Annotated in this window: 414 protein-coding genes, 6 tRNA genes and 1 pseudogene (1 of these 421 only partly in view); 224 read left to right on the top strand and 197 right to left on the bottom strand. The window is 36.9% G+C overall.

The features are described from left to right. Positions 1 to 913 carry the 3' portion of a GTPase HflX gene (hflX, locus tag PWU04_RS02105; protein WP_274474149.1) on the top strand. The gene continues 320 nt to the left of window position 1, outside the view, so only the last 913 of its 1233 coding nucleotides appear in the window; its start codon lies beyond the left edge, outside the window; it ends in the stop codon at positions 911 to 913. Positions 914 to 967: 54 nt separating this feature from the next. On the opposite strand, the gene PWU04_RS02100 is transcribed toward hflX, so the two are convergent. Beyond that, the gene (locus tag PWU04_RS02100; RefSeq protein WP_274474148.1) at positions 968 to 4372 is read right to left on the bottom strand and encodes a hypothetical protein; all 3405 of its coding nucleotides are present in this window, start codon (positions 4370 to 4372) and stop codon (positions 968 to 970) included. 167 nt (positions 4373 to 4539) lie between these two features. On the opposite strand from PWU04_RS02100, the gene PWU04_RS02095 reads away from it, so the two are divergent. The 5 genes from PWU04_RS02095 to PWU04_RS02075 all read left to right on the top strand — a co-directional run bounded on the left by PWU04_RS02095 (position 4540) and on the right by PWU04_RS02075 (position 15204). Then, on the top strand, positions 4540 to 5304 hold the full coding sequence (locus PWU04_RS02095) for an exodeoxyribonuclease III (RefSeq protein WP_274474147.1): 765 nt from the start codon (positions 4540 to 4542) through the stop codon (positions 5302 to 5304). A gap of 32 nt (positions 5305 to 5336) precedes the next feature. Beyond that, complete coding sequence (locus PWU04_RS02090) at positions 5337 to 6296, top strand: OmpA family protein (RefSeq protein WP_274474146.1); 960 nt, start codon at positions 5337 to 5339, stop codon at positions 6294 to 6296. A gap of 525 nt (positions 6297 to 6821) precedes the next feature. Beyond that, positions 6822 to 12311 carry a fibronectin type III domain-containing protein gene (locus PWU04_RS02085; RefSeq protein ID WP_274474145.1) on the top strand — a complete coding sequence of 1830 codons (5490 nt, stop codon included), beginning with the start codon at positions 6822 to 6824 and terminating at the stop codon, positions 12309 to 12311. A 28-nt stretch (positions 12312 to 12339) separates the two neighbouring features. Then, on the top strand, positions 12340 to 13248 hold the full coding sequence (locus PWU04_RS02080; protein WP_274474144.1) for a PorP/SprF family type IX secretion system membrane protein: 909 nt from the start codon (positions 12340 to 12342) through the stop codon (positions 13246 to 13248). A 21-nt stretch (positions 13249 to 13269) separates the two neighbouring features. Continuing rightward, positions 13270 to 15204, top strand: coding sequence for an OmpA family protein (locus PWU04_RS02075; RefSeq protein WP_274474143.1), 1935 nt, complete (start codon positions 13270 to 13272; stop codon positions 15202 to 15204). A 221-nt stretch (positions 15205 to 15425) separates the two neighbouring features. Here PWU04_RS02075 and PWU04_RS02070 read toward each other — a convergent pair whose 3' ends face one another. Both PWU04_RS02070 and PWU04_RS02065 read right to left on the bottom strand, forming a co-directional pair. Further along, positions 15426 to 16970: a ribonuclease E/G gene (locus tag PWU04_RS02070; protein ID WP_274474142.1), complete on the bottom strand. Its 1545-nt coding sequence runs from the start codon at positions 16968 to 16970 to the stop codon at positions 15426 to 15428. A gap of 298 nt (positions 16971 to 17268) precedes the next feature. Then, positions 17269 to 17583 (bottom strand): HU family DNA-binding protein, encoded by a 315-nt coding sequence (locus tag PWU04_RS02065; RefSeq protein ID WP_274474263.1) that lies wholly within the window; start codon positions 17581 to 17583, stop codon positions 17269 to 17271. 110 nt (positions 17584 to 17693) lie between these two features. Here PWU04_RS02065 and mutY point away from each other — a divergent pair, with 110 nt between their 5' ends. From mutY to gldD, 4 genes are all read left to right on the top strand, one after another. After that, a complete protein-coding gene (gene mutY, locus PWU04_RS02060) occupies positions 17694 to 18734 on the top strand; it encodes an A/G-specific adenine glycosylase (protein ID WP_274474141.1) in 1041 nt (346 codons plus the stop codon). 90 nt (positions 18735 to 18824) lie between these two features. After that, entirely contained in the window at positions 18825 to 19271 is a 447-nt protein-coding gene (locus PWU04_RS02055) for a single-stranded DNA-binding protein (RefSeq protein ID WP_274474140.1), read from the top strand. A gap of 22 nt (positions 19272 to 19293) precedes the next feature. Then, on the top strand, positions 19294 to 20598 hold the full coding sequence (locus PWU04_RS02050; RefSeq protein WP_274474139.1) for a gliding motility-associated protein GldE: 1305 nt from the start codon (positions 19294 to 19296) through the stop codon (positions 20596 to 20598). Positions 20599 to 20600: 2 nt separating this feature from the next. After that, entirely contained in the window at positions 20601 to 21188 is a 588-nt protein-coding gene (gene gldD, locus PWU04_RS02045) for a gliding motility lipoprotein GldD (RefSeq protein ID WP_274474138.1), read from the top strand. A gap of 115 nt (positions 21189 to 21303) precedes the next feature. Here the strand turns inward: gldD and tsf are convergent, their stop codons facing one another. From tsf to PWU04_RS02020, 5 genes are all read right to left on the bottom strand, one after another. Continuing rightward, a complete protein-coding gene (gene tsf / locus PWU04_RS02040; RefSeq protein WP_274474137.1) occupies positions 21304 to 22128 on the bottom strand; it encodes a translation elongation factor Ts in 825 nt (274 codons plus the stop codon). 114 nt (positions 22129 to 22242) lie between these two features. After that, a complete protein-coding gene (rpsB, locus tag PWU04_RS02035; RefSeq protein WP_274474136.1) occupies positions 22243 to 23004 on the bottom strand; it encodes a 30S ribosomal protein S2 in 762 nt (253 codons plus the stop codon). A 181-nt stretch (positions 23005 to 23185) separates the two neighbouring features. After that, positions 23186 to 23572 carry a 30S ribosomal protein S9 gene (gene rpsI / locus PWU04_RS02030; RefSeq protein ID WP_274474135.1) on the bottom strand — a complete coding sequence of 129 codons (387 nt, stop codon included), beginning with the start codon at positions 23570 to 23572 and terminating at the stop codon, positions 23186 to 23188. After that, positions 23572 to 24027 (bottom strand): 50S ribosomal protein L13, encoded by a 456-nt coding sequence (gene rplM / locus PWU04_RS02025; protein ID WP_274474134.1) that lies wholly within the window; start codon positions 24025 to 24027, stop codon positions 23572 to 23574. The genes rpsI and rplM overlap by 1 nt, the downstream gene beginning before the upstream one ends. Positions 24028 to 24219: 192 nt before the next feature. Next, on the bottom strand, positions 24220 to 24975 hold the full coding sequence (locus PWU04_RS02020) for a slipin family protein (protein ID WP_274474133.1): 756 nt from the start codon (positions 24973 to 24975) through the stop codon (positions 24220 to 24222). 303 nt (positions 24976 to 25278) lie between these two features. Between PWU04_RS02020 and PWU04_RS02015 the strand changes: the two genes are divergently transcribed. Then, positions 25279 to 27033, top strand: coding sequence for an APC family permease (locus PWU04_RS02015; RefSeq protein WP_274474132.1), 1755 nt, complete (start codon positions 25279 to 25281; stop codon positions 27031 to 27033). Between the two features lie 194 nt (positions 27034 to 27227). Here PWU04_RS02015 and PWU04_RS02010 read toward each other — a convergent pair whose 3' ends face one another. Further along, positions 27228 to 29381 carry a S46 family peptidase gene (locus PWU04_RS02010; protein WP_274474131.1) on the bottom strand — a complete coding sequence of 718 codons (2154 nt, stop codon included), beginning with the start codon at positions 29379 to 29381 and terminating at the stop codon, positions 27228 to 27230. Positions 29382 to 29461: 80 nt separating this feature from the next. Between PWU04_RS02010 and PWU04_RS02005 the strand changes: the two genes are divergently transcribed. Continuing rightward, positions 29462 to 30250, top strand: coding sequence for an amidohydrolase (locus PWU04_RS02005; protein WP_274474130.1), 789 nt, complete (start codon positions 29462 to 29464; stop codon positions 30248 to 30250). On the opposite strand, the gene PWU04_RS02000 is transcribed toward PWU04_RS02005, so the two are convergent. Then, entirely contained in the window at positions 30228 to 31832 is a 1605-nt protein-coding gene (locus PWU04_RS02000; protein ID WP_274474129.1) for an Ig-like domain-containing protein, read from the bottom strand. The genes PWU04_RS02005 and PWU04_RS02000 overlap by 23 nt on opposite strands. Positions 31833 to 31914: 82 nt before the next feature. Then, on the bottom strand, positions 31915 to 32541 hold the full coding sequence (locus PWU04_RS01995; RefSeq protein ID WP_274474128.1) for a ComF family protein: 627 nt from the start codon (positions 32539 to 32541) through the stop codon (positions 31915 to 31917). Positions 32542 to 32799: 258 nt separating this feature from the next. On the opposite strand from PWU04_RS01995, the gene PWU04_RS01990 reads away from it, so the two are divergent. Then, the gene (locus PWU04_RS01990; protein WP_274474127.1) at positions 32800 to 33648 is read left to right on the top strand and encodes a hypothetical protein; all 849 of its coding nucleotides are present in this window, start codon (positions 32800 to 32802) and stop codon (positions 33646 to 33648) included. 147 nt (positions 33649 to 33795) lie between these two features. Beyond that, positions 33796 to 35337 carry a glycine--tRNA ligase gene (locus PWU04_RS01985; protein ID WP_274474126.1) on the top strand — a complete coding sequence of 514 codons (1542 nt, stop codon included), beginning with the start codon at positions 33796 to 33798 and terminating at the stop codon, positions 35335 to 35337. Between the two features lie 202 nt (positions 35338 to 35539). Here the strand turns inward: PWU04_RS01985 and PWU04_RS01980 are convergent, their stop codons facing one another. The 3 genes from PWU04_RS01980 to PWU04_RS01970 all read right to left on the bottom strand — a co-directional run bounded on the left by PWU04_RS01980 (position 35540) and on the right by PWU04_RS01970 (position 41505). After that, entirely contained in the window at positions 35540 to 37528 is a 1989-nt protein-coding gene (locus PWU04_RS01980) for a lectin-like domain-containing protein (protein ID WP_274474125.1), read from the bottom strand. A 343-nt stretch (positions 37529 to 37871) separates the two neighbouring features. After that, positions 37872 to 40184 (bottom strand): inorganic phosphate transporter, encoded by a 2313-nt coding sequence (locus PWU04_RS01975; protein ID WP_274474124.1) that lies wholly within the window; start codon positions 40182 to 40184, stop codon positions 37872 to 37874. A gap of 76 nt (positions 40185 to 40260) precedes the next feature. After that, the gene (locus PWU04_RS01970) at positions 40261 to 41505 is read right to left on the bottom strand and encodes a porin (RefSeq protein ID WP_274474123.1); all 1245 of its coding nucleotides are present in this window, start codon (positions 41503 to 41505) and stop codon (positions 40261 to 40263) included. 404 nt (positions 41506 to 41909) lie between these two features. On the opposite strand from PWU04_RS01970, the gene PWU04_RS01965 reads away from it, so the two are divergent. Continuing rightward, positions 41910 to 42269: a toxin-antitoxin system YwqK family antitoxin gene (locus PWU04_RS01965; protein WP_274474122.1), complete on the top strand. Its 360-nt coding sequence runs from the start codon at positions 41910 to 41912 to the stop codon at positions 42267 to 42269. Between the two features lie 88 nt (positions 42270 to 42357). On the opposite strand, the gene PWU04_RS01960 is transcribed toward PWU04_RS01965, so the two are convergent. Together PWU04_RS01960 and PWU04_RS01955 are read right to left on the bottom strand one after the other, a co-directional pair. Continuing rightward, on the bottom strand, positions 42358 to 43566 hold the full coding sequence (locus tag PWU04_RS01960; RefSeq protein WP_274474121.1) for a hypothetical protein: 1209 nt from the start codon (positions 43564 to 43566) through the stop codon (positions 42358 to 42360). A gap of 119 nt (positions 43567 to 43685) precedes the next feature. Next, the gene (locus tag PWU04_RS01955) at positions 43686 to 46457 is read right to left on the bottom strand and encodes a TonB-dependent receptor (protein WP_274474120.1); all 2772 of its coding nucleotides are present in this window, start codon (positions 46455 to 46457) and stop codon (positions 43686 to 43688) included. Positions 46458 to 46685: 228 nt separating this feature from the next. On the opposite strand from PWU04_RS01955, the gene PWU04_RS01950 reads away from it, so the two are divergent. Then, on the top strand, positions 46686 to 48026 hold the full coding sequence (locus PWU04_RS01950) for a deoxyguanosinetriphosphate triphosphohydrolase (protein WP_274474119.1): 1341 nt from the start codon (positions 46686 to 46688) through the stop codon (positions 48024 to 48026). 140 nt (positions 48027 to 48166) lie between these two features. On the opposite strand, the gene dxs is transcribed toward PWU04_RS01950, so the two are convergent. After that, on the bottom strand, positions 48167 to 49957 hold the full coding sequence (gene dxs, locus PWU04_RS01945) for a 1-deoxy-D-xylulose-5-phosphate synthase (RefSeq protein WP_274474118.1): 1791 nt from the start codon (positions 49955 to 49957) through the stop codon (positions 48167 to 48169). An 83-nt stretch (positions 49958 to 50040) separates the two neighbouring features. Here dxs and PWU04_RS01940 point away from each other — a divergent pair, with 83 nt between their 5' ends. After that, a complete protein-coding gene (locus PWU04_RS01940) occupies positions 50041 to 50490 on the top strand; it encodes a nucleoside deaminase (protein WP_274474117.1) in 450 nt (149 codons plus the stop codon). 3 nt (positions 50491 to 50493) lie between these two features. Here PWU04_RS01940 and PWU04_RS01935 read toward each other — a convergent pair whose 3' ends face one another. From PWU04_RS01935 to PWU04_RS01905, 7 genes are all read right to left on the bottom strand, one after another. Continuing rightward, the gene (locus tag PWU04_RS01935; RefSeq protein ID WP_274474116.1) at positions 50494 to 50733 is read right to left on the bottom strand and encodes a hypothetical protein; all 240 of its coding nucleotides are present in this window, start codon (positions 50731 to 50733) and stop codon (positions 50494 to 50496) included. Between the two features lie 43 nt (positions 50734 to 50776). Further along, positions 50777 to 52564: a chloride channel protein gene (locus tag PWU04_RS01930; RefSeq protein WP_274474115.1), complete on the bottom strand. Its 1788-nt coding sequence runs from the start codon at positions 52562 to 52564 to the stop codon at positions 50777 to 50779. 45 nt (positions 52565 to 52609) lie between these two features. After that, positions 52610 to 54364, bottom strand: a complete 1755-nt coding sequence (aspS, locus tag PWU04_RS01925; protein WP_274474114.1) for an aspartate--tRNA ligase — start codon at positions 54362 to 54364, stop codon at positions 52610 to 52612. 98 nt (positions 54365 to 54462) lie between these two features. After that, positions 54463 to 57945: an efflux RND transporter permease subunit gene (locus PWU04_RS01920; protein ID WP_274474113.1), complete on the bottom strand. Its 3483-nt coding sequence runs from the start codon at positions 57943 to 57945 to the stop codon at positions 54463 to 54465. 9 nt (positions 57946 to 57954) lie between these two features. Continuing rightward, a complete protein-coding gene (locus tag PWU04_RS01915; protein ID WP_274474112.1) occupies positions 57955 to 59124 on the bottom strand; it encodes an efflux RND transporter periplasmic adaptor subunit in 1170 nt (389 codons plus the stop codon). A gap of 25 nt (positions 59125 to 59149) precedes the next feature. After that, the gene (locus PWU04_RS01910) at positions 59150 to 60496 is read right to left on the bottom strand and encodes a TolC family protein (protein ID WP_274474111.1); all 1347 of its coding nucleotides are present in this window, start codon (positions 60494 to 60496) and stop codon (positions 59150 to 59152) included. Next, a complete protein-coding gene (locus tag PWU04_RS01905; protein ID WP_274474110.1) occupies positions 60496 to 61119 on the bottom strand; it encodes a TetR/AcrR family transcriptional regulator in 624 nt (207 codons plus the stop codon). The genes PWU04_RS01910 and PWU04_RS01905 overlap by 1 nt, the downstream gene beginning before the upstream one ends. 137 nt (positions 61120 to 61256) lie before the next feature. On the opposite strand from PWU04_RS01905, the gene PWU04_RS01900 reads away from it, so the two are divergent. Together PWU04_RS01900 and PWU04_RS01895 are read left to right on the top strand one after the other, a co-directional pair. Then, positions 61257 to 62231 carry a polyprenyl synthetase family protein gene (locus tag PWU04_RS01900; RefSeq protein WP_274474109.1) on the top strand — a complete coding sequence of 325 codons (975 nt, stop codon included), beginning with the start codon at positions 61257 to 61259 and terminating at the stop codon, positions 62229 to 62231. Then, positions 62231 to 62578 (top strand): hypothetical protein, encoded by a 348-nt coding sequence (locus PWU04_RS01895; protein WP_274474108.1) that lies wholly within the window; start codon positions 62231 to 62233, stop codon positions 62576 to 62578. Before PWU04_RS01900 ends, PWU04_RS01895 begins: the two co-directional genes overlap by 1 nt. Here PWU04_RS01895 and PWU04_RS01890 read toward each other — a convergent pair. Continuing rightward, complete coding sequence (locus PWU04_RS01890) at positions 62575 to 63117, bottom strand: alpha-ketoglutarate decarboxylase (RefSeq protein WP_274474107.1); 543 nt, start codon at positions 63115 to 63117, stop codon at positions 62575 to 62577. The genes PWU04_RS01895 and PWU04_RS01890 overlap by 4 nt on opposite strands. 116 nt (positions 63118 to 63233) lie before the next feature. Here PWU04_RS01890 and PWU04_RS01885 point away from each other — a divergent pair, with 116 nt between their 5' ends. Then, positions 63234 to 65993 (top strand): 2-oxoglutarate dehydrogenase E1 component, encoded by a 2760-nt coding sequence (locus PWU04_RS01885; RefSeq protein WP_274474106.1) that lies wholly within the window; start codon positions 63234 to 63236, stop codon positions 65991 to 65993. Between the two features lie 27 nt (positions 65994 to 66020). Further along, on the top strand, positions 66021 to 67244 hold the full coding sequence (gene odhB / locus PWU04_RS01880; protein ID WP_274474105.1) for a 2-oxoglutarate dehydrogenase complex dihydrolipoyllysine-residue succinyltransferase: 1224 nt from the start codon (positions 66021 to 66023) through the stop codon (positions 67242 to 67244). A 671-nt stretch (positions 67245 to 67915) separates the two neighbouring features. On the opposite strand, the gene PWU04_RS01875 is transcribed toward odhB, so the two are convergent. Continuing rightward, a complete protein-coding gene (locus PWU04_RS01875; protein WP_274474104.1) occupies positions 67916 to 68542 on the bottom strand; it encodes a response regulator in 627 nt (208 codons plus the stop codon). Positions 68543 to 68560: 18 nt separating this feature from the next. Further along, the gene (locus PWU04_RS01870) at positions 68561 to 69013 is read right to left on the bottom strand and encodes a retropepsin-like aspartic protease family protein (RefSeq protein WP_274474103.1); all 453 of its coding nucleotides are present in this window, start codon (positions 69011 to 69013) and stop codon (positions 68561 to 68563) included. 55 nt (positions 69014 to 69068) lie between these two features. Here PWU04_RS01870 and PWU04_RS01865 point away from each other — a divergent pair, with 55 nt between their 5' ends. The 8 genes from PWU04_RS01865 (at position 69069) to PWU04_RS01830 (ending at position 74304) form a co-directional block, all read left to right on the top strand. Continuing rightward, the gene (locus PWU04_RS01865; protein WP_274474102.1) at positions 69069 to 69836 is read left to right on the top strand and encodes a TatD family hydrolase; all 768 of its coding nucleotides are present in this window, start codon (positions 69069 to 69071) and stop codon (positions 69834 to 69836) included. Beyond that, positions 69833 to 70876 (top strand): asparaginase, encoded by a 1044-nt coding sequence (locus tag PWU04_RS01860; RefSeq protein ID WP_274474101.1) that lies wholly within the window; start codon positions 69833 to 69835, stop codon positions 70874 to 70876. The genes PWU04_RS01865 and PWU04_RS01860 overlap by 4 nt, the downstream gene beginning before the upstream one ends. Before the next feature lie 79 nt (positions 70877 to 70955). Continuing rightward, a tRNA-Ser gene (locus PWU04_RS01855) sits at positions 70956 to 71043 on the top strand. Positions 71044 to 71114: 71 nt separating this feature from the next. Next, the gene (locus PWU04_RS01850) at positions 71115 to 71891 is read left to right on the top strand and encodes a MotA/TolQ/ExbB proton channel family protein (RefSeq protein WP_274474100.1); all 777 of its coding nucleotides are present in this window, start codon (positions 71115 to 71117) and stop codon (positions 71889 to 71891) included. Between the two features lie 25 nt (positions 71892 to 71916). Then, the gene (locus PWU04_RS01845; protein WP_274474099.1) at positions 71917 to 72354 is read left to right on the top strand and encodes a hypothetical protein; all 438 of its coding nucleotides are present in this window, start codon (positions 71917 to 71919) and stop codon (positions 72352 to 72354) included. A gap of 1 nt (position 72355) precedes the next feature. After that, complete coding sequence (locus PWU04_RS01840) at positions 72356 to 72994, top strand: ExbD/TolR family protein (RefSeq protein ID WP_274474098.1); 639 nt, start codon at positions 72356 to 72358, stop codon at positions 72992 to 72994. 14 nt (positions 72995 to 73008) lie between these two features. Then, complete coding sequence (locus PWU04_RS01835; RefSeq protein WP_274474097.1) at positions 73009 to 73494, top strand: ExbD/TolR family protein; 486 nt, start codon at positions 73009 to 73011, stop codon at positions 73492 to 73494. Positions 73495 to 73596: 102 nt separating this feature from the next. Next, entirely contained in the window at positions 73597 to 74304 is a 708-nt protein-coding gene (locus PWU04_RS01830; RefSeq protein WP_274474096.1) for a porin family protein, read from the top strand. Here the strand turns inward: PWU04_RS01830 and PWU04_RS01825 are convergent. The 7 genes from PWU04_RS01825 to PWU04_RS01795 all read right to left on the bottom strand — a co-directional run bounded on the left by PWU04_RS01825 (position 74299) and on the right by PWU04_RS01795 (position 82453). Further along, entirely contained in the window at positions 74299 to 74904 is a 606-nt protein-coding gene (locus tag PWU04_RS01825; protein WP_274474095.1) for a hypothetical protein, read from the bottom strand. The two genes, PWU04_RS01830 and PWU04_RS01825, sit on opposite strands and share 6 nt — an antisense overlap. Beyond that, positions 74904 to 76361 carry an RNA polymerase factor sigma-54 gene (gene rpoN / locus PWU04_RS01820; RefSeq protein ID WP_274474094.1) on the bottom strand — a complete coding sequence of 486 codons (1458 nt, stop codon included), beginning with the start codon at positions 76359 to 76361 and terminating at the stop codon, positions 74904 to 74906. Before rpoN ends, PWU04_RS01825 begins: the two co-directional genes overlap by 1 nt. A gap of 89 nt (positions 76362 to 76450) precedes the next feature. Further along, complete coding sequence (gene asnS, locus PWU04_RS01815) at positions 76451 to 77884, bottom strand: asparagine--tRNA ligase (protein WP_274474093.1); 1434 nt, start codon at positions 77882 to 77884, stop codon at positions 76451 to 76453. 56 nt (positions 77885 to 77940) lie between these two features. Continuing rightward, positions 77941 to 80343: an efflux RND transporter permease subunit gene (locus PWU04_RS01810; RefSeq protein WP_274474092.1), complete on the bottom strand. Its 2403-nt coding sequence runs from the start codon at positions 80341 to 80343 to the stop codon at positions 77941 to 77943. Positions 80344 to 80503: 160 nt separating this feature from the next. Beyond that, complete coding sequence (gene frr / locus PWU04_RS01805; RefSeq protein WP_274474091.1) at positions 80504 to 81061, bottom strand: ribosome recycling factor; 558 nt, start codon at positions 81059 to 81061, stop codon at positions 80504 to 80506. Between the two features lie 33 nt (positions 81062 to 81094). Further along, positions 81095 to 81802: a UMP kinase gene (gene pyrH, locus PWU04_RS01800; protein WP_274474090.1), complete on the bottom strand. Its 708-nt coding sequence runs from the start codon at positions 81800 to 81802 to the stop codon at positions 81095 to 81097. A 114-nt stretch (positions 81803 to 81916) separates the two neighbouring features. Beyond that, positions 81917 to 82453, bottom strand: coding sequence for a heavy-metal-associated domain-containing protein (locus PWU04_RS01795; protein WP_274474089.1), 537 nt, complete (start codon positions 82451 to 82453; stop codon positions 81917 to 81919). Between the two features lie 137 nt (positions 82454 to 82590). On the opposite strand from PWU04_RS01795, the gene PWU04_RS01790 reads away from it, so the two are divergent. Then, a complete protein-coding gene (locus PWU04_RS01790; RefSeq protein ID WP_274474088.1) occupies positions 82591 to 83469 on the top strand; it encodes a DMT family transporter in 879 nt (292 codons plus the stop codon). A 51-nt stretch (positions 83470 to 83520) separates the two neighbouring features. Here the strand turns inward: PWU04_RS01790 and PWU04_RS01785 are convergent, their stop codons facing one another. Together PWU04_RS01785 and PWU04_RS01780 are read right to left on the bottom strand one after the other, a co-directional pair. Beyond that, positions 83521 to 85596, bottom strand: a complete 2076-nt coding sequence (locus tag PWU04_RS01785) for a M16 family metallopeptidase (protein ID WP_274474087.1) — start codon at positions 85594 to 85596, stop codon at positions 83521 to 83523. Positions 85597 to 85612: 16 nt separating this feature from the next. After that, positions 85613 to 86932 (bottom strand): M16 family metallopeptidase, encoded by a 1320-nt coding sequence (locus PWU04_RS01780; protein ID WP_274474086.1) that lies wholly within the window; start codon positions 86930 to 86932, stop codon positions 85613 to 85615. A 187-nt stretch (positions 86933 to 87119) separates the two neighbouring features. Between PWU04_RS01780 and PWU04_RS01775 the strand changes: the two genes are divergently transcribed. From PWU04_RS01775 to rpmA, 3 genes are all read left to right on the top strand, one after another. Further along, complete coding sequence (locus PWU04_RS01775) at positions 87120 to 87572, top strand: DUF4199 domain-containing protein (protein ID WP_274474085.1); 453 nt, start codon at positions 87120 to 87122, stop codon at positions 87570 to 87572. A 79-nt stretch (positions 87573 to 87651) separates the two neighbouring features. Next, positions 87652 to 88134, top strand: coding sequence for a 50S ribosomal protein L21 (gene rplU, locus PWU04_RS01770; RefSeq protein ID WP_274474084.1), 483 nt, complete (start codon positions 87652 to 87654; stop codon positions 88132 to 88134). Between the two features lie 26 nt (positions 88135 to 88160). Then, on the top strand, positions 88161 to 88421 hold the full coding sequence (gene rpmA / locus PWU04_RS01765) for a 50S ribosomal protein L27 (RefSeq protein WP_274474083.1): 261 nt from the start codon (positions 88161 to 88163) through the stop codon (positions 88419 to 88421). Between the two features lie 59 nt (positions 88422 to 88480). Here the strand turns inward: rpmA and PWU04_RS01760 are convergent, their stop codons facing one another. Both PWU04_RS01760 and ahcY read right to left on the bottom strand, forming a co-directional pair. Further along, positions 88481 to 88951 carry a very short patch repair endonuclease gene (locus PWU04_RS01760; RefSeq protein WP_274474082.1) on the bottom strand — a complete coding sequence of 157 codons (471 nt, stop codon included), beginning with the start codon at positions 88949 to 88951 and terminating at the stop codon, positions 88481 to 88483. Positions 88952 to 89079: 128 nt separating this feature from the next. Then, entirely contained in the window at positions 89080 to 90396 is a 1317-nt protein-coding gene (gene ahcY, locus PWU04_RS01755) for an adenosylhomocysteinase (protein ID WP_274474081.1), read from the bottom strand. Between the two features lie 151 nt (positions 90397 to 90547). Here ahcY and PWU04_RS01750 point away from each other — a divergent pair, with 151 nt between their 5' ends. The 8 genes from PWU04_RS01750 to PWU04_RS01715 all read left to right on the top strand — a co-directional run bounded on the left by PWU04_RS01750 (position 90548) and on the right by PWU04_RS01715 (position 97791). Continuing rightward, positions 90548 to 91174 (top strand): 4'-phosphopantetheinyl transferase family protein, encoded by a 627-nt coding sequence (locus tag PWU04_RS01750; RefSeq protein ID WP_274474080.1) that lies wholly within the window; start codon positions 90548 to 90550, stop codon positions 91172 to 91174. Position 91175: 1 nt separating this feature from the next. Next, positions 91176 to 91907 (top strand): geranylgeranylglyceryl/heptaprenylglyceryl phosphate synthase, encoded by a 732-nt coding sequence (locus PWU04_RS01745; RefSeq protein WP_274474079.1) that lies wholly within the window; start codon positions 91176 to 91178, stop codon positions 91905 to 91907. Further along, positions 91904 to 92164: a hypothetical protein gene (locus tag PWU04_RS01740; RefSeq protein WP_274474078.1), complete on the top strand. Its 261-nt coding sequence runs from the start codon at positions 91904 to 91906 to the stop codon at positions 92162 to 92164. The genes PWU04_RS01745 and PWU04_RS01740 overlap by 4 nt, the downstream gene beginning before the upstream one ends. Continuing rightward, a complete protein-coding gene (gene pnuC, locus PWU04_RS01735) occupies positions 92148 to 92780 on the top strand; it encodes a nicotinamide riboside transporter PnuC (RefSeq protein WP_274474077.1) in 633 nt (210 codons plus the stop codon). The genes PWU04_RS01740 and pnuC overlap by 17 nt, the downstream gene beginning before the upstream one ends. Next, positions 92741 to 93307 (top strand): ATP-binding protein, encoded by a 567-nt coding sequence (locus PWU04_RS01730; protein ID WP_274474076.1) that lies wholly within the window; start codon positions 92741 to 92743, stop codon positions 93305 to 93307. The genes pnuC and PWU04_RS01730 overlap by 40 nt, the downstream gene beginning before the upstream one ends. Continuing rightward, positions 93304 to 94860, top strand: coding sequence for a DUF4301 family protein (locus PWU04_RS01725; protein ID WP_274474075.1), 1557 nt, complete (start codon positions 93304 to 93306; stop codon positions 94858 to 94860). The genes PWU04_RS01730 and PWU04_RS01725 overlap by 4 nt, the downstream gene beginning before the upstream one ends. Beyond that, positions 94861 to 95268 (top strand): alternative ribosome rescue aminoacyl-tRNA hydrolase ArfB, encoded by a 408-nt coding sequence (gene arfB / locus PWU04_RS01720; RefSeq protein ID WP_274474074.1) that lies wholly within the window; start codon positions 94861 to 94863, stop codon positions 95266 to 95268. Between the two features lie 279 nt (positions 95269 to 95547). Continuing rightward, a complete protein-coding gene (locus tag PWU04_RS01715; RefSeq protein WP_274474073.1) occupies positions 95548 to 97791 on the top strand; it encodes a TonB-dependent receptor in 2244 nt (747 codons plus the stop codon). A gap of 32 nt (positions 97792 to 97823) precedes the next feature. On the opposite strand, the gene PWU04_RS01710 is transcribed toward PWU04_RS01715, so the two are convergent. Then, complete coding sequence (locus PWU04_RS01710) at positions 97824 to 98273, bottom strand: hypothetical protein (protein WP_274474072.1); 450 nt, start codon at positions 98271 to 98273, stop codon at positions 97824 to 97826. 147 nt (positions 98274 to 98420) lie between these two features. Here PWU04_RS01710 and greA point away from each other — a divergent pair, with 147 nt between their 5' ends. Both greA and PWU04_RS01700 read left to right on the top strand, forming a co-directional pair. Beyond that, entirely contained in the window at positions 98421 to 98894 is a 474-nt protein-coding gene (gene greA, locus PWU04_RS01705) for a transcription elongation factor GreA (RefSeq protein WP_274474071.1), read from the top strand. A gap of 113 nt (positions 98895 to 99007) precedes the next feature. Continuing rightward, positions 99008 to 99397, top strand: a complete 390-nt coding sequence (locus PWU04_RS01700; protein WP_274474070.1) for an HIT family protein — start codon at positions 99008 to 99010, stop codon at positions 99395 to 99397. A 10-nt stretch (positions 99398 to 99407) separates the two neighbouring features. On the opposite strand, the gene PWU04_RS01695 is transcribed toward PWU04_RS01700, so the two are convergent. Together PWU04_RS01695 and PWU04_RS01690 are read right to left on the bottom strand one after the other, a co-directional pair. Next, positions 99408 to 99755, bottom strand: coding sequence for a hypothetical protein (locus PWU04_RS01695; RefSeq protein ID WP_274474069.1), 348 nt, complete (start codon positions 99753 to 99755; stop codon positions 99408 to 99410). A gap of 11 nt (positions 99756 to 99766) precedes the next feature. After that, the gene (locus tag PWU04_RS01690) at positions 99767 to 100921 is read right to left on the bottom strand and encodes a sensor histidine kinase (protein ID WP_274474068.1); all 1155 of its coding nucleotides are present in this window, start codon (positions 100919 to 100921) and stop codon (positions 99767 to 99769) included. A 119-nt stretch (positions 100922 to 101040) separates the two neighbouring features. Here PWU04_RS01690 and PWU04_RS01685 point away from each other — a divergent pair, with 119 nt between their 5' ends. From PWU04_RS01685 to aat, 4 genes are all read left to right on the top strand, one after another. Further along, a complete protein-coding gene (locus tag PWU04_RS01685) occupies positions 101041 to 101910 on the top strand; it encodes a flavin reductase family protein (RefSeq protein WP_274474067.1) in 870 nt (289 codons plus the stop codon). Positions 101911 to 101929: 19 nt separating this feature from the next. Beyond that, positions 101930 to 102307 (top strand): DUF3127 domain-containing protein, encoded by a 378-nt coding sequence (locus PWU04_RS01680; RefSeq protein WP_274474066.1) that lies wholly within the window; start codon positions 101930 to 101932, stop codon positions 102305 to 102307. 98 nt (positions 102308 to 102405) lie between these two features. Further along, positions 102406 to 103782 carry a short-chain fatty acid transporter gene (locus PWU04_RS01675; protein ID WP_274474065.1) on the top strand — a complete coding sequence of 459 codons (1377 nt, stop codon included), beginning with the start codon at positions 102406 to 102408 and terminating at the stop codon, positions 103780 to 103782. Between the two features lie 184 nt (positions 103783 to 103966). After that, the gene (gene aat / locus PWU04_RS01670; RefSeq protein WP_274474064.1) at positions 103967 to 104590 is read left to right on the top strand and encodes a leucyl/phenylalanyl-tRNA--protein transferase; all 624 of its coding nucleotides are present in this window, start codon (positions 103967 to 103969) and stop codon (positions 104588 to 104590) included. A gap of 107 nt (positions 104591 to 104697) precedes the next feature. Here aat and PWU04_RS01665 read toward each other — a convergent pair whose 3' ends face one another. Next, positions 104698 to 105273, bottom strand: coding sequence for a DNA-3-methyladenine glycosylase I (locus PWU04_RS01665; protein ID WP_274474063.1), 576 nt, complete (start codon positions 105271 to 105273; stop codon positions 104698 to 104700). A 109-nt stretch (positions 105274 to 105382) separates the two neighbouring features. Here PWU04_RS01665 and PWU04_RS01660 point away from each other — a divergent pair, with 109 nt between their 5' ends. The 3 genes from PWU04_RS01660 to PWU04_RS01650 all read left to right on the top strand — a co-directional run bounded on the left by PWU04_RS01660 (position 105383) and on the right by PWU04_RS01650 (position 107041). Then, the gene (locus PWU04_RS01660; RefSeq protein ID WP_274474062.1) at positions 105383 to 106000 is read left to right on the top strand and encodes a thioredoxin family protein; all 618 of its coding nucleotides are present in this window, start codon (positions 105383 to 105385) and stop codon (positions 105998 to 106000) included. A 53-nt stretch (positions 106001 to 106053) separates the two neighbouring features. Then, positions 106054 to 106224: a hypothetical protein gene (locus tag PWU04_RS01655; RefSeq protein WP_274474061.1), complete on the top strand. Its 171-nt coding sequence runs from the start codon at positions 106054 to 106056 to the stop codon at positions 106222 to 106224. Positions 106225 to 106399: 175 nt separating this feature from the next. Continuing rightward, complete coding sequence (locus PWU04_RS01650) at positions 106400 to 107041, top strand: hypothetical protein (RefSeq protein WP_274474060.1); 642 nt, start codon at positions 106400 to 106402, stop codon at positions 107039 to 107041. A 116-nt stretch (positions 107042 to 107157) separates the two neighbouring features. Here the strand turns inward: PWU04_RS01650 and PWU04_RS01645 are convergent, their stop codons facing one another. The 6 genes from PWU04_RS01645 to PWU04_RS01620 form a co-directional block, all read right to left on the bottom strand. Beyond that, positions 107158 to 107931: an energy transducer TonB gene (locus tag PWU04_RS01645; protein ID WP_274474059.1), complete on the bottom strand. Its 774-nt coding sequence runs from the start codon at positions 107929 to 107931 to the stop codon at positions 107158 to 107160. Between the two features lie 58 nt (positions 107932 to 107989). Beyond that, positions 107990 to 108682, bottom strand: a complete 693-nt coding sequence (truB, locus tag PWU04_RS01640; RefSeq protein ID WP_274474058.1) for a tRNA pseudouridine(55) synthase TruB — start codon at positions 108680 to 108682, stop codon at positions 107990 to 107992. Between the two features lie 154 nt (positions 108683 to 108836). Continuing rightward, positions 108837 to 109634 carry an undecaprenyl-diphosphate phosphatase gene (locus PWU04_RS01635; RefSeq protein WP_274474057.1) on the bottom strand — a complete coding sequence of 266 codons (798 nt, stop codon included), beginning with the start codon at positions 109632 to 109634 and terminating at the stop codon, positions 108837 to 108839. 45 nt (positions 109635 to 109679) lie between these two features. Next, entirely contained in the window at positions 109680 to 109946 is a 267-nt protein-coding gene (locus PWU04_RS01630; protein WP_274474056.1) for a DUF3098 domain-containing protein, read from the bottom strand. Between the two features lie 292 nt (positions 109947 to 110238). Further along, positions 110239 to 110757, bottom strand: coding sequence for a class I SAM-dependent methyltransferase (locus tag PWU04_RS01625; protein WP_274474055.1), 519 nt, complete (start codon positions 110755 to 110757; stop codon positions 110239 to 110241). Between the two features lie 502 nt (positions 110758 to 111259). Then, positions 111260 to 112138, bottom strand: a complete 879-nt coding sequence (locus PWU04_RS01620) for a cell division protein FtsX (protein WP_274474054.1) — start codon at positions 112136 to 112138, stop codon at positions 111260 to 111262. Between the two features lie 193 nt (positions 112139 to 112331). Between PWU04_RS01620 and PWU04_RS01615 the strand changes: the two genes are divergently transcribed. The 3 genes from PWU04_RS01615 (at position 112332) to PWU04_RS01605 (ending at position 117288) form a co-directional block, all read left to right on the top strand. Further along, entirely contained in the window at positions 112332 to 115406 is a 3075-nt protein-coding gene (locus tag PWU04_RS01615) for a leucine--tRNA ligase (protein ID WP_274474053.1), read from the top strand. A gap of 217 nt (positions 115407 to 115623) precedes the next feature. After that, on the top strand, positions 115624 to 116319 hold the full coding sequence (locus tag PWU04_RS01610; protein ID WP_274474052.1) for a zinc metallopeptidase: 696 nt from the start codon (positions 115624 to 115626) through the stop codon (positions 116317 to 116319). Positions 116320 to 116586: 267 nt separating this feature from the next. Further along, positions 116587 to 117288 carry a Bax inhibitor-1/YccA family protein gene (locus tag PWU04_RS01605; protein WP_274474051.1) on the top strand — a complete coding sequence of 234 codons (702 nt, stop codon included), beginning with the start codon at positions 116587 to 116589 and terminating at the stop codon, positions 117286 to 117288. A gap of 58 nt (positions 117289 to 117346) precedes the next feature. Here the strand turns inward: PWU04_RS01605 and PWU04_RS01600 are convergent, their stop codons facing one another. Both PWU04_RS01600 and PWU04_RS01595 read right to left on the bottom strand, forming a co-directional pair. Further along, the gene (locus tag PWU04_RS01600) at positions 117347 to 117817 is read right to left on the bottom strand and encodes an Lrp/AsnC family transcriptional regulator (protein ID WP_274474050.1); all 471 of its coding nucleotides are present in this window, start codon (positions 117815 to 117817) and stop codon (positions 117347 to 117349) included. A gap of 154 nt (positions 117818 to 117971) precedes the next feature. Continuing rightward, positions 117972 to 119336 (bottom strand): saccharopine dehydrogenase family protein, encoded by a 1365-nt coding sequence (locus PWU04_RS01595; RefSeq protein ID WP_274474049.1) that lies wholly within the window; start codon positions 119334 to 119336, stop codon positions 117972 to 117974. Positions 119337 to 119416: 80 nt separating this feature from the next. Between PWU04_RS01595 and PWU04_RS01590 the strand changes: the two genes are divergently transcribed. The 3 genes from PWU04_RS01590 (at position 119417) to PWU04_RS01580 (ending at position 122532) form a co-directional block, all read left to right on the top strand. Then, on the top strand, positions 119417 to 119818 hold the full coding sequence (locus tag PWU04_RS01590) for a DUF423 domain-containing protein (RefSeq protein WP_274474048.1): 402 nt from the start codon (positions 119417 to 119419) through the stop codon (positions 119816 to 119818). Positions 119819 to 119872: 54 nt separating this feature from the next. Beyond that, a complete protein-coding gene (gene pckA, locus PWU04_RS01585; RefSeq protein WP_274474047.1) occupies positions 119873 to 121471 on the top strand; it encodes a phosphoenolpyruvate carboxykinase (ATP) in 1599 nt (532 codons plus the stop codon). A 110-nt stretch (positions 121472 to 121581) separates the two neighbouring features. Beyond that, on the top strand, positions 121582 to 122532 hold the full coding sequence (locus PWU04_RS01580) for a T9SS type A sorting domain-containing protein (protein ID WP_274474046.1): 951 nt from the start codon (positions 121582 to 121584) through the stop codon (positions 122530 to 122532). 73 nt (positions 122533 to 122605) lie between these two features. Here the strand turns inward: PWU04_RS01580 and PWU04_RS01575 are convergent, their stop codons facing one another. Both PWU04_RS01575 and PWU04_RS01570 read right to left on the bottom strand, forming a co-directional pair. Further along, positions 122606 to 123358, bottom strand: a complete 753-nt coding sequence (locus PWU04_RS01575; RefSeq protein WP_274474045.1) for a uroporphyrinogen-III synthase — start codon at positions 123356 to 123358, stop codon at positions 122606 to 122608. A 23-nt stretch (positions 123359 to 123381) separates the two neighbouring features. Further along, complete coding sequence (locus tag PWU04_RS01570) at positions 123382 to 124029, bottom strand: DUF4271 domain-containing protein (RefSeq protein WP_274474044.1); 648 nt, start codon at positions 124027 to 124029, stop codon at positions 123382 to 123384. A 109-nt stretch (positions 124030 to 124138) separates the two neighbouring features. Here PWU04_RS01570 and PWU04_RS01565 point away from each other — a divergent pair, with 109 nt between their 5' ends. Genes PWU04_RS01565 through PWU04_RS01555 form a run of 3 tightly spaced genes read left to right on the top strand, consistent with a single transcriptional unit; the run spans position 124139 to position 126707 of the window. Then, positions 124139 to 124861: a polyprenol monophosphomannose synthase gene (locus PWU04_RS01565; RefSeq protein ID WP_274474043.1), complete on the top strand. Its 723-nt coding sequence runs from the start codon at positions 124139 to 124141 to the stop codon at positions 124859 to 124861. Between the two features lie 8 nt (positions 124862 to 124869). Next, entirely contained in the window at positions 124870 to 126216 is a 1347-nt protein-coding gene (locus tag PWU04_RS01560) for a dihydroorotase (RefSeq protein WP_274474042.1), read from the top strand. After that, on the top strand, positions 126213 to 126707 hold the full coding sequence (locus tag PWU04_RS01555) for a DUF4296 domain-containing protein (RefSeq protein WP_274474041.1): 495 nt from the start codon (positions 126213 to 126215) through the stop codon (positions 126705 to 126707). The genes PWU04_RS01560 and PWU04_RS01555 overlap by 4 nt, the downstream gene beginning before the upstream one ends. Here the strand turns inward: PWU04_RS01555 and PWU04_RS01550 are convergent. Then, complete coding sequence (locus PWU04_RS01550) at positions 126682 to 127686, bottom strand: NAD-dependent epimerase/dehydratase family protein (protein WP_274474040.1); 1005 nt, start codon at positions 127684 to 127686, stop codon at positions 126682 to 126684. The genes PWU04_RS01555 and PWU04_RS01550 overlap by 26 nt on opposite strands. An 86-nt stretch (positions 127687 to 127772) precedes the next feature. Between PWU04_RS01550 and tyrS the strand changes: the two genes are divergently transcribed. Continuing rightward, on the top strand, positions 127773 to 129068 hold the full coding sequence (gene tyrS, locus PWU04_RS01545; protein WP_274474039.1) for a tyrosine--tRNA ligase: 1296 nt from the start codon (positions 127773 to 127775) through the stop codon (positions 129066 to 129068). 131 nt (positions 129069 to 129199) lie between these two features. On the opposite strand, the gene PWU04_RS01540 is transcribed toward tyrS, so the two are convergent. Next, positions 129200 to 130180: a LuxE/PaaK family acyltransferase gene (locus PWU04_RS01540; protein WP_274474038.1), complete on the bottom strand. Its 981-nt coding sequence runs from the start codon at positions 130178 to 130180 to the stop codon at positions 129200 to 129202. A gap of 342 nt (positions 130181 to 130522) precedes the next feature. Between PWU04_RS01540 and PWU04_RS01535 the strand changes: the two genes are divergently transcribed. Together PWU04_RS01535 and PWU04_RS01530 are read left to right on the top strand one after the other, a co-directional pair. After that, a complete protein-coding gene (locus PWU04_RS01535) occupies positions 130523 to 131206 on the top strand; it encodes a response regulator transcription factor (protein WP_274474037.1) in 684 nt (227 codons plus the stop codon). Further along, positions 131206 to 132249, top strand: a complete 1044-nt coding sequence (locus PWU04_RS01530) for a sensor histidine kinase (protein ID WP_274474036.1) — start codon at positions 131206 to 131208, stop codon at positions 132247 to 132249. The genes PWU04_RS01535 and PWU04_RS01530 overlap by 1 nt, the downstream gene beginning before the upstream one ends. On the opposite strand, the gene PWU04_RS01525 is transcribed toward PWU04_RS01530, so the two are convergent. Beyond that, entirely contained in the window at positions 132223 to 133278 is a 1056-nt protein-coding gene (locus PWU04_RS01525; RefSeq protein WP_274474035.1) for a glycosyltransferase, read from the bottom strand. The two genes, PWU04_RS01530 and PWU04_RS01525, sit on opposite strands and share 27 nt — an antisense overlap. A 105-nt stretch (positions 133279 to 133383) precedes the next feature. On the opposite strand from PWU04_RS01525, the gene trmB reads away from it, so the two are divergent. The 7 genes from trmB to PWU04_RS01490 all read left to right on the top strand — a co-directional run bounded on the left by trmB (position 133384) and on the right by PWU04_RS01490 (position 138086). Next, positions 133384 to 134064: a tRNA (guanosine(46)-N7)-methyltransferase TrmB gene (gene trmB, locus PWU04_RS01520; protein WP_274474034.1), complete on the top strand. Its 681-nt coding sequence runs from the start codon at positions 133384 to 133386 to the stop codon at positions 134062 to 134064. Then, entirely contained in the window at positions 134061 to 134690 is a 630-nt protein-coding gene (locus tag PWU04_RS01515; protein WP_274474033.1) for a LysE family transporter, read from the top strand. Before trmB ends, PWU04_RS01515 begins: the two co-directional genes overlap by 4 nt. A gap of 3 nt (positions 134691 to 134693) precedes the next feature. Next, on the top strand, positions 134694 to 135020 hold the full coding sequence (locus PWU04_RS01510; protein WP_274474032.1) for an MGMT family protein: 327 nt from the start codon (positions 134694 to 134696) through the stop codon (positions 135018 to 135020). A gap of 185 nt (positions 135021 to 135205) precedes the next feature. Then, entirely contained in the window at positions 135206 to 136339 is a 1134-nt protein-coding gene (locus PWU04_RS01505) for an Mrp/NBP35 family ATP-binding protein (protein ID WP_274474031.1), read from the top strand. Between the two features lie 47 nt (positions 136340 to 136386). Next, positions 136387 to 136626: a NifU family protein gene (locus PWU04_RS01500; protein ID WP_274474030.1), complete on the top strand. Its 240-nt coding sequence runs from the start codon at positions 136387 to 136389 to the stop codon at positions 136624 to 136626. A gap of 66 nt (positions 136627 to 136692) precedes the next feature. After that, positions 136693 to 137754, top strand: coding sequence for an NAD(P)/FAD-dependent oxidoreductase (locus tag PWU04_RS01495; RefSeq protein WP_274474029.1), 1062 nt, complete (start codon positions 136693 to 136695; stop codon positions 137752 to 137754). Next, complete coding sequence (locus PWU04_RS01490) at positions 137754 to 138086, top strand: 2Fe-2S iron-sulfur cluster-binding protein (RefSeq protein ID WP_274474028.1); 333 nt, start codon at positions 137754 to 137756, stop codon at positions 138084 to 138086. The genes PWU04_RS01495 and PWU04_RS01490 overlap by 1 nt, the downstream gene beginning before the upstream one ends. On the opposite strand, the gene PWU04_RS01485 is transcribed toward PWU04_RS01490, so the two are convergent. The 6 genes from PWU04_RS01485 to PWU04_RS01460 form a co-directional block, all read right to left on the bottom strand. Next, positions 138083 to 138985, bottom strand: coding sequence for a metallophosphoesterase (locus tag PWU04_RS01485; protein WP_274474027.1), 903 nt, complete (start codon positions 138983 to 138985; stop codon positions 138083 to 138085). The two genes, PWU04_RS01490 and PWU04_RS01485, sit on opposite strands and share 4 nt — an antisense overlap. Positions 138986 to 139090: 105 nt before the next feature. Then, complete coding sequence (locus PWU04_RS01480) at positions 139091 to 139876, bottom strand: DUF3050 domain-containing protein (protein WP_274474026.1); 786 nt, start codon at positions 139874 to 139876, stop codon at positions 139091 to 139093. A gap of 91 nt (positions 139877 to 139967) precedes the next feature. Then, positions 139968 to 141146, bottom strand: coding sequence for an acyl-CoA dehydrogenase family protein (locus tag PWU04_RS01475; protein WP_274474025.1), 1179 nt, complete (start codon positions 141144 to 141146; stop codon positions 139968 to 139970). A gap of 42 nt (positions 141147 to 141188) precedes the next feature. After that, positions 141189 to 141902 (bottom strand): tRNA1(Val) (adenine(37)-N6)-methyltransferase, encoded by a 714-nt coding sequence (locus PWU04_RS01470; RefSeq protein ID WP_274474024.1) that lies wholly within the window; start codon positions 141900 to 141902, stop codon positions 141189 to 141191. Between the two features lie 4 nt (positions 141903 to 141906). Next, positions 141907 to 142431, bottom strand: coding sequence for a ribosome maturation factor RimM (rimM, locus tag PWU04_RS01465; RefSeq protein WP_274474023.1), 525 nt, complete (start codon positions 142429 to 142431; stop codon positions 141907 to 141909). A 65-nt stretch (positions 142432 to 142496) separates the two neighbouring features. Further along, positions 142497 to 143009, bottom strand: coding sequence for a 30S ribosomal protein S16 (locus tag PWU04_RS01460; protein WP_274474022.1), 513 nt, complete (start codon positions 143007 to 143009; stop codon positions 142497 to 142499). A 158-nt stretch (positions 143010 to 143167) separates the two neighbouring features. Between PWU04_RS01460 and PWU04_RS01455 the strand changes: the two genes are divergently transcribed. The 5 genes from PWU04_RS01455 (at position 143168) to PWU04_RS01435 (ending at position 150566) form a co-directional block, all read left to right on the top strand. Then, the gene (locus tag PWU04_RS01455) at positions 143168 to 144418 is read left to right on the top strand and encodes a DUF6252 family protein (protein ID WP_274474021.1); all 1251 of its coding nucleotides are present in this window, start codon (positions 143168 to 143170) and stop codon (positions 144416 to 144418) included. A gap of 183 nt (positions 144419 to 144601) precedes the next feature. Beyond that, positions 144602 to 148981: a DNA polymerase III subunit alpha gene (gene dnaE, locus PWU04_RS01450; RefSeq protein WP_274474020.1), complete on the top strand. Its 4380-nt coding sequence runs from the start codon at positions 144602 to 144604 to the stop codon at positions 148979 to 148981. Positions 148982 to 149054: 73 nt separating this feature from the next. Beyond that, positions 149055 to 149414: a thioredoxin gene (gene trxA, locus PWU04_RS01445; RefSeq protein ID WP_406600931.1), complete on the top strand. Its 360-nt coding sequence runs from the start codon at positions 149055 to 149057 to the stop codon at positions 149412 to 149414. A gap of 68 nt (positions 149415 to 149482) precedes the next feature. After that, positions 149483 to 150412 (top strand): DUF58 domain-containing protein, encoded by a 930-nt coding sequence (locus tag PWU04_RS01440; protein ID WP_274474018.1) that lies wholly within the window; start codon positions 149483 to 149485, stop codon positions 150410 to 150412. Between the two features lie 80 nt (positions 150413 to 150492). After that, positions 150493 to 150566, top strand: a tRNA-Asp gene (locus PWU04_RS01435). A 282-nt stretch (positions 150567 to 150848) separates the two neighbouring features. On the opposite strand, the gene PWU04_RS01430 is transcribed toward PWU04_RS01435, so the two are convergent. Next, positions 150849 to 151493: a hypothetical protein gene (locus PWU04_RS01430; protein WP_274474017.1), complete on the bottom strand. Its 645-nt coding sequence runs from the start codon at positions 151491 to 151493 to the stop codon at positions 150849 to 150851. A gap of 312 nt (positions 151494 to 151805) precedes the next feature. Here PWU04_RS01430 and PWU04_RS01425 point away from each other — a divergent pair. The 11 genes from PWU04_RS01425 to PWU04_RS01375 all read left to right on the top strand — a co-directional run bounded on the left by PWU04_RS01425 (position 151806) and on the right by PWU04_RS01375 (position 164998). Continuing rightward, a tRNA-Asp gene (locus PWU04_RS01425) sits at positions 151806 to 151879 on the top strand. 250 nt (positions 151880 to 152129) lie between these two features. Next, a complete protein-coding gene (locus PWU04_RS01420) occupies positions 152130 to 153617 on the top strand; it encodes a sodium:solute symporter family transporter (RefSeq protein ID WP_274474016.1) in 1488 nt (495 codons plus the stop codon). Next, the gene (locus tag PWU04_RS01415) at positions 153614 to 155119 is read left to right on the top strand and encodes a class I adenylate-forming enzyme family protein (RefSeq protein WP_274474015.1); all 1506 of its coding nucleotides are present in this window, start codon (positions 153614 to 153616) and stop codon (positions 155117 to 155119) included. The genes PWU04_RS01420 and PWU04_RS01415 overlap by 4 nt, the downstream gene beginning before the upstream one ends. Continuing rightward, positions 155116 to 156060: an alpha/beta fold hydrolase gene (locus tag PWU04_RS01410; protein WP_274474014.1), complete on the top strand. Its 945-nt coding sequence runs from the start codon at positions 155116 to 155118 to the stop codon at positions 156058 to 156060. The genes PWU04_RS01415 and PWU04_RS01410 overlap by 4 nt, the downstream gene beginning before the upstream one ends. Positions 156061 to 156062: 2 nt before the next feature. Further along, on the top strand, positions 156063 to 157505 hold the full coding sequence (locus tag PWU04_RS01405) for a hypothetical protein (RefSeq protein WP_274474013.1): 1443 nt from the start codon (positions 156063 to 156065) through the stop codon (positions 157503 to 157505). 136 nt (positions 157506 to 157641) lie between these two features. After that, the gene (locus PWU04_RS01400) at positions 157642 to 160128 is read left to right on the top strand and encodes a TonB-dependent receptor (protein ID WP_274474012.1); all 2487 of its coding nucleotides are present in this window, start codon (positions 157642 to 157644) and stop codon (positions 160126 to 160128) included. 13 nt (positions 160129 to 160141) lie between these two features. After that, positions 160142 to 160924, top strand: a complete 783-nt coding sequence (locus tag PWU04_RS01395) for an alpha/beta fold hydrolase (RefSeq protein WP_274474011.1) — start codon at positions 160142 to 160144, stop codon at positions 160922 to 160924. Beyond that, positions 160917 to 161687, top strand: coding sequence for a 3-hydroxybutyrate dehydrogenase (locus tag PWU04_RS01390; RefSeq protein ID WP_274474010.1), 771 nt, complete (start codon positions 160917 to 160919; stop codon positions 161685 to 161687). Before PWU04_RS01395 ends, PWU04_RS01390 begins: the two co-directional genes overlap by 8 nt. 355 nt (positions 161688 to 162042) lie before the next feature. Continuing rightward, positions 162043 to 162195 carry a hypothetical protein gene (locus PWU04_RS01385; RefSeq protein ID WP_274474009.1) on the top strand — a complete coding sequence of 51 codons (153 nt, stop codon included), beginning with the start codon at positions 162043 to 162045 and terminating at the stop codon, positions 162193 to 162195. Positions 162196 to 162294: 99 nt separating this feature from the next. Further along, positions 162295 to 164313 carry a tetratricopeptide repeat-containing sensor histidine kinase gene (locus PWU04_RS01380; protein ID WP_274474008.1) on the top strand — a complete coding sequence of 673 codons (2019 nt, stop codon included), beginning with the start codon at positions 162295 to 162297 and terminating at the stop codon, positions 164311 to 164313. A 10-nt stretch (positions 164314 to 164323) separates the two neighbouring features. Further along, positions 164324 to 164998 (top strand): helix-turn-helix domain-containing protein, encoded by a 675-nt coding sequence (locus PWU04_RS01375; RefSeq protein ID WP_274474007.1) that lies wholly within the window; start codon positions 164324 to 164326, stop codon positions 164996 to 164998. A 171-nt stretch (positions 164999 to 165169) separates the two neighbouring features. Here the strand turns inward: PWU04_RS01375 and PWU04_RS01370 are convergent, their stop codons facing one another. Next, positions 165170 to 165679, bottom strand: coding sequence for a DUF456 domain-containing protein (locus PWU04_RS01370; RefSeq protein WP_274474006.1), 510 nt, complete (start codon positions 165677 to 165679; stop codon positions 165170 to 165172). A 139-nt stretch (positions 165680 to 165818) separates the two neighbouring features. On the opposite strand from PWU04_RS01370, the gene PWU04_RS01365 reads away from it, so the two are divergent. After that, a complete protein-coding gene (locus tag PWU04_RS01365) occupies positions 165819 to 166295 on the top strand; it encodes a hypothetical protein (RefSeq protein ID WP_274474005.1) in 477 nt (158 codons plus the stop codon). A gap of 3 nt (positions 166296 to 166298) precedes the next feature. On the opposite strand, the gene PWU04_RS01360 is transcribed toward PWU04_RS01365, so the two are convergent. The 3 genes from PWU04_RS01360 to PWU04_RS01350 are packed head-to-tail and all read right to left on the bottom strand — an operon-like array spanning position 166299 to position 169267. After that, positions 166299 to 167183 (bottom strand): porin family protein, encoded by an 885-nt coding sequence (locus tag PWU04_RS01360; RefSeq protein WP_274474004.1) that lies wholly within the window; start codon positions 167181 to 167183, stop codon positions 166299 to 166301. Positions 167184 to 167237: 54 nt separating this feature from the next. Next, positions 167238 to 168365 carry a glycosyltransferase family 2 protein gene (locus PWU04_RS01355; RefSeq protein ID WP_274474003.1) on the bottom strand — a complete coding sequence of 376 codons (1128 nt, stop codon included), beginning with the start codon at positions 168363 to 168365 and terminating at the stop codon, positions 167238 to 167240. Next, entirely contained in the window at positions 168353 to 169267 is a 915-nt protein-coding gene (locus PWU04_RS01350) for a hypothetical protein (RefSeq protein ID WP_274474002.1), read from the bottom strand. The genes PWU04_RS01355 and PWU04_RS01350 overlap by 13 nt, the downstream gene beginning before the upstream one ends. 76 nt (positions 169268 to 169343) lie before the next feature. Between PWU04_RS01350 and PWU04_RS01345 the strand changes: the two genes are divergently transcribed. The 10 genes from PWU04_RS01345 to PWU04_RS01300 all read left to right on the top strand — a co-directional run bounded on the left by PWU04_RS01345 (position 169344) and on the right by PWU04_RS01300 (position 177411). Further along, complete coding sequence (locus tag PWU04_RS01345) at positions 169344 to 169994, top strand: outer membrane beta-barrel protein (RefSeq protein WP_274474001.1); 651 nt, start codon at positions 169344 to 169346, stop codon at positions 169992 to 169994. Then, positions 169994 to 170545 (top strand): crossover junction endodeoxyribonuclease RuvC, encoded by a 552-nt coding sequence (gene ruvC / locus PWU04_RS01340; protein WP_274474000.1) that lies wholly within the window; start codon positions 169994 to 169996, stop codon positions 170543 to 170545. The genes PWU04_RS01345 and ruvC overlap by 1 nt, the downstream gene beginning before the upstream one ends. Positions 170546 to 170575: 30 nt before the next feature. Continuing rightward, complete coding sequence (gene hemW, locus PWU04_RS01335; protein WP_274473999.1) at positions 170576 to 171700, top strand: radical SAM family heme chaperone HemW; 1125 nt, start codon at positions 170576 to 170578, stop codon at positions 171698 to 171700. A 12-nt stretch (positions 171701 to 171712) separates the two neighbouring features. Continuing rightward, positions 171713 to 172462: a cyclase family protein gene (locus PWU04_RS01330; protein WP_274473998.1), complete on the top strand. Its 750-nt coding sequence runs from the start codon at positions 171713 to 171715 to the stop codon at positions 172460 to 172462. Between the two features lie 21 nt (positions 172463 to 172483). Further along, positions 172484 to 173116, top strand: coding sequence for a DUF4230 domain-containing protein (locus PWU04_RS01325; protein ID WP_274473997.1), 633 nt, complete (start codon positions 172484 to 172486; stop codon positions 173114 to 173116). Between the two features lie 41 nt (positions 173117 to 173157). Then, positions 173158 to 173520, top strand: a complete 363-nt coding sequence (locus PWU04_RS01320; protein ID WP_274473996.1) for an MmcQ/YjbR family DNA-binding protein — start codon at positions 173158 to 173160, stop codon at positions 173518 to 173520. 189 nt (positions 173521 to 173709) lie between these two features. Next, positions 173710 to 174525: a hypothetical protein gene (locus PWU04_RS01315; protein WP_274473995.1), complete on the top strand. Its 816-nt coding sequence runs from the start codon at positions 173710 to 173712 to the stop codon at positions 174523 to 174525. A 141-nt stretch (positions 174526 to 174666) separates the two neighbouring features. Next, positions 174667 to 176268 carry an aldehyde dehydrogenase (NADP(+)) gene (locus PWU04_RS01310; RefSeq protein WP_274473994.1) on the top strand — a complete coding sequence of 534 codons (1602 nt, stop codon included), beginning with the start codon at positions 174667 to 174669 and terminating at the stop codon, positions 176266 to 176268. Positions 176269 to 176342: 74 nt separating this feature from the next. After that, positions 176343 to 176921, top strand: coding sequence for a PhnA domain-containing protein (locus PWU04_RS01305; RefSeq protein WP_274473993.1), 579 nt, complete (start codon positions 176343 to 176345; stop codon positions 176919 to 176921). 211 nt (positions 176922 to 177132) lie between these two features. Further along, positions 177133 to 177411: an STAS domain-containing protein gene (locus PWU04_RS01300; protein WP_274473992.1), complete on the top strand. Its 279-nt coding sequence runs from the start codon at positions 177133 to 177135 to the stop codon at positions 177409 to 177411. Between the two features lie 8 nt (positions 177412 to 177419). Here PWU04_RS01300 and PWU04_RS01295 read toward each other — a convergent pair whose 3' ends face one another. The 3 genes from PWU04_RS01295 to PWU04_RS01285 form a co-directional block, all read right to left on the bottom strand. Further along, positions 177420 to 178520, bottom strand: a complete 1101-nt coding sequence (locus PWU04_RS01295) for a DUF4407 domain-containing protein (protein WP_274473991.1) — start codon at positions 178518 to 178520, stop codon at positions 177420 to 177422. 171 nt (positions 178521 to 178691) lie between these two features. Continuing rightward, positions 178692 to 179978 carry an OmpA family protein gene (locus tag PWU04_RS01290; protein WP_274473990.1) on the bottom strand — a complete coding sequence of 429 codons (1287 nt, stop codon included), beginning with the start codon at positions 179976 to 179978 and terminating at the stop codon, positions 178692 to 178694. 306 nt (positions 179979 to 180284) lie between these two features. Beyond that, positions 180285 to 181673, bottom strand: a complete 1389-nt coding sequence (locus PWU04_RS01285) for a dipeptidase (RefSeq protein WP_274473989.1) — start codon at positions 181671 to 181673, stop codon at positions 180285 to 180287. A gap of 108 nt (positions 181674 to 181781) precedes the next feature. On the opposite strand from PWU04_RS01285, the gene PWU04_RS01280 reads away from it, so the two are divergent. From PWU04_RS01280 to PWU04_RS01240, 9 genes are all read left to right on the top strand, one after another. Next, positions 181782 to 181866: transfer RNA gene (locus PWU04_RS01280), tRNA-Leu, on the top strand. Between the two features lie 115 nt (positions 181867 to 181981). Next, positions 181982 to 182827 (top strand): pseudouridine synthase, encoded by an 846-nt coding sequence (locus PWU04_RS01275; RefSeq protein ID WP_274473988.1) that lies wholly within the window; start codon positions 181982 to 181984, stop codon positions 182825 to 182827. A 72-nt stretch (positions 182828 to 182899) separates the two neighbouring features. Further along, complete coding sequence (locus PWU04_RS01270) at positions 182900 to 183070, top strand: hypothetical protein (RefSeq protein ID WP_274473987.1); 171 nt, start codon at positions 182900 to 182902, stop codon at positions 183068 to 183070. 81 nt (positions 183071 to 183151) lie between these two features. Beyond that, positions 183152 to 184552 (top strand): arginine decarboxylase, encoded by a 1401-nt coding sequence (locus PWU04_RS01265; protein WP_274473986.1) that lies wholly within the window; start codon positions 183152 to 183154, stop codon positions 184550 to 184552. Next, positions 184542 to 185480 carry an agmatinase gene (gene speB, locus PWU04_RS01260; RefSeq protein WP_274473985.1) on the top strand — a complete coding sequence of 313 codons (939 nt, stop codon included), beginning with the start codon at positions 184542 to 184544 and terminating at the stop codon, positions 185478 to 185480. Before PWU04_RS01265 ends, speB begins: the two co-directional genes overlap by 11 nt. After that, positions 185470 to 186444 carry a deoxyhypusine synthase family protein gene (locus tag PWU04_RS01255; RefSeq protein ID WP_274474262.1) on the top strand — a complete coding sequence of 325 codons (975 nt, stop codon included), beginning with the start codon at positions 185470 to 185472 and terminating at the stop codon, positions 186442 to 186444. The genes speB and PWU04_RS01255 overlap by 11 nt, the downstream gene beginning before the upstream one ends. A 12-nt stretch (positions 186445 to 186456) precedes the next feature. Then, on the top strand, positions 186457 to 186753 hold the full coding sequence (locus PWU04_RS01250) for a hypothetical protein (protein ID WP_274473984.1): 297 nt from the start codon (positions 186457 to 186459) through the stop codon (positions 186751 to 186753). Between the two features lie 94 nt (positions 186754 to 186847). Next, positions 186848 to 187261 carry a VOC family protein gene (locus PWU04_RS01245; RefSeq protein ID WP_274473983.1) on the top strand — a complete coding sequence of 138 codons (414 nt, stop codon included), beginning with the start codon at positions 186848 to 186850 and terminating at the stop codon, positions 187259 to 187261. A 5-nt stretch (positions 187262 to 187266) separates the two neighbouring features. After that, a complete protein-coding gene (locus PWU04_RS01240; RefSeq protein WP_274473982.1) occupies positions 187267 to 188046 on the top strand; it encodes an RMD1 family protein in 780 nt (259 codons plus the stop codon). Here PWU04_RS01240 and PWU04_RS01235 read toward each other — a convergent pair. The 9 genes from PWU04_RS01235 to PWU04_RS01195 form a co-directional block, all read right to left on the bottom strand. Continuing rightward, entirely contained in the window at positions 187996 to 189360 is a 1365-nt protein-coding gene (locus tag PWU04_RS01235) for a glycosyltransferase 87 family protein (RefSeq protein WP_274473981.1), read from the bottom strand. The two genes, PWU04_RS01240 and PWU04_RS01235, sit on opposite strands and share 51 nt — an antisense overlap. Further along, positions 189357 to 190847, bottom strand: a complete 1491-nt coding sequence (locus PWU04_RS01230; protein WP_274473980.1) for a cellulose synthase family protein — start codon at positions 190845 to 190847, stop codon at positions 189357 to 189359. The genes PWU04_RS01235 and PWU04_RS01230 overlap by 4 nt, the downstream gene beginning before the upstream one ends. Next, on the bottom strand, positions 190844 to 191536 hold the full coding sequence (locus tag PWU04_RS01225) for a glycosyltransferase family 2 protein (RefSeq protein ID WP_274473979.1): 693 nt from the start codon (positions 191534 to 191536) through the stop codon (positions 190844 to 190846). Before PWU04_RS01225 ends, PWU04_RS01230 begins: the two co-directional genes overlap by 4 nt. 26 nt (positions 191537 to 191562) lie before the next feature. After that, positions 191563 to 191997 carry a hypothetical protein gene (locus tag PWU04_RS01220; protein WP_274473978.1) on the bottom strand — a complete coding sequence of 145 codons (435 nt, stop codon included), beginning with the start codon at positions 191995 to 191997 and terminating at the stop codon, positions 191563 to 191565. 12 nt (positions 191998 to 192009) lie between these two features. Further along, a complete protein-coding gene (locus PWU04_RS01215) occupies positions 192010 to 192897 on the bottom strand; it encodes a sterol desaturase family protein (RefSeq protein ID WP_274473977.1) in 888 nt (295 codons plus the stop codon). A gap of 108 nt (positions 192898 to 193005) precedes the next feature. Beyond that, on the bottom strand, positions 193006 to 193818 hold the full coding sequence (locus PWU04_RS01210) for a purine-nucleoside phosphorylase (protein ID WP_274473976.1): 813 nt from the start codon (positions 193816 to 193818) through the stop codon (positions 193006 to 193008). Further along, on the bottom strand, positions 193811 to 194434 hold the full coding sequence (locus PWU04_RS01205; protein WP_274473975.1) for a TIGR04282 family arsenosugar biosynthesis glycosyltransferase: 624 nt from the start codon (positions 194432 to 194434) through the stop codon (positions 193811 to 193813). The genes PWU04_RS01210 and PWU04_RS01205 overlap by 8 nt, the downstream gene beginning before the upstream one ends. 20 nt (positions 194435 to 194454) lie before the next feature. Then, positions 194455 to 195510, bottom strand: coding sequence for an arsenosugar biosynthesis radical SAM (seleno)protein ArsS (gene arsS / locus PWU04_RS01200; protein ID WP_274473974.1), 1056 nt, complete (start codon positions 195508 to 195510; stop codon positions 194455 to 194457). A gap of 56 nt (positions 195511 to 195566) precedes the next feature. Next, positions 195567 to 195902 carry an arsenosugar biosynthesis-associated peroxidase-like protein gene (locus tag PWU04_RS01195; RefSeq protein WP_274473973.1) on the bottom strand — a complete coding sequence of 112 codons (336 nt, stop codon included), beginning with the start codon at positions 195900 to 195902 and terminating at the stop codon, positions 195567 to 195569. Positions 195903 to 196052: 150 nt separating this feature from the next. Here PWU04_RS01195 and PWU04_RS01190 point away from each other — a divergent pair, with 150 nt between their 5' ends. After that, entirely contained in the window at positions 196053 to 196799 is a 747-nt protein-coding gene (locus PWU04_RS01190) for a class I SAM-dependent methyltransferase (RefSeq protein WP_274473972.1), read from the top strand. A 5-nt stretch (positions 196800 to 196804) separates the two neighbouring features. Here PWU04_RS01190 and PWU04_RS01185 read toward each other — a convergent pair whose 3' ends face one another. The 8 genes from PWU04_RS01185 to purH form a co-directional block, all read right to left on the bottom strand. Continuing rightward, entirely contained in the window at positions 196805 to 197458 is a 654-nt protein-coding gene (locus PWU04_RS01185) for a hypothetical protein (protein WP_274473971.1), read from the bottom strand. A 182-nt stretch (positions 197459 to 197640) separates the two neighbouring features. Continuing rightward, positions 197641 to 198459, bottom strand: coding sequence for a hypothetical protein (locus PWU04_RS01180; protein ID WP_274473970.1), 819 nt, complete (start codon positions 198457 to 198459; stop codon positions 197641 to 197643). Between the two features lie 207 nt (positions 198460 to 198666). Further along, positions 198667 to 199944 carry a rod shape-determining protein RodA gene (gene rodA, locus PWU04_RS01175; protein ID WP_274473969.1) on the bottom strand — a complete coding sequence of 426 codons (1278 nt, stop codon included), beginning with the start codon at positions 199942 to 199944 and terminating at the stop codon, positions 198667 to 198669. Then, complete coding sequence (gene mrdA / locus PWU04_RS01170; protein WP_274473968.1) at positions 199944 to 201803, bottom strand: penicillin-binding protein 2; 1860 nt, start codon at positions 201801 to 201803, stop codon at positions 199944 to 199946. Before mrdA ends, rodA begins: the two co-directional genes overlap by 1 nt. Continuing rightward, complete coding sequence (locus PWU04_RS01165) at positions 201800 to 202306, bottom strand: rod shape-determining protein MreD (RefSeq protein WP_274473967.1); 507 nt, start codon at positions 202304 to 202306, stop codon at positions 201800 to 201802. Before PWU04_RS01165 ends, mrdA begins: the two co-directional genes overlap by 4 nt. Beyond that, on the bottom strand, positions 202299 to 203120 hold the full coding sequence (mreC, locus tag PWU04_RS01160) for a rod shape-determining protein MreC (RefSeq protein WP_274473966.1): 822 nt from the start codon (positions 203118 to 203120) through the stop codon (positions 202299 to 202301). The genes PWU04_RS01165 and mreC overlap by 8 nt, the downstream gene beginning before the upstream one ends. Positions 203121 to 203140: 20 nt before the next feature. Then, complete coding sequence (locus PWU04_RS01155; RefSeq protein WP_274473965.1) at positions 203141 to 204169, bottom strand: rod shape-determining protein; 1029 nt, start codon at positions 204167 to 204169, stop codon at positions 203141 to 203143. A 115-nt stretch (positions 204170 to 204284) separates the two neighbouring features. Continuing rightward, the gene (gene purH / locus PWU04_RS01150) at positions 204285 to 205817 is read right to left on the bottom strand and encodes a bifunctional phosphoribosylaminoimidazolecarboxamide formyltransferase/IMP cyclohydrolase (RefSeq protein WP_274473964.1); all 1533 of its coding nucleotides are present in this window, start codon (positions 205815 to 205817) and stop codon (positions 204285 to 204287) included. Between the two features lie 151 nt (positions 205818 to 205968). Here purH and PWU04_RS01145 point away from each other — a divergent pair, with 151 nt between their 5' ends. Next, entirely contained in the window at positions 205969 to 207219 is a 1251-nt protein-coding gene (locus PWU04_RS01145; RefSeq protein ID WP_274473963.1) for an ABC transporter permease, read from the top strand. A 23-nt stretch (positions 207220 to 207242) separates the two neighbouring features. On the opposite strand, the gene PWU04_RS01140 is transcribed toward PWU04_RS01145, so the two are convergent. Then, the gene (locus PWU04_RS01140; protein ID WP_274473962.1) at positions 207243 to 207698 is read right to left on the bottom strand and encodes a GAF domain-containing protein; all 456 of its coding nucleotides are present in this window, start codon (positions 207696 to 207698) and stop codon (positions 207243 to 207245) included. A gap of 87 nt (positions 207699 to 207785) precedes the next feature. Between PWU04_RS01140 and xrtF the strand changes: the two genes are divergently transcribed. From xrtF to PWU04_RS01115, 5 genes are all read left to right on the top strand, one after another. Beyond that, positions 207786 to 208346 (top strand): exosortase family protein XrtF, encoded by a 561-nt coding sequence (xrtF, locus tag PWU04_RS01135; protein WP_455027668.1) that lies wholly within the window; start codon positions 207786 to 207788, stop codon positions 208344 to 208346. Further along, the gene (locus tag PWU04_RS01130; protein ID WP_319946470.1) at positions 208330 to 208758 is read left to right on the top strand and encodes an exosortase F system-associated membrane protein; all 429 of its coding nucleotides are present in this window, start codon (positions 208330 to 208332) and stop codon (positions 208756 to 208758) included. Before xrtF ends, PWU04_RS01130 begins: the two co-directional genes overlap by 17 nt. Positions 208759 to 208818: 60 nt before the next feature. Continuing rightward, complete coding sequence (locus PWU04_RS01125; RefSeq protein ID WP_406600930.1) at positions 208819 to 209226, top strand: HYC_CC_PP family protein; 408 nt, start codon at positions 208819 to 208821, stop codon at positions 209224 to 209226. 217 nt (positions 209227 to 209443) lie between these two features. Beyond that, positions 209444 to 211654 carry a TonB-dependent receptor gene (locus PWU04_RS01120; RefSeq protein ID WP_274474260.1) on the top strand — a complete coding sequence of 737 codons (2211 nt, stop codon included), beginning with the start codon at positions 209444 to 209446 and terminating at the stop codon, positions 211652 to 211654. A gap of 20 nt (positions 211655 to 211674) precedes the next feature. Continuing rightward, complete coding sequence (locus tag PWU04_RS01115) at positions 211675 to 212055, top strand: heavy-metal-associated domain-containing protein (protein WP_274473959.1); 381 nt, start codon at positions 211675 to 211677, stop codon at positions 212053 to 212055. Positions 212056 to 212120: 65 nt separating this feature from the next. Here the strand turns inward: PWU04_RS01115 and polA are convergent, their stop codons facing one another. Continuing rightward, a complete protein-coding gene (gene polA / locus PWU04_RS01110; RefSeq protein WP_274473958.1) occupies positions 212121 to 214952 on the bottom strand; it encodes a DNA polymerase I in 2832 nt (943 codons plus the stop codon). Positions 214953 to 215117: 165 nt separating this feature from the next. Here polA and PWU04_RS01105 point away from each other — a divergent pair, with 165 nt between their 5' ends. Continuing rightward, positions 215118 to 216512: an aldehyde dehydrogenase family protein gene (locus PWU04_RS01105; protein ID WP_274473957.1), complete on the top strand. Its 1395-nt coding sequence runs from the start codon at positions 215118 to 215120 to the stop codon at positions 216510 to 216512. Between the two features lie 74 nt (positions 216513 to 216586). Here PWU04_RS01105 and PWU04_RS01100 read toward each other — a convergent pair whose 3' ends face one another. Beyond that, a complete protein-coding gene (locus PWU04_RS01100) occupies positions 216587 to 217420 on the bottom strand; it encodes a hypothetical protein (RefSeq protein ID WP_274473956.1) in 834 nt (277 codons plus the stop codon). Positions 217421 to 217747: 327 nt separating this feature from the next. Between PWU04_RS01100 and PWU04_RS01095 the strand changes: the two genes are divergently transcribed. Both PWU04_RS01095 and PWU04_RS01090 read left to right on the top strand, forming a co-directional pair. Next, positions 217748 to 218983 carry a metallophosphoesterase gene (locus PWU04_RS01095; protein ID WP_274473955.1) on the top strand — a complete coding sequence of 412 codons (1236 nt, stop codon included), beginning with the start codon at positions 217748 to 217750 and terminating at the stop codon, positions 218981 to 218983. A gap of 54 nt (positions 218984 to 219037) precedes the next feature. Further along, entirely contained in the window at positions 219038 to 219334 is a 297-nt protein-coding gene (locus PWU04_RS01090) for a thioredoxin family protein (protein ID WP_274473954.1), read from the top strand. Here the strand turns inward: PWU04_RS01090 and PWU04_RS01085 are convergent. Then, on the bottom strand, positions 219327 to 219974 hold the full coding sequence (locus PWU04_RS01085) for a polysaccharide deacetylase family protein (RefSeq protein ID WP_274473953.1): 648 nt from the start codon (positions 219972 to 219974) through the stop codon (positions 219327 to 219329). The genes PWU04_RS01090 and PWU04_RS01085 overlap by 8 nt on opposite strands. A gap of 3 nt (positions 219975 to 219977) precedes the next feature. Beyond that, positions 219978 to 223289 (bottom strand): glycosyltransferase family 117 protein, encoded by a 3312-nt coding sequence (locus PWU04_RS01080; RefSeq protein ID WP_274473952.1) that lies wholly within the window; start codon positions 223287 to 223289, stop codon positions 219978 to 219980. A gap of 151 nt (positions 223290 to 223440) precedes the next feature. Between PWU04_RS01080 and PWU04_RS01075 the strand changes: the two genes are divergently transcribed. After that, positions 223441 to 223513: transfer RNA gene (locus PWU04_RS01075), tRNA-Gln, on the top strand. A gap of 150 nt (positions 223514 to 223663) precedes the next feature. On the opposite strand, the gene PWU04_RS01070 is transcribed toward PWU04_RS01075, so the two are convergent. Further along, complete coding sequence (locus tag PWU04_RS01070) at positions 223664 to 224488, bottom strand: universal stress protein (protein ID WP_274473951.1); 825 nt, start codon at positions 224486 to 224488, stop codon at positions 223664 to 223666. A gap of 176 nt (positions 224489 to 224664) precedes the next feature. On the opposite strand from PWU04_RS01070, the gene rimP reads away from it, so the two are divergent. From rimP to infB, 3 genes are read left to right on the top strand one after another with little or no spacing between them, the layout of a single operon-like run. After that, complete coding sequence (gene rimP / locus PWU04_RS01065) at positions 224665 to 225126, top strand: ribosome assembly cofactor RimP (protein ID WP_274473950.1); 462 nt, start codon at positions 224665 to 224667, stop codon at positions 225124 to 225126. A gap of 12 nt (positions 225127 to 225138) precedes the next feature. Then, on the top strand, positions 225139 to 226371 hold the full coding sequence (gene nusA / locus PWU04_RS01060; RefSeq protein ID WP_274473949.1) for a transcription termination factor NusA: 1233 nt from the start codon (positions 225139 to 225141) through the stop codon (positions 226369 to 226371). 31 nt (positions 226372 to 226402) lie between these two features. Beyond that, on the top strand, positions 226403 to 229297 hold the full coding sequence (gene infB / locus PWU04_RS01055; protein ID WP_274473948.1) for a translation initiation factor IF-2: 2895 nt from the start codon (positions 226403 to 226405) through the stop codon (positions 229295 to 229297). A 69-nt stretch (positions 229298 to 229366) separates the two neighbouring features. On the opposite strand, the gene PWU04_RS01050 is transcribed toward infB, so the two are convergent. Next, on the bottom strand, positions 229367 to 229756 hold the full coding sequence (locus tag PWU04_RS01050) for an SPOR domain-containing protein (protein WP_274473947.1): 390 nt from the start codon (positions 229754 to 229756) through the stop codon (positions 229367 to 229369). Positions 229757 to 229969: 213 nt separating this feature from the next. Here PWU04_RS01050 and PWU04_RS01045 point away from each other — a divergent pair, with 213 nt between their 5' ends. The 9 genes and pseudogenes from PWU04_RS01045 to ruvB all read left to right on the top strand — a co-directional run bounded on the left by PWU04_RS01045 (position 229970) and on the right by ruvB (position 242388). Then, a complete protein-coding gene (locus tag PWU04_RS01045) occupies positions 229970 to 231256 on the top strand; it encodes a c-type cytochrome (protein WP_274474259.1) in 1287 nt (428 codons plus the stop codon). Positions 231257 to 231288: 32 nt separating this feature from the next. Then, a complete protein-coding gene (locus PWU04_RS01040; RefSeq protein WP_274473946.1) occupies positions 231289 to 234390 on the top strand; it encodes a TAT-variant-translocated molybdopterin oxidoreductase in 3102 nt (1033 codons plus the stop codon). 34 nt (positions 234391 to 234424) lie between these two features. Then, positions 234425 to 235846: pseudogene (gene nrfD, locus PWU04_RS01035) on the top strand (NrfD/PsrC family molybdoenzyme membrane anchor subunit); the annotation flags it as partial. 39 nt (positions 235847 to 235885) lie between these two features. Further along, the gene (locus PWU04_RS01030; protein ID WP_274473944.1) at positions 235886 to 236416 is read left to right on the top strand and encodes a DUF3341 domain-containing protein; all 531 of its coding nucleotides are present in this window, start codon (positions 235886 to 235888) and stop codon (positions 236414 to 236416) included. 7 nt (positions 236417 to 236423) lie between these two features. Continuing rightward, a complete protein-coding gene (locus tag PWU04_RS01025) occupies positions 236424 to 236981 on the top strand; it encodes a c-type cytochrome (protein WP_274473943.1) in 558 nt (185 codons plus the stop codon). A gap of 23 nt (positions 236982 to 237004) precedes the next feature. Then, positions 237005 to 238366, top strand: coding sequence for a quinol:cytochrome C oxidoreductase (locus tag PWU04_RS01020; RefSeq protein ID WP_274473942.1), 1362 nt, complete (start codon positions 237005 to 237007; stop codon positions 238364 to 238366). A 26-nt stretch (positions 238367 to 238392) separates the two neighbouring features. Further along, positions 238393 to 239460 (top strand): cytochrome c oxidase subunit II, encoded by a 1068-nt coding sequence (locus PWU04_RS01015; RefSeq protein WP_274473941.1) that lies wholly within the window; start codon positions 238393 to 238395, stop codon positions 239458 to 239460. A gap of 39 nt (positions 239461 to 239499) precedes the next feature. Further along, complete coding sequence (locus PWU04_RS01010) at positions 239500 to 241290, top strand: cytochrome c oxidase subunit I (RefSeq protein ID WP_274473940.1); 1791 nt, start codon at positions 239500 to 239502, stop codon at positions 241288 to 241290. 75 nt (positions 241291 to 241365) lie between these two features. Next, positions 241366 to 242388 carry a Holliday junction branch migration DNA helicase RuvB gene (gene ruvB / locus PWU04_RS01005; RefSeq protein WP_274473939.1) on the top strand — a complete coding sequence of 341 codons (1023 nt, stop codon included), beginning with the start codon at positions 241366 to 241368 and terminating at the stop codon, positions 242386 to 242388. Positions 242389 to 242472: 84 nt separating this feature from the next. Here the strand turns inward: ruvB and groL are convergent, their stop codons facing one another. From groL to miaB, 7 genes are all read right to left on the bottom strand, one after another. Continuing rightward, a complete protein-coding gene (gene groL / locus PWU04_RS01000; RefSeq protein WP_274473938.1) occupies positions 242473 to 244107 on the bottom strand; it encodes a chaperonin GroEL in 1635 nt (544 codons plus the stop codon). A gap of 59 nt (positions 244108 to 244166) precedes the next feature. Further along, a complete protein-coding gene (locus PWU04_RS00995) occupies positions 244167 to 244445 on the bottom strand; it encodes a co-chaperone GroES (RefSeq protein WP_274473937.1) in 279 nt (92 codons plus the stop codon). A 149-nt stretch (positions 244446 to 244594) separates the two neighbouring features. Beyond that, positions 244595 to 244939 (bottom strand): preprotein translocase subunit SecG, encoded by a 345-nt coding sequence (gene secG, locus PWU04_RS00990; protein ID WP_274473936.1) that lies wholly within the window; start codon positions 244937 to 244939, stop codon positions 244595 to 244597. Positions 244940 to 244944: 5 nt separating this feature from the next. Continuing rightward, positions 244945 to 245949, bottom strand: coding sequence for a hypothetical protein (locus PWU04_RS00985; RefSeq protein ID WP_274473935.1), 1005 nt, complete (start codon positions 245947 to 245949; stop codon positions 244945 to 244947). Positions 245950 to 246009: 60 nt separating this feature from the next. Continuing rightward, a complete protein-coding gene (locus PWU04_RS00980) occupies positions 246010 to 246483 on the bottom strand; it encodes an LptE family protein (protein ID WP_406600935.1) in 474 nt (157 codons plus the stop codon). A gap of 103 nt (positions 246484 to 246586) precedes the next feature. Further along, the gene (locus tag PWU04_RS00975) at positions 246587 to 247852 is read right to left on the bottom strand and encodes a sigma-54 interaction domain-containing protein (protein ID WP_274473933.1); all 1266 of its coding nucleotides are present in this window, start codon (positions 247850 to 247852) and stop codon (positions 246587 to 246589) included. 23 nt (positions 247853 to 247875) lie between these two features. Further along, a complete protein-coding gene (gene miaB, locus PWU04_RS00970) occupies positions 247876 to 249321 on the bottom strand; it encodes a tRNA (N6-isopentenyl adenosine(37)-C2)-methylthiotransferase MiaB (RefSeq protein ID WP_274473932.1) in 1446 nt (481 codons plus the stop codon). Between the two features lie 149 nt (positions 249322 to 249470). Here miaB and PWU04_RS00965 point away from each other — a divergent pair, with 149 nt between their 5' ends. The 8 genes from PWU04_RS00965 (at position 249471) to PWU04_RS00930 (ending at position 260003) form a co-directional block, all read left to right on the top strand. After that, positions 249471 to 250229, top strand: coding sequence for a hypothetical protein (locus PWU04_RS00965; RefSeq protein WP_274473931.1), 759 nt, complete (start codon positions 249471 to 249473; stop codon positions 250227 to 250229). Positions 250230 to 250380: 151 nt separating this feature from the next. Beyond that, positions 250381 to 252870 carry a type I DNA topoisomerase gene (gene topA, locus PWU04_RS00960; RefSeq protein ID WP_274473930.1) on the top strand — a complete coding sequence of 830 codons (2490 nt, stop codon included), beginning with the start codon at positions 250381 to 250383 and terminating at the stop codon, positions 252868 to 252870. 6 nt (positions 252871 to 252876) lie between these two features. Next, a complete protein-coding gene (locus PWU04_RS00955) occupies positions 252877 to 254043 on the top strand; it encodes a formimidoylglutamase (RefSeq protein WP_274473929.1) in 1167 nt (388 codons plus the stop codon). Between the two features lie 168 nt (positions 254044 to 254211). Beyond that, on the top strand, positions 254212 to 255573 hold the full coding sequence (porK, locus tag PWU04_RS00950) for a type IX secretion system lipoprotein PorK/GldK (RefSeq protein ID WP_455027665.1): 1362 nt from the start codon (positions 254212 to 254214) through the stop codon (positions 255571 to 255573). 82 nt (positions 255574 to 255655) lie between these two features. Further along, positions 255656 to 256309: a type IX secretion system motor protein PorL/GldL gene (gene porL / locus PWU04_RS00945; RefSeq protein ID WP_274473928.1), complete on the top strand. Its 654-nt coding sequence runs from the start codon at positions 255656 to 255658 to the stop codon at positions 256307 to 256309. A gap of 56 nt (positions 256310 to 256365) precedes the next feature. Further along, entirely contained in the window at positions 256366 to 257916 is a 1551-nt protein-coding gene (porM, locus tag PWU04_RS00940) for a type IX secretion system motor protein PorM/GldM (RefSeq protein WP_274473927.1), read from the top strand. 55 nt (positions 257917 to 257971) lie between these two features. Continuing rightward, positions 257972 to 258862, top strand: coding sequence for a type IX secretion system ring subunit PorN/GldN (porN, locus tag PWU04_RS00935; RefSeq protein ID WP_274473926.1), 891 nt, complete (start codon positions 257972 to 257974; stop codon positions 258860 to 258862). A gap of 88 nt (positions 258863 to 258950) precedes the next feature. Further along, on the top strand, positions 258951 to 260003 hold the full coding sequence (locus tag PWU04_RS00930) for an NAD(P)/FAD-dependent oxidoreductase (protein WP_274473925.1): 1053 nt from the start codon (positions 258951 to 258953) through the stop codon (positions 260001 to 260003). Between the two features lie 3 nt (positions 260004 to 260006). Here the strand turns inward: PWU04_RS00930 and PWU04_RS00925 are convergent, their stop codons facing one another. Then, the gene (locus tag PWU04_RS00925) at positions 260007 to 260396 is read right to left on the bottom strand and encodes a DUF983 domain-containing protein (RefSeq protein WP_274473924.1); all 390 of its coding nucleotides are present in this window, start codon (positions 260394 to 260396) and stop codon (positions 260007 to 260009) included. 84 nt (positions 260397 to 260480) lie between these two features. Between PWU04_RS00925 and PWU04_RS00920 the strand changes: the two genes are divergently transcribed. From PWU04_RS00920 to PWU04_RS00890, 7 genes are all read left to right on the top strand, one after another. After that, complete coding sequence (locus tag PWU04_RS00920) at positions 260481 to 262391, top strand: ABC-F family ATP-binding cassette domain-containing protein (protein WP_274473923.1); 1911 nt, start codon at positions 260481 to 260483, stop codon at positions 262389 to 262391. 85 nt (positions 262392 to 262476) lie between these two features. Further along, positions 262477 to 263292, top strand: a complete 816-nt coding sequence (locus PWU04_RS00915; protein WP_274473922.1) for a Two component regulator three Y domain protein — start codon at positions 262477 to 262479, stop codon at positions 263290 to 263292. A gap of 68 nt (positions 263293 to 263360) precedes the next feature. Next, positions 263361 to 263549 (top strand): CPXCG motif-containing cysteine-rich protein, encoded by a 189-nt coding sequence (locus tag PWU04_RS00910; protein ID WP_274473921.1) that lies wholly within the window; start codon positions 263361 to 263363, stop codon positions 263547 to 263549. Positions 263550 to 263608: 59 nt separating this feature from the next. After that, positions 263609 to 263681: transfer RNA gene (locus tag PWU04_RS00905), tRNA-Met, on the top strand. Positions 263682 to 263736: 55 nt separating this feature from the next. Beyond that, the gene (locus PWU04_RS00900) at positions 263737 to 265080 is read left to right on the top strand and encodes a tyrosine-type recombinase/integrase (RefSeq protein WP_274473920.1); all 1344 of its coding nucleotides are present in this window, start codon (positions 263737 to 263739) and stop codon (positions 265078 to 265080) included. A gap of 2 nt (positions 265081 to 265082) precedes the next feature. Continuing rightward, positions 265083 to 265793, top strand: coding sequence for a hypothetical protein (locus PWU04_RS00895; protein WP_274473919.1), 711 nt, complete (start codon positions 265083 to 265085; stop codon positions 265791 to 265793). Positions 265794 to 265891: 98 nt separating this feature from the next. Then, positions 265892 to 266425, top strand: coding sequence for a hypothetical protein (locus tag PWU04_RS00890; protein ID WP_274473918.1), 534 nt, complete (start codon positions 265892 to 265894; stop codon positions 266423 to 266425). A 646-nt stretch (positions 266426 to 267071) separates the two neighbouring features. Here PWU04_RS00890 and PWU04_RS00885 read toward each other — a convergent pair. The 14 genes from PWU04_RS00885 to PWU04_RS00820 form a co-directional block, all read right to left on the bottom strand. Further along, complete coding sequence (locus PWU04_RS00885) at positions 267072 to 267371, bottom strand: potassium channel family protein (protein WP_274473917.1); 300 nt, start codon at positions 267369 to 267371, stop codon at positions 267072 to 267074. 294 nt (positions 267372 to 267665) lie between these two features. After that, a complete protein-coding gene (locus PWU04_RS00880; protein WP_274473916.1) occupies positions 267666 to 268568 on the bottom strand; it encodes a hypothetical protein in 903 nt (300 codons plus the stop codon). A gap of 13 nt (positions 268569 to 268581) precedes the next feature. After that, entirely contained in the window at positions 268582 to 269802 is a 1221-nt protein-coding gene (locus tag PWU04_RS00875; RefSeq protein ID WP_274473915.1) for a DcaP family trimeric outer membrane transporter, read from the bottom strand. A gap of 105 nt (positions 269803 to 269907) precedes the next feature. Then, on the bottom strand, positions 269908 to 270669 hold the full coding sequence (locus PWU04_RS00870) for a hypothetical protein (protein WP_274473914.1): 762 nt from the start codon (positions 270667 to 270669) through the stop codon (positions 269908 to 269910). 50 nt (positions 270670 to 270719) lie between these two features. Further along, positions 270720 to 271256 (bottom strand): HdeD family acid-resistance protein, encoded by a 537-nt coding sequence (locus PWU04_RS00865; RefSeq protein ID WP_274473913.1) that lies wholly within the window; start codon positions 271254 to 271256, stop codon positions 270720 to 270722. A 116-nt stretch (positions 271257 to 271372) separates the two neighbouring features. Then, the gene (locus tag PWU04_RS00860) at positions 271373 to 272992 is read right to left on the bottom strand and encodes an amidohydrolase family protein (RefSeq protein ID WP_274473912.1); all 1620 of its coding nucleotides are present in this window, start codon (positions 272990 to 272992) and stop codon (positions 271373 to 271375) included. A gap of 23 nt (positions 272993 to 273015) precedes the next feature. Beyond that, positions 273016 to 274644 (bottom strand): amidohydrolase family protein, encoded by a 1629-nt coding sequence (locus PWU04_RS00855; RefSeq protein WP_274473911.1) that lies wholly within the window; start codon positions 274642 to 274644, stop codon positions 273016 to 273018. A 7-nt stretch (positions 274645 to 274651) separates the two neighbouring features. Then, the gene (locus PWU04_RS00850) at positions 274652 to 275983 is read right to left on the bottom strand and encodes a metal-dependent hydrolase family protein (protein ID WP_274473910.1); all 1332 of its coding nucleotides are present in this window, start codon (positions 275981 to 275983) and stop codon (positions 274652 to 274654) included. Between the two features lie 7 nt (positions 275984 to 275990). Next, positions 275991 to 277325 (bottom strand): metal-dependent hydrolase family protein, encoded by a 1335-nt coding sequence (locus tag PWU04_RS00845; protein WP_274473909.1) that lies wholly within the window; start codon positions 277323 to 277325, stop codon positions 275991 to 275993. A gap of 61 nt (positions 277326 to 277386) precedes the next feature. Next, on the bottom strand, positions 277387 to 278730 hold the full coding sequence (locus tag PWU04_RS00840) for a metal-dependent hydrolase family protein (protein ID WP_274473908.1): 1344 nt from the start codon (positions 278728 to 278730) through the stop codon (positions 277387 to 277389). Positions 278731 to 278758: 28 nt separating this feature from the next. Further along, positions 278759 to 280324, bottom strand: coding sequence for a M20 family peptidase (locus tag PWU04_RS00835; protein WP_274473907.1), 1566 nt, complete (start codon positions 280322 to 280324; stop codon positions 278759 to 278761). A 397-nt stretch (positions 280325 to 280721) separates the two neighbouring features. Then, on the bottom strand, positions 280722 to 281444 hold the full coding sequence (locus PWU04_RS00830; protein ID WP_274473906.1) for a hypothetical protein: 723 nt from the start codon (positions 281442 to 281444) through the stop codon (positions 280722 to 280724). A gap of 433 nt (positions 281445 to 281877) precedes the next feature. Continuing rightward, on the bottom strand, positions 281878 to 284196 hold the full coding sequence (locus PWU04_RS00825; RefSeq protein ID WP_274473905.1) for a T9SS type A sorting domain-containing protein: 2319 nt from the start codon (positions 284194 to 284196) through the stop codon (positions 281878 to 281880). Positions 284197 to 284317: 121 nt separating this feature from the next. Beyond that, positions 284318 to 285961: a tetratricopeptide repeat protein gene (locus PWU04_RS00820; protein WP_274473904.1), complete on the bottom strand. Its 1644-nt coding sequence runs from the start codon at positions 285959 to 285961 to the stop codon at positions 284318 to 284320. A 283-nt stretch (positions 285962 to 286244) separates the two neighbouring features. Here PWU04_RS00820 and PWU04_RS00815 point away from each other — a divergent pair, with 283 nt between their 5' ends. Next, positions 286245 to 287024 (top strand): hypothetical protein, encoded by a 780-nt coding sequence (locus tag PWU04_RS00815; RefSeq protein ID WP_274473903.1) that lies wholly within the window; start codon positions 286245 to 286247, stop codon positions 287022 to 287024. A gap of 30 nt (positions 287025 to 287054) precedes the next feature. Next, the gene (locus PWU04_RS00810; protein WP_274473902.1) at positions 287055 to 288113 is read left to right on the top strand and encodes a PCMD domain-containing protein; all 1059 of its coding nucleotides are present in this window, start codon (positions 287055 to 287057) and stop codon (positions 288111 to 288113) included. Between the two features lie 112 nt (positions 288114 to 288225). On the opposite strand, the gene PWU04_RS00805 is transcribed toward PWU04_RS00810, so the two are convergent. From PWU04_RS00805 to PWU04_RS00775, 7 genes are all read right to left on the bottom strand, one after another. Continuing rightward, positions 288226 to 289194: a zinc-binding alcohol dehydrogenase family protein gene (locus PWU04_RS00805; protein WP_274473901.1), complete on the bottom strand. Its 969-nt coding sequence runs from the start codon at positions 289192 to 289194 to the stop codon at positions 288226 to 288228. A gap of 83 nt (positions 289195 to 289277) precedes the next feature. Next, positions 289278 to 290213 (bottom strand): amidohydrolase family protein, encoded by a 936-nt coding sequence (locus PWU04_RS00800; RefSeq protein ID WP_274473900.1) that lies wholly within the window; start codon positions 290211 to 290213, stop codon positions 289278 to 289280. Positions 290214 to 290850: 637 nt separating this feature from the next. Beyond that, positions 290851 to 292107, bottom strand: coding sequence for a DUF2254 domain-containing protein (locus PWU04_RS00795; RefSeq protein ID WP_274473899.1), 1257 nt, complete (start codon positions 292105 to 292107; stop codon positions 290851 to 290853). A 202-nt stretch (positions 292108 to 292309) separates the two neighbouring features. After that, on the bottom strand, positions 292310 to 292867 hold the full coding sequence (locus PWU04_RS00790) for an OsmC family protein (RefSeq protein ID WP_274473898.1): 558 nt from the start codon (positions 292865 to 292867) through the stop codon (positions 292310 to 292312). Positions 292868 to 293010: 143 nt separating this feature from the next. Beyond that, positions 293011 to 293883 carry a helix-turn-helix domain-containing protein gene (locus tag PWU04_RS00785; protein ID WP_274473897.1) on the bottom strand — a complete coding sequence of 291 codons (873 nt, stop codon included), beginning with the start codon at positions 293881 to 293883 and terminating at the stop codon, positions 293011 to 293013. A gap of 246 nt (positions 293884 to 294129) precedes the next feature. Then, positions 294130 to 294357, bottom strand: a complete 228-nt coding sequence (locus PWU04_RS00780) for an HTH domain-containing protein (RefSeq protein ID WP_274474257.1) — start codon at positions 294355 to 294357, stop codon at positions 294130 to 294132. Positions 294358 to 294380: 23 nt separating this feature from the next. Beyond that, the gene (locus tag PWU04_RS00775; RefSeq protein ID WP_274473896.1) at positions 294381 to 294680 is read right to left on the bottom strand and encodes a DUF1905 domain-containing protein; all 300 of its coding nucleotides are present in this window, start codon (positions 294678 to 294680) and stop codon (positions 294381 to 294383) included. A 951-nt stretch (positions 294681 to 295631) separates the two neighbouring features. Between PWU04_RS00775 and PWU04_RS00770 the strand changes: the two genes are divergently transcribed. Genes PWU04_RS00770 through PWU04_RS00760 form a run of 3 tightly spaced genes read left to right on the top strand, consistent with a single transcriptional unit; the run spans position 295632 to position 299342 of the window. Continuing rightward, positions 295632 to 297218, top strand: coding sequence for a 7TM domain-containing protein (locus PWU04_RS00770; protein WP_274473895.1), 1587 nt, complete (start codon positions 295632 to 295634; stop codon positions 297216 to 297218). Then, complete coding sequence (locus PWU04_RS00765; protein ID WP_274473894.1) at positions 297218 to 298174, top strand: sugar-transfer associated ATP-grasp domain-containing protein; 957 nt, start codon at positions 297218 to 297220, stop codon at positions 298172 to 298174. The genes PWU04_RS00770 and PWU04_RS00765 overlap by 1 nt, the downstream gene beginning before the upstream one ends. A 28-nt stretch (positions 298175 to 298202) precedes the next feature. Further along, positions 298203 to 299342 (top strand): porin family protein, encoded by a 1140-nt coding sequence (locus tag PWU04_RS00760; protein WP_274473893.1) that lies wholly within the window; start codon positions 298203 to 298205, stop codon positions 299340 to 299342. 84 nt (positions 299343 to 299426) lie between these two features. On the opposite strand, the gene PWU04_RS00755 is transcribed toward PWU04_RS00760, so the two are convergent. Continuing rightward, a complete protein-coding gene (locus tag PWU04_RS00755) occupies positions 299427 to 300071 on the bottom strand; it encodes a fasciclin domain-containing protein (protein ID WP_274473892.1) in 645 nt (214 codons plus the stop codon). Between the two features lie 489 nt (positions 300072 to 300560). Between PWU04_RS00755 and PWU04_RS00750 the strand changes: the two genes are divergently transcribed. The 3 genes from PWU04_RS00750 to PWU04_RS00740 are packed head-to-tail and all read left to right on the top strand — an operon-like array spanning position 300561 to position 307753. After that, entirely contained in the window at positions 300561 to 301718 is a 1158-nt protein-coding gene (locus PWU04_RS00750) for a Pycsar system effector family protein (protein WP_274473891.1), read from the top strand. Positions 301719 to 301729: 11 nt separating this feature from the next. After that, positions 301730 to 304069: a hypothetical protein gene (locus PWU04_RS00745; RefSeq protein ID WP_274473890.1), complete on the top strand. Its 2340-nt coding sequence runs from the start codon at positions 301730 to 301732 to the stop codon at positions 304067 to 304069. Positions 304070 to 304093: 24 nt separating this feature from the next. After that, positions 304094 to 307753 carry a metallophosphoesterase gene (locus PWU04_RS00740; RefSeq protein ID WP_274473889.1) on the top strand — a complete coding sequence of 1220 codons (3660 nt, stop codon included), beginning with the start codon at positions 304094 to 304096 and terminating at the stop codon, positions 307751 to 307753. 188 nt (positions 307754 to 307941) lie between these two features. On the opposite strand, the gene PWU04_RS00735 is transcribed toward PWU04_RS00740, so the two are convergent. From PWU04_RS00735 to PWU04_RS00720, 4 genes are all read right to left on the bottom strand, one after another. Next, positions 307942 to 308700 (bottom strand): DUF6090 family protein, encoded by a 759-nt coding sequence (locus PWU04_RS00735; RefSeq protein WP_274473888.1) that lies wholly within the window; start codon positions 308698 to 308700, stop codon positions 307942 to 307944. Between the two features lie 104 nt (positions 308701 to 308804). Further along, positions 308805 to 309767, bottom strand: coding sequence for a quinone oxidoreductase family protein (locus PWU04_RS00730; RefSeq protein WP_274473887.1), 963 nt, complete (start codon positions 309765 to 309767; stop codon positions 308805 to 308807). 253 nt (positions 309768 to 310020) lie between these two features. Continuing rightward, complete coding sequence (locus tag PWU04_RS00725) at positions 310021 to 310749, bottom strand: nitroreductase family protein (protein WP_274473886.1); 729 nt, start codon at positions 310747 to 310749, stop codon at positions 310021 to 310023. Between the two features lie 163 nt (positions 310750 to 310912). Then, positions 310913 to 312454, bottom strand: coding sequence for a glycerol-3-phosphate dehydrogenase/oxidase (locus PWU04_RS00720; protein ID WP_274473885.1), 1542 nt, complete (start codon positions 312452 to 312454; stop codon positions 310913 to 310915). A gap of 445 nt (positions 312455 to 312899) precedes the next feature. Between PWU04_RS00720 and PWU04_RS00715 the strand changes: the two genes are divergently transcribed. After that, positions 312900 to 313649 (top strand): hypothetical protein, encoded by a 750-nt coding sequence (locus PWU04_RS00715; RefSeq protein ID WP_274473884.1) that lies wholly within the window; start codon positions 312900 to 312902, stop codon positions 313647 to 313649. A 139-nt stretch (positions 313650 to 313788) separates the two neighbouring features. Here the strand turns inward: PWU04_RS00715 and PWU04_RS00710 are convergent, their stop codons facing one another. Beyond that, the gene (locus PWU04_RS00710) at positions 313789 to 314772 is read right to left on the bottom strand and encodes an oxidoreductase family protein (protein ID WP_274473883.1); all 984 of its coding nucleotides are present in this window, start codon (positions 314770 to 314772) and stop codon (positions 313789 to 313791) included. Positions 314773 to 314966: 194 nt separating this feature from the next. On the opposite strand from PWU04_RS00710, the gene PWU04_RS00705 reads away from it, so the two are divergent. Beyond that, entirely contained in the window at positions 314967 to 315740 is a 774-nt protein-coding gene (locus PWU04_RS00705; protein WP_274473882.1) for a hypothetical protein, read from the top strand. Between the two features lie 138 nt (positions 315741 to 315878). On the opposite strand, the gene PWU04_RS00700 is transcribed toward PWU04_RS00705, so the two are convergent. From PWU04_RS00700 to PWU04_RS00655, 10 genes are all read right to left on the bottom strand, one after another. Further along, positions 315879 to 317384 (bottom strand): tetratricopeptide repeat protein, encoded by a 1506-nt coding sequence (locus PWU04_RS00700; protein ID WP_274473881.1) that lies wholly within the window; start codon positions 317382 to 317384, stop codon positions 315879 to 315881. Between the two features lie 300 nt (positions 317385 to 317684). Next, positions 317685 to 319112 carry a TolC family protein gene (locus PWU04_RS00695; protein WP_274473880.1) on the bottom strand — a complete coding sequence of 476 codons (1428 nt, stop codon included), beginning with the start codon at positions 319110 to 319112 and terminating at the stop codon, positions 317685 to 317687. A gap of 16 nt (positions 319113 to 319128) precedes the next feature. Next, a complete protein-coding gene (locus tag PWU04_RS00690) occupies positions 319129 to 322371 on the bottom strand; it encodes an efflux RND transporter permease subunit (protein WP_274473879.1) in 3243 nt (1080 codons plus the stop codon). A gap of 21 nt (positions 322372 to 322392) precedes the next feature. Beyond that, the gene (locus PWU04_RS00685; protein WP_274473878.1) at positions 322393 to 323475 is read right to left on the bottom strand and encodes an efflux RND transporter periplasmic adaptor subunit; all 1083 of its coding nucleotides are present in this window, start codon (positions 323473 to 323475) and stop codon (positions 322393 to 322395) included. Positions 323476 to 323653: 178 nt separating this feature from the next. Further along, the gene (locus tag PWU04_RS00680; protein ID WP_274473877.1) at positions 323654 to 324076 is read right to left on the bottom strand and encodes a hypothetical protein; all 423 of its coding nucleotides are present in this window, start codon (positions 324074 to 324076) and stop codon (positions 323654 to 323656) included. 161 nt (positions 324077 to 324237) lie between these two features. After that, the gene (locus PWU04_RS00675; RefSeq protein ID WP_274473876.1) at positions 324238 to 324609 is read right to left on the bottom strand and encodes a VOC family protein; all 372 of its coding nucleotides are present in this window, start codon (positions 324607 to 324609) and stop codon (positions 324238 to 324240) included. A 33-nt stretch (positions 324610 to 324642) separates the two neighbouring features. After that, positions 324643 to 325563 (bottom strand): mechanosensitive ion channel family protein, encoded by a 921-nt coding sequence (locus PWU04_RS00670; protein WP_274473875.1) that lies wholly within the window; start codon positions 325561 to 325563, stop codon positions 324643 to 324645. A 59-nt stretch (positions 325564 to 325622) separates the two neighbouring features. Then, positions 325623 to 326141: a hypothetical protein gene (locus PWU04_RS00665; RefSeq protein ID WP_274473874.1), complete on the bottom strand. Its 519-nt coding sequence runs from the start codon at positions 326139 to 326141 to the stop codon at positions 325623 to 325625. A gap of 59 nt (positions 326142 to 326200) precedes the next feature. Beyond that, a complete protein-coding gene (locus PWU04_RS00660; RefSeq protein ID WP_274473873.1) occupies positions 326201 to 327103 on the bottom strand; it encodes a mechanosensitive ion channel family protein in 903 nt (300 codons plus the stop codon). Between the two features lie 9 nt (positions 327104 to 327112). Beyond that, entirely contained in the window at positions 327113 to 327541 is a 429-nt protein-coding gene (locus PWU04_RS00655; protein ID WP_274473872.1) for a nuclear transport factor 2 family protein, read from the bottom strand. Between the two features lie 229 nt (positions 327542 to 327770). Between PWU04_RS00655 and PWU04_RS00650 the strand changes: the two genes are divergently transcribed. After that, the gene (locus PWU04_RS00650; protein WP_274473871.1) at positions 327771 to 328019 is read left to right on the top strand and encodes a response regulator; all 249 of its coding nucleotides are present in this window, start codon (positions 327771 to 327773) and stop codon (positions 328017 to 328019) included. A 318-nt stretch (positions 328020 to 328337) separates the two neighbouring features. Here PWU04_RS00650 and PWU04_RS00645 read toward each other — a convergent pair whose 3' ends face one another. Continuing rightward, on the bottom strand, positions 328338 to 329324 hold the full coding sequence (locus PWU04_RS00645) for a hypothetical protein (RefSeq protein WP_274473870.1): 987 nt from the start codon (positions 329322 to 329324) through the stop codon (positions 328338 to 328340). A 191-nt stretch (positions 329325 to 329515) separates the two neighbouring features. On the opposite strand from PWU04_RS00645, the gene PWU04_RS00640 reads away from it, so the two are divergent. After that, entirely contained in the window at positions 329516 to 331312 is a 1797-nt protein-coding gene (locus PWU04_RS00640; protein WP_274473869.1) for an SLC13 family permease, read from the top strand. On the opposite strand, the gene PWU04_RS00635 is transcribed toward PWU04_RS00640, so the two are convergent. The 14 genes from PWU04_RS00635 to PWU04_RS00570 all read right to left on the bottom strand — a co-directional run bounded on the left by PWU04_RS00635 (position 331309) and on the right by PWU04_RS00570 (position 342871). Next, positions 331309 to 332178: a 5-oxoprolinase subunit C family protein gene (locus PWU04_RS00635; protein WP_274473868.1), complete on the bottom strand. Its 870-nt coding sequence runs from the start codon at positions 332176 to 332178 to the stop codon at positions 331309 to 331311. The genes PWU04_RS00640 and PWU04_RS00635 overlap by 4 nt on opposite strands. Then, positions 332165 to 332872: a 5-oxoprolinase subunit PxpB gene (gene pxpB, locus PWU04_RS00630; RefSeq protein WP_274473867.1), complete on the bottom strand. Its 708-nt coding sequence runs from the start codon at positions 332870 to 332872 to the stop codon at positions 332165 to 332167. The genes PWU04_RS00635 and pxpB overlap by 14 nt, the downstream gene beginning before the upstream one ends. After that, positions 332869 to 333612 (bottom strand): 5-oxoprolinase subunit PxpA, encoded by a 744-nt coding sequence (pxpA, locus tag PWU04_RS00625; RefSeq protein WP_274473866.1) that lies wholly within the window; start codon positions 333610 to 333612, stop codon positions 332869 to 332871. The genes pxpB and pxpA overlap by 4 nt, the downstream gene beginning before the upstream one ends. Next, positions 333600 to 334817 (bottom strand): Nramp family divalent metal transporter, encoded by a 1218-nt coding sequence (locus tag PWU04_RS00620; protein WP_274473865.1) that lies wholly within the window; start codon positions 334815 to 334817, stop codon positions 333600 to 333602. The genes pxpA and PWU04_RS00620 overlap by 13 nt, the downstream gene beginning before the upstream one ends. Before the next feature lie 90 nt (positions 334818 to 334907). Next, a complete protein-coding gene (locus PWU04_RS00615; RefSeq protein WP_274473864.1) occupies positions 334908 to 335345 on the bottom strand; it encodes a nucleoside deaminase in 438 nt (145 codons plus the stop codon). A gap of 16 nt (positions 335346 to 335361) precedes the next feature. Further along, positions 335362 to 335862, bottom strand: a complete 501-nt coding sequence (locus PWU04_RS00610; RefSeq protein ID WP_274473863.1) for a cupin domain-containing protein — start codon at positions 335860 to 335862, stop codon at positions 335362 to 335364. A gap of 18 nt (positions 335863 to 335880) precedes the next feature. Next, entirely contained in the window at positions 335881 to 336519 is a 639-nt protein-coding gene (locus PWU04_RS00605) for a class I SAM-dependent DNA methyltransferase (protein ID WP_274473862.1), read from the bottom strand. Between the two features lie 17 nt (positions 336520 to 336536). Then, positions 336537 to 337556, bottom strand: a complete 1020-nt coding sequence (locus PWU04_RS00600) for a hypothetical protein (protein ID WP_274473861.1) — start codon at positions 337554 to 337556, stop codon at positions 336537 to 336539. Positions 337557 to 337571: 15 nt separating this feature from the next. Then, complete coding sequence (locus PWU04_RS00595; protein ID WP_274473860.1) at positions 337572 to 338735, bottom strand: M20 family metallopeptidase; 1164 nt, start codon at positions 338733 to 338735, stop codon at positions 337572 to 337574. Next, positions 338732 to 339337, bottom strand: coding sequence for a flavin reductase (locus tag PWU04_RS00590; RefSeq protein WP_274473859.1), 606 nt, complete (start codon positions 339335 to 339337; stop codon positions 338732 to 338734). Before PWU04_RS00590 ends, PWU04_RS00595 begins: the two co-directional genes overlap by 4 nt. A 74-nt stretch (positions 339338 to 339411) precedes the next feature. Next, positions 339412 to 340254 carry a universal stress protein gene (locus PWU04_RS00585; RefSeq protein WP_274473858.1) on the bottom strand — a complete coding sequence of 281 codons (843 nt, stop codon included), beginning with the start codon at positions 340252 to 340254 and terminating at the stop codon, positions 339412 to 339414. Between the two features lie 55 nt (positions 340255 to 340309). Next, positions 340310 to 341305, bottom strand: coding sequence for an MlaD family protein (locus PWU04_RS00580; RefSeq protein WP_274473857.1), 996 nt, complete (start codon positions 341303 to 341305; stop codon positions 340310 to 340312). Between the two features lie 7 nt (positions 341306 to 341312). Beyond that, positions 341313 to 342092 (bottom strand): ABC transporter ATP-binding protein, encoded by a 780-nt coding sequence (locus PWU04_RS00575; protein ID WP_274473856.1) that lies wholly within the window; start codon positions 342090 to 342092, stop codon positions 341313 to 341315. After that, a complete protein-coding gene (locus PWU04_RS00570; RefSeq protein WP_274473855.1) occupies positions 342089 to 342871 on the bottom strand; it encodes an MlaE family ABC transporter permease in 783 nt (260 codons plus the stop codon). Before PWU04_RS00570 ends, PWU04_RS00575 begins: the two co-directional genes overlap by 4 nt. A 191-nt stretch (positions 342872 to 343062) precedes the next feature. On the opposite strand from PWU04_RS00570, the gene PWU04_RS00565 reads away from it, so the two are divergent. Both PWU04_RS00565 and PWU04_RS00560 read left to right on the top strand, forming a co-directional pair. Next, the gene (locus PWU04_RS00565) at positions 343063 to 343812 is read left to right on the top strand and encodes an LOG family protein (RefSeq protein ID WP_274473854.1); all 750 of its coding nucleotides are present in this window, start codon (positions 343063 to 343065) and stop codon (positions 343810 to 343812) included. 64 nt (positions 343813 to 343876) lie between these two features. Then, complete coding sequence (locus tag PWU04_RS00560) at positions 343877 to 344878, top strand: zinc-dependent alcohol dehydrogenase family protein (RefSeq protein WP_274473853.1); 1002 nt, start codon at positions 343877 to 343879, stop codon at positions 344876 to 344878. Here the strand turns inward: PWU04_RS00560 and PWU04_RS00555 are convergent. Next, a complete protein-coding gene (locus PWU04_RS00555) occupies positions 344875 to 345171 on the bottom strand; it encodes a chaperone modulator CbpM (RefSeq protein WP_274473852.1) in 297 nt (98 codons plus the stop codon). The genes PWU04_RS00560 and PWU04_RS00555 overlap by 4 nt on opposite strands. A gap of 10 nt (positions 345172 to 345181) precedes the next feature. Further along, the gene (locus tag PWU04_RS00550; RefSeq protein WP_274473851.1) at positions 345182 to 346075 is read right to left on the bottom strand and encodes a J domain-containing protein; all 894 of its coding nucleotides are present in this window, start codon (positions 346073 to 346075) and stop codon (positions 345182 to 345184) included. A gap of 218 nt (positions 346076 to 346293) precedes the next feature. Between PWU04_RS00550 and era the strand changes: the two genes are divergently transcribed. The 3 genes from era to PWU04_RS00535 all read left to right on the top strand — a co-directional run bounded on the left by era (position 346294) and on the right by PWU04_RS00535 (position 351449). Next, positions 346294 to 347178 carry a GTPase Era gene (gene era / locus PWU04_RS00545; RefSeq protein WP_274473850.1) on the top strand — a complete coding sequence of 295 codons (885 nt, stop codon included), beginning with the start codon at positions 346294 to 346296 and terminating at the stop codon, positions 347176 to 347178. 67 nt (positions 347179 to 347245) lie between these two features. Further along, positions 347246 to 348550: a ribosome biogenesis GTPase Der gene (der, locus tag PWU04_RS00540; RefSeq protein ID WP_274473849.1), complete on the top strand. Its 1305-nt coding sequence runs from the start codon at positions 347246 to 347248 to the stop codon at positions 348548 to 348550. 94 nt (positions 348551 to 348644) lie between these two features. After that, positions 348645 to 351449: an outer membrane beta-barrel protein gene (locus tag PWU04_RS00535; protein WP_274473848.1), complete on the top strand. Its 2805-nt coding sequence runs from the start codon at positions 348645 to 348647 to the stop codon at positions 351447 to 351449. Positions 351450 to 351539: 90 nt separating this feature from the next. Here the strand turns inward: PWU04_RS00535 and PWU04_RS00530 are convergent, their stop codons facing one another. From PWU04_RS00530 to PWU04_RS00510, 5 genes are read right to left on the bottom strand one after another with little or no spacing between them, the layout of a single operon-like run. Then, positions 351540 to 352343 carry a TPM domain-containing protein gene (locus PWU04_RS00530; RefSeq protein WP_406600933.1) on the bottom strand — a complete coding sequence of 268 codons (804 nt, stop codon included), beginning with the start codon at positions 352341 to 352343 and terminating at the stop codon, positions 351540 to 351542. 5 nt (positions 352344 to 352348) lie between these two features. Then, complete coding sequence (locus PWU04_RS00525; protein ID WP_274473846.1) at positions 352349 to 352786, bottom strand: TPM domain-containing protein; 438 nt, start codon at positions 352784 to 352786, stop codon at positions 352349 to 352351. 6 nt (positions 352787 to 352792) lie between these two features. Beyond that, positions 352793 to 353392: a LemA family protein gene (locus PWU04_RS00520; protein ID WP_274473845.1), complete on the bottom strand. Its 600-nt coding sequence runs from the start codon at positions 353390 to 353392 to the stop codon at positions 352793 to 352795. An 11-nt stretch (positions 353393 to 353403) separates the two neighbouring features. Further along, a complete protein-coding gene (locus tag PWU04_RS00515; RefSeq protein ID WP_274473844.1) occupies positions 353404 to 353733 on the bottom strand; it encodes a MerR family transcriptional regulator in 330 nt (109 codons plus the stop codon). Further along, positions 353733 to 354704 carry a M23 family metallopeptidase gene (locus PWU04_RS00510; protein WP_274473843.1) on the bottom strand — a complete coding sequence of 324 codons (972 nt, stop codon included), beginning with the start codon at positions 354702 to 354704 and terminating at the stop codon, positions 353733 to 353735. The genes PWU04_RS00515 and PWU04_RS00510 overlap by 1 nt, the downstream gene beginning before the upstream one ends. 119 nt (positions 354705 to 354823) lie before the next feature. On the opposite strand from PWU04_RS00510, the gene alaS reads away from it, so the two are divergent. Together alaS and PWU04_RS00500 are read left to right on the top strand one after the other, a co-directional pair. After that, positions 354824 to 357436, top strand: a complete 2613-nt coding sequence (alaS, locus tag PWU04_RS00505) for an alanine--tRNA ligase (RefSeq protein WP_274473842.1) — start codon at positions 354824 to 354826, stop codon at positions 357434 to 357436. A 44-nt stretch (positions 357437 to 357480) separates the two neighbouring features. Next, positions 357481 to 358428, top strand: a complete 948-nt coding sequence (locus PWU04_RS00500) for a GSCFA domain-containing protein (protein ID WP_274473841.1) — start codon at positions 357481 to 357483, stop codon at positions 358426 to 358428. 302 nt (positions 358429 to 358730) lie between these two features. On the opposite strand, the gene PWU04_RS00495 is transcribed toward PWU04_RS00500, so the two are convergent. The 7 genes from PWU04_RS00495 to gcvP all read right to left on the bottom strand — a co-directional run bounded on the left by PWU04_RS00495 (position 358731) and on the right by gcvP (position 366387). Continuing rightward, positions 358731 to 359045 carry a rhodanese-like domain-containing protein gene (locus PWU04_RS00495; protein ID WP_274473840.1) on the bottom strand — a complete coding sequence of 105 codons (315 nt, stop codon included), beginning with the start codon at positions 359043 to 359045 and terminating at the stop codon, positions 358731 to 358733. 118 nt (positions 359046 to 359163) lie between these two features. Next, complete coding sequence (locus PWU04_RS00490; RefSeq protein ID WP_274473839.1) at positions 359164 to 360033, bottom strand: SDR family oxidoreductase; 870 nt, start codon at positions 360031 to 360033, stop codon at positions 359164 to 359166. 202 nt (positions 360034 to 360235) lie between these two features. Continuing rightward, positions 360236 to 360685 carry a hypothetical protein gene (locus PWU04_RS00485; RefSeq protein WP_274473838.1) on the bottom strand — a complete coding sequence of 150 codons (450 nt, stop codon included), beginning with the start codon at positions 360683 to 360685 and terminating at the stop codon, positions 360236 to 360238. 207 nt (positions 360686 to 360892) lie between these two features. Further along, a complete protein-coding gene (locus PWU04_RS00480) occupies positions 360893 to 361735 on the bottom strand; it encodes a glycosyltransferase (protein WP_274473837.1) in 843 nt (280 codons plus the stop codon). Positions 361736 to 361748: 13 nt separating this feature from the next. Continuing rightward, entirely contained in the window at positions 361749 to 362276 is a 528-nt protein-coding gene (locus tag PWU04_RS00475; RefSeq protein ID WP_274473836.1) for a methyltransferase, read from the bottom strand. A 16-nt stretch (positions 362277 to 362292) separates the two neighbouring features. Then, positions 362293 to 363351: a 3-oxoacyl-ACP synthase III family protein gene (locus PWU04_RS00470; RefSeq protein WP_274473835.1), complete on the bottom strand. Its 1059-nt coding sequence runs from the start codon at positions 363349 to 363351 to the stop codon at positions 362293 to 362295. A 186-nt stretch (positions 363352 to 363537) separates the two neighbouring features. After that, entirely contained in the window at positions 363538 to 366387 is a 2850-nt protein-coding gene (gcvP, locus tag PWU04_RS00465) for an aminomethyl-transferring glycine dehydrogenase (RefSeq protein ID WP_274473834.1), read from the bottom strand. Between the two features lie 123 nt (positions 366388 to 366510). On the opposite strand from gcvP, the gene PWU04_RS00460 reads away from it, so the two are divergent. Next, on the top strand, positions 366511 to 367344 hold the full coding sequence (locus PWU04_RS00460; RefSeq protein WP_274473833.1) for a UbiA prenyltransferase family protein: 834 nt from the start codon (positions 366511 to 366513) through the stop codon (positions 367342 to 367344). Here PWU04_RS00460 and PWU04_RS00455 read toward each other — a convergent pair. The 5 genes from PWU04_RS00455 to PWU04_RS00435 form a co-directional block, all read right to left on the bottom strand. After that, positions 367341 to 367592, bottom strand: coding sequence for a hypothetical protein (locus PWU04_RS00455; protein WP_274473832.1), 252 nt, complete (start codon positions 367590 to 367592; stop codon positions 367341 to 367343). The two genes, PWU04_RS00460 and PWU04_RS00455, sit on opposite strands and share 4 nt — an antisense overlap. Positions 367593 to 367601: 9 nt before the next feature. Beyond that, complete coding sequence (locus PWU04_RS00450) at positions 367602 to 368159, bottom strand: sigma-70 family RNA polymerase sigma factor (protein WP_274473831.1); 558 nt, start codon at positions 368157 to 368159, stop codon at positions 367602 to 367604. A gap of 50 nt (positions 368160 to 368209) precedes the next feature. Beyond that, positions 368210 to 370237 carry a M3 family metallopeptidase gene (locus tag PWU04_RS00445; RefSeq protein WP_274473830.1) on the bottom strand — a complete coding sequence of 676 codons (2028 nt, stop codon included), beginning with the start codon at positions 370235 to 370237 and terminating at the stop codon, positions 368210 to 368212. A 166-nt stretch (positions 370238 to 370403) separates the two neighbouring features. Then, complete coding sequence (gene purE / locus PWU04_RS00440) at positions 370404 to 370886, bottom strand: 5-(carboxyamino)imidazole ribonucleotide mutase (protein ID WP_274473829.1); 483 nt, start codon at positions 370884 to 370886, stop codon at positions 370404 to 370406. A gap of 4 nt (positions 370887 to 370890) precedes the next feature. Beyond that, positions 370891 to 372057 carry a 5-(carboxyamino)imidazole ribonucleotide synthase gene (locus tag PWU04_RS00435; protein ID WP_274473828.1) on the bottom strand — a complete coding sequence of 389 codons (1167 nt, stop codon included), beginning with the start codon at positions 372055 to 372057 and terminating at the stop codon, positions 370891 to 370893. 171 nt (positions 372058 to 372228) lie between these two features. On the opposite strand from PWU04_RS00435, the gene PWU04_RS00430 reads away from it, so the two are divergent. From PWU04_RS00430 to PWU04_RS00415, 4 genes are all read left to right on the top strand, one after another. Next, positions 372229 to 373338: an adenylate kinase gene (locus PWU04_RS00430; RefSeq protein ID WP_274473827.1), complete on the top strand. Its 1110-nt coding sequence runs from the start codon at positions 372229 to 372231 to the stop codon at positions 373336 to 373338. Between the two features lie 79 nt (positions 373339 to 373417). Continuing rightward, positions 373418 to 374416, top strand: coding sequence for a GTPase ObgE (gene obgE / locus PWU04_RS00425; protein WP_274473826.1), 999 nt, complete (start codon positions 373418 to 373420; stop codon positions 374414 to 374416). A 118-nt stretch (positions 374417 to 374534) separates the two neighbouring features. After that, positions 374535 to 375053 carry a DUF4136 domain-containing protein gene (locus tag PWU04_RS00420; protein ID WP_274473825.1) on the top strand — a complete coding sequence of 173 codons (519 nt, stop codon included), beginning with the start codon at positions 374535 to 374537 and terminating at the stop codon, positions 375051 to 375053. A gap of 83 nt (positions 375054 to 375136) precedes the next feature. Further along, positions 375137 to 375862, top strand: a complete 726-nt coding sequence (locus PWU04_RS00415; RefSeq protein ID WP_274473824.1) for an SDR family oxidoreductase — start codon at positions 375137 to 375139, stop codon at positions 375860 to 375862. Positions 375863 to 376188: 326 nt separating this feature from the next. On the opposite strand, the gene PWU04_RS00410 is transcribed toward PWU04_RS00415, so the two are convergent. After that, positions 376189 to 382236: an alpha-2-macroglobulin family protein gene (locus tag PWU04_RS00410; RefSeq protein WP_274473823.1), complete on the bottom strand. Its 6048-nt coding sequence runs from the start codon at positions 382234 to 382236 to the stop codon at positions 376189 to 376191. Positions 382237 to 382387: 151 nt separating this feature from the next. Between PWU04_RS00410 and PWU04_RS00405 the strand changes: the two genes are divergently transcribed. Further along, positions 382388 to 383341 carry a tetratricopeptide repeat protein gene (locus PWU04_RS00405; RefSeq protein WP_274473822.1) on the top strand — a complete coding sequence of 318 codons (954 nt, stop codon included), beginning with the start codon at positions 382388 to 382390 and terminating at the stop codon, positions 383339 to 383341. A 43-nt stretch (positions 383342 to 383384) separates the two neighbouring features. Beyond that, positions 383385 to 384740: a UDP-N-acetylmuramate--L-alanine ligase gene (locus PWU04_RS00400; protein WP_274473821.1), complete on the top strand. Its 1356-nt coding sequence runs from the start codon at positions 383385 to 383387 to the stop codon at positions 384738 to 384740. A 12-nt stretch (positions 384741 to 384752) separates the two neighbouring features. On the opposite strand, the gene PWU04_RS00395 is transcribed toward PWU04_RS00400, so the two are convergent. Both PWU04_RS00395 and PWU04_RS00390 read right to left on the bottom strand, forming a co-directional pair. Next, positions 384753 to 385340: an FMN-binding negative transcriptional regulator gene (locus PWU04_RS00395; protein WP_274473820.1), complete on the bottom strand. Its 588-nt coding sequence runs from the start codon at positions 385338 to 385340 to the stop codon at positions 384753 to 384755. After that, complete coding sequence (locus tag PWU04_RS00390; RefSeq protein ID WP_274473819.1) at positions 385337 to 385789, bottom strand: DUF1569 domain-containing protein; 453 nt, start codon at positions 385787 to 385789, stop codon at positions 385337 to 385339. Before PWU04_RS00390 ends, PWU04_RS00395 begins: the two co-directional genes overlap by 4 nt. Before the next feature lie 67 nt (positions 385790 to 385856). On the opposite strand from PWU04_RS00390, the gene radC reads away from it, so the two are divergent. From radC to PWU04_RS00370, 4 genes are read left to right on the top strand one after another with little or no spacing between them, the layout of a single operon-like run. Next, the gene (radC, locus tag PWU04_RS00385) at positions 385857 to 386555 is read left to right on the top strand and encodes a RadC family protein (protein WP_274473818.1); all 699 of its coding nucleotides are present in this window, start codon (positions 385857 to 385859) and stop codon (positions 386553 to 386555) included. Positions 386556 to 386573: 18 nt separating this feature from the next. Next, positions 386574 to 387875 carry a polysaccharide deacetylase family protein gene (locus PWU04_RS00380; protein ID WP_274473817.1) on the top strand — a complete coding sequence of 434 codons (1302 nt, stop codon included), beginning with the start codon at positions 386574 to 386576 and terminating at the stop codon, positions 387873 to 387875. Then, positions 387865 to 388554 carry a YjjG family noncanonical pyrimidine nucleotidase gene (locus tag PWU04_RS00375; RefSeq protein ID WP_274473816.1) on the top strand — a complete coding sequence of 230 codons (690 nt, stop codon included), beginning with the start codon at positions 387865 to 387867 and terminating at the stop codon, positions 388552 to 388554. Before PWU04_RS00380 ends, PWU04_RS00375 begins: the two co-directional genes overlap by 11 nt. A gap of 4 nt (positions 388555 to 388558) precedes the next feature. Further along, positions 388559 to 389290: a hypothetical protein gene (locus tag PWU04_RS00370; protein ID WP_274473815.1), complete on the top strand. Its 732-nt coding sequence runs from the start codon at positions 388559 to 388561 to the stop codon at positions 389288 to 389290. Here PWU04_RS00370 and PWU04_RS00365 read toward each other — a convergent pair. Next, positions 389287 to 390564: a replication-associated recombination protein A gene (locus PWU04_RS00365; protein WP_274473814.1), complete on the bottom strand. Its 1278-nt coding sequence runs from the start codon at positions 390562 to 390564 to the stop codon at positions 389287 to 389289. The genes PWU04_RS00370 and PWU04_RS00365 overlap by 4 nt on opposite strands. Positions 390565 to 390692: 128 nt before the next feature. Here PWU04_RS00365 and PWU04_RS00360 point away from each other — a divergent pair, with 128 nt between their 5' ends. After that, positions 390693 to 391436: a rhomboid family intramembrane serine protease gene (locus PWU04_RS00360; protein ID WP_274473813.1), complete on the top strand. Its 744-nt coding sequence runs from the start codon at positions 390693 to 390695 to the stop codon at positions 391434 to 391436. Here PWU04_RS00360 and PWU04_RS00355 read toward each other — a convergent pair. From PWU04_RS00355 to PWU04_RS00325, 7 genes are all read right to left on the bottom strand, one after another. Then, positions 391433 to 393061 carry an aryl-sulfate sulfotransferase gene (locus tag PWU04_RS00355; RefSeq protein WP_274473812.1) on the bottom strand — a complete coding sequence of 543 codons (1629 nt, stop codon included), beginning with the start codon at positions 393059 to 393061 and terminating at the stop codon, positions 391433 to 391435. The two genes, PWU04_RS00360 and PWU04_RS00355, sit on opposite strands and share 4 nt — an antisense overlap. 81 nt (positions 393062 to 393142) lie before the next feature. Continuing rightward, on the bottom strand, positions 393143 to 393877 hold the full coding sequence (gene rlmB / locus PWU04_RS00350) for a 23S rRNA (guanosine(2251)-2'-O)-methyltransferase RlmB (RefSeq protein WP_274473811.1): 735 nt from the start codon (positions 393875 to 393877) through the stop codon (positions 393143 to 393145). A gap of 60 nt (positions 393878 to 393937) precedes the next feature. After that, on the bottom strand, positions 393938 to 394438 hold the full coding sequence (locus PWU04_RS00345; protein ID WP_274473810.1) for a lipid-binding protein: 501 nt from the start codon (positions 394436 to 394438) through the stop codon (positions 393938 to 393940). A gap of 13 nt (positions 394439 to 394451) precedes the next feature. Next, the gene (locus tag PWU04_RS00340) at positions 394452 to 395057 is read right to left on the bottom strand and encodes an immunoglobulin-like domain-containing protein (protein ID WP_274473809.1); all 606 of its coding nucleotides are present in this window, start codon (positions 395055 to 395057) and stop codon (positions 394452 to 394454) included. Between the two features lie 17 nt (positions 395058 to 395074). Continuing rightward, entirely contained in the window at positions 395075 to 396556 is a 1482-nt protein-coding gene (locus PWU04_RS00335; RefSeq protein ID WP_274473808.1) for a SusD/RagB family nutrient-binding outer membrane lipoprotein, read from the bottom strand. Positions 396557 to 396567: 11 nt separating this feature from the next. Further along, positions 396568 to 399762 carry a SusC/RagA family TonB-linked outer membrane protein gene (locus PWU04_RS00330; protein WP_274473807.1) on the bottom strand — a complete coding sequence of 1065 codons (3195 nt, stop codon included), beginning with the start codon at positions 399760 to 399762 and terminating at the stop codon, positions 396568 to 396570. 121 nt (positions 399763 to 399883) lie between these two features. Continuing rightward, positions 399884 to 401623, bottom strand: coding sequence for a POTRA domain-containing protein (locus PWU04_RS00325; protein WP_274473806.1), 1740 nt, complete (start codon positions 401621 to 401623; stop codon positions 399884 to 399886). Between the two features lie 142 nt (positions 401624 to 401765). Between PWU04_RS00325 and rpsL the strand changes: the two genes are divergently transcribed. The 37 genes from rpsL to ctlX all read left to right on the top strand — a co-directional run bounded on the left by rpsL (position 401766) and on the right by ctlX (position 425110). Continuing rightward, positions 401766 to 402140 (top strand): 30S ribosomal protein S12, encoded by a 375-nt coding sequence (gene rpsL / locus PWU04_RS00320; protein WP_274473805.1) that lies wholly within the window; start codon positions 401766 to 401768, stop codon positions 402138 to 402140. Between the two features lie 23 nt (positions 402141 to 402163). After that, positions 402164 to 402640, top strand: coding sequence for a 30S ribosomal protein S7 (gene rpsG / locus PWU04_RS00315; RefSeq protein ID WP_274473804.1), 477 nt, complete (start codon positions 402164 to 402166; stop codon positions 402638 to 402640). 5 nt (positions 402641 to 402645) lie between these two features. Beyond that, positions 402646 to 404775: an elongation factor G gene (fusA, locus tag PWU04_RS00310; RefSeq protein WP_274473803.1), complete on the top strand. Its 2130-nt coding sequence runs from the start codon at positions 402646 to 402648 to the stop codon at positions 404773 to 404775. Positions 404776 to 404786: 11 nt separating this feature from the next. Continuing rightward, a complete protein-coding gene (rpsJ, locus tag PWU04_RS00305; protein WP_007650482.1) occupies positions 404787 to 405092 on the top strand; it encodes a 30S ribosomal protein S10 in 306 nt (101 codons plus the stop codon). Positions 405093 to 405236: 144 nt separating this feature from the next. Beyond that, entirely contained in the window at positions 405237 to 405854 is a 618-nt protein-coding gene (gene rplC, locus PWU04_RS00300) for a 50S ribosomal protein L3 (RefSeq protein ID WP_274473802.1), read from the top strand. Continuing rightward, the gene (gene rplD, locus PWU04_RS00295; RefSeq protein ID WP_274473801.1) at positions 405854 to 406483 is read left to right on the top strand and encodes a 50S ribosomal protein L4; all 630 of its coding nucleotides are present in this window, start codon (positions 405854 to 405856) and stop codon (positions 406481 to 406483) included. The genes rplC and rplD overlap by 1 nt, the downstream gene beginning before the upstream one ends. A 7-nt stretch (positions 406484 to 406490) precedes the next feature. Continuing rightward, a complete protein-coding gene (rplW, locus tag PWU04_RS00290) occupies positions 406491 to 406781 on the top strand; it encodes a 50S ribosomal protein L23 (RefSeq protein ID WP_274473800.1) in 291 nt (96 codons plus the stop codon). 10 nt (positions 406782 to 406791) lie between these two features. Beyond that, positions 406792 to 407616: a 50S ribosomal protein L2 gene (gene rplB / locus PWU04_RS00285; protein ID WP_274473799.1), complete on the top strand. Its 825-nt coding sequence runs from the start codon at positions 406792 to 406794 to the stop codon at positions 407614 to 407616. A 6-nt stretch (positions 407617 to 407622) separates the two neighbouring features. Then, on the top strand, positions 407623 to 407901 hold the full coding sequence (gene rpsS / locus PWU04_RS00280; protein WP_274473798.1) for a 30S ribosomal protein S19: 279 nt from the start codon (positions 407623 to 407625) through the stop codon (positions 407899 to 407901). A 6-nt stretch (positions 407902 to 407907) separates the two neighbouring features. Then, entirely contained in the window at positions 407908 to 408315 is a 408-nt protein-coding gene (gene rplV, locus PWU04_RS00275; RefSeq protein WP_274473797.1) for a 50S ribosomal protein L22, read from the top strand. A 9-nt stretch (positions 408316 to 408324) separates the two neighbouring features. Further along, a complete protein-coding gene (gene rpsC, locus PWU04_RS00270; RefSeq protein ID WP_274473796.1) occupies positions 408325 to 409038 on the top strand; it encodes a 30S ribosomal protein S3 in 714 nt (237 codons plus the stop codon). A 20-nt stretch (positions 409039 to 409058) separates the two neighbouring features. After that, a complete protein-coding gene (rplP, locus tag PWU04_RS00265) occupies positions 409059 to 409478 on the top strand; it encodes a 50S ribosomal protein L16 (RefSeq protein WP_274473795.1) in 420 nt (139 codons plus the stop codon). Between the two features lie 13 nt (positions 409479 to 409491). Next, positions 409492 to 409683: a 50S ribosomal protein L29 gene (gene rpmC / locus PWU04_RS00260; RefSeq protein WP_274474256.1), complete on the top strand. Its 192-nt coding sequence runs from the start codon at positions 409492 to 409494 to the stop codon at positions 409681 to 409683. A gap of 12 nt (positions 409684 to 409695) precedes the next feature. Further along, positions 409696 to 409953 (top strand): 30S ribosomal protein S17, encoded by a 258-nt coding sequence (gene rpsQ / locus PWU04_RS00255; RefSeq protein WP_274473794.1) that lies wholly within the window; start codon positions 409696 to 409698, stop codon positions 409951 to 409953. 2 nt (positions 409954 to 409955) lie between these two features. Further along, entirely contained in the window at positions 409956 to 410324 is a 369-nt protein-coding gene (rplN, locus tag PWU04_RS00250; RefSeq protein ID WP_274473793.1) for a 50S ribosomal protein L14, read from the top strand. A gap of 12 nt (positions 410325 to 410336) precedes the next feature. Further along, positions 410337 to 410648: a 50S ribosomal protein L24 gene (rplX, locus tag PWU04_RS00245; RefSeq protein WP_274473792.1), complete on the top strand. Its 312-nt coding sequence runs from the start codon at positions 410337 to 410339 to the stop codon at positions 410646 to 410648. A 2-nt stretch (positions 410649 to 410650) separates the two neighbouring features. Continuing rightward, positions 410651 to 411202: a 50S ribosomal protein L5 gene (rplE, locus tag PWU04_RS00240; protein ID WP_274473791.1), complete on the top strand. Its 552-nt coding sequence runs from the start codon at positions 410651 to 410653 to the stop codon at positions 411200 to 411202. 3 nt (positions 411203 to 411205) lie between these two features. Further along, positions 411206 to 411475 carry a 30S ribosomal protein S14 gene (rpsN, locus tag PWU04_RS00235; protein WP_274473790.1) on the top strand — a complete coding sequence of 90 codons (270 nt, stop codon included), beginning with the start codon at positions 411206 to 411208 and terminating at the stop codon, positions 411473 to 411475. Between the two features lie 69 nt (positions 411476 to 411544). Continuing rightward, positions 411545 to 411943, top strand: a complete 399-nt coding sequence (gene rpsH, locus PWU04_RS00230; RefSeq protein ID WP_274473789.1) for a 30S ribosomal protein S8 — start codon at positions 411545 to 411547, stop codon at positions 411941 to 411943. A gap of 16 nt (positions 411944 to 411959) precedes the next feature. Beyond that, positions 411960 to 412502, top strand: coding sequence for a 50S ribosomal protein L6 (rplF, locus tag PWU04_RS00225; protein WP_274473788.1), 543 nt, complete (start codon positions 411960 to 411962; stop codon positions 412500 to 412502). A 10-nt stretch (positions 412503 to 412512) separates the two neighbouring features. Beyond that, a complete protein-coding gene (gene rplR / locus PWU04_RS00220; RefSeq protein ID WP_274473787.1) occupies positions 412513 to 412869 on the top strand; it encodes a 50S ribosomal protein L18 in 357 nt (118 codons plus the stop codon). 6 nt (positions 412870 to 412875) lie between these two features. Then, the gene (gene rpsE / locus PWU04_RS00215; protein ID WP_274473786.1) at positions 412876 to 413400 is read left to right on the top strand and encodes a 30S ribosomal protein S5; all 525 of its coding nucleotides are present in this window, start codon (positions 412876 to 412878) and stop codon (positions 413398 to 413400) included. Between the two features lie 11 nt (positions 413401 to 413411). Beyond that, entirely contained in the window at positions 413412 to 413594 is a 183-nt protein-coding gene (gene rpmD, locus PWU04_RS00210) for a 50S ribosomal protein L30 (RefSeq protein WP_274473785.1), read from the top strand. 12 nt (positions 413595 to 413606) lie between these two features. Then, positions 413607 to 414059 carry a 50S ribosomal protein L15 gene (gene rplO / locus PWU04_RS00205; protein WP_274473784.1) on the top strand — a complete coding sequence of 151 codons (453 nt, stop codon included), beginning with the start codon at positions 413607 to 413609 and terminating at the stop codon, positions 414057 to 414059. Between the two features lie 15 nt (positions 414060 to 414074). Next, positions 414075 to 415418 (top strand): preprotein translocase subunit SecY, encoded by a 1344-nt coding sequence (gene secY, locus PWU04_RS00200; RefSeq protein ID WP_274473783.1) that lies wholly within the window; start codon positions 414075 to 414077, stop codon positions 415416 to 415418. A 10-nt stretch (positions 415419 to 415428) separates the two neighbouring features. Continuing rightward, the gene (gene infA, locus PWU04_RS00195) at positions 415429 to 415644 is read left to right on the top strand and encodes a translation initiation factor IF-1 (protein ID WP_007094967.1); all 216 of its coding nucleotides are present in this window, start codon (positions 415429 to 415431) and stop codon (positions 415642 to 415644) included. Between the two features lie 4 nt (positions 415645 to 415648). Further along, entirely contained in the window at positions 415649 to 415765 is a 117-nt protein-coding gene (gene ykgO / locus PWU04_RS00190; protein ID WP_013305171.1) for a type B 50S ribosomal protein L36, read from the top strand. Positions 415766 to 415767: 2 nt separating this feature from the next. Further along, on the top strand, positions 415768 to 416142 hold the full coding sequence (gene rpsM / locus PWU04_RS00185) for a 30S ribosomal protein S13 (RefSeq protein ID WP_274473757.1): 375 nt from the start codon (positions 415768 to 415770) through the stop codon (positions 416140 to 416142). A gap of 105 nt (positions 416143 to 416247) precedes the next feature. Then, positions 416248 to 416637 carry a 30S ribosomal protein S11 gene (gene rpsK / locus PWU04_RS00180; protein ID WP_274473756.1) on the top strand — a complete coding sequence of 130 codons (390 nt, stop codon included), beginning with the start codon at positions 416248 to 416250 and terminating at the stop codon, positions 416635 to 416637. A 166-nt stretch (positions 416638 to 416803) separates the two neighbouring features. Continuing rightward, positions 416804 to 417409 (top strand): 30S ribosomal protein S4, encoded by a 606-nt coding sequence (gene rpsD, locus PWU04_RS00175; protein ID WP_274473755.1) that lies wholly within the window; start codon positions 416804 to 416806, stop codon positions 417407 to 417409. Positions 417410 to 417507: 98 nt separating this feature from the next. Further along, positions 417508 to 418500: a DNA-directed RNA polymerase subunit alpha gene (locus tag PWU04_RS00170; protein ID WP_274473754.1), complete on the top strand. Its 993-nt coding sequence runs from the start codon at positions 417508 to 417510 to the stop codon at positions 418498 to 418500. Between the two features lie 61 nt (positions 418501 to 418561). Further along, positions 418562 to 419038 (top strand): 50S ribosomal protein L17, encoded by a 477-nt coding sequence (gene rplQ, locus PWU04_RS00165; RefSeq protein WP_274473753.1) that lies wholly within the window; start codon positions 418562 to 418564, stop codon positions 419036 to 419038. 84 nt (positions 419039 to 419122) lie between these two features. Then, positions 419123 to 420235 carry a glutamine-hydrolyzing carbamoyl-phosphate synthase small subunit gene (gene carA / locus PWU04_RS00160; protein WP_274473752.1) on the top strand — a complete coding sequence of 371 codons (1113 nt, stop codon included), beginning with the start codon at positions 419123 to 419125 and terminating at the stop codon, positions 420233 to 420235. Positions 420236 to 420366: 131 nt separating this feature from the next. Continuing rightward, on the top strand, positions 420367 to 421659 hold the full coding sequence (gene eno, locus PWU04_RS00155) for a phosphopyruvate hydratase (RefSeq protein ID WP_274473751.1): 1293 nt from the start codon (positions 420367 to 420369) through the stop codon (positions 421657 to 421659). Positions 421660 to 421839: 180 nt separating this feature from the next. Further along, positions 421840 to 423126 (top strand): citrate synthase, encoded by a 1287-nt coding sequence (locus PWU04_RS00150; protein ID WP_274473750.1) that lies wholly within the window; start codon positions 421840 to 421842, stop codon positions 423124 to 423126. Positions 423127 to 423201: 75 nt separating this feature from the next. Next, positions 423202 to 424161 carry an arginase gene (rocF, locus tag PWU04_RS00145; protein ID WP_274473749.1) on the top strand — a complete coding sequence of 320 codons (960 nt, stop codon included), beginning with the start codon at positions 423202 to 423204 and terminating at the stop codon, positions 424159 to 424161. 13 nt (positions 424162 to 424174) lie between these two features. Then, positions 424175 to 425110, top strand: a complete 936-nt coding sequence (ctlX, locus tag PWU04_RS00140) for a citrulline utilization hydrolase CtlX (RefSeq protein WP_274473748.1) — start codon at positions 424175 to 424177, stop codon at positions 425108 to 425110. Here ctlX and PWU04_RS00135 read toward each other — a convergent pair. After that, the gene (locus PWU04_RS00135) at positions 425107 to 427167 is read right to left on the bottom strand and encodes a tetratricopeptide repeat-containing sensor histidine kinase (protein ID WP_274473747.1); all 2061 of its coding nucleotides are present in this window, start codon (positions 427165 to 427167) and stop codon (positions 425107 to 425109) included. The genes ctlX and PWU04_RS00135 overlap by 4 nt on opposite strands. A gap of 490 nt (positions 427168 to 427657) precedes the next feature. Between PWU04_RS00135 and argS the strand changes: the two genes are divergently transcribed. Next, positions 427658 to 429442, top strand: coding sequence for an arginine--tRNA ligase (gene argS, locus PWU04_RS00130; RefSeq protein ID WP_274473745.1), 1785 nt, complete (start codon positions 427658 to 427660; stop codon positions 429440 to 429442). 3 nt (positions 429443 to 429445) lie between these two features. On the opposite strand, the gene PWU04_RS00125 is transcribed toward argS, so the two are convergent. The 3 genes from PWU04_RS00125 to PWU04_RS00115 are packed head-to-tail and all read right to left on the bottom strand — an operon-like array spanning position 429446 to position 433205. Then, on the bottom strand, positions 429446 to 431707 hold the full coding sequence (locus tag PWU04_RS00125; RefSeq protein ID WP_274473744.1) for a TonB-dependent receptor plug domain-containing protein: 2262 nt from the start codon (positions 431705 to 431707) through the stop codon (positions 429446 to 429448). 34 nt (positions 431708 to 431741) lie between these two features. Beyond that, positions 431742 to 432635 (bottom strand): FecR family protein, encoded by an 894-nt coding sequence (locus tag PWU04_RS00120; RefSeq protein ID WP_274473743.1) that lies wholly within the window; start codon positions 432633 to 432635, stop codon positions 431742 to 431744. Between the two features lie 54 nt (positions 432636 to 432689). Beyond that, positions 432690 to 433205 (bottom strand): RNA polymerase sigma factor, encoded by a 516-nt coding sequence (locus tag PWU04_RS00115; RefSeq protein ID WP_274473742.1) that lies wholly within the window; start codon positions 433203 to 433205, stop codon positions 432690 to 432692. Positions 433206 to 433367: 162 nt separating this feature from the next. On the opposite strand from PWU04_RS00115, the gene PWU04_RS00110 reads away from it, so the two are divergent. The 3 genes from PWU04_RS00110 (at position 433368) to PWU04_RS00100 (ending at position 437772) form a co-directional block, all read left to right on the top strand. Next, complete coding sequence (locus PWU04_RS00110; RefSeq protein WP_274473741.1) at positions 433368 to 435383, top strand: hypothetical protein; 2016 nt, start codon at positions 433368 to 433370, stop codon at positions 435381 to 435383. A 142-nt stretch (positions 435384 to 435525) separates the two neighbouring features. Next, positions 435526 to 436854 (top strand): signal recognition particle protein, encoded by a 1329-nt coding sequence (gene ffh / locus PWU04_RS00105; RefSeq protein ID WP_274473740.1) that lies wholly within the window; start codon positions 435526 to 435528, stop codon positions 436852 to 436854. 33 nt (positions 436855 to 436887) lie between these two features. Next, positions 436888 to 437772, top strand: a complete 885-nt coding sequence (locus PWU04_RS00100; protein WP_274473739.1) for a bifunctional 5,10-methylenetetrahydrofolate dehydrogenase/5,10-methenyltetrahydrofolate cyclohydrolase — start codon at positions 436888 to 436890, stop codon at positions 437770 to 437772. A 91-nt stretch (positions 437773 to 437863) separates the two neighbouring features. Here the strand turns inward: PWU04_RS00100 and rluF are convergent, their stop codons facing one another. The 5 genes from rluF to PWU04_RS00075 all read right to left on the bottom strand — a co-directional run bounded on the left by rluF (position 437864) and on the right by PWU04_RS00075 (position 442063). Continuing rightward, positions 437864 to 438634: a 23S rRNA pseudouridine(2604) synthase RluF gene (gene rluF, locus PWU04_RS00095; RefSeq protein WP_274473738.1), complete on the bottom strand. Its 771-nt coding sequence runs from the start codon at positions 438632 to 438634 to the stop codon at positions 437864 to 437866. A 44-nt stretch (positions 438635 to 438678) separates the two neighbouring features. Further along, positions 438679 to 439506, bottom strand: a complete 828-nt coding sequence (locus PWU04_RS00090) for an alpha/beta fold hydrolase (protein WP_274473737.1) — start codon at positions 439504 to 439506, stop codon at positions 438679 to 438681. Beyond that, complete coding sequence (locus PWU04_RS00085) at positions 439506 to 439868, bottom strand: cupin domain-containing protein (RefSeq protein ID WP_274473736.1); 363 nt, start codon at positions 439866 to 439868, stop codon at positions 439506 to 439508. The genes PWU04_RS00090 and PWU04_RS00085 overlap by 1 nt, the downstream gene beginning before the upstream one ends. A 22-nt stretch (positions 439869 to 439890) precedes the next feature. Continuing rightward, positions 439891 to 440445, bottom strand: coding sequence for a hypothetical protein (locus tag PWU04_RS00080; protein WP_274473735.1), 555 nt, complete (start codon positions 440443 to 440445; stop codon positions 439891 to 439893). Between the two features lie 115 nt (positions 440446 to 440560). Then, on the bottom strand, positions 440561 to 442063 hold the full coding sequence (locus PWU04_RS00075; protein WP_274473734.1) for a helicase HerA-like domain-containing protein: 1503 nt from the start codon (positions 442061 to 442063) through the stop codon (positions 440561 to 440563). Positions 442064 to 442174: 111 nt separating this feature from the next. Here PWU04_RS00075 and PWU04_RS00070 point away from each other — a divergent pair, with 111 nt between their 5' ends. The 7 genes from PWU04_RS00070 (at position 442175) to secDF (ending at position 454197) form a co-directional block, all read left to right on the top strand. Beyond that, the gene (locus tag PWU04_RS00070; RefSeq protein ID WP_274473733.1) at positions 442175 to 442807 is read left to right on the top strand and encodes a 7-carboxy-7-deazaguanine synthase QueE; all 633 of its coding nucleotides are present in this window, start codon (positions 442175 to 442177) and stop codon (positions 442805 to 442807) included. 321 nt (positions 442808 to 443128) lie between these two features. Then, a complete protein-coding gene (locus PWU04_RS00065) occupies positions 443129 to 445711 on the top strand; it encodes a T9SS type A sorting domain-containing protein (RefSeq protein ID WP_274473732.1) in 2583 nt (860 codons plus the stop codon). A 314-nt stretch (positions 445712 to 446025) separates the two neighbouring features. Further along, a complete protein-coding gene (gyrB, locus tag PWU04_RS00060; RefSeq protein WP_274473731.1) occupies positions 446026 to 447966 on the top strand; it encodes a DNA topoisomerase (ATP-hydrolyzing) subunit B in 1941 nt (646 codons plus the stop codon). Next, positions 447959 to 448921 carry a DUF6588 family protein gene (locus PWU04_RS00055; protein ID WP_274473729.1) on the top strand — a complete coding sequence of 321 codons (963 nt, stop codon included), beginning with the start codon at positions 447959 to 447961 and terminating at the stop codon, positions 448919 to 448921. The genes gyrB and PWU04_RS00055 overlap by 8 nt, the downstream gene beginning before the upstream one ends. Before the next feature lie 79 nt (positions 448922 to 449000). Next, positions 449001 to 450035 carry a DUF6588 family protein gene (locus PWU04_RS00050; protein ID WP_274473728.1) on the top strand — a complete coding sequence of 345 codons (1035 nt, stop codon included), beginning with the start codon at positions 449001 to 449003 and terminating at the stop codon, positions 450033 to 450035. An 84-nt stretch (positions 450036 to 450119) separates the two neighbouring features. Then, entirely contained in the window at positions 450120 to 451046 is a 927-nt protein-coding gene (mdh, locus tag PWU04_RS00045; RefSeq protein ID WP_274473727.1) for a malate dehydrogenase, read from the top strand. 154 nt (positions 451047 to 451200) lie between these two features. Further along, a complete protein-coding gene (gene secDF / locus PWU04_RS00040) occupies positions 451201 to 454197 on the top strand; it encodes a protein translocase subunit SecDF (protein ID WP_274473726.1) in 2997 nt (998 codons plus the stop codon). Between the two features lie 289 nt (positions 454198 to 454486). Here secDF and PWU04_RS00035 read toward each other — a convergent pair whose 3' ends face one another. From PWU04_RS00035 to folE, 5 genes are all read right to left on the bottom strand, one after another. Further along, a complete protein-coding gene (locus PWU04_RS00035) occupies positions 454487 to 454978 on the bottom strand; it encodes a DUF192 domain-containing protein (RefSeq protein ID WP_274473725.1) in 492 nt (163 codons plus the stop codon). A gap of 14 nt (positions 454979 to 454992) precedes the next feature. Continuing rightward, positions 454993 to 455919 carry a prolipoprotein diacylglyceryl transferase gene (lgt, locus tag PWU04_RS00030; RefSeq protein WP_274473724.1) on the bottom strand — a complete coding sequence of 309 codons (927 nt, stop codon included), beginning with the start codon at positions 455917 to 455919 and terminating at the stop codon, positions 454993 to 454995. 146 nt (positions 455920 to 456065) lie between these two features. Next, the gene (gene yidD, locus PWU04_RS00025; protein ID WP_274473723.1) at positions 456066 to 456287 is read right to left on the bottom strand and encodes a membrane protein insertion efficiency factor YidD; all 222 of its coding nucleotides are present in this window, start codon (positions 456285 to 456287) and stop codon (positions 456066 to 456068) included. A gap of 26 nt (positions 456288 to 456313) precedes the next feature. Next, positions 456314 to 457795, bottom strand: coding sequence for a cysteine--tRNA ligase (gene cysS, locus PWU04_RS00020; protein WP_274473722.1), 1482 nt, complete (start codon positions 457793 to 457795; stop codon positions 456314 to 456316). A 22-nt stretch (positions 457796 to 457817) separates the two neighbouring features. Next, entirely contained in the window at positions 457818 to 458495 is a 678-nt protein-coding gene (folE, locus tag PWU04_RS00015) for a GTP cyclohydrolase I FolE (protein ID WP_274473721.1), read from the bottom strand. 161 nt (positions 458496 to 458656) lie between these two features. On the opposite strand from folE, the gene PWU04_RS00010 reads away from it, so the two are divergent. Together PWU04_RS00010 and PWU04_RS00005 are read left to right on the top strand one after the other, a co-directional pair. Further along, on the top strand, positions 458657 to 459127 hold the full coding sequence (locus PWU04_RS00010; RefSeq protein ID WP_274473720.1) for a hypothetical protein: 471 nt from the start codon (positions 458657 to 458659) through the stop codon (positions 459125 to 459127). A gap of 15 nt (positions 459128 to 459142) precedes the next feature. Next, a partial coding sequence (locus PWU04_RS00005; RefSeq protein WP_274473719.1) for a PKD domain-containing protein occupies positions 459143 to 461373 on the top strand: 2231 nt, incomplete at its 3' end.

Below are 461373 nucleotides of genomic sequence, written 5' to 3'. Positions count from 1 at the left end.
AACCAACCTTATCCTCGATATTTTCGCTCAACGTGCACAAACTAGTTACGCCCGTACACAGGTAGAGTTGGCACAGTGTGAATATTTGTTGCCACGACTAAAAGGAATGTGGACACACTTAGAGCGTCAAAAAGGGGGTATTGGAATGCGTGGTCCTGGGGAAACAGAAATAGAGACCGATAGACGTATAGTGCGCGATAAAATTGCTTTGCTTAAAAAGAAAATACAAACCATCGATAAGCAAATGGCCGTACAACGTGGTAATCGTGGACAAATGGTACGTGTGGCCTTGGTTGGGTATACTAATGTTGGTAAGTCTACTTTGATGAACGTCATCAGTAAGAGTGAAGTGTTTGCTGAAAACAAACTCTTTGCTACTTTAGATACAACCGTAAGAAAGGTAGTTGTAAAGAATTTGCCGTTTCTATTAACAGATACGGTAGGGTTTATTAGAAAACTGCCCACTCAATTGGTAGAATCGTTTAAAAGTACGCTTGATGAAGTTCGCGAGGCTGATTTATTATTACATGTAGTAGATATATCGCATCCTAATTTTGAAGAACACATTGCTTCAGTAAACAAAATTCTTGGGGAAATAGACAGTGTAGATAAGCCAACCATTATGGTGTTTAATAAAATTGATGCATATCAGGCAGAGCCTTTCGATGACGATGACTTAACCGCCGAGCGTACTAAAGCGAACTATAGCCTTGACGAATGGCGTAAAACCTGGATGAACAAGATTGGTGAAAACGCCTTGTTTATATCGGCACTGAATAAAGAAAACTTAGAAGACTTCAGAAAACGGGTGTACAATGAAGTGCGCAAAATACATATTACCCGATTCCCGTATAACCATTTTCTCTATCCAGATTATGATGAGTTGATGGATGAGCAAGATGGAAATGAATAAAGGATGGAGGCTTAATAGCCTCCTTTTTTATTGGTAGGCATATAGCGGTTTACCTTAAAAATATGCCTTCAATTGTATCGTGCCAGTATGTATAGTTTTACTGGTTTCTGTTTTACGGCCATTGTAGTTAAGGTTGAGGTCTAAAAATGTTGTGATTTTTTTCTGTACCAAAATGTTCCAAGTATAGTTTTTTCCAGGTTGTAGCCCTTCAAGCATCTGGTAGGCCACAGGACTATTAGCATTACCTTCAAAATCATTTGTAAAGAAATTGAAGGCACCGTTAATCGATGCTTTTTCAAGTTTATTATAGGTAAATGAGGCACCGTATTGCTTCTGGTTGAGTGTTTCACCATTACCTATGGTATTGTCTTTATTGGTGAGTTGATAGTATATGTTGAATTGGGCGTTGTCGTTCAAGATATAGGAGAGTTTGGGATTGAAACGGTTTTCCTCAATGTTGTAATTTTTACTGCTAAAATTCTCACTTGTGTTTTCGTTAGTACTGATGCTTGACTGTAAATCGATAAGCCAGCTTGTTGCAAATTTATGGGTGAACTGTACTTGATGAGTTTTTAGTTTGCTTTCCAGTAATCCAACAGATAAAAGATTCTTGTTGAGATTGGATAGGTAGGTATACGAACTGGTGTAGTGTTGCTTTCCTCTGTTAAAGAAAATAGTGTTCCTAAAATTCTGTTGAATCCCTAAATTGTTTTCTCCAGAGGCCTCAAAAGGGTTAATGTTAAACTCATTGCCTTGTCGTCTTACTTTGTTGTCTATTAAAAAAGAGGCCTGATAGTAAAAGTGTGATACGGTTTTTTTAAATCCTTTGTCTAAAGTAGCCCATTGAATAGGGTTTAATGTAAACGAGGTGCTAAAACGGTTTTGGTTAGTTCTGATAAATACTTGGTTGGGCAGTAGTACTCTAATATAGTTTCCCTGATCTTGAAACTGAGCTGTTTCAAACTCCTCCAGTTCCTGAATACCATTCTCATTATAATCTATCCAAGTATAAGCCCCCTGTCCGGGTTCTACCTCTACATAAGTGAAATCCTGTTGGGGAAGTGTTCCAGAGTTGGTTTCGTAAGCCGCGTTCAATAGTACTAGCTGCTTAAACAAGCGCTGACTGTATTGCAGACGTGTGTTGAGCGAGTTCTCGTTGGCAATAGAATCTGTTTTACTTTTTAGTGTTCTGTAATTGGCATATAAACTCAAATCTGTGTTTTGGCTTTTTATCAAACGGGAGTTTATGTAGTAGGTGTTAGATGTGTTTACACGCTCAACACTATTGTTTCGTAAACTGTCGTTAACGCGGTATTTATAGCCAACTTCGGCAAAAACATCTGTGCTGTCCCCAATTCCTGTAAACAATTCGTAGGCAGAGAATTTTTGGCTAATAGGAGTAAGGCTGTCGGTTTCTATGGTTTTTTGTTCGTTTTTTTCCGAATCAAATCTTATGCCGGCCCATGCTTTGTTGAATCGTCTGGTTACTTCGTTGTAGGTTCTTATAAATTTAGAATTCGAAATATCTGACTTGGAATTCATAATACTGGAATTGGACCTAATACTGTAGTTGTCAAGTTTAAGGTTAGCAGTGATAACATGTCGGTTACCGTTGTAGTTCTCAGAGTAGTTGAGGTGTTCTAATTGGTAGGTTGCTGCTCCTTTTTTGTTGTGGAACAAATTAACTCCAGTGATTACGTAACGCTGGTCGCCCATAGGGGTCTCTAGGCTCCAATCACGACCAAATTCAACATTGTAAAGTTGTTCAATAGTTTTAAAGTCTTGGTTAATGTAATCAATATTGAAAAAACCTCTTAAATTCCATAAACTGTCATTCCTTATGAGATATTGTTTTAGATTGAGTTTGCCAGCAAAACCGTTATTATCATTATCATCTAAACTAGAAAAAAGGTTGAGGTCGTTTTTACTTCCTGTAAGTTCAAAAATAATATCGGTAGAGGAACTAGGTCTATAGGTTCCGTTTATTACCGCCATTTGTAATTTGGAGGGTGCAATTAGCTGTATGATTGGTTCGTAGTTTCCTTGAGGAATGCCGTTTACAGGAGCTACATATTCATATATATTGGAAATAGCACTTGTATTACTTATAATGTAGTTTCCTTGGTTGTTGCCTACGAGAGTGAATTTAACGCTAAATAGTTCGTCTTCTGGGTTGTTTGAGAAAACAAATACTTCTGCACCATCAATAATTTCCTTTTTGTAAAGGATTTTATTTTCACTATAACTTTCCGATACAGCTGAAGGGGCAATCATTAAACTACGATCATCACCTGCTTCCGATAGAATTTCTACCTGTTCGGAAGACAAATTTTGTTGAAGTGGCTGATTCTTGGAATCGGTCTCACTGTATACTGAAGCATTTATTCTTAATTTGTTAGAATTGTAATCACCACCACCGTAAACCACAAATCGGGAATAATTGCGTTCGCTGTATTGGTAATCTACAGTAATACGCATTTCTGAAGTTATGGGGAAAGTCGGATTGAAGATTATTTCGCCGGCATTGTAATCAATAATATAATCCTTGTTCTCACCACGCTCTAAAGGTATTCCGTTTACGTATACGGTTTCACTTCCGGAAACAATTAGTACATAAAGTTCGCCGTTGGGGCCTTGTAGTTTGTAGGGGCCTTGGTTTCCTTCTTGGGCAGTAAATTGGCTACGGGTAAATTGCCCTCTGACTAAAGCACCGGAAAGAAATAAATTGGTAGAGTGTTCGGTTGAGCCTAGTTTTGCTCCGACAGAAAGCCCTTGTACGCGTTTTGAAAATCGTGCAAAATACGATGTTGTGTTTTGGAGGTCGATATCCCCCGCCCGAATTTTCCACCGGTCACTAAAAAGCTCAATAAAAACTTGATCGAATTCGTCTAAGCGTTGTGAATAACCACTTTGTTGAAGTGGTATGTTTGCATCTTGGATTGATGCTCTTAAAGATACCTTTTCACTAAGTTTTCCTGTTATCTGAAGATCTAAGGCGCTGTTAAGTACCGAGTTTTGGTTGTTTCCTATAGTAACACCTCTGGAAATGCTTCCTGAAGTGGCCAAGCCTTCAAATGGTGTAAAGCCTTTTCGTTTCCCAGCTTGTTCAAAACTGTATAGTTTTTGTTGGTTTGCAGAATTGTCCAAAATAATATCCTCATCCAATAGTTTGTAGGTTTTGGTTAGAAAATCTGGATACCTAAGATAGCTAACAACAACTGAATCTGTATCCAGAGGTTTTTTTAAGGAAACAATTCCTTTTGTATAATCTACACGATAGTAGGTTGAGTCAATTATGGAAAGGTCTTTGGTTTTAAGGAAAAAGAATCCAGGGTTTATACTTACTGTATCTACAGCAATGGAGTCTCTTACGGCAACAGTCTTTGTTCTGTAATTGGAAACCTGCGCCTGTGTAAAACAGGCAAACAGCAATAATATAAATGTTACCGTTTGTTTCATTTTGTATTAAAACTGTATGGCCATTGTTTTTATTTTGTTGACTGATTATTAAAAAGCCCCACAATATATATGGTGTAAAAGTAACGTAATATTTATTTTAGCTGAAATTTTGTTAAGATCCTTAAATCTTAGGATCTTGAATTGTAAAGGACACAAGAGTACATTTTATGAAAATAATATCCTATAATGTAAACGGAATACGAGCAGCAATTAACAAGGGATTTATAGATTGGTTAAAAAGTGCCAACCCGGATGTAATTTGTCTTCAAGAAATCAAGGCCATGAAAGAGCAGTTGGACTTGAAGCTTTTTGAACAGGCGGGCTATAAGTATCATTATTGGTTTAGTGCCCAGAAAAAAGGCTATAGTGGTGTTGCTATTTTAAGCAAGACAGAACCTGACCATGTAGAATATGGAACAGGAATTGGATCGATGGATTTCGAGGGGAGAAATCTTAGAGCTGACTTCAATGGTGTGTCAGTTATGAGCTTATATTTGCCTTCTGGTACCAATATTAATAGGTTGGAACATAAATTGGAGTACATGGATATGTTTCAGGACTATGTAAATGATTTAAAAAAACATCGACCTAATTTGGTTATATGTGGCGATTATAACATTTGTCATCAAGCAATAGATATTCATGATCCTGTAAGAAATAAAAACGTATCTGGGTTTTTACCAGTAGAGCGGGAATGGATAGGTGGATTTATTGAAAGCGGATTTATAGATTCCTTCCGTTATTTCAATAATCAACCACATCAATATAGTTGGTGGAGCTATCGGGCCAATTCAAGAGCAAACAATAAGGGTTGGCGATTAGATTATGCTATGGTTTCAAAACCGTTAGAAGATAAATTAAAAAGGGCGGTAATTTTACAGGAAGCTTATCATAGTGACCATTGTCCAATTTTGGTGGAATTAGAACATTAACAAACTCAAGTCTAAATATAAACTATAAACTTATGATTAAAAAGATTTCTATTATAACGCTTATGCTTGCTGCTACAAGTTCTTGTGTTTCTCCTAAAGTCTACAAAGACCTTGAAGGACGCTATAACGATTTAAAAGAAGAAAATAGAACACTTGCTGTTGAAAGGGAAGAAATGCAACATACTATCAAGCAGAATGAAGATGCTTTAGCGGAATTGCAAAACAAGTACAATAAAGCCACTGAAGACAGAGATAGGCTCCAAGCTGATTATAATGCTACAAAGAATAATTACGACAACCTAAAAGCATCTTATGATGCCTTAGAGAAAAACAGTTCTGCTGCGATTGCTAAAAACTCACAACGAAACAGGGAGCTTTTGGCTCAATTGGAAGCTAAAGAACAAGCACTTGCTGCCGAACAAACACGTTTGGATAAGTTGAGGTCAGAGTTAGAGGAGCGTTCTAACCGTGTGCAAGAATTGGAAACTATAATAGCATCGAAAGATGCTGCAATGACTGAACTGAAAAACGCTATATCTAATGCGCTAACCGATTTTGAAGGAAAAGGGTTAACGGTAGAGCAACGTGACGGAAAGGTATATGTATCTATGGAGAACAAATTACTATTCAGTTCAGGAAGTTGGGCTGTTGGGAGCGAAGGGAAAAAAGCAGTAAGTCAATTAGCAAGTGTTTTAGCTGTTAATCCAGATATTAATGTTCTGATAGAAGGACATACAGATAATGTGCCTTATAATGGTGCAGGTCAGTTAAAGGGTAATTGGGATTTATCTGCCAAACGTGCGACAGCCATTGTAGAGATACTTCGAGAGAACTCTAATATTATTCCTGAGAACTTAACAGCTGCAGGTCGTGGTGAATTTGCTCCAATGGCATCAAACGACACTCCCGAAGGTCGTGCCAAAAACCGTAGAATAGAAGTAATCCTTACTCCAAAACTTGACGAGTTATCAAAAATTCTAAATGACATTTAATTAAGAATTGCACATAAAATTTATAAAAAGCCACTTTGATGAAACAAGTGGCTTTTTTGTAGGTAAAAACATCTTATTTTATGTGGGTTAAAACTGTGTTTTTTGTGCTTAAATTCTTTTTCTAATAAAAGAGAATATCATTATATGCCAAACAGATAGCTTATAGTTTTTTGGTGATTTAGGTTATCTTTTTGATATTCAATATGGTATTTAATGGTATGTTATCGATGTGTTATTAATTTGTTTAGAATGGTATAAAAAATCGTAACATTGTGGTTAAAAACTTATTAAAAAAATAGTATTATTGCGTTTTGGCGATTAAAATTGTTTTTTGTCTATTAACGTTATGTTAATCTAAGTACAATGCAGTTTTTTTATATTTTTAGGAATTCAGAAAAAAAGAGTCTTTTCTTGATGCAGGTAAGACACTGTTAAAGGAAGGCTTTGAAAATCAGTTAACAATAATTAAAGCTATGAAAGAGCACTAATTAAATTAATATTTATAACTAACCTTACTTTAATATTATGATGAGAAAAATTACTTTTCTATTTTGTTTAGCATTCCTATCCATGGTGTGGCAGCTTAGTGCGCAGGTCACCATTGGGACAGGGACAAATGAGCAACAACATTTACCGATTGAACCTTGGTATGGATATACTTACTCCCAGAGTATCTATACCACTGGAGAGATTAATGCTTCTGGAACCATAACAGGTTTACAATGGTATTATAGTGGGACTTCTGACTTAGCAGATAATCAACAGTTGGTTATTTACATGGCAGAGTCTACTAAAACCGAATTTACAAGTAATACAGATTGGGAGCCAATAACGTCGTTTACAGAGGTGTATTCTGGAGGTATAACAGTTGTTGCTGGAACACCTGGCTGGGTAGCATTAACTTTTGATACTCCATTTGCCTATTCTGGGACTGATAACCTTATAATAGCAGTTGAGGAAAATATGCCTGCGTATGATAGCTCAACAGATGATTTTCACTGTTCAGCTGTTTCTTCAAATAGGTCTATTGTATATTATAGTGATGGAACCAATCCAGATCCTGCTGCTCCGCCAACTGCTAACGGGGGGTCTCCTGTAGCTTTTATTCCTAATGTTATTTTAGACGGGATTACCCAGGTTTGCCCTGGCCCAACAGATATTACATTCTCTAATGTATTGCCAAATTCTGCTGATGCGAGTTGGACTGCAGGAGGTGCAGAAACTACCTGGAATATTGAATATGGTCCAGCTGGTTTTGCTCTTGGAACAGGAACCCAGCAAAATGGGTTGACTGCAACATCTGCTAGTATGACCGGTTTGACAGCTGCAACAGATTATGAATTTTATGTACAAGCCGATTGTGGTACTGAAACGAGCTCTTACCAAGGGCCTTTTATGTTTACTACAGAGTGTGATATATTTACAGCGCCTTTTACAGAGCCATTTGCGGGGAGTGCAACTCCTAACTGTTGGACCGAAGGTGGTGATACTGCTTGGGATTATAACTTAAATGCAGGTTATGCTGCAATAGATGTTGATGATCACACCTTTGGTGGTGGAACTAATTATGCATGGATGGATGGTTCGGATAACGGTACAGGTGAAATCAGTACCTTAACCTCTCCATTAGTAGATGTGTCTGGACTAACTAGTCCTTCTCTACAATTTGCATTATTCAGTAATAATACAAATGATGCAACAATCAACTTGATTGATGTTGAGCTTTATGATGGTGCTGCTTGGAATACTGTAATGAACATTACTAATTTATTGGGTGCTCAGTGGCAAGATTACTTTATCGATCTTTCTACTTATACAATCACTGGACCAGTACAAGTTAGGTTCACAGTTACCGGTGGTACAGGTTCTACGTTCTATAATGATGTTTTACTTGATGACGTCTCTTTTGACGAAATGCCAACCTGTGCTCAGCCATTTAACCTAATTGCAAGTGCCGTTACTGATACTACAGTAGATTTAAGCTGGACAGAAGCAGGAACAGCAACTTCATGGAACATTGAATTAGTAACTGCGGGGACTGCCCCTACAGGTACACCAACTTATACAGGAGTTACAAATCCGTATACTGTTACCGGACTGACTGCTGTAACTGATTATGAATTTTACGTGCAGGCTGATTGTGGTGCCGGTGATACAAGTGCTTGGGTAGGGCCAATATCCTTTACTACAGAGTGTGCTGCTTATATTCCTGAATATTTACAAGACTTTGCAACCATCATTCCGCAGTGTTGGGATGAGGCAGATAATGGTGATCCAACAACTGGACCTACAGGTTTAGGTGCAGGGTCTTGGGGACCAGATGGTTTTGCTAATAACGGATTCAGTGGAGCATATAAAATCAATCTTTATCTTGCTAGTAAGAGCGATTGGGTATTGTCTCCAAGCTTCGACCTATCAACAGGTGGGCCTTATCAGGTTGAGTTCGATTTCGCTATAATGCAATTTGGTTCATCTACAACGGCAGGAACTTTAGGGTCAGACGACGAAGTTCAGTTTTTGATTTCTACCGATGCAGGTACTACATGGACTGCTCTAGATACTTGGGATAATACTTCTGTAGTTCCTGCTGGAGGAACACATTATGTTTACGATTTAACATCATATGCTGGAATGACCGTAAGTTTTGCTTACTGGGGTTCTGAAGGGACTGTAAACGATCCTGAGGATATAGATGTGTCTTTCGATAATTTTTGGATCAGAGATATTCCTTCATGTCCAGAACCATCTGCTTTAACTGCAACAAGCTTGAGTTTAACTTCAACTGAGTTGTCTTGGACAGAAAATGGTACATCTACATCATGGGATGTTGAGGTTGTACTTGCGGGGACGACTCCTACAGGTACTCCTACTGCAGCTGGTGTAACTAACCCTTATACTGCTACGGGTTTAACTTCTGATACAGCTTACGAATATTATGTAAGAGCCGATTGTGGTTCTGGAGATTTGAGTACTTGGGTTGGACCATTCCCGTTTTATACAGGATATTGTGAATCTGTACCAACAAGTAACGATGGGCAGGGTGTTACCAATGTAACTCTAATGCAAACACCATTCCCAAGTTTTGGTGATGTGACTTACGAAAACCATACAGATACGTCAGTATTGGTATTCCAAGGATTAGATACCAATTTACAGATTTCGTTTGCTACAGGTTATACCTATGGAACTAATGTGTGGATTGATTTTAATGATGATTTAGTATTTGATAGTGCTACAGAGTTAGTGTATTCTGGAACATCAACCAACCAGAACCCTACAACCTTAGACGCTACTTTCCTAATGCCAGCAACAGCAGCTGTTGGAGAGCACAGAATGCGTATTGGTACCGCAGATTCTGGACAAGCAACACCAAACCCTTGTTATAATGGGTCTTGGGGTGTAACTTTAGATTTTACTGTTAATATCCAAGTGCTAAACTGTGTATTGCCAGAAGCTACTTATACTGTAGTAGACGATTGTGATAATGGAGATCAATTCCTTATTGATGTAGATATAACCAGTTTAGGAGATGCAACTTCGTTAACTGTATCAGACAACCAAGCTAGTACTCCAATTGTGGTTAGTGCTACAGGTGTTGTGCAAATGGGACCTTATCCATTTTTAACAGAAATTCAAGTTTCTGTTTCTAACGAAGCTGAGGATTATTGTACTATTTACAGTCCTAATTTTGAACTATTGGCATGTCCTCCAGCTAATGATGGTTGTGATGGTGCTATAGTAGTAGATGTTAATACTTCTCCAACTTGTGATCTTATAACTTCAGCGACCATGGTAGCAGCTACACCATCACCAGTGATGCCTAGTTGTGGACCAGCTGGTTCTGCAGACGTTTGGTTTGAATTCGTTGCTTTAAGTGAGTCGGAAACGATTACACTAATGAATATGCAAGGAGGTACTTTTAACCTTGATCATGCAGTTTATTCTGGTGCTTGTGGAAACCTAACCGAATTGTACTGTTCTGATGATGATTTTAGTTACACTCCATTGTTAACTGTTGGAGAAACTTATTATTTACAGGTGTTTACTCCTGGAGTAAGTGATGAGACAACAACATTTGACGTATGTATCAAACCAGCTCCAGATAATATTACATGTGAAACTGCAGGGTATTTCTGTAATGGAGAAGGAGGTTTAATTTCTGCGAATATCACAGGCTTGCCAGATTCTACAGATGTAGCTTGTTTAGGATCTATACCTAACCCTTCTTATAACATTCTTGATATTGCTGAATCAGGTACTATTGAAATTCAAATTACTCAAAACACAGAATTTGATGAAAACGGTGATCCGGTAGGAAATGGTTTGGATGTAGACTTTGTATTATGGGGACCATTTACCCCAGATGAGGATTATTGTGATTACGATTTATTTGTAGACTGTCCTACATGTCCAAACAATACATTTAATCCTGGATTCTATCCATTTGGTAATATAGTAGACTGTAGTTATTCTGCAGCTCCTGTTGAAAACTTAACTATTCCTAATGCACAAGAAGGAGAAATCTATTTACTGTTGGTAACAAATTTCAACGGAGGAAATGGATTCATTCAAATTGAGCAAACAAATGCTCCTGATGCCGATTCTGGTACACTTACAGCAGATATGAATGCTTCTTTCGAGAACGTAGCTGTAGATCCTGTTACAGAAGAACCATTACCATTAGACCTTTGTGGTTATACAGAATATACTTTAACTGTTGATACAAATGGTCGTGGAGATTATTTTGACTGGTATCCAGGTGGGTTTATTGATGAATCAAACACTACTGATACATACATTGCCACTGAATCTGGATTGTATACAGTAATTGCTTATGATGAAGATTGTGCTGTTGAAGCCACTTTATCTGTTCAGGTTAACTTCTACCAACAAGCAAACCCTGTACAACCAGATCCACTTACAGCTTGTGATAACGATGGAGATGGCATAGTTGATTTTGATCTTACTTCAATTGAAGCACAAATGTTAGCCAACGAAGCAGATCCAACAATCTATGCAGTTACTTACCATCTAGTTTTAGCTGAAGCGCAGCAGGGAATTAATGCTATCGCAGATCCTACTGCTTACGCTTCTGCTGGAGAGACTATTTATGTCCGTGTTGAAGACATCAACGCTGTAGGTTCAAATTCTGGATGTTTCTCTACAACGTCATTAGAATTGATTGTTAATACTGCTGTAGTTTTAGGAACTCCATCCGATTTGGAAAATTGTAGTGATAGCTCAGGAACAACTTCATTCGATTTAACTTCAAATGAAGCAGATATCCTTAATGGGCAAACTGGATTAACGGTTGGGTATTATACATCTCAAACAGATGCTGATAATGGTACAAACCCAATAGCAGATCCAACAGACTACGATTCTTCAAACGGATCAGAAACTATCTATGTTAGAGTTGAAGATACTGTAACAGGATGTTATGCAATAACATCATTCAATGTTACTGCTGGTGTTCAACCTGAAATGACTTTCGATCCAGATGGAGACTATGAGCTTTGTGCTGGAGGATCTGACTCTACAGACCTAGTTATTATACCTGTAAACTTTACTGAAGCCGATGTAACCAGTGGAGCAGTAAATATTGATTGGTATTTTGAAGGAGTTGCAATTCCTAACGAAAATAGTTTATCTTTGTCAGTGTCCGAAACAGGAGACTACGAAGTGGTAGCTACCTTTACAAATACCGGTTGTACCGGTCAAGTAGGACCTCAAGAAGTTGTTGAAATTACCAATTGTGTTATTCCTCAGGTTATTACGCCTAATGGGGATGCTTATAACGAAAGGTTCGACCTAAGAGGATTCAATGTACAAAGTCTGAAAATTTATAACAGAAACGGTACACTTGTATACTCTAAAGAAGGTGGTTATACAGACGAATGGTATGGACAGTCTGATGGTGGAGATGAATTACCTGTAGGTACTTATTTCTACGTAATGGTTGACCAGGACAACGAGACAACTACCGCTTGGGTATATATCGAAAGAGAAAATTAAACTAACAAAAACCTGATATAGAAAAAGAATGAAACGAATTTATTTGATTTTCGCATTACTGTTGGCATCTCAGCTATATGCTCAGCAAGATCCTCAGTATACACAGTACATGTACAATATGAATGTGATAAACCCTGCTTATGCCGGGTCTTCAGAGGACTTATCCATTGGGCTACTTTACCGTAGCCAATGGGTTGGGATAGATGGAGCCCCAGAAACCTTCACTGCTGCTGTAAGCAGCCCCGTAGGAGAAAGAGTAGGTTTGGGACTATCTGTTATTTCAGACCAAATAGGTCCAGTTAGAGAAACTAATGCTTACGCTGATTTCTCATATACATTACCGTTAGGTAACGACTTAAGATTGGCATTAGGACTTAAAGCTGGAGCTACTTTCCATGATATTGGTTTGGAGGGATTAGCTGCTATTGATGACAACGATCCTTTTTTAGCCAATGATATTAACGAAGTGACACCTAATGTAGGAGCTGGAGCTTATTTTTATAAGCCTAATAAATTTTATGTATCTCTTTCAATGCCAAACATATTGAATGCTACACATTTAGATGCCGATGGATATAATATCGGATCTGAAACACAGCATTTCTTTGGCGCTGCCGGATACGTATTCACTTTATCAGACAACTTTAAGTTAAAACCACATGGTATGATTAAGTGGGCTTTTGATTCTCCTGTGAGTTTCGATGTAAATGCAAACTTATTTATGTACGACCTTGTTGAAATTGGAGCAGGGTATCGTTTAGACGACTCATTTGTAGGTATGGTAAACTTCTTAATTAATGATAGCTTACGTGTAGGTTATGCATATGATAATATCCAATCGGAATTAAACATTGCTGCACCGGCATCACACGAAGTATTCATAACATATGATTTAAACTTCTCAAAAAGAGTTTCACGTTCACCACGTTATTTCTAATCTGCTAAGCTAACCACATATATGAAACAGATAAAAGTATTACTAGGTATTGCGCTTATGGGAACTCTAAGCCTATCTGCGCAGAATAATGACACAAAGAAAGCTGACAAGCATTTTTCAAGATTTGAATTTGTTGAGGCCATTGAAGACTACGAACAATTAGTAGAGCAAGGTAAAGGCGATGAGTATGTTTATGCTCGCTTGGCCGAAGCTAATTATAATATCTTCAACACGGTTGATGCTGAAAAATGGTATGCCAAAGCTTTGGAAACGTCAACAGACCCTTCAATGATGTTTGAGTACTCTCAAATGTTGAAGGCTAACGGTAAGTATGAACAGTCCAATGAATGGATGCGTAAGTTTGCTGCAGCTCGTCCTAGCGATGAAAGAGCTATGGCGTTTATGGCTAATCCTGATTACTTACCAAAAATATTAGAAAAAGGAAAGAAGTTTAATGTACAGAATTTAGACATTAACACTCCAGCATCTGATTTTGGAGGTGCGTTTAAAGATGGTAAATTGTACATCGCTTCTGCTAGAAACAGTGCAAGAAGAACCTACGGATGGAACGAACAACCTTTCCTAGACATTTATTCTTTTGATAAGGCAGAAGATGGAACTTTTGGAGAGGAAGTAATGGTAAGCAAAAAAGTTAATACAAAGTTTCATGAGGGAACAGTAGCATTCTCTCCAGACGGAAACACTATGTATTATTCAAGCGAGAGTTTCTTCAGTAAAGAATACGAAAAAGACGAAGAAACTAACACTAAGTACAGTGTAGTTCAATTGTTCAAAGCTAATAAAATGGGAGACGATTGGGATACTATAGAGCAATTGCCATTTAATAGCCAAAATTACTCTATAAAAGATCCTGCTGTTAGCCCTGACGGGAAATGGCTTTACTACTCTTCCAATCAACCAGGTGGAATAGGTAAATTTGATATTTATAAAGTAGAGATTAACGCAGATGGTTCTTTTGGACGTCCGGAAAACTTAGGCCCTAAAGTTAACACTGAAGGAAATGAAGGTTTCCCATTTGTTAGTGATAATGGTACGTTATACTTCTCATCTGATAGTTGGTTAGGTCTTGGAGGTATGGACGTGTTTTATACTAAAGAGATTGATGGTACTATGGCTAACGCTAGAAATGTCGGTATTCCATTAAATTCTTCTGCAGACGACTTTGCTTATACCATTAATGAAGAAACAGGCGAAGGTTTTGTATCGTCAAACCGTTCTGGAGGAAAAGGAAGTGATGATGTTTACGCTGTAAAACAAATTCAACCTTTATGTGATGTTGTAACTGTAATTAGAGCAGTAGACCATAAAACTGGTCAGCCATTACCTGGTGCAACTATTACTTTATTCGATGATCAAGGAAGTAAATTAATGTCTAAGATAGCTGAAGCTGACGGTACTGCCGAGTTTATTGTTGAGTGTGATGACGAAACAAGTGTAGAAGTAACTATGGCTGAGTACGAAAGTGCAAGTAAGGTAATTGAAGGTACAAGTGATCCTGAAAACAATGTGGATGTTGAGTTAGATCCAATTGAAAAGATCATTACTCCTGTTGATATCAAACTTAATCCAATTTACTTCGAATTTGACAAGTCGAACATTACTTCTCAAGCAGCATTCGAATTGGATAAGTTAGTAGAGGCAATGAACAAATATCCAGAAATGGTTATTCAAGTTTACTCTCATACAGACAGACGCGGTCCAGATTCTTACAACATGGCATTGTCTGACAGAAGAGCAAAAACTTCTGTTCAGTATGTAGTGTCTAAGGGAATTGATGCTTCTAGAATTAGCGGAGAAGGTAAAGGTGAAACTGAACCTGCCGTTGATTGTACACAATGTACTGAAGAGCAACACCAACTTAACCGTCGTTCTGAGTTTCTTATTGTAACAGGAAGCCCAAAAGCGACAGAAGAAAACCAAGAAGATAACCAATAATAAAGGTATTCTTTAAAATAAAAAGCCTAGCACGAAAGTGTTGGGCTTTTTTTATTTGAATATTTTCAGGTTAAGGACATAAATAGACGGGTTGTCCATATCTTATTTAACTAATACATAAAATTAAAATAAGTGGGTTTGTTGTACTTTCTGTTTTTAGGGATGTAGTTCTAGATTTTAAACAAAAAAAGCCTTGTAAAACTAATTACAAGGCTTTTTTTCTATTTAATTTGATTACCCTCTTTATCAAAAAAGTGGTATTCAAGATACGTGTAAGCATCTCTCGGTAATATTTTCACCCATTTTTTATGTTCAAAAAACCATTTTGAACGTATAGATGGAAAGCCTTTGGTTAAAAAGGCCGCTATAAAAGGGTGGGTGTTTAGTGTCACCTTTTTATAGTCTTTTTGAAATAACTGCTCAAGATCGTGAGTGATTTTCTGTATCAGTACTATTGGTGCTTCAACCTCGCCACTGCCATTGGCGTTTGGGTTTTCTTCACGTGTTTTAATACTCATTTCAGGTCGTACCCGTTGTCTTGTTATTTGCACCAGTCCAAATTTACTTGGAGGTAAAATTTTGTGTTTTGCTCTGTCATCTTTCATTTCATCGCGAAGATGATTGTAAAGCGTTTTCCTGTTATCAGGATTGGTCATATCAATAAAGTCCACAACAATAATTCCCCCCATGTCGCGAAGTCTAAGTTGACGGGCTATTTCTGTGGCTGCGATTAAGTTAACTTCTAAAGCCGTTTCTTCTTGTGTTTTGGCTTTATTTGAGCGATTTCCACTGTTCACGTCAACAACATGAAGAGCTTCTGTATGCTCAATTACCAAGTAGGCCCCTTTGGCCATGGAAACGGTTTTTCCAAATGAAGTTTTTATCTGGCGTTCAACGCCAAACTTTTCAAAAATTGGAACGTTAGATTGATGTAACTTAACGATAGACTCTTTTTTAGGTGCTATTTCTTGCAGATAATCCTTAATTTGAATGTAAAGCGTTTCATCGTCCACATGTATACTGGTAAAAGTGTCATTAAAAATGTCTCTCAAAATAGAAGACGCTTTATTTAACTCTCCCAACACCTTACTAGGATGATGTGCTTTGTGTAGCTTTTTACACATTGCCGTCCAACGACTAAGCAAATTTTGTAAATCTTTATCTAGTTCGGCTACTTTTTTGCCTTGTGCTACAGTGCGTACAATAATTCCGAAACCTGGTGGAGTTATACTCTTTACCAAGCGTTTTAAACGGTCTTTTTCTTCTTTATCCTCTATCTTTTGAGATATGGAAATACGGTCTGAAAAAGGGACCAAAACTATATATCTACCTGCAATAGACAGCTCTGAGCTTATTCTAGGGCCTTTAGTAGATATAGGTTCCTTAACAATTTGTACCAAAATAGACTGATTTGATTTTAAAACGTCGACTATACGTCCGTTTTTATCAATATCTTTTTCAAATGGGAAATTCTTTAAAGAAAAATCTTTTAGTTTACCTGTGCTTACACGTTTAGTGAACTTTATAAGTGATGGAAGGTTTGGTCCTAAATCGTGATAATGTAAAAAGGCATCTTTTTCGTAGCCTACGTTTACAAATGCAGCGTTTAAACCTGGAACAGCTTTTCTTATTTTAGCGATAAATACATCGCCAACAGAAAAATTGTTACCACCCTCATCCTTGTGTAATTCAACTAGTTTTCCATCTTTTAATAAGGCAAAATCAACATGTTCTGAACCAGATCGAATGATCAATTCTTTCTCCATTGTGTTAATTTTTATCCATACGGTAAGGTACAGATGGATTGAACAATATTTTCACAGGATTTGTTTAAATCCAATGGGTTCACTATTACTTTTGGCAGTTAGATTGTAACGAGTGATACCCTTTTCAAAGAACGTTATAAAACCAAAAAAGTAGTATAAAACTACTTTTTCGATTTATTTTTTCTTTTTGTGACGGTTTGCGCGTCTTCTTTTCTTACGCTTATGCGTTGCTACCTTGTGTCTTTTGCGTTTTTTACCACTTGGCATAAGTTCCTTTGTTTAAAAATTAATACTTGTTTTATTTTACTTCAACGTTTGTCTTTACTCCTTCAACAAAAACTTTGGCAGGTTTAAACGCCGGAATGTTGTGAGCAGGAATCTTGATTGTAGTGTTTTTCGAAATATTTCTTCCAGTTTTTTCAGCTCTAGTTTTAATAATAAAGCTACCAAAACCTCTTAGGTATACATTGTCACCACTCTCTAGAGATATTTTTACCTCTTCCATGAAAGTCTCAACAGTCGCCTGAACGTCACCTTTTTCCATTCCTAATTTTTCAGAAATCTTCGCTACTAAATCAGCCTTAGTCATTTGTATATTTTTTAAGTTATATATTCGATTATAAAGGGATGCAAATATAGGAATTATTAATTCAATATTTCAAACCTAAATCATTAAAATTTAAGAGTATAAACGTTTATTTTTGCCCTAATAGTATTTAATGGATGAAATTATCAGAGGTTTTAATAGGTTGGTACAGAGGTGTTAAGCGTGATTTGCCATGGCGCAAAACAAACGATCCTTACAAGATATGGTTATCTGAAATTATTTTGCAACAAACCCAAATTAAGCAAGGATTACCTTATTATGAAGCTTTCGTTAAGCGGTTTCCTACTGTGAATCAGTTGGCTATAGCTACAGAAGAAGAAGTCCTAAAACTATGGCAAGGTTTGGGGTATTATTCAAGAGCTCGTAATCTTCATGCCACTGCTAAGTATGTGAACTACGAACTTGAAGGAATATTCCCAAAATCGTATAATGAACTATTAAAATTAAAAGGTGTAGGTGACTATACCGCTAGTGCAATAGCATCTATTTGTTATAATGAAGCAACTGCAGTAGTAGATGGTAATGTATATCGTGTTCTGTCAAGATATTTTGGAATTTATGAACCTATAAACACGTCGAAAGGATTTAAGGTTTTCAAAGCAACTGCTCAGGAACAATTAGATATATCTCATCCAGGTGATTTCAATCAAGCGATAATGGAGTTTGGTGCTGTGCAGTGTACTCCAAAAAATCCTGATTGTGATAAATGTCCTTTAATAAATGGTTGCATAGCCTATAAAAATAGTTCTATAGATATTCTTCCTGTCAAATTAAAATCAAACAAGATTGCAAAGAAGTATTTCAATTTTCTTGTGTTGATTTCCGATGATGGTAAAACCGTTCTTGAAAAAAGGGAGGGAAAGGGTATTTGGCAAAACCTGTATCAATTCCCTTTAATCGAAACCGATAGAAGCATTACTCCAAGTGGTTTTCATAAGGAATTGGGAAGACATAAATTCTTGAAAAATAATGTATACGATTATAGCCTTTTCAATTCAACAGATATTGTTCATAAATTGTCACATCAGCATTTACATACCAAGTTTTGGATAGTACAAACCAAATCGCTGCCAAAAACTGCGATTAAATTTGATGAAATAGGAGAGTATGCTGTTCCTGTTTTAATAGAGAACTTTATCGAGTCCTTTAATTTCTAGATTAAACATTACAGTTATAAAAAAATGTTATTTTTAAGGATATGAATGGCAAATCTTTAACTTTGTTAAACCATAAACATATACCATACTATGTCAGGAACCTTAAATAAAGTTATGCTAATTGGGCATTTGGGAGACGATGTAAAACTACACTATTTTGATGGTGGTGGTTGTGTTGGACGTTTTCCGTTGGCTACCAACGAAACTTATGTAAATAAACAAACCAATGAGCGTGTAACTAACACTGAATGGCATAATATAGTTGTACGCAATAAAGCCGCAGAGATATGTGAAAAGTATCTTAGTAAAGGCGACCGTATTTATATTGAAGGCAGGATAAAGACCCGAAAATGGCAAGATGATCAAGGTCATGATCGTTATTCTACAGAAATTCAATGTACGGATTTTACATTTTTAACTACTAAAAATGAAACTCAAGGAGGAATGTCGAATGCTCCAGTTCAAAATCCAGTGCCAAACCCTGAGCAGGCGGCAAAAGATGCTGGAGTTGAAGATCACGACGACCTTCCGTTTTAATGTTTAACTAACTTTCAAATAATTGGACCCTGAACCCCCCAGTTTTAACACCTTTCTTTTAACAATAGATTACTCAGCTCTTTTTGGCTTTGCCCTATTGTTTGTGCTTCTAGTCTGCTCTGCTCTTATTTCTGGAGCAGAAGTAGCTATGTTTTCTCTTAACCGTACTGATATAGATGGAGGGCTAGAAAAAAAGTCTCGCTTTATGCCTATTATTGAGCGATTATTGGATAAACCCAAAAAGCTCTTGGCAACTATATTGATATCCAACAATTTCATCAACATAGCGATTGTTATTCTATTCTCCTATTTGGGAGAGTTTATGTTTTCAGGAATCACCTCAAGCATTGTCCGTTTTGTTATTGAAGTGGTACTAATCACTTTTTTGATATTACTTTTTGGTGAAATCCTACCAAAGATCTATGCGAGCAGAAATAAGGTGAAGTTTGCTTCGTTTATGGCATATCCTTTACAAATATTGGATTTCATGCTTACACCCTTGAGCATGCCCATGCGCAATATAACTTTATCAATTCATAAAAAACTCGGCAAGCAGAAGTCTAATTTGAGTGTAGACCAGCTTTCCCATGCTCTAGAACTTACGAGTGAACACGATACAACCAAAGAAGAGCAAAAAATACTTAAAGGAATTGTTTCGTTTGGTAATACAGACACCAAACAGGTTATGCGCCCACGTATCGATATCTTTGCATTGAATGCTAACCAGAAATATAGTGATATAATTCCCGAGATTATAAATAATGGATATTCGCGAATTCCAGTTTATGAAGATAATATAGATCAGATTAAGGGAATTCTATATGTAAAAGATCTTTTGCCTTACATTGATAGGAGTCAATTTGATTGGATCCAGCTTTTAAGGGAACCATTCTTTGTGCCTGAAAATAAAAAACTGGATGATTTAATGACTGAATTTCAGGAAAAAAAAGTGCATTTAGCTGTTGTCGTTGATGAATACGGAGGTACTTCTGGTTTAATTTCTTTGGAAGATATTATAGAAGAAATTGTTGGAGACATTAGTGATGAGTTTGATGATGAGGATTTGGTGTATTCAAAATTGGATGAAAACAATTATGTGTTTGAGGGTAAAACAGCTCTAAAGGATCTTTACAAGATCATGAAGATTGAAAATGATTCGGTTTTTGAAGAGAATAAAGGTGAAGCCGAAACTTTGGCTGGGTTTGTTCTAGAAATTTCTGGGGGATTCCCAAAACGTAACAGTAAAATAAATTTTAAAAACTACGTTTTTACTATAGAAGCGTTAGATAAAAAGCGTATAAAGCGCATAAAAGTGACAGTAAATTAACAATGAAGAAACTATCAATAGCTGTTTTATCGATTATTGCAGTATTATTTTCGGGTTGTGGAGAAGATCCTCTGCCTAAACCAAAAGCCTATTTAAGACTGGAATATCCTAATGCAGAGTACGAACATACCAATACTGATTTACCATTTTCTTTTGAGAGGAATAAACAGGCTAAAGACGTCAAGTCTAAACTCGTGCCCGGAGCTACTCTAAGCTACGGTGTCGATGTTGTTTACCCAGAATTAAAGGGAACCATTTACCTTACCTATCGAAAAGTAAATCAGGATAAAGAACTATTGATAAATTATCTTAGAGACGCTCAAAACTTTACACAAAAGCATACCATCAAGGCAGATGAGATAGCAGAGCAGGTTTATATAAATAAGGAGCGTAAGGTATATGGAATGTTTTATGAAGTAGGAGGTGATGCCGCTTCGCAGTCACAATTCTATGTAACCGATAGCTTAAATCATTTCTTAACAGGATCTCTCTACTTCTATGCAAAGCCCAATTATGACTCAATACTGCCGGCTGCTAATTATTTAATGAAAGATATTAGGAAGATAATGGAAACGGTAGAGTGGAAATAAAACGAAACCAAAGATCCGTCAGAAATTAAAAACTTTGATCTTTTCAAAAAAAGCAATTGCATAAAAAAACTCCCCAACATTATTGGGGAGTTTTTTATATATGTAATTGGTATTATTAACCTAAAGCTACTCGTGAGAATGCAGTAATAGTTACGTCGTTACCCAAAGACTTTACATATTCAGCAACGCTTACTTTGCTGTCTTTAATAAATGCTTGGTTTACCAAAGTGTTGTCTTTAAAGAAGCGTTGGATTTTACCTTTAGCGATGTTGTCTAACATAGCTTCTGGCTTACCTTCTGCACGTAATTGATCTTTAGCGATTTCGATTTCTTTCTCGATGATAGAAGCGTCTACACCTTCTTCGTTAAGAGCGATTGGGTTCATTGCAGCAGCTTGCATAGCAACATCTTTAGCTACAACATCAGCACCTTCAGCAGATGCAGAAAGCCCTACCAAAGTAGCAATTTTGTTTCCTGCGTGGATATAAGACCCTACGAAAGGAGCTTCAACTTTAGAGAAAGCATTGATGTCTAGTTTTTCACCGATTACACCAGTTTGCTCAACTAATTTATCAGCAACAGTCATTCCTTGGAAATCTGCAGCTAATAACTCATCTTTAGAAGATACAGTTAAAGCCAAATCTGCAAGTTGGTTAGCAAGGTTTACGAAGCTTTCGTTTTTACCTACGAAGTCAGTTTCACAACCTAATACAATAGATACACCAACAGTGTTATCAGCATTTACTTTAGCGATAGCAGCACCTTCAGTAGATTCACGGTCTGCACGGTTAGCAGCTACTTTTTGTCCTTTTTTACGAAGGATTTCGATTGCTGAATCGAAGTTTCCTTCAGCCTCTACTAATGCCTTCTTACAGTCCATCATTCCAGCACCAGTAGCTTGTCTTAATTTATTAACCTCAGCGGCAGATATTTTTGTCATGGTGTTTTATTTTAAAAAAAGTCGTTCAATTTTATTCTTTTATGCTGCCGGTAGACAGGGGATAAAGAAATAAACTAAACGACTTTTTAGAGTTATATAAATGTTATATAAAGTTTATTCTTCTTCTTGAGATGCAACTTTTTTATCGGCAACAGCTTTTTTGTCTGCTTTAGCAGCATCTTTCTCTGCTTTACGCTCAGAAAGACCACCAGCGATAGCGCCAGTAATGTGTGACAAAACTTTGTCGATAGACTTAGATGCGTCGTCGTTTGCAGGGATTACATAGTCAACTTGACGTGGGTCAGAGTTGGTATCAACCATTGCAAAAATTGGGATGTTTAATTTTTGTGCTTCTTTAATCGCAATGTGCTCACGCTTAATATCTACAACAAAAAGAGCTCCAGGTAAACGAGTCATGTCGCTGATAGAACCTAAGTTTTTCTCTAACTTAGCTCTTAAACGATCTACTTGTAAACGTTCTTTTTTAGATAGTGTGTTGAATGTACCGTCTTTCTTCATTCTATCAATAGAAGCCATTTTCTTAACAGCTTTACGAATAGTTACGAAGTTGGTCAACATTCCACCTGGCCATCTTTCTGTGATATAAGGCATGTTGATAGCACCTGCTTTTTCAGCTACGATATCTTTAGCCTGCTTTTTGGTTGCAACAAATAATATTTTACGTCCAGAAGCAGCGATTTTGCTTAATGCTGCGCTAGCTTCTTCTATTTTCGCTGCAGTCTTGTAAAGATTTATGATATGGATACCGTTACGCTCCATATATACGTAAGGAGCCATGTTTGGGTCCCACTTACGAGTAAGGTGTCCGAAGTGTACACCTGCTTCAAGTAATTCTTTTACTTCTACTTTTGCCATTTTGTAAATAGTTTACGTTCTGTTGAGATAGCAATGATAAAGTGGCTTGTATTTAAGGCCTTCATCATTTAGATGCTAAACTAATCCTGACTCAAATGGTCATGGACAACAAAAACTGGTTAAATTTTGATAATGTGATTTGAATATTTCCTGAAAAGGAATCCAAACCACCAAATAGATATTAACGCTTAGAGAACTGGAATTTCTTACGAGCTTTCTTCTGACCGAATTTCTTACGCTCTACCATTCTTGGGTCTCTTGTTAACAATCCTTCAGGTTTAAGGATGCTTCTGTTTTCAGCATCTAATTCGCACATAGCGCGAGAGATTGCCAAACGTACTGCTTCTGCTTGACCTGTAATACCACCCCCGTAAACGTTTACAGTAATGTCGAAGTTCTCCTCATTGTTGGTCATGGCCAACGGTTGGTTCACTTTGTACTGTAACGTAGCAGTTGGGAAGTAAGTATTTAATTCTTTTTTGTTTACTGTGATGTTACCACTACCTTGAGCAACATAAACACGAGCAACAGCCGTTTTTCTACGACCAATCTTGTGAATTACTTCCATTAGTTAAATTCGTTTAGGTTAATTGCTTTAGGTTTTTGAGCTTCATGTTTGTGCTCAGTCCCAACAGCAACTGTTAGATTACGGAATAGATCTGCACCTAATTTGTTTTTAGGCAACATACCTTTTACTGATTTCTCTACCAATCTGGCTGGGTCTTTTGCAAACAGCTCAGTAGCAGTTAAACTTCTTTGACCACCAGGGTAACCAGTGTGACGAACGTAAGTTCTGTCGTTCCACTTGTTTCCTGTTAAGTTGATTTTCTCTGCGTTGATAACAATTACGTTATCTCCACAATCAACGTGTGGTGTGAAGTTAGGCTTATGTTTACCTCTTAAAAGTTTTGCAACCTTAGAAGCTAAACGACCTAAAGTCTGTCCTTCGGCGTCTACTAAAACCCACTCTTTGTTTACAGTGGCTTTGTTTGCCGAAATGGTTTTGTAGCTTAATGTATCCACACTTATTAATTTAAATTAAACATTCCTCTCCCAAAAAGAGAGCGCAAATTTACGATTATATATTTGATTACCAAATAGTAGGTTGGAATATTTAATAAGCGTGTTTTGCAGAACTTAATTTGGAGGTGTCCTGTTCTTATCTATTTGGTTTTTAAGGCTGTTAAAGATACTACTTAATAAAAGTAGCTCCAATTATTTTTTCGGCTTTTTCTTTTTGCTTTTTTTGAAGAGAACTTCTTCAGGGAAAGGAAATACAATGGTTGAGTTTTTTTCTGCTGCAATATCAGATAAGGTTTGATAAAGTCTTAGCTTTATGGAAGAAGGTGATTCGTCTATTAGCTTGCCGGCATCTACTAAAGCTTGGGCAGCTTGCTTCTCGGCATCGGCTAAAATAATACGGGCACGACGTGAGCGTTCGGCTTCGGCTTGATTGGCCATAGAACGTTTCATGTTCTCGGGTAATTCTATATCCTTAATCTTTACATCCAATATAGTAATGCCCCAATCCTTTGTTTCGTTGTCTACAATCTCTCGGATGTTCTGACCAATTTCCTCTCGTTTACTCAAAATGGTGTCGAGCTCAACTCGACCACATACATCGCGAAGGGATGCTTGAGATAATTGGGAGATGGCAAAGTGATAGTCTTCAACTTCTAAAATGGATTGTTCGGCATTGACAATACGAAAGAACAATACACCATTTATTTTACATGGAACATTATCCTGAGTCATAATTTCTTGTGTAGGAATGTTTATGGTTATCACTCGCATATCTACAAACTGAGCTGTCTCTATGACTGGTATAATCCAACGGAAACCGGGCTTAAGCACTTTTACATAACTTCCAAAACGGAATTTTAAGGCGCGCTTGTACTCAAATACAATTCTAATTCCAGAAAGGAAGAACAGAAACAATAGTAATACTATAAAAGGGTAATTGAAAAACATTTTGTCTTAGTAATACTTTACTTAAAGATAGTGAATAAGTAGTTAGTTTTCAATTTACAACCATTGATTTCGAATGTTCTGTTATTCTTGCCTGCTAGCAGTGGGTTAGGTAAAACTGTTGTTTTAATACTTTTCGTGAATTTACCTTTTAAAGCATATTAGTGCTGGGATGGTACTGCTTTTAGGGAGCAAGAATAAATAAACATTTTGAAGTAACGTAATATAATGATTTAGGAAAGCGATAATTATCTATTGATTGATATTTAAGTGTTTTTGTTATCTTAGATATACAAGCCGACCATCATGCCTAAACATGCTGTAAAACCGACACCCAAAAAGCTTTCTGAATTTCCTGCAACTGCTATTTGTGGTAATGATATTAGTTCTTCTTGTCTCTATGTTTCAGCGCTTACCATAGTTTATGCGGGTCAATATGCTTGGGTTTCATTATTGATTGTTGCCGGTGTTCTTTTTCTGTACAGAAAAATATATGGTGAGGTTGTGGGAGCTTTGCCTTTAAATGGAGGAGCATATAATGCTTTGCTAAATACAACGAACAAGTCGGTTGCTTCACTAGCAGCTACACTTACCATATTGTCGTATATGGCAACAGCGGTAATTTCCGCTTCTGAAGCTATGAACTATGTCCATGAGTTATGGGTAGATTGGCCTGTTATAATGGCAACTATATTATTGTTGTTGTTATTTATGGGGGTTACAATTATGGGTATTGGTGAGTCCTCAAAGGTTGCTACAGTTATTTTTATATTTCATTTATCATCCTTGATTTTGCTTTCGCTATTTTGCGGATGGTATTTAATTAGTAATGGCTTTGAAGTTTTGCAAGAAAACTATGCTTTGCCTCAAAAAGGAAGTGTGTCCACGGTATTGTTTTTTGGGTTTAGTGCAGCTATGCTTGGGATTTCTGGCTTTGAAAGTTCTGCTAATTTTGTTGAGGAGCAGCAGAAAGGAGTTTTTAGGAAAACCCTTCGCAATATGTGGATCGTGGTGAGTGTGTTCAATCCGCTGATGGCCTTTTTGGCACTATCTATTATTCCTATGGCCCATGTTGAAACACATCAAGAGGCTTTACTTTCCTATATGGGAGGTTTGACCGGTGGACATTGGTTGTCAATTCTAATTTCGATAGATGCAGCTTTAGTGTTGAGCGGTGCGGTACTTACCTCTTTTATAGGTGTTTCTGGGTTGTCAGAGCGTATGGCTTTGGATAGGATATTGCCTGCTTTTCTGTTGAAGCGAAACAAGAAAGGAAGTAATTATTTTATTGCTGTTGTATTCTTTTTGTTGTGTACTTCAATTCTGCTGATAACTAACGCAGAACTGGGTGCTTTGGCAGGAGTTTATACAATTGCATTTTTATCGGTTATGGTACTTTTTGGTGTTGGTAATGTTTTGCTAAAATTAAAACGGAAGCATTTGCCGAGACCTGAGCGTTCCAATTGGCTCACCCTTTTTGTTGCTATTACAATGGTAGTTGGGGCCATTATTGGAAATGCTGTGATGAATCCTGAATATATGGTAGTGTTTTTTGAGTACTTTATTCCTACGATGTTGATTGTGGGGGTTATGCTAAACCGTATTTTCTTGCTGAAACTTTTGCTCAATATTATCTGGTACCTATTCAGGCCTATAGAACGTTTTGTGTCTAAGGCGCATAGGTCAATCCTTAAAAGTATAGACAAGATTAACGATCAGGAATTTGTGTTTTTTACCAAAGATGACGATGTAGCTACCCTCAATAAAGTCATGCTTTATATAAAGAATAACGAACACACCAGGAAGCTTAAAATTGTTACTGTTTTAGGGAAAGGGAGGGAGCTTCCTAAGGATATGACTAGGGATATTGATGTCTTGGATAGGGAGTATCCTGAAATCAAGATAGAATTCATACAATTAGAAGGAGAGTTTGGACCAGATTTAATAGAAGAACTCTCACGTGAGTGGAACATCCCCATAAACTTTATGTTTATTGGTTCTCCTGGTGATCATTTTCCATACCATATTGAAGACCTTGGTGGGGTAAGATTAATCATTTGATTTTTTGAAAAAATAAAAAAGATAATGATGGTTTCTTATCTGAAGTTTGCGGTTTATTTGTTTCTAATAAGGTGTTATAAATATAAAAGGCTATCTGGAAAGGGTGAAAAAAATGTTATCGTCAACCTAAACTTGATTCAGATTGACGATAACTCCCCTTTGTAAATAGCCTTTTGTTTGGCTTTAGTAGTAGATTAATTCATTTTAATCTTTTCCTTTTTACGTTTTTTCTTTTTCTTCTTTTTTTCTTTTGAATTAGCTTCCTGTTTAGGGTGTACTAAGTTCATCTCTTTGATTAAATGTGTTGCTCCGGCATATTTATCCACAATAAAAAGAACATAACGAATGTCAACCATAATATTACGACAGATTTCAGGGTCGTAATTAATGTCGCTCATAGTACCTTCCCAAACACGGTCAAAATTCAACCCAATAAGGTTTCCATAAGCGTCTAATGTCGGGCTGCCTGAATTTCCTCCTGTAGTATGGTTTGTTCCAATAAAGCAAACTGGCAATTTTCCATTTGTATCGGCGTAAATACCATAATCTTTAGTGTTGTAAAGATCTTGAAGCTTTTGAGGGACATCAAATTCATAATCACCAGGCACATATTTTTCCATAACGCCTTCCAAGTAAGTTGAAGGTTCGTAAACTACAGCGTCCCTTGGTTCGTAACCTTTAACCTTACCATAGGTAACACGTAATGTGCTGTTAGCATCTGGATAGTAGCGCTTGTTAGGCAGTACTTCCATTTGGGCTTTCATATAGCGTTTTTGCAGGTCGTTAATGTCCGCATTCATTCGCATATATTCTGGGTTGATTTGCGTATAAAACTCTGTGATGAAAGGCTTAGCGTAAATATAAGCTGCATCAGCATTTAGTTTTTCTAAAACATCCTCCTTGCTACCGGTTAATACTTCCAATGCTGTATCAAGATCAGTAAAGGCAGTTTTATCGTAAATAGAGGCGTCAACATTATTGGTATATAATGGCATAACAGCTTCGAATACACCTTTGTCAACATTAGTGTTAAAGTCTTTTAAAGTTGATTTAATGCTGCTGACATTGGCTTGTCGAGCATTTTCGAAAGCCTCATCGCTTTTTGCAGCTGCCATTTCCATTTGAGACAACCTGAACATCATCTGCATCAGTTCATTGGTTCTTATAAATACTTCCACAAAGTTGTTACGTTTAACATTTGTGGCTTCAAAAGCAGCATACTGTTTTTCAAATTCAGGTAATAGTTGTCCGTATTTTGTACCAAGTCCCTTAGCGTTCATTTCCTTGATGAACTCTTGCTCAAAAGCACGCCTTTGTGCAATGGCGTTACTCTTTTCGATTCCTTGGTTTTCACCAATCCATTTTTTCCAGGCATTGGCAATTCTGGCTTGTTTAGAAGCGTATTGGATTCGGATTTGGTCATCGGCCTTCATGTTGACATCGATAACCTTTAAGGCGGCTTCCCTAATGGCAATATTGGTTGGGTTTACTTTTTCTACTATCTGCTCCATTGCTTCAGCAGGAAGGTACTCATTGGTACGTCCTGGAAATCCGAATACCAATGTGAAGTCGTCTTGCTCGACCCCATCAATCGATACTGGTAGGTAGTGTTTTGGAATATAAGGGATATTATCATTTGAGTATTTTGCAGGGCGGTTGTTTTTGTCTGCATATATACGGAACATAGAGAAATCTCCTGTATGGCGAGGCCAAACCCAGTTGTCGGTATCGCTACCAAATTTGCCAATGCTGCTAGGTGGTGCTCCTACCAAGCGGATGTCCTCGTAACGTTCTGTAACGAACATAAAGTATTGGTTCCCTTTGTAAAAAGCTTTTATTTTAGTGTCTTGCCATTCCTCTTTATCTGTGGTTTTTTGTACAGCGCTACTGTTACTGTCTATTTTCGATTGCTGTTCCTGAGGAGTCATAGCATCTGTAATCCCATCTAAAACTTTATCGGTAACATCCTCAATGCGAACAATAAATTCTACATAAAGATCTTCGTTGGGAAGTTCTTCCTCTAAGGACATTGCCCAAAATCCATTTTTAAGATAGTCATGTTCTAATGAAGAATGCGATTGAATTTGACCAAAACCACAGTGGTGATTGGTTAATAGTAATCCTTTAGGAGAGATAATTTCAGCAGTACAACCTCCGTTGAAGTGAACAATGGCGTCCTTAAGGCTAGAATTATTTACATCATATATGTCTTCTGCTGTAAGTTTTCCCCCTAGAGCAGAGATTTCCTGTTCGTTCATACCTTCAAGCAACGAGGGAATCCACATTCCTCCTTGCTGAGCATTAATCTGAAAGGCAATAAAAAAGATAAGTACTTTTATGAGTTTCATAGTGAGTTTTTTAGAGCTGTAAAGATAAAAAAGGCTTTTTAAATGCATTGTTTTTTGTTAATTTAAGCCAAACTCTAGTTATGAAGGAAGAACTACAAGTGGCTTTGTTGCAACAGGATTTGGTATGGCAGGATGCCGAATGGAATAGACGAAATTTTGAAGAGGTTATTGAATCCCTTCCAGAGATTGATGTTATTGTGTTGCCTGAGATGTTTACTACGGGGTTTAGTATGAATGCCGAAGTGTTGGCTGAGACAATGGAAGGAGACAGTATGGAGTGGATGAAATACATAGCCAAAAGACAACAGGCTGCTGTTGTGGGGAGTTTGATTGTTAAGGAAAGTGGAAATTATTATAACCGACTTTGTTTTGTTCATCCTGAGGAAAAGATTGAACATTACGATAAGCGTCACACTTTTACTTTAGCAGGGGAGGATAAAGTATTTACTGCGGGAAATTCCCGTTTGATTGTTGATTACAAAGGATGGAAAATATGTCCTTTGATTTGTTATGATCTTCGTTTTCCAGTTTGGTCTAGAAATAATGAAAATTACGATGTGTTGCTTTATCTGGCCAATTGGCCTCAACGACGTATTGAAGCTTGGGATGTGCTATTAAAAGCACGTGCCATAGAAAATATGAGTTATTGTCTGGGCGTAAACCGTGTAGGTTATGACGGAAATGGTGTAAATTATAATGGGCACTCCGCTGCTTATGATGTTTTAGGAAAGCGAATTGACCAAATGAATGAGCCTAATAAAGCCTATGCAGAAGTAGTGTCCTTAACAGCCAAACCAATTAAAAACTATCGCAGCAAACTAGGGTTTTTAAAAGATAGAGATGCTTTTACCCTCTCGAAAATTCAATAATTTGATCCCAGTTGGCATTAAGCTCTTGAGCTTCTTTATTATGTATTACCTCTTCTGGTTGTTGATGTTTTAGGAAGTTACCTGAATCGTATTTACCATTTTTGTTGCTGTCTAAAATAACCCTAAGGAAATAAGTGCCTGGATCGAGGTGTATAAAATCAACCCATTCAGGTTTTTCGCTATACTTCTCAGCTTTTACATCACCTTTATTGTTTGTTAGTTGAATAATAACAGGATATTCAAAACCGTTGAGTTTCACTCTGATATTACCGTAATCTGAAAACTGTTTTGTGCGTAGTTTATATTGGAGGGTGTCGTTAGTGTTTTCAAATAAGTCTGTAAAGGCCACGGGCAAGACCTGAAGTGTATATTGGTTGGATTCAGTTTTTTCAAACTGAAAGCTAAAACTATTCATTAGTGTATCCAGTTTGGTTGAAAACTCCACAAACGTAGAATCCTTGTCCATTATGGTGATTTTACTCTTGTCAATTTTAGTGAAGGGGGTGTTTGAAGTGAGTTTGAATTCTTCTTCAAATTTAATTGCACCGTTAGGACTGGCTTTAATAACCATGGTATCGCGAGGTTGCTCGCTAATTCTTACGTCGAAGATTTCTTCGAATGCAGGGCCTGTTACCTTAAATTGAAGCGAATCGGTTTGTAGGCGTGGTATATACCAATAGTTTAAGGAGTCCTTTTGAGGTTCTTTAGTAATCTTATATTTGAAATCTTCAGGTGTAGGAGATAAGAGTTCAATTGTCATGTTTTCATAATCACCTTCATAACCAAAAGCTATCTTCTCCCCAGAGATTAAACGGGGTTTTTTAGCAGAAAAGTCTATGTCTTCTTTAAATAGTTTTATGTTGTAAATAGAGTCAGATGGTATAGATATGTAGGAACTGTAAAACCCTATTTTGTCTGATTTCTGTTGAAATTTAAAATCTTGATTCTTGTCCTTAACGGCAATCAAAAGGTATTTTCCAACTTTAAGATTTTCGAGTGAAAAAGTAGTTGTACTATCAAGGGTATTGGTAATATAACGAGGTTTTTTTTTGTAAATCACAGAGTCGTTGTATGTTGAGTCTACTTCATATAGCATAACAGATACAAAGTCGTCTGGTTCATGCAATAGGGCGTCCGATATTTTTCCTTTCACTGAAAGTGAATCAATATAATCACCGGTAGAAAATACATACTTGTAATATGGAAATGGATTTTCTTCGTTATTATCCACAATGCTGTTGCCAAAATTAAAGGCATAGGTTGTATTGGGTTGTAAGGTGTCAAAAATTTTTATTCTTATGAATTTACTTGCGCCTCCCAAAGGAGTAATCTCTGGTTGGGTGTTCATGGGGGGCGAAATAATAAGTTGCTTTTGCAAATCTTTTATTTTGATGAATTCATCGAAGTAAATTCTAATCTCATCGTCTTTAAAGTTTGTGCTATAGTTTGCTGGTGTCGACCTTGTGATTGTAGGTGGGGTAGTGTCTTTTGGGCCACCGCCTGGATTGCCTCTATTGGCACAGCTAACAATGATTAACCCAATAATTCCAGTTAAAAGGATGTTGGAAAAAAACTTTTTCATGAATGCCCAATGTTTTGCACAAAGAAACAACTTATTTGGGATACGGTAAATTTAATTGCGCATTTAAGGACGGTGAAAAAGTCTAGGCGATTGCCATTGTGGCGATACTAATTTTCACAGAAGTATGTTGTTGTAGCGTGTTTATGCAGCTTTCAAGGGTAGCGCCAGTAGTTATGATGTCGTCTACCAACAGTATATGCTTACCGTTTAGGTTATTGCTGTTATTTGTGTGAAAGTTTTCTTGGCTTGAAAGCCATCTTGTTAGCCTTCCTTTAGTAGTTTGTGAGGAAGTGTTGGATACTTTTAATAAGACATCGTCTAAGTAATCTGTACTTAGAGCTTGGGCAATAGATTGTCCAAATTTTTCAACTTGGTTAAAACCTCGTGTTCTAAGCTTTCTTTTGTGTAAGGGTACCGGAATTACAGCATCAATGTCTTGGTAGGATGCTACTTTACTAAGCTCTTTGCCAAGCCAATCACCAAGAAATGTTCCTATTTCTTCATATCCCTTATATTTTAAACTATGAATTAGATGCTGAGTAATACCTTTCTTTTCAAACCTAAGAAGTGCTGTGGCTTGCTCAATTTTTACTCTTCCATAAAATACTTTTGTTACTGAATGATCATTGTTTAAATGGAAGTTGGTAATGGGAAGACCGTGACGACATGAAGTGCATAGCACACTTTCGTTATCGCTCAAAACACTCAAACAGGAAAAGCAACACTTAGGAAACAATATGTTAATAACCGACTTAAGCAAAATAACAATTTTAAGGTGGACAGAGTTCTTATTTGTAATAGGGAGGTAGCTATAAATATAAGAAAAACTTGTAACATGTTGACTATCATTAAAGTTTAACAATTATTTTACCCGTTTATCGAAAAAAGAATCGGGCAAGTGTCTAATTATCTATTTTCGCTTTAGTCGATTGAACGTTAGTACGATAGCATAAATTACCCAAAAGGTATGATAGTTAACCCTAAGCTTTTTAACTATAGAATATTTACCGGAACATTAATAGCAGTAGGCCTTGTGGTTGGCAGTGTTGTGTTTTCTAGTTATTCTGAGTTAAAAAATGAATATAGCTTTATAAAGCAAGAGAAAGAGTTGGTCGAGCATGAGTTGTCCGAAATGATTGCATATTATGAGGAGATGCAAATGGAGAATGAATTGTTGCTTAATAAACTCCAGTTTACACAATACGATATTAAACGAGTGATGGATTCTTTGGAAGCCATTACCCCTAGTGTTGTTAAAGCAGATGAGTATAAAGAAAAATGGAAAGCATTAAACCTTCAGCATTCAACGTTAAAGGGTACATTGAATAAGGTTCAAAAAGCTAATGATTCCTTGAGTGTTTATCTCTCTGTTCTCAACGATTTAAAGAAAAGTTCTATCAGTAATGATTTAGAGCCTATTAAACCCTTTAAGCAAGTTCGGTTAAAATCTTTGGAAGTTCAGGCGCTCAAGTACAAAGGGGAAGGAGAGTTTGAATTCACAAGACGAGTTAAGCATGTTCAGCAATTATCTGTTTGCTTTTCGTTAGAGGATTCGTCTGCTATAAATGGTAATGAAGAAAACTTTTATGTCCAGATATTAGGACCAAAAAATAATGTTATTGCTGATAAAGGAGAGGTGAGATTTGGTCACTCCAGTTTAATTTATAGTAGCAAGTTGGCTCCTTATAGAATTAAAGACTTAGGTTGTACTATAGCTAAGGTTTCAATAAATGAGTCGCTTTCTAAAGGAACTTACAGAGTAAGTTTGTTTTATGGGGAAAATAAATTAGGGGGTACTACTTTTGAACTACGCTAATTAATTTGCGCTTTTCAATTATAAGTAAAAAGATTTGTAGGTTCGTTTAATTGATTGAAGAGGTTTGTAGATTAAATTTAAATACATAAGGATTATTATTTTAGGGAAACCGTTCTGTTAGTTAGAGCGGTTTTATATTTTTGCAGCATGGCAAATCAAGACGATCAATTTAAAAAAGTTATATCACATGCCAAAGAGTATGGTTATGTGTTCCAGAGCAGTGAAATCTACGACGGCCTAAGTGCTGTATACGATTACGCCCAAAATGGGGTAGAATTAAAAAGAAATATTCGCGACTATTGGTGGAAAGCCATGGTGCAAATGCACGATAATATTGTTGGGCTAGACTCGGCTATTTTCATGCATCCTACAACTTGGAAGGCTTCTGGTCACGTTGATGCTTTCAACGATCCGTTGATTGATAATAAAGATTCTAAAAAGCGTTACCGTGCAGATGTTTTGGTGGAAGATTACGTAGGTAAACTTGATGCTAAAATAGAAAAGGAGGTAAAGAAAGCCGAAAAGCGTTTTGGAGAAACTTTTGATAAAGCCCAGTTTTTGGCCACTAATCCACGCGTTTTAAAATACAAAGAGGAAGGAGATGCTATTTTAAAACGCTTGGGACAGTCTTTGGAAAATGAGGATTTAGAAGATGTTAAGGCGCTTATAGAAGAGCTTAATATTGTATGTCCTATTTCCGGTAGCAAGAACTGGACCGATGTAAAGCAGTTTAACTTAATGTTTGGAACCAAGTTGGGGGCCTCTGCAGATACTGCTATGGATCTTTACTTAAGACCTGAAACAGCTCAGGGAATTTTTGTGAACTTTCTAAACGTTCAAAAAACTGGACGTATGAAGATTCCTTTTGGGATAGCGCAAATAGGTAAGGCCTTCAGAAATGAAATTGTTGCTAGACAATTTATTTTCCGTCAGCGTGAGTTCGAACAAATGGAAATGCAATTTTTTGTTAAGCCAGGGACTCAAAAAAAATGGTATCAAAAGTGGAAAGAAACCCGAATGAAATGGCATATGTCACTTGGATTGGGTGAAGATAACTACCGTTTCCATGATCATGAAAAGCTGGCGCATTACGCAGACATGGCTGCAGATATCGAGTTCCGTTTCCCATTTGGATTTAAGGAGTTGGAAGGAGTCCATTCCAGAACAGATTTCGATTTGGCTCAGCATGAAAAGTTCTCGGGAAAAAAACTTCAGTATTTTGACCACGAAGAGAACAAGAGTTATATACCTTACGTGATAGAAACTTCTATTGGGTTGGATCGTATGTTCTTAGCGGTATTCTCTAATTCATTGGTAGAAGAAGAACTAGATAATAATACAACACGTACTGTTCTAAAATTACCAGCTGTATTGGCACCAACCAAAGCAGCCATTTTACCTTTAGTAAAAAAGGATGGATTGCCAGAAATAGCACAAAAAATTGTCGATGACCTTAAATGGGATTTTAACGTGGTATATGATGAAAAAGATGCTGTTGGTAGACGCTATCGTCGTCAAGATGCAGTAGGAACACCATTTTGTATTACCGTTGATCATGACACAATTGAAGATAATGCTGTAACCATTCGTCATCGTGATAGTATGGAGCAAAAGAGAGTGAAGATTGATGAGTTACGTGATATTATAAAGAAAGAAGTTGATATGAGAGAATGGTTGATGCGTATGTAATTACCTCTTTTAGATAATATTCTTTAAAGCCCAGAGATAATCGGGGCTTTTTTTTTGTTAATAAATATGTAAATAATCAAGAGGGATTATAGGTGTGAATTAATCTATTATGCTATAAAATATATCCCATTCAATCCATAATAAAAAGCCCGAGCAGTTGCTCGGGCTCTTTTTACATGCTAATCTAGCATTGTTTTGATAATTATCTTGTTATGTACACCCAAGAGGTATATTTCTCATTGTTACCGTAGTTTATAGTAAAGAAATAGGTTCCAACAGGTAGTTCGTCACCTCCGTCAGACTGACCAAACCATTCATTGGTATAGTTGCTTTTAGAATATACCAATGTACCGTATCTGTTATAAATTTTTAGATCCTGAACATTGAAAGTGCTTAGGTCAAAATAATCATTTATATCATCACCATTAGGAGTAATTACTTGAGGGATAATATCGCAATTTTCTACTACCAAGACTTCTTCGGAGTAACTACAATTGGTGTCATTAAATTCAACTTGTACAGTATACGCACCAGATGTAGTAACTGTTAATGTTAATTCTTCTTGACCAGATATTAGATTGTTTTCTTGGTCATACCAGGTTACACTGACTTCACTTTCATTAAAATTAACAGGAGTAACTGTTAAGTCTACAGAGCCATTGTTCGCGTTACAAACCTCATATTCAGGAGCGATATTAAATACCGGTTCTTCACCAGAATTCAAAGAGAATTCAACAAAGCTTGTACAGCCGTTAGCATCTTCAATGCGTACATAAATTGATTCACTATTTGGTACGGCTAAATACTGTTGAGGTGTTGTAATGGAGTTGGTATTGTTCTGAGCGTCTTGTTGCGATTGATAGAATGTAATAGTAAGACCTGTTTGCCCATTAATAATTTCTGTTTCAGTTGAAGTTAGATTGTATCCAGCCAGACCATCATTGTTATCATCGCAAGCCTCTAAATCATTTGGTTGGTTTACAGTAGGTCCATTATTTAAGATGAGGTTGAAAGATGTTATTGCCGAACATCCAGAGGTGTTCGATTCAACTTTTACATAGATTATTTCTCCGCCAGCAGATTGGTAAGTTTCTGGGTTTGAAATTGGATTGGTTCCATTTTCGGCATTAGTTTCTGTAGGATAGTGGGCTATTATTAGATCAGGTTGTCCATTAATAATAAGTGCATCGTTTTGTGTTAAATCATACTCAGCAAGTCCATCACCGTCAATGTCACAGTTGTTTAAGTCGGTTGGTTCACCAACCTCCAATTCATCAACAGTTACAGTGAAACTAGTAGGGGTTAAAAGGATGCCACAGTTGTCCAAAATATAAACTGTATAAGTTGTGTCTTCGGAAGGAGTGAAGGTTGGATTCGCTATAAAAGGGTTGCTTACTCCTGTATCTGGAACCCATTCATAACTGGTGGCTTCAGGATAAGTTGCATCGATAGTGGTAACCGATTCGCCTGCGCAGATTTGTTGATCCTGTATATCCAAGGTATTTGCAAAGGATACATACTCAAAACATAGTTGCTGAAGGTTGTTAAACCCACCAGTGGATCCTGTAAATCCAAAATAAATATCCGATGTTCCTCCAAAAACATTGTTGACCAAATCACCAGTGTAAGTGATCCTTTCAGAGCAATCAAAAAGAACTTTAAAAGTTTGGGTGTCGGCTGTCCAGATTATCGTGATCAAATGATCATTACCATCCTCAATATTTCCAGACGTAGAAGAAGCCTGTACAGGGCCTGCCAGATTCGATGTTACTGTGTGGAAGGTACTTCCGTTAGATATCAGAGCAATGTGGTCGTAAGTGGGGTCGCCTCTTTCAGCATTTTGCCAAGTATCAAATTCTACAGCCATTGAAGAGCTAATTCCATCATAACCTAATCCCCCTCCTGTATCACCAAATTGTGCCGTTGAACTTGATGTCATTACCATAGTCATCCCATCGGCACCGTTAGCGTCGTTACTTCCAAAATTTCCATTAAAAACGATAGAGAAATCAGATGAGAAGTCAATAATATTACTGTAATAAATCCACCCGCCTTGAGAGTTAAGGGCTGGTGTTACTTGGTAGCAATCGTTTCCGAGAGATGCGGCATCTCCATAAACAGAAGGAAGTAATTGAGCCCAAGTATTTGTACAAAAGAGTACAAAAACTATAAGAATAGTGAAGCGTTTCATGTGGTTAGTTAGAAAATTAATGTTAATAGAGGTTAAAAGTAAGTCAAAAACAATACTTTTAAAAGGATTGGGTATTCGATTATTGATATTTAGTAACATTTGTTAGATATGACTTTAGCTTCTTTTCACTACTTGTGATACCCTTTTATGTTTGATCGGCTTTTTTGGAGACAATGAAATGCGATTTGCTATGGCGATAGAAGGAAACAGACCAACTCAATTTACAGATGAAAATAGTTTCGTTTTTTAAAAAAAATAATACTTGCCTAAGTATGTTATTAATTGCCACATATAAAAAAAGCACCGCTTAGCGGTGCTTTTTTATAGTATAGTAGTCAGTCTATTAAGCTTCTATTTTAGATGTTTCTTCTTTAATAGTTGCAGGTTTTACAGAACTGTCGTGGGCACTGTTATACTCGTCTAACAGATTCATAGTAGCTGTAAGGAAGTCTTTTGTTTCTAATAATAACCCAAAATACAGGGTAGTATTTTTAGGGCTCGACTCATCACTACGTGTACGTTCTACTTGCTTATGGATTTTATCAGAAAGCATATCGAACACCTTTTGTCTGTCTTTAAGAATATCCCCGATTTTCTCAAATGTGCTTGTGTCAAAAGCTTCTTTTGTTTCCAATAATAAGGTTTCTAGAGCATCATCTACTTCCTTAAGTTCTTTAATTTGAGAGAACTTAAGTTTTTTGTGATTGTTGTTGATGTGCTTATGGCTCACTTTAGAGATATATTCTAATGACTGTGCCATATCTTGAAGGTAACCAAGAATGTTAATATAGAAGTTAGATGCCCCTAAACTTGATTCATCCAAGTTTTTAATGAAATAGAAAATATTATCACGTAAGTCGTCTATCTCATCCAATAATTTTACAACCTGTCTTTTATTTTTCTTAAGGGCAGGTAAATCTTGTTTTGATAAGCCTTCAATAGCATTAGTGTAAATTCTGTTACTTCTATTTACTACGTTGGCAATGTTATGGGCACTTTCGTGAATTACACCTTGAATAGAGCTGCTTTCTGCTTTTGTAAGTTTATCTCCAGCCTCTTGTTCTTTCCCCTTCTTTTTGTGTGCAATATAGTTTCTTACTAATAATAAGGTAGCTAAAAGCAATAGTACACCAACCATAGAAGGTACGTGAAGATTAATTAAATAGGCTATCGTAGCGGCCGATACAAAAGCTATTAAAGCCGTGAAAAACCATCCTCCAATAACGTTAAGAACACCAGCTACACGATAAACAGCACTTTCTGCACCCCAAGCACGATCAGCTAAAGATGTACCCATTGCAACCATGAAAGTTACATAAGTTGTAGATAACGGTAATTTCATAGATGTAGCTATCGAAATTAAAACACTGGCAACCATCAGGTTTACAGAGGCACGAACCATATCGAATGCAGGAGCATCACCATTTTTTTCTTTCTTGATAGTCACTGCTGGTTTAGTAAATTGTACTTCAAGTTTATCCTGCCAGCTTTGTGGCATTACGTATGATGTCATTTGAGACATTGCCATAGCTAAACGCACAAATCCACGTGATAAAAAGTTTGGTTGAAAGCGTTCTTTAGTGTCTTCTTGGCTAGAAAGGTCCAAAGATGTTTTAACTACAGCTTTAGCCTTGCTTGAAAACCAAAGTGTAGCCACCATAACCATTCCAGCAATTAACAGGAATAATGTTGGAGTAGGTACTTTTTCTGCTAAAACGCCCATTCCAAATCCTGTTGCAGGTGAGCCAGATGCTACCCATTGCTCATAAGATTGCCAGGCAGCGATAGGGACACCAATAAAGTTTACTAAGTCGTTACCAGCAAAAGCTAATGCAAGACCAAAGGTTCCAACAATAATTGTTACTTTGTAAATATTCTGTTTAAATATGCTAATTAATGCTGCAGAGATCAATGACCAAAATACCAAACTAACAGCCACGATTGTCAAAACTTGTGTTTCAAGGAAGTCTTTAATGGTAATACCACCCAGCATATCCAAGTTGTTTTTTGCCATATTAGTACCTTTCAATCCTTTCATAAAGATGAAATACGTAATAGCTGTTAAAGCAATACCTCCAAATAAAGGTCCAACCCATTTAGCTTTATTCTCAAAGTCGTAAGAAAGCCACGCTCTAAAAATCCACTGTACAATAGCTCCCACTGTAAATGCGACGACTACCGAGAGTAATATCCCAAATATAATTTGTGTGGCTTTTGAAGTGTTGATATAGTTTACCACATCTGCAAAACTCCCTCCGTCGGCACCTATTTTTATTAAGGACATTGCAACAGCTGCACCTAATAGTTCAAAAACTATAGACACTGTTGTTGAGGTAGGCATCCCCACAGTATTAAAGAAATCCAACAAGAGTATATCTGTAATCATTACAGCCATGAAAATAATCATGATCTCATTGAACATAAACTCTCCGGGGTTGAAGATTCCCTTTCGTGCTACCTCCATCATTCCGCTAGAGAATACGGCACCTACTGCCACCCCTAAACTAGCAACAATCATAATGGTCTTAAAAGAGATAGCCTTAGACCCTATCGCCGAGTTTAAGAAGTTAACCGCATCGTTGCTAACTCCAACTACTAAATCTGCTACTGCCAGTATGGCAAGAGCAACAATCATTAATAAATAAATGTTTTCCATAATTACATTAGAAATATTGTGCAAATATCCATAGTGTTTTTGAGTGTTATGTTACCTCAATGTTATCATTTTTGAGTTAAAAATGGATATCGAATTGTAATCTGTAAGCTAACTCGTCATCAGCATTTTGAATTGAAAAAAAAGTTAGGTCAGATTGCACTTTTAGTTTGTGTCCAACAATGTATCTTGAGAACCCAATAGTATATTGATTATCAAAATCAAGGATTGGTTCATTAAACCCTGAATTAACAGTTGTAAAACGTCCAGCAATTTCCCAGTTACTAGGGAATAAATAACCAGCTTGAAGATTAACTCCGTCTCCTGTGTTTACTGTAAAAAGCGGACTTTCGTCTGTATCATTTAGGAAAAATGCATCTTCATTAGCACTTCGACTAGCAAACTCTCCCATGAATGAAAATCCTTTGTATTTAAACATGGCGTCCACAATAAACGTAGAGACGTTGCTCTTGAAAAATTCCTGTTCTCCATTTTCGTTTTCGTAAACCATAAATGAACCTTGATTTCCTCTAGAACGAACAGCATCGTTATTGAAATCGTAGGTTACACCTAGGGCTAGTTTAGGAGTCTGTTCTCTTTCAAGATCGCTTGAAGAATAATCACCTTTTCCTGTAAATTTTCCAAATGGTAAGAATTCCAATCGACCAGTATATTCGTAGCCGCCAATATTACCAGAAACAATGTTTCTACCTTCCCCTTGAGAAATAGCAATTATTTCACGAATTAAAAATTGATTTCCTAAAGTAAAATGGTGTCTCAGTTGAATACCTACATCACGATCTAAGTTGTAGTTAGAGTTAACCAAAGAGCGATCAACAAATTGAAGGTTTCCAGACGATATTACACGTTCACGATTCCCAGGCAGTTTGAACTGACCAAACCAAAGTTGAAAGTTTTTGTAGAATTTCCACTTCATGTAAGCATCTAAAATGTAACGAGGTGCATTTCCTGTAAATGCATTTGCTCCAGCTATATCTCTATTTGATAGGCCAAGTTCTAGTTTATACTCTAAATTTTTGGTTAAAGCATATCCGTTAAACTTTAAACGTGCACGTCTTATCAAGAAGTTAGAATTGAAATCATAAAAAAGATCCTCGTTTACTAGTCCAACTTCTTCATCGTTATTTAGAGAAGAAGTAGTTGAGGCCAATATTTGAACTCTGGCACCAATTTTCATAGTCCAAGTACTGTCTTTACCAGTAATGTTGAAGATACCTTTCCCGAAAGCAGAAGAATGAATGTCCTGTGCGTGCATAATACCCGCGTATAAAAATAGCGCGATGCATAATGGTAGAAATTTCATAAATGTATTAGTTTTTGTCGGGTGCAAAGAACTATATCTAATGTTAAGTTAATGTTACGTGACGGTTAACTTTATAGAAACAAATAGAATATGTAATAAAGAAGGCTACCCAGGACGGGTAGCCTTAGATTTCAATATAATTAAGTCGACAAAAACTAATGTATTATATGAAATACTTTTGCTTAGTGGTTTTGTAAACCTTAGCAAATATGCTTCTTCTAAGTAACTTTAACTTAAAGGGAATATTAACTGTATATTAAAAGATTTGTATTAAAAACGAATGTTTAAATAGTTGTTAAACAGTGTTTTGTGTTTTCAATGTTAATTTAATGTTACGTAAGTATTGCTTAATTGTTAACTAATGGTTATATTTGTTTGTATAACATATTAAAACCCCGAGTATTATGAAAAGGAATGTATTGTTTTTAGTGGCGTTTGTGTTTGGAGTATGTACTTATGCACAGCAGGAAAGAGATTTGAAATTAGATAATAAGAATAAGCAAATTGAAGTAGTTTACTATCACGATAATGGAGAGGTGAGTCAAACTGGACATTATACCTTAGATGGTAAGTTAGATGGAGAATGGATTAGTTATAATACTCAAGGGGAAAAAGTAGCTGTTGCTAATTACGATGATGGGAGAAAGGTTGGTAAGTGGTTCTTTTGGAATGATGATACTTTAAGAGAAGTTGATTATACAAGCAATACTATAGCCAGTGTAAATGAATGGACAAGAACATCACAAATCGCCACGAGGGAATAGATTGTTTGATGATAGTTTTATATAAAAAAAACACCCTGAAATTTCAGGGTGTTTTTTTGTTATGAAAAATATTCTATTTGCGTTTAGCTTAGAAAGATAAACCAGTCCAAGAGAATATATTTTTGTCTACAGAAGGAGTAGATCCATCAGTTAAAGTAACTAAAGCTCCAGATTCGTTTTTAATATCCTCGATATCTACTCCACTTGTAGCATTAACAGAACCTGTAATAGAAGTAGAAGCTAAAGCATCACCTTTACTATCTGTTAAGTCGATAGTATCGCTAGCGCTAGGGGCTGCATCTTCGTTGTTGTCTTGGTTGAAACCTAAGTAAAGGTTAGTGATAGTTGCACTTGCGCCTCTACGAACTTTTACTAGATCAGCGAATTCAATGATTCCGTTGTTAAGAATAGTAACGTTGTTGATAGTTGGGTTAGACTGTCCTTCATCAGAAGGAGAGTTTCCGTCTAAGTTACCGTCACCTTCAATACCTCTAGTATCTTCTGAGATAGAAGTGAAACCTAAAGTACGAACACCATACCAGTTAGAGTTTGCAGTTCCTTTCCACCCTTGAGTAAAGTCGAATAAATCATCACGAGAATCAATTACAAGTAAGTTTTCTACAGATACAGTTCCTCCAAAGAACTCGATTCCGTCATCATCACCTTCTTTGATAGCGATGTTGTTTAATTGAGTTTGGCTACCTACAGCATAAAGTGTAAGACCGTTAAACTCTTTTTCTCCGTTAATACGAGCACCAGTGTACTCGATAACTACGTGACTCATTACACCAGAGTTGTCCGAGTCGTCATTCCCTCCATAAGCCAATGGAAGTACTTCTGTTGTAGCAGTTCCTCCACCAGAGATTTTAGCGTAACCATTGATAAGAATTCCTCCCCAGTCACCAGATCTTGGGTTAGCAGCGTTTGAAGTAAAAGTAATTGGTGCAGAAGCTGTACCTGCAGCGTTTATCTTAGCACCTTGCTCTACTACTACGTATACGTTTGTACCTCCAGCTTGAGCTAGAATACTGGTTCCTGGCTCGATAGTTAGCGTGAAACCATCTTTAACAGATAAAGGTCCAGTTAGTATCCAAGTTTGGTCAGAAGTAAGTGTTACGTTTGCTACAACATCACCTTTCAAAGCAGCAGGATCTAAATCTTCATCAGTTTGAGAGCTGATCAATCCATCTTTTTGTCCTGTAGGCTCTCCATTATTAGAGCTGTCATCACTGCTTGAACAAGAGTTGAAAGTAGCAATCGCCGCTAAAGCCAACATTGAGATAAATAGTTTTTTCATTGTGTTTTTGTTTTTGTTACTTTTTTGAGTTTTAAATCTTTGCAAATAAACTAAGCGTGTGTATTCTAGTGATTAGCTTAGTGTTAAGTGTTTATTAATAAAACCTCTGCTATGTTAATTTAAAATTTATAGGTAAGTCCAAGACTTCCGGTTACACCTGCTTTGTATGTTGATACTGGCAATTCTTCACCCAACACTTTTTGTGTGATTTGGAAATCTGGATTCAATAAGTTTTTAAGTTTAAGGCTTAGTCCAAAGTGTTCGCTAAGTTTTAACTTGTTAATAAAATCCAATGTTATTCTAGACTGCTCTACAAAGTTTGAGTTGCCAGCTGTACCCAAAGAGTAAATTTTATCACTGAAATAATTCCCAACTAAAGATGAGGTAAGGTCTATACCGTTTTTCTTGATGTTATAAGTTAAGTCTGCGTTCCACAGAATTGGTGCAGCGCCTTCCAATTTGTCTTCATCATTTGTAAATCTAACGGTTAATTCATCACTGTCTACATCAATAAGTTTTTGGTTTGAATGTAGGTATGAGAAGTTTAGTCCGAACATCATCTTAGAAAGTTCATCATCGCTAATTTCCTTGTTAAAGATGTTTTTTCTGAACTCAAGTTCAAATCCAGCAACCATAGCGTCACCTACATTTACATAAGAAAGCTCGTTAGCAGCACTGTTTACTCTTACACGGTTAATAGGATCTTTAACAGATTTGTAGAATCCAGTAACAGAAACAAGTTCGCCGCTTGAAAAGAAGTAATCGTACTTAATATCTGCATTGTATACCTCAGACGATTTTAGAAATGGGTTACCGAAACTGGCAAAGTTAACATCCTGATATAGGAACGGAGCAACCTCTTTGTACTGTGGTAAGATGTAAGTTTTACTACCCGCTAATCTGATGATGCTATTTTCGTTAAAGTTGTACTTTACAGATGCACTTGGCAATAAGAAAGAGTCTTCTATCAGAGCATTAGGAGTCGTAGGGTCGTTTACCGAAGTTGAAAGGGATGTGTCCCAAGCTACTTCTTGGTTTACATTTTCAAAACGTATACCAGCGCTCAAAGTCAGGTTTGTTGACAAATCAAAGATACCTTGGGCATATCCTGCATATAGGCTACGGTCTCCAGTATAAGAAAACGGATCTAATGCATTTGGAAGGTCAGCACGTCCTCTATCAGTTACCATTTCAAAGGTTCCGTTGTTAATGTTCTCCTGATTGAATAATGCATCTAGATTGTTAATGTCTACAATCTCTTGTTGACCAAAGTTGAAATTATATTGACGGAAAATAAAATCTCTCTGAGTATTACGGTAATTTCCTCCAACAGTAATAGCACTGTTTGATTCTTCATCGTCATTAGTGTTTAATTTATAAGTTAAAGCACCTTTGGCAGAGATGTCATTTTCGTCAAGGTTTGAGTAGAAACGGTGGTTTAATCCAGCACTACCAACTGCTACTCTGAAAAAATCCTCACCAGCTTCTATTTTCTTGATAAAACTGTTTGTTCTTCTATCTGGTTCGTAACTTTTAATAAAGTTGTAGCTACCGTCAACGTCTAGTTTTAGTTTCTCACTTAACTTGAATGACGTTAATAATTGATTAACGTATAAGTTGTTTTTATTGGTTTGCTGACGACGGATATAATCCTGAATGCCTTCATCGTCACTCACGCTCGAGCTTTCACCAAAATATTCACCAACACTTTGAGTTACTTTTCTAATAACGCCACTGTTTAAAGCGATTGAGTTGTTCTCTCCAAATCGGTACTTAAGGTTTAATAGCCCTAATTGACTGGTTGAAAACTCACTAATGGAAGAATCCATATAGGTGCTGTTGTCACCTGCACTGTTGAATTGGTTTATTGAACCCTCTTTGTATAAATAATCGTTTGAACCACTAATGGTTACAAAAGCAGATAAAGTGTTCCCGTTTTCACCAATATCAAAACGTTTACCGCCAGTTAATGTACCTGAGTAGTTTGCTGTATTGTTTCTTCCTGTAGGATCTAAGCCATCTGAAAAAGTGTATTGAGTCAAATCAGAAATTGGGTTATCTACACTTATACCTGTTCCTAATCTGTTAGCACCGTCTGGCGAAAGGAAAGAAGCTCCTAATACATTACCATTGTAGCCTGTTCCCAGCCCTAATTCAAAAATACTTTTTCCAGTCATTTCTTTTGAAACGATATCGATATCTGCACCTCCAACGTTTCCGTATAATTGACCATCAAAAACTTTATTAATCCCCACAGACTCAATAATGTCTGAGCTAAAGAAGTCTAAAGCAATGTTTTTGTATTCTGGGTCTTCAGAAGGTAGCGGTAAGCCGTTTAAAGACGTGGCATTGTAACGGTCTCCCAAACCTCTAACAAATACATTCTTGCTTCCTTGAGATTTAGATACACCAGACACTTTCGTTACGGCACTTTCAGCATCACTAACCCCTTTTCTGGATAATTCCTGAGCTCCAATACTTTGTTTTATAGTAACTGCTTCTTTTTGCTCTAACAATAATGCTGTTTCACTCTCTCTTTTTGTTGTTGTAGTAATAATAACTTCATCCAAAGAAGCGGCACTAGCCCCCATAACTATATGAACTTCGGTTACTTTACCTGGTTCTACGGTTGCTTCTACTTCTTGGGTTTCGTATCCAACGAAGCTAAATACCAATGTGTAGGATCCTGGCTCCAAACCTTCGAAAGCATAAAGTCCGTCAAAATCTGAAGTTGTTCCTTTAGTTGTTCCTTTAATTAATACATTTGCGAAAGCCAATGGTTCATTATCGAACTCCTTGTCAGTAAGCTTCCCTACTATTGAACCTGTATTGCTTTGAGCATAAGATAACAGGGTTGCAAATAGTGCTAAAATTAAGGTTGTTTGTCTCATTACTTATATTGAAATTTTCTTGGCGCAAAGGAACTCCAGCTTTGTAAAGTTTGGGTTAACCGTAAATTAAACATTAGTAACAAAAACGTTACGCCAATGTTATCTACAGGCTATTTGTGAATTAATAGGAAACGTTAAGTTAACATTGGGAGAGGTTTTATCTGAATTAAAATTCATAATTACTAATGTTGTTGAATTGGCTATATTGCAGCCTTTAATTTTGATACTATGAACTGGGAACAACTTTTGTCTTTAAAACGCTATGGCGACACTAATAAGAGATTGAGAAAAGAACAGGATGAAACTCGTTTGGGTTTTGAGGTTGATTATGATCGGATCATTTTTTCATCGGAGTTTAGAAGCCTTCAGGATAAGACACAAGTTATCCCAATGTCTAAAACAGATTTTGTTCACACTCGACTCACACATAGTTTGGAAGTGAGTGTAGTAGGTCGCTCTTTGGGACGTCAAGTAGGGAGAAGAATTCTTAAAAAATATCCTGCATTGCAAAATGTTTATGGCTATCAGGCTAACGATTTTGGAGCAATTGTAGCCGCTGCCGCTTTGGCTCATGATATAGGGAACCCTCCTTTTGGTCATTCAGGAGAGAAAGCCATAGGGGAATATTTTATAACAGGAAAAGGTAATCGGTACAAAGAGGAACTTTCTGCAGAAGAATATCAGGACCTGTGCGATTTTGAGGGTAATGCAAACGGGTTTAAGATACTGACCCAAACCCGTTCCGGACGAGAAGGTGGTCTACGACTGAGTTATGCAACCTTGGGAGCATTTACAAAGTATCCTAAAGCATCACTGCCAAAAAAGCCAACAAAGCACATTTCAGATAAAAAGTATGGATACTTTCAATCGGAAACCATAGCTTTCCATGAAGTGGCGGAAGAGCTAGGATTGTTACATCAAGTCAAAGGAAACACAAAATGTCATCGTCATCCTTTGGCTTATTTGGTTGAAGCTGCCGATGATATTTGTTATACCATTATCGATTTTGAAGATGGAATCAACTTAGGGCTTATTCAAGAAGAATTTGCACTAGAATACCTTATTAACCTTGTGAGGGATACCATTGATACCAAAAAATATAATCAGCTCAATAATGCACAGGATCGAGTGAGCTATCTTCGAGCTTTGGCAATAGGAACCTTGATTAATGAAGCTGTAGAGGTTTTTGTTAAGAATGAAGAAGCAATTCTCAAAGGAGAATTTGATAAGGCACTTTTGGATAGAAGTCGCTTTGAGGCCCAAATAAGTGATATTATTAAAATAAGCGTCGATAACATATATCAGTCAAAAGAAGTTATTGAAAAGGAAATTACAGGCTATGAAGTCATTTCGAAATTGTTACAGACTTATATTAATGCTGTGAATAATGATTATGACAATACTTCTTCCAATTACGATAAATTGATATTGAAGACATTGCCAAAAACTATTGATTTTAATAAGTCATCACTTTATATGAGGTTGCTTAATGTTTGTCATTATGTTTCATTGTTATCTGATAGTAATGCCATTCTACAATACAAAAAGATTACCGGAATAGGAGTTTAGAGAGGTGGTTTTTTTATCCCTTATTTAATAGGAACGTACCTGTGTAAGGAAAGACTATATTAGCTGTTATTGTTATTTGCCTTATTAATCTTTTCAGTAGGGATTACACCTTATGAATCTTGTGTAGATGTCGCTGGCTTTTATTTGGAATAAAGTGCTAGCAATGTCTCGTTAATTGTTTTTAGTATATACTTTTCGTCAATATGGGCAATGGTTTGAAGTTCCTCTACTTTGCCGTGATCAATGAATTCATCGGGGATGCCAAGCACTTTAATTGGAACTTGGTATTCGTTTTCTGAAGCAAATTCTAGAATCGCACTTCCAAAACCACCTTTAACAGTGCCCTCTTCAATTGTGATAATTTGCCTGAAACTTGTAAATATGTCGTGAAGTAGGGATTCATCCAAAGGCTTAACAAAACGCATATCAAAGTGGGCAACATAATCCTGTTCTTTTTTATTGAGTTGTTCAATCGCTTTGGTGGCATTATAGACTGTCGTTCCCAAACTCAACACAGCTATATCCTTTCCGTGTTTTAGAAGTTGACTTTTACCGAGCTCTATTTTTTCGAACGGCGTTTTCCATTCAGTAATATGGCCGCGACCTCTTGGGTATCTAATGGCTATTGGTTTGTCAAGTCCTAATTGTGACGTGAAAAGTATATTTCTGAGTTCAATAGCATTTGAAGGCGCTGCAATTATCATATTAGGAATGCAGCGTAAATAAGCCAAGTCGTAAACACCGTGGTGGGTTGCGCCGTCTTCACCAACCAAACCAGCGCGATCCAAACAGAAAATAACTGGTAGTTTTTGAAGCGCCACATCATGAATCACTTGGTCGTAGGCGCGTTGTAAAAAGGTAGAGTAGATATTGCAATAAGAAACTAACCCTTGTGTAGCCATTCCAGCAGCCAATGTTACGGCATGCTGTTCAGCAATACCAACATCGAAGGCGCGTTCAGGAATGGCCTCCATCATATATTTTAAGGAACTTCCTGTGGGCATAGCAGGGGTAATTCCAACTATTCTGGGGTTTTGTTCTGCCAACTCCACGATGGTGTGCCCAAAAACATCTTGATATTTTGGTGGTTGGTCTAAATCAGGTTTAGGTAGTAATTCTCCTGTTTCTGCATTAAATTTTCCTGGAGCATGGTATTTCACCTGATCTTCCTCTGCTTGTTTTAACCCCTTGCCTTTGGTGGTAATAACATGTAATAATTTTGGTCCCTTAACCGATTTTAGTCTTTCCAATTCTTTAATGAGTGCATGAAGATCATGTCCATCTAAAGGTCCAGAGTAATCAAAGTTTAAGGCCTCAAATATATTATCTTGTTTTTGAGTCCCTTTCTTAACGTTGGTTAAGTACATTTTAAGAGCGCCAACACTTGGATCGATACCAATAGCATTATCGTTAAGAATAACAAGAATGTTAGCATTGGTTACACCAGCATGGTTTAAGCCTTCAAAAGCCATACCGCTGGCAATAGAGGCATCTCCAATTACAGCAATATGATGTTTGTTAAAGTCGCCTTTTATTTTAGAGGCAATAGCCATTCCCAGTGCTGCCGAAATAGAGGTAGAGGAGTGTCCAACGCCAAAAGTGTCGTATACACTTTCCGAACGTTTTGGAAAACCGCTAATGCCTCCTATTTGTCGATTGGTATGGAATCGATCTTTACGTTCGGTTAAAATCTTATGGCCGTAGGCCTGGTGACCTACGTCCCAAATTAGTTGGTCTTTGGGGGTGTTAAAAACATAATGTAGGGCAATGGTAAGTTCAATAACTCCCAAGCTAGCTCCTAAATGCCCTTCTTTTGCAGCGACAATATTGATAATGAATTGACGCAATTCCTTAGCGACCAAAGGTAATTCCTCAGCTTTAAGTTTTCTTAAATCCTCAGGAGTGTTGATATGTTCCAATAAATTGCCCATAAGTGTACAAATGTACGAGTTGAAATCGTATTTTTGATACCGTATCAATGATATTATAAATACCTAAAAGCTATAGTAGCTCTATGCAAAACCCTTTTGACGATACCTATTTTATGAGTCGTGCTATGCAGGAAGCCGAGAAGGCTTTTGAGAAAGGTGAAATTCCTGTTGGTGCTGTTATTGTTGTTAACGATAGGATTATTGCTAGAGCTCATAACTTAACGGAAACCCTAAACGATGTGACTGCTCATGCTGAAATGCAAGCTATCACTGCTGCTGCTAATTTTTTAGGCGGTAAGTATTTAAAAGACTGCACCCTATATGTAACTCTAGAGCCCTGCCAAATGTGTGCAGGAGCCTTGTATTGGAGCCAGATTTCTAGAATTGTTTATGCTGCAAAGGATGAACAACGTGGCTGTGGTGTTATGGGAACAAAGCTGCATCCCAAGACAAAAGTTGAGCATGGTATTTTAGAAGAAGAGGCTTCGACTTTGCTTAAACGTTTTTTTATTGAAAGACGGAATTTGAATTAAATCTTATAGCTTTCTATCATCCCCTTCACGCTTACGCATTTTTTCCAGATTTTCTTTGGTAAGCATATAGTCTTTGATGTCTTTGTCTTTCCAGCGGTACCAAGAGAACAACGGGAACACTATAAAAAATAAGCCTATGGCACCAAAACCAATTAGTTTTTGGGAATACTCTAAGTCAAAAATAAAACCGGTAAGGATGCTTGCTATTGAGGCAATGAATAATATTAAGATGATATACTTCATATTGCAAAAGTAAGTGTAAAACTCTTATTGTTTAACATATCTGTTATGTCGTAAAATTTATAAGTTGTCTGCGGTAAGCTGTTAGTAGTTTTGATTTTGATACAAAACCATAGTACTCACCGTTTTTTATAACAGGCAGATTCCAAGCGCCACTGTTTTGGAATTTCTGCATTACGTCTGTCATTTTATCCTTTTCAATGGAAATTAGAGTAGGAGGTTTTTGCATGACATCGGTGGCTTTTATGTTGTCGTAAAGTGTTTGGTCGAACATAATGGGTCTAATGTCATCCAAAAGAATAATCCCTTGCAAAATATTGCTCTTTTTATCAATAACCGGAAAGATATTTCGATTCGATTTTACCACAGCTTTATGAACAATATCACCTAGAGTCATATCTGTCGAGATCTTTGCGAAATTGGTTTCAATAATTTTATTGATGTCCATTAAGGTTAGTACGGCATGGTCTTTATCGTGAGTGATAAGTTCACCTTTTCTGCCCAATTCCATGGTATAAACAGAGTGGGGGTGGAAGTATTTCATGATGCTGAACGAAATGGTAGCGGTTAGCATAAGTGGAATGAACAATTCATAGCCTCCAGTAACTTCCGCAATGAGAAATATTGCCGTTAGTGGTGCATGTAGCACACCAGCCATAAGGCCGGCCATACCCACTAGTGTAAAATTACTTTCGGAAACGGGCGTATTTACAATTCCAATGTTGTTGATAATTTTAGCAAAGCAATTCCCCATAATACTTCCCATAAAGAGGGTAGGAGCAAAAATTCCACCTACGCCACCGGCGCCAAAAGTGAGGGAGCTGGCTATGATTTTAAAAAACACCAAACCAGCCAAAAGCCCTATTACCACCCAAATATTGGAAACATCCAATTGAAAAAAGTTGTTTTGTATCGCTTTTTCTGGATTACCTATGATTAAATTGTTGATTACATCGAAACCTTCCCCATATAGAGGGGGAATGAAGTAAATTAAAATCCCGATGGCAATCCCACCTATAACAACGCGTTTAAGCTTGGATTCTATTTTGTCGAAAAACTTTTGGATACGCTCATATACTTCAGTGAAATAGATGGATGTTATGGCTGCTATAACTCCCAGTATGGCATAAAAAGGAACATCCTTAAAGTTGAATTTATCTTCAATTCTAAAGGGTAGTAGGATATCGTCGCCAAAAAAGAAATAGGAGGTAAATATGGCTGATAGGGATGCTAACAATAAAGGCACCATAGAAGCGATTGTCAAGTCCAAGCTAAATACTTCAATAGCAAAAATTATAGCTGCAATAGGGGCTTTAAATATCGATGATAATGCACCTGCAGCCGCACAACCAATCAAGAGGTTTCTGCTCCTTTGGTTCATGTGAAACATTCTGGCAATATTGGAACTAATAGCAGCTCCGGTTGCAACCGTAGGGCCCTCCAATCCAACAGATCCACCAAAACCAATGGTTATCGGGGCTGTGAGAATAGATCCAACCATTTGGTACCGCTTCATAATACCTTTGCGTTTTGCTATAGCAAACAAGGTAGAGGGGATGCCGTGACTTAACCAGTTTCTAATAACGTATTTCATTATTAGATATACCAACAAAAAACCTATGATAGGGAATACAAAATAGAATGCGTGGTGATAGTATTGTACCAAACGCCCCTCTAATGCATGTTGAATATAGTGGGTGATGTTTTTTAGCATAACAGCACCTATTCCAGAGGTAAACCCAACTAGTGCACTAAGTATGTAAATAAACTGGCGGTGGGAGATATGTTTTGCTCTCCAAATTAAAAACCGTTTAAGCAGAGGTTGTGCAGGCATAACTTAAAGCTATTAAAAAATCCTGCAAAAAGCAGGATTTAATAACTATGATTGAATGTTAAGTGTTAAGTTTAATTCTTTGAGTTGTTCATCGTCGATAGGAGCAGGGGCGTCTATCATAACATCTCTACCTGAATTGTTTTTAGGGAATGCGATGAAATCACGAATAGTTTCCTGGCCACCTAAAATAGCAACCAATCTATCCAATCCAAAAGCAATTCCACCATGTGGAGGTGCTCCGTATTCAAAAGCATTCATAAGGAATCCGAACTGTGCTTTAGCTTCTTCAGGAGTAAATCCTAAATAATCAAACATTAAGGCTTGGGTCTTTTTATCGAAAATACGAATAGAACCACCTCCAATTTCGTTACCATTCAATACTAAATCGTAAGCATTGGCTTTAACTGCACCTGGGTTGGTTTCCAAAAGTTCCAGTTGTCCAGGTTTTGGAGAAGTGAATGGGTGGTGCATAGCGTGGTAACGTTCAGTTTCCTCATCCCACTCCAATAATGGAAAGTCTACAACCCAGAGTGGAGCGAATTCGTCAGCTTTACGCAAGCCTAAGCGTTCTGCCATTTCCATACGTAATGCACTAAGTTGTGCTCTTACTTTATTTTTGTCGCCAGAAAGTACACAGATTAGGTCTCCTGCCTTGGCACTTGTAGCTTCAGCCCATTTCGCTAAATCATCCTGGTCGTAGAATTTATCTACAGACGATTTATAAGTGCCATCTTCATTACAACGTACATAAACCATTCCTAAAGCACCTACTTGTGGACGCTTTACCCAATCGATAAGTTTGTCTATTTCTTTACGAGTATAGCTGTTTCCACCAGGAACGGCAATACCAACTACCAACTCGGCATTATTGAAAACACCAAAATTCTTGTGTTGAGCAACTTCATTAAGCTCGCCAAACTCCATTCCAAAACGAATGTCTGGTTTGTCGTTACCGTACTTGCGCATGGCATCATCATAAGTCATTCTTGGGAAAGTGTCAATCTCAACACCGTTAATCTCTTTTAATAGATGACGTGTTAAGCCTTCGAATGTGTTTAAGATGTCTTCTTGCTCAACAAAAGCCATTTCACAGTCTATTTGAGTAAACTCTGGCTGCCTGTCGGCACGAAGATCTTCATCTCTAAAACACTTTACAATCTGGAAGTATTTATCCATGCCTCCAACCATAAGCAATTGCTTAAAAGTTTGTGGACTCTGTGGAAGAGCATAAAATTCACCTTCGTTCATTCTTGATGGTACTACAAAGTCGCGGGCACCTTCTGGCGTAGATTTTATTAAATATGGAGTCTCTACCTCAATGAAGTCTTGTTTAGAAAGGTAGTTACGTACCTCTTGAGCAACTTTATGGCGGAAGATTAATTTGTTTTTAACTGGATTTCTTCTAATATCCAAGTAGCGATATTGCATACGCAATTCCTCGCCACCATCGGTTTTGTCCTCAATGGTGAATGGAGGTAGTTCTGCGCTGTTAAGCACTTTTAAGTCAGTTACCAATATTTCGATGTCACCGGTAGGAATGTTGTTGTTTTTTGATTCACGCTCAATAACAGTTCCTGTAATTTGAATTACGAATTCACGACCAAGGGTTTTTGCCGTTTCAAAAACGTTTTTAGGGGTTCTTTCCTCATCAAAAATTAGTTGGGTAATACCGTAACGATCACGTAGATCTACCCAAATCATAAATCCTTTATCTCTTGACTTTTGAACCCATCCAGATAGGGTGACTTCTGTATTGATATGTGATGCTCTTAATTCACCACAGGTATGACTTCTGTACATAATTGAAATTTAGAGTGCAAATTTAGTGAAGTTAAATGATTATAAAATAAAAAATCCGAAGCATTGCTGCTCCGGATTTTAGTATTTCAATATCTCGATTAGGTTGCTACATCAATAACCTTTTTACTTCTTAACCACATTTTAAATTGGGTTACCAAAAAGAATAGTACTGGTACTACTACTAAGGTAAGGAATGTTGCAATGAATAGTCCGTAAATAACGGTCCATGCTAATGGTCCCCAGAATATTACGTTGTCACCTCCAAAATAAACGTTAGCATTAAATTTATCAAATAAGGTGAAGAAGTTAAAGTTGAAACCTATAGCTAACGGTACTAATCCCAAAATAGTAGTAATTGCAGTTAACAATACAGGTCGTAAACGTGCTCTACCGGCTTTTACAATACAGTCGAATAGTTCAGATTTTGTAAGATATTCGTCTTCGCCAAGTCCCATTTCAATTTTTTTTCTGTCGATGAGAAGCTGAGCATAATCCAGAAGTACCACACCATTGTTTACGACAATACCTGCTAGAGATATAATACCCATCATAGTCATCATAATAACGAAAGGTCTTGCAGTAATAACCAATCCTCCAAATACACCTATGAAGCTCAAGAATATTGCTAGCATTATAATCGCTGGTTTGGAAATGGAGTTGAATTGGAAGATCAGGATAAAGAATATTAAACCTAGTCCAGTGAAAAACGCACCTACCAAAAATGCCATTTGTTTGTTTTGTTCTTCGATTTGACCGGTATAGTCTACTTTGACATTCTTTGGCATGTCATTGAACTCTTCCATCTCATTTTGAATTTGAGCAACAATAGCACCAGCATCTGTAAATCCAGGAGATAAAGCAGAGTAAACAGTTACTACACGTTTTACATCCTTGTGCTTAATAGCGCTAAACCCAGATGAGTTAGAGTGTTCGGTAAGGGTTGATACTGGGATTTCCTTGATTTTACCCGAAGCCATATCTCTAAATGTAATCTTTTGGTTGAAGATTGCACTTGGGCTATAACGATAGTCTTCATTGAAACGAACGTAGATATCATAATCATCACCAGACTCCTTGTAAATTCCTGCTTTGGCTCCAAAAATGGAGTTGCGTAGTTGATTTCCAACTTGCCCTGCACTAACGCCCAGTTCTCCAGCCTTTTCACGGTCTACAATAACCTGCATGCTAGGCTTGTCTTTGTTTACGTCTATTTTGAGCTCATCAATACCTGGAATGCTTTTCGAGTTTATATAATCTCGCATTTTCTCAGCTGTATTGATTAATTCCACATAGTCTTCACCTTCAATTTCTATGTTAATAGGAGGTCCTGCTGGTGGTCCATTTTGGTCTTTTTCAACAGATATTAAAACTCCAGGGTAAATACCTGCCAATGCTTTTTGAACTTTCTGTCTCAGTAATTCACTGTCTTTTCCACGTCGGTATTTGTACTCTCTCATGGAAGCAGTGATTTTTGCTTTATGTGGCATTTCTGCAGTAGAGCCTCCATCAGTTTGTGGATTACCAGCACCCTCTCCAACTTGAGAAACGGCACTTTCTACCATGAAGTTGTAATCGCCATCTTTATAAGTGTCTTCGTCAAGTACCTTGTAGACACGTTCCTCAATTTCCTTAGTAATAGCATTTGTTTTTTCAATGTCAGTACCTTGAGGATATTCTATATAGACAATAATCTGGTTTGGTTTGTTGTCTGGGAAAAATTCAACTTTCGTTCTTTGGGTTCCTAGTGACCAGCCAAAAGTCATGAAAGCGATAATTAGCAAAGCGAATGTTCCTATTACAATGGCATAAGGTCGTTTTCCAGTAAGAGCCTTTTTAAGGCTTCCTTCGTACCAGTTTTCAAGTCTTGTCAAGACTTTTGTTTGGAAATGGTTAGCCATTTTCCTTAAAACCAATCTGTATACCCACAGCATAATAGTTGTGAACAACATTAAGCTTCCAAGCGCTCTGTATTCGCCTCCAAAAATGAATACCAAAAGACCAAGGATTGCCATTATTACGGTGATGGTAATTATTCGTTTTAAAGGCATGTCCTTATCTTCCGTACTCATGAATTGAGACACTAACACCGAGTTAAAGAAAATTGCAACGAATAACGAAGAACCCAGTACTGTAGAAAGTGTAATAGGAAGTATAATCATAAATTGCCCCATTACTCCTGGCCATAACCCCAAAGGTATAAAAGCAGCTACAGTAGTAGCAGTTGAAATAATAATAGGAAAGGCGATCTCTCCAATACCTTTCTTGGCAGCTTCAACACGACTCATCCCTTCTTCATCCATTAAACGGTAAACGTTTTCAACAACAACAATACCGTTGTCTACCAACATACCAAGTCCCATAATCAGTCCAAAGAGAATCATGGTGTTTAATGTGTAACCAAATAAGTTAAGCAACATTAACGACATGAACATGGACATTGGGATGGCAAACCCTACGAAAACCGCATTTTTAAATCCTAAAAAGAACATTAATACGGTAACCACTAATATTACCCCAAAGATGATGTTGTTAACTAAATCGTCAACTTGGCCAATTGTAACCGAAGATTGGTCGTTGGCAATTGTAATAGTTAGATCTTTTGGAAATATATTTTCTTTGGCATGCTCTACGATTTCTTGAATTTGCTCTGCGGCAGCCACCATGTTTTTACCAGCACGTTTTTTAACGTCTAGCATCACAACGCGATGACCGAATTCGCGAGCATAAGTGGTGCGATCTTTTTCTTTGAAAGTAACCGTGGCAATATCCTTTAGGTAAATAGGATTGTTATGTTCAGACTTGATTACAAAGTTTTTTAGTTCCTCAGGCTTCTCAATTTCACCTAAAACCCTAATAGTTCTACGTTGACCACTGGTAATTAAATTACCTGCAGACATCGTAACGTTACCTCCGTTAATTGCTCCAATAACATCATCGAAACTTACCTGAGCCGCCATCATTTTGTAAATGTCTACGGCAACTTCAACCTCTTTGTCTTGAGCACCACGGATGTCTACTTGTTTTATTTCAGCAAGATCTTCTATTTCATCTTGAAGATATTCTCCAAAATCTTTTAGTTTATCCACTGGATAGTCACCAGATATGTTAATGTTAAGAATAGGCATTTCCTCAGAAAGGTTGAGGTCGAATACCGTTGGTTCCACTTTAGCGTTGTTAAAGATAGGCCAATCTTCACTTGAAGTTTCGGAGTCTATTTCGTCCTTTACTTTTTGTTTAGCTTGGTCAACAGTAATATTCTCATCAAATTCTACAATTACCATAGAGTAATCTTCCTGAGACGTTGATGTGATTTCCACAACATTGCTTACGTTCTTAAGTTTATCCTCAAGTGGGTCTGTTATTAACTTTTCAATATCTTCGGCTGTGTTACCTGGGAAAAGTGAACTAATGTATATTTTGGTTTCCTTTATCTCTGGGAAGTTCTCTCGAGGCATGGCAAAGTATGCTGAAACCCCTAGGAACAAAACCATAACCATCATCACATAAATGGTGGTTTTGTTGTTGATGGCCCATGTAGATAAGCCAAATTCCTTATCGACTTGTTTTTGTTTATCGCTCATGTTTAGGGATTAATAGTTGATGATTTTTACTGTTTGTCCATCCTTCACACTTCTAGCTCCTTCTTGAATAATTTCAATACCGTCATGTAGGCCATTTAATATTTCGATTACATCACCTTGAACCAGTCCCGTTTTTACGATCATTTTTCTGGCAACTCCTTCATTGTCCCCATTTAAGCTATCCACAACGTAGATGTATTGCTCGCCATTTGCATTTTCTGAAATAATACTTTGAGGAACTAAAAGCGCCTTATTGTTAGTGTAGTCGTTAATTTTTAGTTTGGCCGTTAAGTTAGGCTTGATAGCCTTGTTCTTGTTTGGCACTGCAACCTCTATTTTAAATGTACGGTTTGCTGGATTGATGTAGTTACCAGCTTGTCTTATTGTTGCATCTATAGATTCTCCTAAGACAGGAAATTCTACTTTTACTTTCTTGCCAGGAATAACATTTTTTATATGACGTTCTGGAACATCTGTTTCAATGTACATATTGCTCAAGTTTACAATACGTATGAGTTCTGACTGACCTGGAGACACAACACTACCTTGTTCTGTAATTACATCATCAATTACACCAGAAAAAGGAGCTCTTACTTCGGTTTTGTCCAATTGGCTTCTAAGTTGTTTAACAGCTTTTTGTTGTGCTTCATAGCTGGATTTAGCCTGAAGGTACTGAATTTCACTTCCTATTTTTTGTTCCCAAAGTCTGGCTTGTCTCTCGAAAGTAGTTTTAGCTAGCTCCTTTTGAATTTCCAATTGAGATAATTGTTGGCTTAGGCCACCGTCGTCTATTTTAGCTAATAACTGTCCTTTGTTTACAAAATCACCTTCTTTTACGTATACATTTTGAAGAATACCCGCCATTTCTGGGTGTATTACCAAGTTTTGTTTGGTAGTAACGTTTCCTTGTAATTCCAAAAAGTGATCGAAAGTTTCTTGTTTAGCCTTAAAGGTTGTTACTAAAGGAAGTCTTTTAATAGTGTCAAGCTCTGAAATAGCCTTATCAAGTTGCTGAAGTTTTGCTTCTACCTCTTGTTGTTGTGCAACTATTTCTGTTCTCTTTTCACGAATTTTTGCCAAATCGCCTCCATCTATAATTTCTTCAATAGATTTTTTCTTTCCCTCACCACATGAAGTGAGTAGAAGAGAGGCTAATATGATGGAATAAAAAGTTTTCATTTATATGGTTTTTTTTACGGTATGATTAATAATTAACTGTATTTAAAATTGTTTCAAGAGCTGCTTTTTTGTTGATGATATCCAACATGGCAACTAAATAGTCTTTTTGTGCGGTATAAAGCTGTAGTTGCGCTTGCCTTAAATCGAAACTAGTGCCAATGCCCTCAAAAAATTTGGTTTGGTTTTTTAGCTCAATGCGTTCTGCCAATTCAAGGTTTAGTTTTTTGTTTTGGTAATCTTCTACAGCGAATTGATATTCACTTCTGGCATTGGCGATTTGGAGTTTTAACTGCTGTTCAACTTCTGTTAGTTGTATTTCGGCTTTGTCCAAATCAATTTTTGCGCGTTGTGTAGCAGCGCTTCTGCCCAAAGAGCTAAAAATTGGAATATTTAAACTAACACCCAAAAGAGAAGACCCGAACCAACGTTGGTCTCCATCCAAAAAGGAGAAGTTATCACTGAAACCATTGTATGCTCCATTAATAAAGGCACTGAGACTCGGTAGGGCGTTGCTTTTTGCAAGTTTTACCAATAATTCTTTAGACCTTTTTTCATTGGATGCAATTCTATATTCAATAGTGTTTTCTACATTTTCGTCGGAGTCTTGCATCATTGTTAAATCCATATTTCTTTCTGAAAGTATTTCCAGATCATCGGTTAGGGTTATGGATTCATTATAATCTATACCTAATGCTATGTTTAGCATTTGGTAAGCAAGTTTCCTTAATCGTTCCGAATTATTGAGACTACTTTTTAGACCGGAAAGTGTAATCTCCAATTGCTCCACACTTTCTTCTTCCTCTAGTCCGTTTTCGTAAATTTTAATGGTTTCTTTAAGGTTCTTATCAACAACACTTATGTTGCGCTCAAGAATATTCACTGTTTCTTCGGCTAGAAGTACGTTACCGTAAGCATTGATAACGGTTTCACGGACGTCTAAATCGGTTTTTACTTTAGCATTTTTGGAGATTTCCAAGAACACTTTTGCTGATTGCAAACCAACAATATAAGAACCATCAAAAATTAACTGAGAAAGTGTTGCTGTAGCCGCCATATTGTGCTTAGTTCCGAATACAACTTCTTCAAAGTCACCTGGTTCACCTCCAAAAGCTTCAGCAGGAATTAACGATACTTGTTGTTTAAGCCAGTGTTGGTAATCAACATTGGCATTAAGTTGAGGTAGCCCTGTGGCGGTAACCTCCCATTTTTGCTTTTCAGCAGCATCAATATCAAGAGATGCATTTTTTGCGTGTCTGTTATTTTCAAGAGCAAAGTTTATTGCTTCCTGCAGGCTCATTTTTTCAGGAATATCCTGAGCCATAGTTGTTATTCCGAACAACAAAAACAATCCACGAATTAGCGATTTTTTCATTAGCTGATTTTTTCTTCTTCTGATTTATTATTGATTAATATTTGGTTTAAGGTTTCAAGTCCTTTTGGAGTGCAAATACCACGAAGGTGGTACTCCAAATAATTCTCCATTAGAAATTTTATTGAAAACTGAGTCTGTGGATAAAGATCATTGTCTTTTAAAGCCATCATATTGTTGAAGTACAACCTTGAAATAAACTCAACTTGAATAGAATCTCTATAGAGTTGTTTTTCTAGTCCACGATTTAAGTTATGTATGACGCACTCCTTCATTTTTTCAAACTGCTTTTCCTTAATCGTTTTAAAGATCTTAGGGTAATACTTTTGAAGTTGATGAGCAGGAGACGATTTTTCGTCTTTAAGGTTGTTAGCTACGAACTTTTTTATTTCAAAAATCTCTTCAATTGGATTTTTGTCCATTTCACATATCTGGTCAATACCACATGAAATGTTATCCATTATATAGTTCGTGGTTGCTTCTACCAATTTCGTTTTGTTATCGAAATGTTGGTAAATTGTTTTTTTAGAGATGCCTATTCCGTTGGCTATATCGTCCATAGTGACGCTTTTAAAACCGTAGGTTAAAAACATCTCAGATGCGTGTTGTAATATCTTTTCTTTCATAATCGCGGCAAAATTACAACGGAAACTTTAAAAACAAAAAAAGTTTCCGTCGTTTTTTGGAAATATTAACATTTAGTTTGTGTAGGTTGTGTTTGTAAATTGATTTGCACTATTTTTGCGGCATGCAAACAACAACCATGCAAACAACTTCATATTACCAAAAAGCATTTGCTAATTATCTGCAAGAATTCAATATTGACAGAACTCCAAAGTCGCTTTATGAACCAGTAGAATACATTCTTCATCTTGGAGGGAAACGATTGCGACCAGTGTTGACTTTAATGGCGGCAGAGGTTTTTAACTGTGACTTTAATAAAGCGATGAATGCGGCATTGAGTATTGAGATGTTTCATAATTTTTCGTTGATTCATGACGATATTATGGATGATGCTCCGTTGCGTCGAGGTAAAAAAACCGTGCATGAGAAGTGGGATATTAATACAGGTATTCTATCTGGTGATGCAATGTTGATCATGGCTTATCAACTGTTTGAAAATTATGAAGCTAATACCTTTAAGTTGTTGGCTCAGCTTTTCAGTAAAACAGCCTTGGAGGTTTGTGAAGGGCAGCAGTTCGATATGGACTTCGAGAGTAGAGATGATGTTTCTGTTGAAGAGTATCTAAAAATGATTGAGTATAAAACGGCTGTTTTGGTTGGTGCTGCCATGAAAATGGGAGCTATTGTAGCTCAAGCATCTGAAAACGACCAACAGGCTATTTACGATTTTGGCAAATTTTTAGGTGTAGCATTTCAGTTGCAGGATGATTATTTAGATGCCTTTGGTGATCCGGAAGCGTTTGGGAAACAAGTTGGTGGTGATATTATTGAAAACAAGAAAACTTATCTATATATAAAGTCTTTGGAGTTCTCCAGTGAAGATGAATCTAATGAGTTAAGACACTTGTACAGCTTGGTACCAGATGACCAGTCTGAAAAGATAGAGAGCGTAAAAGAGTTTTTTGTGAACAGTGGGGCGGCCGAGGCTACCAAGCAAGAGATTGTAAATTATACCAATAAAGCATTTTCTATACTTGAAACATTGGATATTTTGCCAGAGAACAAAGCGAAGCTTATTGCGTTTGGTGAACAATTAATGAATCGAGAGGTATAATGCAGTTGCCGGGTTCGTTTAATGAGCTTGTTGTTCAGGCAAATGAACTTGATCTTTATTCAAAGTTGGTTTTTCAGCTTAATAAAGATTTTTTGCTTGCCAATATCGACTTGGAGTTTAGTGAATCTATTTCTCCCGATGAGTTAAAGAAGCAACTTCACGAAGTAGTGTTCAATCTTATTCAATATAAGTTTGGTGAATACCTTAACCTTCTTTATATAATAGATGTATCAGAATCCCAAATTAAGCAATTGGATGGTAGTGATACGGTTGGGCTTTCTGCTCAAGTTTCATTTTTGATCTTGAGAAGGGAGTGGCAAAAAGTGTGGTATAAGCACAAATACTAAAAATATACTCTAACAAACGGCGCCCATGGCTCGGCGTAAATACTTTTGTCTTCATCGTAAAGCACATCGAACATTACTCCAAAAGTAACATTATTTGTTCGGTATCCTACTCCTAAAAAAAGCGCAGGGTACCAATAGGTTTCATCGGTAAATATAGTCCGGCTGTCGTAATCACGATTTACATGTAATTCCTGAAGTTCAGCAGATATTTGTAGCTGAGGTATTGGATTGTAAAGCCCTATTAAACTTCCTCCCAAAACATAAGATTCGTAATAATTCTTTTGCTTGTTGTAGGTTCCGCTAAGGCCGACTCCAGCAGCAAATTGGTCATTAATCTGGTAAATGGCACTAGGGGCTAATGTTCCGCTGAAAAAACCGTCTCCGAAACTCAAACCTAAACCTCCTCCAAACCTAACATTTTCCCAGAAATCAGACTTGTCATTTTGACCAAAACAGAATGTGGTTAAGAGTATGAAAAATGAATATAAAAGGATTAGAGTACAGTGCTTTTTTGATTGATAATGGTTGGGCTTTTTCATAATCTAAGAAATTGTGAAACAAGAATGTTATAAATATAATAAAAGCATACCTATTTTTCGTAAAAGTTGTATTTTTGAAAAAATTTTGTCAAAGCGAGAATGTCTCAAAGAAAATAATGGATAAATATTCCTTTTTAAACGCAGCCCATACAGCGTACTTTGCTGAGTTGTACGACCAATATTTGCAAAATCCCGATTCTATTGAACCAAGTTGGAGAGCCTTTTTTCAAGGTTATGATTTCGGTAGTGAAAGCTACGGAATAGATGGTGAAGCCATTGGTGATTTATCTTGCGAGCATGTGTCGGAAAGTCTAACCAAAGAATTTCAAGTTGTTAAGTTAATCGATGCGTACAGAACCCGCGGTCATCTGTTCACAAAAACAAACCCAGTTCGTGAACGTAGAAAGTATGCGCCAACCTTGGCTGTAGAAAACTTCGGTTTAACAGAAGCTGATCTTGATACTGTTTTTGAAGCAGGTAGTGTACTAGGCTTAAAGCCTATGACATTGAGAGAAATTATTAGGCACTTGGAAAGTATTTATTGTGACGCCATAGGTGTTGAATATATGTATATTAGGGATCCGCAAGAAATAGAGTGGATTCAGAAAAGGTTGAATGTTAATGATAACCAACCTCAGTTTTCTCCAGATCAGAAAAAGCATATCCTTAAAAAGCTTAGTGAAGCAGTTTCTTTTGAAAACTTCCTTCACACAAAGTATGTAGGGCAGAAGCGATTTTCATTAGAAGGTGGAGAATCTTTAATTCCTGCTTTGGATGCGGTTATTGAAAAAGCATCAGAGTACGGCGTTAAGGAATTTGTAATGGGTATGGCTCACCGTGGGCGTTTAAATACCTTGACAAATATCTTTGGAAAGTCGGCTAAAGCTATTTTTAGCGAGTTCGACGGTAAGGATTACGACGAAGAGGTGTTTGATGGTGATGTTAAGTACCACTTAGGGTGGACTAGTGATCGTCATACAAACTCAGGAAATAAAATTAACCTGAATATTGCTCCAAACCCATCGCATCTTGAAACTGTAGGGGCGGTAGTAGAAGGTATTGCAAGAGCAAAACAGGACAAAAAATATGTTGAAAACCCATCTCAAGTGCTTCCGATAGTCGTGCATGGTGATGCTGCTATTGCTGGGCAGGGATTGGTTTACGAGGTGGTGCAAATGGCTAAGTTGGATGGTTACAAAACCAACGGAACCATTCATATTGTTGTAAACAACCAAATTGGATTTACAACTAACTACTTAGATGCACGTTCAAGTACGTACTGTACAGATATTGGTAAAGTAACCTTGTCACCAGTACTTCACGTAAATGCTGATGATGCTGAAGCTGTTGTTCACGCTATGCTATTTGCATTGGATTTTAGAATGCAATTTAAGCGTGACGTATTCATCGATTTATTAGGGTATAGAAAGTATGGTCACAACGAAGGAGACGAGCCTCGTTTTACTCAGCCAAAACTTTATAAAGCAATTTCAAAACATAGGAATCCAAAAGATATTTATGCAGAAAAGTTAATGTCTCAAGGTGTTATTAATAACGGTTTTGTGTCAGACTTAGAAAATGCATATAAGGCTACTTTAGAAGAAGAGTTAGAGGATTCAAGAAAAGAAACTAAAACGGTAATTACTCCGTTTATGCAGGATGAGTGGTTAAACTTTAACAGCGTTGCAGAAGAAGGTATGATGCAGGCGATAGACACTACTTATCCTAAAGATAAACTTGAACGTATTGCCGATGTTGTTTCAACTTTACCTAAAGATAAAAAGTTCATCCGTAAAATAGAGCGTTTGGTTACTTCTAGAAAGACCATGTTCGAAGAAAATAAGTTAGACTGGGCTATGGCCGAGCACTTAGCTTACGGAACATTGCTTGAAGAAGGTTACGATGTTAGGATTTCAGGTCAGGATGTTGAGCGTGGTACATTCTCTCACCGTCATGCCGTTGTTAAGGTAGAAGATAGTGAGGAAGAAGTAATCTTATTGGACAATGTAAGCGATAACCAAGGTAATTTCTATATCTACAACTCACTTTTATCTGAGTATGGTGTTGTAGGTTTCGATTATGGTTATGCTATGGCAAGTCCTAAAGCTTTAACTATTTGGGAAGCGCAGTTTGGTGATTTCAGTAACGGTGCACAGATTATGTTGGATCAGTACATTTCTTCCGCAGAGGATAAATGGAAACTTCAAAATGGTTTGGTTATGTTGTTGCCTCACGGTTATGAAGGTCAAGGAGCAGAGCACTCTTCAGCAAGAATGGAGCGTTACTTACAGCTTTGTGCTAAAGACAATATGTTTGTTGCCGATTGTACTACGCCTGCAAACATATATCATTTGTTAAGAAGACAAATGAAAGCGGGTTACAGAAAGCCATTAATCGTATTTACCCCTAAGAGTTTGTTGCGTCACCCTAGAGTAATCTCAAGTGTTGATGAATTTGCAAACGGAAGTTTCCAAATGCTTATAGATGACGCTGAAGCTGTTGCGTCTAAAGTGAAAACTTTGGTATTCGTTACCGGTAAGTTCTACTACGACTTGTTAGAGACAAAAGAATCATTAGGTCGCGAGGATGTAGCTTTAGTGCGTGTGGAGCAATTGTTCCCATTGCCTGCGGATCAAATTAGAGAAGTAATGGCAAAATACAGCCAAGCCGATGATGTGGTTTGGGCACAGGAAGAGCCAAGAAACATGGGGGCTTACAGCCATATGTTAATGCATCTTGATGAAGCTAAAACGTTTAGAGTAGCATCGCGTCGTCCATATGGTGCACCAGCGGCAGGAAGCTCTGTACGTTCTAAGAACAGACATCAAGAAGTTATTGACTTCGTTTTCGATAAAACAAAAAATAATCAACGATAAAAGAATAAAACTAAAATATAGAATACGATGATTTTAGAAATGAAAGTTCCTTCACCAGGAGAATCCATCACTGAAGTTGAAATAGCCGAATGGTTGGTTCAAGATGGTGACTATGTAGAAAAAGATCAAGCCATTGCTGAGGTTGACAGTGATAAGGCTACTCTTGAGCTTCCGGCGGAAGCTAGTGGAACAATTACCTTGAAAGCGGAAGAGGGTGATGCTGTAGCGGTAGGCGAAATTGTATGTTTAATCGATACTAGCGCTGCTAAACCAGAAGGTGATGCTCCAGCAAAAGCAGAAGCGCCTAAAGTTGAGGAAGCACCTGCTAAAGTAGAGGCGTCTCCTGCAACAGAGAGTGCTAAAGCTGATACTTATGCTACAGGTTCTGCAAGTCCTGCTGCCAAAAAGATTTTGGCAGAAAAAGGAATTGCCGCTACAGAAGTGAAAGGAACAGGTAAAGATGGTCGTGTTACTAAAGATGATGCTGTAAAGGCAGTACCATCTATGGGAACTCCTACTGGTGGTAGTCGTGGGGAATCTCGTTCTAAATTGTCTATGTTACGTAGAAAAGTGGCAGAGCGATTGGTTTCTGCAAAGAACGAAACTGCTATGTTGACTACTTTCAACGAAGTTGATATGTCTCCAATTTTCGAATTGAGAAATGAATATAAAGACGCATTTAAAGCTAAGCATGGTGTTGGTCTTGGATTTATGAGTTTCTTTACATTGGCAGTGGTAAGAGCATTAAAGCTTTATCCGGCTGTTAACTCAATGATTGATGGTAAAGAAATGATTAGCTATGATTTCTGTGATATCAGCATTGCGGTTTCAGGGCCAAAAGGACTTATGGTTCCTGTTATCAGAAATGCTGAAAATTTAACCTTTAGAGGGGTTGAGGCTGAAGTTAAGCGTTTGGCTTTACGTGCTCGTGATGGACAGATTACTGTAGACGAAATGACTGGAGGTACCTTTACTATTTCTAATGGAGGTGTATTTGGCAGTATGTTGTCTACACCTATTATTAACCCTCCTCAAAGTGGTATTTTGGGAATGCACAATATTGTTGAGCGTCCTGTAGCCATTAATGGTAAAGTGGAGATTCGTCCTATTATGTATGTGGCGTTATCTTACGATCACCGAATCATTGACGGAAGAGAAAGCGTTGGATTCCTTGTAGCTGTTAAGGAAGCATTGGAAAACCCAGCAGAACTTTTAATGGATAATGATATCAAGAAAGCCTTAGAGTTATAAAAAACGCTCAATATAAGTAAAATAAAAAAGCGCATCTCATTGGGGATGCGCTTTTTTAGTACTAACTAACTAATAATAAAATAAGAAAAACTGGTAGGTAGGTTAAAATCAGGGTGTATTAAATGGATTAAGTTCCGAAATTGACGGCTATATTTATTGCAATTACAGCTATTATTACAACTAACAGCCCTATTAATAATGTCTTACTGTGAGGATTTGTTTGTTCTTTCATAGCTATAATTTTAATTTCTACTAAGTCTGCTTTTAGAAATGAAAACTCTGCGCCTCTCGACGCAGAGTAATCTAAATAATTCTCCCTAAGAACTAATTAATAGCTTTGTAAAGGTATGCTGTTTGTTGCTAAAAAAAAATACGTGTTTATACGTATTTTTACTCAATCTTGATGTTAGATGTTATTTATAGAGCAATATGTAGATAACTGAAAATTGATAGAATTAAAATTATTATGTTAATGAACTATAAAAGGTGAAATCCTGCAAGGGTGAATAAGAAGAATGATTTTTGAAGGAAATACAAAAAGGTCTTTTAAGTCATAAAGGCTCTGGATTAAAGTAACCCAGAGCCTTTAACAATTCTCCCTAAGAACCGATTAATAGCATTGTAAAGGTATGTAAAACAAACAATAAAAAAAATACGTGTTTATACGTATTTTATAAATGTTCTTTGTTCACTTTTGCCCAAACACTTAAAGCGCTTGTTGATTTTTCTAAATTAAGTTTGTTAACAATATTACTTCTATGCTTTTCAACTGTGCGTTTCGATATGAGTAATTGATCGGCTATTTGTTGACTATTCAGGTTTTCAGATATAAGGGATACAACCTTCTTTTCAGTTTTTGTCAAAACTTCGAGTTCCTTTAATGAACGGTTATTGTGATTTAAATATTCTGCAATCTCCTCACTAAAGTAAGGTTTGTTGTTTAGGGCGCTAGTAATACACGATTCAATTTCTTCAACCGCAAAATCTTTTAGGATATAGCCAAAAACACCAACCTCTAGAGCCTTATCATAAAGATTGTCTTCTTTATCAAATGTTATAAGTATTATTTTTGTACTTAATTTGTTTTTCTGACATTCTTCAGCAACCTCTAAACCAGTTCTAAAAGGCATCCTTATATCAAGAAGAGCAATATCTGGTTTTAATTTTACAATTAGGTTATAGGCTGTTTTGCCGTCTTCGGCACTGCCAATAATGTTATATCCCTTAGATGTTAGAAAATCCATCATCCCTCGAAGCATTAAAGGATGGTCGTCCGCGATAACTATAGATGCACCCATGACTTAAAAGTAAGAAAATTATTTATTCTCGGGTAGTTTCAAGTAAAGGTATCGTTTCTCGTAATCTATTACGGCTTTACCTTTTTTTAGGATATCGGCCCCAATTATTCCATCAACAGGCTTTGAATCATGATTGGTAAGGGCTGTATTCACATGGATAAGGTTAAAAAGAATGAGGGCAACATTGTCTTTTTTCCACTTTCCTATACGCACTTTGTTCTTCTTGGAAATTTGGGTGTCCATATCAATAGCGCCAGCACCAGCAGCTTTTATGTGGGAATCTTTTACTTTCAGTTTGAAAAGATCAACTGTGTCGAGTCCTACGCAGGAGCTCGATGCGCCCGTATCGAGAATAAACAACCCCTTAACACCATTTATAGATGCTTTTATCTCAAAGTGGTTGGTCTTACTTAATCGTAGTTTTATTTTGGTATATCCTTTTTCTAAAAGGAATTCTTGTAGTGCTTGCATTCAATTAATTATGGTTGTGCAAATATAATCATGTAAAATCAATTATTTTTGCGCTATGATTATTACCGATACCCACACTCATTTATATAGTGAAGCTTTTGAAGAAGACCGTGACGCTATGATTAAAAGAGCCAACGAGCTTGGTGTGAAACGTTTTTTTATCCCTGCTATCGACTCTACTTACACACAGTCAATGTTGGATTTAGAAAAGAGCTATCCAGATCAAATGTTTTTGATGATGGGGTTACACCCAACGCATGTAAAAGAAAACTATAAAGAGGAGTTGTCACATGTTGAAGAGATGCTGGCTTCAAGATCTTTTTACGCCGTAGGGGAAATTGGGATTGATCTGTATTGGGATAAATCTACTTTGGGAATCCAACAGGAAGCTTTTCGATATCAAATAAACTTGGCAAAGAAGCATAGTTTGCCAATAGTGATTCATTGCCGAGAATCGTTTGATGAAATTTTTGAGATTTTGGAAGAGGAAAAATCAGATAATCTTTATGGGATTTTTCATTGCTTCACAGGTACATTGGAGCAAGCTCATCAGGCTATCAATCTAAATATGAAATTGGGAATAGGTGGAGTGGCTACCTTTAAAAATGGTAAAATTGACAAATTTTTAGAACAAATAGAGCTATCTCATATTGTTTTGGAAACCGATTCCCCTTACCTTGCGCCAACTCCATATCGAGGAAAGCGAAATGAAAGTGCTTATATAATTAATGTACTAGAGAAGTTAGCCTTTATTTATGGTAAATCGGTACAAGAGATTGCCGCTATTACAACTCAAAATTCAAAAGACGTTTTTGGAATATGACACCACCAATGCCTGAAACAAAACCAAGAATACTCCTTATATATACAGGAGGTACCATTGGTATGATTAAGGACTTTGAAACCGGTTCGCTTAGAGCTTTCGATTTTAACAATCTCCTTAAGCGTATTCCAGAATTGAAGTTATTGGATTGTAACGTAGAGACCATGTCTTTTGATGAACCAATTGATTCCAGTAACATGAGCCCGGAATATTGGGTGCAAATTGCAGAGGTAATTGAAGACAATTACAATGAGTTTGATGGGTTTGTCGTGTTGCACGGTAGTGATACCATGAGCTATACGGCATCAGCTTTAAGTTTTATGCTGGAAAACTTGGCAAAACCGGTTATTCTGACTGGGTCACAATTGCCAATAGGGGATTTGCGAACCGATGCTAAGGAGAATCTTATTACTTCAATTCAAATAGCATCTTTAAAACGCTATAACAAACCCGTTATAAAAGAAGTTTGTTTGTACTTTGAGTATAAACTGTACCGAGGAAACCGCACAACTAAAATTAATGCAGAACATTTTGAGGCATTTGCTTCATTAAATTACCCTGCTTTGGCGGAATCTGGCGTACACTTAAAGGTCGAATTTCAGAAGTTGTTCAAGCCAAATGCTCGGAAAAAGCTTTTGGTTCATAAAAAGCTGGATAATAATGTTGCTATAGTTAAGTTGTTTCCAGGCATAAGAAAAGAATTGTTAGAAAGTATTTTTAACACTCTCGGACTAAAAGGTGTTGTTATGGAAACTTATGGAGCTGGAAATACAACTACAGCAGAGTGGTTTCTGGAACTTCTTAAAAAAACCACAGCCAGAGGTATTTATATCGTTAATGTAACTCAATGTTCAGGAGGAAGTGTCATCATGGGACAGTATGAAACAAGTGAACAACTACGCAAAATGGGCGTTATTTCAGGTAAGGACATCACTACAGAAGCTGCAGTTTGTAAATTAATGTATATCTTGGGCCAGAATATTTCCAACAGAACGTTCAAGACAATTTATCAAACTTCACTACGGGGAGAAATGACCTAAAATTAACCTGTAAAATTTTACAGTGTAAAGTTTTTTTCGTTATTTGACCCGCCGTAATTAAAGGATAAAATTAACATACAGAGAGGTGGCCGAGCGGTCGAAGGCGCACGCCTGGAAAGTGTGTATACGCTAACCGCGTATCGAGGGTTCGAATCCCTTCCTCTCTGCTTATTTTTTATTTTAGTTACTTTTTTTTATATCTTTAACACTTTAACTAATAAAATTAAGATCAAGAACAATGAAAAGATTATTTTCTATCCTAGCCATTCTATGCTTTATGGCAATCGGAACTGTAAATGCTACTACTACTGCAACCACTGTTGCAACTACAGTAGTTACTTCCATTCAAGATGATGCCGCCGATGATGCATCTCCTGCTGAATCAAAATCTTTCCACCAAGAGTTAAAAAAGCGTTTTATAGAAGGTGGGCCAGGATTCATGGGAATCGTTTTGTTATGTTTAATTCTTGGTTTAGCGATTGCTATTGAGAGAATTATCTTTTTGAACCTTTCTACCACTAACACTAAAAAACTTACTCAAAATGTAGAAGACGCTCTTCATTCTGGAGGTGTAGAAGCTGCTAAAGAGGTTTGTAGAAACACTAAGGGACCTGTTGCTTCTATCTTTTATCAAGGTTTAGATAGAACTGACGAAGGGCTTGACGCTGTAGAAAAAGCTGTTGTGGCTTACGGAGGTGTACAAATGGGTCAGTTAGAAAAGAACGTTTCTTGGATTTCATTATTTATCGCTCTAGCTCCGATGCTTGGATTCATGGGTACGGTAATTGGTATGATTCAAGCCTTCGATAAGATTGAGGCAGCTGGAGACATGCAACCATCACTTGTGGCAGGAGGTATTAAAGTAGCGTTATTAACAACCGTATTCGGTTTGATCGTTGCTATTATTCTTCAAATTTTCTACAACTACATTATTGCTAAAATCGATAGTATCGTTAACGATATGGAAGATGCATCGATTAACTTAATGGACTTGTTGATCAGAAGCAAGAAGTAATAATCCACTTTAAAAAAAGTATTTTATGAACTTACAAAAAATAATAACTTATGTAGCAGCTGCTGTAGGTGTGATCTCTATTATATTTCTTATTAGAATTATAGGAGCAGGAGATAGCGCCATTGAGCAAGGAGGCGATAGTATTGTAAATCCATTGATGTACATTGCATATGTGATATTCGCCATTGCTCTGTTTTTTGTTTTGATCTTCACCTTGAAGAACTTACTAACGAATACAGCATCACTTAAAAGTACATTAATGGGAGTTGGAGCATTTCTATTACTATTAATAATATGCTATTTTGGGTTTGCTAAAGGAGAAGTAACACCTTTAAGAGATGGGGATGCACTTTCTGCCAACGGCTCAAGATGGGTCGGTGCTGGACTTTATATGTTTTATTGTTTAGCTGCCATAGCAGGTGGAGCAATGCTGTTTACAGGAATTAAAAAAATGTTGAAGTAATATGGCAAAACGTGCGGCACCAGAAGTGAATGCGGGCTCAATGGCTGACATTGCCTTCTTATTATTAATATTCTTTCTAGTAACTACGACTATAGAAACCGATTCTGGATTAAACCGTAAGTTGCCACCAATGGAGGAAAATCAAGAGAACCCTCCAATCATTAAGGAAAGAAACATTTTTCAGTTAATGGTTAACAGAAATAATGAACTATTTCTAAAAACCGGTGGAGAAGAAAGAGTGATTGAGATTAAGGATTTACGTCAAGCTGCCGTTGACTTCTTAGATAATGGGGCAGGGACAGGAAATGATGCTTGTCAATACTGTCAGGGGAAGAAAAATCCAAAATCTTCTGTTAATTTTGAAAAAGCTATTATTTCATTACAAAATGATCGGGCTACTAAATATAAAATTTATATTGCAGTTCAAAATGAAATTATTGCAGCTTATAATCAGCTGAGAAATAGAGAATATCAGAGAGCTTTTCCAGGAGACAATATGAGTTTTGTAGAGGCTGAGGCTAAGTATAATGACCCCAGAACATCTTCTGCTCAAAAGGATAAATTGAAAGAAAAGCTTGAACGAATTAAAACTTTAATTCCACAGAAATTTTCTGAAGCAGAGCCTAAACAGTCAAATTAGATAAAATTTTAACTATGTCTAAATTTAAAAAGAAAAAAGGAGGCGACTTACCAGCTATATCTACAGCATCGTTACCAGATATTGTATTTATGCTGTTATTCTTTTTCATGGTGGCGACTGTTATGAGAGAAAACACGCTTATGATTGAGAATAGTTTACCAACTGCCGATCAAGTTGAAAAATTAGATAAAAAAGACTTGGTTATGTATATCTACGCTGGAAAACCAAGCTCTAGATATCTGGATAAATACGGTAAGGAAGCTAGAATCCAATTAAACGATAAGTTTGCAGACGTTAAGGATATTGCTGCCTTTATAGCAGCTGAACGAGCAGCTAAAAGAGAAGAATTAGTTCCGTATTTAACAACAGCACTAAAAGTGGATCGTGATTGTAATATGGGGTTAATTACTGATATCAAACAAGAGTTGCGTAAGGTTAATGCCCTAAAAATTAATTATACTACTAACAAGGGCAATGCTTTACAAGCTCTAAACAATTAATTTTACTCTTAATTTTATATTCAGTAAAGGCGTTTTGTGTTAATCAAAGCGCCTTTCTTTTTAACGTAATAATTTGCTATCATTGTTTAATGATATTTGTTTATGCGGTACATTTTTGCTTTAATTTTTTGTGTTCTGCTGATCCCTTGTGCTAATGCTCAAGAGAATAATCTTGATACCAAGATAGAATTAGATAGCCTTTACAGGGAAGATCAATTTTATTTTGGATTTACTTATGGATTGCTTACCGAAAAACCAGATGGAATTTCTCAAAGTGGTTTTTCTGTAGGGATTATGGCTGGTTTTATTCGTGATATGCCAATAAATAAGAGACGTAATGTTTCTATAGGTTTAGGGGTTGGCTATTCCTATAATTCATTTAACAATAATCTAGCGATTTATTCTGATGATAATGGCAAAACTATTTTTAACCCTATAACAGATCTTGATGTTAATTATTCGGTCAACCGCTTAATGATTCATCAAGTAGAAATTCCACTTGAATTTAGATGGCGCACTTCCACAGCAGAAAAGCATAAGTTTTGGAGAATTTATGGAGGCTTTAAACTAGGCTATACTTTTGCTAATCGTTCTAAATTCAAAGGCGATTTAGGTACCATAAAGTATAGTGATATTAATGAATTCAATAAACTGCGCTATGGAGCCACTTTAAGTGCTCTTTATGGAGCTGTTAATCTTCATATTTATTATGGGCTTAATCCACTTTTTGAAGACAGTACCAAGCTTAGGGATGGAAGTGTTTTAGAAATGAGTAATATCCAAATTGGACTTATTTTTTATATTTTATAGCCAATAGTTTATCATAATCAATTGAGGTAAAAAACCAACTAAAAATCCTACTACTAGTTCTTTTACTGTGTGAGCATTCAGGTGTAATCTAGAGCTAGCAACAGCTCCACAAATAATGAATATCAACGCCAAAGATCCGTTGATATTAATACTGAAGTGGATGCTTAGAGCCATAAAAAACATTAATATACCAGAGACGGCAATCATGTGAATACTTGCCTTAAAATTGAACATAGCAAGAACCAAACAAGCTAGACTGGAAAGTAAAATACCAACAAAAAAATAATAGAGTTCTATAATTTCGTTTGGGGGTAAAACACGACGCAAAATAAGTAGGATTATTGCACAATTAAGTAATAATGGTAAAACCCTTTCTTTGGTTCGTTTTAAATAAATTGATTCTGCTTTCCCTATGGTTTTAAGTAAAAAATAAAGAAGTACAGGTAAGAGAAAAGTTAATAAAAATACAGATATAACTTTAGACTGTATTATTGGAAAAGGTAAATACCTTGGAGACTTCGAAAAATAGAATACCACACCAACCAGCGGCATTATTATGGGATGGAATACAAACGATATTGCTTTCTGGATCTGATGCATCAAATTTTTTTACGTAATCGAGCAACTGGAATATCTAGTTGTTCTCTATATTTGGCCACTGTACGTCTTGCTATTGGATAACCTTTACCCTTTAAAATTTTTGATAATGCATCATCGGTTAAAGGTTTTTTCTTGTCTTCTTCATCTATAACCGTTTGTAAAATAGTCTTAATCTCCCTTGTGGAAACGTCTTCTCCTTGATCATTCTTCATGGCTTCAGAGAAAAGTTCCTTGATCAATTTAGTGCCATAAGGTGTGTCAACATACTTACTGTTTGCAACTCGTGATACTGTTGATACATCCATATCTATAGCGTCGGCTATATCCTTTAATATCATCGGTTTTAGGAGGCGTTCATCACCTGTAAGGAAATATTCCTTCTGATGTTCCATAATGGCGTTCATGGTCACGTAAAGTGTTTGCTGACGTTGTTTTATGGCTTCAATAAACCATTTGGCAGCATCCAGTTTTTGTTTTATGAATTGAACGGCATCTTTTTGGGATTTAGATTTCTCTTTAGCTTCTTTGTATCCTTTTAGCATATTGTTGTACTCTCGGGACACATGAAGTTCCGGTGCATTTCTGCCGTTAAGAGTTAATTCAAGTTCTCCATCAACTATTTTAATGGCAAAATCAGGGATAACATGTTCTACTATTCTATTGTTGCCAGAATAAGAACCACCAGGTTTAGGATTGAGGCGCTCAATCTCTTCAATAGCACTCTTAAGTTCTTCCTCATTCACATCGAACTTCTGCATTAACTTTTGGTAGTGCTTTTTGGTAAATTGTTCAAAAGCTTCATCTATAATTTGGCAGGCCAGATTAATGGGTTGTGTTTTATCCTTCCTGTGTAATTGAATACTCAAACATTCTTGGAGGTTTCTTGCAGCGACGCCTGCAGGATCCAGTTCTTGAACTGTTTTAAGAACCTCTTCTATTTTATCCTCTGAAGTGTATATGTTTTGAGTAAAGGCCAAATCGTCCATGATATCAATAATGTCACGACGTATATATCCACTATCGTCTACACTACCGACCAAAAATTCGGCTATATCACGTTCTTCATCGCTTAATATAAATGTATTAAGCTGATTTAAGAGGTGCTGAGTAAATGATGTGCCGGCAGCGTAAGGAATATTTTTCTCTTCATCATCCGGGCTATAATTACTAGTTTGAGTGCGGTAGTCAGGAATCTCATCATCGCTTAGATATTCATCAACATTGATGTCTTCTGCTTCAATGCTTTCAGCTCCTTCAAAATCATCAATCGAATTATCAAAATCGTCGAACTCGTCATTAGTTTCTTCTTTACCACCCTCTAAAGCTGGGTTTTCTTCAAGTTCCTGTTTTAAGCGTTGTTCAAAAGCAAGTGTTGGCAACTGAATCAATTTCATTAATTGAATCTGTTGCGGAGACAATTTTTGCGATAGTTTAAACTGTAACTGTTGCTTAAGCATATAGCGGTTTTGGATGAGTATAAAAATAAAAAAAACAATCTAGATAAAGGGTATCTAGATTGTTTTGTATCGTGGGTTTATTATACTTTTTAGAACTCTGCACTTTGAGGTGTTCTAGGGAATGGAATAACATCTCTAATGTTGCCCATACCTGTAACGAACATTACCAAACGCTCGAACCCTAATCCGAAACCAGAGTGTACAGCGCTACCATATTTACGAAGGTCTAGGTACCACCAAAGTTCTTCTTCTTCAATACCTAGGGCTGCCATTTTTTCTTTTAATACATCTAAACGCTCCTCACGTTGGGACCCTCCAACTATTTCACCAATTCCAGGGAAAAGGATGTCCATTGCACGAACGGTTTTGCCATCCTCATTAAGACGCATGTAAAAGGCTTTAATGTTAGCTGGGTAATCAAAAAGAATTACCGGACAGTTAAAATGTTTTTCAACCAAGTAACGCTCGTGTTCACTTTGAAGATCTGCACCCCATTCTTCAATAATGTAATTGAACTTTTTCTTTTTGTTCGGTTTGGAGTTTCTAAGAATATCAATAGCCTCTGTATAGCTTACACGTTTAAAGTTGTTGTCAACAACAAACCTAAGTTTTTCCGTCAAGGTCATTTCACTGCGCTCAGCCTGAGGTTTCTTTTTATCTTCATCAATCAATCGGCTTTCAAGGAACTCCAAATCCTCTTTGTTGTTTTCCAAAACATAGTTAAGGACATATTTCATGAAGTCTTCTGCCAAATCCATGTTTCCGGCAAGATCCATAAAGGCAACTTCTGGTTCAATCATCCAGAATTCAGCTAGATGTCTTGAAGTATTAGAATTTTCAGCTCTAAAAGTAGGGCCGAAAGTATATACTTTTCCAAGAGACATAGCATAAGTCTCTGCTTCCAACTGACCAGATACAGTAAGATTGGTTTCCTTTCCAAAGAAATCTTTACTGTAATCTATCTGTCCATCTTCTGTCAAAGGTGGAGTCTTAGGATCTAAAGCACTAACGCGGAACATTTCACCGGCACCTTCAGCATCACTTCCAGTAATGATAGGAGTGTGCATATAGTAGAAACCATTTTTGTTGAAATAACTGTGGATCGCAAATGACAAAGCCGAACGTAATCGCATGACAGCAGAAAACGTGTTGGTTCTGGTTCGTAAGTGTGCATTTTCACGTAAAAACTCTAATGAGTGTTTTTTAGGCTGAATAGGGTAGGTCTCAGGGTCTGAATCTCCTAGAATTTGAATTTCTTTTACTTGTACTTCTACATTTTGACCTTTTCCTTGGCTCTCGACCAATTCTCCTTTTAAATGAACAGCAGCACCAGTGGTAATTCGCTTAAGAGTGTTTTCGTCTGTATTTTCAAAATCGACAACACATTGAATGTTGTTGATAGTCGAACCATCATTCAAAGCGATAAAGCGATTAGCTCTAAACGTTCTTACCCAACCCTTTACTTCTACATCGTGAATGCTTATATCTTGAGATAATAATTCTCCAACTGTACTTAACTTCATTTTAAATCAAATTTTAAACTGCAAAGATAATTGTTTATATAATCTTAAAAATTGTGTTATTGTTGATTTTCATCTGTTTCCTCACCATCTTCAGGAATAATGTTGATAGATGGTTTTTTCAAAACTTCCTTATTGGCTATACTGCGTTCTAATGACAACAACAATGATGGTAATAAAAGAAGATTAGATAGCATAGCAAATAATAGCGTTGCAGATACCAGTGCACCTAAAGCTACTGTACCTCCAAAACTCGAGATTGTAAATACAGAGAAACCAAAGAATAATACGATAGATGTATAGAACATACTAACCCCCGTTTCTCTCAATGCTCCATAAACCGAAGGTTTAATTTTCCAGTGGTTAGCTTGTAATTCCTGTCTGTACTTAGCCAAAAAGTGAATGGTGTCATCTACAGATATACCAAAGGCAATACTAAACACCAAAATTGTTGATGGTTTAATTGGGACTCCCAAATATCCCATTAACCCTGCAGTAATCAACAGAGGAAGTAGGTTAGGAATAAGTGAAACAATAATCATTTTGAATGACCTAAACATGTAGGCCATGAATAATGAGATTAATAAAATGGCCAATGATAAAGAAATAGCTAGGTTTTTAACCAGATAGTTAGTCCCCTTTTGGAACACTAAGGCCTTTCCTGTAATAATAACATTGTATTTTTCCTTAGGGAAAATCTTATCTATCTTGGCCTGTAGTTGTTCTTCGATACGTTCCATTCTGTCTGTGCCAATATCTTTCATGAAAGTAGTGATACGGGCATACTGTGCTGTACTATCAACAAAACTCGTTAATAAATCATTGCCCGAGGTTGAGTTTTTAGCATAGGACAGGATAAAGTTTTTTTCCTGTGAAGTTGGTAACTGGTAGTATTTAGGATTACCGTTATAAAAAGCCTGTTTAGAATATTTAACAAGGCTTACAACAGAGATTGGACGAGATAATTCTGGGATTTCCGTTATTAACTCTTCGAGTTCATTCATCCGTTTTATGTTGGAAAGATTCATAACACCTTTTTTACGTTTTGTGTCAATCATTATTTCCAAAGGCATAATACCATTAAATTCTTTCTCGAAGAAACGTATGTCTTTAAAAAACTCCGTTTTTTTCGGCATGTCCTCAATAAGACTTCCCGATACTTTTATTTGATAGATACCTATTATGCTTAACGCTAACGTGGCAACCGAACAAATGTAAATAGTTATACGTTTGTGTTTTACCATGCGCTCCATCCAGTTTGAGAAGCCTCCAATCCAGCGTCTGTTCAAGTGTTCTAAATGTCGTTCTTTAGGGTAAGGTAAAAACGTGTAAATAATAGGAATGATAAGTAAGCAGAGGATAAAGATTGCAATAATACTCAATGATGCCACGATACCAAATTCCTTTAACAATTTGCTTTCAGTAAGTATGAAGGTTGCAAACCCAGAGGCAGTAGTTATGTTGGTCATCAATGTGGCATTTCCGATCTTGGTAATAACACGTTGTAGTGACTTTACTTTGTTGCCGTGAGATTTTACTTCGTGCTGGTATTTATTGATTAGGAAAATACAGTTAGGAATCCCTATTACAATAATGAGAGGAGGTATAAGAGCAGTAAGAACAGTAATCTCGTATTTTAACAACCCAAGAATTCCGAAAGTCCACATTACACCCACACAAACCACAATCAATGAGATAAATGTAGCCCTAAAAGAACGGAAAAAGAAAAAGAAAATCAGTGAGGTTACCAACAAAGCAGCGCCGATGAACATTCCAATTTCATCAACAATGTTCTGAGAGTTAAGCGTACGGATATATGGCATACCCGAAACTCTAACATCCAAGCCTGTATTAGTTTCAAAAGAATTTATTTTATCTTTTAAGGTGTTTAGAATAAAGTCTTTTCTTGCCGGTGTATTTACAATATCCTTTTTAAGGTATATAGCTGTTCTTATGGTTTTGGTTTGCTTGTTATAAAGGAAATTGTCATAAAAAGGGTATTGCTCAAATAACTGATTCTCCAAATTTTCAAGTTGCTCCATAGAATGGATGGAGTCTTGAATAAAAGGTTCTAGTTTGAATTTTTCTGCATCAGTGTCTTTGACTAATTTTTTTAGGTCTTTTATTGAGACTACAGCATCTACTTCATCATAAGCTTTGAACGAGTCGGAAAGGTCATTCCAGGCATTGAAGTTTTCAATTGTGAATACAGTTGAATCTTTAACTCCTAAAACAATTAAGTTACCTTCTTCTCCAAAGGTTTTTAGGAAATCGTTATAAACCAAGTTTACTTCATGGTCGTCTGGCAATAGATTGGCTTCCGTGTAGGTGAAACGCATATATTTCCATTGCGTACTGAGTAAAACGGTAATCGCTACTAATGAGATTAATATTGCTATTTTGTTGCGCAGTATTAGCCTTGCGACAACATCCCAAAATCGTGTTGTGAATAATTTAAGCATAGCCTTTTAAAAGATTGGCAAAGGTAGAAAAAACCTATCTATTCCCTAAATGAATTGCTTTATAATACAGAGAGTAAAAGTTTGTTGAAAGGAAAATTAAAGTAGATAAGGTATATGTTAAAAACAGGTATAATAAAAAAGCGGCCTGAAGCCGCTTTTTTTATACTGTCATTATCTCTTTTTCCTTATTGGTGAAAATTTCGTCAATTTTCTTTATATAGGAATCTGTTAAACTTTGAACATCTACTTCGGTATTCTTTTGAACATCCTCAGAAATGTCGTCAAGTTTTTTAATATCGTTATTAGCATCTTTACGTGCATTACGAACTCCAACCTTGGCATCTTCAGACTCTGCTTTGGCTTGTTTGGCAAGTTCTCTACGGCGTTCTTCTGTTAAAGGCGGCACGTTAATAATGATGGTTTCCCCATTATTCATAGGGTTAAAACCAATATTAGCGACCATAATACCCTTTTCTATTTCTTGAAGCATGTTTTTTTCCCATGGCTGAACAGAAATAGTTCTTCCGTCTGGAGTATTGATGTTGGCTACTTGGCTAAGAGGTGTTTGAGAACCATAGTAATCTACGGTTACGCTACCCAACATAGCTGGGCTTGCCTTTCCTGCTCTAATGTTTGCCAATTGCTTTTCTAAGTGCGAAATAGCGCTTTCCATAGCTTCTTTAGCGGTATCTAATATAAATTGTATATCGTCAGTCATAATTAATGATTTACAAACAGCTAAGTTATAAAATTATATATTTACTTCTGTTCCAATGTTTTCACCAGAAACAACTTTAAGTAAGTTTCCTTTTTTGTTCATATCGAAAACTATAATAGGCAAATTGTTTTCCTGGCTTAATGTAAAGGCAGTAGTATCCATTACCTTAAGCCCTTTTCTTAATACATCGTCGAAGGAAATTTGGTCAAATTTAACGGCGTTATCATCCTTTTCTGGGTCAGCAGTATAAATTCCATCTACACGGGTTCCTTTTAAAATCACATCGGCTTCAATTTCGATAGCTCTTAATACAGCTGCCGAATCTGTTGTAAAATAAGGATTCCCAGTTCCTCCTCCAAAAATGACAACACGACCTTTTTCCATATGTCGCATCGCTTTTCTTCTAATAAAAGGTTCTGCAACTTCATTGATTTTTATTGCTGTTTGAAGACGAGTAGGTACGCCAGCATCTTCAAGGGCGCTTTGTAAAGCTAAACCGTTAATTACAGTTGCTAACATTCCCATATGGTCACCTTGAACACGATCCATTCCATTGCTAGCTCCCGATACACCGCGGAAAATATTTCCACCACCAATCACGATAGCTACTTCCACACCTTTATCTGTAATTGATTTAATATCTTGAGCATACTCTGCTAATCGCTCAGGATCAATGCCGTATTGCCTACTCCCCATTAGGGCTTCTCCGGAGAGTTTTAGTAAAATTCTGTTGTATTTCATTGCTTGTAAAAAGTTTAGCAAATATACGTATTATCTTAAATTGAAAAAGTAGAAATTGAGCATAAAAAAAGTCCTTTGATAACAAAGGACTTTAACTTCCCGTAAAGGGATGTGTTAAGCTTTTGCTTTGTTAGTACAGCAAGCTTTTTTGCAGTCGGCTTCACAGGCCATGGTTTTTGCATTTTCGTTTTCTACTGAAGTATTTTCAGCTTTATCAGCACAACATGGCTTAGTGCACCCTGGCTTACATATTTTTTCAACTGAGAAGCTGTCAACTGTTTTTATATCTTTAACAACATATAGATCACCAACCTTTTTTACGGTTTCAGTTAATGAAGTTGGATTTACTTTTGCTTCATCAAATTCTACCATTGCAAGTTTTTTGTCAAAATCCACTTTAGCAGATTTCACGCCATCCATTTTAGATAGTTTCTTTTCGATGCTCATAGCACAACCTACAGCACATGTCATTCCATCGATGGTGAATTCGGCTTTTGCATAGGTAGCATTTGGATCTAAAGTGTTTTCTGAAACTGCTTTTGAAGTAGTTTCAACTTCTACTGTTTTTATTTCTGGCTGATTGTTGTTTTTACAAGAGATTGAAATAGCTATAATAGCAAGAAGAGCAAATAATGTTTTTATTTTTTTCATTGTTAATGGGTTATGTTCGATAATGTTAATAATTTTATTTTCTAATCTTTTAAAAGATAATGGGTTACAAAACTAAATAATTATTGCTGTTTATTGAGTTAAAAAGTAGATTTTTGCGGCCTAAAAAATGAAACCTGATGGATAAGATAAATGCTAAATGGGGCTATCTTTTTGTTCTTTCCCTAATTTGGGGGACTTCCTTTATTCTAATTAAAAAGTCGCTTTTGGGCTTATCCCCTGTTCAGTTAGGGGCTTTACGTACTATTATTACTGGTGTGTTTTTATTGTTAATTGGAGGGAAGACATTAAAAAATGTTGAGCTTAGGCAATGGAAGTGGATTGCCTTATCGGGTTTTTTTGGATCCTTTTTTCCTGCATTTTGTTTTGCATTTGCGCAAACACAGATTGACAGTACTGTTGCTTCTATCTTGAATTCACTAGTTCCTTTGTGTACTATTATTCTTGGGGCTTCTTTATTTAATATTCAATCCACGAGGCGACAAGTTTTAGGAGTTATAGTGGGCTTCTTAGGAACAGTAGCTCTTATTTTAGCAGGAGCAGATCTCAATCCTAGTCAGAATTATTTATTTGCAGGTTTTGTTATCGTTGCAGCTCTTATGTATGCTGCTAATGTGAATATAATTAAGAGGTATCTTCAAGATGTGAAACCATTAACCATAGCAGCAGGAAATTATGCGGTTATTGTTATCCCTGCAGTAGTAGCTTTACTGTCCACAGATTTTTTGGCTGAAGCAGATTTTAGTGACCCTGAGTTGAGAGTGTCTTTGGGGTATCTTACAATTTTGGCACTTTTTGGTACGGCTACAGCTAAGGTTTTATATAATAAACTAGTTCAGGTTTCTACACCAGTATTTGCATCTTCTGTTACCTATGTAATTCCAATAGTAGCTTTGATGTGGGGTGTTGTTGATGGAGAGTCGTTCAGTGCAATGCAAGGCTTGGCGAGTTTGGTAATTCTTGCCGGGGTATACTTATCGCATAAGCGTAACAAATAAAAAAAACCGAAGCAAGCGCTTCGGTTTTTTTTTATGAATATAAGGAAGTGATTATTGGAAATCTGATTCGCTTACGCCTTCGTTTACTTTTACTTCAGTAGAACTAATAGTAATAATTTGAGGTCCAGCAGTTACTTTTTGAGTATATGGTATTTTAATACCAGCAACTTCCTTGTAATCTGAAAAATCTTCAGTAGAGGTAATACTTTGACCTTGTACTTCTTTAGTTACTTCTGTTCTTATCAATAAACCAGTATTGATATCGTAGTATCTGTATGAAGTATTTTCTCCTTGGGTTAACTTTACTTTGTAAGCATCTGTCCCTTCAACAGCAGTAATACTTTCAAGAGTTAAGTTGGAATTTTCATAATAAAGCTCTGGGAATAGGCCTTTTTCAGCTTTTTTAGATGCTACTTCATCATCGCTCATAGGATGTTTCATCCCTTGTTGTTCTGTGTATCCAGAAGTACCATCAAACTTTTGTTTCATAATGGTTCCCATACCCTCAATGTTCATTTCCATTGCGCTCTTATTTGGAGCCATAGATTTGATAGTAGCTGTAGGTTTAAATGGAGCACCTTCGATGGTCACATTAGCATTGTTTAGGATAGTGTTTACCTTGTTAAGATTTGTTTCACCTCCAATAACTTCAACATACTTGCTGATTACAGTTGACGCTGTAACACCTTCAGGGATAGGCTTAGTGAATACTGGTTTTTCAGTTGGATTAGCATAAGTATCGAAATATTTTACAGGGATACCAGTCTTGATAAGGTTGTCCAATATTTCACTTCCTTTACCTACAACTATTACGCGAGCATTTTCAGGTTTGAAGTATTTGTTTGCAACACGTTGAACATCTTCAATAGTCACAGCGTTGATTTTATCAAGGTAAGTAGAATAAAAATCTTCTGGAAGATCTTCTAATTCAATGTTAAGAGCATAACGAGCAACAGTCTGTGGCTTCTCCAATGCTAGAACAAAGTCGCCAACGTATTTAGCTTTAGCGTTAGCTAAGGCCTCGGCAGTTACAGGTTCGTTTTTAATACGGTTGATTTCCTTTAAAGTTTGTACCACGGCACTATCAGTAACCATGTTTCTTACAGAAGCTCCGGCAGTAAAACGAGATGCGTATTTATCTGCACCAATACCTGAGCGTGCTCCGTAGGTGTAGCCGTGTTCCTCACGTAGATTCATATTTAAGTAGCTGTTAAACCCACCACCTAAAATTTTATTAGCAATCAATACTGCGTGGTAATCAGGGTCTGACATTTTCAAATCTACGTTGTTAGTAAGAGAAACATTAGATTGTACTGCATTTGGCATGTCAATAAAATCTATTTGTGTACTAGCAACATTTGGATTTGCTTTAGGAACGGTCATATCGATATCGATATCTGTTTTCCATTTTCCAAAATACTTTTTAGCAAGTTTTTTAACGCTTTTTGCTTTAACATCTCCTACTACAACCAAATAAGCGTTGTTAGGGTTAAAACGTTGTTGATAAAAAGCACGCACATCATCTAGAGTGATGTTGTTAACTGTTTCCTCAGTCATAAACTCTCCGTAAGGGTGTTGAGTGCCATAAGAAAGCGCAAGCCCTAGACGGCCTGCGATAGCGTCAACACTCTTTTCGTTCGACTTAAGACTTTCAATAAGCATTTCTTTTTCCTTATCGAATTCTTCTTGTGTGAATAGAGGATTGATTGTAGCGTCAGCCATAAGCTCGAGGATTCGTTCTCCATACTTAGAAAGAGAACCTGCATACCCTCCACTAGAACCAAATCCCATTCTTGCTCCTAGGAAATCGATTTCCTCATTAAAGTCGTCTTTGCTAATAGAAGTTGTTCCGTTGCCCAAAAGACTTCCCAAAAGGCTGGCAACTCCAGCTTTGTCGCCTTCAAGGGCTGGTTTGTTGTCTATTGTAAGGGAATAAGAAACTCGTGGTAATTTATGGTTTTCTACCACTAGTATTTTCATTCCATTTTTTAATTCGTATTGAGTAGGTTCGTCCAAGTTGATTTCTGGAGCTGGACCTGGTTGGGGCTGTTTTGATCTGTCGATTTGAGCATTAACGCCTACCGACATTAAAAACAAGGCTATTAAAACTGATATTCTGTTTTTCATAAATGGATGTCTTTTTTTATTGCTCATCTGTTTTTGGTAAATACTTAAGCTCTAAACGTTGGTTTGGATTTAAGTATTTTTTAGCTACTTTTTGAATCTCTTCTTTTGTAATGCTTCTGTAAATATCAATCTCATTGTTGATAAGGTTTGTGTCACCATAAAGCATGTAGTATCTTGCTAAAGAGTTTGCAATGCCTTCAATACTAGAGTTTGAGTTAACAAATTGATTCTCAAATTTATTTTGAAGTTTTTGGTAATCTCTTTCTGATATTAGTTCGTTTTGAAGTTTTGAGATTTCATCATCCATTTCTGCAAGGATACTTTCTAAAGAATTATCACCCATTTGAAGTCCGTACAATACATAAATACCATAATCTTCTTGGCTTACATTAAAGGCTCCTGCTTGTAAAGCCATTTTCTTGTCGTCAACAAGGCGCTTGTATAGCTTAGAAGTTTTTCCATCACTTAAGTAAGAAGAAATCATATCCAAAACATAGGCATCACGACTTGTAAAAGATGGCGTTCTGTAAGCAGCAACAATTGCTGGGATTTGAATGTTAGAATCGTATTCTGTAGCTGTTATTTTTTCAGTAATTGGATCTTCCTTAGTGAAGTTTCTTGTAATATCTTCTCCTCTTGGAATTGGGGCGAAATAATCATTAATCATGTTCTTAACCGAAGGAACATCAATATCTCCAGCAACAACCAATACTGCATTGTTTGGTACATAGAACTTTTTGTTGAATGCTTGGAACTCTTCCAAAGTAGCAGCGTCAAGGTGTTCCATTTCACCAATTGTAGTCCAACGGTAAGGGTGCTTGGTGAACATGTTTTCTTTTACATACTCTAAGAAGCGTCCGTAAGGTTGATTGTCTACACGTAAGCGTTTTTCCTCCTTAACAACTTCGTTTTGTGTATCGACACCAATTTGATTGATAATTGGGTGCATTAAACGTTCGGACTCCATCCATAGACCTAATTCAACACTGTTAGATGGGAATACCTCATAGTAATATGTTCTATCGTCTGTAGTGTTGGCGTTGTTGCTTCCTCCGTTAGAAGATACGATAGTGAACCATTCGCCACGTTCAATATTTTCAGTTCCTTCAAATAAAAGGTGTTCAAAAAAGTGTGCAAATCCTGTACGTTCAGGGTCTTCATCTTTAGCTCCTACATGGTACATAACCGATGTGGTCACTACTGGAGCCGAGTTGTCTTGGTGTAAGATAACGTGCATGCCGTTATCCAAATCGTACTCTTCAAATTTAACCTCCTGAGCATTGGCTATAAAGCCTACAAATAGCAAGGAAGCTAACGAGAATATACTCTTTTTCATTTTTTTAAGTAGTTTAATTTAAGTTTATTTTATGTGGTTAGTATGCCAAAAGCATAAAACGTTACAAAGGTGAAAAAATAAGAGAGATAATTCAATGTAATGCCAAGGATTTTGAAAAAATATCTCTAAAATCCATATAATAAATAATTTTTCCCGAACTTTAGAATAGAATAATAACTCAGTGATTATGAAAAAACTAGCATTGCCTATACGATTTGGACTTGTAATTTGTGCCTGTCTAATTGCTTTTTTTTTGTTACTATCTCTTTTTGGCGCGCATACCAATCCCATTTACAGCCTTTTTAATGCTATAATAACTGGTTTTGGTATTTATGAAGCAATCAAGTACACTAAAATTGAGTTAGGTCCTGATTTTGATTATGCCAAAGGGTTTGGAGTTGGGTTACTTACAGGATTCGTAGCAACTATACTATTTACAGTTTTCTTTACATTTTATGCTACTGAAATAGAGCCGGGTTTCTTACTAAGACTTTTGTCTGTGTTTAAAGGAGAATATAATGTGGGTATTGGGTTGGTTTCATTTGTTGTAGCTATTATGGGATTTGCGACTACAGTAGTTCTTACTCTTACTTTTATGCAAATCTTCAAAAACAGTAATAATATCGTTCAAAATCACTAAATCGTTTGTAAATTAATTAATAAGCAGTATATTTGCACTCATTTTTTGAGCAAATTATTAATTATTATAACGTAACGCTATGTACGCAATTGTAGAGATAGCAGGGCAACAATTTAAAGTTGAAAAAGACCAAAAAGTGTTTGTTCACCGTTTAGCTACTGAAGAAGGGCAGTCAATTTCTTTTGACAATGTTCTTTTGATTGGTGAAGGTAACAATATTACTGTAGGCGCCCCAGCTATAGACGGAGCTCAAGTTGGAGCTAAAGTCTTAAAGCACCTTAAAGGTGATAAAGTAATCGTTTTCAAAAAGAAAAGACGTAAAGGATACCGTGTGAAAAATGGTCACCGTCAAGCCTTAACTGAAATTCAAATTGAAAGCATCGTAGCATCTGGAGCTAAAAAAGCTGCTAAAGCAGAAGCTAAGCCAGCTGCTAAACAAGAAGACGCCACTCAAGATTTAAGTAAGTTAACTGTTGCTGAGTTAAGAGAAATGGCAAAAGCTAAGGATATTTCTGGATATTCATCTATGAAGAAAGCAGAATTAATCGAAGCTTTAAGTTAATTAGTAAAAAATAAAATCGAAATACAATGGCACATAAAAAAGGAGTCGGAAGTTCGAAAAACGGTAGAGAATCAGAATCGAAACGCCTAGGGGTTAAGATTTTTGGTGGACAAGCTGCAATTGCTGGTAACATTATCGTAAGACAACGTGGTACAGCTCACAATCCTGGTGAGAATGTATACGCTGGTAAAGACCACACTTTACATGCTAAGGTTGATGGTATTGTGAAGTTTGAAAAGAAAAGAAATAACAAATCTTACGTTTCTATTATTCCTTTCGAAGCTTAAGAAATAATTTCTTTTAAAATATAAAAAGCCTTCCTGTTTTTCAGGGAGGTTTTTTTGTTTTACCAATATGCTTGTCCTTTTTTGATATAGGTTAAAACATCGTTGAGGCACTTGTCTAATTGTTCGTTGATTTCCTTGCTCCAGAACCTGAAAATAGTATAGCCCATCTCTTCCAATTTTGAGTTGACTTCCCTGTCGCGTTGCATATTTCGTTCTATTTTTGGAATCCAGAATTTCCTGTTGCTCTTAATGGTTTCTTTTCTTTCGTTCCATTGGTAGCCATGCCAAAACTCTCCATCAATAAAAATGGCTAGTTTGTACTTTTTAATGGAGATGTCTGGTTTGCCCGGAAGTTTGTTGTTTAATCGATAGCGAATGCCAGTTTTCCAAAGCGCTTTTCTAAAACGTAGTTCGGGTTTGGTGTTTTTACTACGTATTTTACTCATAATCCTTGAGCGTTTTTTTGTAGTATAAAATCCGGATTCCTCATTAAAACGAGGAACTTTTATTTTCTTTTCATAATACTCCATAGCCTCTATGGAATTTAGTGAAATTTTAGCCCAAAAAGAAACCCTTCACATATTATGCAAAGGGTTTTTTCTTTTTATAAAGAGACAATTAGTCTAATGTCTATAGTGTATCTTCTCTTCTATAATTTTTAGTATCTGTAATACTCTGGCTTAAATGGACCTTGAACCGTTACGCCAATATATTCAGCTTGATCCTGACGAAGTTCAGTAAGTTCAACTCCAATTTTCTCTAGGTGAAGTTTAGCTACTTTTTCATCAAGGTGTTTTGGTAATGTGTATACTTTATTTTCGTATTCACCATGGTTGTTCCATAGTTCAATTTGAGCCAAAGTTTGGTTAGTAAAAGAGTTACTCATTACAAAACTTGGGTGTCCTGTAGCACAACCTAAGTTTACCAAACGGCCTTCAGCAAGAAGGATAATGTCGTTACCGTTTACGGTATACTTGTCGACTTGAGGTTTAATCTCAACCTTAGTATTTCCGTGAGTATTGTTTAACCAAGCCATATCGATTTCGTTGTCGAAGTGGCCAATGTTACAAACGATAGTTTTGTCTTTCATTGCTTCAAAGTGCTCAGGACGAACAATATCTTTGTTTCCTGTAGTAGTTATTACGATATCAGCTTTCCCAACTACAGTTTCCAAACGCTTAACTTCAAATCCATCCATGGCTGCTTGAAGTGCACAGATTGGATCAATTTCGGTAACAGTTACAATACTTCCGGCACCACGAAAAGAAGCAGCAGTTCCTTTACCTACATCCCCATAACCACAAACAACAACACGCTTACCAGCAAGCATTACATCGGTTGCACGACGAATAGCATCAACGGCGCTTTCCTTACATCCGTATTTGTTGTCAAACTTCGATTTAGTTACCGAATCGTTAACGTTAATGGCAGGCATTGGTAATGTTCCGTTTTTAAAACGCTCATACAAACGGTGAACACCAGTTGTAGTTTCTTCACTTAAACCTTTGATGCCATCAACTAATTCAGGGTATTTATCCAAAACCATATTGGTAAGATCTCCACCATCATCAAGAATCATGTTCAAAGGCTCACGGTCTTCACCAAAGAATAAAGTCTGCTCGATACACCAATCAAATTCCTCTTCGTTCATACCTTTCCAAGCATATACTGGAATGCCAGCGTCTGCAATAGCAGCAGCAGCTTGATCTTGGGTAGAGAATATGTTACAAGAACTCCAAGTTACTTCAGCGCCAAGAGCAATTAAGGTTTCAATAAGTACTGCTGTTTGAATAGTCATGTGTAAACATCCTGCAATACGAGCTCCTTTAAGCGGTTGCTCGTCTTTATATTCTTCACGAAGGCTCATTAATCCAGGCATTTCTGCCTCGGCCAATTCAATTTCTTTTCTTCCCCAGGCTGCCAACGATATGTCTTTTACCTTGTAAGGTACATAAGGAACGGTCTTTGTTGTCATAATTCTGTATTAAGGTTTTTAAACTCAACGGTTTTGGGAGAACTGTCAAAATAGTTTAATTTCGTTTCCCAGAACCAATGAGAAGCCAATGGCTTATTTTTTGTCAAATTAACTGTGACCGCAAAGTTACGTAATAAGAGTTAAAATATAAATGCCTCTGTACAAAACCATTACTCCTAATTCACAAACTACTGTTAAAATCTGGAAGATAACAGAGTCGTTTGATGAACTCTTAAGTGATATTCAGCTAAGACCCGAAAGTCAGGCAAGAGTAAATGGAATGAAAAGTGAAATCCATAAACGCGGTTTTTTAAGTGTACGTCATCTGTTGAACGCTTTCGGTTATGATGACCACGATTTGTATTATGATGAAAATGGCAAACCCCATTTAAAAGATGGTAAGCATATTTCAATAACCCATTCCTTTACGTTTTCTGCCGTAGTTGTTAGTGATGATGTTGTAGGGATTGATATTGAGAAACAGCGTGAAAAGATAGGTGTTATAGCCCATAAGTTTATTGAGTATGAATTTGACTACTTGGATAAATCATCTTCCGATTATATCAACAGACTTACAGTAATTTGGTGCATCAAGGAATCATTGTACAAGTTGTTTGCTACACCAGGATTGAGTTTTTTGCAGCACACTTTGGTAATTCCGTTTATGATGGAGGATAAAGAAACCATTTCGTGGATAGACTATAACAAAAGAAAATGTCGATACCGCGTTGGGTTTTTAGATTTTGAAGGTTTCACTTGTGCCTATACTATTCCGTAAAATGAGTGTTTACAAAGATTTGTTAAGGGCAGTATCAACAGAAGAGAAGCTGCTGACAGTTTTGATCGACCCTGATAAAATGAAATTGGATGAAGTTGAGGGTTTTATCGAAAAGGTAAATGCTTCAATTGCTACCCATATTTTTGTTGGTGGTAGCACTGTTGATGAAGGGCTTACAGAGCAATTGATTAATAAGGTTAAACTTTACACTTCTAAATCTGTGGTGATATTTCCCGGAGATGTTACTCAATTATCGCCTTCGGCAGACGCACTATTGTTTTTGTCACTACTATCTGGAAGAAACCCAGAATATTTAATTGGGAAGCATGTTAAAGCGGTTTCGCAATTAAGGGAAATGGAACTGGAAATCATACCAACTGGTTATATCCTGATTGAAAACGGAAGGGAAACAGCTGTTCAGCGCGTTACACAAACGCAACCAATCGATAGAGATCAAATTCAGTTGGCGATGGATACAGCCAAAGCAGGAGAGCTGTTGGGGATGAAGCTAATTTACCTAGAAGCTGGAAGCGGTGCGTTGAATCCTGTTCCTCTTGAAATGATTAGTTTTGTAAAGCAGAGTTTGAATATTCCTTTGATTGTCGGTGGAGGCATTCGGTCCGCAGAACAATTGAGTCAAGCCTATAAGGCTGGAGCCGATATGGCGGTGATAGGAACAGCCTTTGAGAACACTTCCGAATTTTTTAATGAAATAAAACATACATACGCGTGAAAATATCTGTTGAATTAACATTGATGCCATTACAAAACGATTACGAAGATCACATTAAGGCCTTCATTAAAAGGCTGCGAGCTTCAGAATTCACGGTCATGGAAAACCCATTGAGTACTCAGGTATATGGAGACTACGATAAGTTGATTCCCTTTTTAACTGAGGAAATCAAAACTTCTTTTGCTCAACAGCAAAGCACAATCGTAAATATGAAGATTGTAAAAAGCGATAGGAGCGGTTATGAGCCAACTTTTTGATTTTTTTATAGACGCCTATAGAGAAACACCGGTTTTATATATCGTACTCGAAGCGATAGCTTTTGTTTTTGGGATACTCAGTGTAATTTACGCTAAGCGTGAAAATATTTGGGTTTACCCAACAGGACTTATTGCTACATTAATCACAATGTTCCTGCTTTATAAAGCACATTATTTGGGAGACATGATGATGAACGCATATTATTCTATTATGAGTGTTTATGGATGGTGGAACTGGTCGCGTAAAAAGGATGGAGAGTTTGTTGTGCCGATTTCAAAAACGAACAACAAGGAAAAGGTAATTGGCTTTGGATTGTTTTTGGTAACCATGATAATTACCTATTTGGTTTACCAAGCTTATGGCTATGAAATAAAAACCGAAAACTACATCGATATTTTCACCTCTGGAATGTTCTTTACCGCGATGTGGTTTATGGCAACTAAAAAGCTCGAAAACTGGACACTTTGGATTATAGGTGATTTAATTACTGTTCCGTTGTATGCCTATCGCGGATTGGGCATGTTGTCCTTACAATACCTTATATTCACCGTTTTGGCCATTCAAGGTTATATCGCATGGAAGAAAAGCTTAAACAAAACCCTTCAAACTGCATAAAGATTGTATTGTTTGGCCCGGAGTCTACAGGAAAAAGTACTTTGGCTAAACAGTTGGCAGACCATTACAACACCATTTGGGTGCCTGAATATTCACGCCTATATGCTGAAGAAAGGCATAAGCAAGGGCAAAAACTTTCTGCTAAAGATGTTATGCCGATAGCATACGGACAGATGAAGCTGGAGAATGATTTGGTTCATAAAGTTGATAAGTTATTGGTTTGCGATACGGACCTGCTTGAAACCAAGGTTTATGCTAAATCGTACTATCCTGATAATCAGTATAAATGGCTCGATAAATATGCGAAAGAAAACACATACCATCTCTATTTTTTAACGTATATTGACCTCCCTTGGGAAGAAGATGGCATCCGTGACAAACCCCACCAACGGGAAAAAATGTTTCAAGCCTTCCAAAAAGCTTTAAAAGATTACCAAAAGCCCCATGTTTTACTAAAAGGAAATCAGGCGCAACGCCTTGATTTGGCTATAAAACATATTGATGAACTATTGACAGAACACCAATGAATCTAACCAATCACGATATTCAGCAAATAAAAAACAAAGGTTTAACCGAAACGCAGGTTGAAGCTCAAATTGAATTGTTCAAGAAGGGAACGCCATTTGTCAACCTGAAATCAGCTGCAACAATCGATGACGGAATTCGTAAAGTTTCCATTGAGAATAAGCAAAAGTATATTGGCGAATTTGAGAAGAAAAGAGAGTCTTTAGATATGTTGAAGTTTGTTCCAGCTTCTGGAGCTGCAACGCGTATGTTCAAGGCCTTTTATAATTTTTTGAATGAGTTTGATGTTGAGCAGGATACCATTAATGCTTACATTAACACCCAAAAGGATAATGAGCTTTCATTGTTTTTAATTGGCTTGGAGAAATTACCGTTTTACCATTTGGTAATGGATAGAATTCGAGAATTTTATCCTGAGTACGATTCTTTTTCAGTTGACAAGCAAAAGTGGTGTTTTATCAAGGTTATGCTTGATGAAGACAAGCTTAATTATGGACATTTTCCAAAAGGGTTGTTACCATTCCACAAATATAAGGGGCGCATAACATCAGCTTTTGAAGAGCACCTTTTTGAGGCGGCTTTATTTTCATCAGACAGTCAAAGAGCTAAACTTCATTTTACTATCTCAGAATCTCATAACGGAAGCTTTGACAGGGAATATGAGCGTATAGAATCATTTGTAGAGGAAAAAGCCAAGTCAAAATTTGATGTTTCCTTTTCTTATCAAAAAGGATCAACAGATACCATTGCTGTAACTATGGATAATGAACCTTTTAGGAAAGAGGATGGTTCTATGTTGTTTAGACCCGCTGGGCATGGAGCGCTTTTGCAAAATCTTAATGAGCAGGACGCGGATATTATTTTTATCAAGAATATAGATAATGTTGTTGTATATCAATATGAAGAAGAGGTAGCAAAGTACAAGAAAATGTTGGCCGGAATTTTATTGGAAGCTCAACAACATATTTTCTCTTACTTAAATGAATTGGAAACGGAAGAGCCATCTGAAGAACGTATTTTTGAAATGGCCAATTACCTTTCTAATAACCTGAATATTGTTATTCACGAGGAGTTTGAAAAGTATTCTCAAAAATATCAAATTGAATATTTGGTAGAAAAACTCAACAGGCCTATTCGTGTATGTGGTATGGTAAAGAATGAAGGTGAACCTGGTGGTGGACCGTTTTGGGTGAAAAGTGACAGTGGTAAAGTGTCGCTTCAAATAGTTGAGGGCTCACAAATTGATAAAGAAGACAAAATCCAAAAGAGAATTTTAAGCGAAGCCACACACTTTAACCCCGTAGATCTTGTTTGTGGGGTTAAGGATTATCAAGGTAATAAATTCGATCTATCAAAATATGTAGATCATAGTGCTGTATTTATCTCCAATAAAACCAAAGACGGTAAAGAACTAAAAGCTTTGGAGTTGCCAGGACTATGGAATGGTTCTATGGCGTATTGGAATACCATTTTTGTGGAAGTTCCTTTAGTAACCTTTAATCCTGTGAAAACGGTAGTCGATTTACTGAAACCAGCCCATCAAATGCAAGATTAGGTGGAATTAGATAGTCAAGGGATATTAGCAGAAGCAACATTTAAAGCGGTTAGGAGTTCAGGAAGTGGAGGGCAACATGTCAATAAGGTGTCTTCTAAAGTTGAGGCTACTTTCAATCTTGTTGAATCTACTGCACTTACAGATGAACAAAAGGAGTTGTTGAAGACGAACTTGACAAATCGATTGACAAAATCTGGGAGTTTGGTGTTGCAGTGTGGTGAGAGCAGAAGTCAGTATAAAAACAAAGCACTTGTTAGTGACAGATTACTTAAGTTGATTGCCAATGGTCTAAAAAGACAAAAACCAAGAGTAGCGACCAAAGTGCCTAAGTCGGTAATAAGAAAAAGGTTAAAAGACAAGCGGTATCAATCTGATAAAAAGGCAAACCGAAAACCTCCTCAAGTATAAAATAGCCTCCAATAGTTTTTCTATCATAAAAAACGATAGTACCTTTGCAGCGTTCTCAACAAAGGGGTGCCAAAATCGGCTGAGATCATACCCATTGAACCTCGAACAGATAATGCTGTTTAGGGAGGGACGAACGTTAAGAAAATGTCCAGCGGACATTTTTAGTGAAGTAGCCGGCTAGCGCTCAGGCAGTTGCTAAAAGTTTTATCGTCGTCTAAAAATCAATTATCAACAAAGAATAATTACCTCTTTTTATTCGGTTAAGTTTATTTAATCGCAATGAAAAATTTATTGCTTTATGCTATTGTTACAATGCTGTCTGTTTCAGTATTTGCACAGGAGAAAGTACAAGATTCAACCCAAGTAGAATCCTTAGATGAGGTTTTGGTGCAATCTGTTAGGGTAGATGCTACTTCTCCAATTACACATACTAATGTTTCAAAAGAAGAGCTTGAAAAACGGAATTTAGGACAGGATATTCCTTATTTATTAAATGTTTTACCTTCAGTGGTAACTACCAGTGATGCTGGAGCGGGGATAGGGTACACAGGTATTCGTATAAGAGGTATTAATGCCCAATCCACTAATGTAACCATTAACGGAATCCCGTATAACGATGCCGAATCGCTTGGGACATTTTGGGTAAACTTGGGAGATATAGCCTCTTCTATTGAGAGTTTGCAGTTACAGAGAGGTGTTGGAACATCAACCAATGGATCAGGAGCGTTTGGAGCAAGTATCAATGTGCTTACCGATGCGGTGTCTAACAATCCTTATGCTGAGATATCCAATTCTTTTGGAAGTTTCGATAGTCGTAAGCATACCGTTAAATTCAGTACAGGGAAATTGGGGGATCACTTCGAGGTAGCCGGAAGATTATCACAAATAAAATCTGATGGGTATATTGACAGAGGGTCATCGGATTTGAAATCCTATTTCCTTCAGGGGGCTTATGTAGATCACAATACTTTAATAAAAGCTGTGATGTTTGGTGGTAATGAAAGAACCTATCAATCGTGGTATGGTTTTGATCCAGATGTTGTAGTTGCTGTTGGTGAAAATCCTAATATGGATGAAAACAGAACCTATAATATTTCAGGGATTATGTTTGATGCTGAGAACAATATTGAAGGTTATTATGGAGATCAAGTAGATAACTACACTCAAGATCATTACCAATTGCACTGGAATCAACGATTCAATAATAATTGGTCTACTAATTTAGGATTGAACTATACCTATGGCCGTGGTTATTTTGAAGAGTATGTAGATGATTATTATTACTCTAACATATTGTTTTCAGATCAATCAACTTTTGTTTTTTTAGGACAGGACCCAATAATGGTAAATGGGCAGGAAGTTGCCTCAATGGATTATATCCGTCGTCGTTGGCTGGATAACGATTTCTATGTGGTAAACGCAAGTGCGATTTACAAAACCAATAGTTTAAACTTGAATTTTGGTGGATCGTACAGTAATTATCTTGGAGACCATTTTGGAGAAATTATTTGGGCAGAATACGCTAGTGAAATTCAAAAAGGAGATCACTACTACGAAGCAGAAAGTGATAAAAAGGATATGAACATCTTTACTAAGGCAACTTATAGGCTTAATGATAAGTGGAGTTTTTACGGGGACCTCCAGTTACGTTCTGTGGACTACAAAACTTCAGGTATGAACTCAAGCAGAGAACCATTTAATGTAGATGTCAATTATAATTTTTTCAACCCCAAGGCAGGCGTGACGTTTGAATTGAATACTGAAAATAACTTCTACTTTTCTTATGCTAGAGCTAACCGCGAGCCAAATAGGGACGATTTTAAAAATAACTCCAATGTGAAGCCAGAACAGCTTAATGATTTTGAATTAGGATGGCGCTACGGATCGGATAAATTGAAATTCAATGCCAATGCCTATTACATGCAATATAATGAACAATTGGTGTTAACTGGAAATATTGATAATTCCGGAAACCCAATCAGAACGAATAGTGGGGAGAGCTACCGTTTGGGGGTAGAGCTTGGTGCAGCTGTTGCTATCACAAACAAGTTAATGATTCAGCCTAATATGACATTGAGTTCCAATAAAAATACAGAAACTATAGTATCAAGGGATGGAGAATTGGTTGATCTTGGAAAAACCAATATTTCTTATTCACCAGATGTTATCGCAGCAAATACACTAACATACCAACCTGTTCAAGGGTTACAATTGTCTTTATTGAGCAAATATGTTGGGGAGCAGTATATGGGAAACACCGACTCTAAAACTTCTAAACTGGATAGTTATTTTGTTAACGATATCAACGTAACCTATCAGCTTAAAACCAAAACCATATTTAAGGAAATCTTAGTGTCAGCTTTGGTAAATAATGTGTTTAATGAGAAGTATGTGTCAAACGGATATTATTATACATGGGACGATGATTTCACAGATTCTAACCAGATTACAACTTACGAAGGGACTGGGTATTATCCCCAGGCAACAACAAATTATTTAATCGGTCTTACCTTGAAGTTCTAACTAAAAAAGAGCGGCTTTCAGGCCGCTCTTTTTTAGTTGTTATAAACTCTTATAATATTATCTGTTGCTTCTACAAAGTACGGTTTTAGAGTATAATTACCCGTTGTGCCTTCTTGTGGAGAGCCTGTAACGATATCGTAGTTATTTCCATCATCACAATTACAGTAGGCAAAAATACCGTTCTCAATATTTAAATCAGAGCAATTAGTGAGACTGTGGTTTGGGTCCGTTAAATCAAATGCAGTGAATTGGTTGCCTCCAACACTATAAAGTACAAAACCATTTATTCCATAACCGTTTACGATAACATAATTTCCAGGGAACTGCAATTGGCTATATTGAGGAAGATTTGTGTTAATCATATTACCAGTATCAAAGCCGTAATTTGGTAAATAAGGATTGCTTTTTTGAGAATCATCACTGTTGCTACAGCTGCTTAAAGTTAGTGTCAAACCTATTAAAAAGGCACATATCTTTTTCATAATCATGTTTTGTTTGTGCAAGTTACAACAAAAAGATATTTGCGATAAATATTTTGTATATTTGCTTAAACAATCTCGTGAGAACGGGATTTTTTGTGTTTATATAAGTAGGTTGTAAACACTAGTTTTAATTAAAATGATGACGTTATGAGTAACATTTCATATTATACAGCAGAAGGATTAAAAAAACTAAGAGACGAGTTAAATCATTTAAAAGATATAGAGCGTCCTAGAGCTTCTCAGGCTATTGCCGAAGCACGTGATAAGGGAGATTTGAGCGAGAACGCCGAATACGATGCCGCAAAAGAGGCGCAAGGGCTTTTAGAGATGAAAATCTCTAAACTAGAAGAAACTCTTGCTAATGCCAGATTAATTGACGAATCACAATTAGACACCTCAAAAGTTTTGGTTTTGTCTAAAGTCAAACTTAAAAACCAAACCAATGGAATGGAAATGACATATACCCTTGTGGCTGATGGAGAAGCTAATTTAGCGGCAGGCAAGATTTCTGTAAACTCCCCAATTGGCAAAGGCCTTTTGGGAAAGTCTGTTGGTGATGTAGCCGAAATTCAAGTGCCAAACGGTATTATGAAATTTGATATTCTAGAGATTAGTAGATAAATTACAATCCTATTATTTAACCTCCGGAAAAGATTCCTGTTTATACCAAAATTTACTGGGTGTGGACAGGAATCTTTTTATATTTACATGACACTAACAAAGACAACCTTAAAATGGCTACAATATTCACAAAAATTATCAATGGAGAAATACCTTGCTATAAAGTAGCTGAGACAGATGATTTTCTGGCATTTCTTGATATTAACCCGAATTCCATAGGGCATACTCTTTGTATCCCTAAAAAGGAAGTTAATAAGATTTTCGATTTGGATGAGGAGACCTATTTAGGGCTAATGAAATTCTCCAGAAATGTAGCTAAAGCTATAGAAAAAGTAATTCCTTGCGAGCGTGTTGGGATGACCGTTATAGGCTTAGAAGTACCTCATGTACATGTGCATTTAATTCCGTTGCATACTATGGAAGATGCTAGATTCACCCAAAAACAGCAACTAACTTCCGAAGAGTTTGCTAAAGTAGCAGAAACGATAAGTCAAGCCGTGTAATAATACTGTTTTAGAGTAAAATAGCTAAAGTTGTGGATATTGCTGCTCCAACAATTATAGTGATCCCAATAGTAAACCAAGCTATTCGCTTTAGTTTAAATGAAGTTTCTTTAGGGATAAAAGCCTTGCGTTGGTAATCAAACACACGATCTATATCATCGGTCCAGCGAACAGGGTAGATTGTTGTATTGCAGGTGTTGCAACTTATTTCCTGGACAATTTCGTCTGTGATGGATCTAAACATAGGAGTTTCCTTGAACTTTTGTTTAAAAGTAAGCTGAAGGCCAGTATTGCTATAACATTCTGGGCAGTTATTGTTCAGGGTAACTTCTTTAACTGTAATAAACTTCTCGGTCATACTAAAAAGTTTTATGGCAACAAATGTAATACAATTTGCATTGTCGTGCCCTTATCAATTTCAGAATGCAGTACTTTTATTTTTCCATTATGGAAGTCTTCAACAATACGTTTTGCAAGTGATAATCCTAATCCCCAGCCTCTTCGTTTGGTGGTGTAACCGGGTTCAAAAATAGCATTGTACTGGTTTTTATAGAGGCCTTTTCCGGTATCGCTAATATTGATTTTAACTTCTTTATTGCTCTGTTCGATTTCTACACTAACTTTTCCTTTGCCCTTCATTGCATCAATAGCATTCTTGACTAAATTTTCAATGGTCCAGCTGTAGAGTTGTTTGTTTAGGTTTACATAAATAGGTTCGTTTGGCGCTATCAAGTCGAAATCTATGAGCTTGGAAGAACGAGCTTTTAAATAGTCGTACGAAGCAATAGTTTCTTCAACAATATCGGCTCGTTCTAAAGTTGGCAATGATCCAATTTTACTGAAACGTTCAGTAATAGTTTGAAGTCGATTAATGTCTTTTTCAATTTCACTAATATAATCAGGATTTACATGTTCGGTTTTCAATATCTCCGTCCAGCCAACCAGTGAGGACAAAGGAGTGCCTATTTGATGAGCTGTTTCCTTCGCCATTCCAGACCAAAGCTTGTTTTGTGTTGCAATTTTGGAACTCCGATAGAAGAAATAAACAACGGCACCAAAGAGTATAATGATTAGTAATAAGGCTAAGGGGTAATATTTTAATTTATTAAGTAAAGAAGAGTTGCCGTAATACAATGTAGCAAGAACTTCATCGTCGTAAGTAATTGAAATTGGATTGTTTTCCTTTTTGAATTGTTCAATGAGCTGTTGAATGTATTCCGGGTTTTCGGCTTTTTTTTCGTTAATGTTGTTGTGTTTAGTACTACCATCCTGATTTACCAAAATCATGGGAGTGGTTGTATTACTTTTTAGTATTTGTAAAGGAAGATCACCTATTTCACTCTGTAGATTAGTGTTCTTAAGCAAGTCGGTTTGGGCTGCCGACCAGTTTTGCATTTTAATGCGTTCTTCAGCCTTAAAGTTTTGGAAAAACACATAAGTGTTCCATAAGATCAGGGAAATTATAGCAAAGGAAGCCGCAATCATGACCCATCGGATGGCGTTCCGGTGTTTGGAGAATTTCATGCAAATGGATTTGTTCACCAATATAATGCATTTCTTTCAAAAATATTGTGTCACTACTTTTGCAAATCATTTTTAGTTCACTTCCATAATGAGTACATTTGTCCAAATTTATTCAGACTATGACATCATTTGATCCTAAAGAATTGTCTACAGGTAGATTACATGCCTATTTGTTGAGTGCTGTAGCACCTAGGCCTATCGCCTTCGCCAGTACAATAGATGAGGATGGTAAACCTAATCTTTCTCCGTTTAGTTTCTTTAATGTGTTTAGTGCAAATCCTCCTATTATGGTATTTTCCCCAGCAAGAAGGGTGCGTGATAATACTACTAAACACACTTTGGAAAATGCAGAAAGGACAAAGGAAGTGGTTATAAATGTAGTGAATTATGATATTGTTCACCAAATGTCGTTGAGCAGTACCGAATACCCAGAAGGTGTAAACGAGTTTGATAAATCTGGACTTACCATGTTAGAGTCGGATATTGTTAAACCTTTTCGTGTGGCAGAATCTCCAGTACAGTTTGAGTGCAAGGTTAATGAGATTGTAAAACTTGGTAACGAAGGAGGAGCAGGGAACTTAATTATCTGCGAAGTTGTTAAGCTTCATATTGCTGATGAAGTACTTGGTGAAAACGATGTTATCGACCAGGAAAAATTAGATCTTGTTGCACGAGCTGGTGGTAGTTACTATAGCCGTGCCCGTAACGGATTCTTTGAAATTCCTAAGCCCTTAACTACTTTGGGAATAGGTGTAGATAGCCTGCCAGAGGATGTTAAAAACAGTATGGTGCTTACAGGAAACGATCTTGGCATGTTGGGGAATGTAGAAGCACTTCCAACAGCGGAGGAAGTGAGTCATTTTTTAAGTGACATAGCAGAACGCTATCCGAATATCAAGGAAGCCACTTCAAGAGACAAGCACAAATTGGCGCATAACTATTTAAGCTATGGCGATGTTAATAGTGCCTGGAAAATTTTATTATCTTAATCCGAAAAAATCGTAAATAATGGAAATACAAGGACGCGTAAAAATGATTGGAGAAACTCAAACCTTCGGGAGCAATGGGTTTAGAAAAAGAGAAATTGTAATCACAACAGAAGAGCAGTATCCACAACACATATTGGTGGAGTTTGTTCAGGATAAGACCGATTTGTTGAACAACTACCAACCTGGGCAACAGGTTAAAATAAGCATCAACTTGAGAGGACGTGAGTGGGTTAATCCTCAAGGAGAAACTAAATATTTCAACTCTATCCAAGGATGGAGAGTAGAAGGTGTACAACAAGATGCTTCTGCAGCTGGAATGCCTCCAGTACCGCCGACAGAAGCTTTTGAGCCTGCAAACAATCTTAACGAAGAAGATCACGACGATTTACCGTTCTAAGGTAATCTGTAGAAATAATTCCAGAAAAGGCCTCCACATTGGAGGCCTTTTTGTTTGTGCTACATTATTAGTACTTTTCAGTCACTAAATCCCTACCAATGAATCTTACTAAGTCTATCGAAACGCTTTTCAAAAAATATTTGCCCTCCCCATTTACTATAGCTGTTTTACTCACTTTAATTACTATAGTATTGGCCTATGTGTTTACCCCATCTCAAAGCGATTCCAATCACTTTTTGGAAATCCTTACGTATTGGGAAAAAGGAATATGGACAGACGGCTTATTGGTATTTGCGTATCAGATGATGCTCATTTTGGTTCTGGGGCATGTTTTGGTATTGAGTAAGCCTATGAGTCGATTAATATCGGCTTTAATCCAATATGCAACATCCACGACAAGTGCAGTTGTTTTGGTTAGTATAACTACTATGTTGGTGGCTTTTTTCAATTGGGGGCTGGGGTTGATATTTGGGGCTATAATGGCAAGGAAGATAGGTGAGTTGGCGCAGGAAAAGAATATTCCAATAAATTATCCATTGGTAGGAGCTGCGGGTTATGTAGGGCTCATGGTGTGGCATGGAGGTATAAGTGGGTCGGCTCCGATTAAAGTGGCAGAGTCAGGGCATGTTAAACAATTTATGGCAGGCATTAGTTCTCCCGAAGTTTTAAGCAAACTGCCCGAAAGCATTAATTTTGATGTGACCATTTTCAGTTGGTGGAACTTAATGTTGTTCGGGATTTTACTGATTATTATTCCAATTGTGTTATCTCGTGTGGCCAAAATATCTTCGCCTACACCTATCAATTTAGAATCTTATCGTTTTCAAGAAAATTCAAAAGGCAATACTATTGGAGTTGAGCGTTTGGAGTATTCCAAATTTATGGCTTTTGGATTTGGAGGGTTGCTTCTTTTGGCTTGGGGGTATCAATATTTTGAGAATCTAATTAGGTTACAGATAACACCCAATATGCTTAACTTTTTCATGTTGGGATTGGGTATTGTATTGCATGGCAGTTTCAGCAGCTTTTTAAAAGCAGTAGAGGAAGCTATTAAAGGAACCACAGGCATATTGATTCAGTTTCCGTTGTATTTTGGTATTATGGGAATCATGAAAAGTACAGGCATAGTTGTGATGATATCAGATTTCTTCGTGTCAGTGGCTAACCAAACAACCTTGCCTATTTTTACGTTTTTCAGTGCAGGATTGGTCAATATATTTGTGCCTAGTGGAGGAGGTCAATGGGCAGTACAAGGTCCAATTGTGGTTGAGTCTGCTTTAAAACTAGGAGTGCCATTGCCAAAAGCAATTATGGCGTTGGCTTATGGAGATCAAATTACCAATATGTTGCAACCATTTTGGGCATTACCGCTTTTGGGGATTACTAAGTTAAAGGCCAAGGAAATTTTGCCATATACCCTTATTTTAATGGTTGTGGGAATAGTGGTTTATGTATCAGGACTGTTGCTGTTATAAAAAAAGCCTTGCAGAACAAGGCTTTAATATTGTATTTAGATGGTAACCTTTACAAACAAACTCAAAAAAGCAATGATGAACAAAATTTATTACGTAAAGGTTACTCCAAAGATGACAAAAAATGTCGTATTTTCAAAGTAACACATTGTGTTTTAATCGAGTAATGCCGTAGTTAATGGAGAATATGTATTATCTAACCAAAGAATTAGCGTTTCCAGATGTTTCCCAAGCCGATAAGGAAGGACTTCTAGCGGTTGGAGGAGACCTTTCTATTGAACGCTTATTGTTGGCCTATAAATGTGGCATTTTTCCTTGGTTTGATGATGGTCAGCCCATTCTGTGGTGGTCACCAGATCCTCGTTTTATTCTGTTTCCAGAAAAGCTAAAAGTGTCCAAAAGCATGCGTCAATTCATGCGCAATTGTGATTTAAGGGTAACCGTTAACAAAGCATTTGGAGAGGTTATGCAAGCCTGTGCCGATATCTATCGCCCTGGTCAATACGGTACTTGGATTTCCGATGAAATGATTGTGGCTTATACACAACTTTATGAGCTGGGTTACGCCAAGTCTGTTGAGGTCTGGCGGGATGATAAATTGGTGGCCGGACTTTATGGTATCGATATGGGCAATGGTGTGTTTTGTGGTGAGAGCATGTTCTCAACCATTAGCAATGGTAGTAAGGCTGGATTTATCACGTTCATTCAGAATACAGATTACAAAATAATAGACTGTCAAGTCCCTACACATCATCTTGAAAGTTTGGGTGCAGAGGAAATTCCAAGGGATGAGTTTTTGAAGTATTTGTAATGCTAATGCAACGAATTTAGAACGCTTCGCTTTTAGAGTTAAGAATCCAGAATTTTAACAAATTGTAGGAAATGAATTGTTTTATATAAGGGAAAGACACTTTCAAGTTAAACTTCATCATATCTAAAACAACTCACCTCATGGTCGTTTACCATACCTGTCGCTTGCATATGGGCATAGATAACCGTTGAGCCCACAAACTTAAATCCCCGCTTTTTAAGGTCTTTGCTTATGGTGTCGCTCAACTCAGTAGTGGCTGGAGCATTTTTATGGTCTATTAACGAATTTTTGATGGGTTTACCCTGAGTAAATCCCCAGATATACTCACTAAAGCTGCCAAACTCTTCCCGTACTTTAATAAAGGCTTGGGCATTGGTTACAGTAGCCTTTACCTTAAGTTTGTTTCTAATGATTCCAACATCCTGTAATAGATCCTCAATTTTATCCTGATCGTATTTGGCGATGGTTTTATAGTCGAAATTGTCGAATGCCTTTCGGAAATTTTCTCGCTTTCTTAGTACGGTAATCCAACTCAACCCTGCTTGAAAGGTTTCGAGAATTAAAAATTCAAACAAAGTGTCGTCGTCATAAACAGGAACGCCCCATTCGTTATCGTGGTAGGCTTCGTAAAGAGGATCGCCTACACACCAGCCACATCGATGTTTATTGTCAGGATTAGCCATTGTTGTTAATTAGAAGTTGTAAGGAATTCGGCTTTAAAACACTAATGTAACAACTGTTACCCAAAAAACGAACATAAACCATTAATTTTGCGCCACATAATTACAATCTATGGATTCTATTTTAACGCGCCCCATTAAAGAGATTATTTCTGAAAGCATTCAAAAAGGTATGAGCTATTCCGAATACAGGGAATTGGTGAAAACCTTAGTCGAAAACAAATCGACTACTGGAAATGACCAGTCTGAAGCTATGGTGAATTATACGGTTTTAAGTAATCGCCGTATGAAGCGCTGGGATAAAACCATAAAGCTATCCGATGAGATAAAGGAAACTATATCAAATATAGATGTAAACCAAGCCTGGTTGTTGATTACAGAAAGTTGGTGCGGTGATGCTGCCCATGTAGTGCCCGTGATCAATGCGGTTGCTGAATTGAATTCGGGTATTGATTTGAAATTGGTTTTAAGGGATGAGAATGAAGCTTTGATGGATAACTTCCTTACCAATGGTGGACGTTCCATTCCCAAATTAATTGCAATTGATAATAAAACAGGAGAAGTAATAAACACCTATGGCCCAAGACCGTCTACTGCCACACAAATGGTAGATGACTTTAAAATCGAACATGGCAGTTTGACAGCCGATTTTAAAGAAGACTTACAGCGCTGGTACAATGCTGACAAAGGACAAACTACTGTAGACGATTTGGTACGGTTGTTGCTCTAAGGTAAATCGAAATATAACCTTAGCATAGGGGTTAATAAAAAATATAAATGAAGATGAAGAGATTTTTGATGTTTGCGGTATTGGCTTTGGTAATGGTACAAGCAGTTGGATTAACAATGATTACAGCTCTTTTGGTAATGGTGCCTATGGGAGCAATAGCTTTGTTTCAATACTATAAGCAATTAATGCCACAACGTGTTCGTGTAAAAAATAGAAGGTTTTAGTTTTAGTTTAGTTGATTAGAATTGGTTTTTCATATTAAGCTCCACGGTTTTGTGGGGCTTTTTTTATTTTAGCTCTCCTTAAATTATTACCCAAATTGATATGAAAAAAAATCTACTACTCCTTTTTGTAATTGCACTGTTTGCAACGTCTTGCCAACGTCTAATCTTCAGTATCATGACTAATAAAACAGAAGTTGAGCTAAGCTCATACTACAATGAAAAGGAGAATAAAACATTAGTCATGGTGCCAATGGTTCATTTAAATCGCCCAGAGTTTTATGATGATGTAAGGAATAAATTGGACTCCCTAAGAAACGAAGGATTTACTGTATTCTATGAGGGAGTAGTGCATGATACTGAGAACTACTCACCTGAACAAAACGATACCATCTTATGGAAGTTTAGAAAATTGATTGGATTTTCGTTGACAACACACTACAATGACACCAATAATAAATCTACTCCTGCATATTTTAAAAATGATAAGTATGTAATGCAAACCAAAAAGAATATTGGTATAAGCGACCAAGATTTGAGAGTGGACCTGTCAAAGGATACTATTATTAAGATGTATGAAAGAGAGAATGGCGTGATAGCTTTGACAGAGTGTGATTACAATACTCCCTTAATGGAAAAATATGAATGTGAGTCTTCTGGCAGGCATCAAGCAACACAAACGTTTAGGAATGGCTACATAGTAAAAAGTACAGTTGATTCTCCAATGAATAAAATAGCTCTAGTATACGGTCAAGCGCATTTTAAGTGGTTAAAACTTGATTTTATATATAACCATGGTTATAGAGAAGTGAAGAGTTAGTTGGCTAAAACGATAAAATAAAGCAGCTTCAGAGTTTTGTTGGGCTTTTTTGTTTCAACTTTAGGGAACTATTTTCTAACACAAAGCGGTCTAAAATCTAATACCTTAATACTTCTCTACCGCTTTCCCTCAAAATAAAAGGTAATAGATCCAATCTGTGACGGTTTCGATACATCGGCATTAAAGCGTGCTTCTTTGGCATATTCTAAGGCACTGTCTATTAAGCACTGGTTTTTGGATGTAGAAGACGAATTTACATAAGTGTCTGTAACCACTCCCTTGGCGTTAACCGTAATGTTTACGACAATTTTACCGGAAGCCTCACAAAGGTAGATAGGGGTTGGGATATATTCGTGTGTTCTCCCTGTTAAGGAATAGTGCATCGAACTGTTTGTATTGGCCGAGGCATTCATTCCCGCTTTATCTGAGCTATTATCACCGTTTGACATGGCTGCCTGCTGATTGGAATGACGCTTTTTAAGAATGTTATTTACCTTGGAATAATTGCTCTCATTCTGGCTTACCATATCCGAAACTTCTTGAACATCGTCATCAGTGGGTTCTTCCATAGCTTCATCACTTTGACTTTGCTTAGCGGGAACATAATCCTTAGGAGGTTCAATAGGTGTATAGGCCTGCGCAAAACGGTTGTATTGTTGGGTCTCGTTATAGGCTTTGTTGGTCTCTGATTTTGATTGTTCCTGTTCGTTTTCAGCTATTTGCTCTTCTGGCTTTTGCTCTTTTAAGAACTCTTCAGGGTTAATTTCGTAGTAAGATTCGGTTTGTATTTCTGGAAATTCCCTGAGCTGCAGTCCAAATAAGCCTACCAATACACTGCCTCCTATGAGAAGGGAGATTGCTAAGGCTTTATGTTGGGCTGTGAATTTCAATTTGCGTTAGGGTTTTTAATACTAATCTTCATTAATAATATACGCAAAAAAGTAGGATTTAGTTGTTAAGACTTTCTATAAAGGCTTCAGGACTAAGTGCATCGTCTACCTTAAAATCCCCAATACGGGTACGGCGCAACACAGAAAGATGTCCGCCAGAATCAAGGGCTTTTCCAAAATCGTTGGCTAAAGAACGAATGTAGGTTCCTTTGCTGCAAACCACTCTAAAGTCTACTTCGCTTTCACCAATACGTGTAATTTCGAATTCAGAAATATTTATGGTACGTGGTTTAACTTCTACCTCTTTACCTTCTCTAGCAAATTCATATAGGCGTTTACCATCTTTCTTTATAGCCGAGAAAACTGGAGGGTATTGTTCTATATCTCCAATGAATTGCTTGGTGGTTTCGTGAATGAGTTCTTCTGTGAAATGACCAGTAGGGAAAGTATGGTTGATTTCTGTTTCCAGATCATAAGAAGGCGTAGTGCTTCCCAAAACAATGGTTCCTGTATATTCCTTTTCCTGACCTTGAAAGGTTTCAATCTGTTTGGTCATTTTTCCGGTACAGATAACCAATAGCCCACTTGCCAGTGGATCAAGAGTACCAGCGTGACCTACTTTTATTTTCTTCAGTTTGAAAGCACGTCGTAAATGCCAACGTAATTTGTTTACCGCTTGAAAGGAAGTCCATTCCAAAGGCTTATCAATTAGCAATACTTGACCGTTCTTAAAGTCTTCTGCGGTTTTCATTTTATGAATTCATTTGTCTTTAACTGTCAATTCGAGTGATTCCGATGATAATCGGAATAGTATCGAGAATAGGTTAATATTAGAAGGGTCAAAAATGCTTGTTTTCGATACAAAATCCTAATGGATTTCACTCAAACTGATGCATTTTCATGTTTTAACTATCGAACAATGCTACGCTTATGGCTATTAAACCTACAATAACACAATATACCGAAAAATAAGTGAGCTTACTTTTCTTTACCAAAGCAATCATCCAGGTACATGCCAATAGTCCGGAAACAAAGGCGGCAATGAATCCAATAGATAAGGCTGTAAAGTGTTCTGCATTATAGCTGAGGTCTCCGCTTAAAACATCTTTGGCGATCTTTCCTAAAATTAAAGGCACAACCATTAAAAATGAAAAGCGTGCTGCTTTGGTTTTGTCGTTGCCCAGTAAAACTGAAGTAGAAATAGTTGCTCCAGATCTTGAAATTCCCGGTAGCATGGCAATCGCTTGTGAAACCCCAATAACAAAAGCATTCTTAAAAGAAACGGGCTTGCTGGTGTCTTTGGCACGATCGGCAAGGAAAAGAAGCACAGCTGTAATAATCAGCATACAACCAACCAAAAGAATTTTTCCGCCGAAAAGTTGTTCCAATTGTTCCTCAAAGAACAATCCGATAATAACAGCAGGAATCATCGAAAGTGCTATTTTGGAAACAAATTGTAAATCTTCGTTCCATTGTAATTTTAAAGCACCTTTAATAATATCTATGATATCCTTACGAAAAACAACCAAGGTACTTAATGCTGTTGCAAAGTGAAGGACCACTGTAAATAGCAGGCTTTCTTCTGGAATAGAAGTATCTCCTAGAATGGCTTTCCCCAACTCTAAGTGGCCACTGGACGACACAGGTAAAAACTCGGTTAATCCTTGAATAACACCAAGAATGGCAGAATCGACAATATTCATAGCAATTACAATAAAAAAGAGAACCCATTAAATGGGTGTAAAGGATTAATCGTTGGAGTTTTTCTTTTCGGGTTTGGTTAGGATGGCATAAATCTGAATACCAAAGCCTATTAAGATTAGGGTAGGTGCCAAGCGAATTCTACGGAAACTGAAAATATCTGGATTAAACACATTTGGGTCGTCACTACCTCCGCCAGACATCAAAATAAAGCCCAAGGCGATGCAGGCCAATCCTATAAACATAAACTTGTAATTGCGTTTTCCAAAAATAAACTCACCTTTAGAGTCGTGGTCGCGTTTTTGTTCTCCCATAATCAGTTGAATTCTGTAAATAACACCTGATGGTCAACTTCCAATTGGGCAATATGCTCAGAAGTATCAAACCATAATTTAGGCAGATGCAAAGTAACGGTTTTATTTAAAACTTTGTAGTTAATGCTGTGTAAATTTGGAGGCAGAGGTTTGATTCTGTTTCATTTTGATTTAGATACCATTTTGAATTTATCAATTGCAGTGGATTTGCATAAGCAACAATATATTGCGAATGAACATACAGTAGCTAAATGAAATTCTATATCCAAATTCTCTTAGTTTTCCTCGCTTGTCACGGCTTGCTAAACACCGTTATTCGCTCATCTAAAGTGTCAATTTCCAAATTGTAGGTTTCTGCAATAAAACGCATGGTTTGTTCTGTATAGATAAATACATGAGTGGTGTCTTTGCGGTAATACCAAGTTTTAAAATCTATACCTTCTTTGAATAAATGTGTCATGATATATAAACGACCACTTGGCCTTAAAAGGTCCAACAATTTTTCTATTTCATGTTTTGGATTGTAAAAGTGTTCAAAGACTTCACAGCTGAAAATATAGTTATAACGAAGGTTAAGATAACTTTCATTAGGATGAAAATAGGGGTCGTATGTTTGAACTTGATAGTCTTGATCTTTTAAAAGTTTTGTGATGACTGGACCTGTGCCACAGCCAAAATCCAATCCCAGTTGCTCTTTTGTTTGATTAGCTAAAATGGCATTAGTGATGGGAGATGTAAACTTCTGATATCCCACATCATTTACATCGTTATTATGCGCCTGATAATGCGCCCTTTCTTCAGCGCTAGTCATATAATGCCTAATATCTTTTACATAGGCACTACATATATTACAAACAAAATAGTAGTCGTCAGCTTTATTTTTTAATGGCGTTTCACAAAGGGTGCAGTGCATATGAGAATGTGAGTAGATTTGTTAATGTAAGTTTAAGCAAAAAAGAATGGTTTAAGTGTAAGATAGCGTAAAGGTTTCGTTGGTAAAAAAACAACCAATAGAATATTAAATACAAAAGAAGATAAAACCAAAAAGCAGTTTATATGATGACCTACCTAGGTTGGTAAGTGTTAAAAGGAGTAGGGTCAATACTGATCACATAAACTGCTTTGACTGGTAGTCTTTAAATTTTAGTATTTAAATATACGAAATGTTTATATAATAAAGGCTTTATTTAGAGGTTTTTACCGTTTTAAAGATTGAGGGATTGCGAGTTTTGTAGGGGAATAACCATGAGTCTACAAAAAAGGAGCTCGTTTGATATTCCTTTGATAATTTCATAAAATACGTATTACTGTATCTAATAATATAGTTCTTCTGTTCTTAAGTTCAAGAAGCGTTGGGTAGCAAAGAAGGTGCTTATCCAAGTGATAACGATACCCACAAGAAATACACCCACAAAGATGGCAGCAATCAGTTCTGGTTTTGCTAAAAGCTCCAATTCAGGGAATGTTTTGTTCACAAAATGAAGCACTACAGCCATACCGCCTAGGGCTATAATGGCCCCGATCATCCCCAATCGTATGCTTTTCCAAACAAATGGCTTTCTAATAAAATGCTTGGTAGCGCCTACCATTTGCATCGTTTTAATAGTAAATCGTTTGGAATATACCGATAAGCGAATAGAGCTGTTAATCAATAAAACAGCTATAAGGGTAAATAGCCCACTGATGACCAATATCCAGAAACTAATCTTCTTTACGTTATTGTTCATCAAGGTTACCAAATCGCGATCGTAACGCACTTCGTCCACAAAGTTTTTGGTCATGGTTTCCTGACTGATTTGCTCCAATTGTTCTTCAGTTACATAATCAGCTTTAAGATGTACATCAATAGAATTTTGAAGCGGATTGTATCCCAAGAAGTCCATAAAGTCCTCACCACTTTCAGCTTTCATAATTTCCGCTGCTTGTGCTTTGCTAACATATTCGGTAGATTTCACATAATCGGCCATAGCTAAGCTATTTTCCAATTGCTTAATCTCAACTTCCTTGGCAGATTCCTTTAAGTAAATAGTGACCACTACCTGCTCTTTAAAGTGATCGGATACTTTTTTGGCATTCAAGACCAAAAGGCCCAAAACACCCAATAGGAACAATACCAGGGCAATACTCAATACAACAGAAAAATACGACGAAATCAATCGGCGTTTTTGATACCGTTCAAACGATGCGCTCATAAAAACTTGTGGTTAAGGTTGTAAAAATATAAAAACAATCGGTTTCAGTCAGGTTTACAACGTTTAAACTTTCCACATTGTTATAATAAGCTTAAATTTGCGCTTTTGTTAATGTATTTGCTAGAAAACGAATTGAAAAGCAGAAGCTGTTTTAGTTAAGTTTCCTACAAACCGAGATAGAAGCATACCAAAGATGAACTACCATTTTAATGAAATAGAAGACAAGTGGCAAAAGTACTGGGCCGAGAACCAAACCTTCAAGGCCGACAACCAATCGGATAAACCAAAATACTATGTGCTGGACATGTTTCCTTATCCTTCTGGAGCGGGGCTGCACGTTGGGCACCCGCTAGGATATATCGCATCCGATATTTATGCGCGTTACAAACGTCATAAAGGGTTTAACGTACTTCACCCTCAGGGCTATGATAGCTTTGGTTTGCCGGCCGAGCAATATGCTATCCAAACAGGGCAGCATCCGGCTATAACTACAGAAACGAATATTAATCGTTACCGTGAGCAGTTGGATCGTATTGGGTTTTCATTCGATTGGAGCCGTGAAGTACGTACCAGCAATCCGCAATATTATAAATGGACACAATGGATTTTCATCCAATTGTTCGAGTCGTATTACTGTAAAGATGCCAATCAGGCTAGACCAGTAAGCGAATTGGTTGAGGTGTTTACTCAAGAAGGGAATGCCAATATCAATGCGGTTTGTGATGCTGATATGCCTAGTTTCTCTGCTGAGAAATGGAATGCTATGAGTAGTGAAGCGCAACAGGAATTGTTGTTGAAATACCGTTTGACTTATTTGGCAGAAACCGAAGTAAACTGGTGTCCAGCTTTAGGAACTGTTTTGGCGAACGACGAGATTGTTAATGGTGTTTCAGAGCGTGGTGGTCACCCAGTAGTGAGAAAGAAGATGACCCAGTGGAGTATGCGTATTTCGGCTTATGCTGAACGTTTACTTCAAGGGTTGGAAAATATAGATTGGACGGATGCATTGAAGGAGAGCCAGCGTAACTGGATTGGAAAATCGCAAGGGGCGTCGGTGACTTTTAACGTAAATGGTCACGATGAAACTATCGAAGTGTTTACAACCCGTCCTGATACCATCTTTGGAGTAAGCTTTATGACTTTGGCACCAGAGCACGATTTGGTATCACAAATAGTGACCAATGCTCAAAAAGCAGAGGTGGAAGCTTATATTGAAGCTACGGCAAAGCGTAGTGAGCGCGAGCGTATGGCAGATGTGAAGACCATTTCTGGGGTGTTTACAGGGGCTTATGCCGAGCATCCGTTTACCAAAGAGCCAATTCCAATTTGGATTGGCGATTACGTATTGGCGAGTTACGGAACAGGTGCTGTAATGGCCGTTCCGGCAGGAGACCAACGCGATCACGATTTTGCAAACCACTTTGGGTTGCCTATTCCAAGCATTTTTGAGGGGGTAGATACCGCAGAAGAAGCTTTTGATGATAAGGCTACCACTATTTTGGCTAATAGTGATTTCCTTAACGGAAAGAACTATAAGGAAGCGACCAAGTTGGTAATTGCCGAATTAGAAGCATTGGGGCAAGGGTATGGTAAGACCAACTACCGTTTACGTGATGCAGTGTTCTCTCGTCAGCGTTATTGGGGTGAGCCATTCCCAGTGTATTATGTGAATGGCATGCCACAGATGATCGATAAGGCGCATTTGCCAATTACATTGCCAGAGGTTGAAAAGTACTTGCCAACAGAAACTGGTGAGCCGCCATTAGGGCGTGCCGATGTTTGGGCGTGGTGTACAGAAACCAATGATGTTGTAAGTAACGATAAAATAAATAACACAACTGTTTTTCCATTAGAGTTGAACACTATGCCGGGCTGGGCAGGGAGTTCTTGGTATTTCTTCCGTTATATGGAAGAAGCCGCTAAGCGCGACGAAGCTTTTGCTACCGAAGATGCTCTAAAATATTGGGAAAACGTAGACCTATATATTGGAGGTAGTGAGCATGCTACCGGACACTTATTGTACTCTCGTTTCTGGGTGAAATTCCTTAAGGATAGAGGTTTTGTTGGAATTGAAGAGCCTTTCAAAAAGCTAATTAACCAAGGAATGATCTTGGGGACAAGTGCTTATGTGGGTAGAGTAGATCAAGTAAATATTCATGCAAAAAATTCTGTATTTGAAAATCCAGAAAAAGGATTTACCCCTTTAGCTGGTAAATTTGTTAAGTCAATTGAATTGAATGCACAAGTGTATATTTCTGATTCATTACTTAGCCTAAAAAGATTTGCTGCTTTAATAGGGGCTTCTAAAGATGAAATACTGAGTGGTTTTGATATTCAGGAAGAGTATTCAAAAATGCTAATTGGAGAAATCTCAAATTATGTAGATTCTCAAGATAAAGAGTATTTAAATTCTGAAAAATATGCTTTAGTATTAGGACCTACTTTTCCAATCCCTGCAGATGTGTCTTTTGTTAATTCTTCGGACGAATTAGATTTGGATGCCTTTAAAAACTGGAGAGCAGAATTTATGGACGCAGAGTTTATATGTGAAGATGATGGTACATTTAATGTTAGAAGAGAAGTCGAAAAAATGTCCAAATCTAAGTTCAATGTTGTAAATCCAGACGATATTTGCGAGCAGTACGGAGCAGACAGTTTGCGTCTTTATGAAATGTTCTTGGGGCCACTTGATCAGGCAAAACCATGGAATACAGCAGGTATTACAGGGGTTCATGGGTTTCTTAAAAAACTTTGGAAACTTTATATAGGTGATAATGGCAGCAAAGTAACCGATGCAGAGCCTTCTAAAGACAGTCTAAAAACGCTCCATAAAACCATCAAGAAAGTAGAAGAGGATATTGAGAACTTCTCGTTCAACACTTCAGTGTCTACCTTTATGATTGCGGTAAATGAGTTGACAGCTCAAAAGTGTAACAGTAATGCGATATTGGAGCCGTTATTGGTGTTAATATCGCCTTATGCACCTCATATTGCTGAAGAGTTGTGGTCACAATTGGGACATACTACATCTATATCGACTACTGCATTCCCTATGTTTGATGAAAAGCACTTGGTTGAGAGCAGTAAGGTGTATCCGGTATCGTTTAACGGTAAAAAACGTTTTGATCTGGAATTGCCATTGGATATGAGTAAAGAGGATATTGAAAAAGAAGTGATGGCTCACGAGAAAACTCAAGCCCAGCTTCAAGGACGTACTCCTAAAAAGGTGATTATCGTTCCAGGAAAGATCATAAACATTGTGGGGTAATAGAACCCAACAGATAAATTAAATGAAAGGCTGCCAATCGGTGGCCTTTTATTTTTTAGAAGGTAAATTCCTTCCTTGTTTAGTGGAGATGGCTAGAGGGAGGAAGGGGTTTACGTGATAATTCAGCCAAAACGTCATGGTCTTAATCCCATCTTAAATTGGTTCGCTTTTTGAAAGGTTAATCGTAACTTTACAATACTTAAAAACCAAAGAAAACATGTACGGATATTATATATTAATCGGAGCTATAGCATTAATAAGTTGGTTGGTGAGCAGTCAACTAAAAAGTAAGTTTAAACATTATTCCAAAGTGCATTTGCGCAATGGAATGAGTGGTAGGGAAATTGCCGAAAAAATGTTGGCTGACCATGGAATTCAGGATGTTCAGGTGGTATCTACACCAGGGAGGTTATCAGATCATTACAACCCTAAAAATAAAACAGTAAACTTAAGTGAGGCTGTTTATAACGAACGTAACGCTGCCGCTGCTGCCGTGGCTGCTCACGAATGTGGGCATGCGGTGCAACATGCCCAGGCTTACAGTTGGCTACAAATGCGTTCGCAGTTGGTGCCTGTAGTAAGTGTCACTTCAGGAATGTCGCAATGGTTAGTGATTGGTGGGCTGGTGCTCGGAGCTGCTTCTGGCGCAGGCATGGGCTATTGGGTGGCTATGGCCGGATTGATTTTTATGGGATTAGCTACGGTATTTAGTTTTATTACGCTTCCGGTAGAGTATGATGCAAGTAATCGTGCCTTAGCATGGTTGAAGAATAAAAACATGGTGACTCAAGAAGAGTACAAAGGTTCTGAAGATGCCTTAAAGTGGGCGGCAAGAACTTATTTGGTTGCTGCAATTGGTGCGCTAGCTAATTTGGTGTACTGGGCCTACAGAATCATGGGAAGTAGGGATTAATGTTATTATCTAGCTAAAATAAAAACAAAACCCCACAACTTGTTGTCGTGGGTTTTTTGCTTTATTAATCTAATAAAGCTTTACTAGTCCCTTGCCATTGAGTTGTAAACTTCAAATTCACGTAATCTAGAGGTTTTATTGATCATTATATTTTTCATTATGTGATTCAGGTATTAAGCTGAATGTTTTAAAAACCTTTCAGGTAAGTATTTCTTTTCAAAAAAACAGTATATTTAATGCATTTAAACCCAAAATAGTCAAAACCTTATGGAGAATATGTATCCCCAAAAAGTACTGGTAAATGAGTTAGACCAGACCGAAAAAGTAGCTTTCTATAAAAAGACCTATACTCATGTAGCAGCAGGTGTTCTTTTGTTTGTGGTCTTCGAAACGATGTTACTTCAAAGTGAAACCATTGTAAATTTTATGCTGTCCATGCTTAGTGGTTGGAAATGGCTTATTATGCTGGGTGGCTTTATGCTGGTAACGAACTATGCTGAAAGCACAACCTTGAGAACTGAGGATAAGAACAAACAATATCTTGCCTATGGTATTTACATTTTAGCGGAAGCCATCATTTTTGTTCCTCTATTATACATAGCAATAGCTTATTCTGGAGGGCTTGAACTTATAAATCAGGCAGCAATTGTGACCTTGTCTTTATTTACAGGTTTGTCGGCCATTGTATTTGTAACTAAAAAGGACTTCTCTTTTTTAAGGTCTATTTTGACTATTGGCTTCTTTTTGGCTATAGGTCTAATAGTTGCCGGAATGTTATTTGGTTTCGATTTAGGACTTTGGTTTTCGGTGGGAATGTGTGTGTTGGCTGCCGGAAGTATTTTGTATCAAACCTCAAATTTGGTTCATAAATATTCAAACGATGAATATATACCTGCAGCACTGGGGTTATTCGCATCTTTAATGTTATTATTCTGGTATGTTGTCCAGATCTTTTTATCAAGAGACTAACCTTCCTTCTTGGATACTTATATTGCAAAACGCTCGAAACTTGTTTCGGGCGTTTTTTTTATATTTTGATTTGTCGGTCTATTTGTTGTTGTAAAGACACAAAGGTTTCGGTTCGGTTAACACCTGTAATCGATTGTATGTCGTTTTGAAGAATTTCCATGAGATGGGCATTACTTTTTCCTAGCAGTTTTATTAAAATACTCCAATCCCCAGTAGTAAAATGACACTCCAACACTTCGGGAACTTTATTGAGTTCTTTTGCAACTTTAGGAGCCTCTAGGGCTTTATCCAAGTGAATAGCAACAAAAGCCATTGTTGAGTAACCCAACACTTCTGGGTTGATAACAAATTTTGATCCAGCCAATAAACCAGATTTTTCTAGTTTGCGCAAACGTTGGTGAATAGCAGCGCCTGAAATCCCTACATTACGTGCTATTTCTAAAACAGGAGTTCTTGCATCCTGCATAAGAGCACGTAATATTTTCTTGTCAATACCATCTATTCTTATGTTCGGCTTTTTTACTTTCATCTTGGTCATGATTTTAAAAGAGAGGCTAAAAATAGATAAACTGTTGTAAACTGTAAGTGTGAAGCCTGTTAACTTATGGTTATGAAAACAATAACACCAGACTTCAATGTTAAACAGTAGAGGAGTCTGGTGTTTTTATTGTGTGGTTATTTGTCTAAATATTCAGTGGGTTATACCCTAAATAAGGCACTTGTTTTTCTTTAAAGGCAATGCCGTAGGTTTCCAATTCCTCCAAAATAGGTCGATAGACTTCTTTTTTCAGAGGTATTTGTACACCTGGGGTTGTTATGGTTCCATTTAAAATGGCAAGCGTAGCAATTGCAACAGGAAGTCCAACCGTTTTGGCCATTGCTGTGTAGGTTTGGTCTTCACCCAGTGTTACCATAGTAGAGTCTATTTGGTATTTGTTCCCATTAAGCTCATAGCCAAACTTATGGTACATAACAATCATATCTTTGTCTTCTGGTGTTAAGGTCCAACTGTCCATTAATATCTTTTGAAGAATTTTGGCTGGAGTGGCTCGTTCTAGGCCCACCATTTTTTTTGGACTGAATATGTCTAGTTCTACAAACTTGTCCCATACAATGTCATCTTGCTCAATTTTTAATTGATGACGGAACTTTAGCTCAACTGAATCGGAAGGGCTATAAGGTAAAAAGGCATTCACAAAATCGCGATAGCTCATGTTTTCCGAATCTTCAATAACGTAGCTATCGTCCGTCATCCCTAATTGAACAAACATATTCCACGCTCTGCTAAATCCTACACGGCGCATGGTGCCTCGGTAGAGTGTTTTAATTTTGTCCAGTCCGTAAACACTTTGGTATTTTAAGGAGTCCCTATTGGCGTAAGCTTCAAAACGGCCATAACCTTCTACGTCTAAAAATTCGGTGCGTCTGAATAAGCGGTGATATGGAATGTATTTATAGGTGCCTTCCTGTAAAAATTTGGCGGCCCCTCCTTGGCCGGCTACAACTACATTTCTTGGATTCCAAGTGAATTTGTAGTTCCAAAGATTATTGTCGCTTTCTGGAGCTACAAGTCCTCCAGTAAACGATTCAAATAAAATCATTTTCCCTCCTTTGTCACGAATTTCATTGATAACCTTCATGGCGCTCATGTGATCAATACCGGGGTCCACTCCAATTTCGTTCATAAATACCAGACCTTTTGCAGTTACCTGGTCATTAAGAGCTTGCATTTCATCACTGACGTACGATGCTGTTACCAAGTTTTTTCCGTACTTAATACAGTCTTTTGCTACTTCAATGTGGAAACGGGCAGGAAGCATCGAAACAACGATGTCTGCCTCCTGAATCGCTTTTGTTCTAGAGTCTTGGTTAAATACATCTAGAACTATAGCTGTGGCATTGGAGTGGTTTCCAATCATTTTCTTGGCGCAACCAATATCAAGGTCGCCAACGGTTATGTGTAAATTTTCGGTTGTTGATTTTTCCAGCAGATATTTAATGAGGTAGGCAGTTGATTTGCCAGAACCAATTACTAAAATGTTTCGCATTATGAGAGTTGTTGATTAATTTTGCTTGCACGAATGTAATAAATACAACGCTTTCATAAGAAATCCATTCCTAAAAATATATGAACAGAAAGATCTTAGTAATAGCCGCGTTAATGGGAGGTCTGAGTGTGATACTTGGAGCCTTTGGCGCTCACGCTCTGAAAGAAATGATTAGTCCAGAGGCTCAAGCAACTTTCGAAACAGGTGTTCGCTATCAAATGTATCATGCCCTGCTACTACTATTTGTTGGGCAAATTGATAATCTCAATTCTAAAACCAAAAAGGTAGTATTATGGATGGTCGCTGTTGGTGTGCTGTGTTTTTCTGGTTCTATATACGGTTTGTCGACCAATGAGCTAACTGGATTCGACTTTAAAAAGATTGCTTTGATAACTCCTTTGGGAGGGGTATTGCTTATAACAGCATGGGCTATATTATTGATAACCTTTTTAAAGGAGGGAGCCGATAAATCTCAATTTTAGCTACCTACTTTCAAATATTGTTATAATTTTGCACTTTAAACAACACAAAAAATTATGGTAGATAATACCCAAGCAACGAAAACGATTTCGGTAGAACAGTACGGAATTAAAAATGCTAAAGTAAGATATCAACTGTCTTCAGACGAGTTGCATCAAGCCACAATTGACAATGAACAAGGTGTAGAGGTTGCCTCAGGGGCGTTGGCCGTGAATACGGGTGAGTTTACAGGGCGATCGCCAAAGGACCGTTTTATAGTAATGGACGATATTACCAAAGACCGTGTATGGTGGGGTGATATCAATATTCCTTTTGACTCTGAAAAGTTTGAAAAACTTTATGACAAAGTAGTAGACTATCTTTCAGGAAAAGAGATTTATGTAAGAGATAGCTATGCTTGTGCCGACGACAATTATAAATTGAATATTCGTGTTATTAACGAATATCCATGGAGCAATATGTTTGCCCACAATATGTTCTTAAGACCTACTGAGGAAGAGTTGAATGGTTTCACTCCAGAGTGGACCGTTGTTAACGCTCCTGGTTTTATGGCAGATCCTGATGTAGATGGAACACGTCAGCATAACTTTGCTATTTTAGATTTTTCAAGAAAAATTGCTCTTATTGGTGGAACTGGTTATACTGGAGAAATTAAGAAAGGTATTTTCTCTGCTTTAAACTTTATACTTCCTGTATTTAAGAATACCTTACCAATGCACTGTAGTGCTAATGTTGGTAAAGATGGTGAAACAGCAATTTTCTTTGGTCTTTCAGGGACAGGTAAAACAACTTTGTCTGCAGATCCTAATCGTAAATTGATTGGTGATGATGAGCACGGCTGGACTAACGAAAATACTGTGTTTAACTTTGAAGGAGGGTGTTACGCCAAGGTAATTAACCTATCAGAGGAGAACGAGCCAGATATCTATCACGCAATTAAAAGAGGAGCTATCCTTGAAAATGTAATTGTAGATGATAAAGGGGCGGTTAATTTTGAAGATACATCTATCACTCAAAATACAAGGGTAAGTTACCCAATTTATCACATTGATAACATTCAAGTGCCTTCTATTGGGAAGAATCCTAAAAATATATTTTTCCTAACAGCAGATGCTTTTGGAGTATTGCCTCCTATCTCTAAATTGACTCCTGGTCAGGCAGCTTACCACTTTATTTCTGGATATACAGCAAAAGTAGCAGGGACTGAGGCAGGTATTGATGAACCACTACCAAGTTTTTCTGCTTGTTTTGGAGCACCATTCATGCCGTTACACCCAACTCAATATGCTGAAATGCTAAGTGCTAAAATGCAGGAAGCAGGTGTTAACGTTTGGTTGGTAAACACAGGGTGGACTGGTGGTCCATATGGAGTGGGAAGCAGAATGAAACTTAAGTTTACAAGAGCAATGATTACTGCTGCCTTAGACGGTGAATTGGATAATGTTGAGTTTGTACAGCATCCAATATTTGGTTTGGCTATGCCTACTGAATGTCCTAATGTGCCATCTGAGGTATTAAATCCTAAAGGAACTTGGGCTGATAAAGATGCTTACGATGCAAAAGCTAAGGAATTGGCTGCCTCGTTTAAGAAAAACTTTAGCAAGTTTGAGGAGTATGCTAATGAAGAAATCATGGCAGGAGCGCCTTTGGCTTAGTGTAATTAGTTGAAATACAATTTAAAAGGGGTGTAAAACATCCCTTTTTTTTGTTTTATATGCGATAATGTAGTAAGTTTATTACGCTACTAATCAAATGTTTACACGATATGAGAACAATTACATCACTTCTTCCCCTGTTGTTGCTATTACCGTTTACATCCTTTGCTCAATATACTTCAATTCCGGATGTTAATTTTGAAACCCAACTTGTTTTTTTCAATTACGATTCGGAGGGTACTGTTGACGGTCAAATACTTACATCAGATGCTGCTGCTGTAACAACTCTTGGTTTTCAAAACCAGGGTATTGTGGATTTAACAGGTATTTCAGCTTTTATCAATCTCACTAATATTGATCTTTCTTATAATACAGGGTTGACTTCAGTTGATTTAACTGGGTTAAACTTATTGTCCACAATTAATTTTACAGGCTGTTCAAGTCTTACAACCATTACACTGCCCAATAGTGCTTCTGTTACAAGCATCATTGCTGAGCAGGCTGGTTTAACAAGTTTAGATGTCTCTAATAATACAGGTCTTACCACTGTTAATGTCTTTGATAATAATCTGCAATCTTTGGACTTTTCAGCGAATACGGCGCTTGTTAGCGTTAATTGCAAAACCAACGCCTTAATATTCTTGGATATGCGTAATGGGAATAATGCAAATGTTAATGTCTTTGATTCTGATTTTAACCCTAATTTAGACTGTTTGTTTGTTGATGATGCAAGTGCTGCTTATTTGTCTTCATGGATAATTGCGGGAAATACAACGGCAGTAAATAGTGAAGCTGAATGTGAAGCACTTTCTGTTGATGGCGTTGATGAAAAGTCGTTTACAATGTTTGCAAATGCAAATTTAAATGCGATAAAGGTATCTGTTCAAGTTGAAGAAGTAAGACTTCAATTGTTTGATGTGTCTGGCAAACAATTACTTGTTGAAAATTTAGTGTATGGAGAGAATCTTGTAGATAGTTCCTTTTTAGCTTCAGGATTGTATTTCGCTAAAGTTTCTGTTGATGATCGAGTCTTTACAAAAAAACTTCTGATTATCAACTAATATTATAGTAAGTACATTTAAACAAAAAAGCGCAACCATTGGTTGCGCTTTTTTGTTTGTTGTGGATAAAAACCTATTTTTTCCCTTTATTAGCCTTCTCTATGTATTTCTCCAATGCCATGGTCATAGAAGGTGTTTCTGGTGTAGGTGCAGCAATATCTACACGAAGTCCTCGTTCTTCTACAGCTTTAATTGTTGTATTTCCAAACACTGCTATACGTGTATCGTTTTGCTTGAAATCTGGAAAGTTGTGGAACAACGATTCAATTCCCGATGGACTAAAGAACACTAAAATATCGTAGTATACATCGGCAAGGTCAGAAAGATCACTGATAACAGTTCTGTAGAAAACTCCTTCCTTCCAGTCTACGTTCAAAGCGTTCATGGTTTCTGGAACCTCTGGCTTTAGTTTATCGGTAGTTGGAAGTAAAAACTTCTCGTCTTTATATTTTTTAATAAGTGGGGAAAGTTCAGCAAAAGTACGTTTCCCTACATAAATCTTACGTTTTCTATAAACCACATATTTTTGTAAGTAATAAGCAACGGCTTCCGATTGACAAAAATACTTTAAGTCGTCTGGAACGGCATAGCGCATTTCCTTGGCTACTCTAAAGAAATGATCTACGGCATTTCTACTAGTTAAGATAATTGCGCTATAATTGGCTAAGTCAATTTTTTGCTGCCTAATCTCTTTTGCTGAAACCCCTTCTACATGAATAAAAGGTCTGAAATCAATCTTAACTTTTTGCTTTTCCTGAAGGTCAAAGTAAGGAGAGTTTTCAATTTTAGGTTCTGGCTGAGAGACCAAAATAGTTTTCACTTTCATAAGCGGTAATTTTTTTGTTTTCCCTATAGTTTTGTAGCCTGTTGACATAAAATAATATAAGGTGCAATTTCAAGTGTGCAAAGATATAAAATAAAATAAAACAAGTTGTTTTTTATTATGCCTTGGTTGGCTTTTATGCTACTGAGCAATCCAGATATTACTATTAGTGCAAGACATCCTCCAATCACATAAATAACAACAGGACTAGGAATTAAGGAGTATGTTAAAAGTAAGTTAACAGGGAGAAGTATCAGTCCTAAAAAATGGTTGAAACTCGTTTTTTGAAAGAGATAATGATCTATGAGCTTATCCATTTCAAACAAGCTTCCTACGAGCCTTTGGATCAATATCTTAATGAGTATGAAAAAACCTACTCCAGCAATGAGTTTAAATAAAATATTGGCTGAAATGTTGAATTTGGGAGCAAAGGTTTGGGCAGAAAAACCTATGAAAATTCCGAGTGAAATAATAAAGTTCAGGAAAAGAAAGGAATCAAATAGATCGATGAACTTTTGCTCACGTAAGTAAATGTTCAAGTATTTGGGGTTACTCATTAATGTTGTAAAATCATGGAATCTTTTAGTGTCCAATAATTTAGCTATTGCTAGAAAGCATAAGCATAATAATAGAAGTACTGTAATAAGTTGATTTGAATCAATTGCCCTAAACATGCCCATAAAATTATTATATTTTCTTGTATGGAATCTCAAATTATTAAGGAATATTTAAAAAAAAGTATTTCATAAATAATGTACATTTGCTAAAATTTTACGCATATAGATGCAGGACGCCATAGTCATCATCCCTACATATAACGAAATTGAGAATATCGAAGCTGTTATTAGAGCTGTTTTCTCACGTAATAACTCCTTTGATATTCTGGTAGTTGATGATAATTCACCCGATGGAACAGCTCAAAAGGTGAAGACCTTGCAGCAAGAATTTTCAAAACGATTGTATTTGGAAAGTCGTGCTGGAAAATCTGGGTTGGGCACTGCTTACATTCATGGTTTTAAGTGGTGTTTGAAGAGACATTACAAGTTCATTTTTGAAATGGATGCCGATTTTTCTCATGACCCTCAGGATTTGGAACGTTTGTATAGTGTCTGTAAGGAAGGTGATGCAGATATGGCTATTGGATCTCGTTATGTGAAAGGAGTTAATGTGGTCAACTGGCCAATGAGCAGAGTGTTGTTGTCGTATATGGCGTCAAAGTACGTGAAGTTTATCACAGGTATGCAGATACATGATACGACTGCGGGATTTATCTGTTATAGGCGAGAGGTTTTGGAAGCTTTGGATTTAGAAGGTATTAAATTTGTTGGATATGCATTTCAGATAGAAATGAAGTTCAAGGCTTACCTTAAAAAATTTAAGATTGTTGAGATTCCGGTAATCTTTACCGATAGGGAAAAGGGAGAGTCAAAGCTTAGTACGGGGATTATTTCCGAAGCTATATTTGGAGTGATAACAATGAAGTTGAAAAGTATATTTAGAAAATAAAAGGAAGCATGCAGCAAAGAACAACGTTAATTAAGAACGCTAGAATTGTAAACGAAGGAACTATCTTCAACGGAGATGTGTTAATTGAAGGTGAGTTCATTAAGGAAATAGCAGAGTCCATCAGCGTGAAGTCGTCTGATGTTCATGTGTTCGATGCTGAGGGACAATTGTTGCTTCCTGGGGTAATCGACGACCAAGTTCATTTTCGTGAGCCAGGACTAACGCATAAGGCTACGATAGAAACTGAATCCAGAGCAGCGATAGCAGGAGGTATAACTTCTTTTATAGAGATGCCTAATACAAATCCACAGACAACTACTGTTGAAAAGCTGGAGGAGAAATTTGATATTGCCGCTAATACATCTTATGCCAACTATTCATTTATGTTTGGTGGGACAAATGACAACTTAGATGAGATTCTAAAGGTAGATGCTACACAAGTGGCTGCTCTTAAATTATTTTTAGGATCATCTACCGGGAATATGTTGGTTGATGACCCGAAGGTTTTGGAAACAATCTTTTCTAAAACCAATTTGTTGATTGCTGTTCACTGTGAAGACGAAGCTACAATTCAAGCCAATCAGGCAAAATATGTTGAGGAGTTTGGTGAAGATATTCCAATGTCATACCACCCAAAAATAAGAAGTGAAGAAGCTTGTTATTTGTCATCTTCAAGAGCTGTGGAATTAGCTAAGAAAACTGGAGCTCGTTTGCATGTTTTTCATTTGTCAACCGGAAAGGAAACAGAATTGTTTTCGAATAAACTTCCGTTAAAAGATAAAAAAATCACTGCAGAGGTTTGTATTCACCATTTGTGGTTTACAGATGCAGATTATGATAAAAAAGGAACCTTTATTAAATGGAATCCTGCTGTAAAAACCCAGAAGGATAAAGATAAACTTTTGGAAGCGCTTTTAGATGATCGTATCGACGTGATTGCAACAGATCATGCTCCCCATACATTAGAAGAAAAACAAAACGTTTATACTAAAGCTCCTTCAGGTGGCCCATTGGTTCAGCATGCCTTACCAGCCATGTTGCAAATGTACCACGATGGAAAGATTTCGGTGGAAAAGATAGTAGAGAAAATGTGCCATAACCCGGCTATTTTGTTTCAAATAGAAAAAAGAGGGTATATTAAGAAAGGATATTATGCCGATTTGGTATTAGTAGACCCCAACAACCCTTGGACTGTTAAAAAAGATAACATACTTTACAAGTGTGGATGGTCGCCTTTTGAAGGGACTACATTCAAGTCTCGAATAACGCATACCTTTGTAAACGGTAATTTAGTTTACAAAAACTTCAAGTTTTACGATACAAAGGCAGCAAAACGATTAACCTTTAATCGATGAAAAAACTAGTTGTCATCTTTGGTTTGGCTCTATTGTTTTTATCATGTAATTATGTATATAAACCCGAGAAGCCAAAAAAATTACTCTCCAAAAAAGAGATGTCATATATCTTGATGGATCTGGCATTTATTAATTCAGCAAAAGGGGTTAACAATAAAGCTTTGGAAGAGCATGGACTCAATCCAAAAGATTATGTTTATGAAAAGTATGCTATAGATAGTGTCATTTTTGCTGAGAACAATAATTATTACGCATATGACTTTGATGCCTATGCAGAAATATATACCATGGTTGAAGATAGTTTAGAGAAACTATCTGAGGTCTATGTAAAAAAAGAGGAGGAGGAAAAAGAGGCAACTAGGATACAGGATTCGCTCGGTGAAAAAGCACAAGATTCCATACGAGTGCTTAAGCGTAAAAAGCCATTCTTAAAAGAAAAATTTAATAAAGAGGAAATAAAAAGCATTACCTATCCAAAAAAGCCTGAGTAGTAAATTTCAGGCTTTTTTCAATTGGGATGAACTTTTTGTTGAAAACCTCTAAATAACGGTCACTACTATATTTGGTTTCGGTTACTAAGGTTCTGCTTAATTGTTTTGTCAACCTCCTACGTTTTCCTGTGAGTTTGGACATCAACCAATCCATTCGCCAAGCAATTTGTAATTGCCACTTTAATGCTTCTTTTTGAGGGGGCTTTACGTTTATAAGTGAAGCAATGCTCTGTAATAGATTTTTATAAGCCCAATTTTCGGCAACCAAAACAAATCGTTGTGTTTTGACATCGCTCTTCATAAGCGAGATCATTGCTTCAACAACATCGTTAACGTCAACAAAACCTGTAGATCCGCAAGTGTAAAAAGGTTCTCCTTTATTGACTCTTTTAATAATACTCCCGCTACCATGGGTCCAAATTCCTGGGCCTAGAATAACACCTGGATTTACAATTACAACGTTGAGCCCTTCTTGCGATCCTCGCCAAACCTCCATTTCTGCTCCATATTTAGTAATGGCATAAACATTATTATCAGCATCATTGTTCCAATGGGTGTCTTCAGTAATAGGTCCTCCATTTTCGTTTTTTCCTAAAGTGGCTACAGAGCTGACATAGCATAATTTATTAATCTTGTTAGATAGGCAAAGATTAACAATATTCGCTGTTCCTTCTATATTGGTTTTTCTGAGTGAGAAGTATTTGTCGGGTTCAAAAGAAACAAAGGCAGCGCAGTGATAAACATAGGTAGTATCCTTAAAAGCTTCAGTTAAAGAAGGGATATCGGTAACATCTGCTTTAATCCATTCAATACGATTAAAAAGTTCAGAGACGTTTTCGTCATAAAAGGAAAACACCCTTTTTACAATATCCAGTTTGTGTTTCTGTCTGTATATCGCTCTAACTTTTTCATTCTCTTTCACAAGTTTAAAAAGTAGATGTGAACCAACCAATCCTGTACCACCAGTAACTAAAATCATGAAACTAAATTAAAGAATTATTCGTTAAACCCTCTAAATTATACATTGATTTTTATCTTTGCTGATACTATTAAAAAATACCGAAAATGCTTAAGAATTTTGTAGAAGAATTGACTTGGAGAGGCATGATTCACAACGTGATGCCCGGAACCGAAGACCATTTGATGGAAGCTATGCGAGCAGCCTATGTGGGGATTGATCCTACTGCTGACTCATTGCACATAGGTCACTTGGTAGGCGTAATGGGATTAAGACATTTTCAATTGGCTGGTCATAAGCCAGTGGCTCTAATTGGTGGAGCAACTGGAATGATTGGAGATCCATCTGGGAAATCGGCCGAGCGTAATTTACTTGATGAAGAAACCTTAAGGAACAACCAAAATGCTATTAAAGAGCAGTTGTCAAGATTCTTGGATTTTGATAGTGATTCTGATAATGCTGCTGTTCTAGTGAACAACTACGATTGGATGAAGGAATTTTCATTTTTGGAATTCATTCGTGATGTAGGGAAGCATATTACGGTTAACTATATGATGGCTAAGGATTCTGTTAAAAAACGTTTATCCTCAGATTCGTCTGAAGGAATGAGTTTTACTGAATTTACATACCAATTGGTTCAGGGTTATGATTTCTTACATCTGTACAAAACCCAAGATTGTACGCTTCAAATGGGAGGTAGTGATCAATGGGGGAATATCACCACAGGTACTGAACTTATAAGGCGTAAGGATTCTGGAAAAGGTTTTGCGTTAACCTGGCCGTTAATAACAAAGGCTGACGGAACTAAATTTGGTAAGACTGAAGGCGGGAATGTTTGGTTGGATGCGAATAGAACGTCACCATATAAATTCTATCAGTATTGGTTGAACACAAGTGATGAGGATGCTGAGAAATATATTAAGATTTTTACGTTCTTAAGCAGAAAGGAGATTGAATCCTTGATAGAAGAACATAAACAAGCACCTCATTTAAGAGTGCTTCAAAAGGCGTTAGCTAATGAGATTACTACTTTGGTACATTCAAAAGAGGAATTGGAGAATGCTATTAAAGCAAGTGACATTTTGTTTGGTAAGTCAACTAGTGAAGACTTGAAGCAGCTTGATGAAAAAACGTTCTTAGATGTGTTTGAAGGTGTGCCTCAAGCGGAAGTTGAACGGGCCGAAATAGAGGATGGTTTGGATATGATTGGCGCGTTAGCGGCTAAAACCAACTTCTTAAAATCTAATGGTGATGCAAGACGCGCTTTGAAAGAGAATGCAATCTCTGTTAATAAGGAGAAAGTAAAAGAAGATTATAGCATTACAGCTTCCGATTTGATAAACGATAAGTTTGTGCTTCTTCAAAGAGGAAAGAAAAACTATTATGTTCTTAAAGTGAACTAAGATTAAAAGTAATAAAAAAGAAAAGCCTGATTGAGTAACAATCAGGCTTTTTTAAACTAACCAACCAACTAAAAAACAAATCTATCTTTTTTAGCTGTGACATTAGTCGGTGGTTAATTTATTGCCTTACACTATAATACCATAAGATTGCATCCGCGAATATCGGAGTGGTCAAATCGTCCTATTACTTCAAAGGAGTTGTCAGCATAAACTCGTCCTAAGTCCTGAGTTGCAATAAAAGAGCATGAGTTTACATTGGCTAAATCAATAATGTTAAGACCTCCAGTTTTTGGTGCTTTATGAATAGTAAGTGCATCTTCGGGATCCCTTGTTAAAACTCGCATCCATGGAGGGCAATTAAACAGTCCGTTTCCTTTAGAGTAGGCTTGGCTTAATAGTTCGGTCATACCGTATTCACTGTGTATTGAATTTACTCCAAAGCCAGATTTTAGTAAACCATGTAATGCTTCGCGAATAAGTTCCTTTCGTTTTCCTTTCATGCCGCCAGTTTCCATAATTACGGTGTTCTTTAAATTGAATTGGTGCAATTCAATTAAATCCAACAATGCGAACGACACCCCAATAAGTAGTATCTTTTTTCCCTGCTCATCTAATTCTGTTAATGTTGTTTTTAGCTCTGATAGATTGTGAAGATAAAAACCACTTTCATTATGTTTAGACGCTTTGATTAAATTGTCTACCATATATACTAATGACGACCCTTCACGTTCCAAATAAGAGGGAAGCAAAGCCAATATTATATAATCTTCGATTTTGCCATAAAACTTTTCAAACCCTTTTGAAAAGCTCTTGCTGTATAATTGGATGTCGGAAACATAGTGTTTACTTGTTGTGCTTCCTGTTGTTCCTGAACTTGTGAAAATTGCTTCTGCGCTTTTGTCGGCTGAAATGATCTTATGTGACTTAAAGAATTGAATTGGTAAAAAAGGAATGTTTTCAATTGAGGAGACATCACTTGGGTGTGTGTATAACAAATCACAAAATGAACGATATACTCTGTTGTTTTTGAATTGGTGTTTAAACACTTCAAAAGTTACATCCTCAAATTGTTGCTCCGTTGAAATATTAAAAATAGATGCTTGGTCTATCATTAGCTCTTTAGTTGGTCTGACAAATGTATGTAAAATACAAGAGTGCTAAAAAATGAGACTATTATTAAATCTTAGATTTCTTAAGATTTAAGAAAAGTGAAAAGAGGTGTTTTTTTAGAGAGAAATAAATTACATCGATTTGGGGGTTGCTACAATTGATTAAAAATGTTAAATTGAAGCAGATTAACCAAATTATATACCAAAAAAGGAAGTTGATTGATTAAAACGTGTTGCAAATTTAACCCATTGTAATTGTAAGGTTACCTTAATGTTATATGTGATATGACATTAATAAGGCTTTGTTATTAATCATATCTTTACGCAACTTTTTAAAAAAACATAATGAATAAGAAAGACATTAAAATCCTCTTAGTTGATGACGAACCGGATATTCTTGAGATTGTCGGTTATAATTTAACCAATGAAGGTTATCAGGTGAGTACTGCAGAAAATGGTATTGAAGCCGTTAGAAAAGCAAAAAAGGAAAAGCCTCATCTTATCATTTTAGATGTTATGATGCCAGAAATGGATGGTATTGAAGCGTGTGAACAAATTAGAAGAGTGCCAGATCTAAAAGGAACAATAATAACTTTCTTGACAGCTAGAGGAGAAGATTATTCGCAAGTAGCTGGATTCGATGCAGGTGCTGACGATTATATTACTAAGCCTATCAAGCCAAAGGTGTTGGTTAGTAAAGTGAAAGCTTTATTAAGACGCTTAAAAGAAGATGAGAAAGGTGATACTGTTGTGAAAATTGGAGGCTTGATTATTAATAGAGATGAGTACAAAATTGAACTGAAAGGAGAGGAAATCATCTTGCCAAGAAAAGAATTTGAATTATTATCTTTGTTAGCATCCAAACCTGGTAAGGTGTTTAAAAGGGAAGAGATTCTTGATAAAGTATGGGGTAACGAAGTAGTCGTTGGAGGGCGTACTATTGATGTCCACATCCGTAAACTAAGGGAAAAAATTGGTGACGATTCTTTTAAAACCGTAAAAGGAGTTGGTTATAAGTTTGTAGATTAATGCAGAAACAATTAAAAAAAACCTACAAGTTTGCCTTTAAGTCATCCTTGTATATAACCATATTTTTAACGCTCTTAACGAGTGTTTTTTTATATTTTTTCTATACTGTTAATCCATGGTTTTTGCTATGTTTTGCTCTAACATGTTATGGGGTGTCTTTTTTGGTGATACAGGTAAGGGTTGAGAGGTTTATTTACAAACGAGTAAAGAAGATTTACGACGATTTAACACTTTTGGAATCTACTAGTCTTCGTAAGCAGCGTATTACTACAGATATGGCAACTTTAACCCAGGAGATTGACAAATATGCTAAGGATAAAAAGCTGGAAATAGAAACGTTAAAAATCAGGGAAGAGTACCGAAAGGATTTTCTGGGTAATGTGTCTCATGAGTTGAAAACACCGTTGTTCACTGTTCAAGGGTATATTCTAACTCTTCTAGATGGTGCTATTAACGATAAGAGCATTCGAGAAAAGTATTTGACCAGAGCCAGCAAAGGTGTAGAACGTCTTATTTATATCGTGAAAGATTTAGATATGATCACTAAACTTGAAGTTGGTGATTTGAGGCTTAATTTGGAAACATTCGATATTATTGAATTGGTTAAGAGTGTATTTGAGCTTTTTGAAATGAAGGCCGCAAAAAAAAGAATTACTTTGACTTTTGACAGGGACTATAAGCATCCAATAATGGTTCATGCAGACAAAGAACGTGTTCAACAGGTGCTCACTAATCTTGTAGTAAATTCCATTAAATATGGTCGTGATAAAGGAACCACTGAAGTAAGTATTGAAAACTTAATTAAAAACAAGGTCATTATTCGTGTTACTGATAATGGTGAAGGTATTGCTAAAAATCATATTCCAAGATTGTTTGAACGTTTCTATCGTGTTGATAAAAGTGGTTCTAGAAAAGAAGGAGGCTCTGGTTTAGGGTTGGCAATTGTTAAACACATCATTGAAGCTCACGATGAGAAAATTTATGTGGAAAGTGAGTTTGGTGTTGGAAGTGAGTTTTCATTCACTTTGGAAAAAGCTAAATAATTTATTGAAGTCTAACTTTCCGTTTACAGAAGGTAGTCCAGAATAGTTTTTTACTTCTTTAAGTTTTTCAATTTTAAATTCATCTTGACTACAGCTAGGGACAATGCCTCTTTCGTGAAGCGTCTTTGCTAGATACTCCTGCTCAAACTGACCTGGAGTTGGTATAAAGAAAGCAGGTTTTCCTAGTTTAGCCAAATCCATAATTGTAGTGTATCCAGAACGAGATACTACCAAAGCACTCTCATTAATGGCTTGTTCCAAATCTTGGCTTGTCATAAAATTGTACATGGTAATCGAACCATTAACCTTGTACTCCTGTTTGGACTGGATAATGCCTCTTACAAAAAGAACATTTCCTTTGTAGTTTAGGAACTCCTTTAAAAGCTTTTCTTCTAATATACTACGTTGAGGTTCAGGTCCAGATAATAGAACAAGAACATCATTTATTGGTTTTACGTTCGAGGGTTTAAATCGGCTGATAGGGCCGATATGAGTAGTTGGAATGCCGTACTTTTCTTTATGTCCCAACTTTCCGCTTAAATTTATTTCTCCTTTATGATCAGGAACCCAACAAACATTGAATTGATTTATGAACAACTCATGGATTTTTGTGCTGATCTTGGTTGTATTGCCACTTAGAACATTAAGTTGATGGGTGATAAATACCGAAGGCACTCGCTTGTTGAAAACCCCTAACCTGTTATCTGAAATTATTCCGTCAATTTTATGCTCTTTAAGGATGGACTTTGTTTTAAGGTTTTCTAATGTTACAGCCCTGATAAGTTTTGGGGTATCCTGGATAATTTTCCATTTAAAAAATTTCCCTTTTTTTGCATAGCGAATGTGGTATGAGGGTAATTCAACGGCATGTATTGATGGAAATTCCTTTTTAAGCAACTTCAATGCTTCACCATCACTGGCAATAACAGGTTCAAAACCATTTTCCGCTAAGGCGTTAATAATTGGGATACATCTCGTAGCATGTCCCAAACCCCAATTCAATGGGGCGACTAATATTCGTTTCTTCATAAAATCATCGAGTCTTTAGCCTATTGACTTTCAACTTAAAATCAAAAGTAATAATAATTACTACTCCCATATATTTCCTTATTTTTACCGAAATATTAAATAACTGTGGGAAGTAAGAATAAACTTAAAAGATTTAAGGAGAACGAAACCTTTGATAATGTGTATCAGCCTAAACGAGATGATCTTGTTGGTCAGGAGTTTAAGTTAAAAGGAAAATGGAGAGAAACAGTGTTTAAAAACGATAATCCTTTGGTTCTTGAGTTGGGTTGTGGTAAGGGAGAATATTCCGTTGGATTGGCCCAAAAGTTTCCTGAAAAGAACTTTGTAGGAATTGACATCAAGGGAGCCCGCTTTTGGAGAGGAGCCAAAACAGCTGTTGAGGATAATATTGATAATGTGGCGTTTTTGCGTACTCAAATTGAGCTGATTGAATATGCCTTTGGTGAAAATGAAGTTGATGAAATCTGGATTACCTTCCCAGACCCTCAAATAAAATACAAACGAACCAAGCACCGTATGACTAATACTGAATTTCTAAAGCGATACAAAAAGGTGCTTAAACCTGGTGGAACGGTAAACCTTAAAACCGATAGTGAATTTATGCACGGTTATACATTGGGGTTATTGCATGGCGAAGGTCATGAAGTAATTTATGCTAACCATAATGTTTATAATAACGAAGGAAGTCCTGAGGAAGTTACTGAAATTCAAACTTTTTACGAGCAACAGTATTTGGAGCTGGGTAAACCAATTACTTATATTAGGTTCAAAATAAAAGGCAATTGAACATTACTATAATCTTCTTTCTTGGTTTAGTTGTAGCAGCTGTAGGGGTAATTCCTCCGGGGTTGCTCAATATGACAGCAGCAAAAATCAGTATTAACGAAAGTCATAACAAAGGGGTTGTGTTCTCCATCGGGGTTTGTGTTGTCTTTGCGGTCCAAGCCTATTTAGCAGCAATTTTTGCTAAGTACTTGAGTAATCACCCCGATGTTATAGATATTCTTCAGCGTGTGGCTTTTGTGGTGTTTGTCTTGGTTACAATTTATTATTTAGTAATAGCCAAGGCTAATGGTAAACCAGAGTTGCATGCAAATGGAAGAAGTAAAAGCAGTAGGTTTTTTCAGGGTATGTTTATGTCTGCAATTAATATGTTGCCTATTCCATACCATGCCTATATGGTTATTACTTTAGCGACTTTTGGATGGCTTAGTTTAGATGCTACAGGTATGATATCGTATGTGGCGGGTGCGGTAATGGGGACTTTTATCATGCTTTATGTATATATGTTCTTTTTTGAGAAAATCAGTAATAAAGCATTTACTTCACAAAAGAACATGAATTATATTATTGGAGGTATTACGGGGGTTATTTCAATAATCACTTTAATTAATATCATCAAAGAGCTTTAGATTATGGAGCCGTCTTTTTTTGACAAAGTGTATGAGGTGGCGAAACAAATACCATACGGAAGGGTAACTAGTTACGGGGCTATAGCAAGATACCTAGGCGCTGCCAAGAGCGCAAGAATGGTTGGTTATGCTATGAATGGATCAACGGGAAAAGATGTCCCAGCACACAGGGTGGTCAACAGAAAAGGGCTGCTTACAGGGAAACAGCATTTTGAAGGAACCAATCTTATGCAGCAATTGTTGGAGTGTGAGGGAATAAAAGTTAAGGACAACCAGATACTGGATTTCGATAAGGTGTTTTGGGACCCTAATTTAGAGCTTAAACAATGAACTTTTAGTTAACCATAACCCGATATAACGAAACAAAATTAGCCTATAAATCATTTCAATTTATAGGCTTCTCTATCTAAAGAATTCGCTGTATATTTGCACTTTAGAACAAATCTAAATTATTTATAGAACTACAATCCCTTTAAATTATTTAATGTTTTAGAGGAATAGGTGTAAACTAAATTATGAAGCTTAACAAACAAGATATTCTTAAAGCACTTGAGACCATTACAGTTCCTGGAGAAGGACAGAATATGGTGGAAAGTGGAGCAGTAACAAACATAGTAACTTTTGGCGATGAGGTGGTAGTTGACATCACAATTGCTAATCCGAGTTTACAGGCCAAAAAGAAAACTGAAGTAGACATTCTGAAAACCATTCACGAAAAAGTTTACGAAAAGGCTAAAATTAAAGTAAACATCACTGTTGATGCTCCTGCAAAACCAAAAAATGAAATAAAAGGAAAAGCAATCCCTGGAATAAAAAATATTGTAGCAGTAGCCTCTGGAAAAGGAGGTGTAGGGAAGTCTACAGTAACTTCTAATTTAGCTGCAACTCTAGCTAAAATGGGCTTCAATGTAGGTGTGTTGGATGCCGATATCTACGGCCCTTCTATTCCTATTATGTTCGATGTAGAGCACGAACGTCCTTTGGCAGTTAATGTTGATGGGAAGTCTAAAATGCAACCTATCGAGAACTATGGTGTTAAGGTTCTTTCTATTGGGTTCTTCACCAAGCCAAATCAAGCTGTTATTTGGAGAGGTCCTATGGCGGCCAAAGCACTTAATCAGATGATTTTTGATGCTGCTTGGGGAGAACTGGATTTTCTGTTAATCGATCTGCCTCCTGGAACGGGAGATATTCACTTAAGTATTATGCAAGCCTTACCGATAACTGGAGCAGTTGTAGTGAGTACGCCACAAAATATTGCACTTGCCGATGCTAAAAAAGGGGTGGCTATGTTCCAGCAGGAAAGTATTAACGTGCCTGTTTTGGGAATCATAGAAAACATGGCTTATTTTACGCCTGATGAATTGCCAGATAACAAGTATTACATCTTTGGTGAGCACGGTGCTAAGAATTTAGCAGCAGACTTAGATGTTCCATTTTTAGGTGAATTGCCATTGGTGCAAAGTATTCGTGAAGCTGGTGATGTAGGAAGGCCTGCAGCGTTACAAACAGCTACACCACAAGAAAAAGCATTTGAGGAATTAACTCGAAACATGGTAGAACAAGTGGTAAAGCGAAACACCGATTTACCTCCTACCGAAGCAATAAAGATTACAACTATGGCCGGCTGTTCGGCAGTTAAAAAATAAGGATTTTAAAATCTTTGTTCAATAAGATTTTTTTGAATTATATACTTATGACTACAGAAGAATTAAAACTTAACGTTGAAAAAGCCTTAGATGAGATCAGGCCTTTTTTAGAAAGTGATGGTGGTGATATTTCATTGGTATCCATAGAGGACGATAAGCTTGTTAAGGTACAACTTCAAGGAGCCTGCGTAGGTTGCAGTGTAAACCAGATGACACTAAAATCGGGTGTAGAAATGACCATTAAAAAATATGCTCCCCAAATTGAACAAGTAATTAATGTTGATTAAATAAAACAATACGTAACGGTACTTTGTTTTTAGCAACACAATTTTTTGTTTAGTAATTAAAATTTCATGATTAAAACCGATATACTTATCATTGGCGCTGGACCAACAGGATTATTTGCTGTCTTTGAAGCAGGTTTGTTAAAACTAAAATGTCATTTAATTGATGCCTTACCGCAACCGGGTGGGCAATGCTCAGAGATTTATCCTAAAAAGCCCATCTACGACATTCCTGGTTTTCCAGAAATTCTTGCCGGTGATTTGACCAATAACCTTTTAGAGCAATGTAAGCAGTTCGAACCAGGCTTTACACTTGGTGAACGAGCAGAAACTATAGAAAAGCAAGAAGATGGAACCTTTATAGTTACTACTAATAAAGGTACTGAACATCATGCTCCAGTTGTAGCTATTGCTGGTGGGCTGGGAAGCTTTGAGCCTAGAAAACCACTTATTCACAATATTTCCGATTTTGAAGATAGAGGAGTAGAGTACTTTATCAAAGATCCAGAAATCTATAGAAATAAGCGTGTAGTGATTGCTGGAGGAGGAGATTCTGCTTTAGATTGGAGTATATTTTTAAGTGATGTAGCTTGCGAAGTGACTCTAATCCACCGTAGAAATGAGTTTAGAGGGGCATTGGATTCTGTGGAGAAAGTACAGGAATTAAAACAACAAGGTAAAATTAACTTGATTACCCCTGCAGAGGTAGTTGGTATTGTTGGTGATAGAAAGGTAAATGCAGTAGTTATATCTCAATCAAAGCATATTGAGCGTGAGTTTACCTTAGAAACAGATCATTTTATTCCGTTGTTTGGCTTATCTCCAAAGTTAGGGCCAATCGCTAACTGGGGATTGGAAATTGAGAAGAACGCTATTAAAGTGAATAATTCACTGGATTACCAAACTAATATTCCTGGGATTTTTGCTATTGGTGATGTTAATACATACCCAGGGAAATTAAAGTTAATTCTTTGTGGTTTCCATGAAGCAACATTGATGTGTCAGGCGGCGTATCAAATTATTAATCCTGGTAAACGCTATGTTTTAAAGTATACTACTGTTAGTGGTATTGATGGGTTTGACGGTACTAGGAAAGAAGCGCCAAAGGCAGTTGTAAAGGCTATCGAATAATGGAGCAGGATATTACTATAAAAATAACAGATCGTGATGGTGTTTTGCACGAAATTCAAGCACCTACCGATATGGCTATGAACCTAATGGAGGTAGTTCGTTCTTACGAGCTAGCTCCAGAAGGAACTATTGGAGTATGTGGCGGAATGGCTATGTGTGCTTCTTGCCAGTGTTATATTCTTTCTGATCATGAACTTCCCGAAATGGAGCCTGATGAAGATGCTATGCTTGCTGAGGCTTTTTATGTGAAAGAGAATAGTAGACTTGGTTGTCAAATTCCAATAACTCCTGAATTGGATGGGTTGGAAGTTGAATTGGCACCAGAAAGTTAAGTGCTGGTTTTATAGTCTATTAAAGGTCTTGGGCCTTCTAGTAACACCCTAACGACATGAAGTGTGCCGTCATCTCTGGTGGCTATTTCCCATTTTATCAAAGAGATTTTTCCATCTTCTATCTCCAAACCTGTGATGCATCTCGGGTGAACACAGCTACCATCGTTGAAGAATGCAATGTTACCAGGGGAAGGAAAATGAGGTCTATGTGTGTGTCCTACTATAGTTAGTCTATTGTTGTTCGCAACGATCCAATTTTTTATTCGCCTTTCTACTTTTAATAAGTTTACATGGTTTCTAGCAGGACTTGTTGGGTCAGCAATACCCATAAGGTTTAAAGGTTTCCAAAGGGCACGAACTAAAAAACGGCTCCATTTCCAACAAACATAATTCCACCAATCGCTTTGATGACCATGCGTTAAAAATAGTTCTTGATTGGTTGTCTCGTGTTTTAACATTATGGCTTCATAGAAAGTTAGGTTGGGCATAAGGGTTTCCTGTTTTCCGGTAGCAGGGTCATAATAGCTTCCAAGATTTTTTGAAACTTTATCAGGGTCTTTGTACGACATGTCGTGGTTACCCCAAATCATATGCAGCCGATTCTCCTCGTAAAAACATTTTAAAAGAAGGTAAACACCTTTGTGAGCTTCAAAGACATGTTTAAAATTTAAGTTTTCCCAAAGTTCATCACCATCTCCTAGCTCAAAATATGTAAATCCATTTTTGTAGTAATGTTTTAAAGCATGTATAAAGATGTTTTTGTTTTTGGCAAAATCATCGGCAAAACTATTGTCTCCTCTATGACAATCACTAAAAAAGATAAATTTACTAGAGTCATTAAACTCAAGGATTTTTGCTTCTTTGTATGCTTTTTCCAGCCGTTTAAACGAAGGTTTCATATTTAAAATTACAGAAAAAGCTAATGAGTTGCTTATTTAGGAGAGATAAAAAGAAAAGGCCTGGAAATTTTCCAAGCCTTAAATTATAATTCAGGTTTCGTTTTTTTAGGAAACACAACCTTCTTCATGCATTACACTGCTTTCTATGGCATCCCAGAGAGCGATTCGTTTTTCTAGCGCATAAACCGAAACTTCTTCTACTTCTTTCCATTTGTTTTCGTCTTCTCCACAAAGCTCCTCGATCATTTGCATGGCCATTGGTCCATGTTCGTCAGCATCTAGTTCAATGTGGCGCTCAAAATAATAAATGAGTTTAGAAACGTCCTTATCTGGGAAGTTCTGCTGGAAACTCTTTAATATTTCAGTAAACATGTTAGGTATTAAATCCTCACGGCCAAATGTGAAGGCAGCAGCTATTTTATGAGGCTTATCTTCTTCAATTATTCTAAAAGTATAATCCAAAAAGTTTTTAATGCCCGGGTGTAGGTCACTTTGGTTGAGAGCTACAAAAATGTTTTTTGTTTCAATGACTTGTTCCAAAAAGTTCTTGACATTTATTGTATTGGCTCCACAGGCTTCCATAGCATCCACGTACATTTCGTAATGACTATTATGTTTTCCATTGGCATCAATGTCCGTTTCTTCAGCTAATACAATCTCGTTAATGAGATAGCGTATTTCAGGGTTCCCCACAGGCATCCATGGTGTTGTTGTACTCGTAAGGTTATTTTGTAATGCTTTTAAAAGTGACATGAAGTCCCAAACGGCATATACATGGTATTCTAAAAAGACGTGAAGGTCGTCTATAGTTTTTATCTTTTTATATAGACTGTGGTTAAGCAATTGCTTTTTATAGGGCTGTAGAATAGCATTAGTTTTATCAATACTCATAATGGGATTTTATTTTCCCAAAAATAAAAAAATGCTTCCTCAAAAAAGGAAGCACTTTTATTAAAATTATTTATAGGTCTTTAAAAACTATTTATTTGAAAGCATTGAACCCTGTTACATCCAATCCTGTAATCAACAAGTGAATATCGTGGGTGCCTTCGTAAGTAATTACGCTTTCTAAGTTCATCATGTGGCGCATAATGCTATATTCACCAGTAATTCCCATTCCACCCAACATTTGGCGGGCTTCGCGTGCAATGTTAATGGCCATATCCACATTGTTACGCTTAGCCATCGAAATTTGGGCTGAGGTAGCGCGTCCTTCATTTCTCAATACACCTAATCGCCAAGTTAATAACTGGGCTTTTGTGATTTCCGTAATCATTTCGGCCAATTTCTTTTGCTGTAGCTGGAAACTACCAATAGGTTTTCCAAATTGCTCACGTTCTTTGCTGTAACGTAAAGCTGTGTCATAACAATCCATTGCAGCACCAATAGCACCCCAAGCAATTCCATAACGTGCAGAATCCAAGCATCCCAGTGGAGCACCCAATCCAGATTTGTTAGGTAGTAGATTTTCCTTAGGAACTTTTACATTGTCGAAAATAAGTTCTCCAGTGGCAGAGGCTCTTAAGGACCATTTGTTATGGGTTTCTGGAGTTGAGAAACCTTCCATACCACGTTCAACAATCAATCCGTAAATGCGACCTTCTTCATTTTTGGCCCAAACTACAGCAACCTGTGCAAAGGGGGCATTCGAGATCCACATTTTAGCTCCGTTAAGCAAGTAGTGGTCTCCCATGTCCTTGAAATTGGTAACCATGCCTCCAGGGTTGGATCCGTGGTCTGGCTCGGTTAAACCAAAACACCCCATCCATTCACCACTGGCTAATTTAGGAAGGTATTTTTTACGCTGCTCTTCGTTCCCGTACTTCCAGATAGGGTACATAACCAAAGAAGATTGTACAGATGCAGTAGAACGGACACCTGAATCTCCGCGTTCAATTTCTTGCATAATCAAACCATAAGAAATTTGATCTAATCCTGCGCCACCGTATTCTTCAGGGATATATGGCCCAAAGGCTCCAATCTCAGCCAAACCATTAATGATTTGTTCTGGAAATTCTGCTCTTTGTGCGTAGTCTTCTATAATAGGAGATACCTCGCGCTTAACCCATTGACGGGCGGCATCGCGTACTAATTTATGTTCGTCGGTTAAAAGCTCGTCCAGATTGTAGTAATCTGGTGCTTCGAATAAATCTGGTTTCATAGTATTATTTGAAAGTTGATTGGCAACAAATGTAGCAAAATGTTACATTTTTAAATAGAATTCTTTGGTAAGATTGATATAATCCTCAGTATATTGATGTCTTGTTGTTTCGATTGTTAATTCGGTAGTTTCTACAGTGCTTTCATTCCTGCTGAAAGTGATTAGCGCTCGCTTAATTTCACTTTCGGGACTTCCTTTTACAAGAAGAGCTTTATTGGCATATAATCCATTTTCTTTTGCAATTGAAGTAAATGAACCGTATTCCTTGTAAGGTATAATTATTGTAAACAAGCCTTCGGGAGCTAGTAATGCAGCTGCACATTCTATAAGGTGCTCAAATGGCATCGCGTCTGCAAATCTAGCAAGGTCGCGTTGTGAATCGTCACTTTTATAATCTTCAGAGTAAAAAGGAGGATTGGATACAATCAAGTCATACTGATCTTCGATTTCCTCTGTGAATTCCAAAAGCGATGCGTGGTAACAGAATAATCTATCTCCCCAAGGTGAAGCTTCAAAATTGTCCACACATTGTTCGTAAGCGGCATCGTCAATTTCTAAAGCATCAACCAATTCTGCATTACTGCGCTGTGCCAACATTAGGGCAATCAAACCTGTGCCGGCTCCAATATCCAAGATCGAAAAAGGGTTGTGCTCCAAGGGAGCCCAAGCACCTAATAATGTGCCGTCGGTACCTACTTTCATTGCACATCGATCTTGATGGATCGTAAACTGTTTGAATTGAAAAGGTTTGTTCATATTTCTAAATATAAAGGTCGATTAATCCTTCGGGGCAATCAACTTCTATTATTTTATTTGGCTTGTCTACATTGATAATAAAGTCGTCATTCATCGGGATAAGTATTTCTATCCCGTTACGGTCTATTTCGAACAAGGCTTGGGCCGTATTATCATTAACGGCTTTGATTACTCCTACTTCGCCAAAATGTTTGTCGATAATTTTAAACCCGATAATCTCGTGAAAATAAAATTTGTCTTCATCTAATTCTGGGAGAAATTCAAGAGGTAAATAAAGGTCGCACTTTATTAAAGCGTCGGCATCGGCCTCGGTGTCGACTTCTTCGAATTTAATTCTCAGTAATTCCGATTTGTGAAGTTGACTGGTTTCAATGAAAAAAGGAATTAAATTCCCTCTGACTTCAATAAATATAGAATCCAACTCTTCGTAAAGTTCGGGTTGATCGGTATCCAGCTTTGCCAATACCTCACCTTTAAAACTGTATTTTTTTACAATCTTTCCTAAATAAAAACAATCGTCCTTATGCATATGTATCAAATAAAAAAACTCCGATAGAGTTATCGGAGTTTAAAAGTATAAAAAAATTGATTTTTTTATTCTTCTTCGTTAGAGGCATCTGCATTATCTGCAGGAGCTTCTTCAGTTGTAGCTTCTTCAGCCGGAGCAGTTGCAGCAATTCTTGCTTCGTTAACTGCTTTTTCAGCTTCAAGAGCTTTAGCTTTTGCGTCAGCTTCAGCTTGGCTCAATCCTTCTTTCTTAGCGTCTATTTTACCTTCTTTTTCATCTAACCAAGCTTGGAATTTCTTCTCAGCTTCTTCTTCAGAAAAAGCACCTTTTCTAACACCACCAACTAAGTGGTTTTTAAGTAAAGCGCCTTTGTAAGATAAAATAGCTCTAGCAGTATCAGTTGGCTGAGCACCGTTTTGTAACCACTTTACAGCACCGTCAACATCTAAGTCGATAGTTGCAGGGTTAGTGTTTGGATTGTAAGTACCAATTTTTTCTAGGTATTTACCATCACGTTTTGCGCGAGAATCCGCAGCAACAACCCAATAAAAAGGTTTTCCTTTTTTACCGTGTCTTTGTAATCTAATTTTTACTGGCATAATAATTAATTAATGAGGTTCACGACCTCTGTTATTAATAAGTGTGCAAAGATACTATAATTTTTTTATCCTCAGCGCGTTAAATTAGGGCAATGTTATTTTAAATTTTTTATTATACATTTGGGCGAAATAAAATTATCTGTAAATTTAATTGATATATGAAAAAACTATCCGTACTGATCTTGGCTCTTATTGCTTTAGTAGGTTGTGGAGAGGATCTTGAAACCAGTGATCCGGCAATCCAAGGTAAAAAGAATTATGAATTTTGGCGTGCAGAATATTATACAGCTGTAGTCGATGAAACCGGAAGACTTACTATTTCTGGGGGAAACAATTTGGAAACCATTAGCTTTTCTGTACCCTCAGCAAGTTCAGGGAATTATGTTTTTGGAAATGTGAGTAGTGTATTTGCATCTTTTAAAGATGCAAATGGTATAGTTTACTCTACTACTAATGAGGCTGATTCTGAAGTGTCTGTTTATCCTGAATATGGGGAAATGAATTTGGAAGTAAATGCAGCTTCTAAAACAGTTTCAGGGGACTTTCGATTTGTAGCATTTAATGAATCTGGAATGGCTTCTGTAGGTTTTAATGAGGGTATAATTTATAATGTGCCAATTTCTGGTACAGTTACATCAAATCCTTATAACTGTGAAGATGCTGAAGCAGATGTTTTATTGACTCAGCAAGCCTATGTAAATGCAGATACAAGCGATAGTGAAGCTTTTGCGGCTGCATGTATGGCTTATCGTGCTGCATTGGAAAACCAGCAAGCTTTTTGTGGTGATATGGATAATGCTATTCAGGATGTTATAGATGCTTTAGGCGAATGTCAGTTATCTTGTGAGCAGGCAACACAAAACAGAGAGGATGCACAAGAGGCATATTGGGCAGCAACAGTAACTAACTATGTGGAGCTTTGCCAGAATTATGCTTATTACTTGAATGAACAATTGGAAATTTGCGGTAGTGATCCTAATGGAGAGATTCAAGCAGCACTTGATGCTCTTGATTGTGGGGATGAAGATGGAGATGGTATCCCAAATTATTTTGAGGAAGATGTTGATACTGATGGAGATGGTATTATGAATTATATGGATAGTGACGATGATGGTGATGGCGTACCTACGTCAGATGAGATTAACCAAGATGGAAGCCTTATGGATACTGATGGAGATAGTATCATGAATTACCTAGATGTTGATGATGATGGTGATGGTGTTTGGACAATCTATGAAACTGTTGAAGGGGACACCAATGGAGATGGAGAACCTGATTATTTGGATACTGATGATGATGGAGATGGTGTATTAACTGCCGATGAGAACCCTGATCTAAATGGAGACGGAAATCCCGATGATGCTGCAGACTCTGATTTAGATGGAACTCCGGATTATTTACAAGCTTAATTTTATAGACTTAAGTGTTAGTTTAAAGCGCAACCATTAGGGTTGCGCTTTTTTGTTTAGTAGATTTCCTGTTCATAAATTCTATTGAATACTATCTTTTTATAGCCTATATTTATTTGTTACTTTTACGCCTTGTTTAGGCGTAATCTAAAGCGCTTGAATTTAACACGATAAACCTTTTAGATGTACTTAATTTTCGATACGGAAACCACCGGATTACCAAAACGATGGGATGCACCAATTAGCGATGTAGACAACTGGCCAAGATGTATACAAATTGCTTGGCAGCTTCATGACGAGATGGGCAACTGCATAGATCACCAGGATTATTTGGTGCAGCCAGAAGGGTTTAATATTCCTTATGATGCAGAGAAAATTCATGGGATTTCCACTGAGTTGGCTCAGGAACAAGGAATACCATTATCGGAGGTGTTAGAAAAATTCAATGAAGCACTTAGTAAGAGTAAATTTATCGTTGGGCAGAACGTAGGTTTCGATGTTAATATCATGGGGGCTGAATTCTACAGAGAGGGTGTTTCTAATAAACTACAAGAGCTACCAGTACTCGACACTTGTACCGAAGACACCGCAGAACTTTGTAAAATTCCAGGAGGGCGTGGAGGAAAGTTCAAGTTGCCAACACTTACGGAGTTACATCAACATTTGTTTAATCAACCCTTTGCTGAAGCACATAACGCAACTGCCGATGTTGAGGCAACAACACGCTGTTTCTTTGAGTTAATCCGCACGGGGCTTTTCACTAAAGAACAGCTTGATGTAGATGTTGATTATTTCAAGAATTTCAATGAGGCTAATCCAATGCCCGTTGAAACTATCGGTTTAAAACATATAAATCTTAAGGCGGAGTCCGATAAAATTCGTAAACGACTTCAAGCAGAACAGGAGCCAGCTATTTCCAAAACGGAAATGGCTCAAAACATAAAGGAGCTTGAAGAAGTAGATTTTGTGCATTTGCATAATCACTCTCAATTCTCGGTTTTACAGTCAACAATGAGTGTTGCCGACCTTGTAGGAGCTGCTGTCAAACATAATATGCCAGCAGTAGCACTTACCGATCATGGTAACATGATGGCGGCATTTCACTTTGTAAAAGCGTTATCTGGTCATAATAAATCTGTTCAAGCAAAGATTGATGAAGCTCTTGAAAAAGGGGAGACTCCAACAGATAAGCTTGTAAAACCTATAGTGGGTTGTGAGTTTTTTGTTTGCGAAAATCGTTTAGATAAAACAAGAAAGGATAATGGGTATCAAGTTGTTTTACTTGCTAAAAATAAACGGGGCTATCACAATCTTGCAAAACTATCTTCCATAGCCTTTACCGAAGGGTTTTATTATGTGCCTCGTATAGATAAAGAAGCAATTTTAAGATATAAAGAGGATATTATCGTCTTAACGGGTAATCTATACGGAGAGGTGCCAAGTAAGGTGCTAAACATAGGTGAAAGTCAGGCAGAAGAAGCCTTGTTGTGGTGGAAAAAACAGTTTGGCGATGATCTTTACATTGAATTGATGCGTCACAATCAGGAAGATGAAAATAGAGTAAATCCTGTTTTAATTGAGTTTTCAAAAAAACATGACGTTAAACTTATTGCTACCAATAATACCTATTATGCCGAACAGGAAGATGCTAATGCACACGATATTTTGCTGTGTGTTAAAGATGGAGAAAAACAGGCAACTCCAATAGGTCGTGGTCGTGGTTATCGTTATGGGTTGCCAAATCAAGAATATTATTTTAAGTCTGGGGATGAAATGAAGGTGCTCTTCAAGGATATTCCAGAGGCCATTTTTAATATTCAAGAGATAGTAGATAAAATTGAACCTTTTGAACTGGCAAGAGATGTGCTGTTGCCAAAGTTTGATATACCTGAGCGTTTTCAGTATGAAGAGGATGAAATTGATGGAGGTAAACGTGGGGAGAATGCTTATTTAAGGTATTTAACTTACGAAGGGGCAAAAAAGCGTTACGAAGAGATTACTCCGGAAATTGAGGAACGATTGGACTTCGAGTTGGAAGTTATTGAAAAAACGGGGTATCCAGGTTATTTCCTTATTGTAGAAGATTTTATTCGAGAGGCAAGGAACATGGGGGTTTCGGTAGGACCCGGGCGTGGTTCAGCAGCCGGTAGCGCTGTTGCTTACTGTTTGTGGATTACGAATCTAGATCCCATAAAGTATGATCTTCTTTTCGAGCGTTTTCTTAATCCAGATCGTGTGAGTATGCCCGATATCGATATCGACTTTGATGATGAAGGTCGAAGTCGGGTTATGGATTATGTAATCGAAAAATATGGAGCAAGCCAAGTAGCTCAGATTATCACTTACGGAACCATGGCGGCTAAATCTTCGATAAGGGATACGGCTAGGGTTTTGGACTTGCCTTTACATGAAGCAGATAGGATTGCGAAACTCATTCCCAATACCAAGCTAAAGAAGATTTTTGGAAAAAGTGAAGCCGATCTTAAGGCGAGCTTTAGGAGTGAAGAATTAGAAAGTATTAATGAGCTTTTAAATCTGTCCGAAGGAAAAGATTTGGAAGCACAAACAATTAATAAGGCAAGGGTGCTAGAGGGTTCTGTGCGTAACACTGGAATCCATGCATGTGGAGTAATTATTACTCCAGATGATATTACCAATTTCGTGCCGGTATCCCTAGCCAAAGATTCAGACCTTTATGTAACCCAGTTTGACAACTCTGTTGTAGAGGAAGCAGGGTTGCTAAAAATGGATTTTTTGGGGTTAAAAACGCTAACCCTAATTAAGGATACCGTAAAAATTGTCAAGGCAAAGCATGGTGTGGAACTGGATCCTGAAAATTTTCCTTTGGATGATGAGAAAACTTATGAGTTATTCCAGAGAGGAGAAACGGTAGGGGTGTTCCAGTACGAATCTCCTGGGATGCAAAAACACATGAGGGATTTAAAGCCAACCGTGTTTGATGACCTTATTGCCATGAATGCACTTTACCGTCCAGGGCCAATGGAATATATTCCAAGCTTTATTAAACGTAAGCATGGCGATGAGGAAATTGTTTACGATTTGCCTGCGATGGAAGATAATCTTAAGGAAACTTATGGTATTACCGTTTATCAGGAGCAGGTAATGTTGCTGTCGCAGAAGTTGGCGAGTTTTACGAAAGGTGAAGCTGATATGCTTCGTAAAGCAATGGGTAAAAAGATATTTGCCCTTCTTGAAAAATTAAAGCCTAAATTTCTTGATGGAGGAGAGGCTAATGGACATCCAAGGAAAGTACTTGAAAAAGTTTGGAAAGACTGGGAGGCTTTCGCTAGTTACGCATTCAACAAATCGCACTCTACCTGTTATGCATGGGTGGCTTATCAAACGGCTTACCTAAAAGCGCATTATCCTGCTGAATATATGGCTGCTGTACTGTCTAACAACATGAACGACATTAAGCAGGTGACTTTCTTTATGGAAGAGTGTAAGCGTATGAAATTGAATGTTCTTGGTCCAGATGTTAATGAATCCTATTATAAATTCTCTGTAAACCAAGATAATGCTGTGCGTTTTGGTATGGGAGCTATTAAGGGAGTAGGGCATGGCGCCGTAGAAACAATCGTTGAGAATAGAAAAGAAGGAGACTATAAGTCCATTTTTGATATGGCCAAACGTATCGATTTACGTTCAGCAAATAAGAAAGCATTCGAAAATTTAGCACTAGCAGGTGCTTTCGATTGCTTTTCAGACACTCATAGAGCTCAATATTTTCATGATGAAGGTGATGGAATTACCTTTTTAGAAAAGGCTATAAAGTATGGCAGTAAGCATCAGGAAAATGAAAACTCCGCCCAGGTGAGTCTGTTTGGGGAGGCTAGTGAAGTGCAGATTGAAGAGCCTCAAATCCCACCTTGTGATACTTGGGGAACAATGGAGAAGTTGGCTCAAGAACGTGAAGTTATCGGGATTTATATTTCAGGCCATCCTCTAGATGATTTTAAAATAGAAATGCAAACGTTTTGTAATGCGACTTTGAGTATGTTTCACGTTATGGAGCAATATGTAAATAGAGAGTTGGTGTTTGGCGGCGTGGTTACCGATGTTCAGCATCGTGTTAGTAAACAAGGTAAAGGGTGGGCAGCATTTACGATTGAGGATTATACCGATAGTTATGAATTTAGAATTTTTGGGGAGGAATATTTGAAATATAGACACTTTTTGGTTTATAACAGTTTTGTGTTTGTTAGGGCCTTTATAAGGGAAGGTTGGGTTAATAAGGATACAGGTAAAGTAGGTGATCCGCGTATTCAATTTAATAACTTTATGCTTCTTCATGATGTAATGGATGCATATGCTAAGAAGTTATCGATTCAATTAAACATAAACGATCTTAAGGATAATAAGATTGCATTGCTTCAGGAGCTTATACATGGAAATCCTGGCAACAAGGCTCTAAATTTTTTGGTTTATGATAATGATGAGAAAATAAAACTCAACATGCCAAGTAGAAGGCTTAAAGTGAATATAACCCAAGAATTGCTTAATGTTTTAAAGGAGCATGACTTATATTATAAACTGAATTGATAGTGGCAGTCAATTCTTTAATAAATAAAACAAATTGTCAGTATGTAATTAATGGCAAAATTTTTGACTAATATTGCACAGTAAATTAGATAAAAACACGATTAAATTAAATATTATGGCATTAGAAATTACAGATGCAACGTTTGAAGAAACGGTTTTAAAAAGCGATAAGCCAGTAATGGTAGATTTTTGGGCTGCATGGTGTGGGCCTTGTAGAATGGTTGGTCCAATCATCGATGAGCTAAGTCAAGAGTACGACGGTAAAGCTGTTGTTGGTAAGGTAGATGTGGATGCAAACCAAGAATTTGCTGCTAAATATGGTGTTCGTAACATTCCTACTGTATTGGTTTTCCAAAACGGTGAAGTTGTTGGGCGTCAAGTAGGAGTAGCTCCTAAAACGTCTTATAAAGAAGCATTGGATTCTTTGTTGTAATTCAAAGTACTATAAAGAAATGTAAAAAGGTTTGCTGTAATGGCGAACCTTTTTTAGTTTAGAGACTTATGAACTTAAAGCAAGAACTAAATAGAACAGGAGGGTTTAAACAACTTGAATTGTTAGCTCAACAGGTTGTGGAAGGGTTTATTGCCGGAATGCACAAAAGTCCTTTTCATGGGTTTTCGGCTGAATTCGCTGAACATAAAATTTATAATTCTGGAGAAAGTACTCGCCATATTGACTGGAAACTATTTGCCAAAACAGACAAGCTTTATACTAAAAGGTATGATGAAGAAACAAATTTGCGGTGTCACATCATAGTTGATAATAGTAGTTCTATGCATTATCCTATGGTAAATAAATTTACTTTAGAGAGTCTAAATAAAATAGGTTTTTCGGTTTTAGCTGCAGCTTGTTTAATGTACATGTTTAAGAAGCAGCGAGATGCTGTAGGCTTAAGTGTATATAGTGATGGGTATGATTATTATGCTCCAGAGAAAGGGAGTGAACGCCATCATCAAATGTTATTAAACCAATTGGGTTCTTTGATAGAAAGTACTCCTCAAAACAACACAACCGATACTTTTACATACCTCCATCATATTGCAGAGAAAATCCACAGAAGGTCTATGATTTTCCTGTTTACTGATATGTTTCAACCAGGGACTAATCAAGATAAACTTTTTGAGGCATTAAGACATTTAAAATATAATAAACACGAGGTTATTTTGTTTCATGTCTACGATTCCCAAAGAGAGCTTCAGTTTAATTTTGATAACATCCCAAAACGTTTTGTGGATGTGGAAACAGGTGAGCATATTGATCTTTATTCAGATAATATTAGGGATGGTTATCATAAGGAAGTTAATAATTACTTTGAAGCCTTAAAGCTTAAATGCAGCCAGTACAAAATAAAATATGTTGAGGCTGATATAAATAAAGACTTTGATAACATATTGACAACGTACATGATAGAGCGTAGGCGATTTGTTTAATCAAAATTTTAATTAAAAAAGGTTGAGAAAGATTTGGGATATTAAAAAAGGCGCGTATATTTGCACCGCAATAATGAAACGGTCTGGTAGTTCAGCTGGTTAGAATATCTGCCTGTCACGCAGGGGGTCGCGGGTTCGAATCCCGTCCAGACCGCAAAATTGCAAAAAAGCTCCAATAACTTGGAGCTTTTTTTACGTAATAAAACTACATTAGTAGTGAAAATTTAGTTGTGTTGTTTTTGCCTCATAATGAGGTGAAAAAAGTAGTGCTTCCAAAGTTATTTTTGGAACATACCAATGGAAAGCTTTCCTTATTTCTTAATTGAAATTGGGGATGCTTTTTTGTTTTATAGCTGTGTTTATTGTGTTTTTAAATCCTTTAAAATACTAAAAACACTGTGAAAACATATGTCTTAGTTTTTTTTTCTATGTATACTTAATTTAGTAATATTGAATCTATAAATAAGGCCTCAGAGATATCCTCATCAGGATCCCAAATAATTTTAAGTTTTGCATTAAGTGTTTTTAACTCATTGTTTTGGTTATATAGTTGGCCATGAAATATTACGCCAAAGGCATTTCGTCTATTACTTTGAGATCCAAAGAAATCATTGTCTGTATAAATAAATTCTACCGTACCTTGGGCTAGAATAGGGTTGTTGGTGAAGTAATCACAAATTGATGGATCATCGTCAATGTTTTGAAATACATAGGCTTGAGTGTTACCTTGAATTAAACCTACAGCTCCAAGGCTACTAGATGGCAAGTCGACTAATTGAAGAGGTTGTATACTAAATGAGTTGGGATCTCCGTTGCAAAGAGCAGGAACATCGATTCCTGCAATTAAAGAAAGGCCTTGTTCATAGTCGAAAATCCAAAAAAAGAATTCTAATTCTGTGCGAATAACATAAATTCCTGACTGCTCAGGAGCGTTAGAGATGCCTCTGTTGCTATTTTCGGAATTGGTAATTTGTTGCTCTTGAGTGGTTATTACTTCTTGAGTAGAGTCGATAGAGTTTGGTTGACAGGCAAAAAGAAAAGCTGCCGTAAAGCAAACGAAAATGTGCATTTTGAGTTTCATAATTTTTGTTTTTGGTTAATATTGAGTTAACTAGTAGTGTAGTTTGGCTACATTACAATGAAGTAGGGAATAAAAGAATTTGAGAGCTGCGTAGTAATAATTCTGCAAATTTACAAATTAAGTAGCTTGTAATCAAGTAATTATGTTTTTGGGTTTTGATTTGTCTAATGTTTTAAATGAATAATTGAAGGGTGCTAATATGATTATTGAAAGGTGATAAATGCAGTTTATTTAATGTTGCTTTAAATATGTGTTGTGTGATTTCTTTTTGGTTAAAAAAAAAGTTATATATTTGCACGGCAATAATGAAACGGTCTGGTAGTTCAGCTGGTTAGAATATCTGCCTGTCACGCAGGGGGTCGCGGGTTCGAATCCCGTCCAGACCGCAAAATTGCAAAAAAGCCTCAAGTTTACTTGAGGCTTTTTTTATTGAAAAATCTATTTTTATTCTTTATTCACTCAAAACTTTTTAGATTATCTTTTTTATTAAAGTCGTACTTGTCTGTGGTGGCTTAATTCTAGGGTTTTCTTTGTTTTTTATTAGTTTTTCGTAAAAGTCGCATTGATATTGTTTTGTGTTGGTGTAGTATTTTATTTTTTATTTTTTTTATTTGTTAAAACATTAAAAAATAATCAATGATTGCTTCTAATGATTGGGTGTCATATATGTGGATACTTTTGATTTGCTATGCTTCACTTATTCTCTTGTTTGTAGTGCGAGGGGCTAAAAGAGCCAAAAGTCTTTCCGATTATGCTATTGGCAATATTGGGTTTCCTTCTTGGGTTGTAGGTTTGTCTTTAGCTGCTTCTATGACAAGTGCAGCAACGTTCATTATAAACCCAGGTTTTATTGCTTTGTATGGAGTGTCAGGATTGATTTCATTTGCAGTTGTAATGCCTATAGCCATTTTTGTCTCATTAATACTGTTTACCAAAGGTTTTGCTAAATATGGTAATGTTGTAAAAGCGAATACCATGGCTCAGTGGATAGGTAGTAGATATAATAGTAAGAGGTTTTCTTTTTTTTTCGGTATAATCGCATTGCTGCTCATTACCTTCATAGTTTTAATTAATGTTGGAATTACCCAGGTTATTTCTAAATCATTAAATGTAGATCCTTTTTATGTCCTTCTTGGTTTGACATTTTTTGTTTTTGGTTATATGATGTTTGGTGGGGCAAACTCCATGGTGTATACAAATACCATTCAGGCGCTGATAATGTTTGTGGTAGCTATCATTCTGATTTCATCTGGGTCGGAATATTTTGAAAATGGAATTTCAGGACTAATGAGTCGTTTGTCTGAAATAGACCCCAACCTAGTTACTCCAACCAATAAGGAGAGTTTTTTGTTTAGGGACTATTTCGAAATTGTCCTTGCTCAGGTAATCATTGGAATAGCTATTGTTTGCCAGCCTCACATCATTACAAAATCCCTACTGCTTAAGGATAAACAAAGTATAAACTTTTATTTGGGTAGTGGTATTGCATTTATGTCTGTTTTTTTTCTGGTAGTAGTAGTTGGTCTTTATGCGAGGCTTTCTTTTCCGGATCTCAGCTTGGGGGGAAGTGTCCTAAAAATGGATGAAATTGTCCCAACTTATGTGGTTACAAAGTTTTCGGTTGGAATAGGGATGGTAATAGTTATAGGTTTAATTTCTGCTGGACTATCTACTTTGGAGGGTTTGATTCAATCTTTATCTATAACGGTTACATCTGATATTTTGATGCCGATTTTCAAGGGTGCTGTTAAGAATACAGTAATGGTGAATAAAATTGTGATAGTGGCATTGGCGGTTGTTAGTTTTTATTTGAGTTGGCAACAAATTAAAAGTCCGGATGTAAGTGTTGCTATTTTTGCACAGAATGGAGTGTATGCCTATTTTGCTGCAGCATTTGTGCCAGTGTTTTTTGGGGTTTTTTTGAAGGAGGTGCCATTAGTGGCTGTTTTTGTGGCTAGTATAACAGCTATAGTAGTCCATTTTGGAGTTTATTACGGAAGGTTAACCCCTTATATGCAAGAGCCGGTAAATAACCCTGGAGTTTCGGCAGCAATAGGAATATTGTTTTCTATAGGTATTGGCTATTTAATTTATGGATTCAATAAAAAGTTTGTAATGTCATGAATACATTAGACTGGATAGGTAAATGGGCAGCCTATACACCGGACAAAGTTGCAGTTACGTGCTATTCAAATAATGAGAAATATACTTATGAGCAACTTCATTTATATGCAAATAGGTTAGCTCTTCAGTTACAAAAACTAGGGTTTTATGAGGGGGATAGAGTAGCTGTTTTAGCAGAACATGGACCCGAATATATTGTTTTGTTCTCTGCTTGTCAAAGGTTAGGGCTTATTTTGGTGGCATTAAATTACAGGATGTCATCTAATGATCTAAAGAAATTATGGGGGGATTGTAGTCCTAAAATTTTGTTTTACAGCCTTGCTCAAAAAACAAAGCTAGAAGAATTAGGAGATAATGTAAAATATAAAGCAACTATAGAAAGCCTTAAAAGCCTCTACTTGAGCGGTGACTTTTCCGGTTTTCCTGAATACAATATTAATGAAAACAACCCGCTGTTTATTTTTTATACATCGGGAACAACCGGTACTCCAAAAGGTGTTGTTTATACAAATAAAATGTTGTTTTGGAACAGTTTGAATACTTCCATGCAACTTGGGATTACTTTTAGGGATTCAACCTTAAACGTATTGCCTCCTTATCATACATCGGGTTGGAATATTTTTATAACACCCTTGCTTCATAAAGGAGGGCATGTGGGAATGCTTTCAAAGTTTGATCCCGATGTAACCCTTCGGTTAATGGAGCAAGAAAAGGTGACTCTTTTTATGGGGCTTCCAACAATGCTTCAGATGATGCAAAAATCAAGGGTTTATAAAGAAGTGTCGTTAGGCAGACTAAGGTATATTATTTCGGGAGGAGAAAAAGTAAATGAGTTACTGGTTTCCGATTGGAATAGAGAAAAAGGAATATTTATTCGTCCGGGATATGGTCTTACCGAAGCAGGACCAAGTATAACTTCATTACATCATAAAATGTCACTTATAAAGCCCAATTCTATAGGGAAACCTAATTTTTACCTCGAAGTAAAGATTGTAAACGATAAGAATGAATTGGTGAAATACAATGAAATAGGGGAGTTATGTGTTAAGGGTGATATTGTCACTCCTGGGTACTGGAATAACTCAAATGCTACAAAAGATAAGATAAGAGGAGGGTGGTTGCATACCGGTGATTTAGCTTATGAGGATAAGGACGGTTTTTTATACCTGAAAGGACGTAAAGATGATATGTATATCTCTGGGGGAGAAAATATTTATCCACAAGAAGTAGAGGATGTTTTAGAGCGAATAGACGGGGTTGCTAGGGCTTCGGTTTTTGGAGTTGAAGATGAACAATGGGGGTATTGTGGTATTGCATTTATCGAGATAAAAAATAATGGTGTTACAGTAGAGGGGGTTCGCGAATATTTGAGGAAGAATATGACTAGATATAAACACCCAAAACATATATTCGTTATGGAAGATATTCCTTTAACTAGTTTGAGTAAAGTTTCTAGAAAGAAACTTAGGCAGTACTATAGTTCACTAAAAATAGAGGTATGAAAAAACCGATTTTAAATCTTTTGTTTTTTATGTTTTCGTTGTTTTCAGTTTCACAAAATACAGCATCAGGAATGAGGGAAGTTCTCTCTGAATATGAATATGAAACCAGGTTTGTAAAGTTGGATAGCTTGGAGGTTTCTTTTATTAAAGAAGGTAGTCACTCTCAAACCATTCTATTTGTTCATGGATTAAGCAGTAACGCCGATGCTTGGTCTAAAAATATAAAGGTGCTTAGTAAGCAATATTCTTGCGTAGCTTTGGATTTACCAGGGTTTGGAAAATCCTCAAAAGTTAACACAGAGCATACTCCAACTTTTTTTGCGGAAGTCATCCATAGGTTTATTTCAGAACTAGGTTTAAATCAGGTGGTTCTCGTCGGTCATTCAATGGGAGGGCAGGCAGCAATGAAGTTGGCTTTGACTTATCCTGAGGATGTAAGTAAATTGGTGTTAATTGCTCCTGCAGGAATAGAACAGTTTAGCGAAACAGAATCTCAATTATTGACAAATGCAATAAGAAAGGATGCCGTAATGCAAACATCAGATGAACAGATTGCCAAGAATTATGAGTTGAATTTTTATGAAATGCCTGGTGATGTGGAAAAAATGATTCAGGATAGGAAGAACATCCGGGCGTGCTCAGATTTTTCCCAGCATTGTGAAGCTATTAGCAGTAGTGTTCGGGGGATGTTGTCAGATCCCGTTTTCAATAGTCTTTCTGATATAGGTCAAAAAACATTGGTTGTTTTTGGAGAGCAAGATTATTTAATACCCAACAAGTATCTGCACCCTAAGATGACCACCAAAGAAATTGCCGAGTTGGCGGGGGACATTATTCCAAATGCTCAAACTGCTCTTGTAGAAAAAGCCGGTCATTTTGTGCAGTTTGAGAAACCAGCTGAAGTAAATGCTTTGTTAACGAAGTTTATTGAAAGTTTTTAGGGATGAAAGTCAAGCTGAAAAAATTCACGGAGTTTAGCAGGTCGTTATTGCCAAATGAGGCTAAGTATCTTGCGTCATTAGAAAGCAATATCACAGATTTTGAAAAAAATCAAATTCTTAAAAAGTTAATTAATAATGCAGTATCCGAGGATGAAACAGAAAAGTTTGATGTTTCGATAGATAAAAGAAAATATACCTACATAAAGACTTGGATAGAGCGTAAGTTAAGTGATATAGATGTTGATCGCGCTATTGTCTCATTACTAAATTTGAGAAGAAAAATCTTGACAGATTCTATTGATTATCAGGAAGAGGTTGAGTTTTTGAGGTATTTGTCTAATTACGAAGGGATAGAGTATTATTTCCAGAACTTATATGAATTGGCAAAAGAATACCAATCTTATTTGTTAATCCGAATGAGGTATAAGGATCATGAAATTGTTAATAGCTTTCTAAGTGATTATGAGAGTCATTATAACAAGGCGAAACTAATCCATGATAGACTATACCAGGCAACTGGGGAAATTACCAGTCAATATACACTTAATGACAAGGAAACTAAATATTGGGAAAAATGGTTGATTAAAGTGTTTCGTACCAAATCCATAGATGGTAAAAATCGTTATAAGGCATTTGTCTTGCTGACTTTTATGTATACTAATTACAATGAAAAGGGAAAACTAGCTTCGATATTTGATGAAATAGATTTGTTTTTTAGTCAAGGCGAAATGTACTCTAGGAGGCTATTGTCTAATTATTACGCCAATAGGGTATTAATGCATTCTAAAAATAATGATTTAAAAAAAGCCGAATACTATGGTTTTCTCTCCATACGTCAACGAAATGATGACACCTTAATGTATTTGAACAATTTAGTGGCAATTACATTACGAAATAAAAAAGTTGATCTTTCCTGTTCTTTGTTGGATGAATATCAGGATCTCTTCGATTCTACACACAATAATCATCATCGAATAGGGTATATATCTTATAAAGTAAGAGCTCTGGCTGGTCTCGAGCGTTTTGAAGAGGCTGAATCACTAGCTAAAAATTTTTTAAAAACTAATAGGGAAGAAGTTTTAAATCACAGATGGCATCATTTCTTTACTTCTTACATAAATGTTTTAATCCTTCAAGAGAAGTATTACGACGTTCTTAAACTAACCAGAATTTATGATTTAAAGGCGAGAGAGAATTTTAGACGTAAAAAAAGTAACTATGTTCCTAATATTTCGTGGAGTATTTCCTTGGCTAGGTATATGGAAGGAGAGATAAATTCTTCAAGGTTATTGGTTGAGATTAAAGAGCCTATTAATACTATTAATCCAACATCTAATCAAAAGTACTTAATGGTTCAGGTAATCAACACCCTTTCGAATAATTTGCCAGATGCATTCTTGAATTTAAAGTCTCACCTAGAACAAAAAGAATGTTTGCTGCAGTAATCAGTAGTTTTTGCTCTTATTTTTTATTTTTTAGGAAGAAAGTCACATCTGAATTACTTAAATTTTGAATATGTGATGTTCATATTTCATAATAGATTGCTCACACTAATAACTAAACTTAGAAAACTATTTTATTATGAAGAATATTTTTTCTCTAATACTGTTTTTAGTGTCAGCCTTAGTCCTGGCACAGGAAACAGGTAGTATTGAAGGATTGACTTTAGATGTCAATGATGTTCCTGTAGCTGGGGCAAATATCCAAATTAAAGACCTAAACAAAGGAGTAGTTTCCGATTTTAACGGAAAATTTTTCATGACCAATATACCTGTTGGAACTCATGAGTTAACCTTTAGTTATATTGGATTTGAAACAATTACCCAATCTGTTATTGTAGAAGCTAACCAAACTAGTAGTGTTTCCGTTGTATTAAATGAGTCTGCTAGCGAATTGTCGCAAATAGTAATTTCTGCGGGAAAGAAACCCCAAAAAATAACAGAGGTCCCTTCAACAGTAGCTGTTATTACCTCTCAGGAGATAGATGAACATGTAGGGTTTAATTTAGGAGAATTAGCCGCTTCACAAAAAGGAGTTGATTTTGTTAGAACAGGGGTTTTGGGGACCGGATTAAATATTAGAGGTTTTAACTCAGCTTTTAACTCCAAAAATCTTCAGGTTACAGACGATCGGCTTTCAACCCTAATAGCTACGGGGCTTCCTATGGGAACTTTTTCGACGGTTACAGCTGATGATGTTGAACAAGTAGAAATTTTATTAGGCCCTAATGGAACCCTTTATGGTCCTAACGCACATAATGGATTGGTAAGCACAAGAACAAAAAATCCTAGAACATCGGAAGGAACCACTTTTGCTGTTGGGGGAGGAAATCAAAGTGTGATAACAGCCAGAATGCGACATGCTCAAGTAATAAACGATAAATGGGCATATAAGGTTCATTTTGAAAGATCGCAAGGAGAAGATTTCGATTATGTAGATACGGTTTATGTTGGAACTGAGTCGTATAAGGAATTGGAGCTAGATAGGGATTTCAATACTCAAAAGTATGGAGGTAGTATTTACTTTAAACCTAGCGAAAAATCTGAAGTAGTTGGTTATTATGGTCATAGCAACAATAATAATTTAGCCGTGACTAATGCTGGAAGAAATCAAATTAAAGATTGGAGTATAGATGTTGCACAATTAAAATATACATCAAAGCATTTGTTTGCCAACGTTTATTACACTTGGAGTAATACTGACGATACTTATGCAATAAACCAAAGGACACAAAATTATGTGTCTTTTATAAACAATGGTTTTTCAGAAGAAGAGGCTTTAGAGCGATCGTACACAGAACAATGGTTCCCTACAGGGCCTGGCACGGGAGTTGCTATTCCTAGGGGGGCTGTGTTTAAAGATGCCTCACAACGTTTTAATTCTGAGTTGCAGTACAATAATAATTGGAATAGCTTCTATTTAACTACGGGAGCGCAATATCAATTGGATATGGCCGACTCTAAAGGAACCTATTTGCTTGATGAAGGGGGGATAGATATTGGTCAAGTTGGTTTTTATGCTCAAACAGAGTATAAGTTTGAAGAAACGGGATTTGGCGTCTTATTTGGGGCACGAATAGATAACCATGACCTTTATGGTACTAATTTCCTTCCTAAAGCGGCCATTACAAAAAACCTGGGTAGCGGTCAAATAAGAATGACCTATGGGCAAGGAATGGCAGTACCGTCCATACTAAATTTAAAAGGAAATTTATTTGGGGGGTTAATTATTGGTAACGGTGAAGGCTTTACCTTGTCTAATGGTTCTAAAGTAGATCCGCTTGAGGTTGAGTCTATTAGTACATTTGAATTGGGTTACAAAGGTAAAATTGCAGATAAATTGTTCTTAGATGCCAACGCCTATTATAATATGTCTGAAAATTTTATAAGTCCATTAAGAGCTATTACCGATGCAGCTAATGGAGTAACCGTAACACAAGTTGGTGACCAACCAATTGGTGATGTGGTTCCAGGTTCCGATGGTTCTTTTATTTTAACTTATCAAAATTTCGGTAAGGTGGATACTTATGGTATAGATATAGGTTTGAATTACTATTTCACAAATGCGTTTAGGGCATCTGCAAACTACTCTTACTTTGGAAGGGATTTGGATAAAAACGATCCAAAGAACGACGGGAACTTAGATGGGCAAGTCTTAGAATCAGAGCTGCCTATCAATACACCTGCAAACAAGGTTAAATTAGGGGTTCATTACACAAGTAAGAAGTTCTTTGGTTCTCTTTATGGACGATGGGTTCAGGATTACGATTTCTTCTCTGGAATTTATGTGGCTGCAGAAACTCAGGACTTAAATGGTGATGGTGTTAATGACGTTATTGAGAACGCTCAAAATGGAAGGTCTTGGAACTATGGGCCGTTAGGAGGGTTCACAGTAGATATGAATCTTGGGTATAATATTAAGGAGAATTTAACCGTAGGAGCAAATGTGACCAACTTGTTTAATGCAGATATTAGAGAATTTGTTGGTTCTCCTACGATAGGAACGCTTGTGTCCTTGGAATTGAAATACAATATTAATTTCTTCAATAAGCAAAAAGCTAAAATTTAAGTCTGCTTAGAATATGCCATTGTTAAAAGTTAATGACATTGACCTAGACTATGAGTTGGTAGGAGATGGAGACCCTCTTTTACTCCTGCATGGTTTAGGATCAACAAAAAAAGATTGGGACGAACAAGTCCCTTTCTTTTCAAAAGAGTACAAGGTAATAACGGTAGATTTGAGAGGGCATGGTAATTCGTCTAAGCCTTCTGAGAATTATGGTGTACCATATATGACCCAGGATATTAAACAACTTTTGGACCATTTATGTATCGCAAAAGTAACTGTTGTTGGTTTTTCTATGGGGGGAGCTATTGCCTTTCAATTGGCTTTCGACTTTCCTGAAATTATAGAGAATCTGGTTATAGTTAATAGTGGACCAGATTTTAATGATTTGGGAAGTATAGGGGAGGAAATGTTGGCATCTCGTACAAAAATGTTGCGAGAACAGGGGTTGGATACTCTGGCAGAAAAAATAGCTTATAATATGTTTCCTGAACATGGACAGGAAGAGCTTAGAAATGCCTTTGAACTTAGGTGTAAGCAGAATGATTACAATGCTTATTTAAATTCTTTTGTAACCTTAATGAGTTGGGGGATGGGAGAAAAAATCAAAGATATTAAGTCTAGAACATTGGTGATTGCATCAGATATGGATTATACTCCTGTAGAATTAAAAAAAACTTATGTAAATAATATGCCCAATGCAATTCTGACTATTATTCCCAATTCAAGACATGGTGTACTTATGGACCAGCCCAATCTGTTCAATAGGGAACTTTATAAATTTTTAAGAAATGGATAAAGTAGCTTTAATTACCGGAAGTACCAGTGGTATTGGTCTTGGAATAGCCGAGCACTTTGCCAAACATGGGTACAATATTATGTTTCATGGTTTGGAAACTGATGGCGCAAAAATAGCACAACGTATCGGTGACGTCTACAATGTTAGAACGGCATTTTCTAACGCTAATTTATTAGATCCTCTGAGTATTGAAAAGTTGGTGGGAAATACAGTTGAAATTTTTGGAGCATTACATGTTCTTATTAATAATGCGGGTATTCAGTATGTTTCGCCAGTAGATTGTTTTCCCGAAGATAAATACAGGCAAATAATAGATATAAACTTGAATTCAGTTTTTTATTCCTCAAAGAATGCATGGAAGTATATGAAGAGACAGAAATTTGGAAGAATAATTAATGTGTCTTCAGTTCATGGTATTCGAGCTTCGGAATATAAAACTGCTTATGTTGCAGCCAAACATGGTGTTATAGGTATGACAAAAGTTTTGGCTTTAGAAGGGGCGGCATGTAATATTACTGCCAATGCAATTTGTCCAGGGTATGTGAAAACCCCATTAGTAGAAGCGCAGATTGCCAATCAGGCTAAGGCTCATAAAATGACTGAAAATGATGTGATTTCTAAAGTAATGTTAAAAAAGCAAGCAGTAAAGGGATTTGTCCCAATTGAGGCCATTGCCGATATGGCTTTTTTATTGGCAAAAGATTCTTCCTCCACCATAACAGGTTCTACATTTACTTTGGATGGCGGTTGGAGTGCACAATAAATTGTAGATTTATTAGTTTTATTTTGTTTAATGATCCCGTGCTAGTCGTACGGGATTATTTCTTTTTTAATTCGAAGCATGTTATTTGTCGAAAAAATAAAGCTGTTTGTCGGTTTTTAGCTGATTTAAAAGAATTTTCCTATTATATTAGTACTCCCTTACTAACTAAACAATGATTTAGTTTTTTAATTAATCCATTTTGAAAGACAATTCGTCTCTTCATCCCTCATTTTAATTTAAGGTTTGCCCAGTACTTAACTGGGATAATTAATTGTCCATTCATCCCTCATTCGATCGGATATTCCGATCTAGTAATGTTTGTACTAAATTAATATCAACCATAAATAAAATTAAAATGAAAACCCTAAAAATCACTTTATTATTAGCTCTTCTTTTCACAGTTTTTACTTCTTGTGTTCAACAAGATCTTGACGAAGATGAAGTATTAGAAGATACTAATCAAACAGAGGAATTATTTACTGGAGGTGGTGTTGATGAAGAAATGTAAAAAGAAATAGATCTTTAAAAAACCCTTTGCAAATTGCAAAGGGTTTTTTTGTTGTTGCAGTTAAAAATTATGGTAAATTTGGGGAAATCCCAAAAATAATTGAATAGAGTTGCCTACATTATTCTTGCTTTATTTTTTTTAAGCAATCTTTTTGGTCAAGAAAAAACAATAAATAAGAAAGTCGATTCTTTAGATTGGTATTTGTCTAATGCCAAGAACGAGAAAAGATATTCCTTGGAAGAACGTTTAGACTTTACCTGGAAAGCCAAGAAGCTAGCGGAAAAATATGGAACAGAAAGCGACCTTTTGAGTTGTGATATTTTGCTGTCAACTATCTATTGGGAGCAAAAGAATCTAGATTCTTTTCGATATGCTAATGAAAAAGCATTGACGAAGGCTAAGCGATTAAAAGACACTTCGACACTTGCAAAAGCTTATTTTCTTAAAGGTAAATACTATAGGGGCTATCCCTTGACGGATAGCGCTTATTACTATTATCATAAAAGTGAAAAGTTATATAAATCACTAGGAGATAATTTTAATACGGCTATTGTACTACTTAGCATTGCTATTGTCCAAAAGAATGAGAAGGATTTTATAGGAAGTGAAGTTACTTCAATAGAATCCTTGTCCTTGCTTGAAGATGTCAGACAAACTGATGAAGTTAGAAGAGTCAAAGCATATTTATACAACAATTTAGGAATGGTTTTCGATCAACTTGAGCAATTTCAAGAATCGATCGAATATCATTTAAAAGCTTTTGAGTTAAAGAGAACCTTAGATGGAGATAATTTAGAGACCATTGATAATTCTAAAAATAATTTAGCTAGAGCTTATAAAAATTCAGGAGCCTATGCAATTGCAGCATCTAATTACAAGGAAATTTTAGATGATAAAGAGCTTAAGCATCGTAGGCCACCATTTTATGCTTTGGTTTTAGATAATTATGCCCATACTAAATTTTTAATGGGAGATTTAATGGAGTTACCTGAGCTTTATTTGAAAGCATTAAGGATTTGTGATAGTATTGGAGAGACTTATAACTCTATAATTATCAATCAACACTTGGCTGAATTCTATAATAGTAAAGGAAAAAAGGATTCTGCTCGTTATTATGGTTATGCCGCTAAAGATATTTCTCTTCAATATCATAATGACGATTTATTGGAATCCATACTATTGTTGTCTAAGATAGAGGATGATAGTTTGGCGGTTAAGCATTATAAAGATTATATAGCTCTTAACGATAGTCTGCACCAAAACGAGCGTGCTGTGAGGAATAAGTTTGCAAGAATTCGCTATGAGACAAGAGAGATTGAGCAAAAAAATAAACAAATATCCAAAGAAAAAAGTTGGTTAACCATTCTTTTAGTAGGAGTACTTTTAACTTTTGTTTTGATTTACATTATTGTTTCTCAAAGAGCAAAAAATAGACAGCTGCAATTTAGTCAGCAACAGCAAGAGGCTAATGAAGAAATTTATAATTTGATGCTTTCTAGGCAAGATAAAATCGATGAGGCCAGAATGCTTGAAAAAAGAAGGATTTCTGAAGAGTTACATGATGGTGTTTTAGGGCGTTTGTTTGGTACAAGATTAAGTTTGGATAGCCTTAACATGGTTAATTCTGAAGAGGCTATAAAAAATAGAGGAGTTTATATTGAAGAGTTGAAAAACATTGAACATGAAATAAGAAAGATTTCTCACGATCTTAACACAGATTTTATTTCAGGTTCTGGATACTTGGATATTGTTGATAATCTTGTTTCTACACAGACTGCAGCATATCAATTAGGGTATACTTTGAATCATAATGATAGTATAGTTTGGGATGAAGTTTCAAATAAAACCAAAATCCATTTTTATAGGATTATTCAAGAATCTCTTCAAAATATATATAAACATGCCAATGCCAGCCATGTAACTATCGACTTTACATTGGGTCAAGGTGTAATTTCGTTAAGTATTCGAGATGATGGAAATGGTTTTGATGTAAACCGGGCAAGAAAAGGTATTGGATTGAAAAATATAAACTCTAGAGTAAGTGAAATTGAAGGTGAGCTACAAATAGATTCAACCCCAAGCACTGGAACAATAATTTTAGTAAATGTCCCTATATAATCAGAAACCTATGACTGAAACCATACGTATTTTAATGACCGATGACCACCCAATGATTATAGAAGGCTATCAAAATACCCTAATGGCTAGCAAAAAGGATCATCAACATCTTGAAATAGATATAGCAAATACTTGTGATGAGTCGGTAACCTTAATCAATAGATCGGTTGCGATGGATAAGCCGTATGATATGTTGTTTGTCGATATCAGAATACCTCCCACAAAAGATGGAAAGATAAATTCTGGAGAAGATTTAGCAGTCTATGCTAGAAAAATCCTTCCTCAAACAAAAATAGTGATACTCACGATGTTCAACGAATCATTTAGGATTCATAATATTTTGAAAACAGTGAATCCTGAAGGTTTTTTGATTAAAAGTGATTTGACTTCTAGTGAATTGGCCAGCGCATTTCAGGCTATCTTATATAAACCACCATTTTACAGTGGAACGGTGAACAGTTATTTAAGGAAGACCGTAATGAGTGATATTGTTCTTGATGAAAAAAACAGAAAAATTCTTTATCTACTTTCCCAGGGTGAAAAAACAAAGAATTTGGCAGAGCAGGTAGGCTTGTCCTTAAGTGCAATTGAAAAGCGTAAAAAACACTTAAAACAGCTTTTTGCCGTTGAGGATGGCAAAGATGATTCTCTAATCGCAGAAGCCAAATCAAAAGGGTTTTTGTAGGAAAAAACGCTTTAAATTTTGTGGTTTTCCCGTAGTTTTATTCTATGGGTGCTATTTATATTTGTAATGTATCAACAATGCAATAGTTAATTAGTTAATCCTTTCACGAAAATATTTTGTTGATAGACAACCAACCTAAAAACCTTATGGTCCCTCAACCATAAGGTTTTTTTATAGGGTGAATATTTCAGACTTAAATTCCCAAAACACCTTAATAAAAAGACCTGAATAAACAATTGCAATAATAAATTTCAAAAAAGTGCCGGCAAGAAACCCAATAAAAGAGCCAAATGCTGCTTTTAGGGCGGTTTTTGAATTTGCTTTGTTAATGAGTTCACCGAGTAGGGCTCCTATGAATGGCCATACTATAATGCCAAATATCCCAAGTATAGGGAATATTATTGAAACTAAAAGCCCAATTGTAGTACCTAACATACCCGCTTTAGTACCTCCAAATCGCTTTGTTCCCATAGCAGGGATAACGTAGTCTAAAGCGAAAACGAAAACTGCGATTACCAATGTAATTACCAAGAGTGTCCAGTTGTTTGGTACTGCTTTGGTTAGGTAAAGAAGGAGTAGACCAACCCAGCTCAGTGGAGGGCCTGGTAAAACAGGAAGAAAACTTCCAAAAATGCCAAGAATAATAAAAACAAGACCTGAAAGAGCTAGTAAAATATCCATAAATCGGTTTTAGTGTTTGACAAAGTTAAAGAAGAAATGTTACTACTATATAAGAAAACTACCCCTATATCAATATGTTTGATAGTGACACTGTTTAAGTCATTTAAAAATTGTACTTTTCAATGTAAGAGGAAATATCATGAAACCAATAAGCTTGTTGTTATTTATAATGTTACTGAGTTCTTGTGAGTTTTATAACACTGAGAAAACTTCGTCAAAAGATATTCTAACAGAGGAGCTTCAATCTTTTAACTGGAAAGAAGTTGATGAATATCCTGCGTTTGAAACATGTAATTCTGTAGAGTCGCAGTCAGAAAGGAAAACTTGCTTTGAAAAAACCTTAACAACAAATATTGCAGATTATTTAAAAGAAAAACATATTGTTGTTACTCGAGATATTAATGATACAATTAGGATAAAGTTTGATATTTCTGATAAAGGACAACTTACATTATTGGATATGCAAAGTGATAGTCTTACCGTTTTTGAAATCCCGAACTTGAAGAGCTATATTGAGGAGAGTCTATCTGCCTTGCCTAAAATTTACCCAGCTATTAAAAGGGGGCAACAGGTAAAGACTCAGTTTACCTTACCTATAGTCATTCAGATGAATTAGGGGTTATAGCTTAATCTTATAACCTAGGGTAAAATCCAAAGGGAAATTTCCTTGGTTATCCAAAAAAATAGCGATGATTTTATTGTAAGAAAACATCAAAAAACCTTTTCCTACTCGATAATCTGCTCCCAGACCAAAACTTAGAGGGGCTTCAAGTCCAGATTCTTTTTCTTCGTAAGAAACATATGTTCCTGAATTAAAAGGGTCTTCATAAGTTACAGTCCTTTTTGAAAAAGTATAGGTCGCCATGGTTATATTCCCATAAACATTAAATTTAGTTCTGTTTAAAAAGCGATAGCGGTAGCCTACTTCCATTTGAGTGTCAGAATATTGAAATTCATTAGAATCGAAAGCATGATTGAGTCTGAAGAATAAAGAGTGTTTTGACATATAAACATGTTCGGAAACTTCAAATTCAGTTCCTAAATAGGGAACAATGGTGTTTTCTGGATTGTTTACATACGGTTGATTGGTGATCCCAGCGTAAGCACTAAGACGCATAGCGATTTTTACTCTTTCATTATTAACAACAAAATTAGTGTCAACCGTTGCATTGTATTCTTCAATATATTTTTTAAGTGAGGGAAGAGTAAGTTTTACATCTTCTGTTGAAAGGTTTGCTTCGGATGTAGCCTTACTTAAAACCGATTTATATTCTTCTTGATATTTTTTATCTGTGCCCTTTGTGTTTTTTAATTCAGAAATTGAGCCATCTTCAATACGAATGAAATATCTATATTGTCTGTCAATTGTATTCCAAAGTAAATCAATATTACCATCTACTGCGGTTTTCAGCTCTACGGTTTCGTTGTTTATAATGTATGAATTTTGGCAGAACATATAGCCGTTAAAGAGAACGGCAGCAATGAAGAGAAAAAATTTTTTCATTTGGTTTATATGGTTGTAGTCAAGTAAATCTAAAAAATAAAACTGAGATAGTAGTTATTTTTGAAATGTTCGTCCTTTCCATTCATATTTTGAAAACAAGGAACATATGCCTACGTAACAGCAGAAAAAAGGATATAGTATTGCTGAGGGAAGGTAACTTGAAAGGATTTGTTTTTGATTAAAAAAAAAGGCGGTTCGTTTAATTAAGATATAATCAACAATAACTTTTGAAATAGTAATTAGAGAAAATGCTTTCCATTGAGTAAGCCCAAAACATGAAAATACAAACAAAAAAACTAAAAAACTGTTTGTTAGCAACACTGTTAAGGCACTGAATTTACCAAAAAAACTATTATAGTTACTAGATTTTGCTGCCCATCGTTTTCTTTGCATTATAAGCCCAACCCAAGTTTTCTCTGGTTTGGTCATAACAATTGAGTCTCGTGATTTTAAATAATAAACAGATTTTTTGAATTTTGAAGTTATCTTTTCCAACAAGAATACATCATCTCCACTAGCTATATCAGTATTGCCTTCAAACCCACCTAGTTCTTTAAAAGTAGATTTTTTATAGGCAAGGTTTGCCCCGTTTGCCATAAAAGGGATATTAAGGCCAAAACTACCAATGGTTACTCCCTGTAAACTTAAAAAATCAATACTTTGAAACAGTTCCAAAAAGTTAGAATACCCATAATACGATACAGGTCCCGCAATACAAACAGTTTCATGGTTTTGTATAGAAGTATCATATCGCTTTAACCAGTTAATAGGTAGAATACAATCGGCATCAGTAGTTATAATCCAATCGTGATCGGCAATTTCGATAGCGGTATTTATTGCATCTTTTTTTGGGGAAGGAGATAGTCTTTCGTTATTAATTAACTTAATGTTTAAGGATGGGTTTTTATTTGAAAAAGATAAAATAATCGCTTCAGAATTATCCATAGAGCTGTCATTAACCATTATAATTTCAAAAAGTTGATGCGGATAATTTAATTCTTTCAAACTACCCAATAATTGAGGCAGATTAATAGCTTCATTTCTAAAAGGTATGATTATTGAAAAACTTGTTTTTTCTGTGGTTGTTGTGATAATAGGTTGTTTCACCATATTAAAACCATAGATTAAACTTCCTATCAATCCAATATATATAAAGGTAATGGTAGCTGTTATGAGTAACATAAATTGTCCTTTAAAGGGAGTTTAAATTTAAAAACATAATAGCTCCCAATTATTGCAGGCAAGGCACTGTTAAGTATCCATATAGATGTAACAGTGTTTAGTATTGGAATTTCTGGTACTCCTAATTGTGAAAATACATATACAGATACACTCCCTTTAATAGCGATATCCAGAATTGCTAAAGATGGAATCACCGAGCTAAAGAGATACATCACTGAAATAGCCATCATTGCTACTGAGTACTCTATTTTAACGTGAAAAAGTATAAGTAAAAAATAAAACTGAAATGAAAATACTAGATATCTTGATGCCGATAGGAGTAAGGTTGTATGGTAAGTGGATTTAGGGGTGTTTTTAACTAGTTTAAATAATTCCTCAATAAATGTTTGTTTGTAAAATATAATTAATAAAAAACAAATAACAGTGAGTAGGATTAAGTGAGTTCTATTTAAGTTTAGGAAGTTTATGGGAGGTAAATGTTTTTTTGTGTAGAAAAATAACCCTAGGAGGCCAAAGCCAAAAGTCGTAATCATTTGTGACGAATTACCAATTAAATTAGCTACTATGGCCTCCTTTTTCTTGTCTTTCGTAAAATATAATGTTTTAGCTCCATACTCTCCAATTCGGTTAGGTGTAAACAATGAGACGGTATACGCTCCTAGTGTTTGTTCTATTGCTTTTTTGAAAGGTATAGCATTAAAGCTCCATGTAAGTTGCTGCCACTTCTTAATCTCTAAAAACCAGTTGAGTACTGTTAGGGAGAAAAGAGAAAATAGGCTGCTACTTAAAAATAAATTGCTTTTAGTGTAGCTTTTTTTAAAAACTGAAACGGTAATTGTTTGATTGTGTTTCAATTTGTAATAGATAAAATAAAAAGAAGCAACAACGATAATTAATTTCATTGTTGCTAAAAAGATTTTTTTAGTTTTGTGCGTTATCTCTAACATAAACACAAATTAAACCATTTATTCAATTACAATGAACTTAACCTTAAAACAATTATTAGCAGTCATCTTTCTTTCTTTTGTTACTGCCCAAGGCTTTGCCCAGGCATCCATGGACGAATGGAAGTTACAAGTAGCCCTAGGAGTTAACCATCCTTTTGGAGAAGGCTATACGAATGGGTTCTATTCCCAAGATGTTAATTTTCCAACCATTCAATTAGGTGTTCAGCACCTGTTTACTGAAAAAATAGGAGTAAGAGCCGATTTGGGTTATAACAGGTTTAAAAACTTAGACGCAGAAACCTCACCAGAATTTAAAGCCAATTACACGAACTTAAATGTGCATTTTGTATATGATGTAACAGAGATTTTTCAGTTTATGTTGCCAAGGGATTTTAGTGCAACGGTTCATATAGGACCAGGTTACACCTTTACAAAGCCATTGGGTAAGTATGCCGATAATAATGAAAATTTTGCAAACTTGAGATTTGGAGGTCAGCTTCATTATGCTGTTTCAAGATCGGTAACCGTTTTTATGGATGGTTCCTATATATATAGTTTTGGAGAAAGAGACTATAGAAAAAACTCATCATTTGAAGATGGTTTTGCTGTAAAGGGAGATCTTGTTACCGCTTCGGTAGGAGTTTCTATTTCTGTTGGAAGCGATTGGTGTAAGTGTTATTAATGCCAGAGGAAAAGATAATATTAGGGATAGATCCAGGGACCACCATTATGGGGTTCGGACTCATTAAGATAGTAGGTAAACAAATGCAGTTTCTACAACTTAATGAACTAAATTTATCCAAGTACTCAGATCATTATTTAAAGCTTAAGCTCATTTTTGAGCGCACTATAGAACTAATTGATACATACCATCCTGACGATATTGCCATTGAAGCCCCATTTTTTGGTAAAAATGTTCAGAGTATGTTAAAGCTTGGCCGTGCACAGGGAGTAGCTATGGCGGCAGGACTATCTAGAGAGGTGACAATTACAGAATACTCCCCTAAAAAAATTAAGATGGCGATTACTGGAAACGGTAATGCCAGTAAAGAGCAAGTGGCCAAAATGCTTCAGAGCCTGCTCAAGTTGAAAACTTTACCCAAGAACCTGGATGCAACAGACGGATTGGCAGCTGCCGTTTGCCATTTTTATAACCAAGGCCGTTTAGACGTAGGTAAAAGTTATTCAGGTTGGGAAAGTTTTGTTAAACAGAATCAGGATAAGATTAGATAATTTCTCAGATATCTGCACTAAATTTGGCTCATGGCAGGTATCTATATCCATATTCCATTTTGTAAACAAGCTTGTTACTATTGTGATTTCCATTTTTCAACATCTCTGAAAAAGAAGGTAGCACTAGTGCATGCCTTGGTTAAGGAGTTAGAACTGAGAAAAAATGAGTTTTCAGGTATAACTGTAGAAACAATTTATTTGGGTGGAGGTACACCCTCTCTACTGACCAAAGAGGAATTAGAAGAAATTTTTCAAGTCATATATTCTAATTATAAGATTTCAGAAACTGCCGAAATCACACTCGAAGCAAATCCGGACGATCTTTCCTATGAAAAAATCAAAGAGCTTGACCAAGGTCCTGTAAATAGACTGAGTATTGGAATTCAGTCCTTTTTTGAAGAGCATTTAAAAGCCATGAATCGAGCCCATAATGCAAAAGAAGCTCAGGCCTGTTTGGAGTTGGCTACCCATTATTTCGATAATATTACAATCGATTTAATTTACGGTATTCCAGATATGACAGAAGAACAATGGCGAGAAAATTTGGATATAGCATTTGGGTTTGGTATTCCCCATATTTCGAGTTATGCACTTACCGTTGAGTCCAAAACTGCTTTGGAGACTTTTATTGAAAAAGGAACATATCCTCCATTATCTGAAGAGTTGGCATCAAAACATTTTGTGATTTTGATGGAAGAGACTGCTAAAAAAGGTATGGAGCATTATGAGATTTCAAACTTTGGTAAGCCCAACTATTTCTCTAAGCACAATACATCGTATTGGAAGGGGAAACCATATATAGGTATTGGTCCTTCGGCACATTCATTCAATGGAAAAGTAAGAAGTTGGAATGTTGCCAACAATACAAAATATATTCAAGCCCTTGAGGAAGGTAAGTTGCCAAGTGAATACGAAGAGCTTAGTTTGGCTGATAGATTCAATGAATACATCATGACAGGCCTTAGAACCGTTTGGGGCGTTTCGTTAGATTTCGTTAGGAATGAGTTTGGAGAACCAGTTTTGAGTCAACTTTTAAGTCAGTCTCAAAAACATATCGATAATGCTACTGTGATTGTTGAAAAAGGGTACTTAAAAACTACAGCAAAAGGTAAGTTTTTGTGTGATGGAATAGCATCAGACCTTTTTATGATTTAGTATATTTGGGTTATGATAGCAACAATTCAAGTGGGGTCTAGAAAGTACGATGTAGACTTTGCCCAACCCATAGATATTTCCATTGCTTTAAGAGCATCAAAAGATAACGTTAACGCTTGGTATGTTGATGAACCTACTATATCTCCAGTGACTATGGATGATTGGGTAGGTAGTGTAGAAGCGGGAGCTTCTACTAATTTCAATAATATTTCATTTAATCCTCACGCCCATGGAACACATACTGAATGTGTAGGGCACATTACAAAGGATTTTCATTCCATAAACCAAAATCTGAAAGCGTTTGTTTTCTTGGCCGAATTGGTAACGATTCCGCCAGAGAAAATAGAGGGGGATTTTGTTATTTCCAAAAAACAATTGCAGTACGCCTTAGGAAATAAAAAGCGAGATGCTATCGTTATTCGAACACTTCCAAACACTAAGGAGAAATTACACAAGCAGTATTCGCACACTAATCCACCTTATTTATTGGAAGAAGCTGCCGAATATCTTCGAGAAAAAGGGATTAAGCATTTGCTTGTAGATTTGCCAAGTGTCGATAAAGAAAAGGATGAAGGTAAACTGTTATCGCATAATGCATTTTGGAATACTTCTGGAAAGGTTCGATTAGATGCTACCATTACAGAGTTTATTTATGTCCCCAATACTGTTGAAGACGGTACTTATTTCTTAAATTTACAAATAGCACCTTTTGAAAACGATGCATCACCGTCTAAGCCGGTGCTGTATAAGGCAACCGAATAGTAACACTTAACCGGTCTAAACATGCAGGATTTATTGGTAGCTGTTCTGAGTTTAATCCTTGGCGTTCTTATTGCGCTTTGGGTCTTCTCTCTTTTTAGAAAGTATAAGAGTAAAGAGCTTACTCAAACTCAATCTGTTATTCTCATGGAGAAAATCAAAACGGTTTGCAAGCTAATTACAGTAGAGGGGGAATTTGCCGAAATTTACCATCACGAGAATATCAAGCAGCGGCTAATGGGGCTTGTTAACAGTAGAAAAAAGGCGTTGATTGTTATCAATGCAAAAGCCCATATCGGTTACGATTTAAGTAAATTGGATATCGAAGCCGATGATGCAAGAAGGACTATACGTTTAAAGCATATGCCTCAGCCAGAAGTGCTTTCCATTGAGCCAGACTTGAAGTACTACGATATCAAAGATGGTCTTTTCAATAAGTTCGCTCCAGAAGATCTAACTGTTCTTAACCAAGAGGCTAAAAAGCACATCATGGATAAAATCCCTGAAAGTGGATTGATGGAAACAGCCAAAAAGGAAGCGTTGGAGGCTATATTGATCATGAAAAATATCGTTGAAACTATAGGTTGGAATTTAGATTATTCAGCTTTAGAAATTGAGAACAATTCCAAGGAGCCAAAATCTATTTCAAACGAATGAAAGCAATCTTAATCTTGGAATAAAGATTGAAGCAAAGTTTTATGAACATCGAAGAATTACGCGAATACTGTTTAAGTAAAAAGGAAGTTTCGGAAGGCTTTCCGTTCGATAACGATACTTTGGTGTTTAAGGTTGCGGGAAAAATGTTTGTGCTTTCATCTCTAAAACGATGGGAAGAGGGCAAAGGGTCAATTAACCTCAAATGCGACCCTGAATATGCTTTAGAGCTTCGGGCAACATACCAGAGTGTGGTATCTGGGTGGCATATGAGTAAAAAACATTGGAACACGGTTAGAGTTTATAAGGGAGAACTTTCCAATGGTGTTCTTAAGTCTTTAATTGACCATTCTTATCAAATGGTAGTTAACGGACTTCCCAAGTACGTGCAAGAAAGATTGCGTTAAAATTTGTAAGTAACTTTGCGTTAGTGTATTAGGATTTTTTGTATTTTAGTGTAGCTTCTATCTTAAACTATATGAAATTCCGAAAAAAGGATTTTCTTAATAATTACGACTTACTTAATTGTATTGAGGTGTCCCAGATTTTTAGTTTTAAAAAATAATTAACCTTATACTAATTTAAAATTCAATATTATGAAGACAGTCGGCTATCGTGTTTATATTGCTATTCTAGCAATGGTTTTAATGTTTACTTCATCCTTTTCACAAGAAGATAAACGCCCTGAGTATATTACTGTGACTACAATGCATTGGAACATGAATAATGATAATTTTGACATGGATACATGGAAAGCAGTAGAAAAGGAATTTAAGGACAAGGTAACTAGTAAGAATGAGTACGTTCAGGGATCTTCTTTTTATATGCACTATTTTACACCTGATAACACTGAGCTTATTTATGTGCAAAGCTATCCTAATTGGGAGGCCATTGGTAAAGCTAGTGAGCGTAACGAAGAACTGATAAAAGCGGCTTGGCCGGATGAAAAGGCAAGAGGGGATTTTGAAAAAAAACGTATGGGGTACTATTCTGATTATCATTCAGATGAGATTTATGCCACTATGCCAAATGCAAAACTTATGGCTTCGCCTCCATCAAAAGATATGGTGCTTTATGTTAGAAAAAGTCATTTTGCTTTTCCAGATGACGGTTCCCAAAAAGAGTTTGAGGAATTAAGTAAAATGTATATTGAAAACGTGTTCTTCAAAAACGATTTAATAAAAGCTTACTACCCTAATGCCCATGCTTGGGGATCTGATAGAACTGAATTTGTTGAAGGTTTTTTACTTGATAACCTTACTGATTTGGAAGCTATGCTTGACAAAAATGATGAACTTTTTAAGGCTAAATGGTCAGATGAAAAGACTCAAAAGGAAATGGGTAAAAAAATGGGCAAGTACTTTACAGGAAAGCACGGGGATTATATTTATACCTACATTCATGGTATTTAAACCAAGTAAATTTTAGTTTAAAAAGGGATGTTCTAACATCCCTTTTTTCTTTTTAAGGAATTAAATGGTTATGCTTTGGTGGGAAGTAGTAATACTTCTAATTTCGTGTTTAAAGGATTTATGCTAGATAAATATTAAGTTATGAAAGAAAGTTTAATCACCGGGATGAACTATTTAGGTAGCTCTCTATCAGCTAAAGGAATGGTGACGTATAGAACATTTAATCCTATTATAAATGAGAATAACAAAACGGTATTTACCGAGGCAACGATAGAGGAGGTTGAAGAGGCCGTTGCTTTGGCTCAAAAGGCGTTTAATGTATATAAGAGCATTGAAGGTAAGGCTAAAGCAGAGTTTTTGATAACAATCGCGGATAATATTTTGGGTCTTGGCGATGCACTTTTGGAAATGTTTTGTTTGGAATCTGGCTTAACAAAAGAGCGTGCTGCGGTAGAGCGGACGCGAACTGTTTTTCAGTTGAAGAATTTTGCAGATTTGGTGGCCGATGGCTCTTGGATAGACGCTACGATCGAAACTGGTAATTTAGCTAGAAAGCCTAAGCCAAAACCCGATTTAAGAAAAATGTCTGTACCTCTTGGTCCAGTAGTAGTTTTTGGAGCCAGCAATTTCCCTTTGGCCTATTCTACAGCAGGAGGAGATACAGCGGCAGCTTTAGCTGCAGGTTGTCCAGTTATAGTAAAATCGCACCCTATGCATGCAGGAACTGGAGAAATGGTAGCTAAGGCGGTTATTAATGCGGCCAAAGCAACAGCAATGCCCAATGGAGTGTTTTCAAATCTTAACAGTAGTGGTATTGATGTTGGTGTTAATCTTGTGAAACACTCAGGAGTAAAAGCTGTAGGTTTTACAGGAAGTATAAAAGGAGGGAGAGCTTTGTTTGATTTGGCTGCAAAACGTGAGGAACCCATTCCTGTTTTTGCCGAAATGGGTAGTGTTAATCCTATAGTTCTTATGCCTAAAGCTATCGAAAATAGGCAAAGCGAAATAACTGACATGTTAACGGTTTCAATGACTCAAGATACGGGGCAGTTCTGTACTAATCCCGGATTGTTGCTAAGTATTAAAGGAGATGTTTTGGAGTCATTTAAGTCTGAGCTGGCAAACAAGTTAACTAAAGTAGCTCCCACGAGTATGTTGCATCCTAATATTAAGAGGTCCTATGAACTTAATTCTTCAAAGGCTTTGTCTCAAAAAGGTGTGGAAGTAATAGAACGGTTTGATGGCGATATACCAGTAAATTATGCGCGACAAGTTTTGGTGAAGGTAGATGGTGATGTATTTTTGAATAATCCAATTTTACATCAAGAAGTTTTTGGGCCATATGCAATTATTGTTGAGTGCTGTTCTGTGGATCAAATGGAAACATTAATTCGAAGGTTGGAGGGACAGCTCACAGGAACAATAATCGCAGAGGATGATGAAGTGATGAAGAATGCTCAACTTGTTGATGCTCTTAAAAGTCGTGTTGGGCGATTGGTATTCAATGGTGTGCCTACAGGTGTTGAGGTTTGTTCGGCAATGTTTCACGGTGGACCTTATCCTGCGTCAACCGATTCCCGATTTACAGCTGTGGGGGTAGATTCCATCAGAAGATGGGTTAGGCCCATTAGTTATCAAAATTGGCCGGAAAAATTTTTACCTGAAGCATTAAAAAATGGCAACCCGTTGAGTATTTTGAGGCGTGTCAATGGTAAGCTAACCAAAGAAACGATTGTTTCTTGATGGTTGGTTAGAACAAAAACATTTCTTGTGCCTACTATATTTTAGTTTATTTTTGTTGTCCATAAAAGAAAATTATGAGTTTAGAAAAAGATCTTCAATCCAGAAGTAATAAGAGTTGTGAATTATGTGGAGCTTCCGAAAAACTATCTGTTTTACAATTACCACCAGCTACTTCTTCAACATTAGATACATCAATTTTAGTTTGTAACGCATGTAAAACGCAAATTGAAAACCCAGAAGAGATTGATGCAAATCATTGGCGTTGTTTGAACGACAGTATGTGGAGTGAACATAAACCTGTTCAGGTTATGGCTTGGAGAATGTTAAATCGTTTGCGTTTGGAAGGTTGGCCACAAGATCTTTTAGATATGTTGTACTTGGATGATGAAACTTTGGAATTTGCAAAGTCTTCGGGAGACCATATTGATGAAGACGATGTGGTAAAACATCTTGATAGTAATGGTGTGGTACTAGAAAATGGTGATAGTGTTGTATTGATTAAGGATTTGGATGTTAAAGGGTCTAGTTTAACTGCTAAACGAGGAACTGCAGTGAGAAGAATTTCTTTAGTGCATGATAATCCGGAACAAATAGAAGGAAAAGTGGAAGGACAACACATTGTTATACTTACTAAATATGTAAAGAAGATTTAGTTAATTCTAAATGAAATTTTAGTAAAAAGACTTACTCATAATATTAATGTGTAAGTCTTTTTTTGTTATATAAACCTTTGAAAATCATACGGCAAAGGAACCTGTTTTTGGTCGAAATTATATGGTGGTTATCTGAAAAATCACCACCTTTATATAACGATTAATAGCGCTTAACTTGTAGGTAACCAAACAGAACAAACTTGAAAAAATTATGGCACTGGAGATCGTGAACCACAACGAAGCGTTTGAAGTTAAGGGGAGTCTTAACAAAAGCAATGTGAAAAAATTCCAATCACATTTTAAAAGTATACTTAAGAGGAACAATCGTATTGTTATCAATATTGATGAATTAGAGAATGTTGATAGCGAGGGCGTTTCTGCTTTCGAAGATCTGTACAAACAATCCCGACAGTTACAGAAAAAACTCTATATAACGGGTTTTGGCTGTAGGGATATGTATGAGCATCTAAGAACACTTAAGTTGTTATAAGTATGGTATTATAAGCTACTTTTATGTTGTTTAAAAAAGGCATCGGCCTGGAGTTGCATAAGCTCTCTGGCCTTTTTGCGCTTGTAGGTGTAGAGCTCTTCTTCTTGAGCAATATCTGCATATATCCTGTTGTTTATTTCCATATCAGTATTCAGTAGTGCTTTACGTTGATGCACATTTTGCTCTACTACGGTTTTTACAGCTGTTTCCTTATCTTCAAGCTTGAAATCGTATTCTCCTTTTGGGGAGAGAAGCTTGGCAAATATAGGAGAGGTTTCTATAGCTAAAAACAACAAGAAAATGAAAAATGATGGTAGCCAAGGAAGTTTTTCTAAAGCATTTACTCTAGCCATTAGCCCATCAAATTTATCAATTACGGGCTGAGTGTTGGCTACTTGATTTTTGTATTGACTTTGTAGTTGTGCAATCGATGTTTCCAAATTGTTTATTTTCTCTTTATTTGCCGTTTTAAGTTCCTGCAGTTCAGCAAGAGCAGCGTCATGCTTATCTCGTTTCTCTTTGTAAACAGGACCTTTTCCTAGTAATTTTGTTCCTTCTCTGCCTTCAGCTTCGGCAATATAGGTGCTGTACAAGTTGTTAACCTCATTCTCTTTTGTTGCAAGTTGATGTTCTAATTGTGTAATCTCATTTTTAAGAACCGTTATTTCAGGAGTGAATTGTTGAGCAATTTGTTCCTGATTGGCTAGCGTTAGATTATTTTTTTCTTCAAGTAGAGCCCTGTCGATTTCCTTTTCAAAGATTTTCAATTCAAGAGGCTTTGCTATGACTATTGCAATAATTATGGCCAATACAATTCTAGGAAGCGCTTGTATTGTTTCGTCAAGTTTGTTGTTTCGTTTCTTTATAGTTGAAACAATAAAGCGGTCTAAATTGAAGATAAGTAGCCCCCAAAGGAGACCAAAGACTACTGCTGTGAAATGGTTATAAAACACAGTATAAAGTGCGTATCCAGATGCAATTGTAGCCATTAAGGCGGTGAAGAAAACTGTAGCGCCAATACCTGCGTATTTATTTTGTTCTCCATTGGAGCAACTTTCAACGATATCCTTGTCTGCTCCCGAACAAAGAATGAAAAATTGTTTTAACATAATATGTGATATTTTTGATTGATGACTGATAATTAGAACGTTAAAAAACGTAAGATGTTTTAATTGCTTGGGTGAAATTAAAAATGTCGCTTAAATGCTATTTTTTTGTAGATGATGGCTCAAAAAAAAAGCCACTCCTAGGAGTGGCTTTTTAGTATTCTGAATAAAGAATTATTCAATTAATCTAAACTCAACACGTCTTGATAAACGTCGTGAGTCTACAGAATCTTGATTGATAGTGTTTTCTTCTCCAGCACCTCTGTAAGATAGTCTGTCGGTACTAATTCCAGATGAAATCAAGATGTCATAAACTCGTTTAGCACGTTTTTCAGATAACCAATTGTTGTATTTGGCTTGCCCTGATCCGTCAGCATAACCAATAATCTCTGCCTTAACCTCTGAATTTTGTAACATATAGACTCTTAGGAAATTTATGGCATCAAAATTTTCAGGATCACTACTGTTTGACTTAAAGTACACATTGGTGTATCCTATCTCAATAAGCTCTTTGTAAAGGGCTGCATTGTCTTGGTTTTTCATAGCATTGTCAAATTCCTTTTCAAAATCGTCCTTAGTAAGGTATTTTTTGTCAAGTCCTTGCTCTATACGGTCGGGAACTCCATTGCCATCGCGATCTTCTTCATTCTTGGCGATTTCTTCTTCTATTGCTTCAAGAGTTTGTTCAGCTTCGTTGATGCGTTTTTCATTCTTTTCAACCTTCTTTTTTAGGTCTTCTAAACTAGAGTACCAATCGGCATGACGGCTTGCTCCACCAAGATAGATATTTAGACCAGCAGAAGTGTTAATCATATATCCATCAAAGCCTCTCGAGCCTGTAGCCTCTGTTCCGTCAAAGTTGACACCTTGTTTCAGGTGGCCTACAGCTGAAAAGTCTAGAAAGAATGCAATCTGTCTGCCTAATCGTATTTGTGGGGTAATACCTCCAATAAAATTAATCATTGTATCGTCTTGGTATTCTGGGGTTTTTCCCATAGCCAAGGCAACAACGTCCTCATTGTAATCTGGGTAAATAAATGAGGCGCCAACACCTGCGTGCAATAGAACGTTAAAACGGTTAGAGAAAGTTCTAAAACCAGCAATGCTGCCTAAGTTTACAACTCCTTCTATGTCTGTGCGGTAATAGTTAGTTTCAAATTTTTTACTGTTGTCACTATTTTCAATTTTATTGTAGCCCCCATCGATACGAAGACCAAAGCTTTCACTAAACATATATCGAACTCCAAGGGAAGTTTGCCAAGGAGATAAGGTTCCTGTTTGGTAGCCATCTGCAAATGGCCTAATTGGTTTGTGCAGTCCACCTCCTAAATCGATAGACCATTTGTTGTACAAATTTGTACTTTTAGAAGTAGTTTCATTCGTTGTAATTTCTGCATTGTTGTCTTGTGCATACCCATAACAACCTGCGCAAAAAATTACTCCCAATAATAATTTTTTCATACGGTAGTGTTTGAGGCAATTCTATTACTCTATTTAACCATTAAGACGTAACAAAACTGCGATTTGATAATTAGTAATTAGTTAGTTTTGAAGGCGTAAAGCTACGTTTTAAGTGTTATATATCTTTCTGATAATTGGAAAAAAAGTTTAATTCCCTTGTAAGTGGTTGTTTTGTAGTTTGTTGTGTTTTTTTTTGAGGTTATTACTCCAATATAAGTACTCGAGAAGTATTTTGTATGGGGTTCTGTGTAATATGTTATTGGTGAGGTTTTTAAATCTAAAAGCCGCTCATTTGAGCGGCTTTTCTTATTTTGATAATTCTGTAAAGTATTTGTAAAAATAAGGTATTGTTTCAATACCTTTCAAGTAGTTCCAAACACCAAAATGTTCATTAGGGGAGTGGATGGCATCGCTATCCAATCCAAAGCCCATTAAAATGGTTTTACTTTCAAGCTCTTGCTCAAATAAGGAAACGATTGGAATACTTCCTCCACTTCTTTGGGGGATGGGAGTTTTTCCAAAGGTGTCTTGATAAGCTTTAGATGCAGCTTGGTAGCCTAAGCTTTCGATTGGAGTTACATATCCTTGGCCACCATGATGAGGTGTTACTTTTACGCGTACGCTCTTTGGTGCGATACTTTCAAAATGTGTTTTGAACAATTGGGTGATTTCTTCCCAGTCTTGATTTGGTACTAAACGCATTGATATTTTTGCAAAAGCTTTACTTGGCAATACTGTTTTGGCTCCTTCACCAATGTAACCTCCCCAAATACCATTAACATCTAAAGTTGGGCGAATAGAGTTACGTTCGTTAGTTGTGTATCCAGCTTCACCATATACATCTCCAATGTCGATTGATTTTTTGTAGGCGTCTAAAGAAAACGGTGCTTTAGCCATAGCATCTCGTTCTTCTCTGGTGAGTTCTTCTACTTTATCATAAAAGCCAGGAATAGTAATATGGTTGTTTTCATCATGAAGTGATGCTATCATCCTAGATAGTATGTTGATGGGGTTAGCTACGGCACCACCATACAATCCAGAATGTAGGTCTCGGTTTGGCCCAGTCACTTCAACTTCTACATAGCTTAATCCACGAAGTCCTGTAGTAATTGAAGGGGTGTCTTTTGCAATCATCCCGGTATCGGAAATCAGGATAACATCATTTTTTAGTTTTTCCCTGTTTTCCTTAACAAAAGTGGCAAGGTTGGCGCTACCAACTTCCTCTTCGCCCTCTATCATGAATTTTACATTACAAGGCAGTTGGCTGGTTTTAGTCATAAACTCCATAGCCTTGACGTGCATATACATTTGCCCTTTATCATCACAAGCTCCACGAGCGAATATGGCACCATCTGGGTGCAACTCGGTATTTTTTATAACAGGTTCAAATGGAGGAGAAGTCCAAAGGTCTAATGGATCCGGCGGTTGGACATCGTAGTGACCGTAAACCAATACCGTTGGTAAATTTTTATCGATAATCTTTTCGCCATAAACAATTGGATGACCTGCTGTAGGACAGATTTCCACATGGTCACAACCAGCTTCTTCAAGTCTGGTTTTTACTGCTTCAGCGGTTTTCTTTACATCCCCAGAATAAGCTGAGTCAGCGCTAATAGATGGGATTTTGAGTAGGTCGATGAGTTCATTTAGAAAGCGTTCTTTATGTTCGGCGACATAAGATTGTATGTTTTCCATAAGCTTTATTTGTGTTTGATTCAAAAGTACAAAAAGGAAAACAAATTTTTTGAAAAGAAGTTTGAATATTAAAAACATTGTGTATATTTGCACCGCTTAAGAGCACTAGCGGATGTGGTGGAATTGGTAGACACGCTAGACTTAGGATCTAGTGCCGCAAGGCGTGGGGGTTCGACTCCCTTCATCCGCACCAATTCTTTTAAAGCTTCTCATTTTTTGAGAAGCTTTTTGTTTTTATAGGATACACCATAACTTTTGGGAATGATCCATATTATTACATTATCTTTACAGCAAATAAATTACTTAAAATGAGCAGACAACAAGGCAGCAATAAAAAAGGAAAAACTTCGGGACGTGGACGTAATAATGAACGCAACCAGAGTTATGCAAGAGGGAATGCGCCTGTTAAAAAGAAACAAACACCGTCGAAGACAGAGAAGCAAGCTTCTGATGGTATCAGGCTAAATAAGTATATCGCCAATTCTGGTGTGTGTTCACGACGTGAAGCCGATATGCATATATCTATAGGTTCGGTTACTGTTAACGGTAAAGTGGTCACCGAAATGGGATATAAAGTAAAGTTGGAAGATGACGTTCGTTTTGATGGTGCGCGTATCAATCCAGAGCCTAAAACCTATGTCTTGCTTAATAAACCCAAGGGCTTCGCAACTACTACAAGTGATTCCAAAGGACGTACAGTAATGGATTTGGTAGCTAATGCTACTACTGCCAGAATTAAACCTATCGGTAGATTAGGGAGAAATTCTACAGGTTTGTTGTTGTTTACAAATGATGACGACATAATGAAGAAATTCACGAACTCTAAAAACGGTGTGTCTCGATTATTCCACATTGAATTGGATAAAAACCTGAAATTTGAAGACCTAAAGCGTATCGAGGAAGGTCTGAAAATTGATGGGAAGTTAGTTGCTGTACAAGAGATTAGTTATATCGATGGAGCTCCTAAAAAGGAAATTGGTCTTAAAATAAAAAATACGGGTAATACCATTCTTCGTACCATTTTCGATTACCTTAAATACGATATCATTAGGATAGATTGTGTTGCTATAGGTCACCTTACAAAAAAAGATTTACCACGTGGTCACTGGAAGCATTTGTCTCAGCAAGAGGTGAATACGCTTAAAATGCTTTAATTAAAAAATAATATAAAAAGCATTTGTTTTTAAAAAAAATGTACTTCATTTGTATCAGCAAAGTAGCTGAACATGATGAGATATGTTTCTATGTTCGGGCTTTTGAAAATCAGGAAGTCATATTCAAAAGCTGCTTACCGTGTAAGTGACCGAATTTTAAAGCTAGCTTCCGTAGACAAGCTTACCCTACGTCAGCATGACTTTGGTTTTGTACCTACTACTCAGGTACAGATTCAGGTTTGATACTGTCATTATTATTTGTTGCCTCAAATCTTCATATAGAGGCTGTGCTTTTTTTAGTTAAAATCATACAAACATTTAATAATGAATACAAAATATATTGATTTAATCAATCAAACTTTTTATTTTCCTCAGGAAGAGTTTACGCTAGATAATAGTTATTTGCGCTTTCATGGTATAGATCTTATGGGACTTATAGAAACTTATGGAGCGCCACTAAAGTTTACCTATTTACCTCAAATTTCAAACAACATCAATAGAGCTAAAAACTGGTTTGGCAACGCTATTGAGAAGCTTGACTACAAGGGGAAATACCATTACTGTTACTGTACAAAAAGTAGCCATTTTAAACATGTTCTTAACGAAGCTTTAAAAAATGATATCCATATTGAAACATCATCGGCTTTCGATATCGATATTGTAGAGCAGCTAAAAAAGGATGGCAAGATTACCAATGATACTTATGTAATTTGTAATGGGTTCAAGCGTGAACAGTATGTAACCAATATAGCTCGCCTTATTAATAGCGGACACGACAATTGTATTCCTATTATAGATAATTATGAGGAGTTGAGTCTGTTAACCTCAGAGATAAAAGGTAAATTCAAGGTGGGTATCCGTATCGCTTCGGAAGAAGAACCAAAGTTTGAGTTCTATACATCGCGTTTGGGTATTGGTTACCGAAATATTGTTCCTTTTTATAACAATCAAATCAAGGAAAACGATCAGGTAGAACTTAAAATGTTGCACTTTTTTATTAATACAGGAATTCGTGATAATGCCTATTATTGGAACGAATTGTTGAAGTGTTTGAAGGTGTACATTAATCTAAAGAAAGTGTGTCCTACTTTAGACAGTCTGAATATTGGTGGAGGTTTCCCAATTAAGAACTCTTTGGCATTCGATTATGACTATGAATACATGATAGAGGAGATTGTTAACCAAATTCAAACGGCTTGTAACGAAGCAGGTGTAGATGTGCCAAACATCTTTACTGAGTTCGGTAGTTTTACCGTAGGTGAAAGTGGTGGAGCTATTTATCAAGTGCTCTATCAAAAACAACAAAACGACAGGGAGAAGTGGAACATGATTAACTCATCTTTCATTACAACCCTTCCGGATACTTGGGCAATTAACAAACGTTTTATTATGCTGCCAGTGAACCGTTGGCACGAAACTTACGAGCGTGTCTTACTAGGCGGACTTACTTGTGATAGTGATGATTATTATAACAGTGAGCAACATATGAATGCCATTTATTTGCCTAAATTCAATAAAGACAAACCGCTGTATATTGGTTTTTTCAATACGGGAGCCTATCAGGAAACCATTGGAGGTTTTGGAGGTTTGCAACACTGTCTGATTCCGTCACCAAAACATATCCTTATCGATAAAGATGATAACGGAAACATAACAACGAGAATTTTTAAAGAACAACAAAAAAGTGAAGATTTACTTAAAATTTTAGGTTACGATGAAAACTAGAACTTACGCTGGAATCCCGGAAGCTTATGGTAAGCTAGAGCGTGCAAAAGTAGTATTAATTCCGGTGCCATACGATGGAACAAGTACTTGGCAAAAAGGAGCAGATAAAGGTCCGGAAGCATTTTTACAAGCTTCTGAAAATATGGAACTTTATGATATAGAAACTGGTACAGAGGTATACAAACACGGTGTGTATTTGGCCGATGCAGTAACTGAGAATAGTTCACCAGAAGCTATGGTTGAAGCTGTTCACCGTACTACTAAATCATATATTAAGAAGAACAAGTTCGTAACCCTTTTTGGAGGGGAACACTCTATTTCTATCGGAACCATTAGAGCATTCAACGAGTGTTTTGATGATTTAACAGTGTTGCACATCGATGCCCATGCCGATTTACGTAAATCGTATGAAGGAACAACTTGTAACCACGCTTGTGCAGTTTACGAGGCTAGTCAAACTACGAATCTAATCCAGGTTGGAATCCGTTCTATGGATGTGATGGAGAAAACCGTAATGGACGAAGAAAAAGTGTATTTTGCCCATGAGTTGGCTACGGACGAGTATTGGATGGAGCGTGCTATTGAGCAAATGACAGATAACGTATTCATCACTTTCGATTTAGACGCTTTAGATCCTTCAATTTTACCATCTACAGGTACTCCAGAGCCAGGAGGTTTGTTCTGGTATGAAACCTTGGATTTTCTACGTAAGGTATTCGAAGAGAAAAACGTTGTTGGTTTCGACATTGTTGAGCTTTGTCCTAATGGAGATGAAAAAGCATCAGATTTCTTGGCTGCAAAACTTTACTACAAAATGTTGAGTTATAAGTTCCAAGAGAATGAAGTGGGTGATGAAGATGATTTAGCTTACGAAAGTAACGGTGTTAAGCATAATAACATAAAAATTGATGATGAAGATGAATACTAAAGGAGCAATTACAAACTTTATAGAGAAATACTATTTGCACTTCAATGCCGCGGCATTGGTTGATGCAGCAAAGGGTTATGAGGATCAACTGAACAATGGGGCTAAAATGTTGGTGTCATTGGCAGGAGCAATGAGTACTGCTGAATTGGGAAAGATTTTTGCAGAAATGATCCGTCAGGACAAGGTGCAAATCATTTCGTGTACAGGAGCTAACTTAGAAGAGGATATCATGAATCTTGTGGCACACTCACATTACAAACGCGTACCAAACTATCGTGATTTAACCCCTCAGGAAGAATGGGATTTGTTGGAGAAAGGATTAAACCGTGTAACAGACACCTGTATTCCAGAAGAGGAAGCATTCCGTCGTTTGCAACAGCATATTTATAAAATTTGGAAGGATGCAGAGGATAAAGGAGAACGCTATTTTCCACACGAGTTTATGTACAAAATGTTGCTTTCGGGTGTGTTGGAAGAGTATTACGAAATAGACATTAAGGATTCATGGATGTATGCTGCTGCAGAAAAGAACTTACCTATCGTTGTTCCAGGGTGGGAAGACAGTACTATGGGGAATATTTTTGCCAGCTATGTTCTTAAGGGTGAATTAAAGGCCAGTACCATGAAATCGGGGATCGAATATATGACCTTCCTTGCCGATTGGTATACAGATAATTCTGAAAACGGAATAGGATTCTTCCAAATAGGAGGTGGTATTGCAGGTGACTTCCCTATCTGTGTAGTGCCGATGTTGTATCAGGATATGGAACGTACCGATACACCATTCTGGAGTTATTTCTGCCAGATTAGTGACTCTACAACTAGTTATGGGTCGTATTCTGGAGCAGTCCCAAACGAAAAGATAACTTGGGGTAAATTGGATATAGATACACCCAAATATATTATTGAGAGTGATGCCACCATTGTTGCTCCTCTAATTTTTGCCTACTTGTTAAATATGTAACCCTCTATTAACATGAGAAGAGTAATTGTAGATTATAAAAAATTGAATGATGATATTTTGGATTTGTTGGTAGACAAATTCCCTGACGGGTACGATGATACAGATATCATTTCCTTTAAGAATGCCAAGAACGAAATTGTAGAGGCTGTAGAAGTGAGAACTGAAGACACAATTTACCTTGTAAAGGTAGGTGTGCGTTTAGTGCAGGCTATGGAAAATTATGTGGAAGAGGACGAAGAAGATGATGATAGTGGCGAAGATAATGATGTGAGTTTTGAAGAGATAAAAGAAGGAGACTCAGAAGAGTAATACTAGTATTGATGCCATAACTTTTTATGTCTATTTAGAAAAAATCTGACGAATATTTAGTATTTTACATAGAGGAATTTTAAATCATTTAGCTATGGCATCATTGTTTCATCTTTCGTTACCTTGTCAAAGTATTTCGGCTACAAAAACTTTTTATACTAAGCATATTGGAGCTTCGATAGGCCGCCATGATGATAATTGGATGGACGTTAATTTGTTTGGACATCAAATAACCTTTACCAAAGCAGGAAAATTCGATTTTAATAACCCCAATTATGTGTTTGAAGGAAAGATATTGCCTTCATTTCACTTTGGAGTAATAATAGATGTGAAAACTTGGGGAGAAATCTATGCTCGTTTAAGTGACGGAGACTTGGAAGTTGTTACCCAAGCAACTTTCTTAAAGGAACAACCAGGGGAACATTTGTCGTTTTTTATTAAAGATCCCAACGGATATATGCTGGAGTTTAAAAGTTTTAAAAAGGAGAACGAAGTGTTTAGTTCCTAAATCTTATGTACAAAGTTGTAGCTTATCAAGTAGCAAGTGCTATAAACTTAAAGCAAAGCAAGTCTCAACTTAGTTGGGAGTTGCTTTTTTTTGATAGTGACGAATTGTTCTATCAAATATCACAACAGAAGTTTATCTATATTTTTCAATATGGAATTGTAAGCTTTTTTAATCTGTCCGATGCTGAGATAGAAACTGCCTTAGAAGCCATTAAACCTCTTTGCCGTGAGTATTTTTCTGAAAAACTATCGGAAGAAATAGAGGTGGTTATTCAACCTAATTTAATGAAGGTTCAGTTTGAGAGTGTTATTCTACCAGAGATGAATCCCGAAATGTTACGCTTGGTAATGCTAAATGCTTCTCAATCTGTAGCTTTGGATCGCTATTCTGAAATAACTGAAAAATTATTAACTGAAACCAATGGACATACCCAATATCTTGAAAGTAAGGGAAAATTGGATATTTCAGGTAATAAGTTAAAACGGTTTATTGGTAAAACCCTGAATATTAAAAATAGAATTTCAGAAAACCTCTACATTTTTGATGCACCTGCGATTACTTGGGAAAATGAACAATTGAATAAATTGAATATCGATCTGCGTCAGGCATTCGATTTGCAGGATCGCTATCACCTAATTCAGGATAGAATTGAAATTATTAAGGAAAATCTTGAACTGTTCAAGGATATTATGGATCATAAGGAAAGCAGTAAACTGGAATGGATTATTATCATCTTAATTCTTGTTGAGGTTGTCGATTTGTTCATCGCCAAGCTGTTTTTTTAATACTACTTCATAAACGAAAAATCCGAAAACCGGAACATACTCTAAGGTTATTAGCCAAAGATTTTCCCTAAAGCCTATTTTCCCATAGGCATAATAACTTAGCATTATTGTAAAACTCCAAACCAAAGGGAACCTATATTTACTAAATACGGTAAGTGCTATTAAAGTAGCAATGTACCATGGATGAATGGTTGTTGATAAAAAATAATAAACAGACAGGCAGATCAACAAGCCATTAATGATTTGTTGTGTTGAAGTGTTGTGCATGTTTTTAATCAAATACACTCCTATGAACAGAACAGTAATAATAACCATTACAAAACCATAAGTTCCAATAATGTTATACCCTAAAAGTTTGAAGCCGATTACTCTAACTAAATAATAAATGCTTCCGTTAAATTCGAACTTATTAAACCAAAGTCCTACGGTTTCTATAAAATGAACTGTAAAATCAAAAGAGAAAAATGGTATGAAGGCTAGGGTGCTAACCAATAGAAAAGTAGTAATAAAGCCAAGCCTTTTCTTTTTATTTAGTTTTAGTATAAAGAAAGGTAAGAACATTAATGGAATAAGCTTAACCAATACCGAAAATGATAGTGCTATTGCCGATAATTTGGTTTTGTGTTTGTTTAAAAAATAAAGTGAAATGATTAAGAAGGAAACCATAATGCCTTCAAAGTGAAGATTTCCAGTAAGCTCGATTATAATTAAGGGATTTAGCAAATACAAGAAAATGGAATACATTGGAAGATTGAGCTGATCTAAAAGTTTCTTTCCGAAGTATAGTATTCCCAAATCTGCCAGAATAATGAATAGTCGCATTACAATTACCGAACCTAGAATACTCTTTCCGGAGATTAGAGCAGCTACTGTAAATATGAGTTGGTGTAATGGAGGGTAATTTGTATAGTTTCCAGAGCTTAAACCTCCCATACCGTTATATAATGTTTGGGATTGAATGATAGGGAGCTTTCCATTAGAAATAAGACTATCCGGAGTATATAAATAAGGATTAAATCCTTCTAAAATCACACTTCCATCCCAAATGAATCTATAAAAATCTTGGGAAAGGTTGGGTATGGCAAAAAGGAACAGAAACCTAAAAAAAAGTGCCAGTCCAGCTAATACTTTAAAATTGTCCTTATTATACTTTACAAGAAATACAGACAGTATGAATAACCCAGAATACACCGATATCAGTTTAATAAAATTGGCTCTTTCTAAGTCATATGCAAAAAGAAGGTACAAAAGGGCTGTGAGCACTCCAATCAAAATGAGTAACCAATGTTTTTTTTGAACTTTTAGTGCTCTCATGCTTTAGTTCTAATGGACTTAAAAAATACAAAACCAAACCCTAAAAATAACATGAGGTGAAACAGAATGAACCCAAAGTCGCCACTTCCAGATTTAACAACAAAGGCACTGTATAAACCAAAGGCAAAGTATAGTGTTAACAATCCCTCCAAGATTACAGTGAACGACAGGTTTTGAGATAAATACTTATTCCCTTTCCAAGTATCGGTATTTGAGCTCACATTGAATTTTGGAGTTCGTATAAAACGACTCTTTTTACCCTGATGACCTTCTAATACAGCAATTGAATTATGGAGTGAAAATCCCATTGCTATTGTAAAGAAACTTAAAAACATTCCGGAAAACCTAAAAAAGTGTTTTATGGTTTTTCCGTATATAGTTCTATACATGGTCCAATAGCAGATAAAAAAAATAAGAGTGCTGATGAATAAGAACCCCAAACTGTTAAAGTAAGGAGCCCAAGAAGGGTGATTACTTTTTATATAAAGTAGGGGGACGCTTAATAGGGCAATAATCAACACGTTAAAAAACATGGTGCTGTTAAGCAAATGGAAAAATGCATGAAGTTTTGTTGAAGTAGAAACGTTTTTAGATTGCAAAACAGCTATGATATTTTTCCGAAAGTTTTCGGCTCCACCTTTATTCCATCTAAATTGTTGAGTTTTTGCAGCACTTATTACCACGGGCAATTCAGCAGGGGTTACAACATTTTCTAAGTATTTTATTCTCCACTGCTTTAATTGTGCTCTATAACTAAGGTCAAGATCTTCTGTAAGAGTGTCACTATTCCAGTTTCCAGAATCTTCGATGCATGTTTTTCTCCATATACCTGCAGTACCGTTAAAGTTGATAAAATGATTGGCTGCATTTCTTCCAACCTGTTCCAATGTAAAGTGGGCATCAAGTGCAAAAGCTTGAACTTTGGTGAGTAATGAATAATTGCGATTGATATGTCCCCAACGTGTCTGAACAGCTCCGATTTTGTCATTTTTAAAGTAAGGGAGCGTTTGTTTTAACCAATCTGACTTGGGGAGAAAATCAGCATCGAATATGGCTATAAATTCTCCTTTGGCAATTGCTAATCCATCTTTTAAAGCACCAGCTTTAAATCCGTTTCTGTTTTTTCTACGTATGTGCTTTATATCCAGGCCGTCTCTCTTTAGTATACCAACTTTTTGGGCTGTTAGCAGAACAGACTCATCCGTAGAGTCGTCTAACACTTGGATTTCAAGTTTGTCTTTTGGGTAGTCTATCAAGGCAATATTGTCCAATAAGCGGTCCATCACATAAAGTTCATTATAAACAGGGAGCTGAATGGTAACCTGAGGAAGTGAATTTAGGTTCTTTAAATCCAATTCGAGAGATGTTTCTGGAGATTTCTTTGCTTTGAGGTAGTTGATTAAAAGGTTTAGCTGAGAAAGTGAATAAAGAAAAATAAACAGCAGAGATAAGGAGTAAATGGCTAATATGATTATGTCTAAAATCACTTGCTAATACTGTATTTTAATATCCAACCCAATATTTTGTAGCCAGCCATTATGGTGCCTTTTACCGTTCCAGAGACTTTAGATTCTCCAATTCTACATTTGTATCGAACAGGGATTTCGATATATTTAAGTTTGTGCTTTAGGGCTTTTAATTGCATTTCTACAGTCCAACCGTATGTTTTGTCCTGCATATTTATCGCTAATAACTTATCATAAGTAATAGCTCTAAATGGACCAAGATCAGTGTAGTTTGCGTCAAACACTTTATTCATTAAGCTAGTCGCGAGCCAATTTCCAAAGACTTGTTGAGGTGTCATAGCACCACCTTCACGTAGTCGTTTTACTCTCGAGCCTATTACAAAATCTATATTGTCATTTACTATAGGTTTGATTAGTTTAGATAATTCTTCAGGGTAATCACTATAATCTCCATCCAGAAAAACAACAATATCCGTTTTCTCCGATTGCTTCCCAATATGTTCTATTCCTTTAAGGCATGCATACCCATATCCTTTTCTGGGTTCTGTTAGTACAGTGGCACCAGCCTTTTGGGCAACTAATGCCGTATTGTCTATAGAACCATTATTTACAACTATGATTTCTTGAACAGATTTGGGAATATCCTTGATGACTTTACCTATGGCGTGTTCTTCATTAAAAGCGGGAATGATGACAGAAATTCGAGTCATTGTAAGTGGAGTTCAAACTTTTTGGATTATTGATTTTGTTGCATTTGCTTATATTCTTCCTGTTGAGCCGGTACAATGTATTTATCAAAGTACCAGGAAGACCATGTTTCCAAAGTTAGGTAAATTCCAACCCCAAGAACAATAATTAGTAGGGTGACTAAAATGAAGTTCTTTCGTTTTCGTTTTGGGTCGATACTACATTGGTTTTGTTTTTTTCTAAACAGATAAATACCATAAAGTCCAATAATAGCAGCCATAATTCGCAATATCCAAGAACCTAAACCGGCAGAACCATTCTCGGCATAGAAAAAATCGGCAAACGAAATTGCGTAAATACCGCCCATCAATCCTAACATGAATAAAACAGCAGGAGCAACACAACACAAAATCCCTGCAATTCCTGCAGTAGTGGCAAATTTTAATGCCCATTTGAATGTGTTGGGTGCTTGCTCGCTTTTCATGGTGTCGTGTTTTTAATCCTTCTTGGAAATCGGGTATAGTTCCTGACCTATGAAATCCTTCGGAAATTGTTCATCGCCTTCAAACCCCAATTCTATATCCCTTCCGTTATGGGGAATATAATTGGTTTTAAAAATATAGTCCCAAAGGCTTAGTGTTAGTCCAAAGTTTACACCATATCTTACATTTTGAGGGAGGGCTTTGGCATGGTGCCAGATATGCATCTTCGGATTATTGAGAACGTATTTCAAAATACCATAGTCCCATCCTAAATTAGCATGGTTAAGATGACCAATAGTAATAGCAAAAAAGTGAACAATGGCAACATCCTGAGCATCGAAACCTCCAATGATAGCGATAGGGATATACAATAACGATTTATAAACAACAGGTTCCATCCAGTGGTAGCGCAAGTGGGCAGCGAACCCCATTTGTTTTACACTGTGGTGTACCTTATGGAAATTCCAAAGGAATGGAATTTTATGTAATAAGCGATGTGTATTCCATTGTACGAAATCTGAAATTATAAAAAATACAAAAAGCCCTAATGCACGTGGCATGTTGTCGACATCGAACAACTGGAAACTGGAAACAGAAAGTCCAACCACATCAAGAATATCGTTGAATATTTCGGCAGTGGTATTGGAAAGTGCTATTAGGACAATGAGGTTAAGAAGGAAAAAGTTGAAAAACATGTAAAAGGTGTCCAACCAAAAATCCTTCCTGAATATAGGTTGATTCTTTCTCCAAGGAAATTTTATTTCCAATAACCAAACGACTAGTGAAATTATGATCAATCCATAAAAGTAGTTATCCCAATGATACTTAAACAGAAGTAATTGTTTTAAATAATTGAGGTACCCACTATAAGAATTAGCTATTATATCGATGTACTTTTCCATAATTCAAAAATAAACAGTATGCTGGGTAGTAGTTGTAACATATGTTACAGCAAATGGAGTTCATCTATATTTTGTCGAAAAACGACTTTAAACACAACAGATTGAGGATTACAAATTCTTAATAAGTTCTTTAAATAGCGTAATCATTTTAGGTTCTGCTTTCTTGGCAATACCAATGATTTCCTCAATGTTTACAGGGTGTAAATTGTCAGGGTCGCATTCGTCGGTAAGTACAGATACGGCAGCTACTTTTAAATTTAAATGATTAGCTACGATTACTTCTGGAACGGTACTCATCCCAACAGCATCGGCACCTATAATCTTAAGCATGCGGTATTCTGCTCGGGTTTCTAGCTGAGGGCCTAACATACTGGCATAAACACCTTCGTGGAGGGTAATGTTGTGGTCTTTTGCAATTTCCTTAAAGCGAGTATTAATTGATATATTGTAAGGTTGACTCATATCGGCAAAGCGCTCACCTAATAGCGAAACTCCTTTAAAAGCTAGAGGAGAACTGCCTTGAAGGTTAATATGGTCATCTAACACCATAAGGTCGCCTTTTTTATAGTTGAGGTTGACAGCTCCTGAGGCATTGGAAATTAGTAATGTGTTTATACCTAATTTTTCCATAATTCTTACAGGGTAGGTAACATCCTGAAGTGTATACCCCTCGTAAAGATGGAAACGTCCTTGCATAATCACTACTTTTTTACCTTCAAGGTTCCCATAGATTAATTTTCCCTTATGAAATTCTACGGTTGCGGTAGGGAAGTTGGGGATGTGATTATAACTAACTTCTTTGATGATTTCTACATGCTCGAGTAATTGCCCTAATCCAGTTCCCAATATGATTCCTATTTCGGGATTTTCAAATCCTTTGTCCCGCAAATAGGCGGTAGTTTCTTCTATATATTTAATCATGGTTATCTAAGAAATTATATAATGACGGACAAGATTTAAGGTCATCGAGAGAGTCTATGTCATTAAGTTCTTCTAACAAAAATACAGCTTCTCCCTGTAAATCTGATAATGTATCCCTAAGAACTGTTTTGGTGCTCCACAACTTGTTTTCGAATAAATTAGGGATCAGGTTTTTCATTCCTATCAAATAGTAGCCTCCATCTTTAGAAGGACCAAGGACAACATCGCAGGTAATTAAGCTTTGGAATGCTTTTTTTATGTGATTGGCTTGTAGTTCAAATATGTCGCTTCCTATTAAAATGATTTCTTGGTAGCCTTCGGTTAAAGCCTCTTTAAAGGAATGTTTCATGCGTTCGCCCAAATCATTTCCTTGTTGGGGTTTGTGTTGGTAATCTGCAAAAGTTTCAATTCTATTTTTAGAAGATGAGCCAGAATAACAAATTCTAATGTCAACGTTAAGCTCTTTTGTGATTTGGTTGGTGTGGTTCAGTAATTGGTCATAGATGGTTAAAGCTGATTCGGGTCCAATCTCTTTGGCTAAACGGGTTTTTACCTGACCCAATTCTGGGTGCTTTGCAAATATTATTAATAGTGATTTTGTGTTTTTATCAGGCATGGTTTATATTGATAGGTAATTTAAACAACAGCTCCTTGGCAGCTACTTCCTGCTCCAGCAGTGCACCCGTAGCAGTGTTGGGAAATGGCAATATCCCGGTTATTTAAAACGGTTTTGTTGTATTGAGAAATATGCTTTATGGGACTCTTTACTGTAAGTTGGAGCATTTGATTGAAATCGCAATCGTAAAGCTGACCATTCCAACCAACAGATAGAGTATTGGTACACATTACGTTGGTTACTGCAGCAGGATTAAAAGCTTCTACGAGTTCGTATATATATTCTTCATAATTGTCTGAGGCAATTAAAAAATCCAAAAACCTACTGATAGGGAGATTGGTAATTGTAAAGAGGTTGTTAAAATGAATGTTGTATTTTTCTTGAAGCACATGCTTAAACTCTTTTTCCAATTGCGTTTGATTAGCTGGAAGAAAGGCACCAGATGGATTATATACCAGGTCCAATTTTAAGTTAGAGTCAGACATGCCATAACCAACCTTATTTAATCGCAATAAAGCGTCGATGGATCTATTGAATACGCCTTCGCCACGCTGGTTATCAGTTTTGCATTTTGTCCAATGGGGCATAGAAGAAACTACATGAACATTGTTTTTTTTGAAGAACTCCGGTAGGTCGTGGTATTTTTTATTGGAAGTGATGATAGTTAGATTAGATCTTACAATTATATCGTCAACTCCAATTTTTTTGGCTTCTACAACAAACCAACGAAAATTGGGGTTCATCTCAGGTGCACCACCGGTAAGATCTAAGGTGTGTGCATTGGTTTTTTTTATGGCTTCCAGGCATTGCTCCATAGTTTCCTTGGTCATGATTTCCTTTCGGTCAGGTCCTGCATCAACATGGCAATGGGCACACACTTGGTTGCACATATAACCCAAATTTATTTGAAGAATTTCAAGTTGTCTGGAGCGGAGTGGAGCAAGGCCACATTGTTTTAGCTTGTCTTTAAATGTGGGAAGCTCACCATTAGCAAAAACACCATTGGATAGGAACTTTAGTTGTTCTTGGGAATCTGCCAAAATACTATGTCGTTTATGTAATGATTTTAAGGCCATTTCTCTGCTTTGAATTGAAACGTTTTAAGGAATCATATTTCTTATTGTGTATCAGTTTACATTTCCAACTTTTTAACTTTGTTCATCATTTGCACGCCATGAACTAACGAAGAGCCACCGCGAATAGCTGTCGCAACATGAACAGCTTCCATCATTTCCTCTCGGGTAATTCCGCGTTGAAGTCCGTCTCCAGTGTAAGCATCAATGCAGTAAGGACATTGCACTGTATGGGCAACGGCTAAAGCAATAAGCGATTTTTCCCTTTCCGAAAGTGCTCCTTCTTTGAATACAGAATTGTAATATTCGAAGAATTTTTCTCCCAATTCTTCATTCCATTCAGAAACCTTTCCAAATTTTTTAAGGTCTTTTGGGTCGTAATAGGTTTTTTGCATGCGTATGATCTTTTTGAATTGAGTTGTGAAATTATGGTTTTCAGTCGGAGTTGATAGAATTTATTTACAATAATTTTAAGTTGAATGAATTTCATTTTGTTATCGTTGAAATGAATTACATTAGAAGTGAGTTTAATCTAATATATTAATGTGAAACCTATAAAAGATAGATTTTCAGAACAGTCTAGGTATTTTAAAAAATACAGGCCAGTTTATCCTCAAGAGCTTTACAATACTATATTAAGGCATACTAGGGTGAGAGATAGGTGTTGGGATTGTGCTACGGGTAACGGGCAGGTAGCAGTAGCATTGTCAACCCAATTTAAAAATGTAATTGCTACAGATATAAGTTCTAGTCAATTGTCTATGGCAGAAAAACGTGATAATATATTATATGACTTAATGCGTGCAGAGGAAACATCTTTTCCGGATAATAGTTTCGATTTGATTACCGTTGGTCAAGCAATACATTGGTTTGATATCGATGCGTTTTTTAAAGAAGTGGACAGGGTGCTAAAGCCAGGAGGACTTTTGGCTGTATGGGGCTACGATTTATTGGAGGTTTCTCCCAGGATAGATAAGTACATCAGATTTTTTTATGAAGATACTATCAAGCCTTATTGGAATGATGAGAGGCGCCATATTGATAATCGTTACAAAGAGATTGATTTTCCTTTCAATGCAATTCCAATGCCCAAGAAATTATTTGTTGAAACTTTATGGAGTTTGGAACATTTGAATGGTTACCTTAATTCTTGGTCAGGTGTACAGCGTTATAAAGAAGCCAATAATAAAGTAAACCCTGTACCGCCCTTAATAGAATTGTTAACATTATTCTGGCGAGGTGATTTAACTGTAAGATTTCCTTTGTTTTTAGAGTTGAGATTAAAACACTAATTTAGTTATGGCTTGAAAACAATACCACCACCTAAGCTAAATTGGTAAATTGTCGAGTATGAGCTTACTCCAGTAGAAACCCCGTACCCACTAAAGTAAAGGCCTCCGCCCATGGCTTGTACAGCAGATAGTAGTTGAGTCTGTAATTTTATTCCAAAGTTTGATGAAGCCCAATAAGTAAGCCCCAATTTTGCACCCCAGCTAAATTTGGTAGTACTATCGTTGTTTCCATTGTCTGGGTTGTCAATATTGGCTATGACCATTCCTGCCATTAAACCTCCAAAACCTTCAATTGGAGAGTTTTGCTTTCTATAGTGGCGTACACCACCAAGCATAATGTAATTTATAGCTAAATCAAACTCTGTGAATTGACCCTGTGGAAAATAGCTATCGTAAAATTGGTAATAGGTAGGGGAACTAGTATCCTGTCTTATGTAAATCAGTTCAACACCTGTATACTCATGAGCTAAGTATTCTGCACCCACACCCCATTGGCCCCCCCCTTTTATCTTACCATCGTAATAAGCTCCTCTATCAAAATAGGAGTCAAAGCTGTCATCGAAGACATAATTACCGTAAAATGAGATTTCTATTTCTTGAGAGAATAGGGGTAATGTTGCCATAATACTAATAACGATGAGAGTGATTTTAGCTTTCATAATTTTCTCTTTTAAATGGTTGTTCTTTAAAAATCAACCTACTCATTTAAATACTGTCAAATTCTTTTGAAACACTCTATTATCTAGGAAAAAAACCTAGAATCAGATTGGACAGAATAGTATCATCATAATTTATATTTCATGACAATTTTCTGTATAAGTAAATTGAAGTAAAATGAAATTTATTTAGGAAACAGTAGTGTTATTCCGGCTCGAAACCCCCAATCGGTTGTATTGCCACCCCCATAAGGAATACGAGGACCAATAAAGACTTGGGTAAGCTGAGAACCAATTGGAACAATTTTAGATCCAACTAGGTGAAAAAAACCGATAGTGCTATCCGACTCCCAATTTTGAGTAAGCTCAGTATTTAAAGCAAGTGCATAGCCCCCATCAAAATTTTTTGCAACAAAAGGTTGTAAAAAAGTGGCGTTGACATCTGTACGATCACTATCTCCGGCTACAGACCAAATGTGATTGGCCAATGCCCCGACGGTTATGGAACCAGCTTGTTTTAGGATTACGGCTGTTGGTCCTAATCCAAACTTTTTGGAACTTAATAATTGATCAGTACCGGTGGGAATAAGCAAAACTGGACCTACCCCCCAAATTATTCCTCCAGAACTAGGTTCTTTAGGAGAGAAAAATCCACTTGCCACAATATCACCCAACCCAAATTGATTGCCGCTATCACCGTATACATCATTTTGGTAAACTACAGGTAGAATTACCCTAGCGATAAGATTCCAATCCTCGCTAATACTCAGTGGAATAACTGGTTGGATGTTGGTTGTTATTCGAGTGCCATCATTTGGGCCAACACCAAAATCAAAATTTCCCTGAAAAGGTACACTGATTAAATCCGAAACTGGATTTTGAAGCTTTTGAGCCAAAGCATCTGCGCTTGAAGGTTCTTGTGATTCTTGTGAAAATAACTGAATTGAAAACAGGAGGAAAATAAAAAGGGCAATAACACGGTTTTTTGGTTTGATTGTCTTCATTTTATGGTTGGTTAATAGCTTTTAGTATTATAAATATACATAAAATCAATTGAAGACTATTTTGTAACAGGTTGCTATTTAGGTTTTTGCGTGTCTCGTGTTTTAGGGGGTAGAATGAATAGGCTTATTGGTAATAACTTCGAAATTGTAATTAGTATTCAAAAAGTAATTTGATACAGTAGCTACACTAAACTTATTTTAAAGTGTTTACCACTCATTAATTTTATTGGAATCTAACTTAACAAAAATAAAAAGCAAAATAGTAAAACCCCAAAGACCTGAGCCTCCGTAGCTAAAAAAAGGTAGTGGTATACCAATAGTTGGTATTAATCCCATAACCATACCTATATTGATAAGGAAATGAAAAAAGAAAATAGAGGCTACGCTATAGCCATAAACTCTACTGAATTGTGATTTTTGCTGCTCTGCCAAATGAAGGATTCGTAAAAGTAGCAATACAAAAAGTATAACGACCAAGGTACTACCTAAAAATCCCCATTCTTCGCCAACAGTACTAAAAATATAATCGGTATGTTGTTCTGGAACAAACTTACCTGTTGTGCGTGTTCCTTCCATAAAGCCTCTTCCTGTTAGTCCTCCAGAGCTAATAGCTTTCTCGCTTTCATATAGGTTATATAGAATGCTTCGTCGCATTTCTGCAATCTTTGCAGGGTCTTTTTCCAAACGGAGCCATAAACTAATCCTATCCTGTTGATGTGGCTGCAATACATGTTTGTAAAAGAATTGAACCCCAAAAGCCAAACCAATAGAAAGTATAGTTGTCACTATAGGTTGAATTATTGTTGGCTTACGTTTTTTCATATAGTAATTGGTAAAGACCAAGATGATTGTAATTATAGCTGTGGCTATTGTTCCAAATTTTAGAGATGAAATGGCTAGCACAACAGCCATAACACTTAAGTTAAGATATATTTTGGGTAACCCTTCACGATATAACACAAAAAAGAATGAAGCATAGACTAAGGTACTCCCAGCATCATTTTGAAGCAATATTAATATTGCAGGAATACCAATAATTGCAAAAGCGCGAAGCTGGTCCTTAAAATTTTTTAAGTCTGTTTGAAGGTCACTTATGTATTTGGCCATGGCAAGAGCTGTGGCTGTTTTTGCAAATTCACTTGGTTGAATAGTAAAACTCCCTATTGCATACCATGAGGTTGCTCCGTTAACGTTCTTCCCAAATAGAAAAAGTCCAGCCAAAAGTAATAAGCCGGCAAGATAAATTATGCTTGAAAACCGTTCATAAAATTTAGCTTCTATTGAGAGTATTAAAATTATCAGCCCTAATGTTAGCAGAATAAAAACCAGTTGCTTTCCATACGGTTGTGAAAAATCAAAATAGTCTACCGTATCACCAGTATGGGAAGCAGAGAGAATGTTGAACCATCCAAAGCCAACAAGGAGCATAAAAAGTAATATTGTAATCCAATCGAAATTATAGTGCTTCGTACTCTCTCTATACATTATTGGTTAATTAAAAATGGTTTGCCTGAATAAGGTTTTTCATATTCCTCTTCTAGGCTATGGGACAAAATCCACTCTTCTAAGTCGGTTCTGGTGATTTCTCTTTTAATGTATTTTTCAATCATTAAAGTAGCAATGCGTCCAGCATAGCGAGCTCCCCAATAACCGTTTTCAACAAATACTGCCAAAGCAATTTTTGGGTTGTCTTTTGGAGCGAAAGCTATGAAAATGGAGTGGTCGGTAAGCTGCATACGCTTACCATCTATTTTTATAAAGTTTTCGGCAGTACCTGTTTTACCACAAATTTCAATCCCAGGGGATTTTAAATTTTTAGCCGTTCCCCATCGGAATACATCGTGCATGCCTTCTATAACTGGATAGAAGTTTTCCTCAGCTACTGTTGTTTTATTTGGAACAGTGTATTTCTTTGGGATTGTATCGTTTTCAATAGACTTAATAATATGAGGTGTATAATAATAACCACGATTTGCAATAGCAGTCGTCATATTAGCGAGTTGTATAGGTGTAGTTTGTACCTCACCTTGACCAATGGCATTGGAAATAGTAAAGGTTGTATACCAACGATTTTGACCATACCAACTGTCGTACATCTCTGCATCAGGGATTTTTCCTGGTTGACCTTTAGATAGATCATTACCAAGGAAGTTGCCTAATCCAAAACTGGTTACATGTTTGTTCCATTTGTCCATTCCAATTGCCGGAGAATCATAATTATCAATAATTCTTCGGTAAACTGTTGCAAAATAAGCATTACAAGATACTTCAATACCGCGTCTCATATTATTACGTGCTCCAGAAGGACAGTGACAACCCATAAAACGATTTCCATAACGATAACCATGATAACAGGTTATTTTTTCTTCTGGAGAAATAACCCCTTCTTGTAGTGCAATTAGGGCGTTCAATGTTTTAAATGGTGATCCCGGTTCATACATAGCCAATAAGCTTCTATCGTACAGAGGTTTCGCAATTGAATCGTAATAAAGTTTTGTGAAATTCTTAGAACGTTCTCGACCAACCAATAAATTAGGGTTATAACTAGGGGCAGTTATCATTGCCAGGATTTCACCACTTGATGGTTCTATGGCAATAATTCCTCCTCGTTTATTTTTCATAAGTTTTTCTCCATATTCCTGAAGGGTAGCATCTATGGTAATAGTAATGTCTTTTCCTTGTTGAGGTAAGGTGTCGTACTTACCGTCTTTATATGGTCCTATATCTCTATTGAAGCGGTCCTTTTGTATAAACTTGATCCCTTTTACACCTCGTAATTCATTTTCGTAAGAAATCTCAATGCCATCTTTTCCAATGAGATCACCCATATTATAGTAAGGGTCGTTTTTTATTTTTGAATGATTTACTTCACCGATATTACCCAATACATTAGCTCCAACAGTAGTTTCATAATGGCGTAGCAATCGTTTTTGAATATAGAAACCTTCAAACTTTCTCATCTTTTCTTGAAGTACGGCATAATCTTCTTTTGAAAGGTGGTTTACAAACACAGAAGGAAGCCTTGGAGAGTAATTTTTAGCTTTTACGAATTTCTTTTTAAAAGTTTCTTTGTCTATTTTCAATAGATTACAAAATTCAGTAGTATCTAATGGTTTAACTTCCCTTGGGATAACCATCACATCATAGGATGGCTGGTTAGATACCAGGAGTTTTCCATTTCGATCGTATACGAACCCACGTTTTGGATAATCATAAACCTTTCGAATAGCGTTATCCTCTAATAGGTTTAGTGATTCGCCACTATATACCTGAAGATAAAACAATCGGGAAATGAATATTAAACCGACGGCAATTATTGAGAAAAATAATAGAAAATGTCTCATTTGGTGCTTCTGCTAAACAAAATGGTTATGAGTATACACACTATTATAGTAAAAATGCCCGAAAATAACGTTTTTTGAAGTATTAAAATTATCTGAGAAACGTTAAAAAATTCTAATAAATATAGAATGAAATGGTGGATAAAAGTTAATATGGTAAAGTAAGTTATTTTTGGAGCAAAGTCCACATGACTAAACTTAATGGTCTGGTGCTCATAACTCGTTCCAAAACAAAATTTTAGGGCCAAGGGTCTTATGTAAGCAATGCATAGTGCAGCAGCTGCATGAATACCTCCTGAATCTGCAAATATATCGACTGTAAGCCCCAATAGAAAGCTAAAAAATAATAGAGGCAATCTATTAGTATGCAGAGGAAAGATTGCTACAAAAAGTATATAAATATATGGGTTTATATACCCCATAAAATTAACATGGTTAAGTACCAATACCTGAATTAGTACCAATACTACAAATCGAACGATATTTGCAGCTATGGTATTATTCATTTGTTGGGTTTAATAGTGTATTGATTTCTATAGCATCTTTATTTTCTATAACGTATACATGCTCTACATTGGTCATATCGTTAAAGAGTCTTACTTGAATAAGGTAAAAGTTTTCCGCTTCATCTAGCTCAAAACTATCTATAACTCCTACATGAATTCCTTTTGGGAATATAGCTGAACGGCCTGAAGTGATTATTGTATCCCCCACTTCTACAGGGGCAATTTTTGGAATATCTATAAGTTGTACATAGGTAGGTGATTTTCCATTCCAAGTTAGGGTACCAAAATGATTGGTTTTTAACAGTTGGGTGCTAATACGGCTATCGGTGTTTAGTATTGAAATGACAGTGGAGAATTTATTACTGGTATTATCTACGATTCCCAATATCCCTTTGGATGTTATAACTCCGAAATCCTGCTTAATACTATCATTTTTACCCTTATTTATGAGTAAAACATTATTTGGAGAGGAGTAACCGTTCTTTAATACTTTAGCTGAAGTGAGTACATATCTAGGATCGATAATATCGTTGTTTAATAGTATTGAATCAGTTTGTTCTTCTGAGTTATAAAGTAATGACTTCAAACGGCTATTCTCTTCAGAAAGCACATCATTCTGTTTTCTCAGACTAAAGTATTCACTAATGTTATTCATTGTACTATAAACGCCCCCACTTAAGGCGTTAGCAGAATTGATGAATTTACTCTTGTGGTACTTGTGCGACTGAATAGTTAAACCCATAGCAACAGCAAACAAAAACAAAAACAGTAGAAACGTTTTGTTTCTTATAATAAAGTTGATGATTTGCTGCATGCGCTGGGTTCCTTATTCTATTATTTAATCAATACGCTTTTGTATTTTGGTAAATTCTTTAGGGTAATTCCTGTACCGCGAACTACAGCACGTAGTGGGTCCTCAGCAATATAAACAGGAAGATCTGTTTTAAGGGAAAGTCGCTTATCAAGTCCTCGAAGCATAGATCCTCCACCGGCTAAATAAATACCAGTGTTGTAAATATCGGCAGCGAGTTCTGGTGGTGTTTGTGAAAGGGTTTCCATAACTGCGTCTTCAATACGAAGTATAGATTTGTCTAATGCTTTAGCAATCTCGCGATATGAAATCTGTACCTGCTTTGGTTTTCCGGTCAAAAGGTCACGCCCTTGAACGCTCATGTCCTCTGGCGGAACTTCCAAATCTTCGGTAGCAGCTCCTATTTGGATTTTAATTTTTTCAGCAGTACGTTCTCCAACATACAAGTTGTGTTGGGTACGCATATAGTAAATAATATCATTGGTGAACACGTCACCGGCAATCTTAACCGATTTATCACATACAATACCCCCTAGGGCTATGACAGCAATTTCGGTAGTTCCCCCACCTATATCTACAATCATATTCCCTTTTGGTTGCATTATGTCTACACCAATACCAATAGCAGCTGCCATTGGTTCATGGATTAAGTAAACTTCCTTACCGTTAACGCGCTCTGCAGACTCTTTAACCGCTCGCATTTCTACTTCAGTGATTCCAGAAGGAATACATATTACCATACGTAGGGCAGGAGTGAAGAGTTTCTTTTTTAACGCTGGTATATTTTTGATGAACATACTGATCATTTGCTCAGAAGCATCGAAGTCAGCAATAACACCATCCTTTAGTGGACGAATGGTTTTGATGTTCTCATGGGTTTTCCCTTGCATCATACTAGCTTCCTTTCCGGCAGCAATAATTTTACCAGATACTCTGTCGCGCGCCACAATAGACGGACTGTCAACCACTACCTTATCGTTATGAATAATTAAGGTGTTGGCTGTTCCTAAGTCTATGGCGATTTCTTCTGTTAGGAAATCAAAAAATCCCATGCGTTAAATTCGTTTATTAGGTTAAGTTCGTTTCTAAATCCTGTAAATGTAATAAAAGTTGGGATATATTCAGGGTTTAATATATCCCAACCTTAGTTACTTTTTTTATTAAATCTTAGTGTTTAAAATGACGGGTTCCGGTAAATACCATAGCCACCTTATTTTCGTTACAGTAATCAATGCTTAACTGGTCTTTAATAGACCCACCAGGTTGAATTACTGCAGTAATTCCTGCATTGTCTGCAATTTCCACACAATCAGGGAATGGAAAGAAAGCATCACTAGCCATAACAGCTCCGTTTAAATCAAAATTGAATGATCCAGCTTTATGGATAGCCTGGTTTAAGGCATCAACACGGCTGGTTTGTCCTGTTCCGCTAGCACACAATTGTTTGTTCTTAGCCAATACAATAGTGTTCGATTTAGTATGCTTACAAATTTTTGAGGCAAAGATTAAATCTTCTAACTCGCTATCTGTAGGATTATTATTTGTTACGTTAGTTAATTCTTCAACAGTATCGGTCTTGTTGTCGCGATCTTGGACCAATACACCGTTTAGACAGCTTCTTACTGTTATTTTTGGTAATTCAACATCGTTAAGAACCAAAAGGATTCTGTTTTTCTTTCCTTTAAGGATTTCTTCAGCTTCAGCAGAGAAAGAAGGAGCAATAACTACTTCACAGAATAAATCATGGATGTCTTCTGCAGTCACTTTGTCTATTTCAGTGTTACTGATCAAGATTCCTCCAAAAGCCGATACAGGATCGCCTGCTAAAGCAGCAGCGTAAGCTTCCTTAATAGTTGGGCGAGTGGCAATACCACAAGCATTGTTATGTTTTAAGATGGCGAATGTAGGCGCGTCGCTTTTGAATTCACTCATTAACGTCACGGCAGCATCAACATCCAATAGGTTGTTATAGCTTAATTCTTTTCCATGAAGTTTAGTGAACATTTCATCGAAGTTGCCGTAGAAGAATCCTTTTTGGTGTGGGTTTTCTCCGTAACGTAAAACTTGTCCATTAGTTTCACTTAACTTAAATGCTGAAATATCTTCAGTTCCGTTAAAGTAGTTGAAAATAGCTGAATCGTAGTGAGACGATACGTTAAATGCTTTTGCCGCAAAACGTTTGCGTTGCGCTTCTGTTAAGCTTCCGTCTTGTTCTGTGATAATATCCAAAAATTCAGCATAATCGTTCACAGACGATACACAAACCACATCGGCATAGTTCTTAGCAGCAGCTCGAATCAATGAGATGCCACCGATATCGATTTTCTCGATGATATCCTGGTGGTTTGCTCCAGAAGCAACAGTTTTTTCGAATGGATAAAGATCCACAATCACAAGATCGATTTGAGGGATTTCAAATTCGGCTAATTCAGTAACATCACTTTCGTTATCCTGACGGTTTAAGATGCCACCAAATACTTTTGGGTGAAGCGTTTTTACTCGTCCACCTAAGATAGATGGGTAAGAAGTAACGTCTTCAACAGGTACTACATCAATACCAAGGTTGTTGATGAAAGTCTCTGTTCCACCTGTAGAATAAATGGTTACACCTTGCTCGTTTAGTTTCTTAACGATAGGTTCTAAACCATCTTTGCTAAATACAGAAATTAATGCCGATTTAATTTGTTTTGAATTACTCATTTTTGTTGTCTTGTATTAAGTTGCAAAAGTAATCAATTAGCTTAAAATGAGGTAGCCCCACTTTGGATTTATTCCGATTTTTTTTGTAACGGAAAAGCGATTAAAACGTCTTACCTTTACCTGAGTAAGAACAAGAAATTACCCCAGCCCTATGATCATGTATTGGCGTCTGTTTAAGGAGAGTTTTTCATTTGCAATAAATGCCTTGCGAAACAACAAGTTGCGTACCTTTTTATCGTTGTTAGGGGTGACTGTTGGGATATTTTCGATTATTGCTGTTTTAGCTGCTGTGGATTCGCTTGATAGAAGTATTAAGAGTGACCTTTCCGGTTTGGATAAAAACACTATGTACTTAACCAAATTTTCATTTGGCCCTACCGATGTTCCTAGGTGGCAGCGTGAAAACTATCCACAAACAGATTACAATGATTATGAGTTTATTAGTCGAAATATTGCAGGTGTTAAGGCTACTGCCTATGTGATTTTTGGTAGTAACCAATCCATAAAGTATCAAGATAAAACTTTGGCAAGCGTAAATGTTACTCCTGTGTCCAGTGGGATTTATGTGATTGATGACCTTAAAGTAGAAAAAGGGCGTTTTTATACCGAAGCTGAATCCTATTCTGGAGCACCTGTTATGGTTATGGGGTATAGTTTAGCTGAAAATCTATTTGGAAACATCAATCCAATTGGTAAGCAAGTACGTGTTTATGGTAGAAAAGTGACGGTGATAGGTGTTCTGAAAAAGTTTGGTACAACCCTTTTTGATTCCCCAGACGAAAAGGCTTATGTACCAGCCAATTTTGTGCGTCGTTTTATCAGTGGGGGGACTGATGGTGTTCCTGGGGCAATTGTAATCAGGCCAGAAGCAGATGTTGACATTGCTGCTTTTGAGCAGGTGTTAATACAAAAGTTTAGAAATTTTCGAGGTTTAAAAGCCGGTGACCCCGATAATTTTTTTATTAATAAACTCTCTGGGTTCACAGAAGTAATAAATGGTATTATCAAGACACTAAATTTAATAGGATGGGTCATCAGTGGCTTCTCCCTTTTGGTTGGAGGCTTTGGAATTGCTAATATTATGTTTGTAAGTGTAAAGGAGCGTACTAACTTAATTGGCATTCAAAAATCTTTGGGGGCCAAAAACAAGTTTATTTTGTTTCAGTTTCTTTTCGAGGCTGTGGTTTTGGCTGTTATTGGTGGAATTGTTGGTTTAATACTTGTTTGGTTGTTAACCCTAGGGCTTACTGGGGTCATGGGTGATTTTGAGTTCGTTCTTTCTGTGTGGAATATGCTTCTAGGGTTCAGTTTAGCTACCTTTATAGGGCTTATTTCAGGTGTCATTCCAGCAGTTTCGGCTTCAAAACTCGATCCTGTTGAAGCTATTAGAACAGGAATGTAGTATTTTAAATTTAAGTGATGGGGTTATAAAATTTCACTTACCTTGGCGCAGACAAATTCCAAAAAGCGTTCATCAGCTTCTGTAAATGGGTCAGGTGTATTTGAGTCAATATCTATTTGGCCTATGTTTTCACCGTTTACGAATATTGGTATTACAATTTCAGCTTTCACTGTAATGCTACAAGCTATATAGTTATCTTGAGCACTAACATCTGGTACAACGAAATTTTCGTTGCTAACTGCAACCTGTCCGCAAATGCCTTTTCCAAAAGGAATTATGGTGTGGTCTGTAGGTTCTCCAACATAAGGACCTAGTTTTAATTCTTCTTTATTGCCGTTTCTAAAATAGAAACCTACCCAGTTGTAATAATCTACATTGGTTTCCAAAAGCTCACAAACAGCTAGTAATTTATCATCCGTAGTATTGTTAGCATTGTAAAGTATTGCCTCTATCTCAGGTTTCATATGTTCGAATGTCATAGCTCTTATCTTTTTTTCAAAAGTATTTAATAGCCTTCACATCTCATGTATTTTTGTATAACTTTAACGACTTCAACTAAAACCAATTTGAAAGTGCTCCTTATAAAATACAAATCGGTAATACAGTTTATTGCTACCTTTTTATTGGTATATATCGTTTTGTCGCTGTGTTATAAATTCTATCTGGATTTTTCCTCCGGGCAAAAATATTTTCCAGACTATCTTACCAATACAGTAGGACATCAAAGCGAGATATTAATCAGAGTTTTAGGCTATGATGCACAGGTTATACCTCACCCTGATGAGCCTTCTTTGAAATTGATGGTTAATAGTAAGTATGTTGCAAGAGTGGTTGAGGGCTGTAATGCAATGAGTGTTATTATACTATTTATATCGTTTGTTGTGGCATTTGCTTCTGAGATGAAAACGACATTTATCTATGCTCTTGCAGGAAGTGTGCTCTTATATGTCGTAAACCTATTAAGGATTGCTATACTATCTGTGGGATTATATGAGTATCCTCGGCGAAGTGATTTACTTCATACCGTTATTTTTCCAATGATTATTTACGGGATGATGTTTTTGCTTTGGATGATTTGGGTAAACAGGTTTTCATTTTTAAGAAAGAGTCATGGGGAAGTCGGTTAGAATTATTTTGTTTATGATGCTGATAGGGCTCTTGGTTTTGGTTAGGGGCTTTGAGGACATACTATTTTACGATCCCTATTTAGCGTTTTTTAACAGTGATTATTTATATATGGATAACCCGAGAAGGGAAGTGTTAAAGCTTACCATTTTTACATCCTTAAGATTCGTGGTAAATACATTGGTTTCATTGTGCATATTATACGTCGCTTTTTTAAAGAAGGATATTTTAAAATTTTCCGCATTGTTTTACAGCGGTGCTTATATGGTACTTATTAGTTTGTTTTTATATTTTGTTTTAAATCCGCGTCAAGAGGATTACTATATGTTTTTCAATATCCGTAGGTTTTTAATCCAGCCAGTTTTTCTGCTACTGTTATTGCCAGCGTTTTATTACAATAAGGTTAGAAGTTGAGAGGATAATGAAATGTTTAGGAGCGCTAGTGCCTGATTTAATATTTTTTATATTTGCCACGTGAAGGCGAATTTGTTATATAGCATATTTTCAGTTTTTATGTCTGTATTAGTGTTGCTTTCTACAGTTTTCTTTACTGTGGAAAAGCATTTTTGTGGAGATAAATTAATTGATATGGCTATTCTTACCAAAGCAAAATCTTGCTGTCCAGAGACCACCAGCGAAGTTCTGATGTTGGGAAAAGGTTGCTGCAAAAGTGTAGTAGATGTAGTTCAGGGGCAGGATGAGCTAACAGTAAAATCGTTTAACGATTTAGATCTATCGCATCAACTGTTTCTAACAGCCTTTACTTGTTCCTTTATTAATTTATTCGAGGGATTGCCACAACAAGTGGTGCCTCACAAAGATTATTCTCCACCAAAACTGGTTTACGATCACCAGTTAATGGACCAAGTTTTTCTGATTTGATTTTTTAGCATTATTCAATTATAGCTTTCTTTCTTTTATGTGTATAGATGAAAAAGAGCTTAATGTTTATTGTCTTTTGTTTTTTAATGAAAGACACGATTTAATGTCTAAAAAATAATCAATGTCATATATAAATAGAAAAGAATCAGTAGGTAACTCTTTTGTGGGGGTGCGTTTTAACAAAATATCCTCTTTTTTATTATTGACTATTCTGTTAATGTTAGGCGGGTTTTGCCATTCACAAGATAATATTGAAGGAAAGGTCTTGGAGCAGGTTGAAGGAGGAATGACTATTCCTTTACCTGGAGCCAACGTGTATTGGCTCAATAGTGAATTAGGAGCGGTAACCAATATAGATGGAAGCTTTACCTTGCCCTATGCTAAGGAATACAATAAGTTGGTGATAAGTTATGTGGGGTTTAAAACGGATACCTTAGTAGTTAAAAACGCAAAGTCAATAATACATGTGCTTCATCCCACTGCCAAATTAAATGAAGTTCTAGTAAGCAGTAGTAAACAGAGTACAGTTAAAAATTATCTGAGTTCAGAGAATGTTATGACTGTAACAAGTGATGAGCTTTTAAAAGCTGCATGCTGTAATTTAAGTGAGAGTTTTGAAACCAATCCTTCCATCGATGTGAATTTTGCTGATGCTGTTTCAGGGTCTCGACAAATTAAAATGCTGGGCTTGACGAGTCCGTATATTTTAATTGCTACAGAAAATATTCCAACAGTTCGTGGTGCTGCTCAAGCCTATGGGTTAAGTTTTACTCCCGGTACTTGGGTTGAAAGCATTCAGATAACTAAAGGAACAGGTAGTGTTGTTAACGGTTACGAAAGTATTGCGGGGCAGATTAATGCCGAACTGGTAAAGCCCATTAGTGACGACCAAGTATTTATAAATGTATATGGAGCTATGAATCAGCGTTATGAGTTGAACACGCATTTCAATGCTGAGTTAAATGATAAATGGAGTACGGGAGTGTATCTTCATGGTAATACCCATCAACAAGAACACGATGTTAATAATGACGGTTTTTTGGATATGCCAAAGTACAACCAACTCAATGCCATGAATCGCTGGCAGTATATCAACAAAGAAAAAGGACTAGTAAGTTTCCTGAATTTCCGTGTACTGAATGATGAAAAACAGTCAGGTGAAGTGGATTTCGATCCAGAGATGGATAAGCTCACTACAAACCATTGGGGTAGTGAAATCAATACACAAAGACTTGATATCTCAACAAAATTGGGATATGTGAATCCCAATATCCCTTATCAGAGCTTAGGGTTTCAAGGAGCTTTTAGTATGCATAAACAAGACTCCTATTTTGGATTAAACGTTTATGATATTATACATAATAGTGTATATGCCAATGCTATTTATAATTCAATTATTAGTGATTCTCGTCATAAAATTAAAACAGGAGCTAGTTACACTTATGACCATTATAACGAAAAGGTTATTGAAACTGGATACGAACGAACGGAAACATCTGTAGGCGGATTTTTTGAATATGCTTACGATAACCTGGATAAAATAACACTTGTAGCAGGAGTACGATTGGATTATCACAATCTTTGGGGAGCGTTTTTAACGCCTAGATTGAATATGAGATACACGCCATGGGAAAAGTCGGCACTAAGGTTGTCTCTAGGGAGAGGGAAGCGAAGTGCAAATATTTTTACCGAGAACCAAAACATGTTTGCTACTTCTCGAACAATTGAGCTCCTCGATTCTGATGGAGATATTTACGGGATGGATCCCGAGATTGCATGGAACTATGGTGTTTCGTTTCTACAAGGGTTTAACTTGATGGGACGTCAAGCCGATGTGACGGTGGATTTCTATAGAACGGATTTCGTTAACCAAGTAGTCGCGGATTGGGAGAATCCACAGGCAGTACGATTTTATAATTTAGAAGGGAGTAGTTTTGCCAATAGCCTTCAGGTAGAGTTCAATTATAATATTTTTGAACATACGGATTTAAGACTTGCTTATAAATTCTATGATGTGAAAACAAAGTATTTAGATGGCTTGCTGGCAAAACCCTTAACCCCAAAGCATAGACTATTTGCCAATGTTTCCTTTAAAACATCTTTAAAGGATAATGGGGCACGATGGAAGTTTGATGCAACTTATAACTGGTTGGGTGAGCAACGATTCTCATCTATGGTAACCAATCCGGTTGAATATCAATTAGGGAATTATTCTCCAACTGTTGGAACGCTAAATGTTCAAATAACGAAAGTTTTCTCACCGGAATTAGAGTTTTATTTTGGAGGTGAAAACATTACCAATGTGAGACAAAATAATCCGATATTGGGTGTAGATAATCCATTTGGACCTTATTTTGATACCACTTTTGTGTACGGCCCAATATATGGTAGTAACTATTATGCTGGGCTTAGATATAGAATAAACTAAACAATTTAAAAGATAAAGAAATGAAAAAATTAATGATTTTAGGAATGCTTTTGTTTGGAATCACAGCATTTTCACAGAATAAGAATGCAAGAGCAACAGTAGAAGTAGATGGTGTGTGCTTAATGTGTAAATCGAGAATAGAAAAAGCGTGTATTAAAACCAAAGGAGTGAAATCTGCTGTATGGGATGTAAATACTCATCAGTTGAGTTTGATTTATGATGAACGCAAAACCAATTTAGAGACTATTCAAAACAATGTTGCAGCCGTTGGTCATGATACCCAAGAGGTAATAGCAACCGAAGAAGCTTACAATAGTGTTCATGCTTGTTGTAAGTACAGGGATATACAAGTGCAGGAAGATCATCAAAATGAGAATCTAGCTCAGCCAACAAAATCGTAAGTTATCGAATTAGAAAAAAAACGCTCCTTTAAAGGAGCGTTTTTTTTGTGTTTATAGTTTAGGGTTTAATGAGCTTCCAGCCAATTATCACCCATGCCAATTTCAACATCCAATGGAACGGCAAGTTTATAGGCCCCTTCCATTTCAGTTTTGATCATAGCTTTTACTTTTTCTAATTCAGGTTTGTAAGCATCGAAAACCAATTCATCATGCACCTGTAGTAGCATTTTTGTTTTGTAATTGCCTTCAGTTAGTTTTTTGTCGATGTTGATCATCGCAATTTTAATGATATCGGCAGCACTTCCCTGGATAGGTGCGTTTACTGCATTTCTTTCAGCAGCACCTCGTACTACAGCATTTCTAGAATTAATATCCTTAAGGTATCTTCTACGTCCTAAAACAGTTTGTACATAACCATTCTCTCTAGCGAAGTCTACTTGTTTGCCAATGTAGTCTTTTAGTTTAGGGTATGTGGTGTAGTACGTGTCTATTAATTCTTTGGCCTCGCTTCTCGATAAATCTGTTTGATTGCTCAAGCCAAAGGCAGAAACACCATAAATAATACCGAAGTTTACCGTTTTTGCATTGCTACGTTGTTCTCTTGTGACTTCTTCAATAGGAACATTGAATACTTTGGCAGCAGTAGAAGCATGAATGTCCTCCCCATGTTTAAAGGCATTAATCATATGGTCCTCTTCACTTAATGCGGCAATAATTCGAAGCTCTATCTGAGAGTAATCCGCAGCTAAAAGGGTGTAATCTACATTACGAGGAATAAATGCCTTTCTAACTTCGCGACCACGTTCGGTACGAATTGGAATGTTCTGTAAGTTAGGATTGTTACTGCTCAATCGCCCTGTAGCAGCTACCGTTTGCATATAATCTGTATGAACTCGGTTTGAGGTCGGGTCTACTTGTATAGGTAGGGCATCCACATAGGTGCTCTTTAATTTAGTAAGTCCACGGTAATCTAGAATATTCTGAATGATTTTGTGGTCTTTGGCCAAATAGGAAAGTACATCCTCCGAGGTTGAATATTGTCCTGTTTTTGTTTTTTTCGGCTTATCGATCAATTTCATTTTTTCGAACAGGACGATGCCAAGTTGTTTTGGAGAGGCAATATTGAATTCTTCTCCAGCTTCGGTGTAAATCTCCTGTTCAAGGTTTTTGATGTCGTTATCTAGTTCGTGGGAAAGCTTTTCTAAAAAGGGTTTATCCAAATTAATGCCCTCTAGTTCCATTTTTGCCAAAACTTTAAGTAGTGGCACTTCTATGTCGTCAAAAAGGGTTTGTGTATTGGCTTCACCCAATTCCTTTTCAAAATGTTCTTTTAGTTGAAGTGTGATGTCTGCGTCTTCAGTAGCGTATTCGGTTTGTTTATCAAGTGATACCTGACGCATAGATAATTGATTTTTCCCCTTTTTACCAATAAGCGTTTCTATCGATATTGGTGTATAGTTTAAATAGGTTTCGGCAAGTACGTCCATGTTATGGCGCATATCTGGGTTGATGAGATAATGTGCCAACATGGTGTCGAACAACTTACCTTTAACGGTAATATTATATTTCGCTAATACCTTAATGTCGTACTTTAGGTTTTGTCCTATTTTTTCGATGGATTCATCTTCGAAAAAAGGACGAAGCAGTTCTATGAGTTCTTGAGCTTTTTCCTGATTTTCTGGAAACGGTATATAGAAGCCTTTACCAGCTTCCCAAGAGAATGCGATGCCTACCAGTTGAGCTTTTAGCGGATCGATGCTTGTGGTTTCGGTATCGAAACAAACACTTTTTTGCTTCATAACACTTTTTATAAATAGCTTCAAAGCCACAGGTGTATCTACATGTTGGTAAAAATGTTGAACAACCTCGTAAGTAAGTCTACCCGAATGTGCTATAGTAGAAGTTGTGTTTCCTCCAGTGTCGAACAATGAAAACTGGCCAGCTCCAGCAGTTTGAGGTGCTTTTGTTGGAGCCTTATTAGATTGTGTTGGTTCCATAGCGAGAGCTTCGCCTTCTTTTGTAAATGTCTTAATGAAATTCTCCATTAATCGACGGAATTCCAAATCCATAAAAATGGTTTTTACCGCTTCGATATCAGGTTCTGACATTTCAAAATCGGTTTCGTCAAATTCAACAGGAACATCGAGCATAATTCGGGCCAATTTTTTTGATAATAAGCCTAGTTCAGCATTAGCCTCAACTTTTTCCTTCATCTTTCCTTTTAGCTTGTCGATATTTGCCAGAAGACCTTCCATACTACCAAATTCGGCAAGGAACTTTTTAGCAGTTTTGTCACCTACTCCGGGAAGTCCAGGGATATTATCCACGGCATCCCCCTTCATCCCTAGGAAATCAATTACCTGTTCTGGTCGCTCTACACCAAATTGTTCCTGTACTTCTGGAATGCCCCAAACATCATACCCCCCGCCATTTTTAGGTCTATACATAAATATATTGTCGCTAACCAATTGGGCAAAATCTTTATCAGGAGTCACCATAAAGGTTTGGTAGCCTTGGTTTTCGGCTTGTTTGGCTAAAGTTCCAATAACATCATCGGCTTCAAAGCCTTCCTTAACCATAATAGGAATGTGCATCGCTTTAAGCAGTTCCTTAATGTATGGTACTGCTACTTTAATCGCCTCGGGAGTTTCGTCTCGGTTGGCCTTGTATGCTTCAAACATTTCAGTACGGTCAACACTTCCTCCTTGATCAAAACAAACGGCCAAGTGGTCTGGGTTTTCCCGCTTGATAACGTCAAGCAGTGAATTCATAAAACCCATAATTGCCGAAGTGTCCAGACCTTTGGAGTTAATTCTTGGGTTCTTTATGAATGCATAATATCCACGAAAAATCAAGGCGTAAGCGTCTAATAGAAATAAGCGTTTTTGTTGAGCCATTTTATAATCTGTTTGATTGCTCTCAAAACTACAAATAAAAAGAGAGATTTGTAGTGAAGGATACAAGTTTAGATGCTATGTTATCTATGTTTTAGTGTTGCTAGTTTTATCTTGATTTAGAGAATAATACTTACATTTATCTCTATTAGATTTAATGAGACTAAAATGACTCCTGAACAAATATTTCAAAAGCAGTTTGAGAATAGGTTTAAAGTTGGAAACAGTACTTTAAAAGAACGTATTGCCAAATTAAATAATCTCCGTTATGCTGTAGAAGTTACTTATAGGCATAAATTGGTAGATGCTTTATATACTGATTTTAAAAAACCAAAAACAGAAAGCGATCTTACAGAAATATACCCTGTTGTTAGTGAGATTAAGTTTGTATGCAAGCATTTAAAATCGTGGATGAGCAAACAACGGGTTGAAACACCTATAGCACTTTTTGGAGCTTCTTCATGGATAAAATACGAATCAAAAGGCGTTTGTTTAATTATGTCGCCATGGAATTTTCCTGTTAATCTTACCTTAGGCCCATTAGTATCAGCTATAGCAGCAGGAAACACCGTAATATTGAAGCCTTCGGAAATGACACCGAATGCATCGAATGTTTTAGCAGAACTGATCCGTTCAATTTTTAATGAGGATGAAGTAGCGCTAATTGAAGGTGGGGCTGAGACTGCCCAAGAGCTATTGAAGTTGCCATTCCATCATATATTCTTCACAGGGTCACCAGCTATTGGTAAGTTGGTTATGAAAGCTGCCGCAGAGCATCTTACCTCTGTTACCTTAGAGCTGGGAGGGAAGTCTCCAACAATTATAGATGAAACTGCCGATATTAAAACGGCAGCTCGTAGAATAGCATGGGGAAAGTTCATGAACTGTGGCCAAATTTGTGTGTCTCCTGATTATGTGTTGGTGCATAAAGCTGTGAAAGATGATTTTTTAAAAGCGATAAAGAAAAATATTAATGAGTTTTTTACTGAACATCCAGAGAGGTCTGATTCATACTCTAGAATAGTAAACGATAAACACTTTCAGCGATTGAAAGGTTATTTGTCCGAAGTTTCGCTACAGGCAGCTACAATTGAGTTTGGAGGCGGTAGTGACCCAAAAACAAGATATATCCAGCCAACTGTTATTTCTGATATTGATAATGATTCCTCATTAATGCAAAACGAAATATTCGGTCCAATACTTCCTGTTATTACCTATGAGAGTATAGATGAAGCGATACGTTTTATCAACAAAAGGGATAAGCCTTTGGCATTATATGTTTATAGTAGAAAAAGGAAATTAGCAGAAAACATTATAAATGAAACTCGGGCTGGCAGTAGCTGTATTAATCATAACGTTTTACAGTATGGAAACCATTATTTGCCGTTTGGAGGTAGTAATACCAGTGGTTTAGGTAAATCGCATGGATTTTATGGTTTTCAGGAGTTTTCCAACTCACGGTCTGTGCTAAAACAGCATATTAAAGGCGCTACAGATATGTTGTTTCCACCTTATACCGATTGGAAAAAGAAGTTAGTAGGTTGGACAGTGAAGTGGTTTTAGAAAGTATATAGAATAAAAAACCTCCGCAATGCGGAGGTTTTTTTATAAGTGAACCTAGCTAAAGGTTATGCTTCTTAGTTTAAAGGAAGAGCGATAGCACCTTCTTTAGTAACTGTTAAACCGTTTCCAGCTTCATAACGTCCACCAGAACCATCAAATGTTCCTTCAAAAGCACCGTCATATGAAAGACCTATAGTCATTCCATCAACATCAGCTCCAGTTTGGAAAGAAACATTTGCAGGAGCTTCCTCAACATTAAGATCAGTGTCAAGAGTAAAGTATCCGTTTGCTTCAGTAGCTGTGTTATCAAAAGCTTGAGAACCGTCTATGTACAATTCGTATTGTTTACCGTAAACAACGTTATCAGGTGTAGGGAACTCTAAGTTTCCATCTACTAAAGGAGTAAAGATTTCAGTATCTAAGTACGTAGTTGTAGATGGGTCAGTTTCTGTAACGCTTCCTGTAGTAGTAAGGAAAGACCAATAAGCGTGATCTGCTGCACCATCTTCATCAAGGTCAGCACCACCCCAGAATACTAAAGCAGTATTGCTGATTGCGTAGCTACCACCGTTATATAAAACTTGGTTAGTTGGAGCTGTAATGTTAATTTCTAAGTCAGCAGATTGAAGGTCACCATCAGTAGCATATACTGTGTACATACCTGGAGCTTCTGCAGTAAATGCGTTAGAAGCGATCATTTCACCATCAACATAATAGCTAGCGTCAGATGTTACGTTGTCTCCTAAATCATTAGTTACAGAGAAAGTTACAGTTTGTCCTAAAGCAGCTTCAGTAGTGTTTGCTGTTAAAGTAATTGAAGTTGCAGATGCTCCTCCGTCATCATCACTGCTACAAGAAACAAATGTAGCTCCTGCCGCTACGGCAAGAAAGAAAAATAATTTTTTCATAACAAAAGTTAAATTAAAAGTTTAGTTTATTTGAATTTTTTAAAAATAAAGTCCCAAATATATACTTTGTATTTTAAAATGCTAAATATTTTTTTCTGTTTTTTTACTTAACCGTAATGTATAATTTATTGTTTATTAACACGACGATACTTAAGTGGTTGAATATTAGGGTATTGTGTCTTTAGTGGTTTTAAGTATGCTGTTTTTTTGTTTTGTTGTAGTTTTTTAAATGTAATATTAGTTTTCTGTGATATTAGTATTTATTTAAGAGATTGTTAGTGTTTAGTTGTTACCTTTAATGGTTTGAATGATAATTAATTAGTTTGTATGTTACGTTGGGTTGTATTCATTTTTATATATGTTGTATTGGATTATTATGCTTATCAGGCATTTAAAACAGTAACAAAGTCTTCTTGGCTTCAAGTTGTATATTGGGTGTTTAGTATTATAGTGCTCGGCAATTTTATTTATCAAATGGCTATTCAGCAGGATCATTTGCGTGTACTGACTCCTATTAAAAGTTATGCCCTAGGGTTTCTAATAGCAATGGTTATTCCAAAGTTAATTTTGATTGCTTTCATGTTTACAGAGGATATTGTTAGAGTGCCTCAGGCTGTTTATAGCTATTTTACTGAAGGTGGTCATCAGCATGGTTTTTTTCCAAATAGAAGACGATTTATCAGCACTGTTGCTTTGGGGTTAGCTGCTGTGCCATTCGCTTCGCTCCTATATGGCATGTACAGAGGCAAGTATAACTTTAAGGTTTTGAAATATCAATTGCATTTTGATGATCTTCCCGAAGCATTTGATGGGTATACCATAACCCAAATTAGTGACATACATAGTGGAAGCTTTGACAATAAACATAAAATTCAATACGGTATTGATTTAATTAATAATCAGAATTCTGATATAATTCTTTTTACAGGTGATATGGTGAATAATTTAGCCTCTGAGATGCTGCCTTGGAAGAAATCATTTGGAGAGTTAAAGGCTAAGGATGGAGTATATTCAGTTTTAGGTAACCATGATTATGGTGATTATGTGGAATGGAATACGGTTAAGGCTAAGCATAAAAATCTCGAGGACCTAAAAGCAATTCAAAAGGAAATTGGTTTTGATTTATTGTTAAATGAAAGTCGTTATCTGGAGCGTGAAGGTCAGCGCATAGCTTTGGTTGGTGTAGAGAATTGGGGGAGAGGAGGCTTTAAAAAGGCTGGCGATTTAAAACAAGCATCGGCTTTTATAGATAAAGATGATTTTAAAATTTTAATGAGTCACGACCCTTCTCATTGGGAAGATAAGGTAATTGACGATGATTACCACTATCATCTTACGCTTAGCGGTCATACACATGGTATGCAGTTTGGAATTGAAATTCCAGGTTGGTTTAAATGGAGCCCTGTAAAGTGGCGATACAAATATTGGGCGGGTATATATGAGAAGAAAGGACAATACATAAATGTAAACCGCGGATTTGGATATTTGGCTTACCCAGGGCGTTTTGGTATCTGGCCGGAAATTACTGTAATAGAGCTTAAAAAGAGAGAAATCCTCGTTTAATTGTAAGGAAATACTATATTTGTGTAACTGCATTTGACTAAAACCAAAAACGAGATGTCAAAATTTGGTGATTTAATAGATGTGGACATTCCAGTATTACTGGATTTTTTCACAGAGTGGAGCGAGCCCTCTACTGCTATGCATCCCGTATTGCGCGATGTTGCTGCTGCTTTAGGTGATAGAGCTAAGGTAATCAAAATTGATGTTGATAAGAACAAAGATCTAGCTGATGCCTTGAGGGTGAAAGGTTTGCCAACACTTATTATTTATAAAAACGGTGAGATGAAATGGCGATATAGTGGTGAGCAGGATGCTAATACGCTAATAGGAATTATTCAGGAGTTTATGTAATAGCTTTAAAGCTATAGCCCAAACCGTTAAAGTGCTCCAGAACCTTTGGAAGTGCATATTTCATATTTATTGAAGCCTTTATACTATCGTGAAACACTATAATGCTCCCTTTTCTGGAGTTGTTTATTACGTTTAGGCAGCATTTTTCTGGAGTAACTGATTTATCCCAATCAACGGATAATATGTCCCACATAATAATTTTGTAGCCTAACTGAATGAGTTGTTTACCTTGGTCTTTTTTTATCCTTCCGTATGGAGGTCTAAAGAGAAGAGGTGAGAGGTGGTTTGGTTCAGTATTATTGTTTATGGCTAATTCAGTTTGTTTTACACTGTTTATGTATTCTGCAGAGGATGTTTTCCATCCTTTAACATGATTTTGTGTATGGTTGCCAATACTATGGCCTTTCGAGATAATCCTTTTAAGTATATCAGGATGCTGCTCTATGTTTTTGCCAATACAGAAAAAAGTTGCTTTTGCATTGTATTGACCCAAAGTATTCAAAACCCAATCAGTAATTTCGGGTGTAGGGCCATCGTCAAAGGTGAGATAAAGTTCCCGAGCTTGTGTGTTTATATGCCACACATAGCTCGGGAATATTTTTTTTACCCAAAATGGTATTTTAACAGGCGTAAAAGCCATAGTTTATTCATTCATTAAACTACTGTCTGGAATCATTTCTTCCTGAAGGTCTGGATCTTCAGATGGAACAGGGCCATCCTCGTAAAAATGCTTGAACAATTGAAGATTGTCTGAGAATATTTTTGATTGAGCTTTAGAGAACTCAATATCATACTCCATAAGCACATCGACCAATGCTTTATAGCGCTCAATATCTGTAACAATTTCTTCTGCCATGCGATATTGGTTCTCTATGGATAGTTTAGAGTAATAGTTTAGATTTTCCTGATATTTTTTTGCAACATCAAGAAACAGTTGTCTAGCTTTCTCTTCAGCACCTACTTCATAATAGGCGCTTATATATGGTTCTAATAGAGTATAATACCCATAAAAGTCTACAGGCATATTTTTCATTGCAATATCTGCTATCTCTTCGGCTTTGTTGAGTTTGTCTTCGTTAATAAGCTCCTGTGCTAGCCTAGCTAAATTACCTCGATAAGTAATTGAGTTTTTGCGGGTTTCTGGATCATGGTAAATGTCTTGACTTCCACTATTGCCCCAATCCCAATTAATAACCATATTGTACATTTTATCAGTGTCGATACGGCCCATATCAAATGGGTTAGCGCGATCAACAGGCGTTTTAATAGGTACTAGTTTGTAGCACATACCATCCAATTGGAGGTAATCCTTCATCCAAATATAATCGTCATCTGCAAATGCTCCTCCTGTAAAATAGATAGGACGTTTCCAGTCATTATTGGCAACGATATCCAACATAAGGAGTCTGTTCTTGTAAATTGCAGGGTCATTGATGGTTATATCTATATGTGGTACAATCTTATCGGCGTCTTTAGCGGCTACAATTCCGTTATCTAAAACAGCTTGTTTATCCACAGGAATGCGAACATGTTCAACTGGAAAATAATTGGATTTAAGCAACTGGTCTGGGTAATAACTTGGGTCGTCACCGTTTTGCTGTAGAATGTATTTAAATTTTGTGCGTTCGTTTTCACTGGATACCCAACTCATAAAATCTGAAATCATGAGTGTATCTTGTGTCGCTGTCCCAAGTCGCTTCATTATATAATCCCTAGTGCCGTGTCTGTACTTGTCATGTGTTAGTTGAGACGGAATGGGTGCACTTTCATAAGCTTTACGTTTCATTTGGTCTATATACCAATCGGTTTGAAATAAACTGGTGTTTACCACCCGTACATCGGTACGGTAGCCTTCAATTTCCTGGGCGTACCAAAGAGCAAAAGTATCATTGTCTCCAATAGAGAATAGAATTGCATTTTGATCGCAAGAGTCAAGGTATTTTTTAGCCATAGCTCTAGCGGTATACTTGTCTGATCGATCGTGGTCATCCCAGTTGTTTGCTGCCAAAATTCCAGGGACAAGAGCAAGACATACTAAAGTGATTGCTGGTGCCAGTAATTTGGTGTTTGTTGCTTTCTTAAGGGCTTCATAAAGGGCAAACACTCCAAAGCCAATCCAAATAGAAAAAACATAGAAAGAACCAACCACAGAATAGTCACGTTCTCTAGGCTCAAAAGGACGAACGTTTGTGTAAACTTGAATGGCTAATCCCGTAAATAGGAAAAAAACTAACATGACCCAGAACCATTTTTTTTCCTGATTTAACAAGAAGAAAAGTCCGATTAACCCCAAAAGTAGAGGAAGGAAGTAATACGTGTTTCTTGCTTTGTTGTTTTTAACATCGCTAGGTAAGTTATCTTGAGATAAGCCTAGATGCCATTCATCTATAGGTTTTATGCCACTAATCCAATTTCCGTGAAGGTCATTGTACTTTCCTTGAAAATCATCTTGACGTCCTACAAAATTCCACATAAAATAGCGCCAGTACATATAGCCTAATTGATATTCCAGCATATATGAAATGTTGCTGCCAAGGGAAGGTTTTTCTATATCCAAGTATTGGCTAAATTGTTTTAGAAACTTAGTATAATCTTCGTAGTCAACAAGACCTTGGGCAACATCGTTTTTAAAACCATTTACAACAGAGCGAAGCCTATTTTCCATTTGGTATTCAGGCTTCAGCTTGAAATCTAAATAGCCGCTAAACATCATGTAATTTTCCGCATGCTCTGTGCTCCACATGCGTGGTAGAATGGATGCATGGTCGGAATTGTAGTTTTGTTTAGCAAGTTTATAGTCATTTACAATTACGTACTTGCCTGTTTTCTCATCTTGTTCGTATTTTGGTTTGTCATCAATGTAAGGTTGCTTTTCGTCTAAGCCAGAATACTGATCAGTGAACTGAGGGCCATAGAATAAGTGTGTTTCTGGATATTGCTCTAAGTTATAATAAGCTAGTAGTTCTCGGGCGTTATTAGGGTTGTTTTCGTTGATTACAACATTTGCGTTAGCTCGGATTGGTAGCATTAACCAAGATGAGAATCCAATGAAAATAAACAATAGGCACAGAATACCCGTGTTAAGATGTTTATAGTGTTTCTTTCTCGTGTAATTTAAACCGTAATAGAAAGCTCCTATTAGAACAAGACCCGCTATAATAGTTCCAGAATTAAAAGGTAACCCTATGCTGTTTACGAAAAAGATTTCCGAAGCACTGAAAAAACGAAGTGCATTTGGTAGTAACAATTTAAAGATGAAAAGAAGAATAGCCACAGCCACAACATTGGCTATGATAAAGTTCTTTACTGTTATGGTTTTGTAATTTTCAAAGAAGTAAATAAGTCCTATTGCAGGAATGGTTAACAATCCCATAAAGTGAACACCGAATGAAAGTCCTACAACAAATGAAATTAAGATTAACCAACGGTTACCGCGAGGGGTGTTCATATCTTGTTCCCATCTTAAACCTAACCAGAACATAACTGCCATGATCAAGGTTGCCATAGCGTATACTTCGGTTTCTACCGCGTTAAACCAAAACGAATCTGTAAAGGTGAAAGCTAAACTACCAACCATGCCACTACCTAAAATAGCCATAGTTTGCCCTTGGGATAACTCGTCGCTTCTTAGGCTTATGATTTTTCTTAGTAATAAAGTTATGCTCCAAAACATGAAAAGTATTGCAAAGGCACTAGATACGGCACTCATCATATTTAACATGAGCCCTATTTGAGAAGGCTCTAGAGCAAACAATGAGAAAAACGCTCCTATCATTTGGAACAGTGGTGCCCCAGGAGGGTGTCCTACTTGAAGTTTAGATGATGTTAAAATATATTCTCCCGCATCCCAAAAGCTTACTGTAGGTTCTACTGTAAGGCTATAGGTGATAAGTGCTATTAAAAAAGCGAACCAACCAAGAATGGTGTTCCATTTTTTAAAATTCAACTGTGTCATGTATATTATTGTCTATTAGATGGGCGAATTTAATAATAATAAGTTTACAAGGAAGGCTTTTAATGGTTCGTTAGGAGTGAATTTGAAATTTTTCAAAAAAATATTTGCGCGGTAAAAACTTTGCTTTATATTTGCACCGCAATAAAGGCAATGGCCTATGGTGTAACTGGCAACACGTCTGATTTTGGTTCAGAAGAGTCTAGGTTCGAGCCCTAGTAGGCCAACAAAAAGCCTCCCGTTTTGGGGGGCTTTTTTTGTTTTGAACATTTAGTTATTTGAGTGTGTTGAGCTTTTTAGGGTTTCGAAATTATTAAACAAAAAGCCTTATGGATTTAAAAGAAAAAGGCTTTTTGTTTGTATTGCTTTGCGGTCGGTTAGATCTTAAATGTTATCACAGGTCTTTTAGCGTGGTTTACTAAGTCTTCGCTTATTGAACCGTTAAAAAAGTGGGCGATACCTTGGCGTCCGTGAGTGCTAATTCCAATCAGGTCGGCATCCATTATGTGTGAAAAATTAAGGATCCCTTTTTCGATAGATTCATCATTGTATACATTGATGGTGTAATTGTCAAAATTGTATTCTTTAATGAATTCGTTAATTCTTGTATTGGCAGCAGCTGTAGTTGTGAAGCTATTAGGTGTGTTTACAAATAGCAGATGGATTTTAGCGTCAAAGCGTTTGGCTAACTCGGTAGCTTGTTTGTAGGTTTCCTTGTTGTCATTTTTAAAATCGGAAGCGAAAACAAAATCCTTAACCTTGAATTGGTCATGTTTATTTTTAATCACCAATACAGGAACGTGGGATGTGCGAACAACTTTCTCAGTGTTCGATCCGATAAACATTTCCTTAAATCCGCTTGCTCCATGGGATCCCATAACAATCATATCGATGTCATTTTCTTTGCAGGTGTCTTTAATTGTTGTGAATGCTTCATGAAACTTAACGGTTTCGTGTATGGTGATTCCTTCGAGATAGGGTTTGTTCATGGCTTCTTCGAACTTTTTGTGGGCGAGTTTCATGAAAAACATCGCTTCAGGCAGTTCGCTTGTTGAGCTCATTGGGTCTATTTGTTGTAAAGGTATCTCGAGCATATGCATTAAATAGATTTCGCTATCGTTCTCCTTGGCAAGTTGGGCAGCTACCCGTAATGCATTTTCGGCTTCGGCGGAGAAATCTGTGGGAACTAATATTCGTTTCATATAAAAATTAAGTGTTTTGTTGTTGGTCTTACGTTTATGTTTTAAATGTAGTAATAAATAATGACTTTTCTAATCATTATGTAATTCAATATAAATATTGTATATTTGCAGCGTTGTAAGAAAAAAGAAAAGCGAGGGGACTGGGAGTCCCCTCTTTTTATACTGATAATTGATATATGTTTGAAGAAACCGTAAAAGGATTGCTAGATAAGGCGCTGGAAGAGCGTCAGGACCTTTTTCTTATCGATTTTACCATTGGCGGTGATAATACGATCAAGGTAGTTGTGGACGGGGACACAGGGGTTTCTGTGGAAGATTGTGTGTTTGTTAGTAGGGCTATAGAACATCAATTGGATCGCGAAGAGCAAGACTTCTCCTTGGAAGTTACCTCGGCGGGAGCTACGTCGCCATTAACCCATGTTAGGCAGTACAAAAAAAATATTGGTAGAACCTTGAAGGTGAAGACCGATGCAGAAACCTTTGAAGGGGAACTAGATCAGGCTGATGATGAAAACATAACCTTGAAGTGGAAAGCCAGAGAGCCGAAAGAAGTTGGTAAAGGAAAGGTTACTGTACAAAAGGAGACTGTAATACCCTATAATGATATTGTAGAAGCTAAAGTGATGATTAAATTTTAATTCATAAGAGTTATGGAAAATATAGCGTTAATTGAATCTTTTTCTGAGTTCAAAGACGATAAGTTAATAGATCGTGTAACGTTAATGGCGATATTGGAGGATGTTTTTAGAAACGCCTTGAAGAAGAAATTTGGAGATGACGATAATTTTGATATAATTATTAACCCAGACAAGGGGGATTTGGAAATCTGGAGAAACCGTGTGGTTGTTGCCGATGGTGAAGTAGAAGACCCAAACCAGGAGATATCGTTGTCAGATGCTCGTAGAATTGAGCCGGATTTTGAGGTTGGAGAAGATGTGTCGGAAGAAGTAAAGCTTATCGACCTTGGTCGTCGCTCTATTTTAGCTTTGCGTCAAAACCTTATTTCTAAAATACATGAACACGACAACACCAATATTTATAAGCAGTTTAAAGACCTTATAGGAGAGATTTATACTGCAGAAGTACATCACATTCGTCACAGAGCAGTGATTCTGTTGGATGATGAAGGTAATGAAATAATATTGCCTAAGGATAAGCAAATCCCATCGGATTTTTTCAGAAAAGGTGAAAACGTTAGAGGTATTATTGAGAATGTTGAGCTTAAGGGGAGTAAACCTGCCATTATCATGTCACGTACATCTCCGCTTTTTTTAGAGAAGTTGTTCGAACAGGAAATACCAGAGGTTTTTGATGGATTGATTACTATTAAAAAAGTAGTGCGAATTCCAGGTGAGAAAGCTAAAGTAGCCGTAGACTCTTATGATGATCGTATCGATCCTGTTGGAGCTTGTGTTGGTATGAAAGGTTCTAGAATTCACGGAATTGTGCGTGAATTAGGTAACGAAAACATTGACGTTATCAATTATACCAACAATTTACAGTTATTTATAACCCGTTCTTTAAGTCCTGCTAAGGTAACTTCAGTGAAAATTAATGAGGAGACTAAACATGCCGAAGTTATGCTTAAACCTGAAGAGGTGAGTAAGGCTATTGGTAGAGGAGGACATAACATCCGACTGGCAGGTCAGCTTACAGGTTATGAAATAGATGTATTTAGAGAAGGTGTTGAAGAAGATGTTGAGCTCTCTGAGTTCTCTGATGAAATTGAAGGATGGATTATTGAAGAGTTTAAGCGTGTTGGTCTTGATACTGCTAAGAGTGTTTTAGAGCAAGACATAAATGACTTGGTGAAACGTACCGATTTAGAAGAAGAAACGATTAGCGAAGTAATAAAGATTCTTAGAGAAGAATTTGAAGATTAACCATATATTTGAGGTATATTAAAGGCAATTTATGGCTGGAACAATAAGATTAAATAAAGTTTTACGCGAATTAAACATTTCTTTAGATCGTGCTGTAGAGTTTTTGGACACTAAAGGCATTGAGATAGAGAAGCGACCTACTACAAAAATTTCAGAGGAAATATACGATGTGTTATCTTCTGAATTTCAAACAGATGCTAGCAAAAAAGTAGCGTCTAAGGAGGTTAGTGAGGCTAAGCAAAAGGAAAAGGAGGCAATGCGAGAAGAACGCGAACGCGAACTTCAGGCGAAGCAAGAAGAAGAGGCCAAAAAAGAAGAGGTAATTAAAGCCAAAACCGTATTGTCAGGTCCAAAACAGGTGGGGAAAATTGACTTGGAAGGCGATTCCAAAGCAGAAGAAAAGGTTGGTGAAAAAGAGGTAGAGCAACCAAAAGTTGAAGAGAAAAAAGAAGAGCCTAAACCTGTAGAGCCTGTTAAGGTGGAGACTCCGGTAAAAGAGGAAGAAAAGCCTGCTGTAACTGAGGCTCCTAAAAAGGAAGAGCCTAAAGCAGAACCGAAAGTTGAGAAAAAACAGGAGGTTGTTGCTAAAGAAGAAAAAGAAACTCCTGCTCCAGCTCCTAAAAAAGAAACTCCTAAAAAAGAAACCTCAAAACCTTCAATAAAAGATGTTCCAGCAGAAGTAAAGAAGGAAGAGAAGAAAGAAAAGAAAGAAAAGCAGGAGAAGAAAGAAGAGCCTTTGCAGGAAGATGGTGGTATGGTGAAAACACAGTACCAAAAGCTTTCAGGACCTAAGATTGCCGGAGAGAAAATAGACCTTTCTAAATTCGAGAAGCCTAAGAAGAAAAAAGAAGATAAAAAGCCTAAGGAGCAACCCGGTCAAGCTAGAAAAAAACGCCGTAGAATCAGTAAAGTTGGTCCTGATGCAGCTAAAGGAAATGCTGCTGGTAATGCAAATAAAGGGCAAGAACGCTTCAAGGGCAAAAAAGGTCCGGGAAGACGTCATGTTGTAAAAGAAGAGCCAAGCGAAGAAGAAGTACAAAAACAAATCCGTGAAACGCTTGAAAAACTTCAAGGAAAGTCTGGAAAAGGTAAAGGGGCTAAGTATCGTAGAGAGAAACGTGATCAGCACCGCGAACAGACAGAGAAATCACTTGAACAGCAACAAGCAGAAAGCAAAATTCTCAAGGTTACTGAGTTTGTTACTGCTAGCGAGGTTGCAACTATGATGGATGTTTCCGTAACACAAATTATATCTGCATGTATGTCTTTGGGTATGATGGTTACAATGAATCAACGTCTAGATGCTGAAACATTAACAATTGTTGCAGAGGAATTTGGATATAAAGTAGAGTTTGTAACTGCCGATATTGAAGAGGCAATCGAAGAGGAGGTTGATAGTCAAGAAGACTTGAAATCGCGAGCTCCTATTGTAACAGTAATGGGACATGTAGATCACGGTAAAACATCTTTATTGGATTATATCCGTAAGGAGAATGTAATCGCAGGAGAATCAGGAGGTATTACACAGCATATCGGTGCATATGGTGTAACACTGGATAGTGGACAGAAAATAGCCTTCTTAGATACACCTGGTCACGAGGCGTTTACTGCGATGCGTGCGCGTGGTGCTCAAGTTACTGATATCGCAATTATTGTTGTTGCTGCCGATGATGATATCATGCCGCAAACTAAAGAGGCAATTTCGCATGCTCAAGCAGCAGGGGTGCCAATTATATTTGCGATTAACAAGGTAGATAAGCCAACGGCTAATCCAGATAAGATTAAAGAAGGGCTAGCTCAAATGAACCTTTTAGTAGAAGATTGGGGTGGAAAAATTCAATCTCATGATATCTCTGCTAAAACAGGTCAAGGGATCAAGGAACTTTTAGAAAAAGTATTACTTGAGGCAGAAATGTTAGAGCTTCAGGCTAATCCTGATAAACATGCAACAGGTACTGTTGTTGAAGCATTCTTGGATAAAGGTAGAGGATACGTATCTACAATATTAGTGCAAGCAGGTACACTGCGTATTGGTGATTATGTGTTGGCAGGTCGTCATAGTGGTAAGGTTCGTGCAATGCAAGACGAGCGTGGTAAAGACGTTCACGAAGCTGGGCCTTCTACGCCAGTATCAATTTTAGGATTGGATGGGGCACCACAGGCAGGTGATAAATTCAATGTATTTGAAGACGAGCGGGAGGCTAAGCAAATAGCAGCAAAACGTACTCAATTACAACGTGAGCAATCGGTACGTACACAACGTCATATTACTCTTGACGAGATTGGACGACGTATTGCACTTGGGGACTTTAAAGAGCTTAACGTAATCCTTAAAGGGGACGTTGATGGGTCTGTTGAAGCATTAACTGATTCATTCCAAAAACTATCAACAGACGAGATTCAAGTAAATATTATTCATAAAGGTGTAGGTGCAATTACGGAAAGTGATGTATTGCTTGCTTCAGCATCCGATGCAATTATCATAGGGTTTAATGTTAGGCCAATGGGTAATGCTCGTAGCATCGCTGAGCAGGAAGAAATTGATATTAGAACCTATTCTATTATCTATGATGCTATCAACGATCTTAAGGATGCAATGGAGGGGATGTTATCGCCAGAACTTAAAGAAGAAGTTACTGGAACTGCAGAAATCCGTGAAATCTTCAAAGTCTCTAAGATTGGTAGTATAGCTGGATGTATGGTTATGAACGGTAAAATCTACAGAAACTCTGGAGTGAGATTAATTCGCGAAGGTGTTGTTGTTTACACAGGCGAATTGGCATCGCTTAAACGCTTTAAGGATGATGTAAAAGAAGTTTCTAAAGGATACGACTGTGGTATGCAGATTAAGAACTATAACGACATTAAGGAAGGTGATATTATTGAAGCTTTCCAAGAAGTTGAAGTTAAGAAGAAGCTTAAGTAAGTATATTATATAGAATAAAAAAAGCGACCTAGTTAGGTCGCTTTTTTTATGGGATAAAAATTAAAAGTTTTATTCAGATTTTGGTTTGAAAATAAATGCGTTATAAAACTCTTTCTTTATTTCTTTAAGTGCTCTATCGGCTTCTAAACGAGTAGTAAAGCTGCCCACCCACAACTTGTAGTTTGGCGATTCGTAAACTAGTGAAGTGCTCCACTGGTTATAAGCCTTTAAGAAGTCTTCTCTAGCTCCTTCTGCGCCACTACGGCGACCAGAGAAAATCTGTATTCTATAGCGGTCTGCACTTGAAGAATTATTGATTTCCTTTTTCAATTTCAGGAGTTCGTCAATTCGTTCGTCCTTATTAATTGTAAGTGTCCCTTCTTGGGCGTAGGTTATTTCTGTGCTGAAAATCAATGCAGCAAAGCTTAAAATGGCGATGTGGGTTTTCAATATTTTCATTATCAAGTTCTTTAAGACAAATGTAAATCTTATTAACTAAAATAGGGCTTATTTTATTATTTAGAATTTCTCTAAATTAGCAATTAACAGAACACTAACATTTCTAAAATGGACTATAAGTGTTACTTTTGCGAGAGATTTTTATAACCGTATTTTATCTTTTTATAGATGAAAAAAACGTACCAAAGTTTAGAAGTTAATTCAACCATTAATATGAAACAGGTGATACACCGACAATTTGGCGCAAGCTTAAAGCGTTTAGGATTAATTCTTTTATTAGCATTTTCAACAACACTTACTGCTCAGGAAGGGGACCCTGCTAAGGGGAAATCATTGTTTAACACCAATTGTGCTGCATGTCACAGCTTGGATAAAGATCTTACAGGTCCTAAGCTTAGAAATGTTGAGGCTAGGTTGAGTGATGAGCAAGGTTTAGATCGAGAGTGGATTTACGCTTGGGTTAGAAATAGTTCAGGTATGATTAAGTCGGGAGATGCTTATGCTAACGACGTATTTAATCGCTACAATAAAACTGCTATGACGGCATTTCCTCAATTGTCAGATGAGGATTTGAATAATATTTTAGCGTATACGTCGGCAGAGCCAGCGAAACCTAATGATGAGGCTGTAGGGCAGGTTTTGCCAGCCGAACAAAAAGGGGGTATTTCAAACGAAATCATTCTTGGGGCATTAGTGTTGCTTTTCGGTTTGTTAGCCTTCGCTTTGATTTTGGTGAATAAGACTCTCCGTAGTTTTGCTGAAGCAAAAGGAGTGGACTTGCCAGAAGCTACTCAACGCACTCCTATTTGGAAAGCATTTGTTCAAAACCAGTTTTTGGTTTTGGTAACTGCAATCTTCTTGTTGTTGGCAGGTGGGTATTTTATTTACGGTTACCTAATGCAGGTAGGTGTAGATCAAGGTTACCAACCGGTACAACCAATTCATTTTTCTCATAAAGTTCATGCTGGCGATAACGGTATCGACTGTAAGTACTGTCACTCTTCTGCAAGAGTAAGTAAGACTTCAGGTATTCCTTCATTGAATGTTTGTATGAACTGTCATAAGTCAGTTTACGAATACAATGGTGAAACTACTGCTGAGTATTCTAAAGAGTTCTATGATGGAGAGATTAAGAAGCTATATGCTGCTGCCGGATGGGATGATACTGCTCAAAAATTCACTGGAGAAGGGCAGCCTGTAAAGTGGGTTAGAATTCATAATCTTCCAGACTTCGCATACTTCAACCACTCTCAACACGTAACTGTTGGTGGTATTGAGTGTCAAAAGTGTCACGGTCCTGTTGAGGAAATGGAAATCATGTACCAATACTCTCCACTTACAATGGGATGGTGTATTAACTGTCACAGAGAAACAAATGTAAAAGTAAAAGACAACGCATACTACGAAAAGATCCACGCCGAGCTATCTAAGAAGTACGGTGTAGAAGAATTGACGGCAGCTCAAATGGGAGCGCTGGAATGCGGTAAATGTCACTATTAATATTTTAATAAGAAGTAATTCAATTATACAATATGTCATCAAACAAGAAATACTGGAAAAGTGTTGAAGAGCTAAACGATAATAGCTCAATTGTTGAGACGCTAAAACACAACGAATTTGTTGATGAAATCCCTACGGATGAGTTTTTAGGAGACAAGGAAACCCTTGAAGCCTCATCAACAACACGTCGTGATTTCTTAAAGTACGTAGGTTTCTCTACAGCAGCTGCTTCTTTAGCAGCTTGTGAGGGGCCAGTAATTAAATCAATCCCTTATGTAGTTCAGCCAGAGGAAATCGTTCCTGGTGTAGCTAACTACTATGCTACTACAGTGGCAGACGGTTTTGATTTTGCTAGTGTTTTAGTTAAAACCCGTGAAGGTCGTCCAATAAAGATCGAGAACAATACTATGGCTGCTGCAAATGGTAGTGCTAATGCCAGAGTTAATGCATCTGTTTTAAGTCTTTATGACAGCTTAAGGGTAAAAGGACCAAAGAAAGGTGGAAACAGTATTTCTTGGAGTTCGTTTGATGCTGAAACAAAACAAAAACTTGATGCACTAAGTGCAGCAGGAAAAGAAATCGTGTTATTGACGCAAACTTTCGCCAGCCCTTCTACTACTAAATTAATTGGTGAGTTTAAGGCACAATACGGAAATGTTCGTCACGTAATTTACGATGCTGTTTCTGAGTCTGTTGCTTTAGATGCTTACCAAGCTAAGTACGGAGAAAGAGGATTGGCAAACTACGATTTTGCTAAAGCTTCTACTATCGTATCTTTTGGTGCTGATTTCTTAGGAGATTGGCAAGGTGGTGGATTTGACTCCAGCTATGCTAAAGGACGTGTTCCTGAGCATGGAAAAATGTCTCGCCACATCCAATTCGAATCTAATATGTCGTTAACTGGTGCTAACGCAGACAAGCGTGTACCATTAACTCCAAGTCAACAAAAAGTTGCCTTGGCTAAATTATATAGCTACGTTGTAGGTGGATCTGTTTCAGGTCAATTACCTGAAAACATCGAGGATGCTGTTCGTAAAGCTGCTGCCGAGCTTAAGAAAGCTGGAAGTAACGGTGTGATTGTAACAGGAATCCAAGATGTAAATGCACAAACTGTAGTATTCGAAATTAATGAGTACTTAAGAAGTAAGGCATTCGATGCTGCAACGCCAATCAAAATCAGACAAGGTAACAGTAAAGCAGTTGCTGCTTTGGTTGCTGATATGAAAGCTGGTAGAGTAGGTGGTATAATCATGAGTGGTGTTAACCCAATGTATACTTTGCCTAACGCTGCTGATTTTGCTGAAGGATTAAAGAAAACAGAACTTTCTGTAGCTTTCTCAATGAAAGAAGATGAGACTTCATCGTTAACAGAATATATTGCTGCTACTCCACATTACTTAGAGTCTTGGGGAGATGTAGAGATCAAGAAAGGTCACTATGCATTAATGCAGCCAACCATCCGTCCATTGTTCGATACAAGACAATTACAAGATTGTTTGATGTTGTGGACAGGACAAGGTGGATCTTTCCACGATTACATTAAGTCAACTTGGAATGCAAGCATCTTAAACGGTGCTTCTTTCAACCAAGCGCTTCACGATGGTATATTTGTAGCGTCTGTATCTGCTACTATTTCTGAAGCTGATACTACTGAAACAACAGAGCCAACAGAAGCACCTTCTGGACAAGCTGCAAGAGCTTTAGCTTCTTCAGCTAAAAGTGAAGGTATGGAGTTGACACTTTATACTAAAACTGGAATGGGAGACGGACAACAAGCCAATAACCCTTGGTTACAAGAGTTCCCAGATCCAATTACCAGAACTTCTTGGGATAACTACTTAACCGTTTCTAAAGCTGATGCTGAAGCATTAGGTTTGAAGAACTGGCACGTTGCCAACGGAGCACTAAACGGTAGTAGGGCTAATGTAACAGTTAACGGTGTTACTATAGAGAACGTTCCTGTAATCATTCAGCCAGGTCAAGCTAAAGGATCTGTTGGATTGTCTTTCGGATACGGTAGAACTGCTGGATTGAAAGATGAAATGAAGACAGGGGTTAACGCTTACCCACTTTATCAAAATTTTGACAACGTACAGAATGTAAGCATTAGTGCTGCTAATGGAGAACATGAGTTTGCTTGTATTCAGTTACACAATACCCTAATGGGACGTGGTGACATTGTTAAGGAAACTACTTTAGAGATCTTCAATACTAAAGATCATTCAGTATGGAATCCAATCGCAATGGTGTCATTAAATCACCAAGAAACACCTGTAACGTCTCCAGACGTAGACTTATGGGATGAGTTCGATCGTTCTGTTGGTCACCACTTCAACCTTTCTATCGATCTTAACTCTTGTACTGGTTGTGGTGCTTGTGTGATTGCATGTCACGCTGAGAACAACGTACCAGTAGTTGGTAAGAGCGAAGTAAGACGAAGCCGTGATATGCACTGGTTGCGTATAGACCGCTACTACTCTAGTGAGGATACTTTTGCAGGAGATAGCGAGAAGAAAGAGAATATTGCAGGATTAGGAAGCTCATTGAGTGAATTCGGAGAAATGGAGCACCCTGCAGACAATCCACAAGTTGCTTTCCAACCTGTAATGTGTCAGCACTGTAACCACGCACCTTGTGAAACTGTATGTCCAGTAGCTGCAACTTCACACGGTCGTCAAGGACAAAACCACATGGCATATAACCGTTGTGTAGGTACTCGTTACTGTGCTAACAACTGTCCTTACAAGGTACGTCGTTTCAACTGGTTCCTATACAACGGAAACGATGAGTTCGACTACCACATGAACGACGATTTAGGACGTATGGTATTAAACCCAGATGTTGTAGTACGTTCAAGAGGGGTTATGGAGAAATGTTCTATGTGTATCCAAATGACTCAAAAAACTATCCTAGATGCTAAACGTGACGGACGCGTAATTAAGGATGGTGAGTTCCAGACAGCTTGTTCTGCAGCTTGTAGTAGCGGTGCAATGGTATTTGGTGATATCAATGATAAGGATAGCAAAGTAGCCAAGCTAAAAGAAGATAATCGTATGTATCACTTATTGGAGCACGTAGGAACTAAACCTAACGTGATTTACCAAACTAAGGTGAGAAATACAACAGAAGCATAAGTAAAACGAATTAAGAAATAATTATAAAAGGATTATGGCGTCTCATTACGAAGCACCTATTAGAAGACCTTTAGTTACAGGGGAAAAATCATATCATGATGTTACCGTAGACGTAGCACGCCCTGTAGAAGGAAGAGCCAATAAGCAATGGTGGATAGTTTTTTCTATCGCTTTGGTAGCTTTTCTTTGGGGGATTGGATGTATATTGTATACCGTGTCAACAGGTATTGGTACCTGGGGATTAAACAAGACAGTAGGCTGGGCCTGGGATATCACTAACTTCGTTTGGTGGGTAGGTATTGGTCACGCAGGAACTCTTATTTCTGCGGTATTATTGTTATTCCGTCAAAAATGGAGAATGGCGATTAACCGTTCTGCAGAGGCGATGACAATCTTCTCGGTAGTTCAGGCGGGATTGTTTCCAATTATCCACATGGGTCGTCCATGGTTAGGATACTGGGTATTACCAATCCCCAACCAATTTGGATCGCTTTGGGTTAACTTTAACTCACCACTTCTTTGGGACGTGTTCGCGATTTCAACATATTTATCGGTATCATTAGTATTCTGGTGGACTGGTTTATTACCTGACTTCGCAATGATCCGTGACCGTGCTGTGAAGCCTTTCCAAAAGAAAATCTACAGCTTGTTGAGTTTCGGATGGACAGGAAGAGCTAAAGACTGGCAACGTTTTGAAGAAGTATCTTTGGTACTTGCAGGATTAGCAACACCACTTGTACTTTCTGTACACACTATCGTATCGTTTGACTTCGCAACATCGGTGATTCCTGGATGGCACACTACCATCTTCCCACCTTACTTCGTTGCTGGAGCGATTTTCTCTGGATTCGCAATGGTAAACACCCTTCTTATTATAATGAGAAAGGTTTGCAACCTTGAAGATTATATTACTGTACAACACATCGAATTGATGAACATCGTAATCATGATTACTGGTTCTATAGTAGGTGTGGCTTATATCACTGAGTTATTTATTGCATGGTATTCTGGAGTAGAGTATGAACAATATGCTTTCCTTAACAGGGCTACAGGACCTTACTGGTGGGCTTACTGGGCGATGATGACTTGTAATGTGTTCTCTCCACAGTTTATGTGGTTCAAGAAACTTAGAACAAGTATCATGTTCTCATTCTTTATCTCTATAGTAGTAAACATAGGAATGTGGTTCGAGCGTTTCGTAATTATCGTAACCTCATTACACCGTGACTACCTTCCATCGTCATGGACTATGTTCTCACCTACATTTGTAGACATTGGAATATTCATAGGAACGATTGGATTCTTCTTTGTATTGTTCTTATTATACTCAAGAACATTCCCAGTAATTGCACAAGCAGAGGTTAAGACTATCTTGAAGTCATCTGGTGAGCGTTACAAGAAGATTAGAGAAGCAGGTGGAAGCCTAGTAGGAACTGGGTCTGACGCACGTACTTCTGGAAGTCAAGTTAACAACTCTAAAAACTAATTGCAGCATATGGAATCTTCATCAAAAGTAATTCACGCTATATATACTGACGACGATGTGTTAATGTCGGCAGTGAAGAAGGTAAGAGCTGAGAAACATCATATAGAAGAAGTGTACACTCCATTCCCAGTACACGGATTGGATAAAGCTATGGGATTGGCACCAACACGTATCGCTATTACATCTTTCCTTTACGGATTGGTAGGGCTTTCTGTTGCGACAACAATGCTTTACTTCATCATGATTAAAGACTGGCCACAAAATATTGGTGGTAAGCCAAGTTTTAGTTTCTTGGAAAATATGCCTGCATTTGTACCTGTTATGTTCGAGATGACAGTATTCTTTGCAGCTCACTTAATGGTAATCACTTTCTACCTACGTAGTAAAATGTGGCCATTTAAAGAAGCTGAAAACCCAGATCCACGTACTACAGACGATCACTTTCTTATGGAGATCCCTGTACATGGAAATGAAGAAGAATTGGCTTCATTATTGAAAGAAACTGGAGCCGTAGAAATTAACATAGTAGATAAAGCATAATATCAGTATGAAAGGCTTAATTAAATATAGCGTATTAGCATTAGGATTAACAATGGTAGTGTCTTGCCAGAAAAACAGCAGACCAAACTACCAGTTCATGCCTAACATGTACGAACCAGTAGGATACGAAACTTATGGTGAATCAACAGCATTTAACAATGGTGTTGAGGCACAATTGCCAGCAGAAGGTACTATTGCAAGAGGTCACATCCCTTTTGATATTGCAAATACTACTGAAGGATTTGAGTTGGCCAAAGCTTCTTTGACCAGTCCTTTGGATTCTACTATGGTTGACCTTGCAAGAGGAAAGGAACTTTATGACATCTACTGTGGAATTTGCCACGGTAACAAAGGTAACGGGCAAGGTAACTTGGTAAAAAGAGAGAAGATTCTTGGTATCCCTAGTTACGATGACGCTGGACGTGCCATTACCGAAGGTAGTATTTACCACACCATTTATTATGGGAAAAACGCAATGGGTTCTTATAGAAACCAACTTAATGAAGAAGAGCGTTGGCAAGTGGTTGCTTATGTACTACAGTTAAAAGCAGATTTAGAAAAGTAAGATAGATAAAGAAAATAATAGATATGTATACGTTTTCAAATAGATTAAAGACATTTTCTATCATTCTAATGGTTTTAGGGTTGTTAGGTGTTGTTTACGGATTTATGTCCGCCCCTGGATCTTTAGATGAAGTAAAAACAATCTTGGCAGAGGAAGCTGCGCATCACGGCGGAGGTCATGCTGAAGAACCAACACATCAAGTGTCAGATGCTCATGATTCTCATGATGCAGCTACTGCTCATGGTGAAGGTGCCCACGAAGATGCTCATCATGGTGATGCTCACGCAGAGCACGTAATGCACCAAATGCAGAACAGGCCTTGGTCTGCTATCTATGTTGCAGCATTCTTCTTTATGATGATTTCTTTGGGTGTTCTTGCTTTTTATGCTATTCAGCATGCAGCTCAAGCAGGATGGTCTCCAGTATTGTTCCGCGTAATGGAAGGTATTACTTCTTATGTATTACCGGGTGCACTTATCGTATTAGGTATAGCAGTACTTTCTGGTACAGTAGGTCACTATAACATTTTTGTTTGGATGGACCCAGAGGTTGTTGCTCACGATAAATTAATCCAAGGTAAATCAGGTTTCTTAAACTTAACTGGATTTGTTATCCGTGGATTGATATTCATCGCAGGATGGAGTACTTATCGCTTCTTTGCCCGTAAGTTCTCTTTGGCGCAAGATGAAGCTAACGATAATTCAAACTATAAGAAATTATTCCGTATCTCAGCGGCATTCTTAGTATTCTATATCGTTTCAGAATCTATTATGTCTTGGGATTGGATTATGAGTGTTGATCCTCACTGGTTCTCAACTCTTTTTGGATGGTATGTATTTGCAAGTATGTTTGTTAGTGGTATTACTGTTATCGCATTGATCTCAATCTACCTTAAATCAAAAGGTTTATTGGACTTCGTTAACGATAGTCATTTGCATGACCTTGCTAAGTTTATGTTCGGTATTTCTATCTTCTGGACATACTTATGGTTCTCTCAATTTATGTTAATCTGGTATTCAGATATACCAGAAGAGGTTACATACTTCGTAACAAGAATTGAAGACTATAGATTACCGTTCTTCGGAATGTTAGCAATGAACTTCATATTCCCTGTATTGGTGTTGATGAACAGCGACTACAAACGTATTCCTTGGTTTGTTGTTATGGCTGGTGTTATCATCCTAGCTGGTCACTACATCGATGTGTTCAACATGATTATGCCTGCAACAGTTGGAGACAGATGGTTCATTGGAATTCCTGAAATTGGTGCGATATTCCTTTTTGGAGGGTTGTTTATGCTAGTTGTGTTTACAGCATTGACCAAGGCGCCATTGTTAGCTAAGGGTAGCCCTTACATTAAAGAAAGTGAACATTTCCATTATTAATAGATAAATAAAGACGAACGACAACAATGACTGCTTTATTAACAATTTTAGTATTAGTATTTGTATTGGTTGCCATCTGGCAGATGGTTAAGATTTTCGATCTTGCTCAAGCCAATGCAAACAACAATCAAGTAGCAAACGATAAAGACAATAGGATCAACGGATCCCTTATGTTGGGCTTCCTAGCGTTTATCTATGTTATTACTATAGTATGTGTTTGGAAATGGGGAGACCTACCGTTATTGTCGAACTCTGCTTCGGCTCACGGTCCTCAAATTGATAACTTGATGATCATCTCTTTGGTGCTTATCTTTATCGTGCAAACATTAACTCAGTTCTTATTACACTACTTTGCATTTAAATATAAAGGTGAAAAAGGTAAAAAAGCGTTATTCTATGCGGACAACAATACCTTAGAAGCTATTTGGACAATCATTCCTGTAATTACTTTAGCCGGTTTGATTATCTACGGTTTATTCACTTGGAATACAATTATGAACGTTAGCGAGGAAGAGGATCCGATGATTGTAGAGCTGTATGCTCAACAATTTAACTGGAAGGCACGTTACGCTGGTCAAGATAACGTACTTGGTCAAGCTAACGTAAGGTTGATTGATATTGATCGTGCAAACATCCTAGGTATAGACGAATCTGATGCCAATGCACAGGATGACGTAATCACTACAGAATTACACTTACCAGTAGGGAGACCAGTATTATTTAAAATGCGTTCTCAAGACGTATTGCACTCAGCTTATATGCCTCACTTTAGAGCGCAAATGAATTGTGTTCCTGGTATGATTACTCAGTTTGGTTTTACTCCAACTGTAACTACAGCCGAAATGCGTCAGAATCCTGATATTATTGAGAAGGTAGCAAACATTAACAAAATACGTGTTGAAAACAGCGAAGAGCTAGTAAATAAAGGTGAGGAGCCTTTAGAGCGTTACGAATTCGATTACTTACTACTTTGTAACAAGATTTGCGGTAAGTCGCACTACAACATGCAGATGAAAATCATCGTAGAATCTCAAGAGGAGTTCGATGCCTGGATGAAAGAGCAAAAGGAATTTAAAAACTCTTTGATTGATTAACATAACCAAGTAAAAAGATATTTAAAACGATATTAGATTATGTCAGCACACGCAGATACACACGCTCACGACGATCACGGACATCACCATAAGGAGACCTTCATTACGAAGTACATCTTCAGTATGGATCACAAGATGATTGCCAAGCAGTACTTAATTACTGGTACTATCATGGGTATTATTGGGATTATGATGTCGCTTATGTTCCGTATGCAAATTGCATGGCCGGAAGAGCCTAACGTGCTTTTTGAAGCGTTATTAGGAAAATGGGCACCAGGAGGTGTTATGGATGCCGATATTTATTTGGCTCTTGTTACCATTCATGGTACCATCATGGTATTCTTTGTATTAACTGCTGGATTGAGTGGTACTTTTAGTAACCTTTTGATTCCACTTCAGATTGGAGCTCGAGATATGGCTTCTGGATTCCTTAACATGGTTTCTTATTGGTTGTTCTTCCTTTCTAGTGTAATTATGGTATTGTCATTATTCGTTGAAGCTGGACCAGCTGCTGCAGGATGGACTATTTATCCTCCATTAAGTGCCTTACCAATGGCGCAAGGTGGATCTGGAGCGGGTATGACTTTATGGTTGGTAGCTATGGCGATATTCATTGCATCATCGCTTTTAGGATCGCTTAACTACATCGTTACTGTATTGAACCTTCGTACAAAAGGTATGTCTATGACAAGATTGCCATTGACAATATGGGCGTTCTTTATCACTGCTATTATTGGTGTGATTTCTTTCCCTGTATTATTGTCTGCTGCTTTATTGTTAATCATGGACAGAAGCTTTGGTACATCTTTCTTCCTTTCAGATATATTTATCCAGGGAGAAGTATTACACTATCAAGGAGGTTCTCCAGTATTGTTCGAACACTTGTTCTGGTTCTTAGGTCACCCAGAGGTATATATCGTATTATTACCTGCTTTGGGTATCACTTCAGAAATTATTGCTACCAACTCACGTAAGCCAATTTTTGGTTACCGTGCCATGGTTGCTTCTATCCTTGCTATTGCATTCCTTTCAACAATTGTATGGGGGCACCATATGTTCGTATCGGGTATGAACCCATTCTTAGGATCGGTATTTACTTTTACAACATTATTGATTGCAATTCCGTCTGCAGTAAAAGCATTTAACTATATCACGACACTTTGGAAGGGTAATTTACAAATGAACCCTGCAATGTTGTTCTCTATTGGTTTGGTATCTACTTTCATTACTGGAGGTTTAACAGGTATCATTTTAGGGGATAGTGCTCTTGATATTAACGTTCACGATACTTACTTCGTAGTGGCTCACTTCCATTTAGTAATGGGAATCTCTGCTCTTTACGGAATGTTTGCTGGTATTTACCACTGGTATCCAAAAATGTTCGGAAGAATGATGAACAAAAACTTGGGGTACTTACACTTCTGGGTGACTGCTATCTGTGCTTACGGAGTATTCTTCCCAATGCACTTTATCGGAATGGCTGGTTTACCAAGACGTTACTATACCAACTCTAACTTCCCATTGTTTGATGACTTAGCGGATGTAAACGTTATAATTACTGTATTTGCTTTGATAGGAGGGGCATTCCAATTGGTATTCCTTTACAACTTCTTTAGCAGTATTTTCTTCGGCAAGAAAGCTGAGCAGAACCCATGGAAATCCAATACACTTGAATGGACTACTCCAGTAGAACATATCCACGGTAACTGGCCAGGAGCTATTCCAGAAGTTCACCGTTGGGCATACGATTACAGTAAGCCAGGTCATGATGTAGACTTTGTTCCACAGCACATTCCTTTAAAAGAGGGAGAAGAGGAACTACAGCACTAAGAGATATTAATTATCGTTATACATTAAAGCCTTTCTGAACCTTCAGAAAGGCTTTTTCTTTATCTTTGCTTTTATATGAATGAGAATTTAAATCCTTCAAATGAGCACTTTTCCCCAGAGGAAATGGATGTAGAAAAGGCTTTAAGACCTCTGTCTTTTGACGACTTTACTGGTCAGGATCAAGTGCTGGAAAACCTAAAGGTGTTCGTTGAAGCAGCTAATCTTCGCGGAGACGCTTTAGACCACACATTGTTTCATGGGCCTCCAGGACTCGGTAAGACAACTTTAGCACATATCTTAGCCAATGAGTTAGGTGTTGGTATTAAGGTTACCTCAGGTCCTGTATTGGACAAACCAGGTGATCTAGCAGGTTTGTTAACTAACCTAGATGATAGGGATGTATTATTTATAGACGAGATTCACCGTTTGAGTCCTATTGTGGAAGAGTATTTATACTCTGCAATGGAAGACTATAAAATAGATATCATGATTGAGTCTGGACCAAATGCTCGTACTGTTCAGATTAACTTGAATCCATTTACACTTATAGGAGCGACAACACGATCAGGATTGTTAACGTCTCCTATGCGTGCTCGTTTCGGTATTAGCAGTAGATTACAGTATTACTCAACCGAGCTGCTTTCTACTATCGTAGAACGCAGTGCCAATATTCTTAATGTTCCCATTAGTATGGAAGCGGCCATAGAAATTGCTGGAAGGAGTAGGGGGACACCCCGTATTGCAAACGCACTGTTGCGTAGGGTACGCGACTTTGCCCAAATTAAGGGTAATGGTAAGATAGATATAGAAATAGCAAAATTCGGTCTTAAAGCGCTTAATGTAGATGCGCATGGACTGGATGAAATGGACAATAAAATACTAACGACAATAATTGATAAATTTAAAGGTGGGCCTGTAGGGATTACAACTCTAGCCACAGCCGTTAGTGAAAGTGCAGAAACCATTGAGGAAGTTTACGAACCTTTCTTAATTCAACAAGGTTTTATTGTACGCACACCTAGAGGTCGAGAAGTAACAGAGTTGGCGTATAAACATCTCGGTAGAGTTAAAGGGAATATTCAAGGAGGTTTGTTTTAACCTTATGCTTAGAGAACAACAATAAATACAAAAAAACCCTCGGTCATTGATCGAGGGTTTTTTTGTATTTATGTAGGTGATGAATTACATCATTCCAGGCATTCCACCACCCATTGGAGGCATTCCACCACCTGGGTTATCTTCTTTAATGTCTACCAAAGCACATTCTGTAGTCAAGATCATTCCTGCAACAGATGCTGCATTTTCTAAAGCAATACGAGTTACTTTTTTGGGATCGATAATACCTGCTTCCAACATGTGAACGTATTGTTCTGTTTTAGCATCATATCCAAAGTCACCGTCACTTTCCATTACTTTAGCAACAACAACGCTTCCTTCACCACCTGCATTCTCTACAATGGTACGTAAAGGCGCTTCAATAGCACGAGCCACAATTTGGACACCTGTACTCTCATCGTTATTGTCAGCAGAAATACCTCCTAATACAGCTTTAGCACGAACAAGGGCAACACCACCTCCAGCAACGATTCCTTCTTCTACAGCAGCTCTAGTAGCGTGCAATGCATCGTCAACACGATCTTTCTTTTCTTTCATTTCAACTTCGCTGGCAGCACCAACATAAAGTACAGCAACTCCACCAGCCAACTTAGCCAAACGCTCTTGAAGTTTTTCTCTATCGTAATCGCTAGTAGTAGTTTCAATTTGAGCTTTGATTTGATTCACACGATTCTTAATCATATCAGAATCACCATTACCATGAACTACAGTAGTATTGTCTTTGTCAATAGTTACACGCTCAGCAGTACCAAGCATATCAACAGTTGCATTTTCTAGAGTATATCCACGCTCTTCAGAGATCACTGTACCTCCTGTAAGGATAGCGATATCTTCTAACATGGCTTTTCTTCTATCACCAAATCCTGGAGCTTTTACAGCTGCAATCTTTAATGATCCTCTTAATTTGTTAACAACTAAAGTGGCAAGGGCTTCTCCATCTACATCTTCAGCGATAATTAATAATGGCTTTCCAGACTGTGCCACCGGTTCAAGAACTGGTAATAAATCCTTCATTGTAGAAACTTTTTTGTCGTACAATAGGATGTATGGGTTCTCAAGATCGGTAATCATTTTTTCACTATCAGTCACAAAGTAAGGAGACAAGTAACCTCGGTCGAATTGCATTCCTTCAACAACGTCAACATAAGTGTCTGTACCTTTAGCTTCTTCAACAGTGATAACACCTTCTTTACCTACTTTTCCAAATGCTTCAGCAATTAAGTCACCAATCACGTCGTCGTTGTTGGCAGAGATAGAAGCCACCTGCTTAATTTTTTCGGAAGAGCTTCCAACTTCGGTACTTTGCTTTCCAAGGTCTCCTACAAGAGCAGAAACAGCTTTGTCGATACCACGTTTAAGATCCATTGGGTTTGCTCCTGCAGCAACATTTTTAAGACCTTCCTTAACGATTGCTTGAGCTAGTACAGTAGCAGTAGTAGTACCATCACCGGCAAGGTCGTTGGTTTTACTTGCAACTTCCTTTACCATTTGAGCTCCCATGTTCTCTAGCTCATCTTCAAGCTCTATTTCTTTAGCAACGGAAACTCCGTCTTTGGTTACTTGTGGAGCACCAAAGGATTTTCCAATGATTACGTTACGCCCTTTAGGACCTAAAGTTACTTTTACTGCATTAGCCAATGCATCTACACCGCGTTTTAATCCGTCTCGTGCTTCAATATCGAATTTTATGTCTTTTGCCATAATGATTTAAATTTTAGTGGTTTTAATTTTTGATTAAAAATTAAGGGTTAAAAGGAAGTTTAGATAATGGCCATGATGTCATCCTCGCGCATCATAAGGTAGTCTTTGCCATCTAATTTGATTTCAGATCCAGAGTATTTTCCATAAAGAACCTGGTCTCCAACTTTTACAGTAAGCGGTTCATCTTTTTTACCATTACCAACAGCTACAACGGTTCCTTTGTGTTGTTTTTCTTGAGCAGAATCAGGAATGAAAAGTCCTGAAGCTGTTTGGGTTTCTGCAGGAAGAGGTTCAACTAGAACGCGGTCTGCAAGCGGTTTGATGTTTAATTTGCTCATTTGTATAGTATTTTGATTAATTAAGTTAATGTTTAACGTTTCTGCCTATTTCGAAAAGTATGCCAATGGAGATGAACTGACAAACTTTCAGAAAAAAAAATGTCAACCAATAGGGTTGACATTTTTAGTATGATATATAAGTTCAGTTGTTATTCTACTGAATCTTGAGTTGTAGCAGTATTGTCAGTTTGTGCTGGAGCGGGAGTTACTGGTTGAGAAGTGGTTGCTTCTGTATCTAAAGCTTTAGATTCAGTTGTATTACCGCCTCTGTTAATAGTAACATTTGAGGCTAAAATTAAAACCAACATTATCGTTGCCAATGTCCAAGTACTTTTGTCTAAAAAGTCAGTGGTCTTTTTTACTCCTCCTAATTGCTGTGTGCCACCACCACCAAAAGAAGAAGACAATCCACCTCCTTTAGGGTTTTGTACCATAATAACAACTATCAGTAGGAACGCTACCACAACAATAAGGGCTAAAAATATAGTAAACATACTCGTTATTCTTTTTTATTTTGTTCTTGTAATTCTTTAATTGCTTTAATCTGGTCTGCAAAGAAAGCATTTTTTTCTGGATATTTCAAACATAATATTTTATAAGATTCAATTGCTTTCCTATAGTTTTTTTGTTCAACGTAAATACGTGCTAAAGTCTCTGTCATCAAGGCTTCAGGTTGTATAAGTCTGTCGTTGGCAAGGTTTTGTGTAGAGGAGTTCTTTTGAGGCTTTATTTTGGGGTTTGTAGTAATAAACTTATCTATCAACTCAAATTTTTTCGCCCTTTTTTGTTTCTCTTCTAAATCGATTTCACTTGATTTAGGCGAGGTTAATTCTTCGTTTTTATTAATATAAATGTCTACTTCTCGTTCAATAGGTTTGTAATGAGCAAGCTTGAGCCATTCATTGAATGAATAAGTTTCTGAGCGTTCAAATTCCAAAGGTTGGCCAATTTTTAAAATGGCTTTAGGGTCTTTTTTATTCTCTGGTTTATTAATTTGTTTTATTTCGGAATTTTGAGGCTCTTTTGCTGTTGACGTTGAAGATTGTGCTTTACTTTGGATAGCAGCAGCTAAGTTGGCTATTTTAGATGAATCTATCTTGGGAAGAAAGAGGTCAGGATCTAATACTCCTTTTGTGTCTTCAACCTGTTTTTCCAACGTTCTATCAATAGTTACTTTTCTGGTAATCGATATATCTTCTGCATCAACTTCTATGTCTCTAATGTATTCCGCATTTTGCATAATTTGCTGCGAAATTTCGTTTTGAAGGAATACTTCAGAAGTTATAAAGTCGAAAAGGATGCTACGGTCTGTTGTATAGGCCGCGGTAATCTTAAGTTCTAGATTGTATTTAAAACTGCCTTTGTTTTTAAGCCCTTTAAGATAAAGAGCACGTGCCGACTGAAAATAGGGGTATTCTTCAACGACTGATTGTATTGCAGCTGTATATTCGGCAGTAATATCCTGTGGGTGTTGTAAAATGTGTTTAAAGTCGGAGCTATTCATAATACGTTATCCTTCAAATTTAATGAAATCTTAAATACAAAAAGTGTTAGAGGTATATAATTACCACTTAGCCAATGATGCATTAAAGATATCCTGAGTAATACGTTCGAATAACTCTGCATTGGCAGCATCTTTTGTATTTCCTGTTAGCAATGCAGATCCACCATAGTCATAATAGAAAGAGAAAGCCCTTTCGAAATCTGATTCAGGGTCATTCTTGTCGTAGAATCTTACGTTAACTCTCATGGTAAGCCTATTTTGTGCTGCAGTATTACTAGATGTAGCTGTTGTAGGTGATACACGGTATTCGGTGATTTCTCCTTCATAAACCAAATCGCCATTGGATTTTACCAACTGTAAATTGGTTTGATTTAAAAGTAAATCTGTAAGGGCATTGGTAAAGTCTCTATCAAGTCCTGGTTCAACAATTGGAGCATTGTTTTGGAAAAAGTTTACCTGAAATGTTTTTGTGTCTGGAGAAATTGAAGCTCCCGTAAATGAATAAAAACCACAACCGCTAAGGCTAAATGTCATCACAGCAATTATTCCTAAAACAACTTTATTAAACTTTAAGAATGTAAATACAGTTTTCCAATGCTTAATTTGAATAAGAGGTGTCATATGGTGTGGGACCTGATTAAAGGTTATATTGTTTAATTTTTCTGTAAAGGGTGCGCTCGCTAATACCTAGTTCGGCGGCGGCCAATTTACGTTTGCCATGGTGGCGCTCCAAGGATTTTTTTATCAATTCCAATTCTTTATCCTGCAGTGAAAGAGTCTCTTCTTCTTCAATTTCCTCTGCAAAATAGTACTTATCCTCTTCACCTGCTGGCGCTACTGCATCTTGATGGGGGATGGAGAGGACTTCTGTTTCCATTACATCTTCAAGAGGTTCTTCGTAATCTTCAGCATCATCCTCGCCGTAAATTTTTTGGATAAGACCTTCGTGATTTTTTTGAACATCGCTTACGTCTCCACTTTTCATAAGTTCAAGTGTAAGCTTTTTAAGATCGTTCAGGTCACTTTTCATATCGAAAAGAACCTTGTACAAGATTTCGCGTTCGCTACTAAAATCACTGTCAGATTTTGCTTTATTAATAACAGCTGGTAGTTGCGATCCTGTAGAGGGCAAATAGTTGCGAAGTACATCTGCTGAAATCACACGGTTTTGCTCTAAAACAGAAAGTTGTTCTGCAATATTTCGTAACTGACGGACATTACCGCTCCATCTGAATTTTTGAAGTATTTGAACAGCATTGTCATCCAATTTAATTGTAGGCATCTTATACTTGATAGCAAAATCGCTCGCAAATTTTCTAAACAATAAGTGGATGTCATCCTGACGATCACGTAATGCAGGAAGATGGATTTCTACTGTACTTAAACGATAGTAAAGGTCTTCACGGAACTTTTCCTTTTCAATGGCCTCAAACATGTTCACGTTTGTAGCAGCCACAATACGTACATTGGTTTTTTGAACTTTACTCGAACCTACTTTAATGAACTCTCCATTTTCCAGAACCCGAAGTAAGCGTACTTGTGTTGTTAACGGCAATTCACCAACTTCATCGAGGAAAATTGTACCACCATCGGCTACTTCAAAATAACCACTACGGGTTTGGGTAGCTCCGGTAAAGGCTCCTTTTTCGTGTCCGAACAATTCACTGTCAATGGTGCCCTCAGGAATGGCACCACAGTTTACCGCAATGTATTTACCATGTTTGCGGTGTGAAAGCTGATGTATAATTCTTGGAATGTTCTCCTTACCAACCCCACTTTCTCCAGTGACAAGCACCGAAATATCTGTAGGTGCTACCTGAATGGCTTTCTCGATAGCGCGATTGAGCTTGGGGTCGTTCCCAATAATTTCAAATCGTTGTTTTATGGCTTGAATAGATTCCATGTATTAATAGCGTATGTAATATGTTAGTTATTATCGGAGTATCCAACAGCTTCACCGATTAAGGTTGCACTGGTACATTCGGTAATTTTTACGTTAACAAAATCACCAACTTTATAATGCTCTTTAGGGAAGACAACAACTGTGTTTTGAGAATTACGTCCGGACCAATGTGCATCTGATCTCTTTGATGCCTTTTCAATCAAAACCTCTTCTACTTTCCCTAAATGCTCCTCAGTTCTGTATTGACTGTGCTTTTGTTGAAGATCGATGATTTCTGTTAGGCGACGTTTTTTTACATCTTCAGGGATGTCGTCCTCCATTTTACGCTCGGCCAAAGTACCTGGGCGTTCAGAATAAGCAAACATAAACCCGAAGTCGTATTTAACATACTCCATCAAGGATAATGTATCTTGGTGATCTTCTTCGGTTTCCGTTGGGAATCCGGTAATCATATCTTGACTAATCGCACAATCAGGTATCAACCTTTTAATGTTATCGATCAATTCAAAATATTCTTCACGAGTATGCTGACGGTTCATTTCCTTCAATATACGGTTACTACCACTTTGCACTGGTAAGTGAATGTAATTACAGATGTTACGGTGTTTAGCCATAGATTCAATAACATCCATAGTCATATCCTGAGGGTTGGATGTAGAGAAACGGAAACGCATTTTAGGATGAGATGTAGCGCACATGTCCAACAACATCGCAAAGTTTACAGCTGTAGCTTTTTGCATTTCGGTAGCTTTTTCAAAATCCTTTTTTAGTCCACCGCCATACCACAGATAACTGTCTACGTTTTGGCCTAAAAGGGTAACCTCTTTAAAGCCTTTATCGGCTAAATCTTTAATTTCCTCAATAATACTTTGTGGATCACGGCTACGCTCACGACCTCTAGTAAAAGGAACTACACAGAAAGTACACATATTGTCGCAACCACGTGTAATAGAAACAAAAGCAGTTACTCCATTGCTGTTAAGACGAACCGGAGCAATATCTCCATAAGTTTCTTCTTTAGAAAGGATAACATTAACTGCATTTCTGCCTTCATCAACTTCCGAGATTAGATTCGGAAGATCTTTGTATGCATCTGGCCCTACAACAAGGTCAACAATTTTTTCTTCCTCAAGAAATTTACTCTTTAAACGTTCGGCCATACAACCTAAAACCCCAACTTTCATACCTGGATTTATTTTTTTTACCGCATTGTATTTTTCCAAACGTTTACGAACAGTCTGTTCAGCTTTATCACGAATAGAACAGGTATTAACAAGAACTAAATCGGCGTCTTCTAAGTTTTGTGTGGTATTGAACCCTTCTTTAGAAAGAATAGAGGCTACAATTTCACTGTCGCTAAAGTTCATCTGGCAGCCGTAGCTTTCTATGAACAATTTTCTAGTGTTCCCTTCTTTTTGCTCCACAACAAGGCTTTGTCCTTGTCTTTTTTCATCTATAATCTTTTCCATAAAATTTCTTGAAAGCTGTTAACAGTCAATAAGCATGCAAAGATACTATTATTTTAAGTTCTGTGACAAATTGGCAGATGTGATTTATTTGATTTTTAACATATTTCAAACTACTTTGGTGGGAATATTCTAACTAACCGACTCGTAATATGTTTACAAAACTAGAACAACTAATTGAAAGTGCTCCAAAGTTAGACTTTGGAGATATTTTTAATGCAAGTATTGATTTGTTTAAAAAGATTTGGCTTCAGGGCTTAATAACTCTATTGATAACTATGGCCTTAATGATCCCTTTTTACCTAATTATATATTTCCCATTGATAGCCATGGGGATTATTAATCCAGAGGCCTTGGATAATGGAGACTCTGCCTCAGCTTTTTTAATGGTTCCCTTTGTTGTTTTTGCAATTTTATTTGGAGCAATTGCTGCAACCATTGCCTTTACTCTTAAAGCTGCGTTTTTTAGAATCTGTAAAAACAAGGATCTGGGCATTGAAGAAGCAGATGATTACTTCTATTATTTTAAGAAGCCTTATTTTGTCAAGGCTATTAAGCTTGGATTGGCCACTGTAGGTATTTCTTTATTGGCAACCATGCTATGTGTACTTCCTATTATATATGTAGCGGTTCCAATTGCTTTTATTAATGTGGTTTTTGCTTATAACCCAGATTTGTCAGTTTCGGAAATCATCAAATTGAGTTTTAAATTAGGTAACAAAAAGTGGTTGCTCACTTTTGGGTTGATGATAGTTACGGGGCTTTTAGCTGAGTTTGTTGGAATACTGCTTTGTGGAATAGGAGTATTGGTGACAGCATCGTTTGCATATTTACCGGTTTATCTCATTTATAAAAAGGTGATAGGATTTGAAGATAAGGACGATATTGAAGAGATAGGGAGTGCATTATAGGTGTTGTTCTTATGAATCTTTTACAATTTTAAAAGCCTGTTTTTACAGGCTTTTTTTTGTGTTATATTGGAGAGAAAAGGGCTGTACAGCCCAATAAAATTAGGCTGATAAAATTTTTTTCATATACATTTGTAACCATAAATACCGAAATATGGCGAAGAATTTAGTTATAGTTGAGTCCCCCGCAAAGGCAAAAACCATTGAGAAGTTTCTTGGAAAAGACTTTAAGGTGGAATCTAGTTTTGGGCACATAGCCGACTTGCCTTCCAAGGAGTTGGGGGTTGATGTTGAGGGTGATTTTAAGCCAAAGTACGAAGTGTCGAAAGACAAAAAATCAGTAGTTAAAAAGCTTAAAGACCTTTCTAAAAGCGCAGAAACGGTATGGTTGGCAAGCGATGAAGACCGCGAGGGAGAGGCTATTGCATGGCACCTAGCGGAAACTTTGAAATTGGACAAGGCAAAGACCAAACGTATCGTATTTCATGAGATTACTAAAACGGCTATTAAAAAAGCTATTGAAAATCCAAGAGGAATTGATTACCATTTAGTAGATGCTCAACAAGCTAGACGTGTTTTGGATCGTATTGTGGGATATGAACTGTCACCGGTATTATGGCGAAAGGTAAAAGGAGGATTGTCTGCAGGACGTGTACAATCTGTATCCGTTAGATTGATAGTGGAACGCGAGCGCGAGATTCAGGCTTTCACTCCAGAGGCATCGTTTAGAATAGACGCTGTGTTCTCTACTGAAGAAGGAAGATCGTTTAAGGCAAAGTTGTCTAAGTCCTTTGCTACTAAAGAAGAAGCATATAAATTTCTTGAGAGTAATATTGCAGCCGAATTTAAGGTTGTCAATCTTGAGAAAAAGCCAGTAAAAAAATCTCCAGCACCACCATTTACAACATCAACGCTTCAGCAGGAGGCTTCCAGAAAGTTGTATTTTTCGGTAAGTAAGACCATGACCATGGCGCAGCGTTTATATGAGGCCGGACTTATAACATATATGAGAACGGATAGTGTAAACCTTTCTGATGAAGCCAGGCAGGGAGCGCAGCAGGAAATAGTTAATGCTTATGGGGATAACTATAGTAATCCAAGAAATTATAAAGGAAAAGCTAAAGGAGCACAAGAAGCTCACGAGGCAATTCGTCCAACAGATTTTTCTCGTCATTCAGTAAACGTTGATAGGGATCAAGCTAGATTGTATGAATTGATTTGGAAGCGTGCAATAGCTAGTCAAATGAGTGAAGCGCAATTGGAGCGTACCAATGTTAAGATTGGAGCATCAACGCATAGTGAGCAATTCACAGCAAACGGAGAGATCATCAAATTTGATGGTTTTCTAAAGGTGTACCTTGAAGGAACTGATGATGAGGATACAGAACAGGAAGGTATGTTGCCAGCCTTAGCTTTGAATGACATTTTAGAGAATAACGGGATCACCGCAACCGAAAGATTTACCAGAGCGCCTTATCGCTATACGGAAGCATCTTTGGTAAAACAATTGGAAGAGTTGGGTATTGGTCGTCCGTCAACTTATGCACCTACTATTTCTACAATTCAAAATAGAGGGTATGTGGAAAAAGGAACCATTGAAGGTGTTGAACGTGAGTATACTCAACTAACATTGGCTGATAATGGAGTGAAGGAAAAGATGCTTACAGAAAAAGTGGGGTCTGATAAAGGGAAGCTCGTGCCAACAGATATTGGTATGATTGTTACAGACTTCTTGGTAAATCACTTTGAAACAATATTGGATTATAACTTTACCGCAAAAGTTGAGGAAAGTTTCGATGATATAGCAGAAGGTAAAGAAGATTGGACTAAAATGATGAAAACCTTTTATAAGGATTTTCATCCCAATGTAGAAGATGTTCAAGAGAATGCCGAACGTGAATCTGGTGAGCGCATATTGGGAACCGACCCTAAAACAGGGCGTCAGGTAAGTGTTCGTTTGGGACGCTTTGGGCCAATGGCTCAGATAGGAACAGTAGAAGAGGATGAAAAGCCTCAATTTGCAAGTTTGTCTCCCGAGCAGCATTTGGATACGATTACCTTTGAAGAGGTAATGGATTTGTTTAAGTTGCCAAAAAGTCTTGGAGAATACGAAGGTGAAACGGTCGAAGTTAATAATGGTCGTTTTGGGCCCTATGTGAAGTTTGGAAAACAATATATATCCTTGCCAAAAGGTGTAGATCCATTAGATGTGGAAATGGATGATGCGATTCTGCTTATTAAAGAAAAGCAAAAAGCAGATGCTCCTATTTATACATATAATGATTTACCGGTAACAAAAGGTAAGGGGCGTTTCGGTCCATTTATTAAATGGAACAACATGTTCATTAACGTCAACAAAAAATACGATTGGGATAATTTGTCAGACAATGATATTGTTGAGTTGATTGAAGATAAAATTCAAAAAGAGAAAGACAAGCTTATTCATAATTGGGAAGAAGAAGGAATTCGTGTAGAAAAGGCAAGATGGGGGCGTCATAATATTATAAAAGGAAAGCAAAAAGTAGAGTTGGCAAAAACTGTTAATGTTGTCGACATGACTGTTGAACAGGCAAAAGCTATCCTAGAGGAACAAGCTCCAAAAAAGAAAACTACAGCAAAAAGAAAAACTGCTAAAAAGAAATAATACAAAATGGATTTTAATTTCCTGTCGCCAGTACCAGATGTTGTGTTGGCTCATAACGAATTATTGGCACCGCAAACTCTTGGAAGGAAATTAAAGATTCATACTTCGCGTAATGGAATGCCTGAATTGGAAGGTGTACAATTAGCTTTTGTAGGTGTTCTTGAAAATCGCAATGACGTTAATTATATAGGAGAAGAGATTAATCTTTCAGAAATAAGGCGAACATTATATGGGTTGTTTCCAGGTAACTGGAATACTAAGATTGCAGATTTAGGTGATATTAAAAAAGGGGAAACAGTAGAAGATACCTTTTTTGCGCTTCAATCAATAATTACTTCTCTAGTAAAGAGTCAAATTATACCTATAATAATAGGAGGGAGTCAAGATCTTACCTATGCCAATTATAGAGCTTACGATAACCTTATTCCAATGGTTAATATTGTTAATGTTGATTCTAGATTTGATCTTGGAGATACAGCAAAGCCAATTCGAAACAATAGTTTTATTGGAAAGATTATTTTAGAGGAACCTTATAATCTATTTAATTACGCGGCAGTTGGATACCAAACGTATTTTAACTCTCAAGAGGAGATCGATTTAATGGAGAAGCTCTACTTTGAGCCTTATCGTTTGGGGCAAATTAGCAATGACATAACTTTAGTAGAGCCTGTTATGAGAGACGCTAATATTGTTAGTGTTGATATTAGGTCGGTAAAGGCATCTGAATTGAGTTTAAACCAGAGGGATACCCCTAATGGTTTGGATGGGAAGGAAATTTGCGCCATAGCACGTTATGCAGGAATTAGTAATAAGGTTTCTTCATTTGGTGTATACGAATATAAACCTTCAAAGGATGATGAGATGACCTCTATGCTTGTTTCTCAAATGATTTGGTATTTTATAGAGGGCGTTAATTGTAGGGTTCAGGATGATGATTTCGCAAATGAAGAATACTTTCAAAAATTTATAACACTTACCGATGACCAGCAACTCATTTTCTATAAGAGTATTAAAACAGGCCGCTGGTGGATAGAAATACCTTTTTTAAATAATGTTAATAATAAATTAAAAAGACATACGTTATTACCATGTGTGCATGACGATTATTTAGATGCTTGTGAGGGAAAGATTCCAGATAGATGGTACAAGGCCTTTCAAAAGAATTGTGTTTAAGGTTCATTTAAACAAATTAACATTTGATTATCGTTTAAGTGCGAGTTTTTGAGGATTAAGTGTGAATTTTTCAAAAAAAAAATTGGTTTTTAAAAAATATATAGATATGTTTACGCTCTTAAAAAATTAAGGGTACAAAAAATGATTAACCACGAGTTTTCTATGGATATGAAAAAGTTAGTTTTATTGACCGCAGTAGTTGCCTTTTTTGCTAGTTGTAGTTCTGGCGACAGAGGAGAGTTAGTAGGTGTGAAAGGAAAAAAATGGCATCCTGAAAAACCATATGGTATGCAATTGGTGCCAGGCGGAGCATTCATTATGGGTAAAGCCGATGATGATTTGGCAGGTATTAACGATGCTCCAGCTAAAACGGTAACAGTTAGATCGTTCTATATGGATGAGACCGAGATTACCAATAGTGAGTATCGTCAATTTGTGAACTGGGTTAGAGACTCCACAATTAGAACGAAACTTGCTATCCTAGCCGATGAGGTTGGGGCAACACCAGGTGATGGTGGTATTGGTGAGTTTTCTTTTAAAGATTCAGATCCTGAAAACATGACTGTATACGAAAAGTATATGTATGATAACTATAGTGGTATGGGGCCTACTGGCTATGAAGGTAGAAAACTTAATCACGATGTAGATATTATTTTTGATACTAATGAGTACCCAGATGAGTATTATGCAGAGGTAATGGATACAATGTATCTTCCTATAGAAGAGTCTTATAACGGGCAGCGTACTTGGGATGTTACGAAGTTTAAATTCGAATATACCTACATGGATATCTACAAAGCTGCAAAAAATCGTTCTTTAAGAAGAAAAGACGTAATTAGAAAAGAAGCTGTTGAAGTTTACCCTGATACGACTGTTTGGATTCGCGACTTCTCTTATTCATATAATGAGCCAATGCACAATGATTACTTTTGGCACGACGCTTATGGAGAATATCCTGTAGTAGGTGTGTCTTGGATGCAGGCAAAAGCTTTCTGTCAGTGGAGAACACTTTATAAAAATGCTTATCAAAAAGAGCGTGGAATGCAGAATGTAAACCAATTTAGACTTCCGTCTGAAGCAGAGTGGGAATACGCTGCAAGAGGTGGTCTGCAAGCTGCAACTTTCCCTTGGGGAGGTCCATATGCTAAGAGCGACAGAGGTTGTTTCATGGCTAACTTTAAGCCTTTAAGAGGAGATTACGCGGCAGATCAGGCGTTATATACTGTAGAGGCTAAATCTTACGAGCCAAACGACTATAACTTATACAACATGGCTGGAAACGTATCAGAGTGGGTTAACTCTTCTTACGATCCTTCATCTTACGAATATGTATCAACAATTAACCCTAGCCTTAATGACGTAGACAACCACCGTAAGGTTGTACGTGGAGGATCTTGGAAAGATGTTGCATACTATTTACAAGTGAGCTCAAGAGATTATGAGTACGCTGATTCAGCTCGTAGCTATATCGGATTCAGAACGGTTCAAGACTACATGGGAACCGACGTTACCGGTAACGCTAAAAGATAAAATGAACAAAAACAAATAACTATTTAAATCAACTTGAATTTTCAGGTAGCAATACCTGTGTAAAAACTTAAAAAAGAAAATTATGGCACAGTCAAAAGCAAGCAAGAAAATGATGAACATGGCTTACGGTTTAGGAGCCTCAATTGTAATCGTAGGAGCATTATTTAAAATTACACACTTTGAAATAGGACCACTTACTGGTAACGTGATGTTAACTTTAGGTCTTGTAACAGAAGCACTTATTTTCGCAATCTCTGCATTCGAACCAGTAGATGACGAATTGGATTGGTCTTTAGTTTACCCAGAATTAGCTGGTGGTGAGAAGACTAACAAAAAATCTAAGAATCAAGAAGAGCCTAAAGATGCTGAAGGTTTATTGTCTAAGAAATTAGATAACTTATTGAAAGAAGCTAAAATTGATGGCGAATTAATGAACAGCCTAGGTCAAAGCATTAAGAACTTTGAAGGTGCTGCTAAAGGAATTAGCCCAACAGTTGATTCTATCGCTGCTACTAAGAAATACGGTGAAGAGTTATCTTTAGCTGCTGCTCAAATGGAATCTTTGAATAGCCTATACAAAGTACAATTGGAAAGCGTTAACAAACAAGCTTCTATCAATGAAGAAACTATCGAGAACGCTGCTAAGTTAAAAGAGCAAATGCAATCATTGGCTTCTAACTTATCATCATTGAACGGCGTTTACGGAGGTATGTTATCTGCTATGCACAAAAGCTAATTAGTGATAATATAAATTGCTTAAAGAAAATTTATTAACAAAAAACTAATTAGAAAATGGCAGGAGGAAATTTATCACCGAGGCAGAAAATGATTAACCTGATGTATTTGATATTCATCGCCATGTTGGCTTTGAACATGTCAAAAGAGGTACTTTCTGCATTCGGCCTTATGAACGAAAGATTAACTGATTCAAACCAGGCAGCTACTGAGCGTAACACAGCTTTTATGGCCGGCTTGGCAGAAAAAGTGAATGAGCAACCAGCGAAATATAAGCCTTTGAAAGCACAAGCTGATCAAATTGATGTATTGGCAAATGGTTTCAATGCTTACCTAGCAGATTTAAAAACTCAAATGGTTGCAAAACAAGAAGATCCTAAGCAGTATGAAGCTATGGATAAAGGAGATTTCTTGGATAACCACTTCTTTATTGGAGACAAATACAAGGATGAAGGACAAGAATTCCTTAATCAAATTGAAAAGTTCAGAAATGGTGTTGTTACAGTTTTAGCTGATAACCCAGACATGAAGGACATCGTTGATGATGTGAACAAAAAGTTTGCTACCGCTCCAGTTAAGAATAAAGATGGAATCGAAATCGATTGGTTAAGCTACCACTTTAAAGGATTCCCATTAATCGCATCATTAACTAAAATGACGCAATTACAAGCTGACGTTAAGAACACTCAATCTGAAGTATTATCATCTATGTTAGCTGGAAAGCTAAAAGTTGAAGCTTCTTTGACAAACTTTGATGCTATTGTTGTACCAGACAAGACGGCTTTCTTTAACGGTGAAAACTTTACAGGAAGAATTATCTTAGGTAAAAACGATCCTACATTGAAAGCTCATAAAGTTATTATCAACGGAAATGAACTTTCTGAGGAAGCTATGCAAGCAGGACAAACTATGTTGGAATTCCCAGCAGGTAGCGTTGGTGAGCAAGAAATTAAAGGTGAGTTCCAGTTTAAGGAAGGTGACTCAATTATTACAATTCCTGTAACAAGTACTTATGCTGTTGTACCTAAGCCTAACTCTGCAACTATTTCTGCAGATAAGATGAACGTAGTTTATCGTGGTGTTGCTAACCCAATGACCATCTCTTTCGCAGGTGTGCCAGATAACAAAGTTAGCGCTAGTGCATCAGGATTGAAAAAAGTTTCAGGTGTTGGTAAATACATTATGAACCCAGGTTCTGGTAGAGAAGTTACAATTAACGTAACAGGTACTTTACCTGATGGTACTAAAGTTAGTGATAAAGCTAAATTTAGAATTAAGGATATTCCTGCTCCAACAGGTACTGTAAGAGGAGAATCAGGTGTAGTGAAAATGCAACGTAATGCTTTAGAAATTTCTTCTATCGGCGCTATGCTTGATGATTTTGATTTCGAATTACCATTACAGATTACTGGATTTAAATTCAAAGTACCAGGACAGCCTACTATGACTGTTAGAGGAACAAAGCTTGATGATAGAGCAAAAGGAGCTTTACGTAAGGCTAAGCGTGGAGAAGCAATCCAAATATTTGACATCGAAGCTAAAATCAAAGGAAACAGTTCTTATAAGCTTAAGAAAGTATCTCCTGTAATTGTTGAACTTACAAACTAATAGTTCCGTAAGACATTACAAAGAGGTATTAAGCCAAATTAAAAAAGTGAATTAGATGAAGTATAGAAATTTTTTATTAACCGTTTTTAGTGTATTTGTTGCATCAAGTGCCTTTTCTCAAGCAAACCTATTGAATGCGAAAAGTCCTAACGAAATTGGTGTGAAAACCGATGCTCAGATGGAAGCAGATAACGATAAGCCATTAGAATATGGTTACGTAGATGATAGGGATATTATGTACGCTAAAATGACATGGGAAGAAGTTGTGCTTGATGAGCGTGTAAATTTTCCTTTGTACTACCCTGTAGATACTAATAATATTGGTAGAGACAGACGTTCTTTGTATGATGTTCTTATGAGAGCTGTACAGGAAGGTGAAATTAAAAATATCTATGATGATTCTTATTTCACTACAGAGCGTACTCTTGAAGATATTAAAGATGCTTTGGTAAAAGTTGACACTACAGACTTAGGTATTGAGCAATACAATGCAGAAGGTATTGTAGATCCTCAATATATCATGAGAAGAGAGATCTCTGCTTACGATATTAAGGAATATAAAATTAAAGGATTATGGTATTTTGATAAGCGTCAAGCTGAGTTAAAGTACCGTATCTTGGGAATTGCACCTGTTGCACCAGACGTTAACTTTATTGATGCTGATGAACCAGAGCTAATCCCACTATTTTGGGTTTTCTTCCCAGATGCACGTAATGTGTTGCATAATGCAAAATCATTTAATAATGAAAATAGTGCTATGCCAATATCGTTTGATCACTTGTTAAATTCAAGACGTTATAACGGAACAATATACAAGGTTGAAAACGTTTACGGAGATCGTGCTATTACAGAATACATTCCAGATAACGCACTTATGCAGTTATTGGAGTCTGATAGAGTAAAAGATCAAATCAGAAACTTCGAATTGGATATGTGGTCATACTAATTCGTTTATTACCAAATATAAAAACGCCTGCTAATTCAGCAGGCGTTTTTTTTATGTCTTAAGGTGAAATTCTGTATATCTTCGCATTATGAAACAAGTGGATTATATTATAGTAGGTTGTGGTTTGGCAGGAATCGCCTTATGTGATCTTTTAAAAAGAAACGGTAAATCTTTTGTAGTTTTTGATGACAGTTCCCAACAATCGTCCATTGTTGCAGGAGGGTTATATAATCCAGTTGTATTAAAACGATTTACAGGCGTTTGGAAAAGTGATGAACAGTTACAATTACTCAAAGAAGAAAATCAAAGTCTTAATAAAATTTTAGATGAAACTTTCGATTACCCTGTTAGTGTTAAAAGAAAGTTTAATTCAATAGAAGAACAGAACAATTGGTTTACAGCAAGCGATAAACCAACTTTGGCTTCCTATTTATCGACAACCATCGAAAATAACCAAAATAAGGCAATAAATGCCCCTTTTGGATTAGGAGTAGTACTCAACACAGGCAGAGTGGATACTAAAGCACTCATAACCTCTTTTAAAGCTCATTTAAGGCAAAAAGAAAACCTTATAGAGTCATCATTAGCTTATGATAAAGTTAAGTTAGTACAGGATGAGGTTCATTACAAAGATTTCCGCGCAAAGTCTGTTGTTTTTTGTGAAGGTTTTGGATTAAAGAAAAATCCGTGGTTCAATCATTTACCGTTAAATGGCACTAAAGGAGAATTAATAACTATTAAAGCTCCAAATTTACAACTTGACTATGTGTTAAAAGGGAGTGTGTTTTTAATCCCTATGGGAGATGATCTATACCGAGTAGGAGCGACCTATGAATGGAAAGACAAAACCAATAATGTGACTCAAGAAGCACGTGAAGAGTTATTGGGCAAATTAGATTCTCTTATCAGTTGTTCTTATGAGGTTGTTGACCAAGTTGCAGGCATCCGTCCTACGGTTACAGATAGAAGACCTTTAGTTGGCAGACATGAAAAATATGAAAGTCTATATATTCTTAATGGACTTGGGACAAGAGGTGTTATGATTGCCCCTTACATAGCAAAAGCTCTTTTTAACTTTATTGAAAATGATGTTAAACTCGATAGGGAAATCGATATCAATAGATTTACAGAGGAGGATTAGCCATCAACTGTTATTTTTAGCTAAGGTTTTATCGTAGCTCATAAATAGGTTAATCCAAATATTTCTAGATAGCCTCATAATTATGGGCATAAAGACAACTAATGTCCCAACTATGGCAATAAATGCAGTTATTAATGATGAGCTCAGGAAAAGATAGCTAACGATAAAAGCAGCAGTTGCAAAAGCTATACCTACCGCATAACTAACATACATGGATCCGTAGAAAAATGAGGGCTCAATTTGATACTTGGTCCTGCATTTTGAGCATTTCTCATGAATTTTAAGAGTTTCAGAGAGGAGGTAAGGGTTTTTATTTATGTACATGGATTCACCATGACATTTAGGGCAACGGCCAGAAAAAATACCGTAAAGTTTGCTTCCTTTTTTAAACATTTTATTTGCCGTACTTTTGCGTTTTATTACCTAACAAAAATAAGTTTTATAGCTCTAAAACTTTGTAACATTAGTGACATTTCTATGTTAAACATACACAATTTATCTATAGCATTTCAGGGAGAATTCCTTTTCGAAGATATTACCTTTAAACTTGGCGCTGGAGACCGGGTTGGACTTATTGGAAAGAATGGAGCGGGTAAATCTACAATGCTCAAAATTCTTGCAGGGGAATTAGATACAGATGGTGGGCAGATTGCAATGGATAAGGATGTTAAAATTGGCTTCTTAAAGCAGGATATAGATTTTGTTTTTGGTCGAACAGTGCTTGAAGAATCATATGAGGCTTTTACTGAAATTAAGGGGATTGAGGCTCAAATATCTGCCATAAACAACCAATTGGGAGAGCGTACCGATTATGAAAGTGAAGCATACCATAAGTTAATGGTCGACTTAAATGAATTGCAACACCAGTATGAAATTTTAGGAGGTTATAATTATCAGGGAAACACCGAGCGTATACTTCAAGGGTTAGGTTTCAAACGAGAGGATTTTAACAAACTTACAGATACTTTCTCCGGAGGATGGCGCATGCGTATTGAGTTAGCTAAATTGTTACTTCAAAACAATGATATTTTATTATTGGATGAGCCTACGAACCACTTGGATATTGAATCGATAATATGGTTGGAAGGGTTTTTAAAGCAGTATCCAGGGGCTGTGGTTATCGTGTCGCACGATAAAATGTTTTTAGATAACGTAACAAATCGTACAATTGAAATTTCCTTAGGACGGATCTACGATTATCCAAAACCTTATACGAAGTATCTAACTCTTAGAAATGAAATTAAGGAACAACAGTTGGCTGCCCAAAAGAATCAGCAAAAGCAAATAGAGCAAACCGAAAAACTTATAGAAAAGTTTAGGGCTAAGGCATCAAAAGCTACTATGGCACAATCGCTCATTAAAAAACTGGATAAAATAGAGCGTATAGAGGTTGATGAAGACGATAATAGTGTAATGACTTTAAATTTCCCGGTATCTGTAAACCCTGGGAAAGTCGTGGTAGAGGCAGATAATGTATCTAAAAGTTATGGGGACAAAAGTGTGCTTAGTGGGATTGATTTGTTGATAGAAAGAGATAGTAAAACTGCCTTTGTTGGACAAAACGGACAGGGAAAGTCAACATTAGCCAAAATTATAGTAGGGGAAATTAAATACCATGGCCACTTAAAGTTGGGACATAACGTTCAGATTGGTTATTTCGCACAAAATCAGGCAGAGTACCTAGATGGTAACAAAACAGTTTTGGATACCATGATAGATGCTGCCAATGAAACTAACAGAAGTAAAGTGCGTGATATTCTTGGTGCATTTTTGTTTAGGGGGGAAGAGGTGGAAAAGTATGTTAGAGTCCTATCTGGGGGAGAACGAAACAGGTTGGCATTGGCAAAACTAATGCTACAGCCATTTAATGTGCTGGTTATGGATGAGCCTACCAACCACTTGGACATAAAATCAAAAAATGTGCTGAAGGATGCCTTAAACAGATTTGAAGGCACTCTAATATTAGTGTCGCACGACCGTGATTTTCTTCAGGGCTTGACAAACAAGGTATATGAATTCAAAGATAGACGAATAAAGGAATACCTGGGTGATATAGATTATTATTTAGAAGAGCGTAATGTAGAAAACCTGAGAGAAGTTGAAAAAAGAGAGAAGGAAGATAAAGCTCCTAAAGAAAAGAATTCTGCTAGCTATGAAGATCAGAAAAAGTTAAAATCACTGAACAATAAGTTGAGTAAGACTGAAGCTAAAATTAATGCCCTTGAAAAAGAAATAAAAGACATTGATTTATCATTAGAGACAAATTATGATCAAGTAGTATCTGACCCTGAGTTTTTTAAAAAGTATCAATCTAAAAAAGATAAGTTGCAGGATTTGATGGAGGAATGGGAAGAAGTGCAAATGAAAATTGATGAATATGGTAGGTAATTCTTAAATTACATGCAATTCATCGAAAAAAGATTGTTTTTAGTCGGATTAATCTGTAGTTTTAGGTATAGCAAAATTAATCCCTATGAATCGAATAAGCTTAACCATAATACTATTTCTTTTCACTTTTATAGTATCCGCCAATATATCTACGAAGGAAAAAAATGCACTTATTAACTTATACCATTCAACCAATGGTGAGTATTGGACCACTAAATGGGATTTAAATTCTCCGGTAAACTCATGGCATGGTGTAACTATTGAAAATAACAAGGTAGTAGACCTAAATCTTCAGTATAATAATCTTGACGGAACATTGCCAGCCTCAATTGGAGATTTAATTTTTTTGAGATCCATTAATTTGGGGTTCAATAAAATTAGCGGGACATTACCGGAAAGTTTAGGTAATTTAAAAGAGTTACGTTCCCTTTCACTTTTTATGAACCAGCTACAAGGTCCTATTCCCCAAAGTTTAGGGCAGTTAATATCTCTCGAACATTTAAAGCTTTTCAGTAATCAATTGTCTGGAAATATACCAAATTCCATTTGTATGTTATACAATTTAAAATCACTTTTACTTGGGAGTAATATGTTAACTGGAAGTATACCCCGCAATATTTATAAACTTAAAAACTTAAAGTCTTTAAGTCTTATCGACAACAATCTTAACGGGTCTATTCCTGCTGAAATTGTATCTATGCAAAATTTAGAGGAATTACTATTGGCTAGTAATCAATTGACGGGGGCTATCCCAAGTGGTATAGAAGCTATGCCTAGTCTAAGGACGATTATGCTAAGTGACAATAAACTCAATGAAGATCCTACTAGTATTATAGATGGAAATCCTTCAAATATGGAATTACAGATTCATCGCAAGTCGATAATTGTAGACAACGATTAATCCATATAAATAAAGTTTTGAAAAGGCAAATGAGGATGTTTTTCGTTTGCCTTTTTGTATTTTTAATTATGGAACTAATTAGTCACGATTATCAATGTCCTTATTGTTGGCAAACAATAACTGCTCATATCGATTCATCGGTTAAAACCCAACAATATATTGAGGATTGCAGTATTTGCTGTCGTCCCATACAGATAACCGTTACAATTGAAAGAGGTGAAGTAGGAAACTTTGATGCTGTTGGAACAGATTTTTGATTTTTTTTTCAATAATGCTTGCAGGAATAAAAAACCATTGTATATTTGCACCACAATAGCGCGGGATAGAGCAGTAGGTAGCTCGTCGGGCTCATAACCCGAAGGTCACTGGTTCGAGTCCAGTTCCCGCTACAAAGGACAAAAGTCAAGTATAACAAACGGTTTGGAGTTGCCAAACCGTTTTTTTATGCCTAATTTTACCGATCTTGTCAACAATGCATATGAAAGTGCATATGGAAATGCATATGATTTGTCCTTGAAAAAGAAGTATTCCAAACCGAAAATCTACACAGCAAAAGGCGACCTAAGCAAACGATGGTACGTCTATTTTTCTTATCGAGATCCCCAATCTGGGAAACTCAAAATGCAGACTCCATTTTACGGCGAAGCCAACAAGTATAAGACCAAGGAAGAGCGCTTGGCGGCATTGGGAATTTACAGTAAAGTAATAAGTAAACTTCTGTCGGAAGGTTACAACCCCTATGGGGATAATACCGAGCGTTTCTATGCAGGCCAAGAGGCTAAGGGCGCCGTTGTAAATAAAGAGCCAATCCCTGTAGTGAAAGTTGAAACTGAAAAAGCAGTTGCAGAGATAAAAACCTCACAAGAGATCAAAGAGACCGAAAAGGGGCAGAGCTTCATAGAAGCTCTTGAATTCGATTTAAACCTTAAGAAGAGACTTCTTCGGGAAAGTAGTTTAAGATCCTATAATAACCATCTTAGTATGTTTAGGAGGTGGATGAAGGATAACTATCCCCAAGTGAAGTTTATAGTTCAGCTTGATAAGAAGGTGGTTTTGGAGTTTTTAAATGATGTTTTGGATAGGACTTCAGCAAGGAATTATAACAATTATCGGGCAAGCCTGAGTAGCATGATGGGTACTCTTGAAAGCAACGATAAGGTTGCGAGCAATTTTGTAAAGAATATCAAAAAGCTCAAAACAGACCCTAAAAGAAACAAGACATATAGCAGGGAAGAGCAGGAGAAGATATTTCAATACCTTGAAGGTAATGATCCATTGTTGCTCCATTTTATCAAATTTGTTTCCTATAGTTTTATGCGTCCAATAGAGGTGTGTAGATTAAAAGTAGGTGATCTTGACCTAAAGAACAAGACCCTTAGCTTTAAGGCCAAAAACAGTCCCTTAAAAACAAAGATTATCCCTGATATACTAATTGATGAACTACCAGACCTTTCCATCTTAAAAAAGAAGGATTCACTGTTTACTCCAAATGGGATGGGAGGTGTTTGGGATATCACTCCCGACCAAAAGAGAGGTTATTTTACCAAACGTTTCAAGAAAGTGGTAAAGGATGAGTTTGGTTTTGATGAAGACTACGGAATCTATAGCTTCAGGCATACCTTTATTACGAAACTATACAGACAAATGTCCCAAAAAACAAATCCACATACAGCAAAAGGAAACCTAATGTTAATTACTGGGCATACCTCAATGGCTGCCCTTGAAAAGTATCTAAGGGATATTGATGCCGAATTGCCAAGTGATTATTCTGAAATGTTAAAGAGTTAATTATGCAAGATGTACAGTCTATGGAAGAGATTCTTTTAGATCTTGGGAAAAATCTTCTTAGGTCCTTGGTATTCTATATTCCCAATAGTCTTTCAGAGTATTTGGATGAAGAAGGAAAGGTGCTTTGGGAAGAACATGCCAACAGATTGGTCTTGATTGAAAACAATGGATCGAACTATTTTGTTGAAGATAAACTGGCCTGTCACCACATCATGTCCAAATCTATGTTGCTAAGTGATAATCTGTTCAAATTAATGGAACTGAGAGGTGAGTTGAAGGAAGAGAGTCTGGGCTATCTTTTGAAGAAATATGGACAACAGGTTGAGGGCTGTGTGTTGATGAGCCAATGGTTTCTTGATAATTGGCAGCGTGATATCCCTGAAATTACCAAGGATCAACAGAAAGCATTAGATGTTCAGCTGAAAAGCTTTCAGGCGCATTTTGATGAGTTCAAATCCCATTTTGGAACCTATATCTTGGACAAGAAAGATGTGAATGAACTTCGTCATGAGGTTTTGGAGAAATGGAAAAAACAAATCTTCCCAAAAAATGTTGCCACTGTCTTGCCTACACCTCCTAAACAGAAACCAAATAAAGTCACTAAAAGTGAGGAGAGAAAACAGCGTTTAGACAAGGTAAGGGAGATTGCAATGCTCAACGCTAAGGAACAGATACTCTCCCAAATCTTTAAAGTTAAATTTAGGGAAGCTTAAAAACTATTTTAGTCAATTTAGATTATATGGCAAGGAAGTAAAAAAATGATTCAAAGAAGCAAACACAAATTTTAGAATATCAAGAAAGATTAATACCTATGGGACGTAAACCAAAATTAGAAAATTCAGATCCGTCTATTAACTTCCGTTTGCCAGAGGAATTAAAACGCAAAGTAGAGAAGGAGGCTCAAGGAAGCACAATGACGGTGTCCAAATATTTAAGGAAGCTGGTAGGAGAGGTGATGGACGGAACAATATGTGAAGAGGTTGAAAAGAATAATGATAGGGATAACTTTTTAAGGTCTTTAGAGTTTTTAAAATTGGTGGTATGGATTTACTCTAAGAAAGGAATTAACTATGAATGCAAAGAAAGTTTGGAAGAATTAGGTGGCTATTTGAAGACATTGAAAAGTGTTGATGAATACCTGCCCAAAGAGATATCCGCAGAATTTGAGAAGGTTCTTTTCGATGTTTTAAGGGTTAAAAGTGAAAAACAAGAAGAGTCATACAGACCAGACTTCAAATTTAGTAAAGGCTATCCTCTTCAGCAATCATTTGACTATACTAAATGGGAGGAATATATGCTAAAAACTGAAGGTGAATATGAAGAATATATAGTAGTGTTAGATTAAAAAATAGTTTGATTTTCTTGTGATATTTTACGTGATATTTTTGTGATAAAAAATTATCAAAAAATAAATTTAGATTTTTCAACCGTTGCGGTTTGTTGTTTTATGTAGTAAATATAGGGTTTTAGGGGGGTGTCTATGTAATCAATAACCGCTTCTGATTTTTTTTTTTTGTGATACAATATTTATTGGTTAATGCTAAAGTTGTGTTTCTTGTAATGCTCATTCTAGGTTAAATAAAGAAAAATAGAATAAAGTTTTTTCTCTAAGCTTTCGTTGTCATTAAAAGTTAAATTCATTTCGTTACAAGGGTGATGAAAGAGGGGAGTGGTTTTCTACTCTAGAAAAAAGGAAAAATAAGAATTATTTTTCGAGTCTTATTTTTAGGGAAGGCTACAGAAAGGCTTCTTTTCTATTACAAATAATGTATCTCCCTGATTCACTTCACTGTGTAAGCCAATATTAACCTGCTTTACATAACCGCTTACCAATGGCGCTACAGGCAAGATCAAACCCTTACCCGAGCCTGATCAGTGCTTGGTGTTAGCCTATCCGACAACACATACCAAACAAATAGTAAGATGGTTGCTATTAAGGTATAACGCGTTATTACTTTGGTTGCATTTTCTTTTTTTACAGATTTCCCCATCTAACCGTGTATTTTTTTTGTGAATTTTTGGATTAAAGAATACATCATCGCTGTGGTCCACCCAATTAACATAATACCATTAATAGCTTCAAAACCAGATAACAATCGCCAATTATTATTTAAAGTGATGTCTCCATAACCCAAAGTAGTAAACGTGACTATAGAAAAATATAACGCTTCATAAAAGTCGATAAAATGGTCAGTAGTTGCAGGATTTAAATAGTATCCCAATGCCCAAATAGCTGTTTGGACAGTATGTAAAAATGAAAAAGCTAAAAAAGAGAGGATTAATAATTTCAAAATATCATTTCTGCTTAACTCTTTGCTATTTATGTAATTGGTTACTTTATTTAACCAAACTAAGTTGCAATAAGCTTGTAGTAAAACACTTATAGTAATTAAGAAACATCCAATTAAAAGCAGACTGATCATTTAGTTTTTACTATAACTAGGAGGCTTAATTTTTTCATGAGGTTAAAGACAAAACTTAAACGAATTCAACAGTCTAACCTTTAATTTCATAACTAATTTAATAAATTTAACGTTTACATTAGAAGTTGTTATTTTTTTCAAAATACGATTGTTTCCTAACATTTACCACGGTAAAGGGACGACAGGTGCTATTTGAAAACGTATTTGGTGCTGAGGTCCAAAATTGTCTGGAGAGGCCAAATAGTACCAATATTGCACACTTAATTTTACGGGCATTTTACCAAAACGGGTTACTTTATTAACACCTGTGCCTATTGGAAAAGTAAACTTATTACCTTTAGAGGCTTTATGATTATAAGAAAAGGTTGGTTGCCCAGTTATTTGCCAGGCGTTTTTTAAATTATACACATAAAAATATTGTCCGGCTGTAACACTAGCGGTTTGTTTACCTGCGGTATTTGTCCAGAGATCATCAGGAAGCACGGTTGTGCTTGATACATCAGAATCAATACTATTCAGGCTCCACGAATGACTAAACATTATTCCCAGTACCCCCCAATCATACATTTTAGCCACCATAACTTCTGGGCCTAACATGTTGTAATTGGATCGTAAACTTTTGTCTGAAGCTGTGCGAAAGCTCCCGAAAACTCCAATAATCCCTATGAATTTAGAAGGCCAAGTTTTTCCTAAGGCGACATCTGCACTAATGTTTCCGAGATTTATACCTTTTTGTTCAAAACCGTCAATCCCATATGTGGGCTGACTTAAATACAAGGGTATTAAAGGTCGTACAAATAGGTTAACCCCTTGTGAAAGCGGAATAGGGAGGCTTGGCTGAAAATTCAATAGCGCTCCGGATTGCTTATTAGCATCTGGTAAATCGCCATCATAAAACACAAAATCTATAGGAAAAGCCATGGTACCCAATGTGGTATTGGGGTTAGATAATTCTTTAGCAATGTCATCATTACTTTTAGGTTCCTCAGAATCCTCCTGTGCCCAAATTGAATTGGAGACCAAAAGGATCAATAAAACTGATAATAAATAATTGATTTTTTTCATTTTTTTTTAATTTTTAAAATTCAAATTTAGCCATCGTTTGTAGCCTTCGGGCAGCACCATAAGCATCATTGGTTGTGCGTTGTTCTCCCCACATGTATTCAGCACCAATAGAGAAGTTCTTATCAAAGTGATAAATGAGATTTGCATGTCCAATCCCCCCCCGTTTTATGGAGAAAGGTGCTCTGGAGTCAGGGGAGTCCAACCAGCCGTAAGCATAATGGAAATTTGATTCCAAACCTGGCGCCCATCTGTGCATAAATCCTATTGAAGCCGATTTGGCCAAAATAGGGTCAAGTTTTCCCTCAGCATTTAATACGGCATTGGCATTACTACCAATATAGGCAAGGATATTTTCACCATAAGCATCTCCATAGTTAAAATTAAAGCACACGTAATTATTGTCACCTATGTACTGCCTACCTGCCACAATGACTTCCCATTGCAGGGTTTGGTCTGAAGGGCCTATAGAACCACCATCCCATCTCAATTGGGCAAAACTTGCACCGGTCCATAAAACCCCCGTTTTCCACTTGTAGTCCATTCTAAGAGCCAATAAGGGTAATTGTAAATTAGCTTGTCCTTCTAATCCATTGGGATTCTCAATACCCAGGAAACTTTGGTATTCAAGCGCAGCAGCAATCATTATTTTATCAGACACCTGTTTTTGATACCTTACTTGAACCGATCGCCCTCCAGAAAGAGCATCGCCCGAAGCAAAGTCAATCATAAAAGGCATTGATTGTAGAAAGGATAGGGTAGTCCAAGTTTGCCCTATGATAAAATCACCTGCCGTGACATAGGCATGCCGCAATCTAAATCGATTACCGTCAGAAAAAAAGTCACCTTCAATAAATAATTGCAAAGGGATTTTGTCTTCTGCAAATCGTCTTATATCAATATTGAAACGTGTTTCCTTTGCGATAAAAGAAAAGTATCCCTCATTATCATATTCTGGCTCACCACGTACGGGAATGGTGGACATCAAAAACTGGCTTTTATCTGTTGTTCCATCAAAATCATACAAAAAGTCTGCCTTAAAATACCCCCCAATTTTCATTCTTAAATCGGTACCAAACATGGGCCAAGACCCAAGAAAATCATTATTAGCCAAACCTTCTTTAGCCGTCTTTAAAATATCTTCTTTAAGATCCTTATCAGGTATTATTAATTGGCCTTGAATAGAATCGTTTACAGTTTTCTCTTGAGCCCAAATTTCTATTGGGAATTGAAACATAATTACTACGAATAAAAAAATATAATTTCTCAATGCTCTAATGTTTGTAGTTAGTTATAATTTAAAAAATTGTATTAAGCATTACTCTTAAAATGATTAATAAATTTAATTTACTCCGTTCCCCTTTTTTTGTGTTTTTTTAGCAAATAAAGGTTCTGTAAAGAACATTAACCCTAATTCTAAACCCGCACCATAAGAACTGTTGAAGGCATTGGAATAAGTTAATGCAGCTACCCATTTTGGGCTTTCCCATCGTACGCCTGCACGATAGCTAAGAGGAGCCTTTGCTTGACCAGCAGTCCCAAAAACTTCACCTACAATGGCCGATTGTGGAATAACATTATAAATAGCTGCCCTAGAACTATAGGTAAAACCCCAAGCTGTATTCCCAGACTGCTTATGGTCTAAATTAACGGTTCCACCCGGTAATAGATCCCATAAAATGGAATTATTGGCAAAGGCAAAAGTTGCAACACCTACAGCCCACCAAGAATTAAAGCCGCTTGTCACCTCTCCTTGATCCAAATGTTGTGGAAATAAGCCAACACCACCTAATACTGCATAACCTGCCGTTTCCGATTCATTTTGATACAAACGGCGTTTCAAATAAAACGAAGGGTTTAAATACGATTCCGAATTGGTTCTAGGGTCATCGTAATAATAAACCAATTGAGTATTGAATTCCCATTCCGGTAAAATTGCCAAGACCCCATAAAACTGCGAATATTCTTTTCCTGCAGTAGCCACCAAGGTGGCCACACCTTGTGGTGCCACCCACTGGTTGTCACCTACAAATTGTTGAGCGTTTATATTACTGATAGAATAAAATCCTAAAACAAACATCCATAAGAGAAGCTTTTTTAACATATATTCATTTGAAATTTGTTATTATTATGTTCATGTTCTAGGTATACCTTTCATTTTACTTTTGGCTTAAGAAAAAATCCTATGCTCATAGTAAAAATACCGGCAATTAAAAACCCAATCCCCATCCAAGAGGTAATGGTCAACATACCTACTATTATATTATTGGTTATGCAAAAACCAAAAATAACAGTAAGTATACCTAAAAACATGCTCCATCCCCAACCGGGATAACCCTCTTTTTTTTCTCTAAAAGAATAACTAAAAGCCAACACACCATGGATGATAAGCCAAAGACCAACTACAAATGGAATCGTTGCTGCAGTAAGACCTGGATTAGACAACAAGACAAAAGCAAAAATCATTTCTAAAATACCAACTGCCAGACCCCATCTCCAATTGTCATAAAAATTCTTCACTTGTATAGCACCTACAATCTCAATAATACCAGTAATTAAAAGGCTTATGCCAATGTAAAGTGCTAGTCCTACTATTGTATTTAGGGGGTGTCTAAAAATTAATATAGCAAGAATAATCATTACTATGCCTCTTAAGACTTCAAGCCACCAAAATTTGTTTAAATCTTTCATTTTTGTACTTGTTTAAATTAATATGTTTATTAATATTGATTTAAAGGCAAATTTTTAAATCTAACTTTTTTCAATGTATTGAAAGTCTTCATGTTCTCATTGAAGGTCATCATTAACTATTGTTCTACAATATCATTTTTAACGGCCTTGCCCGGATAGACACCCTCGAGTACTTTTGAATCTTTCACCACTACAGTGCCATTTACAACTACATAGGGTATACCTGTAGAAGGCAATGCCCCTTGTTTAAAAGTGGAATTATCCGTCACGGTTTCTGGATTAAAGATTGTGATATCTGCATCTTTCCCAACTTGCAGCCTGCCTTTCTGAGACATTGATTTTGCGCCATTATCTTCCAGCCATTTTGCTTGCATAATGGTCATTTTAGAAATGGCCAGCATCAATGGCATCAGTTCTTTTTCGCGTACAAGTTTTAACACCTTGGCATGGGTACCTGCAGCACGTGGATGCCCGGATACGGACTCAAAAGGTACGTCAAAATCCATTGCCGACTTTCCTGTTTCCGGGATTATCATGGGGGGTGCATCGCTTCCCACTACCGTTCTGGGGTCGGACAATGCACTAAGCATGCCTTCTTCTGAGATACCACCAAAAATTACCTGATCTTGCGGGCTATTTTTTATCATTTCCTCATAACGTTCCTTCGTTAATGGGTTCATGTTTGAAATCTCGAACAGATCACCGTAGTCACGACCCATGTTTCGCTGATAAGTTTCAGGCTTTAAATAATCAGCAGATACAATGGTTTGTCCCTGGTAATAAGGGTAGATTTCAGCAAGAACCTTCATTCCTTTATTTTGAGCATCCTCGATCAGATCCAAAACAGCAGGTGTGAGATCCAGGGTTTGCTGATGGACATGGTGGACATATAAGCCACCACCATAAACACCCACATTGGCCAGGAACTCCTGTGTCCCCAGGATACCGGTTGTGGGCGGCATTTGGCTGGAGAACCGGCCATGAATGTAAACCGCTAGGTCATATTTTCCGGCTACCTGTTGCCACATAATCGTTTCTTCACTTTTTGTTCCATTGGTCATGTAGCCAGGTAAGCCACCAATCCCGAGGCCTCCTTGTTCGACACCTTCTATAAACATCTGTCTCATTTCTTCTAACTGTTCTGGATTTACCAAAAGGGTTGCAAATTGAAGATCAGGGTTACTTTGTGTCTCGGGATTGGTGATATCCATAACGAATGAACCTGAATTGGTATTATAATCGGGATGTGCAACCTTTTCTCGAATTCCTGCAGTTGAAACTGTGGCGCCATAGTTGGTTTGTGAACGTCCTTCCAGCTGTTTGTACCACATATCAATCGGGTAGCCGCCTGCTTCCATCTCTAAAGGAGTTGTAACACCATCGCGCAGAGCTATCCTTTGACCGAACGGCGTATTTGCTATATGATTATGGAAATCAATGAATCCCGGGGCCACAACGTGTCCCGCGGCATCAATGGTTTCTTTTCCGGAAATAGACTCCTCTGTAATCAGGGCTATTTTGCCTTCCAAAACACCGACATTCCGTGCCTCGTCGAAATTCGTTTCAGGGTCCATGACACGACCATTTAATATCACAAGGTCAAACTCTGTATCTGGGGAAAACCCAGTTTCCGTAGTTGATTTATCTGTTTTTTCACCACAGCTTGTGATCAATGTCATGCTGAACAGACAAAATATGAAAAGCCTTGCAAGGTCTTTGATTTTAATAAACTTCATAATAAATTATTTTTTCGGTTAAATTAATCAAGGACCGCATTACGCACAGGTTGTCCTGGATATACTCCCTCCAATACTTTAGAATCTTTGACGACTATTGTACCATCCACTATAACATAAGGAATGCCTGTAGAAGGTAAACCGCCTTTTGCCATGGTAGCATTATCGGTGACTGTTTCTGGATTGAAAATGGTAATGTCAGCATCTACACCTTCTTGAACGCGACCTTTACGTGTCATTTGCTCCACCCCATTATCTTGCAAAAATTGAGCTTGCATATAGCTCATTTTTGATATAGCCAACATGAGCGGCATTAGATTTTCCTCACGAACCAGGCGTAACACTTTTGCATGCGATCCAGCTCCCCTTGGGTGACCTTGTAGGCTTTCATAAGGACTATCCCATTCAAGAGCCAACTCACCCGTTTCAGAATTAGTCAAAGGTGCGGCATCAGACTCTATCATGGTCCTGGGATCCGCTAAAGCTTCAAGCATAAGTTCTTCGCCAACTCCACCAAAGATAATAGACGCTCCAGGCTGGGTTTTTATTAACTTTTCATAACGTTCTTTGGTAAGCGGTTTCATGGTAGCAACCTCTATAATATCTTCATAGCTGCGTCCCATATTTCTTTGATAGTTTTCAGGCTGGAGATAGTCGGCACCCACTACTGAAGCCCCTTGCCAGTAGGGATAAATGGCGGCAACTGTCTTCAATCCATTATTTTTACAGGCTTCAACTAAGTCTATGGCCGATGGAGTTAAACCTAAAGCTTGCTGGTGAATATGACTCACGTATAAACCACCACCATAGGCCGCTGCATTGGCCAAGAATTCTTGAGTCCCTAAAATGCCGGTAGTTGGTGGTTGTTGACTGGAAAACCTACCATGCAGAACGGTTGTAAGGTTGTGTTTTCCTATTAACCTTTGCCACATCATTGTTTCCTGACTCGTAGTACCTCTTGTCATATAACCCGGTACTGCACCCAGACCCAGCGCGCCCTGCCCAATCCCTTCTGCAAGCATTGCTTCCATTTCATCAATTTGCGCCGGAGTAGGAAGAAAGTTTGTTAGCGACATACTGAAACCGCTTTCGTTATGGGGGTCAAATGCATCCAGAAGTATAGAAGCTGTATTAGATTTGTAATCCGGGTTTGCCAGAATTTCCCTCACTGCCGCAGCCGATACGGCAGCACCATAATTTGTTTGAGATTTCCCCTCCAATTTAGCATACCAAGCCTCTACCGGATAAGCACCCGCTTCCATATCAAGAGGTGTTGTTACCCCATCTCGAAGACTTAATTTTTGGCCAAATGGGAAATCGGAAATATGTGAATGAATATCAATAAACCCTGGCGCAACTACATGTCCCGTAGCATCAATGGTTTCTTTTCCAGAGATTGACTCTTCAGTTATCAATTGAATAACCCCTTCTTTAATACCAACGTTACTTACTGCATCTAGACCCGTTTCGGGATCCATCACACGGCCATTAAGAATGACTAAGTCAAATAAAGTTTCAGAAGAGACCTTCGATTCTGTATTTGTATCATTAGTCTTATCGCCACAACTTGTTAACAATGTCATACTAAAAAGGCACAGTATAACAAGCCATGAAAGACCTTTAGAATTTATAAGCTGTTGGTATAGTATCATGATAATGTTAGTCAATGATGTTTTTATAAATTTTTCCGTCTTTCATGATAAGCACAAAGTTGTTTTCAGGATCGGCTACTAAGTTCAAATCTTTCAAAGGATTACCATTCACAATAATTAAATCAGCATAGGCTCCTTGTTTAATTACTCCCAAAGGACCTTCCTTATAGGGATGTCTTGGACCCGATAATTCCATCATTCTAGCATTTTCTGAGGTTGCCATCTTTAATGCTTCATATGGGGTGAACCAACGTGTTAGCTTAGCAAGTAATTTCCCCTGCTTGGCAGCAGCCTCTGCACTCATAAATAAATCTGTTCCGTAAGCCATATTCACGCCTATTTCTTTTGCAAGCTTGTAAACGTTATCCGTTCCTTTTGTTACCTCTGCAAACTTCCTGTTGGACTCTTCGTTAGGAAATACATCCGCATCCTCATCGTTCAAAATGGGCTGTGTGCTCAACCATACATCATTATCTTTCATCATCTGAAGTGTTTCACGGCCCATAAGCATCCCATGTTCAATGCTTTTAACTCCAGCTTTTACCGCCGTTTGTATGGCGTCGTCCGTAAAGATGTGAGCTCCTACATAACTATTGTAGCTATTTGCAACGTCAACAATGGCCTTCATTTCTTCCAGCGAATACTGGCGAACATCAATTGGGTCATAATGGGAAGCAACGCCACCGCCCCCTGCAATCTTTATTTGAGTAGCCCCCATCATAAATGCTTCACGGGTGCGCTTACGAGCTTCTGCCTCTCCATCAGCGATGGCAGTCATACCAACCTCTTCCCAATAAGACATGTTGCCAATTCTATCGGGTATTTGATTGATAAGTCTGTAGTCAAAATGGCCACCGGTCTGGCTAATCATGGGACCAGAGGGCAAAATACGTGGCCCAACCACTAATCCTTCATCAATCAACCTTTTGAGACTAAATACATTTCCTCCCATATCTCTTACAGTAGTAAAACCTCGCATTAAGGTTTTGGGGGAGGCAAGAGTACTTATTATTCCGACTTCAAAAGCATCTCCAGAAAGAACAAAACTCATGGGCAGCTCGGCCAAGGCCATGTGCCAATGCACATCAATAAGTCCTGGGATAACGGTTTTCCCCTCTGCGTTTATGACAGTAGCACCTTTAGGGGCTTTAATACTGCCACCTACTTGCTTAATCAAATTGTTTTCAATAAGCACATCGCCATCGATTAATTTTTCATTGACACCATCAAAGATCTTGGCATTTTTGATGAGGGTTACTGATGCTTTATCCTGACCATAAGAGGTCAACCCCACGGCCATTAGAATTACAGCTAGGAATAGTTTAAATAATGGTTTCATAATAATTTTAGTTTAAAGTGTTTTTATAAACTTTACCATCCTTCATGATGACAACGAAGTTCTTTTCCGGATCCCCGATTAATTCAAGCTTATCAAGAGGGTTACCATCCACAATGATTAAATCGGCATAGGCTCCTTCTTTAACAACCCCTAAAGGACCTTCTTGGTAGGGGTGACGTGGCCCACTCATTTCCAGTAATCGTGCGTTTTCAGAGGTATATATTTTCAAGGCCTCATATGGAGTAAACCATTTCCCTAAGCGAACCACATATTCGTTTTGTTGAATGGCTGTATCAGGACCAAAAAGATGGTCTTTACCAACCGCAATATTTACACCTACTTTTTTAGCCAGTGGAAATACTTTGTCAATAGCTTCTACAATACCTTCGAATTTGGTTTGACTTAAAGGATTGTCCCAAGTCATATCATCTACAAAGACCGGTTGAAGTGAAAGCCAGGCACCTTTTTCCTTCATTAACTTCAAGGTTTCTTCGGTTACAAAAAAACCATGTTCAATACACATTACACCTGCTTCTATGGATTTTCGTACTCCCTCATCTGTATATACATGTGAGGTTACATAAGTGTTATAATTGGTAGCTTCTTCTACCACCGCTTTTATTTCATCAGTAGAATACTCGGTTACATCTAGGGGGTCGAATTCTGAAGCTACTCCACCACCGGTTGTGATCTTTATTTGTGTGGCACCCATCTTTAAGATGTCTCGAGTTCTTAGCCTAACTTCATCTACTCCGTCCGAGGTCATTGCCATCCAATTTCGCTCCCAATAATTGGTGTAGGATTTATCTCTGGGCACTTCGCTTCTTCCGTAATAATCAGCATGACCTGAGGTTGGGCTCATGAATGGCCCAGAGGGAAGAATTCGGTGGCCCGGATATTCTCCGGCATCAATCAATTTTTTGATGGCGAAGGGATTTCCACCTGGATCTCTAACCGTTGTAAAACCACGTAGCAGGGTTTTCTCGGCTCCTGTCATACTTCGAATGGCAACCTCAGCCATATCCCCTTGGTTCAGAAACAATACTGCTGCAGGAGTGTAGGCGTAGGTAGTATGCCAGTGGGCATCGACGAGGCCAGGAATGACAGTTTTACCTTGAGCGTCTATTATATCGGCGCCTTTGGGCGCTTTTATAGAAGCCCCAATAGTCTTGATTAAATTGTTTTCGATAAGAATATCGCCAACAATCAATTTTTCATTAACGCCATCAAAGATTTTGGCATTGGTGATTAGAGTGTTTTTTTTGATGTCTTGACTATAAGAAGTTAAACTCATAGTCACAATAGTGACAGCAATAAACAGTAAACGAGCTATTTTTTTCATAGTATTAAAAATTATTCATTAGTAGTGTTAAATAACCTCTTAATAAGAGAGCTTTTTGATATTATTTATTAATTGTGTTTTTGTACACTTTTCCGTCTTTCATGATTACCACAAAATTTTTCTCAGGATCTCCTACTAAATCAAGATTTTTTAAGGGATTGCCATCCACGATAATCATATCGGCATAGGCTCCTTCAACAATTTTGCCCAAAGGGCCTTCCTGGTAAGGATGACGAGGGCCACTTAATTCCAAGAGGCGTGCATTTTCAGAGGTGACCATTTTCATTACTTCATAATTCGTAAACCAAGTACCCATTCTTACCAAATAAAGGCTTTGTTGCCAGGCTTTTGAAGGGTCCATTAATTGATCGGTTCCGAATGCAACATTTACGCCAATTTCCCTTGCCTTTTTGTAAACGTTATCTACTGCATCCGTGACTTGTTTCCATTTTCTTTCGCTAACCGGGCTGGCCCATTGCATGTCCTCTTCAAACATGGCTTGCGGGCTCAACCAAATATCTTTTTCTTTCATTAGCTTAAGAGTTTCATCGGAAGCGAAGAACCCATGTTCGATGCACTTGACCCCGCCTTCAATAGCGTTTCGTATACCTCGATCGGTCATTACGTGGGCAAGAACATATGTGTTGAAATTCTCGGCCTCTTCCACGGCAGCTTTGATCTCATCCAACGAATATTCACTAACGTCAAGTGGATCGTATTGAGACGAAACGCCTCCACCAGCCGTAATCTTAATCTGTGTGGCACCGTACTTCAGGATTTCTCTCGTTCGCTTGCGTACGTCAGGTACCCCATCCGAAATCATGGCCATCATGTTCTTTTCCCAGTAGCTCAACTCCGAGGTTGAATTTCTTGGATTCTCGGCAAATACATTGTGGAAATCTGCATGACCTGAAGTTTGGCTCATAAATGGACCGGACGGAAGGATTCGATGTCCCGGATATTCTCCCGCATCGATGAGTTTCTTGATTGTAAACGGGTTGCCACCCGGATCTCTCACTGTGGTAAAACCACGCATCAGCGTTTCTTTTGCACCAGTCATACTTCTTACGCCCACCTCAACCATATCGCCTTGATTCATCATTAAAACCGTCGCAGGTGTATACGCATAGGTAGTATGCCAGTGCACATCAATTAGTCCTGGTATGACTGTTCTACCTTCAGCATCAATTATTTCGGCACCTTTTGGTGCTTTAAGACTATTGCCAATCTGTTTTACGAGATTTTCTTCAATCAGAATATCGGTACCTTCAATGAGTTTTTCGTTCACGCCATCAAATACATTGGCGTTTTTAATAAGTATGGATGATGTTTGCTTTTGTTGACTAAAAGTCATTAAGCTAAAGAAAAGCATTAATAAGACTAAGTTTAATTTGTTGTTATTCATAATAAATAATGATTAATAGCAATGAGATTTATTTTTTAAGATCATCCAGATTATCAAATATGGTGTAGAAAAAGCCTATGGATTTACCGTATTCCTCAACAAGAATTCGTTCATTGACTCCATGAAACCCTTCGAATTCTTGGGTATTTTCCAATTGCAAAGCAGTGATAGTGTATACATCTGGTGCAAAGGGACGTGCCTGAAAATGCTTGGAGTCTGATCCGCCAATAACAAAGAAAGGAGAGACCATTAGGTCATTTCCCCAGATTTGGCGAATGGTTTTTTCCAGCATATTATAAGCGGGATTGCCTACTTCTGCAATATTTGTAGCAGGGGTAGAAGCAGAAATATCCTTTACCGTAATCCGATCGTCCTGGATGGCATCTTTTACGTGTTGGATAATCACTTCTGGCGTATCACCAGGCATAGGACGGAAATTCACAACTGCCGTAGCTGCCGGAGGTAACACATTGTCCTTGACTCCTGCATTGAACATGGATACGGCAATGGTGGTATGCAACATGGCCCTTGTTACCTGATTTTGCGACATCACATCGATAAATTTCTGTTCCATCGGAGTAATCTCATCGTCTTTACCAAAGGCAACGGCAGCGTACAATGGCTGTTGCTCTTCTGGTAATTCTGGTCCCATATAGCGGTATTGGGAACGCACCGCAGGATGTATGCGATAAGGAAACTGTGCTGCCTCCAATTTGGTAATGGCTTCGGCCAAAATACCAATATTAGATTCAGTAGGTGGCTGAGACGAATGTCCGCCAACCCCTTCCATTTTCAATTCCAGACTAATGAAGCCCTTTTGTGCAATGCCTATAAGGGCTGTATTCCCTTCAATTCCCGGAAAAATACCAGGTGTTAATGGCGCGGATTCGTCCATCACGTAAGCAAAACGCTTGATACCACGCTCTTCCAATACATCGGCAATATGTTTTGCACCTTCCGGACCGCCCACTTCTTCATCCTGGCCAAATACAAAATAGATGGTACGTGAGGGTTGCCAACCTTCTTTAAGTTTCATTTCGGCTGCTTCTAAAATGGCATGGATTTGATTTTTATCATCCAACACACCACGACCCCAGATGTACCCATCTTTTACAGTTCCGGCAAAAGGATCGACTTCCCATTGATCTCTGGAATCTGCCGGCACAGGCACCACGTCTTCATGTGCATAAAACAATGCAGGCTGTAAACTTGGATCTTTACCTTCCCAAGTGTACAATAAACTATAAGGTCGAGGGTCTCCAAGCACCTCTTTTTTTAAGGTCTTGTGCACCAAAGGATAGGATTCTTCCAAAAATTTGTGATAATCCAAAAATGCTTTGGTGTCAAAGTCGTTTCTATCCTGATTGGAAATAGTAGGGAAAGTGATGGCTTTGGATAAGCGTTTTACGGCACCATCCAAATCGACATCAACAGTAATTTGCTCGACACCCGTCATCTGCATTGAGGTGAAGTCGTCTAGATTAACAGTTTCTGAAGGTTTTTCTTCTTTAGTGGGTTGTTCTGCTTGTTGGTTGCAACTTATTAATATTAAAGCAATCAAAAGCATGAAAGGCGATTTTGTTTTGTTTGACATGACATTGTGTTTTAAAAAAAATAGAAGTGGAATTATTACATTTTGAACAGTTTTTTCATATTGACATTAAATAGACTTTTGTAGGTTAAATTCTGTTAATTTATTTTTTTGGGAATAAAAGAATTCTAATGAACCCTAGTTGACGATATGATTTATATTAGTTTTTTAGAAGTAATTTCTTATAGGAACACTTAATAAAGTTAATGAAAAAGTTTCACGCTTTGCTTCTTTTTGTGTGTAAAAACCTGTTTTTTAAGTGTTTGTTTTTTTTTTGTGGGATGAAATTGAATAGTTAAGTGAAATATTTGATAGAGGTGTAATATTTAAAGGAAGGGTAATGCTTAATTTAAATAAAGAAAAAAAACAGGAATGCAATCCAATACCAGTCAGGGTATCTTTAAAAAGATTGGATTACTCTTAAAACAGCTGAAGCATTTGTTTCACTTTCGGTGAACCTTGGACCGATTCCAAATTGTAATGAAAAACCACAGTTAAATTCGTAATGAAGTTGAGGTAAAACAAGTAATACCATATTGTTATCATCTATTTCCTGAAACGTAGCGTTTGTATTGTTTAATTCTATTCCAACGACTGTATTGTTATTAATATTGGCAAAAATAGAAGCGTTAAGGACAATTGTATAGTTCTTTTTTGGAGTATCGACACCAGATTCAAACATAATTCCAAACAAACCAATAGTGCTCCAAGTTTCATTGAATCTATAAGCAGGAACGTAAAGAAAATTGAGCTCAAGGATGTCATCGTGAGTGTACTTTTCACCAAGAACTTGAATACCGTGAATGTATTTATTGTTTTTAGAAGTCCCGATAGTCCATTGAATAGCCATTTTATAGGCTTCCAGATCAAAATTATTAAGAGGAAATTCTAATTCAACAGCAAAATTATCAAAGAGTGCATATTCTATTTCCGGAGCCCAATCCACACCTCGGTTAGAGGCATCATTCAAAGGGAATTCTGCTAAGGAATTAATTTCTAATTCTCCTTGTTTGGGACCCATACCTCTAATTAGATCAAACATTAAAGGTTCTGGAATACTAACGTTTTCTTCAGTTGGTTTTTCTTGACTAAAAATAGAGTGACAAAAAAATATTAAGGCCATTGTTGTCACTAAGGTTTTAGAGTGATCTATGGCATATTTGAAATTATCCAATTTTATTTTTTTGCATAAACCAAGCATTTATAATGAGGATAGAATGTTTAAACGTTACGTAAATATAACCATAAATAATGTTTATTCCTTTACACTTTTAGGTCTAATTATAAATTTCGCTTATTTGATTTTCTTATAATTTTATCCCAATGCATTTGCGTTTTGTTTAGTTGTGAAAATTTATTGAATCTAGCAGTGTCCTAAAAAGGGTAAGGCTACAAAATCAGAGGCATAATTTATAGCTTCCAATTTGGGATAAGGAATATTGCAATTTGAAATAAGATGAATTAAAATAATAAAGCGGAAGCTCGAACATAAAATTTCGAGCTTCCGCAAAAAGTAAAGGTTAGTTTGTGTAGTTAACTAAGTATGACTAACTGTATTATTTTTTTATGATTCTACGAACTAAGTTATCCCCATTTTCATTGGATACCTTAACCAAATACATGCCGGCAGATAATCCTGAAATATCGATACTGGTTTCTTGACTGAAGCTTTTTACGTGTTTCCCCATTATATCGTAGATAACTATGCTATTTGGCTGAGTTCCATTTTTGAAAGCGATATTTATAACATCTTTTGCAGGATTAGGATAAATGGTCATTCCAGATGAATCAAAAGTTGGGTCATCAATACTCAAAGTATCGTAGATAACATTGTAAGCAATAACACCTAAATCTGGAGTGGCTAAATAAGCGGTAAATCCAGTGCCATCATCAAGAAAATCAAAATCCATACTAAATGAATAGCTATTTAGTAAATCCTCTGCAGGTACCATTGTCCATGTGGTTCCAAAATCAGTAGAGAAATAAATTGCCGCATCAATATTTGTATGTGAATAAACAGCGGCTACTAAAACCCCAGGGTTATTTGGGTCATAAGCTACTCGTTGTACATTATTTGTTGTTAACACTTGACTCCAAGTCGCATAATTATCGGTTGATTTCCAAACTCCGTTAGAAGTCGCCAATACAAACTCATTGGTATTGTTTGCATTGTTGATTATTTCAAAAATAAATTCTGAAGTAAGATCTAGAGTTAATCCAGTACTAGAATTACTCCAAGTTGTACCTCTATCTAACGTTGAATAAATTTCACCTCCCAATCCAATTAATACTTCTTGATTATTAGAAGGGTTAACCCAAGTTGACCTATGTCTACCTTCTGTAGGTACCATGATATCAATTACGGTTGGATTCCAAGGGTCTGTACCTGTTACATCTACAATTTTAGTTCCACTACCAGAAAACACATCTAGTGACATCCATACCTCGTTAGTGTTAACAGGGTCTGGTTGCAGGTGCAATACGGGATCCCAAAAGCCTGTATAAAACTGTTGAAAGGATTGCCCATTATCTGTACTTATATTTAGGTACTTACCATTAAAATCTTCTGTAACTGAAAATAGACGGCCATATTGATTTTGATCTACAATATACCTTGCAGGTGAAGAACCACTTACATAATCAAGGGATACCACACCATATGTAGTTTCTGAACCACTAACAAGGTTTTGAGAAATTAATCCTTCTTGCGTACTGTAATATAAATACGGGTCTTCGGTGCCTTCATTTTTAGAAACTCCTACAGAATTAATGTAGGAATAAGGTGTGTACATGCGCTGCATAGTTACTCCACCATCCAATGATCGTTGTGGGTACCAATTAGAGGTAAACAACATTTCATCATTATTAAAAGGATTGAATGTAGCTGATAACCCAAAGTAGTAATTTGATGGGTCGAAATTATCATAAACGTAATTGGTCCAAGTTACACCTCCATCATAACTAATTGCAATTTCATTCGTCGCCAGAATAAATATCTCATCTTGATTTGATGGATTGAAAATAATTTCGTTAATACCTTTATCCCAATACGTATCAAAAGGGATACTAAGTTGAGTCCAATTTAAACCCCCGTCCAAGGTTTGGTAAACAGCTTCATCGTCACCCCAGCCAGGATTCGATCCAATAATCCAATGGTTGGCATTAAAAGGGTCTACTGCAACACCTACAAAAACGATGTTGGCATAATGTTCTGTCCAGGTACTACCAGCATCGTCACTTACTAAAAAGCCACCATTAACTCCATTTGCACCATTATTTCTGGTTAAGAATAATTGATTTGGATTGCTATAGTTTATTAAAACTTTATTAATTGCTATTAAATTATTCTGTATTTCATCGTAAACCATTGTCCAAGTTTGGCCGCCATCAGTAGTATAGTGAACACGATCATAAACCTCTAATCCAATACGATACCCTTCATTGTATAGCATAATATCGGTATTGGCTTCATAAATATTGTATTCTGCTACCCATCTATTGCTGGAATCATTATTCTCAGGCCTATTTATAGCAGTTACATTTTGTGTTGCTAATTCATAAATATGAATCGTTTCATCTTCAATATTATCAGTGTTTCTCAAGAAAAAACTTAAATGTGTGCCATTAACCATCCTTAATTCTTTAACAATTCCAGATGGAAACGAGTGAAGAACATTCCATGTAACGCCATTATCGTTGGAAACCAAAATGTGGTTGCTCATACTGGCAGCATAAACACGATTTTGTATGTTTTGATCGTAAACTAAATCGAATATTCTTCCATATTCATCTGATCCCAAAAACGAAACTTGCGAGTGAGAAACCACACTCCCTAGAATCAAAAATCCTAAAACAAATAATTTAATCTTTTTCATGTTGTACTTTTTTTGCATTGTGTCCTAAATTAAATTTCCTCAAAGATCATTAAATCAACTTATTATGGGCTTTTTTTAGTCGGACAAAACGTGACATATTTCCTAAAAAACGTGAGTTAACTTATATTTTAGAGATATAATTATATAAATCCTCATTTTCGGAAAGTTCAATTTTTTTGGAAATACGTTCTTTGCGTTTACGGCAGGCTTCGGGGGTGACATTCATAATAGAGCCTATTTCTTTCATTGAAAGATTCATATAGAGATATGAAATAAACCTAATATCATTAGCATTAAGATTGTTGTGTTTGGTTTTAAGCTTAGTCAACAGGCCGTGGTTCACTTTATCAAAATACTCTATAAAATTTCCCCATTCCTCATCATTTTTAAGTAATTCTTTCAGTCGTCTTATGTAATCGGTAATTTCTTTAGTAGGTTTAATTGTTTTTGATTGTTCCAAATCACTTATTATGGATTCAATTAAGTTGTTTTTGTCAATTAGGTATAAGGCTTTGGCCGAAAGTTTTCTGTTTTTGGTTTCTATCTCATTTTTATACTTTTCTTTTTCAAGGAGCAATTTTGTTTCCTTCTCTTTCAATTGTTTTTCAAGCAAAAGATTATTAGCTTTTTCGTTGTCTAGCTCAAGACTTAATATTTTTTCTTGTCTTTGTAATAAATCTTTACGCTGATTACTGCGTATTCGGTTTAATCGTAGAGCCCAAATTAATAATGAAATGATGAAAATGGCTCCTATTGCCAAAACTAGTATTAGTCTTTTTTGAGATTTAATACGTTGACGTTCTTTCGTCAGTTGGTTTTCATAATTCAAGACTTCGAATTTTACTCTGTTAGCTTGGTATTGTTGTCCATTATTTAAATCGTATATAGCTTGCTTTAAATACATCATACTATCCATGGCTACCAATGCCTGTGGGTAGTTTTCAGTTTTACGGCTGATAGCGCTAATTTGATTGAATATTTCGTAACGAGTTTCAAAATTAATAGGCTTTTGGTTTAAAGCTTTGTTACACAGTTGTAATGCTATTTTAGGGTTGCCTCGTTTCACTTCAATATCTGCAAGAGCTAACATGAGTGCTACTCTTGATTCAGAATATCTATTTTCATTAAGTTTCGGTAATAATTCTTTTATCGCGCTCTCTGCTTCAGTTGTATGGCCCAAATCTTTTTTAACAAGAACATCTACAGCTATTGCGTCTAACAAATAATCGGGTTCGTTTTCAAGCAGTTTTAAGGCTTTAGAAATATATGAGCTTGCTTCTTGATACTCTTTTTTTTCACTGTAGACCTGTGCTAAATTGATTGCGTAGATACCTTTCTTTAGGCTGTCTTTTTCTTCATCAGCTAGTTCGTAAGCTTTTAGGAAATATTCTATGGCCTTATCAAAGTTTTTTTGTTGAGAGTAAAGTATAGCGATATTATTTATAGAGGTCATCTCATAAGAAGGATCGAGTTCTTTAATGGCAATGGTATACGACTCTAAATAATATTTAAGTGCTTCGTTGGTATCCAGTAGTTTATGATAGTTTAACCCAATGTTGTTAATGGCTACAAATAGGTTTTTATAGTCCCCTTCTTCATCTGCAATATTACGGGCTTTGGTTAATAATTCCAGTGAGTTAACATATTCTCCTTCCATCATGGCATCCACTCCTTTTAATATTAAATCGTGAGCAGATTCCTGACTCAATAGGGAGGAAGTATTCAACCCTATCAAAAATGTTAAGACTATTAATTTAAGTTTCAAGTTGTGTTAATTTAAGTTAATGCCTGCAAAAGTACAATAACCCAAGGGTTATAGCTGACTTTAAAATTACGAATTTACTTGCAGTATTTTTTTGTTAGTTGGAATTGTAGTTTATGATTATTGATTAAGCTAATGTTATTAGTATCAATAGCTAGAGTTTAAAGTGTTTTTTTATGGTAGTATGATGTGTAATAGTTAGTATATCAGTGTTTTGCATTTCTTGAATTGTCGTTTTTTGTCAATAAATTCATATCTTAATGCTCCTTAATATTTGTTTGATAATATGAAAATCAATCCACCAATTCTCATTTTACTATTTATTCTGTTTTCAAAAGCGTCAAATTCCCAAACCAATCAAAACGAAATAAATAGTTCTTATACCCCTTATGAATTGTTATCCAGTTACTACAGTGATAATTTTCACCCTTTCAAGAAGGGAAATGTTTATGTTGGATTCGCCATGTCTCTTGAAGACAGAAAACTTGAAAATACCAGTCTACTGGTGAATACGGTGCTCGATGGAGATCGAACGAGTTACGACCTAAATTTAAGTGGTGGTTATTTTATAGGTAATTATGCAATGGTCGGAATTAAGTTGAATTACAATCAAGAAAAGTTTTCTGGATTGGTTTTGAAGGATACGGATACACTAAACTCACAATCTATTGATAGGGGCTTTGCGTTTTCACCATTTGTTCGATCCAATGTTCCTTTGACTGCAAATGAACGTTTAAGTTTTTTTACAGAGGTTGGTTTTACCTTTGGTAAGAGTAATTCACTTACTAGGGAAATAAAGGATACAGATGAAATTACTAAAATCTATGAAACTAGTTATAAATTTAAGGTAGGGTTAACTCCTGGAGTCACTTTTTTTGCAATGGAAAATTTTGCATTAGAAATAGGCTTAGATGTTTTGGGGTATGAATTAAATTCTACAGAAAAGACGACTAATGACGATGAAGTATCCAAAAGCACCAGGAACAACGTAGACTTTCAAATAGATATATTGTCGCTCCAATTGGGGTTGGCCTATTATTTTGGAGCAGGAAAATCAAAAAAATAATATAACATGCAAAGGATAAATATTATATCTATGTTGCTCCTAATAGGACTATTAATTGTAGGGTGTGTAAAAGAGGACTATTTTGGAGAATCTCCCTATGGAAATATTAAGGAAATTGTTTTAAGTAATCAATCGGGCATCGCCACTATTACACCGGATAGTCTTTTGGTAACGGTTGAAATACCAGGTGGGGTAGATCTAACAGCGATTACAATTGAAACCTTGGAGATTTCTTCTTTTGCGAGTACTAACAAATCACAAGGGGATTTGCTGAATCTTGAAAACGAAGATACAATTCAAATTACTGCCGAAGACGGTACCGTATACAATTGGACCATTAGGGCATTTGTGGCTTCGGAAACCCCTCAATTAAACAATTGGGATTTGAACTCTTGGTATATGACGGCTAACAACTATTATGAGCCTGGTGAAGATGCTTCCTCAACCATTTGGGGTACGGGAAACCCCGGTACTCAATTGCTTAGTCTCCTGGCTACAGTTCCAGAAGATTTGGGAGATAGTAATTTAGCAGCAAAAATGATTACATTGGACACCGGAGCCTTGGCAGGAGCGTTTGGTATCCCTATTGCAGCAGGTTCTTTGTTTACTGGCTATTTTAATTCTGATAATATTGAGATTGACGACCCTGAAGCCGCCATCGATTTTGGAACTCCCTTTGCAGGAAGACCAATAAAATTGAGGTTCAAATATAGTTATGTTCCTGGTCCTGAAAACAAAAATAAAGATGGTGAATTATTAGCTTATGAGGATGCTTGCGATATTTATGCGCTTTTAGAAATAAGACAATCAGGAGAAATTCAGCGTCTGGCAACTGCTTGGTTTAGAAGCGATTTAACTCAGGAAGATTTAACTTCTAAGGAAGTTGAGTTTAACTATGGCGAATTAGATGATAGTTTTCCAGATTATATGTTTCCTGTTAATCAGGATTTTGTAAGTGATGAGCTAGCGCAATTCGGTTTGCCAACTCACATTACTTTTGTCGCTTCTTCAAGTTTTGATGGTGCTATTTTTTCAGGAGCAATAGGCAGTACTCTTATTATTGATGATATTGAAATGGTTTATGAATAATATAAAAGCTGTGTTTATATGTTTATAAGTCATTCTGTAGTTTGGCAGCATAAGGTTAGTCTATCTATGAATTTTTAGATTATAATTCTACAAACGCTATAGAGCCAGTGAGTTATGTTTTAATAATAATTTTCCCTTTTGCTTTATTGTCTTCCATGTATTGATGTGCATTTGCTACTTTATCCAATGGGAATACTTTGTCAATATTCAAATTGAGGTTTCCATTTTCAATATCATCAATAAATTCCTGAAGTAACTCTTTGGAAAGGTTTTCTGATTCTCCCATGTAGACTGTCAACCTGCCTAATGATGGAATGTCACCCATTGGTGTGAACTCTTTCATAGTCCATTCATTTCCTAATATACCTGTCATGCATACCATTCCTTTGGGTGCAATACATTGAAGTGAATCCTTCAAAGTTTTTGTTCCAATTAGTTCAAGCACCTTGTTAACTCCATCAGTTCGAATTTTTCTGACCTGTTCTTTGACCCTTCCTTCATCGATAACCACATAGTCGGCACCGTTATCTAGCAGTGCTTGTTTTTTGTCAGGGTTTCTAGTGGTAGAAATAACGATTAACCCTTTAGCTTTTGCAAGCTGGCAAGCCAACATTCCGATTGAAGAGGTCCCCCCTCTGATGAGTAAAGTTTCATCCTCCGCTATTTCCAAAGCTTGATTCAATGAGCCAGAAACAGTTTGAAACATTTCAGGAATTGCTCCAAGGGTTTCCCAAGACAAGTTACTTTTAAAAGGAAATACGATCTCCAATGGAACACAGGTGTATTCTGCGTAGCTGCCATCAAAAATCCTTCCCATTCCACCCATGATAGCTGCTACCTGTTGTCCTTTTGAATAAGTGCCGGAAGCATCTTCTTCAATAACTCCAACACATTCAATTCCTTGAATACGCGGAAATACAACGTCAGGAGAATCACCTCTTCTTGTGAAAAGCTCAGATCTATTTAAGCCGAATGCCTCTACTTTAATTAAAACCCATCCTGATTTAACTTTTGGCTTGTCAACGTCCTGAATTTTGATTACCTCTGGGTTTCCAGCTTTTGTTGTTATTGCTGCTTTCATTTTTTTTAATTCGCTACAACGGTTTGGATAAAATGTCGTTTAATGGATATTATCTATTGTTAGCATCTGAATTAGTTTTCTTGTCATTCGAGATGTTTAGTGATTGTTTCTTCAGAAAGCTCTAAAAAACGAGCGGCATTGTTATAGAATATATCCCTTTTTTCATCTTCGGATAAGAACGGTGCTTCTTTTACAGTTTTAATGGCAATCGAAATAGCCTCAGGCCATAACATCTGATCTGTTCCAAACATGATCCGTTTTCCAAATCCAGCATCCATCAATTGTTTAAGTGCGGCGTAAAATGCTTCTTTTGGAAGTGCCCAATTCAAAACTCCAATGTCTGTGTACAATTCAGGATAGATGTACATCATTGCTATCGTTTCTGAAATGTAAGGCCAGCCTGCATGTGCTATGAAAGCTTTCATTTTAGGATGTCTGACTAATACTGGCTCAAAGAGTGTTGGTTTGCCAAGGGTTGTTCTAAATTTAGGGGCAAAAGTGTGGGGCCCACCTGGTGGTCCTAACCCTGTATGCAAACATATTGGAATACCATTTTCTTCTGCAACCTGGTAGTAAGGCTCCATCATTTGGTCATCCGGGGCAAGACCCGCATATTGAAGTCCTAATTCCCCGAGAGCATTGACTTGATTATCATTGAAATATATTTTAAGAGAATCTGGACTTAAAATCGGTTTACCATCATCATTTGTTTGAATACCAATGAGAAACAATTTTGGTTGGGATTCTTTCCAAGTTTTAAGTGCTTTTATAGAAGTGCTGCTTGTAAGAGCAAGTTTGATATTGTTTTTCTTAATCTCATCAAGGACCATTTGAAGATGAATGAGATTGTTTTCTGGTGAACTAAGTACTTGTGCATAAGATTCACCAGCCCACGAAGCTTTCAGGTTGGGGGGTATTCTTTCATATGCATGTAGGTGAATATCTATTATGGGCAATTGAGATTCTTGTGCTGGGCATTTAATATTAATAGCAAATAAAATAATAATTAAATACTTCATAATTTTATTTGTTTTGATGCTAACGGTTCGTATATGTTTTCGTTGCGTGAAAATCCGCTAGGATTTTCGGATTAAGAAACCAAGATAGCAATATTGCGAGAATTTATCCGTGAGTAAAATCGGAAGCAATGATATCTATGACAATTGCAAGTTAAAATCGTATAATCTTTGATTCTTAATCATAGAAAATATTCTATGTACCAATTTGTTGGTTCTAAGGCTCTAAGAAGGAAATAATCTAAGTTGTATTTTTAAAATAAAAAAGATGTGTTCCAAGGCCATTCATTTACCAAGTCGTGATTATGTAGCTACCTATTTATAATAGGTTGAATGTGGGCTTTCGCACCTAAGTTAGTAAAATAAACAAAGTTGTTTTTATTAAAAAGAGACAGATGGACAGCTGTTATTTGTCTGTTTATAAGTCGTTTTTTAGTTTGGCAGCAAAAGGTCAGTCTAGCTTTGAAATTTTAGATCATAATTCTATAAATGCGACAGAACCACGGATCGTATAACCGTAAGTTATCTGTTTGGTTTAGTTTGTTTTTCGCTTTAGCGCCGTTGTTAGCAATTCTGAGTGGGTACGGACGTAGTCAAATCCGCCATAATTGCGGTTATATAGTGTTGTACCTAGGTTTACTTAATGATAGAATAAACATTCCTTTCTCAATTTATCCAAGTCAGGTTTAAATTTCATGGACTGTTCAGCTCTATTGTAGGCTTCCCTTGAATATTGAGTTGCCAATGTTTTTATATTTTCATGGTTTATGGTTTCTATTGATTTAAATACTTTTTGTAATCTTAACATTACTTCTATATTGTTAGCACCATCTCTTGAAATAGGCCGAAAAGCATCATCAAAAAAATCTATCATTGAAATTTTAGGGACTGTTATACAATCATAAATAATACTATTTTCATTGTTATTTTGATTGAATTGATTCCATAAAAAAAACAATCGTTCATGGCTGCCTATAATTTGAATAGCGGTTCCGGGGTCATTAATTCCTGGAGAAAGGGCCTTACTGGCAATTTCTGTTAATGCAATAAACCCAAATCGAGGATCTTCGTCAAACCACCGTGTATTGCCAATATGAATGGCATCATTCATCTTTTTTTTTATTGTATCTAATTCTGGACCCTCTATATTAGTAAAGGATATAATCGCAAAATTTTCATGAATAAAATCACCGGGTAGGCAATTAAGTTGAATTTTTAAGCCGTTCTCTTTAGCCAATGTTTGTAGAGCTGCGATATCCACATGTTGGACATAGCCAACAGTGTTACTAAATACTATTTGAGCATCTGACAATGGGGTCGTTATAGGAAGCGCATTTAGGAATGGTTGTTTAATATAATTAGCTAGGGATTTAGCTGTAACAGATTCTACTTGAGATATGGTATGTTCTAATCGCCCTAATCTCGAAATTCTATTGACCCATTGTAAGAAAGTAAGTATTATTAAGACAAAAAGTGATAGGGTAAACAAAAAAAGAATAAATATTCCGGACTTACCATAAAAACCATTGTCTAGGGCTAAAGTGGCGACGATACTAAATATGAATGATCCTATGAAAACTGATAACGCATTTTGCGACATATCATCTGTTACCACAATGTGGAAGGATCTTGGAGTAGCCGTTCTACTTGCCGAAGAGAGTGCCGATAACATGGATCCTACAGCAAATATTGAGATGACTAACATGCTAGCAGATATCGTGTCCAACAAGCCCTCAATCGATTCTTTTTTTATAGAAGGAACTATTTTGTCTAATTTTGTTCCATCTGCTTGTTGTGCAAATAGTGCCCCACTAATTGAGATTAAACAGAACAGTAAAGGTCTAAACCATAATTGCTCACGTAATTTGTGAAAATAAATAAAGAGACTTTTTTTCATAGCCTTTAAATTAGGTTTTTGTTATACTGAAATATAGTGGTTCTGTCACAACTAAGGGTTCTGTCGCATCTAAGTTAGCAAAATAAACAAAGTGGTTCTGTCGCATCTGAGTCATTTGTATTTGGCAGTATAAAGCCAAGCTAACTATTATTTTTTAGAATTTATTTCTAAAAATGCGACAGAACGCTTGAACTATATTTAGTTAATTTTGCAACCCTACTTGAACATCCATTGGGTTGATAAGCGAATTGAAGATTGGCGATTGCTTAGCCAAAGTTATTAATTCCAGTTTTTGTGCTTCATCTGACCCTTTGATGTCAAAAGTCACCCTGATTTGCTTAAATCCTTTAGGGCCTGTAGAATTCAATCCAAGAAAACCTTTGATGTCTATGTCGCCTTCAATTTTTGAAGATACACCTTCAATTTCAATACCTCTTGCGGCTGCCAATAATACCATGGCCGTAGTCATACATCCTAATAAACCGTGAAGTATTACCTCACCTGGATTTGCCCCTTTATTGTTTCCGAGAAGTACTGGTGGTTCGTCATTATCGTAAATAAATGGTTCGGTTCTGCTAGTGTCTTCTTGACAGGCTCCGTAAAAACCTTGAATATAACTTCTGTTGTGTGCTCCGCCTACCCATTCGTTGGTAGCACGCAGTTGAAAATCGCCTATTTCAGGTTTAGTTTGAAGAGCTGTTACCATTACAGCGATATCTTTTTGATTAAATCCGTTTACTGTTTTTGTTAGAGTTTCCATACTTTTATTCTTTATTGATTAATACTTGATTAGAATACAAAAGTATGTATGTAAAGCCCTTGAGGGATAGGCAGAAAAGTCCATAAAATTGACAATTCAGGCCAAAGCGATAAAAATGGGCCACTGGCTTAATTAAATGGAGGTTATTGTTGTATAGGAGTGTCCCTATATTGTAACGGTGTTAATGAAAAACGCTGTTTAAAAGCTCTTATAAAACTTGAAGGTTCTTCAAATCCACATTCAAATCCAATACTATTTACAGCTTTATCGGTGGTAGTTAGGAGGTGAGATGCCAAATCAAGGCGCTTATTGGAAAGCCATTTACCTGGAGACGTTTTGTATATACCCTGGAAGTTTCTTTTAAATGAACTTAAACTCATATGGCAAAGGTTGGCATACTGTTCCAGATTTAGACAATAGGCAAAGTTTTCTTCCATAACCTGCTGCAGCTGGGTGCTTTGTTCTTTGGTTATTGATTGGAGGTACTCGGCTAATGTTTTATGAATGGGGTTTGTGAAGATATTAAGCAGCAATTCTTCAAATTTAAGCTGCAAAAGGTTTTTGTCTGGATAGGAGGGGGAGTCCAAAAAAGCAGCAAGTGAATTGATATATCCTTCGAGATACGCATCAAGTTGAATCCTGATGACGGCATCTGTATGGTTTTCTTCATTTGAAGTACTGTTTGCCACAATAGCGGTAAACCTTTGAATGAATTTCTTAATAAATTCGTCTGGTATGAATACCATAAGCGCACAATAATCTTCATCGAAATACTGGTGCACCAAGTTAGCTCCCTTTTTAACAAACAAGGAATCTCCGGCTTCAACGATGTAATCATTATAAATACTTCGCCACATTTTTTTACCAGAGGTCACAAAAACAAAGTAATTAGACTTTGACCAAATACCTGCTTTTACTTCATTTACTAAACATTTATATTCAATAAAGAGCAAATCATGGATTTGAAGTTTTTTGTAATTGGTAGCCGTCTTGAGATATCCGTAAAGGTCTAGCATATTTTTAACAAAAAGCCATCAAAGGCAGTTAATAAATTATCCTTGAATTATCCACTGTTGGTTCTGTCTCATCTAATTTAGTAAAAAAAACAAAGGTGAATTTTTAAGACGTGTAGGGCTTATAGATTCAAATTATGAGTTTCGAAAGTGCTGCCTCCCCAGGATCCAAAAGACATTTTATTTCGTTTTAGATCAAATTCAATTAATAAAGAGATTAATTCATCGTTTTTTGAGGTTCTGTCGCATCTAAGATTGCAAGATAGACAAAGTTGTGTTTTTAAAATAAAAAAGACATCTTCCAAGGCCATTTATTTCCCAAGTCCGTGAGTTACCAACACCGCTCCCTGAACCGATTGGGACTCCTGCGTCTTGCAGTGTCTTAATGTCTCTATATACTGTTATAAGGCTAATTTCATTGCGTTTAACTAGCTCTTTAGCTGTTACAACCTTATTGGATTGAAGTTGTATAAGTATTACTGTTATTCTTGTAAGGCTATTTATATTATAATACTTACAGAAATTTTATCATCTGAATTCAGACTTGCTTTTCTTCTAATGTCAGCTTTTATGGGAAGTAGATAAGTATCAAGTTTTTTATCGAACCAAATTGCAGTATCCCATTCAAGTCCATTAACATTTGCAGAGGCTTTCATTCGTCCCCAACCTTCTTCTTGCCATTTTAAATGTTCTCGAATTTCTTTAGAAATTTCTTTTGGTAAAGAGACAAAAAACCATCCTCCGCTTGCATCGTGTTTCCACATTTTTCCAGAAAAATTGTATTTAATTTTTGCTTGCAATTTCTTGTCTATTTTGATTCAGTCCTTGTTTTTTTTAATTTGCATAACGTTCTCGGTTTCCTTAATCATTTTCCCTATGACAAGGTGGAGCTTGACTCATTACAGGTCCTTTTTTAAATCTCGTTCTCGTCGGCTTCCCTTTTTTATTGTACCTAATAATCATTGTAAGTCCATTCCAATTATGTAGAACTACTTTTTTTAAACTTTCGTCGTTTCGATAGACTTTGTGTTCGAAGTAACAATCTCCAAATCCATTTATTAAGCTAAAAGAGGTTCTTGAATTCAGTTTAGTTGAATTGGATTGAGAAAATGCACTTGAACAATGGGCAAATATCATACAATATAAAATGAGGAACTTCATGTCTTTTAATTATTTACAACGGATTGTGTATGGTTTCGTTGCTTAAGCGTAAAATAGGATTTTGTCGAAACCCACAGTTCAGCCGCAAGGACTTTCCGAAGGAAACGTCCGAAGCAATGATATCTATGACAGTTGCAAGTTAAAATCGTATAATATTTGATTCTTAATCATAGAAAATATTATATATACCAATTTGTTGGTTCTGCCGCATCTAAGATAGCAAAATAGACAAAGCTGTAGTGATCAAGAAGGGACAGATGGAAGGTAAGTGTTCATCTGTTTTATAAGTAGTTTTGTAGTTTGGCAGCATAGTCCCAGATTAGTTATGAAGTTTTAGATGATAATTTTTAAAGCAAGACAGAACTCAAAGTGTTTATACTTACCGCTGGCTGTAATTTGAATAAAAAACATGTGCGTGTAATTTGTTGAATAGTAAAACGTTAAGAGTGGATTTAAAATAATTTTGCTTTTAGGCTGGGAGTTATATCGACTTAACTGTTATATAATAGGGTTTTGTAGCTTTTTGTTATGAAAAAGAATCTAAAAAAATACAACCCCCGTATATCATTTATAGACCCCAAAAACAGATCATGAAAATCAAATCTAGTTATTTATTAATAGTGTGGCTACTGATCATTGCTACGGGACTATCTCTTTCATATAAAATTTACTACCTTGAAAGTGATTTTACTGGTTTTCCTGCCGAGAAAACGTATCAAGTTGATTTTCGGTTTTTTCTGAAATCTTCCGAAAGTGGAACGACACAAGTAAATTCATTTATACCGGTATCGAACAAACATCAAAAGATAAGTGTTAGGAAAAATGTATCAAACGATACACTTAAGTTTTCTAAGCTCAAAGAAAATCAAAACTCAGTAGGTGTGTGGGGAATTGAAGCTCCCAATTACTTCGCAGATTTCTCATATTCGTTTGATTATGAAGGAAAGTCAATGACTTTTAATTTACCAGATCAATTTAAGGTTTCAACCAGTGGAGTTGAACCCGAGTATCTGATGCCATCAGAATTTATACAGGCTAATGATAGTAGAATAGCTTCTATTGCGACTCGATTAAAACAAGGAAAGCAAAGTGACCTTGAAATATTAGAGTCTATATTTGATTATGTTTACCAAATTCCTTCGGCTCCAATCGTTTCCTTAACGGACGCCATTACTACTATAAAGCAAAACAAGGCGTCCTGTAATGGAAAAAGTAGATTGATGGTGGCCCTAGCAAGAAATTTAGGGTATCCTTCTAGAATTAAAGGAGGTATTATTCTTGAAGAAACAAATAAGAGAACATCTCACGCTTGGGTAGAAGTGTTTATCAACGAACAATGGATTCCATTCGATCCTTTAAATAACCATTTTGCATATTTGCCTGCAAACTATTTAGAGCTATATGTTGGAGATGAGTTTTTGATAACCCATACAGCTGGAATCAAGTTTGATTATGCTTTTGAAATAAATGAAAAGGTAAGTCTTCCATATTTTAAAACAAATGAAAGAGAATTTATAAATCACGATTACTTTTCATTTCTGGGGTTAATAGAAAAAAATGTAATAGGAATTAATATTCTTAGGATTCTTATTTTGATACCTCTAGGAGGTTTGGTTATAGCTTTCTTACGGAATGTTGTGGGTATTAAAACGTTTGGTGTTTTTTTACCTGTCCTTATTGCTATTTCAATTATGGAAGTGGGCTTTGCAAATGGTCTTTTATCGTTTGTGTTTTTAATTGTTTTAGTGGGGCTACTTTCACACCCCCTGAATAATGCTAGAATATTGAATACTCCAAAATTAGTCGTTCTATTATGTTTCATGATCTTTGTTATCATAATAGGATCCTATTTTGGCCACTTGGCAAATCTTCCTTGGCTTAAAAGTCTTTCCATATTTCCAGTAATTATATTAACCATTTCTGCAGAGCGATTTTCATCAGCCGTAGTAGAGGAGGGCTTTATGCATGCCTTAAATATTTTGACACAAACACTTTTAGCAGTTACTCTGTGCTATTTCATACTGCAATATGATGAGATTTATAAATTGATAATTGTTTTTCCAGAATTACTCGTTATTATCATTGCTCTATCTCTTTTACTGGGTCGGTACATTGGTTTTAGGTGGACGGAAGTAATACGATTTAGAAAATTGTTAAACCACCAAACTCAGGCCTAATGTTTTTAAAGTCTCTAATTCAAAAGAAAAAAGAAATATTAGGTATAAATAACCGTAATATTAGGTTTGTTTATCCTGAAAATGATGCCAATGATTACAAGTTTGCAGATGATAAAGTGTTAATGAAGAGTACATTGGAAAAGCATCTGGTGCCATGTCCAATAACCTTTAGTGTCATTGAGCGAAGCTTTGAGATTAAGCAAAAATGGGATTTATGTAAGCAGTATTCTTCAATGGCAATAAAACCGGCAAAGGGTTCTGGAGGAGGTGGAATTATGATTATCCACAAGAATAAGAATTCCTTATGGTTGAAAGGCGATAAATTAATAGAAGAGAGAGAGGTTTTGCAGCACATCTCTTGTGTTATTTCAGGCATGTATTCTAAAGGGGAGAGTGATAAATGTTTAATTGAAGAATGTGTTGCTCCCCATAGCTTTTTCAATTTGATTTACCCCAATGGTGTTCCTGATTTTAGGGTAATAACTTATAAGTGTAGACCAATAATGGCCATGTTAAGAATGCCAACATCAAGGTCTAAGGGGTTGGCTAACCTACATCAGGGAGGTGTTGGTATAGGTATAGATATGGTTAACGGACGGTTAAAGGAAGTATATAACGGTAAAAGTTACAGCAATTTTCATCCAGATAACTCAAATCCTTTAACAGATATTCAAGTTCCGTTTTGGAATGAGATTTTGGAGCTTTCTATAATGACAGCTCAGGCCATACCTTTAAATTACTTAGGAGTTGATTTAGTGATAGACCGAGAAAAAGGACCTCTCATAATGGAAGTAAATGCCCGTCCAGGGTTAGCTATACAGATGGTTAACCGAATTGGGTTGAACAAACTTTTATGCGAACATGATGATGTTAAAGAGATTGATAGGTCTGAGAAATCATTAGCCGAAAAAACCAACACAGAAATTGACATTCCAATACAAGAAAGTATTTATTAATATACCTCAAAAAAGAATAATTCTAAAAATGAAAACTACTTCCTTACTAACTGTAGTATTATTATTTTCCATTCATGTTTTTGCTCAAAAAGAAAAAAATATTGATAATGAATTAGAAGTAACTGCTCTTACTGGCTATGAATACAATTACTTTAAAAGCCCTTCCAAGGTTATTTTTAATGACATTTTGTTAACTGAAGATGATCTTGTGGCTAGTAGCCCTTTTGAGAATATAGATCTTAATTATGATTATAAAAGAAAATGGAATGGGAACAAAATTTGGCTATCAGCGTCTCCCGAGTTTCGATATTTTAACGAAAATGCTGACGATAGCTATTGGAGCTTAAAAATTAAAGGACGTTATGATTATCGAATAACGAAAACGTTAAAGCTAGACACTGATATTTATTTTCGCCGCATGGCAAGAGAAGGGTTGGATGGAGATCAAGATGTTCTTATTAATCCTTTAGGGTATTCGCTTTTGGGAGGAAGTGCTGGATTAGATCTGGATATAGGAAGAGATATCCAAATGGAGGTAGCGGCTTTTTTTAATCATAAAAACTATGATAAATACGGTGTGAAAGACTTGAAGTATAATGAGTTTGGGGTCGATTTTAACATAGAACAGGAATTTGAGTTACTGAAGACAAAACACGAGTTAGGACTGTCTACTTATTTGAAAAAAAGGCTGTATGAGACCTATGATGCCTTTGATGAAGAACCCTATGGAACAAGAGATTGGAATTATTGGAAGGGTGAATTATTTTATAAAACAAATTTAACTAAGAGGCTTGAATTTGATACGGATTTTGCCTATTTAATCCGAACAGACTTAGGTGCTAATCGTTCTGGATATGAGCAATATGGCGTGTCTTTAGGGTTGGATTATGAAAATAAACGTTTGGATATTGGTTTAGGAGCAGAGCTGCTAAATAGAAAGTATACAGCTATTTCGGCTCGAGATAACGAGGGGCAAATAGGAGAAATGACTAAGTATAAATACTTGAATTTGAGTTTCGATATTCAATATAGCCTTTCAAAACACTTTACTGTTTCTGCAGAAGCCTATCAAAGAGTCAGAAACACTAATTATACAGATTTATCGGCAAGATCATTTAGAGGGTTTACATATCAATTTGCAGGATTAGGAGTTATATACGAGCTATAAGGTATTGATAATTATGCAAAAGGTTGAGGTAATAAAAAAAGCGATGTTTCCATCGCTTTTTAGTTTGCACAATAAGTTAACTAATTAATTAAAGGGTAATAATACAGTGTCTATTACATGTATTATTCCGTTTGAGGCACTTATATTGATAAGGTCAGGACTTACAAAATTAGCCATATTGCCTATTGCTATAATTTTCGGATCGGTATCAACTTGGAAAGATTCTCCCAACAAAGTTTGGATTGTTTTTACTCCATTTTGAGGAACAACACTGTTTGATGCTCTACGGCCATTGGTAACATGATATAACAATACGTTTAAAACTAAATCTGCAGGTAAATCTGTAATATCTTCAACTCCCTCTATTCCATCATAAAGCGCATAAAAGGCATCATCCGTTGGAGCAAATACCGTATATTGATCAGTACCATTTAAGAATAGGTCAACCAATCCAGCGTCAAGTTCTGCATCTACATAAGCTAGAGCCGATACAAGTTGTGTAAAATTAGCAGCAATAGCTATTTCTGCTATAGATTCATCCCCTTTTTTAGGGGCTCCATTTCTTTCGGTAGTGGCTGGTGCATTACTAGATTCAAGCATTTGATAAATACTCTGCTCGTTAGCGTTATCCGAAGAATCTATTTCAGAGTCATTAGAACAGGATAAGGCGATGAAAGCAAAAAGTGTGAAGGTGATTTTTGAGATTAGGCTTAGTGAATTTGTTTTCATAATTCTATTTTATTAGTTATGTTGTTATTACAAATCTAAATCTAAATAGCTGTTTATTAAATAGTTGTGTGATATTATAGATTATATGCGACGTTTTTTGGTTATGCACCATTATCGTACAAGTTTTATGGGAAAAATAAGGTGAATTCTTAACCTAATGGAAAAGTTCTGTAACATCAAGGTTCGTAAAATGCACTAAGTTGTAGTGATCAAGAAGGGACAGATGGACAGCAAGTGTTTATCTTTACATAAGTCATTTTGTAGTTACGGCAGCCTAAGGTCTTATTAGCTGTGCAATTGATATTATAGCTTTCTCTACGAGACAGAACTCAGACTTAATGTAAACATTGGGAGAATCTAGATTGCCAGCGAGAATAAAATAGAAAAAGGTATTTTGCTGTGAATCAGTAGTGTTGTTTTTGGGCGGATTTAATTTACTCTACTTTTTTGCTCATAAATTTAGTATTTTTAATTACATCAAATTTGAGCATGGTTTTACAAAATACAGAATCATTTGTTTTAGAATTGTTTGGTAGTAGTTTACCCTCAGAGAACTTTTATCACAATACATCTCATACTAAAAGAGTTGTTGATCTTACGACAATTTTAGCTACTGAAGAAGGCTGTAGTGATGAAGAAATTTTCTTGGTCAAGTTAGCTGCTTGGTTTCATGATACTGGTTTTTTGAAAACAAATGAAGGGCATGAAGAGGAAAGCGTAAGAATAGCAACTGATTTTTTGCAAAAGGAAGGTGTTAACGATAGTCAACTAGATCTAATCAAACAGCTCATTTTGGTTACCAAAAGCGATGTGGTTCCCAAAACTAAACTGGAAAAGATAATTAAAGATGCTGATTGTGGTCATCTTGCGTTAGAAGATTTTTTTGATATTTCGCAAAGACTACGTTTGGAAGAAAGTCTAAAAAAAGGATCGGATATAGAAGAATTTGATTGGTTGATACAAAATAAAGAATTTCTTCAAACCCATAGGTTTTATACAATTTATGCCCAACAACACTGGCAACCCAAAAAAGAAATCAATCAATATAGGCTTCAGCAAAAAATTGAAAAAGCCTCCATAAAAAAAGATAAAAATAGTAAAGAAAATAAGTTTGGTAGAGGTGTTGAAACTTTATTTAGGGTTCAATTAAAAAACCATATAGAATTAAGTGCTATTGCAGATACTAAAGCGAATATTCTATTGTCTGTAAATGCAATAATAATTTCAATAGCACTCTCAAATCTGATCCCTAAATTAGATAGTCCTTCAAATAGGTTTTTGGTGTTTCCAACACTAATTTTAATGGTTTTTAGTGTGAGCTCTGTAGTATTGTCTGTTATTTCTACTAGACCAAAGGTGTCGAATGTTAAGGTTACTCGGGATATGATTAAAAACAAATCAACCAATATTTTGTTCTTCGGTAACTTTTACAAGATGAGTTTAAAGGAATTTGAATGGGGCATTAATCATTTAATAGCAAATGAAGATACCTTATATAATTCACTGACAAAAGACCTGTATTATCTTGGACTGGTTCTGGAAAGGAAATACCGTTTGCTACGCGTGACCTACACGGTTTTTATGATAGGTATTATTATATCAGCACTGTCTTTTATTATTAGCTATTATTTAAATGTTTCAATCTAAAAAAACGAATTATGGAGTATTTGGATACGGGACTATTTAAAGTAATTATTTCTCTTCGCTTGTTGAAAGAAAAGTTTGAGGGGATTTTGAAGACTAGTAATCCAGCTGCTCGAAATCAGGCTCAAGAAGTTTTACTTTTTTTTGATACATATCCGGCTTTAATTGCTGGAACAGCTTCCAAAGATGAGTTTCTAGAATACAAGGCTGTAATCGATCAATTAATGGTGAGTGTTTTTCCTCCGGTATTGACCAGCAATGAGATTAAGGCAGCTGTTTTTCCTTATTCAAATGAATTGTTTTATTGCAGTGGTAGATTGCGAAAAATTATAGACAATGCAAATACCACTGATAATATATTTAATGATCTGTTTAAGGATAATGAAGACTCTTTTGATTTATTGGGCTATGCAATTATTTTAAATAGTTATTATAATTATGAAGTAGATTTCGATAGGCCCAAGACAATTTCAGTAACCGATAAGAAAGGCATCAGGAAACGTTATAGGGTGACATTTAATGCTGATTTCTTGGATATTTATCCCAATGAGAATGCCATAGAAATAACCCCAGATATTCTCACAGAATTATTATCCAAAACACATGATAAGCAACTCTGGGATAAGTGTTTTCCAAAAGAATCCTGGACTATTGAAGGTTTTGGATTAATTAACTTAATTGATACATCTCTTGATGAACAGATAGACGACTTTAAGTCTCATTTAATTAAGCCCAATAAAGATAGCTTTCAATTCTTAGTAAGCGATATCCGCAGGATTTTCAAGTTGCCAGATCTAAAGTTAGGAAGCTATAGTGTTGATAATAATCAACTGGTTCCCCCATACGATAGAAATTTTGAGATGCTTACACTGTCTCCTTTGGATAGTGTGAGTATTGATGAATACGCGTGCAATCATATTAATACTAGATTATTTAAGGAACACAAGCCTGTTACAATAGCCAATGTAGAGCTATATCACAAGCAAACAGGCGGTAATAGGCTTAGTAAGCAACTTTTGGAAAGAGGGCTTAAAAGTATTGCGCTAATACCTATTCCAATTAAAGGTAAATTACGGTTTATAATTGAGTTGGGGACTACTAAAGTTAATCAGCTTAACCCTATTAACATGGTGAAGCTGGAGACAATCATGCCGTTTATTTTAAGTTATTCTAAACGGTCAGTCACCGAATATGAAAATGAAATAAGTGCTGTAATTCAAAATGAATGTACATCTATTCATCCATCCGTTCAATGGCGTTTTGAGCAGGAAGCAAATAAATACATTCAAGAGCGTAATTATGGGGATTCTCCAGTTTTTGATGAAATTGTATTTAAGGATGTTTTGCCACTATATGGACAAGTCGATATTGTAGGGTCGTCTAAGGCTCGAAATGATGCTATACTTTCCGATTTAACTACACAATTGAATTTAAGTAAGGATTTAATTCAAAAGAGAATAAAAGATAAAGACTTACCTTTTTATGAACAATTGATTTATCAAATAGATAAATTTTTATTTGAGTTGAATGAGGGGTTTCATGCCAATTCAGAACAAGAAGTAAATATTTTTTTTGAGAACAAGATTTTTCCATTATTTGAATATTTAGTTAAAACAAGTAATGATTCTGATGACATAGAAATGTTTTTAGGAAGGCTTGATAAAGCAAATAAAACCCTGTATCATGAACGTAAAAAGTATGATGTTACTGTTAGTGTTATCAATAAAATTTTATCCAATTTTATTGATAAAGAACAGGTTAAAGCTCAGGACGTTTTCCCTCATTATTTCGAGAAATTTAAAACAGATGGCATTGAGCACAATATTTACATTGGGCAATCATTAGTGAAAAATCTTGAGTTTCATCCCTCAGCACTTTACAATCTAAGATTATGGCAATTACAGGTAACTTGCGAAATGGAAGCGATGTACTATCACGAAGTTAAAGACTTTCCAGTTCGATTGGAGGTTGCATCACTAATTTTAGCATATGATGTGCCAATAACTATTAGGTATCGAATGGATGAAAAGCAGTTTGACGTTGATGGAGCATACAATGTGCGTTATGAAATGATAAAAAAACGTATTGATAAGGCGCATATTAAAAACACCAAGGAACGCCTTACCCAACCTTATAAGCTTTGTGTAGTTTATTCAAGTATTGTAATAGAGCGAGAATATCTAGCTTATTTTGAGTTTTTACAAGCTAAAAATTATGTTGGTCAAAATCTGGAAATAGTTGAACTGGAAGAACTACAAGAGGCTAGCGGAATAAAAGCAATAAGAGTGGATTTAAATCATAATCTAAAAAAAGCGGATAACTTCTTCAAAGTAGAAGACCTACATTCTTTGTAAAATTGGTAATAGTTTGTTGAACTTATGAAAGTAATACAGCTGAGATATTATACTGTTGTACTTTGTTTATTGTTAGGTTGTGCTTCATTTGAATCACATCATAAATCGTTAGATATCGTAAATATAGAGTCTATTGACAATGAAACAACAAATATTTTCCTAATTGGAGATGCAGGCAAATTAGAAACAGATGGTTCTCCGCCTAAGGCTCTGGTGGATATGCAGAAGCAATTTTCTAGGGCAGATAAAAATGATTTGTTATTGTTTTTAGGTGATAATGTTTATCCCGAGGGTATCCCAGTTCAAAATCAAGGAGAGGCTGTTAATGTCTTGAAAACACAACTTAAAATAGCCAAAACTTTTCCTGGAAAGACTTTTTTTATTCCGGGAAATCACGATTGGTACAGTGGGATTCAAGGTTTAAAAGAACAGGAAAAAATAGTTGAGAGTGTTTTGGGGAAAAATACTTTTCAACCTGAAAATGGCTGCCCTATTGAAAAAATAAAAGTAAGTGATGATGTCGTTTTGCTAATCGTGGATTCACATTGGTACATAACCAACTGGGACAAGCACCCAAAGATCAATGATAATTGTGACTTAAAAACACGTGAAGATTTTCTTGATGAATTTCGTGGCCAAATAAAAAAAAATATAGGAAAAATGACTCTAGTGGCAATACATCATCCTATGTTTACCTATGGACCACATGGTGGCCATTATAGTTTTATGGAGCATATGAAACCATTGCCAATTATTGGTACAGCAAAAAATATACTAAGGACTACTAGTGGCGTTGTGAATGCCGATATTTACAATCAGTTTTACAATGACCTCCGTAAGAACCTTATTGCAGCTTCCCAGCACAATGATAAGGTTATATTCCTTTCAGGGCATGAGCATTCTCTTCAATATATTGAAACCGATAATGTAAAACAGATAATCAGTGGCTCTGGTTCTAAGGTTACAGCTGTCAAAGCTCAGAAAGGGGCTGGTTATGGGGAAGGAGCTCTGGGATATGCTATTCTTAGTATTAAGAAAAATCAATCTGTTTCAGTTCAATTTGTTAATGTAGAAACGAAAACTATATCATACCGTAAAACCCTTTTTCCAGCAAAACAGAATATAGATAAAACGTATGAGACTCTCTCGGGTAATAATATGAAAGCCACTATATATAGTAAACAAGAAACTGATAAGTCTAAGTTTTATAGGTTGCTGTGGGGAGAAAGGTTTAGGGACTACTACAGTACTCCTGTAACGGCTAAAGTTGTTTATCTCGATACGCTAATGGGTGGAATGAAACCGAAACGAAGAGGTGGAGGAACACAGTCTAAATCATTGCATTTAGAAACAGAGGGTGGAAGGCGTTATGTTATGCGAGCAATGAGAAAGCAAGCGGCTCAGTTTATCCAATCTTCAATGTTTCAGGATCAGTATGTTGAGGGGCAATTTATAAATACAACCTCCGAAGGGATTATAGAGGATGTTTTCACAGGAGCTCATCCATACGCACCATTTGTTATTGGTAGATTATCAGATGCAATTAATTTGGCGCATCTAAATCCTAGGTTGTTTTACATACCAAAGCAAGAAGCACTTGGTTCTTATAATGAAGAATTTGGAGATGAGCTTTACCTTTTTGAAGAGCATGCCTCAGAAGGGCATACAGAACTAACTTCTAGGAATGATTTTACTGGAAAAATAGTTAGTACTTTCGATATGATTCAAGAAGTACAAAGTGATGAATCTAAAGTAATAGATGAAGTCGAGTTTGTAAAGGCACGTTTATTTGATATGCTAGTAGGAGATGCTGATAGGCATCAAGATCAATGGCGATGGATGGAATTTAAGGAGCAAGAAAAGACAGTTTATAGACCATTACCTAGGGATAGAGACTTATGCTTTTCTAAAATGTCGGATGGTTTTCTTTTTGGAACGGCTTTACATTTAATTCCTCCTGCTAGGAAGTTTAGGGGATATGAGTCCGATTTAATGGATGTTAAAGGTTTTAATGTGTCAGGATTTCCTCTGGACGTAGCTTTTACGAATAGCTCAGAAAAGTCTGTCTGGGATGAACAAGTGCAATATATCCAGTCTAAAATAACCGATGAAGTAATCGAAGAGGCTTTTAATAGCATTCCTGAAGAAGTCAGGGATGTCTCAATTGATGAAATAATAAATTTGTTTAAAAAAAGGAGAGAAAACCTTCAAGATATTTCCGATAGGTACTATAAGCTTGTCAATAAATTTGCAGTATTAACTGCAACCAATAAAGACGATTTCATTAAAATAGAAAACAATGAAAATGGCTCAGTTAAGGTTTCAATGTTTCGTAAAAAAGGAGGTGAAATTAAAGACGAATTCCATAATCGAATCTACGATCCGACAATAACAAAAGAAATTTGGATATATGGTTTAGACGATGACGATACCTTTGAAGTGACAGGAAAGAGTAAATCAATTACTATAAGATTAATAGGAGGGCAAAACAATGACCAATATATTGTTCAGCAAGGAAAGAATATAGTGATATATGATTATAAGTCTAAAAATAATACTATAGACCAAGCCAAAAAAGCCCGTATTAAACTTACAGATGATTACAATGTTAACGTTTATGATTATAGGAAGTTACGAAACAATGTTAATCAACTATTGCCAATGATTGGTTTCAATCCAGACGATGGAATTAAAATGGGGTTTACAGATACCTATACCACTTACGGATTTATACGTAATCCATTTACAAGTAGGCATCAGTTTGGAGCGAATTATTATTTCGCTACCAATGGTTTTGAGTTAGACTATAGAGGTGAAATTGCCCATGTAATTGGTCATTTAAATGCATTGGTAGAAGCCAGATTTCATAGCCCTAATTTTAGTTTAAACTTTTTTGGTTACGGAAATGAAACTGAAAACTTTGATGATGATGAAGGCTTGGATTTTAACCGTGTTAAGGTGCGGGAGTTTAGTGTTGCCCCATCACTCTTATGGAACTCTAAACGAGGAAGTATTATTCAATTAGGATTTACATACGAGACAATTGAAGTGCAAAACACACCTAATAGGTTTTTAGATTTTACAAATGTACTACCATTTTATGTTTTTGATGAGGTGTCATTTGGAGGTGTAAATGTAAAATATAATTTTTCCAATTACGACAATATTGCATATCCTACAATTGGTATGCGTTTTGATCTTGATTTTGGATATAAAAATAACTTAAGTGCCAGTAATAAAGATTTCACTTTTCTAATTCCAACATTGGGTATTGCCCATAAATTAAACAATTCTGGTCGCCTGGTAATTGCCACTAAAATTAAGGGGCATTTTAATTTTGGTAATGGATTTGAATTTTATCAAGCAGCAACGATTGGAGGAGATGATGGGGTAAGAGGTTATAGGAATCAGCGGTTTACGGGTAAACGTTCCTTCTATCAAAATACAGATTTAAGATATAGTTTTAATCGAATGAAAACACAATTAATTCCCATTAAAATTGGGGTTTATGGTAGCTTTGATTACGGAAGAGTCTGGGTGATGAACGATACATCCAATAAATGGCACAATAGTTATGGAGGGGGATTATTTATTAATGCCGTTGAATTTTTATCATCTAATTTAGGGATATTTAATTCTTCAGATGGAATTCGTGTAGCCTTTGGTCTTGGCTTTGGTTTCTAGATAAAAATAAGTTTGTAATGAGTATTAGGCTTCTGTCTTATTTAATTATAAAAAGGAGTGCTATTTAAGAATGAATAGTTGGATAACAAGTGTTCGACTTGATATAATTCATTTGGTGGTTATGGTAGCATAAGTCCAGTTTTCCCTTTGGTTATTTAGATTATTATTCTAAAAATGCCACTGAATTATTAATTATCAGCGTCTAATGATTCTTTTATTAAAAGAATCAAATCAGCAGACTTTTCTTTAGCATTTAGCACTGCATTTTTTGTATGTCTTTTTCTGAATAAACTAGTCCTTATTCTGTTTTTTACCTCAACGGTGTTTATAAGAGAGTCAAAAATGGATTTTCTTCTTAACTCACTATCTAAATAAGTGAATTCATCAGATAGATAAGGGCTTTCAAAAAATTTATTATAGTACCAAAATTCGGCATCCTTTTTAGAGAATTCCACTTCCCAGTTAATGTTGCTGTTAAACATGTCATTGTCCCTTGTATAATAAAAGGTAATTGAGTCCATTAAATTTTTATGATTTGGTAATTCAATTAAGCCAATACTCTTCATTTTTTGGAATGTTTGATCATTGATCTTAATTTCATCGTAACGTGGTTGAAATAAATCTATTAAAGAGTCAATTGGAATGTTCTTTACTGTTTGAGTGTTTAGAAGTGTAGCCCTATTATAAGAAAGGCGGTCTAAAAACTTTACATATGTATTTATTGTTACTGTATCTGAAGCTAAATCTGAAATCATACTTTTTAAAAAGTTGTCGGCTTGAACATGTCTCTTTCTTTTTTCATTCCAATTATTAATCTGTAATGCAATCAAAATTCCAATCACCACTAATACGATTTCTCCCAAAGCATATTTCATGTACTTTCCTGTCTTTCCTGTCTTTCCTTCTGAGAGTAAATTTTGTCTAATTTTTCTAAAGAATTTTATCATTACTTATTTTTTGGTCATAATGTGTATTAAGTGAGATTGTTTACACAAGCCAAATATGATTCTGTGGATCTAACTCAATAAAAATAACATTGATATTTTTAATTTTAATCAGGGATTAAGACTATTTTACTAGAGCTTTTGCCACTTTCCAGATATTTATGTGCTTTTTTTCCTTCCGAAAGTTTGAACTGGATAGGAGTCTTAATTTTAATAACACCATCCAAAATAAGTTTAAACAGAATTTCAGATCTTCTTTTCCTTTCTTCTTCACTTGTTAAATAACTCCATAGGTCGCCTCCTGTCAGAGTCTTACTCGTATCCATTAACATTCTGGGGTCAACTGGATCAGGGTCGCCTCCACTCATTCCATAAAAAACAACGTGTCCACAGTCTTGGGTTACTTCAAAACTGTCTATCAAGGTAGTTCCCACACTATCAAAGACCACATCTACTCCTTTCCCTTTTGTGAAATCAAATACCTTTTGCTTCCAGTTGTTATCAAGCTGAGCAGCAAAATCAGCGTTGCAGCTCAAAATAGTATCAATTTTATCCTGACTTCTTGTTAGCCCAATTACAGTAGCACCTTTTGATTTACATAGTTGAGTTAGTATTTGTCCAACCCCACCAGAAGCCGCATGAACTAATACAATATCATTTTCTTTGACTTGATAGCTGTCATTTGAAAGGTAGTGAGCTGTTAGTCCTTGCAATAGTACTGATGCTGCTAACACGAAATCAAATTGTCCTGGAATAGGAATAGCATAAGCTTCTGGAACAACGATATACTCACCATTAGCAAAAGGAACATCTGTATAGGCAATTCTATCTCCAATTTTATAGACCTTGGATTTCGATTCTGTAACCTCACCGGCTCCTTCATAACCTGCAATATATGGAGGTTCTCCTTTTAGATGATAATTTCCCTTTCTTCTATAAATATCTGCATAGTTTAATCCAATAGCCTTATTTTTCAAAAGCACTTCTCCTTCTTTAATTGAGGGTGTTGGAATATCTATGTATTCGAGCACATCTGGTGTTCCAAATTTTGAAAATGTCAATGCTTTCATTAATGTATATTCTAGATTTTATCGCTTTCTCCAGCACTATGCTTATACAAAGGTTCTGTCTTATCTAATTTAGTGAAAAAAACATAGCTGTTTTGGTTAATATGAAATAGGTGGGCTATGTTTAATGTCTTGGATATGAGTTGTTTTGTGGTTTGATAGCCCAAGGATAGGCTAGCTGTGAATTTTAAATAATAATTCTACGAACGTGACAGAATCATGTTGGAAAATTGTTTTTTTCTCAGATTATACTGAATTAAATTTTGGAATATATTTCATCAAAAGGAACCCTAAACCTAGGTCCGTATATACCTTTGCTGTCTCTTATTCCACATCCAATTACCATTGTGACTTCAGCGCTTGAAGGTAGTTTTAAAATTCTTTTTACTCTTAACGTATCACTGCCTTCCATTGGACATGTGTCATAGCCTATAGCAGCCATGCTTATCATAAAGTTTTCAGCGGCTAATGCAGCACTTTTATGAGCCACAATTCGCATATCACTTAATCGGGTTTGTCTATATATAGGCTTAAACACCCCAATGATTTGAAAAATAAAATATTTGATTAAACCTAATATGCCTAAAAAATCTATGTAAATAGTTGGTATCAATTTGCTGTAGTAATTCATAGCCATTTTTTTTCGTTTCAAATCACGTTCACTAAGATTTTCTTTATCATAAACTTTTTTCAAAAACTCTATGTTAGCCTTTGCTCGTTTTCGCCAAAGATCTTTACGAGCAACTACCACAACTATTTGTTGTGCAGTCTTTGCAGCGCTCTGGTTTAAACATGCCTCTGACATTTTGCTTAAAGTTTCTTTATTGGTAATGTGATAAAACTCCCAAAGTTGAAGATTACTACTAGTTGGAGCCAATGAAGCATTTACCAAGCATTGCTTTACTTTTTCAGAATCTATTGACTCGTCTTTATATATTCTTGTGGATCTTCTATAAGCAATAGCTTCCGAAACTGTTTTTTCCATGTCATTCATAAATTTAATTTAAAATACAAAGTTGTATTTATTAAGTGGGTATAGATAGACAGTAAATGTTTATCTGATTATAGTTATGGCAGCATAAGGGCAGGTTAGCTATGAAATTTTAGATTATAATTCTACAAACGCAACAAAGGGACAAAACCTCTAGTTAGCTTAATAAATATTGATTAGCGAGTTTTGTAAAACGAAGAATTTCTTCCTGTTTCCATTCATCACTAAGATTTAATTCTTGCTTAAAAATTTCGGCAACAATAGTTGCAGATTGTAAACTGGCTTTTGCATCTAAAAACAAAAGTCGTGTGCGTCTGGCTAAAAAATCTTCAATTGTTTTTGCATCTTCATTTTTAATAGCCCAAACTACTTGTCCCTTAATGATTTGATATTCCGGATGTATTTTTTCTTTTAGTTCAGGTCTTTTTTCAACTAAGTCTAAAATCAAATCGGCATCTGTTCCATAAACACCTAAAAAATCATTTGGTTTTATATTGGTTTTATGACCATGTATGTTTAAATACTCGGTATGTGATTTTACCAGGGGTAATTTAGCAATCATTGCAGCTTTATCTATGGTGTCTTTGGCCATTTTACGATACGTTGTCCACTTTCCTCCTGCAATAGTTACCAAACCATTATAACTAACCTCTATAGCATGTTCTCTAGAAATTGATTTTGTATGTACTACATTTCCATTTTTTATCAAAGGACGTAAACCTACAAAAACACTTTTAACATCATCTCTAGTAGGGTTTTTGGTTAAATATTTAGCTGTATGTTTTAGTAAAAAATCAATTTCTTCTTTTTGGGGTATTGGTTCGTATGAATATTCCTTTACCAGAGTATCTGTAGTTCCTATTATAATTTTATCATGCCATGGCACAGCAAATAACACACGTCCATCATTTGTTTCAGGAATCATAATGGCGGTATCACCGGGTAAAAAACTTTTATCCAATACAATATGTACCCCCTGGCTTCCGGTTATTATTTTGGAAACGGTGCTGTCGTCCATATTTCTAATAGTATCTGAAAACACACCTGTAGCATTAACTATTGCTTTGGCTTTAACGGTAAACCGTTTGTTATTTATAGTGTCATAAATTTCTCCACCATCAATAATTCCGTCTTTTGTTTTAGTAAAGTTTATAAACTCATGGTAATTTAAAATAGCTGCTCCTTGCTCTTTTGCCGTTTGCATCATATTTATTAATAAACGGGTGTCATCAAACTGTCCATCGTGATAAATAACCCCACCACGTAAACCTTTTTGAGTTATAGTTGGTAATAAACGAACCGTTTCTTTTTTAGAAAGTAATTTAGAATCACCAAAACCTTCCTTACCAGCTAACCAATCGTACATTTTCAAACCAATCCCGTAAAAAGGACTTTCCCACCAATCGTAAGTTGGAACTACAAATTTTAAATCGTGAACAATATGTGGCGCATTGTTTTTAAGTAAAGCACGTTCTTTTAAGGCTTCTAAAACTAGAGATACATTTCCTTGTTGTAGGTATCTAACGCCACCATGTATTAACTTGGTGCTTTTGCTAGAAGTTCCTTTTCCATAATCTTCTTTTTCTACTAAAAGTGTTTTGTAGCCTCTTGAAGCAGAGTCAATAGCAGCACCCATCCCGGTAGAGCCTCCACCAATAATTAAGATATCCCAATTTGTGTTTTCTATATTATTTGTCATGTATCAAGTTTAATTGCTCTTTCATCCATCGAGGTCTATCTGTTGTTAATCCGCCTGTTGAAAACGGAGGATATCGTTAGGTATCTTTTGCCTTGTTAATTGGGAGGATTATAACATCTAAGTTAGTAAAATAATCAAAGTTATAGTTATCAATAAGGGGCAGATGGACAGCGTGTGTTTATCTGTATATGAGTCATTTTGTAGTTTGGCAGCATTAGGGCAGGTTAGCTATAAATTTTTAGATGAAAACTCTATTACTCGACAGAACCTTATTTTTGTAGATTCTTCAGAATCAAGAGAACTAATGCTTAAAATTAGTGGTCGATGTACGAATAATTAGTATATTTAATACTGTTTAAGACACATTAATAAAATTAGTTTAGCTCTTTTCTTTCCTATACCTCTAGTTGTTATGGTTAATTTCTATTAACCAAAAACTTTTACAATGAAAAAATTTAGAATGAATTTAGTAAGCTTGGCTATTTTAAGCCTAGTATGTTTTTCTATTCATGCACAACAAAAATATTTAGTGCATGTAGACTATGTTAAACCTTCAATGTACGATACATACATTGAAACAGCCAAAGCTTTTCATGATGCCTGTAATGAGCACCAACCAGAAGTCAGTTGGATTACTGTTGCGACCTCAGATTATAGAATGATGTATGTGAGTCCTATGGAAAATTTTGCTGAATTAGATAAAAATGCCTTTGCTGGTATGGCTGAAAAAATGGGAGACAAATTTGGAAAGTTATTCAGCAAATTTGATGAATGCTATGACAGACATTCTGGGTATGTTATTGTACTAGATGAAGAGCTGAGTTATATGCCTGATGGAGTTTCACCAGTTGTGGAAGGAGAAAACTATAGAAAATTCTATATGATGTACCATACCCCTTCAAATCACGGTAAGGTAAAAGAGGCCATAAAGGGCGTAAAAAAAATGTTTTCAGATAAAGGCTCTAAGGTATATTACAGGGTTTATCACAGCGATTTTGGAGCTGGTGAAGACTATTACATGGTTGCTGTTTCATATGTAGATCCAGTAGATGCTGCAAACCGTGGTAAGGCCAATAATGAACTTCTAGGTGAAGATGCTAAAGCGGTTTTTGGAAAGCTCATGAATTCAACAGAACGATTTGAAGAGTTTACAGGTTGGATGAAACCAGATTTATATTATTCTCCTAAAAAATAAATTAAGGGTTCTGTCGCATCTAGGATGTTTTGATTTTTTAGATCATAATGCTACAAACGCGACAGAACCCTTATTAGACATAATATGTTTTTGGTTTTAATAGTAATCTTTCAGAAACCATAAAAAAGAGGAGAATTTTCTACAAACTATTAATTACTTCTGCTGTTACACGTTCGCTATAACTGTTAATTTTCCAATGGTCAGGGCTCCATCCTTTTATGAAGCGATGAAAGTCTGCCCAAGCTACTCGATATAAAGATCGCCATTCAGTTTCCAGAGCTCCATTTCTTTCCTTGAGTTCACTTTGTAAATATTTGAAATAAGTATCAAGGATTTGGGCCTCTAAACGTTCACAATCTTTTTCATTCAAACAACTTCCTATAAAATATGCCACGTCTTTCATTCCACATCCGCCACCCACGTACTGAAAATCTAGCCCGGCTACCTGTCCATCTTCGGAAAAACAAAAGTTTGCCAGTTTAGCATCTCCATGAACAAACGTCTTGTACTTACATGAGTTTAGTTTATCATCAATGGCACGGGCTGCCTCTTTCAGCCTTTTATCATTCAATATGGCTAATTCCTGAGGTCTAGTATCCAAATGCCAATAGGTCCCCACTTCCCAAAGTCCATCTGGAACTTTTCCAAGGTAACTGGCATGGAATTCTGCCAACCATTTTAAACAAGTAGATATTTCTTCCCACTCGAGAGTTTGCTTACGTAAAGAATAGCCCGCTTCATCCAAGTCTTCCAATACCATGAGCACTTCATCTTCAAGTGTCTCAATCGCTAAACATTGCGGCAGGCGAGCAGTACTGTTTTTACTGTATCTATCATACCATGTGGTTTCTACTTTATATGATTTCACCTTTCTTTGGTGACCGATATCGGTATTCCATCCGCGTGGGTGATTTTTATTCACGGTTAACTGAACGTGTTTTACTATCACGCTTTTTTCAGAGGCGTTTTCCAATCCAACTCGCATGATTTTTCCATATCCGCTCCACAAATTCTGGATTGTTTCTTTTTCAATTAAGGAAGAAGCTCCTGTTTTCTCAAGAATAACCGATTTAAACTGTTCATTCATATGGCCGCAAAGATAACGAAGTATCAATAGTAACATATTGATTGTAATTTTTCTAAAAAACAAAGCCTACTTTAAGAGGGAACGATCACCAATATTAAGTTCAAATACTAATCATGAATCATCTTTTTAAGCGTTTAAAGTTTATTTTAATACGGTATATTTGGCTTTTTTTAACAATAAAAATCATACAATTGAAAAAGCTATTTGCATTACTATCTATCGTTTTCCTTATGAATTCTTGTATTTATGATGAAATTTTTAATCCAGATGAACCTTCTGATGTTCCTGGGGTTATTTCTTTTACAAGATATATTTCTCAAAATTCTGTGAGGCTTAATGGATTTATTGATAATTCTAATAATTATTATCAAGGTTCAGATACCTATAAAGTAGGGTTTAAATTTAGAGCCGGCGATGAAAACGATTCTAGTAATGATGAAGTAATAGAACTTGAAGAGAATGTAGAATATCAAGCAGGTACAAGGATTTTTAGTACGGATATTACATCATTAGAGCCTAATACTACCTATTACTATACTTGCTATACAAAAAACGGGGATAAAAGAAAAGATAATTGGAAGTCATTTACTACTTCTGATCTTCCTTGTGAATATGGTCAAAATAATTATTACAGTATTTCTGGGGGTGCTTGGAAAAATGCCAATGTACACATAACACATCCCAATTGCTGTTATGAAGGAAATATTGGTTTTGAATTTGGAACTTGGCCTGATATTTATGAAATCAGTTTTAATGAATTGAGTAATGTATATCCGATAACAGGACAATATTTTGGAGTAGATTACGAGTTTGCGGGTACTTCACCAGAATCACAGATAGTGAGGTCTACCAATCAAGTATTAATTGGAGATAAATCAACTCCTGAAACAGAATTGTTTGTTGAAAATGATGGAGAAACTATAACATTGATTTTTTGTAATACCATTTTAAGAAATGGAGATGTTTTGAATGGAAAGGTTTCTGTTGCAATTCCACAAAATTAGAATTGAATGATAAAAAGCTCTTTTGTTAAAGGCTTTTCATAGAATTTTGAATTAATTTAATCATTAATACAAACAAAAGCGCATCACTTGTCAAGTGATGCGCTTTTGTTTGCTACTGGTTCTAGAGTACAAAATCAACTAAAGACTTGCATTAGCAAGTGTTTCATTTACTTCATTGCGTATAAGAGCATAGCCTACATTGTTAAAACGATGGTTTGCTATCTCTTTGTACATATCCATAGCTATATCTGTGTTTCCTACCATTTCATTGACTTTGGCCATCCAGTATTGATCGTATACGTTATCAGGGTCTAATTTAGATGCATGTTCTAAAGCAGCGTCATAATTTTCCTGTTTGTAATTAATCAAGGTGTGCGCCCTATGATAATTTCTTAATTTGTTAGGGTCATTTGAAGGCTCTAAAATAGCTCGAATCATTTCGGCTTCATTAATGGCTTCTTCGAAATTGCCTTGAGAAGCTAAGACCATGGCATTAAAGTAATGCATTCTGGCTTTTTCGTTTAAAGTAAACCCTTTCGCTCCGACATCTTTAGCAACTTGCTCAGAATTCATTTTCATTAATTCTACTATTTCATTTAGCTGATCTGTTTTTCCATGGTGCATGGCAATCATTGCACTGGGATAAATGCAATTGCGTATTGCTATCGTTTTGTTGCTTTCAGGAGCATTTGTTTTTTCTACTTCTTTTGCCGACTCCATAAGAAAGGCAAGTGCCTTTTCATGATCATTTTGGTATAGATAGGTGCATGCCTCGTCGTGATAAAAACCTACTCCAAATTCACTAACAGCTCTTGCATTCTGGTAATTTTTACGAGCCTCATCAAAATTGCCAAGAAAACTGTTGGCGTGTCCCATTTTTGCAAATGCTACTTCATCTTGAGGGTCAAGGTTACTTGCTTTAGTATAATGCTCTAAGGCTTTATCGAGATTATCCTGTGCGCGATAGCAGTCTCCTAAATCTATATGAGCCATTGAGCTTTCGGGAGCCAAAGTAACCACCTTTTCCATGTTTTTCTGGGCTATTGCATAATCTTTTGGTGAGGAAAAAAGATAGGAACGACCAAGGGTTGAAATTGCAGGAATAAAGTTGGGGTTGAGTTCTATAGCTTTTTTCCAATTAGCTCGGGCATTTTCTGTGTCGTCTATCGTTCTGTATGCCTGAGCTAGTTGATCGTATGCACGAGCAGAATTTGGATACTTAGAAACAAGTTGTTTGCTTAATTCCACAGCTTTTAAATCGTCATTTTCCATATAGGCTGAAAATATGTCCATCATAATGGTTTCACCTTCATTGGCCTTGTCTCGCATAGCTAAAAACTTATCTCTGTTTTCAGACCAATCTTTTGGTGAAGAGCTATTGAAGGATCTATACATTTGAGCACTTACAAAATTTGGGTCTAATTCCAATGCTTTTTCAAAATGGGGTCGTGCCTTTTGTTCATTTCCCAGATCTTGAATTTCCAAACCTTTTACTAACTCAGCAATGGCTTCATTAGAACTGGAGCTAATTGGGATTTCATTTTCAGGGTATAGAACTTTTGTGTTTTTTGGTGACTGGCAGGCGAACATGACAAATGCAAATGCAGCCAATACATTTGGGAATAATTTGTTTGAATAATTCATAAGGTTAAAGGTTAGTTTAAATAAATTTTAAGATGAATGCGCCTACAATATAGTGATTTTTGGTGATATATTGAATTGTATTTCAGGTGTGTAAGTGTGTCGAGGGAGGAGCTAAGTTTGAGTTCTTTTTAGCTTGTTTAAAAGGGTGTTGTCACCATATTAATTGCTCAAAACACCTTTAATTACTAGGTCAGTAATTATGTTAATTATTTAAAAAGCCTCCAAAGTTTTTCACTTTGAAGGCTCTTCCCGGTTATCAAACATTTCCGTTTGAAAAACTAAACTAACATGGAATTAAAACTAATTCCAACCACCACCCAATGCGCGGTAAAGATTTACCATAGCATTCATTTGTTCTTTTTTGGTCTCAACCAAGTCCATTTTAGATTCCAAAGCATCTCTTTGGGTCAATAAAACTTCCATATAATCCGCTCTAGCCGATTTAAATAGTTTATTCGTAATGTCTATGGATTTTGTCAACGCTTGCACCTGTTGTTCCTTCAGTTCGTAACTTTTCTTAAGATTTTGAATGTTAGACATTTCGTTAATTACTTCAATATGGGCATTTAAAATGGTCTTTTCATAATCGTAAACAGCTTGCAGCTGTCTGTCGTTAGCGTTGTAATATTCCGATTTTATAGCATTTCTATTAATTAAAGGCGCAGCCATGTCTCCAATAACATTGTATAACAACGACTGAGGTGTTGTTACAATATACTTTAGATTGAAGGCTTCAAGCCCAACACCAGCTCTAAGTGTAAAAGAAGGGTAGAAATTAGCCTTGGCCACTTTGGTGTCCAATTTAGCTGCTTGTAATTCGTATTCAGCTTGTCTAATATCAGGTCTGTTAGTTAATAGCTGGGAAGGAATACCAACAAATAGTGTGTCTAATGCTTTGTCTATAAAATTATCAGAATCACGTTTTATGTGCTGAGGTGACCTGCCTATTAAAAAGTTAAGCTTGTTTTCTGTTTCAACAATGTCCTGTTTTACGGCAAAAAGTTCACTTCTGTTTTTAAACACTTCGGCTTCTAATCGCTGTACTCCCAACTCTGTTGCTCTTGCAGCTTGTTTTTGAAGCTCTACAGTCTTTAACGCATTGTTTTGAAGCTTTAAATTCTGCTCGATAATAGCCAGTTTGTTATCCAAAGCTTGAAGCTCGAAATACGAATTGGCAATTTCAGATATCAGGTTTGTCACCATGAAATTCTTTCCTTCAACAGTAGACAAATACTCCATAACAGCAGCTTTTTTAGCATTGTGGAGTTTATTCCAAACATCAAGTTCCCAAGTAGCAAAAGCACCCACACCGAAATTTGGTAGCGGTTCTGGAAATTCTTTTCCTGGCTTAATATCGATATTGGCGTCGCTAGCTCCCTGACTTGTATAGCGACCTACTTTTTCAACTTCAGCTCCAGCCTGAATGTCAACAAAGGGCAAGTATTCTCCTTTTCTGGCCTTTATTTCGTTTTTGGCCATATCTACTTGTTGCAACATGATATTTAGTTCTTGGTTGTTCACCAAGGCAGTGTCAATTAGTGCAATCAGATTAGAGTCTTTGAAGAATTGCTTCCATTCAATATTAGCGACATTGGTTGTGTCATTCGTTATTACATCTTGGAATTTCTCAGGTAATGAGGTGTTCACCTCTCGAATCTCACGAGTAGGAACACAACTTTCCAAGACCGCCGTAGTTAGTGCTAATACTAGTCCTAATTTAAAATTCATGGATTTGAAAACCTTATTATTCATTTCCTTTTCTTTTCATTAATTTTTTCAACTTACTGTTAAGTGCTTTTAATCTTGATTTAAGATTACTGTCCTCTTCACTATGTCTAAACAGCTCTTCAGAAACAGGTTCTGTGCTTTCATCCTTAATCAGGCTACGACCCTCGGCCATTTTTCCGAAAATGTAGTAGAGTCCAGGTATAATAATCACACCAAATACGGTTCCGAGAACCATACCACCCATGGCAGAACCTCCAATGGTTTTGTTACCAATGGCTCCGGCTCCATGAGCGATTACAAGAGGAATAAGCCCTGCTATGAATGCAAACGATGTCATTAAAATAGGTCTGAAACGCATTTTAGCACCTTCAACTGCGGCATCGAAAACACTGGCGCCCTGCCTTTGTTTTAGAACGGCAAACTCCACAATCAGTACGGCGTTTTTACCGAGGAGTCCAACAAGCATAATCATACCAATTTGAGCATATACGTCGTTTGAAAGCCCCATAAGCTTAAGTAACAGGAACGATCCGAAAATACCCACTGGGAGCGATAATAGCACTGCTAATGGTAAAATGAAACTTTCATATTGAGCGGCTAATACGAAGTACACGAACAAGAGTACAATACCAAAAATATAAAGGGCATCGTTACCTCTGCTAGCTTCGTCGTATGATAATCCTTCCCAAGCAATGTCGTAACCTCTAGGTAATTTCTCTTTGGCTACCTCGCGAATGGCGTTAATGGCATCGGCACTGGTGTAACCTTTGGCAGGCAATCCTCGAATAGCGGCAGAATTATATAAGTTGTAACGGGTAATCTCGTTTGGGCCTAAACGTTTTTCCATTTTCATGAAAGCCGAATAAGGCACCATTTCACCGTCCTCGTTTTTTACATACAGTTTTTCAAGGTCTGTAGGCAATGCTCTGTATTCTGGAGCAGCCTGAGTATAAACCTTAAAGAATCTACCAAACTTAATGAATCCCTGTTCGTAGGTACTACCAATAAGAACGTTAAGGTTTTCCATGGCCTTACCAATGGAAACACCTTTTTGCATAGCGGCCTTATTGTTTATTACCAATTCATACTGAGGGTAATTGGCAGAGAAGAAGGTAAACAATCCTGTTAATTCTTTTCTTTTGCCCAACTCTTCAAGGAATTCATTGTTGATCTTTTCGAACTGATGATAGTCCGTAGAGTTGGTTTTGTCCAATAAACGCAATGAGAATCCACCGGAAGATCCGAAACCAGGTACGGCAGGTGGTTCGAAATATTCTATGGTTGCACCTAAGTCTTTTGATTCCTCTTCCAGTTCCTCCATGATTTCATGAACGGAATGTTCTCTTTGAGACCAAGGTTTTAGGTTAATTAAACAAGTACCGGCATTCGATCCACGACCTTCGGTCATAATCTCATATCCAGCAAGAGAAGATACAGATTCAACACCATCTATTTCTTCACACATAGCCTGTAATTTTCTGGCTACGTCGTTAGTGCGCTCTAAGGTAGATCCAGGAGGTGTTTGGATAATGGCATAAATCATACCTTGATCTTCACTAGGGATGAATCCTGCCGGTAATACTTTGTTGGTAACAAAGATACCCACACAGAAAGCAGCCAAAACACCAAAGGTTAAAATTCTACGAGCAACAATTCTATTTAGTATTTTAACGTATCGTCCCGTAAGTTTTTCAAACCCTTTGTTGAACCAATCAATGAACTTATCAATAAGTGATTTTTTTCTTGGCTTTCCATGGTTGTTTTTCAGCATCATGGCACAAAGTACCGGAGTTAGGGTAAGGGCAACAACTGCCGAAATTACTATGGAACCAGCCATAGTAATGGAGAACTGACGGTAGAATACCCCAACAGGACCAGTCATGAACGAGATTGGTATAAATACCGATACCATTACTAGTGTAATCGCTAAAATTGCACCACCAATTTCTCCAAGTGCAGCTTTAGAAGCTTGGAACGGTGTGAGAAGCTCTTCTTCCATTTTCAAATGGACGGCTTCCACCACAACGATTGCGTCATCAACCACAATCCCAATAGCCAATACCAAGGCAAATAAGGTGATTAAATTGATGGACAAGCCAAATATCTGCATTACAAAGAAGGCACCGATAAGCGATACCGGTACAGCAATAATTGGGATAAGCGTAGAACGCCAATCTCCCAAGAACAAGAATACCACAACCGCTACCAAAATAAAGGCATCTCTTAATGTATGGAGAACTTGCTCGATAGAAGCATCTAAGAAATTAGATACGTCATAACTAATTTTATAATCTACTCCAGGAGGAAGATCTTCTTTAAGTTCTTTTAATTTTTCTTTTACAGCATCGATAACATCACTACCGTTACTGCCAAAAGTTTGTTTGAGTACGATTGAAGCCGAGGGTTCTCCATCTAAATTGGAATAGATGTCAAAGAATTCACTTCCTAATTCCACATCAGCAATATCACCCAAAGTTATAGTTTCACCTTCGGAGTTTGCTCGGATGATAATGTCTTTGTACTCATTGGGTTCGCTATACCTCGATCTATAGGTGAGTACATATTCCAACGATTGTGATTTCTTTCCGGAGCTTCTACCAATCCTACCCGGTCTTGCCAGGATGCTTTGGTCTTCCATAGCTTCTAAAACCTCTTCGGCAGAAATATTGTAGGCACGCATTCTGTCTGGTTTTAACCAAACCCTCATTGCAAATTTACGGCTACCCAAAATCTGGGCACTCGCAATACCTTTAATACGCTGTATTTCTGGAATTATTCGAGTATATGCATAGTTGTAAAGGAATTTCTCATCGTTATTTTTGTTTTTAGTATATAGGTTAACATACATCAACATACTAGGCTGTACAGGAGTGATAATTACACCTTCTCTTTGGACAAGTTCAGGTAATAATGGCATAACCTGATCTACTCTGGTTTTAACCCGTACTACAGCATCGTTTGGATCTGTTCCGGGATCAAAAATAATACGCAGGGTTCCTTCACCGGCACTAGTAGCATCCGATGCTATATATCGCATTCCCTGTACACCGTTGATTGCAGTTTCCAAGGGGATTAAAGTCGATTTTACCAACACGTCTGCACTGGAGCCAGGATAAGCAATAAATATGTTTACCGTGGTAGGTGCAATTTGTGGAAACTGTGATATTGGTAATTGTTTTATTGCCAGTAACCCCGTAAATACGATAATTACCGAAATGACAATCGCCAATACCGGTCTTTGAATAAATTTTTTGAACATTACATGTAAATTTTAGGGTTCTTATTCAGCATATATGTCCAGGTGTTCTAAAACCTCATCTGGATTTTCAAGCTCATATTTGATTTTTTCATTGGCCTTAACCAACCTGATCCCCTCAAGAAGAATTTTATCACTTTCTTCCAAGCCTTTTTCAACTACAAAAAGATTAGGCAATTCAGCGCCTATTTTTATTTCTCTTTGTCTTACGATATTGTCCTTGTCGATGACGAATACAAAACGTTTGTCCAAGACTTCAAAAGTGGCTTTTTGAGGGATAATCAAGGCGTGCTTTAAAGGAATGGTCATTAAAACGGTACCCGTTTCCCCATGGCGAAGGATGCTGTTAGGGTTGGGGAATGTTGCTCTAAACGCAATGTTCCCCGTTTCGTTATTGAATTCTCCTTCTATAGTTTCTACAACTCCAGACTGATTAAATACCTTATTGTTTGCCATTAAAAGATTGACTTCTTGCTTTTGGTCTTTGTTGGCACTTGTGATATAATCTAGGTACTCAGCTTCTGGAACGTTGAAGTAAACCCACATTTTACTGTTATCCGAAAGGGTAGTTAACAGTTCGCCTTCATCTAGCATACTACCTTCTCTAACATGTAAATGGTCCATTATTCCATCAAATGGAGCACGAATATCAGTAAAGCCTAAATGGGTTTCTGCAAGAGCTACCTCAGCTTTGGTTTTGTCAAAATTAGCTTTTGCTAGTGCTAATTCGTTTGGAGAGACAACATCGCTATCAGCAAGCAATTTTGTGTTTTGATACTCTATTGATGCAGCTTCATTTTCTGCTTTTGCCTTTAACAATTCAGCTTGATAAATGTTAGGCATGATCTTAAACATAGGCTGCCCTTTTTGTACCTTTTGACCTTCGTCAACAGAAATGGTTTGAAGGTATCCTTTTTCCATCGCCCTAAGTTCTATGTGGCGAATGGAGCGTATTTGGCAAACGTAATCTTTCACAATAGAGGTGTCTCTGTAAACAGGGGTTGTAACCTGAAAAGTGCGTTCCTCGTGCTTTTCTTCATGGTGTTTATTACAACTAACATTGATTAACACAGCCAGTAGGCCTGTGAAAATTGAAATCTTTCTCATAATAATTTGTGCTTTTTAAAGCGTGGATGGTTATTAAATAGATTTAAAAAAAATATATGTACAATGTGGAATAATGTCCTTTTGGGGAAATAAAAGGACATAGGTAGTTACAGTTATAAGCAGTTATAACCATAACAACAGAAGTAGGCAATTAGAGATTACCTACTGAAGTGAGAAATCAAATTCGGAATACCTCAAATAGAATATACCGTCTGGATACTGGATAAAAGTTGAAGTAATTACTGTTAGGCAAGTTCTTCTCAACATGACGGTGAAAATACCCAAATGTGTTTCTGTTTAATTGGGTAATAAAATGTGTGTAGAAATCCAGATGTTTTTTGGAAGATGTTAATTCATTTTCTTCCTGTTCTATATCTGTAGTGTGTAACTTATCATAATGCCTGTCCGAACCAGATTCAGGAAGGTGAAAGTTAGAGTTTAAACTGTTTTGAAGATGTTTTAGGTTGGCTTGATCTGATATCTCCAACACCTTAATCACAGACGTATTTGTGCAATCCTGTTCGTTTAAAGCATAATGCTGACTGTTCCCGCCAAACAGGAAAAAACTTAAGGTTGCTAATATTCTGAATAAGGTCTTCATAAAACGACATCAAAAGTAAATCATGATTAATATCTAACCAAGATCGATTTGTTAAATTTTGTTAGAGCTCTCTTAATGTCTTATTATTAGTGGGGTAGGTGCTTCTTTTGAACTCAATATTTGAGTGTTTTAAAGCGATAATTAGTCTAAACGTTAAGGTTTTAGATGTGCTGGTCAACCAAAATTGGATTGCCATCGGGGTCGAGCACTACAAAACTCGCTGGGCCCGAACTGTTTTCGTCGGCTTCGCTTTCCAAAGAAATGCCTTTCTCTTTAAGGTGCTTTTGAATCGTCCTAACATCATCGAAATTTTCTAAAGTTGTGGCATTAGAATCCCAACCAGGATTAAAAGTTAAAATATTTTTCTCAAACATTCCCTGAAACAAGCCTATGAGAGTGGATTCGTTTTTTATAATGAGATAGTTCTTTCCCATGTCGCCGGCAAACACACTAAACCCGAGTAGTTCGTAAAATTCTTTGGATTTCTTTATGTCCTTTACGTTTAAGCTGACTGAAAATGCACCTAGATTCATCGTTGTTTAATATTTTGATTAGTTTAATTTTATTTATTGTTCGTTAGTGTTGTTATTGTTAATATGTACATTGGGAATCCTTACTATTTCAACTGTAGACGATGCCAATACAACTTTTCCGTTTGTAGCTTCTATATTTTTCCCAATACGCTCATTGAGAAGGTGTTTTGTAGATCTTCTTTTCTTATAATCGACAATATACCTGATGTTGAATTCCATCCAGTTGTCGGTCATTGTTATGGCAAGTGTAGGGTTAACCTGAGCATTTTCTATGTAATATTTCTCAACCACAGTATTCCATTGTGTAATGGATTGCGTAACATACTCTGATAATGTTTTCTCTGCTATCTCTAAGATTATTTCTTTAGCCAAGTTTTTATCAGAACCGTAACGGATGGGAATATTGAACTCGTCCCAAACAAAAGGGAAGTCCCGAGAATAATTGTAAACGGGGCCCTTAAACACAAATGCATTACTAAGTTTAACAATTCTACCACTGTAATTGTCGCTGGATACCCATTCGCCTATTTCCATCATGGTGGTGTAAATACTGTCAATGTCTATAACATCACCTTTAATGCCGTTAATTTCTATCCTGTCCCCAGGCTTATAAACACGAACAAAGAATATATAGAAGGAACCGGCAATGCTCAAAATAAGCTCTTGAAGGGTAAGGGTTATTCCAGCGGTGAGTAAGCCTATGGCCAAGCCAAAATCTTTAATGTTTCCAGTAAAATAGGTTATTGCAATAAAAATGAGGAAAAAGTACCCAATAATTTCAATCCCTTTTTGAGATTTATACCTTACGGAGGTGTCCGGAAGACTTCTTTTGATAAACCTTCTCAGGAAAAGAATAAGGCTAATAATGAGTATCACCCATATAGAAAATTTTAAGAGACTACTTATTTCAGGATAGTCCTCTAACCACTGTCTTAAATTTTCTAGTGCTTTCATTGTCTTATTGTTATAAGTTGTTCGTTTTTTGTTTTGATGTATTTTGAATGTGTGTTCTATCAGTTGTCTGTAGGCTCTTTTCCTTTATTAGAGGTTTCCAACAAATCTTCAATAACTTTAATTACATTATCAGGTTTTTCAGAGTTTTCTAAAAATTCAACAAACTCTTTCGAAAATGATTGTCGGCGAATTTTCCACCATTCCTGAATCCCATTTAGATGGAAATAAGAAATTATTGTATTTCTATTACTAATCCAAAGCCAGGGCTCGAGGACTTTCATTTTGTTCTGGTAAAACAGGTTTTCCCAAATACGAAAAAGTTGGATGTACATGAAGTTTGAAGTTCGTTTATCGTCTTCATTTAATTCATTCCAAGACTTAGTGCCTTTTTCAAACAGCTTTCCCAAATCCCTATCCACAATCAATTGATGGAGAAACTCTCTGTTAGAATTAGCAAAAGAGTCGTAGAAGTTTGAACGCACAGCCTGTGTGTTTTTTTTAATTTCTATTGCTAGAAAAATTACTGAAACGATAACACCTACAGAAGTCAATAAATTAATTGCTAATTCTAAATTCATATTATGATTTTTAATTCAAATATCTGTTAACGTTTACTCTAAAGATTACTTGCTAATTCTTAAATTTTATCATTGTTTTCGTTGTTCTCTTTATTTTTAGAATTGGAGCTTTGGTTTTGTTGATATAATGTTCTGATAGGGAAAGGGATGTTAATGCCATTGTCATCAAATGCTTTTTTTACGGCCATAATAGCTTCGCTTTTTACCTGAAGAGCAGTTAGGTTTTCCTGGGCGCTCACCCAAAATCGAAGGGAAAAATCAATAGAGCTGTCTCCAAAGTCGGTATAATAAAACTCCACTTCTTCACCTTGGTTTGGTTTATAGATAGAAGCAATGGTGTCTGTAGCTACTTTTTTGACAAAAGCTAAATCAGAATCGTATGCCACGCCACAGGTAATGGTCGCCCTTATACGTTGTGTTAACCCATAGTTCTTGAATGGATTTTCAAGAATCATTTTATTGGGTATGACAACAATGTTGTTGTCCGATTCTTTCACTTTGGTATTTCTTAGTCCAATTTCTACAACATGGCCTAAATAACCATTGGTTTCTACCCAATCGCCAACTTTAAGTTCGTCTTTAAGGGCGATAAAAATCCCTGAAAAGGTATTGGAAAGTGTTCCCTGAAGAGCCAAACTAATTGCCAGTCCGGCAACACCAGCACCGGCAAGTAACGATTTAATGGTTCCGTCCAGGTTAAGAACGGCTAAAGCCAAAAGTAATCCAAGAACGATTAAGGTTATCGATAGAACCTTAGAGATTAAAGAACGAATGGAAGGTTGTTTAATGAATTTTTTGAGAAGCTTATTTACATAGCTCTGTAAATATCGGGCAAGCCAAAAGGAGGTAATAAAAACAATTATTGCAATCAGGAAATTGGGAAGGTTTAGAATTAATGTGTCTATCCACCCAGAGAGTTTGTCCAATAGTTTTGACCAAGATGATTCCAATTGTTCCTCCATTGCATGCTATTAGGTTAGGTCTAAGTTTCCGGTTGAATATTTTAATTTATAAACAAAGTGGTAAATTCTCCAACCTTGATGGGATTTATGTAGTTTAAATGTATAGGTGCCTATAAACGCTCTCGTATTCCCATTTTTAGCCAATGCCTTGTAGTGGGTTGCAGTTGCATATGCAAATGCTTTGGCTTCTGTAGGGTTGACAAGCTTGACCAGATAATTTCCTGCTAAATGATTTACGGCATCTAAGTCATTAAATCCTTCGTGCCACATATCACAAATTACTTTAGCTGTTGTGTCCATTGCTTTTCCTCCCATTGAGGACATGTCCAAGTGTACGGTTTCTGCAAAAACATAAGTTTGTAGACCATCCCAGTTTTGTGCGTCGGTATAAATGAAGAGTTTATTGATGGTTTCTATTATTTCCTCTCTAGCGGTCATTAGTGGTTGGAGGTCAGTGTTGTTTTGTTTCTTAAAGATAACAAATATTAAAGGAAGTTATTTTCAGTTTGACTTTTATTTAAGTGTCCATGTGGCTTATAATCAATGCTTTTAAGTTATGTTTTTGTAAGAATTGTTGCTTATAGGCTGTAGTATGTTTATATCGTCATGGCTTCGTAATAATTTTAAGATACTTCTTTTATAGATTGCCAATATTAATTTAAGTGTTGTGAAGTACAGGCTAGTTTTTGAAGACGATAGTAATATCGCAGAACTGGTTGTTATTAACCTAGAGAACAATCAAACTAAAGTAACCTGTTGTTATGATGGTAAAGAAGGTTTTATTGAAGTCTACAAATCAGACTATGAGCTTATTGTGTTGAATTTAATGCTACCTAGTAAAAAAGGAATGGATGTTTGTACAGAATTTAGAGCAACTAAAGTGAATACTCCAGTATTGGTACTTACCAGTAAATGATTAGGAAAAAGGAAGTGGTTTAGGTTTGGGCTATCGTTAAGAAAATAGAACTTCACAATACTTCTATTAACGTATAAATTGTATTTGATTAAGGAACCGAATTTTTCTTCAATTTACCTGAAGAAAATTGTAATGCTTATTAGGAATTAAGGTAGGGTTAATTTCTTTAATACTGATGTGACATTCTAAAGCGATATTTGTAATGTAGCCACTAGCTGAAATACATATGAGAAAGTAAATCATTTCTAAAGAGGTTGTGCTTAGTGATCAGTGAAAAGGCGTCATAATGACGCCTTTTTTTACTTTTATATTATCTAATTAATGGTTGGGGTTGGGAAAGTCCGAAACTTGATTTATTTCAAATCGTCTCATAGCTTCTCCGTCTTCAAGTTTATAGGTTATTTGTCTAATGTTATTGGAGCCTGTAATGGGGAAGCGTTGAGCCAAATAAGTTTCGATTATTGAAAATTCGTCATGCCCCTCATATCCATTGTTGATTTTGTCATTGTCTTCAACGGGAGGGAAATATATTCTGCTCATCGATTTTCTATTGTTGGTAGAATAGCCGATAACAGTTCCCTTTTTTCCATTTTCATTTTTCACAAAAACAAGAATTTCAGGAGAGCCATCAGAGTTTAAATCTTCTGTTTCTACGCCTGAAACCCTTCCGTGTATTTCCGTGGTTTCTGGGGTGTTTGTTTCCTGAAGCCCAAAAGGTAGAACGGTCAATTCCTTTTTTCCGTTTGTGTTTTTTACTGATACATTAAATCCAATTCCTTGAAGGTTTAAAACTTGACTAAATATAGTTTTGTCGACCTGTGAAGAATCCAGGGGCTCATCAATTTTTTTATACTGGCCTGCAACGGTTGCTCCACCAGAGCAATAAAAATGCAAAATACCTCCGTCTTCTGGGCGTTCTGTGGCAATGTTTATGGAGTTTTCTCCAAAAGTGATTTTTACCGGTTTTTGATCAAGTAGAGCAATATAAGTGGTATCATTAAATTTCTTTGCAGTAAGGTCTAAGGTACAAGTGGGTTTCTTTTTGTCTGCCCTAGATCTTACTCGTAAAATAATGTTATCTATTCCTTGTTTGACTGAAACAGCAACCCAGTCGTAATTTTCGTTTCGTTGAAAGTAGCCATCAGAGACATAGTTGCCAGAAAAATCCATGCGTTTAGGCTCTGTTTCTGTTTTTTTGGATACTGTTGAGGTTGGTGAAGGGACTTCTTTTTCATTACTGTTCTTACATTGATACAGGAATAAAGCTAAAGTCGCTACTAAAATAATTGTTTTGGTAGTTTTCATATTGAGATAAAGTTAGGTTATGCTTATAAGCAATAATTTAACTAAAGGTAATAATTAGGATGTATCTAATTATTAAGAGGATGGTTTTGTCTTGTTTAATTGCTTAAATTAGTTTTTCAGATATTTTTCGTGCTGATTTTCAGTTTGTTGATGGGTTCTGTTAAATTCAATGCTAAGATAAAAAACCAACCATGACTGCGGGTATAATCATTACCATATGTGTTATAGTAATTGCAATAATTCTTTTTGCGACAGAGGTTATTCCTATAGATTTGATTGCACTTTTGGCAATGGTGGTATTAATCGTAACTAGGGTTATTACACCGCAGCAGGGCGTAGAAGGGTTTAGTAATAAAGCGACTATTACAGTGGCTTTTATGTTTATACTCAGTGCTGCATTATTGAAAACCGGGGTATTTCAGGTATTGGCCCAGCGGTTGGCTCGAATTTTTAGGTATAATTTCAATATTGGTATGCTGCTTATGATGATTCTTATAGCTGTAGTATCGGCCTTTATTAACAATACGGCAGTTGTAGCAGTATTCATACCTGTAATTGTAAAAGTCGCTCATGTATCTGGGCAGAGTGCCTCAAAAATGCTTATCCCATTATCATTTGCTTCTATTTTTGGGGGAATCTGTACTTTAATAGGTACTTCTACTAACCTTTTAGTGGGGGGAATTGCAGAGCGAGAAGCTGGGATTTCAATAGGTGTTTTTGACCTATCCTCACTAGGGATCGTTTTTCTTCTAGTGGGAATTGTTTACATGCTGTTCTTTGGGATTAAGATTTTACCAGATAGGAAGGATGAAAGAAACCTGAAGGTGAAGTTTGGGATGCGTAACTATTTAACAGAGATAGAGTTGTTGGAAAGAGCAGATTCTGTTGGTAAGAAAATTATGGATTCTGAACTGGTGAAAGAGCTGGAAATGGATATTATTGAAGTTCGTCGTGATGGTCATAGTTTTATGCTTCCTCCAGGAGACTTCATGCTGGAAGCAAATGATATCCTTAAGATTCAATGTAATGTAGATAAAATAAAATCTTTAAAAGACAGGGCTCAAGTGGTAATGGTTGCTTCTGCTAATTTAGATAAGGAGAGATTAGACCAAGGAGGAGGGTCTACATTAGTAGAAATGGTAATTACAGCAAATTCAGAGATTGATGGTAAAACATTAAAGGAAGTGGATTTTAGAGGCCGTTATCGAGCCGTTCCTTTAGCTATAAAACATAGAGAGGATGTGAAACATGAGAATCTTTACGATATAGAACTAAAGGCAGGAGATATTATTATGTCGGAAATAAAGACACACTATGTTAAGGAGCTTAAACGTAGGGAGAATGAACAGGATGCTCCCTTTGTATTGCTTTCCGAAGACACTATCATTCACTTTGATAAGGCAAAGTTTTTTAAGGCTATTACAATAATTGTTTTAGTGGTGCTTCTGGCCGCTTTCGAAATTTTGGATATTATGGCAGGTGCCATCGCGGGAGCAAGTGTTTTAGTGCTGATGAATAACCTGACCATGAAGGAGGCTTATGAGTCTATTAATTGGCAAATTGTTTTCTTGTTGGCTGGAGCATTAAGCCTTGGAGCAGCAATGTCCAATACGGGGCTTGATAACCTGATAGCTCAATTCCTGCTGAACAATCTTGGGCAATGGGGACCAGTTGCAGTAGTCTCCGGATTGTACTTTGTGACATCCTTATTAACAGAAATCATGTCGAATAATGCTGCCGCAGCTCTTTTAGCCCCTATAGCCATTGCAATAGCCAATAGCTTGGGGTTAAGCCCTATTCCGTTTTTAATGGCCATTACTTTTGCGGCATCGGCAAGTTTTATGACACCTGTAGGCTATCAAACCAATACCATGGTTTATAGTGCAGGTCAGTATCGTTTTATGGATTTCGTGAAAGTAGGTACTATTCTAAATATCGTCTTTTGGATTTTGGCGACTCTACTTATACCTGTTTTCTATAAATTTTAATCTTGTATAAGCTTGAAATTTACGCCATCGCCTGGTTTTTTTTGAGCCAATATAGAAATAGCTTGTTCGCTAAGCTGAAAAATTCTGGGGTAGCCACCGGTTACTTGTGCATCCCGCATTAAAATAATAATCTTGCCACCAGGTGTCAATTGAACGGTTCCTGTATAAACGGGAACAGTCAAGATTTCGTTTAGGTTGTTTGGTAGAGTCTCTTCCAATTGAATGCCCATTCGGTTTTGAACTGGAGAAATATGAAATTCTGTTTGAAGTAGTTTGGTAAGAATGCTTTTCGGAAGTTCTTTGCCTTCTGGAGCTAAGTAGACTTCTAGATTTTGTGTTGAAAAAAGTGTTTTGTTCTCTGCAATGTATGATGAAGAACCTAGGGAAAACTGATTGTAGGGTAGGTATGTTAGCTGTTGTCCCTTTTTTAGTTGATGGTATTTAGTAATGCCTTTATACCAACTTCGGCTATTTAGTATACTTTCAGTTTGGAAACCATGCTTGATTGCTAAATATAATCTGCTTCCTTTGCTGAAGCCTCCAATTGTTAAATGATCTCCAGGCTGAATTGATATAATTCTATTTTTATTACGTTCTGTTCCATTTATTGAAATATGAGTATCTGCACCACTAATACAAATTTGTGTGGGTTCGGGAAAGATAAATTCCCCGCCCGAAAGTGTCATTTCCAAACATGCCGCATTTTGAGGATTGTTCAGCAGGTAGTTGACTAAGGCGTATGAATAGTGATCCATTGCACCACAATTTGGAACACCTAAATTTCCACAGCCAAACCGCCCTTTGTCCTGAATGGAGGAATAGAATCCGGGATTTACAACTTTTATGTATGCCTTAGTATGGCTCATGTTTTAATGAATAGTTGTTATTGTCAACTTGCAACTTAGTGTCGTTGAATGTATAGTTGTCTACGGATTGAAATTTAATAATGTCTCCTGGTTTAGGTTGGGTGGGAGGTGTGTTATTAATATTGAAAAGTTGAACGGGCGTTTTACCTATAATGTTCCAGCCTCCTGGGCTATCCATTGGGTAAATTCCAGTTTGTTTTCCACCAATGGCGACCGAACCTTTTTCAACGACAGGGTCTGGAGTTGATTTCCTTGGAGCAAATAGCTCCTTGGGTAATCCTCCCAAGTACATAAAACCGGGCATAAATCCATAAAAGTGCAATAAATACTCTGGCCTTTGATGCTGAGAGATAATTTCTGTTGGATTCAATCCTGTTAGTTCTGATACACGTTCAAGATCGCGACCATTGTACAAAACGGGTATGAACCATCGCTTTCTGTTTAAAGTAATAGAATTTGCCTTTTTTAATAATGATAGAAAACTTTCAATTTCATTTTTTTGATATCCACGTTTAAAACGCAAACTCAAACAATGGTAACCCATTGTAGCATCAATTACTTCGGTAGACCAATATTCGAGAGCTTTTTCTTTTGCAACCAACATATCCAAAAGAATGGATTCGCTGATTTGTTTTGGCCAAACAAATTCCAAAATGGTGGGCGTGATAAAATTGTATGTTGGGAGATAATTCATTCTCCTAAGTCTGTAATAGGTTTCGATAACATGTTATGGATAGCAGAGGTCAGGGCTAAAGCTTCGGGATTGTCACCATGAACACAAACTGTATCGGCTTCAATGAGCTTTAGGTTTCCGGTAACGGTCTTTACCAATTGTTTCTGTATCATCAGCAGCAAATGTTCTTTTACGGCTTTGGCATCATGTAATACTGCATTAGGTTCTTTTCTGTTTACCAAAGTGAGGTCGTCGTTATAGTTTCTATCGGCAAACACCTCGTACTTTAAATTGATCTTTTCCTTTTTTGCCAATTGTGCAGTTACCGAACCGTAAGGAGCGTACAAAAAAGTATCACCGAAATTTTCTTTCATTATCTTGATTATAATGGAAGCTATTTTTTTGTCAACTGCAGCTTGGTTGTACAGAGCACCATGAGGTTTTATATGATGTAGTTTTTCACCAGCTTGACCCAACAGTTTTTCCAAAAGCTGAATTTGATTCAATAGACTTTCCTCAAGTAGGTGGAGTTCTATCTCCATAGGCAACCGGCCAAAGTTTTCCGGATCGGGGTATGAAGGATGAGCACCTATCTTTACATGATTTTCCAAGGCTAAATTAATAGTGTGCTTCATGGTGTATTCGTTACCAGCATGACCGCCACAAGCAATATTACAGCTGCTTATTAAAGGCATAATAGCAATGTCGTTTGGCATGCCTTCACCTAAATCGCTATTAATATCTATGATTAGCTGCTCCATATTTCGAAAACCTTAATAATACTTTTTATTCCCAATACCCAGGTGATTACCCAAATACCGATGGATACTATATTCCAAATCCAATTGTTGGTATATTTTCCCATCAGGCTTTTCTTGTTGATTAACCATATAATAAAGGTACTCAAAAAGGGTAATAGTATGCCATTTGCCAATTGAGCCAAAGTGATAAGTTGTACTGGTTTTATGCCAAGGGAAGCAAAGAGAACACCTAAAAAGAGAATCGTACTAAAAGCAATTCGCATAGGTTTACTGTTGAGGTTGTTGTCCCACCCAAAGCATCCGCATATAACCAAAGCACCGGCCAAAGGAGCTGTTATGGCCGAAGTGATTCCGGCAGCAAAAAGTCCAGAACCAATAAAGTAAGTGGCTATACTGCCTAAAATAGGTTCAAGGCTTTTAGCCAGATCAAGTACGTTTTGTACGTCTTTAGCTTGACCTAGTGCTCCTGTTACTACTATGGCCATAGAAACCAATCCGCCTAATATCACGGCAATCAAAGTGTCTACTCTAGCGTATTTTATCTGTTCTGTACTGTGCCATTTTTTGGAAACCAAGGCAGCGTGCATAAATAGGTTGTACGGTACAACTGTTGTTCCGATTAAGGCTACAATGGTCATGATGTTGTCACTGTTTGCCATTGGTGTAAAACCATTTAAAAGTTCATTAAGTTTAGGTTTGCTCATTATGGCTGTAACCATAAATACAGAACTCATGACAATAACTATGGCTACCATAATTTGTTGCACACGTTTATAGTTGCCGCTCATCAGTAGAGCCCAAGCTATGAGCCCAGTGAGTAAAGTGTAGGGGGTAAAGTTTTCAAAAAGATTAATGCTTCCAAAAGCTTCGATACCAATTACGGCGCCACTAATATTCCCGGCTTGATAAGCGGCATTTCCAAAAACAATGGCAAGAATAATCAATCCTATAGCTAATGTCTTGACTATTGGGTTTTTTATGGTTTCTTTAATGACTTCTGGTAAACCTTTTTGAGTAGTGATACCTATACGAGCTGCCATTTCTTGTAAAACAATAGTGGCAATTATGGAAAGCATTAATGCCCAAAGTAGCGTGTAACCGAATTTCACACCGGCGAGAGTGCATACGGTTACCGTTCCAGGACCAATAAATGCAGCTGCAACCAATGGGCCTGGACCAATGTATTTTAAAAGTTTGGACTTCAAAAGCGTTTTTGATTTTGAGGATTGTGGTTTTTCCGAAGATAATGGTTTTGACCCAAAGTTAGATTTTGTTTTGCTTAATCGTTTTTATTCTCACTCCCCAATATCTTCATTCCACAACTCAGGATTGTTTTTTATAAAGTCCCTCATCATGGATTTACAATTATTATCATCAACCACAACAACTTCTACACCTCGTGACTTAAGTAATTCTTCCTCCCCCATAAATGTCGTGTTTTCACCGATGATAACTTTGGGGATGCCATAGAGTAAAATGGTTCCCGAGCACATTGGGCATGGCGACAATGTAGTGTATAAAGTGCATTCTTTGTAAATGCTTGCAGGTTGCCGACCGGCATTTTCCAAAGCGTCCATTTCACCATGACGTATTACACTCCCTTGTTGTACTCTGCGATTATGACCGCGACCTATTATTTTATCGTTGTGTACCAATACAGATCCGATGGGGATGCCACCTTCGTCCAGTCCATTTTTTGCTTCATTTATAGCTTCTTTTAGGAATTTATCCATGTTAAAAGTTTTATCATTAGTCTTTTGTGAACTCAACAACCAGTTCTTTATGTTGCGGAAATTTATACAGTAATTCCTGTCTAGATGGAAGTATAAAATCCCTAAAATCAAAGCCTGGAGAAACAGTACAGCCAACTAAGGCATAATCATCGGGGTTAAAAAGTTTAGCAGCAAACCAATGGTTGTTGGGAACTATCAACTGAGGCGTTTGCCCATTAATAATGTCTGAGCCTATTAAGTATTCTTTATGATCTCCATCTTCAGAAATGGTATGGAGAACTATAGGTGAGCCTTGGTAAAAATGCCAAATTTCATCTTGTTTGATTTTATGGAATGCAGAGATTTGATCAGAGGTCAATAAAAAATAAATACAAGTAGAATAATTTCTGTCACCTTCAAAATCAGGTAGGCTACTCTCTGTTATAAGGCCTTCACTTCTATGGGTTTCTTTGTAATATCCGCCTTCTGGGTGGGGAGCTAGGTTTAAAGCTTTTATGAGTTGCTCAGCTTGGTTCATGTTCTGGGTTTAGTGATATTAATCTGTTTTTTGAGCTATGATAACCAAGTCCTTTGATGTAATTTCCTGTTCCAATGGATTAGTTAATCGTGCTGTATGTATAGCTTTAAGTTTGTTGTCTCTTAATGCTTTTTCAATAAACTCGCCCTGATGGTAATAAATGTACAATTCATCTTCACCATTTGAGGATTTTTTAATCCCCGATTTACTAAAATCGGCCTCCATTATGCTGAGGTAGCATAGTCCATTTTGGTGTAAAGCAAGGCGAACACCTTCAATAAGATGTACAACCTCTTCCTTCGATAAGTAGGGGAGTCCAAATCCGCAAACAATAGCATCAAATGTTCTGTTTAAGCTGTTTAGTTCTCTACAGTCTAATTTTTCAACTTGAATAGAAGGATTGTTGCTTTTGGCAATCTCTAGCATATTGGGAGATAGGTCGGTAGCTGTAATTTTAAAGTCGGGGCGCTGTTCCAAAATATACTTCGTTAGGTTGCCTGGACCGCAGGCCAATTCTAAGATCTCGGGATTTTTCTTTTTTAGGGTTTTGCAAAAGATTTTTAAGGACGGTTTGTATAGTGAAACATCCATGTATTTCTCGTTATAGGCCTGTGCATACTTATTAAAAACATTGATGGTGTTTTTTGTTCTGTCCATTGGTTAAATTTGTAATATCAAACGCTTATCCCTAATCGCTGTCTTAAGATACTCTTTAAAGTGGGAATGGACTCAGCTTCAATTAAGTTTAGAGCCGTTACGCCACAAAGTTTTTCAACCAGTTCACGTCCTCCCAGGGTATTTGTGGAAATGCCTGTGACAATATCGGGTTTCAGGTCAAAGGCTTCCATAAGGCCATAAACGGAGTAGGGGTCTGAGGCGCTTAATATGGTGCATTTTACATGTTTTTTTATAGCTTGATAGGCCAGGTCGCCATTGTATGGCTCTAGTGGGGAAGCTCCTATTTCGATAACTGCAATATCAGCCGATTCATTACTTACGCAGTTCATCATGTACTGCAGTTTTTTCTTGTAAATGTCTGATGGAGCAATAGAGGAGGGGAGTCCAGCATCGACAAAGTCATAGACGGCATCTGCACCAATGTCTTTAATTGCAAGAATGTCTTTATAACGACCGGCTCCAGTAATTTTCGCGCCGACAACCTTAAGCCCTTTTTGCTTTAATAGCCCTGTAACAATCCTTGCCGATGTGGTTTTTCCAGCAGACATAGAGGTTCCAATAAAAAGTACTGTGGGCGTATTATAGGTTTTGTCCGGTTTGGGGACGATAAAATCATCCATGGTTAGTTTATTTCCATTTCTGGTAATGTGCCCTAAATACTTTATTTTCGGGAATGCCGGTTTAAAGGAAGATTTTGAAGTGAGTTTACCTAAAAGACCACCTGCTGTAAGAGCATGCATAATGCCATCCTGCTCAATGGTTTTCCAGCTACCCGTGGCTTCTAAGGTCGCATGGCGGTCTCCAAGAGCGCCTATCAATATTTCTCCGCTCATAATGCCCCGCATTCGTCCATTGGTTAATTCTAATTGGGCATTTGCATGGCCAGTATCAAGAATCTCGCAAGCTATAAAATCTGCCATATTCCAATGTTGCTGTTCCAATTTGGTTACTTGAAAAGGAACTGTGTTAAGATTTGTAGTTCGGGTCAGGGCTGTGTGAATATATGTGAGACTCATAGCGTTATTGTTTATTTATATTGGATCTTTTAACAGTAATAAGGTTAGAAGCGCTGTGCGCTCAATCAGTTTGTCTTTTAAAATATATTCGTGCTGGGCATGGGCGCCATCACCGGGTGTGCCCAAACCATCTAATGTTGCAGTGAACTGACTCGTAGTGTTACCATCAGATCCCCCTCCCGCCATGCCTTGTTCTAGTTCTAAGCCGAGGAGTTTTGCAGTTTCTTTAGCTTGTCTCCAAAGGGCCTGGTTCTCTTCGGTGGGAAGCATTGGTGGTCTGCGAATACCTCCTTCAACAGAAATGGTAACTTCAGGATGTACAGGTTGTAAGCCTTTTATTTTTTTTGTTATTAGGTCCCCATCCTCTTTGGTGTTCACTCTTACATCAATAATGGCTTGACTTTTAGGGGCGACAACGTTAGGGGAGAGCCCTCCGCTTATCATGCCTACGTTAACGGTTATGCCTTTTTTGGGGTCGTTCATGGCGAAAAGGTTTTGGATTTGATGAGAAAGCTCCACAATGGCATTAATACCTTTCTCGGGATCCAATCCTGCATGAGCAGACCTTCCGGTAATGGTTAGAACAAATTTTCCGACCCCCTTTCGAGATGTTTTTAGTCTACCATCTAATCCTAGTGGAGGCTCCATAACAAATGCTTTTGATGCTAATTTTGCTAACCTCTTTATGGTTGGGGTGGATTCAATACTGCCGATTTCCTCATCAGCATTAATAACTACCAAAGGCATGGCAGGTGGCTTTAAATTCAATTCCTTAATGGTTTTTAGTGCAAATAGAATTTGGGTTATACCTGCCTTCATATCGTAAATTCCAGGACCTGCCAATGTGTTGTTTTTTTCGGTTAAGGGCATGGTTTTTAATGAGCCTAAATCCCATACCGTGTCGCAATGGCCCAATAGTAATTGTTTGCCATTGTAAACAGATTTGTCAAATGGTCTAGCGTATATAAAACCTCCAGTTTCATAGCCGTTAGCTCTAAAAGTATAGTAGTTCAAGGATTTGAATTGGTTTTCTAAAAGAGTTTTAATGCGGTTTAAAGCTGGCCGATTGTTTGAAGGTGATTCACAGGCAACAAGTTCCTTAAGTAAGTTAAATACTGAATCTTTTTCCGAATTAAGGTGGTTTACAACTTTGCTGGCTATTTGTGAAGTAGCGGTCATCGTTTAAAGTTTTTTGGGAATGGAAAGTTGTATGTTTCGGTAATATTAGCAAATCGGTTGGGGGCAATAAAAGCGAGAAGACCATGCTCTGCAAGCTGCTTTTGTTCATCATTGTCAGAGGCTCTGAAATAATTGGTGTTTACCTTGGCAGCGATTATTTTTCCAGTAATAATACTATTTGAACCAAAACCGTCAATAATCTTAAAAAGGGAACACTCAAGATGAAGGTAAGCATCGGTTAAAAGCAGGGTATCGATAAGAGTTGCTTTATGTGTTGGCAATGCATTGATAACGTTATCGGTTTTCGGTAGTCGACAATCCCGGGGTAGGGCAGTAAGCGAAGCTAAGGTTACATTATCAGCTAATGGGAAACTTGCCGAAAATGATTTATGTTTCAAGACATTGTTGTAAGTACTGTGTTCTGGTGTGCAGACAAAGCCAAAATAATTATCAAAGCCCAAAGGTGTTGCCATGTGTTTTGGAGCCAGATCATATCCATTTCCTTCTTTAGTTCCTACTACAACCAATGGAGCAACTATAAATACTTTATCCCAAATTGGTGTTGAAATGTCTAAGTCCTTAAAACTAGCTTTTTTTTCCATAAGAATGACTTCTTTGGAGTTAATTTACAATAGTTTAAGAATATAAAAGATGATAAATATCAACAAGAAAAGCCTCAAAGTGCTCTGTCGTTAAAGCACAGTAAAGGTATGTTTATCTGAGCCTCCATACGCTTTACAAGATCCTCATGAAAAAAACGTCCAAAAAGTCCAATCCCTTCACGTTCTAGCATTACTAATAAATCGGCTTTTGAGGTATTGAGGTAATTATTTAGTTCTTCATAAATATTGGAAGTGAAAGAGGTGTGGAACAAAAGTTTGTCGTAGTTGATTTTAGTTGTCAACATCTCTTTAAACCATTCCATTTGATAACTTCCAGCATATTCTTTGTTTGTGGAAACATGGAACACATGGATTTTGGCATCAAAAACTTTAGCAATTTTGCTTAATCGGTAAATGGCTTCGATATCCTTATCTTCTAAATCTGAAGCATAAACAATGGTGTCTATTTGTTTTTTGCTAAAGGTATTTGGGGTAATAAGTAATGGAATTCTACTTTTTTCAATCAGGGTCAATGCGATATCACCAGCAAACATACCACGTTTAGAGTATTCGTCCTTTCTGCCAACAATAATAAGTTCGGCTTCCAGTTGTTTGGCTCGTTTTAAAACAGCCTCAACCACAGAGGTGTTTTCAATAGCTTCGGTAGTAACGTTTAGTTTGTCGAGATCATATTCTATGTTCTCCCTGCAATATTTTAAAACAGCTTGTTCATGTCCGTCGGCATCCAAACGTTTGACCTGTTTTGGAGCTCGTGACACAGAAATGGAGATTGGCGGGATGCTATAAACATTTAAAACCGCAAGTTTAGCGTCCATTTTTTGACTTATTAGATGGGCGTATTGTAACGCTGGTACGGCATGTTGGGAGCAGTCCGTCGCATAAATAAATGTACTCATGACAACTGTTTGTTAAATATTATTGATTAATAGCTCCCTTCAAGTTACGAAAGAATTAGGACTTTTTTTGTTGCTTCTTTTCTTCTTTCCGCTCTTCTTTCTCCAATTTTTTAAAATATCCTTTGAAAAGGAAGTTGTGTTTTAGGGCTTCCATGTTTTGATTGAATTTGTCCGTCCCTTCTTCTATGTTTTTTATTGTAGTTTCCAATTGTTTTACTAAAGTAGTGTCAGTCATCAAATAGTTTACAGCTCCTTTACCTTCCTTAAAGGTTTTTACAGTTTCGTTAAGCGTGTTAATTGTGCTGTCTATTTGCATACTTGAGTAATCCAGATTGTTGATGATTTTCTGAATTTTTGCTGCAGCAATACTATCTTTAAGTAAAACACCTGCAACGCTGTTTTCCATATTAATAGCGTTGATTTTTTCATTCAGTAGATGTAGTGTTCGGTTGGTTTCTATGCTAATGCTTTTAAGGTTTAAAATGGTTTGTTCTAGGTTGCTTGCCATAATCGTGTCATTAAGCAGTCTGCCGAAGGTTCCTTCTCCATGGGTCAGCGAACGGGAAACTTTTAATAAGTTAGCGGTTAATAGGGCAGCGTTCTCATTGGTAACACTTAAGGTGTTAATTAATTCTTTGGTGCCAATACGGGTATACGAAATGATTTGATCTCCATTTTTTACGGCTAGTTCATTGCCTTTTCCGGGGGAAATGTTTACAAGCATGTTACCAACTAAACCATCAGAACCAATGGTTGCTACTGCATCTTTTTTAATGTGGGGTTGTATAGTTTCCTTTATGGACATAATAACCCTAATAGTGGTATCATTTTCCATGGTAATGTCTTTCACGGTGCCAACATTAATTCCAGAGAATCGTACATTGTTGCCTTCTTGTAGCCCGTTAACATTATTGAAAATGGCATGGATAGTAATCGTTCGATTAAACATGGCCTGATTGTTTCCTATTAGGTAAGCCGCAAAGATCAATAATGCAGTTCCCAATATAACTAAAACTCCCAACCTGATGTTTTCTGATTTTGACTTTACCATAATACTGTTATTTAAAAAAGGCTTTGACCTTGGGGTCAGTTACTTTGATTAACTCTTGATAGGTGCCTTCGGCATAATTTATACCGTCTACCAAAAGGATAATCCTATCCGATATAACCCTAGCACAATCCACATCGTGTGTAATTATCAAGGATGAGGTATTGTATTTTTTTTGAATGTTTTTCATTAGGTTAATGATCTCTTTGGATGTTATGGGGTCCAATCCGCTTGTGGGTTCATCATAGAGCATGATTTTTGGTTTTAAAATCAGGGTTCGTGCTAAGGCGACTCTGCGTTTCATGCCGCCAGATAGTTCGTCTGGCATTAAATCTACCGTATGCGCCAATCCTACACTTTCCAGGGCTTCCAAAACCATTTTTTCGGTATTAATGTTTTGGTCAAATTTGTCTTTATGGCGACGAAGTGGAAATTCAAGGTTTTCCCTTACTGTCATAGAGTCGTAAAGGGCACTTCCTTGAAAAAGAAATCCTATATCAGAACGGAGTTGATCCAGTGTGTCCTTATCTATTGTTGTGATATCGTTGTTCATAACCATTATGTCTCCACTATCGGCTTGCATCAGCCCAACGAGACATTTTATCATTACTGATTTTCCTGATCCCGACTTTCCCATAATTACCAGACTCTCACCTTCATAAAGCTTCATGTTGAAACCGTTGAGTACATGGTTGTCTCCAAAGTGTTTTGTTAAGTCTTTTATGTTTATGACTGTTTTATTTGTTTGAGAAGAAGTTGTTTCAGGTGATATGTTTTGTTCTGTAATCATACGCTATAAAAAATATCTGTTATTACTACGGCAACGAAGTCCAAAACAAAAATCAAGACGGAAGCCAATACTACTGCGGTATTAGCTGCTTGCCCCACACCTGCGGTTCCTTTGTTACAATAATAGCCTTTGTAGCAGCCAACCAGGCCTATTGCAAACCCGAAGAATATTGTTTTTATTGTAGCTGGTATAAGGTCAGTGAATTCTAGAGCTGTAAATACTTGGTTGAAAAATAGCAGAAAGGATACATCTCCTTTGTTGTGTTCTATCAAATAAGACCCAAAAAGGGCTAGAGTATCCCCTATTATTACCAAAATAGGAACCATTAATGTTGTAGCTGCAATTCGGGTTACCACCAAAAATTTAAACGGATTGGTGCCAGAAACTTCCATGGCGTCGATTTGTTCGGTTACACGCATAGACCCAAGTTCTGCTCCCATTCCAGAAGCGATCCTGCCAGCACAGATCAGTGCTATAATAACCGGGCCAATTTCCCGAACTATAGAAATTCCAACCATTGATGGCATCCAGGAAACTGCTCCAAACTGTTGCAAGGTAGGGCGTGTTTGCAGAGTAAGTACTAAACCTATGATAAATCCGGTAAGTCCAACCAATGGTAAGGAGCGATTGCCAACATTAAAACATTGCCGCAACAATTCACTAAATTCAAAAGGGGGTTTTAGTGCTTGTTGAAAAAAGCGAACGGCAAAATATGACAGAGCCCCAACTTCCAAAAAAAAGTTGTTTGTCATTTGAGCGATTGTCAATTGTTTGGCCATGACTTTTGCCTTTTTATTTAGTTGGTCTGTATTTTATATAGTAGTTTTTTATGGGGTAATATTCTTGTGGTTAGGTGGTTAGGTGGAATAAATTTACATTATCTTTAATGGAAAACCTACAAAACAATACCTTAATGTATTGAGTGTTTGAGGAGTGGAGAGGTAGATGTGTTTAATTGATAATTGTATAAATGAACGGAAAAAATGTTTTAACACCAGAGGAAAAGGCATTTTTAAAAGGGCCTAGAGATCGTTTTAAGGAGTTTTGGTTTACCTGTAAGGTACATTACCATTTCATTAGAGCATTCAGAAAAATGCACTTTTTGGGACCTAGTGTTACGGTATTTGGTTCAGCGCGTTTTCAATCTGATAATCATTTTTACAAACAAGCAGAGGAAATTGGTGCTTGTATGGCTAAGTTAGGGTTTACGGTGATGACCGGCGGTGGACCAGGAATTATGGAGGCAGCCAATAAAGGGGCTTACGAAAACGGAGGGTACTCTGTAGGTTGTAATATTGTTTTGCCTAAAGAGCAGGAACCCAATCCTTATCTCCATAAGTGGATAAACATTCCGTATTTTTTTGTTAGGAAGTTTTTATTGATGAAGTACTCGTATGCCTTTGTGGTGATGCCTGGTGGAATTGGTACATTGGATGAACTTTTTGAAGCATTGACTTTAATCCAAACTAAGATGATTAATCATTTTCCAGTGATATTATTTGGAAAGGAATACCATAAAGAGCTTTACGAGCATATACATATTATGGCTGTTAATGAAAGTATTGATAAAGCAGATATGGATTTATTGTTCATTACTGATTCTGTAAAGGAAATGGAAGATCATTTGAGGTATTATGCCATTGAAAAATTTGGATTGGTTCGTAAACCGATTAAAACCCGATGGTGGTTTGGAGAATTCGATGGAAGTAGGTATTCCTGACTGTATTTGTTAGTTTAAATGTTATTTTATGAGAGCAATGGTTTTAAAAAAAATAGCCTCACTAATGGAAAACGAGAGTCCATTGCAGTTGGTGGATCTCCCCATTCCCGAGCCCAAGCATGGGGAGGTACTGGTAAAAGTTTATGTGTGTGGAGTGTGCCATACAGAGTTGGATGAGATAGAGGGACGTACACCACCATCAGATTTTCCGCGAGTTTTAGGACATCAGGTTGTAGGTGAGGTGGTAAAAAAGGGGGAGGGATGCGATAAGACTGAAAAAGGGCAACGTGTGGGGGTAGCTTGGATATTTTCTGCCTGTGGTAAATGCAAGTTTTGTAATGAGGGAAGGGAAAATCTTTGTGATGATTTTTTGGCTACAGGCAGGGATGTCAATGGTGGATATGCCGAGTATATGGTGGTTCCAGAAAGCTATGTTCATAATATTCCCGAGACATTCACTGCTGCCGAAGCTGCACCTCTATTATGTGCTGGAGCTGTTGGTTATCGTTCTGTATGGCTGGCAGGATTGAAAAATGGTGAAGCGCTAGGTCTTACGGGCTTCGGGGCATCTGGACATTTGGTGCTAAAGATGGTGAGATTTAAATACCCCGATTCCAATGTCTATGTATTTGCTAGAAGTGAGCGGGAGCAAAAGTTTGCAATGGATTTAGGGGCTGTCTGGGCTGGCTATACAACGGATACACCTCCTGTTAAGCTCAATGCCATTATTGATACCACTCCCGTTTGGAAGCCTGTCGTCGAAGCCTTGTTAAGGTTGCAAAAAGGTGGTAGATTGGTTGTAAATGCTATTCGAAAAGAGGATATTGATAAATCCTATTTACAAAATATTTCGTATCACGATCATCTTTGGCAGGAAAAGGAAGTTGTAAGTGTGGCCAATGTTACATCGCAAGATGTAAGGGCGTTTTTGGAATTGGTTGTCAAGGCAAATATCAAACCTGATTTTAAAGAGTACCCGTTGGAAGATGCTAATAAGGCATTGCTAGAAATGAGAGAAGGGAAAATAAGAGGAGCTAAAGTACTGCGAGTATCCTCTGAAAATTAAAAATCTTCAAATCGATTCAAGCGGTTTTTTAATTGGATTAGTTCCCGTTGCATTTCGTTTATCTTTTCCTGAAGATGACTAATAGCTTCAAGGCCTTCTACATTTATGCCCAGTTCTTCATGCAGTCGTGTCATCCGTTCCAAAATGGGTAGATGCTCATCGTAAATGTATTGCCTTGTTTCAATGGTTTTAATACTGATGATGTCCAGTTCGTACAATGAAATTACAAAGTCTTCTTTAATGTTGTGACTAATACAATACTCTTCAACGGAAATGATGTATTCAGGATTCATGATTGATGTATTATAGGTTGGTTTTTTCCAACTGTTCAAATAGTGCCTGCTGCTCTTTGGTTAACGATTTTGGGAGTTCTACTTGATAGGTGATATATAGGTCTCCAAACTGATCGTCTTTTTTATATCTAGGAAATCCTTTTCCTTTCAGTTTTATTTTCGCCCCGTTTTGTGTTCCAGGAGGAACCTTAAGCTTTACCTGTCCATCAAAAGTGTTTACGGTAATGTCTCCTCCAAGAACGGCTTTGGTTAAGGGAATACTTTGGGTTTTAAATAAATTGGCTCCTTCGCGTTTGAATTCGGTATTGTTTTTAATATTGAAAGTAATGTATAAATCTCCCTTAGGTCCATTGTTAATACCTGGTCCGCCGTGACCTTTGATTTTTATTGTCTGTCCATTTTCAATGCCTGCGGGAATAGTAATCCGAATGTTCTTCCCGTTAACGGTTAGCGTTTGTTTATGCGACTTAAAAGTATTTCTTAAGTCCAATTGAAGTTCTGCATTATAGTCCTGTCCTCTAAAGCGTACTTCTCGTCCTCTGGAGCGACCACCAAACCCTCCAGAACCAAACATCGATTCAAAGAAATCTGAGAAGTCTTCGGTATTGCCACCTCCAAAATGCGAATAGGCTTGTTGTTGGGATTGTTGTCTAGATCTTGCTTTTTCGAACTCTTCTGCATGTTGCCAGTCCTTGCCATATTCATCATATTTCTTTCGTTTATCTGGGTCGCTTAAAACTTCGTTGGCTTCATTGACGGCTTTGAATTTCTTTTCGGCTTCCTTGTCATTGGGGTTAAGGTCCGGGTGGTATTTTCTGGCTAGTTTTCTGTAAGCCTTTTTTATATCTGCAGAAGTAGCAGTTTTGTCCAATTCCAAAATACTGTAGTAATCAATAAACTCCATAGTGAAGATGCAATAGGTTTATTTAAAGTTGGTTTGCTTATTAAAAATAAGGAAATTAAATGTGGTTTTAAACTCTTGATTCTACAAAAAAGTGAAATAAAACGTATTTTACCTTCTTAACAACAGGCCTTTTTACCCTTATTTAAAGTATTGTGTTGTTTAATGGGGAGATATACCATGCAAGGTTGTAACTTTGTGCCCAAGAAAATTCAAGCAGTATGAGCCATAAAGCAGGTTTTGTAAATATAATTGGTAATCCAAATGTTGGAAAGTCTACATTGATGAATGCTTTTGTTGGGGAGAAATTATCCATTATAACTTCAAAGGCACAAACAACACGTCATAGAATTTTAGGAATTGTTAACGGAGAAGACTTTCAGGTGATTTTGAGTGATACTCCAGGAATCATTAAACCAGCTTATGAGCTTCAGGAGTCCATGATGGATTTCGTGAAATCGGCTTTCGAAGATGCCGATGTCTTGGTGTATATGGTGGAGATTGGAGAGCGTGAACTAAAAGACGAAGCCTTCTTTAATAAGATAACCAATTCCAAGATTCCTGTTTTACTGTTGTTAAATAAGATTGATAAATCTGATCAAGCTCAGTTGGAGGAACAGGTACAGTTATGGCAGGAAAAAGTGCCTAATGCAGAGATTTTTCCAATTTCGGCTTTGGAAGGGTTTCAGGTACCACAGGTATTTGATCGTATTATAGAATTATTACCAGACTCACCTCCGTTTTATCCTAAAGATCAGTTGACAGACAAGCCAGAACGCTTTTTTGTAAACGAAACCATTAGAGAGAAAATCCTATTGCACTACAAAAAGGAAATCCCTTATGCAGTTGAGGTTGATACCGAAGAGTTTTTTGAAGAGGAAAATATCATCCGAATCCGTTCTGTAATCATGGTAGAGCGCGATACGCAAAAGGGAATTATCATTGGCCATAAAGGAAGCGCGTTAAAACGTGTTGGGGTTGAGGCTAGAAAAGATCTTGAGAAGTTTTTTGGAAAGCAAATCCACTTGGAGCTTTATGTAAAAGTGAACAAAAACTGGAGAAGTAGCCAACAGCAGTTAAGACGTTTTGGTTATAACCAAAAGTAAACTTGCCCACACTGTGGTTGTTATCTTTTAATTACACTATCTTTGCACCCGAAAATATTTTAATACAATGAGTAATATTGTTGCCATAGTAGGACGCCCTAATGTAGGGAAGTCTACATTTTTTAACCGATTAATACAACGCCGTGAGGCAATTGTAGATGCCGTTAGTGGTGTTACAAGAGACCGCCATTACGGTAAAAGTGATTGGAATGGTAAAGAATTCTCATTGATCGATACCGGAGGGTATGTGATTGGTAGTGACGATATTTTTGAAGCTGAAATCGATAAGCAGGTAGAATTGGCTATCGATGAGGCCGATGCTATAATCTTTATTGTAGATGTGGAATCTGGTGTTACCGGAATGGATATGGATGTTGCCAATCTACTCCGAAAAGTGGATAAGCCCATATTCTTAGCTGTAAATAAGGTTGATAATGCAGCACGAGCTCAAGATGCTGTTGAGTTTTATACCCTTGGCTTAGGGGAATATTATACTATTGCCAGTATTAACGGTAGTGGTACGGGAGATCTTTTAGATGCTCTAGTAGAAGCGCTTCCCGAAAAGGAAGAACGTATTGAAGAAAACTTACCTCGTTTTGCGGTAGTAGGACGACCTAATGCCGGAAAATCATCGTTTATCAATGCCTTAATTGGTGAAGATAGATATATTGTTACCGATATAGCAGGAACTACTCGTGATGCTATTGATACCAAATACAACCGTTTTGGGTTTGAATTCAATTTAGTTGATACGGCTGGGATTAGAAGAAAGTCTAGAGTAAAAGAAGACTTGGAATTCTATTCGGTAATGAGAAGTATTCGTGCTATAGAACATGCAGATGTATGTTTATTATTGCTTGATGCTACTCGTGGTTTTGATGGTCAGGTACAAAACATTTTCTGGTTGGCAGAACGCAACCGTAAAGGGATCGTAATCTTGGTGAATAAGTGGGATTTGGTTGAAAAGGATACTCAATCTGTTAAGAAATACGAAAAACGTATCCGCAAGGAAATAGAACCGTTTACCGATGTGCCAATTATTTTCATTTCTGCACTTACAAAGCAACGTATCTATAAAGCTATTGAAACAGCTGTAGAGGTTTATAAAAACCGTAGCAAGAAAATAAAAACAAGCCAACTTAATGAAGTGCTGTTGCCAATAATTGAGAATAATCCACCACCAGCCTATAAAGGGAAATACGTGAAGATTAAGTTTATCACTCAGCTGCCAACGCCACAGCCTCAGTTTGCCTTCTTCTGTAATTTGCCACAGTACGTTCGCGATCCTTACAGACGATTCTTGGAGAACAAACTCCGCGAGCATTTCGATTTTAATGGAGTGCCTGTGTCTGTATACATGCGTAAGAAGTAATAGCCTATTTTTTTAGCGTTATTTTAAGAAAGTTCATACAGATTCCAATTATCTTGGGCTCCCGTATAGAATTACTATTAACCAAAAAATTGTTATGCAAAGGCTGTTGTTAGCCATGGCTCTGCTATGGCCTGTTATTACTTTTTCCCAATCTCAAGAGTTTAAAATTTCAGGAACCCTTATCGCTCAAGAAGACAAGACGCCTTTAGAGTCGGCTACTGTTCACGTGGCCAGGATTCAGGATAGTACAGTTGTTACTTATTCAATATCCGATAAGGATGGAAATTTCCTTTTAGAGGACACATCATATGATAAATCAATTGATTTGTATGTTTCATACATGGGGTATACAGGATTTCATAAGCGGGTAGTATTAGATAAGTACGATATTAATTTAGGAACCATTGCCATGGAAGAGAGTTCTAATGAGCTTCAAGAAATCGTAATTACTTCTCAGGCTCCTGTTACCATCAAAAAAGATACTTTAGAATTTAATGTAAAATCTTTTAAAACAAAAAAAGACGCAACAGTAGAGGATTTGTTAAAACAGCTTCCCGGTGTTGAGGTTGATGAAAATGGAAAGATAAAAGTTAACGGTAAAGAGGTGAACAAGATCTTAGTGAATGGCAAACCTTTTTTTGGTGACGATCCAACGATAACAACAAGAAACCTGACCAAGGAAATTATTGATAAGATTCAGGTAGTCGATACAAAATCTAAATCGGAGGCCTTTTCAGGAGAAGTAACTGATAGCGATAACAAGACCATTAATCTTACCATAAAGGAAGAAAATAACAAAGGTGTATTTGGAAGGGTTGCTGCTGGTGGAGGCACAGATGACCGATACGAGTTTGCGGGAATGTTCAATTACTTCAACAACGACAGGCGGGTTAGTGTGTTGGCGGGAGGAAATAACATTAACTCTCCTGGATTCAGTTTTGGTGAAATTCAGAAAATGTTTGGAGGTTATGCTTCATCGTTTTCTAGTGATGGTAGTTTTACAATAGATGGAAGAACCTTTGGAGGGGGGCAGGGAATTACCAAATCACAAAATGCAGGGATGAATTATGCCGATAACCTTAGTGAAGGGGTAGAGGTAACAGCCGACTATTTTTACGCAGGCAGTAATTCGGAAAACACAACAGTTACTAAGCGAGAGAATATTTTACCAGATACAAGGTATTTTACGAACTCGCGCTCCAATTCAATAAGTGATAATGATAGCCATAGTTCAAATATTGGTTTCGATATAGAAATAGATTCTACCTTTTTAATCAATGTCGATCCTTCATTTAGACACTCTAACAGCAAAACCTCTTTTTCACGAGATGAGAGTACAAGCAATATAGATGAGGTATTAACCAATGAATCTGAAACATCTTCCTATGTAGAGAATATTGCTAAAAGTTTCTCGAATAACATTGATATTACCAAAAAGTTTGGCAGTAAAGGCGCTTATCTAAAAGCCTATTTTTCCAATAATATTAGTACCCGTGAAACAGATGATTATTTGTTTGCACTTACCAATGTTTATGGTGAAGATTTAGATGACCCTAATAATACCGATTTTGTTTTAATTGACCAAGACGAGCGCGATCAGTATACCGAGGGAATGAATGAAGTGAATGAATACTCTTCAAGTATTTCCTATAGATTGCCTTTAATCCCCAAGGAGTTGTTTTTAGGATTCTCTTATGGGTACATTAATACTAAAACAACCGATACGAAAACGACTTTAGATAAGAATGAAAATGGAGATTATACCGAATTTAATGCACTTTTGAGTTCCGATTTCGAGTACACCAATGAGCGTTTATACCCTGGAATGTCTTTAAGTTTCAAGAATAAAAAGTGGTCAACACGTTTTAATGCGGAGTATATAGTGAGGAATTTAGAGAATAAAGACCGTTTAAGACCAGAACTAAGCATGGCGCGACAGTTTAACATGGTTAACTACAGGTTGTTTGGACGCTATAAATTCAGTTCAAAATCTACCGCTTATGCATCGTATAGGCTTAATAATGATGTGCCAGAATTAGCGCAAATACAGCCTTTCGTTAATGTGTCCAATCCGTTGAACATTGTTGTGGGAAATCCCGATTTGGAGCCATCCACAAATCATAATGTTTACATGGGGTATAATAACTATGATTTTCAAAGTCAATCTGGGTTTTATGTTTATGTAAATGGAGGTTTTATCGATGACCAAATTGTGAGCCGTAGTCGTGTTGATGAGAATTTGGTTAGGCAAACAACTTACGACAATGTCGATGGAAATTATAGGTTCTCTGGAGGGGCAAATTTTAGTAAGAAGGTGAAGTTAGACAGTATCAGGTCGGTTAAATATACTTTCGGAGCTTACGGAAATATTAACAAGTCCGTAAATTTTAACAACGATGTGCTGTATGCTAGTAAAACTCGTAATATATCTCCAGAAGTAGGTTTAGAGTTTTTGTGGAAGGATGTATTGGAAGTATCCCCTCGTTATTCGCCGACTTTTACCAAATCAATATATGATTTAGAAGTGTTTGACGATACTTCTTTCCTGTATCATAATTTGAATTTGCGAACAGCTTGGTTTCTGCCAAAGGGATTGGAGTGGCGTAATGATATTCAGTATTCTTACAACCCGAATATATCCCAAGGGTTTCAAAAAAGTGCTTGGTTTTGGAATGCTACCGTGGCTTACAGCATATTAAAAGATCAAGGTTTGATTACCTTCAAGGTATACGATTTGCTTGATCAGAACACTAATGCAAGGCGCATTGCTAACCAAGATTATATCCAGGATTCTCAAAGTACCGTATTGCAACAGTATTTTATGTTGAGTTTAAGCTGGAAATTCAATAGCCTTGGGAAGAAAGGAGAAATCAATGATCGTGGCAGGTATTTCCATTAAGCCATTAACAAAACCAAAAGAGCAGCTTTTTAGCTGCTCTTTTTATTTGTAAAAGTCTATTGAATAATATCTAAAGTCTAGTATCAAATTTTACCAACTTCCTCCAGCACCACCGCCACTAAATCCGCCGCCGCCGAAGCCGCCTCCAAAACCACCGCCGAAGCCTCCGCCTCCGCCAAAACCACCAGAACCACCTCGGTAACCTCCACGCCCCATTTGGCTTAAAATAATAGCATCCCAAATGTCAAAACCACCACGGTTTCCACTGCCTGGTCCACGACCACCACCACGTTTGTTTTTTGAAATTGCTATAAGGAAGATGATGAACATGATTATCATAAAAAGGATAAAACCTAAAGGAGGACCAGAACTGTTTTTGTTGCCCTTTCGGGAGCCTTTAAACTCACCATTAAGAGCCATGAAAATGGCATCGGTGCCTTTGTCCAATCCTGAATAGTAGTCTCCCCGTTTAAATTCTGGAATGATAATGTTGCGGATAATTTCTCCATTGGCTCCTGCAGTTAAAAAAGGCTCTACGCCATAACCTGGAGAAATCCATATTTTTCTATCATCGCGAGCTAGAAGGATGAAAACACCATTATCTTCTTTGGCTTGGCCAATACCCCATTCATGTGCCCATCTGGGTGTAAGTAAACCTATATTTTCTCCTTTTGTAGAACTAATAATTGCCACTACAATTTGCGTTGAAGTGGTGTCTGAATACTTAACAAGTTTGTTTTCCAGACTGCTTTTTTCGTTTGCAGAAAGCAGGTTTACATAGTCGTAAACACTGGTTTGAAATTCAGGCTTTGGCGGTATGTCAAATTGTGCTATGGCCCCTATTGACCAAAATAGGCTAATGAATAAGACAAGGGTAATATGGGCTTTTCTTATGTACACTATCCTTTTGAGATTTCGTTAGATAATTCGTCTTTGTCGTTCTCGTCCATCGGGAAATGGGCTTTAAGTTCCTGCCCAGCTTTTAAAACACCATCAATAAGCCCTTGTTTAAAGTTGCCTTTTTTGAATTGAACCTGAATGGCATCACGGGTTGTATCCCAAAAATTTTCAGGAACTACATCATTAATCCCTTTGTCTCCACAAATCACAAAATGATGGTCGTCTACAGCAACATAAATAAGGACTCCATTGCTAAGCTTGGTGTTGTCCATTTTTAGAAAATGGAACACCTCTTTAGCACGTTCAAAAGTGTCTTTGCTGGTAGAACGTTCAATATGAACCCGTATCTCTCCAGAGGTGTGATCCTCTGCAATTCGTATGGCTTCAATGATTTCCTGCTCTTCCTCTGCTGTTAGGAAATCCTCTATATTGGACATGGTATTTTATTTAAAGTCAAAATCAACTTCCACGGGTTTTTCAGCGCCAGCTTCAGCATCGAAATAAGGTTTTCCTTCAAAGTTAAACAAGCCAGCTAAAAGTGAATTTGGAAATTTCTTTACATGATTGTTGTATGGTTTTATAGCCTCGTTATAACGTGTTCTGGCCGTTTGAATGGTGTTTTCTGTACTGGCCAGCTCGTCTTGAAGCTTTAAAAAGTTTTGGTTTGCTTTCAAATCTGGATAGCGCTCAACAGCTACCAGTAAACGGGATAAAGCACTGCTTAGTCCTCCTTGGGCTTCGTTGAATTGTTTTAGCTGTTCAGGCGTAATATTGGTTGGATCAATAGTTGTAGAAGTAGCCTTGGCACGTGCCTCTATGACATCGGTTAGAGTACCGCGCTCAAAATCGGCAGCGCCTTGAACTGTTTTTACCAAGTTGCCAATTAGATCGTTTCTTCTTTGATATGAAGTTTGTACGTTACCCCAAGCTTCACCAACATTTTCATTTAATGCGATTGCTGTATTGTTAAAACCAACAGCCCAATTATAAAGAGCAAAGCCAATAACGGCAATAATAATTACAGGAATTAACCACTTTTTCATGATGTTTCGTTTTAGAGTTGATTTTTAATTTTGATCAGTTGTATTTTTATCTCTTCTAATTTAGTGATTATATCAAAATTAGTAAGGGTTTTTTGCTTTTCTTCCTTGAGGTGAACCTTTGCGCCTTCCAAAGTAAATCCACGTTCCTTTACCAGATGGTAGATCAACTTGAGGTTTTTTATATCCTCTGGAGTAAACATCCGGTTACCCTTGGCATTTTTTTTAGGCTGAAGAATATCGAACTCCTTTTCCCAAAATCGGATTAAGGATGTGTTTACATCAAAAGCTTTGGCGACCTCGCCAATACTGTAATATCGTTTTTCGGGAAGTTCTGTGTGCATTAATCTAATGATTGGTTTTCTTGAGAAGCTTTTTCAAGCAGCTTGTTAAACTCATCTGAGGTCAAACTTCCGTAATAAAAATTAATAGGGTTGATACGTTTTTTGTCCTTAGATACTTCATAGTGCAGGTGAGGTGCCTCTGAGCGACCGGTACTCCCCACAAATCCTATCAATTCACCTCGTTTTACTTTTTGTCCCTTTTTTACATTGTATTTGTATAGGTGTGCATAGAGGCTTACGTAACCATAACCGTGGTCTATCCGAATGTGATTTCCGTAACCTGTAGAGCGGTTATCTGCCCTGATAACGGTGCCGTCTCCAGATGCATAAATAGGTGTGCCTCTAGGGGAAGTGAAATCCATTCCGTAGTGAAACTTACGTACTTTAGTAAATGGGTCGGTACGATAGCCATAACCAGATGCCATTCTTGTAAGGTCGTCGTTGCTGATAGGTTGTATCGCAGGAATAGCCGCTAATAGCTTTTCTTTTTCCTCAGCTAACTTGGTGATTTCATCGAGGGATTTCGATTGAACAACAATTTGCTTTAAAAGTTTATCAATGCGTTTGTTGCTTTCAATAATAAGTTTTGAATTGTCAAACCCTTCAAGATCTTTATACCGGTTAACCCCTCCAAAGCCTGCCTTGCGCTGCTCTTCAGGAATAGGATTGGCTTCAAAGTAGAGTCTGTAGATATTATTGTCCCTGTCTTCAATGCTAGCTAAAACAGATTCTGCTTGGTCCATTTTTTTGTCCAATAGTTCATATTGCAATTGCATGTTGGCTAATTCGCGTTTAAGAGCCTTTTCATAAGGCGATTCGACAAACTGTCCGGCGATAGACACAAAAAGAAATGCAAACAAGGCGGCTGCCAATAAAAAGAAGCTAACGTACTTGGCTGTGGTTCGCTTTTTTCGCTCTATTTTTCTATAGGAAAGCGTTTCGGGATCATAATAATATTTTACCTTACTCATTACCTATTTTATACTATTTTTGCAGTTATAAAAATCACAAGAATTTTAAAGCTTAATGTAAGCAAACAAATATAGGGATTGTTTTACATTAATGGGAAAATTATCAATAAACGATTTATATGAAATCTCAAGAGATACGTGCAAAGTTTCTAGACTTTTTTAAAAGCAAACAACACGCTATTGTGCCATCGGCACCCATGGTATTAAAAGATGATCCTACCCTGATGTTCGTTAATGCAGGGATGGTTCCGTTTAAAGAGTACTTTTTGGGAAATGCCAAGGTAAAGGAATCGCGTATTGCCGATTCACAGAAGTGTTTGCGCGTATCGGGCAAGCATAACGATTTAGAAGAAGTAGGTTATGATACTTATCACCATACTTTATTTGAAATGTTGGGGAACTGGAGTTTTGGAGACTACTTCAAGAAAGAGGCCATTGCTTGGGCTTGGGAATTGCTTACCGAAGTTTACGGAGTAGATAAGGATATTCTTTACGTTACTGTTTTTGAGGGTAGTGAGGACGATAAGCTTCCCATGGATCAAGAAGCTTACGATTTTTGGAAAGCTATTATTCCAGAGGAAAGAATCCTGATGGGAAATAAAAAGGATAACTTCTGGGAAATGGGCGACCAAGGACCTTGTGGACCTTGTAGTGAAATCCATGTTGATATCCGATCGGCTGAGGAAAAAGCCAAGATTTCAGGAAAAGAATTGGTAAACCAAGACCATCCACAGGTTGTGGAAATCTGGAACTTGGTATTTATGCAATACAACAGAAAGGCTGATGGTTCGTTGGAGAACCTTCCTGCTAAGCATATCGATACGGGAATGGGCTTCGAGCGTTTGTGTATGGTAATGCAAGGTGTACAGTCTAATTACGATACTGATGTGTTCATACCATTAATCAGGGAAATAGAAACTATCACTGGTAAAGCTTACGGTAAGGATGATAAGGTTGATGTAGCTATTAGAGTAATTTCTGATCACGTGAGAGCTGTAGCGTTTTCTATTGCCGATGGGCAATTACCAAGTAATACAGGTGCAGGGTATGTTATCCGTCGCATTTTGCGTCGTGCCATCCGTTACGGATTTACGTTTTTAGATCAAAAAGAGCCATTTATCTTTAAATTGGCTGAAACCCTTAGTCATCAAATGGGAGCAGCGTTCCCAGAGATTAAGGCTCAAGAACAATTAGTGCATAATGTAATCCGTGAAGAAGAACAATCTTTCTTGAGAACTTTAGAACAAGGGTTGTTGTTGTTGGATAAAGTCGTAGAGGAAACCAAAGGAGATGTGGTTTCTGGAACTAAAGCTTTTGAGCTTTATGACACTTATGGTTTTCCATTGGATTTAACCCAATTGATTGCCCGCGAAAAAGGATATACAATCGATGAAGCTGGCTTTGCTACTGAAATGGATAAGCAAAAAAGCCGCTCTCGTGCAGCATCTTCTGTAGAGGCTTCGGATTGGGTGGTGCTACTTGAAAACGAATCGGAAGAATTTATTGGTTATGATAGCCTAAGCGCTGATGTGAAATTAACGCGTTACAGAAAAATCAAGACCAAAAAAGAAGGAGAGCAGTATCAATTGGTATTTAACGAAACGCCGTTCTACCCAGAAGGAGGAGGACAGGTTGGAGACCAAGGGTATATTGAAACACCTAATGGGGATGTAATTTATGTGACAGATACCAAAAAGGAAAACAACCTGATTATACATTACGCTAAAACTCTTCCAAAGCATTTAGATGCTACTTTTAGGGCCGTTGTAAATACAGAATTACGTCAGTTAACAGCTTGTAACCATACGGCAACCCATTTGTTGCACCAAGCGTTGCGTACAGTGTTGGGCACTCATGTTGAGCAAAAAGGATCTTTGGTAAGTCCAAAGTATTTAAGATTTGACTTTTCACATTTCTCTAAAGTGGATAAAGAACAACTTCACGAAATCGAGGAGTTCGTGAATGCCCGTATCAATGAAAATCTAAGATTAGAGGAGAAACGTAATATCTCTATGCAACAAGCTATTGAAGAAGGTGCTTTGGCTTTGTTTGGAGAAAAATATGGTGATAGTGTTCGCGCTATCAAGTTTGGTAAGTCTATGGAGCTTTGTGGGGGAACCCACGTAACTCAAACTGGCGATATCTGGTATTTTAAAATCAATACAGAAAGTGCTGTGGCAGCTGGAGTGCGTCGTATAGAAGCTATTACCAATAATGCAGTTAAAAATTACTTTGTAGATGTAGATAAGGATTTCGATGAGCTAAAACAGAAGCTTAAAAATCCTAAGTCGGCAGTAAGTGCTGTAGAAAACATTTTAGAGGAAAATAACGCCCTTAAAAAGCAAATAGAGCAGCTGCTGAAGGATAAAGCCAAAAACATAAAAGGAGAGTTATTTAATGAGTTGGCTGAGGTTAACGGTGTTCAGTTCCTTGCAAAAGAAGTTGATTTAGATGCAGCAGGAATTAAAGATGTAGCTTTTGAGATGGGAAGTCAAATCGATAACCTATTCTTATTGTTTGCTTCCAATCAAAACGGAAAAGCCCTATTATCGTGTTATATTTCAAAAGAACTAGTAGCAGATAAAGGCTTAAATGCTGGACAGATAGTTAGAGAGCTAGGTAAATACATCCAAGGAGGTGGAGGTGGTCAGCCTTTCTTTGCAACTGCGGGAGGAAAGAAACCAGAAGGAATTGCAGAAGCCTTGGCGAATGTTAAATCGTATCTTCAATAATAAAAACATAATCCCGCCTAAAAGCGGGATTTTTTATAAATACTATGAAACTTCAAACCCAAGTACCAATTCATCCAGAAAAGTGTAACATTGACTACAACTCAAAGTTGTTACTCATGGGTTCTTGTTTTGTTGATAACATAGGTGAGAAGCTAAAGTATTTTAAGTTTCAATCTGAGGTTAATCCTTTTGGTGTATTATTTAACCCTTTTGCAATTTTAAGATTGTTTGAGCGTGCTGCCAATAAAGAAGTTTTTACAGAAAGCGATGTCTTCTTTCATAATGAGCAATGGCATTGTTTTGAAGCGCATTCAAAATTAAGTCATTCAGATAAAGGGATTGTCGTTTCTGGTTTAAATGAAGCCCTAAGTATACTTTCAAAACAATTATTGGAAGCTACACATGTTGTAATCACTTTAGGAACAGCTTGGGTGTACAGAAAAAAGAGCAGTCAATCTGTAGTAGCCAATTGCCACAAGGTGCCGCAAACACAGTTTACAAAAGAGCTTATGTCGGTAGAAAATGTTGCTCAAATAACGAGAGATGCTGTAAACTTAATTCAGAACCTAAACCCAAACGTAAAAGTAATATATACGGTATCTCCCGTAAGGCACATTAAAGATGGGATGGTTGAAAATAACCGCAGTAAAGCCCATTTGATATCGGGAATTCATTCGACTTTGGAGCACGTTGAAAATACATTTTATTTTCCATCTTATGAGATTTTAATGGATGAATTAAGGGATTATCGCTTTTATGCCGAAGATATGATTCATCCAAATATTACTGCGATTAACTATATATGGGAGCGTTTTGAAAAAGTGTGGTTAGATCCTACGTTAGAAGGAACAATGAAAATGGTAGATACTGTACAAAAAGGATTAAAGCATAAACCTTTCAATCCCATATCGGAAGCTCACCAACGTTTTTTAATAACGCTTAAGTATAAGCAACAACAACTGCAGGAGAAGTATCCTTTTATGTCCTTTTAAAAGCGAATGTAATCCTAATCTTTCTTTTTAACCCTTTTTAAATCAATGTATTAGTGTGTTTGTGGTTTTGCCTTTTTAATTTGTTATTCGTCGAAAAAAGATAGGCTCAATGAGAAATAGTTGTACTTTTATTAAGCTATTAATCGATAAAATTTAAGCATCAGTTGTGATTCTTGTTGGTAACGTTTTGCTCTGGTGCTTTTTTTAAAGAATTTTTTTTTCATTCGTTATAAATCGAAAAAAGACCCTCACGTTGGCATTCACCGTGAGGGTCTTTTGATTTTAGAAGTTTATGTAAAGGTTTATACCAATTCTAGTTTTCGGCTTAAATTAAGCCAACCACCACCATTTATAACTTCAATGCCGTGACCTTTAAGGACGCCTGCTGCAGACCCTGATCGCATTCCACTGGCACAACAGGTAATTACCGGTTTGTTAAGTTTTTTAATATCCTTTGCTTTAGCTGCTATTTGTTGAAGCGGGATATTTTTAGATCCCGGAATGGCACCTCCAGCATATTCTCCGGCACTTCTAACATCTATAATTACAGCACCGTTTTCATAAAGTGCTTTTAACTCGTCTGATTTATTTCCGAATAAACTACTTAGTATTCCCATAATCGTTTTTTTATTTGATACAAAGTAACGGATTGTATTCCAGATAAAAAGTAACTTTGGTTACATGTTGTAAATTGAGCGAAAAGAAAGATGATTTTGTTTAAATAGAATGTTCTTGTTAAGAACGGGGTCTAGCATTCAGTCCAAACGATTCTTCAACACTGTCATACCACTCTTTGTCATTTGCGGCATTCCAATCAATCCATTCTTCATCACTCATAGAAAAACGCCATTCTAAAAAAGGAATGGCATCTGGGCCAACTGGATGCCTAAGTTTCCAGGAATCACTTTCTGCAATTTCTAAAATCTTATCTGCAACCAAATGGGCATCAGTAGGGGTTTTAAGAGACTCCTTAAAAAGATTTCCAAAACGTTCTGTTATAGGAGACTTGGAAGAGGAGTGCTTGCTATCCGCAATTTCCCTCGCCATATCTGTGTTTATAATTCCAGGCTTAACAATGGCTACTTTGATGTTGTGAGGCTTCATTTCCTGTGCCAAAGCTTCACTGAATGCTTCAACAGCAAATTTTGAAGCAGAATAAGGTGATAACGGAGAGCTGGAAATATGACCGGCAACAGATGATACATTAATAATACAACCAAAGCCTTGCTCACGCATTGGTTTTAAAGCCGCTTTTACACAGCGTATAATCCCAAAATAATTGGTTTCCATTACTTTCTTAAATTGTGATAAATCCAATTCTTCTACAGTTCCATGCTGCTCTATTCCGGCATTATTGACCAATACATCAATAGAAGTATTGTCAGTAAATATGAAATCGAAGGCTTCTTTTACCGAATTATCAGAATCTACATCCATTTTTAAAATTTTTACGGATAGTGACTCTTCTTGTATTTTACGGTTGAGTTCAGTTGCTTTGTCAGGATTCCGCATTGTTGCAAAAACCTTATATCCATGTCTTGCAAAAGCTAGTGTAGTTTCTAATCCAATACCTCTGTTGGCACCAGTAATTATTACGGACTTCATTTTAATAGATTTAAAAGTAAGAAGATGATGGTAGGTTTGTGGGTGAAGCTTGTAATTAAGTGTCTTAAAGTTACAAATTAAACTCTGTAGAAAGAAATTGTCATTCTAGTTATTTGGGGATTTCATTGTGTGTTTTAAACCGAAAATTCGTTATTTATTGAGTTTGGCAATGATTAGTACAGATAGTAGTATTTACTTAGGATTAATAATTGTAATCAATTGACTCTCCCCAATCTTGAATATTCAATATTACAGTGTCGAAATTACTTTCTTGGAGCTCACTTGCGTTAAATGAATGAGATTGTGTAATTACAGCATCACAGAGCTCTAAATTTTTCAGGTTCAATTTTAAAAGGCGTTGCGGTGGTGCTGATTCCAAAAGCGCCCCAGAGTCAACTAGGTCGACTACCCAAGTACTACCATCACAACCGGAACTGGTTAGTTCTATTTCTAAACAGTCACCGTTTATAATAACATTGGCAATAAAGTAATTATCCGTAGCTATCTCATCGTATAAAGTGCCGTCAATCACAACACACTTATCACAATCTCCAGCATCGGTACAAGTTAAAACATTGTTATGGTTGTCATCGTCGTTTTGACAGCTTAGTAACGTACACACTAAAAAAAGTAAAGACCAATAATGTTTCATGGTGTTGTATGTAAAGTTGTTTCCTAATCCTAATAGATGGAGTTTATGGTAATGGTTGCGTTGGTTGTTGTAAACCTTTTTATTAACCGTATTTCTGATATTTTTTCAGATTCTAAAATATATACATATAATATTATCTGCTTCAGATTATTCATTTAATACTAATGATTTGAATCATAAAAAGTGAGGTGCAGTCTCAAAGCTAGCTTATTGCCTTAGCATCTTACTCCAACGTAGTTTACGGATAAACTGTCCTTCGGTTTCGGAAATAAGAGGAGTGACACCTTGTTTCTTAGCGTGGAAATACCCGTTCATGTAATCAAAAAAGAGCTCTGGTTGCCGTTTTTTATATGCCAATTTTAAAGCTGAAATAAATGTGATAATAAAGCCGTAACGTAGTTTATACATGGCTTCACCCTGGAGGTATTTCGAGGCTTTGTTGTAGCTCGCACCGGTAGGTTTTAAATGTTTTACATGAAGGCTTTCATCGGTCAATAATTCCCATCCGTGATATTGCGCCAAAAGCTCATCTACTGTGTCCCATCCCATGGAAGGTTTCAGTTTACCAATGTCCTCAAAACATTGTTTTCTGTAAGCTTTTAAGGCACCTCGTATATGGTCTTTTCTGGTTAGGCTCTCCAAAACCCATTCACCATTCTTTTCTATATAGCAAAACCCGGCAACCATTCCTAAATTAGAGTTAGCGCTGTAATGGTTGCTAAGTTGCTTCAAATAGTTACGAGGGAAAATAAGATCGGCATCAAATTTACAGATTACATCATAATCAGTATCCAGAACTTTATAGCCTTTATAAAATGCATTAATAATCTTGCTACCGGGTAAATGTTCGTCCGAAGAACTAACATTAACCAGGTGTATCCAATCGTGCATTTTGGTAAAATGCTCAACAATAGTTGCTGTCTCGTCCGAAGAATGGTCGTTAACCACAACAACCTGTTTAGGCTTTAATGTTTGTTCTGCTAACGATTCTAAGGTTTTACCAATACAATCCGCTTCGTTATGGGCCGGTATGACGATGTGGAAGTTCATACAGTAATCTCAATTAACTTTTTGTGCGTTCTGCATAAACAATGTAATACCTCGGCGTAAACCAACGTAAAATAGGGCGTATGCCTATTTTTTTAGTTGGGTTAGTCCATTTGTTTCTAGCCTTAATGGTCCATCCAGATTTTTCTAGTAACCAATCAAATTGCCAATCTTCAAACTCGTGGTAATGGCGGTCGCGCATATCAGTTTTGCTTCTGTAGGCAGGAGCAAACCATAATTTTAAAGGAACACTAGCAACAAGTCTATCGGCTTTTATATTCTTTAAAACAGTAAAAGGAGATAAAAGATGTTCAAAGATTTCGAAGGCAGTAACTACAGAGGCATCAGAACTTGAAATGTTTGAAGAGTCAATATCAAGGTCTTCTCCCAGGGTATTATTTACTGAATACCCCTCACTTTCCATAATTTCAGAAAATGGATTGCGAACACCAAGGTCCAGAATTTTTTCTTTAGTATCGATATGTGTTTTTAAAAAGTCTAATGTATGTTTATAGCGTTTATGGGGGTATTTGCCTTCGTACATTTTGTAGGTCCTGTTTTTAATATCTATAAGTAATGGCGTTGATGTTCATTCCGGCGCCAACACTTGCAAATATAACAACATCACCGTGGTTTAGCTGATGGTTTTCTACTTTATTGTTAATTACCAAATCTAATAGGGTAGGGATAGTAGCTACAGAACTATTTCCCAATTTATGGATGCTCATTGGCATAACGTTTTCAGGTATATCGGTGTTGTAAAGTTTATAGAAGCGTTTCAAGATGGCTTCGTCCATTTTTTCATTGGCTTGATGCAGAAATATTTTCTTCACATCTGTAATAGGTATACCGCTTTTATCTAAACAGGATTTCATCGCTGATGGAACATGCTGTAATGCGAACTCGTAAATTTTACGGCCGTCCATTTTAATGTATCGAGTGTTTGGGTCGTGGGTTTGGTTATACGACCCTCCAAAACGAAGGTAAAAGGCTTCGTCAAAAGTATAGCTTGCCGTTTCGTGTGAAAGAATGCCGCTTTTACCTTCAACAGATTCTACTATAGTAGCCCCAGCACCATCAGAATAGATCATTGAATCTCGATCGTGTTTGTCTACCACCCGAGACAATGCTTCTGTACCAATAACCAAACAGCGTTTTGCCATACCCGATTGTATAAAGGCATGGGCTTGAATAATACCTTCAACCCAGCCTGGGCAACCAAACAAAATGTCGTAGGCTACACAATTAGGGTTTTTAATTCTCAGGTTATGCTTAATTCTTGACGCTATTCCAGGAACCATATCGCTTTGTATAGTATTATGCTTTACGTCTCCAAAATTATGGGCCACGATAATGTAATCCAGAGATTCTGGGTCTATTTTGGCGTTGGTAATAGCTTCCTCTGCAGCGTAGAATCCTAAATCTGAAGTATTGAGGTGTGGCTCGGCGTAACGTCGCTCACCAATACCAGTAATGGCTTTAAATTTTTCAATAATGACAGTATTGCAGTGTTTAAAAGGCGTACCATCTGTATTTAGAAATTCATGCTTACTGAATTGTTCATTAGTCTCAATACTACCAGGGATATGTGCACCTGTGCTAATAATCTTTGTAGCCATAAATATGAGTTTTTAAAGGCGTGTTATGACTAAGCTAATGAATGTAATTTTAAAAAAAGAAGGTTGTATCTACAATCAAACAATATTTGTTAAATTCTCAATAAATTGATTTTTAATTGCTTATTTCATAAAAAAAGGCCTTCATATTCAAGAAGGCCTTTTAGCGTAAAATTTATATATCTAATCTTATGCTTCTACATAATCCTCGATAGGAGCACAAGTACAGATAAGGTTTCTGTCTCCATAAGCATCGTCTACACGTCTTACAGATGGCCAGAATTTATTGTCTTTAACAAAGCTTAATGGGTAAGCTGCTTTTTCTCTGCTGTATGGTAAATCCCAAGTATCGGCAGTAAGCATATCCATTGTGTGAGGTGCATTTTTTAATACGTTGTTCTCATCTTCTTTAGTCGCTTCATTAATTTCCTGTCTAATAGAGATCATTGCGTCGCAGAAACGGTCGATTTCTTGCTTGCTCTCACTTTCAGTAGGCTCGATCATTAAAGTTCCAGCAACAGGGAAAGATACTGTTGGCGCGTGGAAACCGTAATCCATCAAACGCTTAGCAATATCAGTTACTTCAATACCATTCGCTTTAAACGGGCGACAATCTACGATCATTTCGTGAGCTGCGCGACCACACTCTCCAGAATACAACGTATCGAAGTGTCCTTGGAATCTGTTAGCAATATAGTTGGCATTCAAGATTGCTGTTTCTGTAGATTGCAACAATCCTTTAGCGCCTAACATTTTGATGTATCCGTAAGAAATCAAACATACCAATGCAGATCCAAAAGGCGCTGCAGAGATAGCGTCGATAGCTTGCTCTCCTCCAGTTTTAATAACTGGGTTACCTGGTAAGAAAGGAACTAATTGTTCAGCAACACAAATTGGTCCTACACCTGGTCCACCACCACCGTGAGGGATAGCGAAAGTCTTGTGAAGGTTCAAGTGACAAACGTCAGCGCCAATTTTCCCAGGGTTGGTTAAACCTACCTGAGCATTCATGTTAGCACCATCCATATAAACTTGTCCACCGTTGTCGTGGATAATTTTAGTAATCTCGCAGATAGCAGATTCAAATACACCGTGTGTAGATGGGTAAGTTACCATCAAAGCAGCAAGGTTGTCTTTGTGTAATTCTGCTTTTTCACGTAAATCATCAACGTCGATGTTTCCTTGGTCTGTACTCTTGGTCACAACAACCTTCATACCGGCCATAACGGCACTGGCAGGGTTGGTTCCGTGTGCAGAAGAAGGAATCAAACAGATGTTTCTATGGTGGTCACCTCTAGATTCATGGTAAGCTTTAATTACCATAAGTCCGGCAAATTCTCCTTGAGCACCAGAGTTTGGTTGTAATGAAGTTGCCGAGAATCCAGTGATTTCAGTAAGTTGGTTTTCCAACTCAGTCAATACAGTAGTATACCCTTTAGCTTGATCAACAGGAGCAAATGGGTGCATACCACCCCAGTTAGGCCAGCTTAATGGTAACATTTCAGCTGCAGCGTTCAATTTCATGGTACAAGACCCCAATGAAATCATAGAGTGGTTTAAAGAAAGATCCTTACGCTCTAGTCTTTTAATGTAACGCATTAACTCAGTTTCTGAGTGGTAATGGTTGAAAACATCAAGAGTTAAGAATTCAGAAGTTCTTACTAATGAAGAATCGATATGGTTGCTTTCAGTTAATTCAGAAATAGTAATTGCTTCAGAACCCTTAGCTTCAGCGAAGATGGCTACAATCTTGTTTAGATCAGCAATATTCGTAGTCTCGTTGATAGAGATGCTTACTGTGTTGTCGTCTGCGTAGTAGAAGTTTACCTCGTTAGCTTCAGCTATTGGTTTAATCTTGGCAGCTTCAGCTTTAATCTTAATCGTATCGAAGTAAGATGTGTTTGCTTGGTAGTAACCTAGTTTTTCTAAAGCATCAGCCAAAGTAGCAGCAGAGTTATGTACTTTATTGGCGATAAACTTCAATCCTTCTGGTCCGTGGTAAACAGCGTACATTCCGGCCATTACAGCTAAAAGTACCTGAGCAGTACAAATGTTTGAAGTGGCACGGTCACGCTTAATGTGTTGTTCACGTGTTTGAAGCGCCATACGCAATGCACGGTTACCGTTTCTATCTTTAGTTACCCCAATAATACGTCCTGGAATATCTCTTTTATAGGCTTCTTTAGTAGCGAAATAAGCAGCGTGAGGTCCACCATATCCCATTGGTACACCAAAACGTTGAGTAGTACCAACTACAACATCAGCACCAAATTTACCAGGAGCTTCTAGTTTTACCAAACTTAGGATATCGGCAGCAACAGCTACTTTAATTCCGTTTTCGTTAGCTTTCGCAATGAAGGTTTTGATATCTGATACCATACCACATTTTCCTGGGTACTGTAACAAAGCACCGAAGAATTCAGATGAGAAATCGAAATCAGCTTCTGCACCTACAACCAATTCCACTCCAATAGGTAAAGCACGGGCTTTAAGAACAGAAAGTGTTTGTGGTAATACAGCATCGGAAACAAAAAACTTGTTTACTCCAGCTTTTTTCTGAGCACGGTCGCGAACAGCGAACAGTAAACTCATAGCTTCGGCTGCAGCAGTTCCTTCATCCAATAATGAGGCGTTAGCCAATTCCATACCTGTTAGGTCTGTTACCATGGTTTGGAAGTTCAATAACGCTTCTAAACGACCTTGTGCAATCTCAGCCTGATAAGGGGTGTAGGCAGTATACCATCCTGGGTTTTCTAAGATATTACGCTGAATAACCGGAGGAAGGATTGTTGGGTGATACCCTAAACCAATATACGACTTGAATACCTTGTTAAGCTTTGAAAGCTCAAGAATGTGAGTAAGGTATTCTTGCTCGCTCATCGGAGCGTCCAGTTCCAGTTCCTTTTGTAAACGGATATCGTCTGGAATGGTTTCGTAAATTAATTGTTCGATGGAATCAACACCAATGGTCTTTAGCATCTCTTGTTGGTCTGTTTCTCTAGGGCCAATATGACGCAGCGCGAAAGCATTTGTATTCATTACGATATAGTTGTGTTTTTTTGAATGCGCAAAATTACACAATTATTAGGGTTTTTTGCATCATACTTTTGAAAGTTTTTTATACCCTGTTAAACTTGTTAACACTTTGTGTACATTTGTGTTATGGGAGTCTTAAGGCAGCTTTTTGATTTTTATCTCAATAGTAGCATTCATGTGGCTCTTTCTGTGTGTGCCCTTACCTGGGTAACTTGGGTTGAATTTGACCTAGATTGCGATTTAAACCTATTGTTGTTTGTGTTCTTTGCAAGCATTACTGGATATAACTTTGTAAAGTACTTTGGTTTGGCAAAATTTCACCACAGGAGCTTGGCGAAGTGGCTGAGAGTAATCCAGGTTTTTTCTTTTTTCTGCTTTTTGGCTCTGGGATATTTCACAACAAAGTTGCAAGTTGGTACTATAGTTTATATAGGGATTTTTGCTATAGTTACTTTTTTGTATGCTATTCCTATGTTGCCAAAACGAATGCTTTTAGATAAGCAACAAAACCTAAGGAGTATTAGTGGGGTTAAAGTGTATGTTATTGGGTTGGTATGGAGTGGAGTAACAGTTTTTATGCCGATAATTAATAGTAAGTATTCTATAACAATTGATGTGGTTATTACAGGTGTTCAACGCTTTGTTTACGTATTGATTCTCATGATTCCTTTCGAAATTAGGGACTTACAATACGACAGTGTTAAATTGGCAACAATCCCACAACAAATAGGCGTGAAGCGCACCAAAATGCTAGGGATTATTTTATTGGTAGTTTTCTTCTTGATGGAATTTTTAAAGACCACAGTCGATGCATATCAAGTTGTCGTCCTTTTTGCAGTTTCATTGATTACAGGAGGAGTGGTTCTTGGTTCTAAAATAGACCAGCGAGAATATTATAGTTCATTTTGGGCAGAAGGCTTACCTTTATTATGGCTTATATTAGCTTACTATATGCTCTAAATCTGAAGTTGTTGGTATTCTTTTACCAAAGTCTTGTTCATTTGTTCTTTGGTTTCTTCGTCCAACCATTTAATGTCAGAATCTTCAATTGAATGCGTTAGTTTTTTGTTGTCCTGTGTATGTTTTCTACAAGCCTTGCAATATGCTAAGTGAATGGAATGGATAATTTTTTCCCAAAGTGACGCTTCTTTGTATTGCGATTTATCACAGATATGACCTGCTTCGTCACACTTAATGCTCAATTTCATATTTTATCATTATTTAAACCAGTTGTCTTTTAGGCAGTTGGCGAGGGCTGTTCGAGCCCTGTGGATAATGACCCAAAGATTAGACGGTGTTATTTTCAGTTCATTACAAATTGTATCGGTATCCAATCCTTGAATGGTTTTCATCATAAAAACCTGAGCCTGTTTTTCAGGTAGTTTATCTATACATTCGTAGATGGCATCACCAAGCTCAGAATTTTCGAATTCTTCTTCTATGTTTCTATAGCGTTCATCTGCTACTTGCTCTTCCAGCCAATCGCCTTCCTCGTCTTCATAGCTGCGATAGTTTATCCGGACTTCAGCCTGACCCTTTTTGGAGTTGATTCGGCGATAATGATCAATAATCTTCCGTTTTAAGATAGAAACAAGCCAAGTGCGTTCACTGGCCTGTCCCTTAAAGTTTTTCATTGATTTTAATCCTGCCAAAAATGTTTCCTGAACCAAGTCTTGGGCCACAATTCTATCATTAACCCTAGTAATGGTATAGTTAAATAGGTAATCGGCATAACGATTGACCCATTTTTTAGGATTGAGAGCGTTGGTTGGCATAAATAATGAATGTTATTCTATCAAAATTAGCCAAAAAAATCAGAAAACACCTATATAAGCCCGGCACGTTTTAATAAGGCTTCAGGATTTGGTTCCATGCCCCTAAAACGTTTGTATAGTTCCATAGGGTGCTCTGTTCCTCCTTGACTTAAAATGTTATTCTTGAATTTGTCGGCAACCGTTTTGTTGAAAATCCCTTCCTTCTTAAAGTACTCAAAAGCATCGGCATCCAATACTTCAGCCCACTTGTAGCTGTAGTACCCTGATGAATATCCGCCCTGGAAAATATGAGAGAATGAAGTACTCATACAGTTCTCGGCAACATCAGGATATAACTGTGTGCCTTCAAAAGCTTTTTGTTCTTGGTTTTTAACGTTTGTTATATGCGATGGGTCCTGACCGTGCCAACTCATATCAAGAAGTCCAAAGCTTAACTGTCTTAAGGTTTGCATGCCCTCATGAAAGTTCGAAGCGTCTTTTATTCTTTTTACCAAATCCATTGGAATTACTTCTCCAGTTTCGTAATGTCTGGCAAATAGTTCAAGAGCTTCTTTTTCATAACACCAGTTTTCCAAAATTTGACTTGGTAATTCAACAAAATCCCAGTAAACACTCGTTCCAGAAAGGTTAGGATAGGTGGTGTTGGCTAACATTCCGTGCAGGGCATGCCCAAATTCATGGAATAAAGTGGTAACCTCGTTAAAGGTTAATAATGATGGTTTTGTTTTTGTTGGCTTGGTAAAGTTGCAAACAATAGAAATATGCGGCCTTTCATTTTTACCTTCCTTGATAAACTGTGGCTTAAACGATGTCATCCATGCGCCGTTACGTTTTCCAGTCCTAGGAAAGAAGTCGGCGTAGAAAATGGCAACCAATTCTCCTTGGTCATCAGTTACCTTGTAGGTCATCACTTCTTCATGGTATTTGTCGATATCATGAATTTCTTCAAAATGTAAACCATAAAGTTTTTGAGCTACAGTGAATACCCCCTCAATTACATACTCCAATTTAAAATACGGTTTCAACTTCTCATCATCAAGATCGAAAAGCTTTTGCTTTAATTTTTCAGAATAATAAGCACCGTCCCATTTTTCAAGATGGTCAATTGCATCCAGCTGCATGGCGAATTCTGTTAGTTTTTCGAATTCTTTTTGAGCGGCTGGCTTTGCCTTTTCCAATAGTTCTTCTAAAAAGCTTGAAACTTGTTCCGGAGTTTCAGCCATACGCTCCTCTAGTACAAAATGCGCATGCGATTTATATCCTAATAGCTGTGCGCGTTTATGACGTAAGTTAGCAATACGTAATACGTTAGACTGGTTATCGTGTTTGTTGCCTTGAAATCCTTTGCTGCCAAAAGCTAATGCTAGTTTTTTTCGAAGCTCTCTATTGTTGGCATAGGTCATAAATGGAATGTAGCTTGGGTAGTCTAGAGTAATAATCCAACCTTCTTTGTCTTTAGACTCAGCCAATTGCTTTGCAGCTTCTATAGCGCCTTCTGGTAGACCAGACAGATCTTCTTGATCAGTAATGTGCATTTCGAAAGCATTGGTTTCCGCTAAAACATTTTCACCAAACTTTAGTTTTAATTGACTTAATTCCTTATCAATGGCACGTAGTTCTTGTTTTTTGTCTTCGACTAAGTTCGCTCCGTTTCTAGTAAAGCTTTTATACTTTTTATCAAGTAGGGTGTGCTGTTCAGGACTTAGCTTAAGCGTTTCTTTCTGCTTGTAAACAGTTTTTACACGTTCAAAAAGTGCAGTGTTCAACGTAATGTCGTTAGCAAACTCAGCAAGAAGGGGAGAAATCTGTTGTGCTAATGCTTGAATTTCATCATTGGTTTCGGCAGAGTTTAGATTAAAGAAAATACTGCTTACACGATCCAATTGTTGGCCAGAAAAAGACAAGGCCTCAATTGTGTTTTTAAAGGAAGCGGGTTCAGGATTTGACGTTATGGTACTAATTTCTTCCTTAGTCTTTGTGATCAACTGCTTGATTGCAGGGAGGTAATCCTTAGTTTCTATTGCGTAAAATGGAGCTGTATTGTATTTTGTTTTGAAAGTTTCTAATAAAACCGACATATTTGATCTTTAGAATATGAATTAATGTTAAAGTGTTGAAAAAGTTATGGATATATTGGGGGAATATGCTATTTTTGCATCGATTTTTTTCATGAGAGTTGGTTACTCATAAAAAATATTGATTAATAGCGAATGAAAGCCTCGAGGTTACTCGAGGCTTTTTTATTTAGCTTAAATCCTTAGCAGACTCTTCAACTTTTGCTTTTAGACCTTCTTTGTAAACTAGGATTTTGTCTAGTACACATTTGTCTGATGAACCTATAATCTGTGCAGCAAGGATGCCTGCATTTTTTGCACCATTTAAGGCAACTGTTGCAACAGGTACTCCACCAGGCATTTGAAGAATAGATAGTACCGAATCCCATCCGTCAATGGAGTTACTGCTCTTTACAGGAACACCAATAACCGGTAGAGGAGATAATGAAGCTACCATTCCAGGTAGGTGTGCTGCACCACCAGCTCCAGCAATAATTACCGAAATGTCTCTCAGGTGAGCATTTTTACCGTAATCGAACAATTTTTCTGGCGTACGGTGTGCCGATACAATATCGACTTCCACTTCAATGTCAAATCCTTTTAAAATATCTATAGCATCTTGCATTACGGGAAGATCACTTTTGCTTCCCATGATAACTCCTACTTTACTCATATCTTTATTTTGTAGTTGTATTACTTATTACTTGAATGGTTTTCTTCACGTTTTCTGCTACACGACGGGCTTCATTTATGTCTTCGTGAACAATGGTTACATGCCCCATTTTTCTGAAAGGACGTGTTTGACGCTTACCGTAAATGTGAGGTGTAACACCGTCCATTTCCATAATGGTTTCAATGTCTTTGTAAACGACATCGCCTGTATGGTTTTCTGCGCCAACCAAATTAACCATTACACCGCCAACTTTACTGTCGGTGCGACCTAAAGGTAAATTTAGTACGGCGCGTACGTGCTGCTCAAATTGCGAGGTGTAACTCGCTTCAATGGTTTGGTGACCTGAGTTATGTGGGCGTGGAGCAACTTCGTTGATCAAAATATTATTGTCTTGTGTTTGGAACATTTCCACAGCCAAAAGGCCAACGTGATTGAATGCTTCTGAAGTTTTTAGAGCAACTTCTTCCGCTTTTTTAATCACGTTTTCGTCTATTCTAGCAGGACAGATTACATATTCCACTTGATTGGCTTCAGGGTGGAACTCCATTTCCACGACAGGGTAACTTGCAATTTCACCTTTAGCGTTTCTGGCAACTATTACAGCTAATTCATTCTTAAAAGGTACCAAAGTCTCAGCAATACACTCAACGTTTGGCAATCCATCAAGGTCGTTTGCGTTTCTAACGATTTTTACACCTTGACCATCGTATCCAAACTGGGCACTCTTCCAGACGAAAGGCAGTGTAAGCCCTCCGTTGTTTATTGCATCCTTAATTTCGCTAGTGTAAGCAAAGCGGGTAAAAGGAGCTGTAGGTAATTCGTTATCGGTGTAAAACAGTTTTTGTTTGGCTTTGTTTTGGATGGTTCTTAGTGTTTTTGATGAAGGGTAAACTTTCACACCTTCTTTTTCCAATGCCTCCAAAGCGTCTACATTAACGTTTTCGATTTCGAAGGTAAGTACATCTACCTGCTTTCCGAAGTTGTAAACGGCATCGAAATCCATTAAATCACCAAGGTGAAATTCGTTACAGGCTATTTTGCAAGGAGCATCGTTACTGGCATCCATAACGGCAGTGTAAATGTCGAACTTTCGGGTTTCGGTAAGCATCATTTTACCAAGTTGACCACCACCTAAAATTCCAAGCTTAAAATCTGAGGAAAAATAATTCATGTTGTTTGTTTAGCTACGTATTTACTTCAGTAGCTGCAAAAATACACTTAAATATGTAATCCACAGGAATAAAAGTCGGGCAAAAAGGCTAATTTAGTGAGTGGTATACTGTAATCGGTATCAAATCATTATCTTTGCCAAGAATTAACCAAAAAATTAAGTTAGTCTTCCATGATTAAGCTTCACGACAAATACTTTAAACCGTTCATTTCTTCTGAAAAAATAGACGCTACCCTACAAAATATGGTAGACCGTATTGCAGCTGATGTAGGTGACGAGGTGCCCGTATTTGTTGGGATTCTAAACGGATCGTTCATGGTTGTGAGCGATTTTGTGAAAAAATATCCAAAACCCTGTGAAGTGACATTTATTAAACTCGCTTCATACGAAGGGTTGAAGTCAACTGAAGATATTCAGAGACTTATTGGGCTAACCCAAGATTTAACTGGACGAACAGTGGTTATTCTGGAAGACATTATTGATACTGGTAGTACTCTGGCAGAAGTGCACCGCATTTTTAAGAACGAAAATGTAAAGGACTTGAAAATTGCGACACTATTCTATAAGCCAGATGCATACAAACGTGATTTTAAGATACATTATGTGGGTATTGAAATCCCTGATAAATTTATTGTAGGTTACGGACTGGACTACGATGGGTTAGGGCGTGATTTACCCGAAGTTTACCAAATAAAAACAACACAACACATGACAAATTTAGTCCTGTTTGGACCTCCGGGTGCAGGAAAAGGTACGCAAGCCGAATTTTTAAAGGAAAAATACAATTTAGTACACATCTCTACTGGTGATGTATTTAGATATAACATAAAAAATGAAACCGCTTTGGGGATGTTGGCGAAGTCATACATCGACAAAGGGGAGTTGGTACCAGATCAAGTAACTATCGATATGCTTGAAGCCGAGGTAGAAAAGAACGCTGGAGCCAATGGATTTATCTTTGACGGTTTTCCAAGAACTGAAGCTCAAGCTAAAGCTTTAGAAAGCTTGATGGAAAGCAAGGACTCTGCTATTAGTGCAATGATCGCTTTAGAAGTTGAAGATGAAATTCTTGTAGAACGTTTGTTGGAGCGTGGAAAAACAAGTGGTAGACCTGATGATGCAGATGAATCTATTATTAGAAACCGTATCACAGAATACTATAACAAAACTGCAATTTTAAAGAATTACTATTCTGAGCAGAATAAGTATTATGGTGTAAACGGGGTTGGTAGCATTGCCGAGATTACTCAGCGTTTGAGTGATGTTATCGATTCACTGTAATGCACTAAAATAGATTTTAGACTGATTTCAATTTTTTTGATAAACACTTTCGTGCACATTACGGAAGTACACAACGATTATGACTGAAGGGAATTTTGTAGATTATGTAAAGCTTCATGTGTCTTCTGGTAAAGGAGGGAAAGGTTCTATGCACTTACACCGTGAAAAGTATATTGCCAAAGGAGGCCCTGATGGTGGTGACGGTGGTCGTGGAGGGCATGTTATCCTAAAGGGAAACAAAAACCTTTGGACTCTTTTTACCTATAAGTTTAAAAGACACTTTAAAGCCGAGCATGGTGGTGCCGGTGGAAAACAGCGTAGTACTGGTGCCGATGGTGCTGATGTGTATATGGAGGTGCCATTGGGAACGGTAATTCGCGATACCGAAACCAATGAAATCCTTTTTGAGGTTACCGAGCATGGTGAAGAAAGAATCATTGCTGAAGGTGGTAAAGGAGGTAAGGGGAACTGGCATTTTAAAAGTGCTACGAACCAAACACCTCGTTATGCGCAACCAGGTATTCCCGGAGAGGAAAAGAATATCACTCTAGAATTAAAAGTATTGGCCGATGTTGGCTTGGTAGGTTTTCCTAACGCAGGGAAATCTACTTTACTGTCGGTGCTAACTGCGGCTAAACCAAAAATAGCCGATTACGAGTTTACTACATTGAAACCTAACCTCGGTATTGTGAAATACCGCGACTACCAAACCTTTGTAATAGCAGATATTCCTGGTATCATTGAAGGAGCTGCCGAAGGAAGAGGCTTAGGGCATTACTTTTTAAGACATATAGAGCGTAACTCAACACTGTTGTTTTTAATTCCAGCTGATGCAGATGATGTTAGGAAACAATACGATATTCTTTTGGATGAATTACGACGATATAATCCAGAGATGTTGGATAAGGAACGCTTTGTAGTGATTTCCAAATCCGATATGTTGGATGATGAGCTTAAAGCCGAATTGAAAGCTGAGTTGGATGAAACCTTACCAGTAGATTACATGTTTATTTCATCTGTTGCCCAAAAAGGACTTACCGAACTTAAGGATAAGCTTTGGTCAATGCTGAATGATTAATCATAAAAATATTTAGTTTAAAAGAGTCCAATGTAACTTAACTTTCAAAGTTGTATTGGACCCTTTTTCAATATCATTGGTTTTCATTAACTTGTGTTAAAACTAATACAAGTTGAATATGAGATACTTCTTGGCGTTTGCCTTAATTGCTGCCTTGGTTTCTTGTGGCGTACAAGTAAACTACGACTACGACAGAACCATAGACTTTACGCAGTACAAAACCTACAATTACTTTTCTGATATTAATACCGGTTTAAGTGAATTGGACAATAAACGACTGTTCAGTGCTTTTGATACCAAAATGCAAGACATGGGATTCGCTAAATCGGATAACCCCGATTTTTTGGTTGATATCCGCAGTTCAACTTACCAAGACACCCAACAAAGTAATGTTGGTATTGGTGTTGGAGGAACAGGAGGCGATGTTGGTGGAGGTGTGTCTGTAGGAATACCGTTGGGATATAGTAATCTAAACCGAGAGATTATCTTCAATTTTGTAGATCAGGATAAAGGATTGATATGGCAAGCTATAAGCGCAGGGACGCTTAGTTCTTCTGCTACTCCAACTGAGCGAGAAGACTTTTTACAGCGTATTGTCGATAAGGTTTTGGATGGGTACCCTCCAAAGACTAAGTAGATTTCCTATATGGAAAACATCTTTTCCTTGTTCCCTTAAATGTTTTTGCTCTATTTCTTAAATTTGGGAAAACACTTAAAGTCATGATAGAATTAAATAATAAAGTTGCTTTGATAACCGGTGGAACCAAGGGTATTGGTTACGGAATAGCTCAATGTTTAATGAACGAAGGAATTCATGTTGCCATTACCGGGCGAGAAAAAGAATCGGTAGAAGTTGCCGCTAACACATTGAACAAAACAATAGATACTGGAGCAAAAGCAATTGGGATTCCAGCCGATGTTAGAGACTTTAACAGTCAGAAAGCTGCTGTTGATGCTACTATAAAAGAGTTTGGTCAATTGGATATTGTTATAGCGAATGCAGGGATAGGTCATTTTGGTAGTATAGAAAACCTAACTGCTCAGCAATGGCAAGAAACTATAGATACTAACTTAACGGGGCCATTTTATACCATTAAAGCTAGTGTGGAGGCCTTAAAGAAAAGTAAAGGGTATTATATTACGATTTCCAGTTTGGCAGGAACAAATTTCTTTGCTCAAGGTTCTGCTTATAATGCCAGTAAGTTCGGATTAACAGGATTCACTCAAGCTGTAATGTTAGATCTAAGGCAATATGGTATAAAAGTGAGTACCATTATGCCGGGTTCTGTTTCTACTTATTTTAATGGTAACGAACCAGATTCCAGTGATGCTTGGAAAATACAGATTGAAGATCTAGGGCAAATGGTGGTAGATCTGTTGAAAATGAATCCAAGAACCTTACCTAGCAAGATTGAGGTGCGACCAGCGATGCCACCTGTAAAATAAGGTCGATTCTTTATTGTCACAATTCCAAATAGATTATATTCGCAATTATAATAATGAAAATCCTATGAGTGGAATATCAATTAAATTGTCTGTAGCTTCTTATGTGTTATGTTCAATAGCTTTATTTATAATTATGTATTTTTTTATGGATAAAGATTTAATGGATTCTATATTCACTTCATTATTTGTTTTTGTGTTACCCATGTTGGTAAACTTGCTAGTTAGGAAAAATAAAAAGGACTTAAGAATTTAAATTGTTAAGCTGAATTGATATAAAAAAAGCCGCAAAATATTTTTTGCGGCTTTTTCTTTAGTAAACATTTGAATTAATTGTTTCCTATTGTAGTTATGCGAATGCCTTCACTGTGACTGCTAAATTCTGGAGCGTACATACTTTGAATGGTTGTAATACCATTTGAGAACTCTCCTTCGTTGTTTACCCTTAAATCGTATTCGAATACAAATACACCTTTGGGCAAATAGTCAAAGAAGAAATGGGTAGCGACATCTTTAGTACTTTCATAATAACCCAAACCATCTTGCCATTTATATTGCGATAGTACATTTAGAGGTTCCAATCCTGAAGCGCGCATGTCTTTCATGTGTAAAAATTCCATCGCACGGTCGGATCGCAGCTCAATTCTAACACGAACTAAGTCACCAACCTTTAATGTTGAATTCTCATTGATTGGAGTTAGCAATTCACCAGTATCTGAATAGGTTCTTTTAAAAAGTTGTTTTTTTAACTGAAACGGTGATTCGGCGGGTGTGATTTTATCCAAATCTTCAAAATATTGCCAGTATAAGCTTCCCCAAGCAATACCCTTATCGTTTTTGGTGATGGTAACCTCACTCATATTGGGAGTGATTTCGTTTGCTGTCCAAGACGTTTTGAAATAACCAGTACCAGCTTCAGATTTTACTTCATCCAGTTTTTCCTCCGCAATAGATTCTCCCCCTATCGTTAAATCTACAGTATCAGTAACACTTAACCAATCGCTGCCTTGTAGTAATAGTGCGTAGACTGCTTCTGTAGTAGCTTTAGTGGTTTTCCAGCTATTGGTTTGTTTGTTTTTAAGCAACCATATTTTTAATAGATCAATAGTTTCTGTGTCTGGAGCAACCTCACTGAATACCTCAATCATCAAAGCTTGTGTTTCAATAGGAGCTTGGTGCCAATACAGGGAGTTGGTATTGTCTTTCCAGTACATTCCCAGTTCATCGGAAGTGATACTGGTTTCTTTCAATGATTTTATGATTTTGTCGGTCATTTTTGAGTTGTCATTTCTATGGGAAATCAACACCATTAATCCCTTTGCATAAAGTGAACGTTTTAACCAATATTTTTCGATTTGTGTAAGGTAATAATCGGTTACTTTTTCAGTTTCTTTGGATTTTTTAATATCAGGGTAAAAGCTTCTCATGTACAAATAATGCAGTTGAGAATAGCTTAGATGGTCCTGACTAAGATCGATATCTTTATTGTATTTGGTTAAATCCTTATATTCCTTGATGAATTCACCGTCGAGATAGGCGACAGCTTTTTGAATCATTTGAGAAGTCTCGACTCCGCTCGATTTGACATTAAGTTTTGAAAGGTGTCCAAATCCGCTGATAATGTGTTGCGTGATAAAACGGTTAGGGCGTCCGCCATTAAACCAAGACCAAGCTCCATTATTCATTTGGTTTTGTTCGAGTTTTTTAAGATTGGCTTGTAATTGGTTGTTTAGATTGTTTAGGTTGAACAATAATCCAATTCGTTTTTTCTGTTCTGCTTCACTTTGGGCATCGCGTAACCAAGGGGTTTCTTGAATCAATAACGATTTTAATTCTTCGTTTTTCTCCAAATTGGAAATCAGTGCATCTTGAGATGCCCATTGGTTGAATACCTCTTTAATACGAGGGTTGGAATTGGCAATATGGCTTGCAAGTGCATTGGAGTAATAGCGGGAGAAAGTTTGCTCGTTGCATTCATAAGGGAACTCCATAAGATAAGGTAATGCTTGTACTGCATACCAAGCAGGGTTGGAAGTGATTTCCAATGTGAGTTTATGGTTTTTCAGTGTAGTAGATGTGTTGGTTTTTAGTTTGTCCAATACGAATGTTCGCGTTTCACCAGACTTCACCCACATGGGGAGGGTTTCGGTAACTATCATGCGATTGGATAATACAGGTAATGCATTTTGTTCACCGTCGCTAAAGTCTCCAGCTTTTGCCATGATTTTATATTGAACTGCCTTAATGCCTTCTGGAATAAATAAACTCCATGATATTTGGGTGTTCCCTTTTTCATCTACCGTAAACAGTTTAATATTGTTGCTGTTTTGTAGCTGTTCATCTATTGGGTTTCCTGTTAGGGCATCAAACAATTGTAAAGCCGCTTGCCCAGATAATGCTTCTTCAGAAAGGTTACTAATCTTACTGCTAATAATAATCTTATCACCTTCCCTTAAAAAGCGTGGCGCATTAGGAATAACCATAAGCTGCTTTTGGGTAACGGTTTCAAGTGTTTCTACTTTATTTTCCAATGTCTTGGTATGAGCTAAAAGTTGCAATTTCCATTGAGTTAAAGCTTCGGGTGTTGTGAAGCTGAAACTTACATTTCCATCTTTATCAGTTTGTAGCTGGGGAAAGAAAAAGGCAGTTTCTTCAAGGTTTTTACGAATTTGAACGTCTGAGAAATTGGTTGTTTCTTCAATAGTTACGCCAGTTGCTTCTCCCTGTAGGTAGCCATTCGTGGTATCAGCTTCAGCTTTTTGAACTTCTGGTGCAGTACCATAGCCTACAGCCACTACTTCTTCGTTTAATGCATTGTCTTCTTCGATAACAACTCCAGCAACTTGACTCTCGAGTTGTCTTATGAAGTAGCGATTTCCAAAACTAAACCCAAACCAATTCCATTGATCATAGCGTTTGGTGAAGTAAGATGTTCTGTTGACTGGATTGTAAACTCGAAATCCTTTAGTCCCAAAGCTACCGCCATTACCTCGATGGTTATACGAGTAGTAAGTTGATTTTTGTAATGGATTGAATTGCCATTGGTGAGGCTTAAACTGATCCAATGAAGCATCGTACATGCTTGCCAAAAGCTCAGAGGAAACCTGTTCTCCTTTTGGGCCTTTTATTTTGAATTGCCATAGTTCGTCTGTACCTGGCTCCAGTTTATCCCTAAAAGTAACGGTCTCTATTTCCAAATCTGTTTTAGGGTAGGGAACAGAGATGGTTATGCTGTTGCTTTCAAAAGTGTTTTGGAAGGCAAAGCTGTAGTGTATTGTAAAGCCACCAAGATCGGCTTTGTTTACCGGGATATTGATTGTCTTTTTTTCTTTTGTCAGTTGAATGGTTTGGGTTTTAGTAATGATGTGGTCTTTTTCAATAGCAATTGTTACCGCCAAATTATCGAAGGTTGTACCTAAGCTTAATTGTACTTCATCTTTTGGCTGATAGGTTGTTTTATCCGTAGAAATAGAGAACAACTGGTTGTCTGCTGGAATTTTGTCCTTGTTACTGTAAAGGCGTATCCTAGCCTGATCTTTTATAACTTGATTAAAGCGGTCTTTGCTTTCTAGTTCTATAATATACAGACCCGACTCCCAGTTTTTTATTTTTCCTAAGGCCATGGTTTTGGAGATGTCGGTATTGAAATCACCATTAAATACCAATGCGCCTTTCTTCCAGTAATCAGGATTGTTTTCATCTTGATAGGCTTCATGGGGGAAGAGCGTTTTAAATTCACTTTCGGTAAATCCAGGGTAGTCTGGTGCAGCCCATGGTCTGTTGCGTAAAACCTTGTCTGGGGCCTGTAATTTATAGATGCGTATTGTTCCGTTTGCAGGTACAAATTCTCCGTTGAGGTTTTGGGTGTTTATATTGATTTTATGGTCTTTCAGTGATTTATCCAATTCCTCTGCTATAGATATTGAAGCGGTTAACGTATGATAGCCGACGTTTACTGTAGTTGTAGTGGTTCTTGTTTCTCCGTTAATGTCGGTAACTTCGGCAGTGATTTCGTAATGAAAAATAGGATTGTTAGCCCTTTCTACATCGGTGTCTGGAATAGCTTTGAAGAGGATGGTAAATTTCCCTTTGTCATTGGTTGTGGTTGTGCCATAGGCTATTTCCTGCGGTTCGCTGGTGTACATAGGACGGTGCCAATAATACCAGCGTGGTAACTCTACTTTTCTATGAACACGGTAGGTTACTTGAGCGTCACTGATGTTGCTTCCTGCATAAGCTAAAGCTTGTCCGGTTACTTCAATGCTGTCGTTTACCCTAAAAATATCAGTTATAGGGTTAAATTCGGTTTTGAATTTTGGACGCTTATATTCTTCAACAGAAATATAGGCTTCGGACCAGTCAATGTTGTCACTGAATGCCTCTATTGTATATTGACCGGTTAATCCATTTTTGGGGAGGATGTATTGTCCACTTACGGAGCCAAATTCATTAGTGATTAGTTCCAATTCACCAATCTCCTCACCATTGACATCACTTAAGTCAACATAGATTTCTTCGTTTGGTAAAACTTCAGACTTACCATTTTTAGTTTTTATGGCAATAGCCTTAAAGTATACGGTTTGCCCGGGACGGTATATACTACGGTCTGTAAAAATAAATGCACTGTATTTTGTTTTGTTTTCATTTCCGTTGCCTCGATAGGTTCTGTTGATATAGTAGTCGCCAAAATGGGCTTTGTCTCCTTTGTGGTTAATTTCGAAATGTATATTTCTACGATTGATGGTCTCGGATTTATCAATCCAAAACTCTCCTTTTTCGTTTGTTTTATGTGTTTCGCTTATTTTTGGTGAACTGTAGTCTTTTATGTAATTGACAATCACATTGGTATAGGTGATTGATTTACCGGTATTGCGGTCTATGATTTGGTAAACTTGTCTTTTAGTATCACTTTGTTCCACTAAGGCTAGGTTTGTAACCTGTGTGGTTGTCAACCCTAAGATGTTACTTTCATTATTTACTTTGGCGACAATAAGATAATGTCCGTTTTCAAGAGGCGGTAAAAGGATTTCTGTTGTGTGATTCTGATAATCGTTTTCGTCATGTAATTGAGCATTCCAATCCTTTGAAGCTTTTAATGTTTTGATGAACGCTCTTTGCTCGTCTTCACGGTAAATCTGATTGAAAGCTTTAACTTGATCGAATGTAAGTGGGTAAGCAAATAAATTAATTTGCTTAATGTTTTTATACTGTACCAACAGTTTGGAGTTGGTGTTTATAGGTAAATGAGCTTCACAAGTTATGCCAATTGAAGGTTGAAGGATGCTAGATTTAAGTGTAGTGCATTGTTTTGCTGCATCACTATTTGGGAATGTACTGATAACTTTATTGCAGAGTTGTAAAGCGTCTTTACGTTTCCAACGATTAGTGTCGTTGGTTTTTGGATGGTATTCATTCGCTTGATTATTCCATAGTCGGGCAATCTCAAAATCGTAAAGGCCAGAAACAGATTTACTGGTGTACTCCTTACTGGAATTTGTTAAGGTTTCTAAATAAAGCCTATCTTTTTCAGAAGAAGTAAGGTGCTCTCGAACATATTGCAATCTGGATATATCTACATCTACCAGAGCATCGGGTTTATCATCTTTTAAATGGAAATTAATTAAACGTTGGTAGATTTTAATAGCATTAAGCTCTAATGCTGTAGAATCTTTCGATTCTAGTTTTAATCTAGAAAATGTTTTTGCATCGGCCAGATATTTCGGATTGTCCATCTCAAAGGCATAGACTGGTTTGGTAACACTATGTTCAGTCGATTTATAAAACTCAAGGGCATTATGAGCCAGTAAGTCGAATAGGGTAGGGCGATAGGTTTTCGAGTTCTTAACTGTATCTAGTAATACCTTATAGTTTTCTACAGGTGTATGCTGTAGTATGAGGCCGTTGTTAAGTGAGTTTTGGAAATATTTATGGGTTTCGGTAAAAAGAGTTTCCAAATCCCAAGTGCGAAAATCATTTTCATCAACTTTCTCTTCAGTTTTGGTTCGTTGGTAAAAGCGGTAACGGTTTTGTTGGAAATATTGCCAATAAAGATTAGCCAGAATATTTTCTAAAACGTTTTTAGCTGGTGCTTTCTGTTGTTTAATAGCATCCTTAAAATCGTTAACTATATTTAGCTGCGCATCCTCTTCAAGAATTAAGGCGTATTTGCTTTTAAAGAGTAAGGCTTTTATCTGTTGTGGAGTATTGCCATCTTGCTCGGCTTGTTTGGATAGCTTTTCCACTAAAGTTAAAGCGGATTTGGGAAGGCCCTCTTGCTCTAAAGAGATGACTTCTTCCCATTCCTTTTCATAGTAATCATCTTGGGAGAATAAACTAATACAGAAAAATAAACTAAAACAAAGCAAGAGATGTCTCATAGACTAGAAATTAAATTGTTGGATTTAGAATTTTCTATGATTGATTTGAGTATGAAAGTAACCAAATTCGTTCAATAGAAACATTAATTTATCAACAAATCAAAAACAATACCACAAGAAACCTTATATTAGGAAACCCATAAAGAACGATATGCGATTATTACTGTTTTTATTGATGTTTCCCTCAGTGTTTGTAGGGCAAAATGCTGTCGAGCAGTCGTATAAATTAATGGCTTCAGGACAGTTTAAAAAAGTTGAAAATCTTTTAAAACCCTATGTAGAGGAATCTCCCAATGATGAAGAAGGATTAGAATTGCTAGGAGATGCATATTCCAATCAAAAAGAATGGGATCATGCCATAGAGGTATATAGAAGACTTGTGGACCTTCAGCCTAAAAATGCCGAGTATCATTATAAATACGGTGGCGCAATGGGTATGAAAGCCTTGTCCGTGAATAAATTTAGGGCTTTAACCATGATTGACGATGTGGAAGAGGCTTTTTTAAAAGGGGCTGAATTGGATCCTAAACATATTGATGTCCGCTGGGCCTTGGTGGAGTACTATATGCAACTGCCAGGAATTATAGGCGGAAGTATGGATAGCGCATTAAAATATGCCAATGAATTGGAGGAGTTGTCTGTTGTAGACGGTTATCTGGCTAAGGGGTATATTTATCAATGTGACGACGATAATAAAAATGCAGAGTACTATTACAGAAGAGCCTTGACTGTTGGAAGATCGGTAACCTGTTACACTAAGCTGTCTAAGCTGTATGTATCTTGGGGGCGTCCAGAAAAAGCCATTGCTAATTACGAATTGGGTAATAAGCATAATCCGTTAAATGAGTTTCAGTTTTTTATTGGTGAGGTATGTGCAGAGCATAATATTCAGCTCGATAAAGGAGAAGATGCTCTGCAGCAATTTATTTCCAATTATTCAGGAAAAGATACCGTTTCTATTGAACAGGCATACTATAGATTAGCGCAGATTTATCGTTTAAAAAGAGATAAGAGTGAAGCCTTGGTATGGATAAATAAGGCGTTGGCTGCCAATTCAAATTTTAATCAAGCCCTTCAGGAGAAGCAACGTATTCAAAATCTCTAAAAACACTTAAAAATACTATCTTTACCATCCACAAAACAATTTTATGAACGTACACTTTATAGCCATAGGCGGAAGCGCTATGCATAACTTGGCATTGGCCTTACAGGAAAAAGGATATCAGGTAACCGGAAGTGACGATACTATTTTCGAGCCTTCAAAATCACGTTTGCATGCTAAAGGTATTTTACCTGAACACTTTGGTTGGTTTCCAGAAAAAATAACCAGCGATTTAGATGCCGTTGTCTTGGGAATGCACGCTAAAGCTGATAATCCGGAGTTGCTTAAGGCACAGGAATTGGGACTTAAAATTTACTCCTATCCTGAGTTTTTGTACGAACAGAGTAAGCACAAAACCAGAGTTGTTATTGGTGGAAGTCATGGAAAAACAACTATTACATCTATGATTCTCCATGTGATGCATTACCATAATATAGATGTAGATTTTATGGTTGGTGCTCAATTGGAAGGCTTTGATGTAATGGTTAAACTTACAGAGAATAACGACTTTATTGTTTTAGAAGGGGATGAGTATTTGAGTTCACCAATAGATCCAAGGCCTAAGTTTCATTTGTATAAACCTAATATTGCCTTGTTAAGTGGTATTGCTTGGGATCATATTAACGTATTCCCTACTTACGAAAACTACGTAGAGCAGTTCAGTATTTTTGTGGATAGTATTGTAAAGGGGGGAAGTATAACCTATAATGGTGAGGATGCAGAAGTTGCACGAGTGGTTGAGGCTTCGGAAAACCCTATTAGAAAAATTCCGTATTACACCCCAGAGTATACTGTGGAAGACGGCGAAACCATGCTGGAAACTCCCGATGGACCAATGCCAATAGAAGTATTTGGCGCCCATAATCTTAATAATTTGGCTGGTGCTAAATGGATTTGTCAGCATATGGGAATTGATGAGGAAGATTTCTATGAGGCTATCTCGACATTTAAAGGTGCTAGTAAACGTTTAGAGAAAATTGCTGAAGGTAAAAAAAGTGTAGCGTATAAGGATTTTGCCCATTCACCAAGTAAAGTAGCAGCAACAACAAAAGCTGTAAAAGAACAGTTTAACAGTAGAAAACTATTGGCGTGTTTAGAGTTGCATACTTACAGTAGCTTGAATGCCGAATTTCTTAAAGAATACAAAGGCGCCTTGGATGCTGCCGATGAAGCTGTCGTGTTTTATTCGCCAGAGGCCGTTAAGATAAAACAGCTTGATGAAGTAACCCACGATCAAATAGCTAAAGCATTTGAACGAAATGATTTAAAAATCTATACCAATCCAGAGGATTTTAAACGATTCCTATTTTCTCAAAACTTAGACAATAAAACCCTGTTACTTATGAGTTCCGGTAACTATGGTGGTTTGGATTTTGAGGAAGTGAAAGGTTTGGTGGAGTAAAATGAGTGTTTTTTAGAAGAGATTATCTAAAATATTTATTGAAGACTGAATAATAGTCTTCATTTCTTGATTAGCAATGGCCCGTTGTTCCGGGCTTTTGTCTTGCGAGAGTTTAAACTTGCCTTCCCAGCTAGTGATTTCTACTTCAAATCCATAGACGTAATTTATATACTGTTCCATTTTAGGGTTTTCCATGGATAATTTGAACATATTAACTGGAGATTCAAAAGTTTTGGTCATGGCAACCATGCTTTGTTTGAGCTCACTTATGTCACTTATTTCAGTAACCTTTCCTTGAATATGTACCTTAATATAATTCCATGTTGGCAGTTCATCAGATTTAAAAAGACTAGGAGATATGTAACAATCGGGGCCGGAGAAAACTATTGTTACGTTATTGTTGTTTCTTAACAGTTTAGTTTGCGGATTGTTTTTATCGATATGTCCAATTAGCTTTCCTTCGTTAAATATTAAAGGAATGTGTGTGGTAGAGGGAATGTTGTTTTCAACAGAAATAACCAATCCCAAAGGAAATGCTTTTATCACTTCAATTAAATGTTCCCGATTTCCTTCCTGGTGATGTTTTGGAGGGTAGCTCATACTCCAAATTGCCTTAAATGATGATCAAGATGTTTGTATTGCATTTTGCCCCATTGTTCTTTGGTGAACGATCCGAAATAAGGGTGTTCAGGAAAATTACCATCTATTTCCTTTTGTGCAAAGCCGTCCAAACACGCCATTAGTTTAGCGCGTTCTTTGGTGAACTCTTTTTGGTCTGTAACTCTAAACTCTCTAACAGTGGGTAAGTTGTGTTTCCAAAGCTTGTCGTTGTACATTAGGGGTTTATATAACTTAAACATAAGTCTTTTTAATAAACCTGCTCTGTTGTTTAGTTTTAATGTACCATTGGCAACATTTAGGGGCTGCTGACAATGTTTTAGCATTTGTCCAACACTCATTTTACCCCAAAGCGGTTGCGAAGCAGAACTTAGGCTTTCTATACGGGTGCAAATTTCATTAAAGCTATCCCTTTCAAATAGAGATTTCATGGTTATGTTTAAGTTATCGGTTAGTTAATTAATTGTTTCGGTAAGTTACAATTTTTATATTTATGTCATGCCACAAAAATCCTCATCGTTTTCCATTAAAAATTGGTCTGAAGACGACCGTCCACGTGAAAAGTTGCTCCATAAAGGAAGGGCAGCACTAAGCGATGCCGAGTTGGTGGCAATTCTTATAGGTTCTGGCAGTAGAGAGGAGAGTGCAGTAGCCCTTTGCAAACGTATTTTGGCAGAAGTTGAAAACAACTTAAGTGCTCTTGGAAAACTTTCGGTTTCGCAACTTATGGCGTTTAAGGGAATAGGAGAGGCTAAAGCAATTACTATTGCCGCTGCTATGGAGTTAGGCAGACGACGGCGAGGTGAGGAAGCCGCCAAAACAGCAAAAATTACATCTAGTACATCGGTATTCGAATTAATGCAGCCTCTTATTGGAGAACTGCCCCATGAGGAGTTTTGGATTATATATTTAAACAATTCCAATAAAGTCATTAAAAAGCTTCAGCTAAGCAAAGGCGGGATAACGGGAACTTTGGTAGATGTCCGACTAGTTTTAAGAACTGCTCTAGAAGCAGCTGCAACAGCAATAATTTTAGCGCATAACCACCCTTCGGGAACCTTAATACCAAGTGAAGCCGATAAGCAAATTACTCAAAAGCTCAAAACCGCTGGCATCAGTTTGGATATAAAAGTACTCGATCATCTTATCGTCACGGAAAAAGCGTACTTTAGCTTTGCCGATGAAAATATTCTATAGCCTACAGTTTTCCTATATATGCTTTTAGTCTATACCCATAAAATAACACCGCGCTTAACCTATACTTTTAAGCATATTTGTACCCGTATTTTAAAAATACCAGTATCATTTACAACAGTTATAGAAGAGTTTATTGCCCACGATAGTATTAAGATCTCCTATACAAAACAGCCGTTGAGCAATGAGCTTTTTGTTAGAAACAATGAGCTGTTGTTTGAGCAAGGACTTTCCGATATAGAAGTACACGTTCAACAATGGGAAAACACTAAGGCTTTCTTTTTTATTGGCGACAAAAGTGCTTTGCCTTTTGATATTTTTGCGGCTACTTTTTATCTTCTTAGCCGTTATGAAGAATATTTACCTCATGTTAAGGATGAATTTGGTCGTTTTCCTGCTAGCGAGAGTATAGCTTTTCAAAATGGATTTTTAAACCAGCCGGTGATTGATATTTGGGCCTATAAGTTTAAAGCTGTATTAGAAAAAAATTATCCAGACTTTGAGTTTCCAAAATGTGAATACACTATTAAACCTGTTATCGATGTGCCTTCGGCATATAATTATAAGCTAAGGGGAATAATGAGGACATTTGGAGGGACCTTAAGGGATTTAACCTCTTTTAGACTTAAGCAGCTGTATGAAAGATATGCCGTATTGATTGGAGCTAAGCGAGATCCATATGATACGTTCAAATATATTCTAAATCGACAAAAGAACACACGATATAAATTTTTGTTTTTCTTTTTAATAGGTGGGTATTCAACATATGATAAAGGGATAAATGTTCAGAACAAGCGTTTTGTATCGCTTATTAAGCATATTGCAGATTATTGTAATGTAGGACTAAAAGTATCCTTTTTTGCTTTAGAGGATTTTGGTAAGCTCAAACAGGAAAAGACCAAAATGGAGGGAATTACTAATCGACCATTATTGGCATCGAGAAATTCATTTTCCAAATTGAACTTACCTGAAACCTATAGAAATTTGGTGGAGTTGGAAATGAAGGAAGACTACACTATGGGCTATGTAAATCAGGTTGGATTCAGGGCAGGTACCTGTACGCCTTTCTTTTTTTATGATCTCGACTATGAGGTGCAGACTCCTCTAAAGGTTTATAGCTATCATGTTATGGACTATGCATTATTGAGAATTCAATCTTTACTTGATAAAAAACAAACATTACAAAATATCATTGAACAGGTAAAACAGGTTAATGGTGAATTTGTACCAGTGTTCCATAATTACACTTTTAGTGATTTGGATAGGTGGAAAGGTTTTAAGTCATTGTTCAACATGATAATTGAATCTACCGATGAAGCTTAAACATATTACAGATGTGTTTTTTGATTTAGATCACACCCTTTGGGATTTTGACAGGAACTCTGCATTGGCTTTTGAGCTGATCTTTAAAAAAAATAATTTTGATATCAATCTCGAAGACTTCTTAACGATTTATGAACCCATTAATTTAAAGTATTGGCAACTCTACAGTAAAGACGAAGTTGATAAGGCAACACTCAGGTTTGGACGATTGTTTGAAACATTTAAATTGATGAAACAATCTGTAGATGATAATACTATAAATAAACTTTCAGATGATTATATAGACCATCTAACGGTTCATAATCATCTATTGGATGATGCAAAACCCATTCTGGACTATCTCAATCCAAATTACCGACTTCATATCATAACCAATGGGTTTAAGGAAGTTCAGCAAGGGAAGTTAAAAAAGTCGCAAATACATCATTTTTTTGATACGATAACCAACTCAGAGGAAGTTGGGGTTAAGAAACCCGATCCGAAGATTTTTAATCACGCCTTGGAAGTAGCTAAAGTAGGATCTGAAACAAGCTTGATGATTGGAGACAATTTAGAAGCTGATATTATGGGAGCTTTACAAGTAGGATTGGATGTAATTTATTTTAACCCTACGGAACTTGTAGCAAAGAAAAACATAATTCAGATTAAGCAACTATCAGAACTGAAAAACTATTTATAAACTCATGGGACTACAATATAAAATTCTTCTTTTTACTTTATTAGGGGTTGCAAACATATTGAGTGCACAAACAGATTTTAATAAATACAAATATATCATTGTGCCAGAACAGTATAGCTTTTTGAGAGAAGCAGATCAATACCAATTGAATTCATTAACCAAGTTTTTATTTGGAAAATATGGTTTTGAAGCTTTGATGGAAAATGAAGCCAAACCTCTGGATTTAAAAGCTAAACCATGTCTTGCACTGCGAGCTAATGTTTATAATGAATCTAGTTTCTTGACTATCAAGTTAAAATTTGACCTTAGAGATTGTCATGAGAGAGTTATTTACAGTAGTCCTGAAGGGAAAAGTCGTGAAAAAGATTTTGCTAAAGGCTATAAGCTGGCTTTGAGGGATGCTTTTGAGTCGTTATCTTCGATTAATTATCAATATCAGCCCGAGGAGGAAGTTAGCAATGATAATGTTGCTTCTGGAACAGTGGAACAATACACCAATAAAGATGGGTCAGAGCCTTTAGAAACTAACTTCTTGACAGCAGTTGCAATCAACAATGGTTACATTTTAAAGGATGCCAATAATAACATTGTAATGACTCTTTATTTTTCAGGCGCAACAGATGTGTTTATTGTTAAAGGAAAAGAAGGCATAGTATTTAAACGCGATAGTACTTGGGTGTTATCAGAAAATGATGGGCAATCACTTACTAACAAAATTATAAATATCAGTTTTTAATATCCGTATTTATCTTTCCATCGTTGTTTCAAAAATTCGCGATGAGCTTGTTCTCTGGAATTGTTGCCTGGTTTATACAGAGGAGTTCCTTTAATTTGGTCTGGAAGAAATTCGTGCATTGCAAAATTGCCTTCGTAATTGTGTGCATATTTATAGTCATCACCATACCCCAAGTCCTTCATTAATTTTGTTGGAGCATTTCTGATAGACATTGGTACTGAGAGGTCCCCGGTTTGTCTAACAAGTTGTTGCGCTTCATTGATGGCCATGTAAGCAGCGTTGCTTTTTGGAGAGCAGGCTAGATAAGTAGCACATTGACTCAGTATTATTCTGGATTCAGGATGACCGATTACTGAAACTGCCTGAAAAGCATTGTTGGCAATAACTAAAGCTGTTGGATTTGCATTGCCAATATCTTCGCTGGCAAGGATTAATAATCGTCTAGCAATAAACTTAACGTCTTCACCGCCTTCAATCATTCTTGCTAACCAATAAACAGCGGCATTAGGGTCGCTTCCCCTAATCGACTTGATAAAAGCTGAAATAATGTCGTAGTGCTGTTCGCCGGTTTTATCATATCGAGCAGGGTTTACTTGAACCTTATCTAAAACATCCTTATCGGTAATGACAATATTTCCTTCTTCATAGGTATTGATGATGAGTTCAAATATATTAAGCAGTTTACGAGCGTCTCCTCCAGATAATCTTAAAAGGGCAGAGGTTTCCTTGAGTTCAATATGTTTTTTGGACAGGATTTCATCGGTCTCTATGGCTCTATTCAAGAGACTTTCTAAATCAGCTTTATCAAATGAATTGAGAATGTATACTTGACACCTAGATAGTAGTGCGGGGATAACTTCGAAGCTAGGGTTCTCAGTCGTTGCACCGATTAAGGTAACCCATCCTTTTTCTACAGCCTGAAGAAGGGAGTCTTGCTGTGATTTACTAAAACGATGAATCTCATCGATAAATAGTATTGGATTTTTTGTGGTGAATAAACCTCCACTTTGCTTGGCTTTGTCTATCACTTCACGTACATCCTTTACCCCTGAACTAATAGCTGACAAAGTGTAAAAAGGTCGCTTTGCAGTTGTAGCAATAATGTTGGCCAAGGTAGTTTTTCCGGTCCCTGGAGGTCCCCAAAGAATCATCGAGGGAATTAAACTTTGTTTAATTTGTCGGGTTAACGCACCTTGTTCTCCAACCAAATGGGTCTGGCTAATATATTCTTCAAGGGTTTTAGGACGCAGTCGTTCCGCTAAAGGTGTATTCATAAAGTAAAATTACAGTATTTTTAGTATCATTTTACGATTTTTGAACTGAGATATTGGATAGATTTTGACAAAATTTCAGACGATTATTAGTGGTCGGGTTATTGATAGCTTTTCTATAAATTTACTGTATGATTCGACAGCAACATTTTAAGTTTTCTACAGGTGTTATAGCCTATCCATTGGCCTTTATCTTACTTATTTGGCTAGTGTTTTGGTTTGAACTACGATTTGGTGTAAATCTTAATAAATTTGGAGTTTATCCCCGAACGTTAAAAGGACTTGTAGGTATTGTGTGTAGCCCGTTTGTCCATGGTGATATAGAGCATTTGTATCATAACTCAATACCTTTGTTAGTGCTTTCAATGGCATTGTTTTATTTTTATAGGCCTTTGGCTTGGAAGGTTTTGGGTTATGGTATTTTAATTTCGGGAATCTTAACATGGATTATTGGGCGACCGTCATATCATATAGGGGCAAGTGGATTGATTTATGTGCTAACGTCTTTTCTTTTCTTCAAAGGTGTCTTTGCCAAACATTTTAGGTTAATAGCATTATCATTACTAGTAGTTTTTCTTTACGGGAATATGGTTTGGTATACCATGCCAATAGAAGAAGGCATGTCTTGGGAAGGGCATTTATCAGGATTAATAACGGGCTTGCTCTTCGCTTTGATTTTCAAAAGAAAAGTGGCAAAGCCAAAAAAATATGACTGGGAACAAGAGGGGTATAATGAGGAAGAGGATGAGTTTTTAAGGCATTTTGATGAAAATGGGAATTTTGTTGAAACTGTCGAAAATGAAGAAGAGGAGTCGCAAGACTCCTCTTATCCGGTAGTTGTACATTATATTTTTAAAGAGAATAAAAAACTTTAGTTCTTTATAATCTTTTTTATAGTTTTCTTGTTGCCTTGGTTGATAGAAATGATATACACGCCACTGTTTAAGCTTTCCAGGTTTATTTTTGTGTTGTTGTGTTCTGTCATGACATTTTTACCTAAAAGGTCATAAATTTCAATCTTGTCAATAGGATAAGCAGATTCTATATTGATGTAGTTTGAAGTGGGGTTTGGGTAAATGTTTATATTTTGAAGTGCAATCTCTGGGGTATTAAGGCTATTGCAGCCAAAAATGTTTTCACTTGCTACAATTGGTAACCCTGGAGTTAAATCTTTATTACTGAAGCCTGGAAAGTCAGGGCCATATTTAATCGCTCTAAAAGTTAGGTTGTTTATTGGATCTTCGCCTTGGGAAAATAAGGCGCCAGTATTATTGTTAATTGGGGTAACATATTCCCAAACTATATTGTTAGAGGAATCTATTTCTGAAAGTTCACCAGTGCGTCCCTCACAAATTAAAGTGTTACCATTTGGAAGGCGTTGTGCACTACTAACAATTGCCGAATATAAGTCGGGTTGATTACTGTAAATAAAGTCAGGGGCTATTGGTAAAAAGCTTGTGTTAGCAACATGTGAATAGGCTCCAGATTCGTTCACGGGAGGATCTATTACAAAGACTTCAGAATATGTTGGCTGTCTACCAAAGCCATTATTGAATATCATGATTTTGCCTTCATCTGTTAAACCTTCCGGAATCCAGTGTGGGTAGTGCTGCCCGTAAAGTTGCCTGTCATTTTCTGTACCGCTGTCATAAGCCTGTGGGTTCCCCCAACGGTATAAAAAGTCTCCCCCTTTATTTTGTAATCCACCAGTATGTGAAGCGGCTTCGGCTGTGGTTGTAGAGTGGTCAATAACATATACCTCACTTAAGTTTCTGGAACTTAGAATAATCTGATCTAACTCCTCATTATATTGAATAGAATTAACGTGAAGCCAATTCGTGGAAAGTGCACCTCCGTTAAGGAAGTTTATATCAAGTAGTTGTGGGTTATCAGATATATCTCCGTAATTATCCTTGGTACTATCGATATCTTGAATGAGGTGATCTTTTATATTCCATTCCCAAACAATACTATAGGAGTTAGTACCTATTGGTTGAACTTCTATTATTTGCTCATTGTACAAAGTGGTATCGTTTAGCAAATCTGCCGAACGACCTGCTTGAATAGCCTCATCATAAGACATAACTGTGGCTGCTAATACCAGAATGTTGCCATTAGGCATAGGGTATACATCATGATGCTGTCTATGGGTAGGGGTGTCGTAAAGCATAGACCAGATTAAGTTACCGTCCCAATCGTAAAGCTCAATAACTCCGCCGGTTCCTCCAAATACAATGTCAGATGAATTCGTCCTCCCTGCTCTTAAAAGGTTACCGTTCTCCAATAAATAAACAGAATTACCTGGAGGATAAGTGCTGGACCATTGGTTAATGGTTTCTCCACAGTTGTTTATAAGATAGCTTTCTGTATAAAGTGTAAACAGTGTGTATCCCTCATAGGCATCATTGGAGTTGTAAATTGTCCCAACGGTATTCTGGGAGATACAATAAAAATGAAATAAAAAGGTGAATAATAGCGGTGTGTAATTTTTAAAGGCCAATTTTTTTGTTTTTCAAGTTGATTGGCGCAAAGGTAACGATGTTTTTAGCTAATTGAGAATTTTAACATTTTAGGGTTTCTGTTAAAGTCTTTGTCTAACCACTTCATACAAAAAAGCACCACAGGCAACAGAGACGTTAAGGGATGCAATTTCTCCTTGCATAGGTAATTTCGCCTTTTGGTCGACCAATTTTAAAATGGAAGGGGAGATCCCTTTACCTTCAGATCCCATAATTATTGCTGTAGGTACTGAGAAATCAACATCGTAAATAAGATTCTCTGTTTTTTCTGTAGCTGCTACTACTTGTATTCCCGATGCTTGCATATGGAACATAGCATCTTTAATATGATCAACTTTGCAAATAGGGACATTAAAAACAGCGCCCGCACTAGTTTTAATAGTGTCGCCTGTAACTGGAGCACCGCCTTTTTTCTGAATAATGATGCCGTTCACACCTGTGCATTCAGCAGTTCTTATTATGGCTCCAAAATTACGAACATCACTAAGTTGGTCCAATAAAAGGAACAGAGGAGTTTTTCCTGATTCAATGGTGTTAATAACAAGGTCTTCCAAATTGTGAAAACTAATAGGAGCGATTTGTGCAACAACACCCTGGTGTTTTTTATTGGTAAGTCGATTTAACTTCTCTACAGGGACATACGAAGAATTAATGCTATTAGATCTAAGCAGTTGTTCCAGCTGTTGGAATAATTCTCCTTTTAGACCTTTTTGAATAAAAACTTTGTCAACGCTTTCTCCGGCATTAATGGCTTCCATTACGGCTCGAATTCCAAAAATTTGAGTGTTGTTTTTCATGGCGTAAAGGTATAAAAAAACCACCTCAGTTGAGGTGGCTCAAATAATTGTTTAGTGAAATTAGTGTTCGTCTTCGAGGAAGCCTGTTCTTTTATATCCTACTAGTTCATAGGTTGTAGTAGGATCATCAGAAAATACAGCTTCAAACCTGATATAATCTGAAGTGTTACCTCCAGACGTTGTAGCTCCATCTTTGATGATTTCTCCATTAGTTATATCAACAACTACTTCGTAATCATCAACATTGCTTTCGAGTCCAGAGCCTGAAAATGTCATATTGTCAACATTTACAGGGCATTTTACCTTAAACCACCAAGTATTTTGATGGTCATCTATCCACATTTCAGTACCATCGTCAGAAGCAGTATTATAAGTTGATATTAAGGCATAACCTAAGTTGTAGATATCTTCGCCATCGACTAGAAACTCTACATACCAATCTCCGGCCATCTTTTCAACTTTAGTTCCTCCTGGGTCTGGTTCCCCACCTTCATCACATGATGTGAAACTAAAAGCAAAAACTAAAAGCGATAATAATTGTATAAAATATATTCTTTTCATGTTGTTTTATTTTTTATTGGTAAACAAATGTGTATCCAAACCCATAAGGAGCAATCAAGGTGGTAAAAGTTTGAGTTGCCGGGCTGTAGGTGAGTTCTACTGATGTTGCACCAAATGGATATACCTGTGGTATTTCTGAAATCACATCACCGTCCATTTGAAAATACATCGGGAAATTACCGGCAAACCCAAAGTCAGTACAATAGAAAATGCTGGTAGTTCCTTCAACTAAAGTTATTATTCCTGTTCTACTGCCATTATTTGCATCTACGATATTTCCAGAAACATCAGTTCCTACAATACTAGGATCATGTACAACTACTTTTTGAAAAGCAGAAGCTTCAAACCCATCTGAATTTACAGCACTATAGGCTACATCATATACACCAACAGTATTTGTGTCAACATCACCGGAAACAATAACCTCTAATGGAGTCCCGCCTTGAGTTGCTACAGCGCTTGGTTCAAATGTAGATCCCAATTCTAGAACTATTTCAGGTTCATACTCAAATACGGCATACTCTGTTACGAAGGAAACATCTTCTGAATCGTCTGTTTGGCAAGCAGAAAAACTAATTACTACTGCGAACAAAAAGACTATTTTATAAAAGTTTTTCATTTTTGATTTCATTTTAATTAATTATTCCACCAAATAGGCACGGTGATCTCTAAAATATCAGGAGCATTTTCATTTCTTGAAAGTTCCAAGTTAGGATAAACTATCCTCTGTGGGAAAACGCCTCCGGTAGTTCCGTTTACAGAATATGACCATTGTCCTGGAATATAATTTTCGCTTGACTGTGGTACGTCAGACACTACAGGGTAACCTGTTCTGTTCTGTTCGAATACGGATTCATATCCATTATCAGGATAATTTGAAAGCCATTTTTGAGTAATGATAGCTTCAAGTTTTTCATCAAACGAACCTCCTGAAGGATATTCATAAGCACCGCCTGCAGCAACAAATGGTGAGCCGTCTAATTCTTCAACAATGGCAAATGTGCCAGAATCGTAAACAGGGCTTTTATCGAAAGCAGCTATAACTCCCATATCATATAATTCCTTGGCTCCAGAACCACCCATATAACGTTCTCTTGCTTCAGCTTGCATAAAATAACTTTGAGCGGCACTAATGAAGTACACTGGAGCTAAAGCGCTTAAGTTGGCAATTGAAATAGAGTTTGGTGCAGCCAAACTATTGTAATCTCCCTGAATCATGGAGTTACCAGACCCATAATATACTTCTAAACGAGGGTCGTTGTTGCTACTCAAAAAGGAATGCATGGTTTGACTAGCTCGTAGATTAGTACCGGTGTTAAGCTGTCTTCTATCTGTTTCGTAAAGTGGATTACTTAAGTTGGCTTGGTCTTCAAATACATCTGATATAGCTGCATCTTGGGTTAAAAAAGAAGCTCCTGAATTCATTAATGACATGATACCGTTTTCGGCAACATTTGGTCTAGCTTCTGTTTGACGCAAATATATCTTTAGTTTTAACGTATTAGCAAAAGCGACCCATTGAGACATATCTCCTCCGAATAAAAAATCGTCCTGACCCGGTACCGGTGTCGATGAGGCTGCTAAATCTCTTCCTAAGGCATCATTGATGTCTGCAATCATCAAGTCGTAAACGGTTTGACCACTATCGAAAGCTGGTTGCAAGATCTCTGGATTATTAGCTTCAGTATAAGGAATGTCGCCGTAAAAATCTGTAAGGATTTGAGAAGCATAGGCCTCCATACAGGTAGCAATTAAATAGTAATTCCAGTTACTCTGTTCTTGGGCCAATCGTTTTGTATTCCTAATGTCTGTTAAGGCATCGTACATATTAACCCAACCACCTGTATAATCGTTAGTACCAATTGAATAATCGTCAATTGAACGGTACTGACTAGCTGCCGGGCTTTGTGCCCATTGTTGGGCCCAAATTCCTCCAACTAAAGCGTAGTATGAACTATGCACTGCCCCAATACCCATTATACCTGCAGCGGTACCAGAATCTAAAGACGCATTATCTATAGATTGATTGTCTGGATCTCGGTTTATATCTAAGGCACTATCACATGAACTGAATGTAATCATGCCTGCTGTTATTATACTTAAAATTGTTTTTTTCATTTTCATAAATTTTAAAATGATACTTTTAATGCAACACCATATGTTCTTTGGGTTGGGTTGGTAGAAAATTCTCCAAACTCACTCGCTAAATCATCACCGAAAGTGGTTGATTCTGGATCTACATAAGGATTGTCGTCAGGTGTCCAAAGGAAAAGGTTCTTTCCGTATAGTGATACGGAAGCATTGCTTAGTCCCAATTGGTCCACTAGGCTGAAAGGAATATTGTATCGAAGAGTAATGTCTCTTAAGCGTACAAAAGTTTTATCAATAACGTGTGTTTCCTCAATACTACCATTGTTCGAAGAACTGTAAAACCCAGTAACATTATCGAAAGTTACAGGAGTTGTGTTTTCTGAATAGGTGCCATCTCCATTATCTACTACAGAATTTTCAACAATGAAAGGGTTACGGTCGTTGTAGGTTGTTGCGATAGAGTTACCTGTAAAACCTAATAATCGGTTGGTGTAAGAGTACATTTCTCCTCCTTCTTTCCAGTCAACACTGAATGAAAGTGATAAGTTTTTGAAGGTAAATTGATTTCGGAATCCCATAATAAAATCTCTTTGTGAGTTTCCTATGGTAGTCTCATCTGTTGCTTGTACAGGAATACCGGTAGCAGGGTTAACAATAGTTTGTCCCTGGTCATTAGTAGCTGCGACCCTGGTTTTAAAAACACCTAATGGCTGTCCTTTTTCAGCATAGAAGTTTACTGCATATGCGCTGTTGATTAACAGTTCATCTAGTCCTTCAACAATATCTGTTACCTCGTTTTTGTTTTTGGTGAAAGTATAGCCAAATTCCCATTTAAAATCATCACCGCGAACAGGGAAGAAATTAACAGCTAATTCAACCCCTTTATTTTCTACATCAAGGAAATTACCTCTAATACTTCTATATCCAGAAGCAGGTGCAAGAGGTCTTGCGATAATTACCCCATCAGTCCTTTTGTTGTAGTAAGTCGCGTCGATGTTAACTCTATTGTTAAATAGATTTATTTCTGTACCTATTTCAAACTCATCCGTTATTTCAGGTTCAATGCCTGGGTTACCAATAACATTACTTACCTCATAAGCATTTACCCCTCCTATAGGGAAGGTGATTTGTCCAAAGAAAGCTCCATTTGTAGCGGCTACCAGTGTACTTTGTGTAAAGTAAGGATTGGTATCGTTGGCTACTCGCGAAGCAGCGGCTCTTAACTTAACAAAATGCTCTCCGTTATCAAGAACAATAGCACTTAACCCTGCAGAAGGGTAGAAGTAGGAGTTGTTTCCAATTTCTAAAGTAGAAGTCCAGTCGTTTCTTCCGGTAAGGGTAAGGAAAAATCTATCCATAAGTCCTAATGTAGCAGAACCAAATAAAGCATAAGTTCTTCTCTTAGAATTTGTTTGTACTGTGGTGGCTCTACCAAGAGTGTTGTTTAGCTCGTAATAGCCAGGTACACTTAAATCGGTGATACTTACATTAAGATAGTCTGAAGATCGTTGGTTGTAGTTGTAACCAACTGTAGCATCTAAAGATAAATTTTCTGTAAGACCGCTGTTATAGTCAACGGTAAGGAAAGTATCATATTGTTTTTGAAGGGTTCTCGCTTCTGTTACCCCTCCCAATACTGGATTTTGTCCAAGAAGGTCGTTTGGAGACCCCGGTGTAAATGTTACTTTATTACCAAAACTCTTATTATATGTGTTAGATACATCAGCTCCAAATTGGAAAGTGGTTGATAAGTTTTCAGCCAGTTCATATCTTAAATTAGCATTTCCGTAAAAGCGATTGGTTCTTAAGTTGTTTTCAGTATCTCTCAAAACAGACCATGGATTTCGCTGATAAGGAGTGAAATAATTATCAGGAGTGTTAAAAGGGTTGTCTAAGTCTTCTAAATCAAGTAAACTAATGTCTGTAGGGTTTTGGATAATTTCCTGTGCAAAAACCGCTCCTTGTCCAGCATCGTCACTCTGTCCGGTGTTAACCACATTCTGATCTCTTTCAACATAATTACCAGTAGCATTTAAAGTAAGTTTACCTGCTTTAAATCCACCGCTACCATTAAAGGCACGTCTAGTAAACTTATCGTCATCTGTAGGGATGATACCATCACTGTCTGAGCTTGTAAAGCCCAAGCTGAAATTACCCACTTCGCCTCCAGCACTTAACCGAACTGAATTCGTATATAAGGTTCCAATATCGTAGAACTCTCTAACATTGTCTTTTAGGGCAACGTAAGGCTTAATCTGTTGCATATTGTCAACAACATGTCCCCAAGGTCTTAATTCACCATCAAATTCTGGACCCCAAGATCCGTTTTCATTACTGGCACCTAAGCCACCGGCTGGAAGAGATGAGTACCCTAGACCGCTCCATCCTTGGCCGAATTGAGACTGTAAATGAGGCACTCTAGCAACTTCAAACTGGTCAAAAGAACTCACAACATCAACGCGAAGTTTTTGTCCCTCTTTAGCGCGTTTTGTAGTAATGATAATTGCACCATTGGCAGCACGCGAACCATAAAGAGCGGCGGCTGTTGAACCTTTAAGTACACTTATACTTTCAATGCTGTTTGGGTCTAAATCGTTCAAACCACTACCTCCATCAAAAGAACGATTTACTTCAGTAGCACCTGCAGCTGTTCGAGTTCTGTTTTGGCTATTGTTAATAGGAGTTCCATCTACAATGTACAGCGGTTGGTTGTTGGAAAGTGAGCTGAAACCACGTAAAATAACCTTTGAAGTAGCACCTGTCTGTGCTGGGGTAGAAATGTCAACCCCGGCAACTTTACCGGAAAGCGATTCAAAAGGGTTCGTGTTGGTAACCTCTGTTAATTGCTCTTCATCAACCAGCGATACAGCTGTACTAACCTCTCGCTTGACTCTTTGTTTACCAAAGGCAGTTACCACAACTTCTTCAAGAACCGCAGTGTCCTCTTTCATAGTCACATTAAGAGTGCTAGAGGTTCCAACAGTAACTTCTTGAGCCTCTAATCCAACGTAGCTAAATGTAAGCACATCACCAACACTGGCTTGAATGGCGTAGTTACCATCGAAGTCTGTTTGTGTTCCTGTGGTCGTGCCTTTTACAATAATGTTAACTCCAGGGAGTGGTATGCCGGATTCGTCCGATACCGTTCCTGAAATTGTCTTTTCCTGCGCATACGAAATATGCACAACAAACGCCAGAAATAGCGTAAGAATTCCACTAAACTTTGTTTTCATTGTATATTTAATTTGAATTAGTCTTTCTCAAAAATCATAATAAAAACTTAATAAAACAACAATTTGTCGTTAAAAATTTAGTTCATAGTGCTGTGTAAGTGTTAAAAAACATATGTTTTTGTTAAAATAACGCTGAAAGACTAATGTGGATTTTGGAGTTGGATAGCCTGAAAGGTTGGTTTTCGGTTTTGCCATTAGCGTAGATAAATCGTAGTAAACCTGCCTTAGTGATTAAGCCAAAGCCAAAACCAAACCCGTATAGTTTTTCCTTGGTGTTGGTAATATCGTTTTCAAAGTAGGCTAAATCGGTAATGGTGTGTGCGTATAATATTTGCGATAGTTGATAACGATATTCTGTGTTTATTAATCCAAAAAGGGAGGCTGTAAGACTGTTTTCTTCAAAACCTCTGATGGAATTTATTCCTCCAAAACGAAAAAGTTCATTTTCAAGGTAGGAGCTCGAGTTTAAAATATTGCCGTTTGTTCTTAAGTAAATACTGTTTCGATCGTTAAGGTAAAAAATATTAAATGCATCGAGAGTGAAAGTAGATTGCTCTTCTGTTTCAAGATCGGTTTCTCTAGACCCCAGGCCCGACTCAAAGTAAAATTGCGATTTAGTGCGGAATAGTAAGTTATTAGGTTGTTTTTTTGTGTATCTGTAAGCTAGATTGTAAAATGTGCTTTTATAGTCACTAACGGTGTTGGTTATGAGGCTGTCTTGAAGGTTGTTTGATTGGGTGGATTTAATCCCAAGAGCAACATTGTGTTTGGAGCTTACTTGGTATGTTATTTTGGCGGATTGTGTGGCTGTTGTGAACGAAGAATCTTTCTTAAATAAGTAGAGTTCGAGTTCTGTGCCAATGGGTGTTCCAAATATGTAGGGTAATTGGAGTTTTGCGTCAAATGTTTTTTGGTCGTTTTCGTCACTTTTGTATTGAAGAGTAAAAGATTCGCCATAATTAAGGTTGTTGGTTAAGCTTAAGTTTAAATAACCATCAAATTCAATGTTGTTTGTGTCTTCGTTAGTTCCAAATCCCAAGTAGCCGTCAAACGTATTGCTTTTGTTTTTTTCTACGTAAAGGTATAATGTGGTGGAGTCTTGTGTAAAAAGAACTTCGGGAGGTTTTATCTCCGAGGCAAAAGTTAACTCTCCAAGGTTTTTTGTTTTTTCTTTAAGTGTGTTAATTTTGAAAACCTGCCCTTCTTTAATTTTTAAATAGTGCTTAATAAATGATTTGGGGAATTTTTCGTAGCCCTTAATAACGATGTCGTCTATCCTGCGGTTGCTGTTTTCTGTGTAAACATCCAAAGTGGCGCTTAAAGTGTTTTGATTGATTTTTAAAATGTCCTTAAGGCGTACTTTGTTGAAAGGTTTTCCTTGTTCTGCTATTGTATTGTTAAGGTAATTTAAGGTGTATTCAACCCTGGTAAAAGGAATTGTAAAATGGGTAGGGGTTTTATTTGTGGTTATTCTTCTTAATAGGCTCCCGTCTACAACTGCATTGTCATAATAAATTAATATGCTGTAGAAGCGATTTTTTAAATTAATGGTTGCTAAGAAGGTGGAGTCGTTTTCTTTTATAGGTTTATTGGATTTGGCGTCAATGTACCCAAGTCTGTAAAGTTTGTTGTTAAGGCTGTCTAGTTCTTGGGTTATGCTTTTAAGGTCTTTGTGAGAGCTAAAATATCCTAGTGAGTCTATTACCGCAGTTTCCTTTTCGTTATTCCCTAAAACGTTGAGGTAGAGGTTTTGGCCCAGCATACATGAGCTTGCCAATATACAAAGGCATGAGAAAAGGTATATGTGAACTTTACTTTTTATCACCTTGAACAGCGCTTTAGGGTTTGGTAAAGCTAACATAAAAAGGAAGCACTGTATATCTAACTATTGATGAAAATTAAATTCTATTGAAAATTAATCCTTTAGGGTTTGATAAAAATAATTTTATTGCTACATTTGCAGCCCTCTAAGAAGAGGATTTTAAAAATATTTATTAAATAATATGCCAACAATTTCACAATTAGTACGAAAAGGAAGAGCCAAAATAACCAAGAAGAGTAAATCGGCTGCTTTAGATTCGTGTCCACAAAGACGTGGAGTGTGTACACGTGTTTACACTACAACACCTAAGAAACCAAACTCGGCTATGCGTAAGGTAGCAAGGGTGAGGTTGACAAACGGTAACGAAGTGAACGCTTACATCCCTGGAGAAGGGCACAATCTACAAGAGCACTCGATAGTATTGGTTAGAGGTGGAAGGGTAAAAGATTTACCAGGAGTTAGATACCACATCGTTCGTGGTGCTTTGGATACCGCAGGTGTTCAAGGAAGAGCCCAACGAAGATCTAAGTATGGTGCAAAACGCCCTAAAAAGTAATTAAAATCTTTTAAAGAAAAGACATGAGAAAAAGACAAGCGAAAAAAAGGCCGTTGTTGCCAGATCCGCGATTTAATGATCAGTTGGTTACGCGTTTTGTGAATATGATGATGTTGGATGGGAAGAAATCTGTAGCCTTCAGAGTGTTTTATGATGCTATCGATATCGTAGACCAAAAGAAAACTGATGAAGAAAAAACTGCTTTGGAATTATGGAAAGATGCTTTATCTAACGTTATGCCTCACGTAGAAGTGCGCAGTCGTAGAGTTGGTGGTGCTACATTCCAAATCCCTATGCAAATTCGTCCGGACCGTAAAATCTCTACAGCAATGAAGTGGTTAATCGGTTATGCACGAAAGAGAAATGAGAAATCAATGGCTCAAAGATTAGCGTCAGAAATACTTGCTGCTGCTAAAGAAGAAGGAGCTGCTGTTAAGAAAAGAGTTGATACGCACAAGATGGCGGAAGCAAACAAAGCATTCTCACACTTTAGATTCTAGTAAAAATGGCACAAAGAGATTTAAAATATACAAGAAATATTGGGATTGCTGCTCACATTGATGCTGGTAAAACAACAACAACTGAGCGTATCCTGTTTTATACAGGGGTTTCCCATAAGATAGGTGAGGTGCACGATGGTGCAGCTACTATGGACTGGATGGAGCAAGAGCAGGAAAGAGGTATTACAATTACTTCTGCTGCTACAACTTGTACTTGGCAGTTCCCTACCGAGCAAGGACAACCTACTGCTGATGCTAAAGGTTACCACTTTAACATTATCGATACTCCTGGTCACGTTGACTTTACAGTAGAGGTAAACCGTTCATTACGTGTATTGGATGGATTGGTATTCTTATTTAGTGCGGTAGATGGTGTAGAGCCTCAGTCTGAAACAAACTGGAGACTTGCAGATAACTATAAAGTTCCAAGAATTGGTTTTGTTAACAAAATGGACCGTCAAGGATCTAACTTCCTAGCAGTTTGTCAGCAAGTTAAAGATATGCTAGGGTCCAATGCTGTGCCAATTGTATTGCCAATTGGAGATGAAGCAGACTTTAGAGGTATTGTAGATTTAGCAAAGAACAGAGCTATTGTATGGCACGAGGATAACTTCGGAGCAACTTTCGACGTTGTAGATATCCCAGCTGATATGGTAGACGAAGTAAGACAATATAGAGCTAACCTTATCGAAGAGGTAGCTGGATATGATGAAGAGCTTCTTGAGAAGTTCATGGAAGATGAAAACTCTATCACTGAAGAAGAAGTACACGCTGCTTTAAGAGCTGCTGTAATGGATAGAGCTATTATTCCTATGATCTGTGGATCTTCATTTAAAAACAAAGGAGTACAGTTTTTATTAGATGCTGTTTGTCGTTACTTGCCTTCACCAGTAGATAAAGATGCTATTGTTGGTACTAACCCAGATACAGGAGAAGAGATTACTCGTAAACCAGACGTTAGCGAACCTTTCGCAGCATTAGCGTTTAAGATTGCTACAGATCCTTTCGTAGGACGTTTAGCTTTCTTCCGTGCCTATTCTGGACGTTTAGATGCAGGTTCTTATATCTTGAACAACCGTTCAGGTAAAAAGGAGCGTATCTCTCGTATTTACCAAATGCACTCTAACAAGCAAAACGCTATCGACTTCATCGAAGCTGGAGATATTGGAGCTGCAGTAGGGTTTAAAGACATCAAGACTGGAGATACTATGTCTGATGAAAAACACCCAATTGTATTGGAAAGTATGGACTTCCCTGATCCTGTAATTGGTATCGCTGTAGAGCCTAAGACTAAAGCCGACGTTGATAAAATGGGTATGGCATTAGCTAAATTGGCAGAAGAAGATCCAACATTTACTGCAAGAACAGATGAAGCTTCAGGCCAGACTATCATTTCTGGTATGGGTGAGCTTCACTTAGATATTATCGTTGACCGTTTGAAGCGTGAGTTCAAGGTTGAAGTAAACCAAGGACAACCTCAAGTAGAGTACAAAGAAGCTATTACAAGACGTGCAGAACACAGAGAAGTTTATAAGAAACAATCTGGTGGACGTGGTAAATTCGCAGATATAGTATTTACTCTTGAGCCTGCTGAAGAAGGTAAAACTGGACTTGAGTTCGTTTCTGAGATTAAAGGTGGTAACGTACCAAAAGAATTTATTCCTTCTATTGAGAAAGGATTCAAAATGGCAATGATTAATGGGCCATTGGCTGGATATGAGGTAGACTCTATGAAGGTTACTTTAACTGATGGTTCTTACCACGATGTGGATTCTGATCAGTTATCATTCGAATTGGCTGCTAAACTTGGTTTCAAAGCTGCTGCAAAAGCTGCTAAAGCTGTAATCATGGAGCCAATTATGAAGCTAGAGGTTCTTACTCCAGAAGAAAACATGGGGGATATTGTAGGTGACCTTAACCGTCGTCGTGGTCAAGTTAACAACATGAGCGACAGAGCAGGTTCTAAAGTAATCAAAGCAGAGGTGCCATTATCTGAAATGTTCGGTTACGTAACTTCATTACGTACATTGTCATCAGGTAGAGCAACATCTACTATGGAATTTTCACACTATGCTGAAACCCCTTCAAACATTGCTGAAGAGGTGATTAAAGCGGCTAAAGGAGTTGAAGCTTAAATCTTAAGAAAATGAGTCAAAAAATCAGAATAAAACTAAAGTCATACGATCACAACTTAGTAGACAAATCTGCTGATAAGATTGTAAAAACTGTTAAAAGTACAGGTGCTGTAGTAACTGGTCCTATTCCGTTACCAACACACAAGAAAATTTTCACTGTATTGCGTTCTCCTCACGTAAACAAAAAGTCGAGAGAGCAATTCCAATTAAGTTCTTACAAGAGGTTGTTGGATATTTACAGTTCGTCTTCTAAGACTATCGATGCTTTAATGAAACTTGAATTGCCAAGTGGTGTTGAAGTAGAGATTAAAGTGTAATGACACCATATTGAGTAACGCACTCAATAAACATGTCCCGAGCGATTGGTTAGGGAAAAACGGATAGAAATACAGTTCAGGGTCGAAATGTGTTTTTTGACCCTGAACCTTTTTAATAATAACTAATAAATTTAATTAATAATTATGTCTGGGTTAATAGGAAAGAAAATCGGTATGACCAGCATTTTTGATGAAAATGGAAAGAACATTCCATGTACAGTAATCGAAGCTGGACCATGTATCGTTACCCAAGTCAGAACCGAAGAGGTTGACGGGTATAGCGCTCTTCAACTTGGTTTCGATGACGCGACAGAAAAAAATGCTACTAAAGCTGATATTGGTCACGCTAAGAAAGCAGGTACTTCTGTAAAACGCAAAGTTGTTGAGTTCCAAGGATTCGAAGAGGAGTACAAATTAGGTGATGCCATCACTGTGGAGCACTTTAAAGAAGGAGAGTTCATAGATATTTCTGGAACTTCTAAAGGTAAAGGTTTCCAAGGGGTTGTAAAACGTCACGGATTTGGTGGAGTTGGACAAGCAACTCACGGTCAGCACAACCGTTTAAGAGCGCCTGGTTCTATTGGAGCTGCGTCTTATCCTGCGAGAGTATTCAAAGGAATGAGAATGGCCGGAAGAATGGGTGGTGAAAAAGTGAAAGTTCAAAATTTAAGAGTTTTAAAAGTGGTTGCTGATAAGAACCTACTTGTTGTAAAAGGATGTGTTCCTGGTCACAAAAATTCTTATGTAATTATTCAGAAGTAATGGAAGTAGCAGTATTAGATATCAACGGAAAAGAAACAGGGAGAAAGGCAAACCTTTCTGATGCTGTTTTTGCTATTGAGCCTAATAACCACGCTGTGTATTTAGACGTTAAGCAATATTTAGCTAATCAACGTCAAGGAACACACAAGGCTAAAGAGCGTGCAGAGATTACTGGTAGCACACGTAAGATAAAGAAGCAAAAAGGTACTGGTACGGCCAGAGCTGGTAGCATCAAGTCTGGTGTATTTGTAGGTGGTGGGCGTATGTTTGGTCCTAGACCAAGAAACTATAGCTTCAAACTTAACAAAAATGTTAAGCGTTTGGCTAGAAAATCTGCCTTAAGTATCAAAGCAAGTGAGAACGCAATTACCGTATTGGAAGACTTTAATTTCGATGCGCCAAAGACTAAAAATTTCACTTCTATGCTGAAAGCCTTAGAGTTAGATAGCAAAAAGTCTTTGTTTGTGTTGGGTGCGTCGAATAATAATGTATATTTGTCGGCACGCAATTTAAAGAACTCTGAGGTAGTAATTGCTTCAGAATTAAGCACTTACAAAATATTGAACGCTGGTCAAGTTGTTCTTTTGGAAGGTGCCTTAGAAGGAATTGTAACGAATTTAAGTAAATAAGGAAACGATGAGTATCTTAATTAAACCTATCATCACAGAAAAAGCAACGGCTCAAAGTGAGTTAAGTAATTGCTATACTTTTCAAGTGAGCACAGGAGCGAACAAGATAGAAATTAAAAATGCAGTTGAGGCTGCTTATGGCGTTTCTGTTGAAAAAGTTCGTACTATAAATGTCCGTCCAGAGCGTAGAACCCGTTATACTAAAACGGGTATTCAGCATGGTAAAACAAACGCTACTAAAAGAGCGATTGTACAACTGGCGGAAGGTGAAATGATTGATTTATACACTAACATGTAATTAGACAACGATGTCAGTAAGAAAATTAAAACCAATCACACCAGGTCAGCGATTTAGAGTAGTTAATGGATTTGACGCCATTACTACTGATAAGCCGGAGAAAAGTTTATTAGCTCCGAAAAAAAGATCTGGTGGTAGAAACAGTCAAGGAAAAATGACCATGCGCTATTTAGGTGGTGGTCATAAAAAACGTTACCGTATTATCGACTTCAAAAGAAACAAAGCTGGAATTCCTGCTGAAGTTAAGTCGATAGAATACGATCCAAACAGAACAGCTTTTATCGCGTTGTTGAACTATCAAGACGGCGAGAAGAGATATATCATTGCTCAAAATGGTTTACAGGTTGGGCAAACAGTTGTATCTGGGGACAACGTTGCTCCAGAGATCGGTAATGCAATGCCTTTAAGTCAAATTCCATTAGGAACTATTATTTCTTGTGTAGAGTTACGTCCAGGACAAGGAGCTGTTATGGCTCGTAGTGCTGGTGCTTTTGCTCAGTTAATGGCAAGAGACGGTAAGTTTGCTACAATCAAATTACCATCGGGTGAAACTCGTTTGGTGTTGGTTACTTGTATGGCTACTATCGGGGTTGTATCAAACTCAGACCACCAATTGTTAGTGTCTGGTAAAGCAGGTAGAAGCAGATGGTTAGGTAGAAGACCACGTACTCGTCCAGTAGTTATGAACCCGGTTGATCACCCAATGGGTGGTGGTGAAGGACGTTCGTCTGGAGGACACCCTCGTTCTAGAAAAGGTTTACCTGCTAAAGGTTACAGAACCCGTTCTAAGACAAAAGCGAGTAATAAGTATATTGTAGAACGCAGAAAGAAATAATAGGACATGGCAAGATCATTAAAAAAAGGACCTTACGTTCATTATAAATTAGACAAAAGAGTTCAAGAAAACGTTGAGTCTGGTAAGAAAACTGTGATCAAAACTTGGTCTAGAGCATCTATGATTACTCCAGACTTCGTAGGACAAACTATCGCAGTACATAACGGTCGTCAATTCGTGCCAGTTTATGTAACTGAAAACATGGTAGGTCACAAATTAGGAGAATTTTCACCAACAAGATCGTTTAGAGGTCACGCTGGTGCTAAAAACAAAGGTAAAAAGTAGTAAGCTATGGGAAGTCGTAAAAAACAAATGGCAGACGCTATTAAGGAAGAGAAAAAGCAAATTGCTTTTGCTAAGCTTAATAACTGTCCTACGTCACCGAGAAAGATGCGTTTAGTAGCCGACTTAGTAAGAGGTGAACGCGTAGAAAAAGCGCTAAATATTTTAAAGTTTAGCCAGAAAGAAGCATCTAATCGCTTAGAAAAACTTTTACTTTCTGCTATTGCCAACTGGCAAGCTAAAAACGAAGATGCAAGCATTGAAGATGCTGAACTTATCGTGAAGGAAATTAGAGTTGATGGTGGTGCAATGTTAAAAAGATTGCGTCCAGCACCACAAGGTCGTGCACACAGAATTAGAAAACGTTCTAACCACGTAACTATCGTGGTAGGAGCTAACAATAACACACAAAGCTAAGATAGAAGTATGGGACAAAAAACAAATCCAATCGGAAATCGCTTAGGAATTATCAGAGGATGGGAATCTAACTGGTATGGAGGTAATGACTACGGTGATAAGCTTGCCGAAGACGATAAGATTAGAAAATACGTTCATGCGCGTTTATCTAAAGCTAGTGTTTCCAGAGTAATTATTGAGCGTACGCTTAAACTTGTAACCGTTACTATCACTACGGCTCGTCCAGGTATTATTATCGGTAAAGGAGGTCAAGAGGTAGACAAGTTGAAAGAAGAGCTTAAGAAATTAACTGGCAAAGAGGTTCAAATTAACATCTTTGAAATTAAAAGACCGGAACTAGATGCATTCTTGGTAGCTTCAAGTATTGCTCGTCAAATTGAGAACCGTATCTCTTACAGACGTGCAATTAAAATGGCTATTGCTGCTACAATGAGAATGAATGCTGAAGGAATCAAAATTCAGATTAGTGGTCGTTTGAACGGAGCTGAAATGGCACGTACAGAGCACTATAAAGATGGACGTATTCCTTTATCGACCTTTAGAGCCGATATTGACTACGCACTTGTAGAAGCACATACTACTTACGGTAGACTTGGTGTTAAAGTGTGGATCATGAAAGGCGAAGTATATGGTAAAAGAGAGCTTTCTCCGCTAGTTGGAATGTCCAAAAAGCAAGGAAAAGGCGGAGGACGTGGAAACAGTAAACCTCGTCGTAGAAAGTAATTTTTTAAAGAAAAGAAAAAATGTTACAGCCTAAAAGAACAAAATTTCGTAAAACCCAGAAGGGACGTATGAAAGGAAATGCCGGAAGAGGGCACCAACTTTCAAACGGAACTTTTGGTATAAAGTCACTTGATTCAAACTTTTTGACATCACGTCAAATCGAGGCAGCTCGTATTGCAGCTACCCGTTATATGAAAAGGGAAGGGCAACTGTGGATTAAAATTTTCCCAGACAAGCCAATCACTAAAAAGCCGCTTGAGGTACGTATGGGTAAAGGTAAAGGTGCTGTAGATCATTATGCAGCTGTTGTTAAGCCAGGACGTATGTTATTCGAAGTTGGTGGTGTTCCATTGGATATCGCTAAAGAAGCATTGCGTTTGGCAGCTCAAAAACTACCTGTTAAAACTAAGTTTGTAATTGCTAGAGATTTCGAAGCATAATTTATTTGATATGATGAAACAATCAGAAATTAAAGAATTATCTACAGCTGAGTTACAAGAGAAACTTAGTGAGACAAGAAAGAGTTATGCTGACCTAAAAATGGCTCACGCAATATCTCCTTTAGAGAATCCAATTCAGTTGCGTTCTACAAGACGTACAATCGCAAGATTGGCAACAGAATTAACTAAAAGAGAACTACAATAATTCTGCTGAAAGATGGAAAAAAGAAATTTAAGAAAAGAACGTGTAGGTGTTGTTACTAGTAACAAAATGCAGAAGTCTATTGTGGTTTCTGAGGTTAAAAAAGTAAAACACCCTATATATGGAAAGTTCGTGTTAAAAACGAAAAAATACGTTGCACACGACGAGAAAAACGATTGTAACATTGGAGATACTGTAAAGATCATGGAAACAAGACCTTTAAGTAAATCTAAGTGTTGGAGATTAGTTGAAATAATTGAAAGAGCGAAGTAATTATGGTACAACAAGAATCAAGATTAAAAGTAGCTGACAACACTGGAGCTAAAGAAGTTTTAGTAATCCGTGTTTTAGGTGGTACAAAAAGAAGATATGCTTCTGTTGGAGATAAAGTAGTTGTATCTGTAAAAGATGCTACGCCTAACGGAAACGTGAAAAAGAAAGCAGTTTCTACTGCAGTTGTTGTACGTACCGTAAAGGAAGTAAGAAGGCCAGATGGATCTTACATTAGATTCGACGATAACGCTTGTGTACTTTTAAACGCTGCTGGCGAAATGAGAGGAACTCGTGTTTTTGGTCCTGTTGCTAGAGAACTTCGTGACAAACAATTCATGAAAATTGTATCATTAGCACCTGAAGTGCTTTAATGAAATATTAAGATGACAAAGCTTAAAATTAAATCAGGAGATACTGTAAGAGTAATTGCCGGAGATCACAAAAATGCCGAAGGTAAAGTACTTAAAGTATTCAAAGATAAGAACAAAGCGATTGTTGAGGGTGTAAACATGGTGAAGAAACACACCAAGCCTAGCGCACAAAACCCTCAAGGTGGAATCGTGGAAAAAGAAGCACCAATTCATATCTCAAACCTATCTTTGTTGACCTCTAAAGGGGAGACTACAAGAGCTGGTGTACGTATGGAAGGTGACAAGAAAGTAAGATTTTCAAAAAAATCCAATGAAGTAATTTAGTTATGGCATATTTACCTAGACTTAAAGAAGAGTACAAAAGCAGAGTAATTGCAGCTCTTACAGAAGAATTTGGATATAGTAATGTAATGCAAGTGCCTAAACTTGAAAAGATAGTATTATCTAGAGGTGTTGGTGCTGCCGTTGCAGACAAAAAGTTAATTGATTACGCAGTAGACGAGTTAACCACTATATCAGGACAGAAAGCCGTTGCTACATTATCTAAAAAGGATATCGCAACTTTCAAACTTCGTAAAGGAATGCCAATCGGGGCAAGAGTGACTTTACGTGGTGAAAGAATGTGGGAATTTTTAGATCGTTTGATTACTTCAGCCTTACCACGTGTAAGAGATTTTAACGGAATCAAAGCTAACGGATTTGACGGAAGAGGTAACTATAACCTTGGAATTACAGAGCAAATTATTTTTCCTGAAATTGATATCGATAAGGTTAACAAAATCTCAGGATTAGATATTACCTTTGTGACCTCGGCACAAACCGATAAGGAAGCAAAATCATTATTAACCGAATTAGGATTACCTTTTAAAAAGAACTAAGTTATGGCTAAAGAATCAATGAAAGCCCGCGAGGTAAAAAGAGCTAAAACTGTAGCAAAATATGCAGAGAAACGCAAAGCTTTATTAGAAGCTGGCGATTACGAAGCATTACAAAAGCTGCCAAGAAATGCTTCTCCTGTTCGTATGCATAATAGATGTAAGCTTACCGGAAGACCAAAAGGATATATGCGTCAGTTTGGTATTTCGCGTGTAATGTTCAGGGAAATGGCCAACCAAGGGCTTATCCCAGGAGTTAAAAAAGCAAGTTGGTAAAAACATTATAAACTGGTTTAAGGTTCGGGGCATATTGCCCCGAAAACCAAAACCGCAAATTTATTCACTATGTACACAGATCCTATTGCGGATTACCTAACAAGAGTTAGAAATGCAGTGCGAGCAAACCACAGAGTTGTGGAGATTCCTGCATCTAACCTTAAGAAAGAAATAACTAAAATTTTATTCGATCAAGGATACATTTTAAGTTATAAGTTTGATGACTCTTCAGTACAAGGAACTATTAAAATAGCTCTTAAGTACAACAAAGAGACTAAAGAACCTGTAATTAAGAAGATCCAGAGAATAAGTAAACCTGGTTTACGTAAGTATGCTAGCGCTAAAGAAATGCCTAGAATTCTTAATGGACTTGGAATTGCCATCGTTTCTACTTCTCACGGAGTAATGACTGGTAAGCAAGCTCAAAGAGAGAATGTAGGTGGCGAATTATTATGTTACGTTTACTAATAAATACCATTAAGACATGTCAAGAATAGGAAATAGCCCAGTAGCAATTCCGGAAGGAGTTACAGTCGAAGTCAACGAAAACGTGGTAACAGTTAAAGGGAAATTAGGAGAATTATCTCAAGAAATCACTGCTGTATCTGTAAAAGTTGAAGATGGTAATGTTTTAGTTGAACGTTCTGCTGAAAACAAAGAACAAAAAGCCAAACATGGTCTATATAGAGCTCTGATTAGCAATATGATAACAGGAGTGTCTAAAGGATGGACTAAAGAATTGGAATTAGTAGGGGTAGGATACAGAGCAAGCAACCAAGGACAAAAACTTGACCTTGCTTTAGGTTTTTCTCATAATATTGTTTTAGATTTAGCGCCCGAAGTTAAAATTGAAACGGTTTCAGAAAAAGGAAAGAACCCAATAGTAAAGTTAACTTCTCACGATAAACAGCTTGTAGGACAGGTTGCTGCGAAGATTCGTTCGTTCCGTAAGCCAGAACCTTACAAAGGAAAAGGTATCAAGTTTGTTGGAGAAATCATTAGAAGAAAAGCAGGTAAATCAGCTTAATAATTGAGTTATGGCATTAACAAAGAACGAGAGAAGATTAAGAATAAAAAACAGAATCAGAAAAGTAGTTTCTGGTACAGAAGCCAGACCTAGATTAGCTGTTTTTAGAAGCAACAAAGAGATTTATGCTCAAGTGATAGATGACGTTACAGGAAAAACCCTAGCATCGGCATCTTCAAGAGATAAAGATATTAATTCTGCAACTGGTAGTAAATCAGAAATCGCTACCCTTGTTGGTAAAACGGTTGCTGAAAAAGCTTTAAAAGCTGGTGTAGACACAATCTCTTTTGATAGAGGTGGATATTTATACCATGGTAGAGTTAAATCATTAGCTGACGGAGCTAGAGAAGCAGGACTTAAATTCTAAGAAATTATGTATCAAAAATACAAAAGCGCAGAGTTAGTAAAACCAAGTGGATTAGATCTTAAAGATCGTTTAGTTGGTGTACAGAGAGTTACAAAAGTAACTAAAGGAGGTAGAGCATTCGGCTTTTCTGCTATTGTTGTAGTAGGAGACGAAGCTGGTGTGGTAGGACACGGTTTAGGAAAATCTAAAGATGTTGCTAGTGCAATTGCAAAGGCTATCGAAGATGCTAAGAAAAACCTTGTACGCATCCCATTGGTAAAAGGAACTTTACCTCATGAGCAAAAAGGTAAATTTGGTGGAGCTAGAGTAAACATCATCCCAGCCGCTCCTGGTACCGGGGTTATTGCCGGTGGTGCAGTAAGAACTGTATTGGAAGCTGTTGGTGTACACGATGTACTTTCTAAATCTCAAGGATCATCAAACCCTCATAACGTAGTTAAGGCAACTTTTGATGCATTATTACAGTTACGCGATGCTAATACTATTGCCCGCGATAGAGGTATATCTCTTGAAAAAGTTTTTAACGGATAATTAAGGATACGATGGCAAAGATAAAAGTAACAAAAGTTAGAAGTGCAATTAACCGCCCTTTAAGACAAAAGCGTACTCTTGAGGCGTTAGGTCTTAAAAGAATCGGTCAGGTTGTAGAGCATGATGCCACACCAAATATCCTTGGTATGGTTGAAAAAGTAAAACACTTAGTTTCTATTGAAGAAACCAAATAAAGATACTGAAAAATGGATTTAAGTAATTTAAAACCTGCAGAAGGTTCAGTTAAAAGTCAAGGGAAGCGCGTAGGTCGTGGACAAGGATCTGGTAAAGGTGGCACTGCAACAAGAGGTCACAAAGGAGCTAAGTCACGTTCTGGATATTCTAAGAAAATTGGATTTGAAGGAGGGCAAATGCCACTTCAAAGACGTGTTCCTAAGTTTGGCTTTACAAACATTAACCGTAAAGAGTACCAAGGAATTAACCTAGACACTCTTCAACAATTGGTTGATGATGGGAAAATTAAAGATACAGTTGATTTTGACACTTTAGTTTCTTTGAGATTAGCCGGAAAGAATGAGATGGTTAAAATCTTAGGAAGAGGAGAATTAAAAGCAAAAATCAAGGTGTCTGCTCATAAATTTACTGCTTCAGCAAAAGCTGCTATCGAAGCAGCAGGAGGAGAGGCTGTAACTTTATAAGAACTTATTAAGCGCATGAAATTTATAGAGACGTTAAAAAATGTTTGGAAAATAGAGGAGCTAAGAAACAGAATTATAGTTACTCTTGGTCTGTTATTAGTTTATCGTTTTGGTGCACAAGTAGTGCTTCCTGGTATTGATGCCTCTCAATTAGAAGGTTTGGCAGATAGTACAGATGATGGGCTACTAGGGCTATTAAATGCATTTACGGGGGGAGCTTTTGCAAACGCTTCTGTATTTGCTTTAGGGATTATGCCATATATTTCTGCTTCTATTGTTGTGCAGTTAATGGGAATTGCAATTCCTTATTTACAAAAGCTGCAGAAAGAAGGAGAGAGTGGACGTAAAAAGATCAATCAAATTACAAGATGGTTAACTATCGCTATTTGCTTGGTTCAAGCACCGGGATATTTAGCTAGTTTACCTAGCTTAGGAATTCCTCAAAGTGCCTTTTTATTAGGCCAAGGCGGTTTATTCTATTTTTCTTCTGTTATTATTTTAGTAACTGGATGTATATTTGCCATGTGGTTAGGTGAACGTATTACTGATAAAGGTATTGGTAATGGTATTTCATTATTGATCATGGTAGGTATTATCGCGACATTGCCTCAGGCGTTTTTACAAAATGCAGCATCTCGTATGGAGACTAATGCAGTAATGCTGATCCTTATCGAGTTGGTATTGTGGTTCGTTATTATTTTAGCATCTATAATGCTGGTAATGGCAGTGCGCAAGATAGCAGTTCAATATGCAAGAAGAACAGCTACTGGTGGATATGAGAAAAATGTTATGGGAGCAAGAGATTACATTCCTTTGAAGCTTAATGCTTCAGGGGTAATGCCAATTATCTTCGCCCAAGCTATTATGTTCGTGCCTGGACTAATTGGAGGATCTTCATTAATGAAAGAATCTGCAGTTGGTCAATGGTTACAAACACAGTTCTCAGACGTATTCGGGTTTACTTACAATTTAGTGTTCGCGTTGTTAATTATTGTTTTCACGTATTTTTACACCGCGATTACTGTGCCAACAAATAAGATGGCAGACGACTTGAAGCGTGCCAATGGGTTTATCCCAGGTATTCGTCCAGGATCTGAAACAGCAGACTATTTAGATAAAATAATGTCTCAAATAACATTGCCTGGTTCTATTTTCTTAGCTGTAATTGCCGTGTTCCCGGCAGTTATCGTGAAGTTGATGAACGTTCAATCAGGTTGGGCCTTATTTTTCGGTGGTACATCATTATTAATTATGGTTGGAGTTGCAATCGATACCATGCAGCAAGTAAACTCTTATTTGCTTAACAGACACTATGATGGCTTGATGAAAACAGGTAAAAATAGAAAAGCAGTAGCTTAATTATTATACTATGGCGAAACAAGCAGCAATAGAACAAGACGGAACAATCATTGAAGCATTATCTAATGCAATGTTCCGTGTTGAATTGGAAAATGGTCACATTGTGACTGCACACATATCCGGGAAAATGCGTATGCACTACATTAAGTTGTTACCGGGAGATAAAGTAAAATTGGAAATGAGTCCTTACGATTTAACTAAGGCTAGAATAACTTATAGATACTAATACGATGAAAGTAAGAGCATCAGTTAAAAAGAGAAGTGCAGATTGTAAGATCGTGCGCAGAAAAGGTAGACTTTACGTAATTAACAAAAAGAATCCTAGATTCAAACAAAGACAAGGGTAATTATGGCAAGAATTGCAGGTGTAGATATACCAAAACAAAAGAGAGGGGTAATCTCTTTAACTTATATCTTCGGAATAGGTAAGAGTAGAGCCCAAGAGATTTTAGCAACTGCTAAGGTAGACGAAAACATCAAAGTTCAAGATTGGACAGACGATCAAATCGGAAGCATCCGTGAAGCTGTTTCGTCTTTCACTATTGAAGGTGAATTACGTTCTGAAACGTCTATGAACATTAAGCGTTTAATGGACATCGGATGTTACAGAGGTATCCGTCACAGAGCGGGACTTCCTTTAAGAGGTCAGCGTACTAAAAACAACTCTAGAACAAGAAAAGGTAAAAGAAAAACAGTTGCTAACAAGAAAAAAGCAACTAAATAATAAGTAGACATTAGTCATTAGTTTTAGAAGTTAGATGAATCTGTTTGAAATAGAAATGTTTAGGATTCTAACAACTAATAACTAACAACTTGAAACTAAATTAATATGGCAAAGTCAAATACTAAAACTAAAAAACGTAAAGTTATCGTAGATTCAGTTGGAGAAGCGCATATCAATGCTTCTTTCAATAACATCATAATCTCATTAACTAACAAGAAAGGTGACGTTATTTCGTGGTCTTCAGCTGGTAAAATGGGATTCCGTGGATCTAAGAAAAACACTCCTTACGCTGCTCAAATGGCTGCAGAAGATGCTACTGCAGTAGCTCAAGAAGCTGGTTTAAAGAAAGTAAAAGTATACGTTAAAGGTCCTGGTAACGGTAGAGAATCTGCTATCCGTTCTATCCACAATGCTGGTATCGAAGTTACGGAAATCATCGATGTAACTCCACTACCACACAACGGATGTAGACCTCCTAAACGTAGAAGAGTATAATTTATTTGTATATCTAAAATTAATATCAATTGTTAACGCAGTTGATATTAATTTTTTTATACGTAAATTTGCAAACTGAAAAAAAAACAAGTATAACAAGAGATTAACGATTATCGAAGGATAAGATTAAGACCTTAATTCATAATCACTCTTAAAATCAATTAAAATGGCAAGATATACTGGTCCTAAAACTAAAATAGCTCGTAAGTTTGGCGAAGCTATCTTTGGAGACGACAAAGCTTTTGAAAAAAGAAATTATCCTCCAGGGCAACATGGTGCTAACAAGCGTCGTGGTAAAAAATCTGAATACGCAATCCAGTTAATGGAAAAGCAAAAAGCTAAGTATACTTATGGTATCTTAGAGCGTCAGTTTAGAAACATCTTCAAGAAAGCAACTGCTGCACCAGGAATTACTGGTGAGGTATTGTTACAACTTTGTGAGTCCAGATTAGACAACGTAGTATTCAGAATGGGAATTGCTCCTTCTCGAAGTGCTGCAAGACAATTAGTATCTCACAGACACATTACCGTAAATGGTAGTGTTGTAAACATTCCTTCTTATACTCTTAAGGCAGGTGATGTTGTAGCGGTAAGAGAAAAGTCTAAATCTCTTGATGCTATCGACAGATCTCTTTCTAACTCAAGTCACGTTTACGAGTGGATTACTTGGAATGACGAAAAGAAAGAAGGAACTTATGTTGCTGTTCCTGCAAGAATCCAGATTCCTGAAAACATTAACGAACAGTTCATCGTAGAATTATATTCTAAATAATAAATTAACTATATTGGTATTTAGCCAAAGGGTTTATTCGTACTTCTTCAAACTTATAGACCGCGCAACTAAATAACAATTAAAACGAAGAAAAACACATGGCAGTATTTAATTTTCAAAAGCCCGACAAAGTAATCATGATTGATTCATCAGATTTTGAAGGGAAATTCGAATTTAGACCTTTAGAACCTGGTTATGGATTAACAGTAGGTAACGCATTAAGACGCGTTTTACTTTCTTCTTTGGAAGGTTTTGCAATTACATCGGTTAGAATTGAAGGCGTAGACCACGAGTTCTCTACTATCCCTGGTGTGGTTGAAGATGTTACTGAAATTATCTTAAACCTAAAACAGGTTCGTTTTAAGCAGCAGATTGAGGATATCGACAATGAGTCGGTAACTATATCTGTCTCTGGACAAGAGCAAATTACTGCCGGGGATTTCCAAAAGTTCATCTCAGGTTTCCAAGTATTAAATTCAGATCTTGTAATCTGTAACTTAGACCCTAAGGTAACTGTTAATATGGAGATTAGTATAGAAAAAGGTAGAGGTTACGTACCAGCAGAAGAAAACAAAAAAGCTACTGCACCGGTTGGAACTATCTTCACAGATTCTATCTACACGCCCATTAAAAACGTTAAGTACAGCATTGAAAACTATCGTGTAGAGCAAAAAACGGATTATGAGAAATTGGTATTTGAAATTATTACCGATGGATCCATTGCTCCGCAAGATGCACTTACCGAAGCTGCTAAAACATTAATCCATCACTTCATGTTGTTCTCTGATGAGCGCATTACTTTAGAAGCTGATGAGATCGCTCAAACAGAAACTTATGATGAAGAATCTCTTCACATGAGACAGCTATTGAAAACCAAATTGGTTGACATGGATCTTTCAGTAAGAGCATTAAACTGTTTAAAAGCTGCAGAGGTAGACACTTTAGGAGATTTGGTGTCATTTAACAAAAACGACTTGATGAAGTTCCGTAACTTCGGTAAGAAATCTTTAACAGAGCTTGAAGAGCTTGTAAACGTTAAAGGTCTTAACTTCGGTATGGACTTATCAAAATATAAATTAGATAAAGACTAACACGTTCATAATTTGCTCCTCTGAAGAGAGTTGAGCAAGATGATCGCTAAATGAAAATGTCATGAGACACGGAAAAAAAGTAAACCATTTAGGTAGAAAAACAGCTCACAGAAAAGCTATGTTGGCAAATATGGCTTGTTCTCTAATCGAGCACAAACGTATTAACACGACTGTTGCTAAGGCTAAAGCGTTAAAGCAATTTATCGAGCCATTGGTAACCAAGTCTAAAGAAGATACAACTCATAACAGACGTATCGTTTTTAGTCGATTAAGACAAAAAGATGCGGTTACTGAGCTTTTTAGAGACGTAGCTGTTAAAGTTGGTGACAGACCTGGAGGATATACAAGAATCATTAAGCTTGGTAACCGTCTTGGGGATAACGCTGATATGGCTATGATCGAATTGGTAGATTACAACGAAATCTACAATGCAGATTCAGCTAAGAAGAAAACTACACGTAGAAGTAGAAGAGGTGGTGCTAAGAAAACTACTGATGCTCCTGCTACAGAAACTCAAGCTTCTAACGAAGAAGAATAAATTGAGGTTCATTAATAAATATTTAAGGATAAACTTTTTTAGTTTATCCTTTTTTTATGCAATTTTGCAAAACTTTTCTAAGCAATGAAATATCAAAATCGAAAAAAAGCATTAATTCTCCTAGCTGACGGAACCATTTTTTATGGTAAGGCCGTAGGAGATAAAGAAGGTACTGCATTTGGTGAAGTGTGTTTTAACACTGGAATGACTGGTTATCAAGAGATTTTTACCGACCCATCATACTTTGGGCAACTTATGGTAACTACCAATGCTCACATAGGTAACTATGGTACCAATAAGGATGAAATAGAATCTGATAGCGTAAAGATTGCGGGGTTGATCTGTAAAAACTTTAGTTACGACTACTCACGTCCGGCAGCTGATGCTTCATTAGAATCGTTTTTAAACGAGAACAATCTATTCGCAATTTCCGATGTAGATACTAGAGCATTAGTTAGCTATATTAGAGACAACGGTGCGATGAATGCTGTTATTTCTACAGATGTAGATAACATAGAAGGACTTAAAGAACAATTGGCAAACGTTCCAGATATGAACGGTTTGGAGTTGGCTTCTAACGTTTCTACTAAAGAACCTTATTATGTAGGTGATGAGAATGCTACTTATAAAATTGCAGCTTTAGATATAGGTGTTAAGAAGAACATCTTAAGAAACCTAGCAAAGCGCGATGCTTACATTAAAGTATTCCCATACAATACTACATTCGAAGAAATGAGTGAGTGGAATCCTGATGGATATTTCTTATCTAATGGTCCTGGAGATCCAGAGCCTCTGGTAGACGCACAAAACCTTGCCAAGGAAGTAATAAACAGAAACCTTCCATTATTTGGTATTTGTTTAGGTCACCAAGTTATTGCTTTGGCAAATGGCATCTCTACTTATAAGATGCACAATGGTCACAGAGGAATTAACCACCCAGTTAAAAATATCATATCAGGAAAAGGTGAAATCACTTCCCAAAACCATGGTTTTGCCATAAACAGAGAAGAAGCCGAAGGCCATCCAGATATTGAAATTACACACCTTCACCTAAACGACAACACTGTTGCTGGAATTAGGATGAAGAGTAAAAACTGTTTTTCGGTACAGTACCACCCAGAGGCTAGCCCTGGGCCACACGATGCCGATTATTTGTTCGATCAGTTTATAGAGAATATAAAGAAGAACAAAAACTAATAAAACAAGAACCTCAAGGACTAAAAACGCTTTGAGGTTTTTTAGTTTAAGAGTATAATTATCATTGCCGAAAACAATTTTGTATATTCGGTAGCTTAACTATAAAACCAAATAATATAAACTTCAATACAATGAGTATCATTATTAATGTTCATGCCAGACAAATTTTAGACTCTCGCGGTAATCCAACTGTAGAGGTAGATGTGATAACCGAAAACGGAGTAATGGGACGTGCTGCTGTTCCTTCAGGAGCTTCAACCGGAGAACACGAAGCTGTAGAGCTTAGAGATGGAGGAGATGCGTTCATGGGGAAAGGAGTAACTAAAGCTGTAGAAAACGTAAATTCTATTATTTCTCGTGAGTTGGTTGGCGTGTCTGTGTTTGAGCAAAATACTATCGATCAATTAATGATCGAAATTGATGGTACACAAAATAAATCTAAATTAGGTGCTAATGCTATTTTAGGAGTGTCTTTAGCTGTTGCTAAGGCAGCTGCTAACGAATTGGGAATGCCACTTTACCGCTATGTAGGTGGTGTATCAGCGAATACACTTCCTGTACCGATGATGAACATCATCAATGGTGGGTCTCACAGTGATGCTCCTATCGCGTTCCAAGAGTTTATGGTTATGCCCGTTAAGGCAGAAAACTTTACCCATGCAATGCAAATGGGTACTGAAATTTTCCATAACCTAAAAAAGGTGTTACATGATAGAGGTTTGAGCACTGCAGTGGGTGACGAAGGTGGATTTGCTCCAACTTTAGATGGAACTGAAGATGCTTTGGATACTATTGCAAAGGCTGTTGAAAATGCAGGTTATAAATTAGGAGACGATATTATGATTGCTCTTGATTGTGCTTCTTCTGAGTTCTACGTAAATGATAACTATGATTACACAAAGTTTGAAGGAGAGTCAGGAAAAATAAGAACTAGTAAAGAGCAAGCTGATTATCTAGCTGAGTTATGTGAAAAATACCCTATCATCTCTATTGAAGATGGTATGGACGAAAATGATTGGGACGGCTGGCAGTACCTAACTGAAAAGGTTGGAGATAAAGTACAGCTTGTAGGTGACGATTTATTCGTAACTAACGTAGAGCGTTTGTCAAGGGGTATTGAAAACGGAATAGCTAACTCTATCCTCATCAAAGTAAATCAAATTGGAACTTTGACCGAAACTATTGCTGCTGTAAATATGGCTCATAATGCTGGATTTACATCTGTAATGTCTCACCGTTCTGGTGAAACTGAAGATAATACTATTGCTGATCTTGCGGTAGCGTTGAATTGCGGACAGATTAAAACCGGTTCGGCTTCACGTAGTGATCGTATGGCGAAATACAACCAATTGCTTCGTATAGAAGAAGAGTTGAATTCTGTAGCTTACTACCCACAAGAAAAAGCATTTAAGGTAAAACAATAAGCCTTTAGGCGTTATAAAAAGTGGCCATTGTATAGCAATGGCCACTTTTTTTATGCCATAAGTTTTAAAAATATGTTAATTGATAAATCCTTTGCCGATATACTTTAAAAATAGTCAGCTATTTCGTATTTTCGTGGGGTTTAATAAAACGACCATTTCACAATAAAATTTTCAAGATATATGTCAAACACTGCTACGTTAGAAATTAACGGTAAAAAATACGATTTTCCACTTATACAAGGAACAGAGAATGAAGTTGCCATCGATATAAAAAACCTTAGGGCGGCTACTGATGGTGTTGTAACAATCGATCCAGGATATAAGAATACAGGAGCTTGTGAAAGTGCAATTACTTTCCTTGACGGAGAGAAAGGAATCTTGAGATATAGAGGATATTCAATCGAAGAGCTAGCAGAAAAAGCAGACTTTCTTGAAGTAGCATATCTTTTGATTTTTGGAGAACTACCAACAGTAGAGCAATTGGATAAATTCCATACAGATATTAAAGCTCAATCTGTAGTTGACGATGATGTTAAGAAGATTGTTGATGCATTCCCTAAATCAGCACATCCAATGGGCGTGTTGGCATCTTTGACAAGTGCTTTAACAGCATTCAACCCCTCGTCTGTTAATACAGAATCTGAAGAGGATATGTACAACGCTATAGTTAAAATAATGGGTAAATTCCCAGTATTGGTAGCTTGGGCAATGCGTAAAAAACAAGGTTTACCATTAGATTATGGTGATAAATCTCTTGGGTATGTGGAAAACGTTTTGAAAATGATGTTCAAGCAGCCTAACGAAGAGTTTGTTTTAAACCCTATAGTAGTAAACGCATTGGACAAACTATTGATCCTTCATGCCGACCATGAGCAAAACTGTTCTACTTCTACAGTAAGAATTGTTGGTTCATCACATGCAGGATTGTTCGCTTCTTTGTCTGCAGGTATTTCTGCACTTTGGGGGCCTCTTCACGGTGGAGCAAACCAAGCTGTTTTGGAAATGTTAGAAGGGATTAAAGAAGATGGTGGTGATACTAAAAAATACATGGCCAAAGCTAAGGATAAAGACGATCCATTCCGTTTAATGGGATTTGGACACCGTGTCTACAAGAACTTTGATCCTAGAGCGAGAATCATCAAAAAAGCGGCCGATGAAGTATTGGGAGATTTAGGTGTAGAAGATCCAATTTTGGGTATTGCTAAAGGATTAGAAAAAGAAGCACTAGAAGACTCTTACTTCGTTGATAGAAAATTATACCCTAACGTAGACTTCTACTCTGGAATCATATATAGAGCTATGGGAATCCCAACAGAAATGTTTACGGTTATGTTCGCTTTAGGGCGTCTGCCAGGTTGGATTGCTCAATGGCGTGAAATGCGTTTACGTAAAGAGCCTATTGGTCGTCCAAGACAAATTTACACAGGAGAAACCTTAAGGTCTTTTAAAGAGAAAAACGAAAGATAAAATAAGAAATTAATCAATTAAAGCGTGTCATACTGAGCTAGTCGAAGTAGTCACGCTTTTTTTATACAGATAGATATGAGTAGATCGATTAAGATTATTAAAAACAGATCGGATATTGGTGCTGGAACCCGCGGTTCTGATATGGGGATAGATGCTATAGAGATTGCTGCGATTAAAGTAAATAATGATTATTTTAATCAGTTTGATTTTGAAGATATTGAGACTGAAAACGAATCCATTTATAGTAAAGTACAAAACTCTTTTGCAAAGCGAATTAAAAGTGTGCATGACCAATGCACACGTTTGAGTGATGCAGTAATGCGAAGTATAGAAGATAATAACTTCCCATTAGTACTTTCGGGAGATCACTCATCAGCTTTAGGAACAATATCTGGAGTTAAAGCTGCTAATAAGGACAAGCGTTTAGGTGTGGTTTGGATAGACGCACATGCAGATATTCATTCTCCTTATACATCACCTTCCGGTAACATTCATGGAATGCCTCTTGCAGCAGCAATTTCTGAAGATAATATGTCCTGTAAAATCAATGATGTTTCTGAGGAGACGAAGAATTATTGGGAGGCTATGAAAAATATTGGTTGTCAGGGAGCAAAACTTGCCGCAGATGATATTGTATATTTTGGAGTTCGCGATACTGAAGAGCCAGAAGACAAACAAATAGAAGCGTTAGGTATCAAAAATTATATGGTGCATGAGGTGCGTTACAGAGGATTAGAAACTTGTGTTAATGAGGCTTTGGATAGATTATCAGATTGTGATATAATTTATGTTTCTTTTGATGTTGATAGTATGGATTGCGATATGATTTCTTACGGAACAGGAACTCCTGTACCTAAAGGTTTTGATCAGTACGAAATTATAGCAATTATTAATCAAATTATTAACTCTAAAAAAGTAGCTGCTGTTGAGTTTGTAGAAGTGAATCCTTTATTGGACTTTAAAGGAAATAAAATGGCAGAAACTGCTTTTGAGGTTTTAGATGCTATAACCAAAACCATAAAGGAAACTATTTAAATTTCCCCTCATTATGCGACAAACTGCAAATACCATATTGATGGTTCGTCCAGTGAATTTTAGAATGAATGAGCAGACAGCCGTAAACAACCATTACCAAAAGGTGTTGGATAACCTATTGCCGGAAACAGTTAATGTTAAGGCTCAACAAGAGTTCGATGCTTACGTTGAAAAGCTGGAAAGTGTGGGCGTAAATGTTGTTGTAATTGATGATACCAAAGGAACAGATACTCCAGACTCTATATTTCCTAATAATTGGATATCATTCCATGACAGCGGGACTGTAGCTCTCTATCCTATGTTTGCCGAAAACAGACGATTGGAGCGTCGAGGGGATGTGTTTGACATTCTTGAGGAAAAAGGGTTTAGGATAGATGACGTTGTTGATTATACATCAGCAGAGGAAGAAGAAGTATTTTTAGAAGGCACTGGGAGTTTGCTTTTAGATCGTGTAAACCGTAAAGCCTATTGTGCTTTATCTCCTCGATCTGATGAAGATTTGTTTATTGAGTTCTGTGAGGATTTTGAATATACACCGGTAACGTTTCATGCTAATCAGACTGTTAATGGTGAGCGAAAGGCTATTTATCATACCAATGTAATGATGTGTTTGGCTGAGACTTTTGCCGTTATCTGTTTGGATTCTATAGACAATAAAAAAGAACGTAAGAGTGTTATTGATTACTTAAAGCAGGACGAAAAGGAAATTATAGCCATTACAGAAGATCAGGTAAACAGTTTTGCTGGAAATATGTTACAGGTTAGAGGGGAGAACGATAAAAGATATTTGGTGATGAGCCAAGTGGCATACGATAGTCTTACCCAAGATCAAATTAATACAATAAATAAGCACTGTGATATTTTAAGCAGTAGCTTGGATACCATTGAAAAGTGTGGGGGAGGAAGTGCTCGTTGTATGATAGCCGAGGTGTTCTTACCCAAGGCTTAAGCTTCAACAGCTTCAAAAGTATTGGATTTAGGGAGCTCAACAAAAAAGGTGCTCCCTTTTTTTTCTGCACTTTCAACCCATATCTTCCCGTGGTTCAGGTCTACAAGCTCTTTACATATGGAAAGCCCTAAACCTGTTCCTTTTTCGTTTTTAGTACCAGTTGTAGTAAAGGATTTGTTATGGAAAAGTTTTTTAATGTTTTCTTTCGGTATTCCAATACCTGTGTCGGCAATACTTAATATGCTGTTGCCATTACTTATGTGATTATTAATAATAATATGGTCACCAGGTCTGGTAAACTTAATAGCGTTGGCCAATAAATTTTGAACTATAATTTCTACCATGCTTCTATCTGCATAGATAAAATCCCTCAAGGTTTGGTTCTCAATACTAACCCCTTTGCGTTCTGCTTTTTGTTCGAACAGTTTTATTTTTTCCTCTACCACTTCCTTGATGTCAAATAAACTGGGGTTGGCTTCTAACGATTGCATCTGGGATTTTGACCAATTAAGAAGGTTAAAGAGCAGAAGTGATGCATTATTGGCATTATCGCTTAATTCTGGAATCAATCCGTCAAACTCCTGACGACTTAAACTCCCTTCTTTTAACAAGTCTATAAAACCGTTTATAGAACTCAATGAGTCCTTTAGGTCATGTGAAATAATTGAAAACAATTTGTCCTTTACCTTGTTGATGTTTTCCAGGTTTGTAGCTTGTTCCGTAATCGATTTGTTTTGAGTCTCTATGCGTTCGTTCTTTTCTTCCAATTCCTTGGTGTACTGCATACGACTTCTTCTTTTAGAATAGATAAGGATAAAGAAAGTGGCTAAAACAACAAAAGCGCCTAAAAGAATGTAGGTTATTAATTTTAAGCGGTTTACCTTGGTTATGTCTGCGATTACTGATGGTGCTTCTTCTCTAATTGGTGGGGTGTATCCAGGGTCAAAAGGAACCTCTGAATTATGGACACTGAGATTAGCCATTTCTTTAGTGTTTGTAGCCAAAGAGTCTTTTAGACTAAAATATTGTCGTTGCCAATACAAAGCATTTTTATAATTTGAAGTAGAGCTATCTAACTCCATTAGAAGCTTATAATTATTCAAAAGTTGAACTTTGTCGTCCAATGCTTTTGCAATATTAAATGCTTGAAGTAATTGAACTCTCGCGATATCTAAATTACCTTGCTTTAGATTTAGTTCTCCAAGATTGTTTTGAGTAATTAACAGACCAGGAATGAAGTTGGTTGTAGTATTAAACTTGTATGCTTCATCTAAATATTCTTTGGCCAAAGAAAAATTCTCCAGTTTGGTATATTCACCACCCAATAAAGGTAGAATTTCACCTCTTATACTATCAGAACTGTTAGATGAGGTAAGTAATGCGGCTCTATAGTATTCTATAGCTTTACGATGGTCATCCTTTAAAGCGTATAGTCGTCCGAGGTTAGCGTTGGATTTCACCAGTTGTTTTTCATTAAACGATAGTTGAACCAAGTTTAAAGCTTTATGATTGTATTCTATGGCCTCATTAATTAGGTTCATATCCTCATAAGTGGCGGCCAAACTGCAATAGGCGGTTTGTAACTCATTATTAAGTCCACGGCGTTCAAGTTCGTTGATGGCTGATAGTACGTATTGTAACCCTGTATTGAAGTTACCTCTTTTAATTTCCAGAAGCCCAATTCTGTTGTTTACTCTAGCCACTTCTAGTGTATCATTGAGTTGTGCAAAAATCATCTTGCATTTTGCGAAGTTATCAACAGCATTAATATAGTCGTCTTTTGCAGAATAGATTAAAGCTTTGTAATAGGTAGTAGAAGCAAGTCCTTTTGGGTAATCTATTTCTTCAGAAAGTTTTTCGGTTTCCAATAGGTAGCGAAGTGCTGTAGTGTAATCCGATTTACTGTAAAGGGATTCAATGAGTTTTAAGGAGGTTTTTACCTTGCTACTGTCTTGACTTTGGAATGCCAAAGCAATGCTCAAACTATCTGTTTCCCGATTTTGGGAAAAGGTGTTCAATGCAAAAATGAAAACAAGTAAAGTAATTACTCTGTTCATATAATGGTTGGTTATATGAGTCCTGTAATCAATCAAAACATTTCAGGTTGAGGGAAAGATAGAAATGCTTTTTAGATGTATAGGTTAATTAGGTTATGTTAGTTTTTAGTTCTTTGGAACAATTAAAGGCTAATAGCAAAATAGCACAAGCAAATGTTGTAAAATGAGATGTAATTTGCTAATTAATAGGATTTAATGCAAAAAAAATAGACGAACGGTTCTTTAAGTATATGAAAGTCTCTTTTTACTAAAATTACTGCTCTTCAGTTATTTTTACTTCTATGGGTGTTTTTTCTACACTTGTTTTAGTGAATAGTTATTTAGGGTGGTTCAAAGGTTCCATTAGTTAATGGATACTTAATGGTTAATGTATGGATGTAGTATGGTTTCTTAATGTATAATTTTCTTTTAAAAGTTATGAATTAAAAAGTTGTGACTTCTTAAAAGGTTCAGAAAAACCTATCTTTGCATCCTTATAAAAAAGATACAAATGAGTCTTCAAAACACCTTAACGCATCATATTAAGCAAGCAGCAGAACAGCTGTATAGCGCCAATTTGGAAACAGTAGAATTCCAAGCCACCCGCAAGGAATTTGCAGGTGATATTACCGTAGTTGTATTTGCTATGTTGCGAAGCATTAAGGGCAACCCTATGCAAATTGGTACAGCCGTAGGAGAATATCTTGTGAAGCATGTAGAAGAGGTACGAGCCTTTAACGTGGTTAAGGGGTTTTTGAATCTTGAGATTAGCGATGCCCATTATGTGACAGCCTTAAACGAAATGAGAAAAGAAGATTCATTCGGATTGGTGAGCCCAAAAGAGGGAGACAAAGCAGTTATGGTAGAGTATTCTTCTCCTAACACCAATAAGCCGTTACACTTGGGACACATAAGAAACAACCTGTTAGGATATAGTGTAGCCGAAATATTGAGAGCTTCCGGACAAAAGGTGTATAAAACCCAGATTATTAATGATAGGGGAATCCACATCTGTAAGAGCATGTTGGCCTGGCAGCGTTTCGGTAATGGTGAAACACCAGAGAGTACGGGATTGAAAGGAGATAAATTGGTGGGGAACTACTATGTAAAGTTCGATCAGGAATACAAGAAGGAAATTGAAGCTTTGGTTGCCGAGGGAATGGATAAGGAGGAAGCCAAAAAGCAAGCGCCTATTTTACTGGAAGCCCAAGAGATGCTAAGAAAATGGGAAGCTGGTGATGAAGAGGTTGTGGCCCTTTGGAAAACTATGAACCAGTGGGTGTACGACGGATTTGATGTTACTTATGAAAATCTTGGAGTAAACTTCGATTGTTTATACTATGAAAGCGATACCTATTTGCTAGGTAAGGAATTTGTTGCCGAAGGCCTTAACAAAGGTGTGTTCTTTAAAAAAGAGGATGGTTCAGTTTGGTGTGATCTTACAGAAGAAGGGCTTGACGAAAAGATTGTTTTGCGTGCCGATGGTACAGCTGTATACATGACACAGGATATTGGTACGGCAATTCAACGTATCAAGGATTATCCAGATGTAGGTGGGATGGTATATACCGTAGGGAATGAGCAAGACTATCACTTTAAGGTGTTGTTCTTGATCCTTAAAAAGCTAGGATTTGAATGGGCAGAGAATCTATATCACCTAAGTTACGGGATGGTAGATCTTCCTAGCGGAAAAATGAAGAGTAGAGAAGGAACTGTTGTCGATGCTGATGATTTGATTTCTGAAATGGCAGGTACAGCTGAGGAAATTTCCAAAGAATTGGGTAAACTTGATGGGTATTCCGAAGAGGAAAAACAAGAGCTGTACAAGATGATTGGTCTAGGTGCTTTAAAGTATTTCATCTTAAAGGTAGATCCTAAAAAACGAATCCTTTTCGACCCTAAAGAATCTATCGACTTCCAAGGGAATACAGGGCCGTTTATTCAATATACCTATGCAAGAATACAGTCCATTTTAAGAAAGGTGGATTTTGATTACAATCTTGAGGTAAATCCTTCTGGCATAGAGTTACATGAAAAAGAAAGGGAATTGTTAAAGCAGTTGGAGCTGTTTCCAGAAGTGGTTCAGAATGCAGCTACCCAACACAGCCCGGCTTTAATTGCTAATTATACTTACGATTTGGTTAAGGCGTTTAACTCCTTCTACCAAAACGTATCGATATTGGGAGCTGAAAATGCAACAGATAAATTGTTCAGAGTTCAACTTTCTGAGAAGGTAGGATTGGTAATCAAATCGGCATTTAAACTATTGGGTATTGAAGTACCACAACGTATGTAAACCCTATTTAAAATTGACACGCAGGCTTACGTTGGGAGTAAGCCCTAAGGCCGAGATGTCAATCTTGTTTACTATACCATCATCACCAACAGCATAATAACTGTTAATGATATTTTTACGATTGAATATATTCCAAACCGAAGCACCTAAAATGGCTTCGGTTTTTTTATTGAGTTTTACTTTGTAAGTAGCAGATATATCTGTCCTAAAATAATCCTCTAGTCTATCTGTATTTGGAGGATTGTATTGAATCACTCCATTTGGAGCTGTAAAGTTTAAAGGTGTTGTAAAGGGTTTGCCAGAGTGCCAATTCACTCCCAACGCTACTTTAAAACTGTTAATGGTATAAGTTCCCGCACCACTAAAAATATGCTGAAGGTCTAAGTTATTGGGGAAGTCTTCTCCTGAGTTCAAAGAAGGGAACTTGTAATTGTTTTGACTTAGGGAATAACTGAACCAGGTACTAAATTGACGAAACTGTTTGTTAACGAGAAGGTCAATGCCCTTAATGTTATACTGCCCTATGGTTTGTGTGTATTGATACTGGTTTTGAAATCCCTGACTGCGAGTACTAATGCCGTCTACTTCCTTAAGGTAGGCTTCAATGCTAGCATGGAGTTTGTTTTTGTGATAACTCAAACCAACGGAAATCTGCTTGCTTTTAGTGATGGGAATGCCTTCATTATTGGCTATTACCCAGCGTCGTTTTTCAATACCCAAAAAGTCCTTGGGGTAATCTATAATTTGGGTGGTAGTTTGACTTTTCAATTCTCCTAATACTTGGAGATTTAGGTGATTGTTCAATTGGTAATCAAAACTTAAACGGGGCTCTACTCTAAACTGCTCGAACTTTCCGAAATAGTTGGCGCGAACACCTAGTTGAACATTGGTTTTTTTGTTCTTCGATTGGTATCGTCCCTCGGTGTACATGGCATGGTTACGCAACACACGTTTAATGTATCGGCTAAAAGCAGGGTTGTTCACATCTTCCAGATTGCCAACCCCTGTTTCCGAAAATTGGTAGCCGCTGTTAAGGATTAACTGGTTGGAAAGTTTCTTGTCGAGGTTGAATTTGAGGGCTGTTTCCAGTACTTCATTTTTCTGGGATAAGCGTTGTTCAGTAATAACATCTTGATTGGTAGCATCTAAATTGTAATCTGATATAGAGATAAAAATGGTGGTTTCTGTGTTTGGGTTCCAATCTTTGGTGTATTCCAATCCTGTCGCTAGGTTAGACTGTGTTAGATCACTACCCTTGGCTTGGTCATTGGTATTGCTGGTAGCCAGTTCTAAATAACTCAGGTTGTTGTAAACCGAAAGTAGACTTGCTCGAAGTTTATCTGTTTCCGAAATATCGTAAAGTAGTTTTAAAGATATATCATAAAAGTAAAATTCTTCAGATTTACTGAGGGTATTACCGTTTGTGTTTTCTATATCGGTATCCTGGAATACTCGATTAGAATATTCTTGGTAAGTAGGTGTGTCCACCCAATCGGTTATGGCGCGTCTGGCAGCAACTTGCAGTTCCATTTTTTTAGAGAGAGGAGTAGAAATAAAACCATCGGTATTGATAAGGTTTATACCCAAACCTAGTTTGGTATCGTTTGTTAAGGTGTTGCCCAAACGCATATCGATAATACTCGAAACGCCATCACCATATTGGGCGCTACTACCGTTTTTGGAAATATTTACTTGTTCAGTAAGATAGGGGTTAAAAGCAGAGATCATTCCAAAGAAATGGCCTGATTGATACATTTTTATACCCTCCCAAAGGATGAGGTTTTGGTCGTGGGTACCTCCTCTTATATTGATGTTTGATATGGTTTCGTCTACGCTTACAATACCGGGTAAAGCTTGTACGGTTTGAAGAATATCCTGTTCAATAAGTCCCGGCAAGATTCCAAACTTTTTTGGACTGATAGTGGTGAGACCGTAGGGCCTTTGGCTAATACCCGAGGTTAAGTAGTCCATGATTACAACTTCCTCAAGCTCCTGTGGTAATATTGGAAGGTTATCAGATTTATTTATTGGAATAATGGCATAATGCCCTTTACTTAAAAGTTGAAATGCTAGTCTGCAATCAAGGCTTAAAGCTTCTAGAACTTCAGGTAATTTCTTGGTTGTATCTGGTGGAGATACAAATTTCCCATCAATTAAATCATCGGCATAAGAAAAGCTAATTTGGTAATAGGGTTCTATTGTGTTTAATGCAGTTTGCAGAGAGACTTTGCGTGCTAATTGTGACCAACAAAGCTGAACTGCCATAGTGCAGAACAAGAAAGCAAGTAAGACTAAGTGTTTATTCACCTGTTATGGTAACCGAGTTTTGGGATTGTGAATAGGTTAATTGCATTGGGGTGCAGATTGATTTGAGCGCCAAGTCTAAATCGGTATGGGTAAAACGCCCCGTAAACATTCGGCTTGTGTCCAATTGTTTCATCTGTATCGAAATATTGTACTGTCGCTCCAATTCGTTAAGAACTTCATACAAAGGGATACTAATAAACTGGCTGGAACCTTCTACCCAAGCTGGGTTTTTAGCAATCTCTTTTTCTCTGTGGATTGGTTTTCCGTTTATAACCAACACTTGGTCGCCAGGTTTTAAAATTGTTTTTCTAACTGTTGATTGAACCTCCACCGATCCTTCATAACAGATCACCTCAAAATAATCCTTTCGCTGCTTTACATTAAATTGGGTACCCAAAACAGTTATGGTTCCTAATTCAGTTTTAACTTGAAACCTTACTCCCTTGGCTACTTTAAAATAAGCTTCGCCATTTAATTGAACTTCTCTTTTATCACCCCAGTTACTTTTGTTGTATGTGATTGAACTTCCTGCATTCAACTGCGCTTCCGATTGATCAGGTAAAATAACCGATGTTGTTTGCGAAGCTAAAGTGGAAATATGTGTGTTTAAGGTTATTGTGTAATAGTAAATCCCAAGGCAAAGAACAATTACAGCTGCAATATGCCACAATGGATTTTTCCAAATTGGTTTGCTTTTTCCTTTTTTTATGGTTTTCTGAAGTTTGATTAATTCGGCATCGACTTCGAAACTTGAAGGTCTAAACTGTTGAAGTGCATTGTCCAATTTTGTGAGTTCTTGATAGTCTTCTAATTGCTTGAAGGCTTCAAGCTCATCGGGCTTAAGCTCGTGGTTCAACCATTTTTTTATCAGTTTGTCTCGCTCCATAATACTGTGCTTATCTATATAACAGTTAAACCTTGTTTTTTCCTACCCATCATATTAAAGTTCTTTAATATCCTCTCTAAGTTTTTTTAAGGCGCCATAAATTCGTTTTTCTACAGCTTTAGAGGAGATATCCAATTGTAGCGCAATTGCTTTAAACGATTTTCCTTCTACACGATTGAGTAAAAAAGCAGTGCGTTGCGCTTCAGTTAGCTTTTCTAAGGCCTGTTGTAACCTAGCCATGTATTCTTGTTCCTGCATTTGGAACTCCGGAGATTCGTTGGTGTAATCTTTGGGTTTGTGTTGTTGGTGTTTTAAGACTACTTTTTGATGGGCAACCTCATTTAACATAAGATTGTTGGCAGTGGTATAGAGGTAACTCTTGGCTTTGTCTGGGGAGACCTTACCACAGTTTTGCCATAGTTTAACAAAGGCTTCCTGAACTTTGTCTCTTGAGTTTAACCCGTCCCCAAATTTATAATACAGAAAGTCATGAAGGCTTTCGGCATGCCTCCTGAATATAGCAGAAAACAAAGTTTCATTACAAATGTCCTTATGTAGGTTTTTATTCATTTAGGGTTGGTTAGGTCTTCACGAATGTAAAAAATAAATTTTAATAAGAGCAGGCGCATTCTATTGTAGGGAGTAGTTATTTAAAGTGTAAAAAAATAAAAAGTGGGGTAGGACATTTTGGCTTTGAACTGTTATATTGTTAAACCAACAAAAATCAATAATATGAAATTCAAGTTACACCTACTCATGTTTATGTTTACCTTTTTTGCCCTGTTCTCGTGTCAGGAGGACGAAACTCAGGTAAATGAGCCTGAAGAAGAAGAAATTATCGATGCCAATTCTACCTTGGCTAGCTTAATGCAAAACACTTCCGCTAGTAATGGTGCTATGGATAATATATTGGATGACTCCAGTTGTATTTCGGTTAGTCTACCGGTTAGCGTAATGGTGAACGACATTACCATCACCATAAACACTTATGAGGATTTGGCTTTAATAGAACAATTGTTCAATGAATTTGATGACGATGAGGATGATTTAGACTTTTTATTTCCGATAACCATTGTTCTAAACGATTATACCCAAATCACAATTAACAATGAGGATGAACTTGAGGATTTTGTTGAGGATTGTATGGAAGAGCCAGAAGTGATAGAATGTGTGGATTTTCAATACCCCATTACTTTTTCAATGTACAATACCGATTTTCAGGATGTAGATACAACTGTAATCGAAAGTGATCAGCAATTATATTTGTTCTTAGACAATTTAGGTGATGATAGCCAAGGCGCTGTTTTGGCAAGCTTAAATTTTCCTATTACATTGATTTATGCCAATGGCGAAACCCTTCAGGTAAACAATAACCAACAATTGGAAGAAGCTATTAATGCAGCCGAACAGAATTGTGACGACGATGATGATGAGTGTACAGAAGAAACATTGGATATGTACCTGCAAGAATGTTACTGGAATATTGTTTCTTATAATAATAACGATCAGGCTTTCTACAATTACGATTTCTACTTCAATGAAAATGGTTCTTTGGAGATTGTTAATGGTGATACCACTGTAGCTATTGGAGGTGATTGGAGTACTTCGGTTAGCGATAATGGAGGTGTTATTTTGTCACTTACAGAGCTTACCGCTTTCCAAGGTGATTTAGGAGGGAACTGGTTAGTCTTGTCATGTGACGACGATCACTTACAGTTACAACGAATTAACGATTCTACACCGGAAGGAACAGTGATTGTAATGGAGCAAGAGTGTGAAGACGAATTGGATTGCAGTGTTCAGGAAATCAACGAAAACCTTCAGGAGTGTTACTGGGTTGCAAATACAAATCTATTCAACAATATTGTAGCCGACCACTTCTACTTCAATAATGACGGGTTAGTTACCGTAACCGACCTTAATGGGAATACACAGCTTACCGGAACTTGGGATATTACCTTGTCAGATGAAGGTGCTATGATGGTATTGCAGTTGCCGCAGCCGTATAATATGCTTTCCGAAGTTTGGACTATTGTAGATTGTGATGATGATAGTATTGAAATGGTTCATGGTGAGGATACTTTGGTCTTCGAGCAAGTGTGTGAGGAAGAAAACCCTTTTGAGTGTTTTGAGGAGATGACATTGACGGTTTGCGATGAAGGCGAGTTTGATGGCACAGCGATCTTTAATCTGGTAGAGCCTTACATGAATTGTCCAGCATTAGGTGAAGAAGTTGAGTTGTTATTCTATCTATCCTATTCAGAAGCAGAAATGGGAGGAGAATCTATAAATTCCTCTCAATTCAATTATACAAATACGTCTAACCCGCAAACCCTATATGTAAGGGTACAGCAAATAGGATCTAATAATTTTGAAATTTTTGAATTGTATTTATTTGTTGAAGACTGTAGCACGGAAAGTTGCTCAGAATTTGATGTAGATTCCTATTTAATGGAGTGCCATTGGATACCGGTAAGTATTAACGGAAGTGGTGATTTTAACAGCTACGATTTTTATTTTAACGACAACCAATCGTTGGTAATAGAGGGTAACGGAACCACTGTAAATGGAGTGTGGACTACTTATGGTAGTAATAATGGAGGTGTTATTGTAAACATCAGTCAGCTAACAGGGCCAACACAACAGTTTATTGGCGAATGGTTAGTTGTAGAGTGTGGAATGGAGCAATTTGTTTTCACTAATACCCAAAGTAATGTTCAAATGATGCTGGAACGCGAATGTAATTAATATCCATTTTTAAGTTTTTGGTTAATAATGAAGGGGTTGTCCGTGAAGGGCAGCCCTTTTTTGTTGTCAATTTATAGGAGGATACTTTAATTATACGTATCAAATCCTTAAATTTGCAACTCTTAAAATTTCAAGGAAGACTATGTTTAATAATTTAAGCGATAAGTTAGATAAAGCCTTACACGTACTTAAAGGGCACGGAAGTATTACTGAAGTCAATGTGGCGGAAACCCTAAAGGAAGTAAGACGTGCCTTATTAGATGCCGATGTTAACTTTAAAATAGCAAAGAATTTTACCAATACTGTTAAGGAAAAAGCACTTGGTCAGGATGTATTGACAACCTTACAGCCAGGGCAATTAATGGTTAAGATTGTAAAGGATGAGTTAACCCAATTAATGGGAGGTGAAACCGCAGGAATTAACCTTAGTGGGAATCCGAGTATTATTTTGATGTCCGGTTTACAGGGGTCTGGTAAAACCACCTTCTCAGGTAAATTGGCAAACTACCTTAAGAATAAAAAAACTAAAAAGCCTTTATTGGTAGCCTGTGACGTTTACCGTCCGGCAGCGATCGATCAGTTACATGTTGTAGGTGACCAGATTAATGTTGAGGTATACAGCGATAAAGGAAATATGGACCCGGTTGCTATTGCACAAGCAGGTATTGCTCATGCAAAAGCCAACGGTCATAATGTGGTTATTATCGATACCGCAGGTCGTCTAGCTGTAGATGAGGCAATGATGACCGAGATTTCTAATATCCACAAAGCTATCCAACCACAGGAAACATTATTTGTTGTGGACTCTATGACTGGTCAGGATGCGGTTAATACAGCAAAAGCCTTCAACGATGTGTTGAACTTCGACGGAGTTATTCTTACCAAGTTAGATGGTGATACTCGTGGTGGTGCTGCTATATCCATTAAATCAGTGGTAGATAAGCCAATTAAGTTTATCGGTACTGGTGAGAAAATGGAGGCTATCGATGTGTTCCACCCTTCACGTATGGCAGACCGTATTTTGGGGATGGGGGATGTTGTATCTTTAGTAGAACGTGCTCAAGAGCAATACGATGAAGAAGAGGCTAGAAAGCTTCAGAAAAAAATTGCCAAGAACCAGTTTGGTTTTGACGATTTCTTAAACCAAATCCAGCAGATTAAAAAGATGGGTAATATGAAAGACCTTGTCGGAATGATTCCTGGAGCTGGTAAAATGATGAAGGATATCGATATTGATGACGATGCCTTCAAGCATATTGAAGCTATAATTCACTCTATGACTCCAGGTGAGCGTACTACCCCAGCTACTATTAACGCCAGCAGAAAAAAACGTATTGCAAAAGGATCTGGTACTTCTGTTCAGGAAGTAAACCAGCTTTTAAAGCAGTTTGACCAGATGAGCAAGATGATGAAAATGATGCAAGGTGGCGGTGGAAAACGCATGATGCAAATGATGAAAAACATGCGATAAGCTTGAATAAGAACAATTTTTACACAAATAACAATGACTTTACTAGACGGAAAAAAGGTAAGTAACGACATCAAGAATGAAATTACCGAGCAGGTAAAAAAGATGAAAGCCAATGGGGAAAAAGTTCCGCATTTGGCGGCTATTATCGTTGGTAACGATGGGGCGAGTTTAACTTATGTGGGGAGTAAGGTAAAAGCCTGTGAGCGCATTGGTTTCGAATCTACTTTGGTGAGAATGTCGAATACTACCAGTGAGGTAGAGTTGCTGGACAAGATTGAGGAGTTGAACAAAAATCCAGAAATTGATGGGTTTATCGTTCAGTTGCCTTTGCCTAAGCAAATCGATACTCAAAAAGTTTTGATGGCTGTGGACCCAGATAAGGATGTAGACGGATTCCACCCAACCAACTTTGGTAAAATGGCCTTGGATATGTCTACGTTCATTCCTGCTACGCCGTTTGGAATTTTAGAGTTGTTGGAACGTTATGGTGTAGAAACTCAAGGGAAGCACACTGTGGTTATAGGTCGTTCACATATTGTTGGGCGTCCAATGAGTATTTTAATGGGCCGTAAAGGGTTCCCAGGAAACTCAACTGTAACCTTAACGCATAGTCACACTAAGAACATCACTCAGATCACATCTCAAGCAGATATTATCATTACGGCTTTAGGTGTGCCAGGTTTCCTTAAAGCAGAGATGGTTAAGGATGATGTTGTAATCATCGACGTGGGAATCACGCGTGTGTCTGATGATACAAAAGAAAAAGGGTACTACATTACTGGAGATGTAGATTTTGAAAACGTAAGCAAGAAAGCGAGTTTTATTACTCCAGTTCCTGGCGGAGTAGGGCCAATGACTATTGCTATGTTGCTTAAAAACACATTATTGGCAAGAGAGCGTCACATGATGAGAAAGTAATAAATCGTAAGTGAGAAGTTTATAAAATAAAAAGCCCGGTAAGAAATTTTATTACCGGGCTTTTTATTTGAAAGTTTCAAATAAACTAAGTTTAAGAATTCCTTCTGCTTCGTCTAGGTCTGCCGCTTCGCTCAGGATTGAATGTTTTGGTTGAACTGCTTATGAGTTTTTTAAGCTCTTTAAGTTCTTCTTTTGTCAGTTCACGATATTCACCAACAGGTACATCAAGTTGAATGTTCATAATGCGAACCCTTTGAAGTTTGGTTACCTCATAGTTCAGATATTCACACATACGTCGAATTTGTCGGTTCAATCCTTGTGTTAGTACTATTCGAAAGGTGTCGGTGCTCAATTTTTCTACAACACATTTTTTGGTAACTGTATCAAGAATTGGCACGCCGCCTGCCATACGATTTACAAAGGTTTGTGAAATAGGTTTGTCAACGGTTACGATATATTCCTTTTCGTGGTTATTGCTGGCGCGAAGTATTTTGTTTACGATATCTCCGTCATCAGTTAAAAGGATAAGTCCTTCGCTAGGTTTGTCCAATCTTCCAATAGGGAAAATACGCTTAGGGTAATTCATGAAGTCAATAATATTGTCTTTCTCTACCCTTGTGTCGGTTGTACAAACAATACCTACTGGTTTATTAAGTGCTAAATAGACAAAGTCATCCTTTTTGTCTGTAATACGCTTTCCGTCTACAGCTACAACATCATCCTTACCTATTTTAGTGCCCATTTCAGGGACTTTACCATTAACGGTAACTCTTCCAGCATCAATTAGTTTATCGGCCTCCCGGCGTGAACAGTATCCTACTTCGCTAAGGTATTTGTTTAGGCGTACTAAAGACTCTTCCATCTTAAATGAATAAAATATTGAATTCGAGACAAAGATACTACTCCTTAATCTTTTATAAACGATTTTATCGTTTCTATAATTTGGAGTGTGTTTAGTGAGTGTCCCAGTCCTTTAGTAGTATTTAGTTGGCATTGATTATGGCTGTCTGCAATTTGGAGGGCATCTTGATATGGAATGATGTCGTCCTCCTTATCGTGAATAACTAGAGTAGGGATTGGGAAATCCTTTAAGCAGTGAGAAGTAGCAAATTTTTCAGGAGAGGTGCCAAATCTATTAACTATAGTGTTGTTGAGCTCATCGATAACACGATTATTATAGCCTAACATATCAGTGTAACGTTTTAAAACATCCTTAAATTCCGATGGGGCTCCAAGAAGAATAAGCTTGCTGATTAGTTTTGGTCGATACTTAAATAAGTGATATCCCGTAGCCATGCCTCCAACGGAGTGGCCTATAATTATCTCGGGGCTGAAGTGCTGTGAAGCAACGTGTATAAAATCGGCATATAAGATAGCATTGAAAATGTCGCTTCCAGATTGTCCATGTGCAGGAGCATCTAAGGCGATAATATTATAGTCGAGTTTACGAAGTTCTTCAATTGTAATTTGCCAACGACCAGAGTTGCTTTCCCATCCGTGGGCTAAAAGCACAGTTTTATTATTCCCAGACCAATGATAAGTCATAATGTTATGGCCGTTATGGTTTAGGAGAAGCTGTTGTGAGGTGTCAAGAAAGGTCTGTTGTTCCGCTGAGATTTTTCCTTTTCTGGGAGTAGTGAACAGTTTTAAGGCTGTATTGGCAGCTAGGTTTGGTGAAATGTAGCTTATGCCATTAACGCAACTTCCAATAAATTTTACGGCACTATTGGTCATTATTCTTCTCGGTTCACGGTTTCCATGGAAAATGCTGGGGTGCAAATGGCTAGATATTCGCAGGGTTCCAAAAACGGGTTGGAGTATTGCACCCTAGCATTTTTATTGATTTTAATGGATTCACCGGTATTTAAAACTATGGTGTCTCCATCAACAATAATTTGTTTTTTACCACTGATAATAAAAGTATATTCATCAAACTCTGGAGTTTGAAAAGGTTCACTCCAGCCTGGCGGAGCTATCATATGTGCCATGCTGAGGTCGCCGTTGTTGTTTGTAGCTAAGCCAAAATGTTCTTTGATGGTTTTTCCATCATTGGTTGGCACTACTAATGGACTGGTTTGAACTTTATACTTACTCATAGTAAAAATAAAACTTGAAGGTTTACATCCAGTTTAACATAAAGTACTTGACTTTGGCGCTGTCTGGAATTTGAGTAGATTCGATTTTAAGGTTCATGTCAAATCTTAAGTTGGCCGGTAATTCCTTTTTGTCTATGGTAAAGGTAGCGTTAATCTCATCTACAGCTATTACAACAGAATTGATTAAGTTGTCAATTCTTGAAATTTTATAGTTATCCTTAATTTCCTTAAAGGTACTCATTTTTGAGATGTTTCTCTCGGTTTTGTAGCGTGGATCTATAATGTTTATCGATGTAATTACGGCTGTAGAGTCTAAAACTTGATCAGGAGTAAGCTCTAAAAGTTTATTCCCAGTTTTGTCGAAGATTTTAATGTTGTTAAAGTTGCCTGTAAACTCATCACCTCCTATAGATTTCACGATTGAGTCCTTTGCAAAAATTAAATTAAGATCTTTAACTTGTGTGGAGTCGGTTAAAAGACCAACGTGTTGTTTACTTATTTGAAATGGATCTTGCTCCTTTTTACAGCTTGTTGCAATCAAGGCTATTAGAGCCAACGAAAATATGCTTTTTTTCATTCGGTTAATGTTGTTTAATTGTAGGTTTGAATTTGATTTGGTTCGTGCAAAAATACATTAGTTATTTATCAGATAAAGGTAATATTAAGTCTTTTTTTGTCGGTTAGAAATAACATTATTTTCTCATCATTTTATTCAAAACGCCAAACACACCCCTTATAAATGAGGCACTGGTAAGTACTTTTACTATAGGGTTCATTCTTGAGTTACTAGATGATTGTTTCGATCTTGTTTTTTGAGTTTGTTTTTCTTTAATAGTTTCGGCTTGAGCTATTTTTTTGTTGAGAATTTCATAGGCACTTTCCCTATCGATGTTGTCGTTGTATTTTTTTACCAGTTTAGATGATTGAATGAGATTTTTCAATTCAGTTTCGGTAAGTACATCCATTCTGCTCATTGGTGCACGCATCATAGTTGCAGCCAATGGCGTGGGACGACCTTTTTCGTCAAGGGCTGTGACCAATGCTTCTCCTATTCCAAGTGATGTTAAAACCTTTTCGGTATCGTAATAGTCAGATGTTGGGTAGTTTTGAGATGTGAGTTTAATGGATTTTCTATCTTTTGCGGTAAAGGCTCTTAAGGCATGTTGGATTTTTAGTCCCAATTGACTCAAAATCGCTTCCGGAATATCTGTTGGGTTTTGCGTTACAAAATACAGCCCGACACCTTTACTTCTAATAAGCTTAACAACATTCTCCAATTGATCCATCAAAGCTTTTGAAGCTTGGTTGAAAATTAGGTGTGCTTCATCTATAAAGATGACCAATTCAGGACGGTCGCTATCTCCTTGTTCAGGAAACGTAGCATAGATTTCAGCCAATAGGCATAGCATAAACGTAGAAAATAATTTGGGGCGGTTCTGAATATCCGTTAGCCTTATTATATTAATATAGCCTCTACCTTCATCATCTAATTGAGCTAAATCATTAACATCAAAAGAGGTTTCCCCAAAAAACAGATCGGCACCTTGCTGTTCCAACTCAATAACCTTTCGTAAAATGGCTCCCGTCGAAGAGGTGGAAATTCTTCCGTAGGCTTCTGCAAACTCATCTTTACCTTCTAGAGTGGCATATTGGAGCATTTTTTTGAAATCCTTTAGGTCGAGTAGGGGGAGTTTGTTGTCATCACAATATTTAAAAATCACTGAAACTATACCTGATTGAGTATCATTAAGTTCTAAAATTCTTGATAACAATACTGGACCAAACTCACTAACTGTAGCTCGTAATCTCACCCCATCTTGCTCAGAAAGGGTAAGGATTTCTACGGGAAAGGACCTTGGTGTGAAAGGGAGGCCAATTTGTAGGTGACGTTCATCAATTTTAGGGTGTCCTTGGCTTGGTTGAGCAATACCGCTAAGATCGCCTTTTATATCCATGAGCAATACTGGAATACCGCGATCGCTAAGGTTCTCGGCCATCACCTGTAGGGTTTTTGTTTTTCCTGTTCCTGTTGCTCCTGCGATTAACCCATGCCTGTTAAGTGTTTTAAGAGGAACATTGATGTAGGCCTCTGTGATGGTTTTTCCGTTAAGCATTGCAGCGCCAATGGGGATGCTTTCTCCTTTTGTGGTATTGCCGTCCATTATATGTTGCTTGAATGATTCTGTAATGTCCATCAGGTTATTTTTCCTAAAAATAGTTAATCTAACCGAATTGTGTGTTGCAGTAGGATTAAAACTATGCTGTATTTGAGTGTCATACCCATAAAGTATTGCTATCTTTGCAGCATGACAAAACAAGAGGTTCAAGCATTGGTGGAAAGTGGGGAAATGCTCCCTTTAATGGAAGCGTTTTATACTATCCAAGGAGAAGGGTTTCATAAGGGTACTGCGGCTTATTTTATTCGTGTAGGTGGTTGTGATGTTGGCTGTCATTGGTGTGATGTAAAGGAAAGCTGGAATGCCGATTTACACCCGCCAACCAATACTTCTAAAATAGTGGACGATGCCGTTAATTATAGTGACACTATTGTGGTTACTGGAGGTGAACCATTGACCTGGGATATGACCAAGTTGACTAGCCAGCTTAAAGACCGTGGTGTTAAAACGCATATTGAGACATCTGGAGCTTATAAGTTGACTGGGGATTGGGACTGGATTTGCTTGTCGCCAAAAAAGGTAAAATTGCCAACAGAGGAAGTTTATCACCATGCTAATGAACTTAAAGTAATTGTTTACAATAAAAGTGACTTTGACTTTGCAGAAGAACAAGCTGCAAAAGTTAATGATAACTGTGTACTATATCTTCAGCCAGAGTGGAGCAAACGAGATAAAATGATTCCGCTCATAGTAGATTATGTTATGGCTAATCCAAAATGGAAGGTTTCTCTTCAAACACATAAATACCTAAATATCCCGTAATCAATTATTTATTTACGCTCACAGAAAAAACCTAATTTAGGTTAATACAAGGTTAATGGTTAGCGGTTTTTGTTTCAAGAATACAGTATTTCTTAGTTTAGGAAGATTTAATTGTTGATGTTTAAAGTGTTTGCGGAAAACACTGCTAAATATTCATTGTTTTTAAAGTTTTCTATTACAATTTGTATTGGTTGAGTTATATGTTGTTGACTTAGCTTTTTGTGGTAGGAAAGATAAAATCATTAGAAGTTTAGTGTTAACATCAGTAGTTAGTTTGAATTAAGCGAACAATTATATCTGATAAACTAAATCTAATTATTTATGAAACAATTAATTACTTTTATTCTTGGAGTTTTTTTTGTTGGAACTTTTCATGCCCAGCAGATAGGAATTCAAGAAGATTTTGATTCTTCAGGCAGCGGAATAAATTCTGGTTGGACTAACAATGGTTTCAGCATGTCCGGGACTTTTTCAGCTTGCGAAGGCCAAAGCTATCGCGCATTAATGAATGGAGGAAACACTGCCTCATTGGTGTCTCCATTATTGACAGGAGCGTCTAACGGGCAACAAATTACCGTAGACTTTGACTTTAAAGCGTATTACTATAGTTTTTTTGGTGGTAATCAACCAGCTCCGGCAAACTGGGGGGATATGGTTGTGGAGTATTCTACTGATGGAACAACCTGGACCAATGTAGGAACTATAAACGATTCTAATTATACCTCTGTAGATGCTTGTGATCAGATTAACTACACCATAGCGGCAGGAGTCATACCTGTAGGGAGCAATTTTCAAATCCGTTGGGTAGCTACAAATGTGACAGGTGCATATTATGTGTTCCTTGACAATATTTCAGTAACTCAACCGGTGACTTCTGTGCCTAATTGTGATGCTACTGTTTTAGTGCCAGCAGATGCTGCAGTCGATTTAGATGTTAATGACTTAGATCTTGTTTGGACTAATGCAACAGGAGTGTTTTCTGGTTATAAAATTAATATTGGTACCACTTCTGGCGGAACGGAGTTGCTCGATGGTTTTGATGTTGGAGATGTTTCGGAGTATACCTTAACTGGGACTTTGGATTACGATACAACATATTATGTTACTATAGTGCCTTATAATTCCTCAGGCGATGCTACGGGGTGTACAAATGAAAGTACATTTACCACTAGGCCAGCTCCTATTACAGGAGCAACCTGTGCAGATCCTTTATTAATTAGTCCTGTGTTGCCTTATTCTGCAACAGGAACCACCTCTGGTTTTGAAGACTTTTATGAGTCAACACCTTGTGGAAATCCTACTTATTTTGGTGAGGAGGTAGTTTATTCAATTACTCCTACCGAAGATATTTCAGTAAATGTAGAGGTGACAAATATTGCTGGGGGTAGAGTGGTTACTACAGTTTTAGATGACTGTCCTGATTTGGCTACGGCTTGTATAGGATACGGAGATTCTACAAATGATTTGAATGACATAATTATTAATGAGATTGTCCTGCTTTCTGGTAGCACTTACTACATAGTTGTAGGAGCTCAAAATGGTACAGGAGTAGCAACTTATGACCTTGATATTACCCAAAACACATGTGTGGTTTCAACTTTTACTCTAACAGCAGATCCAGATTGTGGTAACGATCAATTCTCAGTAGATGTTGATGTGTTGTCTCTAGGGTCGGCTACTACAGTGTCTATTACTGATGATCAGGGTAGTGTTGCTCAATCAGCCAGTGTTGCGGGTATAGTGACCATGGGGCCATATGCTAGTGGTGCCGATGTAACTTTTACTTTGAGTGATAGTGCTGATACTAGCTGTTCTATAACAGAATCGTTTACTTACTATTGTCCACCAGCTAATGATACTTGTACAACTGCTGAGGTCTTAGTGCTTTCTGATGATACATGCAATAACATTGTGAGTGGGGACACTTATGGAGCATCTGCAAATTCTGAAATTACAGGAATCCCAGAATGTGGTGATACTTCTGCTAATAAAATGACGTGGTATGAATTTACTCCTGCGACAGATGGTTATTATGAATTTTCAATTTCAAATATTTCAGGTGATTCTTCAAATGCCTATGTAACGGTTTATGAGGGAACTTGTGGTTCTGTAATGACTATGCTTTCTTCTTGTTATGTTCAAGCTGTTACTGAAGATTTAACAGCAGGAACTACTTATTATGCGGTAGTGCGTACTAGTTCAGGTTTGGGAGCTAATTTTGATATTTGTGTTAAGAGTATTGATGTTCCGGAGAACACTGCATGTGATGAGGCGGTTTCAGTGCAATTGTCTGATATGGCAGGTGCTACAAATGTCATTAGTGCGAATTTTGAAAATACTTTTTCAAATATTTTGGTAGGTTGTCTTCCTTGGTATGTGACTTCTAGTACCTTGTATTATACTTTTACTCCTACTCAAACTGGTACTTATTATATGAGTTATACCGGTGTTTCGGGTACGTTCTTTAATATTTCTACAGGTAGCTGTTCGGGACTGACAGTTGTAGAAAGTGCTATTTCGGATACAACTTGTATGAATGCTGATGGGACTTTTTATTTGGATGCAACAGCAGGGACTACATATTATATAACAGTTTATGGTTCTGGATCGGCTCCTTTTAGTTTTTATGTTTATCCAGATGAGTCTTTGAGTACTCCTGATTTTGATAATGGTGATTTTGGGGTTAACTATAGCCCAAATCCAGTAAAAGACAAGTTGAATATTTCTGCTTCTGTAAATATTAAAACTGTTGAAGTTTACAGTGCTATTGGACAGCAAGTATACAAAGCTTCAATTGGAAGTATGGATGCAGAGGTTAACTTTGAATCTTTAAACTCGGGAATGTATTTTATCAAGCTTGATTCTGAAAAAGGATCAAGAATTATTAAGGTTATTAAGAAATAATATATCTGATTTTTACCATAAAAAAAGCTGCCTTCAACATAGGGCAGCTTTTTTTATGGGTATGTGTGAGGTTTTGGAGTTTCAATTTACGGCCATAGAACGGTTTTTTGTTCCTTTTTGTTTTTGAAGAGTATTAAGAAGTGATTAAAATCGATTTTAAGTGTGTTTAAAGACGTTTTAAGCGGCTTTCGTGAAATTAACAAATGTTGATAAGTGAGAGGTGTTTTTCGTTAAAAAGCTTAATCTGCAGGAGCCAATTTTGTATATTTGGGAGATTTCAAAAAACTCAGTTTAAAAAGACTACTTATTATAATATGAGCGAGCATATTCAAAAAGGAAATTATTCTGCCGATAGTATTCAGGCGTTGGAGGGGATGGAGCACGTACGTATGCGTCCGTCAATGTATATTGGAGATGTTGGTGTAAGAGGATTGCATCATTTGGTGTATGAGGTTGTAGATAACTCTATCGATGAGGCATTGGCAGGACATTGCGATACCATAAGTGTAACCATTAACGAGGATAACTCTATAACCGTTGAAGATAATGGTCGAGGTATTCCTGTGGGGCTTCACAAAAAAGAAGGTGTTTCAGCCTTGGAGGTTGTAATGACTAAAATTGGTGCTGGAGGTAAATTTGATAAAGATTCCTATAAGGTTTCTGGAGGATTGCATGGTGTAGGTGTGAGTTGTGTTAACGCACTTTCAGATCATTTAAAAGCTACTGTATTCCGTGAGGGAAAGATTTGGGAACAGGAATACGAAAGAGGTAAAGCATTGTACCCAGTTAAGACTGTAGGAGACTCTGATCGTAATGGTACTGTAGTTACATTTAAACCAGATGCAACTATTTTTACACAGACCCTTGAGTATAGTTATGATACTTTGGCAAGCAGAATGCGTGAGCTTGCATACCTTAACAAAGGTATTCGCATAACCCTAACAGATAGACGTCATAAAACAGATGATGGCGAGTTTGAAGGAGAGGAATTTTATTCAGAAGAAGGTTTAAAGGAATTTATCAAGTTCTTGGATGGAAACCGTGAGCCATTAATGCAACATGTAATTGCTTTTGAAGGTGAAAAGAATGATATTCCTGTAGAGGTAGCGATGATTTACAATACATCGTATGCAGAGAATTTACATTCTTATGTGAATAATATTAATACGCACGAAGGGGGAACACACTTGACGGGATTCCGTCGTGGTTTGACCAATACACTTAAAAAATACGCTGATAATTCAGGGTTATTGGATAAACTGAAATTTGAAATTTCAGGAGATGATTTCCGAGAAGGGTTAACTGCAATTATTTCTGTAAAGGTTGCAGAGCCTCAGTTTGAAGGGCAAACAAAAACCAAATTGGGTAACCGTGAGGTTTCAGCTTCCGTAAGTCAGGCTGTTTCCGAAATGTTGTCCGACTATTTGGAAGAGCACCCAGACGACGCCAAGGCTATCGTTCAAAAAGTAATCTTGGCTGCTCAAGCGCGTCACGCTGCTCAAAAAGCACGGGAAATGGTGCAGCGTAAAACGGTGATGAGCATTGGAGGCTTACCAGGTAAGCTAAGTGATTGTTCTGAGCAGGATCCAAGTTTATGTGAGGTATTCCTAGTAGAGGGAGATTCTGCAGGTGGTACGGCTAAGCAAGGACGTGATCGTAACTTTCAAGCCATTTTACCATTGCGCGGTAAAATTTTGAACGTAGAAAAAGCCATGCAGCATAAGGTTTTTGAGAACGAAGAGATTAAAAACATATTTACTGCTTTAGGCGTAACCATTGGGACAGAAGAAGACAGTAAAGCGCTTAACCTTTCAAAATTGCGTTACCATAAAATTGTAATTATGTGTGATGCGGATATTGATGGTAGTCACATTGCTACACTTATCTTGACATTCTTCTTCAGATATATGAAAGAGCTTATAGAGAATGGTCACGTATATATTGCCACGCCTCCACTTTATTTGGTAAAGAAAGGTTCCAAAAAACGTTATGCTTGGAATGACAAAGAGCGTGATGCTATTAACGAAGAATTTGGTGGTAGTGCAGGAGTTCAGCGATACAAAGGTCTTGGAGAGATGAATGCAGAGCAATTATGGGATACAACCATGAACCCTGAATTCAGAACATTGAGACAAGTAAATATAGATAATGGTAGTGAAGCTGATAGAATTTTCTCTATGCTTATGGGCGACGAGGTGCCTCCGCGTAGAGAATTCATAGAAAAGAATGCAGTATATGCAAATATCGATGCGTAAACTCGCATTTCTTTTCTTTTTATCGTCTGTAACAGCATCGGCTCAGTATGAGGATGTCGATGCTGTTGCAGGCGATTTAATTTTTCTGTCCCAAATGTATGTTACCCCAGCGGCAAATGCTGCTGTTTATCAATCCTCGGGGGGCTGGTGTACATCTGCTAAAAAGAAAGACTTGTGGAATCTTGAAATTTCTATTCAAGGAAATATGTTGTTTATTCCCAATAAGTCTACAAACTTTAGAATTGACGAGTCTCAATTAAGTAACTTGGTTATTAAGGGGGATGCTACTTCTGCTTTAAGTCCAACGGCCCTTGGAGGTGATAATAACCTGGTCTTGGAAGGAAATATTGGAGGTGAATTGTTTGAGTTTGACTCACCAGAAGGAATTAATGAATCTTATGTTAATCACTTTCAAATTCAAGCAGCTTTAGGTCTATGGAAAGGAACAAGTATTATTGGACGTTTTTCTCCAAAAATTAAAATCAATAAAACATATTATCAAATTGTTGGAGGGGGATTTCAACATAACATTTCACAGTGGATTCCCAGTTTAGAAAAATCTAAATATGATATTGCTGCCCTAGCAACCTATTCGCGTTATGCTGTGAGTGATGATTTTACTCCTGTTAGCCTTTCAGGAATGGGTAGTCTAACCTCTATAACTGTAAATGGCCAGTCGTTTATGTTTAATCTTGTTGGTTCAAGGGAGTTCAATCGATTTAATGTGATTTTGGCAGCAGGAATAAGCTCAAGTGACTTTCAATATGGAGTTGGAGGAGATGAGAGTTTTTTGTTGGATGTATTGAATAGCTCTCTGGAGGGGCTTGATGAAAGTCAGATTAACTTTAAGGGGGATATAGGTGTTGGATACTTTTTTAAAAATTTTTCAATCAATACTATGCTTACCTTCGGTGAATATGCAAATCTTGTTTTTGGGATTAACTATTCCATTTAATAAATATAAATAAGATAAGTACTCCATTCAAGAAGTGCTTTTTTATTCAAACCAACTTATCAACCACGTACAATACAGTATGAAAATCTTAAGCGGTCTAATTCTTGGATTAGTGTTTATGGGGAGTGTCCATGCTCAAGGTAGTATTAATGAACTTTTAGCTGCGGGTATAGAAGATGCTAAACATTTTACAACAGGATATATAGCACCGGCAAGCGATGCTCTTGCCTACGGTATCAATACCAATTGGTTTAACAATGCTAAAGTGCCAAAAAGGTTTTCTTTTGAGATTTCAATTGTTGGTAATATGACTTTTGTGAAGGATAAGCACAACAGGTTTAACATGGAAACGGCCGATTATGAAAATATTAGGTTTGAGGATGGAAGTTCTTCAAAAATGGTGGCCACAGCTTTAGGTGAAAACAATCCTGATGTTAATGTTGTTATAACCTATGATGACGAATTGTTCGGTCCAATACTTGGTGATCAGGAATTTGTGTTAACCTTACCTCAAGGATTGGCCTCAGAAGGACTTAAGTTTGTTCCTAATGGATATTTGCAAGCTAGTTTTGTTCCTTTTAAAGGAACACAGGTTAGGGCGCATTTTTTTCCACAGGTGAAATCTAAAGATTTTAAAGTGGGGATGTATGGTTTTGGAGTGCAATATGATTTTACGTCGCTTTTACCAGCAGATAAGGTGTTGCCTCTAGCTGTTTCAGGGTTAGTGGCTTATACACACCTTGATGGTTTTTATGACTTCACAGATAAGGAATATATAAGTGGTGAAAACCAACGCGTTGATACGGACGTGAACACATTGACTTATCAATTGATAGTTGGAACAAAATTGCCGGTAATTAATTTTTATGGTGCTTTAGGCTTTTTAAGTAGTAAAAATAGAACAGATCTTTTAGGGACATTTGTAGTAGCTGATGAATCATTGTTAGCAGGTCCTGCAAAAACGGTTAAAGATCCTTTTAGTATTAAATCTAAAACACAAGGGATAACGGGAACTTTAGGAGCAAACTTGAAATTAGGTGTTTTTGGTCTTAATGCGGCTTACACATTGGCAGATTTCAATAGTGCAGTTTTAGGAATAAATTTCGGCTTTTAGAAAAAATAATTCCTTAAGGTATTGTGTTTTAAAAATATTAAATTTGCGGAAATTAAATTTTTCACAATCTAAAAATTCAAATAAATGAAAGTTACAGTAGTTGGAGCAGGAGCAGTAGGGGCAAGTTGTGCCGAGTATATTGCTATTAAAAACTTTGCTTCAGAAGTAGTGTTATTGGATATTAAAGAAGGTTTTGCTGAAGGTAAAGCAATGGACTTGATGCAAACAGCTTCTTTAAACGGATTCGATACAAAAATCACAGGAGTAACAAACGATTACAGTAAAACAGCAGGGAGCGATATCTGTGTAATTACAAGTGGTATTCCTCGTAAACCAGGAATGACTCGTGAAGAGCTTATCGGTATCAACGCAGGAATCGTTAAGACTGTTTCATCAAGCCTTATTGAGCACTCTCCAAATACAATTATGATTGTGGTAAGTAATCCAATGGATACTATGACTTACCTTGTTCACAAATCTACAAACCTACCAAAGAACAGAATCATTGGTATGGGTGGTGCTTTGGATTCTGCTAGATTCAAGTACAGATTGGCAGAGGCTTTAGATGCGCCAATTAGCGATGTTGACGGTATGGTAATCGGTGGTCACAGTGATGTGGGTATGGTGCCATTAACGCGTTTGGCTACAAGAAACAGTGTGCCTGTTTCGGAGTTTCTTTCTGAAGAGCGTTTAGAGCAAGTAAAAGAAGATACTAAAGTAGGTGGAGCTACACTTACCAAATTATTGGGAACTAGTGCTTGGTATGCGCCAGGAGCTGCTGTGAGCGGATTGGTTCAAGCTATTGCTTGCGACCAAAAGAAAATCTACCCATGTTCTACATTGTTGGAAGGGGAGTACGGATTAAGCGATATCTGTATCGGAGCGCCTGTAGTGTTAGGTAGAAACGGTATTGAGCGTATCGTTGAAATCGACCTTACAGATGCCGAAAAAGAGCATATGGCTACTAGTGCAGAAGGTGTGCGTAAAACAAATGGCCTTCTGGAACTATAATTCCACAGCGATTTAACTATATGATAAAGAGTAGTCTTCAGACTACTCTTTTTTTTTATAATTATGGCAATAATATTGGGTTTTCTGACCGTAAATTATATATTTGCTCGTTTTTAAATTATTTTAAGAAATAAACCAAATCATTTAGAACATAATGCAGAACAAAGGATTAGTAAAACTATTTGCAATTCTGTTTGGATTGGTAAGTATTTACCAGTTGTCGTTTACTTTCAAGGCGACACAGTTAGATAACCAAGCCGAAGAATACGCAATTAGTAAGTTTGATGAGACCGTTCCAGATTATAGGTCACAACGTAGTAATGAGGAAAGAAACTATTTGGATTCCATCTCTAACAAAGAGGTATATAATATAGGAGTCGCAAACTACACTTACAATGAGGTAAAGGAAAAGGCGATGAACCTTGGTCTTGACCTTAAAGGAGGGATTAACGTAATCCTTCAGGTTTCCGTTAAGGATATTTTAAAAGGGCTTGCTGACAATACAAAAGACCCTTTGTTCAACAAAGCTTTAGTTGATGCTGAAGAATTACAGAAGAATAGCCAGAATACTTATTTAGAGGATTTCTTTATTTCATTCGACAAAATTAAAGGTGATGCCAAATTAGCTTCTCCAGATATTTTTGCTACAAGAGCACTTTATCCAGATATAGAAATTAACATGACCGATGATCAGGTTAAGCCTATTATCGAAAGAAAAATTGATGAAGCTATCGTATCTGCTTTTGAAGTATTACGCAAGCGTATCGATGAGTTTGGTGTAACGCAGCCAAATATTCAACGTTTAGGAAACTCTGGACGTATTTTGGTTGAATTACCAGGGGTTAAGGATATTGAGCGAGCTCAAAAGCTACTACAAAGTACAGCTCAATTAGAGTTTTGGGATGCTTACAAAGGAGAGCAGTTTTTTACATTCTTGGTACAGGCCAATGAAACTTTAAAGCCTTTGGTTGCTCCAAAAGAAACTAAGGAAGAAGCCAAAGAAGAAGCTCAAGATGCTAAAGATGCTCAAATTGAAGAGCTTTTAGGTGAAGCCGAAACTGATAGCACTGCTACAGATGTAAATCCTCTTTTAGATCTTATTAGAGGACCTGGATACCAGGGGGGGCCTATTGTGGCTCAATTTGCTATCGAGGATAAAGATAAGGTATTAGATTACCTTAACAGAGCTGAGGTGAGAGCATTATTGCCAGCAGACCAGCGTTACGTGAAGTTTGCTTTCAGTAAACCTAATAAAAACAGTGAGGTAGTTGACCTTTATGCTTTGGTAGGTAATCGTGAAAATGTACCACCTTTAAGTGGTGCAGTTATTACAGATGCTACTCAAAACTACGATCAGTTAGGGAAGCCTTCTGTTTCTATGCAAATGAACGTGAAAGGTGCTAAAATTTGGGAAGAAATGACTGGAAGAGCATTCAACCAGCGTTCTCAAATTGCCATCGTTTTAGATAATGTTGTGTATTCTGCTCCAGGAGTAACAAGTGGTGCAATTTCCGGAGGTAATTCAGAGATTTCTGGAAGCTTCACTCTTAACGAAGCAACAGACTTAGCTAACGTATTACGTGCTGGTAAATTACCTGCAAAAGCAGATATTATCCAAAGTGAAGTAGTAGGACCATCATTAGGGCAAGAAGCTATAGATAGTGGTAAAATGTCTTTCTTAATTGCATTGGCCTTAGTATTGGTATGGATGTTATTGTACTACGGTAGAGCTGGATGGTTTGCTGATGTAGCAATGTTGTTCAATATTGTTTTAATCTTTGGAGTATTATCAGGGCTTGGAGCTGTATTGACTTTACCAGGTATTGCTGGTATTGTATTGACTATTGGTATGTCGGTAGATGCGAACGTTCTTATTTATGAGCGTATTCGTGAAGAGTTAACCAAAGGAAAAGCTCAAAAAGATGCCATTAAGGATGGGTTTAGTAATGCATTGTCATCAATTTTAGATGCCAACATTACTACAGGTTTAACTGCATTGATTCTTTTTGTATTCGGTACAGGTCCTATTAAAGGTTTCGCCACTACATTATTGATTGGTATTGCTACATCGTTGTTCACTGCAATCTTCATTACAAGATTGTTGATTGACTGGTATACCAACAGAGGAGGTCAACTTGATTTTTCTACTGGTATCACAAAAAATCTTTTCAGAAATATCAACATCAACTTCTTGAAAAAGCGAAAAATCGCCTATATCATTTCTGGGGTAATTATTTTAGCTGGGCTAGCATCTTTGTTCACTAATGGTTTAGACCAGGGTGTAGATTTCGTTGGAGGAAGAAACTATCAAGTTCGTTTTGCTCAAGATGTAAATGCTACTGAAATTAGTACAAACCTTAAAGAAGTGTTTGGAAGTGCAGATGCAAAAACTTTTGGAGAAGCAAACCAATTGAAGATTACCACTAAGTACAAAATTGACGAGGCTAGTTCTGAAGTAGATGAAGAAATCAGACAGAAGCTTTATAATGCCTTACAGCCATACATGGAAGGTGTATCATATGAAAAATTCATCGATGAGACAGAGGCTAAAGAAGTTGGTTTGATGGCATCATACAAGGTGAGTCCATCTATCGCAGACGATATTAAACAAGCATCGTTTTGGGCGGTACTAGGATCACTGATTGTGGTATTCTTATATATCCTTATCCGATTCAAAAGATGGCAATTCTCACTGGGTGCAGTTGCCGCTGTATTCCACGATGTGTTAATCGTATTGGGTATTTTCTCAATAACATACCACTGGATGCCTTTCTCAATGGAGATTGATCAAGCATTTATCGCTGCAATATTAACGGTTATTGGTTACTCACTGAACGATACCGTGGTTGTATTCGACCGTATTCGTGAGTTCTTAAATGAACATACTGGTTGGGAATTTGATAAAACCATTAATTCATCATTGAGCTCTACTCTTAGTAGAACATTGAATACCTCTTTAACTACATTGGTAGTATTATTGTCAATCTTTGCTTTCGGTGGAGATTCTATTAGAGGATTTATGTTTGCCCTTATAGTTGGTGTAATAGTTGGTACTTATTCATCGCTTTTCATTGCTACTCCAATTATGTACGATACTGTAAAGCGTGCAGGTGGAGCTGAAAGAGAACAAAAAGATGAAGAAGCTGCATAAAATAAAATTGTTCTAAATACATGAAAGCCTGTTGTGAAAGCAACAGGCTTTTTTTATCCTCTAGAAGAACTTTTATGGGGTTAATTTGGGTTTAGATAAAGAGAGTAAAGAATACAAAGTAGACTTAAAGTTTACTTTTAGAAGAGCTTCAAAAAGCTTTAAGTAGTCTTCTTGTCGATTAGATTATGAGGGGAAATGTTATAGGCAAAATGATATTTAGGTTACATACCTAAAATATTAAGTAAGGGATTGGGGATATTAAAAGAAAGCCAAAGGGAAAAGAAGGGTATTACTCTCTGTTGAATGACATAGAATCACCAATTTTTAAATTCCATTCATCAGCAAGTCCAGCGTTAACTTCTAAAACAAACTGCGCTGGTACATTTGAAGGTAATGAGGTTTCGTCAAAAGGCTTGGCATTCTTTTGAGAGCTTACCAAATGATTCTTGTTATCAATATAGATAATGTCTAAAGGAATACGGGTGTTTTTCATATAAAACGATCTTGGCTTTGAATCTGAAAAAATGAATAGCATGCCCTGATTGTTTGTCATGCTGTTCCGATACATTAAACCCGTTTGGGTTTCGTAATCGGTTTCGGCTATCTCAATGTCCAATTGTTTTATAACTGAATCTGTACCGGCTTTATATAGCTTTAGAATCCCTTCCTTTTTAAATGATACTTCGGTAGTTTTAAGAGTCTTTTTCTCTTTCTTGCATCCAGAAAGAGCCAATACAAAAGAGAGTGTTGTTAAAGCTACTTTAAAAGAGGGTAAAGCCATGTTGTTTCTTAAAATTAAGCTTGTCGCTTTTTGTAGCCAAACATGAAGTAGAAACCTAAAAGAATGAATGGAATACTAAGTATTTGTCCAGTATTTAATCCCATTATCCAATCTTCACGACCTTCTACTTGAGCTTCTTTTACATATTCAATAAAGAATCTGACTGTCCAAAGTAGCACTAAAAATAGTCCAAATAAATATCCGGTTTTCTCTCCTTTATTGGTTTTAGTGTAAACAAACCAAAGGATTATGAATACAAATATGTAGCAAAACGATTCGTATAATTGTGCAGGATGACGATAGGGTACTGCATCAAGAAGATGTGCGAAATCAGGATTATGGGCAATTGCATTGTAAGCGGCTTTAGCATCCTTTATTCCCGTTAATTGTATGGCTTCGCGTTTGGTGTATTGATCTTGAATAAAACGAACTCCGAAATTTGAATTTGTTATTTTCCCAACAATTTCAGAATTAATAAAGTTACCAATCCTAATAAAAACACCGCCAGCAGCTACTGGCATTACAATACGATCTAAGATCCATAACAAAGATTTGTATTTGTATTTTCTACGGTACAAATACATTCCGATAATAATCCCGATTGCAGCACCATGACTGGCAAGTCCTTGAAAACCTGTGAATTCAAATTCAGGTTTAAAGCGAAATGGTAGAAATATGCTTAGAAAATCCTGACGGATTAATTCTGATTGGTAAAAAAGAACATGACCTAAACGAGCCCCTATCATTGTAGCCAATACTGTATAGATGAATAAGGGATCTAAATATTCTTCTGAAACATTTTCTCTTTTATAAATTCTTTTGATGATTATCCAGCCAAGAAGGAAAGCGATAATCCACGTTAAACTATAAAAGTGGATTTTAAAGTTGCCTATAATATCTAAACCAGTAATTGGGTTCCAGTCGAATTTTAGTAGGTGCATAGGTTTTAATTTAGCAGCGTAAATATAGGTAATCCAATGTGGATAATAAAGAAATGAAAGATGAAGACATAATAAACAACTATATTAAATCTTTATTATTTTTTAGTATCTTGATTTATAGTGTTTTGCTTCTGTTTTTCTATGTGTCAGGGAACAGGATCATAACCAGAACCTCCCCAAGGATGACAACTAAGTATCCGTTTAATAGCCAGTCTACCTCCTTTGATCAAACCGTATTTTTTTAGAGCTTCTATCGTGTAGGAAGAGCATGTGGGTTGGTATCTGCAGCTTGCAGGGGTTAATGGGGAAATAAGGACTTGGTACACTCTAACCAAAAAAACAAAGGGTGCAATAAGTGCCTTCTTCATGATCTAAGATTATTTATAAAGTCTAGCTAATTAGTCGAAAAGGAGGTTCCGTCTTTACCGTCCTGAAGCTGAATGCCAACTTCGGCAAGTTCATCACGAATCTTATCAGACATAGCAAAATCTTTATTCGCCCTGGCTTCTTGTCTTAGTTTGATGAGTAATTCTACTGCACCTGATAATTTATCGGTGCCACTATCGGTTTTGGATATGTTAACTAACCCTAGTACATCAAAAACAAATGCTTCAATAGTTTCCTTTAAAACAGCTAAATCTTCAGCAGTGATAAACGCTTTATCTTCATTTATTTGATTAATAAACTTAACAGCTTCAAACAAATTGGCAATTAGAATAGGCGAATTGAAATCGTCGTTCATGGCATCATAACACTTCTGTTTCCATGCTGGGATGTCGATAGTTGATTCTTCAGAAGTTTTTAGACTACTTAATATATTGATGGCATCCATCAAACGGTTAAACCCTTTTTCACTTGCTTGAAGGCCAGTATCAGTAAAATCCAATACACTTCTGTAATGTGCCTGAAGCATGAAAAAGCGAGCTATACTTGGAGCATAGGCTTTTGATATGTGAGCATTGTCGCCAGTAAAAATCTCTTCAGGAAGAATAAAGTTACCAGTTGATTTGGCCATTTTCTTTCCGTTCATGATTAACATATTGGCATGCATCCAATAGTTAACTGGAGTTTGTCCAGTAGAAGCTTCAGCTTGTGCAATTTCACATTCATGATGAGGGAATTTCAAATCCATTCCTCCTCCGTGAATATCAAAGTGCTCCCCAAGGTACTTTGTGCTCATAGCCGTACATTCAAGGTGCCATCCAGGAAATCCGTCACTCCAAGGTGATGGCCAACGCATTATATGCTGTGGTTCGGCTTTTTTCCAAAGGGCAAAATCCTGAGGGTTTTTCTTGTCACTCTGCCCGTCTAATTCACGGGTATTATGAATTAGGTCTTCCACTTTACGCTTGCTAAGCTTCCCGTAATTGTGGGTTTCGTTAAATTTCAATACATCAAAGTAAACCGATCCGTTCACTTCATAGGCGTAACCTTTAGTTATGATGTCCTTGATAATTTCAATTTGTTCTATAATATGACCTGTAGCCGTAGGTTCAATACTTGGGGGGATAAGATTGAACTTATTCAATATATTGTGGAAATCGACAGTATAACGCTGTACAACTTCCATAGGCTCTATTTGCTCCAGACGTGCTTTTTTTGCAATGCGATCCTCTCCTTCGTCGGCATCGTTTTCCAAATGGCCAGCATCGGTAATATTTCTAACATAACGCACTTTATAGCCTAGGTGTTTTAGGTAGCGGAATACCATGTCAAAAGACATAAAGGTTCTCACATTTCCTAGGTGTACATTACTATAAACAGTAGGGCCACAAACATACATGCCTACATAGCCTTCTGTTATGGGTGAGAATGTTTCCTTTTTGCCTGTTATCGAATTGTATACCTTTAGTTCCTGTTGCTGATAAAGCTGCATGTCTGGTTAGTTAGGGTTTTGGTTAAAAAGTTGTGTCTAATTTGATATAGTCAAGAAATTCTCTTTTGGTTTCCTTGTCCTTAAACTTTCCACCAAATTCGGCTGTAACAGTGCTACTCTCTATATCACGGATTCCGCGAGAATTAACACAAAGGTGCTTAGCGTCTATAACACAAGCAACATCTTCTGTGTTTAAAACCTTCTGTAGTTCCCTAACAATTTGAATAGTTAGTCGCTCCTGTACCTGTGGGCGCTTTGCATAATAATCAACAATACGGTTCATTTTAGAAAGCCCAACGACCTTGCCGTTTGAAATGTATGCTACGTGTGCTCTACCTACTATAGGCAATAAGTGGTGCTCACAGGTTGAGTAAACGGTAATGTTTTTCTCAACAAGCATTTCACCGTATTTATATTTATTGTCGAAAGTTGATGCTTTAGGCTTTCTTTCTGGATCCAAACCGCCAAATATTTCTTTTACAAACATTTTGGCGACACGGTTTGGAGTACCTCTCAAACTATCGTCAGTTAAATCAAGTCCTAAGGTTTCCATAATATGGCGAACATCGTCTCGGATAATTTCTATCTTTTCTTCGTTAGAAAGAGTAAAGGCATCCTCACGCATAGGCGTATCTGTAGATGTTCCTATGTGGTTATCTCCCAGAGAATCAAACTCTTCAAAATTACTGTCAAACTTCATCGTGCTATATATATGAATAGATTTTGAATTTGCAAAGATAAGTATTTCACGTTTGATTAAGTTTGAATTAACAAAGAATTAATTTGTTCTTTATTTTAACAGAACATGATTACATTTTTTCTTATTTTTCGGGCTTAAACCAACATGAAAAAATCAGAACTATGAAAAGTAAATCCCCACTTTTGGTGGTTTTTCTGCTTTGTTTTTGGGTGTTTTCTACTCAAGCTCAAGAGAAATATCCCCGTCAATCCTTGCCTTTGGCCAAATACAATGAAAATGTTAATACTCCTTTAACGGCAAAAGAAAAAGAAATGCTGTTGGATGTTTATGGTGATAAACTTCAGGAATATGTATTAAGTAAACCACAACGCTTAAAAGACATAAAAAATATTTTGCGAAATAGAGTTGAAATTATTGAGATTCCCGATGCTAAAAATCATAAAGAATGCGAACTGCTTTCTAGTATCTCCCTTTTTAACAATTATAACCCAAGCCTGAAAAGGGACTTTAATTTTAACACTAAAACCTTTAATCCTTTAAAATACAATTTTAAATTTTACGGTGCTGAGGGAGCTTTGTACAAGGTGGACAACACTAATTATTTCATCAGTATAAAGCCTCAATATCAATAATTTTCAAACCAAGTTATGAAGAGAATTTTACTTTTTTTAATACTAATAACCACAACTAGTACTATTGGTTTTGCCCAAGATCTAGTTATGCAAAACGGAACATTTACCACGTGTTCTGGCATTTTTTATGATTCTGGAGGTGAATTTGCCAACTATGGGAATGGAGAGACACTTGTGATTACAATTTGTCCTGAAGAAGCTGGTCAGCGTACTCAGTTGGATTTTACAGCTTTCAATACGCAATTAAATGCCGACTTGATGACCATTTATGATGGAGATAGTACCGCAGCCAATCCCTTTGGAACATTCTCAGGTTCTGGAGCGAACAGTCCAGGTTTTGCTTCAGCAACACCAAATAATCCTACAGGTTGTCTAACCATTGAATTTGTTTCCGATAGTGCAGCAAGTGGTCTAGGGTGGGAAGCAACTATTTCGTGTTTCACACCTTGTCAAACTATAGTTTCTCAAATAGACAGTGCAGTCCCTGCTCCTGATGCCGAAGGGATAATTAGAGTGTGCCCTAATGAAGATATTACATTAACGGGAAGTGGACAGTTTTCTGTGGATGGGACTGGTTCAAGTTACGAATGGAATTTAGGAGAAGGTACTACTGTTCCAGGTCAAACGGTGACGTTTTCTTATGATACACCTGGTGTTTATGTTGTCAATTTAAATATCACAGACACGAACCCGTTGGGTTGTACAAACACTAATTTAATAAACCAAATAGTTCAAGTAGCAACAGAACCTGATTTTACAGGTACTCAAGCAGCTAATGAGATATTATGTTTTGGTGAAACTACGACAATAGATGGTATTGTTGAACCTACACCATATATAAATGAATGTACGCCTCCAGTAAGTGGGGTTACCTTTTTGCCAGATGGTAACGGTGCAACCTACCAGACGTGTATTACAGTAGATTGTTATAATTCAAATCAAACACTTGATGATATTGCTCAATTGTTGGAAATATGTGTTAATATGGAGCATTCCTATTTGGGGGATTTAGATATTAACATAATAAGTCCAAACGGTCAAACAGCTGTTCTTAAAGCTTATCCTGGAGGAGGTGGAACTTACTTAGGAGGTGCCAATGATGATGGATCTCTAACTCCAGGTGTAGGAGCCGATTATTGTTTTTCTATGTCTGGAAGTACCATATTGGAGTCTGGCCCTACATTGATAGCAGGTAGCCCTCCTGGAAATTCTATTATACCAGGTACTTACCTGCCTGAAGGATCTTTTAATACATTGTTGGGAAGTCCTTTAAATGGAGATTGGTGTATTGAAATTATTGATAACCTGGGTATCGACAATGGATATGTTTTTTCTTGGGGGATGGAATTTGATCCTAATATTCAACCTCCAAACCTTTCATTTACACCAGAAATTGTTGGGGAAGCCTGGGATCCAGATCCAACTATCGTAAATACATCTGGCAACACTATAACTGTAGCTCCTGATACACCAGGGGTATATTGCTATACCTATAGAGTTCAAGATGACTTTGGCTGTGAATATACAGAGGAAGTTTGTGTTGAAATGCTTCCAGAGATTGTTGTTGATACTCCTGAAGATTTGTATGTATGTGATCCTTCTGGGCCTCCTTATATTTTTGATCTTACAGAGAACAATCCTGTAATGTTAGCGCCAACACCTAGTCCTAGTGACTTAATAATTACATTCCATAACTCTCAAGCGGATGCTGATTCAGATGTAAGTCCCATTAGTGCGCCAGAGGCTTACCAAGGTGTTGATGGGGAAGTTATTTACGTAAGAGTCGAGTATTTGAATTCTAATTGTTACGAAACTATGACTTTCGTTTTGCATGTTGGTGTGCCTCCAGTTATCAATCCAGTAGCCGATATTGAAACTTGTGACGATGTTAGTAATGATGGTGTTGAAGAATTTGATTTGAGTTCTCAAACATTAGGTATTTTAGGTACTCAATCGCCTTTGGAATTTTTTGTGACATATTATGAGACTTTAGCAGATGCTAATGCAGGAACAAATGCGTTACCTGATTTATATTCCAATACGAATAATCCGCAACCAATATATGTTAAAGTTGGATTTGGAAATGATGAAGGATGTTCGGTTGTTTCCCAAACGCCTTTATTTAACTTAATTGTTCACCCACGTGCTGAAGCAACACAACCTGATAATATGGTAGTTTGTGACGACGTGAGCAACGATGGTTTTGAGACCTTCGACCTAACATCACAGAATGCAGCCATTCTTGG

This window comes from Mangrovimonas aestuarii, assembly GCF_028767185.1.
GTDB classification, from domain to species: Bacteria; Bacteroidota; Bacteroidia; order Flavobacteriales; family Flavobacteriaceae; genus Mangrovimonas_B; species Mangrovimonas_B aestuarii.
The sequence above is the reverse complement of the archived record's forward strand: the minus strand, read 5'-3'. Positions and strand labels throughout refer to the sequence as shown.

Bases quoted from the DNA above. Each gene is read 5' to 3' on its own strand.
- PWU04_RS02100 (WP_274474148.1), bottom strand. From the start codon at position 4,372: ATGAAACAAACGGTAACATTTATATTATTGCTGTTTGCCTGTTTTACA.
- PWU04_RS02095 (WP_274474147.1), top strand. From the start codon at position 4,540: ATGAAAATAATATCCTATAATGTAAACGGAATACGAGCAGCAATTAAC.
- PWU04_RS02090 (WP_274474146.1), top strand. From the start codon at position 5,337: ATGATTAAAAAGATTTCTATTATAACGCTTATGCTTGCTGCTACAAGT.
- PWU04_RS02085 (WP_274474145.1), top strand. From the start codon at position 6,822: ATGATGAGAAAAATTACTTTTCTATTTTGTTTAGCATTCCTATCCATG.
- PWU04_RS02080 (WP_274474144.1), top strand. From the start codon at position 12,340: ATGAAACGAATTTATTTGATTTTCGCATTACTGTTGGCATCTCAGCTA.
- PWU04_RS02075 (WP_274474143.1), top strand. From the start codon at position 13,270: ATGAAACAGATAAAAGTATTACTAGGTATTGCGCTTATGGGAACTCTA.
- PWU04_RS02070 (WP_274474142.1), bottom strand. From the start codon at position 16,970: ATGGAGAAAGAATTGATCATTCGATCTGGTTCAGAACATGTTGATTTT.
- mutY (WP_274474141.1), top strand. From the start codon at position 17,694: ATGAAATTATCAGAGGTTTTAATAGGTTGGTACAGAGGTGTTAAGCGT.
- PWU04_RS02055 (WP_274474140.1), top strand. From the start codon at position 18,825: ATGTCAGGAACCTTAAATAAAGTTATGCTAATTGGGCATTTGGGAGAC.
- gldD (WP_274474138.1), top strand. From the start codon at position 20,601: ATGAAGAAACTATCAATAGCTGTTTTATCGATTATTGCAGTATTATTT.
- tsf (WP_274474137.1), bottom strand. From the start codon at position 22,128: ATGACAAAAATATCTGCCGCTGAGGTTAATAAATTAAGACAAGCTACT.
- rpsB (WP_274474136.1), bottom strand. From the start codon at position 23,004: ATGGCAAAAGTAGAAGTAAAAGAATTACTTGAAGCAGGTGTACACTTC.
- rpsI (WP_274474135.1), bottom strand. From the start codon at position 23,572: ATGGAAGTAATTCACAAGATTGGTCGTAGAAAAACGGCTGTTGCTCGT.
- PWU04_RS02020 (WP_274474133.1), bottom strand. From the start codon at position 24,975: ATGTTTTTCAATTACCCTTTTATAGTATTACTATTGTTTCTGTTCTTC.
- PWU04_RS02015 (WP_274474132.1), top strand. From the start codon at position 25,279: ATGCCTAAACATGCTGTAAAACCGACACCCAAAAAGCTTTCTGAATTT.
- PWU04_RS02010 (WP_274474131.1), bottom strand. From the start codon at position 29,381: ATGAAACTCATAAAAGTACTTATCTTTTTTATTGCCTTTCAGATTAAT.
- PWU04_RS02005 (WP_274474130.1), top strand. From the start codon at position 29,462: ATGAAGGAAGAACTACAAGTGGCTTTGTTGCAACAGGATTTGGTATGG.
- PWU04_RS02000 (WP_274474129.1), bottom strand. From the start codon at position 31,832: ATGAAAAAGTTTTTTTCCAACATCCTTTTAACTGGAATTATTGGGTTA.
- PWU04_RS01990 (WP_274474127.1), top strand. From the start codon at position 32,800: ATGATAGTTAACCCTAAGCTTTTTAACTATAGAATATTTACCGGAACA.
- PWU04_RS01985 (WP_274474126.1), top strand. From the start codon at position 33,796: ATGGCAAATCAAGACGATCAATTTAAAAAAGTTATATCACATGCCAAA.
- PWU04_RS01980 (WP_274474125.1), bottom strand. From the start codon at position 37,528: ATGAAACGCTTCACTATTCTTATAGTTTTTGTACTCTTTTGTACAAAT.
- PWU04_RS01975 (WP_274474124.1), bottom strand. From the start codon at position 40,184: ATGGAAAACATTTATTTATTAATGATTGTTGCTCTTGCCATACTGGCA.
- PWU04_RS01970 (WP_274474123.1), bottom strand. From the start codon at position 41,505: ATGAAATTTCTACCATTATGCATCGCGCTATTTTTATACGCGGGTATT.
- PWU04_RS01965 (WP_274474122.1), top strand. From the start codon at position 41,910: ATGAAAAGGAATGTATTGTTTTTAGTGGCGTTTGTGTTTGGAGTATGT.
- PWU04_RS01960 (WP_274474121.1), bottom strand. From the start codon at position 43,566: ATGAAAAAACTATTTATCTCAATGTTGGCTTTAGCGGCGATTGCTACT.
- PWU04_RS01955 (WP_274474120.1), bottom strand. From the start codon at position 46,457: ATGAGACAAACAACCTTAATTTTAGCACTATTTGCAACCCTGTTATCT.
- PWU04_RS01950 (WP_274474119.1), top strand. From the start codon at position 46,686: ATGAACTGGGAACAACTTTTGTCTTTAAAACGCTATGGCGACACTAAT.
- dxs (WP_274474118.1), bottom strand. From the start codon at position 49,957: ATGGGCAATTTATTGGAACATATCAACACTCCTGAGGATTTAAGAAAA.
- PWU04_RS01940 (WP_274474117.1), top strand. From the start codon at position 50,041: ATGCAAAACCCTTTTGACGATACCTATTTTATGAGTCGTGCTATGCAG.
- PWU04_RS01935 (WP_274474116.1), bottom strand. From the start codon at position 50,733: ATGAAGTATATCATCTTAATATTATTCATTGCCTCAATAGCAAGCATC.
- PWU04_RS01930 (WP_274474115.1), bottom strand. From the start codon at position 52,564: ATGCCTGCACAACCTCTGCTTAAACGGTTTTTAATTTGGAGAGCAAAA.
- aspS (WP_274474114.1), bottom strand. From the start codon at position 54,364: ATGTACAGAAGTCATACCTGTGGTGAATTAAGAGCATCACATATCAAT.
- PWU04_RS01920 (WP_274474113.1), bottom strand. From the start codon at position 57,945: ATGAGCGATAAACAAAAACAAGTCGATAAGGAATTTGGCTTATCTACA.
- PWU04_RS01915 (WP_274474112.1), bottom strand. From the start codon at position 59,124: ATGAAAACTTTTTATTCCATCATATTAGCCTCTCTTCTACTCACTTCA.
- PWU04_RS01910 (WP_274474111.1), bottom strand. From the start codon at position 60,496: ATGAAAAAATCGCTAATTCGTGGATTGTTTTTGTTGTTCGGAATAACA.
- PWU04_RS01905 (WP_274474110.1), bottom strand. From the start codon at position 61,119: ATGAAAGAAAAGATATTACAACACGCATCTGAGATGTTTTTAACCTAC.
- PWU04_RS01900 (WP_274474109.1), top strand. From the start codon at position 61,257: ATGCAAACAACTTCATATTACCAAAAAGCATTTGCTAATTATCTGCAA.
- PWU04_RS01895 (WP_274474108.1), top strand. From the start codon at position 62,231: ATGCAGTTGCCGGGTTCGTTTAATGAGCTTGTTGTTCAGGCAAATGAA.
- PWU04_RS01890 (WP_274474107.1), bottom strand. From the start codon at position 63,117: ATGAAAAAGCCCAACCATTATCAATCAAAAAAGCACTGTACTCTAATC.
- PWU04_RS01885 (WP_274474106.1), top strand. From the start codon at position 63,234: ATGGATAAATATTCCTTTTTAAACGCAGCCCATACAGCGTACTTTGCT.
- odhB (WP_274474105.1), top strand. From the start codon at position 66,021: ATGATTTTAGAAATGAAAGTTCCTTCACCAGGAGAATCCATCACTGAA.
- PWU04_RS01875 (WP_274474104.1), bottom strand. From the start codon at position 68,542: ATGGGTGCATCTATAGTTATCGCGGACGACCATCCTTTAATGCTTCGA.
- PWU04_RS01870 (WP_274474103.1), bottom strand. From the start codon at position 69,013: ATGCAAGCACTACAAGAATTCCTTTTAGAAAAAGGATATACCAAAATA.
- PWU04_RS01865 (WP_274474102.1), top strand. From the start codon at position 69,069: ATGATTATTACCGATACCCACACTCATTTATATAGTGAAGCTTTTGAA.
- PWU04_RS01860 (WP_274474101.1), top strand. From the start codon at position 69,833: ATGACACCACCAATGCCTGAAACAAAACCAAGAATACTCCTTATATAT.
- PWU04_RS01850 (WP_274474100.1), top strand. From the start codon at position 71,115: ATGAAAAGATTATTTTCTATCCTAGCCATTCTATGCTTTATGGCAATC.
- PWU04_RS01845 (WP_274474099.1), top strand. From the start codon at position 71,917: ATGAACTTACAAAAAATAATAACTTATGTAGCAGCTGCTGTAGGTGTG.
- PWU04_RS01840 (WP_274474098.1), top strand. From the start codon at position 72,356: ATGGCAAAACGTGCGGCACCAGAAGTGAATGCGGGCTCAATGGCTGAC.
- PWU04_RS01835 (WP_274474097.1), top strand. From the start codon at position 73,009: ATGTCTAAATTTAAAAAGAAAAAAGGAGGCGACTTACCAGCTATATCT.
- PWU04_RS01830 (WP_274474096.1), top strand. From the start codon at position 73,597: ATGCGGTACATTTTTGCTTTAATTTTTTGTGTTCTGCTGATCCCTTGT.
- PWU04_RS01825 (WP_274474095.1), bottom strand. From the start codon at position 74,904: ATGCATCAGATCCAGAAAGCAATATCGTTTGTATTCCATCCCATAATA.
- rpoN (WP_274474094.1), bottom strand. From the start codon at position 76,361: ATGCTTAAGCAACAGTTACAGTTTAAACTATCGCAAAAATTGTCTCCG.
- asnS (WP_274474093.1), bottom strand. From the start codon at position 77,884: ATGAAGTTAAGTACAGTTGGAGAATTATTATCTCAAGATATAAGCATT.
- PWU04_RS01810 (WP_274474092.1), bottom strand. From the start codon at position 80,343: ATGCTTAAATTATTCACAACACGATTTTGGGATGTTGTCGCAAGGCTA.
- frr (WP_274474091.1), bottom strand. From the start codon at position 81,061: ATGACTGACGATATACAATTTATATTAGATACCGCTAAAGAAGCTATG.
- pyrH (WP_274474090.1), bottom strand. From the start codon at position 81,802: ATGAAATACAACAGAATTTTACTAAAACTCTCCGGAGAAGCCCTAATG.
- PWU04_RS01795 (WP_274474089.1), bottom strand. From the start codon at position 82,453: ATGAAAAAAATAAAAACATTATTTGCTCTTCTTGCTATTATAGCTATT.
- PWU04_RS01790 (WP_274474088.1), top strand. From the start codon at position 82,591: ATGGATAAGATAAATGCTAAATGGGGCTATCTTTTTGTTCTTTCCCTA.
- PWU04_RS01785 (WP_274474087.1), bottom strand. From the start codon at position 85,596: ATGAAAAACAGAATATCAGTTTTAATAGCCTTGTTTTTAATGTCGGTA.
- PWU04_RS01780 (WP_274474086.1), bottom strand. From the start codon at position 86,932: ATGAAAAAGAGTATATTCTCGTTAGCTTCCTTGCTATTTGTAGGCTTT.
- PWU04_RS01775 (WP_274474085.1), top strand. From the start codon at position 87,120: ATGAAAAAACTAGCATTGCCTATACGATTTGGACTTGTAATTTGTGCC.
- rplU (WP_274474084.1), top strand. From the start codon at position 87,652: ATGTACGCAATTGTAGAGATAGCAGGGCAACAATTTAAAGTTGAAAAA.
- rpmA (WP_274474083.1), top strand. From the start codon at position 88,161: ATGGCACATAAAAAAGGAGTCGGAAGTTCGAAAAACGGTAGAGAATCA.
- PWU04_RS01760 (WP_274474082.1), bottom strand. From the start codon at position 88,951: ATGGAGTATTATGAAAAGAAAATAAAAGTTCCTCGTTTTAATGAGGAA.
- ahcY (WP_274474081.1), bottom strand. From the start codon at position 90,396: ATGACAACAAAGACCGTTCCTTATGTACCTTACAAGGTAAAAGACATA.
- PWU04_RS01750 (WP_274474080.1), top strand. From the start codon at position 90,548: ATGCCTCTGTACAAAACCATTACTCCTAATTCACAAACTACTGTTAAA.
- PWU04_RS01745 (WP_274474079.1), top strand. From the start codon at position 91,176: ATGAGTGTTTACAAAGATTTGTTAAGGGCAGTATCAACAGAAGAGAAG.
- pnuC (WP_274474077.1), top strand. From the start codon at position 92,148: ATGAGCCAACTTTTTGATTTTTTTATAGACGCCTATAGAGAAACACCG.
- PWU04_RS01730 (WP_274474076.1), top strand. From the start codon at position 92,741: ATGGAAGAAAAGCTTAAACAAAACCCTTCAAACTGCATAAAGATTGTA.
- PWU04_RS01725 (WP_274474075.1), top strand. From the start codon at position 93,304: ATGAATCTAACCAATCACGATATTCAGCAAATAAAAAACAAAGGTTTA.
- PWU04_RS01715 (WP_274474073.1), top strand. From the start codon at position 95,548: ATGAAAAATTTATTGCTTTATGCTATTGTTACAATGCTGTCTGTTTCA.
- PWU04_RS01710 (WP_274474072.1), bottom strand. From the start codon at position 98,273: ATGAAAAAGATATGTGCCTTTTTAATAGGTTTGACACTAACTTTAAGC.
- greA (WP_274474071.1), top strand. From the start codon at position 98,421: ATGAGTAACATTTCATATTATACAGCAGAAGGATTAAAAAAACTAAGA.
- PWU04_RS01700 (WP_274474070.1), top strand. From the start codon at position 99,008: ATGGCTACAATATTCACAAAAATTATCAATGGAGAAATACCTTGCTAT.
- PWU04_RS01695 (WP_274474069.1), bottom strand. From the start codon at position 99,755: ATGACCGAGAAGTTTATTACAGTTAAAGAAGTTACCCTGAACAATAAC.
- PWU04_RS01690 (WP_274474068.1), bottom strand. From the start codon at position 100,921: ATGAAATTCTCCAAACACCGGAACGCCATCCGATGGGTCATGATTGCG.
- PWU04_RS01685 (WP_274474067.1), top strand. From the start codon at position 101,041: ATGACATCATTTGATCCTAAAGAATTGTCTACAGGTAGATTACATGCC.
- PWU04_RS01680 (WP_274474066.1), top strand. From the start codon at position 101,930: ATGGAAATACAAGGACGCGTAAAAATGATTGGAGAAACTCAAACCTTC.
- PWU04_RS01675 (WP_274474065.1), top strand. From the start codon at position 102,406: ATGAATCTTACTAAGTCTATCGAAACGCTTTTCAAAAAATATTTGCCC.
- aat (WP_274474064.1), top strand. From the start codon at position 103,967: ATGTATTATCTAACCAAAGAATTAGCGTTTCCAGATGTTTCCCAAGCC.
- PWU04_RS01665 (WP_274474063.1), bottom strand. From the start codon at position 105,273: ATGGCTAATCCTGACAATAAACATCGATGTGGCTGGTGTGTAGGCGAT.
- PWU04_RS01660 (WP_274474062.1), top strand. From the start codon at position 105,383: ATGGATTCTATTTTAACGCGCCCCATTAAAGAGATTATTTCTGAAAGC.
- PWU04_RS01655 (WP_274474061.1), top strand. From the start codon at position 106,054: ATGAAGAGATTTTTGATGTTTGCGGTATTGGCTTTGGTAATGGTACAA.
- PWU04_RS01650 (WP_274474060.1), top strand. From the start codon at position 106,400: ATGACTAATAAAACAGAAGTTGAGCTAAGCTCATACTACAATGAAAAG.
- truB (WP_274474058.1), bottom strand. From the start codon at position 108,682: ATGAAAACCGCAGAAGACTTTAAGAACGGTCAAGTATTGCTAATTGAT.
- PWU04_RS01635 (WP_274474057.1), bottom strand. From the start codon at position 109,634: ATGAATATTGTCGATTCTGCCATTCTTGGTGTTATTCAAGGATTAACC.
- PWU04_RS01630 (WP_274474056.1), bottom strand. From the start codon at position 109,946: ATGGGAGAACAAAAACGCGACCACGACTCTAAAGGTGAGTTTATTTTT.
- PWU04_RS01625 (WP_274474055.1), bottom strand. From the start codon at position 110,757: ATGACTAGCGCTGAAGAAAGGGCGCATTATCAGGCGCATAATAACGAT.
- PWU04_RS01620 (WP_274474054.1), bottom strand. From the start codon at position 112,138: ATGAGCGCATCGTTTGAACGGTATCAAAAACGCCGATTGATTTCGTCG.
- PWU04_RS01615 (WP_274474053.1), top strand. From the start codon at position 112,332: ATGAACTACCATTTTAATGAAATAGAAGACAAGTGGCAAAAGTACTGG.
- PWU04_RS01610 (WP_274474052.1), top strand. From the start codon at position 115,624: ATGTACGGATATTATATATTAATCGGAGCTATAGCATTAATAAGTTGG.
- PWU04_RS01605 (WP_274474051.1), top strand. From the start codon at position 116,587: ATGGAGAATATGTATCCCCAAAAAGTACTGGTAAATGAGTTAGACCAG.
- PWU04_RS01600 (WP_274474050.1), bottom strand. From the start codon at position 117,817: ATGAAAGTAAAAAAGCCGAACATAAGAATAGATGGTATTGACAAGAAA.
- PWU04_RS01595 (WP_274474049.1), bottom strand. From the start codon at position 119,336: ATGCGAAACATTTTAGTAATTGGTTCTGGCAAATCAACTGCCTACCTC.
- PWU04_RS01590 (WP_274474048.1), top strand. From the start codon at position 119,417: ATGAACAGAAAGATCTTAGTAATAGCCGCGTTAATGGGAGGTCTGAGT.
- pckA (WP_274474047.1), top strand. From the start codon at position 119,873: ATGGTAGATAATACCCAAGCAACGAAAACGATTTCGGTAGAACAGTAC.
- PWU04_RS01580 (WP_274474046.1), top strand. From the start codon at position 121,582: ATGAGAACAATTACATCACTTCTTCCCCTGTTGTTGCTATTACCGTTT.
- PWU04_RS01575 (WP_274474045.1), bottom strand. From the start codon at position 123,358: ATGAAAGTGAAAACTATTTTGGTCTCTCAGCCAGAACCTAAAATTGAA.
- PWU04_RS01570 (WP_274474044.1), bottom strand. From the start codon at position 124,029: ATGTTTAGGGCAATTGATTCAAATCAACTTATTACAGTACTTCTATTA.
- PWU04_RS01565 (WP_274474043.1), top strand. From the start codon at position 124,139: ATGCAGGACGCCATAGTCATCATCCCTACATATAACGAAATTGAGAAT.
- PWU04_RS01560 (WP_274474042.1), top strand. From the start codon at position 124,870: ATGCAGCAAAGAACAACGTTAATTAAGAACGCTAGAATTGTAAACGAA.
- PWU04_RS01555 (WP_274474041.1), top strand. From the start codon at position 126,213: ATGAAAAAACTAGTTGTCATCTTTGGTTTGGCTCTATTGTTTTTATCA.
- PWU04_RS01550 (WP_274474040.1), bottom strand. From the start codon at position 127,686: ATGATTTTAGTTACTGGTGGTACAGGATTGGTTGGTTCACATCTACTT.
- tyrS (WP_274474039.1), top strand. From the start codon at position 127,773: ATGCTTAAGAATTTTGTAGAAGAATTGACTTGGAGAGGCATGATTCAC.
- PWU04_RS01540 (WP_274474038.1), bottom strand. From the start codon at position 130,180: ATGATAGACCAAGCATCTATTTTTAATATTTCAACGGAGCAACAATTT.
- PWU04_RS01535 (WP_274474037.1), top strand. From the start codon at position 130,523: ATGAATAAGAAAGACATTAAAATCCTCTTAGTTGATGACGAACCGGAT.
- PWU04_RS01530 (WP_274474036.1), top strand. From the start codon at position 131,206: ATGCAGAAACAATTAAAAAAAACCTACAAGTTTGCCTTTAAGTCATCC.
- PWU04_RS01525 (WP_274474035.1), bottom strand. From the start codon at position 133,278: ATGAAGAAACGAATATTAGTCGCCCCATTGAATTGGGGTTTGGGACAT.
- PWU04_RS01510 (WP_274474032.1), top strand. From the start codon at position 134,694: ATGGAGCCGTCTTTTTTTGACAAAGTGTATGAGGTGGCGAAACAAATA.
- PWU04_RS01505 (WP_274474031.1), top strand. From the start codon at position 135,206: ATGAAGCTTAACAAACAAGATATTCTTAAAGCACTTGAGACCATTACA.
- PWU04_RS01500 (WP_274474030.1), top strand. From the start codon at position 136,387: ATGACTACAGAAGAATTAAAACTTAACGTTGAAAAAGCCTTAGATGAG.
- PWU04_RS01495 (WP_274474029.1), top strand. From the start codon at position 136,693: ATGATTAAAACCGATATACTTATCATTGGCGCTGGACCAACAGGATTA.
- PWU04_RS01490 (WP_274474028.1), top strand. From the start codon at position 137,754: ATGGAGCAGGATATTACTATAAAAATAACAGATCGTGATGGTGTTTTG.
- PWU04_RS01485 (WP_274474027.1), bottom strand. From the start codon at position 138,985: ATGAAACCTTCGTTTAAACGGCTGGAAAAAGCATACAAAGAAGCAAAA.
- PWU04_RS01480 (WP_274474026.1), bottom strand. From the start codon at position 139,876: ATGAGTATTGATAAAACTAATGCTATTCTACAGCCCTATAAAAAGCAA.
- PWU04_RS01475 (WP_274474025.1), bottom strand. From the start codon at position 141,146: ATGAAACCAGATTTATTCGAAGCACCAGATTACTACAATCTGGACGAG.
- PWU04_RS01470 (WP_274474024.1), bottom strand. From the start codon at position 141,902: ATGAACAAACCTTTTCAATTCAAACAGTTTACGATCCATCAAGATCGA.
- rimM (WP_274474023.1), bottom strand. From the start codon at position 142,431: ATGCATAAGGACGATTGTTTTTATTTAGGAAAGATTGTAAAAAAATAC.
- PWU04_RS01460 (WP_274474022.1), bottom strand. From the start codon at position 143,009: ATGCCAGTAAAAATTAGATTACAAAGACACGGTAAAAAAGGAAAACCT.
- PWU04_RS01455 (WP_274474021.1), top strand. From the start codon at position 143,168: ATGAAAAAACTATCCGTACTGATCTTGGCTCTTATTGCTTTAGTAGGT.
- dnaE (WP_274474020.1), top strand. From the start codon at position 144,602: ATGTACTTAATTTTCGATACGGAAACCACCGGATTACCAAAACGATGG.
- PWU04_RS01440 (WP_274474018.1), top strand. From the start codon at position 149,483: ATGAACTTAAAGCAAGAACTAAATAGAACAGGAGGGTTTAAACAACTT.
- PWU04_RS01430 (WP_274474017.1), bottom strand. From the start codon at position 151,493: ATGAAACTCAAAATGCACATTTTCGTTTGCTTTACGGCAGCTTTTCTT.
- PWU04_RS01420 (WP_274474016.1), top strand. From the start codon at position 152,130: ATGATTGCTTCTAATGATTGGGTGTCATATATGTGGATACTTTTGATT.
- PWU04_RS01415 (WP_274474015.1), top strand. From the start codon at position 153,614: ATGAATACATTAGACTGGATAGGTAAATGGGCAGCCTATACACCGGAC.
- PWU04_RS01410 (WP_274474014.1), top strand. From the start codon at position 155,116: ATGAAAAAACCGATTTTAAATCTTTTGTTTTTTATGTTTTCGTTGTTT.
- PWU04_RS01405 (WP_274474013.1), top strand. From the start codon at position 156,063: ATGAAAGTCAAGCTGAAAAAATTCACGGAGTTTAGCAGGTCGTTATTG.
- PWU04_RS01400 (WP_274474012.1), top strand. From the start codon at position 157,642: ATGAAGAATATTTTTTCTCTAATACTGTTTTTAGTGTCAGCCTTAGTC.
- PWU04_RS01395 (WP_274474011.1), top strand. From the start codon at position 160,142: ATGCCATTGTTAAAAGTTAATGACATTGACCTAGACTATGAGTTGGTA.
- PWU04_RS01390 (WP_274474010.1), top strand. From the start codon at position 160,917: ATGGATAAAGTAGCTTTAATTACCGGAAGTACCAGTGGTATTGGTCTT.
- PWU04_RS01385 (WP_274474009.1), top strand. From the start codon at position 162,043: ATGAAAACCCTAAAAATCACTTTATTATTAGCTCTTCTTTTCACAGTT.
- PWU04_RS01375 (WP_274474007.1), top strand. From the start codon at position 164,324: ATGACTGAAACCATACGTATTTTAATGACCGATGACCACCCAATGATT.
- PWU04_RS01370 (WP_274474006.1), bottom strand. From the start codon at position 165,679: ATGGATATTTTACTAGCTCTTTCAGGTCTTGTTTTTATTATTCTTGGC.
- PWU04_RS01365 (WP_274474005.1), top strand. From the start codon at position 165,819: ATGAAACCAATAAGCTTGTTGTTATTTATAATGTTACTGAGTTCTTGT.
- PWU04_RS01360 (WP_274474004.1), bottom strand. From the start codon at position 167,183: ATGAAAAAATTTTTTCTCTTCATTGCTGCCGTTCTCTTTAACGGCTAT.
- PWU04_RS01355 (WP_274474003.1), bottom strand. From the start codon at position 168,365: ATGTTACTCATAACAGCTACCATTACCTTTATATATATTGGATTGATA.
- PWU04_RS01350 (WP_274474002.1), bottom strand. From the start codon at position 169,267: ATGAAATTAATTATCGTTGTTGCTTCTTTTTATTTTATCTATTACAAA.
- PWU04_RS01345 (WP_274474001.1), top strand. From the start codon at position 169,344: ATGAACTTAACCTTAAAACAATTATTAGCAGTCATCTTTCTTTCTTTT.
- ruvC (WP_274474000.1), top strand. From the start codon at position 169,994: ATGCCAGAGGAAAAGATAATATTAGGGATAGATCCAGGGACCACCATT.
- hemW (WP_274473999.1), top strand. From the start codon at position 170,576: ATGGCAGGTATCTATATCCATATTCCATTTTGTAAACAAGCTTGTTAC.
- PWU04_RS01330 (WP_274473998.1), top strand. From the start codon at position 171,713: ATGATAGCAACAATTCAAGTGGGGTCTAGAAAGTACGATGTAGACTTT.
- PWU04_RS01325 (WP_274473997.1), top strand. From the start codon at position 172,484: ATGCAGGATTTATTGGTAGCTGTTCTGAGTTTAATCCTTGGCGTTCTT.
- PWU04_RS01320 (WP_274473996.1), top strand. From the start codon at position 173,158: ATGAACATCGAAGAATTACGCGAATACTGTTTAAGTAAAAAGGAAGTT.
- PWU04_RS01315 (WP_274473995.1), top strand. From the start codon at position 173,710: ATGAAGACAGTCGGCTATCGTGTTTATATTGCTATTCTAGCAATGGTT.
- PWU04_RS01310 (WP_274473994.1), top strand. From the start codon at position 174,667: ATGAAAGAAAGTTTAATCACCGGGATGAACTATTTAGGTAGCTCTCTA.
- PWU04_RS01305 (WP_274473993.1), top strand. From the start codon at position 176,343: ATGAGTTTAGAAAAAGATCTTCAATCCAGAAGTAATAAGAGTTGTGAA.
- PWU04_RS01300 (WP_274473992.1), top strand. From the start codon at position 177,133: ATGGCACTGGAGATCGTGAACCACAACGAAGCGTTTGAAGTTAAGGGG.
- PWU04_RS01295 (WP_274473991.1), bottom strand. From the start codon at position 178,520: ATGTTAAAACAATTTTTCATTCTTTGTTCGGGAGCAGACAAGGATATC.
- PWU04_RS01290 (WP_274473990.1), bottom strand. From the start codon at position 179,978: ATGAAAAAATTATTATTGGGAGTAATTTTTTGCGCAGGTTGTTATGGG.
- PWU04_RS01285 (WP_274473989.1), bottom strand. From the start codon at position 181,673: ATGGAAAACATACAATCTTATGTCGCCGAACATAAAGAACGCTTTCTA.
- PWU04_RS01275 (WP_274473988.1), top strand. From the start codon at position 181,982: ATGAGCAGACAACAAGGCAGCAATAAAAAAGGAAAAACTTCGGGACGT.
- PWU04_RS01270 (WP_274473987.1), top strand. From the start codon at position 182,900: ATGATGAGATATGTTTCTATGTTCGGGCTTTTGAAAATCAGGAAGTCA.
- PWU04_RS01265 (WP_274473986.1), top strand. From the start codon at position 183,152: ATGAATACAAAATATATTGATTTAATCAATCAAACTTTTTATTTTCCT.
- speB (WP_274473985.1), top strand. From the start codon at position 184,542: ATGAAAACTAGAACTTACGCTGGAATCCCGGAAGCTTATGGTAAGCTA.
- PWU04_RS01255 (WP_274474262.1), top strand. From the start codon at position 185,470: ATGAATACTAAAGGAGCAATTACAAACTTTATAGAGAAATACTATTTG.
- PWU04_RS01250 (WP_274473984.1), top strand. From the start codon at position 186,457: ATGAGAAGAGTAATTGTAGATTATAAAAAATTGAATGATGATATTTTG.
- PWU04_RS01245 (WP_274473983.1), top strand. From the start codon at position 186,848: ATGGCATCATTGTTTCATCTTTCGTTACCTTGTCAAAGTATTTCGGCT.
- PWU04_RS01240 (WP_274473982.1), top strand. From the start codon at position 187,267: ATGTACAAAGTTGTAGCTTATCAAGTAGCAAGTGCTATAAACTTAAAG.
- PWU04_RS01235 (WP_274473981.1), bottom strand. From the start codon at position 189,360: ATGAGAGCACTAAAAGTTCAAAAAAAACATTGGTTACTCATTTTGATT.
- PWU04_RS01225 (WP_274473979.1), bottom strand. From the start codon at position 191,536: ATGACTCGAATTTCTGTCATCATTCCCGCTTTTAATGAAGAACACGCC.
- PWU04_RS01220 (WP_274473978.1), bottom strand. From the start codon at position 191,997: ATGAAAAGCGAGCAAGCACCCAACACATTCAAATGGGCATTAAAATTT.
- PWU04_RS01215 (WP_274473977.1), bottom strand. From the start codon at position 192,897: ATGGAAAAGTACATCGATATAATAGCTAATTCTTATAGTGGGTACCTC.
- PWU04_RS01210 (WP_274473976.1), bottom strand. From the start codon at position 193,818: ATGATTAAATATATAGAAGAAACTACCGCCTATTTGCGGGACAAAGGA.
- PWU04_RS01205 (WP_274473975.1), bottom strand. From the start codon at position 194,434: ATGCCTGATAAAAACACAAAATCACTATTAATAATATTTGCAAAGCAC.
- arsS (WP_274473974.1), bottom strand. From the start codon at position 195,510: ATGGCCTTAAAATCATTACATAAACGACATAGTATTTTGGCAGATTCC.
- PWU04_RS01195 (WP_274473973.1), bottom strand. From the start codon at position 195,902: ATGCAAAAAACCTATTACGACCCAAAAGACCTTAAAAAATTTGGAAAG.
- PWU04_RS01185 (WP_274473971.1), bottom strand. From the start codon at position 197,458: ATGAAAGCTAAAATCACTCTCATCGTTATTAGTATTATGGCAACATTA.
- PWU04_RS01180 (WP_274473970.1), bottom strand. From the start codon at position 198,459: ATGAAGACAATCAAACCAAAAAACCGTGTTATTGCCCTTTTTATTTTC.
- rodA (WP_274473969.1), bottom strand. From the start codon at position 199,944: ATGTATAGAGAGAGTACGAAGCACTATAATTTCGATTGGATTACAATA.
- mrdA (WP_274473968.1), bottom strand. From the start codon at position 201,803: ATGAGACATTTTCTATTATTTTTCTCAATAATTGCCGTCGGTTTAATA.
- PWU04_RS01165 (WP_274473967.1), bottom strand. From the start codon at position 202,306: ATGAATAATACCATAGCTGCAAATATCGTTCGATTTGTAGTATTGGTA.
- mreC (WP_274473966.1), bottom strand. From the start codon at position 203,120: ATGCAGCAAATCATCAACTTTATTATAAGAAACAAAACGTTTCTACTG.
- PWU04_RS01155 (WP_274473965.1), bottom strand. From the start codon at position 204,169: ATGGGATTTTTTGATTTCCTAACAGAAGAAATCGCCATAGACTTAGGA.
- purH (WP_274473964.1), bottom strand. From the start codon at position 205,817: ATGAGTAATTCAAAACAAATTAAATCGGCATTAATTTCTGTATTTAGC.
- PWU04_RS01145 (WP_274473963.1), top strand. From the start codon at position 205,969: ATGATCATGTATTGGCGTCTGTTTAAGGAGAGTTTTTCATTTGCAATA.
- PWU04_RS01140 (WP_274473962.1), bottom strand. From the start codon at position 207,698: ATGACATTCGAACATATGAAACCTGAGATAGAGGCAATACTTTACAAT.
- PWU04_RS01130 (WP_319946470.1), top strand. From the start codon at position 208,330: ATGGGGAAGTCGGTTAGAATTATTTTGTTTATGATGCTGATAGGGCTC.
- PWU04_RS01120 (WP_274474260.1), top strand. From the start codon at position 209,444: ATGTTAGGCGGGTTTTGCCATTCACAAGATAATATTGAAGGAAAGGTC.
- PWU04_RS01115 (WP_274473959.1), top strand. From the start codon at position 211,675: ATGAAAAAATTAATGATTTTAGGAATGCTTTTGTTTGGAATCACAGCA.
- polA (WP_274473958.1), bottom strand. From the start codon at position 214,952: ATGGCTCAACAAAAACGCTTATTTCTATTAGACGCTTACGCCTTGATT.
- PWU04_RS01105 (WP_274473957.1), top strand. From the start codon at position 215,118: ATGACTCCTGAACAAATATTTCAAAAGCAGTTTGAGAATAGGTTTAAA.
- PWU04_RS01100 (WP_274473956.1), bottom strand. From the start codon at position 217,420: ATGAAAAAATTATTTTTCTTTCTTGCCGTAGCGGCAGGAGCTACATTT.
- PWU04_RS01095 (WP_274473955.1), top strand. From the start codon at position 217,748: ATGTTACGTTGGGTTGTATTCATTTTTATATATGTTGTATTGGATTAT.
- PWU04_RS01090 (WP_274473954.1), top strand. From the start codon at position 219,038: ATGTCAAAATTTGGTGATTTAATAGATGTGGACATTCCAGTATTACTG.
- PWU04_RS01085 (WP_274473953.1), bottom strand. From the start codon at position 219,974: ATGGCTTTTACGCCTGTTAAAATACCATTTTGGGTAAAAAAAATATTC.
- PWU04_RS01080 (WP_274473952.1), bottom strand. From the start codon at position 223,289: ATGACACAGTTGAATTTTAAAAAATGGAACACCATTCTTGGTTGGTTC.
- PWU04_RS01070 (WP_274473951.1), bottom strand. From the start codon at position 224,488: ATGAAACGAATATTAGTTCCCACAGATTTCTCCGCCGAAGCCGAAAAT.
- rimP (WP_274473950.1), top strand. From the start codon at position 224,665: ATGTTTGAAGAAACCGTAAAAGGATTGCTAGATAAGGCGCTGGAAGAG.
- nusA (WP_274473949.1), top strand. From the start codon at position 225,139: ATGGAAAATATAGCGTTAATTGAATCTTTTTCTGAGTTCAAAGACGAT.
- infB (WP_274473948.1), top strand. From the start codon at position 226,403: ATGGCTGGAACAATAAGATTAAATAAAGTTTTACGCGAATTAAACATT.
- PWU04_RS01050 (WP_274473947.1), bottom strand. From the start codon at position 229,756: ATGAAAATATTGAAAACCCACATCGCCATTTTAAGCTTTGCTGCATTG.
- PWU04_RS01045 (WP_274474259.1), top strand. From the start codon at position 229,970: ATGAAACAGGTGATACACCGACAATTTGGCGCAAGCTTAAAGCGTTTA.
- PWU04_RS01040 (WP_274473946.1), top strand. From the start codon at position 231,289: ATGTCATCAAACAAGAAATACTGGAAAAGTGTTGAAGAGCTAAACGAT.
- PWU04_RS01030 (WP_274473944.1), top strand. From the start codon at position 235,886: ATGGAATCTTCATCAAAAGTAATTCACGCTATATATACTGACGACGAT.
- PWU04_RS01025 (WP_274473943.1), top strand. From the start codon at position 236,424: ATGAAAGGCTTAATTAAATATAGCGTATTAGCATTAGGATTAACAATG.
- PWU04_RS01020 (WP_274473942.1), top strand. From the start codon at position 237,005: ATGTATACGTTTTCAAATAGATTAAAGACATTTTCTATCATTCTAATG.
- PWU04_RS01015 (WP_274473941.1), top strand. From the start codon at position 238,393: ATGACTGCTTTATTAACAATTTTAGTATTAGTATTTGTATTGGTTGCC.
- PWU04_RS01010 (WP_274473940.1), top strand. From the start codon at position 239,500: ATGTCAGCACACGCAGATACACACGCTCACGACGATCACGGACATCAC.
- ruvB (WP_274473939.1), top strand. From the start codon at position 241,366: ATGAATGAGAATTTAAATCCTTCAAATGAGCACTTTTCCCCAGAGGAA.
- groL (WP_274473938.1), bottom strand. From the start codon at position 244,107: ATGGCAAAAGACATAAAATTCGATATTGAAGCACGAGACGGATTAAAA.
- PWU04_RS00995 (WP_274473937.1), bottom strand. From the start codon at position 244,445: ATGAGCAAATTAAACATCAAACCGCTTGCAGACCGCGTTCTAGTTGAA.
- secG (WP_274473936.1), bottom strand. From the start codon at position 244,939: ATGTTTACTATATTTTTAGCCCTTATTGTTGTGGTAGCGTTCCTACTG.
- PWU04_RS00985 (WP_274473935.1), bottom strand. From the start codon at position 245,949: ATGAATAGCTCCGACTTTAAACACATTTTACAACACCCACAGGATATT.
- PWU04_RS00980 (WP_406600935.1), bottom strand. From the start codon at position 246,483: ATGACATTTAGCCTTAGCGGTTGTGGTTTTTATTCATTTACGGGAGCT.
- PWU04_RS00975 (WP_274473933.1), bottom strand. From the start codon at position 247,852: ATGGAATCTATTCAAGCCATAAAACAACGATTTGAAATTATTGGGAAC.
- miaB (WP_274473932.1), bottom strand. From the start codon at position 249,321: ATGGAAAAGATTATAGATGAAAAAAGACAAGGACAAAGCCTTGTTGTG.
- PWU04_RS00965 (WP_274473931.1), top strand. From the start codon at position 249,471: ATGTTTACAAAACTAGAACAACTAATTGAAAGTGCTCCAAAGTTAGAC.
- topA (WP_274473930.1), top strand. From the start codon at position 250,381: ATGGCGAAGAATTTAGTTATAGTTGAGTCCCCCGCAAAGGCAAAAACC.
- PWU04_RS00955 (WP_274473929.1), top strand. From the start codon at position 252,877: ATGGATTTTAATTTCCTGTCGCCAGTACCAGATGTTGTGTTGGCTCAT.
- porK (WP_455027665.1), top strand. From the start codon at position 254,212: ATGAAAAAGTTAGTTTTATTGACCGCAGTAGTTGCCTTTTTTGCTAGT.
- porL (WP_274473928.1), top strand. From the start codon at position 255,656: ATGGCACAGTCAAAAGCAAGCAAGAAAATGATGAACATGGCTTACGGT.
- porM (WP_274473927.1), top strand. From the start codon at position 256,366: ATGGCAGGAGGAAATTTATCACCGAGGCAGAAAATGATTAACCTGATG.
- porN (WP_274473926.1), top strand. From the start codon at position 257,972: ATGAAGTATAGAAATTTTTTATTAACCGTTTTTAGTGTATTTGTTGCA.
- PWU04_RS00930 (WP_274473925.1), top strand. From the start codon at position 258,951: ATGAAACAAGTGGATTATATTATAGTAGGTTGTGGTTTGGCAGGAATC.
- PWU04_RS00925 (WP_274473924.1), bottom strand. From the start codon at position 260,396: ATGTTTAAAAAAGGAAGCAAACTTTACGGTATTTTTTCTGGCCGTTGC.
- PWU04_RS00920 (WP_274473923.1), top strand. From the start codon at position 260,481: ATGTTAAACATACACAATTTATCTATAGCATTTCAGGGAGAATTCCTT.
- PWU04_RS00915 (WP_274473922.1), top strand. From the start codon at position 262,477: ATGAATCGAATAAGCTTAACCATAATACTATTTCTTTTCACTTTTATA.
- PWU04_RS00910 (WP_274473921.1), top strand. From the start codon at position 263,361: ATGGAACTAATTAGTCACGATTATCAATGTCCTTATTGTTGGCAAACA.
- PWU04_RS00900 (WP_274473920.1), top strand. From the start codon at position 263,737: ATGCCTAATTTTACCGATCTTGTCAACAATGCATATGAAAGTGCATAT.
- PWU04_RS00895 (WP_274473919.1), top strand. From the start codon at position 265,083: ATGCAAGATGTACAGTCTATGGAAGAGATTCTTTTAGATCTTGGGAAA.
- PWU04_RS00890 (WP_274473918.1), top strand. From the start codon at position 265,892: ATGGGACGTAAACCAAAATTAGAAAATTCAGATCCGTCTATTAACTTC.
- PWU04_RS00880 (WP_274473916.1), bottom strand. From the start codon at position 268,568: ATGAAAAAAATCAATTATTTATTATCAGTTTTATTGATCCTTTTGGTC.
- PWU04_RS00875 (WP_274473915.1), bottom strand. From the start codon at position 269,802: ATGTTTCAATTCCCAATAGAAATTTGGGCTCAAGAGAAAACTGTAAAC.
- PWU04_RS00870 (WP_274473914.1), bottom strand. From the start codon at position 270,669: ATGTTAAAAAAGCTTCTCTTATGGATGTTTGTTTTAGGATTTTATTCT.
- PWU04_RS00865 (WP_274473913.1), bottom strand. From the start codon at position 271,256: ATGAAAGATTTAAACAAATTTTGGTGGCTTGAAGTCTTAAGAGGCATA.
- PWU04_RS00860 (WP_274473912.1), bottom strand. From the start codon at position 272,992: ATGAAGTTTATTAAAATCAAAGACCTTGCAAGGCTTTTCATATTTTGT.
- PWU04_RS00855 (WP_274473911.1), bottom strand. From the start codon at position 274,644: ATGATACTATACCAACAGCTTATAAATTCTAAAGGTCTTTCATGGCTT.
- PWU04_RS00850 (WP_274473910.1), bottom strand. From the start codon at position 275,983: ATGAAACCATTATTTAAACTATTCCTAGCTGTAATTCTAATGGCCGTG.
- PWU04_RS00845 (WP_274473909.1), bottom strand. From the start codon at position 277,325: ATGAAAAAAATAGCTCGTTTACTGTTTATTGCTGTCACTATTGTGACT.
- PWU04_RS00840 (WP_274473908.1), bottom strand. From the start codon at position 278,730: ATGAATAACAACAAATTAAACTTAGTCTTATTAATGCTTTTCTTTAGC.
- PWU04_RS00835 (WP_274473907.1), bottom strand. From the start codon at position 280,324: ATGTCAAACAAAACAAAATCGCCTTTCATGCTTTTGATTGCTTTAATA.
- PWU04_RS00830 (WP_274473906.1), bottom strand. From the start codon at position 281,444: ATGGCCTTAATATTTTTTTGTCACTCTATTTTTAGTCAAGAAAAACCA.
- PWU04_RS00825 (WP_274473905.1), bottom strand. From the start codon at position 284,196: ATGAAAAAGATTAAATTATTTGTTTTAGGATTTTTGATTCTAGGGAGT.
- PWU04_RS00815 (WP_274473903.1), top strand. From the start codon at position 286,245: ATGAAAATCAATCCACCAATTCTCATTTTACTATTTATTCTGTTTTCA.
- PWU04_RS00810 (WP_274473902.1), top strand. From the start codon at position 287,055: ATGTTGCTCCTAATAGGACTATTAATTGTAGGGTGTGTAAAAGAGGAC.
- PWU04_RS00805 (WP_274473901.1), bottom strand. From the start codon at position 289,194: ATGAAAGCAGCAATAACAACAAAAGCTGGAAACCCAGAGGTAATCAAA.
- PWU04_RS00800 (WP_274473900.1), bottom strand. From the start codon at position 290,213: ATGAAGTATTTAATTATTATTTTATTTGCTATTAATATTAAATGCCCA.
- PWU04_RS00795 (WP_274473899.1), bottom strand. From the start codon at position 292,107: ATGAAAAAAAGTCTCTTTATTTATTTTCACAAATTACGTGAGCAATTA.
- PWU04_RS00790 (WP_274473898.1), bottom strand. From the start codon at position 292,867: ATGGAAACTCTAACAAAAACAGTAAACGGATTTAATCAAAAAGATATC.
- PWU04_RS00785 (WP_274473897.1), bottom strand. From the start codon at position 293,883: ATGCTAGACCTTTACGGATATCTCAAGACGGCTACCAATTACAAAAAA.
- PWU04_RS00770 (WP_274473895.1), top strand. From the start codon at position 295,632: ATGAAAATCAAATCTAGTTATTTATTAATAGTGTGGCTACTGATCATT.
- PWU04_RS00765 (WP_274473894.1), top strand. From the start codon at position 297,218: ATGTTTTTAAAGTCTCTAATTCAAAAGAAAAAAGAAATATTAGGTATA.
- PWU04_RS00760 (WP_274473893.1), top strand. From the start codon at position 298,203: ATGAAAACTACTTCCTTACTAACTGTAGTATTATTATTTTCCATTCAT.
- PWU04_RS00755 (WP_274473892.1), bottom strand. From the start codon at position 300,071: ATGAAAACAAATTCACTAAGCCTAATCTCAAAAATCACCTTCACACTT.
- PWU04_RS00750 (WP_274473891.1), top strand. From the start codon at position 300,561: ATGGTTTTACAAAATACAGAATCATTTGTTTTAGAATTGTTTGGTAGT.
- PWU04_RS00745 (WP_274473890.1), top strand. From the start codon at position 301,730: ATGGAGTATTTGGATACGGGACTATTTAAAGTAATTATTTCTCTTCGC.
- PWU04_RS00740 (WP_274473889.1), top strand. From the start codon at position 304,094: ATGAAAGTAATACAGCTGAGATATTATACTGTTGTACTTTGTTTATTG.
- PWU04_RS00735 (WP_274473888.1), bottom strand. From the start codon at position 308,700: ATGATAAAATTCTTTAGAAAAATTAGACAAAATTTACTCTCAGAAGGA.
- PWU04_RS00730 (WP_274473887.1), bottom strand. From the start codon at position 309,767: ATGAAAGCATTGACATTTTCAAAATTTGGAACACCAGATGTGCTCGAA.
- PWU04_RS00725 (WP_274473886.1), bottom strand. From the start codon at position 310,749: ATGGAAAAAACAGTTTCGGAAGCTATTGCTTATAGAAGATCCACAAGA.
- PWU04_RS00720 (WP_274473885.1), bottom strand. From the start codon at position 312,454: ATGACAAATAATATAGAAAACACAAATTGGGATATCTTAATTATTGGT.
- PWU04_RS00715 (WP_274473884.1), top strand. From the start codon at position 312,900: ATGAAAAAATTTAGAATGAATTTAGTAAGCTTGGCTATTTTAAGCCTA.
- PWU04_RS00710 (WP_274473883.1), bottom strand. From the start codon at position 314,772: ATGTTACTATTGATACTTCGTTATCTTTGCGGCCATATGAATGAACAG.
- PWU04_RS00705 (WP_274473882.1), top strand. From the start codon at position 314,967: ATGAATTCTTGTATTTATGATGAAATTTTTAATCCAGATGAACCTTCT.
- PWU04_RS00700 (WP_274473881.1), bottom strand. From the start codon at position 317,384: ATGAATTATTCAAACAAATTATTCCCAAATGTATTGGCTGCATTTGCA.
- PWU04_RS00695 (WP_274473880.1), bottom strand. From the start codon at position 319,112: ATGAATTTTAAATTAGGACTAGTATTAGCACTAACTACGGCGGTCTTG.
- PWU04_RS00690 (WP_274473879.1), bottom strand. From the start codon at position 322,371: ATGTTCAAAAAATTTATTCAAAGACCGGTATTGGCGATTGTCATTTCG.
- PWU04_RS00685 (WP_274473878.1), bottom strand. From the start codon at position 323,475: ATGAGAAAGATTTCAATTTTCACAGGCCTACTGGCTGTGTTAATCAAT.
- PWU04_RS00680 (WP_274473877.1), bottom strand. From the start codon at position 324,076: ATGAAGACCTTATTCAGAATATTAGCAACCTTAAGTTTTTTCCTGTTT.
- PWU04_RS00675 (WP_274473876.1), bottom strand. From the start codon at position 324,609: ATGAATCTAGGTGCATTTTCAGTCAGCTTAAACGTAAAGGACATAAAG.
- PWU04_RS00670 (WP_274473875.1), bottom strand. From the start codon at position 325,563: ATGAAAGCACTAGAAAATTTAAGACAGTGGTTAGAGGACTATCCTGAA.
- PWU04_RS00665 (WP_274473874.1), bottom strand. From the start codon at position 326,141: ATGAATTTAGAATTAGCAATTAATTTATTGACTTCTGTAGGTGTTATC.
- PWU04_RS00660 (WP_274473873.1), bottom strand. From the start codon at position 327,103: ATGGAGGAACAATTGGAATCATCTTGGTCAAAACTATTGGACAAACTC.
- PWU04_RS00655 (WP_274473872.1), bottom strand. From the start codon at position 327,541: ATGACCGCTAGAGAGGAAATAATAGAAACCATCAATAAACTCTTCATT.
- PWU04_RS00645 (WP_274473870.1), bottom strand. From the start codon at position 329,324: ATGAAAACTACCAAAACAATTATTTTAGTAGCGACTTTAGCTTTATTC.
- PWU04_RS00640 (WP_274473869.1), top strand. From the start codon at position 329,516: ATGACTGCGGGTATAATCATTACCATATGTGTTATAGTAATTGCAATA.
- PWU04_RS00635 (WP_274473868.1), bottom strand. From the start codon at position 332,178: ATGAGCCATACTAAGGCATACATAAAAGTTGTAAATCCCGGATTCTAT.
- pxpB (WP_274473867.1), bottom strand. From the start codon at position 332,872: ATGAATTATCTCCCAACATACAATTTTATCACGCCCACCATTTTGGAA.
- pxpA (WP_274473866.1), bottom strand. From the start codon at position 333,612: ATGGAGCAGCTAATCATAGATATTAATAGCGATTTAGGTGAAGGCATG.
- PWU04_RS00615 (WP_274473864.1), bottom strand. From the start codon at position 335,345: ATGGATAAATTCCTAAAAGAAGCTATAAATGAAGCAAAAAATGGACTG.
- PWU04_RS00610 (WP_274473863.1), bottom strand. From the start codon at position 335,862: ATGAACCAAGCTGAGCAACTCATAAAAGCTTTAAACCTAGCTCCCCAC.
- PWU04_RS00605 (WP_274473862.1), bottom strand. From the start codon at position 336,519: ATGGACAGAACAAAAAACACCATCAATGTTTTTAATAAGTATGCACAG.
- PWU04_RS00600 (WP_274473861.1), bottom strand. From the start codon at position 337,556: ATGAGTCTCACATATATTCACACAGCCCTGACCCGAACTACAAATCTT.
- PWU04_RS00595 (WP_274473860.1), bottom strand. From the start codon at position 338,735: ATGACCGCTACTTCACAAATAGCCAGCAAAGTTGTAAACCACCTTAAT.
- PWU04_RS00590 (WP_274473859.1), bottom strand. From the start codon at position 339,337: ATGGAAAAAAAAGCTAGTTTTAAGGACTTAGACATTTCAACACCAATT.
- PWU04_RS00585 (WP_274473858.1), bottom strand. From the start codon at position 340,254: ATGAGTACATTTATTTATGCGACGGACTGCTCCCAACATGCCGTACCA.
- PWU04_RS00580 (WP_274473857.1), bottom strand. From the start codon at position 341,305: ATGGTAAAGTCAAAATCAGAAAACATCAGGTTGGGAGTTTTAGTTATA.
- PWU04_RS00575 (WP_274473856.1), bottom strand. From the start codon at position 342,092: ATGATTACAGAACAAAACATATCACCTGAAACAACTTCTTCTCAAACA.
- PWU04_RS00570 (WP_274473855.1), bottom strand. From the start codon at position 342,871: ATGGCCAAACAATTGACAATCGCTCAAATGACAAACAACTTTTTTTTG.
- PWU04_RS00565 (WP_274473854.1), top strand. From the start codon at position 343,063: ATGAACGGAAAAAATGTTTTAACACCAGAGGAAAAGGCATTTTTAAAA.
- PWU04_RS00560 (WP_274473853.1), top strand. From the start codon at position 343,877: ATGGAAAACGAGAGTCCATTGCAGTTGGTGGATCTCCCCATTCCCGAG.
- PWU04_RS00555 (WP_274473852.1), bottom strand. From the start codon at position 345,171: ATGAATCCTGAATACATCATTTCCGTTGAAGAGTATTGTATTAGTCAC.
- PWU04_RS00550 (WP_274473851.1), bottom strand. From the start codon at position 346,075: ATGGAGTTTATTGATTACTACAGTATTTTGGAATTGGACAAAACTGCT.
- era (WP_274473850.1), top strand. From the start codon at position 346,294: ATGAGCCATAAAGCAGGTTTTGTAAATATAATTGGTAATCCAAATGTT.
- der (WP_274473849.1), top strand. From the start codon at position 347,246: ATGAGTAATATTGTTGCCATAGTAGGACGCCCTAATGTAGGGAAGTCT.
- PWU04_RS00535 (WP_274473848.1), top strand. From the start codon at position 348,645: ATGCAAAGGCTGTTGTTAGCCATGGCTCTGCTATGGCCTGTTATTACT.
- PWU04_RS00525 (WP_274473846.1), bottom strand. From the start codon at position 352,786: ATGTCCAATATAGAGGATTTCCTAACAGCAGAGGAAGAGCAGGAAATC.
- PWU04_RS00520 (WP_274473845.1), bottom strand. From the start codon at position 353,392: ATGAAAAAGTGGTTAATTCCTGTAATTATTATTGCCGTTATTGGCTTT.
- PWU04_RS00515 (WP_274473844.1), bottom strand. From the start codon at position 353,733: ATGCACACAGAACTTCCCGAAAAACGATATTACAGTATTGGCGAGGTC.
- PWU04_RS00510 (WP_274473843.1), bottom strand. From the start codon at position 354,704: ATGAGTAAGGTAAAATATTATTATGATCCCGAAACGCTTTCCTATAGA.
- alaS (WP_274473842.1), top strand. From the start codon at position 354,824: ATGAAATCTCAAGAGATACGTGCAAAGTTTCTAGACTTTTTTAAAAGC.
- PWU04_RS00500 (WP_274473841.1), top strand. From the start codon at position 357,481: ATGAAACTTCAAACCCAAGTACCAATTCATCCAGAAAAGTGTAACATT.
- PWU04_RS00495 (WP_274473840.1), bottom strand. From the start codon at position 359,045: ATGGGAATACTAAGTAGTTTATTCGGAAATAAATCAGACGAGTTAAAA.
- PWU04_RS00490 (WP_274473839.1), bottom strand. From the start codon at position 360,033: ATGAAGTCCGTAATAATTACTGGTGCCAACAGAGGTATTGGATTAGAA.
- PWU04_RS00485 (WP_274473838.1), bottom strand. From the start codon at position 360,685: ATGAAACATTATTGGTCTTTACTTTTTTTAGTGTGTACGTTACTAAGC.
- PWU04_RS00480 (WP_274473837.1), bottom strand. From the start codon at position 361,735: ATGAACTTCCACATCGTCATACCGGCCCATAACGAAGCGGATTGTATT.
- PWU04_RS00475 (WP_274473836.1), bottom strand. From the start codon at position 362,276: ATGTACGAAGGCAAATACCCCCATAAACGCTATAAACATACATTAGAC.
- PWU04_RS00470 (WP_274473835.1), bottom strand. From the start codon at position 363,351: ATGGCTACAAAGATTATTAGCACAGGTGCACATATCCCTGGTAGTATT.
- gcvP (WP_274473834.1), bottom strand. From the start codon at position 366,387: ATGAATACAAATGCTTTCGCGCTGCGTCATATTGGCCCTAGAGAAACA.
- PWU04_RS00460 (WP_274473833.1), top strand. From the start codon at position 366,511: ATGGGAGTCTTAAGGCAGCTTTTTGATTTTTATCTCAATAGTAGCATT.
- PWU04_RS00455 (WP_274473832.1), bottom strand. From the start codon at position 367,592: ATGAAATTGAGCATTAAGTGTGACGAAGCAGGTCATATCTGTGATAAA.
- PWU04_RS00450 (WP_274473831.1), bottom strand. From the start codon at position 368,159: ATGCCAACCAACGCTCTCAATCCTAAAAAATGGGTCAATCGTTATGCC.
- PWU04_RS00445 (WP_274473830.1), bottom strand. From the start codon at position 370,237: ATGTCGGTTTTATTAGAAACTTTCAAAACAAAATACAATACAGCTCCA.
- purE (WP_274473829.1), bottom strand. From the start codon at position 370,886: ATGAGTAAAGTAGGAGTTATCATGGGAAGCAAAAGTGATCTTCCCGTA.
- PWU04_RS00435 (WP_274473828.1), bottom strand. From the start codon at position 372,057: ATGAATTATTTTTCCTCAGATTTTAAGCTTGGAATTTTAGGTGGTGGT.
- PWU04_RS00430 (WP_274473827.1), top strand. From the start codon at position 372,229: ATGATTAAGCTTCACGACAAATACTTTAAACCGTTCATTTCTTCTGAA.
- obgE (WP_274473826.1), top strand. From the start codon at position 373,418: ATGACTGAAGGGAATTTTGTAGATTATGTAAAGCTTCATGTGTCTTCT.
- PWU04_RS00420 (WP_274473825.1), top strand. From the start codon at position 374,535: ATGAGATACTTCTTGGCGTTTGCCTTAATTGCTGCCTTGGTTTCTTGT.
- PWU04_RS00415 (WP_274473824.1), top strand. From the start codon at position 375,137: ATGATAGAATTAAATAATAAAGTTGCTTTGATAACCGGTGGAACCAAG.
- PWU04_RS00410 (WP_274473823.1), bottom strand. From the start codon at position 382,236: ATGAGACATCTCTTGCTTTGTTTTAGTTTATTTTTCTGTATTAGTTTA.
- PWU04_RS00405 (WP_274473822.1), top strand. From the start codon at position 382,388: ATGCGATTATTACTGTTTTTATTGATGTTTCCCTCAGTGTTTGTAGGG.
- PWU04_RS00400 (WP_274473821.1), top strand. From the start codon at position 383,385: ATGAACGTACACTTTATAGCCATAGGCGGAAGCGCTATGCATAACTTG.
- PWU04_RS00395 (WP_274473820.1), bottom strand. From the start codon at position 385,340: ATGAGCTACCCTCCAAAACATCACCAGGAAGGAAATCGGGAACATTTA.
- PWU04_RS00390 (WP_274473819.1), bottom strand. From the start codon at position 385,789: ATGAAATCTCTATTTGAAAGGGATAGCTTTAATGAAATTTGCACCCGT.
- radC (WP_274473818.1), top strand. From the start codon at position 385,857: ATGCCACAAAAATCCTCATCGTTTTCCATTAAAAATTGGTCTGAAGAC.
- PWU04_RS00380 (WP_274473817.1), top strand. From the start codon at position 386,574: ATGCTTTTAGTCTATACCCATAAAATAACACCGCGCTTAACCTATACT.
- PWU04_RS00375 (WP_274473816.1), top strand. From the start codon at position 387,865: ATGAAGCTTAAACATATTACAGATGTGTTTTTTGATTTAGATCACACC.
- PWU04_RS00370 (WP_274473815.1), top strand. From the start codon at position 388,559: ATGGGACTACAATATAAAATTCTTCTTTTTACTTTATTAGGGGTTGCA.
- PWU04_RS00365 (WP_274473814.1), bottom strand. From the start codon at position 390,564: ATGAATACACCTTTAGCGGAACGACTGCGTCCTAAAACCCTTGAAGAA.
- PWU04_RS00360 (WP_274473813.1), top strand. From the start codon at position 390,693: ATGATTCGACAGCAACATTTTAAGTTTTCTACAGGTGTTATAGCCTAT.
- rlmB (WP_274473811.1), bottom strand. From the start codon at position 393,877: ATGAAAAACAACACTCAAATTTTTGGAATTCGAGCCGTAATGGAAGCC.
- PWU04_RS00345 (WP_274473810.1), bottom strand. From the start codon at position 394,438: ATGAAAAGAATATATTTTATACAATTATTATCGCTTTTAGTTTTTGCT.
- PWU04_RS00340 (WP_274473809.1), bottom strand. From the start codon at position 395,057: ATGAAAAACTTTTATAAAATAGTCTTTTTGTTCGCAGTAGTAATTAGT.
- PWU04_RS00335 (WP_274473808.1), bottom strand. From the start codon at position 396,556: ATGAAAAAAACAATTTTAAGTATAATAACAGCAGGCATGATTACATTC.
- PWU04_RS00330 (WP_274473807.1), bottom strand. From the start codon at position 399,762: ATGAAAACAAAGTTTAGTGGAATTCTTACGCTATTTCTGGCGTTTGTT.
- PWU04_RS00325 (WP_274473806.1), bottom strand. From the start codon at position 401,623: ATGTTAGCTTTACCAAACCCTAAAGCGCTGTTCAAGGTGATAAAAAGT.
- rpsL (WP_274473805.1), top strand. From the start codon at position 401,766: ATGCCAACAATTTCACAATTAGTACGAAAAGGAAGAGCCAAAATAACC.
- rpsG (WP_274473804.1), top strand. From the start codon at position 402,164: ATGAGAAAAAGACAAGCGAAAAAAAGGCCGTTGTTGCCAGATCCGCGA.
- fusA (WP_274473803.1), top strand. From the start codon at position 402,646: ATGGCACAAAGAGATTTAAAATATACAAGAAATATTGGGATTGCTGCT.
- rpsJ (WP_007650482.1), top strand. From the start codon at position 404,787: ATGAGTCAAAAAATCAGAATAAAACTAAAGTCATACGATCACAACTTA.
- rplC (WP_274473802.1), top strand. From the start codon at position 405,237: ATGTCTGGGTTAATAGGAAAGAAAATCGGTATGACCAGCATTTTTGAT.
- rplD (WP_274473801.1), top strand. From the start codon at position 405,854: ATGGAAGTAGCAGTATTAGATATCAACGGAAAAGAAACAGGGAGAAAG.
- rplW (WP_274473800.1), top strand. From the start codon at position 406,491: ATGAGTATCTTAATTAAACCTATCATCACAGAAAAAGCAACGGCTCAA.
- rplB (WP_274473799.1), top strand. From the start codon at position 406,792: ATGTCAGTAAGAAAATTAAAACCAATCACACCAGGTCAGCGATTTAGA.
- rpsS (WP_274473798.1), top strand. From the start codon at position 407,623: ATGGCAAGATCATTAAAAAAAGGACCTTACGTTCATTATAAATTAGAC.
- rplV (WP_274473797.1), top strand. From the start codon at position 407,908: ATGGGAAGTCGTAAAAAACAAATGGCAGACGCTATTAAGGAAGAGAAA.
- rpsC (WP_274473796.1), top strand. From the start codon at position 408,325: ATGGGACAAAAAACAAATCCAATCGGAAATCGCTTAGGAATTATCAGA.
- rplP (WP_274473795.1), top strand. From the start codon at position 409,059: ATGTTACAGCCTAAAAGAACAAAATTTCGTAAAACCCAGAAGGGACGT.
- rpmC (WP_274474256.1), top strand. From the start codon at position 409,492: ATGAAACAATCAGAAATTAAAGAATTATCTACAGCTGAGTTACAAGAG.
- rpsQ (WP_274473794.1), top strand. From the start codon at position 409,696: ATGGAAAAAAGAAATTTAAGAAAAGAACGTGTAGGTGTTGTTACTAGT.
- rplN (WP_274473793.1), top strand. From the start codon at position 409,956: ATGGTACAACAAGAATCAAGATTAAAAGTAGCTGACAACACTGGAGCT.
- rplX (WP_274473792.1), top strand. From the start codon at position 410,337: ATGACAAAGCTTAAAATTAAATCAGGAGATACTGTAAGAGTAATTGCC.
- rplE (WP_274473791.1), top strand. From the start codon at position 410,651: ATGGCATATTTACCTAGACTTAAAGAAGAGTACAAAAGCAGAGTAATT.
- rpsN (WP_274473790.1), top strand. From the start codon at position 411,206: ATGGCTAAAGAATCAATGAAAGCCCGCGAGGTAAAAAGAGCTAAAACT.
- rpsH (WP_274473789.1), top strand. From the start codon at position 411,545: ATGTACACAGATCCTATTGCGGATTACCTAACAAGAGTTAGAAATGCA.
- rplF (WP_274473788.1), top strand. From the start codon at position 411,960: ATGTCAAGAATAGGAAATAGCCCAGTAGCAATTCCGGAAGGAGTTACA.
- rplR (WP_274473787.1), top strand. From the start codon at position 412,513: ATGGCATTAACAAAGAACGAGAGAAGATTAAGAATAAAAAACAGAATC.
- rpsE (WP_274473786.1), top strand. From the start codon at position 412,876: ATGTATCAAAAATACAAAAGCGCAGAGTTAGTAAAACCAAGTGGATTA.
- rpmD (WP_274473785.1), top strand. From the start codon at position 413,412: ATGGCAAAGATAAAAGTAACAAAAGTTAGAAGTGCAATTAACCGCCCT.
- rplO (WP_274473784.1), top strand. From the start codon at position 413,607: ATGGATTTAAGTAATTTAAAACCTGCAGAAGGTTCAGTTAAAAGTCAA.
- secY (WP_274473783.1), top strand. From the start codon at position 414,075: ATGAAATTTATAGAGACGTTAAAAAATGTTTGGAAAATAGAGGAGCTA.
- infA (WP_007094967.1), top strand. From the start codon at position 415,429: ATGGCGAAACAAGCAGCAATAGAACAAGACGGAACAATCATTGAAGCA.
- ykgO (WP_013305171.1), top strand. From the start codon at position 415,649: ATGAAAGTAAGAGCATCAGTTAAAAAGAGAAGTGCAGATTGTAAGATC.
- rpsM (WP_274473757.1), top strand. From the start codon at position 415,768: ATGGCAAGAATTGCAGGTGTAGATATACCAAAACAAAAGAGAGGGGTA.
- rpsK (WP_274473756.1), top strand. From the start codon at position 416,248: ATGGCAAAGTCAAATACTAAAACTAAAAAACGTAAAGTTATCGTAGAT.
- rpsD (WP_274473755.1), top strand. From the start codon at position 416,804: ATGGCAAGATATACTGGTCCTAAAACTAAAATAGCTCGTAAGTTTGGC.
- PWU04_RS00170 (WP_274473754.1), top strand. From the start codon at position 417,508: ATGGCAGTATTTAATTTTCAAAAGCCCGACAAAGTAATCATGATTGAT.
- rplQ (WP_274473753.1), top strand. From the start codon at position 418,562: ATGAGACACGGAAAAAAAGTAAACCATTTAGGTAGAAAAACAGCTCAC.
- carA (WP_274473752.1), top strand. From the start codon at position 419,123: ATGAAATATCAAAATCGAAAAAAAGCATTAATTCTCCTAGCTGACGGA.
- eno (WP_274473751.1), top strand. From the start codon at position 420,367: ATGAGTATCATTATTAATGTTCATGCCAGACAAATTTTAGACTCTCGC.
- PWU04_RS00150 (WP_274473750.1), top strand. From the start codon at position 421,840: ATGTCAAACACTGCTACGTTAGAAATTAACGGTAAAAAATACGATTTT.
- rocF (WP_274473749.1), top strand. From the start codon at position 423,202: ATGAGTAGATCGATTAAGATTATTAAAAACAGATCGGATATTGGTGCT.
- ctlX (WP_274473748.1), top strand. From the start codon at position 424,175: ATGCGACAAACTGCAAATACCATATTGATGGTTCGTCCAGTGAATTTT.
- PWU04_RS00135 (WP_274473747.1), bottom strand. From the start codon at position 427,167: ATGAACAGAGTAATTACTTTACTTGTTTTCATTTTTGCATTGAACACC.
- argS (WP_274473745.1), top strand. From the start codon at position 427,658: ATGAGTCTTCAAAACACCTTAACGCATCATATTAAGCAAGCAGCAGAA.
- PWU04_RS00125 (WP_274473744.1), bottom strand. From the start codon at position 431,707: ATGGCAGTTCAGCTTTGTTGGTCACAATTAGCACGCAAAGTCTCTCTG.
- PWU04_RS00120 (WP_274473743.1), bottom strand. From the start codon at position 432,635: ATGGAGCGAGACAAACTGATAAAAAAATGGTTGAACCACGAGCTTAAG.
- PWU04_RS00115 (WP_274473742.1), bottom strand. From the start codon at position 433,205: ATGAATAAAAACCTACATAAGGACATTTGTAATGAAACTTTGTTTTCT.
- PWU04_RS00110 (WP_274473741.1), top strand. From the start codon at position 433,368: ATGAAATTCAAGTTACACCTACTCATGTTTATGTTTACCTTTTTTGCC.
- ffh (WP_274473740.1), top strand. From the start codon at position 435,526: ATGTTTAATAATTTAAGCGATAAGTTAGATAAAGCCTTACACGTACTT.
- PWU04_RS00100 (WP_274473739.1), top strand. From the start codon at position 436,888: ATGACTTTACTAGACGGAAAAAAGGTAAGTAACGACATCAAGAATGAA.
- rluF (WP_274473738.1), bottom strand. From the start codon at position 438,634: ATGGAAGAGTCTTTAGTACGCCTAAACAAATACCTTAGCGAAGTAGGA.
- PWU04_RS00090 (WP_274473737.1), bottom strand. From the start codon at position 439,506: ATGACCAATAGTGCCGTAAAATTTATTGGAAGTTGCGTTAATGGCATA.
- PWU04_RS00085 (WP_274473736.1), bottom strand. From the start codon at position 439,868: ATGAGTAAGTATAAAGTTCAAACCAGTCCATTAGTAGTGCCAACCAAT.
- PWU04_RS00080 (WP_274473735.1), bottom strand. From the start codon at position 440,445: ATGAAAAAAAGCATATTTTCGTTGGCTCTAATAGCCTTGATTGCAACA.
- PWU04_RS00075 (WP_274473734.1), bottom strand. From the start codon at position 442,063: ATGGACATTACAGAATCATTCAAGCAACATATAATGGACGGCAATACC.
- PWU04_RS00070 (WP_274473733.1), top strand. From the start codon at position 442,175: ATGACAAAACAAGAGGTTCAAGCATTGGTGGAAAGTGGGGAAATGCTC.
- PWU04_RS00065 (WP_274473732.1), top strand. From the start codon at position 443,129: ATGAAACAATTAATTACTTTTATTCTTGGAGTTTTTTTTGTTGGAACT.
- gyrB (WP_274473731.1), top strand. From the start codon at position 446,026: ATGAGCGAGCATATTCAAAAAGGAAATTATTCTGCCGATAGTATTCAG.
- PWU04_RS00055 (WP_274473729.1), top strand. From the start codon at position 447,959: ATGCGTAAACTCGCATTTCTTTTCTTTTTATCGTCTGTAACAGCATCG.
- PWU04_RS00050 (WP_274473728.1), top strand. From the start codon at position 449,001: ATGAAAATCTTAAGCGGTCTAATTCTTGGATTAGTGTTTATGGGGAGT.
- mdh (WP_274473727.1), top strand. From the start codon at position 450,120: ATGAAAGTTACAGTAGTTGGAGCAGGAGCAGTAGGGGCAAGTTGTGCC.
- secDF (WP_274473726.1), top strand. From the start codon at position 451,201: ATGCAGAACAAAGGATTAGTAAAACTATTTGCAATTCTGTTTGGATTG.
- PWU04_RS00035 (WP_274473725.1), bottom strand. From the start codon at position 454,978: ATGGCTTTACCCTCTTTTAAAGTAGCTTTAACAACACTCTCTTTTGTA.
- lgt (WP_274473724.1), bottom strand. From the start codon at position 455,919: ATGCACCTACTAAAATTCGACTGGAACCCAATTACTGGTTTAGATATT.
- yidD (WP_274473723.1), bottom strand. From the start codon at position 456,287: ATGAAGAAGGCACTTATTGCACCCTTTGTTTTTTTGGTTAGAGTGTAC.
- cysS (WP_274473722.1), bottom strand. From the start codon at position 457,795: ATGCAGCTTTATCAGCAACAGGAACTAAAGGTATACAATTCGATAACA.
- folE (WP_274473721.1), bottom strand. From the start codon at position 458,495: ATGAAGTTTGACAGTAATTTTGAAGAGTTTGATTCTCTGGGAGATAAC.
- PWU04_RS00010 (WP_274473720.1), top strand. From the start codon at position 458,657: ATGAAAAGTAAATCCCCACTTTTGGTGGTTTTTCTGCTTTGTTTTTGG.